At 58.0% G+C, this 461,373-nt stretch carries 404 protein-coding genes, 2 tRNA genes, 2 rRNA genes, 20 pseudogenes and 1 riboswitch (2 of these 429 only partly in view); of the genes and pseudogenes, 225 read left to right on the top strand and 203 right to left on the bottom strand.

Features of this window, described 5'->3' with window-relative positions; all coding sequences use genetic code 11:
- The 7 genes in view from PSPTO_RS07345 to sctU are tightly spaced (at most 7 nt apart) and all read left to right on the top strand, a layout consistent with a single transcriptional unit that may run on beyond the window.
- Positions 1–370, top strand: partial view of a flagellar hook-length control protein FliK gene (locus PSPTO_RS07345; protein ID WP_011103536.1) — the 3' portion only. It extends 200 nt beyond the left edge of the window; the window shows 370 of its 570 coding nt (coding positions 201–570); its start codon lies off the left edge, out of view; the stop codon is at positions 368–370.
- Positions 367–1,083: a type III secretion protein hrcQa gene (locus tag PSPTO_RS07340; RefSeq protein ID WP_011103535.1), complete on the top strand. Its 717-nt coding sequence runs from the start codon at positions 367–369 to the stop codon at positions 1,081–1,083. Before PSPTO_RS07345 ends, PSPTO_RS07340 begins: the two co-directional genes overlap by 4 nt.
- The gene (locus PSPTO_RS07335) at positions 1,073–1,486 is read left to right on the top strand and encodes a FliM/FliN family flagellar motor switch protein (protein WP_005763877.1); all 414 of its coding nucleotides are present in this window, start codon (positions 1,073–1,075) and stop codon (positions 1,484–1,486) included. The genes PSPTO_RS07340 and PSPTO_RS07335 overlap by 11 nt, the downstream gene beginning before the upstream one ends.
- The gene (sctR, locus tag PSPTO_RS07330; RefSeq protein ID WP_003375709.1) at positions 1,483–2,136 is read left to right on the top strand and encodes a type III secretion system export apparatus subunit SctR; all 654 of its coding nucleotides are present in this window, start codon (positions 1,483–1,485) and stop codon (positions 2,134–2,136) included. The genes PSPTO_RS07335 and sctR overlap by 4 nt, the downstream gene beginning before the upstream one ends.
- Positions 2,137–2,143: 7 nt before the next feature.
- A complete protein-coding gene (gene sctS, locus PSPTO_RS07325; RefSeq protein WP_003375712.1) occupies positions 2,144–2,410 on the top strand; it encodes a type III secretion system export apparatus subunit SctS in 267 nt (88 codons plus the stop codon).
- Positions 2,411–3,205: a type III secretion system export apparatus subunit SctT gene (gene sctT / locus PSPTO_RS07320; protein ID WP_005763879.1), complete on the top strand. Its 795-nt coding sequence runs from the start codon at positions 2,411–2,413 to the stop codon at positions 3,203–3,205. It abuts the gene before it with no gap.
- Positions 3,202–4,281, top strand: a complete 1,080-nt coding sequence (gene sctU / locus PSPTO_RS07315) for a type III secretion system export apparatus subunit SctU (RefSeq protein WP_003375716.1) — start codon at positions 3,202–3,204, stop codon at positions 4,279–4,281. Before sctT ends, sctU begins: the two co-directional genes overlap by 4 nt.
- A gap of 541 nt (positions 4,282–4,822) precedes the next feature.
- Here sctU and hrpV read toward each other — a convergent pair.
- From hrpV to PSPTO_RS07240, 14 genes are all read right to left on the bottom strand, one after another.
- Positions 4,823–5,182, bottom strand: coding sequence for an HrpRS complex negative regulator HrpV (gene hrpV, locus PSPTO_RS07305; RefSeq protein ID WP_007244826.1), 360 nt, complete (start codon positions 5,180–5,182; stop codon positions 4,823–4,825).
- A 2-nt stretch (positions 5,183–5,184) separates the two neighbouring features.
- Positions 5,185–5,388, bottom strand: coding sequence for an HrpT family type III secretion system protein (gene hrpT / locus PSPTO_RS07300; RefSeq protein ID WP_005763882.1), 204 nt, complete (start codon positions 5,386–5,388; stop codon positions 5,185–5,187).
- Positions 5,385–7,484 carry a type III secretion system outer membrane ring subunit SctC gene (gene sctC, locus PSPTO_RS07295; protein ID WP_007244827.1) on the bottom strand — a complete coding sequence of 700 codons (2,100 nt, stop codon included), beginning with the start codon at positions 7,482–7,484 and terminating at the stop codon, positions 5,385–5,387. The genes hrpT and sctC overlap by 4 nt, the downstream gene beginning before the upstream one ends.
- Before the next feature lies 1 nt (position 7,485).
- Positions 7,486–7,917 carry a type III secretion protein gene (locus PSPTO_RS07290; RefSeq protein ID WP_005763889.1) on the bottom strand — a complete coding sequence of 144 codons (432 nt, stop codon included), beginning with the start codon at positions 7,915–7,917 and terminating at the stop codon, positions 7,486–7,488.
- The gene (locus PSPTO_RS07285; protein WP_003375722.1) at positions 7,904–8,128 is read right to left on the bottom strand and encodes a type III secretion protein HrpF; all 225 of its coding nucleotides are present in this window, start codon (positions 8,126–8,128) and stop codon (positions 7,904–7,906) included. The genes PSPTO_RS07290 and PSPTO_RS07285 overlap by 14 nt, the downstream gene beginning before the upstream one ends.
- Before the next feature lie 94 nt (positions 8,129–8,222).
- Positions 8,223–8,804 carry a type III secretion system stator protein SctL gene (sctL, locus tag PSPTO_RS07280; protein WP_007244829.1) on the bottom strand — a complete coding sequence of 194 codons (582 nt, stop codon included), beginning with the start codon at positions 8,802–8,804 and terminating at the stop codon, positions 8,223–8,225.
- Between the two features lie 35 nt (positions 8,805–8,839).
- Positions 8,840–9,367 carry a hypothetical protein gene (locus PSPTO_RS07275; RefSeq protein WP_005763896.1) on the bottom strand — a complete coding sequence of 176 codons (528 nt, stop codon included), beginning with the start codon at positions 9,365–9,367 and terminating at the stop codon, positions 8,840–8,842.
- On the bottom strand, positions 9,367–10,173 hold the full coding sequence (sctJ, locus tag PSPTO_RS07270; protein WP_005763897.1) for a type III secretion system inner membrane ring lipoprotein SctJ: 807 nt from the start codon (positions 10,171–10,173) through the stop codon (positions 9,367–9,369). The genes PSPTO_RS07275 and sctJ overlap by 1 nt, the downstream gene beginning before the upstream one ends.
- Positions 10,174–10,181: 8 nt before the next feature.
- Complete coding sequence (gene sctI / locus PSPTO_RS07265) at positions 10,182–10,556, bottom strand: type III secretion system inner rod subunit SctI (RefSeq protein WP_005763898.1); 375 nt, start codon at positions 10,554–10,556, stop codon at positions 10,182–10,184.
- Between the two features lie 27 nt (positions 10,557–10,583).
- Complete coding sequence (hrpZ, locus tag PSPTO_RS07260) at positions 10,584–11,696, bottom strand: type III secretion system effector HrpZ (protein WP_005763902.1); 1,113 nt, start codon at positions 11,694–11,696, stop codon at positions 10,584–10,586.
- 55 nt (positions 11,697–11,751) lie between these two features.
- Positions 11,752–12,093 carry an Hrp pili protein HrpA gene (gene hrpA / locus PSPTO_RS07255; RefSeq protein ID WP_005763904.1) on the bottom strand — a complete coding sequence of 114 codons (342 nt, stop codon included), beginning with the start codon at positions 12,091–12,093 and terminating at the stop codon, positions 11,752–11,754.
- 93 nt (positions 12,094–12,186) lie between these two features.
- Positions 12,187–13,095: a transcriptional regulator HrpS gene (hrpS, locus tag PSPTO_RS07250; protein WP_005763906.1), complete on the bottom strand. Its 909-nt coding sequence runs from the start codon at positions 13,093–13,095 to the stop codon at positions 12,187–12,189.
- 45 nt (positions 13,096–13,140) lie between these two features.
- Positions 13,141–14,085 carry a transcriptional regulator HrpR gene (gene hrpR / locus PSPTO_RS07245; protein ID WP_011103533.1) on the bottom strand — a complete coding sequence of 315 codons (945 nt, stop codon included), beginning with the start codon at positions 14,083–14,085 and terminating at the stop codon, positions 13,141–13,143.
- A 1,077-nt stretch (positions 14,086–15,162) separates the two neighbouring features.
- The gene (locus PSPTO_RS07240; protein WP_005763910.1) at positions 15,163–16,650 is read right to left on the bottom strand and encodes a transglycosylase SLT domain-containing protein; all 1,488 of its coding nucleotides are present in this window, start codon (positions 16,648–16,650) and stop codon (positions 15,163–15,165) included.
- Between the two features lie 220 nt (positions 16,651–16,870).
- On the opposite strand from PSPTO_RS07240, the gene avrE1 reads away from it, so the two are divergent.
- A complete protein-coding gene (avrE1, locus tag PSPTO_RS07235; RefSeq protein WP_011103532.1) occupies positions 16,871–22,258 on the top strand; it encodes a type III secretion system effector AvrE1 in 5,388 nt (1,795 codons plus the stop codon).
- Between the two features lie 48 nt (positions 22,259–22,306).
- Here avrE1 and PSPTO_RS07230 read toward each other — a convergent pair whose 3' ends face one another.
- The 3 genes from PSPTO_RS07230 to PSPTO_RS07220 all read right to left on the bottom strand — a co-directional run bounded on the left by PSPTO_RS07230 (position 22,307) and on the right by PSPTO_RS07220 (position 25,404).
- On the bottom strand, positions 22,307–22,696 hold the full coding sequence (locus tag PSPTO_RS07230) for a type III secretion system chaperone (protein WP_005763915.1): 390 nt from the start codon (positions 22,694–22,696) through the stop codon (positions 22,307–22,309).
- A gap of 78 nt (positions 22,697–22,774) precedes the next feature.
- Positions 22,775–24,913 carry a type III secretion system effector HopM1 gene (gene hopM1 / locus PSPTO_RS07225; RefSeq protein WP_005763919.1) on the bottom strand — a complete coding sequence of 713 codons (2,139 nt, stop codon included), beginning with the start codon at positions 24,911–24,913 and terminating at the stop codon, positions 22,775–22,777.
- Complete coding sequence (locus tag PSPTO_RS07220; RefSeq protein ID WP_011103530.1) at positions 24,910–25,404, bottom strand: CesT family type III secretion system chaperone; 495 nt, start codon at positions 25,402–25,404, stop codon at positions 24,910–24,912. The genes hopM1 and PSPTO_RS07220 overlap by 4 nt, the downstream gene beginning before the upstream one ends.
- 305 nt (positions 25,405–25,709) lie before the next feature.
- Between PSPTO_RS07220 and PSPTO_RS07215 the strand changes: the two genes are divergently transcribed.
- Positions 25,710–26,984, top strand: a complete 1,275-nt coding sequence (locus PSPTO_RS07215) for a pectate lyase (protein WP_005763926.1) — start codon at positions 25,710–25,712, stop codon at positions 26,982–26,984.
- 83 nt (positions 26,985–27,067) lie between these two features.
- On the opposite strand, the gene PSPTO_RS07210 is transcribed toward PSPTO_RS07215, so the two are convergent.
- Positions 27,068–28,438, bottom strand: a complete 1,371-nt coding sequence (locus PSPTO_RS07210) for a hypothetical protein (RefSeq protein WP_024667710.1) — start codon at positions 28,436–28,438, stop codon at positions 27,068–27,070.
- A 461-nt stretch (positions 28,439–28,899) separates the two neighbouring features.
- Between PSPTO_RS07210 and PSPTO_RS07205 the strand changes: the two genes are divergently transcribed.
- Complete coding sequence (locus PSPTO_RS07205) at positions 28,900–29,844, top strand: bestrophin family protein (RefSeq protein WP_005763930.1); 945 nt, start codon at positions 28,900–28,902, stop codon at positions 29,842–29,844.
- A gap of 36 nt (positions 29,845–29,880) precedes the next feature.
- On the opposite strand, the gene hopN1 is transcribed toward PSPTO_RS07205, so the two are convergent.
- Positions 29,881–30,933 carry a type III secretion system effector cysteine protease HopN1 gene (gene hopN1, locus PSPTO_RS07200; RefSeq protein ID WP_005763932.1) on the bottom strand — a complete coding sequence of 351 codons (1,053 nt, stop codon included), beginning with the start codon at positions 30,931–30,933 and terminating at the stop codon, positions 29,881–29,883.
- Between the two features lie 13 nt (positions 30,934–30,946).
- On the bottom strand, positions 30,947–31,426 hold the full coding sequence (locus PSPTO_RS07195) for a CesT family type III secretion system chaperone (protein WP_005736349.1): 480 nt from the start codon (positions 31,424–31,426) through the stop codon (positions 30,947–30,949).
- A gap of 216 nt (positions 31,427–31,642) precedes the next feature.
- On the opposite strand from PSPTO_RS07195, the gene PSPTO_RS07190 reads away from it, so the two are divergent.
- A complete protein-coding gene (locus PSPTO_RS07190) occupies positions 31,643–31,930 on the top strand; it encodes a YceK/YidQ family lipoprotein (protein ID WP_005763934.1) in 288 nt (95 codons plus the stop codon).
- A 62-nt stretch (positions 31,931–31,992) separates the two neighbouring features.
- On the opposite strand, the gene PSPTO_RS07185 is transcribed toward PSPTO_RS07190, so the two are convergent.
- Positions 31,993–32,439: a GNAT family N-acetyltransferase gene (locus PSPTO_RS07185; protein WP_011103528.1), complete on the bottom strand. Its 447-nt coding sequence runs from the start codon at positions 32,437–32,439 to the stop codon at positions 31,993–31,995.
- A 162-nt stretch (positions 32,440–32,601) separates the two neighbouring features.
- On the opposite strand from PSPTO_RS07185, the gene PSPTO_RS30640 reads away from it, so the two are divergent.
- A complete protein-coding gene (locus PSPTO_RS30640) occupies positions 32,602–32,763 on the top strand; it encodes a DUF2986 domain-containing protein (protein WP_005763938.1) in 162 nt (53 codons plus the stop codon).
- An 83-nt stretch (positions 32,764–32,846) separates the two neighbouring features.
- On the opposite strand, the gene PSPTO_RS07175 is transcribed toward PSPTO_RS30640, so the two are convergent.
- Complete coding sequence (locus PSPTO_RS07175) at positions 32,847–33,473, bottom strand: glutathione S-transferase family protein (RefSeq protein WP_005763940.1); 627 nt, start codon at positions 33,471–33,473, stop codon at positions 32,847–32,849.
- An 89-nt stretch (positions 33,474–33,562) separates the two neighbouring features.
- Entirely contained in the window at positions 33,563–33,979 is a 417-nt protein-coding gene (locus PSPTO_RS07170) for an ester cyclase (RefSeq protein WP_005763941.1), read from the bottom strand.
- 161 nt (positions 33,980–34,140) lie between these two features.
- Between PSPTO_RS07170 and PSPTO_RS07165 the strand changes: the two genes are divergently transcribed.
- The 16 genes from PSPTO_RS07165 (at position 34,141) to PSPTO_RS07090 (ending at position 55,964) form a co-directional block, all read left to right on the top strand.
- Positions 34,141–35,562, top strand: a complete 1,422-nt coding sequence (locus PSPTO_RS07165; protein WP_007244847.1) for a sugar porter family MFS transporter — start codon at positions 34,141–34,143, stop codon at positions 35,560–35,562.
- 41 nt (positions 35,563–35,603) lie between these two features.
- Positions 35,604–35,999, top strand: a complete 396-nt coding sequence (locus PSPTO_RS07160) for a glyoxalase superfamily protein (RefSeq protein ID WP_011103527.1) — start codon at positions 35,604–35,606, stop codon at positions 35,997–35,999.
- Between the two features lie 224 nt (positions 36,000–36,223).
- On the top strand, positions 36,224–38,029 hold the full coding sequence (gene atzF, locus PSPTO_RS07155) for an allophanate hydrolase (RefSeq protein WP_011103526.1): 1,806 nt from the start codon (positions 36,224–36,226) through the stop codon (positions 38,027–38,029).
- 14 nt (positions 38,030–38,043) lie between these two features.
- On the top strand, positions 38,044–39,153 hold the full coding sequence (locus tag PSPTO_RS07150) for a BMP family ABC transporter substrate-binding protein (RefSeq protein WP_011103525.1): 1,110 nt from the start codon (positions 38,044–38,046) through the stop codon (positions 39,151–39,153).
- A gap of 9 nt (positions 39,154–39,162) precedes the next feature.
- A complete protein-coding gene (locus tag PSPTO_RS07145; protein WP_005763950.1) occupies positions 39,163–40,275 on the top strand; it encodes an ABC transporter permease in 1,113 nt (370 codons plus the stop codon).
- Complete coding sequence (locus tag PSPTO_RS07140) at positions 40,268–41,188, top strand: ABC transporter permease (protein ID WP_005763952.1); 921 nt, start codon at positions 40,268–40,270, stop codon at positions 41,186–41,188. Before PSPTO_RS07145 ends, PSPTO_RS07140 begins: the two co-directional genes overlap by 8 nt.
- Positions 41,189–41,212: 24 nt before the next feature.
- On the top strand, positions 41,213–42,229 hold the full coding sequence (locus tag PSPTO_RS07135) for a formamidase (RefSeq protein ID WP_011103524.1): 1,017 nt from the start codon (positions 41,213–41,215) through the stop codon (positions 42,227–42,229).
- Between the two features lie 5 nt (positions 42,230–42,234).
- Positions 42,235–42,921, top strand: a complete 687-nt coding sequence (locus PSPTO_RS07130; protein WP_005615650.1) for a biuret amidohydrolase — start codon at positions 42,235–42,237, stop codon at positions 42,919–42,921.
- Between the two features lie 2 nt (positions 42,922–42,923).
- Positions 42,924–44,459, top strand: a complete 1,536-nt coding sequence (locus PSPTO_RS07125) for an ABC transporter ATP-binding protein (protein WP_005763959.1) — start codon at positions 42,924–42,926, stop codon at positions 44,457–44,459.
- Positions 44,456–45,133: a cysteine hydrolase family protein gene (locus PSPTO_RS07120; RefSeq protein WP_005763961.1), complete on the top strand. Its 678-nt coding sequence runs from the start codon at positions 44,456–44,458 to the stop codon at positions 45,131–45,133. Before PSPTO_RS07125 ends, PSPTO_RS07120 begins: the two co-directional genes overlap by 4 nt.
- Positions 45,133–45,528, top strand: a complete 396-nt coding sequence (gene hpxZ, locus PSPTO_RS07115) for an oxalurate catabolism protein HpxZ (RefSeq protein ID WP_011103523.1) — start codon at positions 45,133–45,135, stop codon at positions 45,526–45,528. The genes PSPTO_RS07120 and hpxZ overlap by 1 nt, the downstream gene beginning before the upstream one ends.
- Positions 45,525–46,211 carry a GntR family transcriptional regulator gene (locus tag PSPTO_RS07110; RefSeq protein ID WP_005763967.1) on the top strand — a complete coding sequence of 229 codons (687 nt, stop codon included), beginning with the start codon at positions 45,525–45,527 and terminating at the stop codon, positions 46,209–46,211. Before hpxZ ends, PSPTO_RS07110 begins: the two co-directional genes overlap by 4 nt.
- A gap of 261 nt (positions 46,212–46,472) precedes the next feature.
- Entirely contained in the window at positions 46,473–46,769 is a 297-nt protein-coding gene (locus tag PSPTO_RS07105; RefSeq protein WP_005763969.1) for a hypothetical protein, read from the top strand.
- 25 nt (positions 46,770–46,794) lie between these two features.
- On the top strand, positions 46,795–47,997 hold the full coding sequence (locus PSPTO_RS07100) for a M48 family metalloprotease (RefSeq protein ID WP_005763971.1): 1,203 nt from the start codon (positions 46,795–46,797) through the stop codon (positions 47,995–47,997).
- Positions 47,994–53,453: a WGR domain-containing protein gene (locus PSPTO_RS07095; RefSeq protein ID WP_046463281.1), complete on the top strand. Its 5,460-nt coding sequence runs from the start codon at positions 47,994–47,996 to the stop codon at positions 53,451–53,453. The genes PSPTO_RS07100 and PSPTO_RS07095 overlap by 4 nt, the downstream gene beginning before the upstream one ends.
- 318 nt (positions 53,454–53,771) lie before the next feature.
- Positions 53,772–55,964 (top strand): putative bifunctional diguanylate cyclase/phosphodiesterase, encoded by a 2,193-nt coding sequence (locus tag PSPTO_RS07090; RefSeq protein WP_044391024.1) that lies wholly within the window; start codon positions 53,772–53,774, stop codon positions 55,962–55,964.
- A 27-nt stretch (positions 55,965–55,991) separates the two neighbouring features.
- On the opposite strand, the gene PSPTO_RS07085 is transcribed toward PSPTO_RS07090, so the two are convergent.
- Positions 55,992–57,362: a gluconate:H+ symporter gene (locus tag PSPTO_RS07085; protein ID WP_044391022.1), complete on the bottom strand. Its 1,371-nt coding sequence runs from the start codon at positions 57,360–57,362 to the stop codon at positions 55,992–55,994.
- Between the two features lie 363 nt (positions 57,363–57,725).
- Here PSPTO_RS07085 and PSPTO_RS07080 point away from each other — a divergent pair, with 363 nt between their 5' ends.
- A complete protein-coding gene (locus PSPTO_RS07080) occupies positions 57,726–59,003 on the top strand; it encodes a sensor domain-containing diguanylate cyclase (RefSeq protein ID WP_011103519.1) in 1,278 nt (425 codons plus the stop codon).
- A 21-nt stretch (positions 59,004–59,024) separates the two neighbouring features.
- Here the strand turns inward: PSPTO_RS07080 and PSPTO_RS07075 are convergent, their stop codons facing one another.
- From PSPTO_RS07075 to PSPTO_RS07065, 3 genes are all read right to left on the bottom strand, one after another.
- The gene (locus PSPTO_RS07075) at positions 59,025–60,002 is read right to left on the bottom strand and encodes an SMP-30/gluconolactonase/LRE family protein (RefSeq protein ID WP_046463280.1); all 978 of its coding nucleotides are present in this window, start codon (positions 60,000–60,002) and stop codon (positions 59,025–59,027) included.
- A 56-nt stretch (positions 60,003–60,058) separates the two neighbouring features.
- Positions 60,059–60,631: a hypothetical protein gene (locus PSPTO_RS07070; protein WP_005763983.1), complete on the bottom strand. Its 573-nt coding sequence runs from the start codon at positions 60,629–60,631 to the stop codon at positions 60,059–60,061.
- 105 nt (positions 60,632–60,736) lie between these two features.
- A complete protein-coding gene (locus PSPTO_RS07065; RefSeq protein ID WP_011103517.1) occupies positions 60,737–62,476 on the bottom strand; it encodes a dipeptidase in 1,740 nt (579 codons plus the stop codon).
- 297 nt (positions 62,477–62,773) lie between these two features.
- Between PSPTO_RS07065 and PSPTO_RS07060 the strand changes: the two genes are divergently transcribed.
- The 4 genes from PSPTO_RS07060 to PSPTO_RS07045 all read left to right on the top strand — a co-directional run bounded on the left by PSPTO_RS07060 (position 62,774) and on the right by PSPTO_RS07045 (position 67,210).
- Positions 62,774–63,754 (top strand): YiiG family protein, encoded by a 981-nt coding sequence (locus tag PSPTO_RS07060; RefSeq protein ID WP_046463279.1) that lies wholly within the window; start codon positions 62,774–62,776, stop codon positions 63,752–63,754.
- A 67-nt stretch (positions 63,755–63,821) separates the two neighbouring features.
- Positions 63,822–64,790: a DUF6508 domain-containing protein gene (locus PSPTO_RS07055; RefSeq protein ID WP_011103515.1), complete on the top strand. Its 969-nt coding sequence runs from the start codon at positions 63,822–63,824 to the stop codon at positions 64,788–64,790.
- Positions 64,791–65,105: 315 nt separating this feature from the next.
- Positions 65,106–65,825, top strand: a complete 720-nt coding sequence (locus PSPTO_RS07050) for a carbonic anhydrase (RefSeq protein ID WP_010204183.1) — start codon at positions 65,106–65,108, stop codon at positions 65,823–65,825.
- A gap of 197 nt (positions 65,826–66,022) precedes the next feature.
- Positions 66,023–67,210, top strand: a complete 1,188-nt coding sequence (locus tag PSPTO_RS07045; RefSeq protein WP_005763992.1) for an MFS transporter — start codon at positions 66,023–66,025, stop codon at positions 67,208–67,210.
- A 67-nt stretch (positions 67,211–67,277) separates the two neighbouring features.
- Here PSPTO_RS07045 and sodC read toward each other — a convergent pair whose 3' ends face one another.
- From sodC to PSPTO_RS07030, 3 genes are all read right to left on the bottom strand, one after another.
- Positions 67,278–67,796: a superoxide dismutase family protein gene (gene sodC, locus PSPTO_RS07040; protein ID WP_011103513.1), complete on the bottom strand. Its 519-nt coding sequence runs from the start codon at positions 67,794–67,796 to the stop codon at positions 67,278–67,280.
- Between the two features lie 241 nt (positions 67,797–68,037).
- A complete protein-coding gene (locus tag PSPTO_RS07035) occupies positions 68,038–69,048 on the bottom strand; it encodes a zinc-dependent alcohol dehydrogenase family protein (protein WP_011103512.1) in 1,011 nt (336 codons plus the stop codon).
- Positions 69,049–69,104: 56 nt separating this feature from the next.
- Positions 69,105–69,413: an ArsR/SmtB family transcription factor gene (locus PSPTO_RS07030; RefSeq protein ID WP_010204178.1), complete on the bottom strand. Its 309-nt coding sequence runs from the start codon at positions 69,411–69,413 to the stop codon at positions 69,105–69,107.
- Between the two features lie 161 nt (positions 69,414–69,574).
- Here PSPTO_RS07030 and PSPTO_RS07025 point away from each other — a divergent pair, with 161 nt between their 5' ends.
- From PSPTO_RS07025 to PSPTO_RS07015, 3 genes are all read left to right on the top strand, one after another.
- Positions 69,575–70,366 (top strand): transporter substrate-binding domain-containing protein, encoded by a 792-nt coding sequence (locus PSPTO_RS07025; RefSeq protein WP_011103511.1) that lies wholly within the window; start codon positions 69,575–69,577, stop codon positions 70,364–70,366.
- Positions 70,367–70,485: 119 nt separating this feature from the next.
- Positions 70,486–72,138 carry a methyl-accepting chemotaxis protein gene (locus PSPTO_RS07020; RefSeq protein ID WP_011103510.1) on the top strand — a complete coding sequence of 551 codons (1,653 nt, stop codon included), beginning with the start codon at positions 70,486–70,488 and terminating at the stop codon, positions 72,136–72,138.
- A gap of 149 nt (positions 72,139–72,287) precedes the next feature.
- Positions 72,288–73,283, top strand: a complete 996-nt coding sequence (locus tag PSPTO_RS07015; protein WP_011103509.1) for a hypothetical protein — start codon at positions 72,288–72,290, stop codon at positions 73,281–73,283.
- A 63-nt stretch (positions 73,284–73,346) separates the two neighbouring features.
- Here PSPTO_RS07015 and PSPTO_RS07010 read toward each other — a convergent pair whose 3' ends face one another.
- The 9 genes from PSPTO_RS07010 to PSPTO_RS06970 all read right to left on the bottom strand — a co-directional run bounded on the left by PSPTO_RS07010 (position 73,347) and on the right by PSPTO_RS06970 (position 82,131).
- Positions 73,347–74,366, bottom strand: a complete 1,020-nt coding sequence (locus PSPTO_RS07010; protein WP_011103508.1) for a branched-chain amino acid aminotransferase — start codon at positions 74,364–74,366, stop codon at positions 73,347–73,349.
- A 139-nt stretch (positions 74,367–74,505) separates the two neighbouring features.
- Positions 74,506–75,147, bottom strand: a complete 642-nt coding sequence (locus tag PSPTO_RS07005; RefSeq protein WP_032640254.1) for a CatB-related O-acetyltransferase — start codon at positions 75,145–75,147, stop codon at positions 74,506–74,508.
- Positions 75,148–75,190: 43 nt separating this feature from the next.
- Positions 75,191–76,075: a glycosyltransferase family 2 protein gene (locus PSPTO_RS07000; RefSeq protein ID WP_005764019.1), complete on the bottom strand. Its 885-nt coding sequence runs from the start codon at positions 76,073–76,075 to the stop codon at positions 75,191–75,193.
- Between the two features lie 257 nt (positions 76,076–76,332).
- Positions 76,333–77,220, bottom strand: coding sequence for a heme o synthase (cyoE, locus tag PSPTO_RS06995; RefSeq protein ID WP_003375846.1), 888 nt, complete (start codon positions 77,218–77,220; stop codon positions 76,333–76,335).
- Positions 77,221–77,230: 10 nt separating this feature from the next.
- The gene (gene cyoD, locus PSPTO_RS06990) at positions 77,231–77,563 is read right to left on the bottom strand and encodes a cytochrome o ubiquinol oxidase subunit IV (protein ID WP_003375849.1); all 333 of its coding nucleotides are present in this window, start codon (positions 77,561–77,563) and stop codon (positions 77,231–77,233) included.
- Complete coding sequence (locus PSPTO_RS06985; protein ID WP_005615570.1) at positions 77,563–78,195, bottom strand: cytochrome o ubiquinol oxidase subunit III; 633 nt, start codon at positions 78,193–78,195, stop codon at positions 77,563–77,565. Before PSPTO_RS06985 ends, cyoD begins: the two co-directional genes overlap by 1 nt.
- 3 nt (positions 78,196–78,198) lie before the next feature.
- Positions 78,199–80,211, bottom strand: a complete 2,013-nt coding sequence (gene cyoB, locus PSPTO_RS06980) for a cytochrome o ubiquinol oxidase subunit I (RefSeq protein WP_007244877.1) — start codon at positions 80,209–80,211, stop codon at positions 78,199–78,201.
- Positions 80,212–80,214: 3 nt separating this feature from the next.
- Complete coding sequence (gene cyoA, locus PSPTO_RS06975; protein ID WP_005764024.1) at positions 80,215–81,156, bottom strand: ubiquinol oxidase subunit II; 942 nt, start codon at positions 81,154–81,156, stop codon at positions 80,215–80,217.
- 465 nt (positions 81,157–81,621) lie between these two features.
- The gene (locus PSPTO_RS06970) at positions 81,622–82,131 is read right to left on the bottom strand and encodes a disulfide bond formation protein B (RefSeq protein ID WP_005764026.1); all 510 of its coding nucleotides are present in this window, start codon (positions 82,129–82,131) and stop codon (positions 81,622–81,624) included.
- Positions 82,132–82,773: 642 nt separating this feature from the next.
- Between PSPTO_RS06970 and PSPTO_RS06965 the strand changes: the two genes are divergently transcribed.
- The 3 genes from PSPTO_RS06965 to PSPTO_RS06955 all read left to right on the top strand — a co-directional run bounded on the left by PSPTO_RS06965 (position 82,774) and on the right by PSPTO_RS06955 (position 85,073).
- The gene (locus tag PSPTO_RS06965) at positions 82,774–83,670 is read left to right on the top strand and encodes a chemotaxis protein (protein ID WP_003375857.1); all 897 of its coding nucleotides are present in this window, start codon (positions 82,774–82,776) and stop codon (positions 83,668–83,670) included.
- A 62-nt stretch (positions 83,671–83,732) separates the two neighbouring features.
- Positions 83,733–84,206 carry a GNAT family N-acetyltransferase gene (locus tag PSPTO_RS06960; protein ID WP_007244879.1) on the top strand — a complete coding sequence of 158 codons (474 nt, stop codon included), beginning with the start codon at positions 83,733–83,735 and terminating at the stop codon, positions 84,204–84,206.
- 114 nt (positions 84,207–84,320) lie between these two features.
- Complete coding sequence (locus tag PSPTO_RS06955) at positions 84,321–85,073, top strand: YkgJ family cysteine cluster protein (protein WP_005764030.1); 753 nt, start codon at positions 84,321–84,323, stop codon at positions 85,071–85,073.
- A 17-nt stretch (positions 85,074–85,090) separates the two neighbouring features.
- Here the strand turns inward: PSPTO_RS06955 and PSPTO_RS06950 are convergent, their stop codons facing one another.
- From PSPTO_RS06950 to PSPTO_RS06935, 4 genes and pseudogenes are all read right to left on the bottom strand, one after another.
- Positions 85,091–85,315, bottom strand: coding sequence for a hypothetical protein (locus PSPTO_RS06950; RefSeq protein ID WP_003375863.1), 225 nt, complete (start codon positions 85,313–85,315; stop codon positions 85,091–85,093).
- A gap of 110 nt (positions 85,316–85,425) precedes the next feature.
- Complete coding sequence (locus PSPTO_RS06945; protein ID WP_007244881.1) at positions 85,426–86,424, bottom strand: fimbrial protein; 999 nt, start codon at positions 86,422–86,424, stop codon at positions 85,426–85,428.
- A 1-nt stretch (position 86,425) separates the two neighbouring features.
- Positions 86,426–87,208, bottom strand: coding sequence for a fimbrial biogenesis chaperone (locus tag PSPTO_RS06940; RefSeq protein ID WP_010208763.1), 783 nt, complete (start codon positions 87,206–87,208; stop codon positions 86,426–86,428).
- Positions 87,205–88,986, bottom strand: a pseudogene (locus tag PSPTO_RS06935) (fimbria/pilus outer membrane usher protein); the annotation flags it as partial. The pseudogene PSPTO_RS06935 and the gene PSPTO_RS06940, both read right to left, overlap by 4 nt.
- Before the next feature lie 64 nt (positions 88,987–89,050).
- Between PSPTO_RS06935 and PSPTO_RS06930 the strand changes: the two are divergent.
- Positions 89,051–90,028 (top strand): IS5-like element ISPssy family transposase, encoded by a 978-nt coding sequence (locus PSPTO_RS06930; RefSeq protein WP_007247571.1) that lies wholly within the window; start codon positions 89,051–89,053, stop codon positions 90,026–90,028.
- Positions 90,029–90,172: 144 nt separating this feature from the next.
- Here PSPTO_RS06930 and PSPTO_RS06925 read toward each other — a convergent pair.
- The 5 genes and pseudogenes from PSPTO_RS06925 to PSPTO_RS06905 all read right to left on the bottom strand — a co-directional run.
- A pseudogene (locus PSPTO_RS06925) lies at positions 90,173–90,871 on the bottom strand (FimD/PapC N-terminal domain-containing protein); the annotation flags it as partial.
- A gap of 227 nt (positions 90,872–91,098) precedes the next feature.
- The gene (locus PSPTO_RS06920) at positions 91,099–91,851 is read right to left on the bottom strand and encodes a fimbrial biogenesis chaperone (RefSeq protein WP_011103504.1); all 753 of its coding nucleotides are present in this window, start codon (positions 91,849–91,851) and stop codon (positions 91,099–91,101) included.
- A gap of 63 nt (positions 91,852–91,914) precedes the next feature.
- The gene (locus PSPTO_RS06915; RefSeq protein ID WP_007244885.1) at positions 91,915–92,499 is read right to left on the bottom strand and encodes a fimbrial protein; all 585 of its coding nucleotides are present in this window, start codon (positions 92,497–92,499) and stop codon (positions 91,915–91,917) included.
- A gap of 312 nt (positions 92,500–92,811) precedes the next feature.
- Positions 92,812–93,189 carry a hypothetical protein gene (locus tag PSPTO_RS06910; protein WP_005764038.1) on the bottom strand — a complete coding sequence of 126 codons (378 nt, stop codon included), beginning with the start codon at positions 93,187–93,189 and terminating at the stop codon, positions 92,812–92,814.
- Positions 93,190–93,428: 239 nt separating this feature from the next.
- Positions 93,429–94,406: an IS5-like element ISPssy family transposase gene (locus PSPTO_RS06905; RefSeq protein WP_007247571.1), complete on the bottom strand. Its 978-nt coding sequence runs from the start codon at positions 94,404–94,406 to the stop codon at positions 93,429–93,431.
- 268 nt (positions 94,407–94,674) lie between these two features.
- Here PSPTO_RS06905 and PSPTO_RS06900 point away from each other — a divergent pair, with 268 nt between their 5' ends.
- The 5 genes from PSPTO_RS06900 (at position 94,675) to PSPTO_RS06880 (ending at position 102,696) form a co-directional block, all read left to right on the top strand.
- On the top strand, positions 94,675–95,841 hold the full coding sequence (locus PSPTO_RS06900) for an efflux RND transporter periplasmic adaptor subunit (protein WP_011103503.1): 1,167 nt from the start codon (positions 94,675–94,677) through the stop codon (positions 95,839–95,841).
- A complete protein-coding gene (locus tag PSPTO_RS06895; protein ID WP_011103502.1) occupies positions 95,838–98,942 on the top strand; it encodes a multidrug efflux RND transporter permease subunit in 3,105 nt (1,034 codons plus the stop codon). Before PSPTO_RS06900 ends, PSPTO_RS06895 begins: the two co-directional genes overlap by 4 nt.
- Before the next feature lie 10 nt (positions 98,943–98,952).
- The gene (locus PSPTO_RS06890; RefSeq protein ID WP_005764042.1) at positions 98,953–99,630 is read left to right on the top strand and encodes a heavy metal response regulator transcription factor; all 678 of its coding nucleotides are present in this window, start codon (positions 98,953–98,955) and stop codon (positions 99,628–99,630) included.
- Positions 99,620–100,984: a heavy metal sensor histidine kinase gene (locus tag PSPTO_RS06885; protein ID WP_005764043.1), complete on the top strand. Its 1,365-nt coding sequence runs from the start codon at positions 99,620–99,622 to the stop codon at positions 100,982–100,984. Before PSPTO_RS06890 ends, PSPTO_RS06885 begins: the two co-directional genes overlap by 11 nt.
- A gap of 203 nt (positions 100,985–101,187) precedes the next feature.
- Positions 101,188–102,696: a sensor domain-containing diguanylate cyclase gene (locus PSPTO_RS06880; RefSeq protein ID WP_011103501.1), complete on the top strand. Its 1,509-nt coding sequence runs from the start codon at positions 101,188–101,190 to the stop codon at positions 102,694–102,696.
- Between the two features lie 94 nt (positions 102,697–102,790).
- Here PSPTO_RS06880 and PSPTO_RS06875 read toward each other — a convergent pair whose 3' ends face one another.
- Positions 102,791–103,261, bottom strand: coding sequence for a PA2169 family four-helix-bundle protein (locus tag PSPTO_RS06875; protein WP_005615514.1), 471 nt, complete (start codon positions 103,259–103,261; stop codon positions 102,791–102,793).
- Positions 103,262–103,480: 219 nt separating this feature from the next.
- On the opposite strand from PSPTO_RS06875, the gene PSPTO_RS06870 reads away from it, so the two are divergent.
- Positions 103,481–103,720, top strand: a complete 240-nt coding sequence (locus PSPTO_RS06870) for a DUF3820 family protein (protein WP_005764045.1) — start codon at positions 103,481–103,483, stop codon at positions 103,718–103,720.
- A gap of 130 nt (positions 103,721–103,850) precedes the next feature.
- On the opposite strand, the gene PSPTO_RS06865 is transcribed toward PSPTO_RS06870, so the two are convergent.
- The 3 genes from PSPTO_RS06865 to zwf are packed head-to-tail and all read right to left on the bottom strand — an operon-like array spanning position 103,851 to position 106,723.
- Complete coding sequence (locus PSPTO_RS06865) at positions 103,851–104,525, bottom strand: bifunctional 4-hydroxy-2-oxoglutarate aldolase/2-dehydro-3-deoxy-phosphogluconate aldolase (protein WP_005764046.1); 675 nt, start codon at positions 104,523–104,525, stop codon at positions 103,851–103,853.
- Between the two features lie 28 nt (positions 104,526–104,553).
- Positions 104,554–105,267, bottom strand: a complete 714-nt coding sequence (gene pgl / locus PSPTO_RS06860) for a 6-phosphogluconolactonase (RefSeq protein ID WP_005764047.1) — start codon at positions 105,265–105,267, stop codon at positions 104,554–104,556.
- Complete coding sequence (gene zwf / locus PSPTO_RS06855) at positions 105,254–106,723, bottom strand: glucose-6-phosphate dehydrogenase (protein ID WP_003375894.1); 1,470 nt, start codon at positions 106,721–106,723, stop codon at positions 105,254–105,256. The genes pgl and zwf overlap by 14 nt, the downstream gene beginning before the upstream one ends.
- Before the next feature lie 218 nt (positions 106,724–106,941).
- Between zwf and PSPTO_RS06850 the strand changes: the two genes are divergently transcribed.
- Positions 106,942–107,808, top strand: a complete 867-nt coding sequence (locus PSPTO_RS06850) for a MurR/RpiR family transcriptional regulator (protein ID WP_003375897.1) — start codon at positions 106,942–106,944, stop codon at positions 107,806–107,808.
- Between the two features lie 86 nt (positions 107,809–107,894).
- Here the strand turns inward: PSPTO_RS06850 and PSPTO_RS06845 are convergent, their stop codons facing one another.
- From PSPTO_RS06845 to edd, 10 genes are all read right to left on the bottom strand, one after another.
- Positions 107,895–108,770 (bottom strand): D-hexose-6-phosphate mutarotase, encoded by an 876-nt coding sequence (locus tag PSPTO_RS06845; RefSeq protein ID WP_005764048.1) that lies wholly within the window; start codon positions 108,768–108,770, stop codon positions 107,895–107,897.
- 113 nt (positions 108,771–108,883) lie between these two features.
- A complete protein-coding gene (locus PSPTO_RS06840) occupies positions 108,884–110,245 on the bottom strand; it encodes a carbohydrate porin (protein ID WP_005736419.1) in 1,362 nt (453 codons plus the stop codon).
- A 133-nt stretch (positions 110,246–110,378) separates the two neighbouring features.
- Positions 110,379–111,539, bottom strand: coding sequence for an ABC transporter ATP-binding protein (locus PSPTO_RS06835; RefSeq protein ID WP_005764049.1), 1,161 nt, complete (start codon positions 111,537–111,539; stop codon positions 110,379–110,381).
- Positions 111,540–111,541: 2 nt separating this feature from the next.
- Positions 111,542–112,387 (bottom strand): carbohydrate ABC transporter permease, encoded by an 846-nt coding sequence (locus tag PSPTO_RS06830; RefSeq protein ID WP_005615493.1) that lies wholly within the window; start codon positions 112,385–112,387, stop codon positions 111,542–111,544.
- A complete protein-coding gene (locus tag PSPTO_RS06825) occupies positions 112,380–113,288 on the bottom strand; it encodes a carbohydrate ABC transporter permease (RefSeq protein ID WP_003375907.1) in 909 nt (302 codons plus the stop codon). The genes PSPTO_RS06830 and PSPTO_RS06825 overlap by 8 nt, the downstream gene beginning before the upstream one ends.
- A 104-nt stretch (positions 113,289–113,392) precedes the next feature.
- Positions 113,393–114,679: an ABC transporter substrate-binding protein gene (locus tag PSPTO_RS06820; protein WP_005736422.1), complete on the bottom strand. Its 1,287-nt coding sequence runs from the start codon at positions 114,677–114,679 to the stop codon at positions 113,393–113,395.
- 171 nt (positions 114,680–114,850) lie between these two features.
- Entirely contained in the window at positions 114,851–116,257 is a 1,407-nt protein-coding gene (locus PSPTO_RS06815) for an ATP-binding protein (RefSeq protein WP_011103499.1), read from the bottom strand.
- A gap of 61 nt (positions 116,258–116,318) precedes the next feature.
- Positions 116,319–117,056: a response regulator gene (locus PSPTO_RS06810; protein ID WP_005764051.1), complete on the bottom strand. Its 738-nt coding sequence runs from the start codon at positions 117,054–117,056 to the stop codon at positions 116,319–116,321.
- A gap of 50 nt (positions 117,057–117,106) precedes the next feature.
- Complete coding sequence (locus PSPTO_RS06805) at positions 117,107–118,072, bottom strand: glucokinase (protein ID WP_005764052.1); 966 nt, start codon at positions 118,070–118,072, stop codon at positions 117,107–117,109.
- Positions 118,069–119,895: a phosphogluconate dehydratase gene (edd, locus tag PSPTO_RS06800; RefSeq protein ID WP_005764053.1), complete on the bottom strand. Its 1,827-nt coding sequence runs from the start codon at positions 119,893–119,895 to the stop codon at positions 118,069–118,071. Before edd ends, PSPTO_RS06805 begins: the two co-directional genes overlap by 4 nt.
- Before the next feature lie 219 nt (positions 119,896–120,114).
- On the opposite strand from edd, the gene gap reads away from it, so the two are divergent.
- The 15 genes from gap to PSPTO_RS06725 all read left to right on the top strand — a co-directional run bounded on the left by gap (position 120,115) and on the right by PSPTO_RS06725 (position 138,762).
- Positions 120,115–121,116 (top strand): type I glyceraldehyde-3-phosphate dehydrogenase, encoded by a 1,002-nt coding sequence (gene gap, locus PSPTO_RS06795; RefSeq protein WP_003375919.1) that lies wholly within the window; start codon positions 120,115–120,117, stop codon positions 121,114–121,116.
- 123 nt (positions 121,117–121,239) lie between these two features.
- Positions 121,240–121,758 (top strand): RNA polymerase sigma factor, encoded by a 519-nt coding sequence (locus PSPTO_RS06790; protein WP_005764054.1) that lies wholly within the window; start codon positions 121,240–121,242, stop codon positions 121,756–121,758.
- A gap of 67 nt (positions 121,759–121,825) precedes the next feature.
- Positions 121,826–122,791, top strand: coding sequence for a FecR family protein (locus PSPTO_RS06785; RefSeq protein ID WP_010201831.1), 966 nt, complete (start codon positions 121,826–121,828; stop codon positions 122,789–122,791).
- A 120-nt stretch (positions 122,792–122,911) separates the two neighbouring features.
- On the top strand, positions 122,912–125,485 hold the full coding sequence (locus PSPTO_RS06780; RefSeq protein ID WP_005764059.1) for a TonB-dependent receptor: 2,574 nt from the start codon (positions 122,912–122,914) through the stop codon (positions 125,483–125,485).
- 130 nt (positions 125,486–125,615) lie between these two features.
- Positions 125,616–126,230, top strand: a complete 615-nt coding sequence (locus PSPTO_RS06775; protein WP_044390979.1) for a biliverdin-producing heme oxygenase — start codon at positions 125,616–125,618, stop codon at positions 126,228–126,230.
- Positions 126,227–126,685, top strand: coding sequence for a YbaN family protein (locus PSPTO_RS06770; protein ID WP_003375928.1), 459 nt, complete (start codon positions 126,227–126,229; stop codon positions 126,683–126,685). The genes PSPTO_RS06775 and PSPTO_RS06770 overlap by 4 nt, the downstream gene beginning before the upstream one ends.
- A 104-nt stretch (positions 126,686–126,789) precedes the next feature.
- Positions 126,790–127,146, top strand: a complete 357-nt coding sequence (locus tag PSPTO_RS06765; protein WP_005764067.1) for a DUF5064 family protein — start codon at positions 126,790–126,792, stop codon at positions 127,144–127,146.
- Positions 127,147–127,470: 324 nt separating this feature from the next.
- Positions 127,471–128,979, top strand: coding sequence for a sigma-54-dependent transcriptional regulator (locus PSPTO_RS06760; protein ID WP_007244904.1), 1,509 nt, complete (start codon positions 127,471–127,473; stop codon positions 128,977–128,979).
- A gap of 180 nt (positions 128,980–129,159) precedes the next feature.
- The gene (locus tag PSPTO_RS06755; protein WP_005764071.1) at positions 129,160–130,890 is read left to right on the top strand and encodes a PAS domain-containing sensor histidine kinase; all 1,731 of its coding nucleotides are present in this window, start codon (positions 129,160–129,162) and stop codon (positions 130,888–130,890) included.
- Positions 130,875–131,264, top strand: a complete 390-nt coding sequence (locus tag PSPTO_RS06750; RefSeq protein WP_005615457.1) for a response regulator — start codon at positions 130,875–130,877, stop codon at positions 131,262–131,264. The genes PSPTO_RS06755 and PSPTO_RS06750 overlap by 16 nt, the downstream gene beginning before the upstream one ends.
- Before the next feature lie 9 nt (positions 131,265–131,273).
- Positions 131,274–133,391: a putative bifunctional diguanylate cyclase/phosphodiesterase gene (locus PSPTO_RS06745; RefSeq protein WP_005764073.1), complete on the top strand. Its 2,118-nt coding sequence runs from the start codon at positions 131,274–131,276 to the stop codon at positions 133,389–133,391.
- 304 nt (positions 133,392–133,695) lie between these two features.
- A complete protein-coding gene (gene gcvH, locus PSPTO_RS06740; protein ID WP_011103496.1) occupies positions 133,696–134,079 on the top strand; it encodes a glycine cleavage system protein GcvH in 384 nt (127 codons plus the stop codon).
- Between the two features lie 10 nt (positions 134,080–134,089).
- A complete protein-coding gene (gene gcvP, locus PSPTO_RS06735) occupies positions 134,090–136,954 on the top strand; it encodes an aminomethyl-transferring glycine dehydrogenase (protein WP_005764078.1) in 2,865 nt (954 codons plus the stop codon).
- A 67-nt stretch (positions 136,955–137,021) separates the two neighbouring features.
- On the top strand, positions 137,022–138,146 hold the full coding sequence (gene gcvT / locus PSPTO_RS06730) for a glycine cleavage system aminomethyltransferase GcvT (RefSeq protein WP_046463296.1): 1,125 nt from the start codon (positions 137,022–137,024) through the stop codon (positions 138,144–138,146).
- Positions 138,147–138,549: 403 nt separating this feature from the next.
- Positions 138,550–138,762: a cold-shock protein gene (locus PSPTO_RS06725; protein WP_005764082.1), complete on the top strand. Its 213-nt coding sequence runs from the start codon at positions 138,550–138,552 to the stop codon at positions 138,760–138,762.
- A gap of 126 nt (positions 138,763–138,888) precedes the next feature.
- Here the strand turns inward: PSPTO_RS06725 and lptG are convergent, their stop codons facing one another.
- A complete protein-coding gene (gene lptG, locus PSPTO_RS06720) occupies positions 138,889–139,950 on the bottom strand; it encodes an LPS export ABC transporter permease LptG (protein ID WP_005764084.1) in 1,062 nt (353 codons plus the stop codon).
- Positions 139,937–141,064: an LPS export ABC transporter permease LptF gene (gene lptF, locus PSPTO_RS06715; RefSeq protein ID WP_003375972.1), complete on the bottom strand. Its 1,128-nt coding sequence runs from the start codon at positions 141,062–141,064 to the stop codon at positions 139,937–139,939. Before lptF ends, lptG begins: the two co-directional genes overlap by 14 nt.
- A gap of 318 nt (positions 141,065–141,382) precedes the next feature.
- Here lptF and PSPTO_RS06710 point away from each other — a divergent pair, with 318 nt between their 5' ends.
- The 3 genes from PSPTO_RS06710 to PSPTO_RS06700 are packed head-to-tail and all read left to right on the top strand — an operon-like array spanning position 141,383 to position 143,793.
- Positions 141,383–142,873 carry a leucyl aminopeptidase gene (locus tag PSPTO_RS06710; protein ID WP_011103494.1) on the top strand — a complete coding sequence of 497 codons (1,491 nt, stop codon included), beginning with the start codon at positions 141,383–141,385 and terminating at the stop codon, positions 142,871–142,873.
- Positions 142,874–142,931: 58 nt separating this feature from the next.
- Complete coding sequence (locus tag PSPTO_RS06705) at positions 142,932–143,360, top strand: DNA polymerase III subunit chi (protein ID WP_005764092.1); 429 nt, start codon at positions 142,932–142,934, stop codon at positions 143,358–143,360.
- Positions 143,361–143,367: 7 nt separating this feature from the next.
- Complete coding sequence (locus PSPTO_RS06700) at positions 143,368–143,793, top strand: hypothetical protein (protein WP_005764094.1); 426 nt, start codon at positions 143,368–143,370, stop codon at positions 143,791–143,793.
- A gap of 95 nt (positions 143,794–143,888) precedes the next feature.
- Here PSPTO_RS06700 and PSPTO_RS06695 read toward each other — a convergent pair.
- Positions 143,889–143,984: pseudogene (locus tag PSPTO_RS06695) on the bottom strand (RHS repeat-associated core domain-containing protein); the annotation flags it as partial.
- 168 nt (positions 143,985–144,152) lie between these two features.
- Between PSPTO_RS06695 and PSPTO_RS06690 the strand changes: the two are divergent.
- Positions 144,153–146,999, top strand: a complete 2,847-nt coding sequence (locus PSPTO_RS06690; protein ID WP_011103493.1) for a valine--tRNA ligase — start codon at positions 144,153–144,155, stop codon at positions 146,997–146,999.
- A 102-nt stretch (positions 147,000–147,101) separates the two neighbouring features.
- Positions 147,102–148,088, top strand: coding sequence for a 23S rRNA (adenine(1618)-N(6))-methyltransferase RlmF (rlmF, locus tag PSPTO_RS06685; RefSeq protein ID WP_032621684.1), 987 nt, complete (start codon positions 147,102–147,104; stop codon positions 148,086–148,088).
- A 397-nt stretch (positions 148,089–148,485) separates the two neighbouring features.
- Here rlmF and PSPTO_RS06675 read toward each other — a convergent pair whose 3' ends face one another.
- A complete protein-coding gene (locus PSPTO_RS06675) occupies positions 148,486–148,767 on the bottom strand; it encodes an HU family DNA-binding protein (RefSeq protein WP_002552279.1) in 282 nt (93 codons plus the stop codon).
- A gap of 392 nt (positions 148,768–149,159) precedes the next feature.
- Between PSPTO_RS06675 and yejK the strand changes: the two genes are divergently transcribed.
- Positions 149,160–150,161 carry a nucleoid-associated protein YejK gene (gene yejK, locus PSPTO_RS06670; protein ID WP_005764101.1) on the top strand — a complete coding sequence of 334 codons (1,002 nt, stop codon included), beginning with the start codon at positions 149,160–149,162 and terminating at the stop codon, positions 150,159–150,161.
- Between the two features lie 6 nt (positions 150,162–150,167).
- A complete protein-coding gene (locus tag PSPTO_RS06665; protein ID WP_005764104.1) occupies positions 150,168–150,518 on the top strand; it encodes a glutaredoxin family protein in 351 nt (116 codons plus the stop codon).
- Positions 150,519–150,700: 182 nt separating this feature from the next.
- Here PSPTO_RS06665 and PSPTO_RS06660 read toward each other — a convergent pair whose 3' ends face one another.
- From PSPTO_RS06660 to PSPTO_RS06625, 8 genes are all read right to left on the bottom strand, one after another.
- On the bottom strand, positions 150,701–151,633 hold the full coding sequence (locus tag PSPTO_RS06660; RefSeq protein ID WP_005764106.1) for a glutathione S-transferase family protein: 933 nt from the start codon (positions 151,631–151,633) through the stop codon (positions 150,701–150,703).
- A gap of 64 nt (positions 151,634–151,697) precedes the next feature.
- Positions 151,698–152,015 (bottom strand): GIY-YIG nuclease family protein, encoded by a 318-nt coding sequence (locus PSPTO_RS06655; protein WP_005764108.1) that lies wholly within the window; start codon positions 152,013–152,015, stop codon positions 151,698–151,700.
- Complete coding sequence (locus PSPTO_RS06650; protein WP_005764110.1) at positions 152,008–152,499, bottom strand: nuclear transport factor 2 family protein; 492 nt, start codon at positions 152,497–152,499, stop codon at positions 152,008–152,010. The genes PSPTO_RS06655 and PSPTO_RS06650 overlap by 8 nt, the downstream gene beginning before the upstream one ends.
- 73 nt (positions 152,500–152,572) lie before the next feature.
- Entirely contained in the window at positions 152,573–153,802 is a 1,230-nt protein-coding gene (locus tag PSPTO_RS06645; RefSeq protein WP_005764112.1) for a CynX/NimT family MFS transporter, read from the bottom strand.
- A gap of 155 nt (positions 153,803–153,957) precedes the next feature.
- Positions 153,958–154,722, bottom strand: coding sequence for an amino acid ABC transporter ATP-binding protein (locus tag PSPTO_RS06640; RefSeq protein WP_011103489.1), 765 nt, complete (start codon positions 154,720–154,722; stop codon positions 153,958–153,960).
- 10 nt (positions 154,723–154,732) lie between these two features.
- Positions 154,733–155,830: an amino acid ABC transporter permease gene (locus PSPTO_RS06635; protein WP_005764114.1), complete on the bottom strand. Its 1,098-nt coding sequence runs from the start codon at positions 155,828–155,830 to the stop codon at positions 154,733–154,735.
- Positions 155,831–155,840: 10 nt separating this feature from the next.
- Positions 155,841–157,022, bottom strand: a complete 1,182-nt coding sequence (locus PSPTO_RS06630; RefSeq protein WP_011103488.1) for an amino acid ABC transporter permease — start codon at positions 157,020–157,022, stop codon at positions 155,841–155,843.
- A 70-nt stretch (positions 157,023–157,092) separates the two neighbouring features.
- Positions 157,093–158,121, bottom strand: a complete 1,029-nt coding sequence (locus PSPTO_RS06625; RefSeq protein ID WP_005764116.1) for an amino acid ABC transporter substrate-binding protein — start codon at positions 158,119–158,121, stop codon at positions 157,093–157,095.
- A 484-nt stretch (positions 158,122–158,605) separates the two neighbouring features.
- Here PSPTO_RS06625 and PSPTO_RS06620 point away from each other — a divergent pair, with 484 nt between their 5' ends.
- Positions 158,606–159,265 carry an alpha/beta hydrolase gene (locus tag PSPTO_RS06620; RefSeq protein WP_007244032.1) on the top strand — a complete coding sequence of 220 codons (660 nt, stop codon included), beginning with the start codon at positions 158,606–158,608 and terminating at the stop codon, positions 159,263–159,265.
- 115 nt (positions 159,266–159,380) lie between these two features.
- The gene (gene rhlB, locus PSPTO_RS06615) at positions 159,381–160,841 is read left to right on the top strand and encodes an ATP-dependent RNA helicase RhlB (protein WP_046463295.1); all 1,461 of its coding nucleotides are present in this window, start codon (positions 159,381–159,383) and stop codon (positions 160,839–160,841) included.
- 80 nt (positions 160,842–160,921) lie between these two features.
- Here rhlB and PSPTO_RS06610 read toward each other — a convergent pair whose 3' ends face one another.
- The 8 genes from PSPTO_RS06610 to PSPTO_RS06575 form a co-directional block, all read right to left on the bottom strand.
- Positions 160,922–161,584 carry a DUF799 domain-containing protein gene (locus tag PSPTO_RS06610; RefSeq protein WP_011103486.1) on the bottom strand — a complete coding sequence of 221 codons (663 nt, stop codon included), beginning with the start codon at positions 161,582–161,584 and terminating at the stop codon, positions 160,922–160,924.
- Positions 161,581–161,952: a DUF4810 domain-containing protein gene (locus PSPTO_RS06605; protein ID WP_005764124.1), complete on the bottom strand. Its 372-nt coding sequence runs from the start codon at positions 161,950–161,952 to the stop codon at positions 161,581–161,583. Before PSPTO_RS06605 ends, PSPTO_RS06610 begins: the two co-directional genes overlap by 4 nt.
- 27 nt (positions 161,953–161,979) lie before the next feature.
- Positions 161,980–162,630 (bottom strand): CsgG/HfaB family protein, encoded by a 651-nt coding sequence (locus tag PSPTO_RS06600; RefSeq protein ID WP_161797762.1) that lies wholly within the window; start codon positions 162,628–162,630, stop codon positions 161,980–161,982.
- A gap of 255 nt (positions 162,631–162,885) precedes the next feature.
- Positions 162,886–163,332 carry a molybdopterin synthase catalytic subunit MoaE gene (moaE, locus tag PSPTO_RS06595; protein ID WP_005736458.1) on the bottom strand — a complete coding sequence of 149 codons (447 nt, stop codon included), beginning with the start codon at positions 163,330–163,332 and terminating at the stop codon, positions 162,886–162,888.
- Positions 163,333–163,334: 2 nt separating this feature from the next.
- A complete protein-coding gene (gene moaD / locus PSPTO_RS06590; RefSeq protein ID WP_005764130.1) occupies positions 163,335–163,580 on the bottom strand; it encodes a molybdopterin converting factor subunit 1 in 246 nt (81 codons plus the stop codon).
- A complete protein-coding gene (moaC, locus tag PSPTO_RS06585; protein ID WP_005764132.1) occupies positions 163,577–164,062 on the bottom strand; it encodes a cyclic pyranopterin monophosphate synthase MoaC in 486 nt (161 codons plus the stop codon). The genes moaD and moaC overlap by 4 nt, the downstream gene beginning before the upstream one ends.
- Positions 164,063–164,203: 141 nt before the next feature.
- Positions 164,204–165,598, bottom strand: coding sequence for a PhoH family protein (locus PSPTO_RS06580; protein WP_003376021.1), 1,395 nt, complete (start codon positions 165,596–165,598; stop codon positions 164,204–164,206).
- 294 nt (positions 165,599–165,892) lie between these two features.
- On the bottom strand, positions 165,893–167,071 hold the full coding sequence (locus PSPTO_RS06575; RefSeq protein ID WP_046463297.1) for a polysaccharide deacetylase family protein: 1,179 nt from the start codon (positions 167,069–167,071) through the stop codon (positions 165,893–165,895).
- Between the two features lie 190 nt (positions 167,072–167,261).
- Between PSPTO_RS06575 and yaaA the strand changes: the two genes are divergently transcribed.
- From yaaA to PSPTO_RS06510, 13 genes are all read left to right on the top strand, one after another.
- Positions 167,262–168,041 (top strand): peroxide stress protein YaaA, encoded by a 780-nt coding sequence (gene yaaA, locus PSPTO_RS06570; RefSeq protein WP_005764136.1) that lies wholly within the window; start codon positions 167,262–167,264, stop codon positions 168,039–168,041.
- 810 nt (positions 168,042–168,851) lie between these two features.
- On the top strand, positions 168,852–170,168 hold the full coding sequence (locus tag PSPTO_RS06565) for a nucleotide sugar dehydrogenase (RefSeq protein ID WP_005764140.1): 1,317 nt from the start codon (positions 168,852–168,854) through the stop codon (positions 170,166–170,168).
- Positions 170,169–170,267: 99 nt separating this feature from the next.
- Positions 170,268–171,752 carry a mannuronan synthase gene (alg8, locus tag PSPTO_RS06560; protein ID WP_172679527.1) on the top strand — a complete coding sequence of 495 codons (1,485 nt, stop codon included), beginning with the start codon at positions 170,268–170,270 and terminating at the stop codon, positions 171,750–171,752.
- A gap of 40 nt (positions 171,753–171,792) precedes the next feature.
- Positions 171,793–172,965, top strand: a complete 1,173-nt coding sequence (locus PSPTO_RS06555; protein ID WP_005764144.1) for an alginate biosynthesis protein Alg44 — start codon at positions 171,793–171,795, stop codon at positions 172,963–172,965.
- A gap of 2 nt (positions 172,966–172,967) precedes the next feature.
- Entirely contained in the window at positions 172,968–174,380 is a 1,413-nt protein-coding gene (gene algK / locus PSPTO_RS06550; protein ID WP_003376036.1) for an alginate biosynthesis TPR repeat lipoprotein AlgK, read from the top strand.
- Complete coding sequence (locus PSPTO_RS06545; RefSeq protein WP_005615404.1) at positions 174,377–175,858, top strand: alginate export family protein; 1,482 nt, start codon at positions 174,377–174,379, stop codon at positions 175,856–175,858. Before algK ends, PSPTO_RS06545 begins: the two co-directional genes overlap by 4 nt.
- A 26-nt stretch (positions 175,859–175,884) precedes the next feature.
- Positions 175,885–177,495, top strand: coding sequence for a mannuronan 5-epimerase AlgG (gene algG / locus PSPTO_RS06540; protein WP_011103483.1), 1,611 nt, complete (start codon positions 175,885–175,887; stop codon positions 177,493–177,495).
- 14 nt (positions 177,496–177,509) lie between these two features.
- The gene (locus PSPTO_RS06535; RefSeq protein ID WP_011103482.1) at positions 177,510–178,949 is read left to right on the top strand and encodes an alginate O-acetyltransferase AlgX-related protein; all 1,440 of its coding nucleotides are present in this window, start codon (positions 177,510–177,512) and stop codon (positions 178,947–178,949) included.
- 8 nt (positions 178,950–178,957) lie between these two features.
- Positions 178,958–180,094, top strand: a complete 1,137-nt coding sequence (locus PSPTO_RS06530) for a mannuronate-specific alginate lyase (RefSeq protein WP_011103481.1) — start codon at positions 178,958–178,960, stop codon at positions 180,092–180,094.
- Between the two features lie 186 nt (positions 180,095–180,280).
- Complete coding sequence (locus tag PSPTO_RS06525; protein ID WP_005764153.1) at positions 180,281–181,837, top strand: MBOAT family O-acyltransferase; 1,557 nt, start codon at positions 180,281–180,283, stop codon at positions 181,835–181,837.
- 10 nt (positions 181,838–181,847) lie between these two features.
- Positions 181,848–183,023 carry an alginate O-acetyltransferase gene (locus tag PSPTO_RS06520; protein ID WP_011103480.1) on the top strand — a complete coding sequence of 392 codons (1,176 nt, stop codon included), beginning with the start codon at positions 181,848–181,850 and terminating at the stop codon, positions 183,021–183,023.
- A gap of 12 nt (positions 183,024–183,035) precedes the next feature.
- Positions 183,036–183,704: an alginate O-acetyltransferase AlgF gene (locus PSPTO_RS06515; RefSeq protein WP_003376052.1), complete on the top strand. Its 669-nt coding sequence runs from the start codon at positions 183,036–183,038 to the stop codon at positions 183,702–183,704.
- Between the two features lie 136 nt (positions 183,705–183,840).
- Positions 183,841–185,292, top strand: a complete 1,452-nt coding sequence (locus PSPTO_RS06510; protein WP_007244046.1) for a mannose-1-phosphate guanylyltransferase/mannose-6-phosphate isomerase — start codon at positions 183,841–183,843, stop codon at positions 185,290–185,292.
- 105 nt (positions 185,293–185,397) lie between these two features.
- Here the strand turns inward: PSPTO_RS06510 and PSPTO_RS06505 are convergent, their stop codons facing one another.
- Positions 185,398–188,166, bottom strand: coding sequence for an RHS repeat domain-containing protein (locus PSPTO_RS06505; RefSeq protein ID WP_011103479.1), 2,769 nt, complete (start codon positions 188,164–188,166; stop codon positions 185,398–185,400).
- 124 nt (positions 188,167–188,290) lie between these two features.
- Between PSPTO_RS06505 and PSPTO_RS06500 the strand changes: the two genes are divergently transcribed.
- Positions 188,291–188,401 carry a hypothetical protein gene (locus PSPTO_RS06500; RefSeq protein WP_011103478.1) on the top strand — a complete coding sequence of 37 codons (111 nt, stop codon included), beginning with the start codon at positions 188,291–188,293 and terminating at the stop codon, positions 188,399–188,401.
- Positions 188,402–188,801: 400 nt separating this feature from the next.
- On the opposite strand, the gene PSPTO_RS06495 is transcribed toward PSPTO_RS06500, so the two are convergent.
- From PSPTO_RS06495 to PSPTO_RS06475, 5 genes and pseudogenes are all read right to left on the bottom strand, one after another.
- Positions 188,802–189,779 carry an IS5-like element ISPssy family transposase gene (locus PSPTO_RS06495; RefSeq protein ID WP_007247571.1) on the bottom strand — a complete coding sequence of 326 codons (978 nt, stop codon included), beginning with the start codon at positions 189,777–189,779 and terminating at the stop codon, positions 188,802–188,804.
- Between the two features lie 648 nt (positions 189,780–190,427).
- Positions 190,428–190,802: pseudogene (locus PSPTO_RS30190) on the bottom strand (RHS repeat-associated core domain-containing protein); the annotation flags it as partial.
- 45 nt (positions 190,803–190,847) lie between these two features.
- A complete protein-coding gene (locus tag PSPTO_RS06485; RefSeq protein ID WP_003409202.1) occupies positions 190,848–192,401 on the bottom strand; it encodes an IS66-like element ISPsy5 family transposase in 1,554 nt (517 codons plus the stop codon).
- Positions 192,402–192,418: 17 nt separating this feature from the next.
- The gene (gene tnpB, locus PSPTO_RS06480; protein ID WP_003409203.1) at positions 192,419–192,778 is read right to left on the bottom strand and encodes an IS66 family insertion sequence element accessory protein TnpB; all 360 of its coding nucleotides are present in this window, start codon (positions 192,776–192,778) and stop codon (positions 192,419–192,421) included.
- 88 nt (positions 192,779–192,866) lie between these two features.
- A pseudogene (locus PSPTO_RS06475) lies at positions 192,867–194,486 on the bottom strand (RHS repeat domain-containing protein); the annotation flags it as partial.
- A gap of 204 nt (positions 194,487–194,690) precedes the next feature.
- On the opposite strand from PSPTO_RS06475, the gene PSPTO_RS06470 reads away from it, so the two are divergent.
- Positions 194,691–195,155, top strand: coding sequence for a hypothetical protein (locus tag PSPTO_RS06470; RefSeq protein ID WP_005764169.1), 465 nt, complete (start codon positions 194,691–194,693; stop codon positions 195,153–195,155).
- 16 nt (positions 195,156–195,171) lie between these two features.
- A complete protein-coding gene (locus PSPTO_RS06465) occupies positions 195,172–195,990 on the top strand; it encodes an SDR family oxidoreductase (RefSeq protein WP_011103477.1) in 819 nt (272 codons plus the stop codon).
- A gap of 71 nt (positions 195,991–196,061) precedes the next feature.
- Here PSPTO_RS06465 and PSPTO_RS06460 read toward each other — a convergent pair.
- Positions 196,062–196,220, bottom strand: a pseudogene (locus PSPTO_RS06460) (hypothetical protein); the annotation flags it as partial.
- Positions 196,221–196,399: 179 nt separating this feature from the next.
- Between PSPTO_RS06460 and PSPTO_RS30185 the strand changes: the two are divergent.
- Positions 196,400–196,495, top strand: a pseudogene (locus tag PSPTO_RS30185) (protein-disulfide isomerase); the annotation flags it as partial.
- A 151-nt stretch (positions 196,496–196,646) separates the two neighbouring features.
- On the opposite strand, the gene PSPTO_RS06455 reads toward PSPTO_RS30185, so the two are convergent.
- From PSPTO_RS06455 to PSPTO_RS06445, 3 genes are all read right to left on the bottom strand, one after another.
- On the bottom strand, positions 196,647–196,964 hold the full coding sequence (locus PSPTO_RS06455; RefSeq protein WP_230692401.1) for an SDR family oxidoreductase: 318 nt from the start codon (positions 196,962–196,964) through the stop codon (positions 196,647–196,649).
- Between the two features lie 16 nt (positions 196,965–196,980).
- Positions 196,981–197,472, bottom strand: a complete 492-nt coding sequence (locus PSPTO_RS06450) for a hypothetical protein (RefSeq protein ID WP_046463401.1) — start codon at positions 197,470–197,472, stop codon at positions 196,981–196,983.
- 150 nt (positions 197,473–197,622) lie between these two features.
- Positions 197,623–198,252 carry a LysE family translocator gene (locus PSPTO_RS06445; protein ID WP_011103475.1) on the bottom strand — a complete coding sequence of 210 codons (630 nt, stop codon included), beginning with the start codon at positions 198,250–198,252 and terminating at the stop codon, positions 197,623–197,625.
- A 439-nt stretch (positions 198,253–198,691) separates the two neighbouring features.
- Between PSPTO_RS06445 and PSPTO_RS06440 the strand changes: the two are divergent.
- Positions 198,692–199,165: pseudogene (locus tag PSPTO_RS06440) on the top strand (TIGR03756 family integrating conjugative element protein); the annotation flags it as partial.
- Positions 199,166–199,229: 64 nt separating this feature from the next.
- Here PSPTO_RS06440 and PSPTO_RS06435 read toward each other — a convergent pair.
- From PSPTO_RS06435 to PSPTO_RS06420, 4 genes and pseudogenes are all read right to left on the bottom strand, one after another.
- Entirely contained in the window at positions 199,230–200,090 is an 861-nt protein-coding gene (locus tag PSPTO_RS06435; protein ID WP_011103474.1) for an efflux RND transporter periplasmic adaptor subunit, read from the bottom strand.
- 25 nt (positions 200,091–200,115) lie between these two features.
- On the bottom strand, positions 200,116–200,316 hold the full coding sequence (locus tag PSPTO_RS06430; protein WP_003365425.1) for a DUF1656 domain-containing protein: 201 nt from the start codon (positions 200,314–200,316) through the stop codon (positions 200,116–200,118).
- Positions 200,306–202,487, bottom strand: a pseudogene (locus PSPTO_RS06425) (FUSC family protein). The gene PSPTO_RS06430 and the pseudogene PSPTO_RS06425 overlap by 11 nt, the downstream one beginning before the upstream one ends.
- A complete protein-coding gene (locus PSPTO_RS06420) occupies positions 202,484–203,980 on the bottom strand; it encodes an efflux transporter outer membrane subunit (protein ID WP_005764177.1) in 1,497 nt (498 codons plus the stop codon). The pseudogene PSPTO_RS06425 and the gene PSPTO_RS06420 overlap by 4 nt, the downstream one beginning before the upstream one ends.
- 184 nt (positions 203,981–204,164) lie before the next feature.
- Between PSPTO_RS06420 and PSPTO_RS06415 the strand changes: the two genes are divergently transcribed.
- Together PSPTO_RS06415 and PSPTO_RS06410 are read left to right on the top strand one after the other, a co-directional pair.
- Positions 204,165–205,112: a LysR family transcriptional regulator gene (locus PSPTO_RS06415; protein ID WP_005615366.1), complete on the top strand. Its 948-nt coding sequence runs from the start codon at positions 204,165–204,167 to the stop codon at positions 205,110–205,112.
- Between the two features lie 87 nt (positions 205,113–205,199).
- On the top strand, positions 205,200–206,174 hold the full coding sequence (locus PSPTO_RS06410) for a 2-hydroxyacid dehydrogenase (protein WP_011103472.1): 975 nt from the start codon (positions 205,200–205,202) through the stop codon (positions 206,172–206,174).
- Between the two features lie 51 nt (positions 206,175–206,225).
- On the opposite strand, the gene PSPTO_RS06405 is transcribed toward PSPTO_RS06410, so the two are convergent.
- Positions 206,226–207,128, bottom strand: coding sequence for a DMT family transporter (locus PSPTO_RS06405; protein ID WP_007244060.1), 903 nt, complete (start codon positions 207,126–207,128; stop codon positions 206,226–206,228).
- A 136-nt stretch (positions 207,129–207,264) separates the two neighbouring features.
- Between PSPTO_RS06405 and PSPTO_RS06400 the strand changes: the two genes are divergently transcribed.
- On the top strand, positions 207,265–208,140 hold the full coding sequence (locus PSPTO_RS06400) for a helix-turn-helix domain-containing protein (protein ID WP_005764184.1): 876 nt from the start codon (positions 207,265–207,267) through the stop codon (positions 208,138–208,140).
- On the opposite strand, the gene PSPTO_RS06395 is transcribed toward PSPTO_RS06400, so the two are convergent.
- The 3 genes from PSPTO_RS06395 to PSPTO_RS06385 are packed head-to-tail and all read right to left on the bottom strand — an operon-like array spanning position 208,129 to position 210,367.
- Complete coding sequence (locus PSPTO_RS06395) at positions 208,129–208,461, bottom strand: DUF3325 domain-containing protein (RefSeq protein ID WP_011103471.1); 333 nt, start codon at positions 208,459–208,461, stop codon at positions 208,129–208,131. The genes PSPTO_RS06400 and PSPTO_RS06395 overlap by 12 nt on opposite strands.
- Positions 208,461–210,002 carry a PepSY-associated TM helix domain-containing protein gene (locus tag PSPTO_RS06390; protein ID WP_046463402.1) on the bottom strand — a complete coding sequence of 514 codons (1,542 nt, stop codon included), beginning with the start codon at positions 210,000–210,002 and terminating at the stop codon, positions 208,461–208,463. Before PSPTO_RS06390 ends, PSPTO_RS06395 begins: the two co-directional genes overlap by 1 nt.
- 20 nt (positions 210,003–210,022) lie before the next feature.
- Positions 210,023–210,367 (bottom strand): DUF3649 domain-containing protein, encoded by a 345-nt coding sequence (locus tag PSPTO_RS06385; RefSeq protein WP_007244063.1) that lies wholly within the window; start codon positions 210,365–210,367, stop codon positions 210,023–210,025.
- A 201-nt stretch (positions 210,368–210,568) separates the two neighbouring features.
- Between PSPTO_RS06385 and PSPTO_RS06380 the strand changes: the two genes are divergently transcribed.
- The 3 genes from PSPTO_RS06380 (at position 210,569) to fecA (ending at position 214,922) form a co-directional block, all read left to right on the top strand.
- The gene (locus PSPTO_RS06380; RefSeq protein ID WP_010205787.1) at positions 210,569–211,072 is read left to right on the top strand and encodes a sigma-70 family RNA polymerase sigma factor; all 504 of its coding nucleotides are present in this window, start codon (positions 210,569–210,571) and stop codon (positions 211,070–211,072) included.
- Positions 211,069–212,046, top strand: coding sequence for a FecR domain-containing protein (locus tag PSPTO_RS06375; RefSeq protein WP_005764194.1), 978 nt, complete (start codon positions 211,069–211,071; stop codon positions 212,044–212,046). The genes PSPTO_RS06380 and PSPTO_RS06375 overlap by 4 nt, the downstream gene beginning before the upstream one ends.
- A gap of 527 nt (positions 212,047–212,573) precedes the next feature.
- The gene (fecA, locus tag PSPTO_RS06370) at positions 212,574–214,922 is read left to right on the top strand and encodes a TonB-dependent Fe(3+) dicitrate receptor FecA (RefSeq protein ID WP_011103468.1); all 2,349 of its coding nucleotides are present in this window, start codon (positions 212,574–212,576) and stop codon (positions 214,920–214,922) included.
- Positions 214,923–215,072: 150 nt separating this feature from the next.
- Here the strand turns inward: fecA and PSPTO_RS06365 are convergent, their stop codons facing one another.
- On the bottom strand, positions 215,073–217,574 hold the full coding sequence (locus PSPTO_RS06365) for a TonB-dependent siderophore receptor (RefSeq protein WP_011103467.1): 2,502 nt from the start codon (positions 217,572–217,574) through the stop codon (positions 215,073–215,075).
- 248 nt (positions 217,575–217,822) lie between these two features.
- On the opposite strand from PSPTO_RS06365, the gene PSPTO_RS06360 reads away from it, so the two are divergent.
- Positions 217,823–218,251 (top strand): HPF/RaiA family ribosome-associated protein, encoded by a 429-nt coding sequence (locus tag PSPTO_RS06360; RefSeq protein ID WP_005764200.1) that lies wholly within the window; start codon positions 217,823–217,825, stop codon positions 218,249–218,251.
- A gap of 91 nt (positions 218,252–218,342) precedes the next feature.
- On the opposite strand, the gene PSPTO_RS06355 is transcribed toward PSPTO_RS06360, so the two are convergent.
- Positions 218,343–219,305, bottom strand: coding sequence for a FecR family protein (locus tag PSPTO_RS06355; protein WP_011103466.1), 963 nt, complete (start codon positions 219,303–219,305; stop codon positions 218,343–218,345).
- Positions 219,302–219,844 carry a sigma-70 family RNA polymerase sigma factor gene (locus PSPTO_RS06350; RefSeq protein ID WP_011103465.1) on the bottom strand — a complete coding sequence of 181 codons (543 nt, stop codon included), beginning with the start codon at positions 219,842–219,844 and terminating at the stop codon, positions 219,302–219,304. The genes PSPTO_RS06355 and PSPTO_RS06350 overlap by 4 nt, the downstream gene beginning before the upstream one ends.
- Positions 219,845–220,008: 164 nt before the next feature.
- On the opposite strand from PSPTO_RS06350, the gene PSPTO_RS06345 reads away from it, so the two are divergent.
- Together PSPTO_RS06345 and PSPTO_RS06340 are read left to right on the top strand one after the other, a co-directional pair.
- A complete protein-coding gene (locus PSPTO_RS06345) occupies positions 220,009–220,341 on the top strand; it encodes a DUF3509 domain-containing protein (protein ID WP_005764206.1) in 333 nt (110 codons plus the stop codon).
- A gap of 244 nt (positions 220,342–220,585) precedes the next feature.
- The gene (locus PSPTO_RS06340; RefSeq protein ID WP_007244070.1) at positions 220,586–220,918 is read left to right on the top strand and encodes a YXWGXW repeat-containing protein; all 333 of its coding nucleotides are present in this window, start codon (positions 220,586–220,588) and stop codon (positions 220,916–220,918) included.
- Positions 220,919–220,986: 68 nt separating this feature from the next.
- Here the strand turns inward: PSPTO_RS06340 and PSPTO_RS06335 are convergent, their stop codons facing one another.
- Positions 220,987–221,475, bottom strand: a complete 489-nt coding sequence (locus PSPTO_RS06335) for a phosphate-starvation-inducible protein PsiE (protein WP_011103464.1) — start codon at positions 221,473–221,475, stop codon at positions 220,987–220,989.
- 427 nt (positions 221,476–221,902) lie between these two features.
- Here PSPTO_RS06335 and PSPTO_RS06330 point away from each other — a divergent pair, with 427 nt between their 5' ends.
- From PSPTO_RS06330 to PSPTO_RS06290, 9 genes are all read left to right on the top strand, one after another.
- A complete protein-coding gene (locus PSPTO_RS06330; RefSeq protein WP_005764221.1) occupies positions 221,903–222,169 on the top strand; it encodes a YebG family protein in 267 nt (88 codons plus the stop codon).
- Positions 222,170–222,872: 703 nt separating this feature from the next.
- The gene (wecB, locus tag PSPTO_RS06325; RefSeq protein WP_007244073.1) at positions 222,873–224,123 is read left to right on the top strand and encodes a non-hydrolyzing UDP-N-acetylglucosamine 2-epimerase; all 1,251 of its coding nucleotides are present in this window, start codon (positions 222,873–222,875) and stop codon (positions 224,121–224,123) included.
- Between the two features lie 167 nt (positions 224,124–224,290).
- Positions 224,291–226,504: a cellulose biosynthesis cyclic di-GMP-binding regulatory protein BcsB gene (locus tag PSPTO_RS06320; protein WP_046463403.1), complete on the top strand. Its 2,214-nt coding sequence runs from the start codon at positions 224,291–224,293 to the stop codon at positions 226,502–226,504.
- A 12-nt stretch (positions 226,505–226,516) separates the two neighbouring features.
- On the top strand, positions 226,517–228,637 hold the full coding sequence (locus tag PSPTO_RS06315; RefSeq protein ID WP_005764227.1) for a glycosyl transferase family protein: 2,121 nt from the start codon (positions 226,517–226,519) through the stop codon (positions 228,635–228,637).
- On the top strand, positions 228,634–230,598 hold the full coding sequence (locus PSPTO_RS06310) for a bacteriophage N4 adsorption protein A (protein WP_005764229.1): 1,965 nt from the start codon (positions 228,634–228,636) through the stop codon (positions 230,596–230,598). The genes PSPTO_RS06315 and PSPTO_RS06310 overlap by 4 nt, the downstream gene beginning before the upstream one ends.
- Before the next feature lie 31 nt (positions 230,599–230,629).
- The gene (locus tag PSPTO_RS06305; protein WP_005764231.1) at positions 230,630–231,502 is read left to right on the top strand and encodes a hypothetical protein; all 873 of its coding nucleotides are present in this window, start codon (positions 230,630–230,632) and stop codon (positions 231,500–231,502) included.
- Between the two features lie 82 nt (positions 231,503–231,584).
- Positions 231,585–232,388, top strand: coding sequence for a SirB1 family protein (locus tag PSPTO_RS06300; protein ID WP_005768735.1), 804 nt, complete (start codon positions 231,585–231,587; stop codon positions 232,386–232,388).
- Between the two features lie 400 nt (positions 232,389–232,788).
- Positions 232,789–233,148: an IS66 family insertion sequence element accessory protein TnpB gene (tnpB, locus tag PSPTO_RS06295; protein WP_003409203.1), complete on the top strand. Its 360-nt coding sequence runs from the start codon at positions 232,789–232,791 to the stop codon at positions 233,146–233,148.
- Positions 233,149–233,165: 17 nt separating this feature from the next.
- Positions 233,166–234,719: an IS66-like element ISPsy5 family transposase gene (locus PSPTO_RS06290; RefSeq protein WP_003409202.1), complete on the top strand. Its 1,554-nt coding sequence runs from the start codon at positions 233,166–233,168 to the stop codon at positions 234,717–234,719.
- 43 nt (positions 234,720–234,762) lie between these two features.
- On the opposite strand, the pseudogene PSPTO_RS06285 reads toward PSPTO_RS06290, so the two are convergent.
- From PSPTO_RS06285 to PSPTO_RS06270, 4 genes and pseudogenes are all read right to left on the bottom strand, one after another.
- A pseudogene (locus tag PSPTO_RS06285) lies at positions 234,763–235,212 on the bottom strand (hypothetical protein); the annotation flags it as partial.
- A 257-nt stretch (positions 235,213–235,469) separates the two neighbouring features.
- Positions 235,470–236,447, bottom strand: coding sequence for an IS5-like element ISPssy family transposase (locus PSPTO_RS06280; protein ID WP_007247571.1), 978 nt, complete (start codon positions 236,445–236,447; stop codon positions 235,470–235,472).
- A gap of 154 nt (positions 236,448–236,601) precedes the next feature.
- Positions 236,602–237,522, bottom strand: a complete 921-nt coding sequence (locus tag PSPTO_RS06275) for an SDR family oxidoreductase (RefSeq protein ID WP_011103459.1) — start codon at positions 237,520–237,522, stop codon at positions 236,602–236,604.
- Positions 237,523–237,634: 112 nt separating this feature from the next.
- Positions 237,635–238,087 (bottom strand): flavodoxin, encoded by a 453-nt coding sequence (locus PSPTO_RS06270; protein ID WP_005768738.1) that lies wholly within the window; start codon positions 238,085–238,087, stop codon positions 237,635–237,637.
- 187 nt (positions 238,088–238,274) lie between these two features.
- Here PSPTO_RS06270 and PSPTO_RS06265 point away from each other — a divergent pair, with 187 nt between their 5' ends.
- The 7 genes from PSPTO_RS06265 to PSPTO_RS06235 all read left to right on the top strand — a co-directional run bounded on the left by PSPTO_RS06265 (position 238,275) and on the right by PSPTO_RS06235 (position 242,179).
- Complete coding sequence (locus tag PSPTO_RS06265) at positions 238,275–238,880, top strand: hypothetical protein (protein ID WP_011103458.1); 606 nt, start codon at positions 238,275–238,277, stop codon at positions 238,878–238,880.
- A gap of 151 nt (positions 238,881–239,031) precedes the next feature.
- Positions 239,032–239,604 carry an antibiotic biosynthesis monooxygenase gene (locus tag PSPTO_RS06260; RefSeq protein ID WP_005768741.1) on the top strand — a complete coding sequence of 191 codons (573 nt, stop codon included), beginning with the start codon at positions 239,032–239,034 and terminating at the stop codon, positions 239,602–239,604.
- A gap of 234 nt (positions 239,605–239,838) precedes the next feature.
- Positions 239,839–240,549: a dihydromonapterin reductase gene (gene folM, locus PSPTO_RS06255; protein ID WP_005768743.1), complete on the top strand. Its 711-nt coding sequence runs from the start codon at positions 239,839–239,841 to the stop codon at positions 240,547–240,549.
- A gap of 21 nt (positions 240,550–240,570) precedes the next feature.
- Positions 240,571–241,134 (top strand): GTP cyclohydrolase I FolE, encoded by a 564-nt coding sequence (folE, locus tag PSPTO_RS06250; RefSeq protein ID WP_005768747.1) that lies wholly within the window; start codon positions 240,571–240,573, stop codon positions 241,132–241,134.
- Entirely contained in the window at positions 241,134–241,505 is a 372-nt protein-coding gene (folX, locus tag PSPTO_RS06245; protein ID WP_003379302.1) for a dihydroneopterin triphosphate 2'-epimerase, read from the top strand. Before folE ends, folX begins: the two co-directional genes overlap by 1 nt.
- A gap of 43 nt (positions 241,506–241,548) precedes the next feature.
- Positions 241,549–241,845 (top strand): DUF1244 domain-containing protein, encoded by a 297-nt coding sequence (locus PSPTO_RS06240; protein WP_005768750.1) that lies wholly within the window; start codon positions 241,549–241,551, stop codon positions 241,843–241,845.
- The gene (locus tag PSPTO_RS06235) at positions 241,838–242,179 is read left to right on the top strand and encodes a HopJ type III effector protein (RefSeq protein ID WP_005768752.1); all 342 of its coding nucleotides are present in this window, start codon (positions 241,838–241,840) and stop codon (positions 242,177–242,179) included. Before PSPTO_RS06240 ends, PSPTO_RS06235 begins: the two co-directional genes overlap by 8 nt.
- Positions 242,180–242,409: 230 nt before the next feature.
- Here the strand turns inward: PSPTO_RS06235 and trxB are convergent, their stop codons facing one another.
- Positions 242,410–243,372: a thioredoxin-disulfide reductase gene (gene trxB, locus PSPTO_RS06230; RefSeq protein WP_005736511.1), complete on the bottom strand. Its 963-nt coding sequence runs from the start codon at positions 243,370–243,372 to the stop codon at positions 242,410–242,412.
- Positions 243,373–243,729: 357 nt separating this feature from the next.
- On the opposite strand from trxB, the gene cysZ reads away from it, so the two are divergent.
- Together cysZ and PSPTO_RS06220 are read left to right on the top strand one after the other, a co-directional pair.
- Positions 243,730–244,491 (top strand): sulfate transporter CysZ, encoded by a 762-nt coding sequence (gene cysZ / locus PSPTO_RS06225; protein ID WP_007244082.1) that lies wholly within the window; start codon positions 243,730–243,732, stop codon positions 244,489–244,491.
- 185 nt (positions 244,492–244,676) lie between these two features.
- Complete coding sequence (locus tag PSPTO_RS06220) at positions 244,677–245,021, top strand: hypothetical protein (RefSeq protein WP_011103457.1); 345 nt, start codon at positions 244,677–244,679, stop codon at positions 245,019–245,021.
- A gap of 97 nt (positions 245,022–245,118) precedes the next feature.
- On the opposite strand, the gene PSPTO_RS06215 is transcribed toward PSPTO_RS06220, so the two are convergent.
- The gene (locus PSPTO_RS06215) at positions 245,119–245,715 is read right to left on the bottom strand and encodes a hypothetical protein (protein ID WP_005768758.1); all 597 of its coding nucleotides are present in this window, start codon (positions 245,713–245,715) and stop codon (positions 245,119–245,121) included.
- 320 nt (positions 245,716–246,035) lie between these two features.
- Between PSPTO_RS06215 and PSPTO_RS30635 the strand changes: the two genes are divergently transcribed.
- Both PSPTO_RS30635 and PSPTO_RS06205 read left to right on the top strand, forming a co-directional pair.
- Complete coding sequence (locus tag PSPTO_RS30635) at positions 246,036–246,335, top strand: hypothetical protein (RefSeq protein WP_005768760.1); 300 nt, start codon at positions 246,036–246,038, stop codon at positions 246,333–246,335.
- Between the two features lie 79 nt (positions 246,336–246,414).
- On the top strand, positions 246,415–247,626 hold the full coding sequence (locus PSPTO_RS06205; RefSeq protein ID WP_005768762.1) for a glycosyltransferase family 4 protein: 1,212 nt from the start codon (positions 246,415–246,417) through the stop codon (positions 247,624–247,626).
- Here PSPTO_RS06205 and PSPTO_RS06200 read toward each other — a convergent pair.
- From PSPTO_RS06200 to PSPTO_RS06190, 3 genes are all read right to left on the bottom strand, one after another.
- Complete coding sequence (locus PSPTO_RS06200; RefSeq protein ID WP_011103456.1) at positions 247,595–248,698, bottom strand: NADH:flavin oxidoreductase; 1,104 nt, start codon at positions 248,696–248,698, stop codon at positions 247,595–247,597. The two genes, PSPTO_RS06205 and PSPTO_RS06200, sit on opposite strands and share 32 nt — an antisense overlap.
- 182 nt (positions 248,699–248,880) lie before the next feature.
- Positions 248,881–249,369 (bottom strand): glutathione peroxidase, encoded by a 489-nt coding sequence (locus PSPTO_RS06195; protein ID WP_007244088.1) that lies wholly within the window; start codon positions 249,367–249,369, stop codon positions 248,881–248,883.
- 129 nt (positions 249,370–249,498) lie between these two features.
- On the bottom strand, positions 249,499–249,984 hold the full coding sequence (locus tag PSPTO_RS06190) for an FKBP-type peptidyl-prolyl cis-trans isomerase (protein ID WP_005736521.1): 486 nt from the start codon (positions 249,982–249,984) through the stop codon (positions 249,499–249,501).
- 14 nt (positions 249,985–249,998) lie between these two features.
- Here PSPTO_RS06190 and PSPTO_RS06185 point away from each other — a divergent pair, with 14 nt between their 5' ends.
- The 3 genes from PSPTO_RS06185 to PSPTO_RS06175 all read left to right on the top strand — a co-directional run bounded on the left by PSPTO_RS06185 (position 249,999) and on the right by PSPTO_RS06175 (position 253,460).
- A complete protein-coding gene (locus PSPTO_RS06185) occupies positions 249,999–250,304 on the top strand; it encodes a DUF3565 domain-containing protein (protein WP_007244089.1) in 306 nt (101 codons plus the stop codon).
- Between the two features lie 77 nt (positions 250,305–250,381).
- Positions 250,382–252,472, top strand: coding sequence for a phosphate acetyltransferase (pta, locus tag PSPTO_RS06180; RefSeq protein WP_007244090.1), 2,091 nt, complete (start codon positions 250,382–250,384; stop codon positions 252,470–252,472).
- 64 nt (positions 252,473–252,536) lie between these two features.
- Positions 252,537–253,460 carry an acyltransferase gene (locus tag PSPTO_RS06175; RefSeq protein WP_011103454.1) on the top strand — a complete coding sequence of 308 codons (924 nt, stop codon included), beginning with the start codon at positions 252,537–252,539 and terminating at the stop codon, positions 253,458–253,460.
- 212 nt (positions 253,461–253,672) lie between these two features.
- Here the strand turns inward: PSPTO_RS06175 and PSPTO_RS06170 are convergent, their stop codons facing one another.
- The 12 genes and pseudogenes from PSPTO_RS06170 to rutR all read right to left on the bottom strand — a co-directional run bounded on the left by PSPTO_RS06170 (position 253,673) and on the right by rutR (position 264,778).
- Positions 253,673–253,897, bottom strand: a complete 225-nt coding sequence (locus PSPTO_RS06170; RefSeq protein WP_080946555.1) for a hypothetical protein — start codon at positions 253,895–253,897, stop codon at positions 253,673–253,675.
- Positions 253,898–253,980: 83 nt separating this feature from the next.
- Positions 253,981–254,598: a GAD-like domain-containing protein gene (locus tag PSPTO_RS06165; protein WP_046463433.1), complete on the bottom strand. Its 618-nt coding sequence runs from the start codon at positions 254,596–254,598 to the stop codon at positions 253,981–253,983.
- 10 nt (positions 254,599–254,608) lie between these two features.
- Positions 254,609–254,848: pseudogene (locus tag PSPTO_RS06160) on the bottom strand (polymorphic toxin type 15 domain-containing protein); the annotation flags it as partial.
- Positions 254,849–255,210: 362 nt separating this feature from the next.
- Positions 255,211–255,495 (bottom strand): hypothetical protein, encoded by a 285-nt coding sequence (locus tag PSPTO_RS06155; protein ID WP_019331305.1) that lies wholly within the window; start codon positions 255,493–255,495, stop codon positions 255,211–255,213.
- Positions 255,496–255,927: 432 nt separating this feature from the next.
- Positions 255,928–256,905 (bottom strand): IS5-like element ISPssy family transposase, encoded by a 978-nt coding sequence (locus PSPTO_RS06150; protein ID WP_007247571.1) that lies wholly within the window; start codon positions 256,903–256,905, stop codon positions 255,928–255,930.
- Positions 256,906–256,945: 40 nt separating this feature from the next.
- Positions 256,946–258,046: a DUF6861 domain-containing protein gene (locus tag PSPTO_RS06145; protein WP_011103452.1), complete on the bottom strand. Its 1,101-nt coding sequence runs from the start codon at positions 258,044–258,046 to the stop codon at positions 256,946–256,948.
- Positions 258,047–258,374: 328 nt separating this feature from the next.
- Positions 258,375–259,064, bottom strand: coding sequence for an OmpA family protein (locus tag PSPTO_RS06140; RefSeq protein WP_003379278.1), 690 nt, complete (start codon positions 259,062–259,064; stop codon positions 258,375–258,377).
- A 113-nt stretch (positions 259,065–259,177) separates the two neighbouring features.
- A pseudogene (locus PSPTO_RS06135) lies at positions 259,178–260,104 on the bottom strand (ABC transporter permease).
- Positions 260,104–261,224: pseudogene (locus PSPTO_RS06130) on the bottom strand (ABC transporter permease). Before PSPTO_RS06130 ends, PSPTO_RS06135 begins: the two co-directional pseudogenes overlap by 1 nt.
- Positions 261,217–262,728: an ABC transporter ATP-binding protein gene (locus PSPTO_RS06125; RefSeq protein WP_011103450.1), complete on the bottom strand. Its 1,512-nt coding sequence runs from the start codon at positions 262,726–262,728 to the stop codon at positions 261,217–261,219. Before PSPTO_RS06125 ends, PSPTO_RS06130 begins: the two are co-directional and overlap by 8 nt.
- Positions 262,725–263,816 carry a BMP family ABC transporter substrate-binding protein gene (locus PSPTO_RS06120; RefSeq protein WP_011103449.1) on the bottom strand — a complete coding sequence of 364 codons (1,092 nt, stop codon included), beginning with the start codon at positions 263,814–263,816 and terminating at the stop codon, positions 262,725–262,727. Before PSPTO_RS06120 ends, PSPTO_RS06125 begins: the two co-directional genes overlap by 4 nt.
- A 233-nt stretch (positions 263,817–264,049) precedes the next feature.
- Entirely contained in the window at positions 264,050–264,778 is a 729-nt protein-coding gene (gene rutR, locus PSPTO_RS06115) for a pyrimidine utilization regulatory protein R (protein ID WP_007244096.1), read from the bottom strand.
- Between the two features lie 259 nt (positions 264,779–265,037).
- On the opposite strand from rutR, the gene rutA reads away from it, so the two are divergent.
- From rutA to PSPTO_RS06085, 6 genes are all read left to right on the top strand, one after another.
- The gene (rutA, locus tag PSPTO_RS06110; RefSeq protein ID WP_003379266.1) at positions 265,038–266,120 is read left to right on the top strand and encodes a pyrimidine utilization protein A; all 1,083 of its coding nucleotides are present in this window, start codon (positions 265,038–265,040) and stop codon (positions 266,118–266,120) included.
- Positions 266,120–266,860, top strand: a complete 741-nt coding sequence (rutB, locus tag PSPTO_RS06105) for a pyrimidine utilization protein B (RefSeq protein ID WP_011103446.1) — start codon at positions 266,120–266,122, stop codon at positions 266,858–266,860. Before rutA ends, rutB begins: the two co-directional genes overlap by 1 nt.
- A 10-nt stretch (positions 266,861–266,870) precedes the next feature.
- Positions 266,871–267,254 (top strand): pyrimidine utilization protein C, encoded by a 384-nt coding sequence (gene rutC, locus PSPTO_RS06100; protein WP_002552194.1) that lies wholly within the window; start codon positions 266,871–266,873, stop codon positions 267,252–267,254.
- A gap of 57 nt (positions 267,255–267,311) precedes the next feature.
- Positions 267,312–268,091 (top strand): pyrimidine utilization protein D, encoded by a 780-nt coding sequence (gene rutD, locus PSPTO_RS06095; RefSeq protein ID WP_011103445.1) that lies wholly within the window; start codon positions 267,312–267,314, stop codon positions 268,089–268,091.
- A 12-nt stretch (positions 268,092–268,103) separates the two neighbouring features.
- Positions 268,104–268,646 (top strand): NADH-dependent FMN reductase RutF, encoded by a 543-nt coding sequence (rutF, locus tag PSPTO_RS06090; RefSeq protein ID WP_011103444.1) that lies wholly within the window; start codon positions 268,104–268,106, stop codon positions 268,644–268,646.
- 299 nt (positions 268,647–268,945) lie between these two features.
- Complete coding sequence (locus PSPTO_RS06085; protein ID WP_007244100.1) at positions 268,946–270,133, top strand: HD-GYP domain-containing protein; 1,188 nt, start codon at positions 268,946–268,948, stop codon at positions 270,131–270,133.
- Positions 270,134–270,150: 17 nt separating this feature from the next.
- Here PSPTO_RS06085 and PSPTO_RS06080 read toward each other — a convergent pair whose 3' ends face one another.
- The 5 genes from PSPTO_RS06080 to PSPTO_RS06060 form a co-directional block, all read right to left on the bottom strand.
- A complete protein-coding gene (locus PSPTO_RS06080) occupies positions 270,151–272,883 on the bottom strand; it encodes a LuxR C-terminal-related transcriptional regulator (protein ID WP_011103443.1) in 2,733 nt (910 codons plus the stop codon).
- 251 nt (positions 272,884–273,134) lie between these two features.
- Entirely contained in the window at positions 273,135–274,499 is a 1,365-nt protein-coding gene (locus tag PSPTO_RS06075) for a DUF1329 domain-containing protein (RefSeq protein WP_046463642.1), read from the bottom strand.
- 28 nt (positions 274,500–274,527) lie between these two features.
- Positions 274,528–276,465: a DUF1302 domain-containing protein gene (locus tag PSPTO_RS06070; RefSeq protein WP_011103441.1), complete on the bottom strand. Its 1,938-nt coding sequence runs from the start codon at positions 276,463–276,465 to the stop codon at positions 274,528–274,530.
- Positions 276,466–276,774: 309 nt separating this feature from the next.
- The gene (locus PSPTO_RS06065) at positions 276,775–278,457 is read right to left on the bottom strand and encodes a fatty acid--CoA ligase (protein ID WP_005768794.1); all 1,683 of its coding nucleotides are present in this window, start codon (positions 278,455–278,457) and stop codon (positions 276,775–276,777) included.
- Positions 278,458–278,647: 190 nt separating this feature from the next.
- Positions 278,648–279,280 (bottom strand): LysE family translocator, encoded by a 633-nt coding sequence (locus PSPTO_RS06060; protein ID WP_005768796.1) that lies wholly within the window; start codon positions 279,278–279,280, stop codon positions 278,648–278,650.
- 236 nt (positions 279,281–279,516) lie between these two features.
- Between PSPTO_RS06060 and PSPTO_RS06055 the strand changes: the two genes are divergently transcribed.
- On the top strand, positions 279,517–280,515 hold the full coding sequence (locus PSPTO_RS06055; protein WP_005768797.1) for a class I SAM-dependent methyltransferase: 999 nt from the start codon (positions 279,517–279,519) through the stop codon (positions 280,513–280,515).
- 39 nt (positions 280,516–280,554) lie between these two features.
- Positions 280,555–280,748: riboswitch (yybP-ykoY riboswitch) on the top strand.
- Between the two features lie 13 nt (positions 280,749–280,761).
- A complete protein-coding gene (locus PSPTO_RS06050) occupies positions 280,762–281,346 on the top strand; it encodes a TMEM165/GDT1 family protein (RefSeq protein WP_005768799.1) in 585 nt (194 codons plus the stop codon).
- Positions 281,347–281,402: 56 nt separating this feature from the next.
- On the opposite strand, the gene PSPTO_RS06045 is transcribed toward PSPTO_RS06050, so the two are convergent.
- The 4 genes from PSPTO_RS06045 to PSPTO_RS06030 form a co-directional block, all read right to left on the bottom strand.
- The gene (locus PSPTO_RS06045) at positions 281,403–282,221 is read right to left on the bottom strand and encodes a M48 family metallopeptidase (RefSeq protein ID WP_007244107.1); all 819 of its coding nucleotides are present in this window, start codon (positions 282,219–282,221) and stop codon (positions 281,403–281,405) included.
- Positions 282,222–282,404: 183 nt separating this feature from the next.
- Complete coding sequence (locus PSPTO_RS06040; RefSeq protein ID WP_005736538.1) at positions 282,405–283,034, bottom strand: SOS response-associated peptidase; 630 nt, start codon at positions 283,032–283,034, stop codon at positions 282,405–282,407.
- Between the two features lie 28 nt (positions 283,035–283,062).
- Positions 283,063–283,323 (bottom strand): DUF2007 domain-containing protein, encoded by a 261-nt coding sequence (locus PSPTO_RS06035; RefSeq protein ID WP_011103440.1) that lies wholly within the window; start codon positions 283,321–283,323, stop codon positions 283,063–283,065.
- The gene (locus PSPTO_RS06030) at positions 283,323–283,505 is read right to left on the bottom strand and encodes a CPXCG motif-containing cysteine-rich protein (RefSeq protein WP_003318204.1); all 183 of its coding nucleotides are present in this window, start codon (positions 283,503–283,505) and stop codon (positions 283,323–283,325) included. The genes PSPTO_RS06035 and PSPTO_RS06030 overlap by 1 nt, the downstream gene beginning before the upstream one ends.
- 106 nt (positions 283,506–283,611) lie before the next feature.
- On the opposite strand from PSPTO_RS06030, the gene PSPTO_RS06025 reads away from it, so the two are divergent.
- Both PSPTO_RS06025 and PSPTO_RS06020 read left to right on the top strand, forming a co-directional pair.
- Positions 283,612–284,775, top strand: a complete 1,164-nt coding sequence (locus PSPTO_RS06025; RefSeq protein WP_005768804.1) for a 1-acyl-sn-glycerol-3-phosphate acyltransferase — start codon at positions 283,612–283,614, stop codon at positions 284,773–284,775.
- 257 nt (positions 284,776–285,032) lie between these two features.
- A complete protein-coding gene (locus PSPTO_RS06020) occupies positions 285,033–285,239 on the top strand; it encodes a hypothetical protein (RefSeq protein ID WP_003379241.1) in 207 nt (68 codons plus the stop codon).
- 80 nt (positions 285,240–285,319) lie between these two features.
- Here the strand turns inward: PSPTO_RS06020 and PSPTO_RS06015 are convergent, their stop codons facing one another.
- Positions 285,320–285,901 carry a YajG family lipoprotein gene (locus PSPTO_RS06015; RefSeq protein WP_005768806.1) on the bottom strand — a complete coding sequence of 194 codons (582 nt, stop codon included), beginning with the start codon at positions 285,899–285,901 and terminating at the stop codon, positions 285,320–285,322.
- 228 nt (positions 285,902–286,129) lie between these two features.
- On the opposite strand from PSPTO_RS06015, the gene PSPTO_RS06010 reads away from it, so the two are divergent.
- Positions 286,130–286,363: a hypothetical protein gene (locus PSPTO_RS06010; RefSeq protein ID WP_005736543.1), complete on the top strand. Its 234-nt coding sequence runs from the start codon at positions 286,130–286,132 to the stop codon at positions 286,361–286,363.
- A gap of 719 nt (positions 286,364–287,082) precedes the next feature.
- Positions 287,083–288,591: a malate dehydrogenase (quinone) gene (gene mqo / locus PSPTO_RS06005; protein WP_005768808.1), complete on the top strand. Its 1,509-nt coding sequence runs from the start codon at positions 287,083–287,085 to the stop codon at positions 288,589–288,591.
- 82 nt (positions 288,592–288,673) lie between these two features.
- Here the strand turns inward: mqo and PSPTO_RS06000 are convergent, their stop codons facing one another.
- Positions 288,674–289,570 (bottom strand): homocysteine S-methyltransferase family protein, encoded by an 897-nt coding sequence (locus PSPTO_RS06000; RefSeq protein WP_005768811.1) that lies wholly within the window; start codon positions 289,568–289,570, stop codon positions 288,674–288,676.
- 110 nt (positions 289,571–289,680) lie between these two features.
- On the opposite strand from PSPTO_RS06000, the gene PSPTO_RS05995 reads away from it, so the two are divergent.
- Together PSPTO_RS05995 and PSPTO_RS05990 are read left to right on the top strand one after the other, a co-directional pair.
- Complete coding sequence (locus PSPTO_RS05995; RefSeq protein WP_007244110.1) at positions 289,681–290,502, top strand: ABC transporter substrate-binding protein; 822 nt, start codon at positions 289,681–289,683, stop codon at positions 290,500–290,502.
- Positions 290,499–291,332, top strand: coding sequence for an amino acid ABC transporter permease (locus PSPTO_RS05990; RefSeq protein ID WP_005768815.1), 834 nt, complete (start codon positions 290,499–290,501; stop codon positions 291,330–291,332). The genes PSPTO_RS05995 and PSPTO_RS05990 overlap by 4 nt, the downstream gene beginning before the upstream one ends.
- Before the next feature lie 183 nt (positions 291,333–291,515).
- Here the strand turns inward: PSPTO_RS05990 and PSPTO_RS05985 are convergent, their stop codons facing one another.
- The 3 genes from PSPTO_RS05985 to PSPTO_RS05975 form a co-directional block, all read right to left on the bottom strand.
- The gene (locus tag PSPTO_RS05985; protein WP_005768817.1) at positions 291,516–291,803 is read right to left on the bottom strand and encodes a PA4642 family protein; all 288 of its coding nucleotides are present in this window, start codon (positions 291,801–291,803) and stop codon (positions 291,516–291,518) included.
- Positions 291,804–291,869: 66 nt separating this feature from the next.
- On the bottom strand, positions 291,870–292,364 hold the full coding sequence (locus tag PSPTO_RS05980; protein ID WP_005768818.1) for a hypothetical protein: 495 nt from the start codon (positions 292,362–292,364) through the stop codon (positions 291,870–291,872).
- A gap of 65 nt (positions 292,365–292,429) precedes the next feature.
- Positions 292,430–292,987: a hypoxanthine-guanine phosphoribosyltransferase gene (locus PSPTO_RS05975; RefSeq protein ID WP_005768820.1), complete on the bottom strand. Its 558-nt coding sequence runs from the start codon at positions 292,985–292,987 to the stop codon at positions 292,430–292,432.
- A gap of 207 nt (positions 292,988–293,194) precedes the next feature.
- Here PSPTO_RS05975 and upp point away from each other — a divergent pair, with 207 nt between their 5' ends.
- On the top strand, positions 293,195–293,833 hold the full coding sequence (gene upp / locus PSPTO_RS05970) for a uracil phosphoribosyltransferase (protein ID WP_005736551.1): 639 nt from the start codon (positions 293,195–293,197) through the stop codon (positions 293,831–293,833).
- A gap of 4 nt (positions 293,834–293,837) precedes the next feature.
- Complete coding sequence (locus PSPTO_RS05965) at positions 293,838–295,115, top strand: uracil-xanthine permease family protein (RefSeq protein ID WP_005768822.1); 1,278 nt, start codon at positions 293,838–293,840, stop codon at positions 295,113–295,115.
- A 109-nt stretch (positions 295,116–295,224) separates the two neighbouring features.
- Here the strand turns inward: PSPTO_RS05965 and hemH are convergent, their stop codons facing one another.
- Both hemH and PSPTO_RS05955 read right to left on the bottom strand, forming a co-directional pair.
- Positions 295,225–296,247 (bottom strand): ferrochelatase, encoded by a 1,023-nt coding sequence (gene hemH / locus PSPTO_RS05960; RefSeq protein ID WP_005768824.1) that lies wholly within the window; start codon positions 296,245–296,247, stop codon positions 295,225–295,227.
- 23 nt (positions 296,248–296,270) lie between these two features.
- Entirely contained in the window at positions 296,271–297,173 is a 903-nt protein-coding gene (locus PSPTO_RS05955; protein WP_011103436.1) for a TIGR01777 family oxidoreductase, read from the bottom strand.
- A gap of 287 nt (positions 297,174–297,460) precedes the next feature.
- On the opposite strand from PSPTO_RS05955, the gene PSPTO_RS05950 reads away from it, so the two are divergent.
- The 12 genes from PSPTO_RS05950 (at position 297,461) to PSPTO_RS05895 (ending at position 307,604) form a co-directional block, all read left to right on the top strand.
- Positions 297,461–298,447: an NAD(P)/FAD-dependent oxidoreductase gene (locus PSPTO_RS05950; RefSeq protein WP_005768828.1), complete on the top strand. Its 987-nt coding sequence runs from the start codon at positions 297,461–297,463 to the stop codon at positions 298,445–298,447.
- Positions 298,444–298,659, top strand: coding sequence for a TIGR02450 family Trp-rich protein (locus PSPTO_RS05945; protein ID WP_005768830.1), 216 nt, complete (start codon positions 298,444–298,446; stop codon positions 298,657–298,659). Before PSPTO_RS05950 ends, PSPTO_RS05945 begins: the two co-directional genes overlap by 4 nt.
- Positions 298,660–298,954: 295 nt before the next feature.
- Positions 298,955–299,911, top strand: a complete 957-nt coding sequence (locus PSPTO_RS05940) for a YbgA family protein (protein WP_005768832.1) — start codon at positions 298,955–298,957, stop codon at positions 299,909–299,911.
- Positions 299,912–299,916: 5 nt separating this feature from the next.
- Positions 299,917–300,825 (top strand): MerR family transcriptional regulator, encoded by a 909-nt coding sequence (locus PSPTO_RS05935; protein ID WP_005768834.1) that lies wholly within the window; start codon positions 299,917–299,919, stop codon positions 300,823–300,825.
- Between the two features lie 9 nt (positions 300,826–300,834).
- Positions 300,835–302,283: a deoxyribodipyrimidine photo-lyase gene (gene phrB, locus PSPTO_RS05930; protein WP_005768836.1), complete on the top strand. Its 1,449-nt coding sequence runs from the start codon at positions 300,835–300,837 to the stop codon at positions 302,281–302,283.
- Positions 302,276–302,698: a nuclear transport factor 2 family protein gene (locus tag PSPTO_RS05925; protein WP_005736559.1), complete on the top strand. Its 423-nt coding sequence runs from the start codon at positions 302,276–302,278 to the stop codon at positions 302,696–302,698. Before phrB ends, PSPTO_RS05925 begins: the two co-directional genes overlap by 8 nt.
- Complete coding sequence (locus PSPTO_RS05920; protein ID WP_005768839.1) at positions 302,695–303,483, top strand: SDR family NAD(P)-dependent oxidoreductase; 789 nt, start codon at positions 302,695–302,697, stop codon at positions 303,481–303,483. Before PSPTO_RS05925 ends, PSPTO_RS05920 begins: the two co-directional genes overlap by 4 nt.
- Positions 303,480–304,727 carry an NAD(P)/FAD-dependent oxidoreductase gene (locus PSPTO_RS05915; RefSeq protein ID WP_005768840.1) on the top strand — a complete coding sequence of 416 codons (1,248 nt, stop codon included), beginning with the start codon at positions 303,480–303,482 and terminating at the stop codon, positions 304,725–304,727. Before PSPTO_RS05920 ends, PSPTO_RS05915 begins: the two co-directional genes overlap by 4 nt.
- Positions 304,724–305,524, top strand: a complete 801-nt coding sequence (locus PSPTO_RS05910; protein WP_005768843.1) for a DUF1365 domain-containing protein — start codon at positions 304,724–304,726, stop codon at positions 305,522–305,524. Before PSPTO_RS05915 ends, PSPTO_RS05910 begins: the two co-directional genes overlap by 4 nt.
- Positions 305,511–306,779 (top strand): SAM-dependent methyltransferase, encoded by a 1,269-nt coding sequence (locus PSPTO_RS05905; protein ID WP_011103434.1) that lies wholly within the window; start codon positions 305,511–305,513, stop codon positions 306,777–306,779. Before PSPTO_RS05910 ends, PSPTO_RS05905 begins: the two co-directional genes overlap by 14 nt.
- On the top strand, positions 306,772–307,275 hold the full coding sequence (locus tag PSPTO_RS05900) for a DUF2878 domain-containing protein (RefSeq protein ID WP_011103433.1): 504 nt from the start codon (positions 306,772–306,774) through the stop codon (positions 307,273–307,275). Before PSPTO_RS05905 ends, PSPTO_RS05900 begins: the two co-directional genes overlap by 8 nt.
- Positions 307,276–307,289: 14 nt before the next feature.
- Positions 307,290–307,604, top strand: a complete 315-nt coding sequence (locus PSPTO_RS05895; RefSeq protein ID WP_032621386.1) for a YkgJ family cysteine cluster protein — start codon at positions 307,290–307,292, stop codon at positions 307,602–307,604.
- Between the two features lie 321 nt (positions 307,605–307,925).
- On the opposite strand, the gene PSPTO_RS05890 is transcribed toward PSPTO_RS05895, so the two are convergent.
- The 6 genes from PSPTO_RS05890 to hemA form a co-directional block, all read right to left on the bottom strand.
- Positions 307,926–308,387 carry an acyloxyacyl hydrolase gene (locus tag PSPTO_RS05890; protein WP_226992697.1) on the bottom strand — a complete coding sequence of 154 codons (462 nt, stop codon included), beginning with the start codon at positions 308,385–308,387 and terminating at the stop codon, positions 307,926–307,928.
- A gap of 176 nt (positions 308,388–308,563) precedes the next feature.
- On the bottom strand, positions 308,564–309,391 hold the full coding sequence (murI, locus tag PSPTO_RS05885) for a glutamate racemase (RefSeq protein ID WP_005768855.1): 828 nt from the start codon (positions 309,389–309,391) through the stop codon (positions 308,564–308,566).
- Entirely contained in the window at positions 309,384–310,154 is a 771-nt protein-coding gene (locus PSPTO_RS05880) for a molybdopterin-synthase adenylyltransferase MoeB (RefSeq protein WP_161797790.1), read from the bottom strand. Before PSPTO_RS05880 ends, murI begins: the two co-directional genes overlap by 8 nt.
- On the bottom strand, positions 310,148–310,981 hold the full coding sequence (prmC, locus tag PSPTO_RS05875) for a peptide chain release factor N(5)-glutamine methyltransferase (RefSeq protein ID WP_011103431.1): 834 nt from the start codon (positions 310,979–310,981) through the stop codon (positions 310,148–310,150). Before prmC ends, PSPTO_RS05880 begins: the two co-directional genes overlap by 7 nt.
- Positions 310,982–312,064, bottom strand: coding sequence for a peptide chain release factor 1 (prfA, locus tag PSPTO_RS05870; protein WP_011103430.1), 1,083 nt, complete (start codon positions 312,062–312,064; stop codon positions 310,982–310,984).
- Entirely contained in the window at positions 312,061–313,338 is a 1,278-nt protein-coding gene (gene hemA / locus PSPTO_RS05865; protein ID WP_005615192.1) for a glutamyl-tRNA reductase, read from the bottom strand. Before hemA ends, prfA begins: the two co-directional genes overlap by 4 nt.
- A 226-nt stretch (positions 313,339–313,564) precedes the next feature.
- Between hemA and PSPTO_RS05860 the strand changes: the two genes are divergently transcribed.
- The 12 genes from PSPTO_RS05860 (at position 313,565) to PSPTO_RS05805 (ending at position 325,125) form a co-directional block, all read left to right on the top strand.
- A complete protein-coding gene (locus PSPTO_RS05860; protein ID WP_011103429.1) occupies positions 313,565–315,292 on the top strand; it encodes a tetratricopeptide repeat protein in 1,728 nt (575 codons plus the stop codon).
- Between the two features lie 4 nt (positions 315,293–315,296).
- On the top strand, positions 315,297–315,914 hold the full coding sequence (gene lolB, locus PSPTO_RS05855) for a lipoprotein insertase outer membrane protein LolB (protein ID WP_005768866.1): 618 nt from the start codon (positions 315,297–315,299) through the stop codon (positions 315,912–315,914).
- A 2-nt stretch (positions 315,915–315,916) separates the two neighbouring features.
- On the top strand, positions 315,917–316,765 hold the full coding sequence (gene ispE / locus PSPTO_RS05850; protein WP_005768868.1) for a 4-(cytidine 5'-diphospho)-2-C-methyl-D-erythritol kinase: 849 nt from the start codon (positions 315,917–315,919) through the stop codon (positions 316,763–316,765).
- Between the two features lie 38 nt (positions 316,766–316,803).
- A tRNA-Gln gene (locus tag PSPTO_RS05845) sits at positions 316,804–316,878 on the top strand.
- A gap of 45 nt (positions 316,879–316,923) precedes the next feature.
- The gene (locus PSPTO_RS05840; protein ID WP_002552145.1) at positions 316,924–317,865 is read left to right on the top strand and encodes a ribose-phosphate pyrophosphokinase; all 942 of its coding nucleotides are present in this window, start codon (positions 316,924–316,926) and stop codon (positions 317,863–317,865) included.
- 137 nt (positions 317,866–318,002) lie between these two features.
- On the top strand, positions 318,003–318,614 hold the full coding sequence (locus tag PSPTO_RS05835) for a 50S ribosomal protein L25/general stress protein Ctc (RefSeq protein WP_005768871.1): 612 nt from the start codon (positions 318,003–318,005) through the stop codon (positions 318,612–318,614).
- Positions 318,615–318,778: 164 nt separating this feature from the next.
- Entirely contained in the window at positions 318,779–319,363 is a 585-nt protein-coding gene (gene pth, locus PSPTO_RS05830) for an aminoacyl-tRNA hydrolase (protein WP_011103428.1), read from the top strand.
- Positions 319,364–319,384: 21 nt separating this feature from the next.
- Entirely contained in the window at positions 319,385–320,485 is a 1,101-nt protein-coding gene (gene ychF / locus PSPTO_RS05825) for a redox-regulated ATPase YchF (RefSeq protein WP_005768873.1), read from the top strand.
- 215 nt (positions 320,486–320,700) lie between these two features.
- A complete protein-coding gene (locus tag PSPTO_RS05820; protein WP_005615166.1) occupies positions 320,701–321,888 on the top strand; it encodes a tyrosine-type recombinase/integrase in 1,188 nt (395 codons plus the stop codon).
- Positions 321,875–322,723, top strand: coding sequence for a hypothetical protein (locus tag PSPTO_RS05815; RefSeq protein ID WP_024421394.1), 849 nt, complete (start codon positions 321,875–321,877; stop codon positions 322,721–322,723). The genes PSPTO_RS05820 and PSPTO_RS05815 overlap by 14 nt, the downstream gene beginning before the upstream one ends.
- 471 nt (positions 322,724–323,194) lie before the next feature.
- Positions 323,195–323,554, top strand: a complete 360-nt coding sequence (gene tnpB, locus PSPTO_RS05810; RefSeq protein WP_003409203.1) for an IS66 family insertion sequence element accessory protein TnpB — start codon at positions 323,195–323,197, stop codon at positions 323,552–323,554.
- 17 nt (positions 323,555–323,571) lie between these two features.
- A complete protein-coding gene (locus PSPTO_RS05805) occupies positions 323,572–325,125 on the top strand; it encodes an IS66-like element ISPsy5 family transposase (protein WP_003409202.1) in 1,554 nt (517 codons plus the stop codon).
- 300 nt (positions 325,126–325,425) lie between these two features.
- Here the strand turns inward: PSPTO_RS05805 and PSPTO_RS05800 are convergent, their stop codons facing one another.
- From PSPTO_RS05800 to istA, 6 genes are all read right to left on the bottom strand, one after another.
- A complete protein-coding gene (locus tag PSPTO_RS05800) occupies positions 325,426–326,034 on the bottom strand; it encodes a hypothetical protein (protein WP_057443204.1) in 609 nt (202 codons plus the stop codon).
- 1 nt (position 326,035) lies between these two features.
- Positions 326,036–326,164, bottom strand: coding sequence for a hypothetical protein (locus PSPTO_RS30480; protein ID WP_264370964.1), 129 nt, complete (start codon positions 326,162–326,164; stop codon positions 326,036–326,038).
- A 55-nt stretch (positions 326,165–326,219) separates the two neighbouring features.
- A complete protein-coding gene (locus tag PSPTO_RS05795) occupies positions 326,220–326,702 on the bottom strand; it encodes a Yae1 family protein (protein ID WP_057443205.1) in 483 nt (160 codons plus the stop codon).
- A gap of 14 nt (positions 326,703–326,716) precedes the next feature.
- On the bottom strand, positions 326,717–329,173 hold the full coding sequence (locus PSPTO_RS05790; protein ID WP_235023105.1) for a DotA/TraY family protein: 2,457 nt from the start codon (positions 329,171–329,173) through the stop codon (positions 326,717–326,719).
- Between the two features lie 315 nt (positions 329,174–329,488).
- Entirely contained in the window at positions 329,489–330,298 is an 810-nt protein-coding gene (gene istB, locus PSPTO_RS05785; protein WP_005741073.1) for an IS21-like element ISPsy4 family helper ATPase IstB, read from the bottom strand.
- A complete protein-coding gene (istA, locus tag PSPTO_RS05780; protein ID WP_002551322.1) occupies positions 330,295–331,317 on the bottom strand; it encodes an IS21-like element ISPsy4 family transposase in 1,023 nt (340 codons plus the stop codon). Before istA ends, istB begins: the two co-directional genes overlap by 4 nt.
- Before the next feature lie 152 nt (positions 331,318–331,469).
- On the opposite strand from istA, the gene PSPTO_RS05775 reads away from it, so the two are divergent.
- Positions 331,470–332,054, top strand: coding sequence for a hypothetical protein (locus PSPTO_RS05775; RefSeq protein WP_057443120.1), 585 nt, complete (start codon positions 331,470–331,472; stop codon positions 332,052–332,054).
- A 5-nt stretch (positions 332,055–332,059) separates the two neighbouring features.
- On the opposite strand, the gene PSPTO_RS05770 is transcribed toward PSPTO_RS05775, so the two are convergent.
- The 3 genes from PSPTO_RS05770 to mobA are packed head-to-tail and all read right to left on the bottom strand — an operon-like array spanning position 332,060 to position 335,182.
- Entirely contained in the window at positions 332,060–332,437 is a 378-nt protein-coding gene (locus PSPTO_RS05770) for a hypothetical protein (protein WP_011103426.1), read from the bottom strand.
- A 10-nt stretch (positions 332,438–332,447) separates the two neighbouring features.
- On the bottom strand, positions 332,448–334,865 hold the full coding sequence (gene traI / locus PSPTO_RS05765; protein WP_011103425.1) for a TraI/MobA(P) family conjugative relaxase: 2,418 nt from the start codon (positions 334,863–334,865) through the stop codon (positions 332,448–332,450).
- Positions 334,866–334,867: 2 nt separating this feature from the next.
- Positions 334,868–335,182 (bottom strand): plasmid mobilization protein MobA, encoded by a 315-nt coding sequence (gene mobA / locus PSPTO_RS05760; protein ID WP_011103424.1) that lies wholly within the window; start codon positions 335,180–335,182, stop codon positions 334,868–334,870.
- 728 nt (positions 335,183–335,910) lie between these two features.
- Here mobA and kwaA point away from each other — a divergent pair.
- Complete coding sequence (gene kwaA / locus PSPTO_RS30180; protein WP_057443119.1) at positions 335,911–336,516, top strand: anti-phage protein KwaA; 606 nt, start codon at positions 335,911–335,913, stop codon at positions 336,514–336,516.
- Positions 336,516–337,493, top strand: a complete 978-nt coding sequence (locus PSPTO_RS05750) for a DUF4868 domain-containing protein (protein WP_011103422.1) — start codon at positions 336,516–336,518, stop codon at positions 337,491–337,493. Before kwaA ends, PSPTO_RS05750 begins: the two co-directional genes overlap by 1 nt.
- Positions 337,494–337,678: 185 nt before the next feature.
- On the opposite strand, the gene PSPTO_RS05745 is transcribed toward PSPTO_RS05750, so the two are convergent.
- Genes PSPTO_RS05745 through PSPTO_RS05730 form a run of 4 tightly spaced genes read right to left on the bottom strand, consistent with a single transcriptional unit; the run spans position 337,679 to position 344,835 of the window.
- A complete protein-coding gene (locus PSPTO_RS05745) occupies positions 337,679–340,801 on the bottom strand; it encodes a type I restriction endonuclease subunit R (protein WP_011103421.1) in 3,123 nt (1,040 codons plus the stop codon).
- Entirely contained in the window at positions 340,798–341,850 is a 1,053-nt protein-coding gene (locus PSPTO_RS05740; protein ID WP_011103420.1) for a PDDEXK nuclease domain-containing protein, read from the bottom strand. Before PSPTO_RS05740 ends, PSPTO_RS05745 begins: the two co-directional genes overlap by 4 nt.
- Complete coding sequence (locus PSPTO_RS05735) at positions 341,847–343,115, bottom strand: restriction endonuclease subunit S (protein WP_011103419.1); 1,269 nt, start codon at positions 343,113–343,115, stop codon at positions 341,847–341,849. The genes PSPTO_RS05740 and PSPTO_RS05735 overlap by 4 nt, the downstream gene beginning before the upstream one ends.
- Complete coding sequence (locus tag PSPTO_RS05730) at positions 343,105–344,835, bottom strand: type I restriction-modification system subunit M (RefSeq protein ID WP_011103418.1); 1,731 nt, start codon at positions 344,833–344,835, stop codon at positions 343,105–343,107. The genes PSPTO_RS05735 and PSPTO_RS05730 overlap by 11 nt, the downstream gene beginning before the upstream one ends.
- A 196-nt stretch (positions 344,836–345,031) precedes the next feature.
- Here PSPTO_RS05730 and PSPTO_RS05725 point away from each other — a divergent pair, with 196 nt between their 5' ends.
- From PSPTO_RS05725 to PSPTO_RS05715, 3 genes are all read left to right on the top strand, one after another.
- Positions 345,032–345,409, top strand: a complete 378-nt coding sequence (locus PSPTO_RS05725) for a DUF2513 domain-containing protein (protein ID WP_011103417.1) — start codon at positions 345,032–345,034, stop codon at positions 345,407–345,409.
- A complete protein-coding gene (locus PSPTO_RS05720) occupies positions 345,406–346,374 on the top strand; it encodes a tyrosine-type recombinase/integrase (RefSeq protein WP_057443118.1) in 969 nt (322 codons plus the stop codon). The genes PSPTO_RS05725 and PSPTO_RS05720 overlap by 4 nt, the downstream gene beginning before the upstream one ends.
- Before the next feature lie 443 nt (positions 346,375–346,817).
- On the top strand, positions 346,818–347,072 hold the full coding sequence (locus PSPTO_RS05715; protein ID WP_226992683.1) for a tyrosine-type recombinase/integrase: 255 nt from the start codon (positions 346,818–346,820) through the stop codon (positions 347,070–347,072).
- A gap of 55 nt (positions 347,073–347,127) precedes the next feature.
- On the opposite strand, the gene PSPTO_RS05710 is transcribed toward PSPTO_RS05715, so the two are convergent.
- The gene (locus PSPTO_RS05710) at positions 347,128–347,370 is read right to left on the bottom strand and encodes a hypothetical protein (protein WP_057443116.1); all 243 of its coding nucleotides are present in this window, start codon (positions 347,368–347,370) and stop codon (positions 347,128–347,130) included.
- A gap of 6 nt (positions 347,371–347,376) precedes the next feature.
- On the opposite strand from PSPTO_RS05710, the pseudogene PSPTO_RS05705 reads away from it, so the two are divergent.
- Positions 347,377–347,778: pseudogene (locus PSPTO_RS05705) on the top strand (LexA family protein); the annotation flags it as partial.
- A gap of 217 nt (positions 347,779–347,995) precedes the next feature.
- Entirely contained in the window at positions 347,996–348,286 is a 291-nt protein-coding gene (locus PSPTO_RS05700) for a hypothetical protein (RefSeq protein ID WP_057443115.1), read from the top strand.
- 755 nt (positions 348,287–349,041) lie between these two features.
- Here the strand turns inward: PSPTO_RS05700 and PSPTO_RS05695 are convergent.
- Positions 349,042–349,260: a helix-turn-helix transcriptional regulator gene (locus PSPTO_RS05695; RefSeq protein WP_011103414.1), complete on the bottom strand. Its 219-nt coding sequence runs from the start codon at positions 349,258–349,260 to the stop codon at positions 349,042–349,044.
- A gap of 570 nt (positions 349,261–349,830) precedes the next feature.
- Between PSPTO_RS05695 and rfbB the strand changes: the two genes are divergently transcribed.
- From rfbB to PSPTO_RS05625, 14 genes are all read left to right on the top strand, one after another.
- Positions 349,831–350,904, top strand: a complete 1,074-nt coding sequence (gene rfbB / locus PSPTO_RS05690; RefSeq protein WP_005771402.1) for a dTDP-glucose 4,6-dehydratase — start codon at positions 349,831–349,833, stop codon at positions 350,902–350,904.
- Positions 350,904–351,809: a dTDP-4-dehydrorhamnose reductase gene (rfbD, locus tag PSPTO_RS05685; RefSeq protein ID WP_005771401.1), complete on the top strand. Its 906-nt coding sequence runs from the start codon at positions 350,904–350,906 to the stop codon at positions 351,807–351,809. Before rfbB ends, rfbD begins: the two co-directional genes overlap by 1 nt.
- Positions 351,806–352,696: a glucose-1-phosphate thymidylyltransferase RfbA gene (rfbA, locus tag PSPTO_RS05680; RefSeq protein WP_011103413.1), complete on the top strand. Its 891-nt coding sequence runs from the start codon at positions 351,806–351,808 to the stop codon at positions 352,694–352,696. The genes rfbD and rfbA overlap by 4 nt, the downstream gene beginning before the upstream one ends.
- A gap of 41 nt (positions 352,697–352,737) precedes the next feature.
- A complete protein-coding gene (locus tag PSPTO_RS05675; RefSeq protein ID WP_007244127.1) occupies positions 352,738–353,667 on the top strand; it encodes a glycosyltransferase family 2 protein in 930 nt (309 codons plus the stop codon).
- Between the two features lie 670 nt (positions 353,668–354,337).
- Positions 354,338–354,883: a dTDP-4-dehydrorhamnose 3,5-epimerase gene (rfbC, locus tag PSPTO_RS05670; protein WP_005771397.1), complete on the top strand. Its 546-nt coding sequence runs from the start codon at positions 354,338–354,340 to the stop codon at positions 354,881–354,883.
- Positions 354,883–355,710: an ABC transporter permease gene (locus tag PSPTO_RS05665; RefSeq protein WP_007244130.1), complete on the top strand. Its 828-nt coding sequence runs from the start codon at positions 354,883–354,885 to the stop codon at positions 355,708–355,710. Before rfbC ends, PSPTO_RS05665 begins: the two co-directional genes overlap by 1 nt.
- Positions 355,700–357,064, top strand: a complete 1,365-nt coding sequence (locus PSPTO_RS05660; protein ID WP_011103412.1) for an ABC transporter ATP-binding protein — start codon at positions 355,700–355,702, stop codon at positions 357,062–357,064. Before PSPTO_RS05665 ends, PSPTO_RS05660 begins: the two co-directional genes overlap by 11 nt.
- Entirely contained in the window at positions 357,057–361,742 is a 4,686-nt protein-coding gene (locus tag PSPTO_RS05655; RefSeq protein WP_011103411.1) for a glycosyltransferase, read from the top strand. Before PSPTO_RS05660 ends, PSPTO_RS05655 begins: the two co-directional genes overlap by 8 nt.
- Positions 361,743–361,805: 63 nt before the next feature.
- Entirely contained in the window at positions 361,806–363,683 is a 1,878-nt protein-coding gene (locus tag PSPTO_RS05650; protein ID WP_057443114.1) for a glycosyltransferase family 39 protein, read from the top strand.
- Between the two features lie 14 nt (positions 363,684–363,697).
- Positions 363,698–364,801: a DegT/DnrJ/EryC1/StrS family aminotransferase gene (locus PSPTO_RS05645; protein ID WP_005771392.1), complete on the top strand. Its 1,104-nt coding sequence runs from the start codon at positions 363,698–363,700 to the stop codon at positions 364,799–364,801.
- Positions 364,798–365,748 (top strand): glycosyltransferase family 2 protein, encoded by a 951-nt coding sequence (locus tag PSPTO_RS05640; RefSeq protein WP_005771391.1) that lies wholly within the window; start codon positions 364,798–364,800, stop codon positions 365,746–365,748. Before PSPTO_RS05645 ends, PSPTO_RS05640 begins: the two co-directional genes overlap by 4 nt.
- A complete protein-coding gene (locus PSPTO_RS30540; protein ID WP_005771390.1) occupies positions 365,735–366,685 on the top strand; it encodes a WxcM-like domain-containing protein in 951 nt (316 codons plus the stop codon). Before PSPTO_RS05640 ends, PSPTO_RS30540 begins: the two co-directional genes overlap by 14 nt.
- A gap of 7 nt (positions 366,686–366,692) precedes the next feature.
- Positions 366,693–367,094: a GtrA family protein gene (locus PSPTO_RS05630; protein WP_005771389.1), complete on the top strand. Its 402-nt coding sequence runs from the start codon at positions 366,693–366,695 to the stop codon at positions 367,092–367,094.
- A 143-nt stretch (positions 367,095–367,237) separates the two neighbouring features.
- Positions 367,238–368,797, top strand: coding sequence for a hypothetical protein (locus PSPTO_RS05625; RefSeq protein ID WP_011103407.1), 1,560 nt, complete (start codon positions 367,238–367,240; stop codon positions 368,795–368,797).
- An 83-nt stretch (positions 368,798–368,880) separates the two neighbouring features.
- Here PSPTO_RS05625 and PSPTO_RS05620 read toward each other — a convergent pair whose 3' ends face one another.
- Positions 368,881–369,894 carry a glycosyltransferase family 2 protein gene (locus tag PSPTO_RS05620; protein WP_011103406.1) on the bottom strand — a complete coding sequence of 338 codons (1,014 nt, stop codon included), beginning with the start codon at positions 369,892–369,894 and terminating at the stop codon, positions 368,881–368,883.
- Between the two features lie 176 nt (positions 369,895–370,070).
- Complete coding sequence (locus tag PSPTO_RS05615) at positions 370,071–372,128, bottom strand: methyl-accepting chemotaxis protein (protein WP_011103405.1); 2,058 nt, start codon at positions 372,126–372,128, stop codon at positions 370,071–370,073.
- A gap of 343 nt (positions 372,129–372,471) precedes the next feature.
- Between PSPTO_RS05615 and PSPTO_RS05610 the strand changes: the two genes are divergently transcribed.
- The 6 genes and pseudogenes from PSPTO_RS05610 to PSPTO_RS05585 all read left to right on the top strand — a co-directional run bounded on the left by PSPTO_RS05610 (position 372,472) and on the right by PSPTO_RS05585 (position 377,546).
- Positions 372,472–373,593 (top strand): J domain-containing protein, encoded by a 1,122-nt coding sequence (locus PSPTO_RS05610; protein WP_011103404.1) that lies wholly within the window; start codon positions 372,472–372,474, stop codon positions 373,591–373,593.
- 116 nt (positions 373,594–373,709) lie between these two features.
- A tRNA-Met gene (locus PSPTO_RS05605) sits at positions 373,710–373,786 on the top strand.
- Between the two features lie 232 nt (positions 373,787–374,018).
- A pseudogene (locus PSPTO_RS05600) lies at positions 374,019–374,780 on the top strand (tyrosine-type recombinase/integrase); the annotation flags it as partial.
- 245 nt (positions 374,781–375,025) lie between these two features.
- Complete coding sequence (locus tag PSPTO_RS05595; protein ID WP_046463737.1) at positions 375,026–375,220, top strand: hypothetical protein; 195 nt, start codon at positions 375,026–375,028, stop codon at positions 375,218–375,220.
- A 1-nt stretch (position 375,221) separates the two neighbouring features.
- Positions 375,222–376,049 (top strand): annotated as a pseudogene (locus PSPTO_RS05590) (IS5-like element ISPssy family transposase); the annotation flags it as partial.
- A gap of 1,233 nt (positions 376,050–377,282) precedes the next feature.
- On the top strand, positions 377,283–377,546 hold the full coding sequence (locus PSPTO_RS05585; protein ID WP_011103403.1) for a hypothetical protein: 264 nt from the start codon (positions 377,283–377,285) through the stop codon (positions 377,544–377,546).
- Positions 377,547–377,674: 128 nt separating this feature from the next.
- Here PSPTO_RS05585 and PSPTO_RS05580 read toward each other — a convergent pair whose 3' ends face one another.
- Complete coding sequence (locus tag PSPTO_RS05580; protein ID WP_011103402.1) at positions 377,675–379,555, bottom strand: methyl-accepting chemotaxis protein; 1,881 nt, start codon at positions 379,553–379,555, stop codon at positions 377,675–377,677.
- A gap of 357 nt (positions 379,556–379,912) precedes the next feature.
- Here PSPTO_RS05580 and PSPTO_RS05575 point away from each other — a divergent pair, with 357 nt between their 5' ends.
- The 3 genes from PSPTO_RS05575 (at position 379,913) to PSPTO_RS05565 (ending at position 382,636) form a co-directional block, all read left to right on the top strand.
- Positions 379,913–381,835, top strand: a complete 1,923-nt coding sequence (locus PSPTO_RS05575; RefSeq protein WP_046463739.1) for a HAMP domain-containing methyl-accepting chemotaxis protein — start codon at positions 379,913–379,915, stop codon at positions 381,833–381,835.
- 151 nt (positions 381,836–381,986) lie between these two features.
- Positions 381,987–382,226 carry a ribbon-helix-helix domain-containing protein gene (locus tag PSPTO_RS05570; RefSeq protein ID WP_005770970.1) on the top strand — a complete coding sequence of 80 codons (240 nt, stop codon included), beginning with the start codon at positions 381,987–381,989 and terminating at the stop codon, positions 382,224–382,226.
- Complete coding sequence (locus PSPTO_RS05565) at positions 382,226–382,636, top strand: putative toxin-antitoxin system toxin component, PIN family (RefSeq protein ID WP_005770968.1); 411 nt, start codon at positions 382,226–382,228, stop codon at positions 382,634–382,636. The genes PSPTO_RS05570 and PSPTO_RS05565 overlap by 1 nt, the downstream gene beginning before the upstream one ends.
- Before the next feature lie 51 nt (positions 382,637–382,687).
- Here the strand turns inward: PSPTO_RS05565 and PSPTO_RS05560 are convergent, their stop codons facing one another.
- Positions 382,688–383,452: an SDR family NAD(P)-dependent oxidoreductase gene (locus PSPTO_RS05560; protein ID WP_005770966.1), complete on the bottom strand. Its 765-nt coding sequence runs from the start codon at positions 383,450–383,452 to the stop codon at positions 382,688–382,690.
- A gap of 464 nt (positions 383,453–383,916) precedes the next feature.
- Between PSPTO_RS05560 and PSPTO_RS05555 the strand changes: the two genes are divergently transcribed.
- The 11 genes and pseudogenes from PSPTO_RS05555 to PSPTO_RS30165 all read left to right on the top strand — a co-directional run.
- The gene (locus tag PSPTO_RS05555; protein ID WP_007244158.1) at positions 383,917–385,185 is read left to right on the top strand and encodes an OprD family porin; all 1,269 of its coding nucleotides are present in this window, start codon (positions 383,917–383,919) and stop codon (positions 385,183–385,185) included.
- Positions 385,186–385,363: 178 nt separating this feature from the next.
- On the top strand, positions 385,364–386,191 hold the full coding sequence (locus tag PSPTO_RS05550; RefSeq protein WP_011103399.1) for an NAD-dependent epimerase/dehydratase family protein: 828 nt from the start codon (positions 385,364–385,366) through the stop codon (positions 386,189–386,191).
- Between the two features lie 56 nt (positions 386,192–386,247).
- The gene (locus PSPTO_RS05545; protein WP_011103398.1) at positions 386,248–387,132 is read left to right on the top strand and encodes a glucurono-1,5-lactonase; all 885 of its coding nucleotides are present in this window, start codon (positions 386,248–386,250) and stop codon (positions 387,130–387,132) included.
- A 56-nt stretch (positions 387,133–387,188) separates the two neighbouring features.
- Complete coding sequence (locus PSPTO_RS05540) at positions 387,189–388,214, top strand: TRAP transporter substrate-binding protein (RefSeq protein ID WP_005770956.1); 1,026 nt, start codon at positions 387,189–387,191, stop codon at positions 388,212–388,214.
- A 63-nt stretch (positions 388,215–388,277) separates the two neighbouring features.
- Entirely contained in the window at positions 388,278–388,805 is a 528-nt protein-coding gene (locus PSPTO_RS05535; RefSeq protein WP_005770954.1) for a TRAP transporter small permease, read from the top strand.
- Positions 388,806–390,086, top strand: coding sequence for a TRAP transporter large permease (locus PSPTO_RS05530; protein WP_011103397.1), 1,281 nt, complete (start codon positions 388,806–388,808; stop codon positions 390,084–390,086).
- Positions 390,087–390,169: 83 nt separating this feature from the next.
- Positions 390,170–391,141, top strand: coding sequence for an EamA family transporter (locus tag PSPTO_RS05525; protein ID WP_011103396.1), 972 nt, complete (start codon positions 390,170–390,172; stop codon positions 391,139–391,141).
- Complete coding sequence (locus tag PSPTO_RS05520; protein WP_011103395.1) at positions 391,116–391,997, top strand: aldose 1-epimerase; 882 nt, start codon at positions 391,116–391,118, stop codon at positions 391,995–391,997. The genes PSPTO_RS05525 and PSPTO_RS05520 overlap by 26 nt, the downstream gene beginning before the upstream one ends.
- A gap of 114 nt (positions 391,998–392,111) precedes the next feature.
- The gene (gene vapB, locus PSPTO_RS05515) at positions 392,112–392,342 is read left to right on the top strand and encodes a type II toxin-antitoxin system VapB family antitoxin (protein WP_003380366.1); all 231 of its coding nucleotides are present in this window, start codon (positions 392,112–392,114) and stop codon (positions 392,340–392,342) included.
- The gene (gene vapC, locus PSPTO_RS05510) at positions 392,342–392,746 is read left to right on the top strand and encodes a type II toxin-antitoxin system tRNA(fMet)-specific endonuclease VapC (protein ID WP_005770950.1); all 405 of its coding nucleotides are present in this window, start codon (positions 392,342–392,344) and stop codon (positions 392,744–392,746) included. The genes vapB and vapC overlap by 1 nt, the downstream gene beginning before the upstream one ends.
- Positions 392,747–392,777: 31 nt before the next feature.
- Positions 392,778–392,897 (top strand): annotated as a pseudogene (locus tag PSPTO_RS30165) (aldose 1-epimerase); the annotation flags it as partial.
- Between the two features lie 32 nt (positions 392,898–392,929).
- Here PSPTO_RS30165 and PSPTO_RS30160 read toward each other — a convergent pair.
- Positions 392,930–393,769, bottom strand: coding sequence for a hypothetical protein (locus tag PSPTO_RS30160; RefSeq protein ID WP_161797795.1), 840 nt, complete (start codon positions 393,767–393,769; stop codon positions 392,930–392,932).
- Positions 393,770–393,829: 60 nt separating this feature from the next.
- Here PSPTO_RS30160 and PSPTO_RS05500 point away from each other — a divergent pair, with 60 nt between their 5' ends.
- Entirely contained in the window at positions 393,830–394,342 is a 513-nt protein-coding gene (locus PSPTO_RS05500; protein ID WP_005615033.1) for a sigma-70 family RNA polymerase sigma factor, read from the top strand.
- A complete protein-coding gene (locus tag PSPTO_RS05495) occupies positions 394,342–395,004 on the top strand; it encodes a ChrR family anti-sigma-E factor (protein ID WP_005770944.1) in 663 nt (220 codons plus the stop codon). Before PSPTO_RS05500 ends, PSPTO_RS05495 begins: the two co-directional genes overlap by 1 nt.
- Positions 395,005–395,026: 22 nt before the next feature.
- On the opposite strand, the gene PSPTO_RS05490 is transcribed toward PSPTO_RS05495, so the two are convergent.
- The 3 genes from PSPTO_RS05490 to PSPTO_RS05480 form a co-directional block, all read right to left on the bottom strand.
- Complete coding sequence (locus PSPTO_RS05490) at positions 395,027–396,283, bottom strand: 3-phosphoshikimate 1-carboxyvinyltransferase (protein WP_011103393.1); 1,257 nt, start codon at positions 396,281–396,283, stop codon at positions 395,027–395,029.
- 95 nt (positions 396,284–396,378) lie between these two features.
- Entirely contained in the window at positions 396,379–396,861 is a 483-nt protein-coding gene (locus PSPTO_RS05485; RefSeq protein ID WP_002556144.1) for a PAS domain-containing protein, read from the bottom strand.
- A gap of 3 nt (positions 396,862–396,864) precedes the next feature.
- Positions 396,865–397,869, bottom strand: coding sequence for a response regulator (locus tag PSPTO_RS05480; RefSeq protein WP_005770940.1), 1,005 nt, complete (start codon positions 397,867–397,869; stop codon positions 396,865–396,867).
- 290 nt (positions 397,870–398,159) lie between these two features.
- On the opposite strand from PSPTO_RS05480, the gene PSPTO_RS05475 reads away from it, so the two are divergent.
- From PSPTO_RS05475 to PSPTO_RS05460, 4 genes and pseudogenes are all read left to right on the top strand, one after another.
- Positions 398,160–398,609: a DUF2384 domain-containing protein gene (locus PSPTO_RS05475; protein WP_003380356.1), complete on the top strand. Its 450-nt coding sequence runs from the start codon at positions 398,160–398,162 to the stop codon at positions 398,607–398,609.
- A complete protein-coding gene (locus PSPTO_RS05470; protein ID WP_005770938.1) occupies positions 398,606–399,067 on the top strand; it encodes an RES family NAD+ phosphorylase in 462 nt (153 codons plus the stop codon). The genes PSPTO_RS05475 and PSPTO_RS05470 overlap by 4 nt, the downstream gene beginning before the upstream one ends.
- A gap of 232 nt (positions 399,068–399,299) precedes the next feature.
- A pseudogene (locus PSPTO_RS05465) lies at positions 399,300–401,347 on the top strand (S-type pyocin domain-containing protein).
- Position 401,348: 1 nt separating this feature from the next.
- Positions 401,349–401,621: a hypothetical protein gene (locus PSPTO_RS05460; RefSeq protein ID WP_005736632.1), complete on the top strand. Its 273-nt coding sequence runs from the start codon at positions 401,349–401,351 to the stop codon at positions 401,619–401,621.
- Between the two features lie 98 nt (positions 401,622–401,719).
- Here PSPTO_RS05460 and PSPTO_RS05455 read toward each other — a convergent pair whose 3' ends face one another.
- The 12 genes from PSPTO_RS05455 to PSPTO_RS05400 all read right to left on the bottom strand — a co-directional run bounded on the left by PSPTO_RS05455 (position 401,720) and on the right by PSPTO_RS05400 (position 419,883).
- Positions 401,720–402,871: an alginate O-acetyltransferase AlgX-related protein gene (locus PSPTO_RS05455; protein WP_005770934.1), complete on the bottom strand. Its 1,152-nt coding sequence runs from the start codon at positions 402,869–402,871 to the stop codon at positions 401,720–401,722.
- Positions 402,872–402,882: 11 nt separating this feature from the next.
- Entirely contained in the window at positions 402,883–404,298 is a 1,416-nt protein-coding gene (locus PSPTO_RS05450; protein WP_005770932.1) for an MBOAT family O-acyltransferase, read from the bottom strand.
- 18 nt (positions 404,299–404,316) lie between these two features.
- A complete protein-coding gene (locus tag PSPTO_RS05445; RefSeq protein ID WP_005770931.1) occupies positions 404,317–404,991 on the bottom strand; it encodes an alginate O-acetyltransferase AlgF in 675 nt (224 codons plus the stop codon).
- A complete protein-coding gene (locus PSPTO_RS05440) occupies positions 404,988–405,653 on the bottom strand; it encodes an SGNH/GDSL hydrolase family protein (RefSeq protein ID WP_002556137.1) in 666 nt (221 codons plus the stop codon). The genes PSPTO_RS05445 and PSPTO_RS05440 overlap by 4 nt, the downstream gene beginning before the upstream one ends.
- Before the next feature lie 15 nt (positions 405,654–405,668).
- The gene (locus PSPTO_RS05435) at positions 405,669–409,565 is read right to left on the bottom strand and encodes a cellulose biosynthesis protein BcsC (RefSeq protein WP_046463740.1); all 3,897 of its coding nucleotides are present in this window, start codon (positions 409,563–409,565) and stop codon (positions 405,669–405,671) included.
- Positions 409,541–410,752, bottom strand: a complete 1,212-nt coding sequence (bcsZ, locus tag PSPTO_RS05430; protein ID WP_005770923.1) for a cellulose synthase complex periplasmic endoglucanase BcsZ — start codon at positions 410,750–410,752, stop codon at positions 409,541–409,543. The genes PSPTO_RS05435 and bcsZ overlap by 25 nt, the downstream gene beginning before the upstream one ends.
- A gap of 3 nt (positions 410,753–410,755) precedes the next feature.
- On the bottom strand, positions 410,756–413,011 hold the full coding sequence (bcsB, locus tag PSPTO_RS05425; protein WP_005770921.1) for a cellulose biosynthesis cyclic di-GMP-binding regulatory protein BcsB: 2,256 nt from the start codon (positions 413,009–413,011) through the stop codon (positions 410,756–410,758).
- Positions 413,012–413,025: 14 nt separating this feature from the next.
- A complete protein-coding gene (bcsA, locus tag PSPTO_RS05420) occupies positions 413,026–415,245 on the bottom strand; it encodes a UDP-forming cellulose synthase catalytic subunit (protein ID WP_005770918.1) in 2,220 nt (739 codons plus the stop codon).
- On the bottom strand, positions 415,242–416,387 hold the full coding sequence (bcsQ, locus tag PSPTO_RS05415; RefSeq protein ID WP_011103389.1) for a cellulose biosynthesis protein BcsQ: 1,146 nt from the start codon (positions 416,385–416,387) through the stop codon (positions 415,242–415,244). Before bcsQ ends, bcsA begins: the two co-directional genes overlap by 4 nt.
- Positions 416,388–416,669: 282 nt before the next feature.
- Positions 416,670–417,872, bottom strand: a complete 1,203-nt coding sequence (locus tag PSPTO_RS05410) for a murein transglycosylase A (protein ID WP_005770915.1) — start codon at positions 417,870–417,872, stop codon at positions 416,670–416,672.
- A 67-nt stretch (positions 417,873–417,939) separates the two neighbouring features.
- The gene (locus tag PSPTO_RS05405) at positions 417,940–419,208 is read right to left on the bottom strand and encodes a phospholipase D-like domain-containing protein (protein ID WP_011103387.1); all 1,269 of its coding nucleotides are present in this window, start codon (positions 419,206–419,208) and stop codon (positions 417,940–417,942) included.
- A gap of 63 nt (positions 419,209–419,271) precedes the next feature.
- Positions 419,272–419,883, bottom strand: a complete 612-nt coding sequence (locus PSPTO_RS05400; protein ID WP_032710981.1) for a MotA/TolQ/ExbB proton channel family protein — start codon at positions 419,881–419,883, stop codon at positions 419,272–419,274.
- A gap of 146 nt (positions 419,884–420,029) precedes the next feature.
- Here PSPTO_RS05400 and PSPTO_RS05395 point away from each other — a divergent pair, with 146 nt between their 5' ends.
- Positions 420,030–420,860, top strand: a complete 831-nt coding sequence (locus PSPTO_RS05395; protein WP_005770909.1) for a type III effector — start codon at positions 420,030–420,032, stop codon at positions 420,858–420,860.
- A gap of 25 nt (positions 420,861–420,885) precedes the next feature.
- Here the strand turns inward: PSPTO_RS05395 and PSPTO_RS05390 are convergent, their stop codons facing one another.
- The 10 genes and pseudogenes from PSPTO_RS05390 to PSPTO_RS05345 all read right to left on the bottom strand — a co-directional run bounded on the left by PSPTO_RS05390 (position 420,886) and on the right by PSPTO_RS05345 (position 430,360).
- Positions 420,886–421,581 (bottom strand): integrase, encoded by a 696-nt coding sequence (locus PSPTO_RS05390; RefSeq protein ID WP_226992682.1) that lies wholly within the window; start codon positions 421,579–421,581, stop codon positions 420,886–420,888.
- 84 nt (positions 421,582–421,665) lie between these two features.
- Positions 421,666–423,219, bottom strand: a complete 1,554-nt coding sequence (locus PSPTO_RS05385) for an IS66-like element ISPsy5 family transposase (protein WP_003409202.1) — start codon at positions 423,217–423,219, stop codon at positions 421,666–421,668.
- 17 nt (positions 423,220–423,236) lie between these two features.
- The gene (tnpB, locus tag PSPTO_RS05380) at positions 423,237–423,596 is read right to left on the bottom strand and encodes an IS66 family insertion sequence element accessory protein TnpB (RefSeq protein WP_003409203.1); all 360 of its coding nucleotides are present in this window, start codon (positions 423,594–423,596) and stop codon (positions 423,237–423,239) included.
- Between the two features lie 42 nt (positions 423,597–423,638).
- A complete protein-coding gene (locus PSPTO_RS05375) occupies positions 423,639–423,824 on the bottom strand; it encodes a hypothetical protein (protein WP_159229438.1) in 186 nt (61 codons plus the stop codon).
- Between the two features lie 17 nt (positions 423,825–423,841).
- Positions 423,842–424,201 carry an IS66 family insertion sequence element accessory protein TnpB gene (tnpB, locus tag PSPTO_RS05370; protein WP_003409203.1) on the bottom strand — a complete coding sequence of 120 codons (360 nt, stop codon included), beginning with the start codon at positions 424,199–424,201 and terminating at the stop codon, positions 423,842–423,844.
- Between the two features lie 85 nt (positions 424,202–424,286).
- Positions 424,287–425,699 (bottom strand): annotated as a pseudogene (locus PSPTO_RS05365) (integrase); the annotation flags it as partial.
- 23 nt (positions 425,700–425,722) lie between these two features.
- A complete protein-coding gene (locus tag PSPTO_RS05360) occupies positions 425,723–426,733 on the bottom strand; it encodes a tyrosine-type recombinase/integrase (protein ID WP_011103385.1) in 1,011 nt (336 codons plus the stop codon).
- A gap of 131 nt (positions 426,734–426,864) precedes the next feature.
- Positions 426,865–429,147 (bottom strand): TonB-dependent receptor, encoded by a 2,283-nt coding sequence (locus PSPTO_RS05355; RefSeq protein ID WP_005771478.1) that lies wholly within the window; start codon positions 429,145–429,147, stop codon positions 426,865–426,867.
- Between the two features lie 20 nt (positions 429,148–429,167).
- Positions 429,168–429,953, bottom strand: coding sequence for an energy transducer TonB family protein (locus tag PSPTO_RS05350; protein ID WP_005771480.1), 786 nt, complete (start codon positions 429,951–429,953; stop codon positions 429,168–429,170).
- Positions 429,953–430,360: an ExbD/TolR family protein gene (locus PSPTO_RS05345; protein ID WP_003380333.1), complete on the bottom strand. Its 408-nt coding sequence runs from the start codon at positions 430,358–430,360 to the stop codon at positions 429,953–429,955. The genes PSPTO_RS05350 and PSPTO_RS05345 overlap by 1 nt, the downstream gene beginning before the upstream one ends.
- A gap of 199 nt (positions 430,361–430,559) precedes the next feature.
- On the opposite strand from PSPTO_RS05345, the gene PSPTO_RS05340 reads away from it, so the two are divergent.
- From PSPTO_RS05340 to ycaC, 3 genes are all read left to right on the top strand, one after another.
- Positions 430,560–431,123, top strand: coding sequence for a GNAT family N-acetyltransferase (locus PSPTO_RS05340; protein ID WP_005771481.1), 564 nt, complete (start codon positions 430,560–430,562; stop codon positions 431,121–431,123).
- Positions 431,120–432,691, top strand: a complete 1,572-nt coding sequence (locus tag PSPTO_RS05335; RefSeq protein WP_005771483.1) for an alkaline phosphatase D family protein — start codon at positions 431,120–431,122, stop codon at positions 432,689–432,691. The genes PSPTO_RS05340 and PSPTO_RS05335 overlap by 4 nt, the downstream gene beginning before the upstream one ends.
- A 154-nt stretch (positions 432,692–432,845) precedes the next feature.
- Entirely contained in the window at positions 432,846–433,472 is a 627-nt protein-coding gene (gene ycaC, locus PSPTO_RS05330) for an isochorismate family cysteine hydrolase YcaC (RefSeq protein WP_005771485.1), read from the top strand.
- A gap of 583 nt (positions 433,473–434,055) precedes the next feature.
- Here ycaC and PSPTO_RS05320 read toward each other — a convergent pair.
- Positions 434,056–435,369: a methyl-accepting chemotaxis protein gene (locus tag PSPTO_RS05320; RefSeq protein ID WP_044393047.1), complete on the bottom strand. Its 1,314-nt coding sequence runs from the start codon at positions 435,367–435,369 to the stop codon at positions 434,056–434,058.
- Positions 435,370–435,600: 231 nt separating this feature from the next.
- Here PSPTO_RS05320 and PSPTO_RS05315 point away from each other — a divergent pair, with 231 nt between their 5' ends.
- Positions 435,601–436,560 carry a GDP-mannose 4,6-dehydratase gene (locus tag PSPTO_RS05315; protein WP_005771489.1) on the top strand — a complete coding sequence of 320 codons (960 nt, stop codon included), beginning with the start codon at positions 435,601–435,603 and terminating at the stop codon, positions 436,558–436,560.
- Positions 436,561–436,637: 77 nt separating this feature from the next.
- On the opposite strand, the gene gmd is transcribed toward PSPTO_RS05315, so the two are convergent.
- Positions 436,638–437,684, bottom strand: coding sequence for a GDP-mannose 4,6-dehydratase (gene gmd / locus PSPTO_RS05310; protein WP_005771491.1), 1,047 nt, complete (start codon positions 437,682–437,684; stop codon positions 436,638–436,640).
- A gap of 343 nt (positions 437,685–438,027) precedes the next feature.
- Between gmd and PSPTO_RS05305 the strand changes: the two genes are divergently transcribed.
- Together PSPTO_RS05305 and PSPTO_RS05300 are read left to right on the top strand one after the other, a co-directional pair.
- Positions 438,028–439,224, top strand: coding sequence for a GGDEF domain-containing protein (locus PSPTO_RS05305; RefSeq protein WP_010204046.1), 1,197 nt, complete (start codon positions 438,028–438,030; stop codon positions 439,222–439,224).
- Positions 439,225–439,299: 75 nt separating this feature from the next.
- The gene (locus PSPTO_RS05300; RefSeq protein WP_005771495.1) at positions 439,300–439,737 is read left to right on the top strand and encodes a GNAT family N-acetyltransferase; all 438 of its coding nucleotides are present in this window, start codon (positions 439,300–439,302) and stop codon (positions 439,735–439,737) included.
- 8 nt (positions 439,738–439,745) lie between these two features.
- On the opposite strand, the pseudogene PSPTO_RS05295 reads toward PSPTO_RS05300, so the two are convergent.
- Positions 439,746–441,385, bottom strand: a pseudogene (locus tag PSPTO_RS05295) (methyl-accepting chemotaxis protein).
- Between the two features lie 278 nt (positions 441,386–441,663).
- Here PSPTO_RS05295 and PSPTO_RS05290 point away from each other — a divergent pair.
- On the top strand, positions 441,664–443,679 hold the full coding sequence (locus tag PSPTO_RS05290; RefSeq protein ID WP_011103382.1) for an alkaline phosphatase D family protein: 2,016 nt from the start codon (positions 441,664–441,666) through the stop codon (positions 443,677–443,679).
- Between the two features lie 86 nt (positions 443,680–443,765).
- A complete protein-coding gene (pcsA, locus tag PSPTO_RS05285; RefSeq protein WP_003380309.1) occupies positions 443,766–444,485 on the top strand; it encodes a phosphatidylcholine synthase in 720 nt (239 codons plus the stop codon).
- 62 nt (positions 444,486–444,547) lie between these two features.
- On the opposite strand, the gene PSPTO_RS05280 is transcribed toward pcsA, so the two are convergent.
- Positions 444,548–445,771, bottom strand: coding sequence for a sugar transporter (locus tag PSPTO_RS05280; protein WP_005771500.1), 1,224 nt, complete (start codon positions 445,769–445,771; stop codon positions 444,548–444,550).
- Between the two features lie 345 nt (positions 445,772–446,116).
- The gene (locus tag PSPTO_RS05275) at positions 446,117–446,461 is read right to left on the bottom strand and encodes a zinc ribbon domain-containing protein YjdM (protein ID WP_032606961.1); all 345 of its coding nucleotides are present in this window, start codon (positions 446,459–446,461) and stop codon (positions 446,117–446,119) included.
- Positions 446,462–446,709: 248 nt separating this feature from the next.
- On the opposite strand from PSPTO_RS05275, the gene PSPTO_RS05270 reads away from it, so the two are divergent.
- The 3 genes from PSPTO_RS05270 to PSPTO_RS05260 all read left to right on the top strand — a co-directional run bounded on the left by PSPTO_RS05270 (position 446,710) and on the right by PSPTO_RS05260 (position 451,229).
- Positions 446,710–448,713, top strand: a complete 2,004-nt coding sequence (locus tag PSPTO_RS05270) for an acyltransferase family protein (RefSeq protein WP_011103381.1) — start codon at positions 446,710–446,712, stop codon at positions 448,711–448,713.
- Positions 448,714–448,788: 75 nt separating this feature from the next.
- Positions 448,789–449,448, top strand: coding sequence for an HD domain-containing protein (locus PSPTO_RS05265; protein ID WP_011103380.1), 660 nt, complete (start codon positions 448,789–448,791; stop codon positions 449,446–449,448).
- A gap of 155 nt (positions 449,449–449,603) precedes the next feature.
- Positions 449,604–451,229, top strand: coding sequence for a methyl-accepting chemotaxis protein (locus tag PSPTO_RS05260; RefSeq protein ID WP_005771505.1), 1,626 nt, complete (start codon positions 449,604–449,606; stop codon positions 451,227–451,229).
- Positions 451,230–451,241: 12 nt separating this feature from the next.
- Here the strand turns inward: PSPTO_RS05260 and can are convergent, their stop codons facing one another.
- Positions 451,242–451,880 (bottom strand): carbonate dehydratase, encoded by a 639-nt coding sequence (can, locus tag PSPTO_RS05255; RefSeq protein WP_003380298.1) that lies wholly within the window; start codon positions 451,878–451,880, stop codon positions 451,242–451,244.
- A 248-nt stretch (positions 451,881–452,128) separates the two neighbouring features.
- On the opposite strand from can, the gene PSPTO_RS05250 reads away from it, so the two are divergent.
- The gene (locus PSPTO_RS05250) at positions 452,129–452,536 is read left to right on the top strand and encodes a hypothetical protein (RefSeq protein WP_005771507.1); all 408 of its coding nucleotides are present in this window, start codon (positions 452,129–452,131) and stop codon (positions 452,534–452,536) included.
- A 9-nt stretch (positions 452,537–452,545) separates the two neighbouring features.
- Here the strand turns inward: PSPTO_RS05250 and rimI are convergent, their stop codons facing one another.
- Positions 452,546–453,001: a ribosomal protein S18-alanine N-acetyltransferase gene (gene rimI, locus PSPTO_RS05245; RefSeq protein ID WP_003380294.1), complete on the bottom strand. Its 456-nt coding sequence runs from the start codon at positions 452,999–453,001 to the stop codon at positions 452,546–452,548.
- Complete coding sequence (locus PSPTO_RS05240) at positions 452,994–453,797, bottom strand: hypothetical protein (protein WP_005771509.1); 804 nt, start codon at positions 453,795–453,797, stop codon at positions 452,994–452,996. The genes rimI and PSPTO_RS05240 overlap by 8 nt, the downstream gene beginning before the upstream one ends.
- A gap of 145 nt (positions 453,798–453,942) precedes the next feature.
- On the opposite strand from PSPTO_RS05240, the gene mksB reads away from it, so the two are divergent.
- From mksB to mksF, 3 genes are read left to right on the top strand one after another with little or no spacing between them, the layout of a single operon-like run.
- Positions 453,943–455,220, top strand: coding sequence for an Mks condensin complex protein MksB (mksB, locus tag PSPTO_RS05235; RefSeq protein ID WP_011103378.1), 1,278 nt, complete (start codon positions 453,943–453,945; stop codon positions 455,218–455,220).
- Entirely contained in the window at positions 455,210–455,917 is a 708-nt protein-coding gene (mksE, locus tag PSPTO_RS05230) for an Mks condensin complex protein MksE (RefSeq protein WP_003380289.1), read from the top strand. Before mksB ends, mksE begins: the two co-directional genes overlap by 11 nt.
- Positions 455,914–458,733, top strand: a complete 2,820-nt coding sequence (gene mksF, locus PSPTO_RS05225; RefSeq protein ID WP_011103377.1) for an Mks condensin complex protein MksF — start codon at positions 455,914–455,916, stop codon at positions 458,731–458,733. The genes mksE and mksF overlap by 4 nt, the downstream gene beginning before the upstream one ends.
- Positions 458,734–458,791: 58 nt before the next feature.
- Here the strand turns inward: mksF and PSPTO_RS05220 are convergent, their stop codons facing one another.
- From PSPTO_RS05220 to PSPTO_RS05210, 3 genes are all read right to left on the bottom strand, one after another.
- Entirely contained in the window at positions 458,792–458,953 is a 162-nt protein-coding gene (locus PSPTO_RS05220) for a plasmid pRiA4b ORF-3 family protein (RefSeq protein ID WP_226992681.1), read from the bottom strand.
- A gap of 100 nt (positions 458,954–459,053) precedes the next feature.
- Positions 459,054–459,169 (bottom strand): 5S ribosomal RNA (gene rrf, locus PSPTO_RS05215).
- A 158-nt stretch (positions 459,170–459,327) separates the two neighbouring features.
- Positions 459,328–461,373 (bottom strand): 23S ribosomal RNA (locus PSPTO_RS05210) (it continues 848 nt past the right edge of the window).

The raw sequence follows: 461,373 nt of genomic DNA, 5'->3' as shown, positions 1-461,373 counted from the left end.
CGGCATGTTCTTTTCGCAACTGCTGGTGCCGCCCGTAAGTGCCGAACCTGGTCAGCAAGGCTTTGGCGGGGGCGGTATAGCCTTTCCGGTACGCGCAGAACAAGTGCCGACCCAACTGATCGACGAGCTGGCGCAGCGCCTGCCGGATCAGCCTGACGGCCCCCTCAGTTTCACCCTGCTGATGCCCAGCCTGGGCAGCGTTCGGGTCAATGCCAACAAAACCGAAAACCGCTGGAGCGTGCAGTTGGGCTTTGCCCGCCGCGATGTACTCAAGCGTCTGAGTGCCCATACGGGCGCATGCCGCGACTCGCTGTCACAAGCGCTTGGGCAGGACGTTGAGCTGGACATGCATGAAGACCTTTCAGCATGAGCGCCTTGTGCCTGCGCAAGGTCGACCCGCTGCTGGCTAAGGTCTCGCGTGAGCTGGGCGCCGGTCAATGCCTGAGCTTCAGCGCCAAGGGCCAACAGGCAGAGCTGACCTTGCTGCCGCTGATCGCCTCTGACGAGACACCTGCCAAGGGCGTCTGGTTGAACACCGCCGTCGGGGCGCTGTGCCTGAGCGATGCCGAAGCACTGCTGAGCCTGCTGGGCGATATCCCCCTGACGCTGGGCGGCGAACAGCAAGCCTGGTACTGGCAGTTTTTCAATCAACGCCTGAGCCCGACCATTGCCGATCTGCTGGCCCCGGTTGAGCCGCTGCCCCAGGCGTGTGCAGAGCTTACTGTCGGCTGCCGGATTCAGGTCCGGCTGGCCGATCAACAGGTCCATGCCCACCTGCACGCAACGCCCGAGACGCTGCTCACGCTGCTGCGTTCCGCCGCCTGGCAAGCCCGGTTGAAACCTCTCGACGAGCGCTGGTCGATTAGCACGCCGCTGATCCTTGGCGAGCTATCGCTGACGCTTGAACAACTCGCTTCGCTGCGTCCTGGCGATGTGTTGCTGCCCGCCAACTGCAAGTTCGACAGCGCCGGACAGGGCTTTCTGACCCTGGCGGGACGGCAATGGGCAGCCCAGACCGACAGTCAGGACCAGCATCTTTTATTGCGGCTCAGCCACGAGGAGCACAGCCACCATGAGTACTGAAGATCTGTATCAGGATGATGTCGAAAGTCTCGAAGACTATGACGATGAAACGGCTGAGCAGGAGCACGAGCACGAGCACGAACAACAGTGGGCCGAGCCGGACGACGAGTCCGAATATGCAGAGGCCGAACCGGATGACGACGAGCAAGAGGAGCAAGAAGAGCAACAAGCACCCTCTGGCCTCGACTCTCTGGCTCTGGACCTGACGCTGCGTTGCGGTGAATTGCGCTTGACGCTCGCCGAGTTGCGGCGGCTGGACGCCGGGACCATCCTCGAAGTGGGCGGCGTTGCGCCAGGTTATGCCACCTTGTGCCACGGCGAGCGCGTGGTGGCTGAAGGCGAACTGGTTGATGTCGATGGCCGGCTTGGCTTGCAGATTACCCGGCTGGCGGCCCAGCCATGATCATGGAAGGAGCGAACCCGCTCCTGCTGGCCCTGTTTCTCGGGGCCATGTCGCTGATCCCTTTTTTGCTGATCGTCTGCACCGCGTTTCTCAAGATTGCCATGACCCTGTTGATCACCCGCAATGCCATCGGCGTGCAGCAGGTGCCACCAAACATGGCGCTGTACGGCATCGCTCTGGCGGCGACCATGTTCGTCATGGCCCCGGTGGCCCATGAAATGCAGCAGCGTGTGCATGACCACCCACTGGAGCTGGGCAATACCGAAAAACTGCAAGCCAGCGCCAGAACCGTCATCGAACCGCTGCAACGGTTCATGACCCGTAATACCGACCCGGATGTCGTCGCTCACCTGCTCGACAACACCCAGCGCATGTGGCCCAAGGAAATGGCAGACCAGGCGAGCAAGAACGACTTGCTGCTGGCGATCCCGGCGTTCGTCCTGTCGGAGCTGCAAGCCGGCTTCGAGATCGGTTTTCTGATCTACATCCCGTTCATCGTTATCGACCTGATTGTCTCCAACCTGCTGCTGGCGCTGGGCATGCAGATGGTCTCGCCCATGACGCTGTCGCTGCCACTCAAGTTGCTGCTGTTTGTCATGGTGTCGGGCTGGTCGCGTCTGCTCGACAGCCTCTTCTATTCGTATATGTGAGGCGGTCATGGAAGCGTTGGCGTTGTTCAAGCAAGGCATGTTTCTGGTGGTGATCCTGACCGCTCCGCCACTGGGCGTTGCGGTGCTGGTGGGGGTGATCACCTCGCTGTTGCAGGCACTCATGCAGATTCAGGATCAGACCCTGCCGTTCGGTATCAAACTGGCGGCAGTGGGCATGACGCTGGCCATGACCGGTCGCTGGATCGGAGTCGAACTGATCCAGTTCATCAACATGGCTTTCGATCTTATCGCCCGCTCTGGAGTCGTCCACTAGATGCCTCTGGACGCGCAGAATTTCTTCGATCTCATCCTCGGCATGGGCCTGGCAATGGCGCGTCTGGTGCCGTGCATGCTGCTGGTGCCGGCCTTTTGTTTCAAATACCTGAAAGGCCCACTGCGCTATGCGGTAGTGGCGGTGGTAGCGATGATCCCTGCGCCCGGCATCAGCCGCGCACTGACCTCACTCAATGACGACTGGTTTGCCATCGGCGGCCTGCTGCTCAAGGAAGTCGTGCTGGGCACGCTGCTGGGGATGCTGCTGTATGCGCCCTTCTGGATGTTCGCCTCGGTGGGCGCTCTGCTCGACAGCCAGCGCGGTGCACTCAGCGGCGGCCAGATAAACCCGTCGCTGGGGCCTGACGCTACGCCGCTGGGCGAGCTGTTTCAGGAAACCCTGGTCATGCTGGTGCTCATTTCAGGCGGTTTGTCTCTGATTACCCAGGTCATCTGGGACAGTTACATGGTCTGGCCGCCCACTTCGTGGTTGCCAGGCATGACCGCGGAAGGCCTGGACGTGTTTCTCGGTCAGTTGAACCAGACCCTGCAACACATGATGCTGTATGCCGCGCCCTTCATCGCGTTGCTGCTGTTGATCGAGGCCGCGCTGGCGATCATCGGGCTGTACGCGCAACAGCTGAACGTCTCGATTCTGGCCATGCCGGCCAAAAGCATGGCCGGTATCGCCTTTCTGCTGGTCTACCTGCCGACGCTGCTGGAATTGGGCACCGGCGAATTGTCGAAGCTGGCTGATCTCAAGTCGATACTGGGCTTTGTGGTGCAGGTGCCGTGAGCGAAAAAACAGAAAAAGCCACGCCCAAACAGATCCGCGACGCGCGGGAAAAGGGCCAGGTCGGACAAAGCCAGGACCTCGGCAAGCTGCTGGTTCTTCTGGCTGTCAGTGAGGTCACGCTGGGCCTGGCCAATGAAAGCGTGAATCGCCTGCAGGCTTTGCTGGCGCTGACCTTCAAGGGTATTGAACGGCCTTTCATGTCGGCAGTCGAGCTGATCGCCAGCGAAGGGTTGTCCGTGGTACTGAGCTTTACCTTGTGCAGCGTGGGTCTGGCGATGCTCATGCGCTTGATCAGCAGTTGGGTGCAGATCGGCTTTCTCTTCGCGCCCAAGGCGTTGAAGCTCGATATCAAAAAGATCGACCCCTTTTCCCACGCCAAACAGATGTTTTCCGGGCAGAACATCCTCAATCTGTTGCTGAGCATCCTCAAGGCCGTGGCGATCGGAGCGACCTTGTATACCCAGGTCAAGCCGGCATTGGGCACTCTGATCCTGTTGGCCAACAGCGATCTGGCCACTTATCTGCATGCGCTGATCGAGCTGTTTCAGCATGTGCTCAGGGTGATTCTGGGGTTGCTGCTGGTCATCGCCCTGATCGACTTTGCCATGCAGAAGTATTTCCATGCCAAGAAGCTGCGCATGAGCCACGAGGACATCAAGAAGGAATACAAACAGTCCGAGGGCGACCCGCATGTCAAGGGCCATCGCCGCCAACTGGCCCATGAAATTCTCAATCAGGAGCCAAGCGCTGCGCCGAAACCGGTGGAAGAAGCCGACATGCTGCTGGTCAACCCGACTCACTATGCGGTGGCGCTTTACTACCGGCCTGGCGAGACGCCATTGCCGATGATTCACTGCAAGGGCGAGGACGAAGATGCCCTGGCGCTGATCGCACAGGCAAAGAAAGCGGGCATTCCGGTCGTGCAAAGCATCTGGCTGGCGCGCACGCTGTACAAGGTCAACGTCGGAAAATACATCCCCCGCCCTACCCTGCTGGCCGTCGGCCACATCTACAAAGTGGTCCGCCAGCTGGAAGAGATCACTGACGAAGTGATTCGTATCGACGACGACATGTGAACAACCTCCACTCTTGTTCGCTCCCGCGTCCGACCTTGAATACGCGGTGCTGTGCAGATCTGTGACGCGGAGCGTCACGCAAGGCATTTCACTGGGGCTTGAGGAACGATAATCCCAACTATCGTGCGACGCTCTATGTCCGGTCTTGAGTATCGCGATGCTGCGCAGATCTGTGACGCAGAGCGTCACGCAAGGCATTCCACTGGAGCTTGAGGAACGATAATCCAAACTATCGTGCGACGCTCTGCGTCCGGTCTTGAGTATCGCGATGCTGCGCAGATCTGTGACGCAGAGCGTCACGCAAGGCATTCCACTGGAGCGTGAGGAACGATAATCCTGACGACAACTATCGTGCGACGCTCCGCGTCGGCATGCCGTTCTGGACGCTCTGCGTCCTGTCTTGAGAGGTGCGCCAAGCGCAAAGCACGGTAAGTATCAGGGAGGGGTGTATAGGAGGGTTGCAAGGCGGGAGGTGTTCATATCAAGGCAGTGTTCATGAACCCGTCTTGCCTGGGCTCATGAACACGTTCGGCTTACGCGGTCAGTGCATTTCCTCGCTCAAATGGTCCAGCCCTGCCAGCATCAACTCATGCCGGCGGATGTCGTCCAGGCTGGCGTAGGAACCCGGTTTTTCGTTGACCGCGTGCCACACCACAAAGTCGCGTCGTACGTCCAGAAACAGGAAGTAGTGATTGAAACGCTCTGACTCCATAAAACGTCGTTGCAGTGCATCACGCAGTTGATCGGGACGCAACGCGCGGCCTTCTATGTGCAAGGCGATCCCCCAATCATGGTGTTCGCGCCGACTGACAAACGCGACGCCATTGGCCACTGGCCATACTGCTGGGCTCTGGGCGGCAACCTGAGCGTAAAATGCCGACTTTTCCGTTACCTCAATCATTTCTAATCCTTTAACTGCACGACAGTGTAATCCCGCTCATGGTCCCGGTCGTCCAGACCTTCGCGCATGTCGGGCGGCCACCAAATGACCAGCTCGCGGTTGTTGGAGTCCGGGCGTTTGCAAGCGTTCCCCGCACAGCCGTGGGTGGCACACCCTGTCAGCGTAGCAAACAGCAAGAGCAAGAGCGTTAGGCTACGAATCATCATGGTTTCGCTCCCCGGAGCAGTGACGGCCTGCTTTCTTTGGCCATTTTAGATATCTGCGGCTGGCGCACAGCGATGTACACCTCACTTTCTTCACCCGGCTGCAGCCATGCATGAGGCCAGGCCGCAACGCCGATGACCCAGCGACCGCCGCATCGGCTTTCGTCGATACGTACCGGCTTGTCCGTGTTGTTACGCGCAACCACCACAGCAACACCCCAGTCTTTTTTGACGAACCACTGCGAGCGCTGCCCATCAAGCGTCAGACCTTCGCCCGGATCACACAGACTATCGGTTTCAAAGGGCAGGGTCTGGCCAGCGCGCAGGCCTTCCGGGGCGGCGCCGTCGATCATTTGGGTAAAGACTTTCTGGATGTCGCCCCGCGTTGGCAGCTCGCCTCCGTCACGTCGTTCCTTGATTTTCTTCATCTGGTCATCGACGTCATGGGGGTTGCCGTTCTGTACATAGCGTGCTGGATTGACCTGATCGCCGATCAGTCGAGGGGTCAGAATGAACAGCCGCTCGCGCTGACTCAGTTCGCGACTGCGGGACTGGAACAGCAGCTTGCCGATATAGGGAATGTCGCCCAACAGCGGGATCTTGTGAATCCTGTCATTGGCTTCCAGACCGTGGAAGCCGCCGATGACCAGCGAGCCGTGCTCGGCAATCACCGCCTGGGTGCTGACATTGCCTCGGCGCACACTGGGTTGGGTGTCATTGATCGTCGACACATCGATCTGGCCATCCTCGATGTCCACGATCATTTGCACCTGAGGCTTGCCATCGTTGTCCAGCGAACGCGGAATCACTTGAAGGCTGGTGCCCGCCGTGATGGGCAGAATGTCAGCGGCCCGCTCGGAAGTGGCCGTCAGGTATTCGGTGCGACTGAGGTCGATCACTGCAGGCTGATTCTCCAGGGTCAGGATCGACGGGTTGCCGATGACTGACGCAGAACCATTGCCTTCAAGCGCATGCAATTCGGCAGAAAACTTGCTGGCGTTCTGCAAGAACAACGTTGAACTGGTGCCTGCATCAAACAGGTTGGCACCACCTCCGACGCTGCCGGCATTGAAATTCCAGCGACTGGACAGTTCAGCCAGTTCATTGCGGTCGATGTCGAGAATGACCGCATCGATTTCGATCAGGTTGCGCGGAACGTCCAGCTCCTTGACCAGTTTCTGGTACATGGCCTTGCGCTCTGGCAGGTCGTAAATCAATACGGAGTTGTTACGCACATCAGCGCTTACGCGGATATTTGCCTTGCCTGAGGCATGACCCTTGGCAGTTTTTTTGCTGTTGAAGTTCAATACGCGGTCAATGCCCTGTTGCAGTGCTCCCGTATCGATACCATTGGAGCCCAGGTTGTAAGGCAGGCCGGCGGCCGCGACACCTGTGCTGTTGGCAACACTGCTGCCCTGCCCCGGCAACAGGTTCACGCTGTCAATGCTTTCGCCACGCGAACGGCTTTCCAGCAGCTCTTGAAGAATACTGGCGACACCGGCCACCACTAACTGCTGGTCACGGTAGCGAATAGTCCGATCAGCCGCGTTGGCGTATTTGAGTGGCAGCACGACAACATCTTGCTTGTCGGCCTTCTCGTCGGGCTTTTCGACTTTCTTGCTGTAGTCGCGCACAAACTCCACGTATTTGGCCGGACCACGAACCAGAACCACGCCTTCGTCAGGCAGCGAGCCCCAGCCAAAACGCTTGTCCAGCAGACCGACATCGGTCAGCGCCGTTTGCAGGTCGTCCACCGCATCCGGCGAGACTTCGATGCGCGCCGAGGTGTGCTCGCTGGAAGGGCTGACATACAGCGTGTCGTTATAGACGAACCACTGGAAGTGGTATTCCTGACTCAGCCGCTCAAGAAACTCTTCAGGGTTCTGAGCACGAATACGGCCATCGAGCTTGCCCTGGACAGGCGACATGTCGAGCGACATGCCGAACTCCCTGGCAAAGTCAGCCAGGGCAGTAGACAACTCGGTCTGCCGGGCATCATAGGCGTAGGCGGTGTGTTTCCAGGCTTCTGGGGTGACCGCCCACGTGGCAGGGATCACCCCGATCAACAATAAAGGCAACCACATTAAGGCCTTGCGCATTTCACACTCCCGGTTGCCGGTGATTGAGGATCGAACGCCCGGACAAAGTGGGCGTCGTGTTACGAATAGTGGTTTGCATCAGGCTGAGCATGGCCGCGCGCTGATTGGCCAGGCTTTCCAGACGATCGAGCAGGTCACCGAGGCTGCAGGGGTTTGCCATCCAGCTGACCAGCACTACGCAGCGGGTCTGCGGATCGATGGCCAGCGCGCCGTCGCAGGCACACGCCAGGCTTGCGCCGCCCTCGCCAAGCAAGGCTTCGAGCCGTTGCGGGTCACCGGCGTCGTACGGGTCGAGCAGTTCGATACTGCAACGCACCCCGTCGCCGACGACCGCCAGCCGAGCATTGGCGTCATCGATCCAGCAGTCCAGCGGCATCGCTGGACGCTGGGCAGACCACTGGCCAACGATCTCGGTGAATTCACTGAATTCCATCGATGACTGCTTTATTGATACCGTGCTTGGCACGCAGGCATTCATTGACGGCAATACCGGCGACATCGACCTGCTGCTGGGCATCGTTGAATGCCTGCAGGTCTTCGACGGTGCCACTCTCGGAGGCTTCCATCGCTGCCTGGTCCATGTTGGTGTGAGCACGGCTCACCGAATTGTCGAGATGGCGTTGCAAGCTGTTGAAACTGATCATGTCCTGGTGCTCCAGCAGAAGGGTTCAAACCTTGAGTGGAGCAAACCCGCCGAGCGGTTCCATCATGCGATCAAGTGAGTGCAGAGAGTGTGTATCAGGCAGCAGGCTCGACACCCAGCAGCCCCTTGCGCAGGTCTGCCCAAGCGATATCGAACGCGCCATTGGCATCGCTCAGACGCAAGCTGTCCGAGGCGATCGTTGCATCGCGCTTGAGTTGCCAGTGCTCGGAAAAACGGCTGTCTGCCAGCCACTCAGCCACGGCGTCGGCTATTTGGGGGTGAACACTGAGCGTCGCGACCGCTTCATTGAGCTGGCTGGCGGCCAGGTTTCTGGCCAGCGCCCGCGCACGTTCGGCCAGCGTGGTGTCGTCTAACAAGTGCCGCAGGGATTCACTCAACAGTTCTTCTACGGCGGTCATTGCCTGCTCCTGCAACGCCTCGCGCTGCACCTGAAGCTCGCCGAGAAACGCGTTGGCGTTTTCCCAGAACTGCGCCAGCGCCTGCTGCTGAAGGTGCTCGGCTTTCTCTTGCTCAAGGGCCAGTATCTGCGTGGCCTGCTGCCGCGCGTCTGCCAGGATGTCGCGCGCCAGCAGGCTGTCGGCGATGTCTTCGCGGCGCAAGATCGGTTCGCGCAGCAGCGTAGCGGCCGTCAGAGCAATACTGCGTTTGGCGAGCATGGGCGTATTCCTGATGCAGAGAAGCTGGTTCGGATTCAGGCAGCCGTGACGCGCCACATGATGGCCTGCCATAACGCCTGAAGTTTGTTTTCGGGTGCCTTGCCGGGGGTGTCGGGCACTTCATTGGGCGGCCACTCCAGACACAGTCGCGACCAGTATTGCGGCCCAAGCCAGGCGCCCAGCAGAAGACGCGCGTCCTCGTGTTCAAACTCCAGCCAGACACCGGGGCGCAGCGCTTTGGTCAACCCCCAGCACCATTGACCGTCAGGGCCGTCGCTTTCGTTACGGGAGAAGCAGATGCACTGCGCCAGGCTTAGCGCCTGCTCACGCTGCGAGGGCGTCAGCGCCAACCAGCGCAGCACCGGTTCCGCGGGCGCTGGCGGCTGAGCCGGGTCAATGCCCAGACTCTGCAGAAACACGCCATGACGGCTGGCCATGAGCGCATCGCAGTCACTGACCGATAACCCACGAGCGTTGGCGAATCGGTCATGCCACTCCGAATGTGCCCACTGCCAGGGGTTGCACCACCAGTGAATCCAGTGATCCTCGGCAGAAAGGCTCATCATGCACGTGCCGGCAGCGTTGAACGACCGCGACTGCCAAACCCGATCCGTCGCAACAGACTGGCGCGCCAGTCACTGCGCACCAGCAGTGCACCGATCAGCAACACCAACGCAAGACCGACAGGTGCCACCCAGAGCATCAGGTTCCAGAACGGCAAGTTCGTGCTGTCCAGCTTGAAGGGCCCGAAGCTCACCCATTGCGTGGTCTCTTGGAACTCTGCAGCAGGCACAAACACGATGGAAAACTTTTTCGAATCGACAGATTGCGTGGACATACCGGGAATACTGCTGGCGACCATCTGTTGAATACGTCCGCGCACACTGTCGGGATCAAGTGCAGCAGAGTGCTTGATGAACACCGCAGCAGAAGCCGGTTGAACAGGTTCGCCCGGCGCGATGCGCTCGGGCAGCACCACATGCACCCTGGCCACAATGACTCCGTCGATCTGCGACAGCGTGGCTTCAAGTTCCTGGGACAAGGCGTAGATGTAACGGGCACGCTCTTCAAGCGGCGTCGAAATCACCCCTTCCTTCTTGAAAATCTCCCCCAGCGTGGTGCGCGAGCGCCGAGGCAGACCCGCAGCGTCGAGCACGCGCACGGCGCGGTTCATTTCGCTGGTGGCGACAGTCACGACAACGCCGGTTTTCTCCAGACGTTTACGCGCATCGATATGCTGATCGGCGAGGCGCGCTACGACCTCATTGGAATCCTGCTCGGACAAGCCAGTGAACAAATCAGTCTCATCACTGCAGCCGCCGAGCAGCAGCATGCACAACAGCAGCAGCCCTGCGCTCAGAAAATTCACGGAAACCTCTACTGCAGGTTGGTCAACTTGTCGAGCGCCTGAGCGCTCTTGCTCACGACCTTGGTCGTCAACGCCATTTGCAACGAGCACTGCGACAACGCCCGACTCATCTGCACGATGTCTCCAGGATCTTCGGTGTTCGACACTTTCTTCATCTGGCGTAATGCTTGCTGTGAAAGCTTCTCGGTACTGCCCAGCCGCTCGGACAGCGCACTGGCTATCCGGTCGGACAGGTGCGACGCTGCTGGCCCGCTGTCAGGGCGCATCGCCGCATTGAATAGGTCGACATCCGCCTGAACGGGTTCGGAGCCGAGCCCCTGATGAGCATTCTGCCCAAGCTCCGGCGATACACTTTTCAAATTGCTGAGTTGGGAAATGGTCACACTGGTTCTCCGTCAGGCGGCTGTCAGTCAGGCCACAGCCTGGTTAGTCTGGTTATTGGTGCCTTGCAACAGCGCATTGATCAGCTGAGCTGCCACTTGCGCAGCGCTCGATTGCAGGTCGGCGCCGGTGTTGCCAGCATCCTGAAGCGTCGCTTCCAGCCCGCGTTGCAGCAAGCCGCTCAGCAGTTGACCCAGGTCCTGATTGGACACGTTGCCCGTCGGGTTAGCCGCTGGCGTGCCACCTGTCGGCTGCGTGGAATTGTCGACCGGTGTACCCAGACCGCCACCCGACGAAACCGACTGCAAACCACGGTCGATGAGTTGACCGATCAGTTGACCTACGTCGACGCTGGCATTGCCATTGGCCGCGGGACCTGTGTTGGCATCGATTGCAGGATTACCCAGGGAGCTGTCACTCACGGGCGAACCCAGACCGCCGCCACTGGTAACGCCACTGGCATCACCTTGTTGCTGGCCGAGCTGTTGACCAATGACGTCGAGAGCCGAACGAAACTGAGCGGTTTCCTGTGCATCCAGGCCATTGTCTTCCTTCAGCTCGTTCATCCACGAGCCGCCGTCCCGAGTAGGGAACTGGGCCTTGTTGTCGTCCATGAACTGGGCGACTTTTTCCAGGGTCGGCATGTCATCACTGGAAAAGGTTGTTCCGCCTTCACCACTCGGTGTCAGCAGATCGTCCAGCACGGCTTTGCCGAGGCCGTTCAGGACCTGGCTCATCAGATCGGATTGCCCGGCACCCGCGTCGCTGCTCAGACCGCCACCGACACCCGAACCAGAACCCGCCCCGCCAATGCCACCGCCACCGCCACCCGCGCCGATGCCGGCAGAGGCACCGAAATTGTCGCCGAGCTTTTCGTGGATCAGCTTGTCGAGCGATGCAGTGATGTCATCGATGCTGTTAGCCGACTTGCCATCCGCAGCCATGGCCTTGGCGAGCATTTTGCCGAGCGGTGAGGTTTCATCGAGCTGCCCACTTTGGGTCAGCGCCTGAACCAGCTGATCGATCACAGCCTTGAGCTCTTTGCTGGAAGTGCTGGTGTTGGCGCTCACATCGCTGTTGAGCGACACGGGGAACAATGATGCAGAGGTTTGCAACGAACTGATGCTGTTAAGTGCTTGCATAAAACGCCCATCCCAAGGTAGCGGCCCCCTCTGATGAGGGGGCAATCAGAAATAATTAGTAACTGATACCTTTAGCGTTCGTCGCTGTGGCACTGATCTTCTTGTTGGTAGAGTCTTCTTTGCCGGCCTGGATGGCGTTGAGCACGTCCATGGTCTGCTTCTTCATTGTTTCCTGGGCCTGCATCGCGATCAGCTTCGCGCCGTTGGCGTCGGACTCTTTACTGGCCTTGGCTTGTGCATCAACCGACAGGCTGTCGCCGGTGCCCAAAAGAATGTTTTTCTGAAGAGTGGCGTTGGAAGCAACCGTGTTGACACCCTGCAATGCGCCGCCGACACCGCCAACGGCGCTGTTACCAAGGTTGGTGAGTTTGGAGGTTAATCCTGCAAATGCGACCATGATTTGATGCCCCTTAAGATTTACCAGCGTGATTGCTTGGTACTCACTAGGTGGCAGCAGCCTGCGAATCGGTTCCAGCGTCTTTGCAAAAAATCAGATCTGCAATTCTTTGATGCGTCGATAGAGCGTACGGCGTGGCACGTCCAGTTCCAGGCTTACCGAATCCACACAATTGTCGTGGCGCTTGAGCGACTCCTGAATCAGGGCTTTTTCGATCACTCGCAATTGCGATTTGAGCCCACAGGCCAAGTGCTCTTCGCCCTGCGGCTCGGCGCCCAGCAAGGGGAAACCCAGCACATGGCGTTTGGCTGCAGCCTTGAGCTCACGGATATTGCCGGGCCAGTCGTGGCCCAGCAGCACTTTGTGCAGCAGTGGGCAAACATCGGGAACGGGAACACCGAGCTCCCTCGCGGCGGCGGCCGTAAAACGTGTGAACAGGGGAACTATGCGATCAGACTGGTTACGTAGCGGAGGAAGCTTGAGTGTCAGGACGTTCAGGCGAAAATACAGATCGCGACGAAACTGCCCCCGCTCGACGGCGTCGTCCAGCGAGCATTGGGCGGAGGCGATCACGCAGATATCCAGCTTGATCGTCGACGTCGAACCCAGCCGTTCAAGCGCTCGGGTTTCCAGCACCCTCAGCAATTTGGCTTGCAGGCTCAGCGGCATGCTATCGATCTCATCCAGGTACAGCGTGCCGCCCTGCGCCGCTTCGACATAACCGACTCTGGAGCGATCAGCGCCGGTGTAGGCACCGCTGACCACGCCGAATAACTCGCTCTCGGCGAGGGACTCCGGAATGGCCGCGCAATTCATCGCCACCAGGCGCCCTTTGCGGCCTGACATCTCATGAATCCGTCGGGCAATCGTGTCTTTGCCCGTGCCGGTCTCACCCGATAGCAGCACGTCGATACCCAGTTGCGAAATACTTTCGGCAACTATCCCCAGATTCGGAACCCGCTCCTCGTCCAGATCATCCTCAAACCTTTCATCAAGACTCATCCCATGACCCCCAGGACATCAACGTTGCATAACCACACCTGCGTTTCAGACCCCGGCCGTCGCAGCGATCGGCGCTGCAACTCCCAGTTCCTTCATGCGGTGATACAGGGTGCGTCTTGGCAACTCCAACTCCTGAAGCACCGCGTCGAAATTGTGCCTGTGCCGCTTCAAGGCATCCTGGATGAGCATTTTCTCGATGATGCGCATTTGCGTGCGCAGCCCCGTGGCAGGGTCAAGCGCTTCCACAGGGTCGGCGCCCAGCAAGGGGAAGCCGAGTACGAAGCGCTTGGCTGCAGACTTCAATTCGCGGATGTTGCCCGGCCAGTCGTGGCTGAGCAGCAGCTGCACACGCCCGCTGTCCAGCGCAGGAGCGGGACGTCCGAACTCGGCAGCGATACCCTGGGTGAACTGGTCGAACAATGGCAGGATCTGTTCACGACGTTTGCGCAAGGCTGGCAAGTGAAGCGTCAGCACGTTGAGCCGAAAAAACAGGTCGCGACGGAAAAGTCCTTGTTCCACCAGTTCATCCAGTGGCCGCTGGGCCGAGGCAATGATCCGCAGATCCACCGGGATGAATTCGGTCGAGCCCAGACGCTCGATACCTCGACTCTCCAACACACGCAGCAGTTTGGCCTGCAGGCTCAACGGCATGCTGTCGATTTCATCCAGGTACAAGGTGCCACCACTGGAGGCCTCTATGTAGCCCTCGCGAGCCCGGCATACGCCGGTGAATGCACCGTTGACCACACCGAATAACTGGCTCTCTGCCAGCGACTCGGGAATGGCGGCGCAGTTCATGCCCACAAAGGGTCCCGACCTGCTGGACAACTCGTGAATGCGGTTGGCCAGTGTGTCCTTGCCGGTGCCGGTTTCCCCGCACAACAGCAAGTCCATATCCAGAAACGCGCTATTCATTGCAATTTGATGACCCGCTGATAATGCAGTTACGCCCCAACACTCTCGGACGTCCTTATCGATGCCTGTACTCATCGTTCACTCTCATGGTGGGTGGCAAGCGGAGTATTAATACCACGTCTTACAAGGCAGAAATATATTAATTTAGTTCCCCGGGAAATGAGAAAAAGATCACAAAGTTGAGAATTACTATCATATTAATATCACCATACCAAGACGACCCTACCGATAGACTCAGGCTCTTGAGATGATTGCTTTAATCTATCGTTACTCCAATGCGAACAAGCGCTTACAGCGTCCATGCGCTGGCTCGCCCCGCAGCCATAGGGCCTCTCCACACCTCAAAGCAGCTGTGATCCGGGACAAGAGCAGGCACCTTTGAGCAGCAAGCGCCCCAAAATCGCGCAATGAAACGCAACTAACTTCTCGTCACTACTCGAGAGAAACATATAAGACTTTTCAAAAACAACTAAAGGGGTCACAAGTAAGGAAGCAGAAGAAAACCGAACACACAAAACAAGAAAACCAAACGGTTTTTAGCGGCGAGCTTAAAGAAGCGAACAACAATAACACGAGAAAACAAAAAACAGCCTGACACTAACTATTTGCACTTTAGAACAGTCGATACAACCAGCTTAGTTCCGCCCCACGAGCAGTCGGATTTCCGAACAACACAGAGGCTTGGATACTGGCAAAGCGGTCATAGCCCCGGTTTTTCGGCACCACTAGTACTGGCATTTAGTCATCATCGCATTCGGCAATCCGAACAAAAGCCCACCTGCTTAGACTATTTCCAGGCACAGCCATCTAAGGAATCGCGGAAAGGATTCAGCGTAGCTTAATACCGGAACCGCAGGTTTAGGTTCTGTGAACCAGGCGGTTAATACGATCGATGATCGCGTGCCATCACCTAGAATGTTTCTAAATGTGTGTAATCTTTCACTTACATTCGGCTAAAAAAGTTCATCAAAATAATCATATGTAGCGCTCTACATCATATGGCTAAGCGCCATCTTTAGGGTCCAAAAAACGGGTAACGCTCAATAAAAGAAGTTGTATTGAGGCAGATCAATATTGTCCGACAACGAGAAAAAGCACCAAAAAAGTGCGCTTTTCAGGGGTTTTCAATAGAACAATCGAGTAAAACCGGGGTTATTGGCGTGGATCACTGGCAAAAACCACGACGCGCGGCCCCGTAGGCAGCTCGCGCGGACCGCTGCGATACTCGTCGTCATCACGCTTGCGAGGCGACGAACGGTCATCCCTGATGCGGGGCAACTGTATCCGGTTTGTAAGCGGATCAGGTTCCACAACAGGTGCGGATTGGGCGATCTCTACCGCCGGCGCTGATTCAGCTGCAGGAGCTGGCTGTAACGCCTCAGGCGCAGTGGGCTGCTGAGCCACCGGCAACGGCTGAGCCGTTTTGGGCGAAGGCAGGTTCTCGGCTAACTGGGCCGACTGCACGGGCTTGGGCAGCGGCGGACGCTCTGCAACGCGCACTGGACGCTCAGCCACAGGCGCGGGCGCGGGCAGACGCTCAGCCGCCCGTTTCACAATGGCTGAAGGGGTGACCAGCGGGATGCTGGCAGTCACCGGGGACTCACCGGTAATGCGCGCGATGCTGGTCGTGAGCACGCGATTCTGGGTTTTAGGTATCAGCAGACGTCCCGGTCCATCGAAGGTCTTTTTGCGCAGGAATGCCGAGTTCAGCCGCAACAACTGGCCCTCATCCACACCCGCCGTGGCCGCGAGCTGGGTCAGGTCTACGGCATGGTTAAGCTCGACTACGTCAAAATACGGCGTGTTGGCGACCGGGGTCAGTTTCACACCGTAGGCATTGGGGTTGCGCACAACCATTGAGAGCGCCAACAGTCTGGGCACGTAATCCTGGGTTTCCTTGGGTAAATTCAGATTCCAGTAGTCCACAGGCAGACCACGCCGTCGGTTGGCCTCAATCGCCCGACCGACGGTGCCCTCCCCCGCGTTATAGGCGGCCAGCGCCAGCAGCCAGTCATTATTGAACTGATCATGCAAGCGGGTCAGGTAATCCATCGCCGCCTTGCTGGAGGCCACCACGTCACGGCGAGCGTCGTAGGTCGCGCTTTGATGCAGATTGAAGCTGCGCCCCGTGGATGGAATGAATTGCCACAAACCTGCCGCAGCGGCCGGAGAGTTGGCCATGGGGTTATAAGAGCTTTCGATCATCGGCAGCAGTGCCAGCTCCAGCGGCATGTTGCGCTCGTCCAGGCGCTCGACAATAAAATGCAGATAAGGGCTGGCCCGGACACTGGCTCCCGTGATAAATCCGCGATTGCTCAGCAACCAGTCGCGCTGGCGAGCGATACGCTCATTCATGCCTTGGCCATCGACCAGCCTGCAGCGCTGGGCAACCCGCTGCCACACGTCCTCGCCGTTATAAACAGGCAGATCGGAGATTTTGTCTGCAGCCCGCGAACCTTCCTTATCATCTCCCCCCCAATAGACCAGCCCCGACACCAGCCGCGGCGGACGGTCCTGACGCGGCGGCGAATAGTCCACAGACTGGCAGCCCACACACAAGGCGCCCATAGCGAGGACTGCGATTTGAACAGCGCGAGCCAGCAAGCGTGGGCTCGATACGGGGAAGGCGACGGCGGGCATGGGCGGGAATGTCCTGAGCGTGTCCACCCTACGTGGCACGCTCGCCGTTACGGTTCCCTTTTGAAACCGAGATCGGCGCACACAACGCATTGCTGAATCCTTTCAGCCGTAAGTTTTTCCGATGGAACCCGCTGGCATTGCATGCCACTCATCCTGTGAAGGAATTTTCACGTTTGGTATCAGGCGGCTATCAGCGATAAAATGGACAGAGAGATTCACCGTGCAGTCACCATCGATCCACCGGAACACCGGAAGCATCATTCAGCCAACCGTCACCCCTGACGCACGTGCTGCAACTGACCTGCAGGAAAGAGCCGAACAACCCAGGCAACGCTCTTCGCACTCGTTGAGCAGTGTCGGCAAGCGGGCGCTGAAAAGCGTCGGTAAATTGTTCCAGAAATCCAAAGCGCCGCAGCAGAAAGCTGCCACGCCGCCCACCGCGAAAAACGTCAAGACGCCCCCGCCTGCTTCAAATGTGGCTACGCCCAGAAACAAAGCCCGCGAATCCGGTTTTTCCAACAGCAGCCCGCAAAATACCCATAGCGCACCCAAGTCGATTCTGCGTAACCACCCCAACCAGGCGAGCAGCTCGGGCGCGCAGACGCATGAAATACACCCGGAGGCAGCCCCCCGTAAAAACCTGCGCGTAAGGTTTGATCTGCCGCAAGACCGCCTTGAGCGCAGCCCGTCGTACCTCGATTCAGACAACCCGATGACCGATGAAGAAGCGGTCGCAAATGCCACTCGCCAATTCCGGTCACCTGACAGTCACCTGCAGGGCTCTGACGGTACGCGCATTTCAATGCTGGCCACAGATCCTGATCAGCCCAGCAGCTCCGGCAGCAAAATCGGTGATTCGGACGGACCGATTCCGCCGCGCGAGCCCATGCTGTGGCGCAGCAACGGAGGCCGTTTCGAGCTGAAAGACGAAAAACTGGTTCGCAACTCAGAGCCACAAGGCAGCATTCAGCTGGATGCCAAGGGAAAGCCTGACTTCTCCACGTTCAATACGCCCGGCCTGGCTCCATTGCTCGATTCCATTCTTGCCACACCCAAGCAAACCTACCTGGCCCACCAAAGCAAAGACGGCGTGCACGGGCACCAGTTGCTACAGGCCAACGGGCACCTTCTGCACCTGGCGCAAGACGACAGCTCGCTGGCCGTGATCCGTAGCAGCAACGAAGCACTCCTTATAGAAGGAAAGAAACCACCGGCCGTGAAAATGGAGCGTGAAGACGGCAACATTCACATCGACACCGCCAGCGGCCGCAAAACCCAAGAGCTCCCAGGCAAGGCACACATCGCTCACATTACCAATGTGCTTCTCAGTCACGACGGCGAGCGTATGCGTGTGCATGAGGACCGTCTCTATCAGTTCGACCCGATAAGCACTCGCTGGAAAATACCGGAAGGCCTGGAGGATACCGCTTTCAACAGCCTGTCCACTGGCGGCAACGGCTCGGTTTATGCAAAAAGTGACGATGCCGTGGTCGACTTGTCGAGCCCGTTCATGCCGCACGTGGAAGTCGAAGACCTGCAGTCATTTTCAGTCGCGCCGGACAACAGAGCAGCGTTGCTCAGCGGCAAAACGACCCAGGCGATCCTACTGACTGACATGAGCCCGGTGATTGGCGGGCTGACGCCGAAAAAAACCAAAGGCCTTGAGCTCGACGGCGGCAAGGCGCAGGCGGCGGCGGTCGGTTTGAGTGGCGACAAGCTGTTTATCGCTGACACTCAGGGCAGACTTTACAGTGCGGACCGTAGCGCATTCGAGGGCGATGACCCGAAATTGAAGCTGATGCCCGAGCAGGCAAACTTTCAGCTGGAAGGCGTGCCCCTCGGAGGCCACAACCGCGTCACCGGATTCATCAACGGGGACGACGGCGGTGTTCACGCGCTGATCAAAAACCGTCAGGGCGAGACTCACTCCCACGCTTTAGACGAGCAAAGCTCAAAACTGCAAAGCGGCTGGAACCTGACCAATGCGCTGGTACTGAACAACAATCGCGGCCTGACCATGCCCCCGCCACCCACCGCCGCTGACCGGCTCAACCTCGATCGTGCGGGCCTGGTTGGCCTGAGTGAAGGACGCATTCAACGCTGGGACGCAACGCCAGAATGCTGGAAAGACGCAGGCATAAAAGATATCGATCGCCTGCAACGCGGCGCCGACAGCAATGCTTATGTACTCAAGGGCGGCAAGCTGCACGCACTCAAGATTGCGGCCGAACACCCCAACATGGCTTTTGACCGCAACACAGCACTGGCCCAGACCGCACGCTCGACAAAAGTCGAAATGGGCAAAGAGATCGAAGGCCTCGACGACCGAGTGATCAAAGCCTTTGCAATGGTCAGCAACAAACGCTTCGTCGCCCTCGATGACCAGAACAAGCTGACCGCCCACAGTAAGGATCACAAACCCGTCACACTCGACATTCCCGGGCTGGAAGGCGATATCAAGAGCCTGTCGCTGGACGAAAAACACAACCTGCACGCCCTCACCAGTACCGGCGGGCTTTACTGCCTGCCCAAGGAAGCCTGGCAATCGACAAAGCTGGGGGACCAGTTGCGAGCCCGCTGGACGCCGGTTGCGCTGCCCGGAGGGCAGCCGGTAAAGGCACTTTTCACCAACGACGACAACGTGCTCAGCGCCCAGATCGAAGACGCCGAGGGCAAGGGTCTTATGCAGCTCAAGGCAGGCCAATGGCAAAGGTTCGAACAGCGCCCGGTAGAAGAAAACGGTTTGAATGATGTGCACTCGCGCATCACAGGTTCAAACAAGACCTGGCGAATTCCAAAAACCGGGCTGACGCTCAGAATGGACGTCAATACATTCGGGCGCAGCGGTGTGGAGAAATCCAAAAAAGCCAGCACCAGCGAGTTCATCCGCGCCAACATCTACAAAAACACCGCAGAAACGCCCCGCTGGATGAAGAACGTAGGTGACCATATTCAGCATCGCTACCAGGGTCGCCTGGGTCTGAAAGAGGTTTATGAAACCGAGTCGATGCTGTTCAAGCAACTGGAGCTGATCCATGAGTCCGGGGGAAGGCCTCCGGCACGGGGTCAAGACCTGAAAGCGCGCATCACCGCACTGGAAGCAAAACTGGGGCCTCAAGGCGCTACGCTGGTCAAGGAACTGGAAACCCTGCGCGACGAGCTGGAAAATCACAGCTACACCGCGCTGATGTCGATCGGTCAGAGCTATGGCAAGGCGAAAAACCTTAAACAGCAGGACGGCATTCTCAACCAGCATGGCGAGCTGGCCAAGCCGTCGGTGCGCATGCAGTTTGGCAAGAAGCTTGCTGATCTGGGCACAAAGCTCAACTTCAAAAGCTCTGGACATGACTTGGTCAAGGAGCTGCAGGATGCCTTGACTCAAGTGGCTCCGTCTGCTGAAAACCCCACCAAAAAGTTGCTCGGCACGCTGAAGCATCAAGGGCTGAAACTCAGCCACCAGAAAGCCGACATACCTTTGGGACAGCGCCGCGATGCCAGCGAGGATCATGGCCTGAGCAAAGCGCGCCTGGCGCTGGATCTGGTCACACTGAAAAGCCTTGGCGCGCTGCTCGACCAGGTCGAACAGCTACCGCCGCAAAGCGACATAGAGCCGTTACAAAAAAAGCTGGCGACGCTGCGTGATGTGACTTACGGCGAAAACCCGGTCAAGGTGGTCACAGACATGGGCTTTACCGATAACAAAGCGCTGGAAAGCGGTTACGAATCGGTCAAGACATTCCTCAAGTCGTTCAAAAAAGCGGACCATGCCGTCAGCGTCAATATGCGCGCAGCCACAGGCAGCAAGGACCAGGCCGAGCTGGCCGGAAAATTCAAAAGCATGCTCAAGCAACTGGAGCATGGCGACGACGAAGTCGGGCTGCAGCGCAGCTACGGAGTGAACCTCACCACCCCGTTCATCATTCTTGCCGACAAGGCTACAGGGCTCTGGCCAACGGCAGGTGCCACCGGTAACCGTAACTACATACTCAATGCCGAGCGTTGCGAGGGCGGCGTTACGCTGTACCTCATTAGCGAAGGTGCGGGAAACGTGAGCGGCGGTTTCGGTGCCGGCAAAGACTACTGGCCGGGCTTTTTTGACGCAAATAATCCTGCACGCAGTGTTGATGTCGGCAACAACCGCACACTGACCCCCAACTTTCGCCTGGGCGTGGACGTGACCGCCACCGTCGCCGCCAGCCAGCGCGCCGGGGTGGTCTTCAATGTTCCGGATGAAGACATCGACGCATTCGTCGACGACCTGTTTGAAGGTCAGTTGAATCCATTGCAGGTGCTGAAAAAAGCAGTGGACCATGAGAGCTACGAGGCTCGGCGATTCAACTTCGACCTCACGGCAGGTGGAACTGCCGATATACGCGCCGGAATAAACCTGACCGAAGACCGAGACCCGAATGCCGACCCCAACAGCGATTCGTTTTCTGCGGTAGTGCGCGGCGGATTCGCTGCGAACATCACCGTTAACCTGATGACCTACACCGATTATTCGTTGACCCAGAAAAACGACAAGACCGAACTGAAGGAAGGCGGTAAAAACCGCCCGCGCTTTTTGAATAACGTGACGGCCGGCGGGCAGCTTCGCGCTCAGATCGGCGGCAGCCACACGGCCCCCACAGGCACACCCGCCTCCGCCCCAGGCCCCACTCCCGCATCACAAACAGCCGCCAACAACTTGGGCGGAGCGCTCAATTTCAGTGTGGAAAACAGGACGGTCAAACGGATCAAGTTTCGTTACAACGTCGCCAAGCCGATAACGACTGAAGGTCTGAGCAAATTGTCGAAGGGCCTTGGGGAAGCGTTCCTGGACAACACGACCAAAGCAAAACTGGCGGAGCTGGCCGACCCTCTGAATGCACGCTACACAGGCAAGAAACCGGATGAGGTTATTCAGGCGCAACTCGACGGGCTTGAAGAACTGTTTGCCGACATACCACCGCCCAAAGACAACGACAAGCAGTACAAGGCATTGCGCGACTTGAAACGCGCGGCGGTCGAGCATCGGGCATCAGCCAACAAGCACAGCGTGATGGACAACGCACGCTTTGAAACCAGCAAAACCAACCTCTCCGGCCTGTCCAGTGAAAGCATACTTACCAAAATAATGAGTTCCGTGCGCGACGCGAGCGCCCCGGGCAATGCGACAAGAGTTGCCGAATTCATGCGCCAGGACCCGAAACTTCGCGCCATGCTCAAGGAGATGGAGGGCAGTATCGGGACGCTGGCACGCGTACGGCTGGAACCGAAGGACTCACTGGTCGACAAGATCGATGAAGGCAGCCTCAACGGCACCATGACTCAAAGCGACCTCTCCAGCATGCTGGAGGATCGCAACGAGATGCGCATCAAGCGTCTGGTGGTATTCCACACCGCGACCCAGGCTGAAAACTTCACCTCACCAACACCGTTGGTCAGCTATAACAGTGGAGCGAATGTGAGCGTCACTAAAACACTGGGGCGCATCAACTTCGTTTATGGCGCAGACCAGGACAAGCCGATTGGTTACACCTTCGACGGCGAATTGTCACGACCATCGGCATCGCTCAAGGAAGCGGCTGGCGACTTGAAGAAAGAGGGGTTCGAACTGAAGAGCTAATAACGAAAACAGTAAAAAAAGCGCCGCATTGAAGTGGCGCTTTTTTATTCAAGCCTGTAAAAAAGCACGCGCTTCACGTGCCTGGGAAATGAACCCGCGCGTCACGTCACAAAACGCTGGCTCATCGAGTGAGGCCAGTTCACGCTGCGCGCATAGACGGACATCTCCCTGATCGACCGCAAACCAGCAGCCATGCAAGCGCGCTACGTCGAAGTTCAGACTCAACAGACGCAGCAAATCGGGGGCTCGTTCCGGGCAGCGGCCAATGCGGCAATGAAAGATGACCATCTCACTGTGCTCGGGCAATTCAATGATCGCCGCTTCGTTGTTCTGACCGTCATAAAGAGCGCATACGCCGTTCTGCAAGGTCAGTGACGTGCCGAGCTGGGCGCCCAGAGAATTGATGAAGCGGGCGAAATCGGGTTGCGAAGTTTTCATCGTCATAGTCCTTTAAGGTTAAAACAGCATGAAGCATGCCGGACAGCAGGCGCCTGCAGCCTGTGTCCGGCGCCGGGATTAACGCGGGTCAAGCAAGCCCTCTTCAAGTGCCCTCAATGCGTCATCGTCTTTTGTCGGCTGCTTAAGCGCCTCGCGTGCTGACGCGACTGCGTTCAACACACCTTCATCCACGACCCGAACCGTATCCACGGCCATCTGGGTAGGCAACTGCAATGCGCCTCGTCCCATGTGATAGGCGTTTTCCGCGACTCGTGGGATACCGCTCAACGTGCTCTTCTGGAACGTATGTGGCAGAGACTCCCTGTTCGGATGACGGATGTTATTCAAAGCCGTCTCGGTACGGTCCAGCATAGGTGTTGCACCGCCCATGCCTGCCGCTTTCAACGCCTTGGCTTCTGCGGTAACCGACTGGTTGGTGTACAACGTGGACAGATAGGACACCGAACCCGTCGCTGCCAGGGCCATGTTGCGCAAAATAGCCCCCGCACTGAGCGTGCCACTTGCGCCTTCAGCCTGAGCGGTCACAGGCGGCAGTGCCGAGGTCAGTGCAGAACTCTGAATACCCGAAAGAGCCTTGCTGTAGAACGTGGTGCGTACCGACGGCTCGCGCAGGTCCATACCTTTGAGCAGGTCCTTTTTCAGATCGCTCTCGGCGCGGTCCGGGGTAAATACCGGAATTTTGCGCCCTTGCGGGTCGACATAATTCGACTTCAATTGCAGCAGCGTTTGCGAACTGGCAGACACCGCCCCGCCAAAACCGGATGCCAGAGCTCTTGCACTCAGCGTCTGCCCATTGATCTGGTGAACATCGTTGAGCATCTGGCGCACAGCCTGAGAACCACCGAAGGCACTGTAAGCCATCAGCTCACCTACCGGATGGGTGGACGAACCCTGAACCTTCTTCTGGTTCAGCAGCGCGCGTTCACTTTTCACGAACGCCTTGTCCTGAGCGACTTCCTCGGGCGTTTTTTTGACCAGCTCACCGTGTTCGCTTTTCAGCTCGAAGGGGTCAGGAATAACCGTATTGGTATCCACAGCCTTCATTGGCACCATGTTCAGGCGTTCGTTGAGGCCAGTCTTCTGCAAGGCGGCCTGAAACATCGGCTTGACCACGCTGTTGACCGTCTCGTGAGCAATGCCCGCCACCATCCCGATTATCGAAGCCTTGAGCATGTTGGCGTCGCTGCTGGTCTCGGGAATCGTGTCTCGCAGCTTGTCGCTGGTGGACAAACGCACATAACCCAAGTGTGTCATTGAAGACAAGAACTGCGGAACCGCAGCCGCGACAATCGGCCCTGCACCTTTCCAGCCACCCACCGTGTTACGGGCAGTGACGAGATCGCTGACGACGTTGTCCAGTTGCGTATGTGCGGCGACCGAAGCAAGGCGCTTGGCCTCCGGCGACTTGACGAAATCGGCGTGCAAACCTACCAGGGTGGTTTTGGCGTCGACCAGCGCCTGCCTGTCAGCGTGCAGAGACTCCTTGTTGCCCTGTTCGGCATCTTGCAGAGTGAGATCCAGCGCACTGATGTGCTCATCCAGCGACGCGATGCTGTTGCTCAGGCCTTCGCCGATTGCCTTGCTTGCACGACCGGCGTATTCGCCAAGGGCAGTCTGACTGACGGCAAGCGTCGCCTTGTCCGCTTTTGCATGCTGGCCTACCGTTGCGGGCGAAGCGTCATGCATCAGTTGAAAGTGCTCCAGTTGATCAGCGACCGACTGAGCAAAACCCTTGATCAGTTGCCCGACCTCGGCTTTATCCGGTATCTGACCCGGCTGGGCGAATTTTTCCAGCCGCTGCTGCAAGTCCGAGCCCTGAAACTGCTTCAGTTGATAGCGCTCAGGAGACAATTTCTCGGCCATGACTTCAAAAGGCAAAGGCTCGGCCTGCAGCAGACTACCGATCAACAACGCAGCACGCGAACTGATCATCGGCGCGCCGCTGACCGGAGCCGTCCCATGCTCAGCCTTGAAGGCCTGCAAAAGCTGTGTGTGTCGAGCCGCGACATTCAGCCGCGCCGCGCCGGCAGACGAGCTTTCTGTCGCGTGTGACCCTGACTGATCGGGAGTCAGCGGCGGATTCATGCCTGCAGTGACTGCATTTGGGTGAGCTGTCTGGGCGGGAACAGTATCGTGCTGCTGGTTTACCCGGCTGAGTTCGACGCCACCGGCCCCGCCGATCCGCGAACTGATCATTGGAATCTCCCAGGAGCCGAAAGGCTCTCGCGTTTGGCTGCTGGGGCAACAGGTTGGTCCGTCGAGGAGCCTGCAGTTGTGGCCTGCCCCATGAATCCATGCTCGCGCCACTCTTTGGCCAGGTCGGAAAACGACTTCATCAACAACAGCACGCCTTCGGCAGAGGCTCGTTCAAGGGCCACAGAGCCCATCAGCAGCACACGACCGGTCTGCGCATTAAAGGAAAATGCCGGGCTGTGGGCGCCCGCGAACATGTGAAAGTTGATGTCCATCAACGCCAGCAACGCGCTCTCACGGCCGCGCGCGGGCAACGCGCCCATGTCACCGTAGATCAGAACGGCACGGCCTTCGTCGCGGTCCTGAAACTGCAGGGTGAAGTCCACTTCGCTGATTTTGAAATTGGCAGATTCATAGAAACGTTCAGGTGTGGAAATCAGGCTGAGTGCGCAGATTTCGTTGATAAGGGTGTGGTACTGGTCATTGTTGGTCATTTCAAGGCCTCTGAGTGCGGTGCGGAGCAATACCAGTCTTCCTGCTGGCGTGTGCACACTGAGTCGCAGGCATAGGCATTTCAGTTCCTTGCGTTGGTTGGGCATATAAAAAAAGGAACTTTTAAAAACAGTGCAATGAGATGCCGGCAAAACGGGAACCGGTCGCTGCGCTTTGCCACTCACTTCGAGCAAGCTCAACCCCAAACATCCACATCCCTATCGAACGGACAGCGATACGGCCACTTGCTCTGGTAAACCCTGGAGCTGGCGTCGGTCCAATTGCCCACTTAGCGAGGTAACGCAGCATGAGCATCGGCATCACACCCCGGCCGCAACAGACCACCACGCCACTCGATTTTTCGGCGCTAAGCGGCAAGAGTCCTCAACCAAACACGTTCGGCGAGCAGAACACTCAGCAAGCGATCGACCCGAGTGCACTGTTGTTCGGCAGCGACACACAGAAAGACGTCAACTTCGGCACGCCCGACAGCACCGTCCAGAATCCGCAGGACGCCAGCAAGCCCAACGACAGCCAGTCCAACATCGCTAAATTGATCAGTGCATTGATCATGTCGTTGCTGCAGATGCTCACCAACTCCAATAAAAAGCAGGACACCAATCAGGAACAGCCTGATAGCCAGGCTCCTTTCCAGAACAACGGCGGGCTCGGTACACCGTCGGCCGATAGCGGGGGCGGCGGTACACCGGATGCGACAGGTGGCGGCGGCGGTGATACGCCAAGCGCAACAGGCGGTGGCGGCGGTGATACTCCGACCGCAACAGGCGGTGGCGGCAGCGGTGGCGGCGGCACACCCACTGCAACAGGTGGCGGCAGCGGTGGCACACCCACTGCAACAGGCGGTGGCGAGGGTGGCGTAACACCGCAAATCACTCCGCAGTTGGCCAACCCTAACCGTACCTCAGGTACTGGCTCGGTGTCGGACACCGCAGGTTCTACCGAGCAAGCCGGCAAGATCAATGTGGTGAAAGACACCATCAAGGTCGGCGCTGGCGAAGTCTTTGACGGCCACGGCGCAACCTTCACTGCCGACAAATCTATGGGTAACGGAGACCAGGGCGAAAATCAGAAGCCCATGTTCGAGCTGGCTGAAGGCGCTACGTTGAAGAATGTGAACCTGGGTGAGAACGAGGTCGATGGCATCCACGTGAAAGCCAAAAACGCTCAGGAAGTCACCATTGACAACGTGCATGCCCAGAACGTCGGTGAAGACCTGATTACGGTCAAAGGCGAGGGAGGCGCAGCGGTCACTAATCTGAACATCAAGAACAGCAGTGCCAAAGGTGCAGACGACAAGGTTGTCCAGCTCAACGCCAACACTCACTTGAAAATCGACAACTTCAAGGCCGACGATTTCGGCACGATGGTTCGCACCAACGGTGGCAAGCAGTTTGATGACATGAGCATCGAGCTGAACGGCATCGAAGCTAACCACGGCAAGTTCGCCCTGGTGAAAAGCGACAGTGACGATCTGAAGCTGGCAACGGGCAACATCGCCATGACCGACGTCAAACACGCCTACGATAAAACCCAGGCATCGACCCAACACACCGAGCTTTGAATCCAGACAAGTAGCTTGAAAAAAGGGGGTGGACTCGTCGAGTCCACCCCCTTTTTACTGTTTAGCTACAGCTCACAGATTGCTTACGACCGCATAGGCCGAAACGGTATTTCACTTGGAGAAGCCGCCGTGCCCCCCTCTTCTATATCAGCTTCACGAGCCGGGCGTTGACGCAGGTTATTGACCGTATTGCGCAAGCTGGCGCCGGTATGGGTGATCGCCTCCCCGCCCATGTCTTTGACGGTCTTCGCCAGTTTGACGGTCTGGTCGGCTACGTAGCCTGTGGTACTGGATGCAGTCGATTTCACCGTGTCCTGTATGAACGACTCGGCTTTTTTCACCGCGGGATCGGTTGTCAGCGCGGCCGTGGTCCAGCCTGCGAAAACGGCTGCCGAACCTGCCAGGTTGGTCAACTGACTGACCGCGGCCTTGGTCGCCGGGTCGGTGATATTTTTCGTCGCCATCTCCTGCAACTTGCCTACCCCTGCAAAGCCACCCGCCAGGGCCAGACCGTTTTGGGTCAGGCTGGACGCTGACACCAGGCTTCTTACCGCACCCATTGCGTCGGTCGCCATATCCAGTGGCAGACCGGCCATCCGCTTGCCAGCGTTGAGCGCCGCACCCGAGTAGCTGGCCGATTTGATTGCTTTATAAGCCTCGAGCCAGTCGTTTTCTTCGCTCAGTTGAGCCTTGGGCTCTTTATCCTTCAAACCGAGCACTAATGCACCGCCACGCTGGTGATCACGCGACTGCACACTGAGCAGGCGGTTGCCAAAGCCTGCGTTGGCAGCCAGACCACCCGCCATCGATACACCAAGGTCCACAGCACCCTGCACGGCGGGTCTGGACGCCAGTGCCGGAGCCAATACGGTACGTACGGCGTTGCGCGCCGAGTACGTCTGAACCGCAACCCCCGTGTCCAGAACCTGTCGAGCAAGGCTTGGCGAGTGGCGCTTCACCGAAGCGGCCATCGCATCGTGGAGCCTGTCCGGCGAGGCGCTCAGGTAATGCAGATCACCCGTCGCGCGGTCCATCATCTTGGTGCCCACCTGGTCCATGGCGCCCGACAGCGCTCCGGAAATGAGCGGGGTCAGCGGTTTGAGCGGAGCCGGCAGCCAATCGCCCTTGTTGATCGCAGGCTGCATGTACTGAAGCAACGAGGCCATGGCAAAGGGCGTCGCCCGCAACGCGCCTGATGTAGTCGTCGCCAATCGGTCGAGCTTTTCCGCCTTGGCGAAGGTGTCGGCGATGGTTGCCGGGGTTTCCCCTTCGAAGTGCAGGCGGCTGGCGCGCGTCTCGATCAGCGCAGTGATCTGCGCATTGTGTACGTCAACTGCAGCTTGGCCATCAGCCGAATCGGCCGGCGGCAGTTTATGCGCAGCGAACACATGATCTGTCAGGTAATCGGCAATCGCATTTATCTCGCGTTGCTGATCGGAGCTGACAGATCGCACAGAGCTGGAGGCAAGAGACGCGTCGGACGCTGTCCGAAAGCTATCCGTCGCAGTCACAGGCGGTTGTTGGACGCGTCGGTTGATGTGCATGGAAATTCCCTCTCGTTCTACGGAAGTTTGAACAGCGCAGTGCTGAAGCGGGCGTGTCCGGAGCGACTACTTGCGTGAAAGCAATACAGTGAACTGTCGATCAAACAGCGCCAGAAACAGCGAAACGTCCGGTCGTCCGCCGGTTTAAAAGGATCGACGAAGGCTGTGTGGTCCCGGATCGGTTGACGGTTCCACTGAATAATCTGCGTACGCCCACTACCAAGGACTGCGCCGAAAAATCACCGTCGTTTGTGTTGCAGATTACGCAAATTGAAATTAAGCGAGCTTTAAGGATGGCAGCGTAAGTTCACAACATGGCTTGGCGCTTAGCGAGTAAGCGCCTTCTTCCAAACCAGCAAAGGAGTGCCGCAATGTCTGGTCCTTTCGAGAAAAAATGGCGGTGTTTCACCCGAACCGTGACCTACGTTGGCTGGTCGCTGTTCTGGCTTCTGCTCTGGGACGTGGCCGTCACCGTGGACGTCATGCTGATAGAAGGCAAAGGCATCGACTTCCCCCTGATGCCCCTCACGTTGCTTTGCTCGGCACTGATCGTGCTGATCAGCTTTCGCAACTCGAGTGCCTATAACCGTTGGTGGGAAGCGCGCACCTTGTGGGGCGCAATGGTCAACACTTCACGCAGTTTTGGCCGGCAGGTACTGACGCTGATCGATGGCGAACGGGATGACCTCAACAACCCTGTCAAAGCCATACTCTTTCAACGTCATGTGGCTTACTTGCGTGCCCTGCGCGCGCACCTCAAAGGCGACGTCAAAACAGCAAAACTCGACGGGTTACTGTCGCCCGACGAGATTCAGCGCGCCAGCCAGAGCAACAACTTCCCCAATGACATCCTCAATGGCTCTGCTGCGGTTATCTCGCAAGCCTTTGCCGCCGGCCAGTTCGACAGCATCCGTCTGACCCGCCTGGAATCGACCATGGTCGATCTGTCCAACTGTCAGGGCGGCATGGAGCGCATCGCCAACACGCCACTGCCCTACCCCTACGTTTATTTCCCACGGCTGTTCAGCACGCTGTTCTGCATCCTGATGCCGCTGAGCATGGTCACCACCCTGGGCTGGTTCACCCCGGCGATCTCCACGGTGGTAGGCTGCATGCTGCTGGCAATGGACCGCATCGGTACAGACCTGCAAGCCCCGTTCGGCAACAGTCAGCACCGGATCCGCATGGAAGACCTGTGCAACACCATCGAAAAGAACCTGCAATCGATGTTCTCTTCGCCAGAGAGGCAGCCGCTGCTGGCTGACCTGAAAGCCCCGTACCGTGGCGCGTGGCCAACGCATCAATTGGCGGTCTGAGCAGGCAGAAAAACAGGTTAGGGGAAGGCGCGAGGCTTATCGCAAGTGAAAGTCTGCTCTGGGCACCATTTCGCTCAGTTGCAGACGTTGCTCCGTGCCACGCCAGTGCGTACCTACGTCGCGCTTGAACACATCAGCAAGAAAATGGCTCATGTTGCTGAAGCTGTCTGCCTGAACCACGCCAAAAAGAGGATCAAAAAAATGCAGACATCCCTGACTGTCCTGATGCAGAGCCATCGCATGGCTATCACTCAAAAACAGAAGCATCTGGTCTTTACCGGGCTGCAACACTGCTTTGAGATCGCGATCAAGGTTTTCCAGAGCAACCGCATAGTGCGCGTGCTGTGCTCTGCCCAGCCCTTTTCCAAGTGTCATGCCCAACTTGGGAAGTGTGTCCAGAAGCATAGGTGCTGCGTTCTGCAACTTGTTTGAATAGGCCTGCTGCTCGATATGCTGGAAGCCCATTACCCTGGGTAGCAATGCATCGCCCTGATAGTCCTCCAGTTTGTGAAAGAAGGCCTCATCCGACTGCCCTTTTGCACGGCTCTGACACCAATTTACTGATAGCCCCAGACAAGCGTGCCCGTCGCCACCCGCGCGGCCATAATCAGCAGCAAACGCTCTATCATCGATAGTTTTTTCAAATAGAAATTTGCTCTGGTGAAACGGGTGGACAAGCTGACAGCCGTGCTCTTGGGCAATCTTTCTTTTGGCTTCGATGTTCGCAGTCGCGCCTATGCTGTTGTCCGCCATAGCCTTGATTCTGGTCTTGATGTATTGCGTGGCGCCGTCACGTAATGAGGCGATAGAGACCATCAGATCCGGTAGCAGGGTACGCAACGAATGAAGCTGGGGTTGTACCTGCTCGGGACTGGGAAGATCAGCGGCATCGACCGACGAAAAGGAAGAGCGCGCATCGAAAAAGACCTCTTCATGCCCCTCCAATGGGACAAAGGCGCCCGCCTTTTCGGGATGAAAACGGGCGAACGCATCCGACGAACCGGGGGCGAGTCCGGACAATGACGAGGGCTTATCGTGTTGCGTCTTAGCGGCAACCCCTGATTGGGCGCCAGATTGCTGGATATACATAAACCGCCCTCTGTCAGGTCATGAACGTTCGTGGGGTCAGATGGACAGCCGGTAAGAACCGAGGCTCTTTCTGGGCGGTTTTTCCGGCTTGCTCCTGGCGTCGATAATCTTCCAGATAGCGCTGCAACGAGACGGCCAATGTGCTAATTCGCGTCATGAGGTGATCAAGTCCGGTCTCATCCAGATCCGCCATTGAGTGCACACTGCGCAACAACAGTTCCCTTGAATCAGGGTTATAGCCAAGCGCAGCGCCACCTGTGCGAGCAGGCTCCAGATTCAGCGCCATTGCCAGAATCAAAATGACGTTGTCCTGCGGCATCGTCAGCCTTTCGATCTGTGTGAAGATGAACAACGAAGTGTCCTGTTCTGGCAACCAGAGCAGACACTCGCTTCCATTCGCGGTCCTTACGTTGTGGCGTTGACCCTCCTGCGCATCGATGCCTCGATTGCGCAGCCACTGATAAAGCCGATCTTTTGCCTCGACAGGCCGCATGGAAATTCCCCGCTCGTTTAACGATGATTTTCCTCTGTGGTTCAAGACGTGATGCGGTTCCCTTTAGGGTTTGCACTAATATCAATGCGATTCTTGTAAAAATCGACTCGTGAGTGCCGCCGATGGCAAAGGTAACGGGATGGGCAGCGAGTTTTTGGTAACGTTGCCGTTGTTGCAGGGTTGAATTTGTTGGGTGACGTTAAAACGAAGGAATGTATGCTTAAAAAATGCCTGCTACTGGTTATATCAATGTCACTTGGCGGCTGCTGGAGCCTGATGATTCATCTGGACGGCGAGCGTTGCATCTATCCCGGCACTCGCCAAGGTTGGGCGTGGGGAACCCATAACGGAGGGCAGAGTTGGCCCATACTTATAGACGTGCCGTTTTCCCTCGCGTTGGACACACTGCTGCTGCCCTACGACCTCACCGCTTTTCTGCCCGAAAATCTTGGCGGTGATGACCGCAAATGTCAGTTCAGTGGAGGATTGAACGTGCTCGGTTGATCCATATTTTTACTGCGACAGAAGAGTGCGGCCCCGACGCTTTTGGAGAGCACACCAGGGATTCAAACCCGCCTTAAAAGCTTTATATGCGTGGCATGCACCTCGTCAACTGCCTGAAAGCCGCAACGTAAGTAAAATTTTGCTCCGCTCGGAGTATCAGTGAACAGGCGCACGGCGAAAAATTCCTGCGCCGCATGCTCCACAAGTCGATTCACCAGAGTCTTTCCAAGGCCTTGACCTCTTGATGCGCTTGCGACGTATAACCGTCGTAGCCTGCCCATATCACCCCGGGCATGCGGATCACGCGAAAGGCCTCCGATACCTGCCAGAGCGCCGTCCAGAAGTACGACCATGAGGCATTCACCCTTGGCCTCGAATCGATTCTTTCCGGACCTCCACTCCTCGATCAAGCGGGTAAGAAACCTGAAGCCCTCTGCTACTGCCTCTTGCTCCAGGATCAGAACCTGACAAGGCAATTCAGTAATGATCTGGACTTCTACCTGTTTCATCTAATGACCTCATCCACAGTGGTCCTGCGCTGGCGAAAACACGAGCAGGTCTGGACAGAATGCATATGCAACAGCAAAGGCTGCAACCAGTGCACACCACCAGAACCGGGTTCGACAGTTAAGCTGATATCATTCAAGCACCTGCAAGCCGAGTAGAAGCACATGAACCGTCGCAAGAAAATACAGCAACTGTTAAAGGCTCATGCCAAGAAAGCCAGCGCTAAACTGGCACCGGCAAACAAATCCAGCTACGTGAGCAAGGCTGATCGGTTGAAGCTGGCGGCAGAGTCCGGTAACGACCCGATCAGTTCCGTCGAGGACTGAACAGCGACGTTTACGCGCCACCGGTATGGTCAGGCTGTTCATTCCGATGGAGCGTATTGCAAGGAGCCTGTTCAACAGCTCACTTACTTCGCAAACGAGTACTCACCGCCCTGCTCCAGCGCCTGGCGATACGCAGGTCTTTCCTGGCATCGTTGTACCCAGGCTGCAAGGTTAGGATGCGGCTGCAGCATTCCCTGCATTTTGGCGAATTCGCCAATGAAGCTCATCTGAATATCCGCGCCACTCAATTCGTCGCCCAGCAGATAAGGCGTCAGCCCCAGAGCTTCATTCAGATAGCCCAGATAGTTGGCCAGTTCAGAGTGAATGCGCGGATGCAAAGGCGCGCCCGCGTCACCCAGGCGACCGACGTACAGGTTGAGCATCAGCGGCAGAATGGCCGAACCTTCGGCGAAGTGCAGCCATTGTACGTACTCATCGTAGGTGGCGCTGGCAGGATCCGGTTGCAGGCGGCCGTCGCCATGACGGCGGATCAGGTAATCGACGATGGCGCCAGACTCGATAACCACATGGGGACCGTCTTCGATCACCGGGGATTTGCCCAGCGGATGAATGGCCTTCAGCTCAGGCGGCGCGAGGTTGGTTTTCGGGTCGCGCTGGTAGCGTTTTATCTCGTACGGCAGGCCAAGTTCTTCGAGTAACCACAGAATGCGCTGCGAACGTGAGTTGTTCAGGTGGTGGACAATAATCATGTGGGTCTCCGCTGGGTGAGAGTGGGATGTCTAGAAAAAGACTGCTGGGCCGCCGTAGAGTGCCGTGAATCGAATGTCCTCTGGCGACCTCAGACGCGTCTGTCGGCGCAGAGCGCTGCCGACTCACCGCGAAGCTGACGCTCCACTGCCGCTTTATCGATTACCGACCAAACGCCGATTATCTTGCCATCGCTGAATGTGTAGAACACATTTTCGGAAAAGGTGATGCGCCGTCCCTGTGTGTCCTGCCCCAGAAATCGACCCTGTGGCGAGCAGTTGAAGACCAGCCGGGCAGCGACCTGTGGTGCTTCAACGACCAGCAAATCGATCTTGAAACGCAAGTCGGGGATAATCCTGACGTCGTTTTCCAGCATTGTTTTGTAGCCGGAAAGGCTGATCAGCTCACCGTTGTAATGCACATTGTCATCGACGAAGTTGCCCAACTGGTGCCAACTACGGTCATTCAGACAGGCGATGTAAGCCCGATAGTGATCGGTCAGGTTCATGGCGCGCCCTCCTTCAGGTGCTCAAAGCAGTCACTGTCAATCATCCAGATAACCCGCACAGTTTTAACAGAGTCATAGGGAACTCGTGCGGCCGACATCGCCCTAAGCCTCACATCTATGTACTGGCGCGACGCTGGTTTCAAGCGAAGGACTTCAGATTCATGTCTTCAAGTAGCACTACAGCAGCGGCTGACACGCAAGGTCGGCAAAACGCCTCGCCTAACCGACTGATTTTCATCTCCGTACTTGTGGCAACCATGGGCGCGCTCGCGTTTGGTTATGACACCGGTATTATCGCCGGCGCATTGCCCTTCATGACGCTGCCGGCCGATCAGGGCGGGCTGGGTTTGAATGCCTACAGCGAAGGGATGATCACGGCTTCGCTGATCGTCGGTGCAGCCTTCGGCTCACTGGCCAGTGGCTATATTTCCGACCGTTTCGGACGACGCCTGACCCTGCGCCTCCTGTCGGTGCTGTTCATCGCGGGTGCGCTGGGTACGGCCATTGCGCCGTCCATTCCGTTCATGGTCGCCGCGCGCTTCCTGCTGGGTATCGCGGTGGGTGGCGGCTCGGCGACGGTGCCGGTGTTCATTGCCGAAATCGCCGGCCCCTCGCGTCGTGCGCGGCTGGTCAGCCGCAACGAACTGATGATCGTCAGCGGCCAGTTGCTCGCCTATGTGCTCAGCGCGGTCATGGCCGCGCTGCTGCACACGCCGGGCATCTGGCGCTATATGCTGGCGATCGCGATGGTGCCGGGGGTGTTGCTGCTGATCGGCACCTTCTTCGTACCTCCTTCGCCGCGCTGGCTGGCGTCCAAAGGCCGTTTTGACGAAGCTCAGGATGTGCTGGAGCAACTGCGCAGCAACAAGGACGATGCGCAGCGTGAAGTGGACGAAATGAAAGCTCAGGACGAGCAGGCGCGCAATCGTCCCAAGGCAAAGGAATTGCTGCGTCAGCGCTGGGTCATCAAGCTGCTGCTGATCGGCATCGGTCTGGGCTTTACCGCACAGCTCACCGGCGTGAACGCCTTCATGTATTACACACCGATCATCCTCAAGAATACCGGGATGGGCACCAACGCTGCGCTGACGGCCACCATCGGCAACGGCGTGGTGTCGGTCATCGCGACCCTGCTGGGCATCTGGGCAATCGGTCGTTATGGTCGTCGCCACTTGCTCATGACCGGTCTGGTGATGGTCATCCTGATGCAGGCCGCGCTTGGCTGCGTACTGCAATTCATGCCGCAGAACCTGACCCAGAGCTACACGGCCCTCGCCTGCATTCTGGTGTTCCTGCTGTTCATGCAAATGTGCATTTCGCCGGTGTACTGGCTGTTGATGTCGGAACTGTTCCCCATGCAGGTGCGGGGTTTGCTGACCGGCACGGCGGTGTCGATGCAGTGGCTGTTCAACGCCTCGGTGGCGTTTACCTTCCCGATTGCAGTGGATACCATCGGCAACCCGACGTTCTTCATCTTTGCGGCCATCAACGTCGGCTCGCTGATCTTCGTGTTCCTGTGCCTTCCCGAGACCAAGGGCAAGTCGCTTGAACAGATCGAGAAACACCTGAAGAAAGAGCTGTAACCAGCGCCTTAGCGGCTCGTATCTCAACTAAAGGAATAGCGATGTACACCACCGAGCAAGCCACTGCCACCGTCGAAAGTGCCTCCTTCGACAGTGCCATTCCGATACTGCGGATGTTCGACGAGCGCAAGGCGCGCGAGTTCTACCTCGACTTTCTCGGTTTCAGTGTCGAGTTCGAACATCGGTTCGAAGCCGATCTGCCGCTGTATCTGGGCATCAGCCGCAACGGACTGCACCTGCACCTTTCCGAACACCACGGCGATGCATGCCCCGGGGCGGCCGTTTTCATACCGACCCGCAACATCGAGCAACTACGCGATGAGCTGATTGGCAAGCAGTATGGCTATGCGCGCCCGGACATCGTGCAGCAGGGTTGGGGGAAAGTATTGGAAGTCTGCGACCCGTTCGGCAACCGGATCAGGTTTTGCGAGAGCTGAGATAACACCTGGCGCGATCAGCATCCTGATCGCGCCACAACACCCGCCAAACGTGTGACCCATCGTTGGGCATCGGGATGTTTTCGGGCACAACCCTGATGCATGAAAATACCGCTCACGCTTGACCGAACGCGTCACACCTCTCTCGATTCAACCATTTGCCAACCTTGGCCCATTAAGTGCAGAGGTGCTTGTTCATCTTGTATACATGAATGAACACCACCATGATCGCACTCGACATTAATGAACTTCAGTCGGCGTTACGCTCGGGTACAACCACCCTGGCGACGCTTGTGCACTCCCTGACGATGCACATTGATGCAGATGATCGACCCGAAGTCTGGATTTATCGGGTGCCCGCTACGGACCTGCTTGAAAGAGCAGCCGCACTGGAAGGTATCGCCGCAGCGCTGGGCGATTCGGTGTATGAGCAACTGCCGCTGTTCGGTGTGCCGTTTGCGGTCAAGGACAATTTCGACGTAGCGGGAATGCTCACCACGGCTGCATGCCCGGCCTTCGCTTATACCGCCAGAGAAAACGCTCATGTGGTGCAACGGCTGCTCGACAGTGGCGCGTTGTTGATCGGCAAAACCAATCTCGATCAGTTCGCCACCGGCCTGGTGGGCGTCCGCTCGCCTTACGGCGCGGTGCGCAACGCTCACGATCCGGCCTATGTGAGCGGCGGTTCCAGTTCAGGGTCCGCTGTGGCGGTAGCGCGCGGCTACGTGAGTTTTGCACTGGGCACCGACACGGCAGGCTCGGGTCGAGTGCCCGCAGGCTTCAATGGCATCGTCGGGCTCAAGCCCAGCCTTGGCCTGTTCAGCAGTCGCGGCGTTGTGCCCGCTTGCCGCACGCTGGACTGCCCGTCGATCTTTGCCACCGACGTGATGCAAGCCTGGCAGGTGGCGCAGGTCATCGCCGCCTACGATCCGCTGGATTCGGGCAGTGTGGCCGTGCAGGCCTTGCCGGTGCAGCGCCGGGCCAGGCGCGTGGCGGTTGCACGCCAGTGCGAGTTCTTCGGAGACACTCAGGCGCAGGCGGCGTATTCAAAGGCGCTGGCGGCCCTGCATGACGATCCACTGGTGACCCTCAAAGAGATCGAATTTGACGTGTTCGCCGAAGCGGCGGCGCTTCTCTATCAAGGCCCGTGGGTGGCCGAACGGCGGGCAGCCGTCGGCAGTTTTTTTACTGAAAACGCTGCCGATGTTCACCCGGTGGTGCGCGGCATCCTGCAGAGCGCTGCGTCCTTCGATGCCGTCGATGCGTTCAACGCCCGTTATCGCCTGGCCGACCTGACCCGGGCAGCCGAACACCTATTGGCTGATGTGGATGTGCTGGTGGTGCCGACTGCGCCGTGCATGCCGACCATCGATGCGGTGCTGGAAAACCCCATCGAGCTCAATTCACGGCTCGGCTACTACACCAACTTCGTCAACCTGATGAATATGTGCGCCATCGCCATCCCGGCAATCGCTCGTGCTGACGGTTTGCCGGCGGGCATCACGCTGATAGGACCGGCGGGTGCCGATCAGCGGCTCGCAGAGTTCGCCGCTGCCTGGCAACCGCTGCTCGGCAAGGCCGACCAGCGCGAGGCCGTCGCGATGGCGCCCCTGCCCTTTAATGCCCCGACCGTGCAAGTGGCGGTGGTGGGCGCGCACTTGTACGGCCAGCCGCTCAACTGGCAGTTGCTGGAAAGCAGCGCGCGCCTGCTGCAGCGCACCACCACCAGCGCAGATTATCGACTCTATGCGCTGGCCAATACGTCTCCGCCAAAACCGGGTCTGGTGCGTGTGACGGCACAAGGCGCAAGCATCGAGGTCGAGGTCTGGGAGATGCCGTTGAGCCTGTTCGGCGGCTTTGTCGCCGAGATTCCTGCACCGCTGGGCATCGGCTCGCTGCAATTGGCCGACGGTCAGTGGGTCAAGGGCTTCATCTGTGAACCCGCAGGCCTTGAAGGCGCGCTGGACATCACTGATTTCAAAGGCTGGCGCGCCTACCGCGCCGCGCAAACATCTTCCATCGCTCATTGATCAGGGGTAGCACCATGTCGAACGTTGATCGTCGCAGTTTCATCAAGTTGGCGGGCATTATCGGTCTGAGCGCGGCGCTGCCTTTTGGCCGCGCCTACTCAGCCGATGCGCCGCTGGTGGTGGGTTTCATCTACGTCGGCGCTCGCGACGACTTTGGTTACAACCAGGCCCACGCCCAGGCAGCCGCCATCATCAAGACGCTGCCCAACGTCAAGGTAATCGAAGAGGAGAACGTCCCGGAAACCGTGGCCGTGCAGAAAACCATGGAAGCCATGATCCGTCAGGACGGCGCAACGCTGATTTTCCCGACCTCGTTCGGCTATTTCGAACCGCACGTGGTGAAGGTCGCCAAGAAGTACCCGGACGTGCGTTTCGCGCATTGCGGTGGCCTCTGGCAGAAAGGTAAGGACCCGATGAACGCGGGCAGCTTTTTCGGTTACATCGACGAAGCGCAGTACCTGAACGGCGTGATCGCCGGGCACATGAGCAAGAGCAAAAAACTTGGCTTTGTCGCCGCCAAGCCGGTGCCGCAAGTGCTGCGCAACCTCAACGCCTTCGCCATGGGCGCGCGCTCGGTAAACCCGAGCATCGTCACCACGGTGATTTTCACCGGCGACTGGTCGTTGCCGGTCAAGGAAGCGGAAGCCGCCAACGGTCTGATCGATCAGGGCTGTGATGTGCTGACCTGCCATGTCGATGGCCCCAAAGTGATTGTCGAGACTGCCGAAAAGCGCGGTGTCATGACCTGTGGCTACCACGCCAGCCAGGCTGCGCTGGCGCCCAAAGGCTACCTGACCGGGGCCGAATGGAACTGGGAAACACCGTATCGCGCCCATGTGGCTGCGGCCCAGAGTGGCGCGCCGATGATCAACTTCCTGCGTGGCGGCCTCAAGGAAGGCTTCGTCAAGACTTCCGCCTACGGCCCTGCCGTCACCGCTGCCGCAAAACAGCAAGCCGACGCCATCAAGGCGCAGATGCTGGCGGGTCAGTTCGTGATTTTCAAAGGCCCGCTCAAGGACAACAAAGGCGCGGTAGTGATTGCCGATGGCGTGGCTCAAACCCAGACCGACATTGCGCTGGAGAGCATGAATTACCTGGTCGAAGGTGTGCTTGGGCAGATCTGAGGAGCGTTCATGAGTTCATCCACACGTCTGCGCCGTCTTGCCAGCGCGCTGTTGCCGGGGTTGCCTACGCTGCTGGCGGTGTTTTCCTCGTGCGCACTGTTCGGGCTGTTTCTGGCGGTTCAGGGCAAGCCGGCCTGGCAGGCGCTGCAATTGGTCGGCGAAGGCGCGTTTGGCTCCTGGTTCGCGCTGGAGAACACCTTGCAGCGCGCAGCGCCGTTGATGCTGACCGCGCTCTGCGTCGCCCTGCCTGCACGGGCCGGGCTGATTATTATCGGCGGCGAAGGCGCGCTGGTGCTCGGCGCACTGGCAGCGGCGGTCACACCCTTGTGGCTGGGGCACTTGCCGCCCGCTTTGATGCTGGTCTGCATGGCGCTGGCGGCAATGACCGTGGGCGCGCTGTGGATCGGCTTGAGTGGCTTGATGCGCCAGCGCCGTGGGGTCAACGAGACGATCAGCAGCCTGCTGCTTTCCTACATTGCTCTGGCGCTGTTCAGGCAACTGGTGGAAGGGCCATTGCGCGATCCGGCAAGCCTGAATAAACCTTCTACCCCGCCGCTGGACGATGCCTACCTGATCGGCACCATCAGTGACGGTTTTGAAGTGCATTGGGGGCTGGTAGCGGGCGTAGTCGCCTGTTTGCTGGCGTATGTGCTGGTGCGCCACAGTGTCAAGGGCTTTGCCCTAGCAGTGGTCGGCGGCAACGTGCGCACCGCGTTGATGATCGGCTTGCCGGTGGACCGCCTGATTCTGCTCAGTTGCCTGTTGGGTGGCGCAGCGGCGGGTCTGGCCGGCATGTTCGAAGTCACGGCGGTACAAGGCAGCGCGAATGCTGCGCTGATCGCAGGCTACGGCACCAGCGGCATTCTGGTCGCCTTCGCCGCCCGCCATCATCCGCTGGCGATTATCGTCTGCGCCATCTTGCTGGGCGGGCTGGAAGCCAGCGGCGGACTGCTGCAACGGCGGCTTGGCCTGCCGGATGCGACCACACTGATTCTGGAAGGCTTGCTGTTCACCAACCTGCTGCTCTGGGAAGCCCTGGGCGGGCGTATCGCGGCCTGGAAAATCAGGCTGGCGACGACGCACACGCAGGTCGATGAGAAAGGAGCTTTGCACCATGGCTGATATTGACCTGGGTACCTTTCTGTTCGCCTTGCTGGCCGGCGCAATCCGCGTTGGCACGCCGTTTCTGTTCGTCAGCCTGGGCGAGTGCCTGACCGAGAAAAGCGGGCGCATCAACCTGGGGCTGGAAGGCATTCTGGTGGCCGGGGCCATGTCCGGCTATTCCGTGGCGTGCCTGAGCGGCTCGGCCTGGCTGGGCGTCAGCGCGGCTGCCGGGGTCGGCATTGTGCTCGGCCTGTTGCACGGCCTGGCTTGTTCGCTGCCGCGAGTCAACGACATCGCCTTCGGCATCGCGCTGATCCTGCTCGGCACCGGGCTGGCGTTCTTTCTCGGTAAAGCGTTTATCCAGCCACAAGCGCCCATGCTGCCTTCGCTGGCTCTGGGTGCCTGGAGCGATGAGGAACGTGTGCGTTCGGCACTGAACATCAATGTGCTGTTCTTCGTCGGCGCAGCGCTGGCGTTTGTCCTGCACTGGGGGCTGCGCACTACGCGTTGGGGGCTGATGCTGCGGCTGGTCGGTGACCATGCCGAAACCGCCCAGGCGCTGGGCTATCGCCCGCTCAAGGTGCGCATTCTGGCCACTGCTATCGGCGGCGGGCTGGCCGGGATTGGCGGGGCCTATCTGTCACTCTACTACCCCGGCAGCTGGAACGAAGGGCTGTCCAGCGGTCAGGGCCTGATGGCCGTTGCACTGGTGATTTTCGCCCGCTGGCGGCCGCTGGCCTGTCTCTGGGCCTCGCTGCTGTTCGGTGCCGCTGGTGCCATCGGCCCGGCGCTTCAGGCAGTGGGCATCAGCACTGGTTACTACCTTTTCGCGGCGGCACCTTATGCATTGACGCTGGTGGTGATGTACGCCACCTGTCGCCGTGGGCGCACGCTGAACGGCGCGCCGGGCGAACTCAGCCTGACGCGATGAACTGATCTTTCGAGGAGGCATGACATGGCCAGTGGTCTTGGTGGTTTGAACAAGTCGCCCAACGGCGTGGTGATCGGCCTGGCGCAACTGGCGCTGCCCGATCCCCACACCCGCGAGGCGTTGTGGGCACAAACGCAGAAAGTGGTCGGCATGGTGGCCAAGGCGCGGCGCAGCAATCCGGGCATGGACCTGATCGTGTTTCCCGAATACTCCCTGCATGGCCTGTCGATGAGCACCGCACCGGAGATCATGTGCAGTCTGGACGGACCGGAAGTCGTGGCGCTGCGCGAGGCGTGCAAGGAGCACCGTATCTGGGGCTGCTTCTCGATCATGGAAGCCAACCCGCAGGGCAACCCGTTCAACAGCAGCCTGATCGTCGATGACCTTGGCGAGATTCGCCTGTACTACCGCAAGCTGCACCCGTGGGTGCCTGTCGAGCCCTGGGAGCCGGGCGATCTCGGCATTCCGGTCTGCGATGGCCCGCGCGGCAGCACGCTGGCGCTGATCATCTGCCACGACGGCATGTTCCCGGAAATGGCCCGTGAGTGCGCCTACAAAGGTGCCGACATCATGCTGCGCACCGCCGGTTACACCGCGCCGATCCGCCATTCGTGGAAGATAACCAATCAGAGCAATGCCTTTACCAACCTCATGCAAACCGCGAGCGTGTGCATGTGCGGCTCCGATGGCACGTTCGATTCCATGGGCGAAGCCATGTTCGTCGATTTCGACGGCACGATCATGGCCGAAGGTGGCGGCCGGGCCGACGAAATCGTCTGCTGCGAACTGCGACCTGATCTGGTCCGCGAGGCGCGTGTGCATTGGGGTGTCGAGAACAACATCTATCAGTTCGGCCATCGCGGTTATGTGGCCGTCAAGGGCGGTGCCCGCGATTGCCCTTACACCTACATGCGCGACCTGACCGCTGGCCAATACCGCCTGCCCTGGGAGAACGACGTGGTGCACACCGACGGCCGTTCATGCGGTTTTGCCACACCCGAGCGCGAATTCAAGCCCACGCCCAGCAGTTGGAAGGAGTAAAAGCCATGAGCGAACGTCACGTTGATTCGGCGCCCTACCCGTGGCCCTGGAACGGCCAGTTGCATGCACATAACACGGCATTGATCGTGATCGACATGCAGACCGACTTTTGCGGCGTCGGCGGCTATGTGGACAGCATGGGCTACGACCTGGCGCTGACCCGCGCGCCCATCGAACCGATCAGGGCGCTACTGGCCGTGATGCGCCCGCTCGGCTTCACCATCATTCATACCCGCGAAGGCCACCGCCCGGACCTCAGCGACCTGCCGGCCAACAAACGCTGGCGCTCGCAGCGCATAGGCGCGGGGATCGGCGATCCCGGCCCGTGCGGCAAGATTCTGGTACGCGGCGAACCGGGCTGGGAAATCATCGATGAACTGGCCCCACTGCCCGGCGAAATCATCATCGACAAACCCGGCAAAGGCTCGTTCTGCGCCACTGATCTGGAGCTGATCCTGCGCACGCGCGGCATCGACAACCTGATCCTGACCGGCATCACCACCGACGTCTGCGTGCACACCACGATGCGCGAAGCCAATGACCGCGGCTTTGAATGCCTGCTGCTTGAAGACTGCTGCGGCGCGACCGATCCAGCCAACCATGCCGCCGCACTGAGCATGGTCAAGATGCAGGGCGGCGTGTTCGGCGCAGTCGGCCACTCTTCGCTGCTTCGCACTGTGCTGGAGGCTTGAACATGCGCGCCGCGAGCCTGGAAACGATCGGTGCCAGCAAACATTTCGGAACGTTTCGGGCGCTGGACGAGGTGTCGTTCAAGGTCCGCGCCGGCACCGTGCACGCCCTGCTCGGCGAAAACGGTGCGGGCAAAAGCACGCTGGTCAAAGGCATCATCGGCTACAGCCCGCTGCAATCGGGCAGCATTCTGGTCGACAACCGCGAGCATGCAATTGGCACCCCGCGCGATTCGCATCAGTTGCAGATCGGCATGGTTTATCAGCACTTCACCGTCGCGCCGGGCCTGAGTGTTGCGGAAAACCTGGTGCTGTCGCGGGGTGATCTGCCGTGGCGTATCAATTGGGCCGCCGAGCACGAGCGCCTTGAAGCGTTCATGGCGAACATGCCCTTGCGACTGGACATTCATCGACCGGTCAGCAGCCTGGCCGCTGGCGAAAAACAGAAACTGGAAATCCTCAAACAGCTGTATCTGCAGCGTCGGCTGGTCATTCTCGACGAGCCCACCTCGGTGCTCACGCCCCAGGAAGCCGATGAAGTGCTCGGCCTGATGCAGGCAATGGCGCACCGTGGCGACCTCACCGTGCTGATGATCACCCACAAGTTTCGCGAGGTCAGCACCTACGCCGACGACGTTACCGTGTTGCGCAAGGGTCGCTGGGTGGGCACGGCAGCCGTGGCCGACACCAGCACTCGGCAGATGGCCGCCTGGATGATGGGCCAAGCACAGGTGCGCAGCGTCAGCACTGATCGCCCCGTGTCGGCCCCCAGCGCGCCGCACTTGCAGGTAGAAAACCTGGACGTGCCGGGCGACAAAGGCACCCTGGCGGTGAAGAACCTTTCGCTGGCGGTGCATCCGGGGGAGATTGTCGGGGTTGCGGGTATCTCCGGCAACGGTCAACGCGAACTCACCGAAGCCCTGCTCGGCCAGCGACCGTTCAGCGCAGGAAAAATCGCGGTCGACGGCCAGCCTTACCACGCCCGGCGCGAACAGATGCAGCGCTTGCGGGTGTTCAGTCTGCCGGAAGAACCCTTGCGCAATGCCTGTATTGGCGGTTTCAGCGTCGCTGACAATCTGGCCCTGCGCAACTTCGACCAGCCGCCTTTGTGCCGTCAGGGCTGGCGTCTTGATCGTCGTGCCATTGGCGCGCAGGCAAAAACACTGATCGAACAGTTTCAGGTTTCACCCAAGGACCCGGACCGGCCGATCGGCACCTTGTCCGGGGGCAACGTGCAGCGTGCCGTACTGGCCCGTGAACTGACCCGTGACGTCGCCGTGCTGATCGTTGCCAACCCGGTTTTCGGACTGGACTTCGCCAGCGTGGCGCTCATCCACCAGCGCCTGATCGATGCCCGCAACAATGGTACGGCGGTGCTGCTGCTCAGCGAAGACCTCGACGAATTGCTGAGCCTGGCCGACCGCATCGTGGTCATTCATGACGGCGAGCTGGTTTTTGAAACCCGCGCAGCGGCCGCCGACCGTACCGAACTGGGCAGGCACATGGCCGGTGCAGAACAACGTTCGCAGGCGTTGGCATGATCAGCATCAGTGCGCGCCCCGACACTTTTACCTTCGAGCCATCGCGTACCGCTGTGGTGATCATCGACATGCAGCGCGACTTTCTCGAACCCGGCGGCTTTGGTGCTGCGCTGGGCAACGACGTCGCCCCGCTGCAAGCCATCGTGCCCACCGTGCAGCAACTGCTGGCGCTGGCTCGCGAACAGGGTCTTGTAGTCATTCATACCCGAGAGTCTCACCTCCCGGACCTGTCCGACTGCCCGCAAGCCAAACTCGACCACGGTTTACCGGGCCTGCGCATCGGCGACCCCGGCCCGATGGGGCGCATTCTGGTTCGCGGTGAACCCGGCAACCAGATCATCGACGCCCTGACGCCGCTTGCCAGCGAGTGGGTCATCGACAAACCGGGCAAAGGCATGTTTTTCGCCACCGATCTGCAGCAACGGCTCACTGTTGCGGGAATCACTCATCTGATCTTCGCCGGCGTCACCACCGAAGTGTGCGTGCAGACCAGCATGCGCGAAGCCTGCGACCTGGGTTATCGCTGCCTGCTGATCGAAGACGCGACCGAAAGCTACTTTGCGGCCTTCAAACAGGCCACTCTGGACATGATCACCGCGCAAGGTGCGATTGTCGGGCGAGTTGCCTCGCTCGCCAATCTGCAGCACGCCCTGCACACAAGGAGTACGCAGTAATGGACATCAACCTTCCCCACGTGGTCGCCGAAGTGAGCCACGCCTTCACCGACTACGAACGCGCCCTGCTGGCCAATGAATTGACCACACTGGATGCGTATTTCTGGAACGCCGAACACACCGTTCGCTACGGCGTCGCGGAAAACCTGCACGGTGCCGATACCATTGCGCGCTATCGACGCCAATGCCAACCGGTCGGCCCCGGCCGTACGCTGTTGCGCACGGTGATCAGCACCTTCGGTGAGGACTTCGCCACGGTGAGCACCGAGTTTCACGATGGCGTCACTCAACGCCTGGGACGGCAAATGCAAACCTGGGTTCGCCTGGAGGGCGGCTGGAAAGTCGTTGCTGCACATGTCAGCATTGACCTCAGCAGTCTGGAGCCACGCCCTTGAATTCCCCGTACACCACCAATGCGCTGGCAGAAGACGTCTATCGTCGGCTCAAGCAAGAGATTTTCGACTTTTACCTGCTGCCCTACGACCGGTTTACTGAAACTCAGTTGGCAGATCGCTATCAAGTTTCGCGGACCCCGGTGCGCGATGCGCTGTATCGCCTGCAACGCGAAGGTTATCTGGACGTCGAGTTCCGTCGTGGCTGGTCAGTCCGGCCGCTGGATTTCGAGCAGATCGACCAACTGTACGACCTGCGCATCGTGCTCGAATGCGCGGCGATCGAACGCATCTGCGCATCCACCGACGCACACCCGGAACTCGATGTTCTCCGAGACCACTGGCTGGTTGCGCCAGATCGCAGGCAAACCGACATGCAGGTCGTCGCAGACCTCGACGAACAGTTCCACACGCAACTGGTCGCGGCCTCGGGCAATCTGGAAATGGCCCGTGTTCATCAGGAAGTCACTGAACGTATTCGCATTGTGCGCAGGCTGGACTTCTTCAAAAGCGCCCGCATTGAACACACCTACCTTGAGCACGCCGCTATTCTCAACGCACTTGAGGCGCGTAAACGGGACGACGCGCTAGTGCTGCTGCGCTCGCATGTGGAGATCAGCAAACTGGAAGTGCGCAAACTGACGATATCCATGCTCACTGATGCACGGCGGCGGTATGAGGCGTGAGGCGTTACGCATGAAAAGAACGTCGCCGCACCAGCAAACGCCTTATTCACGCCGCCTCTCATTATTGCCGTGCCATGACCGTTATGGCGCGCGAGCCGCTATGCTCTGTCCACATACGCCTGAACGTAGCACACGATGCGAGTGTCTTCTCACCTGGCACATGGCATAACGGTGGGCCGTTGAGTATTTTCACGCCTTTACGGCTACGCCTGCCTGACGCGACAATCCGCTACAAATACCCTCTGGGCATGGAAGTCTTCAATGACGAGAGCCGTACTGTTGGTACTGTTGATCCTCGCGGTGGCATGGCTGGCACAAAGTGGTGATGGCGACGACATGCACTGCCCTGATAAAGATGCGAATTTTTTTGCTGATTCCATCAACGCTTATTTTGACAAGCACCCACCCAAAGCCGGTAAAGCCGTGACCATTCCTGGCGGCGCCCGCTACGACACGCGTACCCACTGGTGGATAGTTCCGGTCGACGTTGGTCAGGACAAACTACAGGCGCTTTTGAGTTGTGACGGCCACCTCGAACTGTCCGGGCGCAACGGGTGAGGCAGCCTTCTGAAGGATACGAAACATGAACAGCATTGCGCTGGATATTACCTGCCTGACGCCACTGCCTTACCATCAGCAGGTCGTCGACTACCTGAAAACCAGCGAGCCTGCGGTGTGGAGCTGGGCCTCGTCGCTCGGGGTCAGGCAGGAGCATGCTCAGGATGTGCGCGCGCAACTGCTGCGCGACACCTACCGGCTGAGCCCGGAGACTCACCCCGATGCTTATCAGGCCTGCGAAACCGCGCTGCGGCGTTTGCACATTCAGGCACCGGCCACGCTGTATCAGGCTGGCGATGGCACTATGAACGCGAGTCTGCATTATCTGGCGGGTGAAGTGCATGTGGTGTTCTACGGGCCGATTCTCGAACGCCTTGACGCGCAGGAACTGCTCGCGTTGCTGGGTCATGAACTGGCCCACTACCGGCTCTGGTCGGAGCACGACGGCGACTACCTGACCGCCGAACGCATACTCAATCACTCGCTGGCCGACCTTCATGCGCCGGCGAGCCTTGTGCAGACCGCGCGGTTATACAGCCTGCACACTGAAATCTACGCAGACCGCGGCGCAGCGCTGGTGGTCAGCGGGCCGGAGCCGGCCATCACCTCGCTGGTCAAGGTGCACACCGGAATTGTCACCGTCAACGCCGCCAGCTACCTGCAACAGGCGCGAGAACTGGATGGCGACGATGCGCCACTGTCTCAAGGGGTTTCGCACCCGGAGACCTTTTTGCGCTCTCAGGCGCTGGACAGCTGGTGGCAACAGCTTGCAGAAACCGATGCGTGGCTGCAGCGCCGCCTGCGTGGTCCGTTGTCGCTCAACCGTCTGGACATCACCGGTCAGGTCGAACTCACCGCCCTCACCCGCCGTTTTATCGCCACGTTCATCAGCGCCCCTGCGCTGCACTCCGAAGCCGTTCTCAATCAGGTGCGCAGCTTCTTTCCAGACTGGAGCGACCACGAACCTGTTCTGGACCTGAGCACGCTGACAGCTGAACGCATTGACGCGAGCGTCCACGAATACCTGCACTTCATCATGCTTGATCTGTGCCTGATCGACCCGGACCTGCGCGACGATGCGTTGCTGCATGCAGCGCGCACAGCGCAAAAAACCGGCAGCGAGAGGGATTTTCTGGCGGTTCTCAAGCGTGACATCAAACTTCCCAAGCGAGAGCTCGACCTCATGACACGTACGCTCAAGGCGCAGGTTGAGACATGGACCCAATGAATCAGTCAACCCATCAAATAGTCACGTTCGAACACTTGCTGCACACCCACGACGGCGCGGCCGTGCCGATAGACGACGTGCTGTTTTTGATGCTGCCACTGCTGCGGGAAGTCGCGCGGTTGCACGAGTCGGGCCGCGTAGCTCAACTGAGTTACGCCGACGTCATCCAGGGGCCGGAGCGCAGCCTGCAACTGCGTGATCCGCAAGGCGCACTGCCACGTCTGGCGCTGGAAGCGATCAGGCAGGTTCAGCCCAACCCCGAGTCGGCGCTGAATATCGTCGGCAAAGTGCGCCTGACCCGCGATTCGGAAGACGGTGTAGCCGTGACCGATCTGCAAGTGCAGGAAGACCTGCACCAGCCCATCGACCATCCGGTGTTCCTCCTCGGCCTGCAGAGCTGGGAACATCGTCTGGGCCATCACGATGAAATCACCGACATCTTCCAGCTCGGGCAATTGCTGGCGTGCCTGGCCTGCGGGCTGGACTTTGCCGACCTCGATGACCTCAAGACCTTCGCCCGGCACCGGCGAAACCTGTTCCAGCTCAACAGCCGGCTCAACCCGGTGCTGGCCAATCTCATCGTCGAGATGACCGAACTCAACAGGCACGAGCGTGCCACCGATGTCAGCTCGCTGGCGCGCCGCCTGGAAACCTGGCGTGAGCAGCCTGCCAGCCTGGACGTCGAGCGGGTTCTGGCAGAGGCCCAAGGCCCGGCTTCGCGGCGTACCGTGGTGCTGGAGCACTTGCGCAACCGCCTGTTCGACCTGTCGAGGCGCAACCGCCTGCTGCACTTTCGTCCGACCCAGGCCAACATCAACCTGACCGTGGCCAGCGTGCCGCTGGTCATGCGCATTGAAAGCATTCGCCCGGAATCGCTGTGCACCTGGCAAGCCACGTTCGGGGGGTTCTCCGAGCAGGTCCTGAGCGGGAAGCCGGTGGGCCTGCAACAATGGCTGCGCTTTGAAGATCAGGCCTGGCTGCAGACCTCTCTGGAGCGGATCATTCAGGAAACCCGCCGCGATCGCGCCGAGTTTGGTTTCAGCAACCTGCGCCTGGTCGTGGCGTTCATGCGCTGGCACAACCTCAAGGACACGCCGGACGAGCGTATCGTGACGCCGCTGCTGTGGCTGCCGGTAGCGTTGAGCCGTAAGAAAGGCGTGCGCGACCAGTTTGTCTTGCAGTGCGATGAAACCGAGGCCGAATTCAATCCGGTCCTGCGCCACCTCCTTCGCCAGTTGTACGACATCCAACTGCCGGAAACCGTAGACCTGCAAAGCACGTCGCTGGAACAGATTCATGCCGACATTGCCCGGCAGATAAAGCTCTCCGAACCGGGCGTCGAACTGCGCCTGCAAAGCAAACCGAAAATCGAGCTGATCCATCAGAAAGCCGTCCAGCACCTGCACCATTTCCAGCGCCGCCGCGCTGGTCAACGCTCGGCAATGGCCTCGGTAAAACCGGACTTCAGCTACGACCGCGATGACTATCGCCCGCTGGGCCTGCAATTGTTCCGGCAAAAAGTCCTGCCCAGCGAATTGCCCTTGCGCAATGCGGTGGACACGCCACCCGCCGTGCGCACGCAGCATCCGCAGATGGTTGCCGGCAGCACCGAGAACAGCACGTTCTCCATGCCGGCGGATGAAGGGCACCGCTACGCCTGGGACATCGACCTGACGCAAGTGACGCTGGCCAATTTCAACTACCGGAAAATGTCGCTGGTGCGCGACTACGCGCAACTGATCGAGGAACCTGCCCAGAATGAGGCCTTCGACCGGATGTTCTCGATCGAGCCGCGAGACATCGAAGTGCAGGCGCCGGACCCGATTGCCCTGCCGGAGCAGTGGAATGTCGTGGCCGGTGATGCCACACAGAATGCCGCCGTCAGCCTGGCCCGCACCGGACGCAACTTCATCATTCAAGGCCCGCCCGGCACCGGCAAGTCGCAGACCATCACCAACCTGATTGCCGACTACGCCGGTCGCGGTTTGCGCGTGCTGTTCGTCTGTGAAAAACGCGCGGCGCTGGACGTGGTGTTTCATCGCCTGCAACAGAGCGGGCTGGGCGAGCTGTGCTGCCTGATTCATGACTCACAAACGGACAAAAAAGCCTTTGTCGGCAACCTGCGGGAATGCTATGAGCGCTGGATTGCTGCCGACGCCCAGTCGCAGACCCTGCAGGCGCAACGCACTGCCACGCTGGCGGCCATGAGCGAGCAACTGGGACTGATCGAACGATTCGAACACAGCATGGCCAGCGTGCCTCAGACGCTCGCCTGCTCGGTTCGCGAACTGGTGCGTCATCTGATCGAGCTGCCTGCCGCTGCCGCCGCGCTGCCGCCCGAAGCGCTGGAGCGCCTGCCTGAATGGCACCACTGGCAGCAGCAACGCGAGCTGACCCAGCGTGTGTACCTGACGATGCGCGAACGCTTCGGCCTGGACAGCTTCGCCCGCCATCCTTTCAGTCATCTGGCCTCACGCCTGGTGACCCACGAACACGCCTACGGCCAGCTCAAGAGCGCTGTGGACGAAGCCAGCGGGCTCATGCAGCGTATCGAGCCGGTGCTGGAGTCGTCTGCCAGTCTGTTGGCCAACGACACCCGGCTGACCGATGCGCAGGTTTTCAGTGAGGCCGCCGAGCAACTGACCAATGCCAACCTGACCTCTCACCTCGACCTGCTGGAGCCGAGCTCACCCGCTTCCCGGACGCTGCAGACCGAGCAAGCCACCTTACAGGCGCTGACAGTGCAGCAACACAGCGCCAGCGAGGCCACTCGCCACTGGCGCGACAAACCTGGCGTTCAGGACACCCTAGCCGCGCAGGCATTGGTGCAGGGGCTGGAAGGCTCGTTCATGCGCTGGCTGCAACCGTCCTGGTGGCGGCTGCGCGGCGAATTGAAGCGACGTTACGATTTCAGTCAGCATGCAGTGGCGCCCAGCTATCGCAGCATTCTCGACAACCTGGCTCGTGAACATCAGGCCAACGCACAGTTGCACGCTGAACAGCAGCGGCTGCAAGAGCGTTACAGCATCCAGAACATCGACGCTTTTGTGCAGGGTCAACAGGCCCTGCTGCAGCAACTGGCCACCTCGCCACTGATGCGTCAGTGGGTCGAGCGTTTGCGCAGTGATCCCGAGGCTGTGTCCGGGCTTGCTCAGGAGGCCAGCCTGCGTCAGCCGTTGGCGCGGCTGGCCGAAATAGTGGCCGGGTCGTTCGTGTTCGAGCCGTCACTGACGCTGGCTGAAGTGGCCGAATACCTGCGCGACCTGCACGAGGAACTCAGCGAGCTGCCCGATACCCTGCCGCTTCTGAACGAACTGCATCAGGCTGACCCGGCCTGCCTGCGTGCCCTCCAGACACAGGCACTGGCGCAGCGCCCGCTGGACGCATTGATAGCCCAGGAAAATCTGACCCGGTTTTATCGCGCCAACCCGCAAGTGGCGCGCTTTGACGGCAAGACGCTGAGCCTGGCCACACACAAGGTCAGCCAGGCCGAAAGCAGCCTGCTCAAGCACAACGCCCATGTGCTCAGCGCAACCTTGCACCAACGCTTTCTGGAACATGTCAGGCAATCGGCACTGTCGGTCGCCCAACTGGACCCACAGGCAAGAGAGTTCAAGAAGACCTACGCCAAAGGACGTCGGGAACTGGAGCACGAATTGGGTAAGACCATGCGTTACCGCTCCATTCGCGAACTCGCCAGCGGTGACAGCGGCCGGGTGATCAACGACCTGAAACCCGTCTGGCTGATGAGCCCGTTGTCAGTGTCCGACACCCTGCCACTGACACCGGACCTGTTCGATGTGGTGATTTTCGACGAAGCCAGTCAAATCCCCAGCGAAGAAGCGGTGCCGGCGCTGAGCCGTGCGCAGCAGGTGATTGTGGTCGGTGACGAAATGCAGCTGCCGCCGACCAATTTCTTCTCCAGCGCCGGCGACCAACAAGACAACGAACTGATCGCCATGGAAGACGGCGAGCAGATTGCCATCAATCTTGATGCCGACAGCCTGTTGAGTCAGGCGGCACGCAATCTTCCGGCCACATTGCTGGCGTGGCACTACCGCAGCCGCCACGAGGCGCTGATCAGCTTTTCCAATGCGGCGTTTTATGAGGGACGGCTGATCACCATTCCGGACCGTCGTATCGAACACCCGGTGCCAGTCAGCACGCCGCTGGACTCCAGCGAGGATCAGGCCGTCATTCAGGGCGCCGATACGTTGCTCGACAGCCCGATCAGCTTCCTGAAAATCGAGGACGGCGTGTACATCAGCCGGGGCAACGTTGCCGAGGCGCGCTACATCGCCGGCCTGGTACGCGAACTGTTGCGCCGCGAAACCGGTTTGAGCCTGGGTATCGTGGCGTTTTCCGAGGCCCAGCAAGGCGAAATCGAGCAGGCGCTGGAGAACCTGGCCGCCAGCGACGCAGACTTCGCCACCCGCCTGGAACGTGAATACGTGCGTGAGGATGCCGGGCAGTTCAATGGCCTGTTCGTTAAAAACCTGGAGAACGTTCAGGGTGACGAGCGCGACGTGATCATCCTGAGCATCTGCTACGCGCCAGGGCCGAACGGCAAGATGCTGATGAATTTCGGCCCGATCAACCAGCGCGGCGGGGAAAAGCGTCTGAACGTGATCTTCAGCCGCGCGCGTAAACGCATGGCGATTATCTCCAGCATCGAGGCCGATGCCATCACCAACACCCACAACGATGGCGCCGCAGCCCTGCGCGCGTTCCTGCAGTTCGCCCGCGCCAGTGCCGCAGGCGACGCGCCACGCTCGCAAGGGATACTCGCCAACCTCAACCCCGGTGCCAAACAGTCCTTCGCCATTACCTTGCCCAAGGACAGCCTGCGCACCGCTCTGGCCGCAGCCTTGCGCAAACGCGGTCACGAAGTGCAGGAATATGTCGGGCGCTCGCAATTTCGCTGTGACCTGGCCATTGCCGAGGCGGACGGCGAGCATTTCAGCCTGGGCATCCTGCTGGACGGCGACGCGTCAGCCACTGCCAACGTTCGTGAGCGCTACATCTTCCGGCCTACCGTACTGCGCAGTTTCGGCTGGAAGATCATCGATGTGCTCAGCCACGACTGGCTCAATGACAGCGAAGAGGTGCTGAACCGCATTGAAGCCCTTCTGCAACGAGGTGAAGACACTCCTGAACTGCCGCCGGCCAATGACGAAAACGTCGAAGTCGAGCAACAGGACTCTTCGCCGCTGATTGAGGACTCAGTGGTTGCAGGCAGCACTCAACTGCGTGAATTCACGTTCGGCGAAGGCAACTCGAACAAGTTCTGGCGCATCGGCGCGGCCGAATCGGACGTGATAGTCAACTTCGGCCGTATCGGCACACAAGGCCAGACCATGACCAAAACAATGGACAGTCCGGAGCAGGCCGCGCGGGAAGTTGAGAAGCTGATTGCCGAAAAACTGCGCAAGGGTTATCAGGAACAGGGCGCCTGAAATTCAGTATCTGCCACACCGCCCATTCCCGTGATGCACTCGATAGCACCAGCCTTTTATAAGGCTGGTGATCTCTATCAGAACAGATCTCGTCTTTTGCAACCTTTCAATTACCGCCGGGTCGGAACATTGAGAAATTGATGGCATTTAGTTATCACCCAGCAGTTTGCCAGGTGCATTCAAGGCATCGGTGAGTGCGAATTACGGGAAAAGTCAGTGATGAATCATCTGGGCGATGAGCGTGGTCAGATTACACCTTCAGTTTTTGCATCTTCAAATCATGCTTTTTCAAATCACGCGTCATCAAATCATGACGGCATGACAGAGGTATTGAAGGCCGCCGTTCAATGCGCGTCGTGCTCATCAGGCACGCTGATGGTGCCCGGTGTATCTGGCTGGGAGCAAAGTGCAAGTTTCGGTGCATTTAGCCATTGTGCCGACGAGGCGTGGCTGAGAACAATTTCGTCTTACGGCGATGTTGTATGCGTGGGTCTGGACAGCCCTGATGAACATCCACAAGGCAGTGCCGACACAGGCACCTTGATCTACGTCGCCATACGCGGCTCCATGCACCAATTGCTGGGCGCACTTGTGCTCAGCAGTACCCACCTTGAAGCCGGATTGAGCGTTGCGCAAAGGTACGCGCTGCAAACCCATGCCGCTCACTTACGCACCTTTCTGCGGCCCGGCGACGAGCCCGAAACGGTCGGCTCGGCCGTGGGTTCCATTGAAAGGCTGCGCCTGCTTGAATCGGTGGTCATCAATGCCAATGACGCCATTCTTATTACCGAAGCCGAGCCGATTGACCTGCCCGGGCCGCGTATCGTGTATTGCAACCCGGCCTTTCTGGCGATAACCGGTTTTACCGAAGAAGAAGTCATCGGCCGCACACCACGCATACTCCAGTGCGAGGACACCAGTCGCGAAACACTGGATGTTATTCGCGAAGCGCTGACTCACTGGAGACCGGTCGAAGTTGAACTCATCAACACCCGCAAGGACGGCAGTCAGTTCTGGGTCGAGTTGAGCATTGTTCCGGTGGCCAACGAGAAAGGCTGGTTCACCCATTGGGTTTCGGTGCAGCGCGATATAACCGAACGCAAAGAGTCTCAGCAGTTGACTCAGCGGGCGCGTCTGGAATGGGAAGAGAAGCTGGCGCTACAGAGCAGGCTGCAAGAGCGCGAGCGTATCTCCGAGGAGCTGGCTTATATCGCCTTCCACGATGAACTGACGGCCCTGTTCAACCGCGCCTATCTCATGAATGAACTGGCCGACGCCTTCAGCAACCCTGATCACCACTACGAACGTGCAACGGTGCTCTTTCTGGACCTGGACGGGTTCAAGGTCGTCAACGACAGCATGGGCCATCTGGCCGGCGATCAACTGCTCAAGCGTGTCGCAAACCGATTGCAGAACTGTGTCCGTGCAAACGATGTACTGGCGCGAATTGGTGGCGATGAGTTTGCCATATTGCTGGTAGGCAAGGATCAGCCCGAGACCGCGGTAAAGATGGCCGAGCGCATTGTCAGTCAATTGCACGCGGCCATCGAGATTGAAGGTCAGGACATTTTCATATCGTGCAGCATCGGCATTGTCACGGCAGGCGAAGGTCATTCAAAGCCCGAGGACTTGCTGCGTGATGCAGACGTGGCCATGTACTCCGCCAAGAAACAAGGCCGGGGACGCTGGAGCCTTTTCAATGCTTCGATGCGCGAGGCGGCGATTGATACGCTGGTCATCCAGAACGCATTGCGCCAAGCGCTGGAAAACAAGGATTTTCTGGTGTTCTACCAGCCCATTTACAGCGGCGACAGTGAGCACCTGGTGGGCGTCGAGGCCCTGGTTAGATGGGATCACCCGTCCATGGGCATTATTTCACCCGATGCGTTCATCCCCATTGCCGAAGACCTGGGGCTTATTCATGAGCTGGGCGCGTGGGTCATGCACAAGGCCTGCGGCGATGTTCAGGCATGGAGGAAAGCGTTCCCTCATCTGGACCTGAGACTCAATGTGAACGTGTCCGGAAAAGAGCTGAGCCGCCCCGGTTTCGTTGATCAGGTCACTCGAATAATCGCAACAACCGGTCTGCCTGCTGCACAACTGCAGATCGAGGTCACCGAGTCGGTTTTCCTCTACCAGCCGGACGCCATCGCGGAAGTTCTAAGGCAGATCCGCCACTTGGGCGTGCGCGTGGCACTGGACGACTTCGGCACAGGCTACAGCTCGCTGGGCTACATCGACCGCTACCCGATCGATGCCGTAAAGATAGACCGGTCTTTTGTGTCCCGAATGATGACCTACGACCGCAGCCAGGCGATTGTCAGCAGCATCCTGTCTCTAGGCCGTGCACTTGATCTGGAAATAACCGCTGAAGGCGTAGAGACCGCAGAGCAATACAACCGCCTGCGTAAAATGGGCTGCCCGTACTTCCAGGGGTATTTTCTGAACAGGCCCATGAGGTCAGAAGCGCTGGAGGACGTTATGAGGTCTGCTGCAGTCTGCGCTGTGTGAGGCAAGCTGCTGACACGTGGCGCGGCCTCAAACCAGCCAATGCCACAACAGCAACGTGCCTATAAGTCCGACCACCGACACAATCGTCTGCAGCACCGACCAGACCCAGAGGGTCTGTTTCAGTTGCAGGCCGAAGTATTCGCGGACCATCCAGAAACCTGCGTCGTTTACATGGCAGAAGAACACCGAACCTGCGCCGATGACCAGCGCGATCAGTGATGCCTGAACCGGTGCGAGCCCTGCCATCATGGGTGCGAGGATGCCGGCGGTGGTGGTGGTCGCAACGGTGGCGGAACCGGTTGCCTGACGCAGCGCCACGGCGATCAGCCAGGCCAGCAGCAGGTACGGCATCTGTGCGCCTTCTGCCACCTTGCTGATGGTCTGGCTGACGCCGGCGTCCAGCAACGTTTGCTTGAGGCCGCCACCGGCACCGATGGTCAACAACAGCACGGCAATCGGTGCGAGGCTTTTGCGCAACGTACCGCCGACGTGGTCGCGGGAAAGCCCATTGGCCCAGCCCAGGCAGACTGTTGCAGCCAGCACCGCGATACCCAAAGCCACCAGCGGTTCGCCGAGAAATTTCAGGGTCAGCGCGACAGTGCTTTCAGGCTCCATCGTGACTTTGGCCAGCGTGCTGCCGAGCATGAGAATCACGGGCAGCAGAATGATCAGCAGCGAGATACCGAAGCCTGGCTGGCGACGGGTATCAGGCTTGGCACTGAACAACTCGCTCAGCTCGGCAGGCTCCTGGATGTGCATGCGCCCGGACAACCAGTTGCCATACACAGGGCCGGCGAGAATCACGGCCGGCACGGCAATGCACAGCCCCAACAGCATGGTCAGGCCCAGATCAGCGTGCAAGGCACTGACGGCGATCAGCGGCCCGGGGTGTGGCGGCATCAAGGCATGCAGCGTGGTCATGCCCGCCAGTGCCGGAATCGCGATTTTCAGCAGTGGCTGGCCGGACTGACGAGCCATGACGAAAATGATCGGCACCATCAGCACCAGACCCACTTCAAAGAACAGCGGCAGGCCGATGACCATGGCCACCAGCGCCATTATCCACGGCAGCACCCGGCCTTTGCCCAGTTTGAGCAGGGTTGAAGCAATGCGATCCGCGGCCCCCGACTCGGCCATCAGGGCACCGAGCATCGCCCCCAGCGCGATAATGATGCCTGCCTCGCCCAGAATGGCGCCAGCGCCTTTGCTGAAAGCTTTTGCAACGGATTCGGCAGGCAAACCCGCACCGATACCGGCAATGAAGGTGCCTACAAGAATCGACAGAAAAGGCGGGAGTCTGGTTGCGCTGATCAATACGATGATCGTGGCGATGGCAATCAGGCAGCAGATGATCAGACGGGTATCGTGAAACACCCAGGCAGCAGACGACAAGTCCAACGCGGGCCTCCTATCGTTGAGTCTTTGGTTTGGGCGCTTTTTACGAGCGTGATCCCGGAGAAAATAGAAACAATTAGTTTCAATTCTCCAGAAGATACCGGAATACGTGACTGCACCGCAGCTAAATATTGGGGGGGTGCACGCGGACTATAAGCTGGCAATAAGCCATTCAAAAAAAACCGACCAAGCCCTGAATATCACTGGCTCCAGCGCGATGCACCCCTCCAATGATGTGGGTATAGTGACGTTGCAACAGGTACGTGACACACAGTCAAACCAGCATCAATTATCCGCTCGGCATTGCGTCACACCGTATCTGATAAGCGCCGCGATCAATTACCGGATCACTCGACAGGAAATCAGATGACCTCATCCAGCCAGCGCCTGGCCTTGCTTGAAGCAGTTGTCGAGCAGTCATTCAACGCCGTGTTGATCACCGATGCCAATCTGGCAAACGGCGGCCCGCTCATCGTTTATGTCAACCCGGCGTTCTGCACCATGACGGGCTATACGGCCGAGGAACTGATCGGTCTTTCGCCGCGCATTTTGCAGGGTGCGGACACCGACCCGCAGGTTATCGAGCGTCTGCGGCAATGCCTGAGCGAACGTCTTTTTTTCGAAGGGTCGACGGTCAATTACCGTGCCGACGGCAGCCCGTATGTCGTCGAGTGGAAAATCACACCGGTGCGCGACGATGCGGGCCAGGTCTGCAACTTTGTGTCAGTGCAGCAAAACATCAGCCCGCGCATCCGCGCCGAGCGTGAACAACACTTGCTGGCGCAGGCGCTGAACGCCGCGTTCGACCCGATCATCATTACTGATCGCAACTCCACCATCGTATTCGCCAACGAGGCGTTTCAGCTCATAACCGGCTACAGCGCGCCCGAGATCATTGGGCAAAACCCGCGAATGCTACGCTCCGGCAAACACGACGCGCTGTTTTATGCGCAGTTCAATGAGTCGCTCGCGAGCGGCGAGCCCTTTCGCACCACCTTTATCAACAAGCGCAAGGACGGCTCGCTTTTCTACGCCGAACACAGTATTTCCCCGCTGCGTAACGTGGAGGGTGCAATGACGCATTACGTCAGCATCAGTCAGGATGTAACAACTCGCCTGGGGCGCGAGCAGAAGTTGCTGGAGATTGCCCACAGCGACACGCTGACCGGGCTGGATAACCGAAGAGCAGCGGAACACACACTTGAGCGCCTGATCAATACGGCGCGGATGGCGGGCAAACCGTTCAGCTTCATCATCTGCGATATCGACCATTTCAAGTCAGTGAATGATCGGTACGGTCATCCTGCCGGCGACAGCGTATTGAAAAGCGTTGCAGCCATTCTCAAACACCGGATTCGTGCGTTTGACGTTGCCGCCCGCTGGGGCGGTGAAGAGTTTCTGATACTGGTGCCCGACAGCTCACTGAAACAGGCCGCTGAGCTCGCAGAACGGGTTCGCAAAGGCGTGGAAAGCCTTGAAATACCTGAAGCAGGCCCGGTAACCATTTCTCTGGGGGTTGCAGAACTCAGCCCCGGAGAAACGGCTGCGAGCCTCATTCAGCGCGCGGACAAGGTGCTGTATCAAGCCAAACGCCTGGGTCGCAACCGCGTCGAGATTGCTCAGGCTGATGACCCTGCTTATTGATGCAGCTTTCGGCTGTCGCTATTACGGGCCAGTGCCCTCAACAAGAACAGGCATCCTCAGAACCTTATTGGCAGCGGTGATATAAACCCAGTGCTGCGAGCCTGCGGAACAGAACGCAAGATTGCCGGTGTCCTTGGCCGTTACCAGCAACTTGCCGAGTAACTCGCCGCTGGCCGAAAACACCTGCACGCCCTCTTTGCTGCTGCTCCAGACATTACCTTGAGCATCGACCTTGAGCCCGTCGGGAATACCGGGGGTTATCTCGGCGAACACCCGTCCATTGCTCAACTCCCCGTCGTTGACCTGATACACCATAATCCTGTGGGCCAGCTTCGGGTTCTTGAAGTCATGCGCCTGTTGCGAATCTGCGACGTACAACAAACGTTGATCCGCGGAAAACGCCAGGCCGTTGGGCGAGTGCAGTCCTGGGGTATTCTGTCTCACCAGTTGATCGTGCTCTGGATCATAGCGGTACACGTACTCGCCGCCCTGCTCCGGCTTGCCGCCATAACTCTCTGCCTTGTTCAGCACGCCAAAGGTCGGATCACTGAACCAGATGCCCCCTTGATCATCGACTGTAACGTCGTTCGGGCTGTTCAAGCGTTTACCCTGGTACTTGTCGACCACTGTGCGCCATTGACCGTCCGGCTCTTGACGCACAATGGCGCGCTCGCCATGGGAAGCGGCAATTACACGCCCCTTGGCATCCCGAGCGTGCCCGTTTTGATAATGGGCAGGGTCCAGCCAGGTACTGACGCCTTTGCCCTCTTTCCAGCGCATGACCTTATTGGCCTTTACATCACTCCAGATCAAACCACCCTCGGGCAGACATAGCGGCCCTTCTGCCCACTTCGCATCGGCAGTGACAACCTGTGCCTGCGCATCGGGCTGAACCAGTGTGGTGAAGTGGGGGTTGTTGGCAACTACCTTTACAGGCGATGCCGTGTCCGAAGCCATGACTGCACCGCTGGCAAGAAGCGCACTGCCTAATAAAAGCATTGATATGTTCCTGCCCGGATGACGTAAAACCCGATTCATACGCTTCGTCCTGTCGATCAATAGGCGCAAGGGCCAGAGGTACGTTTGGCAGCCGCTTGAGGCTTGAGTTTCACAATCAGCTGAACGTTGGGCTGATCACCCACGGTACGGCTCAAATGCCCTATGCGCTTATCGTCGGGCCGTGCCTTGGCGCTGGCGTCGGCATTGAACTGCATCTCTCCGGGGCCTTGAACAAGCACCGTGCCATCGGTTGTTTCCACCGACCATTGCCCCTGAAGCGTGATAACCCACTGAGGGCCGGGGGCGTGATGCCAACTGCCGACATAACCCGGCGGCAGCACCGCATAAGCGATACTTTCGATTTCATCGGGTGAAACGCCGATCCACTGAGGCTCGGCAGGGGGTGCGTAACTTTTAAACTCCAGCCCCTCGATGCGACAGTGATCCACATGAGTGGCGCCCTGCTCATCGGCCCAGACCGTTGCGTACTTGACCGGGGGTTGAAGCTTGCCGTTACTGGTGGTGCTTTCTGAAGAGTTGCCGGGAACGGACAAAACGGCAGCGAAAGCGTTACTGCCAGTCGCCCATACAGCGGCGCAGGCAAGTGCGAGTGCCAAGCGGGTTTTCATGAGTACATCCTTATTCACAATGATGGCGGGGAAAAAACCGCGTGACCCGGCTTTTTCGCATCCGGATAAAACGGACCTGCCATGACAGCAGGCCCGAGCGCTGTATCAGAGTTTCGGCAGCTGCCCGATACGGCCCATCATCTCGGTCACGATCTGCAGGTCGAGCAGAAACTGCTCGGTGGTCTTGAACTCGTTATCAGTGTGGCCGGTGTATTTGACTTCAGGTCTTGCCAGACCGAACTGCACGCCGTTGGGCAACTCATGAACCGATGTAGCGCCCGCCGAAGTGCCGAACGCGTGTTTCATGTCGAGGTTTTCAGTGGCCACAGCGAGCAATGCCTTGACCCACTCGCCTTCCGGGTTGCGATACATCGGCTCGGCAATGGAATAGTCGAATACCGGGTTGATAGCGGTCTTCGTGCTCCATGCCGTGAGTTTTTCGGCGATTTCAGATTTGAGCAGTTCTGGAGACTTGCCCTTCGGCACGCGCAAATTGACCGCCAGTTTGAACGCCTTGTCATCCAGCGCAACGTAAGTCAGGGAAGTCGTCAGCGGCCCCATGAACTCATCGGAGAAACCAACACCCAACTTGCCGCCCAGATAGTCCAGGCCCCAGTTGTCGGCCGCATAGCGAGCGGCATCCGTGATGTGGTTGTGCTTGAGCGCAACGTTGCCGTCGAGGCTGTTGATGAAATCCAGCATCCTCGCTACCGGGTTGACCCCAGACTCGGGCGCAGATGAGTGCGCGGAAACACCGGTCACCGTCAACTTGACGTCCTTGCCTTCCACGTTGGCGGCAATCTCGAAGTTGCCGCCATTGCGTTTCACATAATCTGCACCGGCCTGTTGCAGGCTGGCTGCCAGTTGCGCAGGCTTGTCGGTCACCAGCGTAACGACTGATTTCGACGGAATCTGATTGGTGGCCATGCCACCCGTCATCGAAACGATCTCGGCGCCCTCACCCTGCGCAGCGCGCTTGGCAAAACTGGCCATGACGGTGCCGTAGCCTTTCTCCGCAATCACAACCGGATACCCGCCATCCAGCGCCAGGTTGTAATTGGGTGTCGGATTGCGCTCGAAGTAATAGGGAATGGCATCGCCGGCAGTCTCTTCAGTGGTGTCTATCAGCAGCTTGAAGTTTCTCGCCAGCGGCAGCTTTTCTTCTTTGATGACTTTCATGGCATACAGCGACACCACGATGCCGTTCTTGTCGTCTTCGGTGCCACGGCCATACATGCGGTCACCGATCAAAGTGACTTTGAACGGGTCCAGCCGAGTGCCGTCAGGTAATACCCAATTCTCTGGGGTCACGGGGACAACGTCGGCATGCACATGAATACCTACGACTTCATCGCCGCTGCCGTCGAGCGAGACTTCATAGACGCGGTTATCGATGTTGCGAAACTTAAGGTCGAAGCGTTCGGCAAGGCTTTTGATCTTCTCGGCGATCTTGATGAACTCAGGGTTCTCATGCTGGGCAACGCCGTCCACACGCACCGTTGGAATGGCGACCAGCTCACGCAGCGTCTCGGTGGCCGCGCTGCCGTACTTGATCCGCGCGTATAGGCCGAGCAGACGATGAATTTCGTTTTGCTGCGCTTCTGAAAGCTTTTTATTGTCGAGAAAGGCCGCGATCGCAGGGCCGATATTTGCGCTCCTGGCGATATCGTTCTTGTTCACGCTCGCCAGAAACTGCCTGAAGTCTGTTAACGATGTACCGCTGAACGTCTTGACGATGACGGCGCTCTGTTGCGCATCAAGGTTGGCATAGGCAGACGTAGTCACGGCTGAAAGGCTGGTCAGTAGCAGCGTGGCTGCGGCGAGTTTTTTGAGTGCGAAATTCATTTTTGAAGGCATTCCTTGGCAGGCAGGGGTTTGAAAAAAACCTGATCGTTTGATCAGTAAGCCTTCCAACTTACACCACGAGACAAGACGGCGGGAATCCCTGCTTTGAAAACCGTCGCGAGCGTGGTGCAGCAAACTATCCCGATGGCGAACATTGATATCCGCCCTCACGCGTAAACGCCCTTGGGCTTTTTTGTGGTTCAGCAGGCGCTCGTTAATGTGACATCATCCCTGTCTACCTGTGGACCTGCGCAGACCACGGAACGACATTACCCTCACTCATGGAAGGAAAATAAAGTGCACTCAAGAAGTACTCTGGCTGCCCTGCTGATTACGCTAAGCCTGCTTATCGGTGGATGTGACAAGAGCGACGCGCCGCAAAGCGTTACGCAACCTGGCAGCCCGCCGCAACAGGAGATGAGTGCCGAGCAGGCCGAGGTCGAAAAGTACAATGTCTATGTAAAAGCGGCCAATTACGGCGCTGACTTTGGCGAGTTGCTGGAGAAGCGTCTGAATGAATATCCCAAGAAGCTCGCAGCGGGTAAAAAGCTGACGGATTACTACATTTTCAGTACCTACGACATCAGCACATGGCAAAAGAACCTGAAGGAGGCACTGGCCATCGAGTCTCCAATGCCCGAACTGGATGAGCCGGCAAAAGGCATGCTTGAAACCCTCGCCAAGCTGGCTCCTGTCCAGGCCGAACTTGAAAACTACGCACAGTCCAAAGGCTTCCTCGCCGATGATGGAAAGAAGGCCCGGGAAACGGAGCCTGCTCTGCAAGCAGCGATGAAAGACGTCGCCATATACCAAGCGGCGTTTTTTGACGGGATCAACAAGCGTGACGACATCAACACCAAAAACGCGTTTGAAAGCGCAGAAAAAGACTCACAAGCTTATTATCGAGCAGGCATTGTCGTGTACGCGAAAGAGTCCGCGCGGTTGGCCAGCGAGTTCTTTCAGAACGCCGGAAGCGAAGAAACTGCCAAGCCGTTCGAAGCCAGTCTGAGCAAAACGGCACAGATGATCGAAGGCTGGGACAAAAAAACCCGCGAACAAACGCGCTCGCCGGGCTGCACCGTGGTACTGAGCGACCTGAACGGTTTCGTAGGCAAAGGACGCCAGGCGATCAGCGATGCACGAAGCGGCCAGTACAAACGTGAAAATAATAGCGAACTGGGATGGCGATCATTCAACCCTGTCGAAAAAGGCGCTAAAGATGTACAGCGCGCTTTCGGCAGCTTGATCAACAGCATGAACCGGGACGAATGCATCTGACGATGATCTTCGCCACTTGCAGGATGCTTGAAGCGCATCCCGCGAGACATCTTATAAGGGTGCGCAAATGATCGAGCTGCTACGCCATCTAAAAGCCCGCTTCGGCCAGAAGCGCACTGCGCCGCCGCCCGCCAGCGCCCCGATTGCCGAGCCGGCCAGTGAAGGTGAACTCGTGTCTCGCGTGCAGCAGAACCTGGCCTGGCTGCCGGTGTATCAAGAGCCTGAACCACTGAATTCACCGCCCCCCACCTGCCCGCCCCTGGGCAGGGAAAACGAATCACTGCTTATCCGCTACCGGGCTTACATCGCGCAGGTAGAACAGGCTGACCGATCCACGCTGGACGAGGCATGCTGTCAAACCGGTCGGCAGCTGGCTCAAGAATTGCTCGACACGGCAATCACCATGGCCAGCCTGAAAGCCGATAGCTCGCCCGATATGTACTGGCTGATACAATCCGCAGCCATTGCGTCAATGTTTGCCGATGGGGTGCAATCGGAAGCCTTTGAGCGTTACAGAGAACATCTGCAGCACTACCGAAAGGGGCGGCGGACCGCGGGACAGGTGTCGGCGTTTGATATCTACGTGGAGTGGCATACGCCAAAGCCGGTCAGGGCATTTCTGCCACACCCGTCGAGCGAAACACGGTCACCCAGCGAACCTTCACCCACGCCCGAGGATATCGACGAGCTGCTGTCATACCTGCCACGGTTGTACCCGGACGGTGTGGCTATCAAAACGTACGTCGTCAAAGAGAACACCTACTGGCCGGAATACTTCCAGGTCGTGAACGATTTCTATCGCGCCTCGGGCAAGGGTTGCTGGACTGACTTTGATTACATAAATCATGGCGCAGGGGACATGCTCGAAAATGATGCCTACATCGCGCAGGCAAACCTTGCAGACATACAAACCCTGCTCACCTATTGCAACAGGGGCGAACGCTTTTGCGACGGGCATAATGGCTGGATGATCGAGAAAGGCTACATGCTGAAGATCCTGCGCAGGCTGAACGTGCTAAGCGGCGCAGATTTGTGACGCAGGAGCGTCACGCAACGCATTCCAACGCTGGAGCGTGCGGCACGATAATTTCAACTACCGTGCAACGCTCCACGTCGGCATCCAGTCCTGGACACTCGGCGATGCATCACGAGGGGGCGCTCAGGCACGCTTGATCTGCCATGCCGCCTACATCAATCGGCCAGCAAAAGCGGTGTCAGGGAAACGTGTCGAAATAAATACAATTGGAAATGAAATTCCACTGGCTGTATTAAGTGAACAGATCCTTCGCCCAGCGTGGCTGGGAGCGGGATCCAAACCACACTTCGACAGTTAACAAACCTGAGGCTTTTTATGAATTCGTCCCTGTCCCGCCGCAAGATCCTTCAAGGTGCCTGCTGCCTTCCCGTTGCCGCAGCGCTGATGGAGTTACCCTCGATTGCCAATGCTGCGACGCCGACCTCTCCCCGGACCACAATGACTGCTGACCAGGCACTCAAAGCACTGCGCGACGGCAACGACGCATTCATGACCGACAAGACCATCAACGTCGAGCGTAACCGTGATCGCCGCCTGGAAATCGCCAAAGGCCAGACTCCGTTCTGCATTCTGATCTCCTGCTCCGACTCGCGCGTACCGCCAGAGCTGCTCTTCGGTCGTGGTCTGGGTGAACTGTTCATCGTGCGTAACGCAGGCAACACTGTGGACACGGCAGCGCTGGGCTCGATCGAATACGGTGTCAGCCAACTGGGCGTGCCACTGGTGGTGGTGATGGGCCATGAGAAATGCGGTGCCGTAGCTGCAGCAGTGTCGGTGGTGGAAGACAACACGGTTTATCCAGGTGCCATTGGCCAGATGATCGAACCTATCCTGCCGGCGGTGTTGAACGCCAAATCAAAAAAAGGTGGCAACCTGCTCGAGGACTCGGTCAAGGCGAACATCCAGCGTACCGTAGCCCGTTTGCGCACGGCTTCGGAGCCTGCCCTGATGAACCCGATCAAAACTGGTCAGGTCAAGGTGGTCGGTGCCTATTACAGCCTCGAAAATGGCAAAGTCGATTTCTTCGACGTCTGATGTATTGAAGTCTTGATGCATGAAAGCCAGCGCACGGACTGCGCTGATTCTTTCCATGAACGCTGTTTCCCGCCTCGTTGCCGCCCTCCCCGCCATGCTGTAAAAGTTTCCTGAACGCCTGTCAAAGGTCATCTGATCAATACGACTCAGGATGCAGTCGGCACTTGGCATCGCCACACGTCGAATGAAGGAAACGCGTGAAAAAGGATTATCTGGCGTTCTTCACATCATTGTTCCTGTCACGATTGGCCGATCAGGTTCTGCTGTTCATCGTGCCACTGGTCGTCTTTAAAACCACCAACAGCGCGTCCTGGGCGGGGCTGGCGTTTTTCGTCGAGTCGCTGCCGCGCTACCTGGCATTTCCTGTATGTGGAGCACTGTGCGACAGGTTTTCTCCCGTCAGAATGCTGCACATCAGCCAGGTCTATCGAGCGCTGATCTGCGTAGTGGCGGTGCTGTTGTACGGGGCGTTCGGCGGGATTTTCTGGCTGGTGGTGCTCTCGGCTGCGTGCGGTGTCCTGACCACCCAGGGGATCATGGCCCGCGAAGTGCTGATGCCGCACATTTTTCAGCGCTACAGCTATACAAAGACCCTTGCCTACTCGCAGATTGCCGATCAGACAGGTCTGGTTCTAGGACCGCTCGCCGCAGTGCTGTTACTGGATATCTGGACCTGGCCGTGGGTTGTGCTGTGCAGTGCCGGGCTGTTTCTACTGGCCGATCTGGCCATGCTGGTATGGCAACGCAGCAGCGCTGTCACGCTTGATGCCTGTGACCCGTCAGTAGGCATCGGGTGGCAGCCGCTGAAAATTGCACTGGGGCATATCGCCCGGTTAACCGAGCTGAAAAAAGTCATCACCCTGGCAGTCGGGGTCAACCTCATCGTTGGCGTGACGCTGGCCACGTCGGCGGCGATGGTTATTGGCGAGCATGCTGCGGGCAATGGCAACTACGCCAGCCTGCAGATGGCCGGTGCGTTGACGACCATCGTGATTCTGCTGTTTCTCGCCCGTGTGGTCGTGCCGATGCGGGTGCTTGGCAGTGTTTCGTACGTGATGATCGCAACGGGTGCACTTGTCAGCGCGTTGAGCCCCGGCCTGGACGGGTATGTGTGCGGCTTTCTGCTGATTGTCGGATTCGACAAAATGTTCAACGTTTACCTGCGCAGCACTCGACAGCGCGTGATACCCAGGCAGGACTTCGGCAAGACGGTAGGCGTTATCACCTTGCTCAACAATCTGTCGCAGCCGCTGGCTGGGTTGCTGGTTGCGCTGCTGGCCGCTCCGTTGGGTATTCGTCAGGTAATCCTCATCCTCGCTGCGCAGACCGCTTTGCTGGGCCTCGCCGCGCTGTGGCTATTCGGGGGATGGCGAACCCGACGCTGATCGAAGATCCTCAATGAGGGTGCCTACACCTGATCGGCCGCAGGCACCCCGGATGAGATCAATACTCTCAGATCACACCGCAAGCAGCACGGTCACCGCCGCCGCCCAAAGGTTTAGGCATGTCGGCGTGGTTATCGCCGCCGGCATGAACCATCAATGCATGGCCTTTGATTTCGGACAGTTTTTTCAGGCGCGGTGCCAATACCGGATAGTCGGCAGTGCCGTCAGCCGTGACGTACAACGCGGGCAGGTCGCCCAAGTGACCTCGCGCATAAGGCCCCAGGTGTTTGCCGGTCTTGGCCGGGTCAAAGTGACCACCGGCCGCCAGTGCCGCAACCTTCACGCCGTCCTTGGTGCCTGCCTCGCAACTACCGTTTTCATGCACGTGGAAACCGTGAATGCCCGCAGGCAGACCGTTCAGCTTTGGGGTGAACAGCAAGCCGTACTCTGTTTCGCTCACCGTAACGCTGCCGATCAGTTTGGGCGCGCCGTCAGCGCTGACCAGATTGATCGGAACGTCCAGCGATGCTGCCTGAACGCTGAGGGAAAAGGCGCCAAGAAGGCCAAGCAAAAGATGAGGTTTCATAGGTTTTAATGCGTCCCTGATCTGTTGATCGAAGTGAACGTTGCTCTGAGCGGCGTGAATCGGTACGCCACGCAACGTCATTGATGTCACAGAAGGTGAGACCACAGGCGCGCACTTTGATGCAAAAAGATGAGCGAGAAGCGCTCGGGGAAGTGATGCAAAACTTCACACTGGCCTGCCAACACAGGTTGGCAAGCCAGTGAGTTCAGTGAGCGCCGGGCTGCCAGCGCTACGACTGGCTTCAGATATCCAGGCAGATCTTGCCGAAATGCTGGTTGGTTTCCTGATACTTGAACGCTTCGACAATGTCGGCCATCGGGAACGAACGGTCCATGACCGGGCGCATGCCGTTGGCGTCAATCGCGCGAATCATGTCCTGCTGCTGCGTGCGGCTGCCCACCAGCACACCCTGCATGCGCAGTTGCTTGACCAGCGCCGGAACGAACTCCAGCTGACCGGCCACGCCGCTGAGAATGCCAATGACCGAAATATGGCCGGCAACCCGTGCTGCGTTCATGGAATGCTGCAGCGTCGATGGGCCGCCTACGTCAATGATGTGGTCCACACCGCGCCCGCCGGTGAGCTTGCGGGCCGTTTCGCCCCAGTTGCTGTCCTTGCGGTAGTTGATCAGATGGTCGGCGCCCATCGCCTGCAGACGCTCCAGCTTTTCATCGCTCGAAGAGGTGGCGATAACCGTAGCGCCGACCATCTTGGCGAATTGCAGGGCGAAGATCGACACGCCGCCAGTGCCTTGCACCAGCACGGTATCACCGGCTTTCAACGAGTCATCGACCATCAGCGCACGCCATGCAGTCAGGCCGGCAGTGGTCAGTGTGGACGCCTCGGCATGGCTGTAACCCAATGGCGCGCGGGTGAACGAGGTTGCGCGAGCGGTAACCTGTTCACGGGCATAGCCATCAACGCCGTCGCCAGGCACTGTGACAAAGCCTTCAACCAGTGGCTCACCGCTGATCCATTCAGGGAAGAAGGTGCTGACGACCGAGTCGCCCACCTTGAACTCGCTGACGCCCTCGTCGACCGCTGTCACCACACCGGCACCGTCGGCCATGGGAATGCGCTTCTCAGTCGGTGCCCACATGCCGGTGACAACGGCGAAATCGTGGTAGTTGAGCGAGTTGGCGTGCAGGCGCACGGTAATTTCACCGCTTTTGGGTGCCAGCACTTCGCTTTCGCCAACGCTGACCTGATCGTAGCCGCCGCCAGCCTGCACGTAGATGGTTGTGTTGCTCATGGTCAATCTCCTATCAATTCAACATTACGCAAAATGACGAAATGTATAAATAAAACTTACAACTCTTTCTTGAGCCGATCCGCGAACCGGTCGATGGCTTGCTCGTCACGGCGGAAGTACGTCCACTTGCCAATCCTCGTCGCCTGCACCAGCCCGGCACGCTGCAGGATGGCCAGATGCGCGGACGCCGTGGAAGCCGACAGATTGGCCTTGGCCTGAATATGTGACACACACACCCCTATCGCCGGATCACCGTGGTCCTGGGGAGGAAAATGGGTTAGTGGGTCTTTCAGCCACTCCATGATCAACATGCGAGTGTCATTGCCGACCGCTTTGATTTGCTCAAGAATCATGGGGTGCAACATTACGCCTTTTTACGAAATGTTCAACCCCCATGCAGAAATACACATGGCACAGAACGTGATTGCCGCTTCACATCGGCATGCCGGATAAAGCACTCTGTCGGCACTTATAAAATCCGCTACGCAGTCGCGAGCGCACTTCGTATCAAAGCCAGGACCGTCTCATGATCAATCTGAAATACAGCGTATTTAGCGCCCTGCTTCTGGGCATGGCAGCGATGGCTCAGGCCCAGGAATCAGCGTCGCATCTGGACAAGGTATTGCAGACAGGTCAGTTGGCGGTCTGCACCACAGGCGACTACAAACCCTACTCCCTGCTGCGCGAAGACGGTGAACACGAAGGAATTGATATCACTATGGCCCGCTCGCTGGCCAAGAGCCTGGGCGCGACTGTGCAATGGGTGCCTACCACCTGGAAAACCCTGCTGCCGGATATGGTTGCCGGTAAATGCGACATTGGCATGGGCGGCATTTCGGTCAGTCTGGAACGCCAGAAGAAAGCCTTTTTCAGCAGTACGCTGGATGTCGATGGCAAGATCCCGCTGGTCCGCTGTGAAGATCAGGCCTTGTATCAGACTGTCGAGCAGATCAATCAACCGTCAGTGCGCCTGATAGAACCGGCCGGTGGCACCAACGAGGCGTTCGCACGCGCCCATCTGCCCAATGCGTCTCTGGCGTTTCACGATAACAAGACCATCTTTCAGGAGTTGCTGGACAAGAAAGCCGACGTAATGATCACCGATGCTTCCGAAGCACTTTATCAGCAGAAACGCATGCCCGGCCTGTGCGCAGTCAACCCGACCCATTACATGCAATACGGCGAGAAAGCTTACCTGCTGCCACGCGATGACGTGACCTGGAAAAGCTACGTGGACCAATGGCTGCATCTGAGCAAGGCCACCGGTGAATATCAAAAGGCGTTGGGAGAGTGGCTGGCAGTGCCGACACAACTGTAAAAAGCATATCATTTTGCCATTATTTAAAGCTTGGGTCGGGGACGCCGATAGTGTTTGAACCTGTGATGCATTTCGCACGGCTTCTGATTCTGTAAGCGCAAACCTATAGGGAAACCCTCATGTCCCAGACCCAAGCGGCCCATGCTGGCCTCACCGTAAAACAGCGATTGATGGCCTCGACCTTCGCCATCATCGTCGCGTTTGTAGCGCTATCGGTTTTCATGATCCATACACTCAAGACATCGACCGAGAACGTCGACGCGCTCTATAACCGGGATTTCCTGGCAACCGAGGCGGTGAACAATATCGACGGCGCGCTGACCCGCGTGGACATCAACATTCTGCGCATGATCGCCATCGGCAATCCGGAGCAGACCGCCGGCTGGAAGAATGAGAACGAAGCCGCTTTCGCCAAACTCGATGAACTGACCGTGCAGCTCGGCAAGAACACCGCTGAAACGCTGGATGTTACGCTCACTCAGCAGTTGCAGCGCGATTACGCAAAGCTGCGTGACGGCATGCGCCATCAGACAAGCGTTATCCAGACGGGTGATATCGCCGCCGCCGCCACTATCAACCGTACCGAGGTCAAACCGTTTGCCGAGCAGGTGTTCAAGACCCTGCAGACCCTGCGCGAGCAAGGCAAGCAACATGCTGGCGAGCGTTTTGAGGCGCAGGAAGGCAGCGCCAACCAGGCCAGCAAACTGGCCATCGGCGCCACGCTGGTGATTGCGATACTGGGTGTTATGGTAACGCTGCTGACCATACGCAGCATTCTGGCGGCCATTGGTGGCGAACCCTCAAAAGTGGCCACTATCACGCGCACCATCGCCAAGGGCGACTTGAGTAGCACCATCAAGGTCAATGCCGATGACAACACCAGCGTCGCTGCTGCCGTGGTTGCCATGCAGACCCAACTGCGCGACACCCTGCAGCAGATTTCAAATTCGGCAACCCAACTGGCCGCCGCTGCCGAAGAGATGACGGCCATCACCGAAGACGGCGTTCAAGGCATCCAGCGACAGAACAACGAGATTGACCAGGCCGCAACGGCTGTCAATGAAATGACCAGCGCAGTGGAAGAAGTCGCTCGTAACGCCGAACACACCGCACGCTCGTCAAGCAATGCGACCAGCGCGGCGCAGGCCGGTCTGGGGCTGGTCAAGAAAACCGCCAGCGCGATCAACACCATGAGCACCGACGTACAAAAAACGGCCACCTTGATTGGCGAGCTGGCAGGTCAGTCGCGCGACATCGGCAAGGTGCTGGATGTGATTCGTGGTCTGGCCGAGCAGACCAACCTGCTGGCCCTCAACGCCGCGATCGAAGCCGCTCGCGCAGGTGAAGCCGGACGCGGGTTTGCCGTGGTGGCGGACGAAGTTCGTGCTCTGGCTCACAGAACCCAGCAATCAACCAGCGAAATCGAACGTCTGGTGACCAACATCCAGAGCGGCACTGAGCGGGCTGTGGGCTCGATGCGTGGCAATACCGAACTGGCCAGCGAAACGCTCGTTATCGCCGAGGGCGCCAATGACTCTCTGACCGCCATCAGCGCGGCGGTGAGCGAGATCAACGACCTCAATCTGGTCATTGCCAGCGCCGCGCAACAGCAGGCGCACGTGGCACGGGAAGTGGATCGCAACCTGGTCAACATCCGTGACTTGTCTGCGCAATCCTCATCGGGCGCGCAGCAAACCAGCAGTGCAAGCCGTGAGCTGTCGACATTGGCGCTGAATCTGAACAATATCGTCGGGCGCTTCCGCCTGTCCTGATCCGACACGCACTCTGCACGCTGCCACAGCGCGCAGAGTCCGCCCCTTCCGTCCTTTTCTGGCCAATCTGCACGTCTGCCTACATATTTTGTTGCAAGCCCCTCGCGCCTGAAATAGCGTGGTGTCCTGGACGAACAAGGACGGCCCGCATGAAGCCCAGCAAGCCCATCACCCGCGCATTCTGCGTCGAATTACAACAAGAGTTGTCGATTGCCGCTGCCCGCCGCGAGTACTTTTCCCAGGAACCGCCACGCAAGCGCTTCGAGTTTCTCTGCTCCAACGAAGCTTGCAGAGCGCTGGGCGCTAAAGTGACAGGGGTTCGCTACGACGTGAAGCCACAGGACAACCCGACCTTTGTCGCTGCGCATTTTCGCGCCAACCCGCATCACGATCATCATCCGGACTGTGAGTGGGTGGATGAGAGCGCAGATGAAAAGCCGGACATCCCGGTTGAAGAAACCGATGTTCAGACGCGCCTGCGCCAGGCCAAGCGTAAGCTGGATGATTACATCGACATATTCGACCCAACGCTCAAAGCACCGAGCAAAGAGAAATCCGGGGAAGAAAAAGCCGGTGCAGGCAACCCACAGCCCCCCGTCAGCCAGCCATTGACCGAGCCCGCGACACCCAGGGCCGCTCGCTACAGCGAAACCCGCACCAACAACCTGGAGCGCCTGGTAGACAGCTATCGACAGGCCAAGGCCGAGTTGTCACTGGACGATTTCAAGCTGTTGAAACTGAGAATTCCCGGCCAGGGCGAAGTCGCGTTGCGCTCGTATTTTCGCCATATCAAATTCGCCAAATCGGGCGACAACGGCCGCGTACTGTTTGGCGGCGGGCTGATAGAACAACGCTACGGGCAGGGCTTCAAATTCAAATTCTTCGACCGCCTCGACGGCAAACTGGTGACCCTCTACGTATCACCTGCGCAAATGCAGGCCTACCGCTCCAGCCGCTACATCAGCGAACTGCTCAGCCATGCGGATGAGGTAAAGTTCTTCACGGTGTACGCACTGGGCACCGTCACCCAAAGCCCGTCAGGCAAGAGCTACAGCGTCGAGGTCGATGACCTGCGGCACCTGGCAATTGTGCTGGGGCCAGCGAAAGAGCTGGTTGAAGAAGGGAAGGCTGCGGGGGGTGAGTGATGCTCATGCCCTGATAAAACGCATGCCAATGCAGAACATTGGCATGCGAACAGCGGGTTTTTATCAGACCTTGACGATCCAGCCGGCGGGCGGCTCGATGTCACCGGATTGCACACCGGTCAGTTCCTTGTACAGACGCTGGGTAACCGGGCCGACGTCGGTCTGGCTGTAGAACACGTGCAGGTTGTCCTGGTAGGAAATGCCGCCGATCGGGGTGATCACTGCAGCGGTGCCGCACGCGCCGGCTTCCTTGAATGTGTCGAGCTGGTCGATGAACACATCGCCCTCCTCGACCGTCAGGCCCAAACGGTTTTTTGCCAGTTCGATCAGCGACAGGCGGGTAATGCCTGGCAACACTGATGGCGATTTAGGCGTCAGGAACACATCGTCGCTGGTGATGGCGAAGAAGTTGGCCGAACCCACTTCCTCGATTTTGGAATGAGTCTGCGGGTCGAGGTAGATACAGTCCGCGAAGCTGTGTTTCTTGGCTTCCGAACCCGGCATCAGGCTGGCGGCATAGTTGCCACCGACCTTGGCAGCACCGGTGCCGTTGGGCGCAGCACGGTCGTAACCGGAGATCACGAAGTTGTTCGGCTTCAGGCCGCCCTTGAAATAAGCACCAACCGGAATGCAGAAGATCGAGAAGATAAACTCTGGCGCAGTCCGCACGCCGATGTTGTCACCCACTCCGATCACGAACGGGCGCAGGTACAGCGCGCCGCCGGAGCCATACGGCGGGATGAAACGCTCGTTGGCCTTGACGACCTGCTTGCAGGCCTCGATGAACACGTCGGTGGGTACATGGGGCATCAGCAGACGGGAACAGCTGCGCTGCATACGCTGTGCGTTCTGGTCGGGACGGAACAGGTTGATCGAGCCGTCCTTGCAGCGATAGGCCTTCAGGCCTTCAAAGCACTGTTGACCGTAATGCAGCGCGGTCGAACCTTCGCTGATGTGCAGCGTGTTGTCTTCAGTCAGCGAGCCCTGATCCCAGGCACCGTCGCGCCAATGAGACAGATAGCGTTTGTCAGTCTTGATATAGTCAAAACCCAGAGTGTCCCAGTTGATGCTTTCTTGACTCATAACGCCCTCTATCATTTTAGCGACTGCCTGGACGAGTCAGGCCAATGCCTTATTCTGCCAGATCATTCAGGCTCTGAGGCTTGAAATAAATGCAAACTGACAGGGCGTTTCTGAAGCAACGCAATACACAGGCGTCACGTCAGTTGGCCGGCTGCTTCACCGATGCCTGACGCTGGCGAATATAGGCAAGGAAGGCGTCCATGTCGGAACTGCACAAGGTTCTCGCGACGGACTTGACCTCTTCCATGGGCCAATCCCACCAGGCGGCCCGCAGCAAGAGGTCGCGAACATCCTCTTCAAAACGCCAGCGGATGAACTTGCAGGGGTTGCCGCCCACGACTGAATAAGGGGCCACATCACGCACAACCATTGCACCGGCACCGACAATGGCGCCATGACCAATTGTGACGCCCGACACAATCACAGCGTTGGCGCAGATCCAGCAGTCGCTGCCAATGACGACATCGCCTTTGCTGGGGGCGTAATCCTGGATATCGGAAACTTGCTCAACCATCGCAGGAAACGGATAGGTCGTGATCCAGTCGGTGCGATGCTCCCCGCCTAGCAGAATCTTCACGCCTTCGGCGATAGAAGTGTACGAACCGACTCGCAGTATCGAGTTGTCACCAAAGTCGACTATATCCGGTATGCCGTAGGTCCCTACACCTACAACAGCACGCGGGTATTTCAATCTGATCTTTTCGGCATGCCGTTCCAGCTTGTCCATTTTGCGCAACTGCCTGCGCACTTTCCTTGTTTTCAAAAGCTCGATAAATTTCATGACGACCTTGAATCAAATTGATTTCCGAACGGCACTGCCTTGCTCACCTATAGCTGAGGAGCAAGCGCTTGCAGCGCCGCAGGGTCGTTAGATTGGCGTATCTCAACGGGATGGAGCGCAGCAGGCTCCATGCATAGCGTTTATCGGCGACCGTCGCGTATTTTAGCGCCTTGTTGACGAGCAACGTACGCCCCCGCTGATATTCGCGATGATTGCGGTAGGGCTCGATGCTTTTCAGGTCGGCGTCCAGCAAGACCTTGTACTTGCGTGAAAGGTTGTTCGGGTGACGGCGATAGCGCGTCACGACCTCTGGAATGACATGAATCTGGTAACCCAGATAGGCAATTCTCAACGTCGCCTGGAAATCCTGAACCTTGATTGTCGGGTCGTAGCCATTCGCGTCGCGCATGGCCTTCATCCGGTACAGCGCCACCGGCGCTCCGACCACCACCGCGCCACGCAACACGTCGTCGAATGTCAGCCGCTCTATGTAATCACGCGACTGGCATTTGATCCTCTTGCCGTCACAGTCCATGTAGCTGATCAGCGCACCGACGCAGCCGACTTCGGGGTGCTTGTCCAGATACTCCGCACGGATACGCACTGAAGACGCAAGCATGATGTCATCGAGATCCGGCGTGGAGAGATAAACGCCTTTGGCATACTGAAGACCATGATTGAGAGCAGCGCTGACCCCTTGGTTGGCCTGACGATAAAGCTGGAACGGGTAACGCTCCTGCAAGGACTCAAGCATCGCGATGCTGTTGTCGGTCGAGCCATCGTCAACGATGATGACCTCGAAATGCTCGTAGTCCTGAGCAAAGATGCTCTGAATCGCAGCGTCGAGGAAACGCTCGGCGTTGTAGCAAGGGGCCACGATCGAAACCAAGGGTTTGGGCGTGAGGCTCTGATTTTCTGAAGGCATCATGGGTGACAGCCATAATCATGATCGGCCCTGGAGGGCTCGGAGACCGGGATATCCATAACAGGTCGTTCGAAAAACCGGCACATCATGCAATAAACAGCCCGGATTTTCTACGGCAGGTCACAAACGCCCTGTAACGAGGCATATCTGGCCGCTAAAAACCCGCCGCTATCGACGATTTAGTCATTGAGTGTAGATTTGCATCCGAAAAAAAACCCCGTCCTTCGCAGAACGGGGTTTTCGATGTGTATCAGGAGAAGTCAGAAGGCGTACGTCACCAACAACTCTTTTGTCACCTGAAAGTCCACCGACATCATTACGCTCAGGGCAGTGATGGTGAAGATGGAGAACACGAACAGCTTGCGAGCCCAGACCGTATCGTCAACGGCCTTATAGCCCTTCCAGGCCATGTACAACCAGTACATGCCCATGCCTGCTGCAACAGCCAGGTAGTTGAGGCCCGCATAACCACCTACGGTCAACATCAGGGTCGCCACGAGGAACGCCAGGATGTAGAGCAGGATGTGGCGCTTGGTGACCAGAATGCCGCGCTGAACCGGTAGAACTGGAATCTTCGCCGCACGATAGTCATTGAAACGGAAGATGGCGATTGCATACGAATGCGGCATCTGCCACAGGCTGAACATCACCAGTAGCGTCAGGGCCGCAAAGTCGAAGCTGTTGCTCACTGCGCAGTAGCCGATAACCGGAGGCATTGCCCCCGACAGGCTGCCAACGAGCGTGCCATGAACGGATCTGCGCTTGAGGTACAGGCTGTAGAAGCCGACGTAGATCACAAACCCGATCACTGCAAACAGTGCAGCCAGTGGATTGGCCTCGGTGTACAGCAGGGCGACACCTGCAATACCCAACAGGGTGGCGTAGAGCAGGGCCAGTTTCAGTGAAACCAGACCCTGCACCAGGACCCGGTTACGGGTCCTTTCCATTCGCTGATCGATATCGCGATCGATGCAGTTGTTGAACACGCAACCGGACGCAACGACCAGGGAAGTACCGATTACCGCAGCGAGGAACACGCCGAAGTCGATATTTCCCTTGGAAGCCAGAAAAAAGCCACCTGCCACCGAAAGCACGTTACCGAAAATGATCCCCGGCTTGGTGATTTGGATAAAGTGCTTCAGTGACATCTGGGATTCCTCAATGCGCCATCATTTCGCGGTGGACACTGAAAATGATCCACAGCGACAGGCCGACCAGCAGGACAATAACCATCGTGGTAAAGGCGAAGGCCATCACGTTGTTGCGCTGCACACTCGTGAAATCCAGGTGCAGGAAGTAATGCAGATGCACGAGGATCTGGATGATCGCGAAGACCAGGACGATCGCAATCGTCATGTCTTTGGGCAACATGGGCGACATCACCAGGGCAAACGGAATGGCGGTCAGAATGACCGACAGTACGAAACCGATGATGTACGACTTCACGGAGCCATGACTATTGTCTTCAGCGGAGTGATGCGAATTTGACATTACAAAGCTCCCATCAGATAGACAACGGTGAACACGCCGATCCAGACAACGTCCAGGAAGTGCCAGAACAGACTCAGGCAGCTCAGGCGCGTCTTGTTGGTGTTGGTCAGGCCCTTCTTCTGGACCTGGAACATCATGATCGCCATCCAGATCAGACCGCTGGTCACGTGGACGCCGTGGAGACCGACCAGCGCAAAGAACGCTGAGAGGAAACCACTGCGGCTCGGACCGTAGCCTTCGTGGATCAGGTGATGGAATTCATAGATTTCCATACCGATAAACGCAGCACCACACAGGAAGGTCAGTGCCAGCCAGCCCAGCACCTGACTCTTCTTGCCCTTGTACAGCGCCAGCATGGCGAAGCCGTACGTGATACTACTGACCAGCAGGAACGCGGTTTCCACGGCCACGAATGGCAGCAGGAAGATGTCCTGGCCCGACGGGCCACCCGCGACGCTGTTGACCATCACGGCGTAGACCGCGAAGAACGAGGCGAACAACACGCAGTCGGTCATCAGGTACAGCCAGAAGCCGTAGACCGTCATGCCACCGCTGTCGTGGTGATCGTCGTGCCCGTGATCATGGTCGTGACCGTGATCGTGGGCTCCGGAGTTAATTGCAGTATTTGACATTGTTTAAACCTGTTCCAGCGAGGACTTGACAGGAGTGTATGCACCGTTGGCCGCCAGGACCTTGTGATGCTCACCTTCAATACGCGCTACATCTTCAGCAGGCACCATGTAGCCCTGGTCGTCACGTACAGCGTGAGCAACGAAGACCGCAATGGTTGCGACCAGGCTCACGCCCACCAGCCACCAGATGTGCCAGATGAATGCGAAGCCGAAGACCGTCAGCAACATGCCCATGTACAGGCCGGTGGCCGTGTTGTTAGGCATGTGGATCGCCGAGTAGCGAGCCGGTACGTTGTACGCGGTGCCAGCACGCTTGGCATCGGTGAACGGGTCGATGTCGTCAGCTTTTGGCAGTTCGGCAAAGTTGTAGAACGGCGGAGGCGAAGAAGTGGACCATTCCAGGGTATGGCCATTCCACGGGTCACCGGTCAGATCGCGATTGCTGTCGCGGTCACGGATACTGACGAACAACTGGATCAGCTGCGAAGCGATACCCATTGCGATCAGCACCGCACCGAACAGCGCGACGTCCAGGTAGATGTTCCACTCTGGCATGTCGGTAGCGTTCAGACGACGGGTCATACCCAGGAAGCCCAGCGCGTACAGCGGCATGAATGCGACGAAGAAGCCGACGATCCAGAACCAGAACGCTGCCTTGCCCCACTTCTCGTTCAGGGTGAAACCGAACGCTTTAGGGAACCAGAACGCGAAGCCGGCGATGTAACCGAAGACCGCACCGCCGATGATGACGTTGTGGAAGTGAGCGATTACGAACAGGCTGTTGTGCAGGACGAAGTCAGCACCTGGAATCGCCAACAGAACGCCGGTCATGCCGCCGATCGAGAAGGTGACCATGAAGCCCAGGGTCCAGAGCACCGGCGCTGTGAAGCGCAGACGACCCTGATACATGGTGAACAGCCAGTTGAACAGCTTCACACCCGTCGGGATGGCAATCAGCATCGTCGCCAGGCCGAAGAAGGCGTTGACGTTGGCACCGGCACCCATCGTGAAGAAGTGGTGCAACCAGACCATGAAGCCAAGGATACAAATCGCACCGGAGGCGAAGATCATCGACTTGTGGCCGAACAGACGCTTGCCGGAGAACGTGGAGATGACTTCCGAGAACACGCCGAATGCCGGCAGGATCAGGATATACACCTCAGGGTGGCCCCACGCCCAGAACAGGTTCACGTACATCATGGGGTTACCACCCATTTCGTTCGTGAAGATGTGGAAGTCCATATAGCGGTCGAGGGTCAGCAGCGCCAGGGTAGCGGTCAGGATCGGGAACGAAGCCACGATCAGGATGTTTGCCCAGGTGCAGGTCCAGGTGAAGATCGGCATGTCCATCAGTTTCATGCCTGGGGTACGCATCTTCAGTACGGTCACGAGGAAGTTGACCCCGGTCAATGTCGTACCTAGCCCGGATAACTGCAGTGCCCAGATGTAGTAGTCGACCCCGACGCCAGGACTGTATTGCAGCCCGGAGAGAGGCGGATACGCGACCCAGCCGGTCTTGGCGAATTCACCGACGCCCAGCGACAGGTTGATCAGCAGCATGCCTGCAACCAGTAGCCAGAAGCTCAGGGAGTTCAGGAACGGGAACGCCACGTCGCGGGCACCGATCTGCAGAGGCAGAACGATGTTCATCAGGCCCGTGAAGAACGGCATCGCCATGAAGATGATCATGATCACACCGTGCGCGGTGAAGATCTGGTCATAGTGCTCAGGCGGAAGGAACCCTTCGGCACCGTTCTGGGCCATCGCCAGTTGGGTACGCATCATGATTGCGTCGGCAAAGCCGCGCAGCAGCATGACCATGGCAACGATGATGTACATCACGCCGATTTTCTTGTGGTCGACAGACGTCAGCCATTCAGACCACAAGTACGTCCACTTGCGGAAATAGGTGATCAACCCGACAACCGCAATGCCGCCGAGCGCAATCATGGCGAGTGTCACCATGACTATCGGCTCGTGGAACGGCACCGCTTCCAGACTTAATTTGCCAAACATCGTTTACTCCTCTGCCCCAGCAGCTGAATTTTTGCCTTTTTCCGCAGCGTCACCGGCCACTTCCTTTTCTTCACCAGCGACGATCTTCTTGCCTGGATTCATACCTTCATACTTGTCGATGACGATCTGGAACAGGTTCGGAGTGACCGAGGAAAAGAGTTCGACAGGGTTACGTTCGCTCGGCTTGATCAGCTCGGCGTACTCGGCGGTGCCAAGCTTTTTAGGTGAATTCTTGACTTCGCTGACCCAGGCATCGAAATCTTCCTGGCTGGTAGCGATGGCCTTGAACTTCATACCGGTAAAGCCCGCGCCACTGTAGTTGGCCGAAATACCGTTGAACTCGTGATTCTCGTTGGCAATAAGATGCAGCTTTGTGTGCATGCCAGCCATTGCGTAGATCTGACCACCCAGACCCGGGATGAAGAAGGAGTTCATCACGCTGTCGGAGGTCACCTGGAAATTGATCGGAGTCTTGGCCGGGAACACGATCTTGTTGACCGTGGCGATGCCGTAGTCCGGGTAGACGAATACCCACTTCCAGTCGACCGAGATCGCCTGAATGGTGATCGGCTTGACGTTCGAATCAAGCGGACGGTAAGGGTCCAGCGAGTGAGTCGAGACGTAAGTGATGTACCCCAGGAAGACCAGCAGCAGCATGGGTACGCCCCAGACTGCGATTTCGATCTTGGTGGAGTGCGACCAGTCCGGCGTGTACTTGGCGGCCTTGTTGGACGCGCGATACTTCCAGGCGAAGATCAGGGTCATCAGGATGACCGGGATCACCACGATAAGCATCAGCAGCGTAGCGATTATGATCAGGTTCCGCTGCTCGATACCCACCTGCCCTTTTGGATCGAGCAGAGGTACGCCTTCGCATCCACTGAGCAAAAGCATACAGAAAAGGGCCAAGAAGCCAAAAAACCTGGGGTACCTTTTTTTACTCATTTCACGACCTCTAAAAAGCAGCTTGCGCGGTGCAGTTGGGTTTCGACCGCCAACACTTCGCCCTGCCAGTGCCGGCTAATTTTTTTAGATTGAACAAGGACCTGCCCCTACACGCAACGGCGTATCGACAAGTCCGGGTTTAGCTATGGATTCTTGTTTTTTGAGTTGCTGGAACTGCTCATGGTTCAGAGCAGACGCTTTCGACGCGGCCATCATACGCCCTCCGAGGCAAGCATTGCGCTGCCTGTTCAGAGTGCACAGGGGACGCTCCAAGCCTCAAAATGCTGATCGTTCAGCCAGGCTGGACGACAAGTGACGGGGATTGTAGATACGTAAATTTTTAATGACTATGCCTAATTTTGTAACAGTTAATCTCCAAATACGTAACAATAGACCTTCAAACGGGTGATTGTGACGAAAAAAAGCCCCGTAATCACGGGGCTATATGATCGAAAGCCCCTGTTTTTAGTAAGGTTTGCGGCGGTTGCGAATGATGCACGCCGGTACCAGAATTGCCGTCAGGACAAACGCTGTCAGTGCCCATTGCGCGAGCGACAGCCCAAGCACCGGCGGATACGGCGTGGTGCAGAACCCGCTGACCTGAAACCCTGTAGGAAACAGTGTAGCCAATGGCAGGCCGTCGACAATGGGTTGCAGGATGTCGATTCCACAGCTATCTGACGGATGGGCAAGAATCCAGGCATGCCGGCCAGCGGCGGCGATACCGCACAGGGCACTGAGGGTTACCAGCGCTTCGAACACCGTGACGCCACGGCGTCCGTTCATGGCTGCGCCGATGAAGGCGAAGATTGCGATGAACAGTAATGCGTAGCGCTGCAGGATGCACAGCGGGCAAGGCGCTTCGCCCAGCGCGATCTGCATGTACAGCGCGCCGCCGATCAGGGACAGGCAGATGATACCCAGCAAAACCAGAAAGCGCTTTTCGCGTTTTAGGTAAAACGTGTCGTTGCTCATTCACATACCTTACTGAATTGATGAGGTGGTTCGCCAAAGGCGTTACTGCGTGCTGGCGAGGCTTGAAAGGCAATGTACTGCCCGGCCGCACAGAATCGTGCGCGATGATCATCTGTCTGGACAGGCAACTCAAGCGTTCGCCAGCCATACGGACGCATTTGCCAGCCGGATGGTCTGCTGCGCAGGACGCACACGATCAGCAGCGCTTCAGCCAGCGGCCAAAATCAAAAACCTTCTATATATAGAGGTGCGTCACTTTGTCGCACCAGCTCTTCTATATATAGCTGCGGTATTTTGCCGCAGGCTGCGTTCTGATCAAAGCGCAGCTGCGTGCGAACACGCGACACAACGTGTGGGAAGCTGGCGAGCGACAATACGTCGCCCCCTGAGCGGTTTGACGCACCCGGAGCCAGACTGCCACTATTGCGCCTGTGCCAGCTCGCTGGTCCGGGCCACAGGCTTGAAGCAACACGGCGCCCTGAAACGATTTCGATGACACCCTCTGGTGAGCCCCGCTTTTTCAGCGTAGCGGCCGACGGTCGGTTAAAAATCCTCAAGCCAGCCCGCCGCAGGTCGATAACCTGTCATAGAAAGTTGTTTGCCGCCTCCAGGCGACGAAACACCTACAGCCAGAAGGTCAATATGTCCAATAACGTCCGAGCAGATTCACTTTCGCTGCTCCTTTTCACGTTGCGCAGCGGCAAGCTGATGGCGATCAACCTGCTCAAGGTCAGCGAGATCATTCCCTGCCCCGCCCTTACCCATCTTCCAGAATCACACCCGCACGTCAAAGGCATCGCGACGTTGCGCGGTTCATCGCTTGCAGTGATCGACCTCAGCCGGGCAATCGGCGAGCGTCCGCTGGCCGATCCCGATGGCGGCTGCCTGATCGTTACCGACGTGAGCCGCTCCAAACAGGGCCTGCATGTTCAGGCGGTCAGCAAGATCGTGCATTGCCTGACCACGGATATTCGTCCGCCGCCTTATGGCTCCAGCAGCAAATCGTTCATCACCGGCGTCACTCAGGTTGACGGCGTGCTGGTGCAGGTGCTGGATATCGAAAAAGTGATTCACGGTATTGCTCCGGCGCAAATCGTCGTGCAATCGACAGAGCTGGCCAAAGAAGACGCCGAGGTGCTGAGCAAGGCGCGGATTCTGGTCGTCGATGATAGCCAGGTTGCTTTGCAACAATCGATCATCACTCTGCGCAATCTGGGCATCGAATGCCACACGGCGCGCAGTGCCCGAGAAGCGATTGACGTGCTGCTTGACCTGCAGGGTACTGCGAGGCAGATCAACGTGGTGGTTTCCGACATCGAGATGTCGGAGATGGACGGCTACGCGCTGACCCGCACACTGCGTGACACACCTGATTTCAGCGACCTTTACATCCTGCTGCACACCTCGCTCGACAGCGCGATGAACAGTGAAAAGTCCCAGATTGCCGGGGCCAACGCTGTGCTGACCAAGTTTTCGTCCCCCGAGTTGACCAAATGCCTGATCGAGGCCGCGCGCACGGTAGTCGCTCAAGGGCTCTGACCCTTGAGCACACCCACCAGCGCCCTGACCCGGGCGATGCATCTGCCGAACATTACTGGTTGATGCGTCGCAGCCTGGCCGAGCCATTGCCCGCTGTGCAATGGCCTGCCGGGGTCAGTCAGCACCCTCTTACCCTCGACCGCGCGGCCGAAGCTCACGATCTGCTGATACAGGGCTATTGCGACGGTGCCGGCAGCGTGCCGGACTATCCGGCCTGGCTGAGCGCATTCGAGCGCGACCCAGAATTCGACTTGTCATTGTGTTTCCTGGCCTTGCGTGACGACGCTGTCGTAGGCGTGATCACTTGCTGGACCAGCGCGTTCATCAAGGATCTGGTCGTGCACCCCGATGCGCGCGCTGGCGGAATTGGCTTCGCGCTGCTCAATCATCTGTTCAGCCAGTTGCGTGGCCCCGTGACCCGACCACGCGAAGCAGCGGTCGACCTGCACGTCATGGAAAACAACCTCACGGCGCGGCGGCTGTACGAGAAATCAGTGATGTCCTACGTCAAGCGCTTCAACGCCCCGGTACGCTGACCCCGTCTGCTGCCCGGACCTGGCTGGCGCACAACTTGCTTTCTGACCTGCATCAGGCCGTAAACGACCAATTTCTGTCGCTCGGCGCGCACTTCTGGACGGGTCATCGAACCAATGGACACCAAGTTTTCCTGTGTGGGTTGCGGCGGTTGCTGCACGGATCACCACGTGCCGCTTACCCTTCTCGAAGCCAGGCAGTGGGCAGCAGACGGCGGCAACGTGATTGTCTTGACCGAGGCATTTCTGAGCAATGGCTATGGGGTTGCGCAAAACCAGCTGACCCATGCCACACGACGCTCGACTGAAGTGAACAGCGGCAGCACAACGGCCTTTGTGGCGATCACTTTCGCGGCTTATAACGTCGGGCGTTGCCGGAATCTTGACGAAGAAAACCTCTGCCGCATTTACGAACGACGCCCGCTCGTGTGCCGGATCTATCCGATGGAGATCAACCCGCACATTCCGTTGCGCCCTGAAACCAAAGGCTGCCCGCCGGAATCCTGGGAACAGGGTCCCGACCTGATCGTTGGCGACACGCTGGTTGATACACAATTGATGAGCCTGATCGAGCAGTCTCGCCAGGCTGATCGCGACGAGATAGCGGCCAAACAGTTGATCTGTCAGCAACTGGGCATTCGCACTACAGCCCTCAAGGGCAACGGTTTCGTCGCGTATCTGCCGGACATGAATGCCTTTGCTGCCGCCATCGAAAACGTCGCGAACCTTGCTGGTGCAGCGCCCGAGAATTCAGACTGGGAGTTTCATGTGGCCGGGCAACACGTTGTCGACACCCTGCAACAGGAGGGTGCCGACGTCACCGACCGAGAGCCGGTGTCTTATCTGTTCATTCCGTTGCAGGCGGCCTGAACGGATCGGTCACCCGATCAGCGCTTGCCCATCGACCGACGCGTACCGGCAGGGGCGACACCTGGCGTCTTGTGATGGCCATGTTTGTTGCCTTTCTGGTGCCAGGCCTGATCCTTTTTGGCCTGAGCAAACTCCGATGGCTTGAACGGAAAGCTGAAAGGCGCAATGACCGCCTTCTTTTCAGTGTCTGCGACGGAGTCGGTTGCGGCGTCTTGAACAGGGGGTTGTTCAGGAGTGGTCATGGTGTCACCAGAAAGTCGAATTGGCCGGGCCAGTGCCCGCGGTCGCGGTCGCGCAGCATACATCAATCGCCGCGCGACTGCCCGAGCCTCCTGTCGAGTGTGTGCGCAGATCATTTATAAAACAGATCCACCGTGATCTCCGCATCGAATGGCCCGGGCCTTGGCTTGTCGGTGTTCCAGTGCAATTCGGCATTGAAGTCCGCACTGGCAGCATTGGTTTCGCCCAACAGCTCCGCCAGATGGAAAGGCTCGTTGTAACGCAATGGCTCACCATTGACCGCGCTGGTGATGAGTATGCCCAACGAATCGTTGGCCACGGGAACGAGCAACTCGCCCTGCAGCGTACCGGTTATCGGCCTGAAACGCGCATCGATGCTGAACGGTGAATCGCACGACCGGCTGGTCTGCAGGGAAAAAGTCTGCGTGGCGATCAATTTGCCGACCACCACCTGGTGGATCGCCACGTCGCCGAATTCCACGGTTTCCGGGCTTACCGTCAGGTCGGCATCGCAGGCCACAAAACGCAGTCCTCTGAGGTTGTTGATCACATAACTGAGGCTACGCCCTGGCACCCGATTCGTGTCTGTTGCGCCGCCCAGCTGAAAAAACCGGTAGTCGAGCAGATCGCTGGCAACGCCCGATGGTGGCGTGGCGCCGAACTTCTGAATGAACACGGAAAACGCCAGAGTGAAGCGCACCTTCGGGCAGTTACCGATGTTGTCCGCGCCTTCATGGCAGATCGGCAGAAAGTTGCCGGTACTGATGCGCCCGCTGCCTTGCAGGTAATCGGCGCCGCGCAGGGTCAGACCGGCACGAATACCCTGGCCAATCACCCGATTGTCCGGGTTCAGGTAGATGAAAATCTCTTCTTCGACCGACTGCAAGCCATCCTTGGAGCACTCGACCTGTACATTCAATGGCTCGGAACGCCAGACGACCTCGCCACTGGGAATCGATTCGGGGATCGCCACAGTGCTGTTCAAATCATCGTGGATCTCGCTTTCGCCAGAACCCTGAGTGGTACAGACCAATGCGAAAACGCAATTCGGGCTCAGCATCAGCAGCACAACAATGGACCGTAGCCAATGTTTGGCAGACAAAAGTTTCATATCAGCATTCTTCCTGAAAGGCGTTGTTCTCCAGCAGGCGCGCCGTCAAGGTCGCCTGCCCGTTAAACCGTGCGCAGTAGCGTCGCTGACCGCCATAGTCGGTCAGGGCCCGGTAAGAAAAACGAGGGTGCAAAGAGGGCATTACGTTCTTGGGTAAAACCCGTTCAACCTGTTCGCCCGGCGCCAGTAACAGTGACTCTGCGACCTGAACACCATCGATGTGCAGTGCTTGCAGCGAAGCGTGATAAGGCGTGGGGTTGTGGACTGTCAGCACCACGCTGGCCGACTGGTTTGAAGTCAACGCCCACAACAATGCACTGGCAGTGTCGGCCGGATCTCCGGCAAGTCCGGGAGGGCGATAGAACACATTGATGCGCTGACGCACAGCAATATTCAGTTGTCGAACGCCGTTCTGGCGGCGGGGCACCTCGAGCACGTACAGATGCAACAACGATTCACGCTCCTGCGGCAAGCCTGCGCCCTGGTACAGCACACGCAGCACCTGCCGGTCGCCAGCCGACAGGCGCGTCAGAGGTGGAGTGACAACAAAGGGCAGCGACCTGCGTTCAGCCGGCAACCTGTCGCCGTCATCACGTGCATCGCTCAGCCAGGTCTGCACGAGTGCCTCGGCCTTGCCGCGATTGCGCACCCCGATACTCACCTCGTGATACCGGCCATCGAAGATCAGCCGCGTTCCACTGAGCGCTATCGCCCCTTGCGCCGCGACGCTGCTTGCCAGAAGCACCACCACCAGCAGCCTGCGCACCTGAACAATCATGTTCATTGGCAGACCACCGTGATTCGCTCGTAGGCACGGGCAGGGTCTCTGGGCGGCAGTACGAATGCAGCCTGACACCGTTGGTCGGACCAGCGCACGCTCAGGCTGCCGCTGTCCCGGTCGCTGAGCACCAGCGCCTGACTGCCAGGATCGACCACCGCCAGCGCCCTGCCCTGCTCATCCTCGACACTGGCACCCAGCGGCACGTTGCTGCCATCGGCGCGCACCAGTTCAAACTGGACGCGCCGCCCCACAGCCGCCTTGAAGCGCACCACCGGCATCGCGCCCCTGCGCGGCACGACCTGGGTAATGGCGTTATCCAGGTCGACATCAGCGCCCAACTGTCGGGTGTCCAGGCTGACCCAGTTGGTCCGATAGGCTTGCGCATACGGCAAAACCGCATAGCCATTGGCTGCGGTTGCAACGTTGGTGTAGGACTTCAAGCGGGCACCGCTGACGTCCGGCACCTGAACCAGGGCGAAGGTTTCACCCAACGTTTGCCCCAGGTTCACGCCACCGGCATGCGCCACCAGCGAACCTGCTGCGGACAGGGTCAACGCGTCGTAGTCCTGACCCTGACTATAACCGGCCTCGAAACGACCGAAACCGGTGGTGGTGTTGATTTTTCCTGCGCCGAAACTGCCGGAGTTGCTGTCGTTGCCGGCCTGAACCGAATAGAACGTATCGCGATCTCCCAGCACCTGACCGTTGAGCCCGGCCTGAGCGTTGTAATCGCCGGAACTGTCGCGCACCGCATTGAACGACAGGCGCGACGAGCCGGGGCTTGATCCGAGCGGCACGGTCACGCTCAAGGCAATGCGATGGTCGGTGCTGGCGTCACCGTCACGCCCGAAATCCTCGTTGCGCTCGATGGACAGGCTGTAATTGACGGTATGCCAGGCGGCGTTATAGGACAGGTAAAGTTGCCGCGTCTTGCCCGGCAGGTTCCAGTAACGCTGCTCGGAAGCGGTCAGGCTCAATGACGCGGCCTGCGCGGGCAGTATCTGAGTGACGCTGAGCTCCAGTCGATCGCGAGCCAGGCCGGTGCTCGTCACTCGCCTCTGTGGGTCGGTGTCGCTGACATGCTGGCTGAGGGTGCGATATTCCTCGGTCGAATAGCGATAACCGGCCACTGCCAGCGTGGTGTCGGTCACGTCCAGCGTATTGGCATAACGCATCCGCAGGCTTTGCCCGCTACGCGATTGTTGGTCCGGTTGGCTGACGGAATGGGTGACGTCCAGCGACACAGCGCCCAGCCCGGTATTGACCCCTGCGCCCATGTTCGCCGCTTGATAATCTTCGGCCAGCTGTACGCCGCCGAACCCGGTGATCCGCTCGGAAAGGCCGTAGATCAAGGCTGCGCTGGTAAAGCCCGGAGAGGCCTGAAGCGCATCGTTGCTGTCTACCTGGCCAATCGCCAGGCTGTAGCGCAGGGATCCTGACGGGACCATGATCGGCAACGAGGCGTAAGCCTGAGTGAAGGAACGTACGCGTCCATCGGCTTCGATGACCGACACCGACAAGTCGCCATTGGAGCCACTGGGGTAGATATCGGTGATTTCAAAAGGCCCGGGGGACACACTGCCGCTGTAAAGCAGAAAGCCGTTCTGACGAACTTCCACCGTCGCGTTGGTTTCAGCGATGCCACGGATGACCGGGGCGTAAGCGCGCTCGCTGTCAGACAGCATGCCGTCGTCAGAAGCCAGCGCCGCCCCCTGAAAACGCACGCTGTCAAAGACCTGCGAGTCGGTAAATGTCTCGCCCACGGTGAACTGGCTTTTAAGGAAACTCTGAAAAAGGTTTCCTGATTTGGCAAAATACCCCAACACCTTTCACCGAGCTTCCCTGATGAAACAGATGACCTTCGCCGATGCCGAGTACGCGGGTAAACGTAAGCATACCCGCCGCGAGCGCTTTCTCATCGAGATGGATCAGGTTGTGCCCTGGAAAGGCTTGATTGCCCTTATCGAACCACATTATCCAAAGGGCGAAGGTGGCCGTCCGGCTTATCCGCTGATGGCGATGCTGCGTATTCACCTGATGCAGAACTGGTTTGGTTACAGCGATCCGGCGATGGAGGAAGCACTTTACGAGACAACGATCCTGCGCCAGTTCGCAGGGTTGAGTCTGGATCGAATCGCCGATGAAACCACGATTCTCAACTTCCGGCGTCTGTTGGAAAAGCATGAGTTGGCAGGCGGGATTTTGCAGGTCATCAATGGCTATCTGGGTGATCGAGGTTTGATGCTGCGCCAAGGTACGGTGGTCGATGCGACGATCATTCATGCGCCGAGCTCGACCAAGAACAAGGACGGCAAACGCGATCCCGAAATGCATCAGACGAAGAAAGGAAACCAGTATTTCTTCGGCATGAAAGCGCATATCGGCGTCGATGCCGAGTCGGGTTTAGTCCATAGCCTGGTGGGTACTGCGGCGAATGTGGCGGACGTGACTCAGGTTGATCAATTGCTACATGGTGAGGAAACCTATGTCAGCGGTGATGCGGGCTACACCGGCGTGGACAAGCGTGCGGAGCATCAGGATCGTCAGATGATCTGGTCAATTGCGGCCCGCCCAAGCCGTTATAAAAAGCATGGCGAGAAAAGTTTGATCGCACGGGTCTATCGCAAAATCGAGTTCACGAAAGCCCAGTTACGGGCGAAGGTTGAACATCCGTTTCGCGTGATCAAGCGCCAGTTTGGTTATACGAAAGTCCGGTTTCGCGGGCTGGCTAAAAACACCGCGCAACAGGCTACTCTGTTTGCCTTGTCGAACCTTTGGATGGTGCGAAAACGGCTGCTGGCGATGGGAGAGGTGCGCCTGTAATGCGGAAAAACGCCTTGGAAAGGTGCTGTTTGAAGGAAAATCGATGAGTTAAGAGCGGAAAACGTCTAATTATCTGATCGGGCGAGCTTTTTTTGAACCTCAGGCCATGAGAGCGTCAAAAATCGATGCCTACTTCAGACCTTCCCTAAGGGCCGTGATGTCGCGCTGCGCGAAAGTACGATTACTGCGATAACGCAAAGGCCGATCACTGCTTCGCACCACTGAAGACTCATTGCGCAGTCGCCATGCACCGAGGTTCAGGCCATTACGCAGCCCGAGATAATACTGATCGGTTTCCAGCCCTTTGTTGCGTCTTCTGCTGCCATTGAAGTTGTAATTGATAAAGCCCGCCGTTTCGCCCTGCTCCCAGAGTTCCGGCGAAACATAACCGCGGGTGCCGCGTGACATGAAAGCCTGCGGAACACTGATAGTGAGTCGCAACGCCGCCGGCTGATAATCGACGCGCGCAAACTCGACACGACCAGGCAGATCAACACAGGCCTGATCAGGCTGTGCCGTATCCGCCGGCAAGCGACTCAGGTCCAGACCAAAGCCCTGGAGCATCTCTTGCGACAGGCAGGGTTCTATAAGACCTGACGCCTGATTTTTTGAAAACGTGATATCCCGCCTGCCACTCAGCGTGCGATTGACGTAGATATCCACCCGATAAGTACCGGGCAATACGCTGTTGCTGCGTAGAAACTCCTGAAGGTCAGGCGGCTGATCACTGCCTTGAATGAAAGCCGTATTGAATTTGACCGAACCGTCGCCTTGCGCGGTGCCGGGCGATGCGGCAAATGCGCTGACCGAAAACATCAGGCTCAGCCCCAGGCCGATGCCCAACGGGTCACATCGGCACAGGCCGAGGACATAACGTCGGGGGTAAGGGAGCACGAACCTTGCAATGGCTCCCTCATTATCTTTTTTGCGCCATTCCATAGCGGTCTTCACTCTACTTCGGCTGTCGCGCGCGCCGCGCAATCCTTTTACACAGACGCAGGTCTGCCGGGCCGACCTGTCGCCGGAGCCCAACGGTTTGAATAGTGAACGCTGACATTTGATACTGCTGACTATCGAGGCATGACCTTGCTGGCATAGCCCGACTCGTGATTGGCAAGTGTTGCGCGATAAGGCACTTGTCCGCCGTAATCATTGATACTGACAAAACTCACCACCAGCGGTGCCCCCCCCTTTTTGCGCAATAACGGGATGTGCAGACTCTGCTGCGGCGCCAACATCTGACTCTCGATACTGGCCAGTTCGACGTCATCCTGACGCACGGAAATCTTCAGCATGGAAACATGATAAGGACCTGGATTTTCGACTTGCAGACTGTCGTTATTCCCCGTTTTCCAGTTCAACTGCTCGGGTGCTTGCAGTGGATCACCCGGCATTCCGTCAGGCCGGAAAAAGACTTTTATGCGCTGACGTATTGCGATCTGCAACGTGTTCTGCGCAGCAGTCTGGGGTATTTCCTGAACATTGAGCCACAGTACCGACTCGCGATCGGTGGACATGTCGGTACCGGAATGAATAATGCGCAGCAGTTGCTTGCCGCCGCCGGCCATGCGCGTCAGTGACGGCGTTACGATAAATGGCAGGCGCTGGGTGGCTGGGTCATTGCCAGTGGCAAGTGCCGGCGCTTCTAGCCAGGACTGCAGGAGAATCTCTCCCCCGCCACTGTTGTGAACGCCCAGACTGACCTCCTTGTCATTACCCTGGTAAATAACCCGTGTGGTGTTCAACACAATGCCCGCCTGAACAGAGGCGCACCACGACACCATCGCAACACCTACCGCAGCGCGAAAAAAATCAGAATACATACGGGTGTTCGCCTTGAATTCGATAGAGGACAAGGCGGGCCAGGCCCGCCCTGCCCGACACGGTTACTCGTAATCCATCACGAACGGCAGGAAGCCGTCGGCATTCCCCGGATTGGTCGGTGTGCCATTAAGCACATAGACCGCACCAAAGTTGATCTCGGCAGTAGCGCCGCTGACACCATCCTTGATCAGCGTGGTATCGATGGTTTCAGTACCACTCAGATCCATGAGTACGCTCGATGCATTGAGCAGGCCGATACCTACGCCATCCGCCGCCCCGGTGGTGCGCAGAAGTTTGGCGTCGTTATTGTCCAGACCGCTGCCGTTACGGGCAGTCAGGCGCATCTTCACCATGTTGTACTGATCGGCACCCGCGCTGCAGTTGACCAGCAACTGAATAGGCATTGCCGTTTCAAACCGGTTTTCGCTGGAAACGCCGATATCGGAGAAGGACACGTTCCCCAGGTCGACATTGATTTCACCCGGATTGGTGCCCGCGCTGACGCCCGCCCCAGGACCTACATCGCAGGATATATTGGTCAGTGTTCCGTTAAAGATGATTTTGCCGTTGTTCGCAGCACTGGCAGTACCTGCCATACCAAAGCCCATTACGCCCAGAACTGCCAATGTAAGAGAAAGCTTTTTCATGCTGACTACCTTCCTTGTGTTATTTCGTGTGTGCCCACTATCGGACGGCCAGCACTATAGACTCCGGTCTTTTTAACCGCTGTCAGGCCGATAACTTTTAACCCTCGGAGAACACAACACAACGCGCAGGATGGGTCTGTAGGAATTGACACAACTGACAGGCAGATACCCTCAGGCAACCCATAACAAGGCGTAACTAGGCCAGCACACCATTACGCTGTCGGTATTATTTGCGAGGCGGGCGTATCAGACAACAAACTGTCCCACCCTGGTGTGTGACAGTCCGAAAGAGAAAGGCATACAGATGCGCAGTTACTGGTAGCTCAGCGTAATAACTACAGCGTCGGGCCGAGCATCGCCGCCTGTCTGAGCGGTGACCGGTATGGCCTGATAGTGCGCAACGAACGGCACGGCCTGATCGCCGCAAGCGTTATGCTCGGTGTTGACTCGCATGTTGACGCCCGGCGCAACTTCCAGCACTCGCGAATGCGCATCAGAGGTAGTGACGTCACTGCGTGAAACACTGCAACTGCTGTTGACAATACTGCCATGCAGGCTCAATACGCCGTCTTTCGCCCATGAAAAAGCCGGAGCAGCCAGCAACGGAATCGCCACGATTGCAGCCATGACACCTTGATGAAGGGACAGGGTTTTCAAGACACTTTTCCAAACCGGTTTTTGACTGTTCATGGCGTTCTCCATTCATAGGCTCATACAGTGAGTAAAGTTGACGGGAGAATTAACTGCCAGACGCTTGCCAAGGAAAATGTAGGAGCCTTCCTAGGGAAGGTCTGAAGTAGGCATCGATTTTTGACGCTCTCATGGCCTGAGGTTCAAAAAAAGCTCGCCCGATCAGATAATTAGACGTTTTCCGCTCTTAACTCATCGATTTTCCTTCAAACAGCACCTTTCCAAGGCGTTTTTCCGCATTACAGGCGCACCTCTCCCATCGCCAGCAGCCGTTTTCGCACCATCCAAAGGTTCGACAAGGCAAACAGAGTAGCCTGTTGCGCGGTGTTTTTAGCCAGCCCGCGAAACCGGACTTTCGTATAACCAAACTGGCGCTTGATCACGCGAAACGGATGTTCAACCTTCGCCCGTAACTGGGCTTTCGTGAACTCGATTTTGCGATAGACCCGTGCGATCAAACTTTTCTCGCCATGCTTTTTATAACGGCTTGGGCGGGCCGCAATTGACCAGATCATCTGACGATCCTGATGCTCCGCACGCTTGTCCACGCCGGTGTAGCCCGCATCACCGCTGACATAGGTTTCCTCACCATGTAGCAATTGATCAACCTGAGTCACGTCCGCCACATTCGCCGCAGTACCCACCAGGCTATGGACTAAACCCGACTCGGCATCGACGCCGATATGCGCTTTCATGCCGAAGAAATACTGGTTTCCTTTCTTCGTCTGATGCATTTCGGGATCGCGTTTGCCGTCCTTGTTCTTGGTCGAGCTCGGCGCATGAATGATCGTCGCATCGACCACCGTACCTTGGCGCAGCATCAAACCTCGATCACCCAGATAGCCATTGATGACCTGCAAAATCCCGCCTGCCAACTCATGCTTTTCCAACAGACGCCGGAAGTTGAGAATCGTGGTTTCATCGGCGATTCGATCCAGACTCAACCCTGCGAACTGGCGCAGGATCGTTGTCTCGTAAAGTGCTTCCTCCATCGCCGGATCGCTGTAACCAAACCAGTTCTGCATCAGGTGAATACGCAGCATCGCCATCAGCGGATAAGCCGGACGGCCACCTTCGCCCTTTGGATAATGTGGTTCGATAAGGGCAATCAAGCCTTTCCAGGGCACAACCTGATCCATCTCGATGAGAAAGCGCTCGCGGCGGGTATGCTTACGTTTACCCGCGTACTCGGCATCGGCGAAGGTCATCTGTTTCATCAGGGAAGCTCGGTGAAAGGTGTTGGGGTATTTTGCCAAATCAGGAAACCTTTTTCAGAGTTTCCCTAGGAATTTATAAACATCTGGACAAATATCCCTTCAACATAGATATCGCCCGATACTGACTTTTCTTGACTGGACGCCATGCCCGGTGGAGGCTTTCTGACAAACCTGACAGCTGAAAGTCATTCTGCTGACCGGGTTTGCAGGCTATAAGGAAGCAGACAAAAAATATGACTCCCGTACCGACATTTGGCGTTTTCTTCATATGCGCAGATCGACCCTGACCGTTACCGCCGTAGCCCTGCTGATCACCTGTGCGGCAATCGCCGGCTGGAAGCTGACACGCCCTGCCACCCTTGCGAAAAATGTCAGCACAGCGGTGCCGGTCAAGGTCATCACCGTGAGCATGGAGGACGTGCCTCGTTTCGTGACGGGTATCGGCTCGGTGCTGTCCCTGCAAAGCGTGGTGATCCGCCCCCAGGTGGACGGCGTGCTGACCCGCGTACTGGTCAGGGAGGGTCAACAGGTCAAGGCCGGCGAATTGCTGGCCACGCTCGACGATCGCTCCATCCGCGCCTCGCTGGAACAGACCCGCGCCCAGCTGGCGCAGAGCAAGGCGCAGCTGGACGTCGCGCAACTGGACCTCAAACGCTATCGTCAGCTCACCGAAGACAACGGCATTTCGCGTCAGACTTTCGATCAGCAACAAGCGCTGGTCAGGCAACTGGCGGCCACTGCGCAAGGCAACGAGGCCAGCATCAATGCTGCGCAGGTGCAGCTTTCCTACACGCAGATTCGTTCGCCGGTGACGGGCCGGGTCGGCATTCGCAATGTCGATGAAGGCAACTTCATGCGTGTCAGCGATGCAGAGGGATTATTTTCGGTCACGCAGATCGACCCGATTGCCGTCGAGTTTTCCCTGCCACAGCAAATGCTGCCGACACTGCAAGGGCTTATTGCCGCGCACAGCGCTGCTGCCGTCAAAGCCTATCAGGGCGATGGGGCAACCAATGGCCTGCTGCTGGGTGAAGGCACGCTGTCGCTGATCGACAATCAGGTGTCGGCAACCACCGGCACAATCCGCGCCAAGGCCCGGTTCAAAAACCCCGGCGAACAGCTTTGGCCGGGGCAACTGGTCACCGTGAAGATTCAGACCGGTATCGAACTCAACTCGCTCAAGGTGCCACCCCAGGTGGTACAGCGCGGCATTGACCAGCACTTTGTCTATCGGGTCACGGCCAATAACAAAGTGGAAGTGGTACCGGTCAAGGTTTTGTATCAGGACAGCGAGCAGACATTGATCAGCGGGCCGCAGGCTGGCGACGTGCTGGTCAGTGATGGCCAGTCGCGATTGAGGCCGGGTTCGACGGTGGAAGTGGTCACCACACCCGCCACGGAAGTTGCGAGCGTGCCCGTGGAGCTGCCACGATGAATGGCCGCGGTTCGGTCTCGGCATGGTGCATCGACCACCCGGTCGCCACGCTGCTGTTGACCTTCGCGATAGTGCTGCTGGGGGTCATTGCCTTTCCGCGCCTGCCAATCGCGCCGTTGCCGGAAGCGGAATTCCCGACCATTCAGGTGACCGCGCAACTTCCCGGTGCCAGCCCGGAAACCATGGCGTCCTCGGTTGCGACGCCGCTGGAGGTGCAGTTCAGCGCGATACCCGGCATGACCCAGATGACGTCGAGCAGCGCGCTGGGGTCTACCAACCTGACCCTGCAATTTACCCTCAACAAGAGCATCGACACCGCCGCCCAGGAAGTCCAGGCAGCGATCAACACGGCGGCAGGACGCCTGCCCGCCGACATGCCCAGCCTGCCGACCTGGCGCAAGGTCAACCCGGCGGACAGCCCGGTGCTGATTCTGAGCGTCAGCTCCAGCCTGATGCCCGGCACCGAACTCAGTGACGTCACCGAAACCATTCTGGCGCGCCAGCTCAGCCAGATCGAGGGCGTAGGCCAAGTGTTCATCACCGGCCAGCAACGCCCGGCAATCCGCGTGCAGGCCGCCCCGGAAAAACTCGCGGCGCTGGGCCTGACCCTGGCAGACATCCGCCTCGCTGTGCAGCAGACCAGCCTTAACCTGGCCAAAGGTGCCTTGTACGGCAAGGACAGTATTTCGACCCTCTCTTCCAACGACCAGTTATTCAAACCGCAGGACTACGCGCAACTGATCGTTTCCTACAAGAACGGCGCTCCCGTCCAGCTCAAGGACGTCGCACGAGTGGTCGCAGGCTCGGAAAACGCCTACGTCAAGGCGTGGTCCGGCGACCAGCAGGGTGTCAACATCGCCATCTTCCGTCAGCCCGGCGCCAACATTGTCGAGACCGTGGACCGCATTCAGCGCGAACTACCACGCTTGCAGGAAATGCTCCCGGCCACTGTCGATGTGTCGGTGCTCAACGACCGTACCCGGACCATTCGTGCCTCGCTGCACGAAGTGGAAATGACCCTGCTGATCGCGGTGTTGCTGGTGGTCGCGGTCATGGCGCTGTTTCTGCGCCAGCTCTCGGCCACACTGATCGTCAGCGCGGTGCTCGGGGTGTCGCTGATTGCCAGCTTCGCGATGATGTACCTGTTCGGCTTCAGCCTGAACAACCTGACGCTGGTGGCTATCGTGGTTGCGGTCGGGTTCGTGGTGGACGACGCAATCGTGGTGGTCGAGAACATCCACCGCCATCTCGAAGCCGGACAAGGCATGCGTGAGGCGGCCATAAAAGGCTCGGGGGAGATCGGCTTTACCGTCGTGTCGATCAGCTTCTCGCTGTTGGCCGCGTTCATTCCGCTGCTGTTCATGGGCGGCGTGGTCGGGCGGCTGTTCAAGGAGTTTGCGCTGACGGCGACAGCGACCATCCTGATCTCGGTCGTCGTCTCCCTGACCCTGGCCCCGACCCTGGCGGCCCTGTTCATGCGTGCCCCCACTCACAACCCGAACCAAAAGCCAGGGTTTGGCGAACGATTACTGGCCTCCTACGAGCGAGGCTTGCGCAAGGCGCTGGCCCATCAGCGGCTGATGCTCGGCGTGTTCGGCTTGACCCTGGTGCTGGCAGTTGTCGGTTACGTGCTCATACCCAAAGGCTTCTTTCCGGTTCAGGACACCGCTTTTGCACTCGGGACCACCGAAGCCGCTGCCGATATTTCCTACCCGGACATGGTCGAAAAACACCTGCAACTGGCGAAAATCGTCGGCGCGGACCCTGCGGTGCTGGCGTTCTCTCATTCGGTGGGGGTGTCGGGCAGTAACCAGACCATCGCCAACGGCCGTTTCTGGATCTCGCTCAAGCCGCAGTCCGAACGTGATGTGTCAGTCAGCGAGTTCATCGACCGCCTGCGCCCCAAACTGGCCAGGGTGCCGGGCATTGTTCTGTACCTGCGCGCCGGGCAGGACATCAACCTGAGCTCCGGTCCGAGCCGCAGTCAGTATCAGTACGTGCTCAAAAGCAATGACGGCGCGCTGCTCAACACCTGGACGCAACGCCTGACCGAAAAGCTGCGCAGCAACCCGGCGTTCCGCGACATGTCCAACGACTTGCAACTGGGCGGCAGCGTGACGCACATCGATATCGATCGCAGCGCCGCAGCGCGCTTCGGCCTCACCACGGCCGATGTCGATCAGGCGCTGTACGACGCTTTTGGCCAACGGCAGATCAGCGAATATCAGACCGAGGTCAACCAGTACAAGGTCATCCTCGAACTGGATGCCCAGCAGCGCGGCAAGGCCGAAAGCCTGGCGTACTTCTATCTGCGCTCACCGCTGACCAACGAAATGGTGCCACTGTCGGCGCTGGCCAAGGTCGGCGCGCCACGCATGGGACCGCTTTCGATCAGCCACGACGGCATGTTCCCGGCGGCCAACCTGTCATTCAACCTCGCTCCCGGGGTCGCCTTGGGCGACGCGGTGCGCATGCTTGATCAGGCCAAGATCGAGATCGGCATGCCGGCCGCGATCATCGGCAGCTTTCAGGGTGCGGCGCAGGCGTTTCAGAGTTCGCTGGCCAACCAGCCGTGGCTGATTCTCGCGGCGCTGGTGGCGGTGTACATCATTCTGGGTGTGCTTTACGAAAGCTTCGTGCACCCGCTGACCATTATTTCCACCCTGCCTTCAGCGGGTATCGGCGCGCTGTTGCTGCTGTGGATGATGGGCCAGGACTTCTCGATCATGGCCCTGATCGGTGTGGTGCTGCTGATCGGCATCGTCAAGAAGAACGGCATTCTGCTGGTGGACTTCGCCTTGCAGGCGCAGCGCGAACAGGGCCTCACTCCGCAGGAAGCGATTTATGAGGCCTGCATCACGCGCTTTAGACCGATTATCATGACCACCCTCGCCGCGCTGCTGGGCGCGCTGCCGCTGATGCTCGGTTTCGGCGTCGGTGCCGAGTTGCGCCAGCCGCTGGGGATCGCCGTGGTCGGCGGCCTGCTGGTCAGCCAGATGCTGACGCTGTTCACCACGCCGGTCATCTACCTGCAACTGGAGCGGTTGTTTCATCGCCGCCACCCGGCACCCGGCGCACCGGCGCTGACCCTTCACAAGTGAGAATCGCCCGATGCGCGTGCTGATCATCGAAGACGAAGAGAAAACCGCAGACTACCTGCGCCGTGGCCTGACCGAACAGGGCTATACGGTGGACGTGGCCCGCGACGGCATCGAAGGCCTGCATCTGGCCTTGGAGAATGACCACGCAATCGTCATTCTCGACGTGATGCTGCCGGGGCTCGACGGTTTTGGCGTGTTGCGTGCACTGCGCGCGCGCAAGCAAACGCCGGTGATCATGCTGACCGCTCGCGAACAGGTCGATGACCGCATTCGCGGCCTGCGCGAAGGTGCCGACGATTACCTCGGCAAACCGTTTTCGTTTCTGGAACTGGTCGCCCGCCTGCAGGCCCTGACCCGTCGCAGCGGGGGCCACGAACCGCTGCAGATCACCATCGCCGACCTGTGGATCGACCTGATCAGCCGCAAGGCAACCCGCGCCGGAGCACGACTGGACCTGACCGCCAAGGAGTTTTCGCTGCTCAGTGTGCTGGCCCGGCGTCAGGGCGACATCCTGTCCAAAACGTCAATCGCCGAGATGGTCTGGGACATCAACTTCGACAGCGACACCAACGTGGTCGAAGTGGCGATCAAGCGCCTGCGCGCCAAGCTCGACGGTCCTCACGAGCACAAACTGCTGCACACCATTCGCGGCATGGGCTACGTGCTGGAGAACCGCAGTGCGGGTTGATTCGATTGCCCTGCGCCTGAGCGGCCTGTTTGCGCTGGTCGCGCTGGTGGTTTTCCTGCTGATCGGCTGGGCCTTGTACCTGCAGGTCGACAAGAGCCTCGACCTGCTGCCGCGCGCCGAAGTGGATGCGCGCTACAGCGTACTGGAATCGGCCATCGGGCGTTTCGGCAATCCCGAGCACTGGAGCAAGATCAAGGCAAAACTGGAGTTGCTCAGCGAAGAAGACAAGCGCCTGCGTTTCTGGGTCGTCAGCGACAACCCGCTGTACGAATTCGGCAACCCGGACCCGAACATTCGCCGATTCGCGCAAGGCGCGCCGGGCATGCATGACCTGAAGCTGGCCGATCACCCGTTCGCCTTCAAGGTGCTGGTCAGCGAATTCCCGGCCAAGGAACAGCGTCCGGCGCTGCGTTTTCTCACCGCCATCGACACCGAAACCTTCTGGCACACCCAGCACTCGCTGCTGGTCGCACTGATCAGCCTGGCCACACTGGGCGTGCTGCTGGCGTCGGCGCTGGGTTACTGGGTGGCGCGCATCGGCCTGCGCCCGTTGGCCAGCCTCTCGCAGGAGGTCCAGAAGCTGGCCCCGCCACGCCTGTCCGGGCGCCTGCAACTGTCACCGCTGCCACCGGAGCTCGAGCAGTTCGTCGCCTCGTTCAACTCCACGCTGGAACGCGTCGAACAGGCCTACTCGCGGCTGGAGTCGTTCAACGCCGATGTGGCCCACGAACTGCGCTCGCCACTGACTAACCTGATCGGTCAAACCCAAGTGGCGCTGACCCGCGGCCGTTCCGCCGAGCATTATTTCGAGGTCTTGCAATCCAACCTTGAAGAGCTCGAACGCCTGCGTTCGATCATCAACGACATGTTGTTTCTGGCCAGCGCCGATCAGGGCACCAAGGTCAAGGCGCTGACCTGTGCGTCACTGGCCGAAGAAGTGGCGACGACGCTGGATTACCTGGACTTCATTCTGGAAGACGCACAAGTGCAGGTTCGGGTCCAGGGCGATGCCAGCGCACCAATTGAAAAACCTCACCTGCGCCGCGCCCTGATCAACCTTCTGCATAACGCCGTGCAACACACCGAGGCCGGGCAGGTCATCGAGGTCTGCATCGAGTCGCGCGAGGCGCATGTGAGTATCGGCGTGACCAATCCGGGCGCGCAAATTGCCCAGGAACATCTGCCCAGACTGTTCGAGCGCTTTTATCGGGTCGATGCCTCACGCAGTAACAGCGGTGCCAATCATGGCCTGGGGCTGGCCATTGTCAAAGCAATTGCATTGATGCACGGCGGCAGCGTATTTGTTAACAGTGCACACGGGGCCAATACGTTTGGTATCCAGCTTCCTCGCTGAGAACCGAAAAAAACTGGCGAACTCTTTTTAGCACCGCAACAGATGTGCATCCGTTCTCATCTTTTTTAATGCACTTGGTTTATTCACATTCCATTCATATGAGGATATAAGGAGCGTGATATACACCCGCCTTAAGTTTATAAAATATTGATAACGGACTTAACCTTTTATCAAGAACCATTCGTCTGCAGGTAGAACAACCAATGATGTTGTTTGCATCCTCTCGGCAAGCCCGGCTCAAATGGACCCGTCCGGAGCTTATGCTGATCGTTGGCAGCTCGGTCTCGATGCTTGCCATTCTGGCGATTGTGGCGTCTTTACTGGCAAGGGAACGCGACGACGCAGCGCAGACAGCAGCGCGTGCAGCGGCCAATATCGTGCAATTGATCGATGCCGACGTTTTGCATAACGCAGAACTTTACGATTCGTCATTGCTGGGCATGATGAGCGCATGGGAGCGCCCGGACCTCAAGGACCTGTCGCCTGAACTGCGACAACTTGTCCTGTTTGATCGCTCCACGGCTGCGGCGTATAAAGGCGATCTGGTACTGCTGGATAACAGGGGCGAAATATTGGCTGACTCACTGTCGGTCATTCCCCGAAACGACAATTTTTCCGATCGTCACTATTTCAGAACTCATGCGCTGGACCCTTCGCTGGATTTGCATGTCAGCCCACCTTACAAGACGCGTTGGGGCTACAAGGACTGGTGCATCAGTTTCAGTCGACGCATTTCAGGGCCTGACGGCGAGTTCAAAGGTATTGTGAGTGCGGCCATGCGCCTGGTGTATTTCAAACACCTGTTCATGAGCCAGCGCCTGGGCGATGGCAGCAGCATCAACCTGATCAACACCGATGGCACGCTGATCGTGCGTTATCCAGAGCTGGAAGGTCAGGATCTGACCGGCAAGGACTACAGCCACACGGCCAACTTCCAGCGCATTCTCAAGGAAGGTGATGGCAGTTTCGCCGCCCTCTCCACGCAATTGAACTCACGTCGGCTGTACACGTTTTCGCGCGTCGGCAATCTGCCGTTGCTGGTGGTGATCGGGCAGTCCGAGGACGAGGTCTATGCGGTCTGGCATCGCAATGCCTGGCTGATCGGCACCGCCACCAGCCTGTTATGCCTGGGAATTGTCTGGCTGACCTGGCTGCTGTGCGGTGAGTTGCGTCGGCGCCATCGTGCCGAAGACGAACTGGCCAGCCTGGCCGCAACCGACGGATTGACCGGGCTCGACAACCGGCGTCAGCTTGACGAAGCGATGGAAACCGAGTGGGCGCGCGCGCAACGTTCCGGTAAATGGCTTTCGCTGCTGATGATTGATGTCGACCACTTCAAGGCCTTCAACGAGCGCCATGGCCACCAGGGCGGTGACGAGGCCTTGCGGCGAATTGCGCAAGCTGTTGCGGGCTCCATTCGCCGACCGGGTGACCAGCTTGCCCGTTATGGTGGCGAAGAGTTTGTGGCGGTACTACCGGAAACCGACATGAACGGCGCGCTGGTGATCGCCGAGAAAATTCGCGCAGCGGTCGAATCCCTGCCGCGTTATGCCGATGACGAACAGCCGATCACCGTGAGCATCGGTGTGGCCTCGCAAATCGTAGAGCAGGGCGACAAACTGGCAGCGTTTTTCGGCATCGCCGACAAGGCGCTCTATCAGGCCAAGCACAACGGTCGCAATCGGGTCGAGCAGCACGTGGCTGTGACGTAAGAGTCGCAGGCTTCTGGCCAGACATGATCACCTGACAATCGACATAAAAAAACGCCAGACTGGCTGGCGTTTTTGTTACCGCGGGGTCATCGAATCACGATGCGGCGCGGGCTGCGTTACGCAGTGCTTTGACTTCGTCGTGATTTTTCAGAACACCTTGGTACTGCTTTTCGATGACCGCGATAACGGCTGGGGAAACACCCTTCTCACGCGACTTCTCAAGCGCCTTGCTATAGGCTTTCTTGGCAACGTCTTCGCCACGTTCCGCTTCTTCCAGTACAGCCAGATCATCGTTGCTGGTGAACGCGGTTTTCAGCTTGACCCATGCCTGGTGCAGGTCAGCGGATACGCTGGACGAATCTTCTGGCTTGCCGCCCAGTTGCTGTACATGCTGCTGCAGCTCAGTGACTGCTGCGCCAACTTCCGCAGAACGGCGTGTGAAAAACGTTTTCACCGATGGGGTCTTCGCATTCTCTGCGCTGGTCTGGAACCCTTCTTTGCCGTCGATGCTGGTTTCGATCAGGTCATTCAGGATAGAGATCGTTTCTTTGTTGATATCAGTCATTTGATAATTTCCTAATGGCAGGTTGATACGAAAGTGTTGGATTAATAGATAATTGCAGGCACCGTGCCAGTTTTAGATGCGAATATAATCCTTTAAAATCAAAAACTTACGAAATTTTCACATTTGACTGGTCGTGACTTCTGCATGAACTGTCATTTGGCCTGCATGCAGAATGCACGTATCGTGCAGGTCGTTATCTATTGATGGGAGGGCTCGCAGGTGAACCCGGAGAAACTCAGGTTACTGGTGACGCAGGAAATGCCGTTCGGCAAATACAAAGGGCGGCTGATCGCCGATTTGCCGGGGCATTATCTGAACTGGTTCGCCCGGGAAGGCTTTCCCAAAGGAGAATTGGGCGGCCTGCTGGCGCTGATGCAGGAAATCGATCACAACGGCCTCAGCACGCTGCTGGACCCGCTGCGCACGCGTCCGCGTCAGTCGTTCAAGGACAGGGGATAAGCAAAGGGGATACGGTCCGGGATGAAAAAAACGGTGCTCCGGACCAGGGAGCACCGCAAAAGCCGTACAACCAACAACAACTTCCTTGCCAGAGTCAGCCCGCTGAGCGCTGACTCTGAAATACTATCCATCAGTCAAACAGCGCCAGCGCCTGTGCCGTGGCTTCCTGAATGCGGCCCCAGTCGCCATTCTTGACCCAGGCGTTATCAATCATCCATGTCCCGCCGACGCACATGACGTTGGGCAAGGCCATGTAGTTCTTGAGGTTCTGCTCGTTGACGCCGCCCGTCGGGCAGAAACGCACCTCGTTGAAAGGCCCGCCCAAGGCCTTGATCGCTGCCACACCGCCGCTGATTTCTGCCGGGAACAGCTTGAAGCGGCGATAACCCAAGGCATAGCCGATCATGATTTCCGACGCGCTGCTGACGCCTGGCAACAGGGGCAACGGGCTGTCGAGCGCCGCCTGCAACAGTTCCTGCGTGCTGCCGGGGGTCACAATGAATTGCGAGCCCGCCGCCTCGGCGTCGGCCAGCATCTTGCGGTCCAGAATGGTCCCGGCGCCAGTGCACAGCTCTGGGCGCTGCTCGCGCAAAATGCGGATCGCACTCAGTCCGAACGCCGAGCGCAGGGTGATTTCCAGAGCCGTCATGCCACCAGCGGCCAGCGCGTCGGCCAGTGGCAATACGTCCTGATCACGGGCAATGGTGATGACCGGCAGAATCTTTGCCTTGGCGCAGAGTTCGTCGATCCGGGCAATCTTGTTCGCCATGCTGGTGAGCGGCTGATTATTTTCGTTCTGTGTCATGGCGACGGTTCCTTTGTGTTTATGGGGCTTATGGGCACCAGTAAATCTCGAGAGACGGGTTGAGAAAGGCACGCACCGGCATTTCGGCGAGGTTATCGCCCGCCAGCGCTGCGCGCAGGGTGTCCAGTTTGGCTTGACCTGAGACCGACAGGATCGGCGAACGCGCCGACGCCAGCAAACGGCGGGTCAGGGTCAGACGCTGATGCGGCACGCTGGGTGCGAGCATCGGCAGGCAGCGACGCTCGCCATCAAGGTCCAGCGCCTCGCTGAGGTTCGGGCTGTCGGGGAACAGCGACGCGGTGTGCCCGTCGTCGCCCATGCCCAGAATCAGCACATCGATAGGCGGCAGCTCGGCCAGCGCCTGATCGGCCGCCAGTGCTGCGTCCTCTACATTGCCCGCCACGCTGTACAGCCCCACAAACTTCGCCTTGGCCGCAGGGCCTTGCAACAGATGGCGTTGCAGCAAGCCGGCGTTGCTGTCGGCATGCTCGGTGGGCACGAAACGCTCGTCAGCCAGGCTGATGACCACGTTCGACCATTCCAGCGGCTGCGCCGCCAGGCTCTGAAAGAACGCCACCGGGCTACGTCCGCCGGACACCACCAGCGTGGCCAGACCGTTTTCGCTGATCGCCTGCTTCAAGCGCGCGGCCACGTTGCCGGCCAGCGCATCGGCCAGTTGCTGTGGGGTGTCGAAGTCACGTGCTACCAGCCCTGCCGGCAGCTCTAGATCACATATCGCCATACCAGGATCTCCCGTCGCGAGTAATCAGGGCAATGGAGCTCATTGGCCCCCAGGTTCCGGCCGGGTAAGGCTTGGGCGCATCGCCCGCCTTCTTCCAGCCGGCAATCAGCTGATCGCACCATTGCCAGGCGTACTCGATTTCATCTTTGCGGACAAACAGGTTCTGATTGCCACGCATGACTTCCAGCAACAACCGCTCATAAGCGTCGGGGACACGAGCGCTGCGGTAGGTGTCGGAAAAATTCAGTTGCAAGGGGCCGCTGCGCAGCTGCATGCCTTTGTCCAGCCCCTGATCCTTGGTCATCACCTGCAGGGAAATACCTTCGTCAGGCTGCAGACGAATGATCAGGCGGTTGCTGATCTGCAAACGCTGCTCAGGGGCAAAGATGTAGTGCGGCGGCTCTTTGAAGTGGATCACGATCTGCGACATTTTCTGCGGCATGCGCTTGCCGGTACGCAGATAAAACGGCGTACCCGACCAGCGCCAGTTGCGGATATCGGCACGCAACGCAACAAAGGTTTCGGTGTCGCTCTGGGTGTTTGAGTTCTCTTCTTCCAGATAACCCGGCACTGCCTTGCCTTCGCTGTAGCCAGCGGTGTACTGACCGCGCACCACCTGGGTGGCCAGACGCTCGGGGGTGAACGGGGCCAGTGCCTTGAGCACTTTTACCTTCTCGTCACGAATACTGTCGGCCGACAGGTCGCTGGGCGGGTCCATGGCGATCAGGCAGAGCAACTGCAGCAGGTGGTTCTGAATCATGTCGCGCAGCTGGCCGGCCTGATCGAAGTAGCCCCAGCGGCCCTCAATGCCGACTTTCTCGGCAACCGTGATTTCCACGTGGGAAATATGGTTCTGGTTCCACTGGGTCTCGAACAGGCTGTTGGCGAACCGCAGGGCAATGAGGTTCTGGACCGTGTCCTTGCCCAGGTAATGGTCGATTCGGTAGACGCGGTTTTCCGGGAAGAACTGCGCAACGGCGTCGTTGACCCGTCGCGACGAGGCCAGGTCATGGCCGATGGGCTTTTCCAGGACGGCGCGTGTGCGCTCGGCCAGGTTCACCGACGCGAGGTTCTCGCAGATCGCGCCGTACACCGAGGCCGGCGTGGCGAAGTAGGCTATCAGCGTCTCGGCATTGCCAACGCGCTCGGCCAGCGCAACATAGTCCTCGGCCTTGAGAAAATCGACATGCAGGTAGCTGAGGCGCGCCAGGAAGCGCGCTGCGTTGTCGGCCTCAAGCTCCGCCTCGGGAATGAAGCGGCGCATGGATTTTTCGATGTAGGCCAGATGCGACTGTTCGTCGCCTGGTTCACGCGCCAGGGCAAGAATTTTTGTGTCTTCATGCAGCAGTCCAGCGCGATCAAGCTGATAAAGAGCCGGGAACAGCTTGCGTACCGCCAGGTCCCCCAGGGCACCAAACAGGGCAAATGTGCACGGTTCAACCGTAATCAAGGGCATAATGTTGGTTCTTTTATCAAGTTAGGCTACAAATACCTTTTTTAAAGGCGTTACTCAAGGCCATATGTAGTAATAACCACAACATTCTGCCTGAAAGCATATTCCAGTGGTGATCAACACAGGCCCTCAGTACGATAGGCCACCTTTGCTACAGGCTAAAGGGCTAATAAAAGCTCAGGCCAAAACCGTTGGTGAATCAGCCCCGACAAGGACTTTGTATGGACCGCGTAAGAAACCTCCTGGAGCAAATCCAGGGCCGACTCGATGAGCTGAACAAGGCCGAGCGCAAAGTGGCCGAGGTGATTCTGCTTAACCCGCAGATGGCCACGCGTCTGAGCATTGCAGCGCTTGCCCAGGCGGCCAAAGTCAGCGAGCCGACGGTCAACCGCTTCTGCCGTTCGTTCAGCGTCAGCGGCTATCCTGAGCTCAAGCTGCAACTGGCCCAGAGCCTGGCCAGTGGCGCGGCCTATGTCAGCCGTGCGGTGGAAGCCGACGACAATCCCGAGGCATACACCCAGAAGATTTTCGGCAGCGCGATTGCCTCGCTGGACAGCGCCTGTCAGCAACTGGACCCGGCGCTGGTCAGCAAGTCTGTGGACATGCTGATTCAGGCGCGGCAGATCCACTTTTTCGGGCTGGGTGCCTCTGCGCCGGTGGCGCTCGATGCGCAGCATAAATTCTTCCGCTTCAACCTGGCGGTCACGGCGCACGCTGACGTGTTGATGCAGCGAATGATTGCGTCGGTGGCTCACACTGGCGAGTTGTTCGTGATCATCTCCTACACCGGCCGTACCCGCGAGCTGGTGGAGGTGGCACGTATCGCACGGGCCAATGGCGCCTCGGTGCTGGGCCTGACGGCCGCGGGTTCGCCACTGGCGCAGGCCAGCACCGTGAGCTTGAATATTCCGCTGCCGGAGGACACCGATATTTACATGCCGATGACCTCGCGGATCATTCAGTTGACGGTTCTCGACGTGCTGGCCACCGGCATGACCTTGCGCCGCGGCGTTGATTTCCAGCCACACCTGCGCAAGATCAAGGAAAGCCTGAACGACAGCCGCTATCCGATCGAGGATCAGGGCTGACTGGGTGTGATCTGGAGAATGCGTTGACTATCGTGCCGACGCTCCGCGTCGGCATGCAGTTCGTGACGCTATGCGTCACACGCAACTCACCCCGCCAGGCTTGCCTGCAATTTGAGCTGCACCTGTTCGCCCGGGTTCAGGCTGAAGGCATCGCCGGAGCCTGAGGCGGCTTCGACGCGTACGAAGCCTGTGGTTTCACTTCCGCACACACCCAGCAGCGGTCTGCTACCAGGGTGCCAGACCACAGTGTTGGTGCTGTCGCCGGTATCGATGTTCAATTTGCGTTGCCAGGTCGGGTCCTGGAGCTGCAAGGCGCCCGCATGTTCAAAAACTCGCTGACAGCCGCCCACCACGCGCAGTTCGCCTTGTTGCTGACAGGCCTGCCGACTGAGTTCGTCATAGCCCTGGGCGCCATCAAGCCCTTCCAGGGCGACCTCGGCAACATCGCTGATCCGCCAATACGCATGCAGCGCATGGCTGAAATGACAAGGCTCGCTGTCTTCGTGAGAGGTGCTCAGGCGCAGTTCCATGCCCTGCCCCAACTCGGCGTGCAGATCGACCTGCCAGTCCCACAGCTGCAAGCGCCAGTGCAGGCTGACGCCCTCTTCACTCTCACGGCTGTCGATCAGTTTCCAGTCCAGCAAACGCCCCCAGCCATGCGCCGGCCAGCCGCTTTCCCCCGGATGGCGCCCGTACCAGGGCCAACACACCGGCACGCCACCGCGAATAGCGCCCACTTGCGGCCATTGCGCGGCGCACCAGAGCCAGGGTTTCTGGCCGTGCGGCTGAAAGTGCAGCAACTGCGCGCCCTGGCGACTGAACACCGCCTGGCATTGCGGATGGTCGATGACCAGAACGTCGCGCAGCTGATAGCGCTCCCACTCGAAAGTCGGTCTGGCACGAAGGGATCGGAAGAAGCGTTGCAATGGATGCTCAGGCAGCTGCGCGTCGTGAGAGGTCATCGCCAATCGCGTCCCTGAAAAATAAAGAGGTAAACCGATAAAAAAAACGGGCAGCCAGCAGGCTGCCCGCAAAGCACACACGACCCTTGATCGCGTTACGCGTCAATCAATACTCAGAACTTCGATTGAATCTTGATGCCCGCCACAATCGCATCATCAACCTGATCTACGCCGCCAGGATGCTTGATGAACTGCAGGTTGGGACGCACGGTCAGCCAGTTGGTGACGTGGAAGCCGTAGTAGATTTCCGAGTTGTACTCAGTGCTCTGCACCGGCAGGTAACCAGGGTTGTCAAAGTCGTTGATGCCGCTGATCTGGTTGGCCAGACGTACACGATCCTGCACATCGTCGTTGACGTGGATACGCGCAATACCGACACCGATGTCATCCTTCGGACGCGAATTGAACGGGCCTTTGTAGGTCAGACCGATCTGCTGGTAGTTATCAACGAAGTTGGTTTCCTTGTCATGCACAGTGGCGTTGGCAAAGATGCTCAGACCGCGCGACGCATCGCCGTTGTGAGAGGTCAACTGTTGCTGAGCCACAACCCACCAGCCGTGCTTGCTGTCATGCGACTTGAACGCAGCACCGGTAGCCGCTTGCGGCTGGCCGTTTACGTCTTCATAGACGTCATCGGCATTCGGCGTGCTTTTGTAGTAACCGACACGGTATTCACCGGGCAGAGAATTGACGGTCGGTGTCCAGACCAGTTCGACCGGCAGGATCATGCCTTTGGTGCCGCTGCCGCTGAGTTTGAAGCCGTTACCGGTTTCCAGGTTGGACGGGTTCTGCTCGTAGACACCCACTTGTGCATACACTTCAGGCGTGATGTTGTACTTCACGCGCAAGGCCCACTGGCTGATTGGCCAGTTGTACCAGGTGTTCACGTAGTTACCGACCTGCGAGCCGCAGAACGACAGGTTCTGGAAATCGCACGGGAAGCTGTTGAAGTCTTCGCCCGGTCCGAAACGACCGGCCTTGACGTCCAGCGCGCCATCAAAATACTTCTGCTTGACCCACATTTGCGTCAGACGCCAGGTCTGACCGCGACCCCAGACTTCCTGCGAGGAACTGAGCGTGCCGGCACGAGGATCGCCGATCCGATCATTGGAGATATTGCGACCGCTACGTTCGGTGATTGCCAGCTTGAACTCCGCGTCCTGCCAACCTAGAACTTTCTGCAAATCGACTTTCATACCCAGCGCGAACTGATCGCTGTAGCGGCCGGTGGTGTCGTCGTTGGAGCCGCCTTTCAGGTTGCTGGCCATCTCGGAAACGTATTCCAGCGAGAAGTCATAACCCTTGTCGAGCAGTTCGGTACGCTTGCCGTTCCAGTCGCCCGTCATCCACGGCGAATCGGCAGCAAATGCTTCGGCAGCATGAACGTTGCCTGCCAGCCCCATCGCACCCAGCACCGACAGCGTGCTTACCAACTGAAACCGGGAAAGCGATTTACCTTTGTTGATCTTCTTCATCCCATCAATCCTCGTTTTATTGTTATTAGCTTTGGTAGACGTCTTGCTTCGTTCACTGCCTGTGTCCATTAGCGGGCCGTTTGAGTGTGGCAGTCAACGGCCGGCCAGCGGTGCTCGGTATTGAATCAATCTATCACTTGCGGTTCAACTGGGAGACGTTGTTTACCCGCTCGGCTGATGGTGACTGCCCTAAAACCCCCAGACGCTCGCCGCTCTTGGCGTCGAAAATCAGCACCTTGGACGGGTCAAATTGCAGCGTCAGGCTCTCGCCCACTTGCGGTGCGACATCCGGGGCAAGACGACAGCACACCTTGCTCTGGTTCAGCGTGACAAACACCAGTGTATCCGGCCCGGTGGGCTCAGTGACTTGCACTTCGGCACGAATAGCAGGCAGACCCGCCTGGTCGCCGGCAGCCAGCATAATCTGTTCCGGGCGAATACCCAGAATGATTTCGCGATCTTCAAGCCCTGCATCGGCAACGCCCACTGGCAGTTCGCAACGCGCCTGACCGCTGTCGAGCAGCGCAAACAGCTGGCCATCCTTGCGTTGCAGGCGCAACGGAATGAAGTTCATGGGCGGCGAGCCAATGAAGCTGGCCACAAACAGATTGGCCGGGTCGTTGTAAATCTGCTTGGGCGTACCAAACTGCTGAACGATACCGTCTTTCATGACCGCCACTTTGTCGCCCAGCGTCATCGCCTCGATCTGATCGTGGGTCACGTAGACCGTGGTGGTTTTCAGGCGTTGATGCATCAGCTTCATTTCAGTACGCATCTCGACCCGCAGCTTGGCGTCGAGGTTGGACAGCGGTTCGTCGAACAGGTAAATCTTCGGCCGACGCGCCAGGGCACGGCCCATCGCCACACGCTGCTGCTGACCACCGGACATCTGCCCGGGCTTGCGATTGAGCAGGTGTTCGATTTGCAGCAGCTTGGCAACGCGAGCGACTTCTTCGTCGATGGCGGCTTGCGGCATCTTGCGGATCTTGAGCCCGAACGAGATGTTTTCGCGCACGGTCATGGTCGGGTACAGCGCGTAGGACTGAAACACCATCGCGATGTCACGGTCTTTCGGGCTGGTACCGCTGACATCCTCTCCATCGATGAGGATCGCCCCGCCGCTGATGCTTTCCAGCCCGGCGATGCAGTTCATCAGGGTGGATTTGCCGCAACCGGACGGGCCGACCAGGATCAGAAACTCACCATCCTTGATCGACAGTTCGATGTTCTTGAGCGTGTCCGGCAAGTTGCTGCCGTAGGTCTTGTTGACGTTGCGTAATTCGAGAGTCGCCATGATTACCCCTTGACCGCGCCGGCTGTGAGCCCACGCAGGAAATACTTGCCAGCCAGTACATATACCAGCAGTGTCGGCAGCCCGGCGATCATCGCCGCCGCCATGTCAACGTTGTATTCCTTGGCGCCTGTGCTGGTGTTGACCAGATTGTTCAGCGCCACGGTGATCGGCTGAGAGTCGCCGCTTGAGAACACAACGCCGAACAGGAAATCGTTCCAGATCTGGGTGAATTGCCAGATCAGGCAGACCATCACGATGGGCGTGGACATCGGCAGAATGATGCGGCCGAAAATCGTGAAAAACCCGGCACCGTCCAGACGCGCCGCCTTGACCAGTGCATCGGGAATGCTGACGTAGTAATTACGGAAGAATAGCGTGGTGAACGCCAGCCCGTAGACCACATGGACGAACACCAGCCCGACGGTCGTGTTGGCCAGCCCCATCTTGCCCAGCGTGAAGGACGCCGGCAGCAGTACTGTCTGGAACGGCAGGAAACAACCGAACAGCAGAAGACCGAAGAACAGTTGCGAGCCCTTGAAACGCCACATCGACAGCACATAGCCATTGAGCGCGCCGATCGCGGTGGAGATGATCACGGCCGGAACGGTGATCTTGATCGAGTTCCAGAAATAGCCGTCGACCAGGTCCCACGCCTTGATCCAGCCAACCGCAGTGACCACGCCCGGCCAGCTCAACAGGTTGCCGGTGCCGATGTCTTCGGGGGTCTTGAAGCTGGTGAACAACATCACCACCAGCGGTACCAGATAAATCAGGCAGGCCAGTATCAGCACGGCGTAAATCAGGATACGGCTGAAGCTGATGCCTGGTTTGCCAATATGACTAGTCATGGCGTTTGGCCCTCAGCTCGGAGTAAAGGTAAGGCACCAGAATCGCCAGGATTGCGCCGAGCATCAGAATGGCGCTCGCCGAACCCATGCCCATCTGGCCGCGACTGAACGTGAAGGAGTACATGAACATTGCAGGCAAGTCCGACGAGTAACCCGGGCCACCGGCCGTCATTGCCGCTACAAGGTCAAAACTCTTGATGGCGATATGCGCCAGAATCATCACCGCGCTGAAAAACACCGGGCGCAGACTCGGCAGCACAACGCGCCAATAGATCATCGGCAGGCTCGCGCCATCCATTTGCGCGGCGCGGATGATCGACTGATCAACGCCCCGCAGGCCAGCCAGAAACAGTGCCATGACAAAGCCCGAAGACTGCCACACGGCAGCGATGACCAGGCAGTACACAACGCGATCCGGATCAACCAGCCAGTCGAGACGAAAACCTTCCCAGCCCCAGTCGCGCAGCATCTTGTCCAGGCCGAGGCCCGGGTTTAGCAGCCACTTCCAGGCCGTACCGGTGACGATCATCGAGAGCGCCATCGGGTACAGATAAATAGTGCGAATCACGCCTTCGCGACGGATACGCTGATCCAGCAGGATAGCCAGCAGCACGCCGATCAGCAGGCTGATGGCGATGAACATGCCGCCAAACACAGCAAGGTTCTTGCTCGCCACCCACCAACGGTCGTTGTCCATCAGGCGCGCATATTGCGCCAGGCCGACCCATTTATAGGACGGCAAGAACGTCGAGTTGGTGAACGACAGCGCGAATGTCCAGAGGATGTAGCCATAGAAGCCCACCAGCACGATGAACATACTGGGTGCCAGCACCAGTTTAGGTAGCCAGCGTTGCAGCGCATCCATTGGCGAGGCTTTGCTGTTCGCAGCGACAGAGCTCATCGGGAGTATCCCATCCGGTGTATCGAATCCAGGCCGCAGCCGTGGGTGAAATCAATGAAGGATTTCAACACCACGGACGGCGGTTACAGGCAATTAATAACGAATTACTGGGCTGACTTGACCGCGGTAGCAAGCTTCTTGGCTGTCTCTGCCGGGTCGGCTTTCGGGTCATTGATGTAGTTGGTGACCACATCAAAGAAAGCGCCCTGCACGGCCAGCGTGGTTGCCATGTTGTGCGCCATGCTCGGCTGCAGGCCGCCGGTTTTCGAGTCGGCCAGGAAGTCCTTGGCAGCGGTTTGCGCGCAAGAGTCGAAACCGTACTTGTTCATGTCGGCAAGCATGTCCTGGCGAACCGGGATCGAACCCTTGTTGATGCTGAAGACTTTCTGGAAGTCCTCACCCATCGCAACTTTGGCCAGGTCCTGCTGAGCAGCAGTGGTGCCTTTGTCTTTCTGCTTGAACACCGCCAGCGAGTCGATGTTATAGGTGAAGGACTTGTCGGTGCCCGGGAAGGCTACGCACTGGTAATCCTTGCCCGCGACTTTCTTGGCGGCGGTCCATTCGCTCTTGGCCCAGTCACCCATGATCTGCATGCCGGCCTTGCCGTTGATGACCTTGGCCGCTTCCAGGTTCCAGTCCTGGCCCTTGCCGTCAGCATCCATATAGGTAGCGACTTTCTTCAGTTCGGTCAGCGACTTGACCATGCCTTCACCGGTCAGCGCGCCCTTGTCGAGGTCAACCAGCGCCTTCTTGTAGCCATCGGCACCCATGACTGAAAGCACAACGGCTTCAAACACGGTGCTGTCCTGCCAAGGCTGACCGCCGTGCGCCAGTGGAATGAAACCGGCTTTTTTCAGCTTGTCGCCCGCTGCATAGAATTCTTCAAGGGTGGTCGGTGCCTTGTCGATACCGGCTTTCTTGAAGACTTCCGGGTTGATCCACAGCCAGTTGACGCGGTGGATGTTCACCGGCACGGCCACGTAATCGCCATCGTACTTCACGGTATCGGAGACTTTCTTGTCCAGCAGGGAGTCCCACTTTTCGGCCTTGGCGACGTCTTTCAGCGCGTCAGTGTCGAGCAGGCCTGTGGATGCCCATTCCTGGATATCAGGCCCTTTGATCTGGGCAACGCCTGGCGGGTTACCAGCAACTGCACGGCTCTTGAGCACGGTCATGGCTGTGGAGCCACCGCCGCCAGCGATTGCGCCGTCTTTCCAGACGAAGCCGTCTTTTTCAACCTGCGCTTTCAAAACATCGACTGCAGCTTTTTCGCCACCCGACGTCCACCAGTGCACGACTTCGACAGTGCCTTTGGTTTCAGCAGCAGTAGCGCTCAGAGGGAACAACGAAGCGAGAGAGATGACAACGGCGAGACGTGACATGGAATTCATCTAATTAACCTTTCTTGTTGTTATGCATGAGCAAGTCTGATGCTTGCGCTTCGTGCGAGTCTAACCAAGCCAGACGACACGACAGTAACGAAGGGATGCGCGAATGTCACCAGATGGTTACATTCGCATAGAGCCCCGACGCAACGGGCCAAAAGCCACTAACGTGCAGAATCACTCCACGGTCCTCGGCAGGTATAACGTCACCCGCAACCCGCCGTCACGCAGGTTCTGCAGACTGACTTCGCCGCCGTGGCTGTGGGCAATGTTACGGGCGATGCCCAGCCCCAATCCATAACCCTGCTGCTGATTACCCGCCAGCCGAAAATGCGGCTCGAAGACGTGCTCGAGGCGTTGTTCCGGTACGCCGGGGCCTTCGTCATCCACGTGCAGCACGAAAGCCTGGGCATCATCTTCGACTTTAAGATGCGCCCGATGGCCGTATTTGAGGGCATTGTCGATCAGGTTACCGATGCAGCGCATCAGCGCCAGCGGCTTGCCGGGATAGGCCGCCTGCGCCTCGCCCTGCTGCGTCACACGCCCATCTCCATCGGCAGTCAGCCAAGGCTCGACCAGGCATTCAAGTAGCGCATTGAGATGCACCGGCTCGATGTTTTCATGAATATCGGTGTCTTTGACGCATTGCAGCGCGCCTTTCACCAGCAACTCCAGCTCGTCCAGATCGCGGCTGAATTTGCGCTGCTGTTGCTCATCTTCGAGAAATTCGACCCGCAGCCGCAGGCGGGTAATGGGTGTGCGCAGATCATGGGAAATGGCACTGAACAGCTGCCCGCGTTCGGTCAGGTAGCGACTGATACGGGTGCGCATGGCGTTGAACGCCCGGCTGACCTCGACGACTTCACTGCCGCCGCCCTCGACCACAGGCTCCACATCCGCACCCAGCGACATGTCCCGCGCTGCCCGCGCCAGACGCTTGAGCGGGCGGCTCTGCCAGTGCACCAGCAAGCCGATGAACAACAACAGAAACGCGCTGGTCAGGACAATGAACGACACCTGTTGCAGGGGCAGTTCCTGTTCTTCCAGCGATGTATAGGGTTCGGGCAGCAAAGAAGCGATGTAAAACCATTCGCCGGGGGCCATTTCGATCTGCGTGACCAGCACCGGCGGGTTCACCGGCTCAAGCGTCAGCGCGTAATGCGCCCAGGAACGCGGCAGCTCGTCGAGCTTCAGGCCGCTGTTGAAAATTCGCAGCTCTTCGGGGCGGGCAAACCACACGGTGATGTCCGGGCCGCTGCCCAGGCGCTGGCGCAACACTTCGCCGACCACGTCCAGCACTGCCTGTTTGCGCGGCGTGGGCTGCATGATCTGCATGTCCAGCGGGTGATCATTGAGCGAGACGACAAAACGCGTGCCGCCCATGCTGCGCAGTTGATCCAGCACCATTGGCCGGTAGGCCAGCGGCAGTGAACGAAAATAACTGACGCTGGCGGCCATCGAGTAAGCCAGGCTGCGCGCACTGGTGACCAGCCCTTCCATTTGCGTGGCGCGCAACTGCGACAGCCAGATCACGCTGGACAGCGCCTGGGCCATCAGCACCGCCAGCAACGTCAACAGCAGCATGCGCCCGAGCAGCGAGCGCGGTAGCGGCAGGCCGGTTCTTCTCGGGCCTGCGGCAGGCGGATTAATAACCGTTGCTCGCGTGCGAATTAACACTCGCCGCCAGCAGGTAACCACTGCCACGAATGGTGCGGATCAGGCGCGGCGACTTGCCGGTGTCGCGCAAACGCTGGCGCAGGCGGCTGACCGCCATGTCGACAATACGCTCCAGCGGCATCAGCTCCCGGCCACGGGTGGCGTTGCCGATGGTGTCGCGGTCGAGAATCTGTTGGGGGTTGTCGAGAAACAGCTTGAGCAGTGCAAAGTCGGCACCGGAAAGAATCACCTCTTCGCCGTCATTGTGAAACAGCCGGTGACTGACCATATCCAGCCGCCATTCATCGAACAGAAGCACATCGCCACCCGGACGATCCTGACCAAACTGGGCGCGCCTCAACAACGCCTTGATACGCGCTTGCAGCTCACGCGGGCTGAACGGTTTGCCCAGATAATCGTCGGCCCCCAACTCCAGGCCGATGACCCGGTCGGCCTCGTCCGAACTGGCGGTCAGCATGATGATCGGCACGTGCGGCTGGCGCGGATGCTGGCGCACCCATTTGCACAGGCTGAAACCGTCTTCATCCGGCAGCATCACGTCAAGGATCAGCAAATCACTGGGTTCTTCGTTGAAGGCGCGGCGAAATTGCGCGCCATCGCCCACCGTGCGCACCTGAAAACCGGCACGACTCAGGTAGGTGTCCAGCAACTCGCGAATCTCCTGATCGTCATCCACCAGCAGGATCGATTTACTGACTGAACTCAAGATAAGGCGTCCTTGTTTGACCGTGAAACCTTGTTGTTATGAGGTGTTGCTCAAATTTGCGAACCGAACGCCTGTTGCAGCGCAACGCCTGAACCCATAAGCCCTGGGTACTCGGCGGTGACCAGCCAGACCGGCAGGTTCTTGAAGTAGCCGCTCATCACGCCCTTCTCGCCCATGGCGCGCTTGAAGCCGCTGTTCATGAAGAATTCTGTGAAACGTGGCACCACGCCACCCACGATGTAGACCCCGCCCAGACTGCCCAGGGTCAGAACGTTGTTGCCGACCACTCTGCCGAGGAACACGCAGAACTGTTCAAGCACCGCCGCCGCGACCGGATCGCCTGCCAGCGCAGCCGACGTGATCGCAGCAGGCGACTTGAGCTCTGCGTCCATGCCGTCCAGCGCGCAACTGACCTGATACAGCAACAACAGGCCCGCACCACTGAGCACCACTTCGGCGCTGACATGTTCGTGCTCGGCCATCAGCCGCGTCCACAGCAGGGCCTCGCGCGCCGTGCCGATTGGCAGGTCGGCATGCCCGCCCTCGCCCGGCAAGGCCATCCAGCGGCTGTCTTCCAGTTTGATCAGCGTGCCGATGCCCAGCCCAGTGCCCGGCCCGACCACCACGCGCGGGCGATCCGGCTTGCCGACGCCATGACAGACCGTCAGGTATTCATCGTCCTTGAGCCGGGTCATGCCCAGCGCCATGGCGGTGAAGTCGTTGATCAGCAGCAGGTGATCGACTTTCAGGTCGGCGCAGAACGCCTCACGGCTCAGTTGCCAGTGGCTGTTGGTGAACTGAAACAGATCGCCATCGACCGGCCCGGCGACCGCCAGGCACACATAGCCAATGTCACCGCGCTGCAATTCAAGGTCCTGCAGATAGACTTCGATGGCCTTTTCGGGGCCTGCGTAGTCAATGGTCGGGAACACCCGGACAGAATGCAGCGTGTCGTCTTCCCAAATGGCAAAACGTGCATTGGTACCGCCTATATCACCGACCAGGGCCAACTTCACTTGAGCGTCTCCAGACTAGAGGTAAAGGCGCTGGCGCCTTGCTCTGCGGAGCTGAAGGCCATGCGCATGAATCCAAAAAGCTCGCGACCGCAGCCGACACTGTTGTCGATCTGGTTGATGGCCGGTTCTCGGGCGGCCAATTCTGACGCTTCGACCAGCACTTGTAACGTGCCTTTTACGCCATCCACGCGGATCACATCGCCGTCGCGTACCAGTGCCAACGGGCCACCATCGAACGCTTCCGGGCAGACGTGAATCGCCGCCGGAATCTTGCCTGAGGCGCCCGACATCCGTCCATCGGTGACCAGCGCCACTTTGAAACCACGATCCTGCAGCACGCCCAGAAACGGGGTCATCTTGTGCAGTTCGGGCATGCCGTTGCAGCGCGGGCCCTGAAAACGCATGACGGCGACGAAATCACATTCCAGCTCGCCGGCCTTGAACGCATCGGCCAGCTCCTTCTGATCCTGAAACACTCGGGCTGGCGCTTCGACAATCTGATGCTCCAGCGCAACGGCCGATACTTTCATGACACCGCGACCCAGGTTGCCTTCCATGACCCGCAAACCGCCTTCAGGGGAGAACGGACGCGCCACCGGGCGCAGGATGTTTTCATCCAGGCTGTCCAGCGGGCCTTCACGCCAGACCAGTTTGCCATCCTCCAGGAATGGCTCTTTGGTGTAGCGGCTCAGGCCATAACCGGCCACGGTGTTAACGTTTTCGTGCAGCAGACCGGCTGCCAGCAGCTCGCGAATCAGGAACGACATGCCGCCTGCGGCCTGGAAATGGTTGATGTCGGCCTTGCCGTTGGGGTAGACGTGACTGAGGGTCGGCACCACTTCGGAGAGGTCGGCCATGTCCTGCCAGGTCAGCTGAATACCCGCAGCCTGAGCAATCGCCGGCATGTGCAGCGTGTGGTTGGTCGAGCCGCCGGTGGCGTGCAGCGCAACGATGGAATTGACCAGCGAGCGCTCGTCGACGATTTCACCAATCGGCATGAAACTGCCGCTTTGCATGGTCAGACGCGTGACCTGACGAGCCGCTTCAGCTGTCAGCGCATCACGCAGTGGTGTGTAGGGATTGACGAACGAGGCACCGGGAAGGTGCATGCCCATGACTTCCATCACCAACTGATTGGTGTTGGCGGTGCCGTAGAACGTGCAGGTTCCCGGGCCGTGATAGGACTTCATTTCCGAGTCCAGCAGCTCTTCACGGCTGGCCTTGCCTTCAGCGTAACGCTGCCGTACGTCGGCTTTTTCCTTGTTGGAGATACCTGACACCATCGGCCCGCCCGGCACGAAGATGGTCGGCAGATGACCGAAACGCAACGCCCCCATCATCAGGCCGGGGACGATCTTGTCGCAGATACCCAGCATCATGGCGGCGTCGAACATATTGTGTGACAAGGCAATTGCCGTGGACATGGCAATCACTTCGCGGCTGGCAATGGCCAGTTCCATGCCCGGCTCACCCTGAGTCACGCCATCGCACATGGCAGGCACGCCGCCGGCAAACTGACCGACCGAACCAATGTCACGTAACGCCTGTTTGATCTGTGCAGGAAAGTGCTCGTAGGGCTGATGCGCCGAGAGCATTTCATTGTAGGAAGAGACGATTGCCACGTTGGCGGCGTTCATCAAACGCAGGCTTTGCTTGTCCTCCGGTCCGCAGGCGGCGACGCCGTGAGCAAAGTTGGCACATTGAAGCTTGCCGCGCATCGGGCCATCGCTCGCTGCGCCTCGAATCAATTGAAGGTAGCGCTGACGGGTATCGCGACTGCGAGCAATGAGCCGCTCGGTTACTTCAAGGACGCGGGGATGCATGTGATGAACTCCAGGCTAACGTCTAAGGTCACCCGTAAAGACGGTTCCGGTTTTCGAGCAGTGACGGTCAGGGAGCAGAACCCTGATCTCGATCAACCGGGAGGGCCTTTCAGGCTTGTAGTTGTAGATAAAACAAAATATTGCCACTAAAAAGGCTTGTTTTCTATTTCTATGAGAATAATCTTGTAATTCCAACAACAAATTCAGAAGGACGGCTGTATGACTCTCCGTATCGCAATCAACGGTTTTGGCCGAATCGGCCGCAACGTCCTACGTGCACTGTATACCCAAGGCTACCGGCAGGACCTGCAGGTCGTCGCCATCAACGATCTTGGCGACAGCGAAATGAACGCGCACCTGCTGCGTTTCGACACTGTACACGGCCCGTTCAGCGGCACCGTGGAGTGTGACAAGGAAAGCCTGACCGTCAATGGTGACCGTATTTCGGTCAGCGCCATTCGCAACCCGGCCGAACTGCCGTGGAAAGCGCAGGACATCGACGTGGTATTCGAATGCACCGGCCTGTTCACCAGCCGCGACAAGGCTGCCGCGCACCTGACCGCCGGCGCCCGCAAGGTGATTATCTCAGCACCGGCCAGCGGTGCCGATGCCACCATCGTCTATGGCGTCAACCACGACACGCTGCGCCAGTCGCACCAGATCATCTCCAGCGCATCGTGCACCACCAACTGCCTGGCCCCGGTCGCCCAAGTGCTGCACCGTGAACTGGGTATCGAAAGCGGCCTGATGACCACCATTCATGCCTACACCAACGACCAGAACCTGATCGACGTCTATCACACCGACCCGTACCGCGCGCGCTCGGCCACCCAGTCGATGATCCCGAGCAAGACCGGCGCTGCCGAAGCGGTGGGCCTGGTTCTGCCGGAACTGGCGGGCAAGCTCACGGGGATGGCTGTTCGCGTGCCGGTGATCAACGTTTCGCTGGTCGACCTGACCGTCACCCTGAAGCGTGAAACCACGGCCGAAGAAGTCAACGCGCTGATGAAAGAAGCCAGCCAGCACTCCAAGGTCCTGGGTTACAACACCCTGCCGCTGGTTTCACACGACTTCAATCACAACCCGCTGTCGTCGATTTTCGACGCCAATCACACCAAAGTGAGCGGCAAGTTGCTGAAAGTGCTCTCGTGGTACGACAACGAATGGGCGTTCTCCAACCGTATGCTCGACAACTGCCTGGCGCTGCATAACGCCGAGTAAATTCAGCGTCGCAGTGGAACGCCCCATACACCGCGCACAGAAATTTTTTTACAGATGCAGGCTTGACCCGACCAAAAGATGAGAAGCATTATCATTTGCTTGAATCTCCGGTCGGGCCTCTCTGTGTCGCAGTCGCATTTCAACGATGTCTTTCTGGCCCAGCGCGCCGTGCTGTTACGCACATTGCAACGCATGGTCGGCAACCCCAGCACCGCAGAAGACCTGCTGCACGAAACCTGGCTGCGAGTCAGCCGTGCGCTGACCGAGCACCCGGTCGACCATCTCGAACCCTTCGTTTTTCAGACCGCGCTCAACCTTGCGCTGGACCATCTGCGTGCGCGACGTATTCATGCCCGCACCCTCGTCGAAGACGTCTCGCCGGGCCAACTGGAACGCGTTGTCGCGCAACTCGGCAAACCTGAAGATGCCGCCCACGCCAAGCGTCTGCTCGAAAGCCTGAGCGCCAGCCTGAGCACATTGAGCCCGCGTCAACAAAAAATTTTCACCCTCAGCCGCCTCAACGGCTGCAGCTATCTGGAAATCGCCGAGCAGTTGCAAGTTTCGGCCAGTACGGTGCAAAAGGAATTGAAACTGATCATGGCGATCTGCATCGGCGTGGTGTCAAGGCTTGACCCGCCCTGAACCCTGCCGCAGGCTGGCAAGCCGCCAGACTCTTATCGATACAGTTTCAGGATTGCCGAGGACCACCGTGAGCCCTAAAAACGAACGCCCGCGCGCGATTGCCCGAGAGGTATTGAGCGACCGCGCGATGGATCAGGCCCTGAGCTGGCTGATCGAACTCGAGGGCGCCGACGATGTGCAACTGGCCCGTTTTCAGGAATGGCTGAATGCCGATCCCGAACACGCTCGCGCGTACCACAAGGCCTGCGCGGCGTGGAACTCGCAGCCCGTCCGGCAGGCTGCCGCCGTCATCGCACAGCCATTGACACCCACTTCGCGGCGGCACATCCGCACTTACTGGAAACCGCTGGCTACCGCTGCCGTGCTGTTGCTGGGGATTTTCAGCTTCAGCAACCTGCCGTTGCGCCTGCAAGCCGATCATCTGACGGTGGTGGGTGAACGCCAACGCCTGCAACTGGCGGATGGCTCGAAGGTGCTGCTCAACACCAATTCGGCTTTTTCCAGCAAGATCGACGAACAACAGCGCTCGGCCCGTCTACTGCAAGGCGAGGCCTTTTTCGATGTCGCGCCCAGAACGGGTCTGCCACTGGAAATCGAAGCCGGCCCGGTGCGCATGAGTGCCAACAGCACCGAGTTTTCCGTGCGTTATCTGGATGGCGTCGCCCAGGTTCAGGTGCAGCGCGGGGCCGTTGATGTACGCGCCACCCGCGGCGGCTCCAGCGTCAGCCTGGGTGCTGGCGACAGTGTTCGCGTCGGGCCGGGCGGCTTCGGCCACCGTGAAAGGCTTGATCCGGCACGCGATCTGGCCTGGGTTCAGGGTCGACTGGTGTTCGACAATTGCCCGCTGAGCGAGGTGCTGGCCGAACTGCGTCGCTATTATCCCGGCTGGATAATCAGCACCAACGCGCAACTGGACCGTGTTGCAGTGACCGGGAACTACCGCCTGGACAACCCGCTGGACGTGGTGCGCTCACTGGCGCAGATCACGTCGGCAAGCCTGCACGAGATGCCGGCGCTGCTGATTCTCAACTGAGAAAAGTTTTTTTACTCGATAGCTGTTTCCCGTTCGTCTAGTTATAGCCAATACAACTGATTCTCATCTCGAAACAGTTTGCAAACACTATTACGAGCAACACCCCAGGGAGCGCTACCGATGTCATCCACGTTCACGCCTGCCGTGCAAAACCGCGCACGACTCAGACTTTCGCTGCTGACCGTCGCGGTACTGGGCGCCAGCCTGCAGGCGATTCCTGCCCACGCCGCCGCCGAAACCAACCGGTCCGTGCGCCCTGCAGGCACTTACAGCTTCTCGATCGGTCCGCAATCGCTGGTGTCGGCGCTCAATGAATTCAGCCGCATCACCGGCTGGCAGGTGGGCGTGTCATCGGATTTCGCGCAAAACGTCACCTCCCCGGGTGCCCGCGGCAACCTGAGCCCTGCCCAGGCGCTGGACGCCCTGCTGGCCGGCAGCTCGCTGAGCTATCGCAACCTGGGCAACAACAACGCGGTGCTCGAAAAACGCGCCGCGGGCGTGATGGCTCTCGATCAGATCACCGTCAGCGCCACGCGTCAGGCTCAGGAAGTGGTGACAGTGCCGAGTACCGTCAGCGTGCATTCGCGTGAACAGCTGGATCGCAACAACGTCAATACCATCCGTGACCTGGTGCGCTACGAGCCGGGTGTTTCGGTCGGCGGTGCTGGCCAGCGCGCAGGCACGACCGGCTATAACATTCGCGGCATCGACGGTAACCGCATCATGACTCAGGTCGACGGCGTTGAAGTTCCCGACAGTTTCTTCACCGGGCCTTATGCGCAAACCCACCGCAACTATGTCGACCCGGAGATCGTCAAGCGCGTCGAAATCCTCCGCGGCCCTGCCTCGGCGCTGTACGGCAGCAGCGCCATTGGCGGCGTGGTCAGTTATTACACACTGGACCCGGATGACATCATCAAGCCCGGCAAGGATGTCGGCGCGCGCCTCAAGACCGGTTACAGCTCGGCAGACGAAAGCTGGCTGAACTCGGCCACCGTCGCAGGTCGTCAGGGCGAGTTCGACGGCTTGCTGCACGTGAGCCAGCGCAATGGTCACGAAACCGAATCCTATGGTGAAACAGGTGGCACAGGCCTGAGCCGTACCGAAGCCAACCCCGAGGATGCGCGCAGCACCAACGTGCTGGCCAAGCTGGGTTGGAACTACGCCGACGGCTCGCGGCTGGCGCTGGCTTACGAAAAGTACAAGGACGACCGCAACACCAATCTGAAAAGCGCAGTGGGCGGGCCGTTCACCAATGGCAGCGGGCTGGGCATGTATCAGTCGCGCGAAAGTAACGACACCATCAGCCGCGAGCGTTTTGGTATAGAAAACAGCTTTGCCCTCGACAGCCTGCTGGCGGACAACCTCAAATGGAGCCTCAATTACCAGACCGCCAAGACCGACCAGAGCACTCAGGAACGTTACTTCCCGTTTTCCCGCGACGTGTATCGCCAGCGTGAAACGCAGTACCAGGAAAAACAGTGGATCTTCGATGCGCAGCTGGATAAAGCATTCTCCATTGCCAGCACCGACCATGTGCTGACCTACGGCACCACCCTCAAGCAACAGAAAGTCACCGGGCTGCGCAGCGGCAGCGGGACCTGCGCACGGGTGTTCGGCACCTGCCGCGTGGTCGGCGCAGACAGCCCGAGCGACCGACTGGCCGCGACCAGTGACTTCCCCGACCCGACCATCACCAGCTATGCACTGTTCGCGCAGGATCAGATCAGCTGGAAAGACTGGACCTTTATGCCCGGCGTACGCTACGACCACACCCGGCTCGACCCGAAGTTCACGCCAGAATTTCTCAGGTCGGTCAGCCTCACCGACCCAAGTCAGGCCAACGACGAAACGCGGACATGGCACCGCCTGTCGCCCAAGTTCGGCGTGACCTACGCGTTCAGCGACGCCTACACCTGGTACGGCCAGTACGCCGAAGGTTTCCGCACCCCATCAGCCAAGGCCCTTTATGGCCGCTTCGAAAACCCGACCGCCGGATACGTGGTAGAGCCCAATCCGAATCTGGAGCCGGAAACCAGCAAGAGTTATGAAACCGGACTACGCGGCCGCTTTGAATCCGGCTCGTTCGACATCGCGGTGTTCCATAACAAGTACCGCGACTTCATCAACGAGGACGCCATCACCCCCGGCTACAGCGAGCTCACGTTCCAGTCCAGCAACATCAAGCACGCCACCATGAAAGGCGCTGAAGTCAAAGGGCGCATCAATCTCGACAGCCTCGGTGCGCCGAACGGCCTGTACAGCCAGGCATCCGTTGCCTATGTGCATGGCCGCAACAACGATACCGGCGAGCCGATCAACAGCGTCAACCCGCTGACCGGCGTCATCGGCCTGGGGTATGAGCAGCGAGACTATGGCAGTCAGCTGAGCTGGACGCTGGTCAAACGCAAGACCCGCGTGGATGACAGCAGTTTCCACAGCCCGGACGGCACTTCCAGCCAGTTCAAGACCCCGGGCTTCGGCATTCTCGACCTGACCGGCTATTACAAGGTCAGCGACGACGTGACCGTCAATGCCGGCCTCTACAACCTGACCGACAAGAAGTACTGGCGCTGGGACGATGTGCGCGGCTACGACGGCGTGGGCGAAGCCGGTGTGACCGCACCGGCCAACCTGGATCGCCTGACCCAGCCGGGGCGCAATTTCAGCGTCAATGTGGTGTGGGATATCTGACACGGCGCGTGACCCAAAGCCCGCCGTCGAACCTGTGCGGCAGGCTTTTTTACGCGTTTGGGCGTGGCTATTCGTCTATTCAGTAAGCCCTTTTTTCAACATGCCTCCTATTTCAGCAAGGAAGACTTCGATGACGCTTGATCAGAACCGACCGACCCTGCGTTCGCAACGACTGAATCAGATCACCCACGCGCCGCATGAACAACTCGACAAGGCAGTCAAAGCCTATGCGCCGTTCGAGACGCTGGCCGGTTATGCACGTTTTGTGGTCGCCCAATACCTGTTTCAGAGTGAACTGCAAGGCCTGTACAACGAGCCTGCGTTGCAGGCAATCATCAGCGATCTGCCCGCACGCTGCCGTGCCGAACAGGCCAAAGCCGACCTTGCCGACCTGAACATGGACACCCCTTTACCGGTGGCTGGCGCAGTCAGAAGCCCCGGCACTGCGGAGGCGCTGGGCTGGCTGTTCGTCTCCGAAGGCTCCAAGCTGGGTGCCGCTTTTCTGATCAAGCGCGCCGAAGCACTGCAACTGAGCGACCGTTTTGGCGCACGGCATCTGGGCGAGCCCGCCGGGGGCCGGGCGGCGGGATGGAAAGCCTTTGTGAATACGCTGAATGAACTGCCTTTGACCGCCGCACAGGAAGCGCAACTGGATCTAGGCGCCATCGCAGCATTCGAGCGTTTCAACGTGCTGCTGCAGCACGCCTATGCCGATGCACCGGTCACGGAAATGGTACAGGCATGAAAAAGCGCCCGGTGCTGTTAAGCTGGCCGGGCTTTCCGAACCTGCCTGTAGAGACCATGACGTACAAACCACCCGGCTCAAGACTCTCACGCCTTCTATACGGCATCCTTGCCTATGTCGCTCTTGGCATAGGCATTATTGCGATCTTCATTCCCGGTTTGCCGACCACCGAATTCATCCTGCTGGCGGCCTGGGCTGCGACGCGCAGTTCGCCAAGACTGAACGCCTGGCTGGAAAACCACCGCGTGTTCGGCCCGATCCTGTACAACTGGCGTAACGGCCGGCTGGTTGCACGCAAGGCCAAGATCAGCGCCACCATCAGCATGCTGGTGTGTGCCGTGGTGATGCTCAGCCTGATCGGCCATGCATGGTGGCTTTACTTGGCGCTCACAGGCATGGCGATGGGCAACCTGTGGATATGGTCAAGACCGGAGCCGGCCAAAAAAGCAGATTGAAGAGCAAGGCGTACGCGGCAACAAGACCCTTGCGCATCAGGCTGAACCGCGCAGGCACAGCCAGTGTCTGATCGATCACACTCATCGTTTGATGGAGCACCTCCATGTACGAGCCAGGCCATCTGCACATCACCCACGTGGCGCTGCAACCCTCGGAAGTCAGCTATGACATCCACTTGCGCTACGAAGTGAACGAAGACCCGAAAGAAGGCACCAGCATGCATTTCACCATGCAGGGCCAGATCAACGACAAACCGTTTGAAGAGCAATTCCAGTTGACGCGCGACCTGGCGTTCAACTTTGCCCACGACGCGAGCCGCATTGCCATCAGGCACGGCCTACCCAACTCGGCCTCGTTGCCCATCGCCCAGCACAAGGACTACGACCGGATATTCGCGGACATTCGTGACAAGCTCCACGCCAAACCAGGCGACCCGGTGAAGCCTGAGCATCTGGAATAGGGCTGGGGCTTCAAGCTTCAAGCTTCAAGCTTCAAGCTTCAAGCTTCAAGCTTCAAGCCGAGATGGTCGTGCACACGCTCTGGGTCGCAAGAGGACGCAGAGCGTCCAAAACGGCATAACGACGCGGAGCGTCGCACGATGTTGGCGTTCCTCACGTTCCACAGCGTGGGAATGCAGTTCTGGACGCTCCGTGTCCGGTCTTGAATGTGCGTCGCGACGTATGGGTAAGCGTGTCATCGCACACACGATCACTGCCGAATTTCACCAAACCCTTCACCACAAGGCATACTTGCCGGCCTCTGTGTCGCGAACCATTAATGCCCCATGCGTATCCACGTCAGCTTCATCGACCGCGTTGGTATCACCCAGGAAGTGCTGGCCATTCTGGGTGGGCGCAATCTGAATCTGGATGCCGTGGAGATGGTGCCGCCCAATGTCTACATTGATGCGCCGACCCTAAGCCATCAGATGCTCGAAGAACTCAAGGATGCCCTGTTTCGGGTGCGTGGCGTAGAAGCCATTACGGTGGTCGATATCCTCCCCGGCCAGCGTCGCCATCTGCAACTGGATGCGCTGCTGGCGGCAATGACCGACCCGGTACTGGCACTGGACAGCGCAGGGCATGTGCTGCTGGCCAATCCTGCGCTCATAGCCCTGATCGGCCGTGAACCTGCAGGCGAACCCATCGCTGAACTGTTCGCCGACCCCGGCCTGCAGGCCGCGCTGCTGGAAAACGGCTTTCGTCTGCCGCTGCGCGAAATCACCCTCAACGGTGAGGCGCTATTGCTCGATGCCACACCGATCACCGAAGCGGGCGCTCTGATTACCCTGTACCTGCCCAGCCGCATCGGCGAACGGCTGTCGGCGCTGCACCACGATCACGCCGAGGGTTTCGATGCACTGCTGGGCGATTCAGCCGCCATCCGCACGCTCAAGGCGCGCGCGCAACGGGTGGCGGTGCTGGACGCACCGCTGTTGATTCAGGGCGAGACCGGCACCGGTAAAGAGCTGGTCGCGCGCGCCTGTCATGCCAGTAGCGCGCGCCACGGCGAACCGTTTTTGGCCTTGAACTGCGCCGCGCTGCCGGAAAACCTGGCCGAAAGCGAACTGTTTGGTTACGCCCCCGGTGCCTTTACCGGTGCGCAGCGCGGTGGCAAGCCGGGGCTGATGGAGCTGGCCAACCAGGGCACGGTGTTTCTAGATGAGATCGGCGAAATGTCACCCTACCTACAGGCCAAACTGTTACGTTTTCTCAACGATGGCAGCTTCCGCCGCGTTGGCGGGGACCGCGAAGTCAGGGTCAATGTGCGCATTCTCAGCGCCACTCACCGTGACCTGGAAAAAATGGTCAGCGAAGGCACCTTCCGCGAAGACCTTTTCTATCGCCTCAACGTCCTCAACCTGGATGTACCGCCGCTGCGCGAGCGTGGTCAGGACATCCTGCTGCTGGCCCGTTACTTCATGGAGCAGGCCTGCGCACAGATTCAGCGGCCGGTCTGCAGGCTGGCCCACGGCACCTACCCTGCCCTGCTGGGCAACCGCTGGCCGGGCAATGTACGGCAGTTGCAGAACGTCATCTTCCGCGCCGCCGCGATCTGTGAAAACACTCAAGTGGATATAGGCGATCTGGACATTGCAGGCACTGCCGTCGCACGTCAGAACGACAGCGCGATCGACAGCCTCGAAAATGCCGTCGAAACATTTGAAAAGGATTTACTGGAAAAACTCTACGCAGACTATCCGTCCACACGCCAGTTAGCTGCACGCCTGCACACCTCGCACACCGCCATTGCGCACCGCTTGCGAAAGTATGGAATACCCGGCAAGCGCTAGTGGATTGAAACCGGCGGTCAAAATATATTTTAAAAGGTTAATTTAATAACCAATTAGCCGATAACGTTCTGGTATGGTCCATAAACCTCTTATCACTCATTTGAATGGGTGTCCGTAAGTGTGCGTTACGGCCGTTACGGCCGTTACGGCAGACAGCGTCACGTAATACCGGGAAGTCCAATGCCAAACCCGCCAGTCGACCATCCCACCACCGAGACGCAATCACGCGCCGAGAAAATCGTCGAGTCTCGTCGGCAGAAAACGTTGCTCAAGACCGGTGCCCTCCAGGACGCCATTTTCAACAGCGCCTATTTTTCCAGCATCGCTACGGATGAACACGGCGTTATCCAGATTTTCAACGTCGGTGCCGAACGCATGCTCGGGTATCACTCGGAAGACGTGGTCGACAAGATCACCCCGGCAGATATTTCCGACCCGGCCGAGCTGATCATCCGTGCAGCGGCGTTGAGCCATGAGCTGAATACGCCCATCACGCCAGGCTTTGAAGCCTTGGTGTTCAAGGCCTCGCGCGGCATCGAAGATATCTACGAACTGACCTACATCCGCAAGGATGGCAGCCGCCTGTCGGCGATGGTGTCGGTGACTTCGCTGCGTGACAGTGCCGAAACCATCATCGGTTACCTGCTGATTGGCACTGACAACACTGCACGCAAGCAAGAGGAAGAAACCCAGGCGTTGCTGGACCAGCGGCTGCGGGATCAGCAGTTCTATACCCGCTCGCTGATCGAGTCGAACATCGATGCGCTGATGATGACCGACCCGCAAGGCATCATCTCCGACGTCAACAAACAGATGATGGCACTGACCGGGCGAACCCGCGACGAACTGATCGGTGCGCCCTGCAAGAACTTCTTCACTGACCCTGCGAGTGCCGACGCCGCGATCAAGCGGGTGCTCAGTGAGCACAAGGTCAGCGACTACGAGCTTACCGTGCGCGCCTACGATGGCACCGAAACCGTGGTTTCCTACAACGCGGCAACTTTTCATGATCGCGACCGCAAGCTCAAGGGCGTTTTCGCCGCGGCCAGGGATGTGACCGAGCGCAAACGTTTCGAGCGCACGCTGGAAGAGAAGAACATCGAGCTGGAACACGCCAGCCACATGAAGTCCGAGTTTCTCGCCACCATGTCCCACGAGCTGCGCACCCCGCTCAATGCCGTCATCGGCTTTTCGGAGGCGCTCAAAGACGGCATGGTCGGTGACATGACCGACGCCCAGCGCCGGTACATCGGTGACATTTTCAACAGCGGCCAGCACCTGCTGTCGTTGATCAATGACATCCTCGACCTGTCCAAGGTCGAAGCCGGAATGATGCTGCTGGAGCTTGAGGCCGTCGATCTGGACGAGTTGCTGAGCAACAGCCTGCTGATCGTCCGCGAGCAGGCCGCACTGCAACGCATCCAGTTGAAGCTGGAAACCGAGGCCGACTTCGGCGTGCTTGAACTGGATAGGCGCAAGACCAAGCAGATTGTCTACAACCTGCTGGCCAATGCGGTGAAGTTCAGCGAACCCGGCGGCTGGGTAACCCTGGCAGTGCGTCAGGTGTCGCGTGCACAGGTGGGCATTCTGGACGGCGACTGGCCAGTACACAGCTTCTCGCTGCCCCCCAGTGACTATGAGCATTTTCTGCAAGTGAGTGTCAGCGACACCGGAATCGGCATCGCGCAAAGCGATATGAACAAGCTGTTCAAGGCGTTCAGCCAGATCGACAGCAGCCTGGCGCGTAAATTCGAGGGCACCGGGCTGGGGCTGGCGATGGTCAAGCAGCTGACTGAACTGCACGGCGGCTGCGTGGCGGTCGCCAGCGTCAAGGACCTGGGCGCACGCTTTGTGGTCTGGCTGCCCATTCGCACCCCGGCAACCGAGGAGGCGCAATGGCCCAAATCCTGATTATCGAAGACAACGCCGCCAACATGCGCCTGGCCGAATTGCTGCTCAACAGCGCAGGTTACGGCGTGCTCTGCGCATCAGATGCGGAAACAGGCCTGAAAATGGCCCGCGAGCGCCAGCCCGACCTGATTCTGATGGACATCCAGTTGCCGAAAATGGATGGCCTGAGCGCGACGTCGCTGCTCAAGAACGATGCACAAACCGCCGCAATACCGGTCGTCGCGCTCACCGCTATGGCCATGAAAGAAGACGAAGAAAAAATCCGGCGCGCAGGCTGTAACGCCTACATCATCAAGCCCCTGCGCTATCAGGAGCTGTACCGGGTCATCGACACCCTGTTGGAAAACAGTCCGCCTCAACGGCCAATCAACTGAGCATTCGTCATGACCCAGCCTGCCGCAACCATCCTGATTGTCGATGATGATGTCCATGTCCGGGACCTGCTTGAAGTCCTATTGCAAAATCAGGGTTACGAGACGCTGACTGCGGAGTCTGGCGAACAGGCGCTGGCCATGGTCGATGCGCGGGCACCGGACCTTATTCTGCTGGACATCATGATGCCGGGCATGGACGGCTACGAAGTCGCCAGCGTGCTCAAGGCCGGAAAAGGCACTGCCAACATTCCGATCATCATGCTCTCGGCGCTTGATGAGCAGGGTGCGCGCTTGTCCGGGCTGGAGGCCGGTGCCGAGGAGTACCTCAGCAAACCGGTGGAAAGCGCCGAACTGTGGTTGCGCGTGCGCAACCTGCTGCGCCTCAAGGCATTTGGCGATTACCTGAAAAGCCACAGCATGATCCTCGAAGACCAATTGCAGCAACGCACCATCGACCTGGAGCGCTTTCGCACGGTGATGGATGCTTCCGAAGACGCGATCTTCCTGATCAACCGCAACACCATGAGTCTGATCGAATTCAACCGCAGGGCCTGCCAGTTGCTGGGCTACACCGCTGAAGAACTGGCGCACAAGACCCCCGCCGAGCTGGGCGAGACATCGATGGAAAATCTGGAAGTGGTATATGACCAGATCATTGCCGGCAAAGGCCCCAGCGAACCCCTCGAAACCCAGATTCGCGACAAGAGCGGGCGGGACGTCGAAGTCGAAATTCATCGCCAGGCGTATCGGACCGGCGAGGACTGGGTCATTGTCGGCATCGTGCGTGACATCACCCAGCGCAAGGAAAGCGATCAGCGCCTGCTGACCATGGCCCATTACGACACACTGACCGGCCTGCCCAACCGTGACCTGTTTTTCACCAGCCTGCAGATGGGCCTGACTCAGGCAGCGGTCAGCCGCTGGAAACTGGCGACATTGACGGTCAACCTCGACGGTTTCAAGAACATCAACGAAACCTGGGGCCATGTGCTCGGCGACCAGGTGCTGCTGGAAGTCAGCCATCGCCTGTCGGAATGCATCAATGCCAGCGACACCCTCGGCCGCGTGGACGGTGATCAGTTTGCATTGATTCTGATGATCCGCGTAGGCCAGCCCGATACCCGCCAGACACTGGAGCGCATTCGCAAAGCCTTGCGGGTGCCTTTTATGGTCGAAGGTCAAAGCATCGTCATGACCGCCAGTATCGGCATCGCTCTTTACCCTGAAGACGGCGAAGACGCACGCGAGCTGGTCAGGCATGCGTACACCGCGATGAACAGTGCGAAAAAGATCGGCCCGGACACGTATCGGTTTTATACCGCACAAATGAACGCAGACGTTTCGGCGCGCCTGGACCTCGAAGCCGCCTTGCGCGACGCGGTGGAAAAACAAGCGTTCGAGATCGTCTACCAGCCCAAGCTGAGCCTCGTCACCGGCCGGATATGCGGGCTGGAAGCCTTGCTGCGCTGGCCGCGCCCAGGCCAGCAAGGCGTATCGCCTGCGGTGTTCGTTCCGGTGCTGGAAAGCCTGGGTCTGATCGGCGAAGTCGGCAACTGGGTCGTCGATCGCGTCTGCGCCCAGATTGCGCACTGGCAACGCACGGGGCTGGGGCTGTTTCAGGTGGCGGTCAACGTCTCTGGCCAGCAGATTTCCAACAGCAGCCTGGTCGCCGACATCCGCCAGGCGCTGACCAATCATCGGGTCGCCCCCCAGTGGCTGGAGGTCGAACTGACCGAAAGCTCATTGATGGAAAACACTTCTCACACCATCGCGACCCTGGAAACCCTGAAGGCCAACGGGGTCAGTATTTCCATCGACGATTTCGGCACTGGCTATTCAAGTCTGGCGTACCTGCGCCGATTCCCTATCGACAAGCTTAAAATCGACATCGCCTTCATTCGCGAAGTGACCAGCAACCCACAAGACGCGGCGATTGCCCGAGCAATCATCGAACTGGCACACAGCCTGGGCCTGAAAGTCATAGCCGAAGGCGTGGAAACGCCTGAGCAACTGGCGTTTTTGCGGGACAATCAATGCGATCAGATTCAGGGTTACCTGATCAGCAAGCCGCTGCCGCTGGCAGAGCTTGAAACATTTTTAAGCACGCCAGAGCGACAGTTCGGGTAAAGGTCTCAACAGGCTGGTCGGTGATTTTGCCGACCAGACACCTCACGCGCGAAACGAAATCGTTCCACCGTAACGATTACATTACAGCCTGCGTCATCCCGCTCGTTTCAAGGCCTTGATCAAGCAAGCATTTTCCAGCGCCCATCGACCGTAGCGATTTCGCTACAGCTCAAATCACTAAAACTCTCGCTTTCAAACCTAAGTCCATGATTTAAAACAATAAATAAAAGATGGCCGTAAAATTGCTAAGTCAAACCCATCGTGTTTTGCGCCCTGCGCGCACCCCATCATCCGAGGAGTTTGTATGAGCGAGTTGCGATTCACCGCTGACCACGAGTGGCTACGTGCCGAAGCAGACGGCAGTGTCACGGTCGGCATCACGCCTTACGCCCAGGAATCGCTGGGTGACGTGGTCTTTGTGCAACTCCCGGAATTACAGGCCTACGCTCAACACGCCGAAGTGTCAGTGGTTGAATCGGTCAAAGCCGCCAGCAGCATCAACATGCCACTGGACGGCGAAGTGGTCGAGGTCAACGCTGTGCTCGATGCCACCCCGGAACGGGTCAACGAAGACGCCCTCGGCGCCGGCTGGTTCTTTCGTTTCATTCCGCAAGACGCCTATGCCATTCACGGCCTGCTGGATCAGGACGCCTACGACCGTCTGATCAAAGCCAACGCCCAAGCCTGAGGAGCGAACCATGACTGACCGCATTGAACTGACCACCGCCAACGAATTCATTGCCCGCCACATTGGCCCGCGTGCCGCTGACGAGCTGGCCATGCTGCACACCCTGGGTTTTGACTCCATTGAAGCACTCAGCGACAGCGTGATCCCGGAAAGCATCAAGGGCACCAGCGTGCTGAACCTGCCTGCCGGGCAGAGCGAAGCCGATGCACTGGCCTCCATCAAGGCCATCGCCAGCAAGAACCAGCTGTTCAAGACCTACATCGGTCAGGGTTACTACAACACCCACACACCCGCCCCGATTCTGCGCAACCTGCTGGAAAACCCGGCCTGGTATACCGCCTACACGCCCTACCAGCCTGAGATTTCCCAAGGCCGTCTGGAGTCGCTGCTCAATTTCCAGACCCTGATCAGCGACCTGACCGGCCTGCCGATTGCCAACGCCTCGCTGCTCGACGAAGCCACTGCCGCTGCCGAAGCGATGACGTTCTGCAAGCGCCTGAGCAAGAACAAAGGCAGCCAGCAGTTCTTCGCCTCCAGCCACTGCCACCCGCAGACACTCGATGTGCTGCGCACTCGCGCCGAGCCGCTGGGCATCACCGTTGTGGTGGCCGATGAAACCGAACTGGGCGATGTCAGCGACTACTTTGGTGCGCTGCTGCAGTACCCGGCCAGTAATGGCGACGTATTCGACTACCGCGAACTGGCCGAGCGCTTTCACGGGGCAAACGCACTGGTGGCGGTCGCCGCCGACCTGCTGGCCCTGACCCTGCTGACCCCGCCGGGTGAATTCGGTGCCGACGTGGCCATCGGCAGCGCGCAACGCTTTGGCGTACCGCTGGGCTTTGGTGGCCCGCACGCGGCCTATTTCTCGACGCGCGATGCGTTCAAGCGTGACATGCCGGGCCGTCTGGTTGGCGTGTCGGTGGATCGCCACGGCAAACAGGCTCTGCGCCTCGCCATGCAGACCCGCGAACAACACATTCGTCGCGAAAAGGCCACCAGCAACATCTGCACCGCGCAAGTGCTGCTGGCCAACATCGCCAGCATGTACGCCGTGTATCACGGCCCGCGCGGCCTGACACAGATCGCCAATCGTGTGCACCACCTGACCGCGATCCTGGCCGAAGGCTTGAGCCAGTTGGGCCTCAACGCCGAGCAGGCCTATTTCTTCGACAGCCTGACTTTGCACACTGGCGGCCGGACCGCCGCGCTGCACGCTGCCGCCCGCGCCCGCCACATCAACCTGCGCGAAATCGACGACCAGCGTCTGGGCCTGTCGCTTGACGAAACCACCTCGCAGTCAGCGGTCGAAGTGCTCTGGGACATTTTCGCCAGCACGGGCCAGACTCTGCCGGACTTCACCGCATTGGCCGCCAGCGTCAAGTCGCGCCTGCCAGCAGCCTTGCTGCGCCAGTCGGCGATCCTCAGCCACCCGGTGTTCAACCGCTATCACTCGGAAACCGAGCTGATGCGCTACCTGCGCAAACTGGCCGACAAGGACCTGGCGCTGGACCGCACCATGATCCCGCTCGGCTCGTGCACCATGAAACTCAATGCGGCCAGCGAAATGATCCCGGTAACCTGGGCCGAGTTCGGCAACCTGCACCCGTTCGCCCCCGCCGAGCAAAGCGCCGGTTACCAGCAACTGACCGACGAGTTGGAGGCCATGCTCTGCGCCGCCACCGGCTATGACGCCATTTCGCTGCAACCCAACGCCGGTTCGCAGGGTGAATACGCCGGCCTGCTGGCCATTCGCGCCTACCACCAGAGCCGTGGCGATGAACACCGCGACATCTGCCTGATCCCTTCGTCGGCCCACGGCACCAACCCGGCGACCGCTAACATGGCCGGCATGCGCGTGGTGGTGACAGCCTGCGATGCGCGCGGCAACGTCGACATCGAAGACTTGCGGGCCAAGGCACTTCAACACCGCGAGCAGCTTGCGGCGATCATGATCACCTACCCGTCGACCCACGGCGTGTTCGAAGAGGGCATTCGCGAAATCTGCGGCATCGTTCATGACAACGGCGGCCAGGTCTACATCGACGGTGCCAACATGAACGCGATGGTTGGCCTTTGCGCTCCGGGCAAGTTCGGCGGCGACGTGTCGCACCTCAACCTGCACAAGACCTTCTGCATTCCTCACGGCGGCGGCGGGCCGGGCGTGGGTCCGATCGGCGTTAAATCGCACCTCGCACCGTTCATGCCGGGCCACGCACGCATGCAACGCAAGGAAGGCGCGGTCTGCGCAGCGCCGTTCGGCAGCGCCAGCATCCTGCCGATCACCTGGATGTACATCCGCATGATGGGCGGCGAAGGTCTGAAACGCGCCTCGCAATTGGCGATCCTCAACGCCAACTACATTTCGCGTCGCCTGGAAGAGCACTACCCGGTGCTGTACACCGGCACCAACGGGCTGGTAGCCCACGAATGCATCCTTGACCTGCGCCCGATCAAAGACAGCAGCGGCATCAGCGTCGATGACGTGGCCAAACGCCTGATCGACTTCGGCTTCCATGCCCCGACCATGTCGTTCCCGGTCGCTGGAACGTTGATGATCGAGCCGACCGAAAGCGAATCCCGCGAAGAACTGGACCGTTTCTGCGACGCCATGATCAAGATCCGCGAAGAAATCCGCGCAGTCGAAGACGGCACCCTGGACAAAGACGACAACCCGTTGAAAAACGCCCCGCATACCGCGGCGGAAATCGTCGGCCAGTGGAGCCATCCTTACAGCCGCGAGCAGGCGGTGTACCCGGTCGATTCGCTGATCGAGAACAAGTACTGGCCTCCGGTCGGACGCGTCGACAACGTATTCGGTGACCGCAATCTGGTCTGTGCCTGCCCTTCCATCGAGAGCTATCAGGAAGCCTGATCGCCCGTTGCTTGCCTGCGCCCTTCGTAAAGGCGCAGACGCATGGCTCGCCAACAAGGAATTGAACATGTCCACAGAAACCCTGCTGAAGACCCCCCTGCACGCCCTTCACCGCGAACTCGGCGCGAAGATGGTGCCCTTTGCCGGTTACGACATGCCGGTGCAATACCCGGCTGGCGTAATGAAAGAACACCTGCACACCCGCGCTCAGGCCGGACTGTTCGATGTTTCGCACATGGGCCAGATTCGCCTCAGCGGTGCCGATGCCGCCAAGACACTGGAAACCCTGGTGCCCGTGGACATCATCGATTTGCCGGTCGGCATGCAGCGCTATGCGATGTTCACCAACGAAACCGGCGGCATTCTCGATGACCTGATGGTTGCCAATCTCGGCAACAATGAGCTGATGCTGGTGGTCAACGCCGCCTGCAAGGATCAGGACCTGGCCCACCTGCGCAAGCACCTGGCGGGGCGTTGCGAGATCGAACCGCTGTTTGAACAACGCGCGCTGCTCGCGCTGCAAGGCCCGGCGGCGGTGACCGTATTGGCCCGCCTCGCGCCAGAAGTGGCGCACATGACCTTCATGCAGTTCACTCGCGTCACGCTGCTGGGTGCTCAGTGCTACGTCAGCCGCTCGGGCTATACCGGCGAAGACGGTTACGAGATCTCGGTACCGGCCGAACAGGCAGAAGCCCTGGCGCGCCGCTTGCTGGAAGAACCCGAAGTGGCCCCGATCGGCCTCGGCGCAAGGGACTCGCTGCGCCTGGAAGCCGGGCTCTGCCTGTACGGTCATGACATGGACACGCAAACCTCGCCGATTCAGGCCAGCCTGCTGTGGGCCATTTCGAAGGTGCGTCGCGCCGATGGTGCGCGTGCCGGTGGTTTTCCGGGAGCCGAGTCTGTTTTCGCCCAGCAAGGTAACGGCGTGGACAAAAAGCGTGCAGGCCTGCTGCCTCAGGAGCGTACGCCGGTGCGTGAAGGCACCCAGATCGTCAATGACCAGGACGTTGTCATCGGTACGGTGTGCAGCGGCGGTTTCGGCCCAAGCCTGGGCGGCCCGCTGGCGATGGGTTATCTGCACAGCGATTACACCGCGCTCGATACACCTGTCTGGGCAATGGTGCGCGGCAAGAAAGTGCCCATGCTCGTTACCAAAATGCCTTTTGTTGCGCAACGTTACTTCCGTGGCTAATGAGCGGCTAAATAGCGGCGTCAAAAAAACAGCAATAACCCGTGCAGGTGCAGGCACTGTTCCCCAATGATGTTTCGAGAGGGGAACACCCTGTTCTATATGCAAAGAATGCACCTCTAAAGTGCAAAATATTATGAACGCTTGAACACCGCGCCCCACGCAGGAACACGCCCATATACCGCTAAAGCCCCGTAAACAGGGGCGATGCAAGGGGCTTGTATTTATCACGAGAGTTGGCGTAGAGTTTCTGAACTGTGTTTGCATAGGTCGCTGAATCGGGACCTGGGCAGTAGCTCTAGGTTTGCTACAACCCGCTCTACGTTTCTTACTTCCTGCAACCAGCCCAGTACTCTTTCATGAGAAAGAGGCTGTCATTAATTCAAGCGTCAAAGGAAATAAGAAAATGGCTGAACGTCAGAGCGGCACCGTCAAGTGGTTCAACGACGAAAAAGGTTTTGGTTTTATCACTCCGGAGAGCGGTCCAGACCTGTTCGTGCACTTTCGCGCCATTCAAGGCAACGGCTTCAAGAGCCTGAAAGAAGGCCAGAAAGTGACCTTCATTGCTGTGCAGGGTCAGAAGGGTCTGCAGGCTGACGAAGTACACGCCGAAGGCTAAGCCGCTACGCAGCGCGACTACGCAAAAGCCCCTGGTATCGCTACCAGGGGCTTTTTTACGGGTGAAAGACAGGCGCCCATGAAAAAGCCGACTCAGGGTCGGCTTTTTCGGTGAATCTACGTGCCGTTATCCGGCGCGGCGTAACAGATACAACCCCGCAAACGCACAGGCTGCTGCAGGTATCAGCACCGCCAGCAACGGCGGGAAGCCAAACAGCAAGCTCGACGGGCCCAGCAGGTCCTGGATGATGCGGAAGGTGAAGCCGACCACAACCCCGGTAAACACGCGCTGCCCCAAAGTCACCGAGCGCAACGGACCGAAGATGAACGAGATGGCCATCAGTACCAGCGCCACTGTGACGGCCGGTTGCAATACCTTGGTCCAGAACGCTAGCCAGTAGCGGCCGTTGCTCAGCCCCTGATCAGCCAGGTAATGCGCGTAGCTCCACAAGCCGCTGATCGACAGCGACTCGGGCGGCATGATCACCGTGCTCAGCAGTTGCGGGCTCAGTGATACGTCCCAACGCTCGTCCGGCGCATTGACGACTTCCGTGCGGCCTTCCTTGAAATGCGTGGTGCTGACGTCCTTCAATTCCCAGTAATCGGTCTTGAAGTGAGCCTCTTTGGCGAAGCTTGAGGTCAGCATGTGGCGCTGGTCGTCGAAACGATAGCGTGTCACACCCAGCATCAACCCGTTGGGCTGCACAGTGTTGATGTGAATGAACTCGTCGCCCTGACGGTGCCACAGGCCGTGCCGGGCACTTTGTGCATCACCCGACCCCTGGGCCAGCGAGCGAGCCGCCTGCGCCTGGTTCTCGGCGTAAGGCGCAACGTATTCGCCGACCAGCACACCGGCCACCATCAACAGCAGCATGGGCTTCATGACCGACCAGACGATGCGCCCGATGGACACACCGGCGGCGCGCATGATGGTCAGTTCGCTGCTGCTGGCCAGCGTGCCCAGCCCGATCAGGCAGCCGATCAATGCGGCCATCGGCAGCGTGTCGTAAACGCGCCGCGGCGCGGTCATCATCACGTAACTGAGGGCATCCACAAGCGTGTAGGTGTCATTGATATCGGCCATCTCGTCGATGAAGGCGAACAGCGAAACCAGCCCCAGAATGATCCCCAATACCGCAAGAATCGCCAGAAATACGCTTTTACCGATGTAACGATCAAGCTTGACCACGAGTCACCTCCGTGACGCTGCGACGACTCGCCATCTTCAGACGCAGAGGCTCCCAGTAAAACAGCACCAGACCGATGCCCAGATAAATGCCATGAACCCACCACATGCCGAGGCTGAGGGGCAGCTTGCCTTTCTCCAGCGAACTGCGCACCGAAATCAGAATGGCCAGGTAAGACATGTACAGAAGGATCGCCGGCAGCAGCTTCAGGTAACGGCCCTGACGCGGATTGACCCGTGACAACGGGATGGCCATCAAGGTGACGATGAACACCGACAGCGGCAGCGAAATGCGCCACTGCAATTCAGCAACGGAACGCGGTGCAGGGTTGCCGAACAGCTCGCTGGTCGGAATGGCTTCGCGGTCAGTGATTTCTTCGCTGATTTCCGGCTTGGGCAACGCCGCCCCATACGTGTCGTACTTGACCACGCGGTAGTCAGCGGCACCCGGATTGCCATCGTAGCGGTAGCCGTTTTCGAGGATCAGGAAGCGACTGCCATTGGGCTGGACCTCCTGGTGCCCCTTCTCGGCCACCAGCACGGTAATGCCGTTGTCCTTGCTCTTGTCGTTGGACATGCGCTTTTCAGAGATGAACACGCCCGCCAGCTGCGAGCGATCTTCCGACAGCTCTTTGGTGTAGGTGATACGCGTACCGTCACGCAATGCCTGGAAACGTCCCGGCACCAGCGTGTCGAACTCGGTCATGGCGTCCTGCTGGTTAATCAGTTGCGAAAACTGCGCAGCGCCCTGGGGAGCCAGGCTGAAACTCAGCCAGGCGACCAGCAACCCGACCAACGCTGCCGGGCCCATGGTGATAGCAAGCAGACGCTGCTGGCTCATGCCGGTCGCGGCCAGCACGGTCATTTCACTCTCCAGATACAGGCGCCCGTACGCCATGAGGATGCCGAGGAACAGGCCCAGCGGCAGGATCACCTGCAAAAAACCCGGCAGGCGAAAGCCCATGATCAGGAACAGCACGCCAGGATCAAGCGCGCCGGACGCAGCCTGCGCCAGGTACTTGATGAAGCGCCCGCTCATGATGAACACCAGCAGCACGGCGCTGACCGCACTCAGGGTAAGCAGCACTTCTCGGGACAGATAACGGAAGACAATCAAACCAGACACTCCAGAGTTGTCAGGCTCAGGCAGCCAAACAGGGAAAATTGTGAGCTACGGCAACCAGAGATTCACGCCGGCAAAAGGCGTGGGCATCAAAAAATATGCGGCATTATCCTGTGATTGTGCGTTTCTGTCACTGCGCACCGGGGATAGTTCTCACATAGAGGCGAAGCAGGCCGCTCTGCGGGGTTGTCAGCAGTCGTGCAGCGGGGTCAAACTGCAAGGCTTACCGCGTGCATCATCCCTGAATACATCCAGGCCATGCCGCATTCATTATTCATATTGCGACTCTCATCGTCTATTCGGGGACCCCACATGGAATTGGTTGTTAAAAGCGTAAGCCCAGAAACCTTGAAAACCGCAACACTGGTCGTCACCATTAATGAAAGCCGTGTGCTGATCGGCGCAGCCCAGTTGGTCGACATCAAGAGCGGCGGGGCCATCTCGGCGGTCCTCGAGCGCGGTGATCTGGCGGGCAAGTCCGGCCAGACACTTCTGCTGACCAACCTGCAAAACATCAAGGCCGAGCGCGTGTTGCTGGTCGGCATCGGCAAGGACGGCGAGCTGTCTGACCGCCAACTGAAGAAAATCGCCGGCAGCGTGCTGTCCAGCCTCAAAGGCCTGGGCGGCAGCGATGCGGTGATTGCGCTTGATGACCTGTCCGTGAAAAATCGCGACACGTACGGCAAGGCTCGCCTGTTTGTAGAAGCTCTGGCAGATGGCGAATACGTCTTCGACCGCTTCAAGACCCAGAAAGCCGAAGTTCGCCCCCTGAAGAAAATCACCCTGCTGACTGACAAGGTCAGCGTGGCCGATGTCGAGCGCGCTGCCAACCACGCGCAGGCCATCGCCACCGGCATGGCATTGACCCGTGACCTGGGCAACCTGCCGCCGAACATCTGCCACCCGACCTACCTGGGCGAAGAAGCCAAGGCGCTGGGCAAGGCACACAAAAACCTGAAAGTAGAGATTCACGACGAGAAGAAACTCGCCGAACTGGGCATGGGTTCTTTCCTCGCTGTGGCACAGGGCAGCGCCCAGCCGCCGCGTCTGATCGTCATGAACTATCAGGGCGGCAAGAAAGGCGACAAGCCATTTGTGCTGGTCGGCAAAGGCATCACCTTCGATACGGGCGGCATCAGCATCAAGCCGGCTGCCGGCATGGACGAAATGAAATTCGACATGTGTGGTGCTGCCAGCGTGTTCGGCACCCTGCGCGCCGTACTCGAACTGAAACTGCCGATCAATGTGGTGTGCATTCTGGCCTGCGCCGAGAACATGCCGAGCGGCACCGCGACGCGCCCGGGCGACATCGTCACTACCATGAGCGGCCAGACGGTCGAAATCCTCAACACCGACGCCGAAGGCCGTCTGGTGCTGTGCGATGCCCTGACCTACGCCGAACGTTTCAAGCCACAGGCCGTGATCGATATCGCGACCCTGACCGGCGCCTGCGTCGTTGCCTTGGGCGGCCATACCTCCGGACTGCTGGGCAACAACGACGCGCTGATCAATCAGTTGCTCGATGCGGGCAAACTGGCTGATGACCGCGCCTGGCAGTTGCCTTTGTTCGATGAGTACCAGGAGCAACTCGACAGCCCGTTCGCCGACATCGCCAATATCGGCGGCCCGAAAGGCGGCACTATCACCGCAGCCTGCTTCCTGTCGCGCTTCACCAAGGCTTATGAATGGGCCCACCTGGACATCGCCGGCACTGCATGGCTGAGCGGCGGCAAGGACAAAGGCGCCACCGGGCGTCCGGTTCCGCTGCTGACCCAGTACCTGCTCGACCGCGCCGGCGTATAAAAAAGAAACCCTGGCGTGTCGGCTTCACGGTCGATACGCCATTGGTTCTGGAACCTGTATGACCCAAGTCGACTTCTACATCCTGCCCAGCGCTGACCCTGCGGCCCGCCTGGACTTTGCCTGCAAACTCACGGAAAAGGCCTGGCGCCTGGGCCACAAGGTTTACCTGCACTGCAGCGATGCAGCGCAGCGTGAAGACCTGGACGCACGGCTCTGGCGCTTCCGGGGCGAAGTGTTTCTGCCCCACGGCGACGCCGAGAGCGATCACGATGCACCCGTGGTGCTGGGCCTGGGCGATGACTCGGGCACGCATCAGGACCTGCTGGTCAACCTCGACCTGAGCATTCCGGCCTTCTTCAAGCGCTTCGCCCGTGTCGCGGAAGTGGTTGTCGAAGACCCGGCCATACGCCTTGCCGCACGCGAGAGTTTCCGTTCCTACCGCGAACAGGGCTATCCTCCGCAAGATCACCGACTGCAGCGTCTTTGAGGACACGATGGACACTTCAAAAAAAGCTGAATCCGCGCATTTGCTGGACGATCTGGAATCGATCCGCCAACTGCTCGGCGATGACTCCGCACAACCTCCGTTACTGACCGACACCGTCCACCGCGAGGGCCAGATCCCCCTGCTGTTCGATGTGGTTGGTAGCCGGCCTGACTCGGTACACCCGGAAAACTTGGACGAAGACGATATCCCGACGTTGACGGCTGATGCGCCGGTGGAGCAGTTGCAACAGGTTCAGCAGGCTCAAGCGCTGCCCAACCCCGATGCGTTGCTGCACCTGGACACCGAACTGCGTGCCGCCGCGCAACTGATCATGCAAGACGTGATTGATGACTTTGCACCGCATATCGAGACTGAAATCAAGCGACGGCTGGAGGCCAGGCTGGAGCGGCTGTTGGCGCAGCAGCAGAAGTGAGGGGGTGGTCAGGAACCCGGAACACGCGCGCGTAGAGATTCTGTCAGGGAGAGTTCAATGCGGTGCGGATCTCGGCTATGCGCCGCATCATTTTCCGCCTCCTGCGCCTCGGGATCGACGACGGCAATACGATCCAGCGCGTCATAGCGATATCGACACAGTACGCGTCTGGCTTCAGGCCTGTCGTTCATGGCGGCGTCCGCCCTGCAAGTAAAGTCTGAATACCGATCATGCCCCCTTGACCACCCGCCGCCTACTGACAGAACTACCAGCTTGTGGCCCCGCGCTTATGGCTTGTCGCTTGCCCACAGGTCTATACTTACCGGTTTCCGAATCAAGGCCACAGGTTCCCGCCGCGCATGGACAAGACTTACCAGCCTCACGCCATCGAAACTTCCTGGTACCAGACCTGGGAGTCCGAGAACTATTTCGCTCCGCAGGGCGCGGGTGACTCGTACACCATCATGATCCCGCCGCCGAATGTCACGGGCAGCCTGCACATGGGTCACGGTTTCAACAACGCGATCATGGACGCGCTGATCCGTTTCCGGCGCATGCAGGGTCGCAACACGCTGTGGCAACCGGGCACCGACCACGCCGGTATCGCCACGCAGATGCTGGTCGAGCGTCGCCTCGAAGCGCAAGGCGTAAGCCGTCACGAGCTGGGTCGCGAGAAGTTTCTCGACAAGATCTGGGAATGGAAAGCCGAGTCCGGCGGCAATATCAGCCGTCAGATCCGCCGCCTGGGTTCGTCCGTCGACTGGAGCCGTGAGCGCTTCACCATGGACGACGGCTTGTCCGATGCCGTGAAAGAAGCCTTCGTGCGCCTGCATGAAGACGGTCTGATCTACCGTGGCAAGCGCCTGGTCAACTGGGACACCAAGCTGCACACCGCGATCTCCGACCTCGAAGTGGAAAATCACGACGAAAAAGGCCATCTGTGGAACCTGCGCTACCCGCTGGCGGACGGCGCAAAAACCGCCGAGGGCCTGGATTACCTGATCGTTGCCACTACCCGCCCGGAAACCATGCTCGGTGACGCTGCTGTTGCCGTGAACCCGCAGGACGAGCGCTACAAGGCGCTGATTGGCAAGTTCGTCGAGCTGCCGCTGGTTGGCCGCCGCATCCCGATCATTGCCGATGATTACTGCGACCCTGAATTCGGCACCGGCTGCGTGAAAATCACCCCGGCCCACGATTTCAACGACTATGAAGTCGGCAAGCGCCACAACCTGCCGCTGCTGAACATTTTCGACAAGAATGCCAATGTGTTGCCTGCCGCCCAGGTGTTCAACCTCGACGGCAAGCTGAACGAAAGCGTTGACGGCACCCTGCCCGCGGCCTACGCCGGGCTGGACCGTTTTGAAGCGCGCAAGCAGATCGTCGCTGCATTCGATGCCGCCGGCCTGCTGGTCAGCATAGATGATCACGCCCTGAAGGTGCCGAAAGGCGACCGCTCCGGCACCATCATCGAGCCATGGCTGACCGACCAATGGTACGTGTCCACCAAGCCGCTGGCCGAGCCTGCAATCGCTGCGGTCGAAGACGGTCGCATCGCCTTCGTGCCCAAGCAATACGAAAACATGTACTTCTCGTGGATGCGTGACATCCAGGACTGGTGCATCAGCCGCCAGCTCTGGTGGGGCCACCGCATCCCGGCCTGGTACGACGAGTCCGGCAAAGTCTATGTAGGTCGTGACGAAGCCGAAGTTCGCGCCAAGAACAACCTGGGCCCGGAAATCGCGCTGCAGCAGGACAACGACGTACTCGACACCTGGTTCAGTTCGGGACTGTGGACCTTCTCCACGCTCGGATGGCCGGAAAAGACCAAGGCACTGGAGACTTTCCACTCCACGGACGTGCTGGTCACCGGCTTCGACATCATTTTCTTCTGGGTCGCCCGGATGATCATGCTCACCCTGCATTTGGTGAAGAACGAAGACGGCACGCCGCAAGTCCCGTTCAAGACGGTGTATGTGCACGGCCTGGTGCGTGATGGCCAGGGCCAGAAGATGTCCAAGTCCAAGGGCAACGTTCTGGACCCGCTGGACATCGTTGACGGTATCGACCTCGAAACGCTGGTAGAGAAACGCACCAGTGGCCTGATGCAACCGCAACTGGCGAAGAAGATCGAGAAGCAGACCCGTCAGGAATTCGCCGATGGCATCGCCAGCTATGGCACCGACGCCCTGCGCTTCACCTTCTGTTCGCTGGCGTCTACCGGTCGCGACATCAAGTTCGACATGGGCCGCGTCGAGGGCTATCGCAACTTCTGCAACAAGATCTGGAACGCCGCACGTTACGTGCTGGACAAGGGCGAAGACTGCGGCCAGAACGGCGAAGCCGTCGAACTGTCGCTGGCGGATCGCTGGATCATCTCGCAATTGCAACGCACCGAAGCCGAAGTGACCCGCCAACTGGACCAGTTCCGTTTCGACCTCGCCGCGCAGGCGTTGTACGAGTTCATCTGGAACCAGTATTGCGACTGGTATCTGGAGCTGTCCAAGCCTGTGCTGTGGGACGAAACCGCATCGATCGAACGTCAGCGCGGCACACGTCGCACGCTGGTTCGCGTGCTGGAAGTCGCGCTGCGTCTGGCGCATCCATTCATGCCGTTCATCACAGAAGAAATCTGGCAGCGCCTTGCGCCGCTGGCCGGTGTGGAAGGCAAGACCATCATGCTGCAACCCTGGCCCGTGGCCAACGAAGCACGCATCGATCAGGCTGCCGAAGACGACATCGAATGGCTCAAGGGCCTGATGCTTGCCGTGCGTAACATCCGTGGCGAAATGAACATCGGTCCGGGCAAGCCGCTGCAACTGTTCCTCAAGAACGTCAGTGCCGACGACCAGCGTCGCCTGAGCGAAAACGACTACCTGCTCAGGAAGCTGGCCAAGCTTGAGTCCATGACGGTGTTGACCGACGGTGCCGAAGCGCCGCTGTCTGCCACCGCGCTTGTGGGCGACATGGAAGTGCTGGTGCCGATGGCCGGGTTGATCGACAAAGGGGCGGAACTCGCGCGCCTGGACAAGGAAATCCAGCGCCTGCAAGGCGAAGTGCAACGTGTGGGCGGCAAGCTGTCCAACGCAGCATTCGTTGACAAAGCGCCGCCTGACGTCATCGCCAAGGAACGCGCCAAGCTGACCGAGGCCGAACAGGCACTGGGCAAACTGGCCGAGCAACACGCGCGCATCGCCAGCCTGTAAGGTGGTCAGAGAAGCCAGCCCATACGTGGGCTGGCTTTTTGTTATCTGGCCTTTGTTATCCCCATGTCCTGTATTGACCTACTCGCAGCCGAAATCGAATCCATGACCGATACCCCGAAACCTCCGCGCAAGAAGCCTCAGCGACCGGCCAAGCCCGCTGCGCCGCGTGAGAAAGCCACCTTGCACCCGCGCAATCGTCATCAGGGGCATTACGATTTTCCGAAGCTGATCAAATCCAGTCCTGAACTGGCCGCGTTCGTGATCCTCAACCCCTACGGCAAGGAAAGCATCGACTTCGCCAACCCACAGGCAGTGCGGGTGTTCAATCGCGCGCTGCTCAAGGCGTTCTATGGCATCGCGCACTGGGACATTCCGGCGGATTATCTGTGTCCGCCCATTCCGGGGCGCGCGGACTACCTGCACTTTCTCGCCGACGTGCTCGCTGAAGACCACGAAGGCGTGATCCCGCGCGGGGCATCGGTCAAGGCGCTGGACATCGGAACGGGTGCCAACTGCATTTACCCGCTGCTGGGGCATAGCGACTATGGCTGGCAGTTTGTCGGTTCGGACATCGACAGCACCGCAGTCGCCGCCGCGACGGCCATCGTCAAGGCCAACGGTTTGCACAAAGCCATCAGCGTGCGCCTGCAGGGCAATCGCAAGCAAATCCTGCTTGGGCTATGCGACAGCAACGAACGCTTCGACGTGAGCCTCTGCAACCCGCCCTTCCATGCTTCACTGGACGAAGCACAACGCGGTAGCCAGCGAAAATGGCGCGCACTGGGCAAGGCCGACCCCAAGCGCAAGCTGCCGGTGCTCAACTTCGGCGGGCAGTCACAGGAACTGTGGTGCGAGGGCGGCGAAATCGGCTTCGTGACGCAACTGATCCAGGAAAGCGCCAGGTTACCCGGCCTGGTGGTGTGGTTCAGCACCCTGGTGTCCAAAGCAAGCAACCTGCCGCCAATCCAGAGCGCCCTGAAAAAAGCCGGCGCGCTTGAAGTGAAGGTCGTGGAGATGGGCCAGGGCCAGAAACAAAGCCGCTTCGTGGCCTGGACCTTCCTCGACAAGGCACAGCGTACACCAGGCTGACTCGACTCTGGCTATCGTGCGACGCTCTGCGTCCTCTCTTGAGTGTGCAGTGCGGCACAGATTTGTGACGCAGAGCGTCACGCAATGCATTCCCACGCTGGAGCGTAGGGAACGATAATCTCAACTATCGTGCGCCCCCACGCCGGCAGGCCGTAATCTCAACTATCGTGCGACGCTCTGCGTCGCATGCCGTTCTGGACGCTCTGCGTCCTCTCTTGAGTATGCAGTGCGGCACAGATTCGTGACGCAGAGCTTCACGCAGTGCATTCCCACTGGAGCGTAGGGAACGATAATCTCAACTGCCATGCGACGCTCTGGCGAGAGTTGCCTGATCAGACGCCCACAAAAAAGCCGCGCCCGGTGAACCGGTGCACGGCTTTTTACAGCAAGCGGGTGCTTACTTGTTGATCGAGTCGGTCAGCACTTTGGCTGGTACGAACTTGATAACTTTCTTGGCAGCGATTTCGATGGCAGCGCCAGTCGAAGGGTTGCGGCCGGTGCGAGCTGGACGCTCTGCAACTTTCAGCTTGCCGATACCCGGCAAAGTGATTTCAACGCCGTTTTCCAATTGGTCGGCAACAATTTGGCCCAATTGCTCAAGAGCATTACGCGCGGTGGTTTTTGGCGCGTCGATAGCTTCAGCGATATCGGCGATCAATTGGTCTTTAGTAAGAGCCATGGTGGTGTTCCTTCCCTATCAAATTCATTTGGATTGCAGAGCGCAACGTCGGCCCGTGGCCAGGCAATGAACCTGGCCACCCGCTAGCAGCCACGATTAATCGCGAAAGTGTAGATACTGAAACCGGGCAATGGTTCGACCCACGTGTGCGCTAACTGCATGCTTGACGCGCTAAGTGCGCAAGACCGCGCAAAACTAGCACAGAGCCGGGCAAATATCCGCCCCTACCTATCCTTTTGGTCAGGTTTTAATGGTAATTGCGCAAAAAACATCCAGTAAACACCCGCTGCCAGCGAAAACCAGCTAGCTCGGGCCAACAGGCACATGCGTGCGTTACACTTGGCGCCTTGCAACGAGCTGCACGCTCTTCACCTTTTTCAGCCGAGAAGCCCATGCCGATCCGTCATTGCATCGTCCACCTGATCGAAAAAAAACCCGACGGTACGCCCGCTGTTCTCCATGCACGCGACTCCGAACTCGCTGAGTCCCAGGCCATCGAAAACATGCTGGCCGACCTCAACGAGAGCTATAACGCCAAACAAGGCAAGGCATGGGGCCTGTTCCATCCCGAGTCCGGCGCGCACCCTTTCAGCGGCTGGCTGAAAGAGTATCTGGACGGCGGCAAAGACTTCACGGCGTTCTCCAGAGTGTCAGTCGAGCACCTGCAGAAGCTGATGGAAGAATCCAACCTGTCCGTCGGCGGCCATGTGTTGTTCGCCCATTACCAGCAAGGCATGACCGACTACCTGGCCATCGCCCTGTTGCACCACAGCGACGGTGTGGCGGTGAATGCCGAACTGGACGTGACCCCTTCTCGCCATCTGGATCTGGGCCAGTTGCACCTTGCCGCTCGCATCAATATTTCCGAGTGGCAGAACAACAAACAGTCCAAACAGTACATTTCCTTCATCAAGGGCAAGAACGGCAAGAAGGTCTCCGAGTATTTCCGCGACTTCATCGGCTGCCAGGAAGGCGTGGACGGCCCCGGCGAAACCCGCACGTTGCTCAAAGCCTTCAGTGACTTTGTCGAAAGTGAAGACCTGCCGGAAGAGTCGGCACGCGAGAAGACCAAGACCCTGATCGACTACGCCAGCAGCCAGAGCAAGATGGGCGAACCAATGGGCCTTGAAGCGCTGTCCGAGCTGATCGACGAAAATCAGCCAAGGGCGTTTTACGACCACATCCGCAACAAGGACTACGGCCTGTCCCCGGAAATCCCGGCGGATAAACGCACCCTCAACCAGTTCCGCCGCTTCACAGGCCGCGCCGAGGGCCTGTCGATCAGCTTCGAAGCTCACTTGCTGGGCGACAAGATCGAGTACGACGAAACCGCAGGCACCCTGATTATCAAGGGGCTGCCGACCCAACTGACCGATCAGTTGAAACGACGGTAATCCGCCATGCTGATACGCACCCTCAAGAAGTTTGCGCTGATCATGCTGGTGGTGGTCATTTACCAGAACTGGGGCAGGATCGAAAACTTCATCAACCCACCGCCAGCGAGCGTTGCCCAGCGCTACAGCCAGGCAAAAGTGGTGATGTACGCCACCGACTGGTGCGGCTACTGCAAACAGACGCGACGTTTTCTGGACAGCAAAGGGATCGCGTATCAGGAGTTCGACATCGAGAAGTCAGACGAAGGCCGCAAGGCCTATGAAGCGCTGGGTGGACGTGGCATCCCGCTGATCAATGTCAACGGCACCCTGATCCGGGGCTTCGCACCGGATGAGATATTGGCGGCGTTGAAGTGAAGCCTCACCCGCTGTCGATTGCAGCGGGCTCGCGAGAAAGCTCCCAATTGTTATGTCGCGTCTCAGAGCACTTCGCGCCTGTGAGCAGGCTTGCTCACAAAGAGGCCCGTATGACCGCCGAATATTGACGCCCCTGTCAGTCCGTCTTCGCGAGCAAGCTCGCTCCCACTTGCCCTTCGACTTCAGCGTTTCTCGACCCGAAAACCCAGTCGCGGGAAGTGCACGTGTACCACACCGGCGCGATTGTCTTCGCGGCGCAGGATCAGTTCTTCGCGTCCGGTAAACATCAGCTCGCCTTCAACCGCTTCAACGCCGTAGTCGACCGCGGCGATGGCGACTTTATCGCCCGCCTTGAAGCCGTTCGGGTCAATGAAGGTTTCATCGGGCAAAGGCGCGGGCGTGGCGTTGCTGGCGATTTCGATGGCAGCGGCGGAACTCAGGTCGCTCAAGCTGCCGTGGCCAAATCCCAGTACGCGATCCAGCCAGACGCTGACACTTGGGTAATCATCGACAAACGGCGCCGTCACTGGCGTCTGTTTGAGGAACCACAGCGTGTGGGCGACCGAGAAATCGGCAATTGAAGGCGCACCGAACAGGAAGTCACCGCCGTGCGACAGTTGCGACTCAAGACGTGACATGAACGTTGGCCATTGGTGTTTGACCTGCTCGACGGGCGGGCGCGAAGCGGTGCCACCGTTGAACAGCATGGAGCGGTCAGCAATGAATGCCTTGGCGGCGTCAGGCGGTACTTTGGCAAAGCGCACGGCCATCGATTCAGGCTGAAACACCAGGCTCACTGCATGCAGAAACAGCACCGAGTCGGCCCAGGCGGCCAGGCCGGCCACGGCAAACTCCTGGCCTTGCGGGTAGAAGGCCGGCGAGGCTTTTTCCTGCTCCAGACGCCGGGCCATCAGCGCCGTGTCACAGTAGATATCTGCGCCGATCTGCAACACCGGCGTTTTGCGATAGCCACCGGTCAGCGCGGTCAGGTCAGGCTTGGGCATGATCGAAGGAATGGTCACCGAACGCCAGTTAACGCCCTTGAAGCCCAGCATCAAACGGGCTTTTTCGGCAAACAGCGACGTGGGGTAGTGGTGAAGAATCAACTCGGACATGTTCAGCCTCTGCGCACATGGGAAGCCGACAGATTAACCCGCAGCACCCTGCCCGCCCACAGGCTCAAACTGATGAGGCGACATCACCCTCATGGATCGGTACGTTCAGGTAGCTGGCCGCCAGTGCCTCTTTGGCGCTTTTTCTGAGTTTCTTGATCAGCCGCTCGTGACGCAACGCATCGCCCTTGCTGGGCCATTGCTCGACGTAGACCAGTGCCAGCGCCGGGCTGGAGCAGAAAAAACGTGCGCCCTTGCCGCTCTGGTGCGCGGCAAAGCGCCGTTGCGGGTTGTCGCTGATGCCGCAGTACAACGCGCCATTGGCCGCGCGCACCAGGTACACAAACCAGGGCTTGCCGAGCGAAGTTTCCAGAGCCTCAGGCACGGCGGCTCTCGGTGAAGGCTTTCAGGCCCTTGAGCGCCTGGACGCGAACCGCGTTACGCACCAGCGGTGTCCAGCCGAGCAACAGGCCTTTTGCACCCAGCGCCTGACGCGACCAACGCCACATGTCGAAATGGTCGTGGTGTTCGCAGATCTTGCCATCGCGAAACACGAAACGGGCCTGGATATCGTTGACCACCGTGCGCCCGGTCTGACTGAACAGGTAGGTCGCCACCCAGTGCGCGCTGCCCGTGCGGTCATCGGCACGCACCTGATCGAAGACCACCGAAAAGTGCTTCGCCCGAGAAGTCAGCATGCGCCACATGTCGCCCACCTGAGGGCCACGCAACTCACCGAACGCCGGATCGCTGAACAGCACATCGTCGCTGTAGCAGGCGCTCATCGCCTCGGCATCCAGCTGAGCGAATGCCCCATAAAAGCGGGTGATGAGGGCGCTGTTGGCCTGGCTTTGTTCTTCGTAGCTCATGCATGCAAATCCCTTGGCGAATGATCCGTGCACGATAAGCGGCGCAGCGGAAAATGGCGAGTGCTTGATGGCCTCACACCTTCTCGCTGCTCACCTGAACATACAGCGCACGCCCCGCGCCCATGCCCGCGATCATGGCGCCCACGCCCAGCACGGCGAAGATCCAGCCAATCGCGTCCCAACTGCCCGTCACGTCGTGCACGACGCCCACGGCGAACGGCCCCATTGACGCGATGGTGTAACCGAAGCCTTGCGCCATGCTGGACAGGTTGGAGGCCACGTGAGAATCGCGTGAGCGCAGAACGATCAGCGCCAGTGCCAGGCTGAACGTACCGCCCTGCCCCAGCCCGAGCAGAATCGCCCAGCCCCACAGCCCTTCGATGGGCGCGTACAGACAACCGAACAGGCCGGTCAGGGTCAGAGACATGACCAGCATGATCGCCAGTCGCTGGTCCTTGCCGCGGGTTGCCAGCCAGGGCGCACTCAAGGCGCTGATGACCTGCACGATGATCGAACCGGACAACAACAGCCCCGCTTCGGTCGGGGTCATGCCGCGCCCTATGAGAATGGACGGCAACCAGCCAAAGACGATGTACGACAGTGAAGATTGCAGCCCCATGTACAGCGTGACCTGCCACGCCAGTCGATCACGCAACAGGCCGTGCACACGATAGACATCGCGATGCGTGCTGTGCACCTCGCGGGCCTGCGGGAACCAGAACAACGCAGCGATCAAGGCCGGAACCAGCCAGAAACCCAGACCTATTGCCCAACTGCCACCAAAATACTGACTCAGCGGCACGGTCGAGCCAGCGGCTATTGCCGCCCCCAGGCACAGCGCCATGGTATATACGCCCGTCATGGCACCCGCCTGACGCGGAAAATCGCGCTTGACGATACCGGGCAACAGCACCCCGATGATGCCGATACTCGCGCCCGCCAGCAGGCTGCCGCTGAACAGGCCGACTTCACCGAAAAGACTGCGCAGGGCCATGCCGGCAGCCAGGCTCAGCAAAATCACCAGCACCACCCGCTCACTGCCGAAACGGCGCGCAAGAATCGGTGCCAGCGGCGCGAACAGGCCCAGGCAAAGCACAGGCAGCGTGGTCAGCAAACCAGCCTCGGCAGCCGACATGCCCAGGCTATCGGACACTTCGTTGAGCAGTGGCGCGATGCTGGACAACGCAGGGCGCAGGTTGAGGGCAACGAGCACCAGCCCCAGCAGCAAAAGCCACGGGCGCTTCAGAGCAGGGTGAGTTGGATCGGCAGTCGGTTGGGGGCTGGGTTGAGCCTTGGCAGTCATCGGTTTCTCGGTAATCAGGTATGTCGACCCGTTTCAGGGGGGCAGTATCCTGTTGGAGAATCATCTTGAATACAAGGTTCAGCTGAAATTGCATACAGAAAAGGCCGCAAAAAAACCGGGCGCAAGGCCCGGTTTTCTGTGCAGCCGCTACCGACTCAGTGAATGATCTGACTGAGAAACAGCTTGGTGCGGTCGCTTTGCGGGTTGTCGAAGAAGTCGTTCGGTGCAGCCTGTTCGACGATTTCGCCCTTGTCCATGAAGATCACGCGGTTCGCCACGGTGCGGGCAAAGCCCATCTCGTGAGTCACGCAGAGCATGGTCATGCCCTCTTCCGCCAGGCCGACCATGGTGTCGAGTACTTCCTTGACCATTTCCGGGTCAAGCGCCGAGGTCGGCTCGTCGAACAGCATGATTTTCGGCTTCATGCACAAGGCACGGGCAATCGCCACACGCTGCTGCTGACCACCGGAAAGCTGACCCGGAAACTTGTGGGCCTGCTCTGGAATACGCACACGCTCAATGTAGTGCATGGCGATTTCTTCGGCTTTCTTCTTCGGCATCTTGCGTACCCACATCGGTGCCAGCGTGCAGTTCTGCAGGATGGTCAGGTGCGGGAACAGGTTGAAGTGCTGAAACACCATGCCGACTTCACGGCGGATGGTTTCGATCTGCTTCAGGTCGGAAGTCAGTTCGGTGCCATCAACGATGATACGGCCCTGCTGGTGCTCTTCCAGACGGTTGAGGCAGCGAATGGTGGTCGACTTGCCCGAGCCAGACGGGCCGCACAGCACGATACGTTCGCCCTGGCGCACATTCAGGTTGATGTCCTTGAGCACATGGAACTGGCCGTACCACTTGTGGACGCCCTCCATGCGGATCATGCCTTCAGCGCCCAGGGGCTTATTGATAACTTCACTCATCACAAAACTCCTAACGCTTGTGGCCTGTGTCCAGCTTATGTTCCAAATGCATGGAATAGCGGGACATACCGAAACAGAAGATCCAGAACACCAGGGCCGCGAAGACGTAGCCTTCGGTGGCCATACCCAGCCATGCCGGGTCGGCGGTGGCTTGTTTGACGCTGTTAAGCAGGTCGAACAGGCCGATAATGATCACCAGGCTGGTGTCTTTGAACAAAGCAATGAAGGTGTTGACGATGCCGGGAATGACCATCTTCAACGCCTGCGGCAGAATCACCAGACCCATGGCGCGCCAGTAACCCAGGCCCATCGCCGAGGCCGCTTCGTATTGCCCCTTGGGAATGGCCTGCATCCCGCCGCGCACCACTTCGGCGATGTACGCCGACTGGAACAGAATCACGCCGATCAGCGCCCGCAGCAGCTTGTCGAAGTTCATCCCTTCCGGCATGAACAGCGGCAGCATCACAGACGACATAAACAGTACGGTGATCAACGGCACGCCACGCCAGAACTCGATGAACGTCACGCACACCACACGCACGGCCGGCATGTTGGAGCGACGGCCGAGCGCCAGCAAAATACCCAGCGGCAAGGCACCGACGATACCCACGGTGGCAATCACCAGGGTCAGCATCAGACCGCCCCACTGGCTGGTCGGTACATTGGTCAGACCAAACGCGCCGCCGTGCAGCAGGTAGAACGCAACGACCGGGTAGATCAGCAAAAAGCAGATGCCGTACACAGCCTTGCGCGGAAACTTCGAAATGAACAGCGGCGCAGCACCGACAATCGCCAGGATTGCGGTCAGATCGACCCTCCAGCGCAGTTCATTAGGAAAGTAGCCGTACATGAACTGACCGAAGCGCTGCTCGATGAACACCCAACAGGCGCCCGCCTTGGTGCAGTCTTCCTTGGTCGTACCGATCCAGTTGGCGTCCAGCAGGGCCCAACTGAGAATCGGCGGAACGATCAGGTAGATCAGATACAGCGAGAACAGGGTCAGCAGGGTGTTGATCCAGCTGGAGAACAGGTTCTGCCGCATCCACGCGACCGGACCGAACACTTTGCCCGGTGGTGGCATATCAGGTTTGAAAGTATGGGTTGTCATGCGCGTTTCCTCACCGCTCGATCAGCGCAATGCGCTTGTTGTACCAGTTCATCAGCATGGAAATGCTGATACTGATCGCCAGGTACACACTCATGGTGATGGCAATGACTTCAATGGCCTGCCCGGTCTGGTTGAGCACCGTACCGGCAAACAGGGAAACCATTTCCGGATAACCGATGGCTGCTGCCAGCGACGAGTTTTTCGCCAGGTTCAGGAACTGACTGGTCAACGGCGGGATGATCACTCGCAGCGCCTGCGGAATGATGACCTTGCGCAGTGTCGGCCCAGGGCGCAGCCCCAGCGAACGGGCGGCCTCGGTCTGACCATGGCTGACCGACTTGATGCCGGAGCGCACGATTTCAGCAATGAAGGCTGCGGTGTAGATCGTCAGTGCCAGGGTCAGGGAGATCAACTCGGGAATCAGCACCCAGCCGCCGGTGAAGTTGAAGCCCTTGAGCTGCGGCAGCTCCCAGTGCACCGGGCTGCCGAAGATCAGCATGCTCAGGCCGGGAATCGACAGCAACAACGCCAGGCCGACCCAGAACTTGTGAAACGGCTGGCCGGTCGCCTCGAAACGCTTGTTGGCCCAACGCACCATCATCACAACCGCGATCACCGCGACCACGATGCTGATCAGAAACGCCCATGCGCCTTCGGCAGGCAGTGCTCCGGGCATGTTGAGCCCACGACTGCTGACGTAGAACATGTCCAGATAACCATGTGCCTGACGCGGACCGGGCAACGTGAGGAATACGGCGGTGTACCAGAACAGGATTTGCAGCAGTGGCGGAATGTTGCGGAAGACTTCGACATACACGGTTGCCAGCTTGCTGATCATCCAGTTCGGAGACAGGCGAGCGACACCAATGACAAAGCCCAGCAAGGTCGCCAGGACAATACCGATAACCGATACCAGCAAGGTGTTCAGCAAACCGATGACGAACACGCGAGCATAAGTGTCCGATTCGCTGTAGTCGATCAGGTGTTGAGCAATGCCGAAGCCGGCACTGTTTTCAAGAAAACCGAAACCCGAGGTAATACCACGGTGTTGCAGGTTGGTCTGGGTGTTGTCGAAAATGAACCAGCCAAACGCGATCACCGCCACGACAGTGATGATCTGAAATAACCACGCGCGCACTTTCGGATCGCTCAGAGAGAGCTTTTGCTTGGGTGCGACGATTTGCTTTTCCATGAAATGCCCCAGGAAAAATCCAACAGAACAACGCCCGACAGGCTGGGAAGCCTGTCGGGCGCCGGGTCAATCAACGAATAGGTGGTGCGTACTGGATGCCGCCGGCATTCCACAGAGCGTTCTGGCCACGCTTGATTTTCAGCGGGGTGCCTTCGCCCAGGTTGCGTTCGAACACTTCGCCGTAGTTACCGACTTGCTTGACGATCTGCACGACCCAGTCCTTCGGCAGGTTCAGGTCCTTGCCGTAAGTACCGTCTGCGCCGAGCATACGGGCTACGTCGGGGTTTTTGGTCGCCTTGGCTTCAGCTTCGACGTTCTTGGAAGTGATTTTGGCTTCCTCGGCGTTGAGCATGGCGAACAGGGTCCACTTGACGATCGCGAACCACTCCGGATCGTTTTTGCGCACGACAGGGCCCAGAGGCTCTTTGGAGATCACTTCCGGCAGAACGACGTAGTCGTCCGGTTTGGCCAGCTTGCTGCGCTGTGCGTAGAGCTGCGACTGGTCGGAAGTCAACACGTCGCAACGGCCGCCTTCCAGCGACTTGGCGCTTTCATCGGAGGTGTCGAAAGTGATCGGCGTGTATTTCAGGTTGTTGGAGCGGAAGTAGTCGGAGACGTTCAGCTCGGTGGTGGTACCGGCCTGGATACAGATAGTTGCACCGTCCAGTTCCTTGGCACTGTTGACGCCCAGTTTTTTGTTTACCAGAAAGCCGATGCCGTCGTAGTAAGTCACGCCGGCAAACATCAGGCCCATGGCCGAATCGCGGGAGCTGGTCCAGGTGGTGTTACGCGAAAGGATGTCGATCTCGCCCGATTGCAGTGCAGTGAAACGCTCTTTGGCGTTCAACTGGCTGAACTTGACCTTGGTGGCGTCGCCAAATACTGCGGCGGCGACTGCGCGGCAGACGTCAGCATCGATACCGGTGATCTTGCCGGTGGAGTCTGGAACGGAAAACCCTGGCAGGCCATCGCTGACGCCGCACTGAACAAACCCTTTCTTGACGATAGCGTCAAGGGTGGCGCCTGCGTTGGCAGCCCCGGTCACACCAAATGCAGCCAAGGCGGTGACGATAGCCAGGGTGGATTTCAACATCTTCATTCAAAACCTCCAGTTTGCTCTTTGTTGTGTAGGCGTTTCAGTCGCGTCGCACCTTTGTGAGGCGCTAATGACCCGTGCTGGCTTATTTTTGGGTCATGCGACGCTGGGCATAAAGGGTGAATGGCCTGCGGGATCATCCCGTCATCGCCATCATCATTCAGAATCGGCCCCGTGGACTGAAAACCCATGATTTTCCCGAACCTGTTCGGTACAGCTTGAATCGTGCCGCGAATCCTGACGCATGGACTCCCGAGCTGCTTTTCGATCGCTATAAATAGTAGCCTTATAGTGTTACCGAACGATGTGAGCGCCTCGACTCCAGTCCTGCTGTAGCAAAGCCCGTACCAGCATGCTGGCTATGTCGAATTAGCGACAGGTCAAGTCAAAAACTTGTAACCTTGCGACATCTTCTTTCATTTTTAATCTACCCCGCGCACCCTATTAATGCGCTCTTAACGAGCCGGTGCACGCAAATGGAGCAGTCATGAGCGAACCTTTGATCATCCAACCTTCCGGCACAGTCGATGCCTGCGTCATCTGGCTGCATGGGCTGGGTGCCGACCGTTATGACTTTTTGCCGGTTGCCGAAGCGCTGCAGGCGTCGCTGACCACTGCCCGCTTCGTCCTGCCTCAGGCACCGACACGCGCCGTGACCGTCAACGGCGGCTATGAAATGCCGAGCTGGTATGACATCAAAGCCATGAGTTCCGAGGCCCGCGCCATTGATCATGACCAGATGGAAGCCTCGGCGCTGCAGGTGATCAGCCTGATCGAGCAACAGCGCGACAGCGGTATCGATCCGGCGCGGATCTTTCTGGCAGGCTTTTCCCAGGGTGGCGCGGTGGTTCTGCACGTCGGCTATCGACGCTGGCAGGGCCCACTGGGCGGCCTGCTCGCGCTGTCCACTTATGCACCGACATTCAACAAGGATATGACCCTGTCTGCCAGCCAGCAGCGTATTCCGGCGTATTGCCTGCACGGCCAGCACGACGAAGTGGTCCATTATCCGATGGGCCGGGCCGTTTACGACCATCTCAAGGCTCAGGGTGTAACCGTTGACTGGCAAGAGTACCCAATGGGGCATCAAGTGTTACCGCAGGAAATCCACGACATCGGCGTCTGGCTGGCTGAAAAGCTCCGCTGAAGGGGTCTGTAACCCCTGTCACAGAGCGCTTTTGTAGCTCGCCACGGATGGCACTACGCCGAGCACGGTTCTTGCTTTACACTGCTCGGCGTACATTCCTTAATCAATTGATGAGATGACCGTGCTCAAAGCACTTAAAAAGATGTTCGGTAAAAGCGAGGCTGAGCAGCACGCGCCTGGCCCGACAGCCTTCCTCCCCGCCTCTCCCGCGCCGGCCATCGGCGACCAACCGGATCATGCTGCCCAGCCCCAGGTGCTGGATATTGCCAGCGAGCCCGCCATAGCCCCGGCACCCCGCGCCGACAATCCAAAAGCCGAGCGCCCGCGCCGTGAGCGCGCAGCCAAACCGCCCGCGCCACTATGGAACCTCGAAGATTTCGCCGTGGAGCCACAGGAAGGCAAGACCCGCTTCCATGACTTCAACCTGGCCCCCGAACTGATGCACGCGATTCAGGACCTTGGTTTTCCCTATTGCACGCCGATCCAGGCGGGTGTGCTGGGTTTCACCCTCAAGGGCAAGGACGCCATCGGCCGCGCCCAGACAGGCACCGGCAAGACCGCTGCGTTCCTGATCTCGATCATCGAGCAACTGACCCAGACACCGCCGCCGGCAGAGCGCTACATGGGCGAACCCCGCGCACTGATCATCGCGCCGACCCGCGAACTGGTGGTGCAGATCGCCAAGGACGCCGCCGACCTGACCAAATACACCAACCTCAACGTCATGACGTTTGTCGGTGGCATGGACTTCGACAAACAGCTCAAGCAGCTTGAAGCGCGGCACTGTGACATTCTGGTCGCCACGCCGGGTCGCCTGCTGGACTTCAACCAGCGCGGCGAAGTGCACCTGGACATGGTAGAGGTGATGGTGCTCGATGAAGCCGACCGCATGCTCGACATGGGCTTCATCCCGCAGGTCCGGCAGATCATTCGCCAGACCCCGCACAAGGGCGAACGCCAGACCCTGCTGTTCTCCGCGACCTTCACCGAAGACGTGATGAACCTTGCCAAGCAGTGGACGACCGATCCTTCCATCGTCGAGATCGAATCCTTGAATGTCGCCAGCGACAACGTCGAACAGCATATCTATGCCGTTGCCGGTGCCGACAAATACAAGTTGCTCTACAACCTGGTCACCGACAACGGCTGGGAACGGGTCATGGTCTTTGCCAACCGCAAGGATGAAGTGCGCCGCATCGAAGAGCGTCTGGTACGCGATGGCGTCAACGCCGCGCAACTGTCAGGCGATGTGCCGCAGCACAAGCGCATCAAGACCCTTGAAGGTTTCCGCGAAGGCAAGATCCGCGTACTGGTCGCCACCGATGTGGCCGGTCGCGGGATTCACATCGACGGCATCAGCCACGTGATCAACTTCACCCTGCCGGAAGTTCCGGACGACTACGTGCACCGCATCGGCCGTACCGGTCGCGCAGGGGCCGATGGCGTCTCGATCAGCTTCGCCGGGGAAGACGACTCCTACCAGTTGCCCGCCATCGAAGAGAAGCTGGGCCGCAAGATCAGCTGTGAAACACCGCCGACTCATCTGCTCAGAGCAGTCGTGCGACAAACCAACTGATCGATCCAGCCAACAAAAAAGCGCAGCCTTTTACGGGGCTGCGCTTTTTTTGTGCCTGTCAGACATCGACAGTGTGAGGGTCAGTCACTGCCGTACTTCGGCGAACGCGGGCCGTACAGCAAACCCGCCGGCCGACCCGCTGTAAGCAGTCGGTTGCTGGCTATCCCGGCAATGGGGTCACCGGCATCGGTAGCGCTGTTGATGATCTGCTTGACCGCTGCGGTGATCAGCATGCCCACCAGACCGCCGCCGCTATTGTTGCCTCCCTCTTCACTGGAAGCGGAAGCGGCGCCTGTCCACAACGCAGTTCCGGTGCGCAGATCAACCAGTTTTGCCGTGACCGTCACGACGGTCTGGCTGCTGATGACCACGTAACTGGTGCCGTATTGCTTGACCGTGATGTACAGCGCGGCATCGGCGCCGAAGATCTCGCGCAGCTTGGCAGGCGATGTGGCCTGAATATCGTTGGCGTTGGTCAGACCGTTGTTGCGAAACGTCTCGTCAACCAGCGCCACCGGCAACACGTAGTAACCTGACTCGGCCAGCGGATAGGTCACCTGCGCGAAGGTGCTGTACGTCGCTTTGACGTCAGGCGATTCGTTGACCGGCGGCAGCACCAGAATCGAACGCGGCTTGCTTTCCTTGAAGGCCGAGTAGTCCACCGTCGGCGGCGGAGTAACGCAACCCGACAACAGGGCGACGGCAAACAGGCTGACAGCCACTTTCAGATAAGCGAGGTTCATTTGGCGACTCCTGCGTGGGCGTTCTTGAGCAGGAAGTCCATGTAGGTGGCCGACTCGGGAAACAGTGCTTTTTCCGTGCGCAACTCCTGAACCATCTGGTCATCCTTGCCCAGGCCGCCGTAGAGCATGCCCAACTGAGCGTGGTAGCCCGGTGGCGGCGTTGCGTTGGCAGAGCGGATTTTCTGCAGGTCTTCTTCAAGTTTGGCGACCTGGACTTCTTTGGGTTCGCCTTTGAAATACTCATACACTTCGGGCTGATAACTGCCCCACTGGTACAGGGTTTTCGGCTGCGGAGCGCAACCCGTGACGCAGACGCCTGCCACCAGCAACATTGCGGCACTGCGCAACGAACTATTATTCATGTTCATGAACACCACAAATTCCCTTTTAAAACATCAGTTGGCAGTTGGTTTCCAGGCACCGCTATCGAGCGCACGCACCATGTTGTTGACGGCTTCGCGCATGGCCAGGTCCAGAACCTTGCCGTTGAGTGTCGAGTCATAACTGGCGGTGCCACCAAAGCCGATGACTTCCCGGTTGGAAAGCTCGTACTCGCCCGCACCCTGAGTGGAGTACACCACTTCCGAGGTGCTGATATTGACGATGTTCAGCGCGACTTTTGCGTAGGCAATCTGCGATTTGCCACGGCCCAGCAGACCGAACAGTTGCTGATCGCCGACTTCCTTGCGACCAAACTCGGTCACATCGCCAGTCACCACGTAATCAGCGCCTTTCAGGCGCTGGGCGGTGGATTTGATGGAGGCTTCCTGCTTGATTTCCTCCATGTTGTCGCGGTCCAGCACACTGAACCGGTTGGTCTGCTGCATGTGGGTGATCAGGATGGTCTTGGCCTGACCACCAAGCCGATCCACACCATCGGAAAAGATCCCGCGCATGTAACTGGAGCGGTTATCGAACTTGCCGACCGCCACCGGATAACGCTTGCCGGCATAAGCCACACCAGCACTTTCAACCTTTGCCACAGGCAGCGCCCGCGAGCTTTCCGTTGCACAACCAGCCATCAGCACTAACGCCGCTGTTGTCATCCCTGAAACCAAAAACTGCTGAAGTTTCTTCACATTCTGCTCCGAACGTTGACGAAAACCTGCCCGCAACGTGGCGGCCGCAAGGGCAATCACGCTCGGACAGTTATTGAATAAGTTGGCCGAAGCCGATGAGACGCCGTTTCCGGGCCGGCATGATAGCCCGAAGCCATCCCTTTGTACCAAGAAGATACAAATAGACGATACAAACAGCGAGAGACCACGCGTTCAGGAAAAACGCATGGACGCAGCTACCGGCTACCAGCGCCGGGCGGCTGCCTGATCGCTATCGCGACCCTCGACCCACTGCGGCCCCTGAGAAGTATTTTCCTTCTTCCAGAACGGCGCACGGGTCTTGAGGTAGTCCATGACGAAATCGCAGGCCTCGAACGCCGCCTGCCGATGAGCGCTGGCAACGCCCACAAACACGATAGGCTCACCCGGCTCGAGCGCGCCCACCCGATGCAACACGTCGAGCCTGAGCAACGGCCAGCGCTGCTCGGCTTCTTCAACAATCTTCGCCAAGGCCTTTTCGGTCATGCCCGGGTAATGCTCCAGAAACATGCCCGATACCTCGCGCCCTTCGTTGAAGTCACGCACGTAACCGACAAAACTCACCACCGCACCGATGCCCAGGTTGGCAGCGTGCAGCGCGTTGACTTCAGTGCCGGGATCGAATGCTGCTGCTTGCACACGAATCGTCATGCTCAGCCTCCGGTCACAGGCGGAAAGAACGCGACTTCGTCGCCATCAAGCAGGGGTTCGTCAAGCTTACAGAGCTCCTGATTGCGCGCACACATCAGGTTCTGTTCGGCCAGAACCTGCCACGCTTCGCCACGTTGCAACAGATGCTGACGCAACACCTCCAGCGTGACGAACTCGCCTTCGACAGACTCGCTGTCTATGCCCAACGTTTCGCGATAACGGGCAAAGTACTGGACCTCAATCTTCATGGGGCAACCTGCGCATCATCTGCAATGAAATGACCGCTCTTGCCGCCAAGCTTCTCCAGCAGGCGAACCGACTCGATAACCATGCCGCGATCCACTGCCTTACACATGTCGTAAATAGTCAGCGCCGCAATACTGGCCGCCGTCAGGGCTTCCATCTCAACGCCGGTTTGCCCGGACAGTTTGCAGCTTGCCGTGATGCGCACTGCGTTGTCGCCCTCGGCAGCCAGGTGAACCTTGATGCTGGTCAGCATCAGCGGATGGCACAGCGGAATCAGATCGCTGGTTTTCTTGGCGGCCTGAATACCGGCAATGCGCGCGACAGCAAACACATCTCCTTTGGGATGGCCACCGCTGACAATCATTTGCAGCGTGGCGGGCAACATCCGCACCAACGCTTCAGCCACAGCCTCACGGGACGTCACGGCTTTATCAGTGACGTCGACCATATTGGCGCGACCCTGGGAATCGAGATGAGTGAGCACAACGTTACTCCTTGGCAGATGCAAGAAGTGTAGAGGGTGGGGCAGATACAAGCTATAAGCCATGAGCTGCAAGCGAGGGCCTTCATACACCGAAGTTCCCCGCTTGTAGCTTGCAGCTAACCGCTTGAAGCTGCTTTTCAGCTAAAGATGACTCTCTGCGTATTCGGCCAGAATGGAGCGTGGCACGCCTTGCAGGGTGAGGTGCACGCCGTTCGGGAAGTCTTTGAAGCGCTCCGTCAGGTAGGTCAGACCAGAACTGGTGGCTGACAGATAAGGGGTGTCGATCTGCGCCAGGTTGCCCAGGCAGACCACTTTGGAACCGGCACCGGCACGGGTGATGATGGTTTTCATCTGGTGCGGGGTCAGGTTCTGGCATTCATCGATCAGAATCAGGCTTTGCTGGAAGCTGCGACCTCGAATGTAGTTAAGGGATTTGAACTGCAATGGCACTTTGCTGAGGATGTAATCGACACTGCCGTGAGTGTTTTCATCATCCATGTGCAGGGCTTCGAGGTTATCGGTGATCGCGCCAAGCCACGGCTCCATCTTTTCCGCCTCGGTGCCGGGCAGAAAGCCGATTTCCTGATCCAGCCCCTGAACGCTGCGGGTCGCGATGATGCGACGGTAGCGTTTGGTGACCATGGTCTGCTCGATGGCAGCGGCCAGCGCCAGGATGGTTTTACCCGAGCCCGCAGGCCCCGACAGGTTGACCAGATGAATATCCGGGTCGAGCAAGGCGAACAATGCCAGGCCCTGATAGATATCCCGCGGCTTCAAGCCCCAGGCTTCCTGATGCAGCAAGGGCTCCTGATGCATGTCGAGGATCAGCAACTCGTCGTTCTTGACGCCCTTGATCCAGCCCACAAAACCTTGTTCGTCGACAATGAACTCGTTGATATGGACGGCCGGAAGCATTTCATTGAGTTGAACGCGGTGCCAGGTACGGCCACGCTCCTGGCGGGTATCGACCTTGTTGACGCGGTCCCAGAACGAGCCGGTCATGTCATGGTAGCCACGCGACAGCAGTGAAACGTCGTCCACCAGCTGGTCGGTACTGTAATCCTCGGCGTCGATGCCACAGGCACGCGCCTTAAGGCGCATGTTGATGTCTTTGGTCACCAGTACGACGCTCAAGTCCTTGTTGCGCGCGTGCAGGTCGATCAATTGGTTGATGATGATGTTGTCGTTCAAGTGCTCGGGCAGCAGGCTGTTGGGTTCCTCGCGCTTGCTCATCAGAATGGACAGGAAACCTTTGAACACACCAGTCCCGCGATCAATAGGCACGCCCTTTTCGACTTCTTCGGGGCTGGCTTCTCCCAGAGTCTTGTCGATCAGACGGATGGCCTGACGGCATTCGGCGGCCACCGAATGTTTACCGGCCTTGAGTTTGTCCAGTTCCTCCAGAACCGTCATGGGAATGGCGACATGGTGTTCTTCGAAATTCAACAACGCGTTTGGATCGTGAATCAGTACGTTGGTATCGAGCACGTAAAGGATTGGCTGGTTGGTGGAAGGGGTGCGTCCGTGATCATCCATACTCGCTCACCTTTGTAGATGCCAGGCGACGCAGAACCACGACAGTGCTGCGCCACGAAAAGGCCGCCGGATTCTTCCCTTCAGGCAGGGGAGATATGTCGCTCAAGGTGGGTCTTGGAAGACGCCACCTGTGTTGCAGGTTTCGGCGGTCTGTATTCGTAATACAGCAAAAGGGATGACAGAAAAAAGTGCTTTGATGGTTTTTTGAGGTTTATTTCACAGGGTGACGAATAGGACTTGGCGGACGTAGCCGGCACGTTTAAAGTCGGAAGTCCGCCCACGCCGAATCTGCCTTCATTCCCCCTCCGGCGTAGCCTCCTCATTGCTCTCGAAGCCTTGTTCCACGGGCGCTTCAGAGATATTTCGGCAATCTTCCCAGATCAACTCGCTTTGCGCAGTGTTGGCCAGCAGCAGTGGCAGCGCAGACTGCGCCTTGTTGGCCACGTCGTGAAACGCCACCGTGCCTTTGCGCCAGAGCAGCATGAGGGTCAGCACCCGGTCCTGGATTTGCTCTGCCGTGAGCCGTCCGTTGTCGTCCTCGGCATCGATGTTCCACAGCGACACGCGCAAATGCTGGGCGCGGAAGAAATCACCGCTGTCAGCACGTCGATGACCGTAAGGGGGACGAAACAGCGGCACGAAATTATCCGCCAGTACATGCTGAACCAGCGCCGCGCTGCGTTGCACCGAATCCTGCCAGTCCAGCCACTGGCTGTGCGAACGATACTCCCAGCCCTGAATGCCGACACACTGCTGGCGGTACAACGCCTGCAGGTTTGCCACCGAGGTGCTGTCCAGACGCTCCTGAAGGCTTTTGCCCAGCACAAAGAACGTGGCGGTCATCTTTTGCTGACGCATGAAATCGGCCAGCCAGTCAGTGCCGCCGTCGGCCGGGCTGGGCCCGCTTTCGAAGTTGAGCATGAAGGTGCGATCGGGCATCTCGTCGCCGCTCATCTCATCGGAGTTGTAACGCTCGATCTCGCTGCTGGTCTGCGGGAACAGTGCCGCCATGAACAGCAGTTCGTTCAAGTAGCGCTGATGAAACACCGCGCTGGGCCTGGCCCAACCGGCGTAGAAGGAGTCGTTCGACACCTGGTACTCATCGGCACGCTGGCGCAACTGCTCCATGTCCTCGACCAGCACGCAGAAATTGGCGTCCTCCTCGCAGCTTTTTTGGGCGTTCTGGTAGTTTTCCAGCAAGCGCAGCCACAGGCGATGACGGACCACGTTCAATGACGGCACATTGACGAAACGCAGGCCGAGGCGCTGCTTGAGCCCCTCCTCGCCCAGTTTCTCACTGAGCGACAGTTCATGGGCGAAGGCAAGGATCTCCGCACGCGACGCCACGTCGAACAAGGCCGGCGTTTCAAGGCGCTCAGGCCATACGCTGCGGTCGATGGTGGCGATGACCGGCGCTGCCGCCTGGGCCTGAAGCCAGAACAGACCTGCACACACTGCTAAAACAATACGCAAACCCGATGCCCTCTCGATCAACCATGAACGTCATGACCAGCGCGCCACTATAGCTGATATGCGCCGGCCTTCTTATGTCGGCCCGCATACAAAGCCTGACATCAAAGCGCTGAGGCCTCTATCGCCACCATAGCTGGAGTCGAGGGCCATCAGCCCCTAGAATCCCCGGACGATCAAAGGAGACGACTTCATGCTGATGGTGATTTCCCCAGCGAAAACCCTCGATTTCGAGACGCCGCCCACCACCGCGCGCTTCACCCGGCCCCAGTACCTGGATCACTCCCAGGAACTGATCACCCAGTTGCGGGAGCTGACCCCGGCGCAGATCAGCGAGCTGATGCACCTTTCCGATAAACTGGCCGGGCTCAATGCCGCGCGCTTCGGCAGTTGGGACCCGGCGTTCACGCTCGACAATGCCAAGCAGGCATTACTGGCGTTCAAGGGCGATGTCTACACCGGCCTGCAAGCAGAAACCCTCAGCGACGCACAACTCGACTACGCCCAGGACCATTTGCGCATGCTGTCCGGCCTCTACGGGCTGTTGCGCCCGCTGGACCTGATGCAACCTTATCGCCTGGAAATGGGCACCCGACTGGCCAACGCCCGCGGCAAGGACCTTTATGCGTTCTGGGGCACCCGAATCAGCGAATGGCTGAACGAGGCGCTAGCCGATCAGGGCGATGACCTGCTGCTCAACCTTGCCTCTACCGAGTACTTCTCGGCCGTCAAACGTTCGGCGCTCAAGGCGCGAATCATCGACACCGAGTTCAAGGACTTGAAAAACGGGCACTACAAGATCATCAGCTTCTATGCGAAAAAGGCACGCGGCATGATGAGCCGCTTCGTCATCGAAGAGCGCATCAACAGTCCCGAAGCGTTAAAGCAGTTCGATGTACAGGGCTACCGTTACAACAGCGAGCAGTCAACGCCTGACAAGTTAGTGTTTCTGCGTAACTCAGCTGAAGATTGACGCTGTAATCGTCGTGTAACGCACCGCTGTTACACGACGCCCCCTCCGATCCGCCCCCAAATGACAACTTAGTGACGTCAGATAAACGTCAACTTGCCGACGACTCGTTCACGTCGATTTTTTTCATGAAAAAAAATCCATCTTTTTAAGTAGTGGCCTTTTGGCTATTTGCTGTAGTAGCACTTTCATATCCACCCGGCTTTTATCCCCGCACACTAAGGCTTTTAAGAAACAGGCCATTATTTTGCAACTGCCATTGTCACAAACTGGATACACCGATTTTCTCAAATCAGGACGAGCGGCCCGGAACTAAATGCGAATTTGTACGCTCCTACATCCCGTAACAATTCTGGGCGAATGTGTAAGCGATCACTTACACGCAGAACAGGAAACGGGAAGTTACCAACCGCTAAGCCGGGTCCACGGGATTCGGAGGTCTGGTACAGGATTAAACTCACATCACTAGTTGATGTTGTAGACAGACGAAGCACCGGCCAGGTGCGACGTGCAGGACTCGAGCAAAGGCAGCAATGGCTCTGGCCAGAGGCTTTCCGACCGAGGTCCGCCGTCAATCGTCAGACAGGAGTAGTTTACTGCATCCAAGGAGAGCAGGGCCCTGCCCACCGGACAGGTCACTTGCCGCTTGCACTTAGTGTCATTTGAGTTCGCCTCGCTTGTTTGGGCACTCACTCATTCAATATGCCTGCGTTAGTTCTACGGTTCTGTTAGCCGTGACAACTGACGCGTGACATCTGCTGGCCAAAATTAATATCCAGCCACTTTATGGCGTGAAAATCTAGGAGAATGATGATGCGTATCAGCATATTTGGTTTGGGTTATGTCGGTGCAGTCTGTGCCGGTTGCCTCTCTGCCCGCGGCCACGACGTAGTGGGTGTGGACATCTCCAGCACCAAGATCGACCTGATCAACAATGGCAAGTCGCCTATCGTTGAACCGGGCCTGGAAGAGCTGCTGCAAAAAGGTCTGGCCACCGGCAAACTGCGCGGCACTACCGACTTCGCCGAAGCCATTCGCGCCACTGACCTGTCGATGATCTGCGTGGGTACGCCAAGCAAGAAGAACGGCGACCTGGAACTGGACTACATCGAATCAGTGTGCCGTGAAATCGGTTATGTCCTGCGTGACAAGAACACTCGCCACACTATCGTGGTTCGCAGCACCGTACTGCCTGGCACCGTCGCCAACGTGGTTATCCCGATCCTGGAAGACTGCTCCGGCAAGAAAGCCGGCGTTGACTTCGGCGTTGCCGTAAACCCAGAGTTCCTGCGTGAAAGTACCGCAATCAAAGACTACGACCTGCCGCCAATGACCGTGATCGGCGAGTTCGACAAGGCCTCGGGTGACGTTCTGCAATCGCTGTACGAAGAACTTGACGCACCGATCATCCGCAAGGACATCGCCGTTGCCGAAATGATCAAGTACACCTGCAACGTGTGGCACGCCACCAAAGTGACCTTCGCCAACGAAATCGGCAACATTGCCAAAGCAGTCGGCGTTGATGGCCGTGAAGTGATGGACGTGGTCTGCCAGGACAAGGCATTGAACCTGTCCCAGTACTACATGCGCCCAGGCTTCGCCTTCGGCGGTTCGTGCCTGCCTAAAGACGTCCGCGCCCTGACCTACCGCGCCGGTAGCCTGGATGTCGACGCACCGCTGCTCAACTCGCTGATGCGCAGCAACACCTCGCAAGTGCAGAACGCTTTCGACATGGTTGCCAGCTACGACACCCGCAAGGTTGCACTGCTGGGTCTGAGCTTCAAGGCCGGCACCGACGATCTGCGTGAAAGCCCGCTGGTAGAGCTGGCTGAAATGCTGATCGGCAAGGGCTTCGACCTGAGCATTTTCGACAGCAACGTCGAATACGCCCGTGTTCACGGTGCCAACAAGGACTACATCGAATCGAAGATTCCGCACGTTTCCTCGCTGCTCAATTCCGACTTCGATCAGGTCATCAACGACTCCGACGTGATCATCCTTGGCAACCGCGACGAGCGTTTCCGCTCCCTCGCCAACAAGACGCCTGAAGGCAAGCGCGTTATCGACCTGGTGGGCTTCATGACCAATGCCACCACCGAAGACGGTCGTGCCGAAGGTATCTGCTGGTAAATCAGCCGCAAGCCACAAGCGCCAGGCTCCAGGCCACCAAGCTCAAACAATGAGCTTGCAGCCTGGGGCTTGAGGCTCGCAACTGACTTAGGGATACAGATTATGCAAAGGCTCAAGCACGGCCTTTTACAGGCCGCCGGTTGGCTGTTTTATCTCAGTTTGTTAATGGGCCTTGCAGCGGCATTGCCCACCAGTATCTTCGACTCGCAGTCGAAGAACTTTATCTTCCTGATTGGCGCTGTCGGTATCTGGCGCTACTCGATGGGGATCACGCACTTCGTGCGCGGGATGATCTTCCTCTACATCGTCTACCCGCATTTGCGCCGCAAGGTTCGCAAGCTGGGCAGCGCTGCAGACCCATCCCATGTGTTTCTGATGGTTACCAGTTTTCGCATTGATGCACTGACCACCGCACAGGTGTACAGCTCGGTCATCCGCGAGGCCATCGAATGCGGTCTTCCAACCACCGTGGTCTGTTCGCTGGTGGAAATGTCCGACGAGCTGCTGGTCAAGAGCATGTGGGCCAAGGCGAACCCGCCAGATCGCGTCAAACTGGACTTCGTGCGTATTCCGGGTACCGGTAAACGTGATGGTCTGGCTTATGGCTTTCGTGCCATCTCGCGGCACATGCCCGATGACCGTGCCGTGGTGGCCGTGATCGACGGTGACACCGTGCTCAACGAAGGTGTGGTTGCCAAGACCGTGCCGTGGTTCCAGCTGTTCGACAACGTCGGCGGCCTGACCACCAACGAGTTCTGCGAAGTGCGTGGCGGCTACATCATGAGCGAGTGGCACAAGCTGCGTTTCGCTCAGCGTCACATCAACATGTGCTCGATGGCCTTGTCCAAGCGCGTGCTGACCATGACCGGCCGGATGTCGGTGTTTCGCGCAAAAGTCGTGACCGACCCCGAGTTTATTGCCGACGTGGAAAGCGACTCGCTCAACCACTGGCGGCTGGGCACTTTCCGGTTCCTGACCGGTGATGACAAGTCCAGCTGGTTCAGCCTGATGCGTCTGGGTTACGACACGTTCTACGTCCCGGATGCGGCGATCAACACCGTGGAGCACCCGCCGGAAAAGAGCTTCCTGAAGGCCAGCCGCAAGCTGATGTATCGCTGGTACGGCAACAACCTGCGTCAGAACTCGCGTGCATTGGGGCTGGGCGTTCGTCGCCTGGGGATTTTCACCAGCATCGTGCTGTTCGACCAGCGAGTGTCGATGTGGACCTCGATTCTCGGCCTGACCGTCGCCATCATCGCCAGCTTCAAGTACGGCGGCGCGTTCCTGCTGATGTACCTGCTGTGGATCGGCATGACCCGCCTGATCCTCACCCTGCTGCTGTCCTTGTCAGGGCACAGGATCGGGCCTGCCTACCCGATGATTCTCTATTACAACCAGATCGTCGGCGCCCTGATGAAGATCTACGTCTTCTTCCGCCTGGACCGCCAGTCCTGGACGCGCCAGGACACCAAACTCAGCCGCGACATGGCCAGCTTTCAAGGCTGGTTCAACACGTGGTCGTCCCGAACCATGACTTTCTCGGCTGGCACCATCTTCGTCGCCGTGCTGTTGACGATGGTTTGACCAGACCAACGGATTAATCGCTTAAGTAGGAAAACTAGCCATGAATACAGCCGTGAATGCGAACGTCGTACATGAATCCGAAGCCCAGCGCCAACACGCCCGGATCAAGATCCCTGCCAAGCTGCGCCTGCTGAACGACAAGCCGAACGCGCCGCTGGTGCGTATCGAAGACCTGTCGGCCGGCGGCTTGAGCTTTGTGGCTCCAGCGGGGCTTGCCTACACCACCGGTGAGGTCATCAAGGGCCGCCTGCAATTTCTGATCGACAACCTTGGCCTGGCCATGGATGTAGAAATGCAGGTGCGCTCGGTGGATACCGCCAGCGGCCGTGTTGGCTGCCAGTTCCAGAACCTGGAAGCTCAGGACATTGCCACCCTGCGCCACTTGATCACCTCGCACCTGTCTGGCGAAATCGTCAGCCTGGGTGAAGTGCTCGCCACCTTGCAGCGCGACAATTTCACCAAGGCACGCAAGGTCAAAGGCAGCGACAGCGGCATGAGCGCACTGGGTCGTTTGCGCGCGGTCACGTTCAGCCTCGGCATCTTTATTGTCGGCCTGGCAGCGTTCGGCTTCATCTTCAAGACGGTCTACGGCCTGTACTTTGTCAGCCATGCGTCGGCGGGTCTGGTCTCGATCCCGAGCATGGACGTGACCATGCCGCGTGAAGGCACCTTGCAAAGCCTGGTCGCCCAGAACGGCGAAGCCACCAAAGGCGCGCCACTTGCGACCTTCAACACCAGCATGCTGGAAATGCTCAAGGGCAGCCTGACCGGTGAAGACCTGCAGCCGGCAAAGATCGAAGAGCTGTATGGCAAGCAAATGAGCGGCACCATGACCAGCCCGTGCGATTGCGTCGTAGCTCGCCAACTGGTTGCCGACGGTCAGTTCGCGTCCAAAGGTCAGGTGATCTTCCAACTGGTGCCACGCAATGCGCCGGCCACGGTTGAAGCGCGCTTTACCTATCGTCAGTTCAACGACGTCAAGCCAGGCACCCGTGTCAGCTTCCAGATCGCCGGCGAAGACAAACTGCGCACCGGTCAGATCGTCAGCAGCACCAACCTGAGCGACACCGACCTGTCCACCGACATTCGCGTGCAGATCAAGCCAGACGAAAGCCTGAGCAGCTCGCTTGCCGGTCGCCCTGTCGAAGTGGTCAGTGATCGCGGTCCGTCCGTGAACTGGTTGCTCGACAAAGCAATGGCTGCGGGTCTGTAACCATGAACAGCCCACTACGACGCCTATCGACCCCCACGCTATTGAGCCTCGCTGTCGCGCTCGGCCTCAGCGGCTGTGCCGGCCTGCCTGATCAACGCCTTGCCAATGAAGCCCTGAAAAACGGCGACACTGCATTGGCGGAGCAGAACTATCGGCAGCTGGCGGACCTGGGCTACAGCGACGCGCAAGTCGGCCTGGCCGATATTCAGGTGAATACCCGCGACCCGGCGCTGCTCAAGCAGGCCGAGGCCACTTACCGCGCCGCCGCACAGACTTCGCCACGGGCACAGTCGCGCCTCGGTCGCCTGCTGGCGGTCAAGCCCGATGCCACTGAGGCCGAGCATCGCGAAGCCGAAGAGCTGCTGAAAAAAGCCTTCGCCAACGGTGAGTCGGGCACGCTGATACCGCTGGCCATGCTGTATCTGCAATACCCGCATACCTTTCCCGAAGTGAATGCGCAGCAGAAAATCAGCCAGTGGCGCGCTGCCGGCTATCCAGAAGCCGGTCTGGCGCAAGTGCTGCTGTACCGCACTCAGGGCACCTACGCCGAGCATCTGGATGAAGTCGAAAGCATCTGCAAACAGGCGTTGTCGGCCACCGATATCTGCTACGTCGAACTCGCCACGGTCTACCAGACTCGCGGCCAGACCGAGCAACAGGCGGCACTGATCGCGCAACTGAGAAGCGCACACGCTGCCGGTCGCGTCAACGCTCAGCGAGTCGACAGCGTCGCCCGCGTACTGGGCGATTCCACTATCGGAACGCCTGACGAAAAGACTGCTCAGCAATTGCTCGAAGAGGTTGCGCCGGGTTACCCGATTTCCTGGGTCACGCTGGCCAAACTGCTGTACGACTTCCCCGAACTGGGTGACGTCAACAAGATGATGGAATACCTGAACAATGGTCGCGCGGCCGATCAACCACGCGCAGAACTGCTGCTGGGCCGTCTCTATTACGAGGGCAAGTGGGTTCCGGCAGACGCGGTCAAGGCCGAAGAACACCTGAAAAAAGCCACCGCAACGGAAATCTCTGCCCATTACTACCTGGGGCAGATCTACCGTCGTGGCTACCTGGGCCAGGTTTACCCGCAAAAAGCCGTGGACGAGCTGCTGACCGCCGCACGTGGTGGCCAGAACAGCGCCGATTTCGCGCTTGCGCAACTGTTCTCGCAGGGCAAGGGCACGCTGCCCGACCCGGTCAACGCCTGGGTCTTCGCCCAGTTGTCGCTGGCCAGTGAAACCCCGCAAGCCACTGAGCTTGCCCAGGCAATGAGTACCCAACTGCCGCCTGAAAAGCTCGCCACTGCCAAAGACCTGTTGGCACGCGAGCAAAAAGTCCGGGGCGCTTCCGCCACTCAGAACGCGATGGCGATGCAGGCCCTGCAAGAAGAAAAAGACGGTGAGGAAGCACTATGAAGTTGAATCCTTTGATGGCCGCCGGCATGGGCCTTGGCTTCACCCTGTTCTGGGCCTGCCCGACGCTGGCAGCGCTGACCGAACAACAGAATTTCGGTATCGAAATCAAAGCCACGGCGCAGGCCGAGGATGATCGCGATCTGGGCACCCGTTCGGGCGGCGACGTCAACGGTGTGGGCCTGGACCTGCGCCCTTGGGTCTACGGTGAGCGCGGCGACTGGAGCGGCTACGCCATGGGCCAGGTGGTCACCGCCACCGACACCATTCAGACCGACCCGCTGGAGCAGAGCAACAGCGACGGCAGCGGCACGCAAACCTCGCGTGGCACGGCCAGCGAGCGCGAAGTCGAAAAATCCTACGCGGCACTGCGCGAATTCTGGATCGGTTACAGCGGCTTCACGCCTTATCCGGGCGAGATCCTCAAAGTCGGTCGCCAGCGCCTGCGCAATGACGACGGCCAATGGCACGACACCAACATCGAAGCCATAAACTGGAACTTCGACACCACCCTGCTGCGTGCCGAACTGGGTGCTGCCCAGCGTTTCAGCGAGTACCGCACCGACCTGACCGAACTGGCGCCCGACGATGAAGATCGCAAGCATCTGTTCGGTTCGGCCAGCTACCAGTGGACACCTGGCCACTGGGCCGGTGTGCGCGCTCACTACAGCCATGACGACGGCAAACTCAAGTCGCAGGGCGAGCAGCTGGACGATCTGGACAAGACCTCCAACGGCAACCTGACGTGGCTGGGTCTGCAGGCTGACAGCGATGCTTACAATTATCGCAACACCACCCCGCTCAACTACTGGGGCAGCCTGACCTGGCTGAACGGCACACGCGACGAAATCGGCGTGACCTCGGCTGCCAATGACCAGTTTTTTGCCGGCGAGAAAAACAGCCGTGACATGAATGGCTGGGCCACCGACCTGGGCCTGCGCCTGCGTCTCGACCCGCAATGGCAAGTCGGCGCCGCCTACTCGCGCGCCAGCAAGGACTACATCCAGAACGGTCTGGAGAGCAACCGCTCGAACTGGACCGGCACCCGTTCGCGCATCCATCGCTTCGGCGAGGCGTTCCAGGGCGAAATGGCCAACGTGGAAACCGGCTCGCTGTTCGCTTCCTGGCAGATGAACGAGGAATACGACGCGTCGCTGATCTACCACAAGTTCCGTCGTGTCGATGGCAACACCGGTATCGGTGGTTCGGGCATCAACGCAGTGCGTGAAAACGGCGACAGCAATACCTTCAGTTCGCTGCCGCTGGAAGACGGGCGCAAGGACCTGGGTCAGGAAATGGACCTGGTCGTGACCAAGTACTTCAAGCAAGGCCTGCTGCCCGCCTCGCTCAGCCAGTCTTTCGACGAACCTTCGGCACTGGTGCGCTTGCGCGCAGGTGTCTTCAAGCCCGGCGACGCGTATCACAACGGCGTGGATGAATACATGCACCGCGCTGTTGTCGACGTCATCTGGCGCTTCTGATGCGAACCGCCAAAGGAGTGCCAGAGATGAACAGCCATGCAAGCAACGGGCGTAGCCGCAACTGGCCGCACGCTCTGCTCGAAAGTGCCCTGCTGACCAGCGCTCTGCTGATGGCCAGCAGCGTCGCGCTGGCCAACGCGCCTGCCGTACCCGAAGCACCGAAGGCACTGGTTAAAGAGTTGCACCAGGCCAAGACCTACACCATCACCAGCCCGCCGACCGGGCCGCTGGAAATGGCCAAGCCGGTGCTCCCCGACCTGAGCGGTTACACCACCGAGGCGGCGCTGAAAAAGATTGCGCGTAACAAGCCCGGCAAGATCACCGTCGCGCGGATGATGGAAGAAACCGGCCTGAAGGAATTCATCGGCGGTGACAACAAGATGGCTGAATGGGTGGTCCGTCAGAAGGGCATTCCGCAGGCAATCATGATTTCCGACGGCTACGTGAACCTGCAGGATCTGGTGAAAAAGGTTCCCAAGCAGTTTCTGAGTGAAGTGTCGCCCGGTGTCTACGTGGCGCGCCTGCCGATCCTGGTCAAGGAGACCGGGATCTTCGAGATCGACAGCAAGACCAAGGAATTGCGTCTGTCTCAGGAAAAGGGCTCGTTCATCGTCAGCGAAGGCAAGATGCTGATCACCAACACCTCGGTCAACGCCTGGAGTGAAACCCGCAACGGTCTGGCGGCCTACCGCACCCCCGACGAGTTTCGCCCGTTCGTACTGACCTGGGGCGGTTCGCAAACGTGGATCGCCAAGACCAAAATGGCGAGCATGGGTTACAACCAGAGCAAGTCCTACGGCGTCAGTATTTCCCAGTACACGCCCAACACCGCGAAGGTTCTCAAGCGTGGCGAGCCGACCGGCTGGATCATCGACTCCGAATTCGCGGACATGTGGTACGGCTTTTACTGCTACGAAACACGTGACTTCGTGGTCAAGGGCAATACCTACCGCGACAACATCGTGTACGGCATCGACCCGCATGACCGCTCCCACGGCCTGATCATCGCCGAAAACGACGTTTACGGAACCAAGAAAAAGCACGGGATCATTATTTCCCGGGAAGTGGACAACAGCTTCATCTTCCGCAACAAAAGCCACAACAACAAATTGTCCGGCGTGGTTCTGGACCGTAACAGCGTCGGCAACATCGTCGCCTACAACGAGATCTATCAGAACCACACCGACGGCATCACTCTTTACGAAAGCGGCAACAACCTGCTGTGGGGCAACCGTGTGATTGCCAACCGCCGTCACGGTATCCGCGTGCGCAACAGTGTGAACATCAAACTGTACGAGAACGTGGCCATGGCCAACGGACTGATGGGCGTCTACGGCCACATCAAGGACTTGAACGATACCGACCGCGACATCGAGCTCGACCCGTTCGACGCTCAGGTGTCGCTGATCATGGTCGGTGGCGAACTGTCCAGCAATGGCTCCGGTCCGCTGTCCATCGACTCGCCATTGAGCGTCGAGCTGTATCGCGTCTCGATGCTGATGCCCACCAAAGAGGTCGGTATCAGCCTCAACGGTATCCTCGGTGAGCGTCAGGACGAAATTCTCGACCTGCTGGTTCGCCAGAAAAAAGCCGTATTGATCGACCCCGTCGAAAGCCAGACCGAGCTGCGGGAATGAGGAAGGGTATTGTTATGCACGCACATCTGATCAAGCTGTTGAGCCTGTCCAGCCTCACCGCCGCCTTGATGGCCGCCGCCGGTGTCGCTAGGGCAGACGACGCACAAGCGCCGACGTTCAAGGCCGAGCCTTGCTGCAGCCTGTGCCCGGCCGCACACGACGCAAAAAACTACACCACCCGCTACCAGCAGAACTTCACCACGCTGGTACAGGCTCAGGGCGACTGGCTGTTCCGGACGCAGGAAGACCTGCGCACCGAGTTCGACACCACGCCGGGCGGCTACCGCCGCATGAAAGAACTGCACGATGCGTTCAAGAGCAAGGGCGTCGAGCTGGTCGTGGTTTATCAGCCGACCCGTGGCCTGGTTGATCGTAACAAGCTGTTCCCGGCCGAACGCGACAAGTTCGACTACGACAAGGCGCTGAAAAACTATCAGGCCATGCTCGGTCGCTTCAGCAAGATGGGTTACTGGGTGCCGGACCTGTCGCCGTTGACCAACGAACAGCAGGCACACGACTTCTACTTCCGCGGCGACCAGCACTGGACGCCATACGGCGCACAACGCACCGCGAAAATCGTTGCCGAGACCGTTAAAAAAGTACCGGGCTACAGCAGCATTCCGAAACGTGAATTTGAAAGCCATATTTCAGGACGCATGGGCAAGACAGGCACTTTGCACAATATGGCCGGGCAGTTGTGCGGCACCAGCTACGCGGTGCAGTACATGGACCAGTTCACTACCGAGCCCAAGGGCGAGGCTGGCGACGGCGACCTGTTCGGTGACGCCGGCAACCCGGAAATCACCCTGGTCGGCACCAGCCACAGCGGCAAGAACTACAACTTTGCGGGCTTTTTGCAGGAATACATGGGCGCCGACGTGTTGAACGTGGCGTTCCCGGGTGGTGGTCTGGAAGGTTCGATGCTGCAGTACCTGGGCAGCGAAGACTTCCAGAAACGTCCGCCGAAGATTCTCATCTGGGAATTCTCGCCGCTGTATCGCCTGGACCAGGAGACCATCTATCGCCAGATGATGGCGCTGCTCGACAACGGCTGCGAAGGCAAGCCTGCGGTCATGAGCGCCAGCACTACCTTGAAGCCGGGCAACAACGAAGTGCTGGTCAACGGCAAGAACGGCATCAAGGATATTCGCAATGGCAGCAACCAGATCGATATCCGCTTTGACGACACGTCGGTGAAAACCCTCCAGGCCAGACTCTGGTACATGAACGGTCGCCACGAGGACCTGAAAATCGAGAAGCCGGAAACTTCCGATACCGACGGACGCTTCGCCTTTGAATTGCGCGAAGACGAGGATTGGGCCGACCAGCAACTGCTGGCACTCGAAATCCAGGGACCGGAAGCAGGCACGGCACCGCAGAAAGTGGCTGCCAAAGTATGCAAACGCAACGTGTTCCCGAGCGCTGCGAAACACACCGCTCAAGCTGGACTATGAGGTGACTTATGCAGACTCCGAAACTGATACGCCCTACCCTGCTGTCGATGGCAATAGTGTCATCGATGGCCTGGGCTACGGGTGCGTCCGCCGCACTGGTTCCACCCAAGGGCTATGATGCCCCGATCGAAAAGATGAAGACCGGCGATCACAATTTCACCTGTGAAGCCATTCCCAAGCCTTACACCGACAAGCTGGTTTTCCGCAGCAAGTACGAAGGTTCGGACAAGGCGCGCGCGACACTCAATGCAGTGTCCGAAGAAGCTTTTCGTGACGCGACCAAGGACATCACCACCCTTGAGCGTGGCGTCAGCAAAGTCGTCATGCAGTACATGCGTGACGGTCGCCCGGAACAGCTCGATTGCGCGCTGAACATGATGACCACGTGGGCAAAAGCCGATGCGCTGGAATCCCGCGAGTTCAACCACACCGGCAAGTCCATGCGCAAATGGGCACTGGGCAGCATGTCCTCTGCTTACCTGCGCTTGAAGTTCTCCGATTCGCACCCGTTGGCCAATCGCCAGCAGGACGCGCAGATCATCGAGGCCTGGTTCAGCAAGCTGGCCGATCAGGTGGTCAGCGACTGGAGCAATCTGCCGCTGGAAAAAATCAATAACCACTCGTACTGGGCTGCGTGGTCGGTGATGTCCACCGCTGTCGTGACCAACCGCAAGGACCTGTTCGATTGGGCGGTGAAGGAATTCAAGGTCGCCGCCAATCAGGTGGACAAGGACGGCTACCTGCCTAACGAGATGAAGCGCCGTCAACGTGCGCTGTCGTATCACAACTACGCCCTGCCGCCGCTCGCGATGATCGCAAGCTTCGCTCAGGCCAACGGTGTTGATCTGCGTCCGGAAAACAATGGTGCGTTGAAGCGTCTGGGTGACCGTGTGCTGGCCGGCGTCAAAGACCCTGCATCGTTTGCGGAACACAACGGTGAAAAACAGGACATGACGGACCTCAAGAAAGATCCGAAATTTGCCTGGCTCGAACCGTACTGCTCGCTCTACACCTGCAGCCCGGACGTGCTGGAAGATAAACACGAAAAGCAGCCGTTCAAAACCTTCCGCCTGGGCGGTGACCTGACCAAGGTCTACGACCCGACCCATGAAAAAGGCGACAAGGGCGACAACGACGGCTCCTGATTCACCGTCGTTATCTGTAGGAGCGGACTTGTCCGCGAAGACATCTGCCCAGGCGATGCATCCATAAAGACGGATCTCGCCTGGCCAGCTTCGCCGACAAGCTGTGAAGCGATTTACCCCCCTGTTTCAACGGGGGGTTTGGGGGGGCTTTGAGCCCTTGACTGTTGGACAAACGGAGAGATCAGGATGGTTTTCTCATCCAACGTGTTCCTGTTCATGTTCCTGCCGATCTTCCTCGGCTTGTACTACCTGAGCGGGCAACGCTATCGCAATCTGCTGCTGCTGATTGCCAGCTATATCTTCTACGCCTGGTGGCGTGTGGACTTCCTGGCGCTGTTCATCGGCGTGACCGTCTGGAACTACTGGATCGGCCTCAAAGTGGGCGCAGCAGGTGTGCGGACCAAACCGGCACAGCGCTGGCTGCTGCTCGGCGTGATCGTAGACCTGTGCATTCTGGGCTACTTCAAATACGCCAACTTCGGCGTGGACAGCATCAATGCGGCCATGACCTCGATGGGCCTGGAACCGTTCATCCTGACCCACGTGCTGCTGCCGATCGGGATCTCGTTCTATGTCTTCGAGTCCATCAGCTACATCATCGACGTGTACCGCGGCGATACCCCGGCCACTCGCAACCTGATCGACTTCGCGGCATTCGTTGCGATCTTCCCGCACCTGATTGCCGGGCCCGTGCTGCGTTTCCGTGATCTGGCCGATCAGTTCAACAACCGGACCCACACGCTGGACAAGTTCTCCGAGGGCGCCACGCGATTCATGCAGGGCTTCATCAAGAAAGTGTTCATCGCCGACACCTTGGCCATTGTCGCCGACCACTGCTTCGCCCTCCAGAACCCGACCACGGGTGATGCCTGGCTCGGTGCGCTGGCCTACACCGCGCAGCTTTATTTCGACTTCTCCGGTTACAGCGACATGGCGATTGGCCTGGGCCTGATGATGGGTTTCCGCTTCATGGAAAACTTCAAACAGCCTTACATCAGCCAGTCGATCACCGAGTTCTGGCGTCGCTGGCACATCAGCCTGTCCACCTGGCTGCGTGACTACCTGTACATCACCCTGGGCGGCAACCGTGGCGGCAAGGTCGCGACCTATCGCAACCTGTTCCTGACCATGCTGCTGGGCGGTCTGTGGCACGGTGCCAACGTCACCTACATCATCTGGGGTGCCTGGCACGGCATGTGGCTGGCCATCGAGAAAGCGGTCGGCATCAACACCAAGCCTTACAGCTTCAATGTGATCCGCTGGGCTCTGACCTTCCTGCTGGTCGTGATCGGCTGGGTGATCTTCCGCTCTGAAAACCTGCACGTGGCCGGCCGTATGTACGGTGCCATGTTCAGCTTCGGCGACTGGCAGTTGTCCGAACTCAACCGCGCCAGCCTGACCGGCCTGCAAGTGGCAACGCTGGTAGTGGCTTACGCGACCCTGGCGTTCTTCGGCCTGCGTGACTTTTACCAGAACCGTGAAAAAGACAGCGGCAAGAGCGCCAGGGCCGACGGTCCTGCGACCGAGCAACCGGGCACCATCAAGGCCGTACCCGGCGACGCACCTGGCAGCCTGCACCTGCCCGGCTACACCGTGGGCAGCGAAGCTCAGGTGCAACCGGCCTACTGGGTCGCCGACTGGCCACGTTACGCCATGCGCGCACTGATCCTGCTGCTGTTCGTGGCATCGATTCTCAAACTCTCGGCGCAAAGCTTCTCGCCGTTCCTTTACTTCCAGTTTTGAGGAGCCTGACATGACCCGTTCATTACGAATCCTCTACATCGCCATCTTCTTGGGCATTCTGCTGATCCTCGGAGCCTGGTCGCTGCGCAGTTTCAGCAACTTCTCGACCTCGGCCGAGACCACCGTGCTCAACGGTAAATGGACCAAGGCTGCGGAAACCCATTACGACGATGAGTTTCCGATCAAACGCCTGGGCACCAACCTGTGGGCGGCGCTGGACTTCAAACTGTTCAACGAAGGTCGGCCGGGCGTGGTGCTCGGCAAGGACCAGTGGTTGTACACCGATGAAGAGTTCGATGCGGTTGCCAATGGCGAGCAGAACGAAGCCGACAACCTGGCGCTGATTCAGGGCGTGCGCGACGCCCTGGAAAAACAGGGCAGCAAACTGGTTCTGGCCATCGTTCCGGCAAAAACCCGTCTGTACCCGGAGCACATCGGTGACAACAAGCCGGCCAGCCTGCACGCCGACCTGTATCAGCAGTTCCACGCTCAGGTTGCCAAAGCCGGCATCTTTGCACCGGACCTGCTGGCACCGCTGCAAGCCGCCAAGCAACAGGGCCAGGTTTTCCTGCGCACCGACACGCACTGGACGCCGATGGGCGCCGAAGTGGCCGCGCAGCAACTGGGCGCCGCCATTGCCCAGAAAGCCCCGCTGGAAGGCGAACCTGAACAGTTCGTCACCCAGGCTATCGAAACCGCTCCTTACAAAGGTGACCTGACCACGTTCCTGCCACTCGACCCGCTGTTCAGCAATCTGCTGCCCAAGCCTGACGAGCTGCAGAAACGCAGCACTGACCCGGTAGCAGGCGAAGCGGCAGGCGGCGATGCCCTGTTCGCCGACAGCGACGTGGCGGTCGGCCTGGTGGGCACCAGCTACAGCGCCAACCCCAACTGGAACTTCGTCGGTGCCCTGAAACAGGCGCTACGCAGTGACGTCGTCAACTACGCCGAAGACGGCCACGGCCCGATCCTGCCGATGCTCAAGTACCTGCAGACCGACGCCTTCAAGAACACCCCGCCGCAAGTGGTCATCTGGGAATTCCCGGAGCGCTACCTGCCGGCACACAACGACCTTGGCGAGTTCGATCCCAAGTGGATCGCCGAGCTGAAGAAATCGCGTGACACCCAAGAAAACGTGGCACTCAACGCCAAACCATCCGAGTCGCCCAACCGGGCGCAAAACTGAGAGGACTGACTCATGACTTCCAACAACACTGCACACCGTTCGGCCACCAAACGCCTGTTCAAAACCTGCGCACTGGCTGCAGGCCTGGGCCTGATGTCGCTGCCAGCGTTCGCCGGTGACTCCGCCCTGTACGGCCCGACTGCACCGAAAGGCTCGACCTTCGTGCGCGTTTACAACGCCAGCAGCGCAGAAATCAGCGCCAGCGTTGGCAACACCAACCTCAACGAAGTCGCACCACTGGGCAGCACTGCGTTCAGCTTCATGCCGCAAGGCGACTACACCGCCAAGCTGGGCAGCCAGAGCGTGCCGGTGAAACTGGCCAGCGATCACTATTACACCCTGGTCAACAACGCCAGCGGCAAACCGCAACTGGTTGAAGAGCCACCCTTCAAGAACAAGCAAAAATCCCTGGTTCGCGTTCAGAACCTCAGCGACAAGTCACTGACCCTGAAAACTGCAGACGGCAAGACCGAAGTGGTCAACACCGTAGCGGCCAAAGGCACCGGCGAGCGTGAAATCAACCCGGTAAAAGTCAGCCTGGCGCTGTACGACGGCGACAAGAAAGTCACCGATGTGAAACCTGTGGCGCTGGAGCGTGGCGAAGCCGCCGTGCTCTACATAACCGGCAGCGGCAGCAGCCTCTCGCCAGTGTGGGTCAAGCCACCGGTCGCAACCCGCTAAACGGATTATGCCGGTCGGTTCGCGGCAGTTGCCGTGAACCGATCGACGCGGAACAAGAAAAAGACAGAAACGACAGAAACGACAGAAACGACAGACATCTCGTACAGCCCAAATTGAATGCTATTGGAGAAACAAAATGATTCCAGTGATCTTGTCAGGCGGTAGCGGTTCGCGACTCTGGCCGCTTTCGCGTAAACAATTCCCTAAACAGTTCCTGGCACTGACCGGCGAGCACACCCTGTTTCAGCAAACGCTGCAACGTCTGGTGTTCGAGGGCATGCAGGAGCCTATCGTGGTCTGCAACAAGGACCACCGTTTCATCGTCAACGAGCAACTGGCTGCGCTAAACCTGGAAACCCAGGCCATCCTGATGGAGCCGTTCGGCCGCAACACCGCGCCGGCCGTCGCGCTGACCGCTATGAAACTGGTCAATGAAGGCAATGACGGCCTGATGCTGGTGCTGCCTGCCGACCACGTCATCGAAGACCAGAAAGCTCTGCAACGCGCACTGGCGCTGGCAACCGTCACTGCCGAACGTGGCGAAATGGTGCTGTTCGGCGTGCCGGCCAACAAGCCTGAAACCGGCTATGGCTACATCAAATCGACCGCCGATGCCCTGCTGCCGGAAGGCGTCAGCCGCGTGTCGCAGTTCGTCGAAAAGCCTGACGAAAAACGCGCCAAAGAGTTCGTCGAAGCCGGTGGTTACTACTGGAACAGCGGCATGTTCCTGTTCCGCGCCAGCCGCTTCCTGGAAGAACTGAAAAAGCACGACCCGGACATCTATGACACCTGCCTGCTGACCCTTGAGCGCAGCGTGCAGGACGGCGACGCGCTTGAAATCGACGCCTCTACCTTCGCCTGCTGCCCGGACAACTCCATCGACTACGCGGTCATGGAAAAAACCCAGCGCGCCTGCGTTGTGCCGCTGTCGGCTGGCTGGAGCGATGTCGGCTGCTGGTCGTCGCTGTGGGAAGTCAACGCCAAGGACGCCCACGGCAACGTCACCAAGGGCGACGTGGTCATTCAGGACAGCCGCAACTGCATGATCCACGGCAATGGCAAACTGGTGTCGGTGATCGGTCTGGACAACATCGTGGTCGTCGAAACCAAAGACGCGATGATGATTGCCCACAAGGACAAGGTTCAGGGCGTCAAGCAGATGGTCGCCACTCTGAATGAACAGGGCCGCACCGAGACTCAGAACCACCTTGAAGTGTACCGTCCGTGGGGCTCTTACGACTCGGTGGACATGGGCGGCCGCTTCCAGGTCAAGCGCATCTCGGTCAAGCCGGGCGCGTGCCTGTCGCTGCAAATGCACCACCACCGCGCCGAACACTGGATCGTGGTATCCGGCACAGCGCAGGTGACCTGCGACGAGAACGTGTTCCTGCTCACCGAAAACCAGTCCACCTACATCCCGATCGCCTCGGTCCATCGCCTGCGCAACCCAGGCAAGATCCCGTTGGAAATCATCGAAGTGCAATCGGGCAGCTACCTGGGCGAGGACGATATCGAGCGTTTCGAAGATATCTACGGTCGCTCGAATGCGCTGGAAGCAGGTGTTAAGACGCAGACGATTGCTCGCTGACAGACGCTTTTAGCTGCAAGTGAGACAGCCCCCGGTAATTCTTTGCGTAGTGTCATGCGCACATTATTGCCGGGGGCTTTTGCTGTGAGAGTTGCTTATATTCGTTCATGTGCTTTTACGCTGATGGTTTGAGGCATGGCGGCCAGCCCCTCTCGCCTCAAAGCGATCAATTGACAGTTTATGCAATGCCAGGCTTCTCTTTGGGCTGATCTGAGCGACGGCGAAGCCTCCCCAAAAGTCAGCCACCTGAGACAACCATGTTTCAAATTTTTTGAACCCATGACGCCACGGCTTATAGCTCGCTCTTAAGTCCACATTCTTCTGAACGGCGTCTTTGACACTACCGATTAAAAGACCTCCTGCAAAATCGGGGGAAAACGTGGCCTTAAGGTTAAAGCCCAAGTAGTAGAAATCGTCATTCGTATCAAGCTCCAAATGAGACACTTCATGAATGAGAGTCTGCACACTGGACACCACATTTAATGTTCTCGAATAGTCAGTAAAAAACAAACGCCTATGGGGATCGCTCTTTACAACAAATGCTGCCATATTCGGAGTTTCCGGATGCCCTTCAACAGAGACTAGCTGGTCGCGCAAATCTCCCCCGTCCTGATAACGAGCAACAGACTTGATGAGCTTTTCATAGCCGTTTATAACTTTTTTTACGAGCCGACTGGATGAGTCCTTTTGATCGTTTTTTTTCATACCGAGAAAGGCATAAAGATCATCAGTATCACCCGCCTTCAGCTTCTCTACTTCACGCGTCATAACGGCCACGCTTTCCTCTAGCGCGAGATCCAATGTGTACACCAGTTTATGCTCGTCGGCCCGCCGCATATCTGAGACCCCTCGGTATTTGATCGTGTGCGTCTTATCATAATGTCGATCAATACGATCATTCATTCCTCGATAAACCAGTCCACCATCGTCACTACCTCCGCAAGGATCATTACGGACAAACAGATACACGTTCAACCCATCCACCGCCCCCGCCGGGTCCGGATTGATCCAACGCTGTAACCACGGTGCGTAATACCGCAACCCGTAGTAATAAAGCCCCGTCGCATCCCGCTCCTTGCCCGAGTAACGCACGGTCTTGTAATTCGCTTCGATGGCATTGCGCCCCGCCCACCATGACGTGCCGCCGAACGGGTAATAACTTTCCTGGCTGATACGCTGCGCCTGTCCATCCAGTTCCAGCGTGCCGGATCCCAGGTGGTCGTTCAATGTGTAGCGAGTCTGATCATTTTCAAGCGCGTCGGGCTTGCCAGACGCCCAATGCAGCACGCGCACGTTATTGCGCCCGGCCTGGGCCACAACAACGTGCAGGGTTTCGCCAGTGGCCGTATCGGTACGGATTTCAAGACCGGGCAGGTAACGTACATCGGCCGTATGGGTAATGGTTTTGGCCTGCGTGGTGCGCACCTTGCGCAGGCGCTGGCCGCTGGCGTCGTAGCTGTAGCGTTCGCTGTCGTCCATGCCATTTTCACGAATAACGGGGCGCACGTGCTGCAACTGGTTGCGTCGATCCCAGCTCAGGTGTTGCCCGGCTTGCAGTGCGAGCAGATTACCGCTCGCGTCAAAGGCAGCAGCAATTTCTGCTTCGTCAGGTGTGTGGCCATTGATCACCGGCAGACTGCGGTTGCTGCAACGTGCGGTGACCAGCGCGCGCGAATGGGACTGCGTGCCTGTATGGGTAAGCTGTTGCAGGTTACCGCCGGCATCGTAGCGATACGTCTGCGTGTAATCAGCCAGCGTCGAAGGATCGGCAGGACTCTGGAAACCAGGCAGCACCGGGCCATGATTAACGACTGCCCATTCCCTGCCCGAGGCTTCGATCAGTTGATAAAGCGTGTCGTATTGATAGGTCGAAATCGAGTCGATGCGCTGGCCTTTGGAGATGGCTGGCAGAGCACGATCATCGACACGGATCACATTACCGACCGGGTCATAGTCGTAGCGCAAATCCTGCAACAACTGCCCATTACTACGCGTGGCATTCAACGCCAGCAAACGGCCGTCTTCAGTGTCATACCGCGCAGTGCTCATTACTCCGTTGCCCGCCGTTTCCGACACCACCCGCTCCTGTGCATCGTATTGAATGGCACTGACCAGAACCTGTTCGGCTTGACCATTCATTTGCAAACGACTGCTTTTCAACAGCCCAGCGACGGTGTAATCCAGAAACTGAACATTGCCCTGCGCATCAGTCTGCCGGAGAGTTTCGTTCACGGAGTTGTAGCGCCAGCGAGTAGTCGCCCCTTCGCCAGGCTCCAGCAAGGCATCGCGCCCGGTGAGTGACTCGGGCCAGTCAGGCTCGTCGAGGTTTTGCAGGAAGCGCCGCGTTTGACTGATCACACTTCCGGAAAGACCGAACTCATCGTCAAGCCGCGTACCTGCCGGATCGTCATGACGAATCAACTGACCACACTGGTTGTGATCAGTCGAATCAGGACCGCCATAGAGAAGACGCTCAACGCAGTGCTCATCTTCAAAAACCTCGGTGGGCCTGAGCAACGCGTCGTACCCGAAGCGTCGCACAACGCACCGAGCGTCCCAGACCACCAGCGCCTGCCCGGCCTCCCCCGCTAACGACACTCGCCAGCCAGCATCGACGCTGTCACTGGCCAGCACCTGACCGCTGAGCGAATGAATGACGCTGAGATTGGCGGGCGCCCGATCAGCCCACAGGCGCGGATCCCAGCTCATCGACGGACGACCCGCGACATCAAAGGCCGTATGACTTTGCCTGGCCTGCGGTTCTTCAGCAGGCTTCAGACGGCAGAAAACGACTGAATCGGTCAACAGCCGACGCGGGTCTACCACCTGTAGATGCGGGGTGTAACGGTGCAGTACAGCGCTCGTAGTATTCATGGTTCAGTCGTCCTTGATCCGCCTTGCCAGGTAGTGCACTAAATACTTTTTCAGCTCAAAACCCTCCCGATTTATTAGTGCATCGTCTCAAACCCCGGGCAAGATCCCGATGGAAATCACCTAAATGCAATCGGGCAGCTACCTGGGCGAGGACGATATCAAGCGTTTCGAAGATATCTACGGTCGCTCGAATGCGCTGGAAGCGGGTGTGAAGACGCAGACGATTGCTCGCTGATAGGGTTTTAGCTGCAAGCTGGACAGCCCTCATCAACCCTTTGCGTACTTTTATCCGCGGGGGAGTTGTTGAGGGCTTTTTCGTCTTTGTTGCGGTTAACTGGCATCAAAAAAAACGTTTATATAGCGCACGTTCGGCTGGCTTTTTGGAGGCCGATCGTTTAACGAACATCACCGCAGCGGCAAATGAATCAGCATTATTGTAGGCCAACTCAGGGGGTGTAACTCTCGTATCGGCGCGATAGTGTTTGCCTAGGGAAGGTCTGAAGTAGGCATCGATTTTTGACGCTCTCATGGCCTGAGGTTCAAAAAAAGCTCGCCCGATCAGATAATTAGACGTTTTCCGCTCTTAACTCATCGATTTTCCTTCAAACAGCACCTTTCCAAGGCGTTTTTCCGCATTACAGGCGCACCTCTCCCATCGCCAGCAGCCGTTTTCGCACCATCCAAAGGTTCGACAAGGCAAACAGAGTAGCCTGTTGCGCGGTGTTTTTAGCCAGCCCGCGAAACCGGACTTTCGTATAACCAAACTGGCGCTTGATCACGCGAAACGGATGTTCAACCTTCGCCCGTAACTGGGCTTTCGTGAACTCGATTTTGCGATAGACCCGTGCGATCAAACTTTTCTCGCCATGCTTTTTATAACGGCTTGGGCGGGCCGCAATTGACCAGATCATCTGACGATCCTGATGCTCCGCACGCTTGTCCACGCCGGTGTAGCCCGCATCACCGCTGACATAGGTTTCCTCACCATGTAGCAATTGATCAACCTGAGTCACGTCCGCCACATTCGCCGCAGTACCCACCAGGCTATGGACTAAACCCGACTCGGCATCGACGCCGATATGCGCTTTCATGCCGAAGAAATACTGGTTTCCTTTCTTCGTCTGATGCATTTCGGGATCGCGTTTGCCGTCCTTGTTCTTGGTCGAGCTCGGCGCATGAATGATCGTCGCATCGACCACCGTACCTTGGCGCAGCATCAAACCTCGATCACCCAGATAGCCATTGATGACCTGCAAAATCCCGCCTGCCAACTCATGCTTTTCCAACAGACGCCGGAAGTTGAGAATCGTGGTTTCATCGGCGATTCGATCCAGACTCAACCCTGCGAACTGGCGCAGGATCGTTGTCTCGTAAAGTGCTTCCTCCATCGCCGGATCGCTGTAACCAAACCAGTTCTGCATCAGGTGAATACGCAGCATCGCCATCAGCGGATAAGCCGGACGGCCACCTTCGCCCTTTGGATAATGTGGTTCGATAAGGGCAATCAAGCCTTTCCAGGGCACAACCTGATCCATCTCGATGAGAAAGCGCTCGCGGCGGGTATGCTTACGTTTACCCGCGTACTCGGCATCGGCGAAGGTCATCTGTTTCATCAGGGAAGCTCGGTGAAAGGTGTTGGGGTATTTTGCCAAATCAGGAAACCTTTTTCAGAGTTTCCCTAGCGTCGCGGCACCTGTATCAACTTTCCCCTCAGCCAACTCAAACAATGGCGTAGGGTCCTGACCCTCCTTGGCCTTGCCGTATACGTAATCCATAGTATCCAATGCAGCGTGAGAAAATTCGTGAATCAATACCTGAGCACTATAACTTTTTCCGGCAGCTCGTCTGGCTTCCCCCCAGACTCTTCTATGAACCATTAAAAATTTTTCCCCGCGCTCATCACGATAGTCCTTCCGGACCTCTGCCATCTCGCGTTTCAATTCGCCAGGAGAGGCACTGTTGAGAGCAGCGCGCGTAGTTGCACTTAGATAACGAGCAAAACCTGAGTAGCGCTTCATATCAAGGGAGGCCGTAACGGTCTTTCCGGGCTCGTCTGACTCAGTAATTTCAACGTTACGGATAGCGGTTTCTCGAGCGACTCGCAAAACCTTATCAATGTCATTTTTCCAACGATATTTGAGCTCGGCATCGTGACGCCTGAAAAACCGGTTCATTACTTCTGGCACATTTTTATCGGACTCGACATCAAGCAAAGCTCGTGTTTTTTCCAGCGCCCTTATCGCTTTTAAACGAGCATCATCTACCTCCTTCTCAAATCCAAATAACGGAGCTAGTCCCTCGACATCAGTCATGGATACCGGATTATTTCTGACCATACGGTAAAGACTCAACCCGTCCACCGCCCCCGCCGGATCCGGATTGATCCAGCGCTGTAACCACGGCGAGTAATACCGCAACCCGTAATAATAAAGCCCTGTCGCATCCCGCTCCTTGCCCGAGTAACGCACGGTTTTGTAATTCGCTTCGATCGCATTGCGACCTGCCCACCATGATGTTCCGCCAAACGGGTAGTAACTTTCCTGGCTGATCAGTTGCCCCTGCAAGTCCAGCTCAAGGGTTCCAGACCCCAGATGGTCGTTCAAGGTGTAGCGGATCTGGTCATTTTCAAGCGTATCGTAAGCGATCCACCAACCACACCTACCATCAGATGCGGCTTCCGTTTATCTTGGCATTTCCGGTGAGCAGTTCCACGGCAGCAACGCCTCATAGTCGGCCACCGACTGCGCAAGTGGCAACCTCTCCAGTACGTGGCGCAGCCACGTATAGGGCTCCTGGCCGTTGACCTTGGCGGTCTCGACCAAGCTATAGATCTGTGCACTGGCGGTGGCGCCTTTAGGCGTGTCGCTGAACAGCCAGGCTTTGCGCCCAATAACAAACGGCTTTATTGCGCGCTCTGCCGGGTTGTTGTCGATCGGTAAAAAGCCGGCTTCCACGTAACGCTTCAGCCGACTCCAGTTATTCGCCAGATAACCAACTGCCTTGCCCAGCACGCTTTGCGGCGTCACGTGGGACTGAGTTTTATCCAGCCAGCTTTTCAACTGAGCCAAGATTGGCAGGCTTTTCTCCTGCCGACCGGTAAAGCGCTGTTCGTCGCTGCCGTCTTTCAATTCGCGCTCGATACCGTACAGCTTATTGATCATCGTCAGCGCGATATCGGCACGCCCGGTCTTGCCCTTAGGTTGCACTTTTTGTGCTTCGACAAATTTGCGCCGCGCATGGGCCATACACGCCAAGCGCTCCACGCCCGGTTGTAACGCCAGCGCGTTATAGCCCGCGTAATCATCAGTCATCACATAGCCGCGATAACTTTCCAGCAGCCGTAACGGTACGTCCTGCGCGCGGCTGGAAGTGTAGTCGAACAATACGACTTTATGATCTGGAGGCCCGCTGGCCTGTACCCACATCCAGGATTGGCTGGTCGGGTCTCGATCTGGTTCTTTCAGTACCTGAACGCGGGTTTCGTCACAGTGGATGACCGGGCTTTCCAGCAATCGATCACGCATCAGATTTAACAGCGGCTGCAAATGTTCGCCGCACTGGATAATCCAGCGGGCCAACGTTTGACGCGGGATTTCTATGCCATGTCGGCTTAGCACCGTTTCAAAACGATGCAGCGGCAAGCCGTCGACATACTTGGTGGTCAGCAGCATGGCCAACACGCTGGGGCTGGCCATGCTCTTTTCAATCAACTGCGCAGGCTTGCCGGCTGTGACCGGTGCCGACTCACAGCCACGACAGCCGTAGACTTTGCGGATGTGTTTGATCACCCGAATCTGCATCGGCACGATATCCAGTTGCTCGCTGGTTTCCTCGCTGACGACATGCTTGCGGCAACCGCAGGCACAGGTCAGTTCGTGTTCGGGCAGCTCGTGGATGACTTCAATGCGCGGCAGATCAGCCGACAGTGGCTTGCGCTTGCCACGGCGTGGCGCAGGAGCAACTACTTCCTCATCAGCATCGCCGACCGGGAGCATAGGCTCGCTTTCAGGTTCATTGAACAAGGCAAGTTGAGGGGTATTAGGCTCGACGGTTTGTTCGGACTTTCGACCAAAAATACGGTCACGCAGCAGCTTGATCTGCTCTTTGAGATCAACGATGTGAGTGGCGTAGGCGTCTTTAACTTCCTGTTCGCGCGAGCGTGCTTCGTAGCTCTCAAGCAGCATCTGTTTGAGCAATACGGGATCGTCAGGAAGGTTGTCGGGCAATGGTCGCATGCCCTGGATTATACCCGTCAGGCAACAAACCTTGGAGTCAAAATCTTATGAGGACGGTTGCGCCACAGATCAAATCCATCCAGCAGCCAATTCAATTCCTGAACCGTCAGCACAATGGCTTCGTCGACATCATCTGGCGAGATTTTGAAACGCTCGGACTCGAGACGCTTGAGCCAAAGGCAGAAGCCGTTACGCTCCCAATACAAAATCTTCACTCGATTCCGGGATTTGTTGAGAAAGACAAAGAGCACCGGATCAAAGACCGCCACTTTAATATCCAACTCGACCAAAGCAGCTAAGCCATCGATGGATTTTCTGAAATCCACGGGTTTGGGATAGAGGTAGACTTTCTCGACTTTGGCGTCGGGTCGCATCATGGTGCTGGCTCCTGAAAGAAAACGGGAGCACAGCATCAGGCGTCAGCCAGTGGCTTGAAATGTGGGGTTCGTGGATCGGATACAGCGTATCGGGTTTGCCGGTCTGCCAGTGCAGCACGCGCACGTTATTGCGCCCGCCCTGAGCCACTACAACGTGCAGGGTTTCACCAGTGGCGCTATCGGTGCGCACTTCCAGCCCTGGCAAGTAGCGCACGTCGGCGATGTGGGTAACGGCTTTGGCCTGCGTGGTGCGTACCTTGCGCAGGCGCTGGCCGCTGGCGTCGTATATATAGCGTTCGCTGTCGTCCGCAGCGTTATCGCGAACCACTGGCCGCACCTGCTGCAACTGGTTGCGTCGGTCCCAGCTCAGATCTTGCCCGGCTTGCAGGGCGAGCAAATTTCCATTGGCGTCGAAGGCAGCAGCGATTTCTGCTTCATCGGGTATATGGTCATTGATCACCGGCAGACTGCGATTGCTGTAACGCGCAGTCACCAGCGTTCGCGAATGGGACTGCGCGCCTGTGTGGGTAAGCTGTTGCAGGTTGCCACCCGCGTCGTAGCGATAAGTCTGCGTGTAGTTAGCCAATCGCGTTGGATCCGCAGGACTTTGAAAACCAGGAAACACCGGACCGTAATTGACGACTGCCGATTCCCTGCCTGTGGCTTCGATTAATTGGTAAAGCGTGTCGTAGTGATAGGTTGAAACAGAGTCGATGCGCTGATTGCCCTTAAAGACAGTTGGCTGAGCGCGGTCCTCGACACGGATTACATTACCGACCGGGTCATAGCCGTAACGCAAATCCTGCAACACCTGCCCATTACTACGCGTGGCATTCAATTCCTTCAGGCGACCGTCTTCAGTGTCATACCACGCCGTGCTGATCACACTATTGCCAGCCGTTTCCGACACCACCCGCCCCTGCGCGTCATACTGAATGGCACTGACCAGAACCTGTTCGGCCTGACCGTTGAGCTGTAAACGACTGTCTTTCAATTGCCCTGCAACGGTGTAACCCAGAAACCGAACATTGCCCTGCCCATCGGTCTGCTGAGTGCTCTCGTTCAACGGGCTGTATTGCCAGCACGTGGTTGCGCCGTCGCCGGGCTCCAGCAAGGCATCACGCCCGGTCAGCGACTCGGGCCAGTCAGGCTCATTGGCAGAGTGCAGAAAGCGCCGCGTTTGCCTGATCACACTTCCGGAAAGACCGAACGCTTCATCAAGCAGCGTGCCTGCCGGATCATCATGACGAATCAGCTGACCGCACTGGTTATACGCGGTCGAATCAGGGCCGCCATAAAGCAGACGCTCGACGCAGTGTACATCTTCAAAAACCTCCGTCGACCTGAGCAACGCGTCGTACCCAGTACGTCGCGCAACGCCCCGAGCATCCCAGGCCACCAGCACCTGCCCGGCCTCACCCGCCAACGACACTCGCCAGCCAGCATCGACGCTGTCACTGGCCAGCACCTGACCGCTGAGCGAATGAATGACGCTGAGATTAGCGGGCGCCCGATCAGCCAACAGGCGCGGGTCCCAACGGCTGACCAGTCGACCGGCAACGTCGAATGACGCCTGGCTGATGCGCATTTCCGGCTCGTGGTCGATGCTCGAACGACACAGCAGAATCGACGCCACAGACAACCCGCGCGGGTCCACTGACTGTAGCGCAGGCGTGTGCTGATGCAGAATGAATGAGCTTTCGACCATGACAGGGACCTGTAGCTAGCCCAGAGAACCCGGAATATTCCTTGCTGCCCACAATCTAGATGAATGAACCGATGGCGCCTACTGGCACTTATGACAGGTGTCGCCCCCGCCAGGTCCTCTACCGGCCTGGTATCTGCCCATTGGTCAACCCGTCTGCAATGTCTGTAGGATGTGCAGCACTGCCCCCGGCTGGAGACCCGCCGCATGTTGATCGGCATTTTGTTAATCCTGACCTGGCTGATCCTGTTGCTGCGCTATCCGGCCAAGGCCTTGCCAGTGTCGCTCGCAGCGGCGGCGGGGCTGGGCATCGTGGCGGCCATCGTGATCTGGCAGGAAAGTCAGGAAACGCGCCAGCTGGAACGTCTGGACATCCAGCTTGGTTACGACCCGCAAGGCTGCCCGGCAGACCGGCCGCTGCGCGTTTCGATAACCAACGACAATCAGGCTGCCCTGCTGGAGCTGCACTGGCGGATCGCGGCCTACGCGCCGGGCGACACCGTGAATCTGGTGGACAACACCTACACTTCTGCACGCTATCGCGGCCCCGGCCAGCTTCAGTCAAAGGCAGCGTGGCAGGATTGTGTGCCGTTGCCTGCGTTACGTAATGGCTACCGCCCGCAAACCCTGGCATTTCGCGCAGAACATCTACAAGGCAGTTTCTCGGACTGACGACAAGGATCCCCACATGCCCATTGCTTTGATTACAGGCTGTTCAAGCGGAATCGGCCGTGCTCTGGCCGACGCGTTCAAGGCCACTGGCTATGAAGTCTGGGCCACTGCACGCAAGGCCGACGATGTCGCGGCACTGAGTGCAGCGGGTTTCATCGCCGTGCAACTGGACGTCAACGACAAACTGGCGTTGGAGCAACTGGCCGCCGGTCTGGAACACAGCGGCCTGGATGTCCTGATCAACAACGCAGGTTACGGCGCGATGGGCCCGCTGCTGGACGGTGGCGTGGATGCGTTGCAGCGGCAGTTCGAAACCAATGTGTTTTCCGTCGTCGGGGTGACTCGGGCGCTGTTTCCGGCACTGCGGCGTAACAAGGGGCTGGTGGTGAACATCGGCAGCGTATCCGGTGTGCTGGTCACGCCGTTCGCGGGGGCTTATTGCGCATCCAAGGCGGCGGTGCATGCGCTCAGTGATGCGCTGCGTCTCGAGCTGGCGCCGTTCGGCGTACAGGTGATGGAGGTTCAGCCCGGCGCGATTGCGTCGAGCTTCGCGAAGAATGCCAGCCACGAAGCCGAGCAACTGATCAGCGAACAATCGCCCTGGTGGCCGATTCGCGAAAGCATTCGTGCACGCGCCAGGGCTTCTCTGGACAACCCTACACCCGCCACGGAATTCGCTCGCGACCTGCTCAAGGCCGTGCAACACACCCATCCGCCACGCCTGCTGCGACTGGGCAACGGCTCAAGCCTGCTGCCACTGATGGCGTGGTTGCTGCCCAAAGGGCTGCTGGATATGGGCCTGAGAAAACGCTTTGGACTGAACGCTGATCTGTAGCCGAGTCTTTTAACTATAGTGCCCATGTTCCGCGTTGGCATGCCGTTCTGGACGCTCTGCGTCCTCAAGCATCAGCCGCCTACCGGCCTGACAATCACCGTGCAGGTCATACCCGCCGCCAGCAGCACATCCTGCGGTACCTGATCCAGATGAATACGCACCGGCACGCGCTGGGCCAGATGCACCCAGTTGAAGGTCGGGTTCACGTCGGCGATCAGTTCTCGGCTTTTGAAAAGCCGGATCGAAAAGACACAGCCACAGGTCACCGCTCAGAACGCCATGGGCAAACCATCAGTTACCTCGCAGTAACTGGAGCAAGCTGGAGCGATACGTGAAGGAAGGCTACTTACCGCTCGCCTAACTGAGCGCACCACCCATCTTGAATCTGGTGGGGGTTATGGAGCGCTTACGATCAATCAAGCTGCAAGGTGCTCCTGACGGAGACGTACTGCTTTCAGCAATCGACTGGCTTGCCTCAGACCCACCCAGCGGCATTAAAGATTAGCTAGTGTACTGTTTGTGAAATAGGTTACCTATGACCTTCAATCTAAGCTATCGATAAAACTTGACTTTTCCGTTAGTCAGTAACTGGTTTTTTCGAAAACAGTACACTAGTTACCTTGCGCGTGCGAAGTTTGCGCAAGGCCACGTAACGTCTAAAATGAAACTGCGATAGCTTTCCGAAAAGTGTACCGAAACTGTAGCCCCCCATTTTGGATCAACAGCGTCTCGATATTTACTATATCGCTGCAGACATATTGTGGAACCCCCCCATCTACAAAAATGCGATCCCCTGTTACACCTATTGAATTATCGGAGATCAAAAAAATTGCTACATTTAAAATCTCATTGACAGAAGGAGTAACCGTTGGTTGTAATTTTTTCGCGTACGTGTCGCTAAGTCCGCTGTAAGCCGTATGCCCAATAGCGGATGAAGAGGGGAAAGGGGGAGCACTTAAAACGTTAACTCTTATATTTTCCTTGCTTAAATCAAAGGCCAGGTAACTGACACTCTAATGGCTCGCGCGGCAGTTGTGAGTGTGTTAGCAAGGGGTACGGTGCGCGCAAAATCGCATAGTCCTGATTCCCATTCACGAACACAAATCCATGCTTTGCGATTTCAACCGTCAGCCCCACCGGTACCGCGACTAAAAAACAGCGGGTTTCTTGGACAGCTTCAATCAAAAGACCAACTGGGGTCGCTGGCTTCATCAATATAGGAAACAGCCCCGCCTGTAACGCGCCGAATAGCAAGCTAGCAGGCTCAACGCCTAATCTCATCAGGATTACTATTGGAGAATTAACATCTGAGATAGCGGCTCGAAGCTTTTTGGCCCAGACCAGAGAGCGATCTATGAATAAACTTACATTCACCACACTTGGCCAGTTAGGTGCCCGAGGATCCTGCAACTTCATACTACGATGTTCAGCCACTTGTCTGCTGAGCAAGTCTATACAGTTCGACGCTCCTAAAAAACTCATAACTCTAATCCTTGAAGACTCCAGCTATTACCCCAGGAATAACAATAGCCGGGGCAATAGCACCCTCTTGGTGTCATCTCAACACCAACTGAGATAAGCTTAGACTTACAGTGATTCCAGTACTGGCTGCTATAGGCAGTTGTTCAAGATTTACAACCCCGCATGCCTAGCAACGAGCAAAGATAAACCGGCCCCACCAAGAAGCGAACCGCAAACTCGATTAAATATTTTTTTTGCCTTAACTCCCGCAAGCCACCGCTGAAGATGCAGCCCCAAATATGCATAAATTGCAATAGCGATCCATTCGAGAGCTAAGAATGTAGCTCCAAGAGTAATAAATTGCGTGAATACATCCTCGTCAGGTACGACAAATTGAGGCAGGAACGCAGTAAATATCAATATCGCTTTAGGGTTTCCAATTGCCACAAGAAATTCTCGACGCATTAGCGTTGATATTTTCCCTTCTAACTCACCACCCTTTTGATCCATCGCACTCCCATCGCTGACCCATAACTTGTACGCCAAGTAGATAAGGTAGGCAGCACCTAGCAATTTTACGGTAATAAAAATCGTTTTGGATGCAAAGATCACGGCCGCTAGCCCGGCGGAAGCTAGAGCTATCATTATGGCGAATGCGACAAGCCTCCCAAGCCCCGCAAAGCAAGAAGCCGCGAAACCATGATGCGCTGCATTATTTATTGAGAGGAGATTGTTTGGACCCGGAGCTAGATTCAAAGCAAAGCACGCAGGCAAGAAGAATATAAGTGTCGACAAATCCATTCGCGAACCCACTTAGGTAATGTATTGCAATTTAAGGCTGATGTTTTTTTACAATTTCATTTGGCTGGTGTCAACCCAAAAAACTCTAATTTTTACGGTTGCCTGACACTACCTCCTATGTTATCCACATCGGAGAGCCGGTCATATTGCACTTCCCCCCTCTACTGGCCTCAATGCCTCATGAGATCGGGTATTTACCCTTCAATCCTGCCAATGAGTTAATCTCAATGCGCCATCACTCGTAGGTCATCCTATAACTCGCCCATATCTAATTTTCCGTAATCGATTTTTAGTGCGCCAAGGGCATCAGGTAATCGGTTTAAACACTAGCAATCGGCACTGCCAAAGCGATAGCAACTGGCTATCGAAGTTACTGGAGCGACACTCGGCGTCATTCGGCACTAGACCAACATGAGCAGATCGCGTTTTCAACTTCGCAGGCGCTGCCACTCCATACATGCCATACCTCCTTAGCACACTGGATACGGTTGCGTGGCGCTACGGCGTTTCTGAATCAGTCTATCCGGGGACGCTTATACCCGGACGGCGCGAGATCGGCGGTCTCACTTCCGGTGATATGTGGGGGAGCGTCTATCCGCATAGTGGCTTCATTCACCAGGCAGACGACTACAAGGCCGCATCTGTGATGGCTCAACGTGCAGGAGATGTAATCACGCGCCGCGGGCAGGTCCATGTCTACCAGCCACGGCTTGCGCTGCCACAGCCAGGCTACTTGCCCGCTAGAGATCTGATCGAGAGCGATGCCAGAACTGGCAAATGGCAAAAGCTCTCACCCAGCCTCAGTCAGAGCTGTGCGGTGTTTCCCAACTCGCGCCCCCGTGCTCAAGCAACGGACGGCGCTTACGCCTGGGCGCTGTGGCGGCTCTACTCCTGCTGTAAGCGGGAGGGGTAAACCTTTCTTGGCAGTACGGACGCGCTGGCACGCCATTCTGGACGCTCTGCGTCCTCCGCGTTGATCAGCCGTCTACCGGTCTGACGATCACCGTGCAGGTCATCCCCGCCGCCAGCAACACATCCTGCGGTACCTGATCCAGATGAATACGCACCGGCACGCGCTGGGCCAGACGCACCCAGTTGAAGGTCGGGTTCACGTCGGCGATCAATTCGCGGCTTTGCGGGTTGTCACGGTCGTAGATGCCGCGTGCGATGCTTTCGACATGCCCCTTGAGCACCTCGCCGCTCATCAGTTGCAGGTCCGCAGGATCACCCACTTTCAGGTGCGGCAACTTGGTTTCCTCGAAGAAGCCGTAGACCCAGAACGAGTTCATGTCGACCACGGCCATCTTCGCCTCACCGATGCGCGCATAGTCGCCGCGATGAACATTGAGGTTGGTGACGTAACCGTCCACCGCCGCCAGTACCCGCGTGCGTGCCAGGTTAAGCTCGGCTGCCTCCAGTTGCGCCTGGGCCAACTGGTAATCGGCAAGGGCCGAGGTGGCTACGTTACTCGCGTCGTCACGATTTTCCGCCGAGATGACCAGTTCATCCATGTCGGCACGCCGCCTGGCATTCAGTTTGCGCATCTCCCAGGTCGCCTTGCGTGAAGCCAGCAATGCCTGTGCCTGCTTCACGGCGATCCGGTAATGCTCCGGGTCGATCTGCATCAGCAGATCGCCACGTTTTACCCACTGGTTGTCATGCACCGGGACGTCGACCACGCTGCCGGACACATCGGCGGCCACGTTGATGATATCGGCGCGTACACGGCCATCGCGGGTCCATGGGCTATCCATGTAGTCGACCCACAGCGTGCGACCGATCCAGAGCGCGATTGCCAGCACCAGCAACGTGGCAAACAGACTGAAGAACTTTTTCATCCAGAGATTTTTCCCGACTCAGGCGTCAACGATAAAGGGGCAGCGCCAACGCGCCGAAGATGCAGATAAACAGGCTCAGACGCAGCAAGGCCGGGTGCCAGAAATGCCGATACAGGTCAAAACCGGCCAGCAGTCGATCCAGTGCCCATGCAAGAACAACGGCCAGCAGAAAGATCAGCGTGAGGGTCGGCATGTACAGACCGTGAAACGCTATTTCACGCGGCATGAACCACTCCCGAGGCGTTCTGCTCGACGGCATAGGCGGCCAGCGGCGATTGCCAGTAGCGACGAGCGGATAAAGTGCAGGTAGCTTTTTACTCGGCGCAGCACCGACGTATCGAAATGCGAAGCGAAGGGTTCATCGGCCTCCTGCACCCGCTTGATGGCCTGATCGACTGCCGCCAGGCAGCGCTGCAGATTGACCGCATCAGGCTGGATGAACAGCCGCACCAAGGCGCGCCCCATGACTCGCAACGCGATGCGCCAGGGCTGGTATCCGGCGTAGGCAGGGTGAATCGGCAGAAGCGCCTGTTCATGGCGCAGCTCGATAATGGCGTGGCCGATTTCCAGCACCACGAACATCCAGCGCAACAACTCGCGCTGAATCAGCGGTTTGCCAATCGCCAGGCCGTACGCCTGGTGCATCAGGTCGCGGGCCTGGCTTTCGAAGCTTGAGCCCAGACGCTTGAGTGGTGCGCTGATCGCAAACACCACCTGATTGCGCAAGGCCTGTTCCAGGCGTTGCCACATCCAGCGGCTGTTGGGCGGCAGGATGATTGCCCCGGCAGCGGCGCAGATCAGCATGCCCACGACCATCGCGATGTAATCGTTGATGAAGGTGTAAGGGTTGTAAACCGTGAGGTTGTCCGGCACCGAGCCCAGGCTGAAAAAGATCAGCAGCCCCAAGCCGTAACCCGTCCAATGCGGACGTGACCCCAGGTACGCGCCGAGCACAAACACCGGGGCCAACAGCAGGCACAGCAACGGAAAACCGTCGATGTGCGGGAACAGAAAAAACGTTTCGATAAAACCCGACAGCGCACCGAGCAATGTACCGCCGGCCATCTGCAGCGACATGCGCCTGGGATTGTGGGTGGTCGACGACAGCGCAACGGTGGCCGCCGAGGCCAGGACCATGCTCGCGCCGCTGGGCCACGCCGTCAGCACCCAATACACACTCATCAGGCCGACCACGCAGGTCGCCCGGGCGCCGGCTGCCAGCGCGGTCATCCAGTGGGTACGCGGTACGAACGAGCCCTTCCACTGTTCACGCTCATGCGTGTGGTCGGCCAGCGATGCATGGGTTCGTGCGTAGTCGAGCAACTCACTGAGCAGGCGGTACAGCAGCTCGAACGAGGTGTGAAAGTCCAATCGTTCGGCGTCGCTGGGCAGGGTGCGCTCAAGCTCGGTGCGCAGGCCTCTGACGCGCTCGGGAAAGTACGCCCTGCATGACTCCAGACGCGTGACCAGCAGCGCCGCGTCATCGTTGGTCAAGGCGCGGTCGGCGAATCCGTCGAGCAGTTGCGCAAGGTTTTCAAGGCCGGGATCGATATGCTTCAACACCTGATCGGCCTGCTCGAGGCGCAGACGCGCGAGCAATTGGTGCAGCGCATTGAAGCGCGTGGTGACCGCCATAAATTCGCTGTTCAAGCGGTTGAGTCGACCGTTACGGCGACGCATGTGCGGGTCTTCGAACACCGTGACGCTGCGTAGCCCTTCAAGGCCGATAGCCTCGGCCACAAAACGTACGTTGCCGGTTTCAAATTCAGTGCGTGAAATGTCGCCGCGCAGGCCGTTGACCACGAAGCGCGCGAACCCGCCAAAGCGCAGATACAGCGCGTTGCGCATCGCAGCGCTGGAACTCTGCGGCAGCACCGCTGCACTGATGGCCGTGGAACACAGGATGCCCAGGCTAATTTCCACTACCCGCCACACCGCCGACATGAACGAACCTTCCGGATGCGCCAGCGCAGGCAGCCCGACCATGGCTGCGGTATACCCGGCCAGCACAAAGCCATACGCGCGAAAGTTGCGATAGCGCGCCGCGCCGGCCGAACACAGGCCGACCCAGAGCGCGAGACTGCCGAGAAACGGCAGCGGACTCTGCGCAAACAGGGCCATCAACAGCACCATCATCGCCGACCCGGCCAGCGTCCCCAGCAGGCGATAAAAACTCTTGGCGAACACCTGCCCGCTCTGTGGCTGCATGACGATGAATACGGTGATCATAGCCGTGTGCGGCTGCGGCAGTTCCAGACGCAGCGCCAGCCAGTAGGTGAGGAATGCGGCGAGCAGCACCTTGAAGATGTAAACCCAGGTCACCCCGTCACTGCGCGCCCAGCTATACAATTCGCGACGCCACGGCAGGTCGGTGATGCGCTGTAGCGAGGCGATCATTGCCCGCCCTCAGACTCGGCGACGGTGTGTGCGCAATGACCATTGCCTTTGCGATTCCCGTCAGCGTAACCGCCCAGCGCCACCATCAGCCCGGCGTAGGCTTCCAGTCGCGCGGCCTCGACCTGTTGCTGAACCTGCTGCTGGCGAAACAACTGCGTGCGCGCATTGAGCACGTTCAGGTAATCGGTCAGGCCGCGCTGCCAGGCGATCAAAGCAATGTCGTAGGTCTTTTGCGCCGACGCCACCGACTCGGCGGCGAGTGCCTGCTGCTTGTCCATAGAGGTGCGCCGAATCAACTGGTCGGAAACACTTTTCAGCGCCATCACCAGCGTCTGGTTGTAATGCGCCACGGCCTGATCATAAGCAGCGGACACCCGCCCCAGCTCCGCCCGCAAGCGTCCAGCGTCGAAAATCGGCAGGCTGATGGCCGGCCCGACCTTGTAACCCAGCTTGCTGCCGTTCAGAAACTCGAGTAAGCCACCGCCCGTGGCCATGTAGCTCAGGCTGCCGACCAGATTGACGTTGGGATAAAAGTCCGCATGCGCAACGTCGATACCGCGTGCCTGCGCCGCCACCTGCCAGCGCGCAGCCACCACGTCAGGTCGCTGACCAAGCAGTTCGGCGGGCAATGCCGAGGGCAATGTCAGCGCGGTGTGCAACGACAGCGCAGGCCGCTGCAACGCTGCGCCCTGCCCCGGTCCCTTGCCTGCCAGCGCGGCCAGTTGGTTGCGACTCAACGCGATGGCCTCTTGCAGCGCGTTGATCTGCCGATGTGCCTCAGGCAGCGGGGTTTCGGCCTGACTGACGTCGAAGTGCGTACCGATCCCGCCCTTGAGGCGACGCAGCGCCAGGTCGAGTATCTGTTGCTGCTGGGCCAGTGCCGCCTCGGCGATATCCAGTCGGGCGTAGTCGAGGGACAGCCGGATGTAGGCGCGGACCACGTTTTCCTGCAATTCGAGCTGCGCCTGACGCTGCTCGGCAGCACTCATGTGCGCCAGATCAACGGCCTGCTCGCTGGCGTTGCGTTCACGTCCCCACAGGTCCAGTGCGTAGCTCAAGCCCAGCGACGCATTGTTGTCCCAGGTGTGAGTATCGGCCAGCGCGCCGGGGCCATAAAACTGATCCTCGGGCCAGTCGTGACGCATCAGGCTGGCGTTGCCTTGCACTTGCACAGACTCGGCGGACTCGGCCACCTGCGCCATCGCCTTTGCCTGGCGCACACGAGCAGCGGCAAGTGCCAGACTCGGGCTGCCCAGCGTCGCCATGTCGACCCATCGATCCAGTTGCGCGTCGCCGTAGGCACGCCACCATTGCGCTGCGGGCCAATGGGCGTCGAGGGAAGCGCTCTGAATCGCCTGATCGGTGGCCAAGCTGTCAGCGTGCAGAACAATGCCCTGCGGTGTGATTCCATGTGTTCCGATACAGCCGCTGAGGACCAGCGTAAAAGCCAGAAGACCTACGGGCCAGAGCCCTCTGATAATGCGACGCGGCACAGCTGCGAGTTCCCGAGCGAAGGTAATGCACCTTGAATGGCGGCGATTCTAGGCGGCACTCGACACGGCGATAAGCGGGGATATATGTGAATCTTTGTTACTGAAACGGCGATAATGCTTTGGTCTGGCTGACATGCAATCGTTACTTCATGTCACAATTTGCCATCTATTCAGAGATGTACTCATGGACACCCTGCAAAACATGCGCGCTTTCAGCAGCGTGGCACAGGCGGGCAGCTTCACCGCCGCCGCTGCCGTGCTGGACACCACGACCGCCAACGTCTCGCGCGCTGTGTCCAACCTTGAAGCGCACCTGCAGACCCGGCTGCTCAACCGCACCACACGACGCATTGCTCTCACCGAAGCGGGCAAGCGTTACCTGTTGCGCTGCGAGCAGATTCTGGCCTCGGTCGAGGAAGCCGAGGCCGAAGCGAGCGACGCCCATGCAAGGCCCGCCGGGCAGCTCAAGGTGCATTCGATGCCGGGTGTCGGTCAGCACTATGTGATCGATGCCATTGCCCGCTATCGGCGCAACCACCCGGACGTCGCCTTCGACCTGACCATGACCCACCGGGTGCCAGACTTGCTGGAAGAAGGCTTCGACGTGTCGATCGTGCTGGCCAGCGAACTGGCCGATTCGGGCTTTGTGTCGCAACGCCTGGGCATTACCTACAGCATCGTGTGTGCATCCCCCGAGTACGTCAAAACCTTCGGCATGGCGCACAAGCCCGCAGACCTTTTGAACCATGCGTGCCTGCGCCTGGTGAGCCCGGTGTTCCCGCTGGACAAATGGCTGTTCGACGGCCCGGAAGGCCAGGAGATGGTCACCATCAACAGCTCGCCGTTGCTGGTCAACTCGGCGGACGCCATGAAGACCGCGATTTCCAGCGGCATGGGCATCGGTATCCTGCCGATCTACTCGGCCATCGAAGGCTTGCGCAACGGCACGCTGGTGCGCGTACTGTCCGACTATCGCTCGCAAGAGCTGAACCTGTACGCCATCTACCCGTCGCGCCAGTACCTGGACGCCAAGATCAGGACCTGGGTCGAATACCTGCGCGGCTCGCTGCCGGAAATCCTCGCGGCCGATGAAGCCGACTTGCACGTACAGGCACTCAAAGCGTCCTGCTGACATCGTACAGCTGCAAAAAGCGGCTGCCAAAGGGCGGGCAGGAATGTTAGCGTGCTACTCATTCAATCGCTCAAGAGTGACTGCCCGATGAAAAAAACCGTACTCGCCTTCAGCCGTGTTTCCCCCGAAATGGCCGAGCGCCTGGCGCAGGATTTCAACGTTATCGTGCCCAATCCCAAACAGGGCGATATCAACGCCCAGTTTGACGAAGCCCTGCCGCACTCCCACGGGTTGATCGGCGCAGGCCGCAAGCTGGGTCGCGAACAGCTGCACAGCGCTACCCAACTGGAAGTGGTTTCCAGTATTTCGGTGGGCTACGACAACTACGATGTCGACTACCTGAGCGAGCGCGGCATTCTGCTGACCAACACGCCGGATGTACTGACCGAAAGCACCGCCGACCTGGGCTTCTCGCTGATCATGAGCAGCGCCCGCCGAGTTGCCGAACTGGACGCCTACACCAAGGCCGGACAGTGGACGCGCAGCATCGAACAGCCCCATTTCGGCACCGATGTGCATGGCAAGACGCTAGGTATCGTCGGCATGGGCAATATCGGCGCAGCCATTGCCCGCCGTGGTCGTCTGGGCTTCAACATGCCGATTCTGTACAGCGGCAACAGCCGCAAGACTGAACTGGAACAGGAGTTGGGCGCACAGTTTCGCAGCCTGGACCAACTGCTGGCCGAGGCAGATTTCGTCTGCCTGGTGGTGCCGTTGAGCGAAAAGACCAAACACCTGATCGGCCGTCGCGAGCTGAGCCTGATGAAGCCTGGCGCCATTCTGGTCAACATCGCCCGCGGGCTGATTGTCGATGAACCGGCACTGATCGAAGCCCTGCAGAACGGCACTATTCGCGGCGCTGGTCTGGACGTCTACGAAAAAGAACCGCTGAGCGAATCGCCACTGTTCCAGCTCAAGAATGCCGTCACCCTGCCCCACGTCGGCTCGGCCACCACGGAAACCCGCCAGGCGATGGCCGACCGCGCCTACAACAACCTGCGCAGTGCACTGCTGGGCGAGCGTCCGCAGGATCTGGTCAATCCGCAGGTGTGGAAGGGCTGAGTGTCATACCGCTGTTGATCGTTCCTTGCATGAGGAACGATCGACACTGGCTCAAGCCAGCTTGCCGTTCACCACAACGGCAACCGGCCTGGCTTTTCTGAACACCAGCACATTCCCCGCCATCACCAGCACCAGCCCAAGCAAGGCGGCAAAGGTCCACTGGTAGCCCTCAACCCATGTCGAGATGTTCAGCGCCACAATCGGGAACAGCACGGTGCAGTAAGCCGCGCGCTCCGGGCCCATGCGCCCGACCAGGGTCAGGTAGGCGGTAAAGGCGATCACCGAGCCGGGTATCACCAGGTAAAACAGCGAACCGACGTAGCGCGTGTTCCACTCAAACGTGAACGGTGTGCCGCTGAGCAGGCAGTAAATGCCAAGAATGCTTGCGCCGTAGAACATCCCCCAGGCATTGGTGGTCAGCGGGCGCAGGCCGGCTTTTTGTTGCAGGCTCGACAGCATGTTGCCCGCCGAGAAGCACAGTGTGCCGAGCAGGGCCAGGCCCAGGCCGATCAGGGTCTCGCGGCTGGCGCTGTGCCCGGACAGCTCGGGCCAGAACAGACACGCCAGCCCCAGCAAGCCCATCGCGCCACCGGCCATGACGTTGCCGGCGATTTTCTGGCGAAAGAACACCCGCGCATTCAGCGCATTCCATAACGTCGAGGTCGAGAACACCACGGCGATCAGGCCGCTTGGTATCCATTGGCTGGCGGTGTAGAAACACATGAAGTTGACGCAGAACAGGCACACGCCCTGCGCCAGACAGATCAACTGGCCGCGACGATTGACCGGTTGCAGGCGTTTGCTCAGCAACAAAAAACCGAACAGCACCAGGGCCGCCAATGCGAAGCGATACACGATGGAGACTGGAATAGCGACATCGCCGAGTTGAAGTTTCAGGGCGATCCAGGTCGTGCCCCAGATCAGCACAGTCAGCAGATAAAGCGAAATGTTCATGGTGCAGGCTCCTCAATGAGCCATCAGTCTGCTGCGTCCGGCGCGCGCGCCGTTTGCATAATCTTGCGCTTTTGATTGAACAGCTAATGGCAACGGCATGGGCTGCGGGTAGGATACGAAGCCTAGAGGGATCACTATGTCAGCCATCGACTCCATTCAGGTCTTTCAGGCCTTGAGCAGCTCACCCCATGCCCGCCTTGAGCAAAGCGCGCCGCTGGGCGACGGCTTGATGGCCGCGCAGTGGAACAATCGGCACGACTCGCAGGAATATCACGCGCCGACTCATCACACGTTGTCGTGTTACATCGCCGACGGCACCGGTACGTTCCGGCGCGGCCAGCCTGATCAGAAAGGCTCACCGGGCAAACTCTGCGTGCTGCCCGCAGGCCACGAGTCGGCCTGGGTGGTGAATGGCGAGATCCGTCTGGCACATTTGTATTTCAGCCAGGAACACTTCGCGCTGGGCTGCGTGACCCTGCTGGATCGCGAGCCTCGCGAAATGCAATTGCGCGAGCACACCTTCCTCGACGACGAGGTTCAGGCCAGGCGATTCCAGCAGTTGATTCACATGAACTGGGCAGAGCCCGGCGAGCGCTTGCTGACCAGCAGCCTGGCGCACGAGATGGTCAGCCATGCGATGCTCAGTCAGGTAGGGTTGCGCGAGGGTTTACGCCTGAAAGGCGGACTGGCTCCGCACTTGCGGCGTCATCTGGTGGACTTCATCGAAATGCACCTGGCCGACCCGCTGAGCCTTGGCCAACTGGCGGGGCTGTGTGCGCTGTCGGAATACCACTTCGCACGCATGTTCCGCGAAAGTTTCGGCCTGCCGCCGCATCAATACCTGTTGGCACGACGCATCGACCAGGCCCGCCGGTTGCTGCGCCAGACAACCACACCGCTGGGCGAGATCGCCCTGGCCTGCGGCTTTGCCAGCGCGAGCCATTTCAGCAACCGGTTTCGCCAGGCCGTGGGCGCCACACCGGGCGAATATCGTCTGGCGCTAGGCCAATAATTGGCTCATGGCGGCAAACGGGCTGAGCAGCGCGCCGCATCCCGCCAGTGCAAGCACCCAACGCGGCCGAAAAGGCAGCAGCGCAACCAGCAACACCACGCTGCTCATCAAGACGGCAAACCAGTGCACAACCCCAATCATCCAGCCATCGGCATCGACCGCCGCCCACGACGACAGCACCAATGCGCTCCAGCCGATCAATTTGAGCACCCGGCGGCGACGCCCGGTCAGCGAGCCTTTGAGCAGTTCGCTGTAATGGCGCGCCATCGACAGGCACAGGCAGGTGAACCCCACATAACACAGCAAGGCCGCCAACAGCATCAGTGAGTCTCCTGAGGGGTGGCCTGCACGGCAACGCGGGCTGTTTCAGCAACAGGTACAGCCTTGAACTTCAGCGCCGCCCAACCAAGAAATACGCCAGTGATCAGCGCCGTCAGGTCAAAGGCGGCGTGCACCCAACGGCCTGCCAACAGCGAATCGAGCAGATAGCGGCCGCTGGTCAGCAGATCGAGCAGCGGCAGCCCGGCAAACAGCAGCGCGCCCAGCGTCAGTTGTTCTCGCCATGCATTACGCCCTTTGCGCATAAGTGCATGCACGACTGACAAGGCCCAGAGTGTGAAAAACACGCTGATTTCCCAGTCGGCGCGCCCGGAGAAGCCCGAGGGCAGCAAACGGTTGGACCAGAAGAAGCCCGCCACGGCGATCATCAGCCCGGACATGCTGGCGATGTTCAGCACTTGCACCAAACGCAACTCCAGCGGCAGCACACCGGTTTTTGCGTGCTTGAGCTGACGCTTGCCCAGCCACATCACCAGCCCGGTGCCGATCATTGCGGTTCCGGCAACGCCAAAGATGAAATACAGCCAGCGCAACAGCGGCTCGGCAAAATGGCCCACATGCAGGCCGTACATCCCGCTCGCTATTAATAAAGCAGTCGGACGCTGCGGCACCTCATTCTGCAGCTCGCCGCTGACACCGTTGAAGGTCAGCGCACCGCCACGGTCCGGCACGATGCTGCCTTTGTCGTCACGCGTGAGCAGCACGATCGCTGTGCTGTCCCCCGGGTTATTGACGATCACCCGGCCCACCTGACCGCTGTCCCAGTTCGCGTTCGCCGCGCTGACCAACGGCGCGAGTACTACCAGCGGCGCAGGTTCACCCGCTGGCTTGACCGTTTCAGGGGACGGAAAGGCTTCGCGATAGAACGCCTGAACGGTGTCGTACTGGCTCAGAATGCTCGCAGGCATAACCATCGACATGAAAATTACCAGGCTGCTGTAGGTGATCATCAGGTGAAACGGCAGCACAAGAATGCCCAGCGCGTTATGCCCGTCCAGCCACGAACGCTGGCCCTTGCGCGGGCGGAAGGTAAAAAATTCCTTGAAGACTTTCTTGTGAATGATGATCCCGCTGATGAGTGCGACAAACATCACCATCGCGGCAATGGTCGCCAGCCAGCGGCCCCAGGGATGTGGCATCTGCAGCTGGTAATGAAATCGATAAAAGAAGTCGCCGCCACGGGTTTCGCGCGCCTGCACTTCGCTGCCGGTTTGCGGATCAAGCAGTTTGCGCACGAAGTTGTTGCGTTGCCCGGCCTTGCCCTCCGGCAACCAGCCAACCGTCAGGCCCGGCGTGCGTTCGTCAGGCAGGCTGATGAACCAGCGCGTCGCCCCGGCGGCATGGTTTTGCAGGTAATCCTGAGCCCGTTGCACGCTGGCACCGGCATCAAGGGCGCGCAGCGGGATCTCCGGCTGCATCCACTGGGTGATCTCATCCTTGAAGTAGGAAAGCGTGCCCGTCAGAAAGATCGCGAACAGCAGCCAGCCAAACAGCAGCCCGACCCACGTGTGCAGCCAGGCCATTGCCTGACGGAAACCGTCCTTCACAGCAGCCACCGAACGCCAGCGTATGCGGCCCCGAGCAATGCACACGGCGTGAGCACACCAACCCAGGCCTGTAGCGCCGTGCGGCAGGCAAAACACCAGAGCACCGCGACCAGATAAAAGAGGAACGACAGCATCATGCCCGTCACCACCGCTTCGGCGCGCGGAACCGGCAACCACTGCGCGATGCAAATACTGACCACCGACGCCAGCAGGTAGCCGCCAAGGATCGCCGCCAGCGAACGCGAGGTGACGGCCAGCCGATAAGCGACCGTAAGCCTTTTGCCTGTAGTTTTCGGCGCGCGCTTTTCTGGCACAGCCCTGCCTGCGGTGGTGACGTCCATCAGAAAATATTCACTGGGTGATTAAAACCAAAGGGGCAGGATCACAACGCAATGGCAAACGTTGTGATAAATCCCTGCAGGACCAGCCGCTCGTCCCTGTCAGGACGAATAAAGCGCAATATTAATGATAAATATTCTCATACGCAAAAGAGTCTGCCAGAATCCACGCCATCAATGAGTCCCCGTGGATTGTTCTCCGTGATGCACATCGCCCACTCCGCTCCCAATCACACTGTCGAAGGCCTGTATCGGGCGCATAACGTCTGGCTGACGACCTGGTTGCGGCGCAGGCTCGGCTGCCCCCACAGCGCAGCGGACCTGGCGCAGGACACCTTCGTCAAAGTGCTGGGCGCACGCGATACCGCGCAGATCATCGAGCCTCGCGCCTTTCTGACGACCATCGCCAAACGCGTGTTGTGCAACCACTACCGGCGTCAGGACCTGGAGCGTGCCTACTATCAGGCACTGGCAGAGCTGCCCGAGTGTGCAGCGCCTTCGGAAGAAGAGCGGGCGATCATTCTTGAAACGCTGGTGGAGCTGGATCAGTTGCTGGACGGCCTGCCAGCGCTGGTCAAACGTGCGTTTCTGATGTCGCAGGTCGATGGCCTGAGCCACGGCCAGATCGCCGCCGAGCTGGATATTTCCATCGCGACGGTCAAACGCCACCTGAACAAGGCCGCGCTGCGCTGCTACTTCGCCTTATGAACCTGAGCAACGATTCCCTGAACAAATCCGACATTTCGCCTGCCGTGGCGCAGCAAGCGGTCGGCTGGCTGCTGGAAATGCAGGAGGGCGCGCTGGACGCCCGCCGCCAGCACGCGTGGCAGTCATGGCTTAATGGCAATTCCGAGCATCAGCGGGCCTGGGCGCATATGCAGCGGGTCAATCAGCGCCTCAGCGGCCTGTCCTCGCCGCTGGCCCATGCGGCGCTCGGCGCACCGAAATCCGCCGGGCGTCGGCATGCCTTGAAACTGCTGTTGCTGCTGGGTGCAGGCTCGATGGCGGGCTGGAGCCTGCGCGAGCAGATTGCCCTGCAACCGTTGCTGGCTGACTACAACAGCGGCGTGGGCGAACAACGCAAAGTTGCGTTGAGCGATGGCAGTCGGGTGCAGTTGAATACCGCCAGTGCCGTGGATGTGCGCTTCGATGCGCAGCAGCGTTTGATCAAGCTGCTACAGGGCGAACTGCTCATGAGCGCCTCGGCAGACGCTCGCCCGCTGAACCTGTTGAGCGCCCAGGGGACTGTCAGGGCGTCGACAGGCAGCAGCCGCTTCAACCTGCGCCAACTGGACGGGCGCACGCAACTGGCCGTGTTTGCCGGCGCCATCGAAGTCGCACCGGCGAACAAAAGCGGACCCGGCTTGATGCTGCGCGCCAGCCAGCAGGTCACGTTCGGCCGTGATGCCTGGGACAGCGTGCGCACGGTGGATGCAAACAGCGGCGCGTGGGCCGACGGCATGCTGGTGGCGTCGCGCATGAAGCTGTCCGACTTTCTGGCAGAGCTGGGGCGTTATCGACGCGGCCGTCTGAACTGCGACGCGAACGTGGCCGACCTGCTGATTTCCGGCAGCTACCCGCTGGCCGACAGCGAGCGCATCCTCGACATGCTCCAGCTCGCCCTCCCCGTGCGCGTGCAGCGCTTCACCCGGTACTGGGTGAACGTGCAGGCACGGGTTTGACTGTCCCCATGCTCAAGCACGTAGCGTTATCCACGTCCTGAAAAGCCCGGAATACGGTACTGAAACTACCCTGATGATCGTTCCCACGCTCTGCGTGGTAATGCATTTCGTGACGCTCTGCGTCACACAGCTGTTTTGCGATGTCAGTGATGTTCGATTAAGGCTCAAGGCACCTTTTCGCCCCTCGGCGAGTGACTTTGAAGGATCAAAGTAACCAAAATCCTGGCTCCGTTTCCGGCCCGACTTCGTCGGGTTCCTTCGCCCTGTCACTTACGTCGCACTCTGCGTCGTCAGTGCCATCGTGATAAAAAAGCGCTTTCGTTTATGTGCAGTGATTGCGGGCCAGGCATGACATTGCGCCGCAGCAAGAATTTGACGCGGAGCGTCACAAAGAGCATTCCCATTCAGGGCCTGCAGAAAAATGGGCGGCCCTCGGAAAATAATTTCAAAAAACGTGAGCCGTTTTCTGCCGCTCGCGTGACAGACAGGGAAAGCATCTCTCAACCTTCCGGTCAAAGGACTCCTGCATGTCAGCCCGCCCTACCCAACTCTCACCGCTGGTGCGCACGTTGCGCCATGTCATTTTCGGCGCCAGCCTTTCGGTCGGCAGCCTGTCGATGGCTTATGCTGCCGATGTGGCACCCAAGGTGTATCACATCGCGCCGAGCGAGCTTGAAGCGGCGTTGAGCCAGTTCGGTCGAGAATCAGGCGTGCTGATTTCCTACGGTTCGCAGATCACCAGCGGTCTGAAAAGCCGTGGGCTGGAAGGGCAATACACGCCCGAGCAGGGCCTCAATGCCTTGCTCGAAGGTACGGGCTTGCAGGCGATGGCCGACGGTAATAACGGTTTCACCCTGCAATCGGCCAGTGCCGCTGGCGCACCGATCGAGCTGGGCGCATCCACGGTGATCGGTGACTGGCTGGGTGAAGCGCAGCAGACCAATGTCTTCGAGCACCCCGGCGCACGTGACGTGGTTCGTCGCGAAGAATTCGAGCGGGTCGGCGCAACCTCGGCGCGTGAAGTGCTCAATCGTATCCCCGGCGTCAACGCTCCGGACAACAACGGAACGGGCAGCCATGACATGGCGCTGAACTTCGGCATTCGTGGCCTCAACCCGCGTCTGGCGTCACGCTCCACGGTATTGATGGACGGCATCCCTGTGCCGTTTGCGCCTTATGGCCAGCCGCAGCTGTCTTTCGCGCCGATCAGCATGGGCAACATGGACGCAGTGGACGTGGTACGTGGCGGCGGCGCCGTGCGTTATGGCCCGCAGAACGTGGGCGGTATCGTCAACTTCGTGACCCGCGCCATCCCTGACGCGCCAACCCTCAAAGGCGGCATACAGACCGAAACCAGCCCATCGTCCAGCCACGATGGCTTCAAGACCACCGGCAACCTGCTGGCAGGCGGCACAGCGGACAACGGCCTGGGCGGCGCGATTCTGTATTCCGGCGTGCGCGGCGGTGACTGGCGCGAGCACAGCGACACCCAGATCGACGACTTGATTCTGAAGGGCAAATACCAGATCGACGAGGCCAACAGCCTTAATGCAACGGCGCAGTATTACGAGGGCGAAGCACAGATGCCCGGCGGCCTGAGCGTCAAGGATTACGATGCCGATCCGTATCAGTCGACGCGCCTGAAGGACAAGTTCTGGGGCCGCCGCACCCTGTTCAACTTCGGCTATCGCTATGAAGAGGATGCGCGCGTATTCACCGCCAACACGTTCTTTACCAAGACCCTGCGCAGCGGTTATCTCGACCAGGGCAGCTTCGTTTCCCTGTCGCCGCGCGAATACTGGGTGCGCGGCCTGGAAACACGCTTTTCACAAGGCTTTGCCCTGGGCGAAACCTGGCATGAAGTGGGCGTCGGCTACCGCTACGTCAACGAGGCCGGTCACGAACTGCGCTATCGCGAGCCAGTGACCGGCAACCTGCCGACCACCGCCAGCCGCAACGACCGCGACACGCGCGGTGCTACCGAAGCCCATGCGTTCTACATCGATGACCGTATCGACATCGGCAAGTGGACCATCACGCCCGGCGTTCGCTACGAGATGATCGACACCGCGCAGAACAACAACCTGACCAACGCCAGATACCAGGGCGACTACAGCACTGCGCTGCCTGCGTTGAACGTGCTCTATCACCTGACCGACACCTGGAACCTGTACGCCAACACCGAAGGTTCGTTCGGCAGCGTGCAATACAGCCAGATGCCCAATCGCGTCACCGGGGATGAAGTCAAACCGGAAAAAGCACGCACCTGGGAGCTGGGCACGCGCTACGACAACGGCAACCTGCGGGCTGAAATCGGCGCGTTCCTGATCAACTTCGATAACCAGTACGACAGCAACCAGACCAACGACACGGTCATCGCACGCGGCGAGACGCGTCATCAAGGGATCGAGACCAGCGTCAACTACGCGCTGGAAGGTCTGAACCCGATACTGGCCGGTTACGATGTTTACGCAACGTATGCGTTTGTTGACGCGACCATCCGCGAAGACGGGCCGAACAAGGGCAATCGTGTGCCGTTCTCGTCAAAACATAAAGGCACGATGGGCGTCAGCTACACCGAAGGGCCGTGGAAGCTGAATTTTGACAGTTCATTCCAGAGCGACCAGTTCGCCGACAACGCCAACACAGCAGCGGAAAGCGCCGACGGCAGCACCGGCAAAATCCCTGGCTACATGCTGTTCAGCACCCGCGCCAACTACGATTTCGGCCCGCAACTGTCGGACCTCAACGTAGCGGTCGGGATGAAGAACATCTTCAACCGCCAGTACTACACCCGCTCGTTCGACGACAATAACCGCGGCAAATACGTCGGCGAGCCGCGCACGGTGTATGTGCAGACGTCGGTTGCGTTCTAGTTTTGCGGGAGCGTGAGGAACGAGAGGTGTCCGCAGACCCGCTTATCGTGTCGACACTCTACGTCGGCATGCAGTTCGTGACGCTCTGCGCCACCGATCTATGGCCGTGCGCTACGTCAGGCACAACCGATTCACGCTTTTCAGCCTGTCTCACCACCGATACGTAGCACTCGCCTGCACAGTGCGTTGCGAGCCGTACCAGCACCATGAGTAGGTGTAGCACGACGCAACGTACTCCTTGTTGGCGAGATTGGTGACATTCAGCGCCAGGCGCAGGTTGTCCATCGCGTTGCTGATGTTCGGAATGTCGTAATGCACGGCGGCATCGAACAGCGTGTAACCCGGCACCTTCAGGGTGTTGGCTTCATCCCCCCAACTCGCGCCCACATAACGTGCGCCGCCACCCACACCAGCACCTTTCAACTGCCCGTCATGAACCGTGTAATCCACCCACGCCGAGGCGGTGTGGCGTGGAATGGCCGGTGCCGTGGTGCCTTTGGTGGTCAGATCAGGACCTGGCGCATCGCCGATGATGCCGGACGTGACATTGACCACGTTGCTGGACTTGGTCACCCGGTTGTCGAGATAGGCGTACGCCGCAGTGATGTCCAGGTTGTCGTTCAAACTGGCCTTGCCTTCCAGCTCGAAACCACGCGATTGCACTTCACCGGTCTGCACCTGACAGACCGCGCCGTTGCACAGGTTGCCATTGGGGTCCTGGCTCAGCACATTGGAACGACGCAGGTCGAAAATCGCCGCCGTGATAAAGCTGTTGCTGCCGGGCGGCTGGTACTTGATACCCAGCTCGTATTGCGTGCCCTCGGTCGGATCGAACAGCGCACCGCCCAGCCCCGTACCGCTTTGTGGCTCGAAGGATTCCGAATAACTGATGTAAGGCGCCAGGCCGTTATCAAACAGGTAAACCAATCCCAGACGCCCGGTGAACGCTTCGCTGTCGGCCGAAGACCGGGTCTTGGTGCTTGAAGTCAGGTTGGTAGAACTGTTGCTGCTCTCGGCCCAGTCGTAACGGCCGCCCATCAACAGCACCCACTTGTCCCACTTCAACTGCTCTTGCAGGTACAGGCCCTTCTGCTGATCACGCTGTGTGCTCGACTCGGTAAAGGCTGGAACCTCGACAGGCGAGCCATAGACCGGGTCGAAAATGTCCAGCGTTGGCCCTATGCCGTAACCCGCTTTGGTATCAGTGCTGGTGTTCTGATAATCCGCACCCAGCAATAGCGTGTGCTGCAACGGGCCGGTGTCGAAATTGGCCTGCATCTGGTTATCGATGGTGTAGGAATCCAGATTCACATCGGTGGCGATGGTGGCGCGTTCGGAGGTGCGATAGTCAGGCTGCAACGTGCCCCAGCCGTTGTAGATGCTTCGGTAAACCCCTTCGCTGCGCAGATAGCGGGCGTTCTGGCGCAAGGTCCAGACGTCGTTCAGATGGTGCTCGAACAGATAACCGACGGCGTGATATTCACGGTCGCTCTTCTCGAAATTCTTCTCGCCATCATAGAAATCGAAATCGATGTGCCGCCCGGTCGGGCTTTTTACCACCGAACCATAGGCCGGCATCGATCCGTAGGAAGCCCCCTTGGGATCGCTCTGCAGATTGGCCAGCAGGGTCAGCGAAGTGTCCTCGTCGGGCCGCCAGGTGAACGCCGAGGCCAGTGACTGGCGACGGGTTTCGGTGTGTTCGATCTGGCCATCGGCATCGTCGTATAGCCCGGACAGGCGATAGGAATAAACACCCTGATCATCAATCGGCCCGCCAAAATCGAACGTGGTGCGCTTCTTGTTGAAGGTGCCATACGTCAGACCGATCTCATGGAACGGCGTCTCGGTGGGCAATTTGCTGACCATGTTCACCACACCACTGGGGCTGGCCTGACCGTACAGCACCGACGCAGGACCACGCAGCACTTCCACACGCTCCAGATCGAACACGTCTTTCTGTGGCGCGGCATCACGGTTGTCCGGCATGCGCAGCCCGTCCAGATACAGCGCAGGCGAAAAACCGCGGATGCTCAGCATGTCCAGACGCGAAGCCGTCGAGCCACGTGTCTCGGGCACCACGGCGGCGCTATAGCGCAACATCTGGCTGAGGTTCTCCGCGCCCTGAGCTTTCATCTGGTCTTTGGTCACCACCGAGATCGACTGCGGGGTTTCGATCAGCGCAGTGTCGGTCTTGGTCGCCGAGAGGCCACGCGTCGCCACATAACCGGTTACAGGCCCCGTAGCGGTCTCCAGCCGGGACGCGCCGCTGATGGTGGTCGCCTGCAATTCCAGCGACCCCTCCACCGCCTCGGGCGCGGTCTCGATGCGATAGCGGTTGGCCGACAATGCCGTGGCGCGCAAACCGCTGCCGCTCAGCAAGCGGGCAATCGCCTCGTCGGTGCCGTACTGCCCCTGCAAACCGGGGCTGCGTTTACCCCGGGTAAGCGCCGGGTCGAACGCCAGCGCAAGGCCCGCCTGCTCCGAAAACGTATTGAGCACCTGGCTCAAATCCCCGGCCGGTATCGAGAAACTGCGCACCGTACTGACGTCTGCATTCGGCGACGAAGGCTGGGCGGCGTGCGACGGCATCGCTGCACAGGCCATCAGTACGGCAAGTGCCAAGGGGTGCAGCGAACGGGCGGGACGGGGCATGACAGATCCTTGGTATAGATTGGGGTTCCTTAGCCATGACGCACACGATCGCAAAACAGACAGCGAATGAGATGGATTTTCATTCAATAAATCACGAATAATTTTTTTACTGCGAAATATTTCTTCCATATTGGGGTTGAATTGTTGGGCCATTGCCGCCAACACTGTGAATGAGCGCAAACGAAATCGATTCCGCAAGGAATCACGCAGTCCAGCCTCGCACGAGCAAGCCCTAATAAGGATTAACTATGCAAATCCAGGTCAATAGCGATAATCACATCGAAAGCAGTATCCGACTGGAGGAGTGGGTTCGTACCACCGTTGAAAGCACGCTCGAACACTACGATGAAGACCTGACTCGCGTGGAAGTCCATATCCGCGATGAAAACGGCGACAAGCCCGGCCCGCATGACATCAAATGCCAGATGGAAGCCCGGCCAAAAGGACACCAACCCATTTCTGTTTCCCACAAGGCCGATACGGTCGATCAGGCGGTGGACGGCGCAGCCGTGAAGCTTGATCACGCTCTGGAGCATCTGTTTGGCAAACTGCGTGGCAAACGCAGTGCTGCGCCGGTTATTGCCGAGCAGGACGACGACCCGATCAGCCCGGATGCGCTGCTCGAAGAAGAATTTCTGGAAAAAGAGCAGGAGAAAGAGGCCGCTCGTTTGGGCTGATAATCTGACACATCTCGCAAAACAGACACGTTTTGCAAACAAAGGGCGAACCGGCAACGGTTCGCCCTTTTTATCTTTTATCAGCGCTGTGTCATCGAGCGTCAGGCTTGACGATGACCAGCAGGTCGGTAAACCGCTCGACCTTGATCGGCAGGTTGTCAGCCAGTGTGGCCAATGCCGCATCGGTGTCATCCAGCCGGAACACGCCCGACACGCGCAGGCCTGCAAGCGCTTGCGTATCGTAGCGCAACAGGCCGTGGCGATAGGTCGCCAGGGTTTGCAGCACTTCACTCAACGGCTGGTCATCGACCTTGAGCACGCCGCGCGTCCAGTCTGCCGGGTCATCACTGCCCAATGCGTGCGGCGTCTGCACGCGTCCATCCTTGAGCAGCGCCTGCTGACCGGTAGCCACATTTATCACATCTGCCGTGTTGGCCTGGGCGGCAATGGCCGATTCCAGCACGCTGACCGTGGTGCCCTCCTCGCCGCGACGAACCACAAAACGTGTGCCCAGCGCGGTGATGGTGCCCTGGTCTGTGCGCACCACAAATGGTCGCTGCACATCTTTGGCCACCTCGACCCACAATTCGCCTTGTAACAATTCGATCACGCGTTGCCGTCCATCGAATTTAACATCCAGCGCAGAGCCACTGTTGAGCTGCACCTGGCTGCCATCGGCAAGGGAAAATTCGCTTCGCTCGCCCACGTCGGTGTGCCGGTCTGCCATCCACACCGGCAGGCGCTCGACACTCATCCAGCCGCACACCAGCACCCCCACCAAGGCCAGCGCCTGAACAGTACGCGAGGTCGGTTTCGACCCCGCAGGTGCGAACGTCTGACGAAGGGCGATGCGCGCCGGAGTGTCGGACAATTCGTCAAAACTGCCCCACAGAGACTGCATCCGCGACAGCGCAAGCTGATGCCCCGGATCAGCCTTTCGCCAGCGTTCGAATGCATGTCTGTCGGCCGCGCTGACCGGCTCATCCTGAAGCAAGGCCAGCCAGGAAGCGGCCTCGGTGATCATTCGTTCGGAGGGTTCACGCTGGTCGCTCATGCAAAATGGCCCGAACCATGCAGTGCCTTGTAGCAATGCACCATGACGCTGGCCATGTACTGTTTGACCATGCTGGAGGACACCCCCAAATGAGTGGCGATTTCGCTGTACGTCAGACCATCGAGACGGTGGAGCAAGAAGGCCTGCCGCGGTTTTTCGGGCAGACCTTCAAGCAACCGGGCGATTCGCTCGAGTATCTGCAGCGCGGCGTGAATGGCTTCAGGGCTGGGAATGCTCGCCTCGTCGGCATGCAGCGCCAACGCATCCAGATAAGCGCGTTCGACCTTGCGGCGGCGGGCACCGTCAATCAGCAGACGGGTGGCCGTGGTCGACAGAAAAGCGCGCGGTTCCTTGAGGTTGAGCGGCTCGGTCAGGGTAAGAATTCGAACGAAAGCATCATGAGCAAGATCGGCTGCACGCTGCGAGCAGCCCAGTTTTTTCCGCAGCCAGTTCTGCAACCACGAGTGGTGGTCGACGTAGAGCTCGGTCATTTGTTGGCGACGACTGGCGTCATCATCAACGGCGGAAAAGTCGCGCATACGTCAAAGCTTCTCAAACACGAAAAATTATCATTAACGCGAAAGATGACATCAAAATCTGTCAGCAGCAAGCACAGGAGTAAAGCAACCGCTGATCAGTCATCGAGAACCAAAAGGACAAATACCCGGTCAACTTATGCAGAACCATTGAGCAGGTGAATGATATGGACAATCCTTTTCAGATGATCACGGACACATTTCACCCCGACTATCGGGTGAATCTGAGCATTCAGGGGCTGGAAGGCAGCATCATGCTGACCTTGTCCAACGAACGCGGGGTCGTTGCCAAACGCCTGATCAGCGCCGCGCAACGTAACGATCCGCTACGCCTGCGCAAGCTCATCGAAAGCGTGCAATTCGGTATCGCCATCGAGCGTGGCGAGAGCGCCATCAAGATTCTCGCGGCGATGACCGACGGCATCACGCTGCAGAAAGCGCCGAGGCCTGCGAATGGTCCTTGGGCCTCAGGCCAGACGAATACAACCGCCGCCATCTGACGACATTTATTTCGGGGGTGGATCCGCCACTCCCCGCTTCATAGCCTGTCAATTTTCAATCCTGCCCATCCACAAAGCCCTGGCGTCGTTGATGAAGTCAGGATTTTGAACGCTTCAGCCCCTCCCCCAGGTTCAGCAAAAGTACAGATACAACCTGCTACAACATTCCTTGCGCAGAAACATTCGAGCGACTGGGCATTGCGTTCAGCGCCACTGCACCGCCGGATAATTCCGAGGAGGCAACATGTTCTTACGTTACGGGGTATTGATCGCATCACTTGCGATAGCGTCAGGTTGTGTCGAGGAGCGAGTCGTGCATGAGCGATCGCACGCACATCATGAATACGTCGAAGAAGTCATCGCGCCGCAAGCGCCGCCCGAGCGGGTGATCGAAGTCGAACCGGCTGCGCGTCCCGGCTATGTGTGGGCGCGTGGTTACTGGCACTGGAATGGTGAGCGCTACGTGCCGGTTCACGGCCACTGGGAGGCGGAACGGCCTGGCTATCGCTATGTGCATCCGCACTGGGAAAGCGCGGGGGATGGCTGGCACTGGCACGCCGGGGTCTGGGCCAACTGATGCCTTTATAGCAATGCCTGTCTAGCAACTTCATGGCGGCATCCCTCCCGGATGCCGCCATTGCCGCATCAGACCTCGCCTTTCTCCTCGGTCACCGCGCCTTTGACCGCGCTGGATGAATCGGGAATCTTCGCCGACGGGTATTTGTACGACGCGTAGCGCACCACCAGAATCGCGAACGCCAGCAACAGAATGCCGCCACACAGGTAGACAATGCCGATGTCCGGCGGGTTGTGGTGGGACACGTCGGAAATCAGCAGGCGAGTCAGGGCCGTGATCGCGACGTAGATCAAAAAGCGCACGGGCATGTGGTTGGTCTTGAAATAAATCCCCGTCATCGCCCCCAGTTCCAGGTAAATAAACAGCAACAGAATGTCATCGACGGTTACGTTGCCCTTCTCGACCATGCCCATGAATGCGACCACTGACGCCCAGGCGGTGATTGCGCCGATGGCGAACAGCGCAAGAAAGTGGAAGCTCTCGACGCAGAGGTTGCCCAGTGATTCGGCCTGCGCATGCACGCGATGCCTTATCTTTACTGCCCATTTGTTTCCCATGACGCTTTACCTCTGAACCTTGGTTTATGCCAACCGGATGATGCCGGGTACTCGTGACGCTCGTTGTGGCCTGCTTTTTAAAGCAGGAACAGGGCCATAGGCTATGGTTGAGAGCGCGACGGGTTGTCGCAAGGCACATTTATCGGGCAAAAAGATGCTCAAACGCCATCAGTCAGGCAGGGGTTGATTGGCACATGGCTTTTACTGTATAAAAACACAGTAATCGAGAATCACCGCAACGCAGATGCGTGCATGAGTTAATTGGCCTTCAATGTTGCGCACCCGATGCGGTGCACCGCTCGCGATACCTGACCGGCATGCTGGTCATGCACGATCACAGCTTTTGCATCAACCCGCTGGTCAGAGCGTGAAGCACTGAGCGTCCGGGTCTAGCCCCTTAAACACTGGATAAGACGACGAGGCCAACATGGCTGTTGAAACCCTTTACCGCAGTACCCGCGATCTGGAGACTACTTTCGTGGACCGTAAACTCGCCGATGCGCACGACCAAATGCTCGAGCTGGCCGAGCTTCTCACCGACGTCCTGATCAAGAACGTACCGGGGCTCTCGGAGAAGCATGCTGAGGATGCGAGCATCTATATGGCGAAGAATCGGGCCGTGTTTGCAGCGGCGTTCAAAAACAACGCAACAGCGTTGAGCGAGCTCTCGGAGCCTGCCGAGTCTGAAGGCTGATTGCGGCCTGCCCTGCGATCCTCCTCACCCGAGGAGGTCGCTGATTGCTCATCTGTTGATTCAAGCAACTGCGTTTGACCTGATTGCCTTTGATTTGATAGTGCCTGCGCCTGACAACTTGATCATATGTAACCCGGCTCACAACAACCCCCTGCTCGCCCTTCCTGCAAACTCACTGCATAATTAAAGTTCCACACCGTCATAATCTCAGCGCCAGTTTTGTGAACCCCTTCTCTATTATTGTCATTTAACAGGCGTCAGGAATCTGCTGTAGTGACCCGGACCTAGGCCGCTGTTTTTTTGTTGGAACTTTTTGCCATCACGCCCAGTTACAGCACATGTACAGCCTATGAAAACTGTCGCAACCGCGCTACTATCAGGGCCTCAACACCCCGTATTCATTGGCCAAAACCTGACTTTCAAAAGTTTTAACCATTTACAGACCGTGTTAAAAAATGAAAGTTCCGACAAGCTGTTACTTTGAAAAATAGTTAATAAAAAATTTGGCTTTATTAAGTTCTTCTGCTAATAATCCTGACAATTCCGGGTAACAAGGCACCTCGCTACATCACATTGAAGTGAACATCGAGTCATCCACTCCGATTATTCCCGCCCGAGAAACTCATCAACTCACAAGCTAACCAAGCTGGTTGCAGCCTGGTTTTGCTGCTGTGCGGCGCGCTCAAAGCGCGGGAGGAAATAAATGGCTGGTCAACACCCCAGAATGAAGGTCCTTTCAATTTTCGGCACTCGTCCAGAAGCCATCAAGATGGCACCTCTGGTCAGAGCACTGGCCGCAGAGCCGGGTATCGATTCGAGAATCTGCATCACCGGGCAACACCAGAGCATGCTGCAACAGGTGCTGGACATGTTCGAGCTCAAGGCTGATTACAGCCTCGACGTGATGCGCCCCGAGCAGACCCTGAACTCCCTGACGGCAGCGCTTTACGCCGCCATCGACCCGATTCTGGATGACATGAAGCCGGACAAGGTTCTGGTTCACGGTGACACCACGTCGGCGATGGTTGCGGCCATGTCGGCGTTTCACAGGCGCATACCCATCGGCCACGTCGAAGCGGGCCTGCGTACTGGCGACATCCGTCAGCCCTGGCCTGAAGAGATGAACCGTCGTTGCATCGACCTGATCTCCGATCACCTGTTTGCACCCACTGCCGAGTCCCGCCGCAACGTGCTGGGCGAACGCCTGCAAGGTGTGTCGTTTGTGACCGGCAACACCGTGATCGACGCGCTGCAACTGACCGCTCAGCGAATCGACAGCAACCGCCAGTTGCGCCACGCACTTGATCGCCAGTTCTCGTTTCTGGTGCCTGAGCGCAAGGTTCTGGTGGTCACAGGGCATCGTCGCGAGAATTTCGGCGATGGCTTCCTGAATATCTGCAAGGCGCTGGCCGAGCTGGCCAAACGCGACGATATGCAAATTGTCTATCCGGTACACCTGAACCCCAATGTGCTGGGGCCGGTGACCGAGCACCTGGGCGAATTGCCCAACGTGCACCTGATCAAGCCGCTGGACTACCTGTCGTTCGTGCGCCTGATGCAACGTGCCCACGTCATCCTCACCGACTCCGGGGGCGTGCAGGAAGAAGCGCCATCGCTGGGCAAGCCGGTGCTGGTCATGCGTGACGTTACCGAGCGTCCGGAAGCCGTCGCAGCGGGCACCGTACGCCTGGTGGGCACTGAGACGGACGCAATCATCAACGGCGTGAACGCTCTGTTTGATGACGAAATTCTCTGGCAGAACGCCTCCCGTTCGGCCAACCCTTATGGCGACGGCAAAGCCAGTGCACGCATTGTCGATGCACTGATGGGCCGCCCGGTGGATGAGTTTGTCGCCGAACTGCCGCGCCACCGACCTGATTCGATGGACGCGCAACGCGACACCCGAATCAAGCCTCAGCCGCACCATTCCCGGATGCGCTCGATGGCCGGTTAACGAAAAAACGCGCAGGTAGCGCACACCAACACCTGAACAATTCCGCAGGATGCAGTCCGCAAGCGACAAGGGCACTCGGTTCCAACCGAGTGCCCGTAAAACGTTGTAACGCACCGGCACTCTGCATCAAGACCCAATGGCCTTGAGCCCTCACCGAGATCTGCCTGATGAAATCTTCCGTTGCCGTAAACATGGGCGCGTTGAATGTCCTTGCCTGCGGGATGAGCCTGTTGGCTCTGATGCCTGCCTTTGCCCTCGCTGCCGAGAGCCCGTTGACCCAGGCGATCAACCGGATCACGGCTGACAGCCGTCAGGAACGCGTGATCGAGTTGAGGGAGCTGGGCATTGATCGCCCGATCATCCTCAATGCTACAGATGCGCGCCGCGAGCTCTACCTGCCGGTGCCGGCCAATGTGCCGCTGACTGATGCGACGCTGAACTTTGACGCCAGCTATCTGAATGGCGAAGCCGGCCGCAATACGCTGCTGCTGTCGCTGGACGGTTATCCGGTGCGTGCACTGGGCCTCAACGAAGAACAGGGCAACGCCAGCGCGACCCTGGGCGTCGACAAGGCCGCGCGCGAAAGCGGCTCGGTGCGTCTGGGGATCGCCTGGTCCTCGGTGATCTCCAAGGTGCTCTGCGAAGACCAGCGCGCCATCGGCAATGTATTGCGCATCGACCCGCACACGCGCCTGACGTACAGCTATGACGCCAGCCAGTTGCAGGATGTCGGTGCGGCATGGAATGCGCTGCCCGGCAAACCTGGCTTACTGGTTGCGCCGGGCACCTTGTCCAGCGCCAGCTACGATGCGGCCTGGCGTATGGGCGTGGCGCTGGAGCGGATCGGTAAACAGGCACGCATTCTGCCGTTTCCAGCCGTGCAGGACAGCGTGGACCTGAGCAACCTGAACATTCCGGCAGAGCTCAAGCAGATCCCGGCGTTCGCCAGCCTCGACGGCAAGGGGCAGTACACCCTGCGCGACCCGGCAGAGATCGGCGCATTGCTGATGCTCGGCCAGACACCTGCGTTGCAGGCAGACCTTGCGCTCAGCGACGCGCCATTGCTCAAGGCCATCGATGATTCCCTGAACGCTCTTCAGGCGCAGGTACAAGGCCTTGATGCCTCGGCCGGCGCTGCGCTGACCCAGTGGCGTGCACGGCATATCAAGCAACCGCTCGCCAACAGCACCGAAGACGTGAGCCTGGCCCTGCTGGGCAATCGCGCGCTGTTGATGATCAAGCCAGAGTCGGCCAGCAAAGCCATCGGCCTGTTCAGTTCGGCGTGGAACACACTGGCGCGCAATCGCCAGTTGACCATTGGCGAAGAGACCGCCATGCCGCTCAGTGAAGACGGCCGTGTAGCGCTGACGCGTCTGGGCGGCAAGCCTGGCACCGTGGATGTGCTGGCGAAAACCGACTGGAGCGCTTCGTTCCCGCTGGGCAGCGTGGCCTATGACGGTCGTGTGCCGGTGACCGCGATGATCGACGTGGCCGCTGCACCGGGCGCGTCGGGAACGCCGCCGGTGGCAACGCTGTTCCTCAACGATTACCTGATCGGTGCGATGCAACTGACCGCCGATGGCAAGAAAGAGCGCATCGAAGCACGGATCCCACAATACGCACTGGCAGCGCAGAACGTCCTGCGTGTGTCTTTCCAGCGTCAGCCGGTGAGCAACCAGTGCCTTGAAACGCCGCAGGCTTTCCCGATCTCGGTACTGCCAACCAGTCACGTGGTGCTGGACAAGGTGACCCCGGACGAGAATTTCTCGGGCATGGCGGCGCGATTCGCCACCGACACTCAGGTGATGGTGCCTAAAGGCTACCTTGAGCGCCCGGCCAGTAGCCTGCCGCAGGTCATCCGCATCGCCAGCGCCTCCGGCGTCTCGCCGTTGCGCGCCCAACTGAGCGTCAGCGATGACGCCAGCGTTGCCGTGACCCCGGCCAAGGCGTTTCTGGCCTTCGAGCTGCCCGTCAAGGACGCTGCCGAGTCGGTCAGGGTCAGCAACGACGGCCATCTGCTGATCAACCATAAAAAACAGACGCTGCTCGACCTCAAGTCTCTCAACCACCTGGCTTCGCTGCAAGTGATCGAAGCGGGCGGTCAGCACGGCATGGTCTATCGCACCCTCGGCGGTCAGGCCCCGGTGTTCGAGCGTCCAGTGCTGCTGGAGCGCGGCAATGCCACGGTATTGGCCGACAGCGGCTCACTCACCACCTTTGACGCCAAGGATCCGACCGGCAGCCATATGATTGAGGACGAGGAAAGCACCGGCATCGACGCCTGGCGCAAACCTTCGCTGCTGTGGCTGATTCCGGCCGGCATCGTACTGTTTCTCATCCTGTTGCTGGCTGGCCGTAACGCCCGTCGCAATCGCTCGTAACAGGACGCCGCAATGACGTCGCTCTATTGGCCTTACTGGCTGGCCCATTACTATAGCATGCTGGAAGTCGCGACGATCATTGTCGGGCTGATCATTCTGGTATCGAGCATCGATGACCTGTTCATCGACCTCTGGTACTGGGCCAGACGGCTGTACCGCAAGTTCACCGCCGAGCGCCGCTACCGGCCGCTTACCGCCGAGCAGTTGATTGCCCGCGACGAGCAGCCGCTGGCGATCATGGTTCCGGCGTGGCTGGAATACGACGTCATCGCGCCGATGATCGAAAACATGGTGTCAACGCTCGACTACCAGAACTACGTGGTTTTTGTCGGCACTTACATCAACGACCAGCGCACCATCGATGAAGTGGAGCGCATGCGCCGCCGCTACAAGCAGTTGCACCGCGTGGAGGTGCCGCACAATGGCCCGACCTGCAAGGCCGACTGTCTGAACTGGGTGATCCAGGCGATTTTCCTGTACGAGCAGACCCATGCCGTGCAGTTCGCCGGAACCATCCTGCACGACAGCGAAGACGTGCTGCACCCGCTTGAGCTGCGTCTGTTCAACTACCTGTTGCCGCGCAAGGACATGATCCAGTTGCCAGTCGTGTCGCTGGAGCGCAACTGGTACGAATGGGTGGCCGGGACCTACATGGATGAGTTCGCCGAATGGCATGGCAAGGACCTGGTGGTTCGCGAAAGCATGACCGACACCGTGCCCTCGGCCGGCGTCGGCACGTGTTTCTCGCGGCGTGCCTTGATGGTGCTGGCCGATGAAAACCAGAACCAGCCGTTCAACACCGAAAGCCTGACCGAAGACTATGATGTGGGTGCGCGGTTGGCGAAGTACGGCATGCAGGCGATCTTTGTGCGTTTTCCGGTGCAGTTCCGGGTGCTGCGCAAATCGTGGTTCCGCAAGCCATACGAGTCGACGCTGGAGATGCCACTGTGTGTCCGGGAATTTTTCCCGGACACCTTCCGCACCGCTTTTCGCCAGAAGGCCCGCTGGACACTGGGCATCGGCCTGCAAGGCTGGGAGCAAATGGGCTGGACCGGTTCGCTGGCGAACCGTTACCTGCTGTTTCGCGACCGTAAAGGCGTGGTGACCTCGTTTGTCAGCATCATTGCTTACCTGATTCTCGTGCAGTTGCTGGCGTTGATCGTCCTGCGTTCCAGCGGGCTGTGGAACACCAGCTTCCCGACACCGTTTGAAACCAACGGCCTCATTCAGTACCTGCTGGTGGCCAACGGCGTCGCATTGCTGTGGCGGATTTTGCACCGCTGCTACTTCACTACGGTTCTGTATGGCTGGCAGCATGGCTTGCTGTCCATACCGCGCATGGTGGTCGGCAACTTCGTCAACTTCATGGCTGCGGCGCGCGCCTGGCGGATGTTTCTGGTCGGCAAGGTGCTCAATCGCAAACTGGTCTGGGACAAGACCATGCACGACTTCCCGTCCACCGACCTGGTTGCCGCCGCGCCGCGACGTCTGGGCAGCGTGCTGATCTCGTGGCAGGCCATCAACGACGAGAAACTTCAGACCGCACTGGCCGAGCAACAGACTCGCCAAGTGCCGCTGGGCCGGATTCTACTCAGCCACGGCTGGCTCGACGATGAAACCCTGGCGGAGGCCATTGCGTTCCAGAACGATCTGCCACGGGTGTTCGACATTGCTGGCAAACGTAGCACGAGCAATCCGCTGGCGGATGAGTTCTGCCTGCGCTGGCGTGTCGTGCCGCTGCAAATGAATGCAATGGGTCGCCAGGAAATAGCGGTCGCCAGCCCGCTCCCGGAAGAAGGCCTGCAACAGATTACCGAACAGTTGGGCGCCGAGCCGGTGCAGCTGATTGCGCGTGAAAGCGACATCGTCACGCAGTTGCGCCAGCTTCAGGTGGTCGAAGGTCAGCCGTTGCCGTCCGCTACGCCGCTGTTGGGCGACCTGCTGATCGAGCAAGGGCTGCTGGACCGCGAAGTGTTCCGTAAAGCCATGCTTGGTTATCGCCCGCATGTGCACGGCCGGATCGGCGACTACCTGGTCGACATCGGCGTGCTGCCCAGAGAAACCATCGAACAGGCTGTGGCACGTCAGCACAACCACTACCACGCTGACGATCAAACGGAGCAGCCACTATGAAGCGCCCCTTCATCCTGTCGCTGCTGGTGAGCGGCCTGAGCCTTGTTGCGCCGCTCAGTCAGGCAGAAACACTGCCGTTGCCGTTGACCGGTCCTGCGTATGCCATCGCCAACGAGGCCTACATGGCCTACAACCGCAAGGACTACGACCTCGCCATCGCCAAGGCGCGCGAAGCGTTGCGCCAGCGGGGCGATGCCGAGCAGTTGCACGATCTGATTGCCCTAGCCGAGCGCGACAAATACCGTCGCGACCACCCCCAGCGGTTCCCCAAGGCCCGCGTAAAGCCGGGCTATGTGGAAGGCAATCAGGCGCTGCGCGCTTATGCCAGGCGTGATTACGATGGCTCGGCAAACCATGCGCGCAAAGCCATTGCACAGGCGCCAAAAAATCTCGATTACCGCATGATGCTGATTGAGGCGCTGCAGCGTCAGCAGCGTCTGGACCAAGCGCAGGTAGCGATCAACGATGCCGAGCAGGCAGTCGGTCCACAGCCAGTGCTGACTCGTCGTCGGCAAGCGATTCAGGAGCAGGTGGCGGTCAACAAGGCTGCCGCTGGCTACAAGGCACTGGCGCGCGGTGACAATGAAACCGCGGTCAGCGAAGCGCGTGACGCAGTGCGTAGCTTCCCGAAACAAATGGCGTATCGGAAACTGCTGGTCAGCGCTTTGATCGCCCAAGGGCAATATGCCGAAGCGCGCTCTGCCGCCACCGAGGCGCTGGCGCTCAACGGCAACGATGCCACCCTGCTCGCACAGCGCGGGCAACTGCGCCAACGCCTCGGCGATCAGGACGGCGCGCGTCAGGACTTCGCTCAGGCACTCGCTGTGGGTAATCTGCCGCTGCGCGAGCAGGCTTCGCTGTACGCCGCGATGGGCCAGCCGAAAGAGGCGTTGCAACGTCTGCAAAAGGCCCGCGATGCCGGTCAACTGCAGCCGGGCGATGAAGTGCAGATTGCCTACTTCCTCAGCCAGGCGGGCGATGATCGCGGAGCACTTGCCGAATTCAAACGGGTTGACCGCAGCAGCGGGCTCAAACCCCGTGAAGTTCAGGATGCGGCTTACAGCGCCATGCGCTCATCGGACGACGCGCAGGCCATCACCTACTTCAAGCGCGTGCTCGAATACCAGCAGGCCGGCGATTTGCAGATGCCCGATCAACAGGTGTTCGATACCCGGCGCGCCGTCTCCGACCTGTCTCGCGAATGGGGCCTGACCAACACCACGACCTATCGCGGCGCCAGCACCAGCAGTGGTCTTAACGGCGCGCCGAGCAGCACGACCGACAGCGTACAGAACAGCACCGAAGTGTTCTGGCGGCCATTAGGCTACCGCAATGCGCGTTTCGTCGAGCTTTATGGCCGGGTGACCGACACGCTGTGGAGCAAGGATGGCGACTCCGACACCGGCGCGGACGCACTTCAGGGCGCGCTGGGTATCCGCGTCAAACCGTTCAGCGCGGTCAACGTCATCGGTGCGTTTGAGCGCACCTTTCCCTTGGGCAACTCCAACGCCGACGGCGACTGGCTGGTGCGTCTGGGCTACGGCTCAAGCATCGGCACTGATCTGCGGGTCGATGTGCCCAGCTGGTGGACCTCGCAGCTGTACGCTGAAGGCGGGCGTTATCTGCAGGACAAGCGCAACTACTTCAACACTGAATGGCAGGTCGGGCGCAGCTTTCGCCTAGACAGCATCAGCCCGCGATTGGTGGTATTCCCTCACGTGGTCGCCGCAGTGGACTACGATTCGAAGATGCGCAGCGAGGTCGATAGCCTCGGCCGCAGCAGCACATCGTCCGGCAACGCTGGCGGCATCGGCGTGGGTACGGGTGTGCGCTACTGGTTCCGCGAGGACACGTACAAGGCGCCTCAGTCGTATGTCGACTTCTCGCTGCAATACCGCGAGAAAGTCTTTGGCGATGACCGCGCAGAAGGCGTATTCGCACGCATGACATTCTCGTGGTGATCACCGCGAGTCATCTACCAGGGAGTAATGTTTGAAGGCTTTGGCCGCACTGCTACGCCAGACAACACTGGTCAAGACTTCGCTGGCAGCCATGCTGGTGGCTGCGCTGACCTTCGCCTCCAGCGAGCTGTATCAATTGATACAGCCCAAGGGGCCGGGAGTGGTCGGCATTGTCTGGCAGCCCGATAACGCCACGGTCGGTATCAGCGGTGACTGGGACAAGCTCGGCGCGCGGCAATTGCTCGTGCAGTGGACGGCTGTCGATGACCAGTCGTTCATACCCGGCACCGACCTGCCGAATGTGCCGGTGCTGCCCGACTGGTCGCGTATCGGCCAGCAGCCCTGGGCGCAAGAGGTGATCCTCGGGCTGGCCGGCTACTTCAGCGAGAATCGCTCACGGGACAACATCGAACAATTGGCGGTGCTCTCGGCGCAGATGGCCAAGGTCAAAACCCCGCTCAATGTCACCGGCTGGTATTTCCCGGCCGAGGTCGATCCCAGCTGGAGCCGTGCCAAGGAGTTGCCCGCACTGCTGGCAAACCTGCCAAGACCCTTGTGGATAAGCGTCTACGACGGCGCCAACATCGGCCCCGCCGCCACCGCCGACTGGCTGAAAACCTGGCTGCCGGACGACATCGGCGTGTTCTTTCAGGACGGTGTCGGCGTTTACGCACGCACCGCGCCAGTGGCCCGAACCTACGCCGATGCCTTGCGCAAACGGCTGGGCAAAGACCGCGTAAGGATCATCGTCGAAGCGTTTCGCCCGCAGTTCGGTGGTGGCTTCCGCTCGGCAACCGCTGCCGAATTGAAACCGCAGATTGCTGCTTTTGACGGGTATCCGCTGTACCTGTTCGACGGTCCGCACTACGTGACGCCCGAACTGATAGAGGCGTTAAACAAGTAGAAACAAGCGGGGCTGGACGAAACTCCCGGGCGGGGCTACAAAGAGTCTTCGTACTGAATGCCTGAGCCGCACGGGGTGGCCAATGACTCCACGTCAGCATTGCCTGACCTGCCTGCAACAGACGCCGCCCTCGGTGTTTGAAGCGGCCTTGTGGGTATCGGCAGAACACGACGCGCACTTTGCGCGCCATGAGGTGATGAGCGAGATGGACCAGTTGCAGCGTCAGGTCGGCGCAGCCCTGCCGGTCCTGCCCGCTGCCGAACTCGCACAACCGCTGTTGCGACAACTCAGCGCCCTGGGCTTTCAACAGGATGACTGGAACCCTCCGAAACCTGACTCCGCACTGCTGCACAAAATCGTGCAGCAACGACGCGGGCAGCCATTGGGCCTGGCATTGATTGCAATGGAGATCGCACGACGGCTGGACATCGCACTGGAGGGCGTCAACTTTCCCGGCCACTTTCTGCTCCGCGTGCCGGGTGCCGACCATGTGCTCGACCCTTGCGGCGGGCGCAGGCTGTACCCCAAAGACTGCCGCGAGCTGCTGATCCGCCAGTTCGGCCCGACCCTGCAACTGCACGTCGAACACATGAAGCGCGCCACACCGACCCATATGCTGCAGCGCTTGTCGCGCAATCTGCGCCACCTGCATCAGCTCAACGATGACTACATTGCTGCGCTCAAAGACGCCAATCGAATCATCGAGCTGGGCCAGGCGACCAGCAGCGATCACCTGGCCCGCGCCAGCCTGTATCAATTCCTGGAATGCCCGCAGGCCGAACGTTTCGACCTGGAGCACGCGTTGCTGCTCAGCGAAGACCCGATTCAGCGCATCAGGCTCACCGAGCGCCTGAGTCAAATGCCATCGAACCGCAGCGTCCACTGACGGCGTGGCCATTTTTTCGGTTCATTGTTGCTTGGCATTGTTACCTGCAGGGTAATGCTGCATATCCCGCACAGGGATGTTTCAGGGTCGTGACGACAGGTAACCTGCGCGCGTTGAATCGACGTGGATTTGCAAGCTCCCTTGATCCTGCGTTTTGTTTGGCCGCTGCGTGTGTATGAACACAGCGGCCTTTTTTATCCCCTGAGCACTCTCACGCCTTGGCATTAGGCGTTCGTTTGATCAGCCCCTTGTTTTCCATATCCTTGATCTTGCGCATATCGTAACTGTCGCCCGACTCGGCAAATGTCTGAAGATTCGTATCCGATCCACGAACCCCACATTTCAAGCCACTGGCTGACGCCTGATGCTGTGCTCCCGTTTTCTTTCAGGAGCCAGCACCATGATGCGACCCGACGCCAAAGTCGAGAAAGTCTACCTCTATCCCAAACCCGTGGATTTCAGAAAATCCATCGATGGCTTAGCTGCTTTGGTCGAGTTGGATATTAAAGTGGCGGTCTTTGATCCGGTGCTCTTTGTCTTTCTCAACAAATCCCGGAATCGAGTGAAGATTTTGTATTGGGAGCGTAACGGCTTCTGCCTTTGGCTCAAGCGTCTCGAGTCCGAGCGTTTCAAAATCTCGCCAGATGATGTCGACGAAGCCATTGTGCTGACGGTTCAGGAATTGAATTGGCTGCTGGATGGATTTGATCTGTGGCGCAACCGTCCTCATAAGATTTTGACTCCAAGGTTTGTTGCCTGACGGGTATAATCCAGGGCATGCGACCATTGCCCGACAACCTTCCTGACGATCCCGTATTGCTCAAACAGATGCTGCTTGAGAGCTACGAAGCACGCTCGCGCGAACAGGAAGTTAAAGACGCCTACGCCACTCACATCGTTGATCTCAAAGAGCAGATCAAGCTGCTGCGTGACCGTATTTTTGGTCGAAAGTCCGAACAAACCGTCGAGCCTAATACCCCTCAACTTGCCTTGTTCAATGAACCTGAAAGCGAGCCTATGCTCCCGGTCGGCGATGCTGATGAGGAAGTAGTTGCTCCTGCGCCACGCCGTGGCAAGCGCAAGCCACTGTCGGCTGATCTGCCGCGCATTGAAGTCATCCACGAGCTGCCCGAACACGAACTGACCTGTGCCTGCGGTTGCCGCAAGCATGTCGTCAGCGAGGAAACCAGCGAGCAACTGGATATCGTGCCGATGCAGATTCGGGTGATCAAACACATCCGCAAAGTCTACGGCTGTCGTGGCTGTGAGTCGGCACCGGTCACAGCCGGCAAGCCTGCGCAGTTGATTGAAAAGAGCATGGCCAGCCCCAGCGTGTTGGCCATGCTGCTGACCACCAAGTATGTCGACGGCTTGCCGCTGCATCGTTTTGAAACGGTGCTAAGCCGACATGGCATAGAAATCCCGCGTCAAACGTTGGCCCGCTGGATTATCCAGTGCGGCGAACATTTGCAGCCGCTGTTAAATCTGATGCGTGATCGATTGCTGGAAAGCCCGGTCATCCACTGTGACGAAACCCGCGTTCAGGTACTGAAAGAACCAGATCGAGACCCGACCAGCCAATCCTGGATGTGGGTACAGGCCAGCGGGCCTCCAGATCATAAAGTCGTATTGTTCGACTACACTTCCAGCCGCGCGCAGGACGTACCGTTACGGCTGCTGGAAAGTTATCGCGGCTATGTGATGACTGATGATTACGCGGGCTATAACGCGCTGGCGTTACAACCGGGCGTGGAGCGCTTGGCGTGTATGGCCCATGCGCGGCGCAAATTTGTCGAAGCACAAAAAGTGCAACCTAAGGGCAAGACCGGGCGTGCCGATATCGCGCTGACGATGATCAATAAGCTGTACGGTATCGAGCGCGAATTGAAAGACGGCAGCGACGAACAGCGCTTTACCGGTCGGCAGGAGAAAAGCCTGCCAATCTTGGCTCAGTTGAAAAGCTGGCTGGATAAAACTCAGTCCCACGTGACGCCGCAAAGCGTGCTGGGCAAGGCAGTTGGTTATCTGGCGAATAACTGGAGTCGGCTGAAGCGTTACGTGGAAGCCGGCTTTTTACCGATCGACAACAACCCGGCAGAGCGCGCAATAAAGCCGTTTGTTATTGGGCGCAAAGCCTGGCTGTTCAGCGACACGCCTAAAGGCGCCACCGCCAGTGCACAGATCTATAGCTTGGTCGAGACCGCCAAGGTCAACGGCCAGGAGCCCTATACGTGGCTGCGCCACGTACTGGAGAGGTTGCCACTTGCGCAGTCGGTGGCCGACTATGAGGCGTTGCTGCCGTGGAACTGCTCACCGGAAATGCCAAGATAAACGGAAGCCGCATCTGATGGTAGGTGTGGTTGGTGGATCGCTTACGAAGATTCTGCATGATATGGATCGTTCTGATGTAATCAGGCAACAACACTTTGGCGTAAGGGTCTCCGCTCATGGCCTTTTCCTTCATTTCAATGATCCGGTTGGCAAAGAACTCCAGTGCATTGATTTCCTTGCTCGGATCGACAAGTTTGCCTTTCTTGTCGAACTCATCACCCGCTCGGCTCATGAGCTCGGCAGTAAGATTGTCGATCATGCCAAACTTGAACAGGATCATTCCGGCTCTATTGAGGTCCTTGGGAGTAATCTGTTCGGGGTTGAACCCCTTGAACAGCGGCTTCATCCTGCGCTTCTCCATCGCCAGCGAATTGAGCGCAACCGCATTCTCACCGACCTCCTGCAACACCTGACCCACCTGCTCTGCAGCCTTCTTGAACTTGAGCCTTTCAGGCGGTGCAGCGATGGTTACCGGTGGCAGGTCACCCCACATTGTTCTTCCCACGTGATACTCCTTATATGAATGTGTTCAAACTTCATATCGGAGCCGGAAGAGCTGAGTTGATGGCTGGGGGAAAATCCGTACTTGGACTACATAGCCCTAGGGAAGGTCTGAAGTAGGCATCGATTTTTGACGCTCTCATGGCCTGAGGTTCAAAAAAAGCTCGCCCGATCAGATAATTAGACGTTTTCCGCTCTTAACTCATCGATTTTCCTTCAAACAGCACCTTTCCAAGGCGTTTTTCCGCATTACAGGCGCACCTCTCCCATCGCCAGCAGCCGTTTTCGCACCATCCAAAGGTTCGACAAGGCAAACAGAGTAGCCTGTTGCGCGGTGTTTTTAGCCAGCCCGCGAAACCGGACTTTCGTATAACCAAACTGGCGCTTGATCACGCGAAACGGATGTTCAACCTTCGCCCGTAACTGGGCTTTCGTGAACTCGATTTTGCGATAGACCCGTGCGATCAAACTTTTCTCGCCATGCTTTTTATAACGGCTTGGGCGGGCCGCAATTGACCAGATCATCTGACGATCCTGATGCTCCGCACGCTTGTCCACGCCGGTGTAGCCCGCATCACCGCTGACATAGGTTTCCTCACCATGTAGCAATTGATCAACCTGAGTCACGTCCGCCACATTCGCCGCAGTACCCACCAGGCTATGGACTAAACCCGACTCGGCATCGACGCCGATATGCGCTTTCATGCCGAAGAAATACTGGTTTCCTTTCTTCGTCTGATGCATTTCGGGATCGCGTTTGCCGTCCTTGTTCTTGGTCGAGCTCGGCGCATGAATGATCGTCGCATCGACCACCGTACCTTGGCGCAGCATCAAACCTCGATCACCCAGATAGCCATTGATGACCTGCAAAATCCCGCCTGCCAACTCATGCTTTTCCAACAGACGCCGGAAGTTGAGAATCGTGGTTTCATCGGCGATTCGATCCAGACTCAACCCTGCGAACTGGCGCAGGATCGTTGTCTCGTAAAGTGCTTCCTCCATCGCCGGATCGCTGTAACCAAACCAGTTCTGCATCAGGTGAATACGCAGCATCGCCATCAGCGGATAAGCCGGACGGCCACCTTCGCCCTTTGGATAATGTGGTTCGATAAGGGCAATCAAGCCTTTCCAGGGCACAACCTGATCCATCTCGATGAGAAAGCGCTCGCGGCGGGTATGCTTACGTTTACCCGCGTACTCGGCATCGGCGAAGGTCATCTGTTTCATCAGGGAAGCTCGGTGAAAGGTGTTGGGGTATTTTGCCAAATCAGGAAACCTTTTTCAGAGTTTCCCTAGGACCGATCTTACATCGATTGGTAAAGTCTCTTATAAATGCTTTTTTATTTGACCTAATCCGCTTTAAATACACGTACACAGATTGTTAATGTACTTCTCTGAGATACCCCTGCAGATTGGCCATCATTTCCTTCAGCGCCTCGGTACTGTCAGCAGGGTGCGCCGCGCCGTCGAAATCACCAATCGTCTGCCACTGCGCAGCGACGTCTTCCGGGCTGAAGCCCGCCTGTGGATCGAAGCACGCACCCAGGCTGCGCTCCCAGCGGACTTTGCCGATCCATCCGCCGCCTACTTCAAACAGCGCACCGCTGTCCTGGCACTGTTCACTGCCCAGGTACACCACCAGCGGGCTGACCAGTTCAGGTTTGAGCAGCTCGAACACGCTGGCAGGGATCAGGCCCTCGGTCATTCGTGTGCCGCCGGTGGGCGCGATGGCGTTGACCAAAATTCCGTTCTTGCGGCCTTCCAGTGCAAGGGTGCGAGTCAGTCCGTAAAGCCCGAGCTTGGCCGCTGCGTAATTGGACTGGCCGAAGTTGCCATAGATGGCGGAGGTCGATGAGGTGAAGATCACCCGTCCGTAATTCTGCTCACGCAGGTGCGGCCAGGCGGCATGGGTCACCTTGTAGGCGCCCTCTATATGAACGCGATAGACGAGGTCCCAGTCGGCATCCTGCATTTTGGCGAAGGTCTTGTCGCGCAGGATGCCAGCGTTGTTGACCACCACATCGATGCGACCGAAGGCGTCAAGCGCGTGTTGCACGATTCGCCCGCCATCGGTCACCGAGTCATGGTTGGCCACAGCGGTGCCGCCCGCCTCGCGAATCTCGGCGACAACCTGATCGGCAGCAGAGGCACTGGCCCCTTCGCCCTGCGCCGAACCACCCAGATCGTTAACCACCACCCGCGCGCCATGTTTCGCGAAGAGCAGCGCGTGGGCTCGTCCAAGCCCGCCGCCTGCGCCCGTCACAATCACGACTTTATCTTCAAAACGTACTGACTCGTTCATCGCAGGCTCCGTGAATACAGGGAAACGTTGCGATAAGTGTCGTCCATGCCCTCGTCCGTCACAATCAACACGCGCTGTGCTGAATCATGTCCGATAAAAGTGCAGGATGATTTCAGCCCAGTCGGATCATGAATGTCGCCAGCCAAGGCTCGGCATCGGTTTCAGGGGTGACGCTTTCACTGCCGTCCAGACGCAGCATGTCCTGCACTTCGACAATCCCCAGTTCGGCAAACAGCTCGCGCATCTGCTCGCCACCTGCACAAAAGGTGTCGCCGTAGCTGGCATCACCCAGCGCGATTACGCCCCCCGGCAAACCGCGCAGGGCTGCGGGCAGCAGGTCACGCAATTGTGAGTAGAGTGGCATGAGGTTATCGGGCAGCTCGCCCATGCCGGTGGTCGACGTGACCGCCAGCAGTGCCTGTGGCTCGAACGCCAACAGGTCTGGCAGCGCAAGCCTGGGGTTGACGAGGGTGTCGTGGCCTGAAGCTTGCAACAGCGTGGCTGCGTGTCTGGCAACTTCTTCGGCCGATCCGTAGACCGATCCACACACGATGGCGACTTTCATGGTTATTCCTGTGGCAGCCTGAAAAAGTGAAACATTATGCCCCAAAACAGCGTCTGATTTTTCCCCTGCCTTTGAGTGACGCGCAGGAAAGTTGAAACACTGAAATGCAAAAATATGATGAATGGTCAGAACAGTCCGTAGAATTAATGGTCTTTGTTCTCAATAACCGGTTAGCCCGAGTCCCGTCATGCAACCTGATTCACTCCTCACACAGGCAGAGCTGGATTTTATCCAGGGCATGCAGCGTAATCCCAAGCTGAATGTGCGCGACAGCACGCGTAGCTTGCTGGTCAATGGCGGCATTCAGATCCAGGATTTGCTGACGCGTCTGGCTGCGCATGAGCAGGTCACGATTCATGCCCAGTTTGAAAATCAGCAGATGAATTTCCCGCTGCACCTGGTCGAGGACGAATTCCATGCCCTGCATCTGGAATTGGGCGCGCCGAGCATCTTTGAAGAAGGCCCGCGCATCCGTCCATGGCGATTGGTGCTTGAAGACCCGATCCCGCTCGAAACCGAGAAAGGCGCACTGACTGCGCTTTGGGTTCACGAGCTGTCGTTCAAAGGCGTGCTGCTTGAGTACCGCAAGGAAGGCAAGCTGCCGAGAAACTTTTCAGCCTGGTTCAATCCTGCAGGCCAGGCCCCGATTCCGATGCGCGGCAAGCTGGAACGAATGACCGAGCACAATTTTGGCGCTTATCATTTCAGCAAACACGGCAAGGACGATGCCGAGCGCCTGCGGCAATACATCCTGCAAGAGCATCGGCGCAAGCATCCTGCTCTGCACAAGTAATGCTTCAACGGCTGCAAATTTCTACCGGTCTGGCACTGTTTCAGGAATAATCCTTGCTTGCTTCTCAGTGAAGCTGTCGCGACCCATCACCCCGGATCGCGGCATGTGACCTCCCTACCCGGGAATCTCACGCCTCTACCGGAGATACACAATGTCTACCTCACCCGTCACCCTGATGGTTGCCCGCCGCGTGGCGCAGGGTCGCTACCATGAAATGATGGCCTGGCTGCACGAAGGCGAACTGTTGGCCACGGACTTTACGGGTTATCTGGGCTCAGGCGTGCTGGCTCCCCCACCCGGGGACGATGAATTCCAGATTATTTTCCGCTTTGCCGACGAGTACACCATGCACGCCTGGGAGCATTCTGCCTCCCGACGCTCCTGGCTGGTGCGCGGCAGCGGTCTATTCGCGCAACCCTCCGAGCATCGTGTCAGTGGCATAGACGGCTGGTTCGGCGCAATCGATCAGCGCCCGCCGCGCTGGAAGCAGGCTGTGGCCATCTGGCTGGCGTTCTTTCCGGTGTCACTGATTTTCAACTTTCTGCTCGGCCCGCTGCTCAACCCTCTGGATCTGCTGCCGCGGATCATGATCAGCACAGCGGTGCTGACCCCGTTGATGGTCTACCTGTTCATTCCGCTGTCCACGCGCCTGCTGGCCACCTGGCTGCAGAGCACGCCTGCAACGCCTCCTGCACGACCGACACAGTCGACATCCCCGCGATAGTTTCAGCAAGACCTGTACACCCCTGACGACTCGGTACAGGTCTTCGTCCCGTTGAGACCCGCTCACCTCTTTAACGTATCGGCCCTAAGCGCCAGCTCACGCGGCATGGCGCGATTTTCATGTGGCCCAGGGTTGTACAAAAAAATTCTCTGGTATAACTTTGCACGTAAACCGGAAGAAACAATCGACCGTAGAATCCTCGTCCATTACGGACACCTGATACGTGAGCTGTCGATGGCATTATCTTCTGCACCGATCCTGATTACCGGCGCCAGCCAGCGCGTGGGCCTGCATTGCGCGCTGCGCCTGCTTGAACACGGGCATCAGGTCATCATCAGTTACCGAACCGAACACGCCAGTGTGGCCCAACTGCGCCAGGCCGGTGCGCATACCCTGCACGGCGATTTTTCGAGCGAAGCCTCGATCATGGCGTTCATCGAGCAGTTGAAATCCCACACCTCAAGCCTGCGTGCCATTGTGCACAACGCGTCCGAGTGGCTGGCTGAAACGCCAGGCGACGAAGCCGAAAACTTCACGCGCATGTTCAGCGTGCACATGCTCGCCCCGTACCTCATCAACCTGCATTGCGAGGCACTGTTACACGCCAGCGACGTCGCCGACATCGTGCACATCAGCGATGACGTGACCCGCAAGGGCAGCAGCAAGCACATTGCCTATTGCGCAACCAAGGCCGGGCTGGAAAGCCTCACCCTGTCGTTCGCCGCAAGGTTCGCCCCGCTTGTCAAAGTCAACGGCATAGCACCGGCGCTGTTGATGTTTCAACCCAAGGACGATGCGGCCTACCGCGCCAACGCCCTGGCCAAGTCGGCTATGGGCATAGAGCCTGGTGCAGAAGTGATCTACCAGAGCCTGCGCTACCTTCTGGACAGCACCTATGTCACCGGCACAACACTGACCGTAAACGGCGGACGGCACGTCAAGTAAGCCGCCCCGAGGACCCTTCTGATGAGTTCATCCCTGCCACAGCACTATCGAGACATTCTGCTCGAACTGGGTGAAAACCCAGAGCGTGAAGGTCTTCTGGACACCCCGAAACGCGCCTCCAAAGCGATGCAGTATTTATGTCACGGCTACACCCAGACCGTCGAAGAAATTGTCAACGGCGCGCTGTTCGCCTCTGACAACGATGAAATGGTCATCGTCCAGAACATCGAGCTTTATTCGCTTTGCGAGCATCACCTGCTGCCGTTCATCGGTAAGGCGCACGTAGCCTATATCCCGACCGGCAAGGTGCTGGGCCTTTCGAAAATCGCCCGCATCGTGGACATGTTCGCCCGTCGCCTGCAGATTCAGGAAAATCTGACCAAACAGATTGCCGACTCGATTCAGCAGGTGACTGGCGCAGCCGGCGTGGCAGTGGTCATCGAGGCACAGCACATGTGCATGATGATGCGCGGTGTCGAAAAGCAGAATTCGACCATGAACACTTCGGTCATGCTGGGCGCGTTTCGTGAGTCGAGCACTACCCGCATGGAGTTTCTGCAATTGATCGGACGGAGCAGAACGTAATGGCAAGACTCGAACCTGGCACCGCGCGCATTCGCGTCAAGGACTTGCGGTTGCGCACCTTCATCGGTATCAACGAGGACGAGATCGTCAACAAACAGGATGTGCTGATCAACCTGACGATTCTCTACCCGGCGCAGGAGGCTGTTCGCGATAACGATATCGGGCACGCGCTCAACTACCGCACCATCACCAAGGCAATCATTCAGCACGTTGAAGGCAATCGTTTTGCATTGCTGGAGCGACTGACCCAGGAAGTGCTGGACCTGGTGATGAGCCACGAGGCGGTGACCTACGCCGAAGTGGAAGTCGACAAGCCGCATGCGCTGCGTTTCGCAGAATCGGTGTCGATCACACTCGCCGGTCAACGCTGAAACTCTTATCATGGCGCGACTTATTGCCTGAATAGAGCCCGTCATGACCGAGCAAGAACGCCTCGAACTCGAAGCCGCCGCCTTTCGCCGACTGGTCGCGCATCTGGACAGCCGCAAGGATGTCCAGAACATCGACCTGATGAACCTGTCCGGGTTCTGCCGCAACTGCCTGTCCAAATGGTACAAGGCCGCCGCTGATGAAAAGCACATCGACATCACCCTGGATGATGCCCGCGAAGTGGTTTACGGCATGCCGTATAGCGAGTGGAAAGCCAACTACCAGAAAGAAGCCAGCGCCGAGCAACAGGCGGCGTTCGTCAAGGAAAGCAAACATGACTGATATCAATTCCCTGCGCACCAGACTGCGCAGCGGCGAACATGCGTTCGCCGACACCCTGGCTTTTATCGCAGACGGTTACGATTATCAGCCTCAGCCGTTCAGAAACGGCGACGTCGACAATGCTGCCGGGCAGAACGAAGGGTCTTGCAAGACACTTGGCCTGGCGCTGCTGGAAGGTTTGAGCGATGAAGAGGCGCTCTTGGCATTTGGCGAGCACTACCGCTCGGTGCAAGCCACGCCCGAAGGCAGCGACCACGGCAATATCCGTGCGCTGATCAAGCATGGGCTGGCAGGTGTGACATTCGAAGGCGAGCCACTCAAGCGCAAGGTTTGAAGGCACTGGAAATCAGGGCTTCTGCCCGGAGGGCGTGGGAGCTTTCGGAGGTTACGACGGCTGCGATGGGCCGCGGAGCGGTCCTGAAACAGGCTACCTCGGCTATGTCTGGCACACCGAGGCGGCTGGTTTTTCTGTCGGTTCCCGGCAGCTTGCGGACAAGTCCGCTCCCACATTTCTGAAGATCGCGGACGGGCGAAGCGTTGCCCGGTCCGCGCTCATAATGCCAATCAGAACGTGGCGTTTGCCAGACCGTCCAGGTAGCGCTCGACGTCCAGTGCAGCCATGCAGCCTGCGCCTGCCGAGGTGATTGCCTGGCGGTAAACGTGGTCAGCCACATCACCGGCCGCGAATACACCTTCAACGCTGGTGGCAGTTGCATTGCCTTCACGGCCGCCGTGTACGACCATGTAGCCGTCCTTCAACGCCAACTGACCTTCAAACAGCGAAGTGTTCGGCGTGTGGCCGATCGCAATGAACACACCGTCGACTTTCAGCTCGTCGCTGCTGCCGTCGTTGTTCTTCAGACGCGCACCGGTCACGCCCATGTTGTCGCCCAGCACTTCGTCCAGTGTGGCATTTAGCTTGAGAACGATTTTGCCTTCAGCGACACGTGCGTGCAGCTTGTCGATCAGGATCTTCTCGGCGCGGAAGGTTTCGCGACGGTGAACCAAGGTCACTTTGCTGGCGATGTTGGCCAGGTACAACGCCTCTTCCACAGCAGTATTGCCGCCACCCACAACCGCAACTTCGCGATTGCGATAGAAGAAACCGTCGCAGGTCGCACAGGCCGAAACACCTTTGCCCATGAACGCTTCTTCCGAAGGCAGGCCCAGATAACGAGCGCTGGCGCCAGTGGCGATGATCAGTGCGTCGCAGGTGTAGGTCGCGCTGTCGCCCTGCAGGCTGAACGGCTTGCCAGCCAGATCGACGGAATTGATGTGGTCGAAAACGATTTCAGTCTCGAAACGCTCGGCGTGCTCGCGCATGCGCTCCATCAGTGCCGGGCCGGTCAGACCGTGCGGGTCGCCGGGCCAGTTGTCGACTTCGGTGGTCGTGGTCAATTGACCGCCAGCCTGCATGCCGGTGATCAACAGTGGCTTGAGGTTGGCGCGGGCGGCATAGACCGCAGCGCTGTAGCCGGCAGGGCCGGAGCCGAGAATAATCACTCGGGAATGACGTACGTCTGACATGACACGCTCCTATCGACCGACTGTTCAAGCCGCAATCGAAACAGCTGGATAAAAAAGGACCGCCGAAACACTTGGGGAAGTGCCATTCTACTCGGCGGATCCTGAAAGTTCTGACTCCTGAGACAGGTCCTGAAATTGGTGCCAAGCCTATCGGGGTAGCAGAGGTTAAGGAAATATCGTTTCACAATCCACCCCATAGGTCACTTCTATAAGATGACCGAGCCACAGCGCTGTACTCGCATCAATACTCAGCCTTGGCGAGCGCAGCAAACGGTCCTGAACGCTGACATCCATCAGCCCTTTCACGGCTATCACAAAGCCGGTAAGGTCACGCCTTTCAAGCATTCGGAGGCTGCCATGCCCGCTCCTGCCCTGACCGGCCCGCAATACCTGAGGGAAGGCCTGAAACTGATCCTCAGCCCTGGCCTGCGCCTGTTTGTTCTGCTGCCGCTGAGCATCAACATCGTGTTGTTCTGCGGCCTGATCTACCTGGCGGTGCACCAGTTCGAGCTGTGGGTCGACACATTCATGCCCACCCTGCCTCACTGGCTGAGCTTTCTCAGCTATATCCTCTGGCCACTGTTTGTCGCACTGGTGCTGCTGATGGTGTTTTTCACCTTCACCGTGGTTGCCAATATCATCGCTGCGCCGTTCAACGGGTTCCTCTCCGAAAAAGTCGAAGCCGTGATTCGCGGCGTGGATGAATCGCCGGATTTCAGCTGGGCCGAACTGGTCGCAATGGTCCCGCGTACGCTGGCCCGCGAAGCGCGCAAGCTGGGCTATATGCTGCCACGCATGCTTGGGCTGTTCATCCTGTCCTTTATTCCGGTGGCCAACATCATCGCAGCGCCCCTGTGGCTGCTGTTCGGGGTATGGATGATGGCGATCCAGTACATCGACTACCCTGCCGACAACCATAAACTGGGCTGGAACGAGATGCTCGGCTGGCTGAAAAGCAAACGCTGGCAGAGCCTGAGCTTCGGCGGCATCGTCTATGTTGCCTTGTTGATCCCGGTGGTCAACCTGCTGATGATGCCTGCCGCCGTAGCCGCCGCAACGCTGTTCTGGGTGCGTGAGCGCGGGGCGGATGCCTTGCCGATCGCGCACGCCAGAGACTGACCCTTTCATGCCGGGCCGCGCAGTACGGCCCGGTAGACCTGAAAAACGAAAAAAATCACTCACTATATATATCTACCGCACCCGCCCCTCTCGGCCGAGGTTAAATGGGGCCTCAACCAACCCGTTCATGTGAAGCCCGCTTCCATGGAACATGCGACACATGAACTTAACAAGGAAGTTAAATCATGAATACTCCAGTAAACCCAGCTGTATTTTCCGCCGAAAACGCTACAACTAAAGAAAAAATCCGTGCTTTCCTGGTCAGTGAATTGGCCGAATGGTCGATCGACCCGGATAACGTTTACATCAACGGCGTAAACGATCCTGAAGAACGCATGGTCATCGGCTCCAACTCCCTGACTGCCGAAGCAATCAACCGTGTTTTTGAGAAAGACGCTCCGTCTTACTCCACACGCACCGCAGGTCTGTTCACCGTGGCTTATTCGTATGCCGATGAACATCGCCTGGCTGCACCGGATCTGGCCAAGGTAGGCGAAGTGATCGGCCAACTGGTCAATGACCTGGGCTGATCGTTCTGATTGACAGGCCGAGTGACGACAACGCCTGAAAGAGCACCGGACAGCTAATGGATTAGCTGTCCGGTACTTCTTCTGGTATCAAAACTGTCTAGCCTAAAGCAGAAGCGGAAAGATAGGTCGGTATACTGACCAACCACATGGCACATCCGATAACAATCCACAAGCCATTGGCAAGCGTCAACCTTGAGTTGGTGCTCCCGTCCGCGTCATGCGCGGCGGCATTTATCTTCGACTGTACCAGCATCATATTAAGCGTCTGCGCAGTGGCCAGCAGAACAACCCATACCAGCCAGCCACCGACCAGTTCGAATCGCAAATTCCCTGACACACCCTGCGCCAGCAGGATTCCCGCAATGGTCAATGCCAGCAGCACCGAGGCGCTAACCGCCCAGTACGCCATGTGACCAAGACCCTGCCGCCGCAGACTTTTATCCACCGTAAGAAACAGTGGAAAAGCGTAAATAACGGCAAAGATCACGCGCGCAACAGGCCACACATTGCTGCCCGAAAACTTCTTGTTCAGCGACCAGTTTCGATAAAACCAGTAAGTCGCGAAAAAACCCGACGTCAAAAAATATAGAATGAAAAACTTCTGTAACGACACGACATAAAACTCCGGGCCGCCACTGCCTGACTCATCCTTATCCAGGCTGGCTTTCGGGGGCGCATATATTAAATCTGACATTTCACGTCCTTCTGAAAAGGGGCCGATACTATCAGACCAACAGAAACCCTGCAAAAAAGACAAACATAAATACGCTTCCTACAAAAGAAAACTACAAGCCTTACAATCAAAGCCAAAAAGCTTCTAACTGGCTGGCGGCAAACCGTTGCCGCTAAAAACCAAACGTTGCCAGCGTTTCAAAAAGTGTAATGTAGTCCGTTTCTGTAGGCTAACTAAATCAGCATCCCGCCCGCTTGACTCAAGTGTGTAGGACCCAACCAATTATCCATATTGGCATTGCGCTTGCTCTATTGTCTCTAAACAACAGGAGCTGTAGAGCAATGGAAAACACCGTAAATACCGCAACAGCCAGAGCAATCAACACCACCCGACCTGCCGGTCTCGAGACCCTCCCGCAATCGCGATCAGACAGGTTTGCTCAGATATTGAGCCAAAGGGTCGGAGACCTTACGGCGAGCGAATCTGCAACGCTGGTCAAACAGGCCCTGCCACGCTCGACCTTTTTTATGAACAACATGAGCCTTGAACAACGCACCTCTGTCATCGACGATAAGGACTTTCTCCCGAGACCAGCGGCGATGGAGCGAATCGCCGACCCGCAAAATCGCCGGTTGAAATAAACCTTCGCGGTTGCGGTGAAGCCATTGAAGTTCACACAACCGCCACATAATCGAAATATTACCCGCCGAAACTGCTCTCATGAGCCAGATTCTTAATGTCACCCTGATCACTGAAACCTTTACTCCCGAGATCAACGGCGTTGCCAATACCTTGGGGCGGCTTTGTGACGGGTTGCGGTTGCGCGGGCATCGGGTCGAGCTGGTTCGGCCGCGCCAGAGCGACGAGATCAACTCCGGGGCTGCCGATGACCTGATGCTGTGCCGTGGCTGGCCAATACCGGGTTATCCGGGGCTGCAGTGGGGTCAGTCTTCGATGCACAAGCTTTTGCGACGCTGGCAGCGGCGCAGGCCTGACGTGTTGTATATCGCCACCGAAGGCCCGCTGGGGCTGTCGGCGCTGCGGGCAGCGCGGCGCTTGGGGATTGCGGTGATCAGCGGCTTTCATACCAATTTTCCGCAATACACGCAGCAATACGGCATGGGGTTCATCACCCGCCTGCTGACCCACTACCTGCGCTGGTTTCACAACCGTTCGCGCGTCACGCTGGTGCCGAGCGTCAGCCAGAAGGTCGAGCTGGAGCGGCGTGGCTTTGAAAGGATCGAGCTGCTGTCTCGCGGCGTCGACAGCCAACTGTTCAACCCCTCCCGGTGTTCGCAGGCATTACGCGAAAGCTGGGGCCTGCAAACAGGGGATATCGGGGTCATCCATGTCGGCCGCCTTGCGCCGGAAAAAAACCTCGGGCTGCTCAAGACTGGTTTCGAGGCGCTCAAGAGCAGTTATCCGCAACGCACCATCAAGCTGATCGTCGTCGGCGATGGGCCTCAGCGCAGCGAGCTTGAACAGCAGATTCCGGATGCGATCTTCTGCGGCACGCTGCGCGGTGAAGTGCTGGCGACGCACTACGCCTCGGCCGATATGTTTCTGTTCCCGAGCCTGACCGAAACCTTTGGCAATGTGGTGCTGGAAGCATTGGCGTCAGGGCTGGGCGTCGTTGCTTATGACGAAGCCGCTGCCGGCCAGCATATTCGCCATGGCCACAACGGCGCGCTGGCGATGCCGGGCGACGAAACGGCTTTTGTGGATGCGGCACGCTGGCTGCTTGAAGACAGTGAAAACCTGCGACGAGTGCGCTTGAACGCCAGGCAGCACGCCAGCCGCCAAGGCTGGACGGCTATCATCGATCAGTTCGAGCGACAGTTGCGTGACGCCTGCCCGAGCGAAAGCAGCAAGACGCTCAGGCAGACAAGCGACAAGACCATCAGACCAGTGTCGTCAATGCCTCTCGACTGAACGGCAGGATGTCCTGCTCACGACCTTCGCGCACTTTCACCGCCCAGTCCGGGTCAACCAGCAGCGCACGCCCTACCGCCACCAGATCAAATTCGTCTTTGCCCAGCCGCTCCAGCAGGTTTTCGAGGCTGGCAGGTTGTGCGACTTTTTCGGTATTGACCATGAACTGCAGAAACTCGCCATCCAGCCCTACGCTGCCGACTGTGATCGTCGGTTTGCCGGTCAGCTTGCGCGTCCAGCCCGCCAGGTTCAGCTCGGAGCCTTCGAACTCAGGCTCCCAGAAACGCCGGGTAGAACAGTGAAAGATGTCCACGCCTGCATCGGACAGCGGTTGCACAAATTCGCCCAACGCCTCAGGCGTCTGCACCAGCCGTGCGCTGTAATCCTGCTGTTTCCATTGTGAGAAACGGAAGATGATCGGGTAGTCCGGCCCAACAGCAGCGCGTACGGCCTTGATCAGTTCGATAGCAAATCGTGAACGATTGGCCAGGCTGCCACCGTACTCGTCACTGCGCTGATTGCTGCCCTCCCAGAAGAACTGATCGACCAGATAACCGTGAGCCCCGTGAATTTCGACGCCGTCCATGCCAATCGCCTTTGCGTCGGCTGCGGCCTGGGCAAAGGCTGCGACGACCTCGTCGATATCCTGTTTGCTCATACCGTGCACCAGCACCTGGCCGTCCTTGACCTTCTCCATAGGGCCATACGCCGGGATGCTGCCGTCGGGCTCGGTGCCCAGACGACGGACAGCACCCACATGCCAGAGCTGCGGGGCGATCTTGCCGCCCTCGGCGTGCACTGCATCAACTACTTTCTTCCAGCCGGCCAGCGGCGCATCGCCGAAAAACTGCGGAACGTTGGGGTAGCCGTTGGACGCCGGGTGATTGACCGTCGTGCCTTCGGTAATGATCAGCCCTACACCGGCCGCCGCTCGGCGACGGTAATACTCGATGACTTTCGAGTTGGGCACATGACCCGGCGAGAACGAACGGGTCATGGGTGCCATGACCACGCGCGACGACAGTTCCAGACCGCCCAGACGAAAAGGTGTGAACAAGGCTGCAGCCGACATGCGGGACTCCAAGGGAAAAAGGGTCGATGGCTGTACGGCGACATGCGCCAGATCAGGCGCGCAGAATATCGCCGGGCGTCAGTCAGAGCCCAGCACTATTCATCCTGCTTATTTGAGTCAAGAAGCGTTGGGTTCAGCGCAAGATAGCCGGGCAGGCGATACAGGCTGCCCAGGCCATGCGATCAGTTGTGCGCCAGAGCCTTTTCGATGGCCTGGATCACTGCAGGATCGTCCGGTGCAGTACGCGGTGAGAACCGTGCGCTGACCCCACCGTTCTTGCCCACCAGAAACTTTTCGAAATTCCAGGTGATGTCCCCTGGAAACTCCGCGCCCTCGCCCGCCAGCAAGCGATAAAGCGAATGACGGTTCGGCCCGTTGACGTCGAGTTTTTCGCCCAACGGGAAAGTCACGCCGTAATTGAGCTGGCAGAATTCGGCGATTTCCTGCTCGGTGCCGGGTTCCTGGCCAGCAAACTGGTTGCAGGGCAGGCCCAATATCACCAGCCCCTTGTCCCGGTATTGCTGATACAGGTTTTCAAGTGCTGCGTACTGCGGTGTGAGCCCGCATTTGGAGGCGACGTTGACGACCAGAACCACCTTGTTCTTGAAATCCGCCAGCGGCAGTTCCTGACCACCCAGCGCTTTCAATCTGATGTCGTGAAAAGCACTCATGAGAACCCCTTTTGAAACAAATAACCCTGGCCACAACCTGAAAAGGCACCATGACCGAACGCGCAACGAAAGTCGTCATCGCAGAACAGCCAGGGCGCCTTTTCAGTGACCTGAGCCTAGCAGCACAAATCAGTGTTGATGACCGCCTTCACCGTGAACATGGCCGTGAGCCATTTCTTCTTCACTGGCGTCGCGAATAGCCACAACTTTCACGTCGAAGTTCAGGCGCTGACCTGCGAGCGGGTGGTTGCCGTCAACAGTCACGTCATCGCCATCCAGATCGCGGATGGTCACGATCTGCATGCCGCCGTCCGGACCCGAAGCGTGGAACTGCATGCCGACTTCAAGCTTGTCGACACCTTCGAACATGCTGGCGCTCAGGGTGCTGACCAACTCGGCCGAGTATTCACCGTAGGCGTCTTCCGGCTCGACGGCAACTTTGAGCTCGTCGCCGATTTCCTTGCCTTCCAGAGCTTTTTCCAGGCCCGGAATGATGTTGCCTGCACCTTGCAGGTAAACCAGCGGCGCACCACCGGCAGAGCTGTCGATGACCTCACCAGCGTCGTTGGTCAGGGTATAGTCAATGGAGACAGCCTTATTGGCGGCGATCGGCATGGGGACAAGACCTTTTGCTTAAGATTGAAGAACGAGCAAGTTTAACCAAGCAATCGCCCGAAAGCGAACGCAACTCTGACAGACGGCCCGGATTGGAAAGTTCAACGGTTATTGGCTTAAGCCAGGATGAAGAAGGACACTGGTTTGTGCTGCTGTCCTGTGGCCACACTCAGCACCTGCGCCATCAGCCGCCATGGCAGTCGCGCGCCTGGGTTCTGGACCCTGTACAGCGTCAACGGATGACAGGTCAGGTGTTTTGTTGCGGCTGGTGTGCGAACGCCGCAGATAACGATAGTCTTGGCACCGAGAACTCGCGTTAGACGATTTCCTGACTTTTTTGGCCGGCCGCTGTTCCATATCTGCTGCGCCCCTTGCACTGCCCAATCGAGAACCCCGTATGCAGACGTTTTTCATTGCCCCCACGGATTTTGGTGTGGGGTTGACCTCCATTAGCCTGGGCCTGGTGCGCACGCTTGAGCGTGCGGGCTTGAAGGTAGGTTTCTTCAAACCGATAGCGCAACCGCACCCCGGCGATCTCGGCCCTGAACGCTCGACCGAGCTGATGGCCCGTACTCACGGCCTGAAACCGCCCAAACCGCTGGGTCTGGCGCACGTCGAACGCATGCTGGGCGATGGCCAGCTGGACGAACTGCTCGAAGAAATCATCAATCTTTATCAGCAGGCAGCCGTCGGCAAGGATGTGCTGGTGGTCGAAGGCATGGTCCCGACCCGCAGCGCGAGCTATGCCGCACGGGTCAACCTGCACCTGGCCAAGAGCCTGGACGCCGAAGTGATACTGGTTTCCGCGCCGGAAAACGAAGTGCTGACCGAACTGTCGGGAAGGGTCGAGTTACAGGCGCAGCTGTTTGGCGGCCCCAAGGACCCAAAAGTATTGGGCGTCATCCTCAATAAAGTGCGCACCGAAGAGAGCATGGAAGTCTTTGCTGCGCGCCTTAAAGAACATTCGCCGCTGCTGCGCAACGGCGATTTCCGGCTGTTGGGCTGCATTCCCTATCGCGCCGAACTCAATGCGCCGCGTACCCGTGATGTGGCCGAGTTGCTGGGCGCTCAGGTGCTGAATGCGGGCGACTACGATCAACGGCGCATGTCAAGAATCATCATCTGTGCGCGCACGGTGCTCAATACCGTGCCGCTGCTCAAGCCCGGCGTATTGGTCGTAACCCCGGGCGACCGCGACGACATCATCCTCGCCGTGAGCCTGGCAGCGATCAATGGAGTACCGCTGGCAGGCCTGCTGTTGACCAGCGATACCGTGCCCGACCCGCGCATCATGGAACTGTGCCGGGGCGCGCTTCAGGCCGGCCTGCCGGTGCTGTCGGTGAGCACTGGCTCCTATGACACGGCCAACCGCCTCAATCAGTTGAACAAGGAAATCCCCATCGATGACCGCGAGCGCGCGGAAATCATCACCGATTTCGTCGCCAGTCATCTGGACGCCAGCTGGCTGCACCAGCGCTGCGGCACCCCACGAGAGCTGCGCCTGTCACCTGCGGTGTTCCGCTATCAGTTGATTCAGCGCGCCCAGGCGGCCAATAAACGCATCGTGCTACCCGAAGGCAACGAACCGCTGACCATTCAGGCCGCGGCGATCTGTCAGGCGCGCGGTATCGCTCGCTGTGTGTTACTGGCCAGGCCCGAAGAGGTGCAGGCGGTTGCGCAGGCACATGGCATCGAGCTGCCACCGGGGCTGGAGATTCTCGACCCGGACCTGATTCGCGAGCGCTATGTCGCGCCGATGGTCGAACTGCGCAAGAGCAAAAGCCTGAACGCGCCGATGGCCGAGCAACAGCTTGAAGACCCCGTAGTGATCGGCACGGTGATGCTGGCACTCGATGAGGTAGACGGGCTGGTGTCCGGCGTGGTTCATTCCACGGCCAACACCATCCGCCCGGCCCTGCAACTGATCAAGACCGCGCCGGGCTGCACGCTGGTGTCGTCGGTGTTTTTCATGCTGTTTCCCGAGCAGGTGCTGATGTATAGCGACTGCATCATGAATCCTCACCCAAGCGCCAGCGAACTGTCCGAGATCGCCCTGCAAAGCGCCGATTCGGCCACTGCGTTCGGCATCTCGCCCCGCGTGGCGATGATTAGTTATTCCAGCGGCAATTCGGCCAGCGGTGAAGAAGTCGAGAAAGTTCGCGAGGCAACGCAACTGGCACGCGAAACCCGCCGCGATCTATTGATCGACGGACCGCTGCAGTATGATGCCGCCGCCAACGAACACGTCGCCCGGCAACTGGCCCCGGACAGTCAGGTGGCAGGACGCGCCAATGTGTTCGTGTTTCCAGACCTCAACACTGGCAACACCACGTACAAGGCGGTGCAACGCAGCGCCGACTGTGTAAGCTTGGGCCCGATGCTGCAAGGCCTGCGCAAACCGGTGAACGACCTGCCACGTGGCGCGCAGGTCGATGACATCGTCTACACCATCGCACTGACGGCGATACAGGCCGACACACTTTCCTGATACAACCTGACGACGCCACAGGCCCGCCTGAGGCGTCCGACCACTTTGCGGAGCCTTGTCGTTCATGGATTTCCTGCCTGCCCCATTGCGCGGCGTCATTGCCTCGCTGCTGTTGGCGCTTAACACCATCGTCTGTTGCACGGTGCTGTTCGCGGTCACCCTCCTCAAGATCTGCCTGCCCTTTTCCGCCGCCCAACGTTTCACCGACTGGCTGATGAGCCATATCCATGAAACCTGGATCGGCACCAACAACGCCTGGATCAGGCTGCTGTGCCACACCCGTTGGCAGTTGAGCGGGCTGGAGGGGCTCGATTACAAACATTCGTACCTGGTCACCAGTAACCATCAGAGCTGGGTCGACATCATGGTGCTGCAATACGTGCTCAACCGGCGCATTCGTCCGCTGAAATTCTTCCTCAAGCAGGAGCTGATCTGGGTCCCGGTGATTGGTCTGGCGTGGTGGGCCTTGGGCTTTCCGTTCATGAAGCGCTACTCCAAGGCCTACCTGGCGAAACACCCGGAAAAGAAAGGCAAGGACCTGGAAACCACCCGCCGCACCTGCGCAAAATTTCGCCACAACCCAGTGGGAATTTTCAATTTCGCAGAGGGCACACGCTTCACCGCCGGCAAGCATGCGCAACAGCAGTCGCCCTTTCGCCACCTGCTCAAACCCAAGGCGGGCGGCATCGCCTTCGTGCTGGACGCGATGGGCGAACAGCTGGAGTCGATCATCAACGTGACCATCCACTATCCGGGCGGGCAACCTGGTTACTGGGACCTGCTGTGCGGCAACGTGACGGACGTGGTCGCCCACTTTGAAGAGATCAGAATCCCACCGCAATTCCTCGGCAAGAACTACGACCAGGACGGCGAATACCGCCTGGAATTCCAGCAGTGGATCAATGCGTTATGGGAAGAGAAAGACAGCCTGCTGGACAGACTGCATGAGCAGTATCCGGCGCAGCGGGGCAAGCGTGACGCACGATAATCTCTACTATCGTGCCTCACGCTCCGCCTCGACATGCCGTTCCGGACGCGGAGCGTCCGTTCTTGAGTCACCGGCGCAGATGTAAGACGCAGAGCGTCACTAAGGGCCAGGAGAATAGGGCTTTTGCCCGAGGGACGTGAGAGATGCAGGAGGTTACGCCGGCTGCGAAGCGGCCCCGAAACCAAAAGCCTCGGGGCATCTGATAAACCAGGTTAATTAACTTTCTTCAAACTCGTTATAGCCTGTTCAAGGAGACCTTTGAACTCATCAAGTTCAAAACTCCAGGAAAATCCTTCAGCAGGAGTAAATATTTCAATTTCAACAGCTTTTCCAGGCTCATTTGATATTTCTGCTACCTGATTGTTTTCCGACCATATCTCAAAAACTAAATTTTCTCGATCTGACGGACTTGCTATAACTGACGATAGTTTTTTCATTACTTTGTCGGTTCCAAAAGACCAATGAATTTTCCGATAGCGTTGTTAACGTTCAGCTTTCACTGTCGCGCAGCAGCGCGCTTTCATAAATCTTGAAAGTCATAGGATTCAAGATCAGAGAGCTGTGACAACAGGACTAGGTGCTCAACAGCTTTCACTTTTTCTAGATGATCGAGCGTGTCCGCTCCGCCTAACATCAAAGCTGGCACAAAACCGTACATTTCATCGTGATGCAGAGTACCGAGCTTTTTTCTTGCCGGCCTGAAAAGATCCCCATAATCGTTAGAGCCAACTTTTCTAGACAAAATAAAAGACTGCAACCCTTTATCCATTTGACTCCCTAGGCATAAAGATTTATGCGTAGTATAGCGAGACAGAATACTGGTTATTTTAAGAGAAGCTCCTATTTCCTCACCCCACAGATATAAATCTCCGAACGCGCTTCTCGCAATCAGATGATACGCATCAAACGTTTCAAACTTTGTCCCCTCTAGCCATGAAGCTACTACTGCATCATATTCTTGAGGATTCACAGTCCAGAAAATACCATCGCCGTAGCCGCACCACCCATGCTCAGCCCAATACGTCAAAAGCTGATTGGGAAGTTTACCCCTGTAACGATCAATACTTGATTCAGGGACCTCTTGACGCCCAACTTGACCGCCAAAGGTTTCCAAGAAAATTGAAAATATTTCGTCCATCACTTTGCCCTCAGCACTTGTGAAGCTTAACATTTAGATAAGTGTCATCCCGCAAAGGCGTCAGCACTGTTTCTACAGCCTTTTTCAAACTTTCAATCTTTGGCCTCCACTGAGGCCCTATACTAGAATTAACTTGTCGATCACCAAAGTCTGCAACTATATCTTTACCACCAGCATGCAAATCAGGATTGTGCAACCCGGCGAGACTGGACATAGTCTCCTTGGCTTTTTTTACCCTTTCTATTTTCGCATCCCTAGGGAAGGTCTGAAGTAGGCATCGATTTTTGACGCCCTCGTGGCTCGAGGTTCAAAAAAAGCTCGCCCGATCAGGTAATCAGACGTTTTACGCTCTTAACTCATCGATTTCCCTACAAACAGCACCTTCCCAAGGCGTTTTTCCGCATTACAGGCGCACCTCTCCCATCGCCAGCAGCCGTTTTCTCACTATCCAGAGGTTCGACAAGGTAAACGGAGTGAAAGGTGTTGGGGTATTTTGCCAAATCAGGAAACCTTTTTCAGAGTTTCCTTAGACGCGCCTGTAGGAACTATTAAAACTGCCGGATAACTCATCTTCATGCGACTACTCAAGCTCCTACGAGCGCCTCGTAAATTTTAATTGGTCTTTTTATCCAATGGCTGCCAAAGAATCCTTTTAATATAATCCTTAGCTTCCTGCTCAGTTTCAAAATCCAAGACCTCGTACTCATCATTTACTAACATGTCTCGCCAAGAAACATTTTGATCACGAAGGCACTCGACCAACTCATACCTCATCTCATCTGTTTTGCCACTAGAATTAAGACTATTAACATATATACCTATAGCAACGTCTTCTGCCAGATTAAAATCCGAACAAAAAACTGTCTTTAGCATGTGCCGAACATTCTCATACTTCATAAATGCCTTACCTTTTTAGGGAGCAGGTGCTGGAAAGATAGTAATTGTCTCCCAATTTTTCTTGCTGGGATTATACTGATACAAGCCTTCTATACTTCGCAAATTTTCAAGCTTTTCTGGAGCGCCATTTGTCTCAAGGTTTTTAAGGATGTTGCCAGTAGGCAATACCCTCTTGAAACCCCTTCCAAGATCAACGCCGATATCGCCTGCCTCTTGAGCCGTAACCCTTATGACATCTTGGCCTGGTTGGCGCGCTATAGCCCTTTCCAAAGCTCCACCATTCCTAAGGAAGGTCTGAAGTAGGCATCGATTTTTGACGCTCTCATGGCCTGAGGTTCAAAAAAAGCTCGCCCGATCAGATAATTAGACGTTTTCCGCTCTTAACTCATCGATTTTCCTTCAAACAGCACCTTTCCAAGGCGTTTTTCCGCATTACAGGCGCACCTCTCCCATCGCCAGCAGCCGTTTTCGCACCATCCAAAGGTTCGACAAGGCAAACAGAGTAGCCTGTTGCGCGGTGTTTTTAGCCAGCCCGCGAAACCGGACTTTCGTATAACCAAACTGGCGCTTGATCACGCGAAACGGATGTTCAACCTTCGCCCGTAACTGGGCTTTCGTGAACTCGATTTTGCGATAGACCCGTGCGATCAAACTTTTCTCGCCATGCTTTTTATAACGGCTTGGGCGGGCCGCAATTGACCAGATCATCTGACGATCCTGATGCTCCGCACGCTTGTCCACGCCGGTGTAGCCCGCATCACCGCTGACATAGGTTTCCTCACCATGTAGCAATTGATCAACCTGAGTCACGTCCGCCACATTCGCCGCAGTACCCACCAGGCTATGGACTAAACCCGACTCGGCATCGACGCCGATATGCGCTTTCATGCCGAAGAAATACTGGTTTCCTTTCTTCGTCTGATGCATTTCGGGATCGCGTTTGCCGTCCTTGTTCTTGGTCGAGCTCGGCGCATGAATGATCGTCGCATCGACCACCGTACCTTGGCGCAGCATCAAACCTCGATCACCCAGATAGCCATTGATGACCTGCAAAATCCCGCCTGCCAACTCATGCTTTTCCAACAGACGCCGGAAGTTGAGAATCGTGGTTTCATCGGCGATTCGATCCAGACTCAACCCTGCGAACTGGCGCAGGATCGTTGTCTCGTAAAGTGCTTCCTCCATCGCCGGATCGCTGTAACCAAACCAGTTCTGCATCAGGTGAATACGCAGCATCGCCATCAGCGGATAAGCCGGACGGCCACCTTCGCCCTTTGGATAATGTGGTTCGATAAGGGCAATCAAGCCTTTCCAGGGCACAACCTGATCCATCTCGATGAGAAAGCGCTCGCGGCGGGTATGCTTACGTTTACCCGCGTACTCGGCATCGGCGAAGGTCATCTGTTTCATCAGGGAAGCTCGGTGAAAGGTGTTGGGGTATTTTGCCAAATCAGGAAACCTTTTTCAGAGTTTCCCTAATGGTTTGGTCAGCAAAAATCAATAATTCATCGCTGTGGAAAGCCGATGATAAAGGTGGGACTGACGGGCCGACGTCTCCGTTCGGCTTAATGGCTGATTTTGCCCGGAGCATTAGGTCTCCATCAGAGACTTTACCACCGTGAACACTTAGGGAGTGTGCGTTGGGGTGACCCGTTACAAGATCTAATTGTTTTGGATCTATCTTGCTTGAAACAGTTTTTTGATCCATTGCATCTGGTTTAGCTGCGTCTGCGGTCTTTGAGCGATTTGTTGACAAAGTCTCTTGAGCTTCCAGCGCCCCCCTCCGCGGCTCAGGCCTCTGCAAATCAGGTCGCTTCTTCAGCTCATCTTCATGCTCAAGCATCCACTGGCCCAATCGCTCGCCTTTAGCGCTGGCTCGCATTTCATTCGCCAGAGCACGAGCATTACCGCGACCGCGTGTGATGTACTGAACCATCGCGCCCAATAGCAGAATCACCACTTCAACGTGCCCTTGGGCGATTTCCTGAACAGCACTGTTCTGTGCAGCCAGGTCGTCTCCCATGAACGGGTTCCGCCCTTGTTCGCGGGGGCCTTGCCATGCTGTGGTGATACCACGAGTGTAGTATTCAATGATGCGCGGAAAGCCGTCGATGACGGATTCGGCGATGGCCTCCAGACCCAGTATCCCTAATATGAAGGCACTGGCCTGGGCACCCAACGCAGCCCCCATCAAACCACCAGGAACAGCGCCCACCCCGAAAAAAAGTACGCCCGCACCTGCACCGGCCGCCCCTCCGACAAAAGCACTGCCTACGACGATCATGGCCATCTGAGTAACGACATCGATCAAGTCTTTGATGATGCTGGAGATATCGAGATCGACGAACCGCTGTCCCAGTATGCGGCAAGCTTCCCATTCGGCACGGTCAAACGCGGACCGGACGCAATTGAAACGGCGCATGATCAATGCGGGCGACGGGACGGGTTCATTTCGGGGTGTGCGAAAATGGCCACCTCTGTAGGGCGCTATATCGCGGTCAAGCTGTCGCCGTATGCTATCCCATGAAGGCAGCATGTGAAAAAAGAACATTCGGTGTCTCCCTGAAAATTCTTGATACAGCACTGCATGAGTAACTTAACAGAAACCTTCTGAAAATCGGGGGGACACGCACGATGTGCGCAAAATCAGGAAAGTTCTTACATATGCTCTCATTGCTCAAATCTACCAATTGCAAACTCGCAAAAGTTGGCCCATACGCACCACTTTTCGAGTGCTGTACTGGCCCTTTCGCGAACAAGCTGAGCGTCGCCCGGCTCCCACGACTTTCGGCCAGAATCAAAAGCAGACTTGCGTAGCGATAAACGCTGGAGCGTGAGGCACGATAATCTCGACTATCGTGCCGACACGGCGGTATTGATCAGTACTGCTGGCCCGGAATCGGCTTGAGGTTGACCTCTACGCGACGATTCTGGGCGCGGCCGTTGGCGTCGGCGTTGCTGGCGATAGGCTGGTCAGGGCCTGCGCCACGGACTGACAGGTGAGATTGGTCGACACCCTGGGAAGTCAGGTAGGTCGCTACGCTTTGAGCACGCTGTTGCGACAGATCCATGTTGTGCTGACGGCTGCCGGTGCTGTCGGTGTAGCCAATGATTTCAATGTTGTTCTGGTTGAACTGCTTGAGCGAGTTCGCCAGGTTGTTCAGCGGCGAATAGAAGCTGCTGGCAATGGCTGAGGAATCGGTCGCGAAGGTGATATTGCCCGGCATGATCAACTTGATCTGATCACCCTGACGCTGCACTTCGACGCCGGTGTTGGCCATGCTCGCGCGCAGCGCGGCTTCCTGTTTGTCAGCGTAGTAGCCATAACCTGCCGACGCAGCGCCCGCAACGGCTGCGCCGATCAGTGCGCCTTTGCCACGGTTGTTATGGTCGATAGCCGCACCGGCTACCGCACCGGCCAGAGCGCCGAGCCCGCCGTATTTGGCCGTTTTGCTCATGCCACCGGAGCTTTGCGCCTGGCCTTGATTGTCATACGGATTGGAGGTCGCACAGCCGGAAAGCAAGGCGACGGCAGTGGCAACAATGATCAAACGACGCGAGGTAAACATTCAGGAGCTCCTGGTTTTGACGAACGCTGGTAAGCCGATTAGAGCATGCCGACTGTCAAAAATTCCTTAACCCCGGCTGAACCGCCCGCTGTGCAGGCTCGCGGGCCTGTTGGTCAGCGTCGCTCCTCGCGAATGAAAGGCTCGCCCAAAGCGCCCGGCTGGCTCATGGATTGACGCTTGCCGCTCGCCACCCAGACCATGACCAGCAACGTGACCGCGTACGGCGTCATCAGCACGAAATACTGAGGCAGACGCACACCCATCGCCGCCAGTTGCGGAATCAGCGCTTCGATACCGCCGAACAGCAAGGCACCGGCCAGCGCACGCCACGGCGATCAGCGCGCGAAGATTACCAGCGACACCGCAATCCAGCCGCGCCCGCCAGTCATGTCCGCGATCCACATCTTGGTGCTCAGCACGGCAATAAATCCCCCAGCCAGCCCCATCAGCGCCGACCCCGCCACAATCGCCGCCAGGCGATAGCCCAACACCGAGATACCCGCCGCATCGGCGGCCTGAGGGTTTTCGCCGACCGCACGCAAGCGCAACCCGGTGCGGGTGCGATCAAGCAGCCAGACCACCGCAATGAAGATCACCACGGTCAGGTACACCAACGGGTTCTGGACGAACAACTTGCCCACCACCGGCAACTCGGACAACGGCCACAGCTCGACCGCCTGCAAGCCATTGACCGGGCGATTGGTCCAGCCGAGCAACGTGCCCAGCAACCCGGTCAGCCCCTGACAAAAGAACACCAGCGCCAGCCCGGCGATCACCTGATTGATGCGCAGCACCAACACCATCAGCGCGAACAGCAATGAAACAACGCCCGCCGCCGCCATCGACGCCAACAGCGAAAGCCCCGGCGACCCCACGCTCAACTGCATGCCGATACCCGCCAGCGCGCCGACCAGCATCAGCCCCTCGACCCCGAGTGCCAGCACACCGCTGCGTTCGATAAGGATCAGGCCCAGCGCGGCCAGCGCAAATGGCACGGCGAAATCCGGCGCGCTGCCCAGCCAGTGGGAAATAAGCTCCATCAACGTTCTCCTGCCTGAATGCGCCGCAGGCGATGGCGGATGAAAAAGTCGGATGACGCAACGCAGATCACCAGGATCGCCTGGATCAATTGCACCATCGAAAACGGAATCTGATAAAACACCTGCAAGTTGCGCCCGGCCACGAACAACATGGCGATCAGCAGCGCAACAATCGTCGCGGCGACCGGGTTGTTGCGGGCCAGAAAGGCGATCAGAATCCCGGAAAAGCCGTAGCCCTGATAGAACGATTGAGTCAGCCGGCCTTCCTGCCCCGAGGTCACAACAAAACCCGCCAACCCCGCCAGGCCGCCGGACAGCAACACAGTGCCGATGATCATCTTGCGCACCGGCACGCCGACGGCCCCGGCGACCCTGGGGTTGGCATCGACAAAGCGCAGGTACAAGCCGGCGCGGGAGATGCCGACGAACCACAGGGTCAGAGCGGTGACCAGCAATGCCAGCACAATTGCGGCGTTGTACCCGGCAAACAGATCGGCAAACGCTCGAAGCTCTGGAATGCAGGCGAGTACGGGAAGTTGTCTCGCGGGTCTTTCCAGTTGCCATACACCAGATGCAGCAGGAAGTTGGCGGCAATGTAGTTGAGCATCAGGGTCGAGATGATCTCGTTGACCTGCCATTTGAGCTTCAACAGCACCGGCCCCAGGCTCCACAGCAACCCGCAGACTACCGCTGCCGCCATCATCAGCGGCAGACGCAAAAACTCCGGTCCTACTTGAAACAGTGAAATCGCCGTGGCGCCAATCGCGCCCCAGATCATCTGGCCTTCCAGCCCCAGGTTCCAGAAACGCGCACGAAATGCCATGCAACCGGCCAGGCCGACCATGATCATCGGCGAGGCCTGAAACAGCACGGCCTTGAAGTTTTGCGCATCGAATACCGTCTGAACCACGAATTCATTGAGCAGTTAGTTCGCAGGCACACCCGCCAGAATCAGAATTGCGGTACAGATCGCCAGGCCGACGACCAACGCCAGAGCAATAATCAGGGCCTGCAAGGGCCAACCGGTCTGCTGCCGGAGTTCCAGCGTGTAACGCCTTGCCAGCAAAGGTTGCCGTGCTGTTATCGGAGCCGTCAGAGGGGGTTGCGCGAGTTCAGTCATGGCTCACCATCGCTTTGCCGATGGCCTGACGGTCGGCGGGATGATCGAACTCGGCGACGATGCGCCCGCCGTTCATCACACCGATACGGTCAGCCAGGGCCAGTACTTCATCAAGGTCTTCGCTGATCAACAGCACTGCAGCACCTGCGTCTCGTGCGGCCCGCAGTCGGTCGTGCACAGCTTGCGTGGCGCGTACGTCCAGGCCACGGCTCGGGCTGTGCACCAGCACCAGTTGCGGGTCGCGGCTGAATTCCCGGGCAATCACCAGTTTCTGTGCGTTGCCGCCCGACAACAGTGCAGCTTTCTGATCGAGAGAACGCACGCCCTGCACATCGAACGACTCGACCGCACGCTGCGCGTCCTGCTTCAAACGTTTGTAACCCAGCCGCCAGAACGAACCGTAATGGCCGCTGTGAATGTTGCCGATGCCGAAGTTCTCCGCCACCGACAGCGAACCGGCCAGCGCTGCGCCGTAGCGATCCGCTGGAATAGAAGCAATGCGCAATTGCCGACGCTGTTCGGCCGAGGCGTTGCGCAGGTCGCCGAAGGGCGCCAGATGAATGTCACCCTCGGTCGCCTGCGGCAGCCCCATTAATGCGTTGGCCAGTTCCGCCTGACCATTGCCGCCCACACCGGCGATGCCGTAGATCTGCCCGGCGCGCAGGGTCATGTTCACGCCGTTCAGCGCGCTGCCGCCGACGCTGCGCAAATCCTTCACCTGCAAGCGCACCTCGCCAGGCACCGCCGGATGATGGGCCGCGACCGGCACCGACTCGCCCACCGTCAACTGCACCAGTTGCTCGACGCTGACACGCTGCGGATCAAGCGTCTGGATCGTGCGCCCGCCGCGCATGACCGTGACCCGGTCGGCATAGCGTTTGACGTCGGCCATCTTGTGCGTCACCAGAATCACCGCCGCGCCCTGCCGGGCAAAGGCTTGCACGGTCAACAACAAGCGCTCGGCCTCCTGGTCGGTCAGCACAGCGGTGGGCTCATCGAGAATCAGGATACGGGCACCGGCCAGCAGCACTTTGAGAATCTCGACGCGCTGTTGCTCGGCGACCGACAGGCTGTCGACAACCCGGCTCGGGTCAATCGCAAAGCCCAGTTCTTCAGCCTTGCGGACGATGTCCCGCTCCAGCATGCGCAGACGCTTGCGATAACTGCCTTCGCCGGGTTGCTCAGGCAGCGCCAACAGGATGTTCTGCGCCACCGTAAAAGGCTTCACCAGCTTGAAATGCTGGTGAACCATGCCGATCCGGTAGCGGCTGGCGTCCTTGGGGCCCTGAAGCTGAACCGGGTTGTCGTCGAGCATCAGCGTGCCGGTCTCTGGCGCATACAGCCCCGCAGCGATGTTCATCAGCGAGGACTTGCCTGCACCATTCTCGCCCAGCAGCGCGTGCACTTCGCCCCAACACGCGGTGAAGTCGGCATCGATCAGCGCCTTGAAACCATCGAACGACTTGCTGATGCCGGTCAGTTGCAGCGCATTGACCTGACTCATTGCTGAGTCTTCACGCCTTCGACAAACCAGTCCATTTTCCACAGATCCGGGTCGGACAACTGCTGCCCGGCTGCAACCCGCTCTTTGCCGTCACGGTCCGCCAACGGGCCGCTGTAGACGATTTTCTTGCCCGCCAGCAGTTCGGCGCGCTCGTCTTCGATCTTCTTGCGGTTTTCAGCGGAAATGATCGGGTCGCCGGTCAAGGTGATATCAGTACCGCCCTGCTGCATCGACAACAGCGCACCGTTGGCGGCCGGGGTCCAGTTGCCCGCGATGATTTTCTTCAGCTCGGGGCCGAGAAAACGGTCCCAGACCCAGACCGACGAACAGACGGTGGCTTTGGGGGCAAATTCGCTCAGGTCGCGATGGTGGCCGGTGCCATGAATACCGCGCTCCTGGGCGACGATCTGTGGCGTCGGGCTGTCGACGTGCTGGCCGACCACATCCACACCGTTGTCGATCAACGCCATGGTCGCGGCGCGCTCTTTGACCGGGTCGTTCCAGGCCCCGGTGTAGATCACCGTGACCGTGGCTTTCGGGTTGGTCTGCCGCGCGCCCAGCTCGTAGGCATTGATGGTCCAGTTGACCTGGCCAAACGGGTTGGCGGCGACGAAGCCCAGCTTGCCGGTTTTCGACGCAGCGCCTGCGGCCATGCCGCACAGGTACTGGCTCTCGTAGGTACGGCCATAAAACGATTCGAGGTTGGCGGCGTTGGTGGTGCCCGAGCCGTTCAGAAAGGCCACGTCCGGGTATTTTTTCGCCAGCGCAAGGAAGGTGTCGGAATAACCGAATGCGGTGCCGACAATCACATTGGCACCCCGCGCGATCAGACGATCAACAACGGGCGTAATGGCTGCAGCGTTTTCGGGCACGCTTTCCACGAACTGGATTTTTGTGTCCAGATCCTTTTCAAGCTTGAGCCGCGCCTCATCGAATGCCTGAGTCCAGCCGCCGTCATTGCGCGGGCTGATGTACACCATGGCGATTTTCGCAGGCCCCTTGAGGGTCAAACCCTCGGCCTGAGCGAAGCCGGCGGCCCCGAACGCGACAGCCGCACACAATGTCCCGGGCAACAGTTTCTTGTACATAGACGTTTTCCTGAGGGTAATGGCCGATGAGGGCAGCACGTGGCCAATCACGAGGCCGACTCTCAGGCTTTAGCAGCATCCATGCCACTACCGGAAAAACGCTATGCAACAACGAGCTGACGCGATCGCCCAGCCAAAAACAGATCAAATGGTCTGAATCAGAGCACTTGGTTTGTGCATGCCGCCCATTTGCTGCGCGTCCGGGGTGCGCGTGTCGGGGCACGCGCAATTTTTCAGGCCGTACGCGGCAGGATGCCATCCAGGACCATGCTGCGCAGGCTGGCCAGCACTTCCTCGAAAAACACCGGATCATCCAGCGTTTTTCCGGTCACGGCCTCGACCTGGGTGCGAAAGTCAGCGTAATGCTGAGTGGTCGCCCACAGGGTGAAAATCAGGTGATGCGGGTTGATCGGGGCCAACTGGCCGCTGTCGATCCAGTGCTGGATCACCGCCACCTTGGCCTGCACCGTATCGCGCAACGGGTGCTGCAGTTCGCCCTGAATCAGCGGCGCGCCCTGCATCACTTCCATGCAGAACAGCCGTGACTCGGCCGGATGATCGCGGGACATCTCGAGCTTGGCCTTGATATAGGCACCGATGGCCTGCACCGGCTCTTTGTCGGCGGTGAAATGCACCAGCGGGCTGAGCCAGACTTCAAGCAACTGACGCAGCACGTTCAGGTAAAGGTCATCCTTGCTGCTGAAGTAATACAGCAGGTTGGTCTTGGACACATCCGCCAGGCTCGCGACCTGATCCAGGCTGCTGCCGTGCACGCCGTAGCGGGAAAAGATCTCCAGCGCGGCATCGAGAATCAGCGTGCGCTTGCCTTCCATCAGGCGCATACGCCGCTTCAGAGACGTGGCGCTGGGCTCGCGGGTGGTCTTGACCACGGTTTCGGGCTTGACCTTGCGTCCGCGCTTGCTCGCGGGCTCCGTCACGGGAGGTTTCTTGTTCACGCACATCCATCCAGTGATGCCGAAATGAGCGGGCATCTTAACGGGCGCAGCTGTTTTGTCGATATGGATTCCCTGCCCGATCAACCCTGCCCCATCTGCGTGCGCCCTGCACAAACCAAGTGCTCTGATTCAGACCAAATGGTCTGCTAAAAACGATTTTTATTTGTAACTGATTGAATAAAAACAATAAAAATTATTGGCCCGCTTAATGCAAACGATCGATCAAGTGCTCTGGCACGCATCGATCAACGCAGAGAGGCCTCATATGGACATCGGTATCTTCATCCCCATCGGCAACAACGGCTGGCTGATTTCCAGCAACGCACCGCAGTACATGCCGACGTTCGAGCTGAACAAACAGATCGTGCAGACAGCCGAAAGCTACGGTTTCGACTTTGCGTTATCGATGATCAAACTGCGCGGCTTTGGCGGCAAGACCGAGTTCTGGGAGCACAACCTGGAGTCTTTCACGCTGATGGCGGGGCTGGCGGCAGTGACCAGCAAAATCCAGCTGTTCGCCACCGTGGCCACTTTGACCATTCCGCCTGCCATCGCAGCGCGCATGGCCTCGACCATCGATTCGATCTCCAACGGGCGCTTCGGGATCAACCTGGTCACCGGCTGGCAAAAGCCTGAGTACGAGCAGATGGGCCTGTGGCCCGGCGACGAGTTTTTCCATACCCGTTACCAATACCTCGCCGAATACGCCCAGGTCCTGCGCGACCTGTGGGCCAACGGCAGCAGCGACTTCAAGGGCGAGCATTTCAGCATGCAGGACTGCCGCGTGAGCCCGCGCCCGCAGGCCGACATGAAGCTGATCTGCGCCGGTCAGAGCGAAGCCGGCATGGCATTCTCGGCGCAATACGCCGACTACAACTTCTGCTTCGGCAAAGGCGTGAATACCCCCACCGCTTTCGCGCCGACCGCACAGAAACTGATCGAAGCCAACGAAAAAACCGGGCGTAACGTGACTTCCTGCGTGCTGTTCATGATCATCGCCGACGACACCGATGAGGCCGCACGGGCTCGCTGGGACCACATAAAAGCAGGCGCCGACGAAGAAGCCATCGCCTGGTTGAGCGAAAAAGGCGCGGCGGACAAGAGCGCAGGATCGAACCTACGGCAGATGGCCGACCCGACTTCGGCGGTCAATATCAATATGGGCACGCTGGTGGGCTCCTGGGCCAACGTGGCGAAGATGCTCGACGAAGTCGCCAGTGTGCCGGGTACTCAAGGCGTGATGCTGACCTTCGATGATTTTGTGAAAGGCGTCGAAGATTTCGGGCAGAAAATCCAGCCATTGATGACCAGCCGCACGCACATCACCCAGCTCAAGGAGGTGGTTTGATGACCGCTCCGCTAAGCGTCGCAGGCGTCGACCTGCCGCAGGATGATCAGCCTGCCCGTGTGCTGCCGGCCCGGCCCGAAGCGCTGCGTATGAAGCTCGGCGAAACGGCGCTGGTGGTGGTTGACATGCAGAATGCCTACGCATCGCTCGGCGGTTATCTGGACCTGGCCGGGTTCGATGTCAGCAGCACCGGGCCGGTCATCGCCAACATCAAGCGGGCCTGCGCAGCTGCACGAGCCGCTGGCATGCCGGTGATCTTTTTTCAGAACGGCTGGGACCCGGCCTACGTCGAGGCCGGTGGCCCCGGTTCGCCGAACTGGCACAAGTCCAACGCCTTGAAAACCATGCGCAAACGCCCGGAACTCGAAGGGCAATTGCTGGCCAAGGGCGGCTGGGACTATCAACTGGTCGACGAGCTGAAGCCCGAGCCAGGCGACATCGTGGTACCGAAAATCCGTTACAGCGGCTTTTTCAATTCCAGTTTCGACAGCATGTTGCGCAGTCGCGGTATTCGCAACCTGGTGTTCACCGGCATCGCGACCAATGTCTGCGTCGAATCGACCCTGCGTGACGGCTTCCACCTGGAGTATTTCGGTGTGGTGCTGGCAGATGCCACCCATCAGGCAGGTCCGGAATTCGCCCAGCAGGCCGCCCTGTTCAACATCGAAACGTTCTTCGGCTGGGTATCCAGCGTCGATGACTTCTGCACCACTTTCAGCCCTTTCGGGCAACCTTTGTGAGGACCTTTGCATGACCAAGAAAGCGATTATTCCTGCCGGCACCACCAAGCCCATTGCCCCGTTTGTGCCGGGTTCGATGGCCGACGGCGTGCTGTATGTCTCTGGCACCTTGCCGTTCGACAAGGACAACAATGTGGTGCACGTCGGCGACGCGACCGCACAGACTCGGCACGTACTGGAAACCATCAAAAGCGTGGTCGAAACCGCGGGCGGCACGATGGATGACGTCACCTTCAACATGATCATGATTCGTGACTGGGCCGACTACGCCAAGGTCAACGAGGTGTACGCCGAGTACTTCGCAGGGGAGAAACCGGCCCGTTACTGCATCCAGTGCGGGCTGGTGAAACCCGAAGCCCTGATCGAAATCGCCAGCATCGCCCACATCGGCTGAGCACTGACCTCAAAAACGATCGCAAAACCCGCCTGAACCCTGACCCGGAGAACGTGCATGTTCCATGAAATCCATCGTTGTCAGCTTGCCGATGCGCCGCTGTTGGTGCTCAGCTCCGGGTTGGGCGGGTCCAGCCGTTACTGGGCCGATGACCTGGCGGCGCTGACCCGCGACCATGACGTGCTGGTTTACGATCACGCCGGGACCGGGCGCAGCCCTGCCGCCCTGCCGTCGGATTACTCGATCCGGCACATGGCTGTCGAATTGCTGGCCCTGCTCGACTCGCTCGGCATCCAGCGTTGCCACTTCATGGGGCATGCGCTGGGCGGGCTGATCGGGCTGGAACTGGCGCTGTTACGCCCTCAATTGCTGCAAAGCCAGGTGCTGATCAACGTCTGGAGCAGTCCGAACCCGCACAGCGCGCGCTGTTTTTCGGTACGCAAGCAACTGCTGTTGAACAGCGGGCCGCAGGCTTATGTTCAGGCGCAGGCGTTGTTTCTGTACCCGGCTGACTGGATCGCTGCCAACAGTGCGCGGCTGGCCGACGATGAAGCCCACGCGCTGGCGCATTTTCCTGACACCGAAAACCTCCTGCGGCGCATCCATGCACTGGAAACATTCAACATCGAAGCACAGCTTGCGCGCATTCAGACCCCGACCCTGCTGATTGCCAACCGCGATGACATGCTCGTGCCGTGGCAACAATCCCGGCACCTGGCAAAAGTGCTGCCGAATGCCAGACTGGTCTTGCTGGAATACGGCGGCCACGCCTCCAGCATCAGCGACCCCCTGCCGTTCCAGCGAGCCTTGCTCGATTTTCTCAGCGCACAAACCTGAAAGGACTCACCCATGCAAGCCACAACTGAAGCCCATACCACGTTATCCGCCGACGTCATCCCGGTCAGCCAGTTGGCCTTCCGCGACGCGATGTCCAGCCTTGCAGCGGCGGTCAACGTCATCACCACCGACGGCCAGAGCGGCCGCGCCGGTTTTACCGCAACCGCGGTGTGCAGCGTGACCGACCAGCCGCCAACCCTGCTGGTCTGCATCAACCGCAGCGCGTCGGTGTATGAAACCTTCATCGGCAACGGCACGCTGTGTGTCAATACGCTGTGCAACAGCCAGCAGGCGCTGTCCAACCTGTTTGGCGGCAAGACCTCACAAGAGGAGCGCTTTGCCGCTGGCCACTGGGAAAGCGGCGTGACCGGCGCGCCGCTGCTGGAAGGCGCCAAACTGGCCCTGGACTGCAAAGTGACCCAGTCAGTCAGCGTCGGCACCCACGACATCCTTTTTTGCCAAGTGGTGGATATCAGGCATCAGGATGCGTCAGACGCGCTGCTGTATTTTGGCCGCCAATACCATCACCTGCCGGGCGCAGCTGCCGCTGTCTGAACATACCCGGCGTCTTTTTAACTTGGCGCTGACGGCGTCAGAAAACCCGCAGGCCTTGCCTTTCAGGCAGCAAGGGAGCACCTGCCTGACGGCTTGTTGACGGGCAATAAATAGACATGATTTTTTTGCTGGCCGCCCCGCATACTGGCATTTCGAGATCAGGATGATCCTTGCCGTCAATGAGGTGAAATCATGTCGATCAGCAGTCCCCGCGCTGCTCTGGTATCAGTCAGCAATCGGTCGCCCACGTGTCGCTCTTGCTCATTGCCCACTGTGCCAACGCACATGGGTAACTGAGCATGCTGAAAAAAATTCCGGTCGCCGACCTTGCCCTCGGCATGCACATCCACAAAATCTGTCGTCGCTGGACCGATGATCCGTTCTGGATCAGTCTGGTCGAAGTCATGCTTGAAGATGCCGATGTACTCAAGCGCATCCAGCAATCAGGCACCCGGGAAGTCTGGATTGAAACCGGTAAAAGTCGTGTGCTGGCACTACCACCTGCAGCCGCTACGACCCAAGGCCAGAACGACACGGCACCGGCCAGTCTGGACAAAGAGGTGTTGCGTGCCCGGCTTATCTGCGGCAGAGCCAGGAACGCCGTCATGGCCATGTTTACCGAGGCCCGTATGGGTCAGGCCATGGATGTCGACAACGTGCAGTTGCTGGTGGAAGAAATCTCCAATTCGATTCTGCGCCATCCCCATGCGCTGATCAGCCTTTCAAGGCTCAAGACCTCCGACGAGTACACCTACATGCACTCGGTGGCGGTCTGCGCGTTGATGGTCGCGCTGGCCAGACGCATGGGCATGCCTGACGAACAGGTGCGCGAAGCGGGCGTCGCCGGGCTGATGCACGATGTGGGAAAAATGATGATCGCCCCGGATGTGCTCAACAAACCCGGCCGCCTGACCCATGAAGAATTCGAGACCATGAAGGCTCACCCGGAACTGGGCCTGAAGATCCTCAAGGAAAACCAACCCGTGGCGGCAATGGTTATGGACGTCTGCCTGCATCACCACGAGAAGATCGACGGCTCTGGCTACCCTCATGGCCTGCAGGGCGAGCAGATCAGCATCTTTGCCCGCATGGGCGCGGTCTGTGACGTGTATGACGCCATTACCTCCGACCGGCCTTACAAAAAAGGCTGGGGGGTGGCGCATTCGATTCGCGAGATGGCGTCGTGGAAAGGTCATTTTGACGAGCGGGTGTTTCAGAGTTTCGTCAAAACCGTCGGTATTTATCCGATCGGCACGCTGGTGCGTCTGGAAAGCGGTCGCCTGGGCGTGGTGGTCGAGCAGAGCGAGGAATCTTTGCTCAAACCCCGGGTGAAGGTGTTCATGTCGGCGCGTACCGGCAAGACTTTCGCCGCACAGATCATCGACCTGGGCTGTTCTGCAGACCCGGACGCGATTGTGAAAATCGAGCTGCCCGGTGATTGGGGCCTGGCAGAGGTCGATACGCTGTGGGCCGGCACGCCTGCCTGATAGCGCCTGCCTTTTTATCAGCCCAGCAAGCCAAGAATCTTCGCCCTCGCCACCGCCTGAGTACGCCGCTCGACGCCCAGTTTGCTGTTGATGTGGCTGGCGTGAGTCTTGACGGTGTGTAGGGAAATGAACAACTGCTCGCTGATTTCCTGATTGGAACACCCCTGCGCAATCAATCGCAGCACACCCAGCTCACGCACACTCAGGCAGTCGCTGCCATGCGCAGGCTCAGGCGCCGCCGGTTTGAAGCAGGCCGGGAATTTTTCCCGCAGGGCATTGCACAGTTTGCAGGACGGTGCCAGTTGCAGTTGCTCGTGCAACCATTGGGAATGTTCGGCCAGCAAAACCCTGAAGGGCAACAGCGCGCCACCCGCCGAGGCTTGAACGCTGCGTATCAGCAGCGTCCGGGCTTCATCCTGTCGCCCCTGATTGAGCAACAGCGCTATTTGCTGGGTCATGGCGATCAGCCTCAGCAGTTGCGCGCCCACCTCCTGCGCCCGTTGCTCAAGTGCCTGCAAACGCTGCTCGCTGGCAACCTCATCACCCTGTATCCGCTCCAGCACGGCACGTTGCAATTCGATATGTTGCGACAACTGCGGATGACACTCCGGCGCTGCGGCACCGAGCCCGCCATTGTAGGTCTGGGTCAGGCGCAGCAGCCAGGCTTCAGCCAGATCGATGCGCCCCTGTATCAGCCACAGCTCGCATTTGACCAGGGTGATCATCGCCAGGTAGTAGATGGGCGGCACGTCCCAGATGTGCATCAGGCGTTCGGCTTCGGCAAGTTCGGCGAAGGCTTCGGCAAAGCGTCCGGCAAAGCCTTCCATCGTTGCGATCACGCAGTGGCCGATCAGCACACTGATGTCACGGCAGGCGCGTGCCTCGGCCAGACCGGCCAGCAACAAGGCCCGCCCTTCGTCCACTTGCAGACGCAGGGCCAGCAGGTACCCTTCGTACAACGTCAGACGCGCGCGAACAGCGTACAAGCGCACGGTGGACAAACCCTTGAGGCGCTGTTGCCCCTGGCGCACTTCCTCAAGGGCACGGATGATTTCGCCTCGCGCCTGCAGGACTCTCGCGCGGTCGTAATGCGCCAGGGCCTCGAACAGCGGGTTTGCAACCCGTTGCGCCAGTTCCAGTGCATCGCGATTGAGCACGCGCGCTTGCCACAGGTCGCCCTCGGCCACCGCAAGGTTGGCCAGCGTCGACAGGCAGACCAGCCGCTGGCCGTAGCGCCTTTGCGGCAAGGTCAGCAGGGCTTCACGGCAATAGCGTTCGGTCTTCTCGCTGTCACCGCGCCCACGCGCGATGATACCGCTGAGCGCCAGCCACTGCGCAAGCATGGACTTCTGCGCGGTCGCCGAGGGCGCCGGCAGGAAACGGCTCAACTGATTGGCCAGCTCTTCGGCGGCGTCCAGCTGGCAGGCCAGCCCCAGTGCCCATGCGTACAGTACGATCAGGCGTGGCGTACTGGTCAGCAGGTCGTCCGGCAGGTCCATTTTCCAACGCAGCAGCATGCCGACATTCTGTTCGGCCAGCAGTTGCTCTTCGGAAAGGTTCTGCACCAGATTGGCCGCCACATCCAGATGCCCGGCGCGCAACGCCTGTTCGACCGCCTCGTCCAGTTGGCCCTGAGCGCTGAACCAGCGGCAGGCGTTGAGGTGCAGACGGGTGGTTTGCGCATCGGCCGTCTGGCGGGCGCGCAACAGATCGGAAAACAGGTGGTGATAACGAAACCAGCGGCCCTGCTCGTCCAGCGGCACCAGAAACACCTGATGCGCCTGCAGATAACGGAGCATCTCGACACTGTCATGACTGTCTCGCGCGGCGTTGCACAACTCGGCGCAAAAACGCTCCAGGCACGCGGTGTCATAGAGAAATGCCTGAACATCGGCAGGCAGGCAGTCGATCACTTCTTCAAGCAGGTACTCGCGAATCAGCACTTCACTGCCGCGCAGCGCTTGCGACAGGGCACTTTCATCGCCGGCTTCAGAGGCCGCCAGCAACCAGAAGCGCAACCCGGCCACCCAGCCTTCGCTGCGCAGAATCAGGCTTTGTAGCGCTTCACTGTCGAGCGAACGGCTGTGCCGGTCCAGCACCGCCATGGATTCAGCCTGGGTGAGGCGCAGGTCCTGCTCGTTGATTTCAAGCAACTGACGGGTCAGACGCAAACGCGCCAGGTGCCAGTCAGGCCGTTGCCGGCTGGTGACCATGACCACCAGCCCGGCCGGCAGATGATTGAGGAAAAACTGCAAACAGCGATCGAGCACCGGCCCTTGCGCCAGATGATAGTCGTCGAGCACCAGCAACAGCGGCTTGCTCAACATCAGGTGCATGGCCAGTTCATCAAGCAGGCTGTCGAGCCATTCTTCGAACGCGAACGGCTGATGACGCTGACGCATCTTCAGCAGGCCCATCGCCTGCGCGCCCAGTTGCGGAAAGAACTGCTGCAGGCTGCCCAGCAAACGTTCAAGGAAGCGCCCCGGCTCACTGTCCCGCGCACTCAGCCCCAGCCATACGTTCTGCCATTGGTCCGGCAAGCCCTGGCAGAACTCGACCGCCAGCGAACTCTTCCCAAACCCGGCCGGCGCGCACACCAGCAGCAGACGCCCGCCCAGCCCCTCATTGAGGCGCTGACACAGGCGGGAACGGGGAACGTAACCTTCAGGCAGGGGCGGACGGAAAAATCGTCCTTCCAACGCAGGAATCGCGCTGTCTGCGAACCCTTGCATTCGGGACAGATCAGTCATGGCCGGCTCGTGTGGGAATCCGTGTGGGAATCATTGGTACGGCGTCGCGGTGTTCGGAGACTAGCGGTTAAATCGCTGCTTTTGAAGGTCATCACGAAAAAGACTGTAACAAAATTCCTACAGCTTATGAGGCAATTGCCTACACACAAAAAAGCCCCGATAACGGGGCTTTCACGCACACGAGCCATTTATGAGGCTGGGGGGTTGTATCAACAGGCGATACAACCCCAGATTCAACTCGACTCAGCCGCTCAACGCACCCCTTCCTGACGCAGTGCGTTGGGTGTGAAGTCGCTGGCGCCGGCCGTGAAACCGAACTCGTACGCTCTTTTTTCCTCGTTTTTCATGCCCAGTGCCACGTAGCGACCCGATTGCAGGTCATACAGGGTTTCGATCGCATACCACGGCACTTGCTGGTCGTAGTAGTTTTCCGAGTGAGCCTCGGCGACACGCCACAGCTGACCACGCCCGTCGTAGTGGTCGATAACGGCTGCCTGCCAGGTGTCTTCGTCAAAGAAGAAGTCGCGCTTGGCGTAGATGTGGCGCTGGCCTTCCTTGAGTGTGGCAGTGACATGCCAGACGCGGCGCAGCTCATAGCGGGTCAAGTCCTGATTGATGTGACCGGCCTTGATGATGTCGGCGTACTTGAGCGTCGGGTCGTCCAGCTTGTGGCTGTTGGAGGCGATGTACATTTCCTGCTTGCCGATCAGTTTCCAGTCATAGCGATCCGGCGCGCCGTTGTACATGTCGAGGTTATCGGAGGTGCGCAGACCATCCGAAGCGGTACCAGGGCCGTCATACGACACCTGAGGTGCGCGTCGTACCCGGCGCTGACCGGCGTTGTACAGCCATGCCGAGCGCGGTTCGGCGACCTGATCCAGGGTTTCGTGCACCAGCAACACACCGCCCGCCAAGCGTGCCGGAGCCGTCACTTCCTGCTTGAAGTAGAACAGGATGTTACCCGGGTTTTTCCGGTCGAAATCCCGCAATTTGTCGCGAAACACAAACTGGTCGGAGAAGTACACCAGGCTGTAGGAGCCGTTGGCCTGCGGCGTGGCCTGAGTGACCAGACGTTTCACGCTGCCGCCGCGATAACGGGTGATGTGGTTCCAGATGACTTCCACACCGCTGGCCGGAATCGGGAATGGAATGGCCGTGTCGAAGTTTTCCAGACCGCTGCCGCCACTGACCAGTTTGGAGGTCGTGGCATTTTTCTTGATGGCGGCAAACACGCTATCCGGCACGGTGGCGCCGCGATGGGTCGGGTAGACCGGAATCCGGTAGCTGTCCGGGTAACGCTTGAACATCGCGTATTGGCCCGGTGCCAGCTTGTCCTTGTACTGCTCCACGTTGGCGGCCGTGATGATGAACAACGGCTTTTCGCTGGCGTACGGGTTGGCAAGGAAGCCCTTGCTGTCCACCGCGCCGGCGTTTTTCGGCATCGGGCTCCAGGCCGAAATGGTATTGGCGGCATTGCCGGCCTTTTCCGCGCCCATCGGCGTCAGGGTGGTCCCAAGCTTTGCCGCGTCGGAAGCGGAGACTGCCGCCATGACACCGGTTGCCAGCAACGACAGGCCCAACACACCGGCCTGCAACAGACTTTTTGTTATTTTCATGTTCATCGTCATCCTGAAAACCATGTTCTTAGAAGTTCATGCCGAAGCTGAGCGCCACGAAGTCCCGGTCATCGACCGTGGTGTATTTCCCGTCAAAAAAGTTGGTGTAGGAAAGGTTCGCGGTGTAGGTGTTCTGGTACTCGGCATCCAGGCCCAGGCTGACCGCTTTGCGGCCTTCTTCGAAGTTACCGCCGGGGCCGGGTGAATAACCCTTCACGTCATGCGACCAGGCCACGCTTGGACGCAGGTTGACCCCGGCGAACACGCTGTTGTAATCCCAGATGGCGCGTGCGCGATAACCCCAGGAGTTGGCCGTCGTAAAGCCATCGTCTTCGCAATAGCGGGTCAGGTTGTTTTGCTCGGCACCGGTCAATGTGCCGGCGTTCAGCGTTGCGCATTGACCGCCTGGCAATGGACCCGGACCGTACACCGGGTCGCGGCCGTAACGGATTTTCGAGGTGCTTTCCAGACCACCGACGTGGGTCCAGCCCACTTCACCCACCACGGTCAGACGCTCGGCGCCCATGACCTGATCGAAGAACTGGGTGAACGTGGTCTGCATCTGGGTGATTTCTTTGCGGCGATAACCGGGCTGATCAGTGTTCGGCCGCCCGCTCAGCAGCGATACGTTGGGGTTGAGCGGCGAAATACCTGAATACAGGATGTCGGTGGTGTTGACCTGAACCGGCGCATTCGGACGGTAGCTGATCTCGCCGCTCCAGGCGGTGCCGGTAGGCAATGTGGTCGAGAAGCTCAAACCGTACAGGCGAATGTCTTCGGGGTATTCGACGTAATAACTGGAGTTGCCAGCCACCACGACGGGCAGCAAGGTCGGCGCCAACGCTGCAGCGGTGCCGGCCGGCAAGCCGTTACGAACCAGCGAGCCAACCAGCCCTTGTGGGCTGAACGAAGCCGCCGAACCACCGCGACCGCTGAAAACCGGTGCGCGGCTGTGGTAATTCATCATGTAGGCACCGAACTCGGTGTCCAGCGGCTCGAAGTTGTAGCGCATGGCAAACCCGAACTGGCCGCTGTCACGCGCATCACGATCAGGACCACGGCGCACCACAGCGCCCTCGTCCGGGTTGCCGAACACCACGCCCTGCTGCGACAGCGAGTTGAACACCGCCCCGCGCGCGCCCGCTGGCAAACCGGCCGCTGTCAGCGAACTGTTCAGGCCGCTGCGACTGCGCAGTACTGCAAGGTTATTGTTGCAACCGTCGGCGATCACGTCTGGCTGCGAGAAGAAGGTGCCGCAGTTGTCGACCACCGTCTGGTCCCATTCCAGCTGGTAGAAGCCTTCGGCAGACAGGTTGTCGGTCAGGCTTTGCGACAGGTAGAACATGTTGACCGGAATCAGGCCTTCCTTGATTTCCGAGCCTGGACGCCGAAAGGCCGAGACATCGACCGGGTTCACGCTGTTGATGCCGCCCTGAATAAAGGTACTTTCCCCCCAACTGATGACCTGCTTGCCGAAGCGCACAGCGCCCGGTTGATCTGCGATCGAATAGTTGTGATAGACGAAGGCATCAAGCAACTGGAACCCGGAGGATTTGGCGCCCTCTTTACGGCCCGAATCGCTGATGTCCTTGAACTCGCGGTTTTCATCCTTGAGTTCGAAGTCGTACCAGTATTTGCCACGTACAAACACACCGGTATCGCCGTACTTGAGCTCCAGATCATGAATGCCCTTGAAAATCTTCGAAAACGTCTCCCCACGCTTGAAGTTCAAGTGGCCGTCATCAGAGGTCTGCGACAACCCACGCCCGCCATTGTTGGCCCCGATCAGGTTTTTGTTGGCTTTCTCGGTCGACCAGCTCGCGCCCACCGACAACGAGGAGTCGAAACTGCCTTCGATTTCACCGACGTTGAAGGTCACGCCAAAAGCCGGGCCGGCCAGTGAAGACGCGAGGCTGACGGCCAGGGGCAGCTTGGCCCGACGCCAGAATGGGGTTGTGGTTGTCATCGATGCTACTCCGTGTGTTTTATTGTTATGGCAGTGGGAAAATCCAAAAACGACTCGGTCATCGAATCCACACACAGCCAGGTCCGCTCTTGCTCATTCCCTGTGCCGACTATAGCCAGCAGGCTGCTACGCTAGATCCCTCTAAAGTGTGATTTGCAGAACCAACGCCTCTGGCCCGCCCGTTTCCGGGAAGGAAAGCGAAAGCGCCCGGCGAGGAGAATGGCTTAAATTGGAAATTTGGCAAGTCGCAGAACAGGACCTGCGGCGCAGACACTTGCCGCGCCCGGCGGGCACGGCAAGCAGAGGGGGTCAAAGCGTGGAAAGGAACGTGCTGTTGCTGTTTTGCCATTCCACGATGTCCAGACGCATGCGCTTCTTGTCGAGTTTGCCGACGCTGGTCTTGGGAATTTCGGTAACAAGCGCGATCTGGCTGGGAATCGCCCACTTATTGATGTGACCTTGCTCGACGAATGGCTTGAGATGCTCCTTCAATTCCTTTGCATCGAACGGATGACCTTCGCGGATCACCAGCAAGGCAAACGGCCGCTCGCCCCATTGCGGATCAGCAATGCCGACCACCGCCACTTCGCGAACGGCCGGGTGCCTGCTGCACAGGTCTTCGAGTTCCAGCGAAGAAATCCACTCGCCGCCGGTCTTGATCACGTCCTTGATGCGGTCACGAATATCGATGAACCCCATGTCATCCAGCGTCGCGACATCGCCGGTGCGCAGCCAGCCGCCCGCCCACAGTTCGGCACCTTTTTCCGGCTCACGGTAGTAGCTTTCAGTCAGCCAGGGTGCGCGCAAGACCAGTTCGCCCTGGGTTTCGCCATCGGCCGGCAAAAAGTTGCCCTGCTGATCGATGATCGCGGCGTCTACCAGCATTCCTGGCACGCCGGCCTTGATCCGGTAGGTGATCTGCTCGTCTTCGCTGCCGGCTTTCAGCTCTTCGTTGATGTGCGCAACCGAAATCAACGGTCCGGTTTCCGACATGCCATAGGCGGCGGTGAGCTGGATGCCCTTGGCTTTTGCCGCCTGATACAGGCTGCGGTTCAGTGCGCTGCCGCCAATGACGATTTTCCAGCCGCCAAAATCGACATCCTGAGCCGACTTTGCGTTGAGCAGCATTTGCAGGATGGTCGGTACGCAATGCGAGAACGTGACCTTCTCCCGGCGCCACAACTCCACCAGCAGTTCGGGCTCGTAGCGACCGGGATAGACCTGCTTGAGCCCCAGCATGGTCGCGGCATACGGAATGCCCCAGGCGTGCACATGGAACATCGGCGTGATGGGCATGTAGACGTCATTAGTGCCGAGCAGACGCGTGCTGTCGATGCAGCCCATGATGGCCGACAGGCCAAGGGTGTGCAGCACCAGCTGGCGGTGGGTGAAATAGACCCCTTTGGGGTTGCCGGTGGTGCCGGTGGTGTAAAACATGGTGGCGACCGAGTTTTCGTCGAAATCCTCGAATTCGTATTCGGGGCTAGCTGCCGCCAACAGCGTCTCATACTCGCCGACAAGGTTGGGCAAGTCAGCGGTCTTGTCGGGCAGGTCCGTCAGCAACAGGGTCTTTTCGACGGTGGTCAGGTGTCCGGCCATGGCCTGATAAAGGCCCGTGAAATCGCTGTTGACCAGCACCAGGCGGTCATCGGCATGATTGATGGTGTAAGCGATCTGCTCGGGGGAAAGCCGGACGTTCACGGTGTGAATCACCGCGCCAATCATCGGGATGGCAAACATGCATTCCAGATAACGGTGACTGTCCCAGTCCATGACCGCCACCGTGTCACCGGCCTTTACACCGGCAGCCGTCAGCACATTGGCCAGACGGCAGATGCGCTCTTTAAGGGTCGGGTAGCTGTAGCGGACGGAGTCACGGTAAATAATCTCACGCGTCTTTTCATAGCGACTGCCGGATAACAGCAGGCTTTTGATCAGCAGAGGGTACTGGTAAGCGCCATCGGCAGGCGGAAGAACGCGAGTCTGTAACATATGGGTCCCTTTTCAAAGTCCACAGGCGAGGCTGGAAATATGGACTCTAGGGCCCTCGGCTGCCAGTGAAATCGGTCAAAGGAATGATTTGGGAAGGTGTACCGGCAGCCAGGTCAGCTATTTGCCAGCTATTTTTGAAAGGGGGATTCGACGCTGCACATGCTGAGTCGACAGCCCCCATACTCGCCAATCAGCGCACTTCGGTGAGCGCGAGCTTGATCCCCAACGCTACCAGCACGCCGCCCATGGCCCTATCGAACCAGTGCCCCATGCGTGCAAAACCGGCGCGCACCCGCGCCTGACTGAACAACCGCGCCACCAGACAGAACCACGCCGCCGTCGCAACCGCAAGGTAGACGCCATAGCCTCCCTGCACCAGCAAGGGTGTGTGCGGGTTGATCACGACCGTGAACAACGACAGGAAAAACAGCGTTGCCTTGGGGTTCAGGCCATTGGTGACAAAGCCGCTGATGTAGGCACCCCGTGCGCTGCGCTCACCGGCAACGGCCTTGATGGCGGTATCGTCCGTCGCCGCGGCCGGTTTGGCGCGCAGGGCCTTGATGCCGATGTACAGCAGGTAGGCGGCGGCCGCCCATTTCAAGGCATTGAACAGCACGATGGACTGGGAAACGATAATCCCGATGCCCAACAGCGAATAGCCCACATGCACAAAGATCGCCGAGCCAACCCCCAGCGCCGCCCAGGTGCCGGCCTTGCGGCCATGAGTCACGCTTTCACGCACCACCACCGCAAAATCAGGCCCGGGACTGGCGACGGCCAGCAGGTGAATCAGTGCGACGGTAAGAAATTCTGCCCAGTACATGCGAGGCCTCCTGGAGGGTTGACGTCAGACGCGCAAGATTACGCCGTCTGATGCCTTCGCGACAGGTGCCAGCATTTTGCGACGCAGAGCGTCGAGAACTGCATCCCCTCGCCAGAGCGTGCAGAACGATAATCGTAACTATCGTGCGACGCTCTGCGTCGGCATGCCGTTCCAGACGCTCCGCGTCCTCCTGACTCATATCCTGTTAGACTCCGCGCTTTTTCAGGAGCCATTCCATGGACCCGCGCAGTGAAGTGTTACTCCGCCAACCCGAGCTGTTTCAGGGCTCGCTGTTGCTGGTCGGGCTGCCTGCCGATGACCTGCTCGGAAAACTGCCGAACGCGCGTGGTTGGTGCTGGCATGCCGGTGATCAGGCCGCATTGGATGCGCGGTTTGAAGGGCGCGTGGATTTCGGCGTTGAAGCGCCAGAGGCCACCTTTGAGGCCGCCGTGCTGTTCCTGCCCAAAGCCCGCGACCTGACTGATTACCTGCTCAATGCGCTGGCGTCCCGCCTTGCCGGGCGCGAGTTGTTTCTGGTCGGCGAAAAACGTGGCGGGATCGAAGCCGCCGCCAAACAACTGAGCCCGTTCGGCCGCGCGCGCAAGCTCGACAGCGCCCGCCATTGCCAGCTCTGGCAGGTCACTGTCGAAAATGCCCCGCAAGCCGTCACCCTGGAAAGCCTCGCCCGGCCTTATCAAATCGAACTGCAGGACGGCCCGCTCACCGTCATCAGCCTGCCCGGCGTGTTCAGTCACGGGCGTCTGGATCGCGGCTCGGCGCTTCTGCTGGAAAACATCGACAAGCTGCCCAGTGGCAACCTGCTCGACTTCGGTTGTGGTGCCGGTGTGCTCGGCGCAGCGGTCAAACGTCGCTACCCGCACAACGACGTGGTGATGCTGGATGTGGATGCCTTTGCTACCGCAAGCTCGCGCCTGACCCTGGCCGCCAATGGCCTGGAAGCACAGGTTGTGACCGGTGACGGAATCGACGCCGCACCGATGGGCCTGAACACCATTCTGAGCAACCCGCCGTTCCATGTCGGGGTTCACACCGACTACATGGCAACAGAGAACTTGCTGAAAAAAGCACGCCAACATCTGAAATCAGGCGGCGAACTGCGCCTGGTGGCGAATAACTTTCTGCGTTACCAGCCACTGATCGAAGAGCATGTGGGCTACTGCCACGTCAAGGCTCAGGGCAACGGTTTCAAAATCTACAGCGCCAAACGCTCTTGAAATAAGCGCTTGCCGAAACGTTTTTACGGAGGCAGAATCCGCTCCGTCCTAGGGGAGTAGTCTCCCACGAGCGCCATGCTCGTCCGGCACGTATCAACATACTTGGTCCTCAGACCATGGTACGTGCGACCCGGAATCCGCTCAGACGGATCAGTGGTTTGACAAGACCTATGACACGAACACCTTACCCGGGGCGGGGAGGTCGTACGTGTCATAGCCGTGTCGACCCGCCCCTTAGGAAACCTGATGCTGGAATCATTCTTAGTCCCTACCGCAGTGGTTGCGCTCGCCGAAATCGGTGACAAGACGCAATTGCTCGCGCTCATCCTCGCCGCACGCTTTCGCAAGCCATGGCCGATCATCGCGGGCATCGTCGCCGCCACCCTGGCCAACCATGCGGCAGCCGGCGCGGTAGGCGCCTGGTTCAGCACCTTCCTCTCTGACGCAGTGCTGCACTGGATTCTCGCCGCCAGTTTCACGGCCACCGCGCTGTGGACCCTGGTGCCAGACAAGATGGACGACGACGAGGCCAGCACCGCGCGTAAATTCGGCCCGTTCATGACCACCCTGATCACCTTCTTCATCGCTGAAATCGGCGACAAGACGCAAATCGCCACCGTTATGCTGGCGGCGCAGTATTCTCATCTGTGGCTGGTCATTATCGGTACGACGCTGGGCATGCTGCTGGCCAACGTGCCGGTGGTGCTGGCAGGTAATTTTGCCGCGGATAAATTGCCATTGACGCTGATCCGCCGTCTGGCAGCCTGCGCGTTTTTCGTACTGGCATTGGTGGCGGTCTACAAGGCGATGCAGGTCAGCGGCTGGGTGTGACGATGCCTGTCATAGCGCTGCGGTGAATGCCGCAGCGCTATGGCAATGAACGTCGATCAGGATTTGGAGGCTTGCTGATACAGCGGCATGACTTTTGGAATGGCAGCCTGCAAGGAGGAGATGCGATTTTCCGAAGCAGGGTGAGTGCTCATGAATTCGGGCTGCGAACCACCGGAATTCCGGGTCATTTTCTGCCACAGGGTAATGGCTGCATTAGGGTTGTAACCGGCGCGGGCGGCCAGTTCCAGACCGAGCAAATCCGCTTCGTTTTCATTGCTGCGGCTGTTGGGCAGCGTCAGGCTGTAATTCACGACGGTATCGGCCAGCGCTAGGCTGTCCTGCCCAAGACCCAACAAGGCGCCAGCACCCTGCTTGGCCATGGACACACCGTAGGCCTTGGACATCGCTTCACGACCATGCTCGCGCAGGGCATGGGCGATCTCGTGGCCCATGACCGCAGCGAGTTCATCGTCGGTCAGTTTGAGGGTGTCGATCAGACCGCTGTAAACGAAAATCTTGCCGCCAGGGCCGCAATTGGCGTTCAGTTCGTCACTCTTGATCAGATTGACTTCCCACTGCCATTGGGCCGAGTCAGGCCGCAGTTTCGGGGCTTGGGCAATCAGTCGATCAGCGATCGCACGAACACGTTTGGCGTTCGCACTGGTGGTGTCCAGGACGCCTTTGCTGGTCGCTTCAGTGACCGTCTGCTGATAGGACTGGGCGTACATTTTGTTGACTTCATCGGTGGAGAGCATGCTGAACATATACTGCTTGCGCTCGACACCGACAGAATCGCCACTCGTGGTATTGATTGCCTGACACCCGCCGAGCAGCAAAGCGGCGCTCAAAGCACAGAAGGCAAATGACTGACGCATGGTGAATCTCCTTGATTGTGAAGCGATCATTCTCGGGGCAGATCTCTGCGCCAGATACCCGATAACCGGCAGCCTGGGCGTTGATAGAGCTAGATGGTGCCCGCAAACGTGTGCAGTTTGTATCAGATGTGCCGCAAGGCGGATATCGGATTTGTCTGATTCGCTACTTTTAACGCTGCACGCCTAACTCAATGGGGTCAGGCACTCGGGCGCATTGAGTTTCGGGTCGTTGACCAGATTGGCCAGCGGCCGCTCCCTCAGGGCTGTCTGCGGCGCTGCCAGCAAGGCTTGCAGGGTCGAAAGCGGTGTGTCGGCCGCCAGCCAGTCTTTCTGGCCCTGAGCATCCAGAATCAGCGGGCGACGTTGCGTCGCTGCCGCCTGCGTGACCACCGCCACGCTCAGGTACGTATGCCCCTGCACCGGGTACGCTTCCCATATGGCTGCAAAAAACAGGGCGGCGCCCTCCCCCGGCGTCAACCAGAACGGGCGTTTGCGCAGGTTGCCACGCCACTCGTAAAAGCCATTGGCCGGAAGCAGGCAGCGACGGTGCGCAAACGCGTCGCGAAACATCGGTTGCTCAGCAACCGTTTCGGCTCGCGCATGGGCGGGTGTTTTCGAAAGATCAGTGAGCCAGGCCGGCGTCAGCCCCCAGCGCGCGCGCACCAGTTCAATACCGTCCTTGTTTTCGGCGGCACGCATGATCAATACCCAGTCGGCTGGCGAAATATTCCATTGTGCCTGCTGATCGGCAGGAAAACCGGGCAAGGCGGCAAAGGCAGGGGTCCAGCGAAACAGGGCGTAGCGTCCACACATGGGGGTTAATCAGACTCTTTGATCGTGCTCAGCACACGAGTACATCGGGAAAGTCATCCGGCTCATCACCGAACAAGGGCAAGGCGCTATTGTACGCAGTGATCAGCTCACGTGCCCGTGCGACCTGCGCATCTTCGACCTTGAGCGCCAGAAGCCCTAAACCCGGCAGCTCACCCATCGCACCGAGCAGGTCACGACCGGCCAGGTGAGCCTTGATGCCCTCGCTGGCAAGCGTCGCCTGCAGCAACTCGGCTTCCATGAGGTTTTCGGGCTCGTAGACTTTCTGCATCACTCGTTCTCGCTGCGAACGTCCAGATTCCAGTCTTCGCCGTCGGTCTGCAGATCGAAAACGATCGGGCGACAGCAGACCGGGCAGTCCTCGATGTACTGTTGATCGCCACCGGACAAGTCCAGCACAGCCTCCACAGGTTCGCCACAATAAGGGCAGTCGTAGCTCTGTAATTCCTGCATCACGGCCTCCGGGATCAGTTGTGCGTATAATTGCCCTATTCTTCAGACGGCAGTTTTAACAAAACTGTCTTCTTTTTACCCTATCCGTTTCAAACAAGAGAGCATGATGGGCGAATTCGATGCCATCCGACCTTACAACGATGCAGAAGTCCCGGCCGTCCTGGCACGCCTGCTGAGCGACAAAGCCTTTCTCGCCATCCTGACCAAATTCCGTTTTCCTCGCCTGGCAGGCACGCTCGGATGGATCCTGCAACCCACCCTGGCACGCAAGCTGCGCCGTGAGTTTGCCGGCATCGACTCGGTCGCCACGTTGCAGGACAAGGTCGAATATTACGTCGATCACACCATCGAGCGCGCGACCGACGGGGTGACGTACACCGGCGTCGAGCAGCTCAGGTCCGGTTGTGCCTATCTGTTTCTGGCCAACCACCGCGACATCGTGATGGACCCGGCGTTCGTCAACTATGCCGTGTACCACGCAGGCTTGCCCACTCCGCGTATCGCCATTGGCGACAACCTGCTGCAAAAGCCGTTTGTCAGCGACCTGATGCGCCTGAACAAGAGCTTCATCGTGCACCGTTCGATCATCGGACGTCGCGAAAAAATGGCGGCTTACCAGTTGCTGTCGGCGTACATCAATCACTCGATTACCAAGGATTGCCAATCCATCTGGATCGCCCAGGCCGAAGGCCGCGCCAAGGACGGTGATGATCGCACCGAGTCGGCAATCCTCAAGATGTTCCACATGAGCCGCAAGGACGAGCCGTTTGGCGACGTGATTCGCTCTCTGAACCTGATTCCGGTCTCGATCAGCTATGAGTACGACCCGTGCGACAGCGCCAAGGCCCGCGAGCTGTATATCCGCGCCACGACGGGCTCTTACATCAAGACGCCTGGCGAAGATGATGTGAGCATCGCCTTGGGGATCACCGGCTACAAAGGCCGCGTGCACGTGAATTTTGCGCCGCCGATCACCGAACAGTTCGATGACACCAAGCAACTGGCCATTGAAATGGACCGGCAGATCCTCGGTGGCTATCGCTTGTTCCCGGTGCACTACCTGGCTTACGCGCAATGGAGCGACGCTGACCCCAGCCTTGAAGTACCGCCAGCGTCTGAAGTGTTTGCGGCCGACGAACTCGAGCGCGCCAGAGATGAATGGGAAGGTCGCCTGGCGGGCGTGCCGGCCGAGCACCGCCCTTACCTGATTCAGCAATACGCGACACCGGTGCGCAACCAGTACCGCGTCAAGGCGGGGTTGGCACTCTAAGAACTGCGCCAGAATGCCTGTCGTACCCATGCTCCGCGTGGGTACGCCGTTCTGGGCGCTCAACATGCATTGACTCAAACACCGCCTTCGCGAGCAAGCGAAGCGTCGTTTGGCTCGCTCCCACAAGATGCGCGAGAAGCATGCAGCCGCGGAAACATCCTGCATGACAATTCGCTGCCGTTGTCACTCAAGCGTAACGTGGCACCCGCATTGTGTGGCTCCTCGAGAAACGGACTTCACTCTTTTTGGAGCTTGTCATGCTGCACGCAAAAAATCAGGATCGCCTTTATCTCATCGCCCAGAGCGATGAGCAGCAGGAGTTGATCGACGGCTTGGCCTTCAACGTGCAGGACCGCCACTGGCTGGTCTATTGCGCCCTCGGCGGGCATGTTCACCATGACCTGCCGGATCTGGATCAGGACACCGGTTTCAGTTTTCTGGATTTTTATCAGCAGGCGGCTTGAGGCCTACCTCAGCCACATACCAGAAAACAAAAAGCCCGGCCCCTTCAACAAGGGCCGGGCTTTTTGTTTAGCGCTGAAGCTTACTGCGCCAGGGTCGAACCGATGGTCGGATCCTGGAACACGCGAGTCAGTGCGTCGCTCAGCACGTCACTCACCAGCTTGGTGTTGGTTTCCTGATTCGGCGCCATGCCGAAGCGTTGATCCAGCGACGCTGCATAGCGACCGCTGTAGCTGCGACCGTTATTACGCACGTCAGCACGGAACGTCGAGCTGATGGTGGCTTCAGTCACGTACAGGCCTTCTTTTGGCGACTGATATTTCAAGTCCGCCAGGGTCACGGTCAGTTGCGGAGCATTGCCACCCTGAGTAGGCGTGAAGCCCAGCAGGCGCACGGCGGACTCTGCCTGAGCCTGAAGCTTGGGAACGATGTCGGCACCGGTGACGCTGATAGCGCTGGTTTCCGGGTACATGCCACCGCGAGTGCCCAGCGTCGGACCAGGACGGCCATCGACTACGCGCACGACCACCGGCTGACCACGGCCTACTGCCGCAAGCTGTGCGTTGAGCTTGGGCGTGGGGCTGAGTTGTTGCGGACTGTGGGCACAGCCCACCAGGGTCAAACTGCTTACAGCAAGCAAACCGAACAAAATGCGACGCAGCATGCTCATTTCTCCATGGGCCAGACACTGAATGTGCCGCAGTATAGCGGCCTGTAACAGCCGCTCACCAGAGGCCGCCGACCGTTAAGCGTCGGACATTGGCCGCGCAGCGGGGTTCAGGCAGCCGCTCCTGCAATGATTCAGGCGGCGCAATGTAATCAGGGCGTCACATCCTCGCGGCAGACTCGTCCTCATCGCACAGACGTTCATTCACGTCACAGGAGCTGCGCCATGAATCTGTTCCGGTCCTTGTTCACTGCACGCCATCAGCACCGCCACTATGCCCGCATCGACCAGGCCGGCATCTGCCGCGCGTTCAAGCATTGCGCGCAACGCCCCTCCGGCGTCGAGTGGGTCGAAGTGACCGAGCAACGACTGGGCTGGCTGAATCAGCCACTGCCCGCCAGCGCACGCGCGACGCAGCGTAGCGCACGCTCAACGCGCGGCCAGTTGCTCACCGCCTGACCCGATAGCGAATAAAAGTCATTTAAAGCGATCAATTCCTGTCATTTCATCGCTATAATCTTCCCCCGATTATAAGGACGTCTCCTGATCGGGCCTCGCAGCATCGCTAATCGCCGTATTAGCTCCTTCGTACTGCCCACAGAGAGCCGCCCACACAGGTCATTTGCGCACGAGTGTGCTCGATGAAAGGTGAAGAATGCTCGAATCGTATCGAACCTTTCTCGCCTGCCAGCGCCTCACTCTTTATGCTCCTGACTTGCCAGCGCTGTCATCGCAGCCATTTTGAGGTTTGGTTCACGTTCCCAAAAGGACGTGAAAAACGGGTTTCACTACTTCACAAGAGTGTGGCGAGCAAATGAATAGGTACGCGTTTGTAAATGCACCATCAGCGTCTGAACCGGCCCCTTTGAACAGGGCTGACCGCGACTGCGCCTCCACAACCGGAGCCTGACGCCATCGACAGGTGCAGTCCGTTGCCGGGCTCCCTGACGATGGTCGAATGGCCTCGCGGGCTTGAAAATGCGTTCATGCTTAGCTAATGAACCCTCCCCAAGCCTGACCGGGACCTGCGCTTTAGATGCGAAAAATTGCGAAGAATCGGTCAGGCGATCCTGGCCAGGAAAACGAGGGCAACCTTTTGATCGGTCCCCGCCCACCTGGCATCCAGCCTCAGGATCGTATGCCGTCAATTTGGTGCTGCAGATTTTGGAGACGCGTTAATGGCGCATAACGAAGCAGTTGATGTAGTACTGGTCGGAGCGGGCATCATGAGTGCCACGCTGGCGGTATTGCTCAAGGAGCTCGACCCCGGCCTCAAGCTGGAAGTCGTTGAGCTTATGGATTCCGGTGCTGCGGAGAGTTCCAATCCGTGGAACAACGCCGGCACCGGTCATGCCGGTCTGTGCGAGCTCAATTACACGCCGCCTGCGGCTGATGGCTCCATCGACATCAAGAAAGCCGTGCACATCAATACCCAGTTCGAGGTCTCGAAGCAGTTCTGGGCCTTTCTGGCGCGCAAAGGCACTTTCGGTTCGGCAAAGTCGTTCATCAATCCGGTCCCGCACCTGAGTTTCGTGCAGGGCGAAAACGGCATCTCGTTCCTCAAGACCCGTTTTGAAGCCATGAGCAAGCACCATGCGTTTTCTTCGATGGAATACACCGAAGACAAGGCAACGCTGGCCGAGTGGATGCCGCTGATGATGTCCGGCCGCGCTGCAGACGAGAAAATCGCCGCAACGCGCATGTTGAACGGCACTGACGTCAACTTTGGCGCGCTGACCAATCAACTGCTCAACCACCTGTCCAGCGCGCCAGATACGCAGATCAAGTACCGCAGCCGTGTCACCGGCCTGACCCGCAAGGGCGCAGGCTGGACCGTGATGGTCAAGGACGTGAACGGCGGCGGCACGCGTGAGATCGACGCCAAATTCGTGTTCCTCGGCGCAGGCGGTGCGGCATTGCCGCTGCTGCAGATGTCGGGCATCGAAGAGAGCAAGGGCTTTGGCGGTTTTCCGGTCAGTGGCCAGTGGCTGCGTTGCGATAACCCGGAAGTGGTCAAGCATCACCAGGCCAAGGTTTACAGCCAGGCCGCCGTGGGTTCGCCGCCGATGTCGGTGCCGCACCTGGACACTCGCGTGGTCGATGGCAATAAGTCCCTGTTGTTCGGGCCATATGCCGGTTTCACCACCAAGTTCCTCAAGCATGGCTCGTTCCTCGACCTGCCCCTCTCGGTACGTGTCGCCAACATCAAACCGATGCTGGCCGTCGCTCGTGACAACATGGACCTGACCAAGTACCTGGTCAGCGAAGTGATGCAATCGATGGAGCAACGCCTGGAATCGCTGCGTCGCTTCTATCCAGAGGCAAAAGCCGAGGACTGGCGCCTGGAAGTGGCGGGGCAACGGGTGCAAATCATCAAGAAAGATGCGAAAAAAGGCGGCGTGCTGCAATTTGGCACCGAGCTGGTTTCTGCGCAGGATGGCTCGCTTGCCGCACTGCTCGGCGCATCGCCAGGCGCTTCGGTTACGGTGTCGATCATGCTGGAGCTGATTGAACGCTGCTTCCCGGAAAAAACCCGCACCGAGTGGGCGAGCAAGCTCAACGAGATTTTCCCGGCGCGGGAAAAGATTCTGGAGACCGATGCGCAGTTGTACGAACGCGTCAGCACCCAGAACGACGAAGCGTTGGAGCTGGTCGAGAAAAAAAGTCAGGAGCAGAGCTTCGCCTGACTTGCCCATTGCCGCGTGAAAGCGATGTAAACAAAAAGCCCCGTGAGCTCTTCCGAGCCACGGGGCTTTTTGGTTGCTGCCGTCAGAGCTTTTGCGACAGCACCGCAATGTGCTCCGGGCCAATCCCGCAGCAACCGCCGATGTGCGTGGCACCGCGCTTGACCCAGTCCGCGGCCCACTGCTGATAACCCTGCGGGTCAAGGTCTTCGCGCAGTTCATCCAGACCATCGTTGGCCTTGGCGTCCTTGGGCTGCGGCGGGAACGCATTGGCGTATGCACCAATGGCGATGTCAACGTTCAGGGCGTTGAACACCTCACGCGCCGCATCAATCGCAGCGCCGATCACTTCTGGCTGGCTGCAATTGAACAGTAGCGTTGCCACGCCCATTTCGGCGGCAGCCTTTGCCGCATCGGCCACCGGTTCGCCGGAGCGCAGGCGCGGGACGTCGTCGGTGTCTTCATCCTGGAGGGTAAACGATAGCCAGAACGGCTTGCCGTCAGCGGGCAGACCGGCGCGGATCGTTTGCGCCTCAAGAATGCAGCTCTGCGTCTCGGCCAGCCACAGATCGACATACGGCGACAGACCGGCCACCAGCGGCTTCAAGACATCAGCGGCCAGTTCCGGCTGGTACAGGTCAGGGCGATAGGAACCGAACAACGGCGGGATGGAACCTGCGACCAGAGCACGCCCACCCGAGGCGTCGGCTGAACCGCGCGCCAATTGCCCGGCCAGTGCAGCCAGCGCCTGGCCTTCACGGGCGAAACGCTCTTCGCCGATATGAAAGGGCACCACGGCATAGCTGTTGCTGGTAATGACCTGAGCGCCACTTTCGATATAAGCGGCATGTACCGCACTGACGGCGTCAGGTGCTTCACTCAAAGCCAGCGCCGACCATTCGGGCTGGCGAAAGGGCGCGCCGCGACGCTGTAGCTCGCGGCCCATGCCGCCATCGAGAATTACAGTTGAGCGCTGGGTCATATATGATCTACTTATATGTATATGAAAAAAACTCATTATGAGTCGGCCTTATATAACGTATTTAATACGTTCCTTTAATCAAACTACAAACCTTTTTTCAGGGGATATCTGTGAATTATCGCGCGCTGCTGGGCATTGGCCTGGTCACTCTGGCTGCCTCCACTCAAGCCCTGGCCGGTGCCACGCTGGATCGCGTGCAGAAAAACAAAGAGCTGGTCAACGTCCTGATGGAAAGTTACCCGCCCTTCTCTTTCCTGAATGACAAGAACGAACTGGACGGTTTCGACGTGGATGTCGCCAAGGCCGTGGCGCAGAAGCTGGGCGTCAAGTTGCGCCTCGAAACACCATCATGGGACGTCATCGCCGCAGGTCACTGGAGCGGCCGTTACGACATCTGCGTCTGCTCGATGACCCCAAGCAAGGCTCGTGCTGAAGTCTTCAACTTCCCGGTCGAGTATTACGCGTCGCCTGCGGTGATCGTGGTCAATGCCAGCGATGACCGTATCCATTCAGCCAAGGACCTGAGCGGCAAGAAAGTCGGCCTGACCAGCGCGTCGAGTTACGAGAGCTACCTGAACAAGAACCTGGTCATCGACGGCGCGGAAGACAAGCCGCTGCAGTACCCGTTCGACGACGTGCAGATTGCCCCGTACGACAACGACAATGTGGCGTTTCAAGACTTAGGGCTTGGCGCTGGCAAGCGGCTGGACGCGATACTGACCAATCTGGTGACGGCAAAACCGCGCCTGGATCAGGACAAGCGCTTCAAACTGGCGGGCGAAACGCTGTACGAAGAACCCAACTCCGTGGCCATCGAAAAGAACGACCCGGAATGGGACGCCAAGGTTCGCGAGGTGTTCGCCGAGCTCAAGAAAGACGGCACCCTGAGCACGCTGTCGCAAAAGTGGATTGGCGCTGACATCAGCAAATGACTTCTTTCGAGCCCCAACGCCCACCCGAGCAGGCTGATCAAGGCCTGCTCCAGCGTGTCTTCGGTTTTCGCACGCGGCTGTACCTGACCTGGCTGGTCATGTTTGTGCTATTCGCCGGGTTCTTCCTGAGTTTCGATCTGAAGCTTGCGATCATTCTCGACAAACTGCCCAATCTGATCGGCCTGCATCTGGCACCCAACGGTTTCCTGCAAGGCGCGGCGCTGACGCTGTTTGTGTCGGTGTGCTCGATTGTGGTTTCAGTGCTGCTGGGTTTTGTCACCGCGCTGGCGAGGCTGTCCAGCAGCGCCGTAGCGTTTGGTATCGCCAGTTTTTATGCGTCGTTTTTTCGCGGAACGCCGCTGCTGATCCAGATTCTGCTGATTTATCTCGGCTTGCCGCAACTGGGCATCGTGCCCGGCGCAATCGCGGCGGGGGTTATTGCGCTGTCGCTCAACTACGGCGCCTACCTGAGCGAGATCTTTCGGGCAGGCATCATCGGCGTTGCGGCCGGCCAGCGTGAGGCAGCCTTGGCTCTGGCGCTGCGCCCGACGCAGATCTTCTGGCGCGTCACCCTGCCCCAGGCAATGCGCACGATTATCCCGCCGACCACCAACCAGTTCATCTCCATGCTCAAGGATTCGTCACTGATCTCGGTGATGGGCGTCTGGGAAGTGATGTTCCTGGCACAGTCCTACGGCCGCTCCAGCTATCGATACATCGAAATGCTGACCACCGCAGCGGTGCTGTACTGGATCATGTCGATCGGTCTGGAGTTGTTGCAGTCGCGGCTGGAAAAACACTACGGCAAGGCGTATCAGGCGCGCAAATGACTGCAACTATTGTCCCTACGCTCCGTGATACACACAAGTTCGCTCTTGATTCCGGCCAAAGGCCGTGGGAGCGGACTTGTCCGCGAAGGGGGTCGTATAATCGCCGAAAATGCATCGACTAAAACACCGTCTTCGCGAACAAGTTCGCTCCCACCTGAAAAGCGTTTCAGCCAAATTCAGGTTTCAACCGCGGGCTTTTTCGATCAGTTCGATGTATTCATCTGCATTGCGCTGGTCCTTGATCAGGGCGATGAAGTCGTTGCCCTGCTCGTCCTTGCCATCGAAGTCATGGCCTGCTTCCTTGAAGAACACCAGAAAGCGCTCGAAATCATTGATGCGCAGGCCACGGTAGGCCTTGATCAGTTTGTGCAGCGACGGCGAGGTGGCATCGTACGGCTCGAAGTCGAGGAACAACTTGATCTGCTCATCGCCAATCTCGTCCCCAATCAACTGCTTCTTATCTTTACGCATTACAGGCTCCAACTTGTCGCAGACACTTTCACGGGCGGGCAGTTTACCCTCCAGCGAGCGCAGGGCTCAACGCGCATGTGCAGAGGTGGTGTGCAGATCAGCCCAGATGTGGCCGTTGGCGTAGCTGAGGAACTGGCAATAGACTTTTTCATTGCGCAGCAAATCCACCAGCACCCGGTATTGAGACAACGGGTAATACAGCATCAGGGTCCGGGACGCCTCGTCGTAGGTCGGCTTTTTCAGGCTTTTGCTTTCGCCGCCATCAAAGTGCACAAGCACCTGAGCAATCGACGCGCCCTTGTTCAGCGACTTGCCTTTGAGGCGCAACGACAGGGGGGAAGTGACCGGAATCGGCTGCTGGCTGGATTGCCTCTGATTACCGGCAACGATGGTGTACTCGGTCACCTGCATCAACTGTTGCTGTTCCGGCACCCCCTCACGCAGGTTCAGGTCGTCAGGCGGCAGGTATTGGTCGTGCATGGGGCCTACCGATACCGGTGCAGCGACGGTCAGGCCAGACAGCAGCACCAACGCCAGAGCGCCGGGGATCAGTAACTTCATTGAGGGTTTCCAGATAATTGCGAATTGACGACCGCCCCTTTTGCAGAAGCGGCGGTCATAATGCCTCACATCCCCTTGACCGCATAGATGCCCGCAGCATTACGCCAGTAGCCTTTGTAGTCCATGCCGAAACCGAAGATGTAACGGTCGATGCACGGCAGACCGACGTAATCGGCTTTCAGGTCCGGTCGGGCCTTGCGGTCGTGGTCTTTGTCGATCAGCACAGCGGTGTGCACAGCGCGCGCGCCGGCGTGTTTGCAGAAGTCGATGATCGCGCCCAGGGTGTGACCCTCATCGAGGATGTCGTCGATGATCAGCACGTCACGGTCGATGAACGAGACTTCAGGCTTGGCTTTCCAGAACAGATCGCCGCCCGTGGTTTCGTTGCGGTAGCGCGTCGCGTGCAGGTAAGACGCTTCCAGCGGGAAGTTCAGGTGAGTCAGCAGCTTGCCCGAGAAAATCAGGCCGCCGTTCATCACGCAGAACACAACCGGGTTGCGGTCGGCCAGTTCGGCATTGATCTGCGCGCCGACGCGGGCAATGGCAGCATCCACTTCAGCCTCGGTGTACAGGCAGTCAGCTTCGCGCATGATTTGACGGATGTGCTCGATATCAGCGGACATGACGCTCTCCAGGTAGGGCAGTTGAAGAAAAGCGGGCAAAGGTACGCATCCGCTCAAGCCAGAGCAAGCGATTCTGGACTAACGTTGCGAGTGTCTTCTAAAAGCCGCGAACGTCCTGACCTTGAGACAATACTGCACGCGCGGTAAGACAGTAACAGTTGAATAGATTAATCTAGACCGATTTTTTGCCCGCTGGAGCCTTTGCCAATGCCCATTCGTGAGATCCGTCATCCGCTGATCCGCCACAAACTCGGCCTGATGCGCCGCGCCGACATCAGCACCAAGAATTTCCGTGAGCTGGCTCAGGAAGTCGGTGCCCTGCTGACGTACGAAGCGACCGCCGACCTCACTCTGGAAAGCTACGATATTCAGGGCTGGGCTGGAACCGTCTCGGTGGAGAAAATCGCCGGCAAGAAAATCACTGTTGTCCCGATCCTGCGCGCCGGTATCGGCATGCTCGACGGCGTGCTCAGCCTGATTCCGGGTGCCAAGGTCAGTGCCGTGGGCGTCGCCCGCAACGAAGAAACCCTGCAGGCGCACACGTATCTGGAAAAACTGGTGCCGGAAATCGACGAGCGCCTGGCCATGATCATCGACCCGATGCTGGCCACTGGCAGCTCGATGGTCGCGACCATCGACCTGCTGAAAAAGGCCGGCTGCAAGGAAATCCGCGCCATGGTCCTGGTCGCTGCACCGGAAGGTATTGCGGCAGTGGAACGGGCGCACCCGGATGTGATGATCTACACCGCGTCCATCGACGAGCGTCTGAACGAACACGGCTACATCATTCCGGGCCTGGGCGATGCCGGTGACAAGATTTTCGGCACCAAGCAAAAGGACGCGTAACCCGATGACGCAGCAGGAGTTCAACGATCCACTGTGGCGCACGATCCTTTCCGGTGCGCAAATGCTCTTTGTGGCCTTTGGCGCGCTGGTATTGATGCCGCTGATCACCGGGCTCGACCCTAACGTGGCGCTGTTCACGGCAGGCCTTGGCACGTTGTTGTTCCAGATTGTCACGGGCCGCCAAGTGCCGGTTTTCCTGGCATCAAGCTTTGCTTTCATTACCCCGATCATCCTCGCCAAGGGCCAGTTCGGCCTGGCCGCGACGATGGGCGGTGTCATGGCGGCGGGCTTCGTTTATACCTTTCTTGGCCTGGCGGTGAAGATCAAGGGCACCGGGTTCATCGACCGTCTGCTGCCTCCAGTGGTGATCGGGCCGGTGATCATCTCGATCGGTCTGGCGATGGCGCCGATTGCGGCCAACATGGCGATGGGCAAGACCGGGGATGGCGCTGTGCTGATCCCCTATCAGACCGCCATGCTGATTTCGATGCCTGCGCTGCTGACCACCTTGATCGTGGCGGTGTTCGGCAAGGGGATTTTTCGTCTGGTGCCGATCATTTCGGGCGTACTGGTAGGTTTCGCGCTGTCGTTCTACTTCGGCGTGGTCGATACCAAGAAGATTGCCGACGCAGCCTGGCTGGCCATACCGCATTTCACCGCACCGGAATTCAACTGGCAGGCGATTCTGTTCATCGTTCCGGTCGCACTGGCCCCGGCCATCGAACACATAGGCGGCGTGATTGCCGTCGGCAGTGTGACCGGGCGCGATTACCTGAAAAAGCCAGGCCTGCATCGCACGCTGTTCGGCGATGGCATCGCCACCACGGCCGCGGGCCTGTTTGGCGGCCCACCCAACACCACTTACGCCGAAGTTACGGGCGCGGTGATGCTGACCAAGAACTACAACCCGCAAATCATGATCTGGGCGTCGTTCTTCGCCATCACCTTGGCGTTCATCGGCAAATTCGGTGCGTTGCTGCAAAGCATTCCGGTGCCGGTCATGGGCGGAATTCTGTGCCTTCTGTTCGGCTCGATTGCTGCGGTGGGGATGAACACACTGATTCGCCACAAGATCGACCTGGCCGAAGCACGCAACCTGGTGATTGTTTCCGTAACGCTGGTATTCGGCATCGGTGGCGTGCTGATCGGCACCGGCAACGGCCCGAACGATTTCGGCCTGAAAGGCATCGCCCTGTGCGCCATCACCGCGATCATCCTCAACCTGATCCTGCCGGGGCACGACAGCTGGAAGCACAACAGGCCGGATGATCAGTTGCTGTAACGCCTTGAGCGTGAGGAACGATAAGCGTCTGGAGGAACACTAGCGTGCCCATGCTCCGCGCGGGCACGCCGTTCTGGACGCTCTGCGTCCGGTTCTGATGTGCAGCGCGTTACAGCATCAGCGGTGCGCGCTCGCACAGTCGGTTCAGTTCTTTTGCCCAGTTCGGGTCGTCGTTCAGGCACGGCACCAGTATCAGTTCCTCACCGCCCGCTTCCTTGAACTGCTCGGCACCGCGGTCGCCGATCTCTTCCAGTGTCTCGATGCAATCAGCCACGAACGCCGGGCACATGACCAGCAGTTTCTTCACGCCTTGCGCCGCCAGCTCGTCGAGACGCGCTTCGGTGTAAGGTTCGATCCACTTGGCGCGTCCGAGGCGCGACTGGAATGACACCGACCACTTGCCATCGGGAATGCCCATGCGCTTGGCGAAAGCTGCCGCAGACTGCAGGCACTGAGCGCGATAGCACGTTGCAACCACTTGGGCAGGTGCGGTCATGCAACAATCGTCCTTGAGGCAATGCTTGCCCGTCGGGTCGCGTTTGTGCAAATGCCGCTCTGGCAAGCCATGAAAACTCAATAACAAATGATCGTAGGGCTGCTCAAGGTGCGGGCGTACGCTTTCTACCAGAGCACTCACATATTCAGGCTGATCGTAGAACGGCTGCAAAACCGAGAACTGCATCTTCAAGGATTTGGCGCGCACCACGCGCTTGGCCTCTTCGATCACCGTCGTCACGGTACTGTCGGCGAATTGCGGGTAGAGCGGCGCAAGCGTCACCTTCTTGAAACCCTGTTCCGACAAACGCGTCAGCACGGTTTCAATGGAAGGCTCGCCATAACGCATCGCCAGTTCGACCGGCCCGTGCGACCACTCTTTCTTCATGGCCTGTTGCAGGCGCTTGCTCAATACCACCAGCGGTGAGCCCTCGTCCCACCAGATAGACGCATAGGCATGCGCAGACTGCTCGGGCCGTTTGATCAGAATCAGCGACACCAGCAGCCTGCGCAAAGGCCACGGGATGTCGATCACATAAGGATCCATCAGGAACTGGTTCAGGTAACTGCGCACGTCCGCCACTTGCGTAGAGGCAGGCGAACCCAGATTGACCAGCAACAAAGCGTGATCGGTCATGCAACATCCTATTTCGAAAGCGTTCAGTGGCGACCCAGCAAATCCTGCAGGGCGGTGTCGAGTTCGGCGTACTTAAACGTGAAGCCAGCTTCCTGCAAACGTTCCGGCCGGGCGCGCTGGCCACCGAGCAGCAATACCGACAGCTCGCCCAGCAACACTTTCAGGGCCAGCGCCGGCATCGGCATGAAGGCAGGCCGATGCAGAATACCTGCCAGTGTCTTGGCAAACTGGCGATTGCGCACCGGTGATGGCGCACACACATTATAAGGACCCTTTGCTTCATTAAGATTCAGCAAAAAATCAATGGCCGCGATTTGATCCTGAATGTGAACCCACGGCATCCACTGCCGGCCATCACCAATAGGCCCGCCCATGCCGAATTTGAAGGGCGGCAACAAACGCTGCAGAAACCCCGCGCGATCCGACAACACCAGACCGGTGCGTATCAGCACCACACGCACGCCCAGCGACTCGGCACGCAGCGCGGTTTCTTCCCAGGCGTTGCACAACTGGCTGGCAAAATCTTCTTTGGCAGGGGGCGAGGCTTCATCGATTTCGCGTTCGCCACTGTCGCCGTACCAGCCCACCGCAGAACCGGAAATCATCAGCGCAGGCTTTTGCGTGCGGGTGCCCAGCCATGTGAGCAACTGCTCGGTCAGACCGACACGGCTTTCCCACAACAACAAACGGCGCTTGCGGGTCCAGGGGCGATCGGCAATCGGTGCACCGGCCAGGTTGACGATGGCATCCACCGGCTGCTCACCCAGTTCATCCAGCCTGGCAATGCCACGCACGGACGGGCCGCACAGCTCGGCAACGTCAGCAGGTTTTCGGCTCCACACAGTCAGCTCATGCCCCTGAGCAGACCAGAAACGGCAGAGCGCTCGTCCTATCAAACCTGTACCACCGGTCAGCAATATGTGCATGGCAGATAACCTCGCGTGGCGTGCATGACAATTGAGTAGTCTTATTTTTACCAGTGACGCTGGCAGTGACGTTTATCCGGAAAACGAAACTGTCACCAGAACCATAGGCCAGACCTGAATGAACTGCAGTTTTGACCGCTTGTTCAGGCGACTGACCGGTTCGACCCTGCAAGTTGCAATGTGACTCAACCCACAGTGTCTTGAATCACTGCAACTTATACCAAACAAGAAGATTGTACAGGTTTTAACTACGGCGTAGTCTGTACAGACAAGGTAACGAGGCCCCTATGACTGTCCCTATCGCAATCATCGGTACCGGTATCGCCGGACTTTCAGCAGCTCAGGCGCTCACAGCGGCCGGGCATCAGGTGCACCTTTTCGACAAGAGCCGCGGCAGCGGCGGTCGGATGTCCAGCAAGCGCAGCGACGCAGGTGCGCTGGACATGGGTGCGCAGTATTTCACCGCTCGTGACCGACGCTTCGCCACTGCGGTCAAGCAGTGGCAAGCCCAGGGGCACGTTGCCGAGTGGACACCCCTGCTTTACAACTTCCACGCTGGCAGGCTCAGCCCGTCGCCGGATGAACAGGTGCGCTGGGTCGGCAAGCCCGGCATGAGCGCGATTACCCGTGCCATGCGCGGCGACATGCCGGTGTCATTCTCGTGCCGCATCACCGAGGTGTTTCGCGGCGAAGAGCACTGGAACCTGCTGGACGCCGAGGGCCAAAATCACGGCCCGTTCAGCCATGTCATCATCGCCACCCCTGCCCCGCAGGCCAGCACACTGCTGGCTGCCGCACCCAAGCTGGCCAGCGTGGTGGCGGGCGTCAAGATGGACCCGACCTGGGCGGTTGCACTGGCCTTCGAGACCCCGTTGCAAACCCCCATGCAGGGTTGCTTCGTGCAGGACAGTCCGCTCGACTGGCTGGCCCGCAACCGCAGCAAGCCGGAACGCGACGACACGCTCGATACCTGGATTCTGCACGCCACCAGTCAATGGAGCAGGCAAAACCTTGATGCATCCCGTGAACAGGTCATCGAGCACTTGCACGGTGCTTTTGCAGAGCTGATCGACTGCACCATGCCCGCCCCGGTGTTCAGCCTGGCGCATCGCTGGTTGTACGCGCGGCCTGCCGGCGCTCATGAATGGGGCGCGCTGTCGGATGCCGATCTGGGTATTTACGTGTGCGGCGACTGGTGCCTGTCGGGGCGTGTGGAAGGCGCATGGCTGAGCGGCCAGGAAGCGGCACGTCGGCTGCTGGAACACCTTCAATGAACCAGATCAACCCGCGTAAACTGCTGCTGTCAAAATGGACGGCAGCCACTCCGCAAAACCGCGAAAAGCATTTTCTGGTGACCGAGCTGTTCAAGGATGAAGAGGGCGTGGTGCTGGAGGTAGAGCTGCAGGCCGTGCTGACTCAACGCAGTGAGCGCATGCCCTGGCAGGTGTTGCAGCAGGCGGATGCGTGGCGGATGGGCTGGAAGTAGCGGGTTTGCGCGGATTCAGATGATTATCGTGCCGATGCTCTGTCACTTACGTCGCACTCTGCGTCGTCAGTGCCATCGCGATCAAAAAGCCCTCTGATTATCAACTATCGTGCGACGCTCCGCGTCGCATGCAGTTCTGAATGCATGTTAAAGCAGTATTGGCACTAGCCAGTTGGGCGCTGCCTTCAAAAGCCTCTACAAAGAATTTGACTTGTACACCTATCCCCCTATGATGAGGATAAGTTGTACAGCACAGTTAATCTGTACAAGTCTTCTGTAGAGGTGACGGATGCCAATGCCTGCAATCGAAAAACCCAAACTCGGGATCAGTGCGTGTCTGATGGGTGCCGAGGTTCGCTTCAATGGCGGGCATAAGGAGTCTCATCTGTGCACGCAGGCGCTGAGCAAGTATTTCGATTTTGTTCAGGCGTGCCCCGAAGTCGCGATCGGCTTGGGTATCCCGCGTGAGCCAATCAGGCTGGTGGGCGACGCCGAACACCCCAAGGCGCTGGGCACGGTCAATCGTGAGCTGGATGTTACTCAGGCGCTGGCGGATTACGGCATTCAGATGGCGGACGAGCTGGGTGATATCTGCGGTTATATTTTCATGCAGAAGTCCCCGTCGTGCGGTCTGGAGCGGGTCAAGGTCTACCGTGAAAACGGCGCGCCGGTTGACGGCGGTGGGCGCGGCATCTACGCGCAGGCCTTTTGCGAGCGTCACCCTAACCTGCCGGTCGAAGAAGACGGGCGTCTGAACGATGCCGTGCTGCGCGAAAACTTCGTGACCCGTGTGTTTGCCTACGCGGCCTGGCAGCAATTGTTGAAAGACGGCATCACCCGTCGAGCGTTGACCGAATTTCACTCGCGCTACAAATACCAACTGATGGCCAACGACCCGGTGCAGTACAAAGCGCTGGGCAAGATGCTGGGCAGCATGGGCCGCAGCGACCCCAATGAAATCGCCCCGCTGTATTTCAGCGAACTGATGGCCGCCCTGAAAAAGTGCGCGACCCGGCGCACCCACACCAACGTTCTGCAACATCTGTGCGGCTATCTGAAACAAACCATCAGTGCCGAGGACAAGCAGGAAATTCAGGAAGTGATCGGCCAGTATCATCAGGGCATCGTGCCGCTGATCGTACCGCTGACCCTGCTCAAGCATCATTTTCGCCAACACCCGGATCCTTATGTAGCGCTGCAGGTGTACATGCAGCCTCATCCGGAAAACCTCAGCCTGCGAAATGCGATTTGATCCCCATGAATGAAGCACAAACAGATACCGAGCTGCCGGGCGACTGGCTGCCGATCCGGGAAGTCGCGCGGCAGACCGGCGTCAATGCCGTCACCCTGCGCGCGTGGGAACGCCGTTACGGGCTGATCGTCCCGCACCGCACGGCCAAAGGCCATCGGCTGTACTCGGACGAGCACGTGCAGCGGGTCATGAAGATCCTCACGTGGCTCAATCGGGGCGTGTCTGTCAGCCAGGTCAAAAGCCTGATCGATGACAACCTTCAGGACGCCCTGCCGCCGACCAGCGACTGGGACGCGCTGCGCCAGACGCTGCTGATTGCCATCGGCGAACTGGCCGAGCGCCGGGTCGACGACGTGTTCAATCAGGCGATGGCGCTGTACCCGCCACGCACCTTGTGCGAACAACTGCTGCTGCCGCTGCTCGCTGAACTGGAGCAACGCTGGCAGGGCAAGTTCGGCGCGCAACTGGAGCGCACGTTCTTCTACTCGTGGTTACGCAGCAAGTTCGGCGCGCGCATTTACCACAACAACCGCCAGCTCAGTGGCAGCCCGTTGCTGCTGGTCAATCAGTCCGATCTGCCGCTTGAACCGCACCTGTGGCTGGCCGCCTGGCTGGTGAGCAGCGCCGACTGCCCGGTGGAAGTGTTCGACTGGCCGCTGCCGGTTGGCGAGCTGGCGCTGGCGGCTGAATACCTCAAGCCACGTGGCATATTGCTCTACTCCAGCAAAGCGTTGAACGTCGGCCAGCTACCCCGCTTGCTGGCCAATATTACCTGCCCTGTAGTGCTCGGCGGACCAACGGTGAAGATCCATAACGCCGAGCTGCTCGTACAGGCAAACGAGATAGCGGGTTTGACCCTCGTCCATGATGCGCTCAGCGCTCAGACCGAGCTGGGCAAGCTCGGACTTATCTAAGGATTTCTCATGCAACTGATCTGGCTGCGTAGTGACCTGCGCGTTCACGATAATACCGCCCTGACGGCAGCCATGCAGCGCGGCCCGACGCTGGCGGTGTACCTGCTCAGCCCGACGCAGTGGCGCAACCACGACGACGCCGATTGCAAAGTGGACTTCTGGCTGCGCAATCTGGTGGAGCTGGAAAAAGCCCTTGGCAAACTGAACGTGCCGCTGCTGATTCGCGAAGCCGATACCTGGGATCAGGCACCCGAGGTGCTGGCGACGCTGTGCAAACAGTTCAAGGTCGAGGGGCTGCACCTTAATGAAGAATACGGCATCAACGAAACCCGTCGTGATCAGGCCGTGCAGCAGTCAATGCAGGCGGACGGTGTTCACTTCACCAGCCACCTTGATCAATTGCTGTTCAAGCCGGGCAGTATCCTGACCAAGACCGGCAACTATTTCCAAGTGTTCACCCAGTTCAAGAAGGTCTGTTACACCCGCCTGCACCAAGCCATGCCGCGGACGGTGCACACGCCCGAAGCGCAGCAACCGCTGTCGATAAAAAGTGACGCGATCCCGGATCAGGTGAAGGGCTTTTCCACACCGTCGAAAACCCTGCGTGACCTGTGGCCCGCAGGTGAGGTCGAGGCAAGCCGCCGGATCGAAGCGTTCGCCGGCGAACAGATCAGTTACTACAAAGACGAACGCGACTTCCCGGCCAGGCCCGGCACCAGCCAGTTGTCGGCCTATCTGGCGGCAGGCGTTATTTCGCCCCGTCAGTGCCTGCATGCCGCGCTGGCCAGCAATCAGGGCGAATTTGAAACCGGTGATGTCGGAACCGTGACCTGGATCAATGAGCTACTGTGGAGAGAGTTCTATAAGCACACGCTGGTAGGCTACCCGCGCGTTTCGCGTCACCGTGCATTTCGGCCGGAGACCGAAGCGCTGAAATGGCGCGACGCCCCCGAAGAACTGCTGGCGTGGCAAGAAGCCCGCACCGGGCTGCCGATCATTGACGCGGCCATGCGTCAGTTGCTGGAAACCGGATGGATGCACAATCGGCTAAGGATGGTCGTGGCGATGTTTCTCACTAAAAACCTGTTGATCGACTGGCGGGAAGGCGAGCGCTTTTTTATGCGCCACCTGATCGACGGCGACCTGGCGGCCAATAACGGCGGCTGGCAGTGGAGTTCGTCCACAGGCACCGATTCGGCCCCCTACTTCCGTATCTTCAACCCACTGTCGCAATCGGAACGATTCGACCCCGAAGGCGTGTTCATCAAACGCTGGCTGCCGGAGCTGGCTGACCTGAACAAAAAACAGATACACGATCCCGCTTCTGTCGGCGGCCTGTTCGGCGTCGCCGATTACCCGAAGCCGATCGTCGACCTGAGCAAAAGCCGCGCCCGCGCGCTGGCTGCCTTCAAGGCACTCCCGACTCGCCAACCCGCTGCGGGAGCTGACAATGGCTGAGTTCCTGCATCGCTTTGCGCAAGGCTTTGCGGCGCTGAACAAGGACAACCTTGATCAGGTCGCCGAGCTGTACAGCGAAGACGTGTCATTCAGTGACCCGATGCACGATATCCACGGCCTTGCCGCCATGCAGCGCTACTTCGCCGAGCTGTACGCCAACGTGCGCGATCTGCATTTCGACTTTCATGCCTTTGACGAGGTCCGGCCAGGTGAAGGCTATCTGGTCTGGACCATGAGCTACTCGCACCCGCGCCTGGCCGGTGGCCGGACGATTCGTGTAGAGGGCTGTTCGCACCTGAAATGGCGCGACAAGGTTTACCGCCATCGGGACTACTTCGATGCCGGTGCGTTGCTCTACGAACACTTGCCCATCATGGGTCGAGCCATCCACTGGCTGAAGAAGAGGTTAGGATGAACACTCCCGTTGCACGACGCATATGGTTGACCGGGGCAAGCAGCGGCATAGGCCTGGCGCTGGCCAAGGAATTGCTCGCTGCCGGACATCGGTTGGCCTTGACCGCCAGAACCCTGGAGCCCCTGCAGAACCTGGCCGCCAGTCATCCGCAGCAGGTCTTGCTGGTCACCGGCGACATCACCGACGGCCTGCAAGTGACCGCCATGGCCGACCGCATCGCCCAGGAATGGGGGGCGCTGGATACCGCGATCCTCAATGCGGGCACCTGTGAATACATCGACACCCGCCACTTCGAGGCGGCGATGGTCGAGCGCGTCGTGCGCACCAACCTGCTCGCCAGCAGTTACTGCATTCAGGAAGCCCTGCCGCTGTTGCGCAAGGGCAATCAGCCGCATCTGGTCGGCGTGGCCAGCGCCGTCACCTTCCTGGCACTGCCCCGCGCAGAAGCCTACGGCGCCTCGAAGGCTGGCCTGCGTTACCTGTTTGAAGCCCTGCGCATTGATCTGGCCAGCGAAAATATTGACGTGACCATTGTCAGCCCAGGGTTTGTCGATACACCCCTGACGCAGAAAAACGATTTCCCTATGCCGATGCGCTGGCCCGTTGAAAAAGCTGCCCGCTACATTGCCGATAACCTCAAGCGTGTGCGACGACCGCTTGAAATTGCCTTCCCGACGGCTTTCATCCTCAGTATGAAACTGCTGGCCCTGCTTCCGGTGCGCGTCAGATTCGCCATCGGCAAGCGCATGGCCCGTAGCGAAACGGGCCATAAGGACACTCAATGAAAATTGCAGTCATTGGCAGCGGTATCGCCGGGTTGACCAGCGCCTATCTGCTCAATCGCGGGCATGAGGTGACAGTCTTCGAGTCCTCCGACTGGATCGGCGGGCATACCCACACGGTTGATGTGCAGGTCGAAGGCCGCGCCTATGCCATCGATACCGGCTTCATTGTGTTCAACGACTGGACCTACCCGAACTTCATCAAATTGCTGGGCCAGCTGGACGTGGGTTTCAAGCCTGCCGAAATGAGCTTTTCGGTGCACGACCCACGCACCGGCGTCGAATATAACGGCAACAACCTCAACAGCCTGTTTGCCCAGCGCAGCAACCTGTTGTCGCCCAGGTTCTGGGGCATGCTGCGCGATATCATGCGCTTCAATCGTCAATCGGTAGACGACCTGGAAAACCAGCGTATCGCGGCCGACACCACGCTGGGCGAATACCTGAAAAACGGTGGTTATGGGCAGCGCTTCATTGACCACTACATCGTGCCGATGGGTGCGGCCATCTGGTCCATGTCGCTGGCGGACATGCTCGGGTTTCCACTGCAATTTTTCGTGCGCTTCTTCAAGAACCACGGCCTGCTTTCCGTCACCCACCGCCCGCAATGGTGCGTGATAGAAGGTGGCTCCAGAAGCTATATCGAACCCCTGACGGCATCGTTTCGAGAGCGCATTCGCCTGTCCTGCCCGGTCACTCGTGTGGAACGCGACAGCGAAGGGGTGACGGTGCACAGTGCCCAAGGCAGCGAGCGTTTCGACCAAGTGGTGTTCGCCTGTCATAGCGATCAGGCGCTGGCCATGCTGGCAGAGCCGTCCAGTGCCGAGCAGTCGGTGCTTGGTGCCCTGCGCTATGCCGAAAACGACGTGGTATTGCACACCGATACACGCCTGCTGCCTGACCGCCGCCTGGCCTGGGCCAGCTGGAACTACCGGCTTGGCGGCGGCGAGCAGCAACTGGCCGCCGTCACCTACGACATGAACATTCTGCAAGGGATCGAGAGCAATACCACGTTCTGCGTCAGCCTGAACCAAACCGATGCCATCGACCCGACGAGGATTCTCGGTCGCTACCGCTATGCGCACCCGCAATACAGCCTTGAGGCGATCGCGGCACAGGCGCGCTGGCAGGACATCAACGGGGTCGATAACACCTGGTATTGCGGCGCTTACTGGGCCAACGGCTTTCACGAAGACGGTGTGGTCAGCGGCTTGCGCGTTGCCCAGGCCTTCGGTGAAGCGCTGTGAACAGCGCCCTTTACAGCGGCTGGATCAGCCATCGGCGCTTTTCACCGCGCGCCCATGCGTTCACCTATCGAATCGGGCTGCTCTATCTGGACCTGGATGAGCAGGACGCCGTGATGGGCCTTTCGCCGCTGGCGGGCAGCAGGCGTTTCGCACCCTTTTCATTCCGTGAGCGCGACTACCTGCCGCAACTGACCGGGCGCGGCGTGCCGCTGATAGAGGCGGCACGCGAACTGGTCGGTAAAGCGCTGGGGCACATGCCACTGGGTCGCGTCTGCCTGCTGACCCAGGCGCGCAGCTGGGGCTTGTCGTTCAACCCGGTGAGTTTTTTCTACTGTCACGAGGCCGACGGCACATTGGCGGCGATCCTCTGCGAAGTCACCAATACCCCGTGGGGCGAGCGTTACAGTTATGTACTGCCAGCCACCGGCGAAGGCCACCAGCATTTTTCCGTGGCCAAGGCCTTTCACGTTTCTCCGTTCCTGCCGCGTGACCTTGAATACCGCATGAGTTTCAGCCAGCCCGCCGAGCGTATCGGCGTGCACATGGCTGACTGGCAAGGCGAGCTGAAGATGTTTGACGCCACGCTCAACCTCACCCGCCAGCAGCTCAGCCGCAAGACGCTGCACCGCTACCTGATTGCTTATCCATGGATGACTGCAAAAACCTGTCTGGCGATTTACTGGCAGGCCATGCGCCTGCTGGTCAAACGCATCCCCATTTTTTCCCATCAGGCCGCCGACGGCGATTACCGTGCTGCCGCCGCGCAACCGAAGGATTCACGCCATGAAAAGCAGTAGCAGTAGTTTTTCTGCCAATCTGGGTACCAATGGTTTGACTGCAAATATCCTGCGCAAAGGGGTGTTGCGTCAGCTCGCCAGCCTGCGCAATGGCCAGTTGGTGGTCATCGAAGGCGACGAACGTCATGTGTTCGGCAAGGCCAGCGCGCAGATCCACGCCGAAGTGCAGATTCTCGACTCGGCCGCCTGGGGCATGATTGCCAGCACCGGCTCAATCGGCGCTGGTGAGGCGTTTATCCACGGCTACTGGACCACGCCGGACCTGACGGCAGTGGTGCGTGTATTCGTCAGCAACCTGGAAGTACTGGACGCGATGGAAGGCGGCATGGCGCGCCTGACCCGGCCGCTGATTCACAGCCTGCACTGGCTCAATCGCAATACGCGCAAAGGCTCGCAGAAAAACATCGCGGCCCATTACGACCTTGGCAACACGCTGTTCGAGCAGTTTCTCGACCCGACCATGATGTACTCGGCCGCACAGTTCCTCAGCAATGACGACACCCTGGAGCAGGCTCAGTTAAACAAACTGGAGCGCATTTGCCAGAAGCTGGCCCTGAAACCCACTGATCACCTGCTGGAAATCGGCACAGGCTGGGGCAGCATGGCCATTTATGCCGCGCAGCAGTATGGCTGCCGCGTGACCACCACTACCCTGTCCAGAGAACAGTTCGCCTACACCGAGCAACGGCTGATCAAACTGGGCCTGCAGGACCGCGTCACGCTGCTGCTGACCGATTATCGCGACCTGACCGGTGAATACGACAAGCTGGTGTCCATCGAAATGATCGAAGCGGTCGGCCACCGGTTTTTGCCGACCTACTTCAAGCAATGCGCCAGCCTGCTCAAAAGCAACGGCATGATGCTGCTGCAGGCGATCACCATTCGCGAGCAGCGTTATGCACAGGCCAAACGCAATGTGGACTTCATCCAGCGTTACATTTTCCCGGGGGGCGCCCTGCCCTCGGTGGCGAAGATGCTCGACATCGTCGGCAGCGACACCGACATGAACCTGCTGCACATGGAAGACTTCGGCCTGCATTACGCGCGCACGCTACGTTTGTGGCACGACAACTTCAAGCATGCTCACGGCACACTCACCGAACTGGGTTACGACGACTACTTCCTGCGCCTCTGGGAGTTCTACCTGTGTTACTGCGAAGGTGGCTTTCTGGAGCGAACGATTGGCACCGCGCAATTGCTGCTGGCCAAACCAGATGCACTGCGTGAGCCACTGCTTGGGCGCTTCAATGCTTAAATCACTCGCCAATGCGCTGTTGTTCCAGATCGGCTGGTTTGCCTGCGTGCTGGGTGGCAACAGCTATTGGCTGTTGATCGCCGTGGGTGTGCTGGTAGTGCACTTTGCGTGGGTCAGTTCATGGGCAGCTGAAGGCAAGCTGATTGTGAGCGTCACGCTGGTGGGTGTGGTGATCGACAGCCTGTTGATGGTGCTCGGTGTTTTCGACTTCGAGACCGGCGGCTATCTGCTTCCGTTGTGGCTGGCGTTATTGTGGGCGGTCATGGGCACCACGCTCAATCACTGCCTGGCATGGACCGCCAAGCCCATCTGGCGCGCTGCCGTACTGGGCGCTATTGGCGGGCCGATGTCGTACTATGCCGGCTCGCAACTGGCGCAGGTTCATCTTCCTCTTGGATTTTGGCCAAGCATGGTGCTGCTGGGGCTGGTCTGGGCGGGTGTATTCCCGCTGCTGCAATGGCTGGCCGCCCGCGCACCAGGCCCGTCAGCCAGATAACCGGGAGACACCCTCTGAACGCCACACTTATTCCGCTCGCAGAAATTCACAGCGAAACGGAAGTCACCTGCTCGACCTGCGCAGCCTGCTGTTGCCAACTGGAAGTGATGCTTATCACCGACACGGGCGTGCCTGAGCGCTACATCGATACCGACGAATGGGGTGGCGAGGTTATGTTGCGCCTGGATGACGGCTGGTGTGCAGCGCTGGATCGCAACACCATGATGTGCACCATCTACGAAAAACGGCCATTGATCTGTCGCGAGTTTGAAGCGGGTGCGGAAGATTGCCTGACAGAACGCAAAGGGATTGCGACGGCTTATCTTTGATCTGTGATGACCATCATTATCGTTCCCACGCTCCGCGTGGTAATGCATTTCGTGACGCTCTGCGTCACACAGCGGTTTTGCGATGCCAGTGAAGTTTGTTTCTGACTCAGGTCACCTTTGCGCCCTTACGGCGCCCTGTCACTGATCCGGGGGCCCCCGGATCAGTGACAGGACTCAGCCGTCACTTACGTCGCACTCTGCGTCGTCAGTACCATCGCGATAAAAGAGCGCTTTCTTTTATGTGCAATAACTGCGTGCAACGCATGACGTGGTGCTGCAGCACAGATGTGACGCGGAGCGTTGGCACAAGTGCCAGTCAAATCAGAACGGCATCTTGTAATGCAGCGCGTAGCTTTCTACACCGTCGTTCGGCTGTTTGATGCCGGCGTTGGAGTAGTGAGTCGCACGGATGCCGACTTCATGTCCGCCCGCAAAGCGCAGACCGAAACCAACTCGGTCTTCGAAGTTGAAGGCCGAACCGAACTTGCGATCTTCAACCTGGGTGTTGGAGAACACCGAGACGCCGATACCGGCTTCTACGTAAGGTTTGACGTTGCCGTTGCCGAACTCGTAGACCAGCACAGGGGAGAACGACAGGCTGTGGTTATCCTTGTAGTCCTTGCCATCCCAGTAGGTGTAGGCACCGTCCCAGTAACCGGTCAGACGGCCGATGTCGCTTTGCAGCCAGCTTTTATCCCAGTCGAACTGCACGCCAAGACGATAAGTCATGGTGGATTCGCCGGTCTGTCCAACCGAAAATTCAACGCCGTCGGCCTGCGCCAGGGAAGCCTAACCTGCCATGAGGGCCGAAAGCACGGCCAGACAAAAGAGTCTCTTCATGAGAAACGTCCTAAAATGTATGAGTTTGTAAGAAAGTGTTGGAATTCATTAACTGCAATTATAGAAGCCAGCGACGCAAGGTAAGTTCAGCCCCTAAACGCCTTTTTTTCACATTTTTTTTACAAACGGAAGCTTCTCACATTGCCAGACATTTGCGACAGAAAAGGTAGGATTTTTCCGAAATTGTCCGGTATGTCACTAGACCAATACAAAGTGTCTCGTGCGGGGCCGCTGGCAAGCAGGCCGGAACGGGACAAAAGACGCTGCAATTGACGCGCGACCGCAGCCCCGGTGTCGATCAGGGTGACCGACGCGGGGAGCATTTCGCGCAGCAATGGCTTGAGAAAGGGGTAATGCGTGCAGCCCAGAATGATGGTGTCGCAGCGCGCCGCCAGCAGAGGCTCGACGTAACGCTGTAACAGTTGACGAATCTGAGGGCTGACCAGATCGCCGGTCTCGATCAGCTCGACCAGCCCCGGGCACGGTTGTGTCACGACGCTTACGTCACTGGCAAACCGGTCGAGCAAGGCCGCGAACCTGGCGCTTTGTAATGTTCCGGTGGTTGCCAGTACACCGACGACGCCACTGCGAGTGGCCTCGGCGGCAGGTTTTACTGCGGGTTCCATGCCCACGATGGGCCAGTCGGGATAGCGTTGCCGTATGTGCGCCACGCCTGCAGCAGTTGCGGTGTTACATGCTACAACCAGCGCCTTGGCGCCCTGCCCGTGAAAAAAATCGGCAATGATCAGGCAACGCTCGATGATGAATTCAGGAGTTTTCTCGCCGTAGGGAATATGGCCACAGTCGGCCAGATACAGCAGGGACTCGTTGGGCAGCGTCTGGCGGATTTCATTGAGGACAGAAAGGCCGCCAACGCCGGAATCGAAAACCCCGACCGGTGCATCGCAGCCTGGGTTCACAGGCTGGCTCACAGGAATGTCAGGCATGTTCGCCCTGCCCGTTTATGGGCCCACACACGCTACAGGCAGGGTCACGCTTGACCTTCAGCTCACGAAAACGCGTGCTCAAGGCATCGATCAACAGCAGGCGCCCGACCATTGGCTCGCCAAAACCGGCCAGCAGTTTCAACGCCTCCAGCGCCTGCAAGCTGCCAACCAGCCCCACCAGCGGCCCGATAACACCCGCTTCGCTGCAGGTCAGTTCCGTTTCGCTGCCGTGACCGTACAGGCAGTGGTAACAAGGGCTCTCGGCACGGCGCGGGTCGAACACCGACAACTGCCCTTCCAGGCGAATGGCGGCGCCGCTGACCAGCGGCTTGCCTGCGGCGACACACGCGGCATTGACCGCTTCACGGGTGGCAAAGTTATCCGAACAGTCGAGCACCAGATCGACGGCCTGCACCGCTGCACTCAATGAATCGGCATCAAGCGCCGCACGATGGGCAATCAGCTTTATTTGCGGGTTGATCGCCGCGAGCCGGGCCATGGCTGAATCGACCTTGGCCTGCCCGATGCTCTGCGTGTCATGAATGATCTGGCGTTGCAGGTTGCTCAGATCGACGTGGTCGAAGTCGGCCAGATGCAGTTCTCCGACCCCCGCAGCCGCCAGATACAAGGCTACCGGCGAACCGAGGCCGCCCATACCTACGACCAGCGCACGGCTTTGTTTGAGTCGCAACTGACCTTCGATATCAACGTGTTGCAGCAGAATCTGCCGGCTGTAGCGCAGCAGTTCCTGGTCACTCAGCACGGCTTGCATCCGAACGTGATGCGCTCGTGTTCGCCCAGATCACGGCGGGTCTGGATGCGCTCGAAACCATGACGAGTCAACAGTTCGCGCACCGCCGGGCCTTGATCGTAGCCGTGCTCCAGCAGCAGCCAGCCATCGGCGTTGAGGTGCGCCTGCGCGTCGGCAATGATCGTGCGCAAATCGTCCAGCCCGTCGGCACCGGCCGTCAACGCACTGCTCGGCTCGAAACGCACGTCACCGGCCGACAGATGCGGATCAGCGTCGGCGATGTACGGCGGGTTACTGATGATCAGATCAAACTGCCGCCCTTCCAGCGCACTGAACCAGTGGCTGTTGAGCACCTGGGCGTAATCCAGTTGCAGACGCTGCCGGTTGCGTTCGGCCAGCGCGACCGCTTCGGGCACGCGGTCCACCGCTGTCACTTTCCATTGCTGCCGGTCGTTGGCCAGCGCCAGGGCGATCGCTCCGGTGCCGGTGCCCAGGTCCAGAACCTGAGCCGGGGCAAAGGCCGGCACCAGTTCCAGTGCCGCCTCGACCAGCATTTCGGTCTCTGGGCGCGGGATCAAGGTGTGCGGCGCAACTTCCAGATCGAGCTTCCAGAAACCTTGCTGACCGAGAATGTAAGCCACCGGCTCGCCCGTGCGTCGCCGCTGCAAGTAACCCGCAAAGGCCACGGCGGCTTCGGTGCTGACAATGCGCTCGGGCCAGGTGTGCAGAAAACTGCGCGGTTTACCCAGGGCAGCCGCGAGCAACAGCTCGATGTCGAGCCGCGCGGTCGGTGAATCGGGAAGCTCGGCGCTTCTTAACAAGCTTGCGATGATGGTCATTTACTCACCCAGTGCCGCAAGTTGATCAGCCTGATATTCAGCGAGTAGCGGCTCTATCACTGCATCGACTCCGCCGGCCAGAACTTCATCCAGCGAATACAGAGTCAGGTTCACGCGGTGATCCGTCACTCGCCCTTGAGGGAAATTGTAAGTACGTATGCGCTCCGAACGATCACCCGAACCTACGAGCAGCTTGCGCTCGCTGGCGATGGCACTGGCCGCAGCGCTGGTCTGCTGATCATTCAGTTTGGCAGACAGCCAGGACATCGCCCGGGCTCTGTTCTTGTGTTGCGAACGCTCTTCCTGACACTCGACGACAATACCCGATGGCAAGTGGGTAATGCGGATGGCCGAGTCGGTTTTGTTGACGTGCTGACCACCGGCACCCGAAGAACGATAGGTGTCGACGCGCAGGTCGGCCGGGTTGATCTCGATCGCCTGTTGCTCATCAGGCTCGGGCAGCACCGCAACCGTGCAGGCCGAGGTGTGAATGCGGCCCTGGGATTCGGTCTTGGGCACACGCTGTACACGGTGCGCGCCGGACTCGAATTTCAGCTTGCCATAGACGCTGTCGCCTTCGACCCGCGCAATGACTTCCTTGTAACCGCCATGCTCGCCTTCGTTCTCGGACAGAATCTCCACCCGCCAGCCACGTCGCTCGGCGTAGCGCGAGTACATGCGGAACAGGTCGCCGGAGAAGATCGCGGCTTCATCACCGCCGGTGCCGGCGCGGATTTCCAGAAACACGTTGCGACCGTCGTTCGGGTCCTTGGGCAGCAGCATGCGTTGCAGTTGCGCCTCAAGCTCGACCAGTTGCTGCTTGGTTTCGCGGACTTCCTCGACTGCCATTTCGCGCATGTCGGGGTCACTGTCTTTCAACAAAGCCTGCGCACCCTCAAGATCGCCTTGCACCCTGGCCAGTTGCTTGTAGAGCGCAACGACCGGCTCCACTTCGGCGTACTCCCGGGAATAGGCGCGAAAGCGTGTCTGATCGCTGATGACTTCGGCATCGCCAAGCAGTGCGGTCAGTTCCTCGAAACGGTCGCTGAGAACATCCAGCTTATTGAGCAGTGAAGCTTTCATTGCGGGGTTTTATCCGTCGAGCCCTCACCGAGGGCAAATAGTTCCTGGGCCATGGCCAGCGCATCGACGCGACCTTCGGCAGACAGCTTCTTGAGCTGCACGCTGGGCGCATGCAGCAATTTGTTGGTCAGGCCACGCGCCAGCTGGATCAGTACGTCTTCGGCATTACTGCCGTTGGCCAGCATGCGCTGCGCCTTGCTCAATTCTTCGTCACGCAGCCGTTCGCTTTGCTGACGATAGGCGCGCAGTACATCCACCGCCGCCAACTCGCGCAGCCGCGACATGAAGTCTTCGGCACCGACGCTGACCAGTTGTTCAGCAGCCAGCGCAGCGCCCTGGCGACTCTTGAGGTTCTCTGCCACCACTTCATGCAGATCATCGACGCTGTACAGATAAACGTCGTCCAGCTCGCCGACTTCAGGCTCGATATCGCGCGGTACAGCGATATCGACCATGAAAATCGGTTTGTGTTTGCGCAGCTTCAGCGCGCTTTCCACCGCGCCCTTGCCCAGAATCGGCAACTGGCTGGCGGTGGAGCTGATCACGATGTCGCTGTTGACCAGCTCGGCCGGGATATCCGACAACAACACGGCGTGGGCACCGAACTCGGCGGCGAGGATACTCGCGCGCTCCAGCGTACGGTTGGCAACCACGATACGCTTGACGCCCAGATCGTGCAGGTGGCGGGCGACCAGAGTAATGGTCTCGCCGGCACCGATCAACAGGGCCTGGCTGCGTTGCAGGTCGCTGAAAATCTGTTTTGCCAGGCTGACGGCGGCAAAGGCTACGGAGACCGGGTTTTCGCCGATGGCGGTGTCGGTGCGCACCTGCTTGGCGGCGCTGAACGTGGCCTGAAACAGACGCCCCAGCAAAGGCCCGACCGTTCCGGCTTCGCGGGCTACGGCGTACGCGGACTTCATCTGACCAAGAATCTGCGGCTCGCCCAGCACCAGCGAGTCGAGCCCCGAGGCCACACGCATCATGTGTCGCACGGCCGCATCGTCCTCGTGAACATAGGCGCTGGCGCGCAACTCTTCGAGGCTAAGGTGATGATAATTGGCAAGCCAGGCCAGAATGCTGTCCGCGCCGAGGTGCTCGTGTTCGATGTACAACTCGCTGCGATTGCACGTCGATAGAATCGCGGCCTCACGACTTTCGGTCAGATGGCAAAGCTGCTGCAGCGCATCAACCAGCTGCTCCGGGGTAAATGCCACGCGCTCGCGAACGTCGACCGAGGCGGTCTTATGGTTGATACCGAGTGCAAGGAAGGCCATTCAGGGTCGCAGGTGGTGACGTGAAGCCGGTAATTGTCCTACTTCGATAAGCTCAGAACAACCACCGCATATTATTGTCCCACTACAATCGCTCGTTGCTGGCTGCGTTTTCAGGCCCGCAACACTGCAAACACACGCATTGCATCAGTTTTTCCGACGGCTGTGGGTTTTGCCGACAGCCTTGTGTCATGATGCTCCCACCGCAGGTAAGCCGCCCTTCTTATATATGAATAGATCCTCCGCGTTGTTCCTTGCTCTTGCCTTTCTAGGCGGCTGTCAGTCCATGACCCCCGTCTCGTCGCAGCCCGTGCCCGCTCAGAAAGACGCGCCGCCGGCGCCTGAAGCGAAGCCACAGGTCTATGGCTCGTTCAGCCAGGACACTCTGGTCAGCCTGTTGAGCGCGGAGCTGGCAGGCCAGCGCAACCGCTTTGACATCGCCCTGGATAACTACGTGACCCAGGCGGTCAAGACTCAGGACCCGGGCGTTTCCGAGCGCGCTTATCAGATCGCCGAGTACATGGGCGCTGACCAGTCCGCGCTCGAAACCGCGCTGATCTGGGCAAGAAACGCGCCGAGCGACCTGGAAGCAAAACGCGCCGCAGCCATTCAACTGGCGCGGGCCGGCCGCTACGACGACTCTCTGGTGTACATGGAAAGAGTCCTGCAGGGTCAGGGCGACACCCACTTCGACTTTCTCGCCCTGTCTGCAGCCGAGACCGACCCGGACACGCGTAACGGTCTGCTCAAAAGCTTCGACCGACTGCTGGGCAAGTACCCGAAAAACGGCCAGCTGATTTTCGGCAAGGCGCTACTGCTTCAGCAGAATGGCGACTCCGAGCAGTCGCTCAAACTGCTCGAAGACAACCCGCCGAAAGAAGGCGAAATCGCGCCTATCCTGCTTCACGCCCGGCTGCTGCAAAGCATGAACCGCGGCAAGGAAGCCGTCCCGCTGCTGGAAAAAAGCATCAAAAAATACCCGGACGACAAGCGCCTGCGCCTGACCTATGCGCGCATGCTGGTCGAACAGAACCGCATGGAAGACGCCAAAGTGCAGTTTGCCGCACTTGTGCAGCAGTACCCTGATGACGACGAACTGCGTTTCTCGCTGGCACTGGTCTGTCTTGAAGCCAAGGCCTGGGAGGAAGCGGCGGGTTATCTGGAAGAATTGATCGCCCGTGGCGCGCACGTGGATTCAGCGCATTTGAACCTGGGCCGCATCCACGAAGAACGCGAAGACCCGCAAAGCGCGCTCAATGAATACGCTCAGGTCGGACCGGGCCCGGACTTTCTGGCAGCTCAATTGCGCCAGGCGGACATTCTGGTCAGCAATGGCAATGGTGCCGAAGCGGCCAAGCGCCTTTCCGAAGCCCGCGCCGAAGAGCCGGATTACGCCATTCAGCTCTACCTGATCGAAGCCGAGACCCTGACCAGCAATGATCAGCTGGACCGCGGCTGGCAGGTATTGAATCAGGCGCTCAAGCAATACCCGGATGACGCCAATCTGCTCTATACCCGCGCCATGCTGGCTGAAAAACGCAATGATCTGGCCCAGATGGAGAAAGACCTGCGGACCATCATCAAGCGCGAACCGGAAAACGCCATGGCGCTGAATGCGCTGGGCTACACCCTTTCTGATCGCACCACGCGCTACACCGAGGCCCGTGAACTGATCGAAAAAGCGCATCAGATCAGCCCCGATGACCCGGCCGTTCTCGACAGCCTTGGCTGGGTGAACTACCGCCTGGGCAATCTGGACGCCGCCGAACGCTACCTGCGTCAGGCGCTTGAGCGCTTCCCGGATCACGAAGTGGCCGCGCATCTGGGCGAAGTGCTGTGGGCCAAAGGCGATCAGCGCGAAGCTCGACAAGTCTGGGCCAAGGCCCTCGAACAACAACCCGACAGCACCGTCCTGCGTAGCACTCTGCGACGCCTGACCGGTTCAGAGAACCTTTGACGTTATGTTTTTGCGCCACGTAATCGTATTCAGCTTCATCGCCCTGCTCGCCGGCTGCGCCGGCCTCACCTCCCGCGAAGCGGTTCAGGGCAAGGGCGACCCCGCGCAATGGCGCGAACACAAACAGCAACTGAGCAGCCTTGATGGCTGGCAGATCAACGGCAAGGTCGGCATCCGCGCACCGAAGGATTCCGGCAGCGGCACGTTGTTCTGGCTGCAGCGTCAGGATTACTACGACATTCGCTTGTCCGGCCCGCTGGGCCGTGGTGCTGCGCGACTGACCGGCAGGCCTGGCGCTGTGGCGCTTGAGGTTGCCAATCAGGGCCGCTACGAAGCCCCGACCCCGGAAACGCTTCTGCAGGATCAGTTAGGCTGGAAACTGCCGGTCTCTCACCTGGTGTGGTGGGTGCGCGGCTTGCCGGCGCCTGACAGCAAAAGCAACGTGACACTCGATGGCGACAGCCGTCTGGCCAGCCTTGAGCAGGATGGCTGGCAGGTCGAATACCTCAGTTACGTCGAACAGAACGGCTATTGGCTGCCGGAACGCGTCAAGCTGCACGGTCAGGACCTTGATGTCACGCTGGTCATCAAGGACTGGCAGCCTCGCAAACTGGGGCAATGACAATGGTTGAAGCACAACTGGTGCTGCCCGCCCCGGCAAAACTTAACCTGATGCTGCACATTCTGGGTCGCCGTCCTGACGGCTACCATGAACTGCAAACCCTGTTTCAATTTCTCGATTACGGCGACGAGCTCGGCTTTGCGCTTCGCCAAGACGGTGTTATTCGCCTGCAGACCGACGTCCCCGGCGTTGCGCATGACAGCAACCTGATCGTCAAAGCCGCCCGCGCCCTGCAAAAACAGTCCGGCTGCACCCTGGGCATGGACATCTGGCTGGAAAAACGCCTGCCCATGGGTGGCGGTATCGGCGGTGGCAGCTCGGATGCGGCAACCACATTGCTGGGCCTCAATCATTTGTGGCAGTTGGGCTGGGATGAAGATCGCCTCGCACAACTGGGCCTCACACTGGGTGCCGATGTACCGGTTTTTGTCCGTGGACACGCCGCTTTTGCTGAGGGTGTCGGGGAAATTCTGACCCCCGTAGACCCGGAAGAACCATGGTATTTGGTGCTCGTGCCGCAAGTCGCTGTAAGTACAGCAGAAATTTTTTCAGATCCGTTGTTGACACGCGACACTGCGCCCATTAAAGTGCGCCCCGTTCCCAAGGGAAACAGTCGAAATGACTGTAAGGCGGCTGTAGAGAGGCGTTACCCAGAAGTACGTAACGCTTTGAATTTGTTAGGTAAATTTACCGAAGCAAAATTAACCGGAACTGGAAGTTGTGTGTTTGGGGCCTTCCCAAACAAAGCTGAAGCTGATAAAGTCTCGGCCCTTCTTACAGAGACCCTTACGGGGTTCGTAGCGAAAGGAAGTAACATTTCGATGTTGCATCGCAAGCTGCAAATTCTGTAGCAGGAATTGAGTGCGAAACACTCGATTGATTCAATTACAGGGGCGTCGCCAAGCGGTAAGGCAGCAGGTTTTGATCCTGCCATGCGTTGGTTCGAATCCAGCCGCCCCTGCCATTTTCTATACTCATCCAGGTTACCCTCAGCCTCTAGGTACTGCGCGTGTCCAAGATGATGGTCTTTACGGGGAATGCCAACCCCGATCTCGCTCGGCGTGTAGTACGTCAGCTGCATATCCCACTGGGTGATGTCTCTGTCGGAAAATTTTCCGACGGTGAAATCAGCACTGAGATCAATGAAAACGTTCGCGGTAAAGACGTCTTCATCATTCAGCCGACTTGCGCCCCGACGAACGATAACCTGATGGAACTCGTCGTGATGGCTGATGCCTTCCGCCGCTCCTCAGCGTCCCGAATCACTGCTGTGATTCCTTACTTTGGTTATGCCCGCCAGGATCGCCGTCCGCGCTCCGCACGTGTTGCTATCAGCGCGAAAGTCGTTGCCGATATGCTCACCGTGGTGGGAATCGACCGTGTTCTCACGGTTGATCTTCATGCTGACCAAATACAGGGTTTCTTCGATATTCCGGTAGATAACATCTACGGCTCCCCTGTTCTGGTGGATGACATCGAAGACCAGCGCTTTGAAAACCTGATGATCGTTTCCCCGGATATCGGCGGTGTCGTGCGTGCACGTGCTGTTGCCAAATCCCTGGGCGTCGATCTCGGTATCATCGACAAACGCCGTGAGAAAGCCAATCACTCTGAAGTGATGCATATCATCGGTGATGTCGAAGGGCGTACCTGCATTCTGGTTGATGACATGGTCGATACCGCCGGCACTCTGTGCCATGCGGCCAAGGCCCTGAAAGAGCATGGCGCTGCCAAGGTCTTTGCCTACTGCACACACCCTGTGCTGTCGGGTCGGGCGATCGAAAACATTGAAAATTCCGTGCTGGACGAACTGGTGGTCACCAACACCATCCCGTTGTCCGCCGCCGCACAAGCCTGCAGCCGTATCCGCCAACTGGATATTGCGCCGGTAGTCGCTGAGGCGGTTCGCCGTATCAGCAACGAAGAATCGATCAGCGCGATGTTCCGTTAAGGGCTTCCCTTAGCAGATATCAAGCCGACGAAAAGCGCCCCGCCCTGACATCCGGTCAGGGCGGGGCTTTTTTGCCCATACCGCCCGAGCGCTGGTCGCAAACGCAACGGTGGATGTGGTTAATTTGGAGATACAACATGAACGATTTTACCCTGAATGCCGAACTGCGTTCCGACCTGGGGAAAGGTGCGAGCCGCCGCCTGCGTCGTCTCGCTAGCCTGGTTCCAGCTGTAGTCTACGGTGGCGACAAAGCCCCCGAGTCCATCAGCATGCTGGCCAAAGAAGTTGCCAAACTGCTCGAGAACGAGGCTTCTTACAGCCACATCATCGAGCTGAACGTTGGTGGCACCAAGCAAAACGTCATCATCAAGGCACTGCAACGTCACCCGGCCAAAGGCCACGTGCTGCACGCTGACTTCGTACGCGTTGTAGCCGGTCAGAAACTGACCGCTATCGTGCCTGTACACTTCATCGGCGAAGAAGCTCCGATCAAGAAAGGCGGCGAAGTTTCGCACGTAACTTCCGAGCTGGAAGTTTCCTGCCTGCCGAAAGATCTGCCTGAGTTCATCGAAGTAGACGTGTCTGCTCTGGAAATCGGCTCGATCGTTCACCTGTCCGACGTCAAAGCACCGAAAGGCGTTGAGTTCGTAGCACTGGCGCACGGCAACGACCTGGCCATCGCCAACGTCCACGCACCGCGCGTCGTCAAAGATGAAGACGAAGAAGCTGCAGAAGGCGCTGCCGAGTAATTCATTACTTGGTAACGCGGGAGTTGCTCAGGAAACATCGCGAGCGATAGCAGGCATAGCGGGCGAGATCGCGGAGTTTACATCATGGTAAATGAGCAGTTTTTGTCCACATTGCCGCTGTCGTCAGCGGTTTAACCCACAACTCCAAAGGAAGAGCCCCTGTCGTGACCGCCATACAACTGATCGTGGGCCTGGGAAATCCAGGCGCTGAATACGAACAGACCCGGCATAACGCAGGGGCTTTTTTCGTTGAGCGTATTGCTGCGGCGCAACGAGTCAATCTCGTTCCCGAGCGCAAATTCTTTGGCCTGACCGGACGCTTTACGCATCAGGGTCAGGATGTTCGTCTGCTGATCCCCACCACCTACATGAACCGCAGCGGCCAGGCTGTCGCGGCGCTTGCGGGCTTCTACCGTATCCCGATCGAGTCGATTCTGGTGGCGCACGACGAACTGGACCTGCCTCCGGGCGTTGCCAAACTCAAAGTGGGCGGCGGTCATGGCGGTCACAACGGCCTGCGCGACATCATCGCGCAGCTCGGCAACCAGAACACATTTCATCGCTTGCGGCTTGGCATTGGCCACCCGGGCGATGCCAGCAAGGTATCCGGCTTTGTCCTGGGTCGAGCGCCACGCGCCGAACAGGAAAAACTGGACGCCAGTATCGACTTTGCCCTCGGCGTGCTGCCGGATATCTTCGCCGGTGAATGGAACCGGGCGATGAAAAACCTGCACAGCCAGAAGGCCTGACATCACTCGAGGGGAAACACCATGGGATTCAATTGCGGCATCGTCGGCCTGCCTAACGTCGGCAAGTCCACCCTGTTCAACGCCCTGACCAAATCCGGTATTGCAGCCGAAAACTTCCCCTTCTGCACCATCGAGCCGAACACCGGCATCGTGCCAATGCCTGACCCGCGTCTGGCGGCCCTGGCGGCCATCGTCAACCCGAAACGCATCCTGCCAACCACCATGGAGTTCGTCGACATCGCCGGCCTCGTGGCAGGTGCCTCGAAAGGCGAAGGTCTGGGCAACAAGTTTCTCGCCAACATCCGCGAGACCGATGCCATAGCCCACGTAGTGCGCTGCTTCGAAGACGAGAACGTGATTCACGTTTCCAACAGCGTCGACCCAAAACGCGACATCGAGATCATCGACCTGGAACTGATCTTCGCCGACCTCGACAGCTGCGAAAAACAACTGCAAAAGGTCACGCGCAACGCCAAGGGCGGCGACAAGGACGCAGTGGTCCAGAAAGGTCTGCTCGAGCAACTGATTGCACACTTCAGCGAAGGCAAGCCGGCCCGCAGCCTGATGAAAAGCATGAGCAATGACGACAAAGCCGTCATTCGTGGTTTCCACCTGCTGACCACCAAGCCGGTCATGTACATTGCCAACGTCGCCGAAGACGGCTTCGAGAACAACCCGCTGCTGGACGTAGTCCGCGCCATCGCCGAAGAAGAAGGCGCAATGCTGGTGCCGGTCTGCAACAAGATCGAAGCAGAAATCGCCGAGCTCGATGACGGCGAAGAGAAAGACATGTTCCTTGAAGCCCTGGGCCTCGAAGAACCCGGTCTGAACCGCGTGATCCGCGCCGGCTACGAAATGCTCCACCTGCAGACCTACTTCACCGCTGGCGTCGAAGAAGTCCGCGCCTGGACCGTCCGCGTCGGCGCCACCGCACCACAGGCCGCAGGCGTCATCCACACCGACTTTGAAAAAGGCTTTATTCGCGCCGAAGTCGTGGCCTATGACGACTTTATCCAGTTCAAGGGTGAAGCCGGCGCCAAGGAAGCGGGTAAGTGGCGCCTGGAAGGCAAGGAATACATCGTCAAGGACGGTGATGTGATGCATTTCAGGTTTAACGTGTAAATTGTAGGTAACATTGCAGGTGATTGCATAAGCTAGCTTAAAAGCTTAAAAATCGCTCAGAAAGCCCCACTCTATGGGGCTTTCGCGTTTCTATGTGTTGCATGCGATTGCACGACCATGCAGAAAAAAAGCGACTACGCTGGTGTATATGTTTTTTGGACAAGCCGTTTTTAGGTGTATACGATGAATGCATCCTGTGAAAACCGAGTCATCCGATGCTCACCGACGCTCACTGCCGGGCTGCAAAAGCCAAAGACAAGCTGTATCGCATTAACGACGCTAGAGGCCTGTACCTTGAGGTAAAACCTAACGGGGTGCGGGCATGGCGATACCGCTTTAAGCTTTGTGGAAAAGCCTCCTGGTTCGCCCTGGGCGATTATCCCGACCTGTCGCTGGCAAATGCCCGAGAGAAGTGCGATGAGGCCCGCAAGCTGGTCAGACAGGGCATCAACCCAGTACAGAACAGACAGCTCACGAAAATCAAACGGGAGATGGATGCTTCCAACACATTTGAGACAATCGCCCAAGAGTGGCTTGCTCTTAAGAGCTGGGAGCCGGTGACGAAATCTCGGAGACTGGGGATGCTAAAAAGGGTTGTTTTCCCTTCGATAGGGAAGCTTCCAGTTCGCACCATCACATCAGCACATGTACTCGACATCCTGAATAAAACCGTGAAGCGCGGGGCCCCAACCGTAGCTGCCGAAGCAAAACGCACAATGTCAGGAGTTTTTGAGCTAGCAGTCGCTACTCTCAGAGCGGACACCGACCCCGTATGGCCTGTGAGGAAGGCTTTGCCACCAAACAAAACCCAACACAAAGCGGCGCTTACGTCAGGCCAAGTAGGCAATCTACTTAATGCCTTCGACTCCCACGGGGGGCATTTCCAGACACAGATGGCATTCAGGTTAATGTGGTTGACGCTGACAAGAGCCAACGAAAGCGTTCAGGCGAGGTGGGATGAATTCGACCTAGCCAATGGGCTTTGGAAAATCCCTAAAGAGCGCATGAAGGCACGTCGGGAGCATTTGCTCCCCCTCCCCCGCCAGGCAGTCTCAATACTAACGACAATGCAGCCGATCACCGGCCAAAGCACGTATGTTTTTCCTAACCGAGATGATCGCCACAAGCCGATGTCTGATGCTGCTTTCCGCCAAGCACTGAAAAAACTGGGTTGGGCAACGATATATAGTCCCCATGGAACTCGTACAACAGGAAGCACGAGGCTTAACGAAATGGGTTACAGATCTGATGCAATTGAGGCGCAGCTGGCTCATGCGGAGCCTAATTCGGTTCGTAGGGCCTACAATCACGCTATATATATGGTTGAGCGAGCAGAAATGATGCAGCATTGGGCGGACAAGCTTGATCTGTGGAAAAAGGAGGCTTCAGATGCTGCGATCTGACAACGATGCCGACAAGGAAAGATTTCGCAGTCTACTGATCGAAAGCATCATAATGCACCCATCTTTAAATCATCTATCGCCGGATAAAAAGAAATCCTTAATAGGATTTCTAACAGAGCAAAAAGATGGGCTTATTGTTCTCGACAAAAGTGACACTCAAATCCGGCTAAGAGCATTGACTAAAGCAGCTTCTGACGCTAAACGACTTGCACACTCCTTAACGCTATTAAACAAACATGACATTGACGTATTCAACCTCACAAACTCTGATAAATCAGACCTAAGCGAACGGACTACAAACCTAAAAAAAATGGCACAAGAGCTGGAAACAATAGCTCAACACAGAGTAGAAGACACGAGCAACTATGCAAGAAAAGCTAGAATGTTACGTGCATTATATGCATGGCCTTTGATAACCAAGCTACAAGAATACGAAATCTCAACAACTATTAGAAATGATTTCGCTTCAACATCTGCCTACGTCCAACCAAACGAAAGTGTGCAATATCTACCAGACGTCCAAGGCAACGCGACTGCGGCCATGAGGTGCATAATGCTCGCCCTCCACTCCTCAAATAGTAAAAACTTGGACTGGAGCTTAACCGTATCACTCATAAAACTCGGAAAACCACTAGTAGAACAAACAGTCATACAAACGAAGGCACTCTTAAAAGTTAAAGAGATAATGACCCCATACGTTAACCAGCTGCACTACGCCATGTCCCTTACCGTTGATGCTCTTGAGACTCATACAGACGATAAACAGTATTCAAATATATCTGACAGGCAAAACCAACCACAACCAACCCGAAAACCAAGGGCTGTCGATAATTGAAAGCACGGGCATATTAATCAGCCAATAGGGTAATCCGGTTTTTTATTGCCCTACCAAAAGCGCCTCCATCCTACGCGCTCGGAGTTTCCCGACCCGATCAAATTTGGGTGAATACCCACGAGGCAAGCGTAGTTATCATACTTTGATCGTTATTTTCAGAAGAAAAAGTAGACGTACTCTTTAAGCATTGGACTACGACACTAATTAAGTTACAGCCTAGCACGGTATGAGCTGGCTTATACGCCGGCTCCAATATTCCCTCGGGCGCTATCTCGAATCAGCCGGACAACGCGTGGAGGCCGGGTCAAGGGCCGCCGCACCGGCTCATCGGGCCTGCCCGATGAACGGAGCGCCGGGGCGAAGCCTTCACCCTTGATGCGGTTGGAACGTATCCGATCCACGAACCCCACATTTCAAGCCACTGGCTGACGCCTGATGCTGTGCTCCCGTTTTCTTTCAGGAGCCAGCACCATGATGCGACCCGACGCCAAAGTCGAGAAAGTCTACCTCTATCCCAAACCCGTGGATTTCAGAAAATCCATCGATGGCTTAGCTGCTTTGGTCGAGTTGGATATTAAAGTGGCGGTCTTTGATCCGGTGCTCTTTGTCTTTCTCAACAAATCCCGGAATCGAGTGAAGATTTTGTATTGGGAGCGTAACGGCTTCTGCCTTTGGCTCAAGCGTCTCGAGTCCGAGCGTTTCAAAATCTCGCCAGATGATGTCGACGAAGCCATTGTGCTGACGGTTCAGGAATTGAATTGGCTGCTGGATGGATTTGATCTGTGGCGCAACCGTCCTCATAAGATTTTGACTCCAAGGTTTGTTGCCTGACGGGTATAATCCAGGGCATGCGACCATTGCCCGACAACCTTCCTGACGATCCCGTATTGCTCAAACAGATGCTGCTTGAGAGCTACGAAGCACGCTCGCGCGAACAGGAAGTTAAAGACGCCTACGCCACTCACATCGTTGATCTCAAAGAGCAGATCAAGCTGCTGCGTGACCGTATTTTTGGTCGAAAGTCCGAACAAACCGTCGAGCCTAATACCCCTCAACTTGCCTTGTTCAATGAACCTGAAAGCGAGCCTATGCTCCCGGTCGGCGATGCTGATGAGGAAGTAGTTGCTCCTGCGCCACGCCGTGGCAAGCGCAAGCCACTGTCGGCTGATCTGCCGCGCATTGAAGTCATCCACGAGCTGCCCGAACACGAACTGACCTGTGCCTGCGGTTGCCGCAAGCATGTCGTCAGCGAGGAAACCAGCGAGCAACTGGATATCGTGCCGATGCAGATTCGGGTGATCAAACACATCCGCAAAGTCTACGGCTGTCGTGGCTGTGAGTCGGCACCGGTCACAGCCGGCAAGCCTGCGCAGTTGATTGAAAAGAGCATGGCCAGCCCCAGCGTGTTGGCCATGCTGCTGACCACCAAGTATGTCGACGGCTTGCCGCTGCATCGTTTTGAAACGGTGCTAAGCCGACATGGCATAGAAATCCCGCGTCAAACGTTGGCCCGCTGGATTATCCAGTGCGGCGAACATTTGCAGCCGCTGTTAAATCTGATGCGTGATCGATTGCTGGAAAGCCCGGTCATCCACTGTGACGAAACCCGCGTTCAGGTACTGAAAGAACCAGATCGAGACCCGACCAGCCAATCCTGGATGTGGGTACAGGCCAGCGGGCCTCCAGATCATAAAGTCGTATTGTTCGACTACACTTCCAGCCGCGCGCAGGACGTACCGTTACGGCTGCTGGAAAGTTATCGCGGCTATGTGATGACTGATGATTACGCGGGCTATAACGCGCTGGCGTTACAACCGGGCGTGGAGCGCTTGGCGTGTATGGCCCATGCGCGGCGCAAATTTGTCGAAGCACAAAAAGTGCAACCTAAGGGCAAGACCGGGCGTGCCGATATCGCGCTGACGATGATCAATAAGCTGTACGGTATCGAGCGCGAATTGAAAGACGGCAGCGACGAACAGCGCTTTACCGGTCGGCAGGAGAAAAGCCTGCCAATCTTGGCTCAGTTGAAAAGCTGGCTGGATAAAACTCAGTCCCACGTGACGCCGCAAAGCGTGCTGGGCAAGGCAGTTGGTTATCTGGCGAATAACTGGAGTCGGCTGAAGCGTTACGTGGAAGCCGGCTTTTTACCGATCGACAACAACCCGGCAGAGCGCGCAATAAAGCCGTTTGTTATTGGGCGCAAAGCCTGGCTGTTCAGCGACACGCCTAAAGGCGCCACCGCCAGTGCACAGATCTATAGCTTGGTCGAGACCGCCAAGGTCAACGGCCAGGAGCCCTATACGTGGCTGCGCCACGTACTGGAGAGGTTGCCACTTGCGCAGTCGGTGGCCGACTATGAGGCGTTGCTGCCGTGGAACTGCTCACCGGAAATGCCAAGATAAACGGAAGCCGCATCTGATGGTAGGTGTGGTTGGTGGATCGCTTACGTTGGAACGACCCCAGCCTCTGCAAGGGTAGCTGATGGGTGCTCTTCCCATCAGCTACCCGCCGCGTCGCAAGGCAGACTTGGGGCGTCCAGAGGGGCAAGGCCCCTTTGGCCCGAGCGGAGCGGATCACATTGTCTCGACGGGATTTCCGAGACGCGGCCTCACGAGCCAAAAACTGATCGGCAGCGTATTCCAGTGCGGCCCAATATGCTGGATCTAAAATCAGCAGCTCGCCTTGGACAAACTTATGCGCAATCATGCCTCCACCCCTGGAAGCCAAAGTCCACGCTTCACAAACTGCTTGAATGCGCCTTCGACGTACAACGTTCCGGTGAGTACCTGCCAAGCTCGATAGCTCCACTTGATAGCAAGGATCGAGAAAGGCACTGCCATCGACAAGATGCTGATGCAGGTCATCGCCATGCTGCCTGTTGCGAGGCTGTACAAGGCGATCAAAGGACAAAGCGCAGCTAATACCCAAAACATCCGAGATTGTCGTGTGTGTGATTTAATCAAGCCCATCTGCTCTTCTTCACTCATGCCATTGAGGCGGGCACGACCCTTTTTACTAATAAGGGGAATCAGCACCTCATTGATTGAGTTTTGATCGCGCTTGGTAAAAACGCCGAACCCACAGCCACCCGAACAAGTCCATGGGTAAATCGCATTTTCGTCTGGTTCTGCGTCTTTGTGAACGAACATCACCCCCTTGTCGCACACAGGACAATGCGGGTTCCTGATCGTGCTCACCAAGTCTTTTAAATGTTGGTGGTTCGTTGAAATACTGCGCCATCCAAAGATCGAAAGAGGCATGGAAAAGAACATGAATTTTGCAGCCTTCTTTGCAGTTTTCACAATCTTCATTTCAAAGCACCTTACGCGCACGATGGCGACGTTTCACAGAGATATTGGACAGAACTTTTTCAGCTACAGCGATAAGCACCGCCATGATGTCCTGAGAGGGGAGTTCTTCTACCTTGCATCCTTGTTTCATGGTTCCGACTTCCGGGGTCAGTGGTACAAATTACCGGCCCGCAGGGGCCGGATAATTACAGCGACGGATCGCTGTCACCCTTATTATTTGGGGTTGCTGGTTTCGCGGCTTCTACCGTCTGATCCCACCATTTTTTCATGAGCGCTACCGTGTGGGGCGTGAGTTCTTGCAGCACAGGCTCATCAGCAGGCAGCACTCGGATATGTTTACCGCTTAACCAATTTTTAGACAGATCGTAGTAATGCAAAACAAGCTTAGTGATCGTATCTTGTGGAGCATTTTTTAATACTTCCATTGTGCTCATGGAAATAATCGAAAGGCTAGATATTGCATAGTTTGCTTCTTGTATTGTCACCAAAAGATTAGCGTTCTCTTTTTGCAATGCGGCATAGCCAGCCTTCCATTTATTGTTTACCTCAATCCATTGGCTATTTGCGTCTTCAAACCCTGCGTCATAACCTTCATTACGCCCCTTTTGATAACCCTGCCTGCGGCCAATAATTACCCCAGTGGTTTCTGCGTTAAAGTCATAAGACATAGTTATAGTCCCCTTTAAGTAATAATCGGCTTTTCATTGTTAACGTTGCCATCTCGGCCACTAGTCTTCGGTGAAGTTTCAGAAGCAAACGATCCGCCACCAAATCCGATAGGCCCATCATCAGCAGCCCCGGACGGGGCGACCCCCTGCGGGCCTGAACTAAGCAACTTAGATGCACCGCTCTGGCCACTACGGCCACCGCCATCACCATCACCATCACCAACTTTATGTTGAAGGCCAGACGTCCCCCCACCGCGAATTGGCTTTTTCCCGCCACCGCTAGAGCCATTGCCCAAGCTGCTTGGCCCAAATTTTTCTGTGTTGCTTCGCATCTCACTAGTGGCCTGTGTCGATCCCATAGAGTCGATGCCGATGCCGATCCATTTCAAGACCACATCTGGCAAAGTCTGCGACAACCCAAAGATCATGTAGATGACAGGCAGCAATAGCAGGCCATACATGATTAACCAGTTGCGCCATTGGAAGAACTCAACAAACCAGCCCAAAGATTCCGCACTGGTCACATTGGCCGCGTGCATTGCCCAAAACGCTTTACTGATATACAGCAGGATTGGATTTGCTATTGCCATCGCTGCAAACAAACCGAAAACGATCAGTACAGGTCTAGCAAACAGCGATAACAGCATTAAATAACCTTGTGTCTGCGAACCGACAAAAGATCGCTCTGGCGTCATGTGCATCAGCGCCCAAAGTGGCGCAGCCACAACTGCTTGCAGAACACCAAGAACCCACCCGACCACGGCAATAATGAAAATGGTGTAGGGCAGAGATGGCAGAAAAACACCAAAGTAAAATGCTAGTATTCCTACCCAGCTAGCAACTTCAACAAGTGGCTTTAAGAAATTATAGATAACCCATTCAAGCAATGTGTCAGCCAACGGAGTTGCATCAATACTAGTTCCGAAAAATGATACTGACCCAACCCCAGCAGCTACCGCTTTAGCGCCTGATAGCGCAGTATGCACAATGCGATTTGTTGTGATAGCGGATGCCTGCATAAGTGCCAGAACATCACCAGTCGTCTTGATCCGGGCAATTGCATCAACATCACCGTCTGTACCAATTAGCGTGGCCGTAACTCGCTCCATACCCCAGCCGATAAAGTTGCTCATAATGCTGTCGCCACGACTACCCAAGGTATCGATGTTCAAATCATCCAGCGATGCCGGCGCTAAAGCCGCTTTAATGTCTGCTGCATTGGGCGTGACGGGCTGCTTATAGTTTGAGCCATCAAGCGACTTGCTAATGATTGCCTGATATACAGTCTGATAGCTGTTTAACGCCAACTGGCCCCCCGGGCCTCTAGGCAGCATGTTCAGGTTCGGCTGCGTTGCAACCGCAACAGGCTCTGCAAACATAGCTCCCATCTCTTGCCGAATTCCAGAGAGGCGCTGATAAAAACCCCCAGCCATCGCCCAACCGTCTTTAGTCACATCCTCGACGTACTTCGCCATTATTTTTTGTAGCGTCTTATCATTCGTCATTTGCGACGTTAGATTTTGAGTAAGCGTATTTTGTGCTTGATTGATAATGGAGTTAAAGCGATCACTCTTAACAGCATCCCATCCGGTCTTAGTTATATCCGTGGGCCAAGTGTTAACCCATGCATCAATATCGGCCATCACCTTGTTCATGGCGGCGATCTTGGCGTTAAGCGTGGCATGGCGTACTGCCTGCATCGCGGCCTTATTGCTGGTAATCGTAGCAGGATCGAAAATTGAACTCGTAGAGGTTGAGGTCGTCACCAGTTCCGCAGGGACGCTAAAGCTATAGACCTTAATCGACCCACAAATTGGGGTGCCACCGCCAAGGTTGGTGGCCGCATTTCTATCTTTGATGAGGTAGATCGCAGCCTGTCGTCCTATGCCGTCCTGTACCTTGGAGTCAGGCTTGGAAAGCGCCTGTACAGCGGTAGGCTGGTCAAGCGACCTATAAATTGCATTGAGGGATCGGGCGCACCAGCTCGACGCCAAATAGGCTTGGCCGAACTGGCGAATGTCGTACAACGGATAGTTGGGGTTCGGCTTCGCGCCACTACCAAATCCAAGCTGGCTACTCACGCTGCTGAGCGAGCCGTTAACAATCCCGTTCTCCACACCGGCTTTGAATACGCCGTTGGCAAAACCAATCCCCCAAAGTCCAATTGTCAGTACGATGATCTGGATAATCGAATAACCGCTTGAAGCGGGCAGTAAGACTCCACCACCGAACACGATGCGCAGCGGAGTCCAAAGCGAACTCCATGCCTTGCCCATCGCTTCGCCCTCATTAGCCGTGTTGGCGACCCCGACAATGGCGATATACGAAACGAATAAAGACGCCAGTATCAGCAGACCAGAGTTGTACTGCACGAACATCGAGGCCAGCACGTTAGAGCTGGCAGTAACAGTTTCAGGGTCATTGCCTTGTGCCAAAGCGTCAATGACCGGCCCAAAGACTGCTTTAAGCACTCCAACACTTGCGTCTGAGCAACTGCTCGCGCCGTCCGTTGTGTCACACGGTGAAAAGGGCATTCCTGCCATCTGGAAAATCTCGCGGGGGAATTCACGAGAGAGTCTATAGGCCCACTGCATCCTTTAAAAGACAGGCAAAAATGGGACATGGACTATAGTCCATCTATTATGGACAACGCCCTATCAACTCATTGTTTTTAAAATAGAAAATATATTTTTTAGTATTGAAAATATCTCTAATAGGCGATAAATAATAATATTTATTGTCAACGCCAACTAAAAAGTGACCCCCTTCCGTGCTAAATCGCCAACTTAGTTTTGACCCCCCTCGGGTTCATATTTTCGAGCCGGTTCGGCCCGAGAAGATTTGGTTCCTGCTTTGCGCTTGTCCTTGAGTCGATAGCTTTCACCTGTCATCTGCACGATATGGGCATGATGTAACAGCCTGTCCAGCATGGCCGCTGTCAGTGTTTGATCATCCGCAAAGGTTCCGGCCCACTGGGTAAACGGCAAGTTACTCGTGAGGATCAGGCTGCCTTGCTCGTAGCGCTTGGCGACAACATTGAAGAACAGGTTGGCTTCATCACGACCAAACGGCAGGTAGCCGATTTCATCGATGACCAACAACCCAGGGGCCATCACCACACGACTGAAGTATTCCTTGAGCCGTTCCTGGCGGTGCGCAGCGGTCAGTTGCAGCATCAAGTCAGCCGCCGTGACGAAGCGGGTTTTGATACCGGCCATCACTGCCCGGTAGGCCAGGGCGATAGCCAGGTGGCTCTTGCCTACACCACTAGGCCCCAGGAACACGATGTTCTCGGCACGTCCAACAAAACTCAGTGCTGCCAGCTCCTGGAGCTGTGCCCGGGGGACGCCGGTGGCAAACGCGAAGTCGTATTGCTCCAGCGTTTTCACAGCGGGCAGCGCGGCAGTTTTCAGCAGGGCCTGTCGAGAGCGTTCACTTCGGGCATCGGTCTCGGCAGCCAGCAGCTTTTCGAGGAAGTCGGCAAAGCTGTCTTCGCCGCTTGCTGCTTGTTGGGCCAGGTGCGGCCAGTCCACCCCGACGCGCTCAAGCTTTAGCCCCTTGCATAGTTCTGTCAGGCGAGCATGTTGAAGGTTCATGCTCTCACCTCCAGCAGTTGCTCATAAACCGACAGCGGATGCTGCAAGCTCTCGTACGGCAGGACCCGTCCCAGGCGTAGGCCTTGGGCGGGTTGTGGGCGCAGGCTCTGTGTTGGCAGTGGTAATAGTACCTGCTGCTCTTGGGCCAGACGTACCGCCGGTTGAACACCCGTCGTGCCGTGAATCCGCTGATGAGCGACTTCGTCGAGCCATTGGCCGATATGTGCGTTGGCCGTCACCACATCCAGCGTCAGACCCGCACTCTTGAGCGTAGCGGCCAACGGGGTAATGAAACTGCCCTTCAGATACCCGTTGAAGCGCTCAACCTTGCCCTTGGTCTGGGCACGGTAAGGGCGGCAGACCTTGGGAATAAAACCAAACTCATCGGCCAGCGCAGCCAATCGGGGATGCCAACGGTGCTGGCCCTCCCCAAAAGCATCTCGCTCGGTGATGATGGTTCCGGCGTTATCAAACAATGCCTGCTCGGGCACGCCGCCAAAGTAAGCGAACGCCTCCCGAAGCCCTGTCAGCCAGGCTTCGCTGTCCTCTCGCTCGGAGAAACGGACAAAGCTTGCTCGACTAAAACCAAGTGTCGCCACGAACGCCTTAAGCGGCTGACGGCCTCGTCGAATGGTGGTGAAGTCCACCTGTATCTGCTTGCCGGGCAGTGTCTCGAAACGTACCACCGGCTCTTCTGCCTTACGTTTGAAGGGGCGAATATAAGCCTTCAGACGACTGACGCCGCCGCTGTACCCCAATGCCGTGATCTCACGCAGCAGGACGGTCGCCGGAATCCAGTGTGGGCGCGCCGCCTCAATACGCTCGTGCAGGTAGTCCTTGAAGGGGTCGATTTTGCACGGACGTGCGGGTCTCACCTTGTCACTGGGTAGCGACCGGGCCTTTCGCAGGTACTTGCGCACGGTGTTACGCGAAATACCCAGCTCACGGGCGATGAATTTGATGCCATGGCCCTGACGGGCCAACACTTTAATTTCCACAGACTGCTCCTGGGTCAACATATTGGCAGCTCAAAGCCGCCAGTTTTACCCAGGGGGGTCAATTCTAGGTTGGCGTTAGGGGGTCATTTTTACAGTGGCGGTGACAATTTATTTAGCAAGGTCTGTCACGTAGACTCCAGCATCCCGAAATTTGCCAGCAGATACGGTGAAAAGTGAGATTCAAGCTCAAGTATCAAGACAATAAAACATTAGGTATCCAGTACATTGGCAACCCCGTAGCTTGCGTACGCCTTCTCGATGAAACGACCGAGAGCGGCAACCAAAAGCAAAGCTATGTCTGCACGATCAGCCGATGGGATACCAAGCTGCCAGAACACGCAGTCCAGTTGCTTACAAAGGTTGAAGTCGAGGAGTGGAAGGCATGGAAGGCAGCCCATGATGCTGCGTTCAGACGTAAGCAGCTCGAAGCATCACTGGATGCCTTACCTCTTACGTTGAGGTATGCAACTACCGCCTTGACTGAGGAAGCGTGTACCGTCGATGAGGCACAGAAAACCGCTATTTGGTTGGCTCTGGACGCATTCAATCGTGCCATGGTGAAAGCTGGAATAGATCGTCCTACAAGGGGGCGCGGTCGGCCATCTTCGACAAAATTGGCTTCCCCAGAAATAGGAATGCCCATAATGCCGAACCTAGAACAACTTGGCTCCCCGCTTGAGTGTGCCTATCGGGGGATAGTGGAACGCTACAAAGCGTTACAGGCACGCTGCGTCGCCGAAAAATCAGATACTGATTAGATGCCTTAAAATTTTTTACCTAAGACAGCAAGCCGCTCTTTCATCAATTGGCCGTCACGCCGCATTTCTGCACGCAGGTCGTCCAGCTCCTCTGGGGTGAGCGAATAATACAGCGACCTCGTGGATGGTTCTTCAGTTGTGCGCTGCCCATCGACCCCGTCCGGGTCGAACTGCTCTCTATCGAATGTCATACCGCATACCTCTACATATTCAAAATTCGCATGGCACTCACGCCCCCAAGGATCATGCACCCACAAGTCACCAAAACCGTCCCGAATGACGTAATACGCGCCGGGGTCGTTACGCACCATGAGCGGCAAAACATCGTCGAACTCTTGCGTTTCCGGGTTGAACCGCCACACGTACTTCATTCTATCGAGCATGATCCCACCCTCACATATCCAAATCCGGCGAGTCCCGGTTCAATGAGTTCTGACGCTCACGCTCTTGCTCTTCCTGACGCTGCTGCAACCGCTGAGCTTCGGTCTGCCGTGCTGCTCGCTGATCGTCCTGATTCGGTGCTGCTGGCTCACTATCAACGTGCGTATTCATCAACGTTTGCATCGCATAATCGCACTTTTTTGTCCAAGCACTTACTGATGAATCATGCGTTTTTAACGCCTGACTCCACGCATCATCTCTAAACTTAATAGCGTCGGGATGATGGCTGTTTAAGTGATCGCACCGAGCCTCGGATGGGCGCTCTACGTTCTTGCCAAAATCATTGTCCCACTGCATGGCCTTGCCCTTCGCCATGTGTCGGCCAATGAAGCCGCCCGCCTTCTCCGGGTCTGGCCGCTTACCCCACAACTCCCGGTGTGTACGATTCAATCTAGACCGATACTGAGCCACATCAGCCTCGACAGCATCCATCTCAACATAATCACGGACTGGCCGAACCGGTGCCGGTGCTGATAGCGCCTGCTGCGCCTCATCTCGCGTCATAGCAGCCTGCCGGGGCGCTTTCTTGGCCTCGTGTTGCGCACGGATAACATCGACCTGCTGTTGATCCTCTATGAAGCGCTGACGCTTCTGGTCAATGTCGGCCTTGATGGCATCTTTGCGTTGCTGTTCAAGCTCAGGATCAGCAAACCGCACATCCAGCCGTCGCTCAACCGCGGTCGCAAGCACCCTTTCCCTGAATTCCTGCCCGCCGTGCACCGCTACAGCGCCGAATTTCTCCTTCGCCAGCAGCAACCCCATCTCGATGCTATCCGCATCGTTGCGGCTGTCCTGGTTGAAAGTGATGCGCTGTCCTTCATCCCGGAACGCTAACCGATCATTGACCGAATAGTTAACAGCACCAGTCGACCGATCAACAGTCCACGTAACACGCTCAGAAAGCCTTACAGGCCGTGCTGGGTCAAGATCGCTATCCGAAGTAGCCGCAAAATATGGCCGCTGTACGTCTGCAATATCTGGCTCTTCCTGCCGTTTGCTTTTGCGTTTATCTGCGTAGGCAAATCCCCGAAGCTGCGCTATGGCCGCCGGGTCGCCAGCCTCTGCACGATCTGTCACCCAGTCCCGATAAGAGGGGCATTTCTCTTTTCTGAAACTGGTATTTTCGGCCTTAATTAAAGCCTTTAATTCGTCTCGTTTGGCCGCAACCGTAAACGCTGCCACAGATGTAAGTGCTTTACGCTGATTGCCATATACCCCGCTTCTTCGGATCGCTTCCCTCGTTGCCTTATACTGATCTGTGAGCGACTTAAGACGTAGCTTGTGGCTATTGGCTAGTTCAGCTTTAGCCGGGGCTTTCGTGACCTTCCACTCATCAACAAACCCGTCATACTTACCACGCAGCTCTGCGCGTTCTTTGGCTCGCTTCTCACGGTTTTCTGTTCGCTTAGCTGGATCACGCAACGGACGATGCTTGCTGTAGGTCTGCTTCTCTGCCGCGCCCCGATCAAAGTACCGGGTTTGAAATTGTTCATACGGGCCAAGCTGCTTTATAAGTTTGCCGCCGCCAAGCTCCATAGCGGACGCCTTGATACAGATTCTTGGGTCTGCAGCGCTATGCACTCGGAACGCATTCATCTTGTCACTTGTAGGCCGAAGCTCCAAACCATGCTTAGCCAAAACACGATGTAGGGACTGCCAAGAAGAATCAAGCTTTTGTAACACTGCTTTAGCGTCATTTTTCGGCTCAGCCTGCGCATATGAGTAAAGCGACTCATTACCCATATGCTGCTCCATATCTTTGACCTTAGTAGGACGGCGTGTGCGCTTCTCTGCCTGCTCCTTACGGTACTCTTTTGCCGAACTCTTAGCCCAATCTACAACCTTGTTTCCGTCCCTTTCATGAACAGAAAACGGTCCGTTATCATGCTTCCATCCTTGGCTAAGCTCAATCTCCCTCATTGTTCTGTCGAGCTTGTAAAAGTCCCGGTCTGGGTAAACAGCCTTGTAGGTTTCAGGATTCACACGATTGACCATTAAATGTACATGATGATTATCGGTATCACGATGTACAGCGGCAACGAACTGGTGGTCCTGCATGCCTATCGCCACCATTGCCACTTGGCATGCCTCGAACGCTTGCCTATCTGTAGGCTTCTCGTCCTTCTGCCAAGAGATAACCGCGTGGTAGACCGGATCTTTAACCCGACCATTCATGTCCGCAACAGCCAGCATTTCACGCCAAGCAGTGTCACGGTCTAAACAGTTCGTCTCGACTGACAGCCTGTGACGCAACCGTCCCGTAATCTCGCCGGTTTCCGAGTCGATAACGTCGCGCTCCTCAATGTACTTTTGCAGACTTTTAAAGCTGCTCTTTCCATCGTTGCGCTTGTCGGGCACCTTCGCCAGCATTTTTAACCCTCGATCCTCTGAATCGCGCGTTTTATATTGACCAAAATTTCGCCATACTCTTTGGAGACAAGTCCACCGTTTGTATGCCCTCCGCCCTCAGTAAACAGATGCTTTTGTAGCCCTCCAAGACGACGTAGTTCGTTTATTATCTGGCTGTCTATAGTCGAACGTGTTTTGCGTTTCAATGCTGCGCAACGCAGGAATTCCGAAATGCTTACTCCGCTATCAATGGCCTTTTCTTTGATCTGGTCTGCCTCTTCCGGCAAACAGCGTAACTTGAGGTTTACTATGCGCTTACGGTTCTCACTTGATGACATAAACACCCCCTAGACAACACACGATCATGCTATTAACTGGCCGAATTGCGGCGGGGTCTCGGGGCGAAGCCCTGAGCAGGGGAAAAGGTTAGGACCGCAGAACGAGCGGAGCGAGTGGAGCGGGCCGGTGGCCTAACGACGCGAAGCGGCGGTGGGACAAACCCTACCCTGTCCTCTGCTCAACAAGGTAAACAGTACTGATAGCTGTATCAAGAGGGCAGCATAATTATTTTATATGAGTATAAGATATCAATTACCACAGTGTTGCCACAATGATTACACTGTACTACCACAATATGACCACATTGATTACACTGTACTACCACAATATAGCCACAATAACTACACAGTGTGACCGCAATACCGGCACTCAAATATTGTCAGTTTCTAGGTATTCACCTGTGCTCACTTGGATCGCCCCGAGTTCTCGGAGGCTAATTCTAGAGTCTCTCGCTTTCCATTTTCCTAGCTTGTGAATAAGTTCAGCTTTGTAACGCCCGTTGATGGTCACTGCTATTGCTAGGTTCTGAGTGTTGCAACCGATTTTTCTAAATACGGACTCGATGGCAGCGCTAGGAATAACATGTTGCTTAAGATAACATATGTTGCTTTTAAGATATTCAAACTTGCATGATAATTAAAATGAGCTAGACTGTTAGGATCAGCAACTAAGTATCGGGCATTTTGTATCGTATTTTTGTTGCCTTCTACAATCAGGACTGTCAGAAATGAGTAATACTTTTTTGAAGGCAATGCTATATATATTGTCTTTATGGCTGCTATTTTTTTCATTGGCAATTATGTCATACGACAAGATATTCCTGCTTAAAATCATTAGTATTGATTTTTCTGTTGCTTGGCAGCATCTCAAAGCTTTTGATCTGTCCTTTATGAAGTCGGCGAATTATATATTCCTTTTGAGCATTTTTTTTATGACTATTGGCGTCCTCAGTCTTGGACTTCTTTATGTGGGTTTTCTGGCGGGCTGGTCAGCGACTTACATAATAGAAGAGGTTTCTGATGAGAACCATGAGCACCTTGCTTTTTTGACAACATATATCATGCCTCTTGTCTTCACCGACGTGGACAAAAAAAGAACAGCTATTAATTTGGCTGTGATGATATTTGCCATTGGGGTCATATATGTTAAGACGAACAGGTTCTACTCAAACCCTTCTCTCGCGGTTATAGGATTTAGGATATACAAGGCAAAAATTAAAAACGAACCACAGAAAACATTTGTTCTCGTGTCTCACGGTCGATTGACAAACGGTTCAAAAATACAATACATCAAGCTTGATGATGACACATTGTTAGTCAGGGAGATTATTTAATGTTTAGCGGCCTTAATACATTTGTTGGTTCAAGCAGCACCACCGCAGAACTCTTTTTTGTATCCGAGACGTCAGCCGCACCTGGCGCTACAGTCGCGCTTACATTTAACCGAGTTAATTTGGACTCAAATGCCCAAACAGACTTGGCCTCAAACTTTAAGGCCAGTTTTCGGAGCGAAGTTATTGATATTTCAACAGGTCTATCTGTTCTGACAAAAATATCATCTCTGTTCAATAGCTCAAATAACGTATACGAGTACGATATCTTACCAAAAGCGCCGATTTTTGAGACCATAGAGCTCATATCGCTCTTGACAGTTAGCAGTACTGTTAATTCGTTTGATTTTGCAACACAGCCTTTAGAAAAAGTTAAAGGGATGGTTATCAAGCTCACGGATGGTAATACCAACTTATATCTTTATCAGCATAAGTTTCCCATAGCTCTACATAGAAAAAGCAAGTTATCGTTTATGAGCACTCAGAGAAATATACTAAAACGCGTTGGCCATGATGTAATTGATATTAACAAGAATATTGATTTCTTCATGTATAATGGGGTGCATTATATAGTAAATGTCAAAAGACTAGAGGCGTCTTATGGGCTAGATGCCGTCATTAACAACATGGTCAACCAAGTAATCCCCTTAATAGTTTCTTTGAATGTTATAGATATGAGCGCTCACGCCAACCCTTTAGAAATATTTGATGACCTTAAAAAGAATAAGTCAAGCATGAGAAAAATTGCGAAAATATTAAATGGCCGAATTTTGTCTGTCGGACTGACAATCCCTCAAATAATCAATGTCTGTAATGATTTCCCTGTTTTTAGTAGAGGTATAACTTTTAGTAATAATTTTGTTGATCTTAGCTCGCAAAAAAAGAAACTCATTTTTATACGAATGCTCAACGACGAAGCAGTGCGCTCGGCATTGACCAACGATGTATCTCTTGCTGACGATAGAGAGTCAGCCGCTTAATAGCCAGTACAAATATAGTGTGGCCGACTTTGGTGCAGTCGTTCTATATCCAGACCAAAGTCGTCGCTTTACTGCTGAATTATGCGACAACCTTGCATGCGCTGGATTTATTGGCTCTGACCTGTCGCATAAATCGGTCGCCGGTAGTAGTCAGCGTACAAAGACATTTCAGCCTGTGCGCGTTGCTACAACCATGCCTCACAAAGAGTTTCCGCCTGATTGAGGATGAGCTGAGCCGCTTCCTCCGCGTGATCCGGCGGGTACTTGTATTTGCGCAAGATGCGTCGCACCAGGATGCGCAGTTTGGCCCTCACACTTTCGCGGCTGTTCCAGTCCACACTGACGTTGGCCCGCAGACTGGCCGTCAGCTCGTGGGCAATTTTGGCCAGGATCTCGTGGCCCAGTTCGCGTACCGATGCTTCGTTGTTGGCCAAGGCATCGTAAAACGCCAGTTCGTCATCGTTGAGCCCCAACGCATCGCCACGCTGACTGGCGGCTGCGAACTTCTTGGCCATTCCGATCAGTTCTTCGATGACCTGGGCGGTTTCAATCGAGCGGTTTTGATAGCGTTTGATCACATTGACCAGTAGCTCGGAGAACTTCTTCTCCTGGGCCAGATTGGTGCTGTAATGGCTCTTGATCTCATCTTCGAGCAAACGCTCCAGCAGCTCCACTGCCAGATTCTTCTCGGGAAGATTCCGCACCTCGGCGAGAAACGTATCGTCGAGTAGGCCGATATTTGGTTTATCCAGGCCCACGGCCTGAAAAATGTCCACCACGTCGCCAGAGACCACGGCATTGCCGATGATCTGGCGGATGACTAGCTCGCGTTCTTCGTCGGTCTTTTTCTGCTGGCTGACTTCACGCTTGATCAAGATCACCTTGATTGCCTGGAAGAACGCCACTTCCTCGCGGACGGCCTTGGCTTCATCCAAGGTGCAGCACAAGGTAAAGGCTTTGCTCATGGCCAGTGCGGTGTCGGCAAAGCGCTTCTTGCCATCTTCCAGACTCAACACATGGTTAGCGGCCCCGGCCAACAGCTTGTGGCCCCCGGTGAGGAAATCGCTGCAATCGAAGCCGTGCAGCAGACTGCGCAGGACGTCGAGCTTCTCCTCCAGCACCGAATAGGCTTCGTGGGCATCCACGGTCGGTCGGCCTTTGCCCTTGCTGCCGGTGTACTCCTTGAGCGCAGCTTTCAGCTCATTGGCGATTCCGATGTAATCCACCACCAGGCCGCCCTGCTTGTCCTTGAATACGCGGTTGACCCGGGCGATGGCTTGCATCAGGTTATGGCCCTTCATGGGCTTGTCGACGTACAGCGTGTGAACGCAGGGAGCATCAAAGCCGGTCAGCCACATGTCACGGACGATTACTAGCTTGAGTGGATCAAGCGGATCCTTAAAGCGTTTTTCCAGGCGCCTCTTGATCTGCCCTGAGTAGATGTGTGGACGCAGCGAAGCCTTGTCCGAGGCGCTACCCGTCATGATGACCTTGATTGCGCCTTTTTCTGGATCTTCGTCATGCCACTCCGGGCGCAGGGCGGTGATCTCGTTGTACAGGTGCACGCAGATCTCCCGGCTCATGGCAACGATCATGGCCTTGCCAGGCATCTGGCCCATGCTTACCAGGCCCTGATTACGCTCCTCCGAATGTTTGACCAGATCAGCTGCAACGTTGCGGATACGTGGTTCGGCTCCGACGACTTTTTCTAGCGCGGCCCAACGGCTTTTTAACCGTGACTGCTGGTCGTCCTCTTCATCTTCGGCCAGTTCATCGAACTGATCATCAATCGCGGGTAGCTCGCTATCTTTCAAGGACAGCTTGGCCAGTCGCGATTCGTAATAGATGGCGACCGTTGCGCCATCTTCGGTGGCCTGCTGCATGTCGTAAATGTGAATGTATTCACCGAAGACCGAACGGGTGTCGCGGTCTTCACTGGAGACGGGTGTGCCGGTGAAAGCCACAAAGGTCGCGTTCGGTAGTGCATCGCGCAGGTGCTGGGCATACCCGACCTGGTAACGGGTCTGGCTCGCGGTGTCAGCCGTCGCTTCTGAGACTTTCAACTCAGCACCAAAGCCGTATTGGGTGCGATGTGCTTCGTCAGCAATGACCACGATATTGGAGCGGTCGGACAAGATCGGAAAGATGTCCTCATCCGCACCCGGCATGAATTTCTGGATTGTGGCAAAGACAATGCCGCCACTCGGCCGATTGGTCAGTTTGCTGCGCAAGTCACCGCGCGATTCCACCTGAAAGGGCTGTTCACGCAACAGATCATGGGACAGCGAGAACACCCCGAACAACTGGCCGTCCAGGTCGTTGCGATCGGTGATCACCACGATGGTCGGGTTCTCCATTGCCGCGTCCTGCATCACCCGGGCGGCGAAGCAGGTCATGGTGATGCTCTTGCCCGAACCCTGGGTATGCCAGACCACGCCGCCTTTATGGGTACCACCGGGACGCGAGGCACTGACCACTTGGCCAATGGCGGCGCGTACGGCGTGGAACTGGTGATAGCCGGCAATCTTCTTCACCAGTCGGCCGTCGTCCTCAAACAGCACGAAGTAGCGCAGGTAATCGAGCAGCATCGGCGGTGCCAGAGCACCGCGCACCAAGGTCTCCAGTTCATTGAACTGACCCAGTGGGTCGAGATCTTTGCCGTCGATGGTGCGCCAGTTCATGAAGCGTTCAACATCAGCCGACAACGAGCCCATGCGCGCTTCACTGCCGTCAGAAATCACCAGGATTTCGTTGTACTGGAACAGATCCGGGATCTGCTCCTTGTAGGTCTGGATCTGATCGAAGGCCTTGCCCAGGTCGGCTTTTACATCGGCCGGGTTTTTCAGCTCCAGCAGCACCAATGGCAGGCCGTTGACGAACAGGATGATGTCTGGACGCCGGGTATGTTTTGGCCCTTGGATGCTGAACTGATTGATGGCCAGCCAGTCATTGGCCTTCACCTCGACCCAGTCGATCAAGCGCACGAAGTCGCCACGGGTCTCACCGTCCTTTTGATACTGCACCGGTACGCCACTGACCAACAGACGATGAAACAGGCGGTTGGCCGACAGCTGTACCGGCAGACCCAGTTCCTGCACCTGCTTGAGGGCATCCTCACGTGCTGCAAGCGGTACCTTGGGGTTAAGCCTGACTATAGCGCTGCGCAAGCGCTCGACCAGGAGCACCTGACGGTAGTTGTCACGTTCCGGGCTCTCGCCGTCATAGGCGATAGTCGGCCCGTAGACATGGCTGTAGCCCGTTTCTGCCAGCCAGCCGAGGGTTTCCTGTTCCAATTGGTCTTCGGTCATTCCAGTTCACTTCCTGTGTCCAGTTCCCCAGCCAGCTCCGCCTCGATTTCGGCAATGCTTGGCAGGCTGCGGCCCAAGGTTTCGGGCAAATCGCGTAAGAGTTGGTATTCGGCGACGCCGATAGGTTTGTCGATACCGGATAGCGCGTACTCGGCCACCAGGCGGTTCTGCTGCTTGCACAGCAGCAGCCCGATAGTAGGCTTGTCGTCTTCAGTTTTGACCTGCGCATCCACCGCTGCCAGGTAGAAATTCAGCTGGCCAGCATGTTCGGGTTTAAAGGCCGTGGCCTTGAGCTCTACCACCACGTAGCACTTGAGTCGGGTGTGATAGAACAGCAGGTCGATGAAGAACTCATCACCCCCAACTTCCAAACGAAACTGGCGGCCGACGAAAGCAAAACCAGCACCCAATTCCAGCAAGAAACGCGTGATATGACGGATCAGTCCGGCTTCGATCTCGCGCTCCTGGGCATCATGGCCCAGACCCAGAAAATCGAACAGGTAGGGATCTTTCAGGGTTTCCTGTGCCAAAGCCGATTCAGCGGCTGGCAGGCGGGTTACAAAGTTGGTGACCGCTGAGCCTTGCCGTTGCTGCAGGCGACTCTTGATATTCAGCTCCAACGTGCTGCGTGACCAGCCATGCAGCACGGTTTGCTGCGCATACCATTCACGCTCGGCAGGACTGTCCAGCTTGGTCAGCAGGGTCACCACATGGAACCAGGGCAATTGGGCAGCAGCCTGCTGCCCAAATTGACCCTCCGGGCAGTGCTCGGCGAAAAACGCCATGTACTTGAGGTTGCGGCCGGAAAAGCCGCGGATCTCGGGAAAGGACTCGGTGAGGTCGCGGGCCAGACGCTCGATAACCTTGGCACCCCAGCCCTGCGCTTCCTGGCGTTGTCGAATTTCGCCGCCGAGGCGGTGATAAAGCTGCACCAACTCGGCATTGACCGCTAAGGCGGCGCGTTGTCGGGCCTGAGTGATATCGCCTTTAAGCTGAGTCAGCCAGTCGGCGTAGCCCTCGGGCAGTGCGGGATTCCTCGATGGGCTCATGCACACACCGCTTCGATCTGCGCCTCAGCTTCCGGCAGGCGCAGCTGGCCGGAGATCAAGCGCGGCAGTAGAGTGTCGCGAAGCTGAGTGAGGGTTCGCATTTGATCGATGTTGTTCTGGCAGCGCTCAGAAAGGGTTTCAGTCACAGCAGAGAAACACTGTACCAGTTCTTGCGACGGACACGCGAACTTGTAGGAACCGACACCATCCTTGGCCAAGTGCAAAACCGTCGTGCCCGACGTATGTGCGAAAGTATGGCTCTGGAACAGCTCGGTGCGAAATAAGCCGTACAAATACTGACGGCTAACCCTTGGGTTGTTTGTCCTTACAATTCCGACATCTAGAGAAGCAACAAGCGTTTGATAATCCTCAACCCCGACAACAATTGCGGGTTTACCGATCAGCTCCGCAGCTTGTGTAACGTCGGTATAGGCAATTATTAGATCTCCTGGAACAACCACCTGTGTTTGCTTATAGCTTCCAGTGTATGGCTTGAAGCCATCGAGGCGGAAACCGCCACCACGAGAAAAAGACTTAAGGGTGACGAGGGCTGTGTGATGCGACTCTGCAAGTTCCGTACTTTTGTAAGACTTACCTTTAACGACTTCTGCCACATTAGCAATACTTTCTATGATCCACCCCGTTGGTACCAACCCCAACTCGGACTCTTCAAAATTGTCGGGAAACAGCGCCGCCGTGGCCGCATCCATCCCCTCCGGCTCAAGCCCTGCGACCTTGGCCCGCACCGGATCGAAATCGACAAACCAGGATTTGAACAGCGCCTGGGCTATGGATTCCAGGGTGGTGTTGGTTTCGACTAGCAGGGCGATGCGGTCGTCAAGGGCAGCGAGCAACTTGGAAATAGCCATTTGCTCATTTGGCTGAGGTACACGAATAGATACCGGGTACAGGTTATTCCTATTCAAAGACGGTTGAGCGCTACCAGAGTTAAACCCCGAAAAGTCGAATACCCTCATGAAGTAAAAAACAAACTTTGGATGGTTCCCCTTAAAGTCGGTGACATATAGCGCAGTATTCAACGGCCAGTAATCCTGATCCGTATATGCCGCCACACCAAAGGATGCGCCACTTCGGCCAATTGTCACGCCGGGGCCTTTGGCTTTGACGGTATCGTGATAACCAGTAATACCAAATGAGCCAAGAATGGGCACTGATCCCAATTTTCGATTTTGATCCGGCAGATCATGACCACGTTGGATAGCAACGAAATCTCCAAACGTAATTTCGCGCCACTCAGAACTCATAACCCAGCCCCCCCAGCTTGTGGCGGATCAACTGATCGAGCTCAGTGCCCTTGGCCAGCTGTTCACCCAAGAGCGCAGTAAGGTCCTGCATTTTGTCGGCAAAGGCTTCGTCGTCATCCTCGACGGCCTCGGCCCCGACATAACGCCCTGGGGTCAGCACATGACCATGCTCGGCGATTTCCGCCAGAGGCACACTGCGGCAGAAACCGGCAACGTCAGCGTATTCGGCGATCTCGCCGTCGACCTCCAGTGGCACCCCGCGCCAGTTAGCAACGGTCTGCGCGATGCTTTCGATGTCGCTATCCAGCAGTTCGATCTGCACCCGACTAATGTTGGTGCCGAGCTTGCGCGCGTCGATAAACAGCACTTCGCCAGGACGTTTGTTTTTTTGCTTGGCCAAAAACCACAGGCAGGCCGGGATTTGCGTGTTGAAAAACAGTTGGCCGGGCAGGGCGACCATCACTTCGACCACGTCGGCCTCGACCATGGCGCGGCGGATGTCACCTTCGCTGTTCTGGCTGGAGCTCATCGAGCCGTTCGCCAGGACGATGCCAGCGCGACCGCTGGATTTGAGGTGAAACAGCATGTGCTGCAGCCAGGCGTAGTTGGCATTGCCTTGTGGCGGCGTGCCATAGACCCAACGTGAATCGCCGTCGAGGCTGCCGTGCCACCAGTCGCTGATGTTGAACGGTGGATTGGCCAAGACGAAGTCGGCCCGCAGATCGCTGTGCTGATTGCGGATAAAGCTGTCGGCCGGTTCCTTGCCCAGGTTGAAATCCATGCCACGAATGGCCAGGTTCATCGCCGCCAAGCGCCAGGTGGTCGGGTTGGATTCCTGACCGTAGATGGAAACATCTCCCAGCTTGCCGCCGTGGGCTTCGATGAATTTTTCTGACTGGACAAACATGCCGCCGGAGCCGCAGCAGGGGTCGTAGACCTTGCCATGGTGCGGGTTGAGCACAGCCACCAGGGTCTTGACGATGCTCGCCGGGGTGTAGAACTGTCCGCCACGCTTGCCTTCGGCACTGGCGAACTGGCCGAGGAAGTATTCATAGACTTGGCCCAGCAGGTCACGAGCTTTGTTTGCGTCGCTGCTAAACCCAATGATGGAAATCATATCGACCAGTTCGCCAAGCTTGCCATCCGGCAACTGGGCGCGGGCATAACGCTTGTCGAGAATGTTCTTTAGCTGGGGGTTTTCCGCTTCGATATCGGCCAGGGCGTCATCAATACGCTTGCCGATGTCAACCTGTTTAGCGGCTGCACGTAGCGACTCCCATCGCGCCGGCTCCGGTACCCAGAACACATTCACTTCTTTGTAATAGTCACGCTCTTCGAGCTCTGAGGCCAGATACGTCGGATCGTCACCGCCCAAGTAATAATCGTCGCCAGCATCGGAAAATTTGCGTTCCAGTTCCGCGCGGCGGCCAGCAAAGCTGTCGGAGATGTACTTGAGGAAGATCAGACCAAGCACGATGTGCTTGTACTCTGCGGGATCCATGTTGGCCCGCATCTTATCGGCGGTGGCCCACAGGGTCTTTTCCAGGTCTTGCAGGGTACTGCTGGTGGCAGTCACAGCCGCTTTGCGCCCGGGCTTTTTCTTCAGTGGCTCGAATTCTGGCTCGGCACCGCTTTCGTTTGGAGAAAAACGCGCCCGGGCTTCATTGAGTGCCTGCTCGGCGAGGCTGTTGATGGCCTGTTCGCCCTTCTGATCCGTCATGCACTGCTCCTACTTCTCACGCCGATTAATGGCGCGGTCAAAAAATGAACATCCAGCCAAAATGCCGGGTGTATATGGGCAGCATGATAACGGCTCAGCGGTCTTTCGTCAGAATTCCTCGGCACTAGGTGGCGGTGGGCCATCTTAATTGTATATGTGATAATGTCCTTTATCACATATAGGAAAGGACACCCTAATGAAGCTCGACAAAGACCTGGTGCGCCAGATTCTTCTCACCATCGAATCCAATGACCAGCCTCCACTTGGTTGGATGACTCTGAAAATTGATGGCCATTCTCCCGAGTTCGTGTCGTATCAGGTCATGCAGCTGCACGATGCAGGGTTCATCGTTGGGGAGAAGCTTGGTGGGCTAAATCATTTCGAATGGCAACCCAAGCGGCTGACATATAAAGGGCACGAATTTCTCGACACCGTCCGAGATGGTGAGATCTGGCGGCGTACCAAAGCCGGCGCTGAAAAGGCGGGTGTTGCCGGCCTCGGCGTGTTGCTAGAGCTTGGAAAGGCCTACGGCAAGGAAGTGCTCAAGGAAAAACTGGGGATCGAGCTGCCGTGAGCGGGCTTGTCCTGACAGGTTCGGTTAGCGCGGATGTCCCCGTATTGGTCAGTCAGGCCGGTGAGCGTGCGGGCATGCGCTTTCTGGAGTTCTTCACGGCCAATATTCGCAACCCAAATACCCGCAGGGCTTATGCCAGGGCCACCCAGGAGTTCTTGACCTGGTGTCAGGTTGTAGGTGTCCCCAGCCTGACTGAAGTGTCCCCGCTGCACGTCGCCACGTGGATCGAGCTGCAGATGCAGACATTGGCCGCCCCCTCGGTGAAACAGCGTCTGGCCGCAATCAGGCACCTGTTCGATTGGCTGGTGGTAGGTCAGGTCGTGCCCCATAACCCCGCCGCCTCGGTGCGTGGGCCCAGTCATACCAGCCGCACCGGCAAGACGCCGGTACTGGAGCCCTTGGAAGCGCGGCAGCTGCTGGACAGCATCGATATCTGCACCCCGGCAGGCCTGCGCGACCGGGCGCTGATAGCATTGATGGTGTTTTCCTTTGCCAGGATCGGCGCAGCCTTGGCGATGAAGGTCGAGGATGTCTATATCCAGAACCAGCGGCTGTGGGTGCGATTAAAGGAAAAGGGCGGCAAGCAGCATGTAATGCCCTGTCAACACTCGCTAGAAGCGTACCTGCATGCATACCTAGTTGAGACCGGTATTGACAATGATCCAAAAGGGCCGCTGTTCCGTACGATTGGGCGGGGTACCGAGCAGCTGAGCGTTAACGCCCTGCCGCAGGCCAATGCCCATGCGATGGTGCGCCGACGTGCCTTGGCGGCAGGGATCAAAACGTCAATCGGCAACCATACATTCCGGGCCACCGGAATCACGGCCTACCTGAAGAATGGCGGCACCCTAGAAAATGCAGCGGCGATGGCCAATCACGCGTCGACGCGTACTACGCAGCTATATGACCGGCGACGTGACGAGATCAGCCTTGACGAGGTCGAGCGGATACGACTGGATCGCTAGTTACGCCTGAACGAGGCATATGCATCCAGAAGGCCGTCAAAAAGATAGGAAAGTCATGACGCGCAGGGACCTTAATACCTGGTGCGCTCGCGCCGTGAGGCGCTGCGCACTTGGGCGCCTTGCCGAAGGCATCGGCATCAAGACCTTTACGGCTGAGCTGTAGGAAATTTCCGATTCGGAAACTTTTCGGCTTTTTCTCGCGTGCGAGAAAAGTGCGCTGAAACACAAACAATGCCGGTCTGTCCGGGGTTTTCAGCCACCGCTGATGTCACCGTTCGTTAGCCCGTGACTGCTATCGTCCAAATCTGATCGCTATCACTTAACGGTGAGCTACCCTTAGCTCATGCACTTCGGCATGCGACCTTTGGAGCCTTATTGAGACCTAGCAGAGGCGCGTGGCCGCTGGAATGTCCCCAAAATGTTAGTAGTAGCCCCCAAGTGTCATGCAGCGTGGACATAATGATCTGCGCGACCGGGCGTTGATTGCGTTAATGGTCTTTTCCTTCGCCCGGATCGGCGCAGCGCTAACCATGAGGGTTGAGGACGTGTACACGCAAAACCGACGCTTGTGGGTACGGCTGCGCGAGGAAGGCGGTAAACAGCACGCAATGCCATGTCATCATCACTTGGAAGAATATCTGCACGCGTATCTAAAGCAGAGTTGGATTGAAACGATCCTAAAGGGCCTGTCCTGTTAAGAAAGCAGGGGCTGGATGTGATCCGCATAAATGGGTGTAGCAACTATGCCGGACTCTAGCTGATGCGGAGCAAAATTCTCGTGGTGGTTTCGATAGTCAGCCGCTGGTAATACTCGCTGTTTTTCAACGACGTGTTGGCGGTCTCAATCAGGCGAGCGCGGGCGTCTGCCGTAGCCTGTGCCGCCCTCGCCTCCGCTTCAGCGAGCTTGTCGGCCGCATCGGCGGTCTTTTTGAACCCGGCGGTTACGTCGTCGGCGGCTTTTCCGGCCTTGCTGCCGGCTTCCGTGAGTTTGTCCAAGTCGGTATGTACCGCTACCCTGTAGTGAGCTGGGTCGCGGCCGGCGATTGGTCGGAAGCGGTTGAGCCTTATCCGCCAGGTGCTGCTGATGAGTACGACGTGTCTGACTACAAGGCCAAGGGCCCGGCGTTTTGGCTGGTGGTTAAAGGGGACTCGATGACGGCACCTACTGCCCCTTCGATTCCAGAGGGCTCACAGATACTCGTAGACACCCGGGCAGAAGTACTCCCAGGCAAGCTGGTGATCGCGAAGCTGGCCGGCAGCAACGAGGCGACTTTCAAGAAGCTGGTAGAATATGGCGGCGTCAGATACCTGAAGCCCCTGAACTCGGCCTACCCCACGGTGCAGTGCACCGAAGACTGCAGGATCATTGGGATTGTGGTCAGGTCGCTGACGAAGTTTGCGTGACCGGCCGGGTGGCGTCGTAAGGGTGGAGCCTACAATAAGGCAAAGCCGGCACTGCGCCGATGCTTTGTAAATAATTGAATTTCATCAACTAGATGGATCTAAATTCATGCGTCTCAGGTTCTTATTACTGGTCCTGCCATGCAGCGCCTTGTTCGCTAATTCGTCAAATGCAGCGGTAGATCAAAACACGCTATGCTCCGCATACTACGGAGTTCTCATGGTAGCTGGGGATCAGCCTGACATCAGCAGGGAGATATCTTCAGAGGCCTACCTTACATTCTTCAAGCTCGCAGGTGGCGACTCCGAGGCTGAGGGTCAGGTCTCGGTACTGATGACGCAGATAGTCAAAGACATTCCCAAAGGGAAAATGACTCCACAAAATATTGCGCCTTTAAGAGCTCGCTATGACTCGCCGTGTAAGGCGATTTTAGAAAACGAGCTATCCAAAGAGCTATCCAAGATGAAAAAGCCCCATGAAAGACAGGACATCGTTCCCCCCTTAAGATAAGGGATGGTCAAACGGGTATGTTTATCAGTAACAGCAACGATATTGGCTCTCACAACAAAGGTGGGACCTGTAAGTAACTGAACGAGCCCCATGAAAGACAGGACACCGTTCCCCCCTTAAGATAAGGGATAGGAGCCCGGCCGAGCGCCGGGCTTTTTCGTTCTACCCCTTGCACTCCCTCTGCTGCCGATCAGAGGCAAGCCTTCTCAGCCTCATTTCCCCTTTCACCTCAAGTACTGTTTCGCACCCTTGAGCACGGCACTGGGCAGCTAAGTCAAGCCGCGCTGCCCCAAGCCAATGCGCATGCCATGGTTCGGCGCCGTGCCGCTGCTACAAAACGTTGATAGGAAATCACACGTTTAGAGCCACCGGTATGCGTGCTGGTTGCGGGCAGGTCCTCGTCCGCGTGACTTGAATCAGATGGGGAGAGCCTCACAGCTTTGTGAAAGGTCATCCCTCCCCCCCAAAGCACCCAGGGTTGTACTGAACAATCTGTCTAATCCGATTGAGTGCATATGACCTGCTCCCACCGTCAAGACCATGAAACATCGGACTTAGCTTTCTTGAATTTCCCATCGGGCACATTGCCTCTGTGCGTCAAAGCACACCTACTTGCGAACAGCAGGGATGGGAGCTAGGATGCTAACTAGTCGATAGCTACATCGTAATGTTGTGCCTCAACCGCCAAGCTGAGGAACGCGACACACCCCTGCTGTAGTCACCAGAAGCCCGCTCGCCAAAGCGGGCTTCTGCATTCAGGGGTTCTGCTGAGCAGCGGATTCGATTGTCGAGTGTCGCTTGACTGTTTTTGACTCGAGCCAATGATCAAGATCGTGCTCGAACCAGCCTACTATCCCGCCGCTCAGTTGCACCGAAGCCGGGAAGGATGGGTCGTTACGCTCAAGACGCCAAAGTGTTGAAGGGTTGATGCCCCCGAGTTTTTTGCAAACGGCTTTCCGGCGAATGATCTGCATGGCTACCTCTGCCCTCTATCAATTTGCATGCAGTGTCATCAGCGGGCGTTCCAAGGTCACGGATTCCGGCTTTATTATTTTCGCGCTCAAAAATCCGTGACTTACAGCCTCGGTCAAAGCCGCTTTGGGGAGGTGGGACGGCTGGGGCTGCTAAGCGGTAGCAAGCACCAAAGTGTATATGGAGGTGACTATATTTTTTTGATCCGCACGTGAAACCCATGGATTTCGGGCCCTACAGACCAGATCTACGGTTTAACGTGTAAACCACAGGCAGCATCCAGCGGGATCGCGGCGAGCGCAGATCTCTCTATCACGAAAGCCCCATTATCCGGGGCTTTCGCGTTTTTATGGATTGGCAGCTTCACACTTGCCGCACGATTGCAGGCACCCTCGAATTATTTGATGGGGCTGTCTATTTTTCTATGTAAAATGTCGTTTTTAAGCGCCGCTCATCCACGTCATTTAAACATTCATGTTTAACCCAAGCAGATGTCTCAAAGACGGCGACTGATCAGCGATTGTTTCCACGGACCGGGCAGAGCCTTGTCACAACCCAAGGTAGATACTCCTTTGAAGATCTTAGTAACAGGCGGTGCTGGTTTCATCGGTTCGGCAGTCATTCGGCACATCATTGCCAATACAACTGACTCGGTCGTCAACGTCGACAAGCTGACCTATGCAGGCAACCTTGAATCACTTCAGTCAGCAGATCAAAGCGAGCGTTATGCTTTCGAGCACGTCGACATCTGCAACCGTGAAGACCTGGATCGGGTTTTCAAAGAGCATCAGCCGGACGCCGTTATGCACCTGGCAGCCGAATCCCACGTGGATCGCTCCATCACCGGCCCGTCGGAATTCATCCAGACCAACATCATCGGCACCTATGTGCTGCTTGAAGCTGCACGTAGCTACTGGAACACGCTGGACGAAGTGCGCAAAGCCAACTTTCGCTTCCATCACATTTCGACCGATGAAGTGTATGGCGATCTGGAAGGCCCGGAAGACCTCTTTACCGAAACAACCCCTTACCAGCCAAGCTCGCCCTACTCGGCCAGCAAGGCCAGCTCCGACCATCTGGTACGCGCGTGGAGCCGCACATACGGCCTGCCTACCCTGGTAACCAATTGCTCCAACAACTACGGCCCGTGCCATTTCCCGGAGAAACTGATCCCGCTGATCATCCTCAATGCGCTGGAAGGCAAACCACTGCCTATCTACGGTAAAGGCGATCAGGTTCGTGACTGGCTTTATGTCGAAGACCACGCCCGTGCACTGTACAAAGTCGTGACCGAAGGCGAGATCGGCGAGACTTACAACATCGGCGGTCACAACGAGAAGCAGAACCTCGAAGTGGTCAACACTGTTTGCGCCCTGCTCGACCAACTGCGCCCTGATTCGGCCCATCGCCCGCATGCCAACCTGATCACATACGTTCAGGACCGCCCAGGCCACGACCTGCGCTACGCGATCGATGCCAGCAAAATCCAGCGCGAGCTGGGCTGGGTGCCTGAGGAAAGTTTCGAGTCCGGCATTCGCAAGACAGTGCAGTGGTACCTCGATAATCCTGAATGGGTTGCTCACGTGAAGAGCGGAAGCTACCAGCAGTGGATTGACAAGAACTACACAGCACGCGCCGATAAATAATGAAAATTCTTCTGCTGGGAAAAAACGGCCAGGTCGGCTGGGAGCTGCAACGCTCGCTCGCGGTATTGGGCGAAGTCGTAGCGCTCGATCGTCATACCGCCTCGACGGTCTACGGCGACCTTTCTGGCGACCTGTCCAGTCTGGACGGGTTGCGCAATACGATTCGCTGCGTTAAACCTCAGGTTATCGTCAACGCCGCGGCCTATACCGCCGTCGACAAAGCAGAGACCGAGCAAGAGCTTGCACACACGGTCAACGCTCTGGCCAGCCAGGTTCTGGCAGAAGAAGCGCGTCAGCTCGATGCCCTGCTCGTTCATTACTCGACCGACTACGTGTTCGACGGCACCGGAACCAGCGCATGGAAAGAAAGCGATGCGGTGTCGCCGGTCAACTACTACGGTGCAACCAAGCTTGAGGGTGAACAGCTCATTGTGGCGTCAGGCTGCAAACATCTGATTTTCCGCACCAGCTGGGTGTATGCGGCACGCGGTAACAACTTTGCCAAGACCATGCTGCGCCTTGCAAAAGATCGTCCTGCGCTGAATGTGATCGCCGATCAGATTGGCGCGCCTACAGGTGCAGAGCTGCTGGCCGATATAGCGACAGCGGCGCTGCAGCAGACGCTTGCAAGGCCAGAGCTGTGCGGTATCTACCACCTCGCACCTGCCGGCGAAGTGTCATGGCATGCTTATGCGCAATACGTCATTGATTTCGCCCGCGCCCACGGGGAACCCTTGGCGGTGGAAACGATCAATCCAATCGGCACGATTGAATACCCGACACCCGCGCAACGCCCTCTGAATTCGCGTCTGAACACAGAAAAGCTGCGCCACAATTTTTCTCTGCACCTGCCTGACTGGCAAAGTGGTGTAGCCCGAATGCTCATGGAAGCTCTGAATAAATGACCACCATTAATCGTAAAGGCATCATCCTGGCCGGCGGATCGGGCACTCGCCTGCACCCGCTTACCCTTGGCGTATCCAAGCAGATGCTGCCTATCTACGACAAGCCGATGATTTTCTACCCTCTGTCGGTGCTGATGCTGGCGGGCATGCGTGAAGTCCTGATCATCTCTACGCCAGAAGACTTGCCAAGCTTTCGCAAGCTGCTGGGCGACGGCAGTCAGTACGGCATTGAACTCACTTATGCCGAACAACCTACGCCCGATGGCCTGGCACAAGCGTTCATCATTGGCGAAGAGTTCATCGGCGAAGACCCTTGCTGCCTGATTCTGGGCGACAACATCTTTTACGGTCAGCACTTCTCCGACAACCTGCGCTCCGCCAGTCAGCAGACTGAAGGCGCCACGGTTTTTGGCTACCACGTCTCCGATCCGGAGCGCTTTGGTGTTGTCGAGTTCGACGAAACCGGCCGTGCCTTGAGCATCGAAGAAAAGCCTGCCGCACCGAAATCGAGCTACGCGGTAACCGGGCTGTACTTCTACGACAATCAGGTGGTCGAAATCGCGAAGAGCATCAAACCCTCTGAGCGTGGCGAACTGGAAATCACCGACGTGAACCGTGCGTACCTCGAGCAGAAGAGTCTGACCGTAGAAATTCTCGGTCGCGGCTTTGCATGGCTCGACACAGGTACTCATGAGTCGCTGCTGGAAGCGAGCCATTTTGTGCACACCATTGAGCAGCGTCAGGGCTGGAAAGTAGCTTGCCTGGAAGAGATCGCCTACACCAACGGCTGGATCACTGCCTCGCAACTGGGTGAACAAGCTCAGAAACTGAAGAAAACCGGCTACGGGCAGTATCTGCAGAAGCTGCTCGATCTGGGCTCGTTCTAAGACTGTAAACCTCTATCCCATACCGCAAGGCTGCAAACAGTATGTCTTCTGTTTTCCCAAAGGTGGCCGTGCTACTGGCAGCCTACAACGGTATGGCATGGATAGAGGCGCAACTTGACTCCATCCTGAAGCAGGCAAACGTCTGCGTCAGTGTATTCATCAGTGTCGATACCTCCTCGGACGGCACTGAAGCGTGGTGTGCTGACTATGCGCAGCACCACGTGAACATCACCCTGCTACCGCCCGCCGGCCAATTTGGCGGAGCGTCACGCAACTTCTTTCGCTTGATTCAAGATGTCGACTTCTCTTCGTTTGATTACGTAGCGTTCTCCGATCAGGACGATATCTGGTATCAGGACAAGCTTGAACGCGCCTTATCGACGCTGATGTCGGGCAACCATGATGCCTACTCAAGCAATGTCGTCGCCTTCTGGCCCGATGGGCAACGAATCTTGCTGGACAAGGCCCAACCGCAGGTCCAGTGGGACCACCTGTTTGAAGCTGCAGGCCCAGGCTGCACCTACGTAATGAACCGCCCGCTCGCCGATGCATTCAAGTCATCGCTCATAGCACAGTGGGACGTGGCTCAAAACGTCAGCCTGCACGACTGGTATTGCTATGCGTTTGCGCGCAGCCACGGCTTCCGCTGGTTTATCGACCCAGCCCCCGGCATGGATTATCGCCAACACGCCAATAACCAGGTCGGTGCAAATACCGGACTCGCCTCACTCATTACTCGCCTGAAAAAGATTGCCGATGGCTGGTGGGCCGGGCAAGTGCTGCTGATTGGCCGTTTGACAGGCGGCAGCGAAACGCTATTTGCAGGAAAGATAACCGGTACGCGATGGATGTTTCTTCGGCTCGCGTTCATGGCAGGGCGTTGCAGAAGAAGGCCCCGGGACAAGATTTTCTTCATCATCGCTTGCCTAGCAGCCATGCTGAACACACCTGAGCAGCGAAATAATCGCTAGCTGTATATGCAGCCCATTAAAAGTCACCTTCTCGCCTGCCGCTAACAAAAAGCCACAAGCCCCTGAAAACAGAGACTTTCATCTCCGCGCTGTCAAGCTGGGGAGTCAGCCTGCTCATGTATCGCCGGATATCGGGCAACACGCTGCGTTCGCTCAATTTCACCTGTGACCGAATGTTCTACTGCATCGGCATATGTTAATGTGCAGACCTTTGTTTTCGGGATCAGAAGCTCAAGGAAGCAGGCAACCGGCATGCGCGGAACCAGCGTCCAAAAGCGGGGTCACTTATACCGCCCAGCCAAGGACGACAGCACCTGAGGCGCCCCGTGGCAACGAGCTCAAATACCGGATGCGCCTTTATTTTGTAAATTTGTCCAGCAATGAAAACCTCGTGTTACTCATCGTCGGAACCTACGTCGGAAAAACTATAAATACACGATGCATGCCCCGCGCCCCGCAGTAACAACAGACCCACCTTCTTATCCAGCGCAGAGACTTTCCGCCCAGGTGGCTGGTCTATGGCGCGACCGACGCCAATGAGCTGCGGTACCGTAAAACGCCTTTCACCGGCGCTATCAAATTCCATGGCGCAAGCGTCCTCCAAAAGACGCCTACCCCAGCCAGGCCCCCATGAGTGGGTCCTGGTGAGCATTTCGGAGATACGTTACATATGAATGCAACACGCCTCGCCATTCCAGACGTCATCGTATTCGAGCCCAAAACCTTCGGAGACGATCGTGGCTTTTTCTTTGAAAGCTTCAACCAGAAGGCGTTCGAGGAGGTCGTTGGCCGGTCGGTGAAATTTGTTCAGGACAACCACTCTCGCTCGGTGAAAGGGGTGCTGCGCGGCTTGCATTACCAAATTCAACAACCACAGGGCAAGCTTGTCCGGGTGACTGTGGGCGAGGTGTTCGACGTCGCAGTCGACTTGCGTAAAAGCTCACCGACCTTCGGCAAGTGGGTGGGTCTGCATCTCACCGCCGAAAACAAGAAACAGCTCTGGATACCGGAAGGCTTTGCTCACGGGTTCATCGTTTTGTCCGAAAGCGCAGAGTTTCTCTACAAGACGACAGACTACTGGGCGCCGGAACACGAGCGCAGCCTTGCCTGGAATGACGCCACCGTAGGCATTGAATGGCCGTTCAGCGAAACGCCGTCCCTGTCCGCCAAAGACCAAAAGGCCGTCGCATTCGAAGACGCAGAGGTGTTCGCTTAATGAACCCTCACAGAACCCCCTCGGCGGGGCCTATTCGCCTGGTTGCCAGCCTTTGGACCAACCGGTCATTGATCTCGCAAATGACCAAACGGGAAGTCATCGGCCGTTATCGTGGCTCGGTGATGGGCCTGGCCTGGTCATTCTTCAACCCGGTCCTGATGCTGGCGGTTTATACCTTCGTCTTTTCCGAGATTTTCAGCGCACGCTGGGTCGGCGTGGACACCGGCAAAGGCGGGTTCGCGATTCTGCTGTTCGTCGGAATGATCGTGCATGGCCTGTTTGCAGAGTGCGCCAACAGGGCGCCATCGCTGGTGATGAGCAACAGCAACTACGTCAAGAAAGTGGTTTTTCCGCTGGAGATCCTCCCGGTCATCACCTTGGGCTCGGCGCTGTTCCACAGCTGCATCAGCCTGGTCGTGCTGGTAATTGCACAATTGCTGATCACACACACACTGTTCTGGACTGCGCTGCTGTTCCCGCTGATTCTGGTGCCGCTCATTTTAGGCACACTCGGTATCAGCTGGTTTCTCGCATCGCTGGGTGTGTACTTGCGCGATGTCGGCCACGTGATCACCGTGCTGACAACCGTTCTGCTGTTCCTCTCGCCGGTTCTTTACCCCGTGGCCGCACTTCCAGAAGTGTACCGCCCGTGGCTGCAGATGAATCCGCTGACCTACATTATCGAAGAGAGCCGCAGCGTACTGCTGTTCGGCAACCTCCCCCACTGGGACAGTCTGGGTATCGCCATTGCCATTGGCGCGGTGATTGCGGCCATGGGGTTCTGGTTCTTCCAAAAGACACGTAAAGGATTCGCTGATGTCATCTGATCAACCGGTTATCAGCGTACAAAACGTCTCGAAGTGTTTTTACACCTACGACAAGCCCCACGACCGCCTGAAACAGGCACTGGTGCCAAAACTCCAGCGCTGGTCGGGTCAGCCGACCACTACCTATGGCAAAGAATTCTGGGCGCTGCGCGACATCAGCTTTGATGTCGGCAAGGGCGAAACAGTCGGTATCGTCGGTCGCAACGGCTCCGGTAAATCTACGTTGCTGCAAATCATTTGCGGCACGTTGAGCCCCACTATCGGTGAGATTCAGACCCGCGGCCGGGTAGCGGCATTGCTCGAGCTGGGCTCAGGCTTCAACCCCGAGTTCACCGGGCGTGAAAACGTTTACCTGAACGCAGCAGTACTGGGCCTGACGCGTGACGAAGTGGACGAACGCTTTGACGCGATCGCAGGTTTTGCCGACATCGGCGAGTTCCTTGATCAACCCGTCAAGTCTTACTCGAGCGGTATGGCCGTGCGCCTGGCGTTTGCCGTTCAGGCGCAAGTTGATCCTGAAATTCTCGTTGTGGATGAAGCGCTGTCAGTAGGCGACGCGCGATTCCAGGCCAAGTGTTTCGAGCGCCTGCGACAGCTGAAAGAAAACGGTACCAGTATCCTGCTGGTCACCCATTCCAGCGAGCAGGTCGTCACCCACTGCAATCGCGCCATTCTGCTGGAAAAGAGCAGAATCGAAATGATTGGCGAATCGCGCCCGGTCATCAACCGTTACACCGACCTGCTGTTCGGACGCGACAAGAGCCCTATCACCGATAAGAGCCTGGACCTTGCCGAAGCCGAACGCGTAGAGGCAGCTCCTGTCGAAACCGACAAGATTGCGCTGCGCTTCGACGAAGACGTATACGCCAGCAGGCCTGGCTATAACCCCCATGAATACCGCTGGGGAGACGGGGCCGCAACGCTACTGGACTTCCATATGAGTGCTTCGGGACGTGAGTTTCCCAACAGTGTCGAGTCTGGAGAGGAAATCGTTCTTGACCTGGCGTTGCAGTTCAACAGCACGGTGGTCAACCCGATCATCGGTTTTACGATCAAGACCAAAGAGGGCGTCACCGTTTACGGTACTAACTCGTACATGCAGGATTGCGAAGGCACAGGCCTGATAGGCAACGCTGGCAATCAGGCAAAAGCACGTGTGAAATTCAGAAATGCACTGGCAACCGGTGATTACTTCATTTCCATCGGCATTGCCTCCCGGCAAAGTGAAGAAATCGTGCCCCACGACAGACGTTATGACTCAATACACTTTGTCGTAGAACCTACTCCGAAGCTTCTGGGTTTGATAGACCTGGGCGCCTCCATGGAAATTGAACCGGTAATTGTCGATGTTTGAACTTGATAGATACGGCTACAACCTTGATACGGGCACAGGGGTTTGGGTGCGCTCCGACTATCAGGGCATTGCCTACAGCGATGGCGACAACTCTGAAAACGAACTGGCAAAGATTGTCCGTGAAGCCAACGACGTCTCTGTGCTGTCAAGCGAGCTAACGCACCACTGTACGGACTGGCCCAAACTCTATCACCTGAGTTCAACCCGCGGAAACATCTTCCGCCCGTTCGAGCATCTTCTGGAAGGCAAATCAGTCCTCGAAATCGGTGCTGGGTGCGGCGCGATCAGCCGATACCTGGGCGAGGCCGGAGCTAACGTATTGTCGCTGGAAGGTAGCCCTCGCCGCGCCGCTATCGCAGCGAGCAGAACCCGTGACCTGGACAACGTCACGGTGCTGGCCGAGCGATTCGACGACCTGAAAGTTGATCAGCAATTCGATGTCGTTACGCTCATCGGCGTACTCGAATACGCCAGCATGTTCAGCAATGACGAAGATCCGGCATTTGGAATGCTGATGCGTGTTCGAAAGCTGCTCAAACCTGACGGCCACCTGTTCATTGCCATCGAAAACCAGCTTGGCCTCAAGTATTTTGCAGGCGCTCCAGAAGATCACGTCGGCGTCGCGATGTATGGTATCGAAGGTCGGTATGCAGACCGCCAGCCAAAAACATTCGGCCGTAAAGGGCTGGAAGTATTGATAGCTCGTGCAGGTTTTGCATCATCAAGCTTTCTGTCGCCCTATCCTGACTACAAGATTCCCAACTCGCTAATCACTGAGAACGGTTTCAGATCCAATAATTTCGACGCGGCCGCATTGGCGTGCCAGAACACTCGAAAAGATCCACAGCTGCCGTCAAATACTACATTTAACCTTGAAAAAGCCTGGCCGGTTGTCATCGAAAATCACCTGGGCATGGACCTTGCCAACTCTTTTCTGGTTGTTGCTTCGTGCCAGCAGTATGAGGCAGTTCCTGCCGACGTTCTGGCCTATCACTACAGCACAGGTCGCAATTCCGAGTACTGCAAGGCGTCGGTTTTCGTAGAGACGCCAGAAGGGATAGAAGTTCAGTATCAGCGCCTTGCTGGCACAGAATCAGAGGAAAATCCGGGAGATCCATTCAGGTTCATACTTCCTGCTGCTCACGGCTACGCAAAAGGCGACCTGCTCAGCTTGCAGTTCCTCGATGCCTCAACCACGCAAAACTGGACGGTTGAGACCTTTACCCCATTCTTGACGACCTATCTGGATAGCCTCAGCTACCTTTTGGCTACCGAAGGACATGCTTGCACGCTTGATAATGTCGATGTCTGCCTGCCAGGTCATTACATCGACGCGGTTGCACAGAACATCATCATCGACACCGAAGGTAAACCGCACCTCATAGATATCGAATGGGAGATGAAGGAAGGCGTCGAGCTTGGGCACCTGCTGATGCGCGGTCTCTTGCTGCTGATCGCCTCCACTATTCCTTTTTACCCAAGCACCACCATGATCAGCCGACGCGACTTCATTATCCAGTTGATCGGCAGTACAGGCCTTGAGGTCACTGAGGAAGAGCTGAATCGCTATGCAGTGCTGGAAGCCATGTTTCAAGAAAGGGTAACCGGTCGTGACGCTGCAAGCTTTCTGAACTGGTCACCGGAAGCAACCCTTCAGAAAATGGGGTCCCTGAAAGACAAGACGCCTAAACTGGCAACACTTTACATCGGCGATTCAGAAGGGAATTTCAAAGAAGAGCGGACGATAAGTCAGTTTGTGCACGACGGGCGCCAGACGCTTGTGTTCACGGTCCCTGCGACGTACCAATGTGCAGCGTTGCGATTTGACCCCACGAACATTCGTCAGTCATTTTCGATTGACGCCATCACCATTTTTGAAGCGAATGTGAGGGTGTGGTCCTGGCGCGACAGCGCAGAGGCACCTTTAAAAGCCGCTGGCACCACTGCGTTTGTTAATGATGTCAATGACAGCACTATGTTCATGGCGCTGAATGATGATCCCCACATCGTACTTCCGGTTGATCTCAATTCGCTATTAGCGAGGAAGTCGTTCAAAATACAGGTCACGTTTACTTTATTCACGGAAGGCCAAGTCGCTGAACGACTCCTTCAACAGGAAGAGGAGCTCAAGCTAGCGCTTGAGTCTATATCGGATTTGAATCTTAAAGATCGCTCAGCTTTAGAGGCTGTTGAAGTGGCTAATCTCGCCGTAGAGGAAAGTCATCGCCTGGCGTTGGAAGAGCTTGAAGCTGAAAATCTGGCCGTGCAGGACAAACACCGACAGGCCCTTGAAAAGCTGGAAGCCGAACACTTGGCCTCTCAGGAAAACCACCGATCTGTTCTAGAACAGTTTGAGGCGGTACACCTCGCTTCTCAGGAAAGCTATCGACTCGCCCTGGAAGAACGTGAAGCAGCAAACCTGGCGGCTCAAGAAAGCCATCGACTTGCTCTGCAAGAGCGTGAAGCCGCAAATCTGGCCATTCAAGAAAGTCACCGAACTGCTACGGAGAGTCTCAAGGCTGAAAACCTTCGGGTACAGGCCGATCACCTTCGGGTATTAGCAGATATTGATGCCGCCACACTAGATGCGCAAGAAAAGCATCGTGCCAAACTGGCAGAGCTTGAGATTGCCATCCTGGCAGCACAGGAAAGTCACCGCTTGGCATTGGTCGACAAAGATACGCATGTTCACAATCTGAACCTGCACATTATTGCAATGGAGTCATCGCACAGCTGGAAAGTAACGGCACCACTGAGAAAAATAACCCGATCATTTTTCCGAGCCAAGCGTGTCGCCTCTTCGCTGCCATTGATCATTCGACGCGGGGGTGGTCTTTCCAGCACTGCCAAAAAAGCTTATCAGGTCTGGCGGCTCAGGGGACTGGCTGGCGTTATTGCACAGGCCCGCTGGGTAAGAGGCGAAGCACAACATGCTTTCGTTGGAAGCGAGCTTCGCGAAGTTCCGGATCGCCACGATTACTCTCGCTGGGTACAGTACTACGACACTCTGGGCGAAGCAGAGATCAGTCGTATCAATGAGCACATGAATCGCTGGATTGAATACCCGCTCATTTCCATCATCATGCCGGTCTATAATCCGCCACTGGATCTTTTGCGTGAAGCCGTGGACAGCGTACGTGCGCAGCTCTACACCAACTGGGAACTGTGTCTCGCTGACGATGCATCGACAAATCCTGCCGTCATCGAGTACCTGAAATCTCTCAAGGCGCAGGACAAGCGCATCAAAGTTGTCTTCCGCGGCAGCAATGGTCATATATCCCAGGCCAGCAACTCTGCGCTGGCGGTAGCCAAAGGCGTGTTCGTTGCCCTGATGGACAACGACGATCTCCTACCCGCTCACGCGCTTTACTGGGTTGCTCGTACAATCCGTGAAAACCCGGATGTGGGCTTGATCTACTCCGATGAGGACAAGATCGATACCGACGGGAACCGTAGTTCACCTTATTTCAAGTCAGACTGGAACGAGTTTCTGTTTCGCTCACAAAATATGGTCTGTCACCTTGGCGCCTATCGCCGTGACCTGGTCAATGAGGTTGGGCAATTCCGGGTAGGATTCGAGGGTGCTCAGGATTACGACCTGGCTTTGCGATGCGTAGAAAAGCTCAGAAGTGATCAGATCGTCCACATTCCACGTGTGCTTTACCACTGGCGCATACACGCTGGCAGCACCGCCATGGCAGGTGATGAGAAACCTTATGCTGCGTTGGCGGGAGTCAAAGCACTTGATGAACACCTGCAGCGTAAAGGCAACGTTGGTACGACAGAGCTGTTACCTACAGGTCAGTATCGTGTGCACTACAACCTGCCGGCAACACTGCCACTGGTTACGCTTGTCATCCCGACCCGGAATGCTCACGCATTAGTAAAACAGTGCATTGACAGCATCCAGAACCTGACCACCTACAAGAACTATGAAATTATTCTGATAGACAACGGTTCGGATGATCCTGAATCACTGGAGTATTTCGCGAAGATAGATCAGGAAGAAAATATTCGCGTGCTGCGCGACGATGGTCCGTTTAACTACTCTGCGCTCAACAATGGCGCGGTACGTATCGCTAATGGCGAGCTGATCGGCCTCATCAATAACGACATTGAAGTTATCACGCCGGAATGGCTTGGTGAGATGGTCTCGATTGCATTGCAGCCCAGAGTCGGGGCGGTAGGCGCAAGACTCTGGTATCCCGATAACAGGCTGCAACATGGCGGCGTAGTGGTAGGGATCGGTGGTGTTGCAGGCCACGCGCACAAGTACCTTCCAAAAGGCGCTCACGGCTATTTCTGCAGAGCCGAGTTGATTCAGGAGTTTTCGGCAGTAACCGCTGCATGCCTGATCATCAAAAAGTCGATTTTTGACGAAGTCGGAGGCCTGAACGAGGCGGACCTGAAGATTGCTTTCAACGACGTGGATTTCTGCCTGAGAGTTCAGGAGGCAGGCTATCTGAACGTGTGGACGCCGTTCTCCGAACTGTACCACCACGAATCAGCGACGCGCGGCCTCGAAGACACGCCTCAAAAGCAGGAGCGATTCGGGCAAGAGATCCGCTACATCAAAAATCGCTGGCCGAACATTCTGGTGGACTACGCCTACAGTCCTAACCTGACGCTGGATCACGAAGACTTCAGTCTGGCCTGGCCTCCGAGGATTAAAAATTGATCCTCGCACTTCATAAGCGTGCGCTTGGCATAGCGCGAGCATTTGTTGTCTCGAGGGCTGCTTGTGTTTGAATCCAACCACACGGACCACCTGTCAGGCTGGTCCATCACCCGTTACCAACGGGTGTTGGCCGCTACCTACTTTCTTCTGCTGGCCGTCTGGTCAGCAGGGATTGCATTTAACGGAGCCCCTGATGAGTCAACGCATTTCTTTTTCCTGGAATACCTGAAAACGTTCCACTCGCTGCCGGGCGCCACAGAGCCGGCTCAAGCGTTCACTGGAACCATCTCGGGATATACCTGGCATCGTGGCGAGTTCTGGTACCACGGCCTGCCCTTCCCCCATGTCATAGGCGCACTGGCTACGTCTTACGGCTTAGGCTGGATGTTACCTGGCGAACTGGGCTACCTGGCTGCAAGATGTTTTAACTGGATACTGGGCGCAGTGTTTATTTGCGCCTTGTTTCGTATTGCACATCGCGCGGGGATGCCAAAAAAAGCTGCAGCCCTTGCTGCGCTTGTAATAGCCCTTATTCCACAAGTCTCTTTTGTCTTTTCATATTTCAACAGTGACGCATTCGGGCTGATGAGTGTGGCGCTGCTGATCAGTGCGCTTCTAGGCTTTTTGAAAGCACCCAGCAAGCTGGCCGCGCTGTGCCTGGGCGGTGCAATCGGCCTGATGTTGCTGGCAAAACTGTACTTGCTGCCCGCTTTGGTCTTCGTCGTGGTCATGCTTGTCGCACATCACCTTTGGGGTGGCAAAAGCCTGAGACGCCACCTCCCGACGATGGTAATCGTTGCGGCTATCGTTTCCGTGCCCATGCTGCTTGTCACCTTCATGAAGTATGGTGAGATATCAGGGATATCCGGTCAGATTGACTTCGTTGCCTTGCACAAGAATAACCCTGCTGCGGGTTTCGGAACCTGTTACATCGGGTGCTCCGGGCATCTTTTCAATATGGAAAATGTCCTTCCGTGGCTCAGCCTGACGCTGACGAGCTATTTCTCAACTACCGGCTGGATGAGCATATTTCTACCGTCGACCTATTATATGGGCGCGGCGCTATTATTCATTTTGCTCGTGACAGCAGCCATGATCCAGACGGCGCGCGTATATTCACGTGATAACAGGCGGATATTTCTACTGAATTATTTGCTGCCACTGGTCATGATATTGGGCCTGTTCCCTTCGATTATCCTGCTCAGCCTGATTGCATCGCAGAATTCTTTGCCTCAACCGCAGGGTCGGTATCTGTTCGTCACGATTCCGTTTCTGACCTTGCTAATAGCATTTGCCACAATGAGCCACGCTCGCGCCAAAAACTCTGCGTCGTCTGCAAGAGATGTCAGGTCAAGCCGTTTTCACCTGAAATGGCTGGTCGTAGTGGTGGCATGGATGGCGTGGACGAACATGGTTGCCTGGAATGAAAACACGCTAAGTTCGAAAAATATTCAGAAATCCGCCATCGGCAAAACAGTCACAGACGCAGTTCTGGCAAGCGGTGCAGGTAGCAGCTCAAGTACTGGTGCCCTGAGTGCAGCGCAGTTGACGGAACGCTTGTCCATTACCAACGGCGAGTTTTTCATCAAGACTCCGTTCGGACAATCTGCCGCGGCGGGCACCATCGACGAAGTTAGAAAAACGTCTGACGGTTGGCTGCTGAGAGGTTGGAGCGTGCCACCAGCAACTGACGGATCGCCGGAATACGTCATCGCTGTAGAGGCGGGAAAGGTCGTCGGTGCAATCAGGATAGAGATCAAGCGGCCAGACGTCGCCAGCGCGCTGTCTGACAAGACTGTCCTTCGCAGCGGCTATGAAGGCATTATTCCCGCCGTCTCGCCTCCCGACAAATGCGCCCTGAAACTTTATACTGTCACCTCGACCTTCAAAATTTTTACAATGCCTGATGTCTGCGAATTCATCAGCCGTTTGTCTCACTGATCATGGAAATCCCAATGGAAAATATTCCGCTTTTCTCGGCCATCAAAGCTAACGCTGGACTTGATTTCGCAACGCCGCTGAAGGCCGTGCTGAACAGCCACTGGTACGTTTTAGGTAACGAAGTAAAGCTGTTTGAAGAAGAGTTTGCTGCCTATGTAGGCGTACAACATTGCATCAGCGTGGCGAACGGTTCCGACGCACTGGAACTTGCCCTTAAAGGTCTGGGCATTGTGGTGGGTGATCGTGTGGTCGCCGTGGCAAACGCAGGTTTCTACGGCAGCACTGCTATTCACGCGGTGGGCGCGACTCCTGTGTATGCGGATGTCGACCCAGCAACGTTGACCCTGTGCAAAAACTCTCTGGAAGCAGTGATTGCCAAGGAAAAGCCGGCAGCCATCATTGTTACGCACCTGTACGGCCAACTGGCTAACATCGAAGAGATCGTTAAGATCGCTTCCGCCGCTGGCATTCCGGTTCTTGAAGATTGCGCGCAATCCCACGGTGCTCGACGCAACGGCAAGCAAGCAGGCAGCTTTGGCACCATCGCTTGCTTTAGCTTCTACCCGACTAAAAACCTGGGTGCTCTCGGTGACGGCGGCGCAGTGGTTACCGGTGATGACGCTCTGGCAGCACGCATTCGGCAGCTTCGCCAGTACGGCTGGGACCAGAAGTACCGCATTGCCATCCCGGGCGGTCGTAACAGCCGGCTCGACGAGATGCAAGCCGCAATCCTGCGCATCAAGTTGCCGCATCTGGACACCTGGAACGAGCAGCGTCGCTCGATCGCCAAACGCTACAATGAAGTGTTTGCCGGGCTGGATATCCAACTGCCTTCCTCGGTGTCGGACGACTACGTTGCACACCTGTATGTGATTCGCGTTAAAGATCGGGCAGCTCTGGCTGCTGCGCTCAAAGAGAAGTCAGTCAGCACTGATATCCATTACCCGATTGCCGACCACAAACAGCCAGCCTATGCAGCCGCGCCGTCCGTGGCTCTGGACGTTACCGAGCGTACATGCGATACCGTCATCTCCCTGCCCTGCTTCCCTGGCTTGAGCGACGACGAAGTTGATCGTGTCATCGAGGCCGTGACCGCGCATTTTTCCAAGGAGATATGATTTTGCTGACGTTGGTCATTCCCGTTTATCGCAATGAGAGCAATCTTCCAGATTTGCTCGTTGCCGTAACGGCGCTGGACAAGCAACTCGGACACGAGCTTGAGGTCGTGTTCGTTGTGGACGGCAGTCCCGATCGCTGTTACGAAATACTCAGGGAACAACTGCCGTCGCAATCGTTCAAGTCCAAGCTGATTCTGCTGTCCAGAAACTTCGGCTCCTTCATGGCTATTCGCACGGGTCTGCAACATGGAACGGGCGAGCGTTTCGCGGTAATGGCAGCGGACCTTCAGGAACCACCAGAACTGGTTCTGGAAATGAACACGGTCCTGATGCGCGGCGATATCGATGTTGTGGTAGGTGTGCGTGAAGGCCGCCAGGACCCGTGGGCGACGCGGACTGCTTCAAAGATTTTCTGGGGCTTTTACCGCCGTTATGTCATCCCTGAAATACCGCCAGGCGGCGTAGACATGTTCGCCTGCAACAAAGCTTTTCGGGATACTCTGCTGACCCTTGAAGAGCGTCACAGCTCTCTCATCGCACAGATATTCTGGATGGGATACCGCCGCGAAGTAGTCACCTACACCCGGCAGGAGCGCGTTCACGGTACATCTGCGTGGACCCTGCGTAAAAAAATCAATTACCTGATGGACAGCGTGTTCTCCTTTACGGACATGCCCATACGGATATTGACCAGAGTCGGCGCGTTCGGCTCGGCGCTTGCTGCGCTGTTTGGTGTGTTTACACTGATTGCCAAACTGGAAGGCAGAATTGAAGTGCCTGGCTACGCGATGATCATGCTGGCCATCACCTTTCTCGGCTGCCTGAACTTGCTGGGATTGGGTATCGTCGGTTCCTATGCGTGGCGCACTTACGAAAACACAAAGAATAGACCCTTGGCCATCCCTATGCGGATCGAGGGATTTGGAGAAACTGATGAGCAGCGGTAAGGATTTTTTCGTTCACAGCCACGCCCTGTGCGAGTCAGAGAATATCGGTAAGGATTCGCGAGTATGGGCGTTCGCTCATATCTTGCCTGGCGCCCGTCTGGGTAGCGAATGCAACGTCTGCGACAACGTATTCATCGAGAACGACGTTATCATTGGCGATCGAGTGACACTGAAGTGCGGCGTACAGGTCTGGGATGGCATTACCATTGAGGACGATGTATTCATCGGCCCCAACGCCACCTTTACCAATGACCTGTTCCCGCGCAGCAAGGTCTATCCGCAAACCTTTGCTCGCACCATCATCCGAAAAGGCGCATCTCTGGGCGCCAACTGCACGATCCTGCCGGGTATTACAATCGGGATCAACGCAATGGTGGGTGCAGGGGCTGTGGTGACACGCTCAGTGCCGCCTAACGCGATAGTTGTCGGCAACCCGGCCAAGATCATTGGTTATGTGGACGCCAAGCCTGTCAACGCCAACAGTGAAACGCGAGCAGAACAGAAAGCGCCTGGCGTAACCGCTACCTCCGTCAAGAACGTTACGCTGCACACCATGAATGAAGTGGCTGACATTCGCGGCAGTTTGTCGGCGGGCGAATTCGAGCGCTCAGTGCCCTTCAAGACCGAACGTTACTTCCTTGTTTATGACGTTCCGACTGCCGAAACCCGAGGCGAGCATGCTCACCGCATCTGTCACCAGTTTCTGGTAGCGGTAAAGGGCTCGGTTCACGTTGTAGCAGACGACGGCGTTAATCGTGAAGAGTTTATTCTCGACAAACCGAATCAGGGCATACATTTGCCTCCAATGACTTGGGGTATTCAGTATCGCTACTCTCAGGATGCCGTGCTGCTGGTGTTCGCTTCGCACTACTATGATGCCGGGGACTACATTCGTAATTACGAAGAGTTTAAGTCCCTGATCGCGAACGCTGAATAACGGCTTAATGATGAATCAGGCTGTCTCAAAATTCTTGAAGCAGGACTTCGCCAGATTCCTGATGTCAGGCGGTTTCAATACCGCCTTGACTTACGGCATCTACCTGGTCTTATTGATGTTTCTGTCTTATAAAATAAGCTACACGATATCTTATGCGACCGGAATTCTATTGGCCTATGTTCTGAATCGGTTCTTTGTATTCAAGAGCCATCAGGGCTTGCGCTCGGTTGTGCTTTTGCCGTTGATCTACGCAATCCAGTATGGTCTGAGCCTTGTCATACTCTGGTGCTGGGTCGAGAAGCTGCAGTTAGACGAACGATTGGCTCCGCTGGCTGCGATATTCCTGACGCTACCGGTCACGTTTATTCTTTCGAAATTTGCTTTCTCGGCGAAACCTACAACACTGTGACCTGACGGTCGACTTGGTGCGGGATTGATCATCACACCTGCACCACCACTGTGCGCCCCCTCTATTGGATCATTGATGCACCTACTCTCAAACTCGTTGAGAAGCAACAGTAGGCTCCATCGTTGTGTCACGCGGAACCAACCATGAATCATGCTACAAATGAGCGAATGGTAAACAACCTCATACTCTTGGCGATAGCGGCTATCTTCGTAACCGGTAATTTTTTGTGGCAAGGCCACGATGGATTTAACCTGTGGGATGAAGGCTATCTGTGGTACGGCGCCCAACAGATAATCAAAGGTGAAATTCCAGTTCGAGATTTCATGGCCTACGACCCTGGCCGATACTATTGGTCCGCCGGTTTCTTTTATCTTGTGGGGGATACGGGAATCATCGCCCTGCGCGCGGCAGTGGCTGCGTTTCAACTAGTAGGCCTTTATGCAGGCCTGTGGACAATCTCCGTCGCACTGAGGCAGCACACCGCAAGATTCGCTTATCTGTGCCTCACAGCGGTCACACTTATGGCCTGGATGTATCCGCGCCACAAGATCATCGACATGTCCACTTCGATGATCATCGTTGCTGGCCTGACTTACCTTTTGCTGAATCCCTCTATTAAACGATACTTTCTTCTCGGCATCGTCGTCGGCCTTGCGGCAGTGTTTGGCCGAAATCATGGTGTTTACGGCGCGGTGGCCAGTTTACTCGCCATGGGCTGGCTGACGATTAAAGCGCCGGAGGTAAACTATCGTTTGAAGGGTATCGCGGTCTGGGCAGCAGGGGTGGTGGTTGGGTATCTTCCTGTATTGGGGATGTGTCTACTCATACCCGGGTATTTTTCTGCATTCATCGACACGATTATTTTCATGCTTGAACAGGGCAATACGAATCTACCGCTCCCCATACCTTGGCCGTGGACGGTTGGTTTTGGTACTGCCGGCTTTATCATCGAAACAAGGTGGTTTCTGATAGGCATCTGTTTTATGGGGCTTATAGCTTTCGGCGCAGGCTCACTTGGGTGGGTGTTCAAAGAGCGATTCCGGGGTAACGCAGTACGTCCCGAACTTGTGGCGGTCGCATGCGCAACACTTCCTTACGCTCACTACGCTTTTGCCCGAGCAGATGTAGGTCATCTCGCTCAAGGAATATACCCCATGCTGTTGGGTATTTTCGTGCTCTTGGCCACCTGCAAATCCCGGTTCTCAAAATGGGCATTGGCAACACTTACCAGCCTCATCAGCCTGTTCATTCTTTCAGCCTGGCAACCAGGAATACTGGCTCGGACTCAAGACGGTTGGGTGCCGGTCAATGTATCCGGCTCCACGCTTTCTATGGACCCCAGCACTGCCGAAGCGGTAAATCTGCTGAGGGACCTGACAGACCGCTACGCTCCAGCGGGCAGAACGGTACTTGTACTGCCTTTCTGGCCCGGAGCCTATCCATTATTGGACAGGCACGCGCCACTCTGGGAGATCTACGCACTGTCGCCTCGTACAGAAGACTTTCAGCGAGCAGAAATAGAGCGGATAAAGAAAGCTGACCCAGGTTTTGCGTTGGTCTTCAACATGGCGATGGACGGACGAGAAGAGCTAAGGTTCTCAAACTCGCATCAATGGGTTGACGAATACATTCGTTCCCATTTCGAGGCAGTCCCAACCTCTCCAAACCCTGCCTATCAGATATATAAAGCCCCTGATCGGTAAAGACAAACTCGTGCTCAGAAAAAGGCCGTACAGTGTACGGCCAGGATCCCAGGAAGTTTGAGCTCAGGTTCGTTGCCCCGTGCTCAGACCCGCCCCAGACAAACGGCCAACATAAGGCTTAAATTGCCTTGCAGTGTTTGCCTGTAAATACCGGCCTTTCGGAGAGTAGACAGTCTCTTAATACCTGTTTGCCGACGGCCGTTATCAAAATCCGTCAACACAGCCCGATTTTCCACAGTAAGCACACGCTCCATGCCCTTCAGAATCGCCACGTTCGCATCATTCCACTCGATGAATCGCCCCGAAAGCATTTTGCGAAACCGCACCAGTCTGTCGCGGGTGCTAGCGTTTGCACCAATCAGGTTGCCGCTGTGCTGACGGTAATCGAGACAGGGCTGGGCGTCATAGCACACCTCACCACCACACCCGGTCACCAACAGATAAGTCAACCAGTCATGGGCGATCAGCGGAGAGTGCTCAGGCAACCGGACCAATAATCCACGAGCCGTCTGATTGATCAACATGGTATTGGCGCCCGCCAGGCTTTGAACCAACGCGTTCTTGAAGGACGGCGGTTTGCTGAACAGTGGCGATACCCCAATCACCTTCAAGTCTGCATCGACCAGTCGGGTTCTGGAGCAATAGAGCGCAGGCTTGCTGCTGTCCAGGTGCTCCAGGCGATTGACGCTGCGCTCCAGCTTGTCGCTGAACCACACGTCATCCTGATCGCTGAAAGCAAAATAATCGGCTTCTATTTCAGGACGCTGAACCAGAGAAATGAAGTTTTCCGCGAAACCTTTGCAGGGGCCATTGAAAATGACCAGTCGCTGGTTACCCCAAAGAACCTGATAGTCAGACAAGATCCGTAGCGTGTCATCAGTAGACGCATCGTCGGAAACATAGAGAACCCAGTCGGAAAAGGTCTGGGCGGCAAACGATTCAAGCTGCTCACGAAGGTAAGCCGCCCCGTTGTAGGTGCACATCAAAATGGCAACGTGCGGGCGACCTGAGGGGAGATCGTCAGCCTCCGATGGCCCACAGCCTCGCAGCGGGCTGGCATCGCCCGCTCTGTGTTTTTCGGTAAGCTGTGTTCTCAAGAAACCTTTCACCTGCAAAAGCCGAGCATTTTACGCTTTGTCTCGACTTCCGTCAGTCATCAAATGATTGAAAACGCATCCATCGATCCAACTTCCTCACGTCAAGAGCGCAGAACTGAACAACCTGCGGGACTCAATAACGCCATTTTTTGAGTCCCGCTCGGCCATTAGCTCCATCAGCCCAACCTGAACCGCGCCGTATTGTCATTCAGCGCCCGGCTGCCCTGACTCAATGTGTCCGCTGCCTGATTGACCGCCCGCGCGCCTTCCAGCAAGCGCCCGGCAGCCTGATCGACCTGCTGGATATTGCTGCTGACTTCATCGGCGGTCGAGGCCTGCTCTTCGACGGCGGTGGAGATCTGCGCCAGCGTATCGGTCACGCCCTGCACCGCTGTGGCGATTTCGCCGAGACGGATACCCAGCCCGGTCACCGATTGCGCGTCGTTGACGGCCTGGCCGCAGGCGGCTTCCATCAGGGTGACCGCCTGGGTCACGGTGGAACGCAGGCTGTCTACGGTGCCGGCAATCTGTGCGGTGGAGGCCTGTGTTCGTTGTGACAGGCTGCGTACTTCGTCAGCAACCACCGCGAACCCACGGCCTTGCTCACCTGCCCGCGCCGCTTCGATGGCCGCATTGAGCGCCAGCAGGTTGGTTTGTTCGGCGATGCCGCGAATGGCGTCCACCACCGATTGAATCTGTTGCCCCTGCTCACTCACCCTACCGAGAGCCGCGGCCGTTTCGGTCAGGCGCTGGTTGAGCTGCTGGATACTGTCAGTGGTGCGCAGGCTGTCATGGCTGCTTTGCTCGGCGATTCGACGGGTATGCCGCGCGCTCTCCGATGCCTGCTCACAGCTTCTGGCCACGCCCTGAGATGTCGCCGCCAACTCGGTCGCCGCCGCTGCAATCTGACTGATCTGGTGCTGCTGGTCTTCGACCTCGGTCAGCGTCCCGCTTGATTGAGCATTGAGGGTCAACACGGCATCGCCGACCCGCACCGTCTCCTGATTGACGCCCAGCAGGCTGGTGCGCAGTTGCACAACTGCAACGTTCAGCGCCCTGCTGATGGCGGCAAGCTCGTCGCGCCCCTGCACCGCCACTTCGACACACAGGTTGCCGTCACGCAGCGACTCGGCAAGGGTGGTAATGCCACTGGCGCTGTTGCGAATGGACGATTGCAGGCACGCGAACAGATAGATCGCCATGGCCACCAGAATGCCGAAGATCACCGCCAGCGGGATGAACTCCATGTTGGAGGTTTCATGGTAGTAATCGAGGCGCCCGTTAAGCGCGTCAAGCGACTGCTTGCGCAGGTCCGACGTACTGCCGGTCAAGGTATCGATACTCTTTTCAAACTCTTCGGGCTTGAGCTTGATGCTCCCGCCGAAAACGCCGTCATCAATCACCTTCAGCTCGGTTTCCAGCACTTGTTTTGCGGCAGCGTATTTGTCCGCCCACGGTTGCAACTGTTCGGGAAGCTTGGAGAGCAGCAGGCTTGCCGCCTTGTTCATTTGCTCTTTGGAGTCGTCGATACGGCCACGCAGATCGCGCATTTGCAGACGGCTCTGCAGGCTGAACTGGCCCGACGCCACTGACGTCTGCCCGACACTGGACAAGCGACCGATACGCTCGATCAGGTCTGGCACTTGCTGGGTGGAAAGCTGCATGAGCATGTAGGTTTCAAGCCAGGGGTCGAGAATCAGCCCGCTGTCCATGGCGATCTGTTCGCGCAGTGCCTGGACCAGATTCAACACCGTCGTGAAGCGCTCGTAGCCATCCGGCCACCAGCCAACGGTACGCAGCGATGCGGTGTCCAGACCGGTGACTGCCGCCTGCAGCGTCTTGAAACGATTCATTGTGTCGGCAGGTGCGCTTTCACGGATCAACGCTGCATTGACGCCCTCGAGCGCTTTGGTGATGCGCGGGATGCCAGCATCGACATTGGCCATTGCCTCTTTGGCAGCAGGGGTTGGCTCGCGCAGGATATCGGAGGCTTTCCAGCGGGCCGCGTGATCGCGCTGAGCGGACAATTCAACGTTGAGTTCGTCGAGCGCCAGCAATTGGCGCACGCCTGACTGCTCTCCCGAGATGACATCGAGCTTGTTGCGATAGTCCTTGGTGATTACCCACACACTGCCCGCCAACGGCAACATGAACAGCAGGAACAAGACCTGAAACTTGCGAGCAAAACCAAAATGCCCCATCAGGCGCATGCCCGGTGACAAAAGACTGTTCATGTCCTGCAACTCCCCGTGAACACCGGCCGGATCTGAACAAACAGAGGCGATGCATTTTTTCAGAAAAAACACTGACAGCAAAATGCCATGTTCTTGTTTCAATGGCGATACGTGTTGCCTCACATTGGTACGAAAAACGCTGTGGCAGGATCGCTTTCGTAGCAAGTAGTGCGGCAATTGACGCTTCAACTACATTCAAGCAAGAACCGGACCGCCCCCACCAGTCGGAAAAGGCTTTCTTACAACAGCAAATTATTCACCCTGAGAGCACGCCGAAAAAAGTAAGCTTGGTAGAAACCCCCCTATAAGTCACCGCGATCTCGCCCTCACAGGAGGTCTCCTCATGACCACCCCGCCCGCGTCGCCGCGTATCGTTGCGCAACCCTCCAAGCCTCAATTGAGCGCCGGCCAGAAAAAATTCAACACGCTGATGGAAAAGCTTGAAACCAGACGCAAGCTTCTCCAGCAATGGTTATCGGCTTCGACGACCTGTGAGCAGCTGTGGGCCAAAGAGCTGGTCCCGATGTTCAAAGAGCAAGCCGAGAACGACATAAGCAAGCTGCGCCTGCTTGACCAGGCCTTTGATCAATTCCGCCTGAGCAAGAAAGACCGCGCCACGCTGTTGGAGATCATCTGCGCCATTACGATTTCGCTCATGGGCGCAGGGCACGACGAAGAGCTCAAGCAGTTGTATCTCAAATACACAGGTAACGATTTCGACGAAGAGCGGCGATTGGAAGACGAGCTGTTCAAGACGTCGCTGGAGGACGAGTTGGGCGTGGAACTGGGAGACGATGTCGACCTGCAATCCATTGACGACGTGACCCGGCACATTGAAGAGCAACTGAGAGAACGGGCCGAACAGGAACAACACTCACAGAAGCCGAAAAAACCCACCGCCAGCGAAATACGCCGCGAGCAGGAACAGGCAGAAGGCAGCCAGTCGTTACGCGAAATCTACCGCAAACTGGCCAGCGCACTGCACCCGGACCGCGAGCAGGACGCCGATGAGCGCGAGCGAAAAACGGCGCTCATGCAGCGAGTGAACGAAGCCTACGAAAATGACAACCTGCTGGCGCTACTGCAGATGCAAATGGAGATCGAGCAGATCGACCAGACCCACATCGACAGCATCTCCGACAAACGCCTCAAACACTTCAACCGCATCCTGAGCGAACAGCTCAGAGAGTTGGAAGACGAGATCCATGATCGCAAGATGACGATCAGGGAACAATTCCTGATGGACCCCTACGAGGACATCAAACCCAAGACCGTCAACGGCAAATGTGCGAAGCAGATCAAAATCATCCGTGGACACCTTGATCAAGCGCAAGATGAACTGCAGGCACTCACTGAACCAAGGAGCCTCAAGGCCTGGCTCAGGGATCAACGGGAGATGGCCGACATGCTGGAGATGGCGGAAGAGTTCGATGACCTGGAAATGCTCGACACCCTGTTCCGATAACCACTGGAAAACGCCGCCATTGCGGTGGCGTCTGCCTAAGCGATTGATCACAAGCAATTATTTTTCACAGCAACGCTTGACACATATCCGCTTAGCGCGAATAATGCGCGCCACTTGGCTACATAGCTCAGTTGGTTAGAGCATAGCATTCATAATGCTGGGGTCCGGGGTTCAAGTCCCTGTGTAGCCACCAAGTACCTGTTTATAGACGTCTATGGTTGTCTATAAACAACCCCAAGAAGCCCGCCTAGTGCGGGCTTTCTTGTATCTGGCTGTTCATCCTTATCTACCCTTATCCTTCCCAGCCGTGTATGCCCACGTGTATGCTTCAATATTAATTGAACTGAGGCATACATGGATGAAACGCGCAGACATTAAGCGCCGCCCTCTCGCAGACACCACCCTTGCAGGCCTAGAGCCTGAGGCTGAGAGGGCTTGAGAAGCAGGGAATTCTTGAGCAGATGAGCCGGGTAAGGGCTTATTGCAAAGACGTCTATGACTTGGCTCGCGTAACAGGCAGGGCCGTGAATAATCCATTGGAAGGGGTTCACAAATTCCTCTCTTCTGGCAAAGCTGAAAACTATGCACACGTTCCACCTGATGAGCTTCCCGCCTTGCTCAGGGCAATAAGCTCATATCCTCATGCAAAGGACGTTCAGCTTGGCCTACAGCTTCTGACGTTGCTTGCCGTGCGGCCTAGCGAGCTTCGAGAAGCGACGTGGTCCGAGTTCGACTTAGCCAAAAAAATATGGACAGTCCCCATTGAGCGAAAAGGTCGCAAAAAGGGACGTGAGCATCTGGTCCCGCTGAGTCGTCAGGCAATCGACGCGCTCAAGCAACTTTACGTAATCACCGGGTCATACACTCTTCTATTTCCTGGCCGAAGCGACCGTACCAAACCCCGAAGCGATACTGTCTTCCTGATGGCCTTAAGACGTCTTGGATACGAAGGCCGACAGACCGGACACGGCTTCCGACATATCGCAAGCACGATCCTCAATGAGCACGGATTTCCCGCAGATCATGTGGAGTCTCAACTGAGCCACAAGGCGCCTGGCGTACGAGGCGTTTACAACAAAGCTCAATACCTGGAGCAACGGGCTGTAATGATGCAGTGGTACGCAGATCATCTTGATGGACTCGCAACAGGTAACGTGGTGCAAGGACATTTCGGAAAAGCCGTATGAGTCGCCAATCCCATGTCCCAATCAAAACCGGTGTAACTCGTGTTACGGGTGTAACGAGTAAACCTAACATACTGAATTACTTAGTTTTATTTGAAGTTACACATAACGCAGTTCTAACGTACACGGCGTGTAACCTTGTCGGTTCGTGTAACGGTCACGCCCCCCTCAAGACTGATGGCAGCCGTATTTCGCTTATGGCGACGCGGGCGAAATCACACCGGATTCGGGGCGGAGGGGAAGCCTAAATGGCCGCAAAGCAGGGGAACGAGACATTACTGGAGATCGCTGGCTTCGACATAAACTCCCTAGTGTGGGACGTGGACGATGTCGAATTAGCCGTTGGCGAGCTGGCTCTACACGAACAATTCAAAGAGCACTTTTGGAAGGCCTTTGATCTGCTCAATATGGCTAGCTCATTCTTTCTTGAGGACGGCTCCTAGCCGTCCGGCTTATCCGCTGATGGCGATGCTGCGTATTCACCTGATGCAGAACTGGTTTGGTTACAGCGATCCGGCGATGGAGGAAGCACTTTACGAGACAACGATCCTGCGCCAGTTCGCAGGGTTGAGTCTGGATCGAATCGCCGATGAAACCACGATTCTCAACTTCCGGCGTCTGTTGGAAAAGCATGAGTTGGCAGGCGGGATTTTGCAGGTCATCAATGGCTATCTGGGTGATCGAGGTTTGATGCTGCGCCAAGGTACGGTGGTCGATGCGACGATCATTCATGCGCCGAGCTCGACCAAGAACAAGGACGGCAAACGCGATCCCGAAATGCATCAGACGAAGAAAGGAAACCAGTATTTCTTCGGCATGAAAGCGCATATCGGCGTCGATGCCGAGTCGGGTTTAGTCCATAGCCTGGTGGGTACTGCGGCGAATGTGGCGGACGTGACTCAGGTTGATCAATTGCTACATGGTGAGGAAACCTATGTCAGCGGTGATGCGGGCTACACCGGCGTGGACAAGCGTGCGGAGCATCAGGATCGTCAGATGATCTGGTCAATTGCGGCCCGCCCAAGCCGTTATAAAAAGCATGGCGAGAAAAGTTTGATCGCACGGGTCTATCGCAAAATCGAGTTCACGAAAGCCCAGTTACGGGCGAAGGTTGAACATCCGTTTCGCGTGATCAAGCGCCAGTTTGGTTATACGAAAGTCCGGTTTCGCGGGCTGGCTAAAAACACCGCGCAACAGGCTACTCTGTTTGCCTTGTCGAACCTTTGGATGGTGCGAAAACGGCTGCTGGCGATGGGAGAGGTGCGCCTGTAATGCGGAAAAACGCCTTGGAAAGGTGCTGTTTGAAGGAAAATCGATGAGTTAAGAGCGGAAAACGTCTAATTATCTGATCGGGCGAGCTTTTTTTGAACCTCAGGCCATGAGAGCGTCAAAAATCGATGCCTACTTCAGACCTTCCCTAGGAGGCAGCGGCAGCGTTACACAGTTCCGTATTGTTACATCACATACACAGAAACTCTCGGCGAAGTGTTACAACTATTTTATCCTTATTTTTCATTTACTTAAGCATTAGCGTTACACCTGAAACACCAGTTACACCGCATTTGAAAGGCCTGTCCCCGCCCCCCCTTTGAAGTGAGCACCATCAGCGAATGGAATCCGGCATAAGCCGGGGGACCCTGAGGACCTCCGCTGCATACGGGGCAGGGAACCCGCGCATCTTGAGTAGCCGACGTTTTCCCAGCTTAGTGAACTGGTGAACCCGGTGAACTCACCCAATCGGGTGGTGAACCCAGATGTTCATTCCCTCAGCTACTGATGTGCTGCTGTCAACCCGCCAACTGTCAACCAACGTCAACCGAGCAGCAGCTACCAAACCCACGCGGGTTTCCTGCCCCGTGCTAGCTCAATACTCCCAGGGACCCCGCCAGTTTTCGGAATTAGCCCGAACAATTCTGCCTGCTGCATGCCACTCGGGTACCAACCACGGAACTGTCGGCTGGGCTATCCCACGTGTCATGGAGCGGTAGCCGCCGCCAAACAAAAATGGTCGGATAACAGGATTAACGGTTGCTACTACTGCGCCAATCCATGTCATACCAGCTAGTAACCCCAATGAATTGCTGCGCTGCATGCAGAGTGAATGGGACAGGCAAACCAACCGTGTATGCCCACATGTATGCCTAACTAAAAATGCAAAATAAAAAACTATATAAAACAAAGTCTTAAGATTCAGGTTCAAATGACTGTGTACCACCAACTACCAGTTTAAAAGCTTCTCTGAAGCTTTAAACCAAACAAGAAGCCCGCCTCGTGCGGGCTTTCTTGTTTCTGGCGGCTGCTCACAGCCTCCAGTAGCCACTGGCGCAGCACCCTATTGCTAGTTGCTACCGCTCTGAACCTGAGCCCAGCGCTCCTGAATGCAGAAAGCCTCACCCAATGCCGTACTTTTTGCCCAGCCCACTCCCAAACCCAGCTCTCAGTCATGAGCTATGCTCAACAAGGATGGCTTACGAAGGGCCAGCATTTCTTATGAAGGAGCAACGCATGCGCAAACTCGTACTCTCCATGACTGCCGCACTCTTCCTGGCAGGTGCCGCAGCACCAGCAGCTTTCGCAGAGAGCGAGCTGGAAAAGGGCGTCAGACACGACAACCGCGAGCTGGATAAAGGCGTTGATCATGACGCCAAAGAAGTGGACAAAGGCGTAAAGCACGACGCGGGTGAGAACGACAAAGGTGCCAAGCATGACGATAAGGAACGTCACAAGGCTGACAAGCACATCGATAAAGAGGTCAAAAAGGATCTCTAACAGAAGGCCTGCCACCGTGCAGGCCTTTTTTATTCTGCGCAGTTCTGAAAGTTGAAACGATGACAGGACACCCTGTTCAGGAACCGGACCACACTCATGTGATCCGGCCTCTGTTACTGGATATACGGTCAGATCTTGAAACTGTCGACCAATTGTTTCAAACGTCCGGCTTGCTGTGAAAGCGCAGCGCAATCATTGAGGGTTTCATTAAGGTTGGCGACGCCTTGCTGATTCAGTGTGTTGATCTGGTTGATATCAATGTTGAGTGTTTCAACAACAGCGGTCTGCTCTTCTGTGGCGGCTGCGACAGACTGGTTCATGCCATCGATTTCGCCAATACGACGCGTTACATCGCGCAGTCGACTTCCCGCCTGATTGGCAACTTCGACACTTTCCTGACTAGACAACTGACTTTCGTTCATGTTGAGCACAGCGTGCTGTGAGCCGGTCTGCAAACCACCGATCATCTTGTGAATTTCGTCTGCGGATGTCTGAGTGCGATGAGCCAGGTTACGCACTTCATCGGCGACTACCGCAAAACCACGGCCCGCTTCACCCGCACGCGCAGCTTCGATGGCGGCGTTGAGGGCCAGCAGGTTGGTTTGTTGCGAAATGCCTTTGATGACATCGAGGATATGGCCGATGTTGTCGGTGCTGGCATTGAGCTGCTCGATCTGCGTGCAGGAATCGCTGATCTTGGCGGACAACTCGCTCATGGCGTTGATGGTCTTTTCGACCACCACCTGACCGTCTTCAGCCTGAGTTCGGGCTTCACTGGCCTGAATCGAGGCGTCCGATGCGTTACGGGCAATTTCCTGGGTCGCAGCACCCAGCTCGTTGATGGCAGCGGCCACACTGTTGGTGCGGGCGCTCTGCTCGTCAAAGCCGACGATTGACGAGTTGGAAGAGTTGACCACTCGTTGCGACAGGTCATGCACCTGCAGCGTGGCAGAGGAGACCTCGGCAATGGAGGCATGCACGCGCTCTACGAACTGGTTGAACGAGCCGCCCAGTTCGGCGAACTCGTCCTTGCCCTGAATACTCAGGCGTCGGGTCAAGTCACCCTCGCCCTGGGCGATGTCCTGCATTGCCCGGCCCATGTCGGTCAGTGGGCGCATCAGTGCGCGAATCAGCAGGCTCAACAACAACGCAATCACTGTCACGGCAATCAACACAGCAACCATCGCCGAGCTGCGGAACTGGCTCAACGGCGCGTAGGCCTTGTCCTTGTCGATCGACAAGCCGATGTACCAGTCAGCCGAGGGCAGCCCGGTAATCGGGGTGAACGACAACAGCCTTTGCTGACCATTGAGGTTGACCTCACGCAAGCGCGCGTCCAGGCTGAGGGTCTGGCCGGGGTAGATATCCTTGAGGTTTTTCATGACCTGGTCTTTGTCCGGGCTGACGATGATCTGCCCGTCGCCACTGACCAGAAAGGCGTAACCGATACCGCCGAATTCGACCGAATTGATAATCTTGACCAGCGTGTCCAGGCTCAGGTCACCGCCCGCCACACCGCTCACCTGACCTGCGGTCCTGACCGGGCTGGCGATGGTTACCACCAGGCCGCCGACAGAAGCCAGATACGGCGCACTGAGAATGGTTTTGCCGGCGTCGACCGTGGACTTGTACCAAGGCCGCTGGCGTGGGTCGTAACCCGCCGGCATATCGACATTAGGCCGCTGAGTGAACATGCCTTTGCTGTCACCAACGTAGGTGAACTGAAAGGTCGACACCAGTGAAGACTGCGATACCAGCCCGCTCAGGTCGGAATTCACGCCCTGAAACGCGACGTTCTGGGCGAGGTTTTCCAGCACCAGAATGCGTCCGCTCAGCCAGTTCTGCACACTGCTGGCGGTCAGTTGCCCTGCCTGCCCCACCGAGGACTCCAAGTTCTGGTTGATGGTGGTGCGTTGCAGGTAATCGTTGTACAGCGTGAACAGCGCGAACGCCAATACCACAACGCCGGACGCAGCCAGCAGGATTTTATGACGAAACTTTAAAGTCATTACGAGGCATCTCAACAGGGACAGAGGGGTTCGGCTGCCTGAGCAACTTGCTTACAAGAATGTCATTCCCTGTAAGCAATAAGCCCACAAAAAGAAGGTGTTCATTGCACGAACAGGGACAGCATTTTGACGTCTTTTTAATGACGACAATGCTCTGTTTCAATGTGCTCGGCGAGCATTTATAACCGTGACATGCCGTGATTGAAAGCCCGCCGGTCTCTTTTACTATTCGCGCATTTTTTATTTTAGCTTGGCGAACGCTGGCCGATGGTGTCTGTATGAAATGCCTTGGCGGTCGCACAGTCACAACTTCCGCCAACCGCTTCACCTTTAAAATGACCACGCTCGGAGAATTCGATGAATAGCTGGTTCGCAAACATCAGCGTCAATATGAAGCTGGCCCTCGGGTTTGGTCTTGTACTTGTTTTTACTGCCATTCTTGCCCTGACCGGCTGGACCAGCATGACCAGTCTGATCAATCGCAGCAACTGGATGAGCGACATTACGTCACTTAATTCACAACTGACCAAACTGCGGGTTGCCCGCCTGCAGTACATGGTGGCTGACGGCGACGAGAAAGTCGCAGAGGCCGTTCAGGTTTCGCTGGATGGCTTCAAGAATTATCAGCAGAAGCTGCTGGCCACGTTCAAGAGCCCTGAGAACGTGAAAATGCTCGAACAATTGTCTGCGGTGATCGCTGACTATCAGAAATCGCTGAATAATATGCGCAGCGGGTACAAGGCCAGCACTGCGGCGCGTGATGAACTGACCATGCATGCCGGCAAAAGTATCGATGTGTTTGAGCTGCTTCAGGATGAAGTAAAAAAAATGGACCCTGCCGATGCCAATCGGTTTGAGCAATACCGGATCGTCACTGATGCAAAGGAAAACCTGAGGCTCGCGCGTTATGAAGTGCGTGGCTACACCACCAATGCCACGCCCGAAACCGAGCAGGCAGCCGTGGCAAAACTGGATCTGGCCATCAAGGATCTGGACACGCTGAAAACAACGTTCAGCAGCACCCAGGCCGATCAGCTCAGGCAACTGGAAACCTCGCTGATGGCCTACCGCACCACGCTGCAGAACTTCAAGGCCGCGACTGCTAACATCGCTCTGGCTCGCCAGGAAATGACGGTACAGGGCCAGGACATCGTCAAAATCAGCGAAGCCATGTATCAGTTGCAACTGAATCGCCGCGATCAGGAAAGCGCGCAGGCCCGCACTACGCAGATCACTTGCACGCTGCTGGCCATCATTTTGGGCATGATCGCAGCCGTGATCATCACCCGGCAGATTACCCGTCCATTGCAGGAAACCCTGGCAGTGGTCGATCGCATTGCTTCCGGCGACCTGACCCAGACCCTGGCGGTCACTCGTCGTGACGAGCTGGGTGTGTTGCAGCAAGGTATTCAGCGCATGGGCAGCACGCTGCGTGAGCTGATCGGCGGGATTCGCGACAGTGTCGTACAGATCGCCAGTGCCGCCGAAGAGCTATCGGCCGTTACCGAACAGACCAGCGCCGGCGTCAACAGCCAGAAAGTCGAAACCGATCAGGTGGCCACGGCCATGCACGAGATGTCGGCCACGGTTGCAGAAGTGGCGCGTAACGCCGAGCAGGCCTCGCAGGCAGCGTCCAACGCCGACCGCGAAGCACGCGATGGCGACAAGGTGGTGGGCGAAGCGATTGCCCAGATCGAGCGTCTGGCCAACGAAGTGGGTCGCTCGGCAGACGCCATGGGCCTGCTGGAGCAGGAAAGCGACAAGATCGGCAAGGTCATGGATGTGATCAAGGCGGTGGCCGAACAAACCAACCTGCTGGCCCTCAACGCCGCCATCGAGGCCGCGCGTGCCGGGGAAGCCGGGCGTGGCTTTGCCGTGGTTGCCGACGAAGTTCGTGGCCTGGCGCAGCGTACGCAGCAATCCACCGTCGAGATCGAGACGCTGGTTGCCGCCCTGCAAAGCGGCACGCGCCAAGTGTCCAGCATCATGCTGAGCAGCCGCGAACTGACCGTCAGCAGCGTACAGCTGAGCCGTCAGGCCGGTACGTCGCTGGGCAGCATCACCCAGACAGTCTCCAACATTCAGGCCATGAACCAGCAAATCGCCGCCGCTGCCGAGGAGCAGAGCGCCGTAGCCGAGGAAATCAGCCGCAGCATCGTCAACGTGCGCGATGTGTCCGAGCAGACCGCCTCGGCCAGCGAGGAAACCGCTGCCTCCAGCGTCGAGCTGGCGCGCCTGGGCGGACAATTGCAGACGATGGTCAGCCACTTCCGGATCTGATCATCCGCAGCAACCCTCAAGCCCGGTTTTCCGGGCTTGTTTGTTTCTATCCTCCACAAAAAGGCACTCAAGCTGCTGCAAAGCTTTTCGACTGTTCCACAAAAACAAAAGACAGGTGTATAAACACATAAACACCTATCGAGGAAAAGGTATGAATACAACTCGCTGGAACATAGCCGTTTCTGTAGACACTGACCAATCGCTGCGCATGTTTCTGGCCAGCCAAGGCGGTGGTCGCAAAGGCGACCTCTCTCGCTTCATCGAAGAAGCAGTGCGGGCACATATTCTGGAATTGAGCGCTGAGCAGGCAAAAGCTTCCAATGCGCATTTAAGTGAGGCACAGCTGACCAACACGATTGATGAAGCTCTCGACTGGGCACGCAAACCCTGATGCGGGTCGTATTGGATACCAACATCCTGTTCAGCGCCCTGATCTCGCCACATGGTGCACCCGACACCTTTTATCGTGCCTGGCGCACCGCCCGCTTCGAGATAGTGACCTCACAGATGCAGCTGGATGAAATTCGTCGGGCCAGCCGCTACCCCAAGTTGCAGGCTATCCTGCAGCCCTCCAAAGTTGGCACCATGATCAATAACCTGCAGCGAGCTCTAGTGCTAGAGCGCCTGACAATTGAAGAAGAGGCCGATGATCCAAATGATTCATTTTTGCTGGCTATGGCGCTTGCAGGCGATGCGGACTATTTAGTCACTGGCGATCGCCGCGCCGGCCTTTTGCAGCGCGGCCACATTGGGCGTACGCGAATCGTGACGTCTGCACTCTTCTGCGCTGAAGCACTTTAAAATGATCACAATCGACCACCTGGCGAGGTGGCAAAGGCGCAGCTAGCAACATCAAGCCTGCGGCGGCTGGCCGTTGGACGCTGACAATCCGCCATCCACCGGGAGGTTGACGCCAGTCACGAAGCGCGCGTCTTCACTGGCCAGAAAAGCGATGACATCGCCGACATCTTCAGCTTCGCCCGGACGCCCCAGCGGGATGCGTTCCATGAACTTTGCCATTAATGCTTCATCACCCAGCATGTCTTCAGTCAGTTCGCTGCGAGTCAGTGATGGGCAAACGGCATTGATTCGTACGCCATCTGCGCCATGGTCCAGGGCCAGCGCGCGGGTGAAATTGGTAATCGCGCCTTTGGCAGCATTGTAGAAGCTCATGCCCCAGTCGCCGCCCAGGCCGGACACCGACGATACGTTGATGATGTTGCCTTTGCTGGCGATCAACGCAGGCATGGCGGTACGGGTGCAATAAAAAACACCATCCAGATCCACTGACATCACTGCTTTCCAGTCTTCCACGCCCAGCTCCGTCACCTTGCCCGACTTGACGACACCTGCGTTGTTGACCAGTACATCCAAGCGACCGAAGCGTTCAGCCACTTCCTTGAACAGCGCCTCTACATCCGTCAGATCCGCCACATCGGTAGCCCTGATCAGATGCTCTGCACCTTTCAGTTGCGCGGCTACTTTGGCAAGCTTCTCCTGATTGCGACCGACCAGCACGACGCTCGCGCCTTCATGTGCGAAACGCTTGGCGGTCGCTTCGCCGATTCCAGAACCGGCTCCGGTGACAACAACGACTTTCTGGGTGAATCGATTCATGCGGCAGCTCCAAAAGAGAGAATGGGTTATGAGGTGGACTGCGCAGTCTTGCGTAGCGTTCAGTCCCATTCAGCCAGCGCTTTATGACCGGTTAAAAATCAGGTGAATCGGTAAACCTCGACTAACAGCGCGTTGACAAACAGAGGCCACGCTGTAAATATCGCCTTGGTTGTACGACAACCTATAACGCCAAAAATAAAAACAAGACTGGGCCAATCATGAAAACTCTCGTCTACACGTCCGCCCCACCGATTATTGAAGCCTTACCTGCTCTGGCTGCGTTGCAGTGCCTGACACCTTTTCAGATTCACAGTATTCGCTGATACACCGCGAACGGTACTCGGCCGTCTGTCGGTCGAGGCCATGCCTGGCAACAGGCATCACGTAATCCTCGAAGGTGTCGGTCGCCGCTGCGCGTGACCAGAAAAGGGGACGGTTTTGATAAACAAGGGAGCAAAACAATAATGACATCTCACACTTCCCGCTCGCGCATCCTGCTGGGTGTTGGCGGCATGACGCTGATTTTCCCGATGCTGAGCATGGCCGAAGGTTTCGTGGACGACACCAAAGCCACGCTGACCCTGCGTAATGCGTACTTCAATCGTAACTTCACCAACCCCGCGTTTCCCAACAGCGCAGCGCCGCAGAACAAAGCCGAAGAATGGACACAAAACTTCATCCTCGATGCCAAGTCGGGCTTTACCCAGGGCGTGGTCGGTTTCGGGGTTGATGTGCTGGGCCTGTATTCGCTCAAGCTTGATGGCGGCAAAGGCACGGGAGGCACTCAGTTGCTGCCGATCCACAGTGACGGCCGCCCGGCGGATGATTTCGGGCGTCTGGGTGTGGCGGGCAAGGCTCGGGTTTCCAAGACCGAACTGAAAGTGGGCGAATGGATGCCGGTGCTGCCAATCCTGCGTTCCGATGACGGCCGCTCGTTGCCGCAAACCTTTCAGGGCGGACAGGTGACGTCCAGGGAAATCGACGGGCTGACGTTGTATGGCGGCCAGTTCCGGGGCAACAGCCCGCGTAACGACGCCAGTATGGAAGACATGTCGATGAACGGACGAGGCGCGTTTACTTCTGATCGCTTCAACTTCGGCGGCGGTGAGTACGTCTTCAACGACAAGCGCACTCAGGTCGGTGTCTGGTACTCGGAACTGCAGGACATCTACCAGCAGCAGTACTTCAACCTGTTGCACAGCCAGCCCATCGGCGACTGGACCCTGGGGGCCAACCTGGGTTTCTTCACCGGCAAGGAAGACGGCAACAAGCTCGCGGGCGATCTGGACAACAAGACCACCTACGCGCTGCTTTCAGCCCGCTACGGCGGCAGCACATTTTATGTCGGCCTGCAGAAACTCACCGGCGATACGGCGTGGATGCGCGTCAACGGCACCAGCGGCGGCACGCTGGCCAACGACAGTTACAACTCCAGCTACGATAACGCCAAAGAGAAATCCTGGCAGTTGCGCCACGACTACAACTTCGCAGTGCTCGGTGTACCCGGCCTGACCATGATGAACCGCTATATCAGCGGCGATAATGTGCACACCGGCACCATCACTGACGGCAAGGAATGGGGGCGCGAGTCGGAACTGGCGTACACCGTACAAAGCGGCGCACTGAAGAACCTCAACGTCAAATGGCGCAACGCAAGTATCCGCCGCGACTTCAGTGTCAATGAATTCGACGAAAACCGGGTGTTCATCAGCTACCCGATTTCGCTGCTCTGACCGTGAGGCAAAGCCTGCCTTCCGAGACCGGCTTTGCCTTGTCGCAGGTGTCTGTGCTGCAGTTCGCACAGGGACTTTTTTATACCTTGGCCGCGTTGACAATTCACGTAGGCGGTGCCGATAATCCGGCAAGTCATACGACAACAGATGACAAAAAATAACAATCGGGACTTTTCTCATGGCATCGGCTCATACCACTCAAACTCCCTTCAATCGCCTCCTGCTGACCGGTGCTGCAGGCGGCCTGGGCAAGGTATTGCGCGAGACATTGCGCCCTTACTCACACATTCTGCGACTCTCTGATATCGCCGAGATGGCGCCCGCGGTCGGCGACCATGAAGAAGTGCAGGTCTGCGATCTGGCGGACAAAGACGCCGTACACCGTCTGGTCGAAGGCGTGGACGCCATTCTGCATTTTGGCGGCGTGTCGGTCGAACGGCCTTTCGAGGAAATCCTCGGCGCTAATATCTGCGGCGTGTTCCATATCTACGAGGCCGCCCGCCGGCATGGCGTGAAACGCGTGATCTTCGCCAGCTCCAACCATGTGATCGGTTTCTACAAGCAGAACGAAACCATCGACGCGCACTCCCCGCGCCGCCCGGACAGCTACTATGGTTTGTCCAAGTCCTACGGCGAAGACATGGCCAGCTTCTACTTTGATCGTTACGGCATCGAAACCGTCAGCATCCGCATCGGCTCATCGTTCCCTGAACCACAGAACCGCAGAATGATGAGCACCTGGCTGAGCTTCGATGACCTGACCCGGTTGCTCGAGCGCGCCCTGTACACGCCGGACGTCGGCCACACCGTGGTGTATGGCGTGTCGGACAACAAGACCGTGTGGTGGGACAACCGCTTTGCCAGCAAACTGGACTACGCCCCTAAAGACAGCTCGGAGGTCTTCCGCGCCAAGGTCGACGCCCAGCCAATGCCGGCGGACGACGACCCGGCAATGGTTTACCAGGGCGGTGCGTTTGTAGCGTCCGGACCGTTCGGCGATAAATAAGCGGCGCGCTCCTGGCGCAGAACTCTGGTTGCACAACTCTGGAGATACGAACCGTCATGGATGCCGAACTGATAGTCGATGCACAGAATGCAACGGGCGAAAGCCCGGTCTGGAGCGTGCGTGAACAAGCGTTGTACTGGGTGGATATTCCCAACGGCGAGCTGCATCGCTGGGATTCCAGTCAGGACCGCACGCGCAGTTGGAAAGCCCCGCAAATGCTGGCCTGTATCGCTGCCGACAGCCGTGGCGGCTGGATTGCCGGGATGGAGAACGGCCTCTATCACTTGCAGCCCTGCGACGACGGCAGCCTGATCAGTACCCTGCTGGCCAGCGTTGAGCATGCTCAAACGGGCATGCGCTTCAATGATGGCCGTTGTGATCGCCAAGGGCGCTTCTGGGCGGGCACCATGCTGATGGACATGGCAGCGGGCGCAGTGGTTGGTGCACTGTATCGCTACAGCGCCGGGCAAAAGACACTGGAGGCGCAACTCAAAGACCTGATCGTCCCCAACGGCCTGGCGTTCAGCCCGGACGGCAAAACCATGTACCTGTCCGATTCACACCCCGCTGTACAAAAGATCTGGGCTTTCGATTACGACACTGACAGCGGCACGCCACATGACCGCCGACTGTTCGTGGACATGAACAACTATCTGGGCCGCCCGGACGGCGCTGCAATCGACGCAGACGGCTGTTACTGGATCTGCGGCAACGACGCGGGTCTGGTCCATCGCTTTACCCCCAACGGCAAACTCGACCGCTCGCTGGTCGTGCCCGTGAAAAAACCTGCCATGTGTGCGTTTGGTGGCCCGAACCTGGACACCCTGTTCGTGACCTCCATTCGCCCAGGTGGCGATCTCAGCGACCAGCCGCTCGCCGGTGGTGTGTTCGCTTTGCGACCTGGCGTCAAAGGCCTGGAGGAACCCGTTTTTCAGGGCTGATTGCGCCTACCGAACAATCCTTAGCTCGACCAAAAATAACAACATTGGAGATATCCATGGATTTCAAACGCAAGCTTCTCATCGCGGCACTCCCGCTGGCCTTCTGCATGTCGGGCCTGGCCCAGGCAGACGTCAAAATCAAGTTCGCCGAGGTTCATCCCGCAGGCTACGCGCCGGTTGTGGCCGAACAGAACATGGGCAAGAAGCTCGAGGAGCAATCCAAGGGCGAGATCAGCTTCAAGATGTACGCCGGCGGCGTGCTTGGCTCCGAGAAGGAAGTGGTCGAGCAAGTGCAGAGCGGTGCCGTGCAGATGACCCGCGTCAGCCTCGGCATCGTCGGCCCGGTAGTGCCGGACGTCAACGTCTTCAACCTGCCGTTCGTGTTCCGCGATCAGGCACATATGCGCACGATTATCGACGGTGAGATCGGCCAGGAAATTCTCGACAAGATCACCAACTCGCAATTCAACATGGTCGCGCTGGCCTGGATGGATGGCGGCACCCGCAACCTGTACACCAAAAAACCGGTACGGCAGATTGCTGACCTCAAAGGCATGAAAATCCGCGTTCAAGGCAACCCGGTGTTCATCGAAACCATCAACGACATGGGCGGCAACGGCATCGCCATGGCTACCGGCGAGATCTTCAGCGCCCTGCAGACCGGCGTCATCGATGGCGCTGAAAACAACCCGCCCACCTACTTCCAGCACAACCACTACCAGAACGCCAAATTCTTCACGATGACCGAGCACTTGATCCTGCCTGAGCCGATCGTGATGTCGAAAGCCACCTGGGAAAAGCTCAAGCCCGAGCAACAGGCGCTGGTGAAAAAGCTCGCGCGTGAAGCGCAGATGGAAGAGCGCGTGTTGTGGGACAAGTCGTCAGCCGATGCCGAGGTCAAGCTCAAGGCCGCAGGCGTGGAATTCATCACGCTGACACCGGAGCAGAAGAAAGCGTTCTACGACGCTACCCAACCGGTACGTGACAAATTCGGCGCGCCCTACAAGGACTTGATCAGCCGCATCGAAGCGGTCCAGACCAATCCGGCGCTGGCTGCGGCCAGTTCCCAAGCGGCCCAATAAGCCTGTCCGATTAAGCTGCGGGGACGAGCGCAAGCTCGTTCGCCGCCGCAGTGGTGAGCCTCCATGAAAAATACGCTTTTGCGCATCAACGACACGCTCTATCGGGCCTGCATCGGTATCGCCGGTCTGTCGGTGCTGATCATGACCCTGATCATCCCCTGGGGCATCTTCGCCCGCTACATCCTGGGCAGCGGCTCCAGTTGGCCGGAACCTACCGCCATTCTGCTGATGGTGGTGTTTACCTTCTTCGGTGCCGCCGCCAGCTACCGCGCCGGGGCGCACATGGCCGTTTCGATGGCGGTAGACCGCATGCCGCAGCAGGTACGCCGCATCGCCTCTGTGCTGGTGCAGATCCTGATGGCGACAGTGGCCCTGTTCATGATCTTCAAGGGCTTCAAGCTGTGCGCCACCACCTGGAATCAGTTTGTCGGCGAACTGCCCTTTCTGCGCGTCGGGATCTCTTACCTGCCGATCCCCATCGGCGGCATCGTGACCCTGGTTTTCGTGCTGGAAAGACTGTTTCTGGGCGACCAGAGTCATCGCGCAGTGATGCGCTTCGACGTTATTGAAGAAAGCGAAGGTGCCGCATAAATGGACGCTTTTATACTGTTGGGCAGCTTCATCGCACTGATACTTCTCGGCATGCCGGTTGCCTACGCGCTGGGCCTGTCAGCCCTGATCGGTGCCTGGTGGATCGACATTCCGGCCGACGCCTTGATGATCCAGATCGCAGGCGGGGTGAACAAGTTCTCGCTGCTGGCGATCCCGTTCTTCGTGCTGGCCGGGGCAATCATGGCCGAAGGCGGGATGTCACGACGGCTGGTCGCGTTCGCCGCAGTACTGGTGGGCTTTGTGCGCGGCGGCCTGTCGCTGGTCAACATCGTGGCATCGACCTTCTTCGGCGCTATCTCGGGTTCTTCCGTGGCCGATACCGCATCGGTAGGCTCGGTGCTGATACCGGAAATGGAACGCAACGGCTACCCTCGGGACTTCTCGACCGCCGTGACCGTCAGCGGCTCGGTTCAGGCTCTGCTTACGCCTCCCAGCCACAACTCGGTGCTTTATTCACTGGCCGCTGGCGGCACGGTATCGATTGCCTCGCTGTTCATGGCCGGGATCATGCCAGGGCTGTTGCTCAGCGCGGTGATGATTGGCCTGTGCATGATTTTCGCGCGCCGACGCAATTACCCCAAGGGTGAAGTGATTCCGCTGCGCAAAGCGCTGAAAATTGCCGGTGAAGCGCTCTGGGGCATGATGGCCATGGTCATCATTCTCGGTGGCATTCTGTCGGGGATCTTCACCGCCACCGAGTCGGCTGCCATTGCCGTGCTCTGGGCGTTCTTCGTCACCATGTTCATTTACCGCGACTACAAATGGCGCGATCTGCCCAAGCTGATGCACCGGGCTGCGCGGACCATCTCCATCGTGATGATCCTGATCGGTTTTGCCGCCAGCTTCGGTTACATCCTGACGCTGATGGAAATCCCGATGAAGATCACCACGGCGTTCCTGACCCTGTCAGACAACCGCTACGTGATCCTGATGTGCATCAACGTCATGTTGCTGCTGTTGGGCACTGTCATGGACATGGCCCCGCTGATCCTGATCCTCACGCCGATTCTGTTGCCGGTCATCGTCGGCGTCGGCGTGGACCCGGTGCACTTCGGCATGATCATGCTGGTCAATCTGGGGATCGGGCTGATCACACCGCCGGTGGGCGCAGTGCTGTTCGTCGGCGCGGCGGTGGGCAAAGTCACCATCGAAGCCACCGTGAAAGCCTTGCTGCCGTTCTACGTCGCGCTGTTTCTGGTGCTGATGCTGGTCACCTACGTTCCTGCCATCTCGCTGTGGCTGCCGAGCGTCGTGCTCTAAGGTCTGTCGCTGCAACGCCACCGGGCTCTGCAAAGAGCGCCGGTGCGCACTCTCTGTTATCCAGCCAAGGAGGCTGGTTGCGTATGTCCGCCCCTGCCCTGTTCCCCCGTCACATTGCCGTGCTGATCCTCGCGCTGCTGGCCTGCTCGTTTGCCGGCAATCACATTGCCGCACGTATTGCCTTCGATCATGACACCGGTCTGCTGCTGGCCATCCTTTGTCGCTCTGGCATGACCTTGCTGGTACTCACCAGCCTGGTGCTGTGGCAACGTGAAACACTCAGTCTGCCGGCCAGCACTTGGCGCTGGCAGTTGTTGCTCGGGCTGCTGATCGCGACCCAAAGCTTTTGCATCTATTCGGCAGTGGCGCGCATTCCGGTCGCGTTGGCGTTACTGGTGGTCAATGTCTCGCCGATCCTGCTGGCGTTGCTGACCTGGGCGCTGGGCGGTGCCAGGCCGACACGCCGTGCGGCAGGCCTGATGGCGCTGATTCTGTTTGGCCTGACACTGGCGCTGGACGTACCGCAGCGGTTGTCGAACCCGGGCAGCAGCGAGCCGCAGTGGCTGGAGGGCATCGCCTACGCGGGCACCGCCGCGGTGGTATTCGCGTTCGCACTGTGGATAACCGATAACAAACTGGCGGGCATGCGCGGCAGCGTTCGCAGCATGCTGACCATGGCCGTGGTGTTTGTGGTAGCAGCCGTTGCAGGCAGCAGTGGCGTATTGCCCGGCGGCGTGGATCTCCCCTCCAGCCGAATCGGCTGGACCGCACTGGCGAGTCTGGTGCTGCTCTACGGGCTGGGTTTCTCGCTGCTGTTCATCTGTATGGCGCGTCTGGACATCAGCCGCAATGCTCCGGTGATGAACATCGAGCCGGTGGCGAGCCTGCTGTTCGGCTGGCTGATTCTCGATCAGTTGCTCAGCAGCGGCCAGATCCTCGGCGGGCTGATCGTGGTCAGCGGCATTGTGCTGCTGACCTGGCGCCGCGCCACCCCGCAAGCCCCCCAACCACCCGACAAGGCCCTGCATCATGCCCGTGAACGTTCTGACCCTTGAAGACGGCATTACCCGCCTGAGCGTCGCTCCCGACATCGGCGGCAGTATTGTCAACTGGACCGTACTGGCCAGCGGACAACCTCTGCTGCGCCACAGTGACGAGGCAGCCCTGGCTGCCGGCACTGCGAGGCGGCTGGCCTGCTACCCGCTGGCGCCCTGGTCGAACCGGATCGGCAGCGGCGGCTTCGACACGCCCGATGGCTGGCTCGCACTGACCCCCAACAGCGCCAACGACCCGTTGCCGATTCATGGCAGTGCCTGGCAGCAGTCATGGACGGTCATTGAGCACACCGCAGAGCAGGTCTGTCTGCAACTCGACAGCCAGAAGCCATTCGCCTACCGCGCGCACCTGCGCTACACCCTGCACGATGGCAAACTGAGTATCGAACTGACCACCACTCATCTGGACAGCCACGCCATGTGGCACGGCCTGGGCTTGCACCCTTACCTGCCACGCACGCCCCATACACGCCTGCAGGCCAGGGCCGCGCAGGTCTGGCTGTGCGATGAGGCAGGTTTGCCAAGCGAGTTGCAGGATCTGCCCGCCGAATGGAACTTCCACCACAGCAACACACTGCCCGAAGCTCGGCTGGACAACGGCTTCACCGGCTGGGATGGCCACAGCCTGATCAGCCAGCCAGACCTGGGCTATGAGCTGCACTGCCACGCCACTGGCAGCGAGTACTTTCTGGTGTTCTGCCCACCGGGGCTGGATTTCTTCTGTTTCGAGCCGGTCAGCCACCCGGTCAATGCCCATCATTTGCCGGGGCATCCGGGGTTGAAGCTGTTGCGGCAAGGGGAGTCGATGGGGTTGGGGGTCAGTCTGCAGTACAAAGTCGTGTCGCGGACATTATGAATACGTCCCTGGCAGCTCATTTCAGGTTACAAGGCAAGCCGGGATATCCCATTGACATATCCCTAAAAAAACCTACTCTTGCCTATCAGACAGACCCGCCAGGAGGAATGCCCCATGGAACAATCCACAGTCTTCAAAAGCAATCGAAGTCAGGCTGTTCGACTTCCAAAAGCGGTGGCATTGCCCGACGACGTGAAACGGGTAGACGTGGTAGCAGTGGGCAGGACACGCATCATTTCCCCTGCTGGTGAAATGTGGAACAGTTGGTTCGATGGTGAAAGTGTCAGTGATGACTTCATGGCAGAGCGCGAGCAGCCAGTTGAACAACTGCGCGAATCACTCTGATGCTCAAATACATGCTCGACACCAATATCTGCATCTTCACTATCAAGAACAAGCCGGTGTCGGTACGTGAGGCCTTCAACCTTCATCACGGGCAGCTGTGTATCAGCGCGATCACGTTGATGGAGCTTGTCTACGGCGCAGAAAAGTCTTCCAGTCCCGAAAGAAATCTTGCTGTTGTAGAAGGTTTTGCAGCGCGTCTTGAATTGCTTCCCTACGATAGCGACGCCGCGGCTCACACCGGCATGATCAGAGCCGAGCTGGCCAGAGCGGGTACACCGATTGGCCCGTACGATCAAATGATTGCAGGACATGCCCGCTCTCTTGGCCTCGTGGTCATCACCAACAACCAGCGTGAATTCCAGCGCGTCGAGGGGCTGAGGGTAGAAGACTGGGTAAGCCAATGACCTCAACGCTATAACTGCAACGCCTCTTGGTTTTGAGCCGGTCAGCCACCCGGTCAATGCCCATCATTTGCCGGGGCATCCGGGGTTGAAGCTGTTGCGGCAAGGGGAGTCGATGAGGTTGGAATTCAGCCTGCAGTACAAGAAACCGTAACAGGCCTTATCCACGCGCTGACTGACTACTTCTCACGGGGTAATCACCAGTGTTGAAAGACCGCTGACGCTAGTAACGCCAGTGGCGGTGTCGCAGCTGTCGTTCAACGTTGACTGAAGATTGCCCAGTAAAAATGTACTGGTGGCATTGGCGCCTTTATAACGGCCGTCCACAATTGTCCCAACACCGACAATGGTCGTGTTTAAAGTACCAATGTTATTGATCGTCGCGTTGAACGTGTAAGTGCTGGTGACGCCATCGCTCCAGCTAATGACCCATGTCCTGCTGGAGGTTGGCAGCAGTAACGACTGGCAGGAAAAAGTCGACTGGAAGCTTTCGCTGGACGAAGCGCTGGTAACCAGAGGGAATGAGAGCGAAACACACGGGCTCCAGTTGCTCGTCGTCGATACAACAATCGTCTGACTGGTGTTGGTCAATCCTGGCGACCAGTTTGTAGTATGGGTTCCTGTACAGGTAACCAGATTTAAAGCCTCGGCTTGAGCTCGCTGAGGCGCAAAAAACCCCATACAAACGATGACCAGCAGTACACCGGCCAGCCTGGCCAGCGTAGATGAAGCACGTGCAACGCGAGTGTCCATAATGGTCTCCCTGACCTTGATAACATCCAGATCAAACATTAAACAGCCAGCGCTCACTGAGCTACTGTCAGAAATGACAGCGACGGCCTGCATGACCGGCCCGTGGTCATTGTCATGGCCGCACCTGTAAAATGCCTCCACACCGCTCGTCACATCCTGTGATCCACTCTTCATCCCGCTACGTAACACCTCTGCATCGCGAACCAAAACCAGACAATAGTGATCAGAAGGTGGATTATGCGCATTACTGCCAGTCTCAGGACCTTCTGTCACTTGTCCACCCCTCACAGCGACTCGACAACAAGCCGACTTTGGATTGATGAAGTCACCGCCGTGGCCCGCCAGAGGGACCGCGATAGCTTCATGCGCATCTACGATCACTTCGCCCCGCGTTTATTGCGTTACCTGACGGGGTTGAATGTGCCCGAGGGGCAGGCGGAAGAATTGGTGCAGGAGGTGCTGCTCAAGCTGTGGCACAAGGCGGAATCCTTCGACCCGAGCAAGGCCAGCCTGGGCACCTGGCTGTTTCGTATCGCGCGCAATCTGTACATCGACAGCGTGCGCAAGGACCGCGGCTGGGTGCAGGTGCAAAATTCACTGGAACAACTTGAGCGTCTGGAGGCCCCTGTAGACAGAACGCTCGATTACAGCCAGCGCCAGGAGCAACAACTTAATAGTGCCATTCAGAACCTTCCCACTGATCAGGCCAAAGTGTTGCGAATGTCTTACTTCGAAGCGCTCAGCCATCGGGAAATTTCTGAACGTCTTGATATGCCACTGGGCACGGTGAAGTCGTGCCTGCGCCTGGCCTTTCAAAAATTGCGCTCGCGGATCGAGGAGTCATGATGGGCCCACTACATCATCCGGATGACGCAACCCTGATCAGCTACGCCGCAGGGGCGTTGTCGCAGGTCATCGCGGTAGTCACCGCTGCTCACCTGGAGCGCTGCGCCGAATGCCGGGCACGGCTGCGGCAGGCCGAACAGATCGGCGGCGTTTTGATGCAGCAGTCCATCAGCCGTGTGGTGCCGCTCAAAAGCCGGATGGCCATGCTGGCGCGCCTGGACGAGCAGGAAACCAGCGTCGATTCGGTCATGCACGCCATGCCAGCGGCCAATCATGACCCTGACTTGCTTCCCCACTGCATGCACGCGCATTTCGGCCGGCACCTGAGCACATTGAAGTGGAAAACCCTGATCCCCGGTGTTCAGCGCGTCAGCGCTCAGGGGATCGAACAGGGCAACCTCATGCTGCTGAAAATCGCACCCGGCGTCAGCATGCCGGTCCACAGCCATGAAAGCGGCGAAATGACCATGGTGCTCAAGGGCGCTTATCACGACGTGCAGGGTGAATTCGGACTCAACGATGTGGCCGATCTGGACAGCCACATCCAGCACCAGCCCATCGCCTACCCTGATCGGGAATGCATCTGTGTATTGGCGGCAGAGTCAAAGCTGCGCTTCCACGGCTGGATGGCGCGGATGATGCAGCCGTTTTTCGGGATTTGAAAAGCGGCTGCTACAGCAGCTATCAGCGCTGAACACTCACCCCCAGCGAAGCCAGCGCATCCCAGTAACCCGGATAGGTCTTGGCGACGCAATCGGGATCCTGAATATGGATGCCTTTGATCTTCAAACCAGCCAGGGCAAAGCACATGGCGATGCGATGGTCGGAATGGGTGTCGATCAGTGCGTTGACTGTGGTCCCTGCCAGCGCCGGGTTGGCGTGCACGATCAGGTCGTCGCCCTCTTCAACCGCAAGGCCCGGTGCGATGGCGCACAGGCCGTCACACAGCGCTGAAATACGATCACATTCCTTGACCCGCAGGTTGGCGATGCCGACGAAGCGTACCGGCTGACGATTGAAGGCCGCGAGCACTGCGAGGGTCGGAATGGCGTCCTGCATTTGCGAACCGTCGATCACCGCCGGCATGTTCGGGAAGCTGTCGATGATCTGGCTGGCCAGCGCGTCAGGCTGAGTGAATGCATCACTGGCCACGCCCAGGTCGATGTTGCCTTCGGTCAGGGCTTGTGCGGCCCAGAGGTAGGTGGCTGCCGATGCATCCGGCTCGATGTGGAAATCCGTAGCGTGGTAGCCGGTGGCCGAGACTTTCCAGGCAGCGTCGCCGATGGCCTGAACTTCAGCGCCGAAGGCCTGCATCGCCGCCAGGGTCAGGTCGACATAGCCGCGTGCGCCGATCTCGCTACCGGTCAGAGCAACTTCAAGCGAGCCTTTGCCACACGCTCCGGCCATCAGCAGCGCCGATACGTACTGGCTGGACAGGTTGCCGTCGATTTCAATACGCCCGGCTTGCAGACCGCCCTTGCCCTTGATCGCCACGGGCGGGCAACCGCTGGGCGCGCTGATTTCCACGCCCATGCGCTGCAAGGCATCGACCAGCGGGCCGATCGGGCGTTTACGCATGTACTCGTCGCCATCCACCACGAAGTCGCCTTCAAAGTTGGCCAGCGCAGCGGTCAGAAAGCGCGTCGCGGTCCCGGCGTTGCCGAGAAACAGCGCTTGCTGCGGCGCTTGCCAGTGGCCGCTGCTGGTGACCACAAAGGTGCTGTCATCCGGCTCGTCGACCTGCACGCCCATCAGTCGCAGTGCTTCGGACATCACACGGGTATCGTCACTCTTCAGCGCGCCGGTCAGGCGGCTGGTGCCTTTGGCAAGCCCCGCCAGCAGCAGTGCGCGGTTGGTGATCGACTTGGAGCCCGGCGGGCTGACGCGCCCGACCAGCGGGCGCTCGACAGGCATAACAGTGAGAGTGGCTTGAGGTCGCATGATGTCCCTGAGCGTCAGCGGAAAATCGCGATCCTAGCACGAGCGGGATCAAGCCCGCAGGGCGGTTTTGCTGACCCTGCGAGCCTGATGGCCGATTACTTTTGCTCGGCACCGGACAATTGCTGCAGCTTGTCATTGGCTGCCTGCAATTGGTTGCGGTTGGCAGCCACGTCGGTGACGTCGTAGATCACCAGGCACACATGGCTGATCGCGCCGGTCGTCGAGCGCAGCGGGAACAGCGTAGTGTTCTGGTACATGAACTCTTCGTGACCGGTAATCGGCTGGTAATTCTTGAAGCGCACCAGGTATGGCCGCTGCTCCCAAATCGTAAATGCCGGTGTGCCGAGGGTAACGACGTTATCGATTTTCTTGCTCAGCCATTGCCGGTTCACCTCTGGAAACAGCTCGAAAAAGGTCTTGTCGATGGCCACATAGGGCACCACGCCGGAGCGGTTTTCCATGAAGGTGTTCCAGACCGTCACCCGGTAGTTCAGGTCCAGCACCACAATGCCCACGTCAATGTTCTGCGTGACGGCCAGCAACCAATGAAGCTCGTTGATTTCGATAGCGTTGCTCATGGGTCAGCTCATCATGTAGGCGAGTTTTTTGCTGAGCAGGTCGACCGAATCTTCGGTAAACAGCATCAGCAGATCGAAGTGAATGTTGTGGCCTTCCACGCTGTAACTGATTTCGACCGCCAGGGTCTTTTTCCAGCGCTGCTGATTGATACGAATCAACTCGTCGATGCCGCCCTGCGCACCCAGCAACTGAGGGTGGCCTTGTGAGAACGCGATGTCGATCTGCTCGGCAATTCCGCTCAGGCAGGCACCGATGAGGATGGTGGAAAGGTCCAGCAGCATCTCCATGTTCGAGCTGTCGGAATTATCGTCGCCCATCAACTTCGATACGCCGGAGATTTCCGAGTCGTGGAAGATCAGCAGCGCTTCGCCGGCAATACCGCCACCGATGTAGCCCTGACACACCGCCGTCAGGTGCTGATCCGCGTGGGCATCGGCCAGCGCCATGTGCAATTCGCCGACTTCCAGCATGTTGACGTTGGGCACCGGCAACTGCACGAACACACCCAGCACCTTGGCCAGCAGCGCCGCGGCGCGGCCCATCGCAACGTTGATGGTTTCGCGGAAGGCATCCTGAAAGCTGATCACCCCGCCCGCGCTGTTCAGGGCCGGCAGCGCAACGGGAATAGCCGGCGGTTTGCCCAGCAGGCCGAGGCGTTCCAGTGTGCTTTTCAGTTCGTCCGGGTCGGCAGGCTTTTTCAGAAACGCCAGCGCGCCGAGTTCCATGACCCGACGCACGGCTTCGTCCTGCACGTCGCCTGACACCACGATGACTTTGGCGTCCAGATTTTCGGCACGAATCGCTGCCAGCGTCTGGTAGCCGTCCATCACCGGCATGGTCAGGTCGAGCAGGACGACCTGGCCCTGCCCCTTACGAATGGCTTCCAGACCTTCCTCGCCCTGGGTGGCCAGCGTGACCGCCACATCCCAATCGGCAGGCAGCGCACGCAGCAGCTGCTTGCGCGCCATGTTTGAGTCATCGCATATCAACAGTGCAAGCGTGGACATCGTGTAGTTCTCACTGCAAAAAAATCAGGCTGGCGACGGGGACAGCACGTACACGTTCGACGGCACTATCGAGATTGGGCACTATCGAGATCAATCTGACATTGAGCCTATAACGCTCGCTCAGCAACATTCAAACTAAACCTATAGCCTTAAGTCGGCGATGTTTGGCGTTTCTGTAATTTAAGTCACTTTTTGTTGCTGCAAATCACTACCGCGACCCGCCAAACGGGCTTACCATCAAGTGATAGATTTAATAGCAATCACTCGATAGCTCAGTCACGAGGTGTGTCATGTCTCTGCCCATCAGCGATTACCATCCCGCCCTGCCCCGGCAGGACGATTTCTGGCAGCACCTCGGTATTCCGGCGCGTGGCACCCGTTTGTACACAGCGCTGCACAGCGGCTTGCCCTATGAAGTGTTCGAGCGCCTGGCGCACTACACCGACCTGAACCGCTCGACGCTGGCTGAACATCTGGGTATCGCCCCGGCGACCTTGCAGCGGCGCCTCAAGGTGCGCCGCTTCAATGCCGAGGAAAGTGACCGTTTGTTTCGTCTGGCAGCCGTCTACAAGGCGGCACTGGACCTGTTTGAAGACGACACCGAAGCCACGCGTCTGTGGCTGGCCAATCCGGTCTATGGGCTGGGCAATCGCAGACCGCTGGAAATGCTCGCCACCTCAGCCGAAGCCCAGGCCGTGCTGGACCTGATCGGCCGGCTGGAACACGGAGTCGTGGCGTGATTGCAGTGTATCGCCTGGTCAAACGCAAATGGCTGGCTCAGGCGTTCGACGGCGAAGGCGCAAAGCTCTATGGCGGGCGCTGGAACAGCAAGGGCAATGCCTGCGTGTATTGCGCGGGCAGCGAGTCACTGGCGTTGCTGGAAATACTGGTTCACCTGAACAACAGCGGCGTGGCCCGGCATTACGCCATGCTGGAACTGCAGATAGCCGAAGCACATATCCTCAACGCCCGCCCCGACACCCTGCCCCCCGACTGGCGCGAAGAACCCGCGCCACAAGCCACCGCCTCATTCGGCGACGCCTGGCTGGCCTCCGGTCAAAGCCTGGCGCTGGCCGTGCCCAGCGTGATCATCCCGCGCGAGTCCAACTACCTGCTCAACGTCCGGCACCCGGAATTTCAGGCTGTTGTGGCAACAGTCAAGGAGCTGGAATTTGTGGTTGATTCGCGTTTGAAATGAGGCCACCGGCCCCCGAAGTAACGTCTGAAAATGGCAATAGATTACAAAGCAGACCTCCCCAAGTCCTATGTAGCTGCTTTGCCTAATGTCTAGGCGGCATGCATTTCAACTAAACACTTGCACCTGAAAAAAACCGATACAAAAATATCTATTTACCGCACTTCGCGACCGACAATACCACCTAATACCAAGGAGACATTATCAAGGTGATTTAAACTTTAAGGATACGCACATGCCGCAAAACGTTGTCACTCTGCCACCCACCATCGTCACGCCTGATCAACCGTTGCCCAGGCCACTAGGACCATTACCGGGGGCCGGAGTAGTTGCCAGGCCGCTACGGTGGGACGGCACCATTCCTGCAAACCATGAAATCGATGCATTCTTTAGTAAAAGGGGAATAAGAAACGAGCATTACAGGATGTCTGTGATTATGACAGCATTTTCGACACAGCAAAGTATCGATCAGTCTTACATAGAATCTTTGCCCTTTCTTCCCGCTGACGTTGACGCGGAAATTTCCGCTGCCGTAGGGCACTATAATCTTCCTGAATTAGAAACGGCCAAGTTTGAAAAAAACGTTGTGGACAGCCTGATATCACAAAGTGCTGCTGAGTTGGCAAAAAGCAACGAACGTGCTCATGCTTTCTTTGGCAGGCATGTATTAGCGGTAGAAATTAAAAAAGTTCTGTAGATTTTTTAAATATATTTCAAACGAGGAGAGACCTGGGATCCCCCCTTGAAGTTTACAAAAGCTGGGAAGCTTCAGTTGCAGCGGCCTACAGAGCAAAAATTCTTGAAGAGAAAATCAGGATTCTCACAGAACGATCTGTATCGCTGAGCCAGCTCATTGCTGCAGCGCAAGCCAAGGAGGACGCACGTCTGGCGGCAGAAGCCGAGTTGACCAGGCTTGCTGTTGAAGCTGCAGAACAAGCACGCCTTGCAGCAGAGGTCGAAGCTCAACGGATTGCTGCCGAAACCGCTGAACATGCCCGAGTAGTAGCGGAGGCTGAAGCCAAGCGAGTAGCGGATGAGCAGGCACTCTTTGCTGCGGAAGCAGAAGCTCACCGAATAACTGCCGAAGCTGCTGAACAAGCTCGTATGGAGGCAGAGGCGCAAGCACAGCGTGACGCTGACGAGCACGCGCGCGTGACGGCAGAAGCTCAAGCGCTAGAAGCGGGCAAGACGCTCAGGCTCCCGGAAGCTGGTACACCTCAGTTAGGTGCAGTTGCAGGAGTCATTTCCGTTACAGCAGGATCCGGCCTCTTTCTGGACGCTACCATTCAAGCCGCTATCGAAATATTAGCGGCTCTCGTAGGCACAGCTGTGAGCTCTACCACAGCCGTAGGCATCGGCACGTTGCTGTACTCCCCTTCGCTTGGCAATGGAGAGTTACCGGGAAGAATGCTGGACCTTCCGGCCAGGGTTCTGATGCCTGATCTGCCCGACGCCTTGAATGACGTGGCGGCAACGGGTGGAACGGTCGATATGCCCTATAGAATTTACGGTGATCAGTCGAAGTATTCAGTCGTGGCAACACAGCCCGAAGGCGGATTTTCTCCCAAGGTGCCTGTGAGGGCTCTGATACTGGACCCAGTGGCCAACGCCTACACCTTTACCACTTCGGACACCCCGCCCATCACCTTAACGTTTCCAATCGCAGCACCTGAAAACAGCTCAACGACTACAGTGGCACAACCGATAGAAACTCCGGCGTACACTGGCATTACGCTGGAGCCTATCGAGGTGAAGGCAGAACCTTTACCCGCAACCAGCCCGCTGGATATTCGGGATGCCATTTACGTTTATCCGGTAAATTCGGGTTTACCACCGGTTTACGTGGTGTTCAGCAGCCCGTATGAAGGGGCAACCACCAAAGGGGAGCATAGCGGTCGAATGTACGATCCTGATAATGCGGGAGGCCCAACCCAGAACCTCGACTGGACAACCGCCTCAGTCACCCAGAACGGCATTGATCTGGTTAAATTGCATACAGGCCGATTTGAGCCGTCAGACGCAAACGCCGTCATGATTGATCGTCTGGAAAAAATTCTTCGTAGCGAGTTATCCATGACGGATACCGATAAAAGATTTTATACTCACGAGCTCAGGGAGCTGGAACGTTATAGGGCACTGGGCGTTGCTGATGGAGTGGAGGGGGAGGTATGGAACAATGCTCATACTGCGACCTTGGAAGACTATAAGCTAAAAGACTCTTCAGAATCATTTTATACACCTGAAGCAATAACAGCAGAAAACAAACAGGTTTATGGAGAATAAAATGAGCACAATTAATGACATTGTAATTTCGGAAACCCCCAGGGACGTTGTACAATTTATAACCAGAGACGGAAAAGCCATTTCGTACCCCTCTCTGGACAGGCTTTATAGCAACAACAACTGGGCTAACATATCAAACAATCTTGAGCTCCTAAGGCTTATTGAGACCATGACATCAGAAGGTGTCATTGAGCATAAAAATGGAGGGTTAAGGAAAGGGCCCAACTGGAAGGAACCCGCATTCATCGCTGAGAAAAAATATACTTTTGAATAAAAGCCACCCTGTCTAAAAAGCGCCCGGCTTCGGCCGGGTGTTCTTCCATCTAAAATTCGATATTCGTAACAGCAACTCTAACAGGGCATGCCCGACGTTTATTTTACAGGCACATCTAATTTGTCGACCACCTCATAAACCGTCTGCAGATCCCGCTCCGGGATTTCCCAGATCAGCAGCTTCGGCGGGGTCTGGCGAAAGGCCGGGTTGTCGAAATAGACGTTGGCAGCGCCCGAGAACTCGCCGCCGTCCTTGGCGAAGTTGCCGATCGGTGCGCCGAGTTCGCGCTGTAGAAACCCGACAAAACCCGAATTGCGCGAGAACGATGTGCCGATCAAGGCGACGTTGGGCAGGTTGCTGTCGCCGAACAGGTCGTCGAGGTTGTCGCCGCCTGCCGCCGCGTCGCTGGCAAGCTCGGTGATTTGCGTGGCGGCTACGCTCTGTGCGGCAGGCTGCAACGACAGCGGTAGCCAGTCGAGACCCGCTAAACGCACCAGATCGCCGGGGCGCTCGGCAATCGGGGCGATGCTGGTTTGAAACTGCCGTTGCGGAGTGGCCTGAAAGCCGGCTTTGCGCAGGTGCAGTGCCAGCGCTCTGGCGGCCGCGTTGGCACCGCATTCGCTCCAGTGCGTGTCGGTGCGCAGGTATGCCGTTTCACCCAGCGGTTGCAGGGTAGCGGTCAGGTCCAGCGTATCGACACCGGCGGCTTTCAGGCTGTTGGTCCATTGCGCAACTCGGGCCTGCTGCACGTCGGGGCGATACAGCCCGCACAGCTGGGCTGCAGCAATGCGGCTTTTGTCTGGCACCACGGCGACCAGCAGGTCGATGCCGCGCTTTTTCAGGCTGCGTTGCACATCGATGACCGCCTGCGCCTTGTGTTGCGCATTGGCCTGCGCGTCGCGATTGAGCCTGAATTCATCGGTCAGGAACAGCCAGCCCGGACACCCCTGACGGACCCGCGGGCCGGTGTCGTGAAACAGCAACCAGCTTGCGCCACGCTCGATATCCGCTGCGCGCTGCGCCAGAAAAGTCCCTGACAGTTGCCTGGCCAGTTTGTGAGTCACCTCGCCATGCAGCGCTGCCTCGAGGGTCAGGGGTTTGGGCAGCAACTCGACCTTGCCGCTGGCTAGCAGCATGCACGAGGCCAGCAAGCCGACGCCGATGAAAACCGCCAGCGTGATGCCCGCCGCGCCACAGGTGCGCACGGCCAGTTCGCTGGGTGGAGGCGGTACAGCAGACGGAGCAGTCATGGCCACCGACCTCAGAACTGGAAGTAAAGAAAAGGGACCGTCTCGCGGCTGGCAATCAGCGCGAACGACAGCAGAAAGCCGGCTATCGGCCACAGTGCGGCGCCCGCTATGAACAGGGGGCGGCTGGCGAAGCGCTGCTCAACGCGAACCTGCAACAACGGCGCGAGCACACAGGCCACGCCCAGCAGCGCCGCCATGCCATGCGCCGGGCGCAGGGTCACGGCCAGTGCATCGCCCAGCCCCAGGCCATGCAGGCCGAACTGTCCGGCATACAGGGTCAGCGCAGTGGCAAAATCCGGGGCACGGAACAGCGTCCAGGCCAGGCACACAAACAGCAGGGTCAACACGTGCGCCAGTGGTTTGGGAATCGCGGGCAGGCTGGAGCGCGACCAGGCGCGATCCACGCACAGCGCCACCCCATGCGCAGCGCCCCACAACAGATAGTTCCAGCTGTCGCCGCCATGCCACAGACCGGCGATGGCCATGGTCAGAAACAGGTTACGGTAGGTGTTCCAGACGCCATGCCGGTTGCCGCCCAAGGCAATATACAGGTAGTCGCGCAACCAACTGGACAGCGACAGGTGCCAGCGCCGCCAGAAGTCCTGAATGCTGCTGGCCAGGTACGGCCGGTTGAAGTTTTCGGGAAAGTGAAAGCCCAGCATCAGCCCAAGACCGATGGCCATGGCGCTGTAACCGGCAAAGTCGAAGAACAGTTGCAGCGAGTACGCCAGGCAGCCGATCCAGGCATCGGCCAGCGACGGCTCCGGCAAGTGAAACGCCACATCGACCAACGGTGACAGGGTGTCGGCCACCAGCACTTTCATGCTCATGCCAATCATGAAACGGCGTGCGCCCAGGGCGAAATTCTGGCGGTTGAAATGGCGCTGCACCAGCTCGCGACGCACCCAGTCATAGCGAATGATCGGCCCGGCAATCGAGTGGCCGAACATCGAGATGTAGGTCGCGTAATTGATGAAACTGCGCTCGACCGGCACGGTGTGCCTATGCACATCCACCAGATAGGAAATCGCCTGCAGCACAATGAACGACAGCCCGGCCGGTAACGCCACGCGCTGCCATTGCAGCGGCATCGCTCCGTAGTACGTGATCAACTGATTCCAGCTACCGGCGACGATGTTGGCGTATTTGTACCAGCACAGCACGGCGGTGTTGAACACGATCAGTGCCACCAGCAGACGCACCCGCCCTGTTGAGCCTTGCCGCGCCCGATCAACCAGCAAACCGCCGACCCAGGCCACGATCGTCAACACGATGTGCAGGCTCAGAAACAGCGGGCTCAGCCAGCCGTAGAACAGCCAACTGCCGATCAACAGAACGACGTTGCGCCACGCCGCCGGGCTTGCGGCATAGGCCAGCAAAAAAGCCGGCAGGAACACCATCAGAAACTCAAGCGAGGCGAATACCATAACGACGACAGAACCCGATCAGTTGGACAGTGTGTCCGTGGCCGACAACAGGCGCGGGCCTGTGGCGGACGGCACCAGCAAGATGCTATAGCGTTCACCGGCCTTGAGGTCACCCAGATTCAGCGGCGCGCCGACAGTGGCGTTGGCGCAGACCAACTGCACCGAAAGGCTCACTGGATTAATCGAACGGCGCTGCAACGTACCGGTCGGGATCGCCTTGAACACATCAGCCGTGCGACCGGCCGGACGCAGGCTTGCCTGCGCACAACCGGCATCCAGACTGAAAAACGCCAGCGAAGCCTTTAAACCGTTGAAATCATCAGGCTGCTCACGCACCGTCACCGGCACAAGGCTGCCATCGGGCTGGGTGGTCAGTACGACGGTGGCGAACTCGCCCGGCTCGACGCTGACGTCCATCGGCAGCTTTTTCTCGCCGCTGATCAACGTGCCTTTTATCGAGCTGCTGGCCTGCACCGGAAAAAACAGCGACACCGGTTTTGCCGCGTCCAGTTGCAACGGTGCCTGACCTTCCTGGGCAACCACTTGCAGCGGCGCGGCAGTGGCATTGATAAAGCGAATGAACGCCGAATCCTGGGCCGGGCCTGTCGGGTACAGGGCGATGTCGGCCGCCTGCGCTTGAACACCGATCAACAGGGCCGCGACGCTACCGGCCATCAGGCGCAGGGCGATCATTGCTTCGCTCCGGCTGCGCTGACGCTGGTGACCGGGAGTTTGCCCAAGGCATCGCCAATCGCGGTGCCCCAGGACTTATAACCGGCGACGGTAAAATGCTGGCCGTCGGTGGTGATCCATTGTCCCGGTTTGGAGAAGCTCAGCGAGTCGATGTACGTGCAGGGCGCCACGTTGCTGGCCAGAAACTGCGACATCAACTGAGTGCGCGCATCGTTCTTCTGGTACATGCCACCCACCTTGCCCCACGCAGGGCCCACCCAGGCGCACTTGGTGCCCGTGGCCGCAATCGCCTTGGTCAGGCCGGTGACGCTCTGCCATGCCCAGGCCTTGGGAAACGAAGGCTTGTCATAGGAAGCCATGGTGTCGCCGATCACGATCACCACCAGATCAGGCTTGTCGGCCGCGATCAGCTCGCCGATAGGCGTAGTCGTGGCGTCACGTCCCTTGATGACGATCTTGCCGTTGCCTTTTTGCTCGGCCCCGCAATCGACCTTTTTAGTGATCAGCCAGTCACCGGCACTCGCGCCACAGGCACCGATCGAATGCACGATAGCGCCCTGTCTGGTCAGGTTGTCATGCAGCGGTTCCATCAGATGATCGGCCAGACTCATGTGGCTTTCTCCCAGGACCAGAAGGGTCATACCGGCAAGAACGGAAGGCATCGAATTCTCCAGAAATCAGTTGGAATAAGGTGAACGGTAAGGGCTGACCGGCAGTGCCATCGGGCCGGTTATGTCCTCGAACATGTAACGCAGGTAAAGCGCGCCGCTGAACTGGCGATAGTCCCGGGCATTGTCCAGGCCCAGACTGGCCCCCATGAACAGGCTGGAATCGAGCTTGTACTCGCCTGCCGCGCTCAGGTTGTAGCCAATTCCGGTTTTGCTTTGCCCTGTGTAGCGCTGGGCGGAAGCGGCCTGTAGCGTGCTGTCGTCGGGGAAGAATTCGGCGCCGTCCTGCTTGAAGTGCTGGACCCCGACCGAGCTCTTGACCTGATAGCTGAAACGCTCGGTGCGCTGTGCCCACATCACCGGCACGCCGATGGCATAGAAGCTCTGCGGGCTGAAATAGCCACCGTGGCCGTACGTGAAGTAGCTCTGGTCATTGTCATAGCTCATGCCCATCAGGCTCAGGCCTGCGGTCAGTTTGCTGTCCTCGGCATTGCGCAGGTACCAGTAAACGCCGCCACCCACTTCGCCTCGGGTGTTGGATTTCACGTTGTTGCCAACCAGTTTGTGCCACGAGCCGTAGCCATAACCGCCGATGGTCTGGTCGTCATAGCTGAGCTGACCGCGCCCGCCGTTGGCCGTGACGCCGCCCCAGGACAGGCCGCTGCGCTCGTCTGTGGAACCGGCAAACGAAGTCACGCTGTCCGTCACCGGACGCCGTGACACGTTGAGGCCGTAGCGCAGGTCCGGGTTGTTACCCAACGGCCGGTCGACACTCGCGCCGCCGGCAACCGTGGTGTATTTGAAACCCATCGGCGTGGTGCCGATATCGGCCTTGAGGCCTTCTTCGGGGCGCTCGAACGCCACCGCCAGACCGACACCCTTGTCGCTCTGCGAACCGGCAGCACCGCTGGTGCCACCGCCAAAACGGGCACCTGCATCTGACTTCAAGCTGCCAGCATTCAGCGACACCGGCGTGACGCGCACGGCCACCCGGTTATCACCGGCAGGCAAATTGACCTCTAGCGGGGTCTCGACCACGGTCAGTTTGCTCAGACCCGACTCGCTGTTATTGCTGCGCACGGCCAGGCCCTGACTGACGAAGCCACTGCGCTGCTCAAGAATGCGATTGAGCGCCTGCTGTGCGCTGCTGGCCTGATCGCGGTCGGTGGCTGCCATGAACGGATTGCCGCGCACACTTTGCGTACGTGCGGCAGACAGCGGTTGTGGTGCGGCGATCTGGCCGGGATAAGCGGTGTCACGCGGGGCAGATATTTCAGGCGCACTGTTTGTTTCAAGCGCTCTCCCACCGCTGAGCGACACCTGAGCCGGAGCCGGAATAGCCGAAGCCGCCGCCAGGCTACGTGAGCCGCCCGTCGCAAACGGGTTGGACGACGTGGTGCTGGTCGACACAGCCTGCACAGCCATCGCGCGCTGTTTTTCACTCTGTTCGATGGCCACGGCCTTGCGCAGCAACTCGGTGGCCGCGCCGGTCTGCCCCATGCTTTGGTAGATACGTGCGGCCTCCGTCAGGGTCTGCGGGTCGTTACGCTCCAGTTTGCGGAACTGGCTCAGGGCTTTTTCGGCAAAGCCATAATCATGCGCTTTGACCGCCGCATCGGCTGCGCCCAGCAACACTTGCGGGTCATTGGGCTGGCGCTGCAACAAAGGCTTGTACAGCTCGAACGCTCGGGCGCTGTCGCCATTGGCGGTGTACATGCGGGCGAAGGCCGACACCGCCTGAATGTCGTCCGGGCGCTGCGCCAAAGCAGGTGCCAGCGTGTCGTACGCGCCCGCCAGATCACCGCCTTCACGCAGCAGATCGGCCTGACGAATGCGGTAGCGGTACAAAAGGTCATCAAAACGTTTGCGGGTCTGCACGCTCATCGGCTGACCCTGCACGTTGCGCAGGATCGCATTGACCTGCACGTCATCGCCCGCTGCGAGCAGCAGACCGGCGTATTGCAGCATCAGGTCGGCCGACGGCAAAGGGGCCTGAGCGATGGCCGCACGGGCCATTTCCCGACCGCGCGCGGGCTCGCCCGCATCGATGTAAGCGCTGGCCAGCGTGAGTTGACGCTCCGGGCTGCCGCTGGCGACCGGTTGCAAGCGATCGAGCAGCGCCAACGCTTCCTGGCGCTGACCGCGCCGGGCGATGCCGATGGCCAGATTGATCTGCACGGTCATGGTGACTTCGTCAGCAAGCGCTTTCATGTCCGGCGTGCGCTGATCAACCGGGATGCGCGTAAACGTGGTCTGCGCGTCCTGCCACTGGCCCATTTCCACTGACAGCAGCGCGCTGGTGTAGAGCGCATCGATATTGTTGGGCTGAGCCTTGAGCAGCTCGTCGATCAGCGCGCGGGCCTTGGGCGCTTCGTCGGTCTTGAGGTACAGGCGCGCCAGATCAAAACGCGTCCAGACATTGTCCGGGTCGTTCTTCACCGCGTCTTTCAAGGCCACCTGGGCAGCGCGAACATCGCCACGCTGCTCGGCCAGCCGCGCCACCTGGGTGGAGCGCAGCGCCTTGAAGCGACCGCTGTCGCCCAGTTTGGCCTGTTCGCCTGGCGACAATGTGTCGAGCAGGCGCAACGCTTCATCAGCCTGACCACGCTGGGCCAGCACGTTGATCAGCCCGCGGATTGCCTGCGGATTACCGCGCTGGGTCGCCAGTACCTGACGATAGCCCGCTTGCGCGGCGTCCAGTTGCCCGGCCTGCACCTGCACGTCGGCCAGGGTCAAACGCACGTCGATATTGTCAGGGTTTTGCCGCTGCGCCTGAGCCAGCAACGCTTGAGCCTTGCCGGTCTGCCCTTTGGCCTGCAGGTCACGGGCCTCTTGCAGCGAGGTCCAGAGCTGTACGTTTTCCAGCGCGTTTTTCCAGCGCGCACCGCCCTGCTGGCGCGTGGCGCGGGTCAGCAATTGTTCGGCTTCAGGCAACCGGTTCTGCTGCTGACGCACCACGCCCAGGCCGCCAAGCACGTTGGCATCGTCCGCCTTGATTTTCAGGCGGGCGGCAAAGGCTTCTTCGGCCGCCACATGATCATTTTTTTCCAGCGCCTTCAAGCCGCGCGCCACCAGCGGGTCTTGCTGCCAGCCTGAGGCAGCGCCGCTGGCATGCTGCTGGCGACCCTTGTTCAACTGGTCGCGGATTTCCTGATCGTCGGGATGAACCTTGAGAAACGCGTCGAACAGTGGCACTTGCGCAGCCGCAGGCGGGCCGATCCAGACCAGCGCCATGCGCCAGCTCTGATCGGCATCGCCGGCGATGTCCGGATGAGTGCTCAGGCGCGCCAGAGCGGCGATGCCTTCGGCGCGGCTGTCTTCGCGGCGGGCCAGGTGCTTGGCAAAGAACAGCGCCAGAATCGAGTCGTCAGGGTTCTGCCGCATCAGGCGTTCAAAACCCTTGCGCGCCTCGGGCCAGTCCGCATTGTTGAAGCCCAGGTTGGTGTAGTACTCGCGGCCGACAGTGCCTTGAGGCAAACGGCCGTTGAACAACTGGCGAAACACCCCGGTCGCCTTGTCACGCTCACCGGCGTCGGCCAGGCGTCGGGCATCATCCAGCAGCGCCTGATTTTGCGGCTGGCCGAGGGCAATGTCCTGCTCCAGCTGCACCGCCTGCCAGGGCGCTGGCGACAGCGCTTGCAGGCGCGTCAGGTAGGTCTGCGCCTGTTGCGGTTTGTTCTGTTTGACGCCGATCAGGCCCATGCCATACAGCGCTTGCACCTGATTGGCGTCGATCAACAGGACTTTCTGCCAGATTTCGGCGGCGCGCACTGCGTTCGAGCGCGCCTGCCAGTACTGGCCCTGCTCGATCAGTTGCGCCTCCACTGTGGCGCCCTGGGCATGAGAAACGCTGGCTGCAATCGCGGCAACCAACCCGATGACTAACGTGTGGCGGCGCGCGGGCATGACGTCTCCCATGACAACTTGAGGGTCCCGTCTTCACGGAACTGATAGCGTTTTTCGACCCAGCCCAAGGCAAACAGGCTGAGCATGAGGTTGTAATAGGCAGGTTCGGTACGGTCTGTCGGGTCGCGGGCCAGCGCCGTGCTGACACCGGCTTCGACCCTGCGCTGCTGCTGTTCCGCCAGCCACGTCTGGCCCTTGGCCTGGAAGTACGGCAGCAACGCCGCCGAATAACCAAACGGCGCCTGGCCCTGGCTCGCGCCACTCATCACCTGGACTTTTTCCGGGGGCGTACCGCTGGAGGCCGTGCTGACCGCCATGCCGTCGAGACGCGCCAGCAAGCGTGCGGCCAACGGGTCGGACGCAGGCGTCATGCCCGCCCAGAGGTAGACGCGAATCGCGTCATAGCTGCCCAGCTCGCCGGAGACCGGATCGACCACGAACAGCCCGGTTTTCGGTGATGTGCCGCGATAACCCACCCAGTCGGCGATAAAGCCTTTCGGGCTGGATGCGTCGATCAGTTTTGCCGTGTTGTCGGCGATTTCCTTCCATGGCCCGGCCGGCTCTTCCCTGGCCAGACGCCGTAACAGCGGCACCGGCAGGTAACTGGAGTTCAAACGCCATAAGTGGTCGGGCTGCACGAAACCTTCCGGGCCGGGCAGGAGCATCTTGCCCAGCCCCGGCAGGTTGACCACCAGCCGCGCTTCAACGGTCTTGAGCAGTGCCAGCGCATCGTTTCGATACGCCGGGTGCTGCCAGATGCGGGCGGCTTCCAGCAGCGCATAGATGATCCACAGGTCGGCGTCGGACGCAGAGTTGGCGTCCTGCAGTTTCCAGCTGCCATCTTCGCCCTGCCCCCACAACCAGCCGGGCAGGCGTGTCCTGGGGTCGGCGCCGGTCATATTTTCGGCAGTCCACGTCCACAGCGTGTCGAAGCGCGCGCGATCATTGGCCACCAAGGCGAAGAGCATGCCGTAGGACTGGCCTTCGGAGGTGCTGTGGTTGGCTTTCAGGCTGGATTCGAGCATGCGCCCGTCGGCCTGCACGTAGCGCGTGGCGTAGTCCTGCCAGAACGGCCAGGCCGGGCCGTCGCAGGTGCTGGCCGCAAGAGCCGGGGTCAGCGTCGCCGACGCCAGCACACCGGTCATCCAGCCAACAGCGCGGCGCAAATTGATTACCAGGGTCGGCATGACTTATTCATGCTCCAGTCGGCGTTTGGCAAGCGAACGCAGGGTCAGGTAAGCCACCCCGGTGACCAGCACCACACCCACGACGACCACCAGCAACAGCCACAGCACGTTGCGCGACATCAGCCACTGCACGTATTTGATCGGCCCAAGATCACCGACGTAGTAATTCTGTTCGGCAACCAGTGCTTCGACGGAATCGCCACGCACCACCACCAGACTGCCCTGCACCTTGTCGCTGTTGCTCAGCGCACGGGCCACGTCGCTCATGCCGCCGGGTTGGCCACTGGAGATCAGCACCACGCTGCGGCCTTTGTGCAGCGGCGATTCGAAGCCGGTCAGAAAGGTGCTGCGCGCATCGCTGGAGAACGCCATCGCCACCCGCGCCCGACGCAGGTTTTCATCCGGGTCCGGGCTCATCCAGTCACGCAGGCGGAACGCCAGATCGGAAAGCTCGAAACCCTGCTGCTGACCGTTGCCGGAGGTCGGCAGGCGGTTGGCCCACAGGTTGAGCAACGGCTGATCGGGCCCCGAAGACATGACCAGAATGTCCTTGTCGGCGGCGCTGGCGATCTGTGCGGCCTGCATCACTGTGACGCCGGTCGCCGGGTAACCGGTGGACTCACCAAAACGGCCCAGCACGTTCAGGTACGCGCTGACGTCTTCGGTACTCGGCTGGTCAGCCAGCACTACCGCCGTTTGCGACAGGTCAGCCAGACGCGTGAACGGGAAACCCGAGTCCTTGAACACGCCCAGGTTGGGCATCGCCATAAAGTGGTCGTAACCGCTGAAATCCAGAGTCGATTCCGGGTCGATGCTGCCGCGCATGTTGTCGATGATGATGTCGCCACATTCGCCCTGTTTGAGGTAATCGAACATGTAACGCAGTTGCAGACGCGATTGCAGCGCCACCGAATTGAGCGGCAGGTACACGTGCGCTTCACGGCTGACTGTGTCGTTGCCACCGGTCAGCCGGGCCAGGATCGAATTGCTCAGGTTATCGATCGAAGGCAGTGGCTCGGCCTTGATCAGGGTGTCGTTGAGGCTGACCATGATCGACGAATTGTTGGAGCGCTCCTGCGGCGTGTAGCGGTATTTGAGGTTCAGCGGCACACCGTCTTCGCGCCAGCTGAACAGGTCTGGCGGCAGGTTCAGCGGCACAGTGATGTCACCCGGATCGTAACCGGACACATTCAGTTTGTTGGCAGGCATCAGCTCGCCAAGCTTGATCGGCCGATCACTCGGCAGCCAGTTCGGCGCGTCATACGGCTTACGCGGCGCAAGCATGTCGACCCGTTCGATCAGCGCGCTGCTGCCGACCAGGCTCTGCCCGCCGACCACCAGCGCGTTGACCGCTTTTTTCAGCTCGGCGGAATTACGTCCCGTGATCACCAGCAACTTGCCGTTCGGGTCGTTGGGGTGCGTCACCATCGTCAGGGTCGGGCCTTTTGGCGCAGGCATGGTCAAAGCGCCCAGTTGCAGCGGGCCGTCGCCCTTGAGCAACACCAGCGCGTTGCCCTTGGCTGGCAGCTCGTTGAAGTGCGCCGGGAAGCTGGCCATCCGCGAGCGGGTCTTGGCCGCACCGATCCACGACGCAAGCGCACCGGCGGCTTCCAGCGTGGCGTTGTCGGGTGCCGCGCCCATCACCACCGGCAGGTTTACGTCACGGTCATCGCGACGGTCGAAGAACGGCAGCGGCAAAATGGCCAGATCGTTGGGCAGCGCGAACGGCGTCACACGGATGTCCAGACGCGTGTCGTTGTTGATCCGCGCCCACAGGCTGGAATGCTTGGGGTCTTCGCAGCTCATTGTGTAGTGGCCGATAAACTGCAGGTTCAGGCGGTTGAACTCGGTGATCATCTGCGGCGGAATTTCGATTACCTGAACCTGCGGCTTGCCAGCGCCCTCTTTGGGCAACGGCAGGGTCGCTGCGACTTCGTCGTTGATCATGACGTTGATCTGCGACAGATCGGCCAGCAACGCCGGTGAGTAGCTGTAACTCAAGGTCAGGCTCGCGCCAGTGACCACCTGATCGGCACGCACGTTGAAGTTGACGCTGTCAGTGGCGTCAACGCCGCGCAGGCTCATGGGGTAATTACGCCCCAACTGTTTCAGCGTCACGCTGTAACCCTGGTTTGCAGCGGCTGTTTCGGCCGCAGTTGCGACACCCCCCGTAGAGAGCACGGACAACGCACAGGCCAACAAAGCCCATGAGCGGCGAACGGCGAACCGTTCGGCACCGATAAAATACCGTTTAGTCATGACTACTCAATCCATCAGTTTGCGGGAGGTGGGGAGGTTTTTTTACGTGTGGGTAACAGGCGGCCGAAATCCTTGCGGGTGGCCTTGAGCAGCTCGACAACGCCACGAACGCCGACATGGCTGACTTCGCGCAGCGCGGCCAGCGGTGTATCCGGTTTGCCATGCCCCCAGGTCGATGCCCAGGTGTCGGCCCGCCCAAACGTCAGGCGTACCAGTTCACTCTGCTGGCGCAGTGAAAGATCATCGAAACGGGTGCCCAGATAGCCATCACGGCAGAACATCACCGTGGCGGGAAAATGGCTGGTCTGCGCGCCGCGATACAGTGACACCGTGATGCTGTCGCCACTGTCGATACCGGCATCGACAGGCAGGACAAGCCCCAGGCCGGTCTGCGAAAAGTCCTGCGTCACAGCGTTGAACACCACGCCATCGGCGCGGGTGACGCGAATCGGCAGTCTGGCCTGCACCCGCGGTTCAGTGCGCACCTGGCGGATCTCGCTGGCCACCGCAATCGCGGCGCTGGTGATGATGATGTTGTAGATCGTCCAGGCCATGTTGATGATGATGGTCAGGGTGATCGCATCGTTGTTCCAGCCCAGTTGATACAGGCTGTAGATACCGAGCGCGAAAACCACGGCATTGAGCGTCAGCAGCACGATATAGGGCCGCGCCAGCGTCCAGTCAAAGAACTTCTCCTCGACCACGCCGCCTTTGTCGGTGACGTTGAAGCCCCCGAATTTCGGGTTGATCAGGGCCATCAATACCGGGCCCATGATGTACCAGGCCAGCACGGCCTCGTAGACCTCGTTCCAGAACGAATGGCGGAAACGCCCCTGAATCCTGGAGTTGGTCAGGCTGGCGTGCGCCAGGTGCGGCAATACGTAAGCGGTGATCATCAGCGCCGAGGCGTGCATGACCTCGGCACCGAACAGCAGGTAGGCCAGTGGCGCAGTGAGAAATACCAGACGCGGCAAGCCATAGAAGAAGTGCAGCATGGAGTTGGCGTAGCACAGCCGCTGGCCGATCGACAGGCCCTTGCCCAGCAACGGATTGTCGGTGCGAAAGATCTGCGCCATGCCACGCGCCCAGCGAATGCGCTGGGCCACGTGGCGCGACAGGCTTTCAGTCGCCAGCCCCGCCGCTTGCGGAATCGCCAGGTACGCCGTGTTGTAACCGGCGCGGTTAAGCTTCAGCGCGGTGTGCGCATCTTCGGTCACGGTTTCGGTGGCCACGCCGCCGATTTCCAGCAGCGACGAACGCCGCAGCACCGCACACGAGCCACAGAAGAAGGTTGCGTTCCACAGGTCGTTGCCGTCCTGCAACAGGCCGTAAAACAGTTCGCCTTCGTTGGGCACACTGCGGAAGGTGTCGAGGTTCTTTTCGAACGGGTCTGGCGAGAAGAAAAAGTGCGGCGTCTGCAACATCGCAAGCTTTGAGTCCTTGAGGAACCAGCCCATGGCGACCTGCAGAAACGAGCGGGTCGGCACGTGATCGGCATCGAACATGGCAATGTATTCGCCATCGGTGGACTTGAGCGCTTCGTTCAGGTTACCGGCCTTGGCGTGATAATTGTTTTCACGGGTCAGGTAGCCAACACCGACCTGCTCGCAGAACTCGCGAAAGTCTTCCCGGCGGCCGTCATCGAGCACGTAAACACGCAGTTTGTCTCGCGGCCAATCGATGGACTGCGCAGCAAAAATGGTCAGTTTGACGATGCTCAGCGCTTCGTTGTACGAAGGGATAAAGACATCCACAGTCGGCCACTGGCTGGAATCGCTCGGCATGATCACAGGCTTGCGGTGCAGCGGCCAGGCCGTCTGCACGTAACCCAGCACGATGACGATCAGCGTGTAGAACTCGGCGACGATCAGCCCGTAGCCCAGCAGGCTGTCCAGCCAGTTATCAAAATCCAGAGTCGAGGTCAGCCGCCAGTACATGTACCGCAACGACGCCAGCAACGACAGCGTCACCAGCGCCAGCACCGAAATGCGCCCTGGTATCTTGCGAATCACCAGCATCGCGGCAAAACATGCCAAGGCAAAAAAGCACTGCGCGTAGAGATCCAGAGGCACCGTGACGACCAGTGCCATCAGCAGCAGGCCTACAACAATGGCCACGGTTTTCAGTGCGCGGCGCAGGGTTCTGGACTGCTGGCCGAACCTTTCCGACAAAGCATTCAGCCACAGCGATGAGCGCGTCCGGGATGGGGACGCGTCGAGCGACAGGTTAGTCATGACAATCGGGTCTCTTCTACGTCCTGAGTCAGCAGTTTGGTGATCAGCAAGTGACTCAGCACGCGCAGGTCCTGAGTGCCTGGGGAGGCGCTCGGAACCTGTACTGCGTTGTGTCCGTAAGCCAGCGCTTCTGCGAGCGCGTTATCCTTGTGCACGATGCCCAGCAAACGCCCGCCAAGACGCTTTGCCATGACATCGCGCATGTCGCGACTGAACGTGCGCGATGCATCGAACTGATTGATGACGTAATGACAGACCGGCGGCTGCGGACCGGCCAGCACGGGCTCAAGCCAGCCCTGCATCTGGTCCAGCGTCAGGTAGCACGCCGCATCGGCGGTGAGCACGACCAGCACTTGGCTGGCGGCATTGAGTGCCTGTTCCAGCATGAGTAAATCACCGCACGGCACGTCGAGAATCACCACGTCGCGCGCACTCAATTGCATGCGCGCAATCTGCCGGACCAGCCAGTGCGCGTCACTTTCCTGAAAACGCTCCAGAGAACGACGCTCATCAAGCTGCAGCGAGCCATAGGCCAACAACTGCGTGTCGGCGTCGGCAGACCCGTTCAACAACAGGGCACGCCAGTTCTCGCCGCTGAGGCTGGCACCCCCCAGGCCTGCCACATCCGGGCTGGCGTTGAGATGGTGCTGCAAGGCGTCCTGCGGGTCGAGGTCGATGGCCAGCGTCTGCCCGCCAGGCACTTTGACCAGGCTGGTCAGCGCCGCGCTCAAGGTGCTTTTACCCACCCCGCCTTTGGCTGACACCACCGCAATGACGTGTGCCGGGGTTCTGGAAAGTTGCTCTTTGCCCATCGACTGAGCCAATGCTTCGTTGTTACGCGCCTGCGCCTCGGCCTCCCGCGCCTGAACAGCCTCGGCGAGCAGTTTCGCCAATGTGTCAGCGGCTATGCGCCTGGTTTTATCGGGCGTTATCGAATCAGGTGCCGGCGCGTTGTTTTGCGCCGATTGCTCTGCGCATGGTTGCTCGATAGACGGCTGAGAGGTCGCGCGTTGCAGTGCAACAGACGGGGTGCTGGAAACGGAAGATTCCTGATAATCCAGGCTGTTGTCCGTCTCCAGATAACCGTCCGAGCTCGCGCCGAAACGTTGAAACAGATTGGCCACATCGTCAGCACGACTCATTCTGTACGACCTCAATTGGGGCCACCAGGCACAACCCCAGTGGAAAAGCATTAATACTAATGTGTAATGTCATTGTGACAGTGTCAATAAACCGATATATGGCGTCCACAATTTACCGATGAGCGGTAAATTACTCGTTTTTCGACATTTTATTGGCGCTACAAAATTGTAGATCTGGAGACAATCGGGGGCAAACGGGGCTGATTCGAGGGTTTTACGCACTTGCGGCTATATATCCTATGGATCGGATATATAGCCGCTCAAGGGGAGGATCGAATTAAATCAGTGGCTGGCGGGCGCAGGTTCTGCATCGACAGTCTGCGGCAATGCCATGCCCTTGGGCCACAGCAACCAGATATTGCCTTTCTGTTTCATGTCACCTGCCAGCTTCCCGGCCTCATCGCCAGTGCCCCAGAACAGATCAGCGCGGACTTCACCCGCAATCGCACCGCCAGTGTCCTGCGCAGCAACCGGGCGCACCACGCTGCTGCCATCCGGTCGCGTGGTAGACAACCAGAGCAGGCTGCCCAGCGGAATCACCTTGCGGTCGATGGCTACGCTGTAACCCGGCGTCAGTGGCACGTTGAGCGAGCCACGCGGGCCTTCGTTGCTGTCCGGGTTACGGCCGAAAAACACGTAGCTGGGGTTACTGGCCAGCAACTCGCTGATACGCTCCGGATGCGCCTTGGCCCAGGCAGCGATGCTGCCCATCGTCACGTCTTCCTTCTTCAACTCGCCCTGCTCCACCAGCCAACGGCCGATGGCGCGATAAGGACGACCGTTCTGATCGGCGTAGCCCAGACGCAACTGTGAGCCGTCTTCCAGACTGACCCGCCCGGAGCCCTGAATCTGCAGGAACTGCACGTCCATCGGGTCGGTCAGCCAGGCGATCACCGGCGCATTCAAACCTTGCGCGTTGATGGTCGCGGCATCGTCGTAAGGCTTGAGCACCCGCCCCTCAAGCCGGCCGCGCAGACGCTTGCCTTTAAGCTCAGGGTAAATGCTGTCCAGATTGACCACGATCAGGTCATCGGGAATGCCATATACCGGCACATTGGCCGTCTCTGTCCGGGTCAGGCTGCCAGGGTAAACAGGCTCGTAATAGCCGGTAATCAGGCCATCCGCACTGCCACCGTCGGCACGCAAGCTGTAAACCTGCAACTGGCCCTGCAAAAACGTACGAATCTGCGTCGCATCCGGCGCCGCCGCAACGCTCGCCGCCGCCGCACACGTCGGCCCCCAGACCGCATCGGCCTTCAAACGAACACACGCGCTGCGCCATGCGGCGAAACCGGCTTGCAAATCGGCATCGGAAACCGCTGGCAGCGCTTCCCAAGAGGCCTGAGTGTACGTGGTGTGCGGCGCAGCCGGTGGCGTTACCGGTTTATCGGACTTGTCACACGCCGCCAGCAAAACGGCCAATGGCAAAGCCAGCGCCAGGCCCCGCGACCACGGTTTGAGGGAGAACATCATCAGCAGCACCAATCCGTTTACAGCCTGCAGCAGGCTGGTGGGTAAAGGGCGTCATTGTGGCGGAATGATGCGTGGGGGCCTAGTGGGGAGCTGCATTCAAACTTCCCGGATGCGGTTGCGGGTAGTCGCGATTGATGTCGATGGGCTTGGCATACGGCCCCTCCCAGAGCTGTGCATGCAACTGGCCGATGCGCCTGGCCATCGTGCTGTCGTGCATCACCACTTCCAGGTTGCGCGAGTTGTCGAGGTAGCCGCCGAGCCAGTTGCTGGTGCCGACCCAGGCGACCTGGTCATCAATCGCCATGGTTTTGCTGTGGATCACCCGTGCGTAGGGGATGAAACCCTGAGCGGCCATTGGCAACGTCACGATGCGTATTTGTATGTTGGGCACCAGAGCCAGACTTTTCAGATAGGCGACCTCGGGCATGCCGGTGTTCCAGTCTGAAACCATGAGTTTGACCGACACGCCACGGGCGGCGGCGCTGCGCAGGGCGTTGTCGATGACCGCGTAATACGGCCGGGTTTTATCAGGCCCATAGGACAGCGGTGCGTAGTCCAGCAACTGGACACGAACCTCGCTTTTGGCTTGCGCCAGCAAACGCGGCAGTTCGGTCTCGGAGTCGCGCACGCCCGACGGGTTATAGCGCTGTGGGCTGGCGACCAGATAATTGCCACCGGGCGATGCGCCGCTGGCAGGCGGCGCACCAGAAACAGCAACCGGCACAGGTTTGCCGTCGGCAATGGCCGCCTGGGCAAGCCAGTCCTGATCGAACACAGCCTGCGTCTGTCGCACGACCGTGGGCTCGTCAATACGCAAACCGGTTTCGTGAATATGTTCCAGTGAACGCCAATCGAAGTTCTGACTGCCGATAAATGCCTGCTTGCCATCCACCACGAAAAACTTGGCGTGGATGATGCCACTGCCGGTCAGCCTGGCGTAAGGCAGCACCCGCAAGGTGAGGTTGGGGATCGCCCGCAAGCGTTCAAGGGTCTCTGGATCGGAAAGCTTCAAGCCTTTCTCTTCCAGCAGAAAACGGATGTTTACCCCGCGCTGCCCCGCTGCGGTCAGGCTTTCAAGCACCTTGCCCATCACCGAGCCTGGCTGATCTGCCACATAAAACTGTTCGATATCGATACGCTCGCGAGCCCCATCGAACAGCTCGCGCCAGACATCGCCAGGCGCTCGCAGGTCCGGGGTTTGCAGGTCGGTCCCGACGGGCACGGTGTGCACCAGGTCGAAACCGGGAATGGCGAAATCTGCATAGGCAACCGGACTGCTGAGCAGCAATGCGGCAATCAGGCTGCGGTAGCGTATGGACGTCGAGCGAAACCAGATAGAGAAGTGCATGGCAGTCTCATGGCCAGAACAGGCGAAAGCGGCACACGTCAGAGACCTGCGCCGATGTGTTGATCATGCCGTCCGGAAACCGGGCTGGGGAATGGCGACCGGATGCGGCATTTCACCCTGCACCCGCGCGCCGCTGGCGGCACGGATCAGGAGGATCTTGAGTTGATCGTTGATGCGCTCGAGGCTGTCCTGAAAGTAGTTGTGAAAGACCACGCAGAACAACGCAATCGCAATACCCAGACCTGTCGCGAACAACGCCGTACCGATACCGGCAGAAATCTGCCCGGGGTCGGACACCCCGGCGCTGGCCAAGGCTTTGAAGGTATCGATGATGCCCAGAATCGTCCCCAGCAACCCCAGCAAGGGCGCTGCGGTGGTGATGGTTTCGATCAGCCAGAGGCTGCGGGACAGCGGCGCGCGGGTGCTCAGGTACTGGGTTTCAATGACGTCATCCAGGTCCCGGCGTGAACCGTGAGCGTTTTTCTGCGCCAGTACCGGCAACACCATTTCCAGCGGCAGGCTGGTGCGGCGGGTCAGCGTCTCCGGCAGGTCTTTTTCACTGTGCACTGACGCGCTGAGTGCCGTTTGCAGCGCCCGCGACTGGCGACGCACGTAGGCAAAGTAGATGCCGCGTTCAATCGCGACGAAGATCGCAATCGCGATGGCGGCGTTTATGTGGAATGGAAAATCAACCCCTTACGTCCTAACAAAAATTCTCTACGTGAGAGGCCTTCAAGTAGATCTCCCGCCAATTTGGGAACCACATCATGGGTAAAAGCCACGAAGAGCTAAGTTGTTAGAAGCAACGTCTGGAGGCATACATGCACGCAAATCCTTTAAGCTCTTTCAACAGAGCTCAACATGGCAATCTGACTAATGTAGAGGCCAGCCAAGTTAAATCGGCAGGAACCTCTTCCACCACTAATATAGACAGTAAAAACATTGAAGAACATGTTGCAGACAGACTCAGTGATTTAGGCAGACCTGATGGTGGATGGTTTTTCGAGAAGTCACTTGGCACCTTGAAAAATTTAAATCTTGAGCAGTTAGCCGGAATCCATGATGTACTAAAATTAACAGATGGCGTAAAGAACATTGTCTCTTTTGGAGCTCGGGAAGGAGGCTTCGAGTTGGCAATGCAGTTTCGTCATGATTTATACAGATCTCAACATCCGGATGAAAACTCGCCGCACGATGCCGCAACTCATTATCTTGATGCAATCAGCCTGCAATCAAACAAATTTACAAAACTTGAAAAACTACAACATGTAGATGTATTTAAAATGCAAAACCCGTTTTGGGATGTCGGGTACAAAAACGGAATTGCGCACGCAAAAAAAATGGCATTCTTCATAACGCCAGAGTGGCTGGGTTCTGATTTCTGTAAACAGGAATTCCAGTGGCTTAGCGAAACAAAAAACAAAGACATAAAATCTGCATTTGTGATCTTTAAAGATGTAGACTTAAAAAGCAAAAATATGACAAGTATCTTCAATTTTGCAGACTTCCATAAATCACGCGTCATGATGGCAAGCACACCTCCCGAATCGGGATTGAATAATGTAAAAATCGAAAATAGCGTTGACCTGAATTTCAAGAGGTTATTAACTGACCGTGAGTCATGGGAACTAAATAATTTCCTAGGCGACTAAAAAACTCAAATCAGAGTGCCCACGATTATCGGTGTTTTTTAGCCTCGATTTGACTGGGCGTTCTGCCATCCAGCGTCGGCACATCATCGAGCTTGCGTATAAGCCCATCCAATTTTTCCAGGTCACCTTCAACAATAGCCCGCTCATCGGCCGTCAGGGGCACGGCCTCCAGATAATGTCCGATGGACGCTTTACTTTCCAGAGCCTGCGCTCTGGCACTGGCTTTGGGAATATTAAAATCGCAGCCAGCACACGCCATTCGATGAGGGCAACTGCTCCAGAACGGATTTGAACAGTACGAATCGCCCAGATCATAAAAGGTATAAGGGTCAGATGAACGTCGTGCGATTACGTCGTGGTCGATAAGCACTGACACCATGTGAGACATTTGATCAGCTTTGACAAATGATGCAGCCAGCTTGGTGGGGCGGATGCGGATGTAATGGAGCGTAGAACTGGGGGAACTGTGCCCAGACCACTGCATCAGCTCCATTAGCGACATGCCCTGCGGAACACTCGCCAATGCAGTAACGACCGAGGCGCGCCCCCGATGGCTGGTAATACGACCGCGACTGTCGTCTAGCGGGACACCGGCCTTTGCACATAGCATCGGGATAATCGTACGGTTGATGACTCCCACGCCCATGCGCTTGCCCCGAAACTGAAACAGGTAACTGACCTTCTCCCCGGTTCGTTCATCCAGAAGTGGTGCCTGGTTCACCGGTCTTTCTTTAAGCCAGGCGTCGATTCGCTCTTTAACGTAAGCGATCCACCAACCACACCTACCATCAGATGCGGCTTCCGTTTATCTTGGCATTTCCGGTGAGCAGTTCCACGGCAGCAACGCCTCATAGTCGGCCACCGACTGCGCAAGTGGCAACCTCTCCAGTACGTGGCGCAGCCACGTATAGGGCTCCTGGCCGTTGACCTTGGCGGTCTCGACCAAGCTATAGATCTGTGCACTGGCGGTGGCGCCTTTAGGCGTGTCGCTGAACAGCCAGGCTTTGCGCCCAATAACAAACGGCTTTATTGCGCGCTCTGCCGGGTTGTTGTCGATCGGTAAAAAGCCGGCTTCCACGTAACGCTTCAGCCGACTCCAGTTATTCGCCAGATAACCAACTGCCTTGCCCAGCACGCTTTGCGGCGTCACGTGGGACTGAGTTTTATCCAGCCAGCTTTTCAACTGAGCCAAGATTGGCAGGCTTTTCTCCTGCCGACCGGTAAAGCGCTGTTCGTCGCTGCCGTCTTTCAATTCGCGCTCGATACCGTACAGCTTATTGATCATCGTCAGCGCGATATCGGCACGCCCGGTCTTGCCCTTAGGTTGCACTTTTTGTGCTTCGACAAATTTGCGCCGCGCATGGGCCATACACGCCAAGCGCTCCACGCCCGGTTGTAACGCCAGCGCGTTATAGCCCGCGTAATCATCAGTCATCACATAGCCGCGATAACTTTCCAGCAGCCGTAACGGTACGTCCTGCGCGCGGCTGGAAGTGTAGTCGAACAATACGACTTTATGATCTGGAGGCCCGCTGGCCTGTACCCACATCCAGGATTGGCTGGTCGGGTCTCGATCTGGTTCTTTCAGTACCTGAACGCGGGTTTCGTCACAGTGGATGACCGGGCTTTCCAGCAATCGATCACGCATCAGATTTAACAGCGGCTGCAAATGTTCGCCGCACTGGATAATCCAGCGGGCCAACGTTTGACGCGGGATTTCTATGCCATGTCGGCTTAGCACCGTTTCAAAACGATGCAGCGGCAAGCCGTCGACATACTTGGTGGTCAGCAGCATGGCCAACACGCTGGGGCTGGCCATGCTCTTTTCAATCAACTGCGCAGGCTTGCCGGCTGTGACCGGTGCCGACTCACAGCCACGACAGCCGTAGACTTTGCGGATGTGTTTGATCACCCGAATCTGCATCGGCACGATATCCAGTTGCTCGCTGGTTTCCTCGCTGACGACATGCTTGCGGCAACCGCAGGCACAGGTCAGTTCGTGTTCGGGCAGCTCGTGGATGACTTCAATGCGCGGCAGATCAGCCGACAGTGGCTTGCGCTTGCCACGGCGTGGCGCAGGAGCAACTACTTCCTCATCAGCATCGCCGACCGGGAGCATAGGCTCGCTTTCAGGTTCATTGAACAAGGCAAGTTGAGGGGTATTAGGCTCGACGGTTTGTTCGGACTTTCGACCAAAAATACGGTCACGCAGCAGCTTGATCTGCTCTTTGAGATCAACGATGTGAGTGGCGTAGGCGTCTTTAACTTCCTGTTCGCGCGAGCGTGCTTCGTAGCTCTCAAGCAGCATCTGTTTGAGCAATACGGGATCGTCAGGAAGGTTGTCGGGCAATGGTCGCATGCCCTGGATTATACCCGTCAGGCAACAAACCTTGGAGTCAAAATCTTATGAGGACGGTTGCGCCACAGATCAAATCCATCCAGCAGCCAATTCAATTCCTGAACCGTCAGCACAATGGCTTCGTCGACATCATCTGGCGAGATTTTGAAACGCTCGGACTCGAGACGCTTGAGCCAAAGGCAGAAGCCGTTACGCTCCCAATACAAAATCTTCACTCGATTCCGGGATTTGTTGAGAAAGACAAAGAGCACCGGATCAAAGACCGCCACTTTAATATCCAACTCGACCAAAGCAGCTAAGCCATCGATGGATTTTCTGAAATCCACGGGTTTGGGATAGAGGTAGACTTTCTCGACTTTGGCGTCGGGTCGCATCATGGTGCTGGCTCCTGAAAGAAAACGGGAGCACAGCATCAGGCGTCAGCCAGTGGCTTGAAATGTGGGGTTCGTGGATCGGATACGCTTGATCTGCTCTTTGAGATCAACGATGTGAGTGGCGTAGGCGTCTTTAACTTCCTGTTCGCGCGAGCGTGCTTCGTAGCTCTCAAGCAGCATCTGTTTGAGCAATACGGGATCGTCAGGAAGGTTGTCGGGCAATGGTCGCATGCCCTGGATTATACCCGTCAGGCAACAAACCTTGGAGTCAAAATCTTATGAGGACGGTTGCGCCACAGATCAAATCCATCCAGCAGCCAATTCAATTCCTGAACCGTCAGCACAATGGCTTCGTCGACATCATCTGGCGAGATTTTGAAACGCTCGGACTCGAGACGCTTGAGCCAAAGGCAGAAGCCGTTACGCTCCCAATACAAAATCTTCACTCGATTCCGGGATTTGTTGAGAAAGACAAAGAGCACCGGATCAAAGACCGCCACTTTAATATCCAACTCGACCAAAGCAGCTAAGCCATCGATGGATTTTCTGAAATCCACGGGTTTGGGATAGAGGTAGACTTTCTCGACTTTGGCGTCGGGTCGCATCATGGTGCTGGCTCCTGAAAGAAAACGGGAGCACAGCATCAGGCGTCAGCCAGTGGCTTGAAATGTGGGGTTCGTGGATCGGATACTCTTTAACCACCACCGCCACGGGTTTGACAAAAGCCTTGAATGTCTTGCTGGCTGGAATATCGAGGTAGCACAAGGTCTCTGGTGGAATTGTGGTTCCGTCTTCGTGTACCACCTCATGAAGCTGGGCATGCGCACACCCCATGGACAGCCGCATAATTTCATTACTGCGTAGCCCGGTGTGTGTCCACACCACAGCCGCCGCCTGAACCATCGCCAAGGGGTAGTGAATTTCCGAGAGCAAATCCTTACGCTCCAGGTTTAGGCTCGCCCAGACCAGCTTGAGCCAACTGGAGTCGTCGATAACGCGTGGATTGATACCCGAGTTGAACGCCACAGTACGGGGTGTGGCCAGGTGATGACGGGGGCTGAACTTTAGACGTCCCCAGCCCCACAGTTCAAAGTCGATGAAAAAACGGCGTAAGGCATGCAGAAACGCTCGCTTTGAGTTCGGTGCAATCGCTTGACCAAGTCCTTTCAACTTCGTACCGAGCGCTGACTCCAAAGCCCACTCACCAACGGTCATCCGGTCAATCGCCGCGATGACGGCCGCGCAGGTTGATGTGTTCCAATCGACGGGGGAGCTCACCCACGGCTGCTCGCGCGTCAACCAGATGCCGGTTCTCAACATGAAGCTGTAGTTACTTTCCCGTGTCCGGGGACGTAAGGTTGAGGTGTCTCGCCAGCGACGACACCAACTGACCCAGACAGGGTCAATACCCTCGATACTCTTTTCACGCCAGTCAGCATAGCCACGCTTGCGTAACGGTTTATCCAGAATACCCAGCGCAGCTAGACCATGGGAGACTTTGCCAACCAGCCTGGCAATGCCCACGCTTCGATGGCCTTGGCCTTTAATCAAAAGCACTTCCGTGAAAGTTTCAAGCCGAGGGTCGCCGTTTTCCAACATCAATGCCGCCAGCACGCCACTCAGGAATTTTTCAAGATGACGCGCTGTGTAGCCCAGTGATTTCAAAACCGTGCTTAAACGAGTGAGCTCATCCTTGAATATCTTGTGCCCGAAAATGAATGATGCATAAATCGCAGATTGGCGAAATTTGGTAATGCGCTTTGGCGTACGAAAACCTCCCATGTGGTATGCGACTGCTGCCAGATAAGGGCGCGACCCAGCTTGGGTATCGAGGAGAGCCAGCCACTGCATTTCTGACCAAGACCAATAGGGGATATCAGTCCTACTAACGTACCAGAGAATGACGGACACAGAGGAGACCGCCAATCGATCCGAAACGCCAGCGTGTGCCACGAGATCAATTAGAGGAATAACGAGTCTGGGTACACTCGATTGTAGATAGGCCCAGTCAGAACGATACCGACGATTCGAGAGTATAGTCCGCTCCAGATCCGACAATTCCTCTTGACGCTCATAATGATCCACATCAAATGGCACGTAGCTCATGGTCAATAATGCTCCCTTGACGATTACTCCGACTTGAAGAGTTCAGCGAACAGTCGGGCGTCCAGACTACCCACCGAATGCGCCAATCTTGCAGTCAGGTCCGCGCCCGACAGGTGCACATAAATCAAGGTGGTCTTCGGATCCCGGTGACCTGCATAGGCCGTCAACTCATGCAGTTTCCACCCCGCACGAGCCAAATGCGTGAGTCGCAGATGACGAAAAGTGTGTGTGCTAAGGCATGACAGATTTGAGTCTCTGGCCCATCTTTCTACCGTTTTACTCCACGTCCACCGCGTGAGTGCCGAACCTCGATTGCGATCAGACTCGGATCGAAACAGGGCTCCTTTCGACCAACCGGCCAGACGAAGGGCATGAAGATGCGTCCCAAGTATCGGCGCAATGTCAGGGCTGTAGCACACGACACGGCTGCGTCGGCCTTTGGTCGTTTCTGCGCGCACTGAAATGAGTCGATGGGCGAGATCCAGGTCTTCGATTCTCAGGCCCACCAGTTCGGCACGACGGAGCGCACCGCAGTACGCCAACGAGAGCATAAGTCGATCACGAATAGACGACCTGGCCGCAATGCTGAGAAAGTAACGCCACTGCTCATCCGTGGGGATGTCGGGCAGCTTTATCAGGCGAGGCACCAGCCCTCTCACAAACCCTGAATGTCCAGGGATCTGACACAGGCGGCCGTGCTGGCCGCGAGGTACCGGATTCTGTGCGCAACGCCCCTGAAACACCAGGTGGTCGTACCACAGGCGGATCGCGGTGAGGCGCTGGTGCAAGGTCGAATTCGCCACCGCGTTTTCTTGCCCGGGCAGTAGCCGACGGATGTAGAGCGTGACTTGCTCAAATGTGATGGATTCAGCCTCCAGACCGGAGGCTTCGCAGTGGAGCAAGTAATGCGCCAATCCCCTGCCGTAGGCATCCAAGGTAGCCGGTGCTCTTCCCAGGTTACCGAGCAGCGCCAGCCATTGCTGAACGCTGGGGTAGCGGTGAAGCACGTGCTCATAAGAGGCAATAGAGGCCATGGGCAATCCCCCAGAACGTCGACAGAATCAGCGTAGCCCAAAAGCATTCCACTTAACTTACTACATCACATAGAAGGTGATGTCGTGGAGCTGATTCATGTCCATGGCGCAGACCTCTGGTCAATGAAGGGTTAGAAATTGGCTTCCAGGGAAACCGTGACGGTACGCTCGACGCCGACGATGTAGGCCGGGTCGCCATCGCGGAAACCGCTGTAACTGGCGGCGTTGGTCTTGGTGGTGTAAACGCCGTCCAGGTAGTCCTTGTCGAACAGGTTGTCGACGTTCAGGCGCAAAGTGGCGTCCTTGACGATTTTCTTGTCCACAGGCAAATAGATACCCGCGCCCAGATTGAAAATGGTGCGCCCCGGAATGCTTTCGTCGTTGGTCAGGTCGCCGTAGAGCTTGCTGGTGACCTTGCCGCCAAACGTGCCGTAATAACTGCCGTCGTCGTAACCGATATTGGCCGCCAGCATGTTCTTGGGTACGTTGGCGAACTGCTTGCCGCTGGTCGGCAATTCGATGGCAGCGCCGTTGTTGAAGACGGTCAGGTCATCTTTCTGTTTGGCGCGGGTGTAGGTGAACGAGGTGTAGTAGTTGAAATGGTGGGGCAACAGGCCGCTCCACTCCAGTTCCAGGCCGCTGTTGTCCACTGCACCGGCGTTGATGTCGGCAAAGTCACCGTTGATATCGCGGGATGAGACCTGGCGATCCTTGAACTGCATATAGAACAGGGTGGCCGCCAGCGTCGTGTCCTGGTCGGTAAAGCGCCAGCCCAGCTCGTGGTTCCAGCTGGTTTCCGGTTTGCTGTTGATAAAACCGGCACCCTGGTCATACAGTGCGTAGTTCTGTGGCACGCGCATGTTGCGCGACAGGCTGTAGAACAGTTGATCACGTTCATCCAGCTGGTATTTCAGACCTACATTGGGCAGCAACTTGTTATACGTCTGGTCACGCTCTTCCGGGCGCTCGGTCAGGCTGCCGTGGTTGGTGCCTTCGCGCTTCACATTCATGTAAGCCAGGCCGCCAATCAACGTCCAGTCCGGGGCGAAATACCAGGTGTCCTGAGCCCAGACTTTCTGTGCGGGCGTTACGGTATAGCGGTCCCGACCCTGGATCTCATTGCCGTTGGCATCGACCATGTAATCGGAATCTGGCCAGATGCTTTGCGGCTTGCCGTTGCTCTTCAGACGGATGAACGGCTGGGTCTGCAACTGGCGCGCACGCTCATACCAGTAGCCGACTTGCACGCTGTGCTCGTCGTTGACATCCCAGTTCAGTTTGGTGGTGATGCCCGGACGCCAGGTCTGGGTACGCGAAGGCCGGTAATAAACGCCAGTGGTCGATGAACCGTCCGCGTTGTAGGCCGCTGCAGTCGGCAGGTTGCTCAGGTCGAATACGCCGTTCTGATTCGAGCCGCGGTTGAGCGCGTAAGAAGAGCTGTTGACACCGCTGCCGTTACCCCAGAAGTAATACGGGATGACCGACAGGGCCAAGTTGTCGGCCAGTTTGAATTGGCTATTGAGCACCCCGGTAAAGGTCTGGAACGGATTCTGTGCCAGCTCATAATAACTGGACAGCTTGCCGTTGCTACCCAGCGCAGGCGTCGAAGGATAAGGGTCAAACTTGCGCCCGCCCTGCTGGAACTGGCTCTTGGTGAGCTGGCTGTAACTGTTGTTGTCCTGTTCGTGATACTTGAGAATCAGGTTGGCCGTATTGCCCGAACCCATGTCGAAAAAGCTGTTCCATTCCACCTTGTCAGCGCGCACCGCCCCATCACCGCGCCATTTCTGGCCTTCGGTGTGAGACATCGACAGCCAGTTGCTCAGCCCGTTGATCTCGCCGGTATTAAGGCGTGCAAAGGTCTTGTAAGTGCCGTTGCTGCCCGCCACCTGCTTGACGAACGCGCCGGTTTCCTTGGTGGGCCGAATGGTCACAATGCCGATGTTGCCGCCGCTGGAACCGATATGCGGGCCATCGCTTTCGGCAGAGCCTTGGGTGACGAATATCTGATCGATGTTTTCCGGGTCACCCAACAAGTTGGAATACAGCGCGTAGTTGCCGGAGTCATTGATCGGCATGCCGTCTACCGACATGCCGACCTGATCGGAGTTGAGCCCGCGCATGGTAAAACGGAAGCCCGAAAGACCGGTGGCGTCTTCACTGGAGATATTCAGGCCCGGGGTGTACTTGAGCTTGTCGATCGCGTTACCGGTGGCAGCCTGTTTGTCGAGCGCCTCCTTGGTCACGGTGGAACGCGCCTTGATGCTTTCCTCCTGAACCATGTAACCGCCACCGGCAGTCGCTTTGCCCTGCACGCCAATGGTGCCGACATCACTCACACTCTGGTCAGCCATGACCATGCCGTGGCTCATGCCAGCGGCGACCAACGCAAGGTGAATCCTGGAAAGCTTCATCACTTTGTTCCTTGTCAGTGCTATTGCACGCTGTAGTTGAAGGTGGCGGTAAAGCGCTGCTCGTTGCGCCCGCCGAAGGCTTGTTCGGGAAACGGTTTGACTTGCTTGATGCGTCGCAGGCTGTTGGTCGCGGCCCGATTGAGCAGCATGCTGGAGGCCTGAGTCTGAATGCCGGAATCCAGCACGCGACCCTGCCGATCGACCAACAACCACACCACCACTTCGCCACTCGGGCGCTCCAGTGATGCCTGACGTCCGGTGGGATACTGTTTGTAACCGTCCAGATCGTTGCGTAGCCCTTTGAGGTAGCCGCCCTCGATACCTTGAGTGTCCACTTTCGGCGGCGCGGGCGGCGCAGGCGGTGACGGCGGTGACGGCGGTGAAACCGGGGCGCTGGCTATCGGCTTGCTGGCGGCCTGAACCGGTTCGACGGGTTTGGCCACTGCCGGCTTGGGCAACGGTTTGGGGCGCGGTTCTGGTTTGGGCGCAGGCTTGGGTTCTGGCTTGGGTTCTGGCTTGGAAACAGGCTTTGGAGGCGGTGGCGGCGGCGCAGGCTCGGCCTCTTCGCTGTCGATGACGGGCGGCGCAGGCGGCGGCTCTTCGGGCTGTACCGGAGGCGGCTCGGGCTGTGCCAAAGGCTGTGGCGCAGGCGATTCGGGCTCGACCAGTGCCAATTCCACGGCAGACTCATCGTAGACCGGCTCCATTTTCAGAGGCCGGGTTTGCACGCCGATCACAATTGCAATGAGCGCCACCAGCGCAGGCAAGCCGCCCAGCCACTGACGCATCCGAAACAGGGCATACATCAGGATTTACGCGTTGCGATGGAAACGGACGTGAAACCACCCAGACGCAACGTGTCCATGATCTCGACCAGCCGTGCAACTTCAACGCCCTTGTCGCTGTTAACGATGATGGTCGTTTTGGTGTCAGGTTTTTCCAGCGCCTTCAAGGCAGGCACCAGCGCATCAACGGTGGTTGCCTTGCCATCAAGCTGCAATTCGCCGTTGAGCCCGAGGGTCAGGATCGATTTGTTCTGCGGCTTCAGTTGCTGGGAACTGCTGGCACTGGGTAACTGGGTCTTCATGCCCAGCGCCGGAATCACGTTCAGGCTGACCAGCACGAAAAACACCAACAGGAACATCATCACGTCGATCATAGGGATCAGTTCGATGTGCGCCTTACGCTTCTTGGGTTCGTCCCACGTTCTCATGCCAGCGTCTCCCTCTTCTTAGAGGCCGAGAATCTAGCAACCGAACATGACCGATCGGTTAGTTTTACAAGAACGATACATGACTGTTACATGGCCTTTATTCGCATATTGCGTGGCACTTAAATGTTTCTTGCACCTGTCACGCAAACGCCATCGCAACGCGGCAGCGTTTGAGCATTTATCTCGACGGAAAACACCGATGTGCCTCGAGCTGCCCCGTATCCGAACCTCACGCCTTCTGCTTGCCGCCTTGCAGCCGGAACAGGCATTAACCTTGTCGCGGCTGGCTGACGAGCCCACGATTGCGGCCATGACCTCTGCGCTCCCCAGCCCCTACACGCTTGAGCATGCGCAGGCATTCATCGCCCAGGCCCACGAGCAATTCGCTACGGGTCAGACACTGGGCCTTGGGATTCACGTCACAGAAACCGGGGAGTTAGCCGGGGTCGTCTCGTTCCGCTTTTCGACATTGCATCAGCGCGCAAACCTGGGCTACTGGATGGGTGTTGACTACCGAAACAACGGCTACACCCGTGAGGCGGTGCGGGGATTGATGACGTATGGCTTCACGCACATGAACTTCAACCGCATCGCAGGTCAGTGCTTCAGCGACAACCTGGCCAGCGCCAGGGTGCTGGAGAGGTGCGGGTTGTTGTACGAGGGCTGCATGAAAGGGGTATTTCTGAAAAACGGCGTCTTTAAGGACATGTCGCTGTTCGGGCTGTTGCGCGCGCAGTACGAAGCGTCGGAGGCCCGGTCATGACCGATTTCAATCCGGACCGCCGCCGCATCATTACCGGCGTGGCCGGGGCCACACTGCTGTCGATCCTCAGCCCGTTTGCACGCAGTGCTGGTGTCGATTATCCGTTCACACTGGGCGTGTCGTCAGGCGATCCGTTGCCGGACGGCTTCGTGATCTGGACACGTCTTGCCCCCCAGGTGATCACCCCGGCAGGCGACGGTGGCTTGAGCAAAGCCGTCGAGGTGCGCTGGAAAATCGCCAGCGACGCCGCCATGACGCGCATCGTGCGCTCGGGCCAAGCCACCGCCCAGTCACGCTTTGCGCATTCGGTGCACGTTGAAGTGAGCGGCTTGCAACCGGGGCGGCCCTATTGGTATCAGTTCGAAAGCCTGGGCGCACAAAGCCCGGTGGGTCAGGCCTGCACGGCCCCACCCGCGACGGCCATGGCTGCGGCGAGGTTCGGCTTTGTATCGTGCTCGCATTGGGAAGCCGGGTATTTCAGCGCCTATCGGCACCTGGCTGCGGAGCGACCGGATCTGGTGTTCTTTCTCGGTGACTATATCTATGAAGCAAACGTTTCTCCCGCGAATACACAGTTCCCACGCCGCCACGCCACATCAGACCCGATAGATCTGGCTGGCTATCGCAACCGATACGCGCAATACAAGACCGACCCGGACCTGCAAGCCCTGCATGCCTGCGCGCCAAGCGTTGTCACCTGGGACGATCACGAAGTGCAGAATGACTATGCCGCGCAGTGGTCTCAAGACCCCAGCGTTCCGGTAGAGAGCTTTCTGCGTCGCAGAGCCGCCGCTTATCAGGCGTTTTACGAGCACATGCCGTTGCGCGCCAGCAGTTTGCCCAAAGGTCCCAACATGCGTATTTACCGGAACCTGGACTATGGCCGCCTGGCACGCTTTCATGTGCTGGACGGTCGGCAGTATCGTTCCGAACAGGCGTGCATCCAGGCCAACGGTAGCCGTCGAGGCTACGTAGCGCCCAGCGATTGCACGGATCTGAGTGACCCGAAACGCACCATGCTGGGCTGGGAACAGGAAGCCTGGCTGGACCGCAGCTTCGCTGAGTCACCTGGACAATGGAATGTCATTGCCCAGGACTTGCTGGTCGCTCCGCTGGAACAGCGCAATCTCAAAACGCAGGCGCTGGGCCACTGGACCGATGGCTGGGACGGCTACGCGGCGACCCGCGAGCGCATGCTGGCATCCCTGCAACGCCACCAGACCCGCAACCCGGTGTTCTGGGGGGGCGACATCCATTCGTTCTGGACCACCGACCTGCACGCCGATGCGGGCAATCCGGATTCAGCCGTCGTCGCCACTGAATTCGTCGGCACCTCGGTGACATCCGGCGGACCGCCATTCGAGGCCTTCAACAGCATTCTCGGTCTAAACCCCCACGTGAAGTTTTTTGACAGCCGCCAGCGTGGCTATGTGGCGGTGGACCTCAGCGAGCAACAGATGCTGACCCGCTTTCAGGTGGTGTCGGATGTGCTCGACCCCGCTGCCAGCGTGTCAACGCTCAAGCGTTTTGCGGTGGAGGCTGGCAAAGCCGGGGCCGTTCCTGTGTAGGTGATTCTTTGGATAGGTAGGACTTGGGACAGTATTGTCCACTGTGGGGGGACAGTAAAACCCGCCTCAGGCGCTTTTTCCCTTTCCGGTGAACTACTAATCTGAGCCCAGGTTGCACGCCAGACCTCACCTACCCAACCGAAAGGACTTGACCATGACCAACACCCCCTACAGCCGCCTGAACAAAGATGACGCGATCGTTCTGCTGATCGACCACCAGACAGGCCTGATCTCGCTGGTGCAGGACTTCTCGCCGAACGAGTTCAAGAACAACGTTTTGGCGCTGGCTGACCTGGCCAGGTTTTTCAAACTGCCGACCATCCTCACCACCAGTTTCGAACAAGGCCCCAACGGCCCGCTGGTTCCGGAACTCAAGGCCATGTTTCCCGATGCGCCGTACATTGCGCGTCCAGGCCAGATCAATGCCTGGGATAACGAAGACTTTGTAAAGGCGATCAAGGCGACCGGCCGCGAGCAACTGATCATTGCCGGGGTAGTGACCGATGTGTGCGTGACCTTTCCGACCCTGTCGGCACTGGCTGAAGGGTTTGAAGTGTTCGTGGTCACCGATGCATCCGGCACCTTCAACACCACGGTTCAACAAGCCGCCTGGTCGCGCATGACGCAGGCGGGTGCACAACTGATGAACTGGTTCTCGGTGGCCTGTGAGCTGCAGGGTGACTGGCGCAACGACATCGAAGGTTTGGGTAACCTGCTGTCCGAGCGCATCCCGAACTACCGCAACCTGATGAACAGCTATTCGGCACTGACTGCTCGGTAGAGGCTGTTGCTAAATGGGATTCGAGGTGGATGCGCCATGTCGAATCCACGGCACGACAGCTGAGATTATCGTTCCTCACGCTCCAGCGTAGGAATGCAGTTCTTGACGCTCTGCGTCCGCTTTTGATTGCGCGACACCGCGCAGAGGTGTGACGCGGAGCGTTGGAACGATAATGATCGTGAGCAGATGACACACGTGAGGAACAATAGGTGTCCGGAAGAACACTATCGTGCCCATGCTCCGCGTGGGCATGCAGTTCTGGACGCTCCGCGTCCGCTTTTGATTGCGCGACACCGCGCAGAGGTGTGACGCGGAGCGTTGGAGCGATAATGATCATGGGCAGGTAACATCACAAGCGATCCGGCAACGTGGTGGCTTTGGTCAGCCTGGGCTCATCCAGCAGTCTGGCTTTGTAAGCCATGAGTTCATCCTCTCAGACAAACGCGCGCCATTTTGAACGAAATGACTGTAGGAAAATTCGCGACACTGAACGAAAAAAGGCTTTTCCGCTTAATCGCGAAAAAGCCTTTTTCGTCTATTCAATACGCAATATCTAAAACAAAACCTCGGAAAGCAGAGAACACTACTTCAGTTGATTGGCAAACCGCCCGACCGCACCGACCACCTGTTTGGCGCCTTCCTGAATCTCGACGATCACCGCGCCGGCTTCGTTGGCCAGTGCCAGACCCTGTTCCGCCTGGGTGCGGCTGTTGGCCATGCCGCGTACGGCTTCATCGGCCAGTGCCCTGTTCTGCTGCACAACGTTGACGATTTCTTCGGTTGCCGCGCTGGTGCGGCCGGCCAGTTGCCGAACTTCGTCAGCCACCACAGCAAAGCCTCTGCCCTGCTCACCGGCACGAGCGGCTTCGATGGCGGCGTTGAGGGCCAGCAGGTTGGTCTGCTGGGCAATGCCACCGATGGTCTGCACGATGGAGCTGATCAACAACGATTGCTTGCCCAGCGCTTCAATGCCTGAGGACGCCGACTGCATCTCTTCGGAGATCTTGCGCATGGTCTGCACGGTGTTTTGCACCACGTCCGCGCCACGCTGGGCACTGACGTCGGTCTGCTGGGAGATTTCGAATGCCACGCTGGCCGCCTGACTGACTTCGTCTTCGCGAGCCACCTGATCGGTTACCAGCGTGGCGAACTTGACGATCTTGTAGAGCTTGCCCTGAGCGTCGTGGACCGGGTTATAGGTGGCCTCCAGCCAGACTTCGCGCCCGCTGCTGTCGATTCGCTTGAAGCGCCCGGCAACGAACTCGCCCCGGTTGAGCATCGCCCAGAACTCGCGGTACGGTGCCAGTGAGGTTTCTGCCGGATCACAGAACAGGCTGTGGTGCTTGCCCTTGATCTGCGCCAGGTTGTAACCCATGCCCCGCAGAAACTGGTCATTGGCCGTCAGTACGTGGCCGCTGAGGTCGAACTCGATCACGGCGGTAGAGCGCAGCAAGGCCTGGATGAAGGCAGAGTTCTCGGCAGCGGTCTCGACGGTCTGGGTGATGTCCGACCCGTAGCACTGCAGCGTCACCAGCTTGCCCTGTTCATCCAGAACCGGCTGCCACATGGCGCGAACCCACACCAGGCTGCCGTCGGCATGCAGAAAACGGTAGTTGTCGATCACCGACTCGCCCTTCTGCACCGCCAGTTTGAGGTTGCGGTAGCAATCGAGCTGTTTGACGTAGGTCGGCACCATCTGATCAAGCTCCCTCCCCAGCAACTGCTCGGCTGTGTAGCCAAGCGCTCTGAGGAAGTTGTCATTGGCGTGGGCAATACGATTGCTGGCGTCCAGACTCAACGACACCATTCGCGCGTCCATTCCTTTCTGCATCTGCCGGTACATGGATAACTCGGCCTGCTGTGCCTGTAATTCCTTTTTCAAGCGAGTATTGAACATGGCTGCACCGTTTGTGAGGTTGTACGATGATATCGGCACAAGCGTAGACCGGATTAAGGCATTTCGTCTGACCATGAAAAATTCCATGAGGATTTTTTCTTGACGAGTGTGGCTTGAAAACTGAAAACCCCGGCCTGATCCAGCGTGATTTACAAACAGCGCATACGGCCTGCCTGATCAGCCACGTCTGTTAAGCTCCATTACCTGACACAGTCAATGAGAGGCCCGACGATGCGACGCATTCTGATCACTGGTGCAAACGGTTTTGTGGGTCAGATCCTGTGCAGCATGCTGCGCCAGGCGGGTCATCATGTCATCGCGCTGGTCGGTGCCGAGTCAGCTCTGTCATCGCATGCTGACGAATCAGTGCGTTGTGACATCCGCGATGCCAGTGGCCTGGAGCAAGCGCTGTGTCGGGCGGCTCCCACTCATGTCGTGCATCTGGCCGCGATAACTCATGTGCCCACCAGCTTCAACAACCCTGTCCTGACCTGGCAAACCAACGTCATGGGCAGCGTAAACCTGCTTCAAGCACTGCAGCGAAGCGCCCCGGAGGCATTTGTGCTGTTTGTGAGCTCGTCGGAGGTGTACGGCGAGACCTTCAAGCAAGGTACTGCGCTGGGCGAAGACAGTGCCTGCAAACCCATGAATCCCTATGCAGCCAGCAAGCTTGCCGCCGAGGCAGCGTTCAATGAGTATTTCCGCCAGGGCCGGAAAGGTATCGTCGTTCGCCCTTTCAATCATATCGGCGCCAGGCAATCACCTGACTTCGCGACGGCTTCATTTGCCCGGCAGATCGCCTTGATTGAAGCCGGGAAACAGGCCCCTCAGTTGAAGGTTGGCAATCTACAGGCGGCGCGGGACTTTCTCGACGTGCACGATGTGTGCGATGCCTACGTCGCGCTGTTGCAGCTCGCCGACGAGCAGGAGCGTTACCCAGGGTGCCTGAACATCTGCCGCGGTGAGCCGACAAGCCTGCAGACGCTACTCACGCAGTTGATGGCACTGAGTTCAAGCGTCATCGAGGTGACAATCGATCCGGACCGGATGCGTCCTTCAGACATACCCAGCGCTTTCGGCAATAACTCCGCCATGCGCTGTGCCACCGGCTGGAAGCCCAAGACGAAGCTGGACGATACACTCGAAGCGTTGTTGAACTACTGGCGTCACGAGGTGATTTCGGCGGTTTGATCAGTCAGGGCTTTCAATGAGGGCGTCATAATCGATGACGCCCTGACGACCCCCTCAGGTTGAAGGCCGACCGCCAATCAGAACGAGGTGCCGTTCTTGTTGCGCCTCAGGTCAGCCTCAACCATCAATCGACAAAGCTCCTCAAGGCCGGTTTTGGCCTCCCACCCGAGCACGTTTCTGGCTTTTTCAGGATTGCCGATCAGCAACTCGACTTCAGAGGGGCGATAGAACTTCGGATTGATCTGCACAAGGGACTTGCCTGTACTCACGTCAATGCCCCGCTCATTTTCCGCGCTGCCCACCCACTCAAGGTTAATGTCGACAGCCTTGAAAGCCATGGATACAAAGTCACGAACCGTTTCGGATCGGTTGGTTGCCAGAACGAAGGAGTCGGGCTCTTCGGCTTGCAGCATGCGCCACATACCTTCGACATACTCTTTGGCAAACCCCCAGTCACGCCGTGCGTCCAGATTACCCAACTCCAGAACGTGCGGCAGGCCCAGTGAGATTCGAGCAGCTGCGTCGGTGATCTTCCGGGTTACAAACTCTTTACCGCGCAGAGGCGACTCGTGATTGAACAGAATGCCGCTGGCGCCAAAAATACCGTAGGACTCCCGATAATTGATGGTCATCCAGTGCGCATACAACTTGGCGACACCGTATGGGCTACGCGGATAGAACGAAGTCGTTTCAACCTGAGGAACCTCCTGCACCTTGCCGAACATTTCAGAGGTGGATGCCTGATAAAAGCGTATTTTCGGGTTTACGATCCGTATCGCTTCAAGCAGGTTGACGGCGCCCAGCCCTGTGATTTCAGCAGTTGTTATGGGCTGATCGAAGGAAACACCGACAAAGCTCAATGCGGCCAGGTTGTAAATCTGAGTGGGTTCGGCTTTCTGCACCAAGCGAATGCTGGCGCTCAAATCCGTCAGATCATGCTCAACCAGATGCAAATTCGGGTGTCTGGCGACGCCGAGTTCTTCAAGACGCCAGAAGTTGACCGAGCTGGTACGACGGAACGTCCCGTAAACCTTGTAGCCCTTTTCCAGCAGCAACTGAGTAAGGTACGCGCCATCCTGGCCCGTGATACCAGTGATAATTACCGATTCTTGCGGTGCACTCATAATAGGATTCCGTTCTGGGGCTGGCTCGGCTAACGTTAATTGTGCCGCGATACAATCACGAATTGCAGCACGCTCGCTTCGAAGGCACCCACAGAGCTTGAGTCGAAGCACCTGATCACTATAGATCCGGAACTTGAAGTGCAAGCGGTCAATTTCAAATAACCTGCGCTTGAGACTGGACGGCGGCGATCAGAAATCCAAGCTCGGCCGCGCACCTGAATCCTTTCAGCCAATCACCCACAGACCGCCGGTCGCTATTTGAAATTAGCATGCTGCAGTTTGATGGCACTAAGACATCATGCGTACTGTCCCAAGTCTCTCGATGTCAAAGTCCCGGTGCAACATGCTCGCTTCAACACTTGATCGTCCCAGCCCTGAAGATTCGCAAACCCTTGCCGAGGTCGAGCGAACCATTACTTCAGGGGTCGGAGCGCTGTGCTTCAGCCGTGGCCTTGAGCGACGTTATCAAACGGAAACCCGACTGCAACGGCGTGAGTTTCTGACTGCGATGGGTATCGGCGGCAGCCTGATCTATAACCTGTTTCTGATCACCGACTGGTTGATTCTGCGCGATGTTTTTGTCTACGTGGCGATAGGCCGTCTGTGCCTGATCACGCCGATGTTCATCATCATGCTGATCCTGGCTCGGCGCCTTGCTTCTCGTCGGGCGATGGAGACCACTGCTGCGGTCGCCACGGTGCTGTGCTCGCTCATGCCAATGGTGGTGATGACTTACAGCGAGAGCCCGTATCAGATCTTTTATCAGTTGGGCATGCTGCTGATCATGGTCTATTGCACCATGATCCAGCAGTTGCCGCTGCGCCATGCCGCCGCCGCGTTGTCCTGCATGCTGATCATTCAACTGGTGACAACCTACATTGCAGACTTCGCGGATTTCGTCATCTGGCAGGCCAATGCCCTGCTGTTCGTCTCGACGGTCATGCTGCTGTTGATGGCTTCCTATTTTCTGGAGCGGGCAAGCCGTCTGAGTTATCTGTTTGCACTGCGCGGACGCTTGCTGCAAGTGCAGTTGCTGGAGTTTGCACGCACCGATGCACTGACGCGTCTGTTCAATCGACGTTATCAGGATGAAGTGCTGACGTCGGTCTGGGAACGTGCCCGTAAAAAGCAGGCAAACGTGGCGATCATTTTGCTGGACATCGACCACTTCAAATCCTACAACGACAACTACGGCCATCCACAGGGCGATGTCTGCCTTAAGTTGCTCTGCAAGGCAATCCAGCAAAGCGCAAATGACGGCGGTGCAGTGGCCTTCCGGTTCGGTGGTGAAGAGGTACTGGTATTGATGAATGCCGATGCCGACCAGGCCACGAAGATGGCCGAGACCCTGAAAGCCACGGTGGCCGCCCTCAAGCTGCCGCACCCGGCGCTGGGCGAAGACGCGCATGTCACCATCAGTCTTGGCGTCGCATCGGGGATTGCCCCGCTGATCACTTACGATACGCTGATCAGCGCTGCCGATAACGCGCTGTACGCCGCCAAGCACGCCGGGCGCAACTGTGTGTTTTGCCAGCCATAATGCCTTCTGGCACCTTTACCCCGCCCTCCTCCGGCCTTAATCTCGACGCGCAATCATTTGGCTGGGAGCCACCGCATGAGCGTGCACATCGACATCAATACAAACCCCACGGAAGAAGATCGTCTGGCGATTCTGGAGCCGTTGAAGCGTTTCAATGCCGAGCAGGCGGGTGACGGGAAGTCAGAGAAGGTGGCGATGTTTATTCGCGATGATCAGACCCGGGAAGTTCTCGGTGGCCTGCACGCGCGCATTTTTTATCAGTGGTTGTTTATCGAGTTGCTGGTCGTGCCGCAACAAACCCGGGGCCAGGGCATGGGCTCACGCCTAATGCAGATGGCCGAGGATCTGGCCGTCGAGAAGGGCTGTGTCGGGATCTGGCTGGACACCTTCGACTTCCAGGCACCGGATTTCTACCGCCGTCACGGTTACACCGAGTTCGGCCAGATCGATGACTATCCGCCCGGCAGCAAGCGCTTCTTTTTCCAGAAGCGCCTGCCGGGCGAACAGTCCTGAGGACTGCGTCAGACCTTGAATCGGCCTACCAGGTCGTTGAAGGAAATTGCCAGGCGAGACAACTCCTGACTTGAAGCGCTGGTCTGGTGAGCGCCAGCCGCGGTCTGGGTGGAGAGGTCCTGGATGTTGACCAGATTGCGGTCCACCTCGCGAGCGACATGGGATTGTTCTTCGGATGCGGTCGCAATCAGCATGTTGCGATCGTTGATCTCGGCAAGCTCTTGGCGATGCGCTCCAGCGACTGGCCGGTGGCCTGGGCCAGCGACTGGGTGTTGCTCGCCAGCGTGCGGCTGTTGCCCATAGCGCGCACGGCCTGATCAGCACTGGCCTGGACGCTGCCGATCATGGTTTCGATTTCGCCAGTGGACGCCTGAGTGCGGGCCGCCAAGGCGCGTACTTCGTCTGCTACCACGGCAAAACCACGCCCTTGCTCGCCCGCACGGGCAGCCTCGATGGCCGCGTTGAGCGCCAACAGGTTGGTCTGCTCGGCAATACCGCGAATCACATCCAGCACCTTGCCGATCTCGCGAACACGTCCGGCGAGCTCTTCAACCATCGTGGTCGAACTGCTGATCTCGTCGCTGACCGTGTTGATCGCATTAACCGCATCACGGGCCTGATCACGGCCAGTAGCCGCTTCAGTGCTGGTCTGCTTCGACGCGTCGGAGGTGGACATGGCGTTGCGCGCCACTTCTTCAACCGCTGCGGTCATCTCGTTGACGGCGGTAGCGGCCTGCTGGATTTCATCATTCTGGCGCGTCAGGCCACGACTGCTTTCTTCGGTCACGGCGTTAAGTTCTTCTGCAGCCGAGGCCAATTGGTCGGCGGCACTGGATATCTGCCCGATGGTGCTCTTGAGGCTGGTCTGCATGTCGCCAAGGGCTGTGAGCATCAAGCCCGCTTCATCGTGGTGAGTGCTGACAATCGGCTGAGTAAGATCGCCACCGGCAATACGCTGCGCACTGAACAGTGCGCAGGCGATGGGCGAACTGATCACGCGGCTGATAAACAGTGCCAGAACAAAGGCGGCCACGAAGGCCACGCCGATACCGATGTACAGATTGAGGTTGGCTGTCGACTCTGTCTTCCCGGCAGCGATAGCGCCTTCGCCGATCTGACGATTGTTGGAGCCCACCATGATGCTCAGTTCGTCCATGACCTTGAGTTAGGCCGTGCGGACCTCGCCATCGACCAGCGCCCTTGCCGTACCAATATCACCGGAAGTTATGATGCCCAGCGCCCGATCGACCAGCGCCTGATACACAGGCCAGTCCTTGTCCATCTGATCGCCCGCAGCGCGCTCGTCATCTTCGAGTGGGGTAGCACGATAGGTCGAGTACGCCTTTTCTGCTTCGGCGCGGTTTTTTTGCAGGCTGGCGATGACATCATCCTTTGCACCTTGCGACGCATTGGCAGCCACGACCGTGATGAGGCGGTACAGGTCACGATTCTGTTCGACCACATTGGTCATCGTCTCGTTGGTTTTGGACACTGATACCAGGTTGTTGGAGAACACGAGTTTGAGATTGCTCGCCAGTTCGGCAATACCTCGACTGGCAACCATCCCCACACCGAGGGTAATCAGCGCACATAATGCGAATGAGATGAACAGCTTGGTAGACAGCTTGGCGTTGTAAAACCAGTTCATAATCGGAATTCTCGCGTTAGCATTGGCGGAGACTGCGCGGTCTTGCAGGGGATACCGGCAATTTTCGAACGTTGTGTAAAAGTGTCTATCGGCAACGCTACGCATCACTGAAGCCGCATAGCCATGCGTTTCATCCGGTTAAGTGATCGCGGCTCATATTTCCTCGCTGCAATGCCTTGAAACAGGCTGAGCCTGGCGAGCCAGCTGTGTAACAAGAACTTTCCACGCCTGCTGCGTTACTATTCCGTGCCTACGGTCCATCAGAGCCTTGAATCAGGATGTCCTCTTCGTCCGCCGAACACTGCGCGTCACTGCCGTCCATCCTTGCAGGCCCACTGTTACGCCGTCAGGAAGCTGGCCGTCTGGTGCTGTGGCTGGTGGGTTCGCGCCCACTGAACCTGACGTTGAGTCTGCGTCATGGCGCTGCTGATGCTGCATCAAGCGGCTTTATCGATTACCCGCTTACCGGCCAGCAATGTCAGGTTGTTGCTGTGGGACGCCATGCGTTCATTCACCTGATCGACCTGCAACTGGAGGCCGACCTGCCCCTGGACGCATGGGTCGATTACGACCTGCGGGTCGAGGGCGAACCGGGCGGTATCACAGAATGGGCGCCGCACTTGCTGTACGAAGGTGCCGTTTATCCGAACTTTGTCGTGCGCAGCAGCATCGACCATCTGCTGCATGGCTCTTGCCGCAAGCCACACCATTGCGCCGCAGAGGGCCTGCTTTGTGTGGACCGCTTGCTGGCCGACACCCAAGACCCGCTGCAACGCCCTGCCCTGTTGATGATGAGCGGCGACCAGATCTACGCCGATGATGTGGCAGGCCCGATGCTGCGCGCCATTCATGCGCTGATCGAACGGTTGGGGCTGTTCGATGAGCACCTCGACGGTGCGGTGGTCGATGACAGCGCCAGCCTTTATCAGCATCCGGCCAGTTATTACCAGCGTGCCGACCTGCTGCCTGCGCTGAAAAGCAACGACACGCTACGCGAGCGTTTCTTCGGTGGCGCAAGCAAGCCGGTGTTCACCAGCAGCACCGCCGACAATCACCTGGTGACCCTGGCAGAAGTCATGGCGATGTACCTGCTGGTCTGGTCGCCTACGCCCTGGACGTTAATCGAGCCGGACATGCCGCAACTCGACGCCGAGGAGCTGGAGCGTTACGCCAACGAACAGCAACTGATCGATGGTTTCGTTGCCGGGCTGGGCGGCGTGGCGCGGGCGATGGCGCATGTGCCGTGCATGATGATCTTCGATGACCATGACATCACCGATGACTGGAACCTCTCGGCGAACTGGGAAGAAACGGCCTACGGCCACCCGTTTTCGAAGCGCATCATCGGCAACGCCTTGCTTGCCTACTTGCTCTGTCAGGGCTGGGGCAACAACCCTGACGCGCTCAATGAGCTCGTCGGGCGGGCGCAGGACCTCAGTGGCCAGGCTGTGCGCAACAATCACTGGCTGGACAGCACTTCCCAGAACACCCTGATCGATCAGTTGCTGAAATTTCAGCAGTGGCACTACGTGCTGCCGACCCACCCGGCGCTGGTGGTACTGGACACCCGGACCCGGCGCTGGCGCAGCGAGTCGAATTTCAACCATCCGTCAGGATTGCTGGACTGGGAAGCGCTCTGCGAGCTGCAACAGGAACTGATCGATCATAAATCAGCGATTATCGTGTCGCCTGCCCCGGTGTTTGGCGTCAAGCTGATCGAGGCGATTCAGCGGGTTTTCAGCTGGTGTGGCTATCCGTTGCTGGTGGACGCAGAAAACTGGATGGCCCACCGCGGCGCAGCCAATGTCATTCTGAACATCTTTCGCCACTCCAGAACACCGGGCAATTACGTGATTCTGTCAGGCGATGTGCACTACTCGTTCGTCTACGAAATTCTGATTCGCCACCGCAGCGGCAGCCCGCATATCTGGCAGATCACCAGCAGCGGTATCAAAAATGAATTCCCCCGACGCTTGCTGGATACTTTTGATCGGCTGAATCGCTGGTTATACTCACCCCGCTCACCATTGAACTGGTTCACCAAGCGACGCCTGATGAAGGTCATCCCGCGCACGCCCGAGCACAGCAAGGCCGGTGAACGCTTATGGAATTCGGCAGGTATCGGTCAGGTATTTTTCAATGACCAAGGCCAGCCGACACGGATCAACCAGCTCAATGCCAATGGTGACTCGCCCACTCGTTTCGTCGAACCGGAGGAATACAGAGACGAACGGTCCGGTAACGATCGCGGTTTTCTGGAAAACAACCGGGAAACAAGGGATAGTCACCGCTAAACTTATCGGCGATTGCCGGGTCGATAGTTGCTACCAGTCAGGGTTGCGGCACGCCCTGGCAGCATTATTTCCTGGAGAGCGCCCCCGTGATTACCAATCAACGCATAGCCAGACTCAACGCCTGGGGCGCGCATGGCTTCACCGCCACCGGCGTCGTCCTTGCGTTTCTGGCAACTATTGCCCTGTTCAACAATGAACCCAAAGCCTGCCTGCTGTGGCTCGGTGCCGCTCTGATTGTCGACGGAGTGGACGGCTCGCTGGCTCGCAAGGTCAACACGACCTCGGTACTGCCGCACTTTGACGGCTCGGTACTGGACCTGGTCATCGACTACCTGACCTACGTGTTCATCCCGGCCCTGTTCATCTACCGCTACATTCCGGTGCCGGACTACACGTTGCTGTTGAGCGTGTCGGTCATTCTGGTTTCGTCGCTGTTTTGCTTCTGCAATGTCGATATGAAGAGCAAGGACAACTACTTTCAGGGCTTCCCCGCCGCCTGGAACGTCGTTGCGCTGTGCCTTTATATTCTGTCACCCGCACCGTGGCTGACGTTCATTACCATCATCGCCCTGGCGTTGCTGACCATGACCCGCATGAAGTTTCTGCACCCGTTCCGCGTGCGTCGTTTCATGCCGCTCAACATCGCAGTCACCACTGTATGGCTGCTGGCCAGCGCGCTGCTGATCATCAACCATCCGCACAATGGCCCGCTCGTCATGGGCTTGTGGCTGGCGATGTCGGCGTATTTTCTGGGGATTTGTATCTGGAGAACGTCGCTGGAATGGCTGGGCCGGCTCAAGGCCTGAACCAAAAGCCTTGACCTGCTTGCTCGCTGACTGCCTTGCGCAGTCAGCGAGTGTTGTACGGATCAGTGTTTAGCGTCAGCCTGCATCTCTGCATGGGGCTGCGTCTTGCCGAATAGAAACGTCGTATAGCAAATCAGCCCCAACCCGCCAAGGGCCAACAGGCCGCCTACAATGCCGACATTCGCCACGCCCAGGTGGCTGCTGACGACGCTGCCCAGCAAGGCACCGCCGCCAATGCCGATGTTGAATATCCCGGAAAACAGCGCCATCGCCACGTCGGTCGCATCCGGTGCCAGCGACAGCACGCGCGCCTGCAGCAACAGCCCGAAGCACATGATCGCCATCCCCCAGACCACGGTCAGCGTGCCGAGCATTGTTGCGTCGCCAGACAGTGGCAACAGCATCAGCAAGCAGACCGCCAGGGTGCCAATGGCAGTGATCAACAGACCGTTTGGAAACCGGTCGCTGAACAGGCTGAACACAATCGAGCCCATGATTCCGGCACCGCCGAAGACCAGCAGCAAGATGGTGGTCATTTCACCGCTGAGGCGCGACACGGTTTGCGTGAACGGCTCGATGTAGCTGTAGGCGGTGAAGTGCGCAGTCACCACGATGGCAGTCAACAGGTAGATGGCCATCAGGCGCGGGCGTTTGAACAGGATAGGCAGGCTGCGCAGCGAGCCGGAGTTCTGGCTCGGCAGCAACGGCAGCGCGCGCGCCAGCAGAAAGACCACCAGCGCAGCGACCCCGGCGATACCGAGGAATGTGGTGCGCCAACCCAGGGCTTCACCCAGCACACGTCCCAGCGGAATACCCAGAACCATCGCCAGCGAAGTGCCGGTCGCCAGCAAACCAAGGGCTTGAACCTGCTTGCCCGGCGGTGCGATGCGCACGGCAAGGGAGGCCGTGACCGACCAGAACACCGCATGCGCAAACGCAATGCCGACACGGCTCACCAGCAGAATCGCGAAGCTGGACGCCATCGCAGAGATGACGTGGCTGACCACAAACAGGCCGAACACAAACATCAACAGTTTGCGGCGCTCAATGTTGCGCGTCGCCAGCATCATGGGCAGCGACATCAGCGAGACGACCCAGGCGTAGATCGTCAGCATCAAACCGACTTGTGCCGGCGTCATGTCGAAGCTCTGGCCGATGTTGCTCAGCAAGCCGATCGGCACAAACTCGGTGGTGTTGAAAATAAAGGCCGCCAGGGCCAGCGCGAAAACGCCCAGCCAGCTGCCGGTGTGCTCACCGGTTTGTTCATTGGGAGGTGAAGTGATCAAGAATCTACAGCTCTCTAAAAATGTTCCGACCTGATGGCCGACCGCCACGCCTTGAAAGCACGCATGGCACCTGTACCGAAAACCACGGCTCGCCCCACCGAAAAACCAACGCGAAAACGCTCCGCTCGACAGTCATGATCGAGCGCAGTGTGCAAAGTGGATTATTGTGAATATGGGGGATACAGCCAGAATGTGAATTCTACGGACCGCTCAAGTGGATCACAACCCGTCCATACGTCTGAGACTTTACAAGTGACCGCCGGTAGGCCGTTGCCTTAAAACGCGAACGCCGCGCCGGTCGAGTGACCGGCGCGGCGTGCGAGCTGAAGAGATCGCCCGTCTGAATCAGACTTTGCGGACGAACTCGGACTTCAGTTTCATGGCGCCGATGCCATCAATCTTGCAATCGATATCGTGGTCGCCATCGACCAGACGGATATTCTTGACCTTGGTGCCGACCTTGACCACCAGCGATGAGCCTTTGACTTTCAGGTCCTTGATCACAGTGATGGTATCGCCGTCCTGTAGCACGTTGCCCGTGGAGTCCTTGATGACCTTCACGTCGTCGGAAGCATCGGCGCTGCCGGCGTCAGCGGACCATTCGTGGGCGCATTCCGGGCAGATCAGCAGGCTGCCGTCTTCGTAAGTGTATTCGGAATTGCATTTCGGGCAGGAGGGTAAGCTCACAATGGTTCTCACATCAAGGGGGGTAAAAACCATGAATTATAAAGGGCTTTTCCTGTTTCAGGTTAAAGACCGGTTTTTTACCCCTTCCTGCCGGCCTCGACGATTGGACAGATGCCAATACCTGAGCTAGAAAATAAAGGCATTCTGCTGATCTCTTCCCCCTTCGAATAACCACGCCCTGCGCCTCGCGTTGGCGGTAGCCGTTGCAGTCCCCGCCTTTATTTGACTCTTGCATCCAGAGACCACACCTCATGGGCATTCCTCATAACCCTGCGCTCGGCTATCGCCCCGAGATCGACGGCCTGCGCGCGTTGGCGGTGATTCCCGTCATTCTGTTTCACGCCGGCCTGCCGCTGTTCAGCGGTGGATTCGTCGGGGTCGATATCTTTTTTGTGATTTCGGGCTATCTGATCACCTCAATCATTCTCGCGGAAAAGATCAACGGGAAGTTCTCGCTGATCAATTTCTATGAGCGACGTGCAAGGCGCATCCTGCCAGCGCTGTTCGTGGTCATGCTGGTGTGCGTGCCGGTCGCCTGGTTGACGCTTGACCCACCGGACCTCAAGTACTTCGCCAAGAGCCTGGTGGCCGTGCCGATGTTTTCGTCAAACGTGCTGTTCTGGCTCGAAAGCGGCTATTTCGATGCGACGGCTGAACTCAAACCACTGCTGCACACCTGGACGCTTGCGGTGGAGGAACAGTACTACCTGTTCTTTCCGCTGCTGCTGATGCTCGGCTGGCGCATGGGCCGCACTAGACTGGTGATATTGCTGACCCTCATCGCGCTGGGCAGCCTGACGCTTTCGCAACTGGGTGCACGTAACGACGCCAGTAGCAGTTTTTACCTGCTGCACGCACGCGCATGGGAATTACTGACCGGCTCGTTTATCGCGCTCTACTGTGTCTGGCGAACGCGCCACGCGCCCAGCGTCAGCCTTCTCGATCAGGCGGCTGCGGCGCTGGGCGTGTTATTGATTGGCTACGCCGTCGTGCAGTTCGACGGCAGCACGCCGTTCCCTGGCCTAAATGCGCTGGTGCCGGTGCTCGGTGCAGCGCTGATCATCGTCTTTGCGCAAGGCAAGACTTGGGTTGGTCGAGCGCTGAGTTCACCGGCGCTGGTGCTCATCGGCATGATCAGCTACAGCGCGTACCTGTGGCACCAGCCGCTTTTCGCCTTTGCTCGTCAGCGCAGCCTGAATGAGCCCGGCCTGCCGTTGATGCTGAGCCTGACCCTACTGTCGCTGATAGTGGCCTGGCTGAGTTGGCGCTATGTCGAGCAGCCTTTTCGCAAACAGGGCGCATTCAATCGCCAACAGGTGTTCACCTCGGCAGGCGTCGCGTCGGCGCTGTTTATCGCGCTGGGGCTGACCGGTTACCTCAACAACGGCTTCAGCCAACGCTTCAACGTCGATCCGGCCATTTATGAGGAATTTGCCGACCCGCAGATTCGTGACAAATGCACTCAGACCACCGTCGACTTTTGCCTGTTCGGCGCAGCCAACCCAGACGCCACACCGGCTCTGGCGGTATTTGGCGACAGCCATTCGGAAGCCCTGTTATCAACCTTCGATAGCGTTGCCCGCCAGCAGGGCAAAACCATTGTTCATATCGGCCTGGGTGGCTGTCTGCCGTTGTTGGGCGTGGACGTCGCCAGCGGCAATTACGGCCCCGGCGTCTGCGAGGCGCTGGCCAGCCGCGAGTTTGAGTACGTGAAAAAGCACCGCATTGCAAAAGTGGTGCTGGTCGCGCGCTGGACGCTTTATACCGACGGCGATTACGGTAAAAAACCGATGAGCAAGTATTTCCTGATTTCCGCCGACAGTCAGGAAAGAAGCCGTGCAGCCTCACGCGCCGTGTTCAAGCAGGCGCTCGAAGCCACCGTTCGGGCGTACCGCGACATCGGCAGCGAAGTGGTCATCATTGCGCAGGTGCCGCAGCAGTTGATCAACCCGGAAAACCTTTATTACCGGCTGGCTCGCGACACATCGGACAGCCAGACGCAGAAGTTGCAGCGGATCAGCGAATTGTCAGTGCCGGTCGCAACGCATGAACATTTGCAGCGCTTCACGCGCGAAGTGTTCGGGCAGGCCAGCGAGTCGAAGCAGATCGGGCTGATCACGCCGGATGCAGCGTTCTGCAAGGACAGCCAGTGCCTGATAGGCGACATGAACTCGTACTACAAGGACTTCAACCACCTCAACGCCAAAGGCGCCGGGCTGCTTGCCGGTCAGATCAGCCAAATTGTTGCGCAGTGACAGGAGGCGACAGACGGTGTGTTTCAAAGCGTTTTCTGCAATGCTTGCGCCAGCGCACTGTTCAAGGACAACCGCATGGCTGCCGCAAGCTTCGCCCCGTTTCAGGATCTCGCCAACCTGCTGATCCCTTACACGCATGCCGAGAAGATCGACGGCTCGCACGACGTCTCACATTTGCTGCGGGTGTGGAAGAACGTCTGCGCCATACGTGACCGTGAAGGCGGCGATGCACGTGTGCTGATGGCCGCCACGCTGCTGCACGATTGCGTATCGGTCGAAAAAGACTCGCCGTTTCGCGCCGGTGCCTCGCGACTGGCGGCGGCAAGGGCCCGCGAACTGCTGGGCGACATGGGCTGGGATGAGGAAAGCATCGCCTCGGTTGCCCACGCTGTCGAGGCGCACAGTTTTTCGGCGGCGATAACCCCGGTGTCGCTGGAAGCAAAAATACTGCAAGACGCCGACCGGCTGGATTCACTGGGCATGATTGGTGTGGCGCGAACCTTTTATGTCTCCGGCCGGATGGGCAAATACCTGTACGAGCCCAATGATCCGCATGCCAGCCAGCGCCCGTATGACGACAAGCGCTTTGCCGTCGATCACTTTCATACCAAGCTGCTGCACCTTGCCGACGGCTTTCAGACCCGCACAGGCACGCAGATGGCGAAGGTCAGGCACGACCGGTTGAAACGCTTTCTGGATGAATTGATGGAAGAAATCGACGCGTCCCGGCCCTGAGCGGTTGCTGGTTTTCACCTTAAACGCAGGATGTCATAAAGACATCACATAACTGCCCTATAAACGGCTCTTCGAGAAGGTCCGTGTGTTTATAGGGGTTGTGTGCCGTGAAGAAGTTTCTGCCTCGTTTTCTACGTCGGCGAACGACAACAACCGTGTTGCGCCGCTTCAAGATCACCCCGCGCCTGGTGATCTGCTTTGGAATCACCTCTCTGCTGACGGTCGCACTGGGCGCATTTTGCCTGCTGCAGATGCAGGAAATCCGCAATCAGAGCGAAACGGTCGAAAGCGGTGCGCTGCCGAGTATTGCTATGGCCGACGCCATCGCCATCGGCCTGGTCAAACTGCGCAGCGAAACCACCCGCCTGATCGCCAACGCTGATGATCCGGGATCGGTCATCAACAGCAAGATAAACGTCGAACAGCTCAGAAACGAGGTCGAGAAAGGTTTCTCGGAATACCTCGCACGTGTGCAATCAGGCACCGAACATGATTCGATCATCGCGCTACAGGACGCTTATAAAGCCTTTATGCCGGGCTTGCAGGAACAGATCGCGCTGATTGAACAGAACAAACTGGATGAGGCCAGAATGCTGGCCAACACCATGCTCACGCTGCAGGGCGACCTGATGGACATGCAGGTGCAGTTGCTGCGAGAGCTGAACAAGCAGAGTGCCGCCAGCGCTGTAGACGCGGCCGGAGCCAGTTACGCACAAGCGCGAATTATCGCCCTGAGCGCCATCGCCGTCGTATTGACGCTAACCCTGCTGCTGGCGTGGCGCCTGAGCGTCAGCATCATTCATCCAGTGCGCCAGGCGTTGCACATCGCCAGCACCATCGCCGATGGCGACCTGACTGAACACCAGATTGCCGACGGCAAGGACGAAACCGCGCAATTATTGATCACCCTCGGGCGCATGCGGACCAACCTGCACGGTACGATCGAGCAAATTTATGCGGCGGCCACCCAGTTGTCGCAGTCGGTGCAGGAGATGGGCACCATCGCCGAGGTCAGCGCGCTCAATCTGCAATTACAGAACACCGAAATCGAACAGGCTGCGGTCGCCGTCAACCAGATGAGCCAGGCGGCCGTCGAGGTGGCGGGCAATGCCAGCAATACTGTGACTGAATCCGAGGCCTCGACCCAGGCCGCGGCGCAGGGTCAGAACAAGCTCTCGGCAACCATCAGTTCGATCAAGGAGCTGACCGAAAACGTGCTGGACTCTTCGCATCAAGCCGAAGGGCTGGCCGAACGCACGCAAAGCATCAGCAGCATCCTCGATGTGATTCGTGCGATTGCCAACCAGACCAATCTGCTCGCCCTGAATGCCGCGATCGAAGCCGCACGTGCAGGCGAAGCCGGGCGCGGGTTTGCCGTGGTGGCCGATGAAGTACGCTCGCTGGCGCAACGTACCAGTGCGTCTACCGCAGAAATCGAAGGGTTGATCAGCGGCGTGCAACAAAGTACCCAGCAAACTGCCAGTTCACTGCGCCACACGGCAACCCAGGCAAACCTGACACTCGAACAGGCTGCATCGACCGGCGCAGCGTTGACAGTGATCATCAATGCGACTGCCACGATCAATGATCGCAACCTGTTGATCGCCAGCGCCGCCGAGCAGCAGGCGCAAGTTGCGGGCGAAGTGGACCGTAACCTGAGCAGCATTCGCGATCTTTCCAGTCAGACGGCTTCAGGCGCACAGCAAACCACCGTCGCGAGCAACGCACTGTCGATGCTGGCGACGGACCTGAACCTGATGGTCCAGCGGTTTGTGCTTTGATGCGCGGATCGATCAGTCCTGCGGACGCAAACGGTACTGCGGCGGCAGTTGCTCGAAACCGCTGATGGTCACATCGAGGCTTTTCCAGCGACCATCCTTGATGCCGTAGATGCAACCATGCACGGACAGGCTCTGCCCGCGATGCCAGGCGTTCTGCACAATGCTGGTGTGGCCAACGTTGGCCACTTGCTGAATCACGTTCAGCTCGCACAGACGGTCGACACGCTCTTCTTCGGTCGGCAGCTTGGCCAGCACATCGCGGTTTTCGTAGTACAGATCACGAATCGTGCGCAGCCAGCCGTCGATCAGGCCGAACTGACGGTCCTGCATGGAAGCGCGTACGCCGCCGCAGCCGTAGTGGCCGGTCACCAGGATGTGTTTGACCTTCAACACGTCCACGGCGTACTGGATCACTGACAGGCAGTTCAGATCCGTGTGCAGCACGACGTTGGCCACGTTGCGGTGCACGAACAGGTCACCAGGCAACATGCCGACGATCTCGTTGGCCGGCACGCGCGCGTCCGAGCAGCCGATCCACAGAAACTCAGGAGTTTGCTGGCGGGCCAGTTTGGCGAAGAATTCAGGATCTTCCTGATTGATCGCGTCGGCCCAGCGTGCATTGTTATCAATCAGGTCTTGTAGCTCGTTCATGCTTTGACGCCTCGATAGTGATGCCCAGCCCTGGACTGGTAGTCCGATCCTTCACGTCACGCCTTGATGCCAAACTTGGACTGGTGTCCGGCCCTTCAAGTCACGTCGTTGTGCCACTACGTGCAACGTACGCCTGGCAGACGACTGTCCGTAGACGACTGCCCGCAAACAACTGCCCTTAAACAAAAAGGAATCTTCAAAGTCATGGCCGGTCAACTTTTTACGACCACCTGAAATGAGGATTTGTCATGAACGATTCACGCCGTCCATTCGGTGCCACCGAGCCAGAACCCATCGATGACAACGAAGACCGCATGGGCTCTATGGAAACACTCGATTTCGATGAGGAAGATCCTGCCCGCATCGGCGATCTTATCCCTGAAGACCAACTGCAACATGAAATTCCGGATCAGCGTGTGCGTGAGGCGGGCCTGACCGGCGCGTCGACGGACGACCACCATTCGACCGATGACGACCTGTCTCCGGAAATCCTGATTCGCGAAGACGGTGCCCGCTCCGCCTCCGAACAAGGCGAGGACGACCCTGCCGACCTGGACCTGACCGTAGTCGATGAAGATGATATTGGCGCAGGCAACGGGCTCGACGAGGAGGAACTGGCGGTTGTTGATCCGCTGGACGGCAATACTCAGCGCTGACCGCCAGCGTCAGTCGAACAGCGTGCAGGCCATGACCACTGCGTCTTCACGGCCGCCGTCGGGTGCCGGATAGTAATCACGACGCCGGCCTATCTCGTTGAAACCGTAGTTTTCATACAGACGATAGGCTGGCCGGTTACTGTCGCGCAGTTCCAGAAAGCATTCACGGGCGTTGAGCTGATAAGCGCGCTTCATCAGGTGGTCGAGTAGCAGCAAGCCAAGACCCCGCCCCTGGTTTTCAGGTTTGACCGTGATATTGAGCAGATGCGCTTCATCAATGATGACCTGAATAACGCCATGCCCCACCTGCTGCGCGCCCTCGAACATCAGCCAGATTTCGTAGGATTTGAGCCCGTCGAGAAAGATCCCGCGCGTCCACGGATGAGTGAACGCTGCGTATTCGATTTTAAGCACCGCGTCCATATCGGCTTCGGTCATGCGGCGGAAGGTTACGGCATCACTCATCGATCGATTTCCAGCGCGTCATCAGCCGACGCATGGCTTTCCAGACATCCGCCTTGCGCTCAGGCTCGTCCATCAATAATTCAAGACCTGGCAGCGCCCAGGCAGCGCCCAGACCTTCGACCTGAAGTTCGCGGTTGTAGGATTGGGCATCCACTTCGCCAGCAAACTTCATCGACGGCAGGCCGATCAGCCACAGGCAGGCGCAGGGCTCGTCCTCAAGCCGCGCGCCAACAAAACCCTGCACGAAATCCCGCGCCGCTTCTGGCCCCTGGTCCATCTGGCCACGCACCAGCAACGGCCAGCGCACCGGCTCACCGATAATCTGCGGGCTGTCAGGCAGGCCGGCAGCGCGCAGCATGTCCTTGAGCAAGAGGTAAGAAGGGTCGCGACTCTGAAACGGCTGGCCGGTGGTCAGCTCTACCAACAGCATGCAGCGCCCGGCGCGCAGCAGTTGCAGAGCGAAGCGTGGCGGCGGCACGACCGGGGCCTTGGGGGGCGCAGGCGCGGCTTCTTCTACAGGTGCAACGGTACGCGTGCTGGCCAGCGACGGGCGCGGCACTTCGATTTTCGGTCGCTCGGGCTGGCGTGCAATCGGCACAACGTTCGCCGCTTGCGCAGGTGCATCGTGTGCGGACGGCGCTGAGGCAGGCGCAATGCTCTGCACCTCGACCGGCGGTGGCAACGGCGCAAGCAGCTCCGGACGCGACGGTGCGGCGAAAGGCAGTTCTGTGCGCGGCAGCCAGTTGACCACCTGCATGGCGGTCAAATAAGCGCGGCGACGGGACTCGTTGAGCAAGGGTCAGCCACCTGTGGATAAGTTGAGCGCGCAATTCTAGCGTTGTTCGCCTTTTCGCGCTGCAGCATATCGCCGTGAGGTGAAATATCAGGCGACTGATGCAGTACAATTGCCGCTTTTCACTTGCCAACAAGCCGGCCTAACGATGATCGAACCCAAGCGCGTCCTGCGCGCCCTTGCCGAGCACTGGGCGTTACTTGAGCCTTTATGTGAACATTTCGACCAGGGTACTTTGAGCCTGAGCGAGCTGCGCCTGCAACTGGCGGCCCAGCAACAGGACAGTACCCCGCAGGACATCACCAACCTGCTGGACGTGTGGATCCGCCTGGACATTCTGGTCCCCGTCGCGAAAAGCCCGAACCGCTTTGAACTCAACGCGCAGATCCACGACTTTCTGTCCTACCTGCGCCGCGAACACCGGCTGGGCCTGTGCCTGGAGATCGAAGCTTATCTGCGTCACCTTGAGCGACTGGCCGGTTACATTCAGGATGCCTTCGATGTTCGCGATGCCAACGACCTGGCCAGACAGCTGCGGCTGCTGGACATGCGGGTGCGCGACGTCCTCAAGAAGCTGACCAACGACGAACAGGCGCTGGTCGCGGTGGCTGATCGAGCCAAGACCAGCGACCGGCAGATCCCGTTGCGTCAGCGCTATGCAGAAGTGCTGGCCACGTGGGATGAATACGTCGAGCCGATGATTCAACTGGTCAACGCCGATGGCGCCTTCGAACAGGGCGTGCGCAAGGTCGAAGTCGTTCTGTTGCGCCTACTGAGCGAGCAGCAGCGGCTTGGCCACTTGGTCGACGACGACATGCTGCTGCGCACCCATGCGCGCATCCTCGAAATGCAGACCAGTGCCCAGCTGACTTTGCGTCATGCGCGCGAGCTGCTGTTGCCGTTGCGCGAAGAGGCTCGCCGTCATAATGCCGTGACCCGAGGCGCGGCGCTGGCTTTGTCGGCTATCCGGCGCAAAGGCCTGGACGCAGTGCCGCAAGCGGCCATGCCGATGTTCACCCGTCCGCAAAGTACCTTTCTGGGCAGCGCGAGCCAGGTCGAGGCTTATGTCTATGCCCTGGCGCGCTTTGAACCCAAACCGGCGAAATTCCCCAAGGCCAGCGGCACCCGCAAGGGCGACGCGCCCCGTGCACCGCGCACGGTCAAAGAGATGCTCGAGCGCTGCGAAGACGCCCTGCCAATGCCCGACCTGATGGTCTGGTTGCTGGAACAGGAGCCCACCGGCGAAACCGACGAGCTGTTGTACTGGTTTTCGCGGTTGTCGCGTGACAAGCGTTTCGCCCGCGAACGCCTCGAGCGCCGCGAATATTTTACCCGGGAGCACCGCGTCAGCCTGCGCTCCTTTGCCCTGCTCGCTGCGCAAGACGAGCAGCCAGAGAATTCCGAGAGCCCTGTTCATGCATCTTGACCTATCCGAAATGTCACAGCTCGCGCCGATCTTTCGCGAGCTGTTCAAGGGCTATCACATCAGCCGCCGCGACCCGGAGCTGTACGCCCAGTTGTCCAATTGCCAGGATCAATACCGCACGCTGTTCAAGGCACTGGGCTACGAGCTGGTCTGCGACACTCGCGGCTTCTATTACTTCGTGCCGGAACTGGCTGCAGCCCAGGTCAACAAGACCGCTCAGCGCCTGGCGCTGTTCACCTTCATCCTCGTCGAGCACCTGGCTGATCAGGGCCGCGACCCGATGGCCGTGCTGGACGGCGGCAGCCTGGGCCGCGACGAGCTGCCTTCGATGCTGGAAAAATACCGCGACCTGTTTCTCCAGGCCGAGGTGCAGACCCAGGAAGAGCTGGAAGAGAAGATCATGCGCCGCATGACGCAACTGGGCTTTGCCAGCGAAGAAGTCGGCATCTACCGTTTCCTGCCGCCCATGCACCGTTTTCTCGACGTCTGCCTGTCGGTGCAACAGGACCGCGACCTGGCAGCCAGCCTGCACAGCGCGCTGCCACTGCCGACGCCGGTGCTCATTGATGACGACAGCGACGAGAAGCTGCTGGAAACCGATGACCCGCTGGACCTGGCTGAGTTCGGTGAAGAAACCGAAGAAGACGCACTGGCCCGGGCAATCGCCGATGAGCAAAGACAGGAGATGGACACATGAGCCAGGAACGTTATGGCATCCGCCGTTTTGCTCTGCTGAATACCGCAGGTTACAGCCTCGGCCTGTTCCCGCTGGAAAACCCGCTGTCGGTGTATGGCGCGAACAACCTGGGCAAAAGCGCCTCGATCAACGCCCTGCAGTTCCCGATTCTGGCGCGCATGTCGGACATGAGCTTCGGTAAGTACAGCCTGGAGCAATCGCGACGCTTCTACTTTGCCTCCGACACCAGCTACATCCTGGTGGAAGTTTCCCTGCCCCACGGCCCGCATGTGATTGGCGTTGTGGGTCGCGGTCCGGGTGGCGGTTTCGGCCATCAGTTCTTCGCTTATGCCGGTGAGCTGGATCTGGGTCATTACCAGAAGAACGACACGTGCCTGCGTCAGAAAGAGCTGTTCAGCAATCTGGAAAGTCAGGGCCTCAAAGCCTACGAACTCAAGCCCGATGAGCTGCGCCGCTTGCTGGTCGGCGGTCATACCTCCATTCCGCTGGACCTGACACTGATCCCGCTGCGCTCCACCAGCGAACAGAGCCTGAAGACCTTTCGCGCACTGTTCATCAACCTGCTGCACATGCGCGAAATCACAGCGGCCAAACTCAAACAGCTGTTTCTGGATGCTTTCGAGCACAGCCTGCGCTCGGGCAGCGTCGACTACATCGCGGCCTGCGAAGAAGCTTTCCGCGACGTGCGACGCATGGAGCAGGATTACAACTCGCTGGTGCTGGCTGGCCCGCTGGTCGAGGCGCTGGCTGCCGGTGTCAAGCAACGCGACCTGTTGCGTGGCAAGCTGCATCGTCTGTCACCGGTGCTCGATTCGCTGCTGGGCACCTGGTCGGATTACTCGGGTGCGCGCAAGGAAGAACTGGTCATCCAGGCCGAGCACTATCGCGCGCAGCAGGATGAAATGCAGAACGACCAGCGCAGCAGCACGCAGGAGCTGATGCGCCTGGAGCGTGAGATCAGCGGTATTCAGCGCTGGGTGGGCGAGCTGTCAGTGCTCAAGAATCGTTTCGCACTCGTCGATAATGCCAAGGTGCTGGAGCAACAGCTGCTGGCGGCCAAAGACGCACACGATGAACTGGCCGGTGCACTGGCCCAGTCCCGGCAGTTCAGCGCCGAAGACCTGGACGAGCGCCTGCGAGACCTGGAAAAACGCCTCAAGTCGGTGAAGCAGCAGCTCGATCACGCCGACAACAACAGCTATGCCCGACTGCGCGAAGAGTTCTCTCAGCCGGATGTAGAGCGCTTGATGCGCCTGTTCAACAGCGCCCTGTTCAGCCTGCCACTGGGTGAACAAGGCATCGCGCTGGACGATGGCGATGCGTGGGTCAAATCGCTGGAAACCATTCTGGATGGCTTCAAGGGCGACCAGTTTGCAGTGCCGGGCCTGACAATCAATCTGTCGAGCATTGAGCCACCCGCTCTGCAAGCGCTGGCTGATCGCGCGGCACTGCGCGATCAGAAAGAACGCCTGGAAAAAGAACTCAAGCAGCTTAAAACCCAGCAGGCTGTGGCTGCCGACCGCTCGGCGAGCAAGGTGCAGACCGAAGCGCTGTATCAACAGGTGCTAGATGCCCAGAAAGCGCTGGAAGACTTCCGTCGCTGCCAGACCCTGAGCGCCGAAGAGTCCGCCAAGCTGGAAGAGCTGGCGCAGATGGAGGCGGCTCAGGACGAACTGAAACGCTCCAGCGACGCCTTCACCGAGCGCGTCCAGCAGTTGTCGGCCAAGCTGCAACTGATCGCGCGTCAGATCGGCGATATGGAATCCAAGCAACGCACACTGGATGACGCACTGCGTCGCCGACAGCTGTTGCCAGCGGACCTGCCGTTCGGTACGCCATTCATGGACCCGATTGACGATTCGATGGATAACCTGCTGCCGTTGCTCAACGATTATCAGGACAGCTGGCAAGGCCTGCTGCGTAGCGACGGGCAGATCGAGGCGCTTTATGCTCAGGTTCGCCTCAAGGGCGTAGCGAAGTTCGACAGCGAGGATGACATGGAGCGTCGTCTGCAACTGCTGATCAACGCCTATGCCCACCGCACCGAGGAAGCGCTGACACTGGGCAAGGCTCGCCGCGCTGCGGTGACCGACATCGCCCGTACGCTGCGCAACATCCGCAGCGACTACGACAGCCTTGAGCATCAACTGGCGCTGTTCAACCGGGAGATCAACAAGCGTCAGGTGTCTAACCTGGCAAGCTTCCGCATCGTGCTCGCCCCGAACAAGGAAGCGCTCAAGCACATCGACCAGATTATCCACAGCGCCGGGCAGTACGAAGAAGGCGAAACACTGTCGGTCTTCGACCTGAGCCAGAGCGTCGAGCAGGATAACAAGAACGAAGAAGCCAAGGAGTACCTGGCACGACTGGTGGCTGCCAACCATAACCAGTTGGGCTTGAAGGACCTTTTTGAGCTGGCGTTCGAGATCACCAAGGTCAATGGCCAGCCGGTTATCCACACCGACATCGACGGCGCGGCCTCCAACGGCACGACCATGACCATCAAGGCGCTGACCAATATGTATCTGTTACTGCACTTGATGGATCGTGATCAGGCTGGGCGGATTCGCCTGCCTTACTACCTGGACGAGGCAGCCGACATCGACGAGAAGAATCAGGCTGCACTGCTGGAAACAAGCCTGCAGCTGGGCTTCGTTCCGATTCTGGCGAGCGTGAAGCCTCAGGTATCGGCCCATGTGGCTATCGACCTGGAAGGCGGCAGCGGACCTAATGGCATCTACATCGACGAGGCGGACTGGAAGTACATTCAGCGTCGCGATGAAGTGAAGCCAGCGGTTCCAGAAGTAGCGTCATAAAGACTGTCAGTTGTAACCGGAAGGCCGCATGAGAATGCGGCCTTTTTTTGTATGTGATTCAGACCTTCATTCCGTACAACCGATCATTGACGCGGGTATGGTCGAAGAGAGCCGAATCAACATCATCGCCATACCAGTCGAGCATGTTGTGGTGCTCGGGGTCATTGAGCTTTGTGATTGATGCGAGAAACTCCGCGTAGCCCCAACTGCCACCGACCATGCACCTGACCGTCCTGTCATGCTGGAAGCGATGTAAAATATCAAACTCCACAAAAACAAAAACCCTCAACGCGTAAGCGATGAGGGTTTTTGGAATTTAATCTTGACGATGACCTACTCTCACATGGGGAAACCCCACACTACCATCGGCGATACATCGTTTCACTGCTGAGTTCGGGATGGGATCAGGTGGTTCCAATGTTCTATGGTCGTCAAGAAATTCGGGTACCGAGTCGTGCCGTACGGCGCGCTTCAGCAAATCGGGTATGTGATAGCAAGCTGTTGCAGGTGTCGTTCGTGACGCAAACCTTCGGTTCGTGTCATCTCCACAGTCACCGCAATCTGGTCATTCGACTCAAATTGCTTGGGTGTTATATGGTCAAGCCTCACGGGCAATTAGTATTGGTTAGCTCAACGCCTCACAGCGCTTACACACCCAACCTATCAACGTCGTAGTCTTCGACGGCCCTTCAGGGAACTCAAGGTTCCAGTGAGATCTCATCTTGAGGCAAGTTTCCCGCTTAGATGCTTTCAGCGGTTATCTTTTCCGAACATAGCTACCCGGCAATGCCACTGGCGTGACAACCGGAACACCAGAGGTTCGTCCACTCCGGTCCTCTCGTACTAGGAGCAGCCCCTCTCAAATCTCAAACGTCCACGGCAGATAGGGACCGAACTGTCTCACGACGTTCTAAACCCAGCTCGCGTACCACTTTAAATGGCGAACAGCCATACCCTTGGGACCGGCTTCAGCCCCAGGATGTGATGAGCCGACATCGAGGTGCCAAACACCGCCGTCGATATGAACTCTTGGGCGGTATCAGCCTGTTATCCCCGGAGTACCTTTTATCCGTTGAGCGATGGCCCTTCCATACAGAACCACCGGATCACTAAGACCTACTTTCGTACCTGCTCGACGTGTCTGTCTCGCAGTCAAGCGCGCTTTTGCCTTTATACTCTACGACCGATTTCCGACCGGTCTGAGCGCACCTTCGTACTCCTCCGTTACTCTTTAGGAGGAGACCGCCCCAGTCAAACTACCCACCATACACTGTCCTCGATCCGGATAACGGACCTGAGTTAGAACCTCAAAGTTGCCAGGGTGGTATTTCAAGGTTGGCTCCACGCAGACTGGCGTCCACGCTTCAAAGCCTCCCACCTATCCTACACAAGCAAATTCAAAGTCCAGTGCAAAGCTATAGTAAAGGTTCACGGGGTCTTTCCGTCTAGCCGCGGATACACTGCATCTTCACAGCGATTTCAATTTCACTGAGTCTCGGGTGGAGACAGCGCCGCCATCGTTACGCCATTCGTGCAGGTCGGAACTTACCCGACAAGGAATTTCGCTACCTTAGGACCGTTATAGTTACGGCCGCCGTTTACCGGGGCTTCGATCAAGAGCTTCGCTTGCGCTAACCCCATCAATTAACCTTCCGGCACCGGGCAGGCGTCACACCCTATACGTCCACTTTCGTGTTTGCAGAGTGCTGTGTTTTTAATAAACAGTCGCAGCGGCCTGGTATCTTCGACCGGCGTGGGCTTACGCAGTAAATGCTTCACCCTCACCGGCGCACCTTCTCCCGAAGTTACGGTGCCATTTTGCCTAGTTCCTTCACCCGAGTTCTCTCAAGCGCCTTGGTATTCTCTACCCAACCACCTGTGTCGGTTTGGGGTACGGTTCCTGGTTACCTGAAGCTTAGAAGCTTTTCTTGGAAGCATGGCATCAACCACTTCATGTTCTAAAAGAACACTCGTCATCAGCTCTCGGCCTTAAGATCCCGGATTTACCTAAGATCTCAGCCTACCACCTTAAACCTGGACTACCAACGCCAGGCTGGCCTAGCCTTCTCCGTCCCTCCATCGCAATAACCAGAAGTACAGGAATATTAACCTGTTTTCCATCGACTACGCTTTTCAGCCTCGCCTTAGGGACCGACTAACCCTGCGTCGATTAACGTTGCGCAGGAAACCTTGGTCTTTCGGCGTGGGTGTTTTTCACACCCATTGTCGTTACTCATGTCAGCATTCGCACTTCTGATACCTCCAGCAAGCTTCTCAACTCACCTTCACAGGCTTACAGAACGCTCCTCTACCGCATCATCAAAAGATGATACCCGTAGCTTCGGTGCATGGTTTGAGCCCCGTTACATCTTCCGCGCAGGCCGACTCGACTAGTGAGCTATTACGCTTTCTTTAAAGGGTGGCTGCTTCTAAGCCAACCTCCTAGCTGTCTAAGCCTTCCCACATCGTTTCCCACTTAACCATGACTTTGGGACCTTAGCTGACGGTCTGGGTTGTTTCCCTTTTCACGACGGACGTTAGCACCCGCCGTGTGTCTCCCATGCTCGGCACTTGTAGGTATTCGGAGTTTGCATCGGTTTGGTAAGTCGGGATGACCCCCTAGCCGAAACAGTGCTCTAC

Origin of the sequence: Pseudomonas syringae pv. tomato str. DC3000 (genome assembly GCF_000007805.1) — a bacterium.
In the GTDB taxonomy this organism is placed as follows: Bacteria; Pseudomonadota; Gammaproteobacteria; order Pseudomonadales; family Pseudomonadaceae; genus Aquipseudomonas; species Aquipseudomonas avellanae.
The sequence above is the reverse complement of the archived record's forward strand: the minus strand, read 5'-3'. Positions and strand labels throughout refer to the sequence as shown.

Excerpts from the sequence above, each read along its gene's own strand:
- PSPTO_RS07340 (WP_011103535.1), top strand. The coding sequence starts at position 367 with ATGAGCGCCTTGTGCCTGCGCAAGGTCGACCCGCTGCTGGCTAAGGTC.
- PSPTO_RS07335 (WP_005763877.1), top strand. The coding sequence starts at position 1,073 with ATGAGTACTGAAGATCTGTATCAGGATGATGTCGAAAGTCTCGAAGAC.
- sctR (WP_003375709.1), top strand. The coding sequence starts at position 1,483 with ATGATCATGGAAGGAGCGAACCCGCTCCTGCTGGCCCTGTTTCTCGGG.
- sctS (WP_003375712.1), top strand. The coding sequence starts at position 2,144 with ATGGAAGCGTTGGCGTTGTTCAAGCAAGGCATGTTTCTGGTGGTGATC.
- sctT (WP_005763879.1), top strand. The coding sequence starts at position 2,411 with ATGCCTCTGGACGCGCAGAATTTCTTCGATCTCATCCTCGGCATGGGC.
- hrpV (WP_007244826.1), bottom strand. The coding sequence starts at position 5,182 with ATGATTGAGGTAACGGAAAAGTCGGCATTTTACGCTCAGGTTGCCGCC.
- hrpT (WP_005763882.1), bottom strand. The coding sequence starts at position 5,388 with ATGATGATTCGTAGCCTAACGCTCTTGCTCTTGCTGTTTGCTACGCTG.
- sctC (WP_007244827.1), bottom strand. The coding sequence starts at position 7,484 with ATGCGCAAGGCCTTAATGTGGTTGCCTTTATTGTTGATCGGGGTGATC.
- PSPTO_RS07290 (WP_005763889.1), bottom strand. The coding sequence starts at position 7,917 with ATGGAATTCAGTGAATTCACCGAGATCGTTGGCCAGTGGTCTGCCCAG.
- PSPTO_RS07285 (WP_003375722.1), bottom strand. The coding sequence starts at position 8,128 with ATGATCAGTTTCAACAGCTTGCAACGCCATCTCGACAATTCGGTGAGC.
- sctL (WP_007244829.1), bottom strand. The coding sequence starts at position 8,804 with ATGCTCGCCAAACGCAGTATTGCTCTGACGGCCGCTACGCTGCTGCGC.
- PSPTO_RS07275 (WP_005763896.1), bottom strand. The coding sequence starts at position 9,367 with ATGAGCCTTTCTGCCGAGGATCACTGGATTCACTGGTGGTGCAACCCC.
- hrpZ (WP_005763902.1), bottom strand. The coding sequence starts at position 11,696 with ATGCAAGCACTTAACAGCATCAGTTCGTTGCAAACCTCTGCATCATTG.
- hrpA (WP_005763904.1), bottom strand. The coding sequence starts at position 12,093 with ATGGTCGCATTTGCAGGATTAACCTCCAAACTCACCAACCTTGGTAAC.
- hrpS (WP_005763906.1), bottom strand. The coding sequence starts at position 13,095 with ATGAGTCTTGATGAAAGGTTTGAGGATGATCTGGACGAGGAGCGGGTT.
- hrpR (WP_011103533.1), bottom strand. The coding sequence starts at position 14,085 with ATGAGTACAGGCATCGATAAGGACGTCCGAGAGTGTTGGGGCGTAACT.
- PSPTO_RS07240 (WP_005763910.1), bottom strand. The coding sequence starts at position 16,650 with ATGCCCGCCGTCGCCTTCCCCGTATCGAGCCCACGCTTGCTGGCTCGC.
- PSPTO_RS07230 (WP_005763915.1), bottom strand. The coding sequence starts at position 22,696 with ATGAAAACTTCGCAACCCGATTTCGCCCGCTTCATCAATTCTCTGGGC.
- hopM1 (WP_005763919.1), bottom strand. The coding sequence starts at position 24,913 with ATGATCAGTTCGCGGATCGGCGGGGCCGGTGGCGTCGAACTCAGCCGG.
- PSPTO_RS07220 (WP_011103530.1), bottom strand. The coding sequence starts at position 25,404 with ATGACCAACAATGACCAGTACCACACCCTTATCAACGAAATCTGCGCA.
- PSPTO_RS07215 (WP_005763926.1), top strand. The coding sequence starts at position 25,710 with ATGAGCATCGGCATCACACCCCGGCCGCAACAGACCACCACGCCACTC.
- PSPTO_RS07205 (WP_005763930.1), top strand. The coding sequence starts at position 28,900 with ATGTCTGGTCCTTTCGAGAAAAAATGGCGGTGTTTCACCCGAACCGTG.
- hopN1 (WP_005763932.1), bottom strand. The coding sequence starts at position 30,933 with ATGTATATCCAGCAATCTGGCGCCCAATCAGGGGTTGCCGCTAAGACG.
- PSPTO_RS07195 (WP_005736349.1), bottom strand. The coding sequence starts at position 31,426 with ATGCGGCCTGTCGAGGCAAAAGATCGGCTTTATCAGTGGCTGCGCAAT.
- PSPTO_RS07190 (WP_005763934.1), top strand. The coding sequence starts at position 31,643 with ATGCTTAAAAAATGCCTGCTACTGGTTATATCAATGTCACTTGGCGGC.
- PSPTO_RS07185 (WP_011103528.1), bottom strand. The coding sequence starts at position 32,439 with ATGAAACAGGTAGAAGTCCAGATCATTACTGAATTGCCTTGTCAGGTT.
- PSPTO_RS30640 (WP_005763938.1), top strand. The coding sequence starts at position 32,602 with ATGAACCGTCGCAAGAAAATACAGCAACTGTTAAAGGCTCATGCCAAG.
- PSPTO_RS07175 (WP_005763940.1), bottom strand. The coding sequence starts at position 33,473 with ATGATTATTGTCCACCACCTGAACAACTCACGTTCGCAGCGCATTCTG.
- PSPTO_RS07170 (WP_005763941.1), bottom strand. The coding sequence starts at position 33,979 with ATGAACCTGACCGATCACTATCGGGCTTACATCGCCTGTCTGAATGAC.
- PSPTO_RS07165 (WP_007244847.1), top strand. The coding sequence starts at position 34,141 with ATGTCTTCAAGTAGCACTACAGCAGCGGCTGACACGCAAGGTCGGCAA.
- PSPTO_RS07160 (WP_011103527.1), top strand. The coding sequence starts at position 35,604 with ATGTACACCACCGAGCAAGCCACTGCCACCGTCGAAAGTGCCTCCTTC.
- atzF (WP_011103526.1), top strand. The coding sequence starts at position 36,224 with ATGATCGCACTCGACATTAATGAACTTCAGTCGGCGTTACGCTCGGGT.
- PSPTO_RS07150 (WP_011103525.1), top strand. The coding sequence starts at position 38,044 with ATGTCGAACGTTGATCGTCGCAGTTTCATCAAGTTGGCGGGCATTATC.
- PSPTO_RS07145 (WP_005763950.1), top strand. The coding sequence starts at position 39,163 with ATGAGTTCATCCACACGTCTGCGCCGTCTTGCCAGCGCGCTGTTGCCG.
- PSPTO_RS07140 (WP_005763952.1), top strand. The coding sequence starts at position 40,268 with ATGGCTGATATTGACCTGGGTACCTTTCTGTTCGCCTTGCTGGCCGGC.
- PSPTO_RS07135 (WP_011103524.1), top strand. The coding sequence starts at position 41,213 with ATGGCCAGTGGTCTTGGTGGTTTGAACAAGTCGCCCAACGGCGTGGTG.
- PSPTO_RS07130 (WP_005615650.1), top strand. The coding sequence starts at position 42,235 with ATGAGCGAACGTCACGTTGATTCGGCGCCCTACCCGTGGCCCTGGAAC.
- PSPTO_RS07125 (WP_005763959.1), top strand. The coding sequence starts at position 42,924 with ATGCGCGCCGCGAGCCTGGAAACGATCGGTGCCAGCAAACATTTCGGA.
- PSPTO_RS07120 (WP_005763961.1), top strand. The coding sequence starts at position 44,456 with ATGATCAGCATCAGTGCGCGCCCCGACACTTTTACCTTCGAGCCATCG.
- hpxZ (WP_011103523.1), top strand. The coding sequence starts at position 45,133 with ATGGACATCAACCTTCCCCACGTGGTCGCCGAAGTGAGCCACGCCTTC.
- PSPTO_RS07105 (WP_005763969.1), top strand. The coding sequence starts at position 46,473 with ATGACGAGAGCCGTACTGTTGGTACTGTTGATCCTCGCGGTGGCATGG.
- PSPTO_RS07100 (WP_005763971.1), top strand. The coding sequence starts at position 46,795 with ATGAACAGCATTGCGCTGGATATTACCTGCCTGACGCCACTGCCTTAC.
- PSPTO_RS07095 (WP_046463281.1), top strand. The coding sequence starts at position 47,994 with ATGAATCAGTCAACCCATCAAATAGTCACGTTCGAACACTTGCTGCAC.
- PSPTO_RS07090 (WP_044391024.1), top strand. The coding sequence starts at position 53,772 with ATGACAGAGGTATTGAAGGCCGCCGTTCAATGCGCGTCGTGCTCATCA.
- PSPTO_RS07080 (WP_011103519.1), top strand. The coding sequence starts at position 57,726 with ATGACCTCATCCAGCCAGCGCCTGGCCTTGCTTGAAGCAGTTGTCGAG.
- PSPTO_RS07075 (WP_046463280.1), bottom strand. The coding sequence starts at position 60,002 with ATGCTTTTATTAGGCAGTGCGCTTCTTGCCAGCGGTGCAGTCATGGCT.
- PSPTO_RS07070 (WP_005763983.1), bottom strand. The coding sequence starts at position 60,631 with ATGAAAACCCGCTTGGCACTCGCACTTGCCTGCGCCGCTGTATGGGCG.
- PSPTO_RS07065 (WP_011103517.1), bottom strand. The coding sequence starts at position 62,476 with ATGAATTTCGCACTCAAAAAACTCGCCGCAGCCACGCTGCTACTGACC.
- PSPTO_RS07055 (WP_011103515.1), top strand. The coding sequence starts at position 63,822 with ATGATCGAGCTGCTACGCCATCTAAAAGCCCGCTTCGGCCAGAAGCGC.
- PSPTO_RS07050 (WP_010204183.1), top strand. The coding sequence starts at position 65,106 with ATGAATTCGTCCCTGTCCCGCCGCAAGATCCTTCAAGGTGCCTGCTGC.
- sodC (WP_011103513.1), bottom strand. The coding sequence starts at position 67,796 with ATGAAACCTCATCTTTTGCTTGGCCTTCTTGGCGCCTTTTCCCTCAGC.
- PSPTO_RS07035 (WP_011103512.1), bottom strand. The coding sequence starts at position 69,048 with ATGAGCAACACAACCATCTACGTGCAGGCTGGCGGCGGCTACGATCAG.
- PSPTO_RS07030 (WP_010204178.1), bottom strand. The coding sequence starts at position 69,413 with ATGTTGCACCCCATGATTCTTGAGCAAATCAAAGCGGTCGGCAATGAC.
- PSPTO_RS07025 (WP_011103511.1), top strand. The coding sequence starts at position 69,575 with ATGATCAATCTGAAATACAGCGTATTTAGCGCCCTGCTTCTGGGCATG.
- PSPTO_RS07020 (WP_011103510.1), top strand. The coding sequence starts at position 70,486 with ATGTCCCAGACCCAAGCGGCCCATGCTGGCCTCACCGTAAAACAGCGA.
- PSPTO_RS07015 (WP_011103509.1), top strand. The coding sequence starts at position 72,288 with ATGAAGCCCAGCAAGCCCATCACCCGCGCATTCTGCGTCGAATTACAA.
- PSPTO_RS07010 (WP_011103508.1), bottom strand. The coding sequence starts at position 74,366 with ATGAGTCAAGAAAGCATCAACTGGGACACTCTGGGTTTTGACTATATC.
- PSPTO_RS07005 (WP_032640254.1), bottom strand. The coding sequence starts at position 75,147 with ATGAAATTTATCGAGCTTTTGAAAACAAGGAAAGTGCGCAGGCAGTTG.
- PSPTO_RS07000 (WP_005764019.1), bottom strand. The coding sequence starts at position 76,075 with ATGATGCCTTCAGAAAATCAGAGCCTCACGCCCAAACCCTTGGTTTCG.
- cyoE (WP_003375846.1), bottom strand. The coding sequence starts at position 77,220 with ATGTCACTGAAGCACTTTATCCAAATCACCAAGCCGGGGATCATTTTC.
- cyoD (WP_003375849.1), bottom strand. The coding sequence starts at position 77,563 with ATGTCAAATTCGCATCACTCCGCTGAAGACAATAGTCATGGCTCCGTG.
- PSPTO_RS06985 (WP_005615570.1), bottom strand. The coding sequence starts at position 78,195 with ATGTCAAATACTGCAATTAACTCCGGAGCCCACGATCACGGTCACGAC.
- cyoB (WP_007244877.1), bottom strand. The coding sequence starts at position 80,211 with ATGTTTGGCAAATTAAGTCTGGAAGCGGTGCCGTTCCACGAGCCGATA.
- cyoA (WP_005764024.1), bottom strand. The coding sequence starts at position 81,156 with ATGAGTAAAAAAAGGTACCCCAGGTTTTTTGGCTTCTTGGCCCTTTTC.
- PSPTO_RS06970 (WP_005764026.1), bottom strand. The coding sequence starts at position 82,131 with ATGAGCAACGACACGTTTTACCTAAAACGCGAAAAGCGCTTTCTGGTT.
- PSPTO_RS06965 (WP_003375857.1), top strand. The coding sequence starts at position 82,774 with ATGTCCAATAACGTCCGAGCAGATTCACTTTCGCTGCTCCTTTTCACG.
- PSPTO_RS06960 (WP_007244879.1), top strand. The coding sequence starts at position 83,733 with ATGCGTCGCAGCCTGGCCGAGCCATTGCCCGCTGTGCAATGGCCTGCC.
- PSPTO_RS06955 (WP_005764030.1), top strand. The coding sequence starts at position 84,321 with ATGGACACCAAGTTTTCCTGTGTGGGTTGCGGCGGTTGCTGCACGGAT.
- PSPTO_RS06950 (WP_003375863.1), bottom strand. The coding sequence starts at position 85,315 with ATGACCACTCCTGAACAACCCCCTGTTCAAGACGCCGCAACCGACTCC.
- PSPTO_RS06945 (WP_007244881.1), bottom strand. The coding sequence starts at position 86,424 with ATGAAACTTTTGTCTGCCAAACATTGGCTACGGTCCATTGTTGTGCTG.
- PSPTO_RS06940 (WP_010208763.1), bottom strand. The coding sequence starts at position 87,208 with ATGAACATGATTGTTCAGGTGCGCAGGCTGCTGGTGGTGGTGCTTCTG.
- PSPTO_RS06930 (WP_007247571.1), top strand. The coding sequence starts at position 89,051 with ATGAAACAGATGACCTTCGCCGATGCCGAGTACGCGGGTAAACGTAAG.
- PSPTO_RS06920 (WP_011103504.1), bottom strand. The coding sequence starts at position 91,851 with ATGTATTCTGATTTTTTTCGCGCTGCGGTAGGTGTTGCGATGGTGTCG.
- PSPTO_RS06915 (WP_007244885.1), bottom strand. The coding sequence starts at position 92,499 with ATGAAAAAGCTTTCTCTTACATTGGCAGTTCTGGGCGTAATGGGCTTT.
- PSPTO_RS06910 (WP_005764038.1), bottom strand. The coding sequence starts at position 93,189 with ATGAACAGTCAAAAACCGGTTTGGAAAAGTGTCTTGAAAACCCTGTCC.
- PSPTO_RS06905 (WP_007247571.1), bottom strand. The coding sequence starts at position 94,406 with ATGAAACAGATGACCTTCGCCGATGCCGAGTACGCGGGTAAACGTAAG.
- PSPTO_RS06900 (WP_011103503.1), top strand. The coding sequence starts at position 94,675 with ATGCGCAGATCGACCCTGACCGTTACCGCCGTAGCCCTGCTGATCACC.
- PSPTO_RS06895 (WP_011103502.1), top strand. The coding sequence starts at position 95,838 with ATGAATGGCCGCGGTTCGGTCTCGGCATGGTGCATCGACCACCCGGTC.
- PSPTO_RS06890 (WP_005764042.1), top strand. The coding sequence starts at position 98,953 with ATGCGCGTGCTGATCATCGAAGACGAAGAGAAAACCGCAGACTACCTG.
- PSPTO_RS06880 (WP_011103501.1), top strand. The coding sequence starts at position 101,188 with ATGATGTTGTTTGCATCCTCTCGGCAAGCCCGGCTCAAATGGACCCGT.
- PSPTO_RS06875 (WP_005615514.1), bottom strand. The coding sequence starts at position 103,261 with ATGACTGATATCAACAAAGAAACGATCTCTATCCTGAATGACCTGATC.
- PSPTO_RS06865 (WP_005764046.1), bottom strand. The coding sequence starts at position 104,525 with ATGACACAGAACGAAAATAATCAGCCGCTCACCAGCATGGCGAACAAG.
- pgl (WP_005764047.1), bottom strand. The coding sequence starts at position 105,267 with ATGGCGATATGTGATCTAGAGCTGCCGGCAGGGCTGGTAGCACGTGAC.
- zwf (WP_003375894.1), bottom strand. The coding sequence starts at position 106,723 with ATGCCCTTGATTACGGTTGAACCGTGCACATTTGCCCTGTTTGGTGCC.
- PSPTO_RS06850 (WP_003375897.1), top strand. The coding sequence starts at position 106,942 with ATGGACCGCGTAAGAAACCTCCTGGAGCAAATCCAGGGCCGACTCGAT.
- PSPTO_RS06845 (WP_005764048.1), bottom strand. The coding sequence starts at position 108,770 with ATGACCTCTCACGACGCGCAGCTGCCTGAGCATCCATTGCAACGCTTC.
- PSPTO_RS06840 (WP_005736419.1), bottom strand. The coding sequence starts at position 110,245 with ATGAAGAAGATCAACAAAGGTAAATCGCTTTCCCGGTTTCAGTTGGTA.
- PSPTO_RS06835 (WP_005764049.1), bottom strand. The coding sequence starts at position 111,539 with ATGGCGACTCTCGAATTACGCAACGTCAACAAGACCTACGGCAGCAAC.
- PSPTO_RS06830 (WP_005615493.1), bottom strand. The coding sequence starts at position 112,387 with ATGACTAGTCATATTGGCAAACCAGGCATCAGCTTCAGCCGTATCCTG.
- PSPTO_RS06825 (WP_003375907.1), bottom strand. The coding sequence starts at position 113,288 with ATGAGCTCTGTCGCTGCGAACAGCAAAGCCTCGCCAATGGATGCGCTG.
- PSPTO_RS06820 (WP_005736422.1), bottom strand. The coding sequence starts at position 114,679 with ATGAATTCCATGTCACGTCTCGCCGTTGTCATCTCTCTCGCTTCGTTG.
- PSPTO_RS06815 (WP_011103499.1), bottom strand. The coding sequence starts at position 116,257 with ATGCTGCTGTTGACGTTGCTGGCGGTGCTGATGGCCCAGGCGCTGTCC.
- edd (WP_005764053.1), bottom strand. The coding sequence starts at position 119,895 with ATGCATCCCCGCGTCCTTGAAGTAACCGAGCGGCTCATTGCTCGCAGT.
- gap (WP_003375919.1), top strand. The coding sequence starts at position 120,115 with ATGACTCTCCGTATCGCAATCAACGGTTTTGGCCGAATCGGCCGCAAC.
- PSPTO_RS06780 (WP_005764059.1), top strand. The coding sequence starts at position 122,912 with ATGTCATCCACGTTCACGCCTGCCGTGCAAAACCGCGCACGACTCAGA.
- PSPTO_RS06775 (WP_044390979.1), top strand. The coding sequence starts at position 125,616 with ATGACGCTTGATCAGAACCGACCGACCCTGCGTTCGCAACGACTGAAT.
- PSPTO_RS06770 (WP_003375928.1), top strand. The coding sequence starts at position 126,227 with ATGAAAAAGCGCCCGGTGCTGTTAAGCTGGCCGGGCTTTCCGAACCTG.
- PSPTO_RS06765 (WP_005764067.1), top strand. The coding sequence starts at position 126,790 with ATGTACGAGCCAGGCCATCTGCACATCACCCACGTGGCGCTGCAACCC.
- PSPTO_RS06760 (WP_007244904.1), top strand. The coding sequence starts at position 127,471 with ATGCGTATCCACGTCAGCTTCATCGACCGCGTTGGTATCACCCAGGAA.
- PSPTO_RS06755 (WP_005764071.1), top strand. The coding sequence starts at position 129,160 with ATGCCAAACCCGCCAGTCGACCATCCCACCACCGAGACGCAATCACGC.
- PSPTO_RS06750 (WP_005615457.1), top strand. The coding sequence starts at position 130,875 with ATGGCCCAAATCCTGATTATCGAAGACAACGCCGCCAACATGCGCCTG.
- PSPTO_RS06745 (WP_005764073.1), top strand. The coding sequence starts at position 131,274 with ATGACCCAGCCTGCCGCAACCATCCTGATTGTCGATGATGATGTCCAT.
- gcvH (WP_011103496.1), top strand. The coding sequence starts at position 133,696 with ATGAGCGAGTTGCGATTCACCGCTGACCACGAGTGGCTACGTGCCGAA.
- gcvP (WP_005764078.1), top strand. The coding sequence starts at position 134,090 with ATGACTGACCGCATTGAACTGACCACCGCCAACGAATTCATTGCCCGC.
- gcvT (WP_046463296.1), top strand. The coding sequence starts at position 137,022 with ATGTCCACAGAAACCCTGCTGAAGACCCCCCTGCACGCCCTTCACCGC.
- PSPTO_RS06725 (WP_005764082.1), top strand. The coding sequence starts at position 138,550 with ATGGCTGAACGTCAGAGCGGCACCGTCAAGTGGTTCAACGACGAAAAA.
- PSPTO_RS06710 (WP_011103494.1), top strand. The coding sequence starts at position 141,383 with ATGGAATTGGTTGTTAAAAGCGTAAGCCCAGAAACCTTGAAAACCGCA.
- PSPTO_RS06705 (WP_005764092.1), top strand. The coding sequence starts at position 142,932 with ATGACCCAAGTCGACTTCTACATCCTGCCCAGCGCTGACCCTGCGGCC.
- PSPTO_RS06700 (WP_005764094.1), top strand. The coding sequence starts at position 143,368 with ATGGACACTTCAAAAAAAGCTGAATCCGCGCATTTGCTGGACGATCTG.
- PSPTO_RS06690 (WP_011103493.1), top strand. The coding sequence starts at position 144,153 with ATGGACAAGACTTACCAGCCTCACGCCATCGAAACTTCCTGGTACCAG.
- rlmF (WP_032621684.1), top strand. The coding sequence starts at position 147,102 with ATGACCGATACCCCGAAACCTCCGCGCAAGAAGCCTCAGCGACCGGCC.
- PSPTO_RS06675 (WP_002552279.1), bottom strand. The coding sequence starts at position 148,767 with ATGGCTCTTACTAAAGACCAATTGATCGCCGATATCGCTGAAGCTATC.
- yejK (WP_005764101.1), top strand. The coding sequence starts at position 149,160 with ATGCCGATCCGTCATTGCATCGTCCACCTGATCGAAAAAAAACCCGAC.
- PSPTO_RS06665 (WP_005764104.1), top strand. The coding sequence starts at position 150,168 with ATGCTGATACGCACCCTCAAGAAGTTTGCGCTGATCATGCTGGTGGTG.
- PSPTO_RS06660 (WP_005764106.1), bottom strand. The coding sequence starts at position 151,633 with ATGTCCGAGTTGATTCTTCACCACTACCCCACGTCGCTGTTTGCCGAA.
- PSPTO_RS06650 (WP_005764110.1), bottom strand. The coding sequence starts at position 152,499 with ATGAGCTACGAAGAACAAAGCCAGGCCAACAGCGCCCTCATCACCCGC.
- PSPTO_RS06645 (WP_005764112.1), bottom strand. The coding sequence starts at position 153,802 with ATGACTGCCAAGGCTCAACCCAGCCCCCAACCGACTGCCGATCCAACT.
- PSPTO_RS06640 (WP_011103489.1), bottom strand. The coding sequence starts at position 154,722 with ATGAGTGAAGTTATCAATAAGCCCCTGGGCGCTGAAGGCATGATCCGC.
- PSPTO_RS06635 (WP_005764114.1), bottom strand. The coding sequence starts at position 155,830 with ATGACAACCCATACTTTCAAACCTGATATGCCACCACCGGGCAAAGTG.
- PSPTO_RS06630 (WP_011103488.1), bottom strand. The coding sequence starts at position 157,022 with ATGGAAAAGCAAATCGTCGCACCCAAGCAAAAGCTCTCTCTGAGCGAT.
- PSPTO_RS06625 (WP_005764116.1), bottom strand. The coding sequence starts at position 158,121 with ATGAAGATGTTGAAATCCACCCTGGCTATCGTCACCGCCTTGGCTGCA.
- PSPTO_RS06620 (WP_007244032.1), top strand. The coding sequence starts at position 158,606 with ATGAGCGAACCTTTGATCATCCAACCTTCCGGCACAGTCGATGCCTGC.
- rhlB (WP_046463295.1), top strand. The coding sequence starts at position 159,381 with ATGACCGTGCTCAAAGCACTTAAAAAGATGTTCGGTAAAAGCGAGGCT.
- PSPTO_RS06610 (WP_011103486.1), bottom strand. The coding sequence starts at position 161,584 with ATGAACCTCGCTTATCTGAAAGTGGCTGTCAGCCTGTTTGCCGTCGCC.
- PSPTO_RS06605 (WP_005764124.1), bottom strand. The coding sequence starts at position 161,952 with ATGAACATGAATAATAGTTCGTTGCGCAGTGCCGCAATGTTGCTGGTG.
- PSPTO_RS06600 (WP_161797762.1), bottom strand. The coding sequence starts at position 162,630 with ATGACAACAGCGGCGTTAGTGCTGATGGCTGGTTGTGCAACGGAAAGC.
- moaE (WP_005736458.1), bottom strand. The coding sequence starts at position 163,332 with ATGACGATTCGTGTGCAAGCAGCAGCATTCGATCCCGGCACTGAAGTC.
- moaD (WP_005764130.1), bottom strand. The coding sequence starts at position 163,580 with ATGAAGATTGAGGTCCAGTACTTTGCCCGTTATCGCGAAACGTTGGGC.
- PSPTO_RS06580 (WP_003376021.1), bottom strand. The coding sequence starts at position 165,598 with ATGGATGATCACGGACGCACCCCTTCCACCAACCAGCCAATCCTTTAC.
- yaaA (WP_005764136.1), top strand. The coding sequence starts at position 167,262 with ATGCTGATGGTGATTTCCCCAGCGAAAACCCTCGATTTCGAGACGCCG.
- PSPTO_RS06565 (WP_005764140.1), top strand. The coding sequence starts at position 168,852 with ATGCGTATCAGCATATTTGGTTTGGGTTATGTCGGTGCAGTCTGTGCC.
- PSPTO_RS06555 (WP_005764144.1), top strand. The coding sequence starts at position 171,793 with ATGAATACAGCCGTGAATGCGAACGTCGTACATGAATCCGAAGCCCAG.
- algK (WP_003376036.1), top strand. The coding sequence starts at position 172,968 with ATGAACAGCCCACTACGACGCCTATCGACCCCCACGCTATTGAGCCTC.
- PSPTO_RS06545 (WP_005615404.1), top strand. The coding sequence starts at position 174,377 with ATGAAGTTGAATCCTTTGATGGCCGCCGGCATGGGCCTTGGCTTCACC.
- algG (WP_011103483.1), top strand. The coding sequence starts at position 175,885 with ATGAACAGCCATGCAAGCAACGGGCGTAGCCGCAACTGGCCGCACGCT.
- PSPTO_RS06535 (WP_011103482.1), top strand. The coding sequence starts at position 177,510 with ATGCACGCACATCTGATCAAGCTGTTGAGCCTGTCCAGCCTCACCGCC.
- PSPTO_RS06530 (WP_011103481.1), top strand. The coding sequence starts at position 178,958 with ATGCAGACTCCGAAACTGATACGCCCTACCCTGCTGTCGATGGCAATA.
- PSPTO_RS06525 (WP_005764153.1), top strand. The coding sequence starts at position 180,281 with ATGGTTTTCTCATCCAACGTGTTCCTGTTCATGTTCCTGCCGATCTTC.
- PSPTO_RS06520 (WP_011103480.1), top strand. The coding sequence starts at position 181,848 with ATGACCCGTTCATTACGAATCCTCTACATCGCCATCTTCTTGGGCATT.
- PSPTO_RS06515 (WP_003376052.1), top strand. The coding sequence starts at position 183,036 with ATGACTTCCAACAACACTGCACACCGTTCGGCCACCAAACGCCTGTTC.
- PSPTO_RS06510 (WP_007244046.1), top strand. The coding sequence starts at position 183,841 with ATGATTCCAGTGATCTTGTCAGGCGGTAGCGGTTCGCGACTCTGGCCG.
- PSPTO_RS06505 (WP_011103479.1), bottom strand. The coding sequence starts at position 188,166 with ATGAATACTACGAGCGCTGTACTGCACCGTTACACCCCGCATCTACAG.
- PSPTO_RS06500 (WP_011103478.1), top strand. The coding sequence starts at position 188,291 with ATGCAATCGGGCAGCTACCTGGGCGAGGACGATATCAAGCGTTTCGAA.
- PSPTO_RS06495 (WP_007247571.1), bottom strand. The coding sequence starts at position 189,779 with ATGAAACAGATGACCTTCGCCGATGCCGAGTACGCGGGTAAACGTAAG.
- PSPTO_RS06485 (WP_003409202.1), bottom strand. The coding sequence starts at position 192,401 with ATGCGACCATTGCCCGACAACCTTCCTGACGATCCCGTATTGCTCAAA.
- tnpB (WP_003409203.1), bottom strand. The coding sequence starts at position 192,778 with ATGATGCGACCCGACGCCAAAGTCGAGAAAGTCTACCTCTATCCCAAA.
- PSPTO_RS06470 (WP_005764169.1), top strand. The coding sequence starts at position 194,691 with ATGTTGATCGGCATTTTGTTAATCCTGACCTGGCTGATCCTGTTGCTG.
- PSPTO_RS06465 (WP_011103477.1), top strand. The coding sequence starts at position 195,172 with ATGCCCATTGCTTTGATTACAGGCTGTTCAAGCGGAATCGGCCGTGCT.
- PSPTO_RS06450 (WP_046463401.1), bottom strand. The coding sequence starts at position 197,472 with ATGAGTTTTTTAGGAGCGTCGAACTGTATAGACTTGCTCAGCAGACAA.
- PSPTO_RS06445 (WP_011103475.1), bottom strand. The coding sequence starts at position 198,252 with ATGGATTTGTCGACACTTATATTCTTCTTGCCTGCGTGCTTTGCTTTG.
- PSPTO_RS06435 (WP_011103474.1), bottom strand. The coding sequence starts at position 200,090 with ATGAAAAAGTTCTTCAGTCTGTTTGCCACGTTGCTGGTGCTGGCAATC.
- PSPTO_RS06430 (WP_003365425.1), bottom strand. The coding sequence starts at position 200,316 with ATGCCGCGTGAAATAGCGTTTCACGGTCTGTACATGCCGACCCTCACG.
- PSPTO_RS06415 (WP_005615366.1), top strand. The coding sequence starts at position 204,165 with ATGGACACCCTGCAAAACATGCGCGCTTTCAGCAGCGTGGCACAGGCG.
- PSPTO_RS06410 (WP_011103472.1), top strand. The coding sequence starts at position 205,200 with ATGAAAAAAACCGTACTCGCCTTCAGCCGTGTTTCCCCCGAAATGGCC.
- PSPTO_RS06405 (WP_007244060.1), bottom strand. The coding sequence starts at position 207,128 with ATGAACATTTCGCTTTATCTGCTGACTGTGCTGATCTGGGGCACGACC.
- PSPTO_RS06400 (WP_005764184.1), top strand. The coding sequence starts at position 207,265 with ATGTCAGCCATCGACTCCATTCAGGTCTTTCAGGCCTTGAGCAGCTCA.
- PSPTO_RS06395 (WP_011103471.1), bottom strand. The coding sequence starts at position 208,461 with ATGCTGTTGGCGGCCTTGCTGTGTTATGTGGGGTTCACCTGCCTGTGC.
- PSPTO_RS06390 (WP_046463402.1), bottom strand. The coding sequence starts at position 210,002 with ATGGCCTGGCTGCACACGTGGGTCGGGCTGCTGTTTGGCTGGCTGCTG.
- PSPTO_RS06385 (WP_007244063.1), bottom strand. The coding sequence starts at position 210,367 with ATGGACGTCACCACCGCAGGCAGGGCTGTGCCAGAAAAGCGCGCGCCG.
- PSPTO_RS06380 (WP_010205787.1), top strand. The coding sequence starts at position 210,569 with ATGCACATCGCCCACTCCGCTCCCAATCACACTGTCGAAGGCCTGTAT.
- PSPTO_RS06375 (WP_005764194.1), top strand. The coding sequence starts at position 211,069 with ATGAACCTGAGCAACGATTCCCTGAACAAATCCGACATTTCGCCTGCC.
- fecA (WP_011103468.1), top strand. The coding sequence starts at position 212,574 with ATGTCAGCCCGCCCTACCCAACTCTCACCGCTGGTGCGCACGTTGCGC.
- PSPTO_RS06365 (WP_011103467.1), bottom strand. The coding sequence starts at position 217,574 with ATGCCCCGTCCCGCCCGTTCGCTGCACCCCTTGGCACTTGCCGTACTG.
- PSPTO_RS06360 (WP_005764200.1), top strand. The coding sequence starts at position 217,823 with ATGCAAATCCAGGTCAATAGCGATAATCACATCGAAAGCAGTATCCGA.
- PSPTO_RS06355 (WP_011103466.1), bottom strand. The coding sequence starts at position 219,305 with ATGAGCGACCAGCGTGAACCCTCCGAACGAATGATCACCGAGGCCGCT.
- PSPTO_RS06350 (WP_011103465.1), bottom strand. The coding sequence starts at position 219,844 with ATGCGCGACTTTTCCGCCGTTGATGATGACGCCAGTCGTCGCCAACAA.
- PSPTO_RS06345 (WP_005764206.1), top strand. The coding sequence starts at position 220,009 with ATGGACAATCCTTTTCAGATGATCACGGACACATTTCACCCCGACTAT.
- PSPTO_RS06340 (WP_007244070.1), top strand. The coding sequence starts at position 220,586 with ATGTTCTTACGTTACGGGGTATTGATCGCATCACTTGCGATAGCGTCA.
- PSPTO_RS06335 (WP_011103464.1), bottom strand. The coding sequence starts at position 221,475 with ATGGGAAACAAATGGGCAGTAAAGATAAGGCATCGCGTGCATGCGCAG.
- PSPTO_RS06330 (WP_005764221.1), top strand. The coding sequence starts at position 221,903 with ATGGCTGTTGAAACCCTTTACCGCAGTACCCGCGATCTGGAGACTACT.
- wecB (WP_007244073.1), top strand. The coding sequence starts at position 222,873 with ATGGCTGGTCAACACCCCAGAATGAAGGTCCTTTCAATTTTCGGCACT.
- PSPTO_RS06320 (WP_046463403.1), top strand. The coding sequence starts at position 224,291 with ATGAAATCTTCCGTTGCCGTAAACATGGGCGCGTTGAATGTCCTTGCC.
- PSPTO_RS06315 (WP_005764227.1), top strand. The coding sequence starts at position 226,517 with ATGACGTCGCTCTATTGGCCTTACTGGCTGGCCCATTACTATAGCATG.
- PSPTO_RS06310 (WP_005764229.1), top strand. The coding sequence starts at position 228,634 with ATGAAGCGCCCCTTCATCCTGTCGCTGCTGGTGAGCGGCCTGAGCCTT.
- PSPTO_RS06300 (WP_005768735.1), top strand. The coding sequence starts at position 231,585 with ATGACTCCACGTCAGCATTGCCTGACCTGCCTGCAACAGACGCCGCCC.
- tnpB (WP_003409203.1), top strand. The coding sequence starts at position 232,789 with ATGATGCGACCCGACGCCAAAGTCGAGAAAGTCTACCTCTATCCCAAA.
- PSPTO_RS06290 (WP_003409202.1), top strand. The coding sequence starts at position 233,166 with ATGCGACCATTGCCCGACAACCTTCCTGACGATCCCGTATTGCTCAAA.
- PSPTO_RS06280 (WP_007247571.1), bottom strand. The coding sequence starts at position 236,447 with ATGAAACAGATGACCTTCGCCGATGCCGAGTACGCGGGTAAACGTAAG.
- PSPTO_RS06275 (WP_011103459.1), bottom strand. The coding sequence starts at position 237,522 with ATGAACGAGTCAGTACGTTTTGAAGATAAAGTCGTGATTGTGACGGGC.
- PSPTO_RS06270 (WP_005768738.1), bottom strand. The coding sequence starts at position 238,087 with ATGAAAGTCGCCATCGTGTGTGGATCGGTCTACGGATCGGCCGAAGAA.
- PSPTO_RS06265 (WP_011103458.1), top strand. The coding sequence starts at position 238,275 with ATGCAACCTGATTCACTCCTCACACAGGCAGAGCTGGATTTTATCCAG.
- PSPTO_RS06260 (WP_005768741.1), top strand. The coding sequence starts at position 239,032 with ATGTCTACCTCACCCGTCACCCTGATGGTTGCCCGCCGCGTGGCGCAG.
- folM (WP_005768743.1), top strand. The coding sequence starts at position 239,839 with ATGGCATTATCTTCTGCACCGATCCTGATTACCGGCGCCAGCCAGCGC.
- folE (WP_005768747.1), top strand. The coding sequence starts at position 240,571 with ATGAGTTCATCCCTGCCACAGCACTATCGAGACATTCTGCTCGAACTG.
- folX (WP_003379302.1), top strand. The coding sequence starts at position 241,134 with ATGGCAAGACTCGAACCTGGCACCGCGCGCATTCGCGTCAAGGACTTG.
- PSPTO_RS06240 (WP_005768750.1), top strand. The coding sequence starts at position 241,549 with ATGACCGAGCAAGAACGCCTCGAACTCGAAGCCGCCGCCTTTCGCCGA.
- PSPTO_RS06235 (WP_005768752.1), top strand. The coding sequence starts at position 241,838 with ATGACTGATATCAATTCCCTGCGCACCAGACTGCGCAGCGGCGAACAT.
- trxB (WP_005736511.1), bottom strand. The coding sequence starts at position 243,372 with ATGTCAGACGTACGTCATTCCCGAGTGATTATTCTCGGCTCCGGCCCT.
- cysZ (WP_007244082.1), top strand. The coding sequence starts at position 243,730 with ATGCCCGCTCCTGCCCTGACCGGCCCGCAATACCTGAGGGAAGGCCTG.
- PSPTO_RS06220 (WP_011103457.1), top strand. The coding sequence starts at position 244,677 with ATGAATACTCCAGTAAACCCAGCTGTATTTTCCGCCGAAAACGCTACA.
- PSPTO_RS06215 (WP_005768758.1), bottom strand. The coding sequence starts at position 245,715 with ATGTCAGATTTAATATATGCGCCCCCGAAAGCCAGCCTGGATAAGGAT.
- PSPTO_RS30635 (WP_005768760.1), top strand. The coding sequence starts at position 246,036 with ATGGAAAACACCGTAAATACCGCAACAGCCAGAGCAATCAACACCACC.
- PSPTO_RS06205 (WP_005768762.1), top strand. The coding sequence starts at position 246,415 with ATGAGCCAGATTCTTAATGTCACCCTGATCACTGAAACCTTTACTCCC.
- PSPTO_RS06200 (WP_011103456.1), bottom strand. The coding sequence starts at position 248,698 with ATGTCGGCTGCAGCCTTGTTCACACCTTTTCGTCTGGGCGGTCTGGAA.
- PSPTO_RS06195 (WP_007244088.1), bottom strand. The coding sequence starts at position 249,369 with ATGAGTGCTTTTCACGACATCAGATTGAAAGCGCTGGGTGGTCAGGAA.
- PSPTO_RS06190 (WP_005736521.1), bottom strand. The coding sequence starts at position 249,984 with ATGCCGATCGCCGCCAATAAGGCTGTCTCCATTGACTATACCCTGACC.
- pta (WP_007244090.1), top strand. The coding sequence starts at position 250,382 with ATGCAGACGTTTTTCATTGCCCCCACGGATTTTGGTGTGGGGTTGACC.
- PSPTO_RS06175 (WP_011103454.1), top strand. The coding sequence starts at position 252,537 with ATGGATTTCCTGCCTGCCCCATTGCGCGGCGTCATTGCCTCGCTGCTG.
- PSPTO_RS06170 (WP_080946555.1), bottom strand. The coding sequence starts at position 253,897 with ATGAAAAAACTATCGTCAGTTATAGCAAGTCCGTCAGATCGAGAAAAT.
- PSPTO_RS06165 (WP_046463433.1), bottom strand. The coding sequence starts at position 254,598 with ATGGACGAAATATTTTCAATTTTCTTGGAAACCTTTGGCGGTCAAGTT.
- PSPTO_RS06155 (WP_019331305.1), bottom strand. The coding sequence starts at position 255,495 with ATGAAGTATGAGAATGTTCGGCACATGCTAAAGACAGTTTTTTGTTCG.
- PSPTO_RS06150 (WP_007247571.1), bottom strand. The coding sequence starts at position 256,905 with ATGAAACAGATGACCTTCGCCGATGCCGAGTACGCGGGTAAACGTAAG.
- PSPTO_RS06145 (WP_011103452.1), bottom strand. The coding sequence starts at position 258,046 with ATGTTCTTTTTTCACATGCTGCCTTCATGGGATAGCATACGGCGACAG.
- PSPTO_RS06140 (WP_003379278.1), bottom strand. The coding sequence starts at position 259,064 with ATGTTTACCTCGCGTCGTTTGATCATTGTTGCCACTGCCGTCGCCTTG.
- PSPTO_RS06125 (WP_011103450.1), bottom strand. The coding sequence starts at position 262,728 with ATGAGTCAGGTCAATGCGCTGCAACTGACCGGCATCAGCAAGTCGTTC.
- PSPTO_RS06120 (WP_011103449.1), bottom strand. The coding sequence starts at position 263,816 with ATGTACAAGAAACTGTTGCCCGGGACATTGTGTGCGGCTGTCGCGTTC.
- rutR (WP_007244096.1), bottom strand. The coding sequence starts at position 264,778 with ATGTGCGTGAACAAGAAACCTCCCGTGACGGAGCCCGCGAGCAAGCGC.
- rutA (WP_003379266.1), top strand. The coding sequence starts at position 265,038 with ATGGACATCGGTATCTTCATCCCCATCGGCAACAACGGCTGGCTGATT.
- rutB (WP_011103446.1), top strand. The coding sequence starts at position 266,120 with ATGACCGCTCCGCTAAGCGTCGCAGGCGTCGACCTGCCGCAGGATGAT.
- rutC (WP_002552194.1), top strand. The coding sequence starts at position 266,871 with ATGACCAAGAAAGCGATTATTCCTGCCGGCACCACCAAGCCCATTGCC.
- rutD (WP_011103445.1), top strand. The coding sequence starts at position 267,312 with ATGTTCCATGAAATCCATCGTTGTCAGCTTGCCGATGCGCCGCTGTTG.
- rutF (WP_011103444.1), top strand. The coding sequence starts at position 268,104 with ATGCAAGCCACAACTGAAGCCCATACCACGTTATCCGCCGACGTCATC.
- PSPTO_RS06085 (WP_007244100.1), top strand. The coding sequence starts at position 268,946 with ATGCTGAAAAAAATTCCGGTCGCCGACCTTGCCCTCGGCATGCACATC.
- PSPTO_RS06080 (WP_011103443.1), bottom strand. The coding sequence starts at position 272,883 with ATGACTGATCTGTCCCGAATGCAAGGGTTCGCAGACAGCGCGATTCCT.
- PSPTO_RS06075 (WP_046463642.1), bottom strand. The coding sequence starts at position 274,499 with ATGAAAATAACAAAAAGTCTGTTGCAGGCCGGTGTGTTGGGCCTGTCG.
- PSPTO_RS06070 (WP_011103441.1), bottom strand. The coding sequence starts at position 276,465 with ATGACAACCACAACCCCATTCTGGCGTCGGGCCAAGCTGCCCCTGGCC.
- PSPTO_RS06065 (WP_005768794.1), bottom strand. The coding sequence starts at position 278,457 with ATGTTACAGACTCGCGTTCTTCCGCCTGCCGATGGCGCTTACCAGTAC.
- PSPTO_RS06060 (WP_005768796.1), bottom strand. The coding sequence starts at position 279,280 with ATGTACTGGGCAGAATTTCTTACCGTCGCACTGATTCACCTGCTGGCC.
- PSPTO_RS06055 (WP_005768797.1), top strand. The coding sequence starts at position 279,517 with ATGGACCCGCGCAGTGAAGTGTTACTCCGCCAACCCGAGCTGTTTCAG.
- PSPTO_RS06050 (WP_005768799.1), top strand. The coding sequence starts at position 280,762 with ATGCTGGAATCATTCTTAGTCCCTACCGCAGTGGTTGCGCTCGCCGAA.
- PSPTO_RS06045 (WP_007244107.1), bottom strand. The coding sequence starts at position 282,221 with ATGCGTCAGTCATTTGCCTTCTGTGCTTTGAGCGCCGCTTTGCTGCTC.
- PSPTO_RS06040 (WP_005736538.1), bottom strand. The coding sequence starts at position 283,034 with ATGTGTGGACGCTACGCCCTGTTTCGCTGGACCCCTGCCTTTGCCGCC.
- PSPTO_RS06035 (WP_011103440.1), bottom strand. The coding sequence starts at position 283,323 with ATGCAGAAAGTCTACGAGCCCGAAAACCTCATGGAAGCCGAGTTGCTG.
- PSPTO_RS06030 (WP_003318204.1), bottom strand. The coding sequence starts at position 283,505 with ATGCAGGAATTACAGAGCTACGACTGCCCTTATTGTGGCGAACCTGTG.
- PSPTO_RS06025 (WP_005768804.1), top strand. The coding sequence starts at position 283,612 with ATGGGCGAATTCGATGCCATCCGACCTTACAACGATGCAGAAGTCCCG.
- PSPTO_RS06020 (WP_003379241.1), top strand. The coding sequence starts at position 285,033 with ATGCTGCACGCAAAAAATCAGGATCGCCTTTATCTCATCGCCCAGAGC.
- PSPTO_RS06015 (WP_005768806.1), bottom strand. The coding sequence starts at position 285,901 with ATGCTGCGTCGCATTTTGTTCGGTTTGCTTGCTGTAAGCAGTTTGACC.
- PSPTO_RS06010 (WP_005736543.1), top strand. The coding sequence starts at position 286,130 with ATGAATCTGTTCCGGTCCTTGTTCACTGCACGCCATCAGCACCGCCAC.
- mqo (WP_005768808.1), top strand. The coding sequence starts at position 287,083 with ATGGCGCATAACGAAGCAGTTGATGTAGTACTGGTCGGAGCGGGCATC.
- PSPTO_RS06000 (WP_005768811.1), bottom strand. The coding sequence starts at position 289,570 with ATGACCCAGCGCTCAACTGTAATTCTCGATGGCGGCATGGGCCGCGAG.
- PSPTO_RS05990 (WP_005768815.1), top strand. The coding sequence starts at position 290,499 with ATGACTTCTTTCGAGCCCCAACGCCCACCCGAGCAGGCTGATCAAGGC.
- PSPTO_RS05985 (WP_005768817.1), bottom strand. The coding sequence starts at position 291,803 with ATGCGTAAAGATAAGAAGCAGTTGATTGGGGACGAGATTGGCGATGAG.
- PSPTO_RS05980 (WP_005768818.1), bottom strand. The coding sequence starts at position 292,364 with ATGAAGTTACTGATCCCCGGCGCTCTGGCGTTGGTGCTGCTGTCTGGC.
- PSPTO_RS05975 (WP_005768820.1), bottom strand. The coding sequence starts at position 292,987 with ATGTCCGCTGATATCGAGCACATCCGTCAAATCATGCGCGAAGCTGAC.
- upp (WP_005736551.1), top strand. The coding sequence starts at position 293,195 with ATGCCCATTCGTGAGATCCGTCATCCGCTGATCCGCCACAAACTCGGC.
- PSPTO_RS05965 (WP_005768822.1), top strand. The coding sequence starts at position 293,838 with ATGACGCAGCAGGAGTTCAACGATCCACTGTGGCGCACGATCCTTTCC.
- hemH (WP_005768824.1), bottom strand. The coding sequence starts at position 296,247 with ATGACCGATCACGCTTTGTTGCTGGTCAATCTGGGTTCGCCTGCCTCT.
- PSPTO_RS05955 (WP_011103436.1), bottom strand. The coding sequence starts at position 297,173 with ATGCACATATTGCTGACCGGTGGTACAGGTTTGATAGGACGAGCGCTC.
- PSPTO_RS05950 (WP_005768828.1), top strand. The coding sequence starts at position 297,461 with ATGACTGTCCCTATCGCAATCATCGGTACCGGTATCGCCGGACTTTCA.
- PSPTO_RS05945 (WP_005768830.1), top strand. The coding sequence starts at position 298,444 with ATGAACCAGATCAACCCGCGTAAACTGCTGCTGTCAAAATGGACGGCA.
- PSPTO_RS05940 (WP_005768832.1), top strand. The coding sequence starts at position 298,955 with ATGCCTGCAATCGAAAAACCCAAACTCGGGATCAGTGCGTGTCTGATG.
- PSPTO_RS05935 (WP_005768834.1), top strand. The coding sequence starts at position 299,917 with ATGAATGAAGCACAAACAGATACCGAGCTGCCGGGCGACTGGCTGCCG.
- phrB (WP_005768836.1), top strand. The coding sequence starts at position 300,835 with ATGCAACTGATCTGGCTGCGTAGTGACCTGCGCGTTCACGATAATACC.
- PSPTO_RS05925 (WP_005736559.1), top strand. The coding sequence starts at position 302,276 with ATGGCTGAGTTCCTGCATCGCTTTGCGCAAGGCTTTGCGGCGCTGAAC.
- PSPTO_RS05920 (WP_005768839.1), top strand. The coding sequence starts at position 302,695 with ATGAACACTCCCGTTGCACGACGCATATGGTTGACCGGGGCAAGCAGC.
- PSPTO_RS05915 (WP_005768840.1), top strand. The coding sequence starts at position 303,480 with ATGAAAATTGCAGTCATTGGCAGCGGTATCGCCGGGTTGACCAGCGCC.
- PSPTO_RS05905 (WP_011103434.1), top strand. The coding sequence starts at position 305,511 with ATGAAAAGCAGTAGCAGTAGTTTTTCTGCCAATCTGGGTACCAATGGT.
- PSPTO_RS05900 (WP_011103433.1), top strand. The coding sequence starts at position 306,772 with ATGCTTAAATCACTCGCCAATGCGCTGTTGTTCCAGATCGGCTGGTTT.
- murI (WP_005768855.1), bottom strand. The coding sequence starts at position 309,391 with ATGCCTGACATTCCTGTGAGCCAGCCTGTGAACCCAGGCTGCGATGCA.
- prmC (WP_011103431.1), bottom strand. The coding sequence starts at position 310,981 with ATGACCATCATCGCAAGCTTGTTAAGAAGCGCCGAGCTTCCCGATTCA.
- prfA (WP_011103430.1), bottom strand. The coding sequence starts at position 312,064 with ATGAAAGCTTCACTGCTCAATAAGCTGGATGTTCTCAGCGACCGTTTC.
- hemA (WP_005615192.1), bottom strand. The coding sequence starts at position 313,338 with ATGGCCTTCCTTGCACTCGGTATCAACCATAAGACCGCCTCGGTCGAC.
- PSPTO_RS05860 (WP_011103429.1), top strand. The coding sequence starts at position 313,565 with ATGAATAGATCCTCCGCGTTGTTCCTTGCTCTTGCCTTTCTAGGCGGC.
- lolB (WP_005768866.1), top strand. The coding sequence starts at position 315,297 with ATGTTTTTGCGCCACGTAATCGTATTCAGCTTCATCGCCCTGCTCGCC.
- ispE (WP_005768868.1), top strand. The coding sequence starts at position 315,917 with ATGGTTGAAGCACAACTGGTGCTGCCCGCCCCGGCAAAACTTAACCTG.
- PSPTO_RS05835 (WP_005768871.1), top strand. The coding sequence starts at position 318,003 with ATGAACGATTTTACCCTGAATGCCGAACTGCGTTCCGACCTGGGGAAA.
- ychF (WP_005768873.1), top strand. The coding sequence starts at position 319,385 with ATGGGATTCAATTGCGGCATCGTCGGCCTGCCTAACGTCGGCAAGTCC.
- PSPTO_RS05820 (WP_005615166.1), top strand. The coding sequence starts at position 320,701 with ATGCTCACCGACGCTCACTGCCGGGCTGCAAAAGCCAAAGACAAGCTG.
- PSPTO_RS05815 (WP_024421394.1), top strand. The coding sequence starts at position 321,875 with ATGCTGCGATCTGACAACGATGCCGACAAGGAAAGATTTCGCAGTCTA.
- tnpB (WP_003409203.1), top strand. The coding sequence starts at position 323,195 with ATGATGCGACCCGACGCCAAAGTCGAGAAAGTCTACCTCTATCCCAAA.
- PSPTO_RS05805 (WP_003409202.1), top strand. The coding sequence starts at position 323,572 with ATGCGACCATTGCCCGACAACCTTCCTGACGATCCCGTATTGCTCAAA.
- PSPTO_RS05800 (WP_057443204.1), bottom strand. The coding sequence starts at position 326,034 with ATGAAGATTGTGAAAACTGCAAAGAAGGCTGCAAAATTCATGTTCTTT.
- PSPTO_RS30480 (WP_264370964.1), bottom strand. The coding sequence starts at position 326,164 with ATGAAACAAGGATGCAAGGTAGAAGAACTCCCCTCTCAGGACATCATG.
- PSPTO_RS05795 (WP_057443205.1), bottom strand. The coding sequence starts at position 326,702 with ATGTCTTATGACTTTAACGCAGAAACCACTGGGGTAATTATTGGCCGC.
- istB (WP_005741073.1), bottom strand. The coding sequence starts at position 330,298 with ATGAACCTTCAACATGCTCGCCTGACAGAACTATGCAAGGGGCTAAAG.
- istA (WP_002551322.1), bottom strand. The coding sequence starts at position 331,317 with ATGTTGACCCAGGAGCAGTCTGTGGAAATTAAAGTGTTGGCCCGTCAG.
- PSPTO_RS05770 (WP_011103426.1), bottom strand. The coding sequence starts at position 332,437 with ATGCTCGATAGAATGAAGTACGTGTGGCGGTTCAACCCGGAAACGCAA.
- traI (WP_011103425.1), bottom strand. The coding sequence starts at position 334,865 with ATGCTGGCGAAGGTGCCCGACAAGCGCAACGATGGAAAGAGCAGCTTT.
- mobA (WP_011103424.1), bottom strand. The coding sequence starts at position 335,182 with ATGTCATCAAGTGAGAACCGTAAGCGCATAGTAAACCTCAAGTTACGC.
- kwaA (WP_057443119.1), top strand. The coding sequence starts at position 335,911 with ATGAGTAATACTTTTTTGAAGGCAATGCTATATATATTGTCTTTATGG.
- PSPTO_RS05750 (WP_011103422.1), top strand. The coding sequence starts at position 336,516 with ATGTTTAGCGGCCTTAATACATTTGTTGGTTCAAGCAGCACCACCGCA.
- PSPTO_RS05745 (WP_011103421.1), bottom strand. The coding sequence starts at position 340,801 with ATGACCGAAGACCAATTGGAACAGGAAACCCTCGGCTGGCTGGCAGAA.
- PSPTO_RS05740 (WP_011103420.1), bottom strand. The coding sequence starts at position 341,850 with ATGAGCCCATCGAGGAATCCCGCACTGCCCGAGGGCTACGCCGACTGG.
- PSPTO_RS05735 (WP_011103419.1), bottom strand. The coding sequence starts at position 343,115 with ATGAGTTCTGAGTGGCGCGAAATTACGTTTGGAGATTTCGTTGCTATC.
- PSPTO_RS05730 (WP_011103418.1), bottom strand. The coding sequence starts at position 344,835 with ATGACGGATCAGAAGGGCGAACAGGCCATCAACAGCCTCGCCGAGCAG.
- PSPTO_RS05725 (WP_011103417.1), top strand. The coding sequence starts at position 345,032 with ATGAAGCTCGACAAAGACCTGGTGCGCCAGATTCTTCTCACCATCGAA.
- PSPTO_RS05715 (WP_226992683.1), top strand. The coding sequence starts at position 346,818 with ATGCAGCGTGGACATAATGATCTGCGCGACCGGGCGTTGATTGCGTTA.
- PSPTO_RS05700 (WP_057443115.1), top strand. The coding sequence starts at position 347,996 with ATGGTAGCTGGGGATCAGCCTGACATCAGCAGGGAGATATCTTCAGAG.
- PSPTO_RS05695 (WP_011103414.1), bottom strand. The coding sequence starts at position 349,260 with ATGCAGATCATTCGCCGGAAAGCCGTTTGCAAAAAACTCGGGGGCATC.
- rfbD (WP_005771401.1), top strand. The coding sequence starts at position 350,904 with ATGAAAATTCTTCTGCTGGGAAAAAACGGCCAGGTCGGCTGGGAGCTG.
- rfbA (WP_011103413.1), top strand. The coding sequence starts at position 351,806 with ATGACCACCATTAATCGTAAAGGCATCATCCTGGCCGGCGGATCGGGC.
- PSPTO_RS05675 (WP_007244127.1), top strand. The coding sequence starts at position 352,738 with ATGTCTTCTGTTTTCCCAAAGGTGGCCGTGCTACTGGCAGCCTACAAC.
- rfbC (WP_005771397.1), top strand. The coding sequence starts at position 354,338 with ATGAATGCAACACGCCTCGCCATTCCAGACGTCATCGTATTCGAGCCC.
- PSPTO_RS05665 (WP_007244130.1), top strand. The coding sequence starts at position 354,883 with ATGAACCCTCACAGAACCCCCTCGGCGGGGCCTATTCGCCTGGTTGCC.
- PSPTO_RS05660 (WP_011103412.1), top strand. The coding sequence starts at position 355,700 with ATGTCATCTGATCAACCGGTTATCAGCGTACAAAACGTCTCGAAGTGT.
- PSPTO_RS05655 (WP_011103411.1), top strand. The coding sequence starts at position 357,057 with ATGTTTGAACTTGATAGATACGGCTACAACCTTGATACGGGCACAGGG.
- PSPTO_RS05645 (WP_005771392.1), top strand. The coding sequence starts at position 363,698 with ATGGAAAATATTCCGCTTTTCTCGGCCATCAAAGCTAACGCTGGACTT.
- PSPTO_RS05640 (WP_005771391.1), top strand. The coding sequence starts at position 364,798 with ATGATTTTGCTGACGTTGGTCATTCCCGTTTATCGCAATGAGAGCAAT.
- PSPTO_RS30540 (WP_005771390.1), top strand. The coding sequence starts at position 365,735 with ATGAGCAGCGGTAAGGATTTTTTCGTTCACAGCCACGCCCTGTGCGAG.
- PSPTO_RS05630 (WP_005771389.1), top strand. The coding sequence starts at position 366,693 with ATGATGAATCAGGCTGTCTCAAAATTCTTGAAGCAGGACTTCGCCAGA.
- PSPTO_RS05625 (WP_011103407.1), top strand. The coding sequence starts at position 367,238 with ATGAATCATGCTACAAATGAGCGAATGGTAAACAACCTCATACTCTTG.
- PSPTO_RS05615 (WP_011103405.1), bottom strand. The coding sequence starts at position 372,128 with ATGAACAGTCTTTTGTCACCGGGCATGCGCCTGATGGGGCATTTTGGT.
- PSPTO_RS05610 (WP_011103404.1), top strand. The coding sequence starts at position 372,472 with ATGACCACCCCGCCCGCGTCGCCGCGTATCGTTGCGCAACCCTCCAAG.
- PSPTO_RS05595 (WP_046463737.1), top strand. The coding sequence starts at position 375,026 with ATGGCCGCAAAGCAGGGGAACGAGACATTACTGGAGATCGCTGGCTTC.
- PSPTO_RS05585 (WP_011103403.1), top strand. The coding sequence starts at position 377,283 with ATGCGCAAACTCGTACTCTCCATGACTGCCGCACTCTTCCTGGCAGGT.
- PSPTO_RS05580 (WP_011103402.1), bottom strand. The coding sequence starts at position 379,555 with ATGACTTTAAAGTTTCGTCATAAAATCCTGCTGGCTGCGTCCGGCGTT.
- PSPTO_RS05575 (WP_046463739.1), top strand. The coding sequence starts at position 379,913 with ATGAATAGCTGGTTCGCAAACATCAGCGTCAATATGAAGCTGGCCCTC.
- PSPTO_RS05570 (WP_005770970.1), top strand. The coding sequence starts at position 381,987 with ATGAATACAACTCGCTGGAACATAGCCGTTTCTGTAGACACTGACCAA.
- PSPTO_RS05565 (WP_005770968.1), top strand. The coding sequence starts at position 382,226 with ATGCGGGTCGTATTGGATACCAACATCCTGTTCAGCGCCCTGATCTCG.
- PSPTO_RS05560 (WP_005770966.1), bottom strand. The coding sequence starts at position 383,452 with ATGAATCGATTCACCCAGAAAGTCGTTGTTGTCACCGGAGCCGGTTCT.
- PSPTO_RS05555 (WP_007244158.1), top strand. The coding sequence starts at position 383,917 with ATGACATCTCACACTTCCCGCTCGCGCATCCTGCTGGGTGTTGGCGGC.
- PSPTO_RS05550 (WP_011103399.1), top strand. The coding sequence starts at position 385,364 with ATGGCATCGGCTCATACCACTCAAACTCCCTTCAATCGCCTCCTGCTG.
- PSPTO_RS05545 (WP_011103398.1), top strand. The coding sequence starts at position 386,248 with ATGGATGCCGAACTGATAGTCGATGCACAGAATGCAACGGGCGAAAGC.
- PSPTO_RS05540 (WP_005770956.1), top strand. The coding sequence starts at position 387,189 with ATGGATTTCAAACGCAAGCTTCTCATCGCGGCACTCCCGCTGGCCTTC.
- PSPTO_RS05535 (WP_005770954.1), top strand. The coding sequence starts at position 388,278 with ATGAAAAATACGCTTTTGCGCATCAACGACACGCTCTATCGGGCCTGC.
- PSPTO_RS05530 (WP_011103397.1), top strand. The coding sequence starts at position 388,806 with ATGGACGCTTTTATACTGTTGGGCAGCTTCATCGCACTGATACTTCTC.
- PSPTO_RS05525 (WP_011103396.1), top strand. The coding sequence starts at position 390,170 with ATGTCCGCCCCTGCCCTGTTCCCCCGTCACATTGCCGTGCTGATCCTC.
- PSPTO_RS05520 (WP_011103395.1), top strand. The coding sequence starts at position 391,116 with ATGCCCGTGAACGTTCTGACCCTTGAAGACGGCATTACCCGCCTGAGC.
- vapB (WP_003380366.1), top strand. The coding sequence starts at position 392,112 with ATGGAACAATCCACAGTCTTCAAAAGCAATCGAAGTCAGGCTGTTCGA.
- vapC (WP_005770950.1), top strand. The coding sequence starts at position 392,342 with ATGCTCAAATACATGCTCGACACCAATATCTGCATCTTCACTATCAAG.
- PSPTO_RS05495 (WP_005770944.1), top strand. The coding sequence starts at position 394,342 with ATGGGCCCACTACATCATCCGGATGACGCAACCCTGATCAGCTACGCC.
- PSPTO_RS05490 (WP_011103393.1), bottom strand. The coding sequence starts at position 396,283 with ATGCGACCTCAAGCCACTCTCACTGTTATGCCTGTCGAGCGCCCGCTG.
- PSPTO_RS05485 (WP_002556144.1), bottom strand. The coding sequence starts at position 396,861 with ATGAGCAACGCTATCGAAATCAACGAGCTTCATTGGTTGCTGGCCGTC.
- PSPTO_RS05480 (WP_005770940.1), bottom strand. The coding sequence starts at position 397,869 with ATGTCCACGCTTGCACTGTTGATATGCGATGACTCAAACATGGCGCGC.
- PSPTO_RS05475 (WP_003380356.1), top strand. The coding sequence starts at position 398,160 with ATGTCTCTGCCCATCAGCGATTACCATCCCGCCCTGCCCCGGCAGGAC.
- PSPTO_RS05460 (WP_005736632.1), top strand. The coding sequence starts at position 401,349 with ATGAGCACAATTAATGACATTGTAATTTCGGAAACCCCCAGGGACGTT.
- PSPTO_RS05455 (WP_005770934.1), bottom strand. The coding sequence starts at position 402,871 with ATGACTGCTCCGTCTGCTGTACCGCCTCCACCCAGCGAACTGGCCGTG.
- PSPTO_RS05450 (WP_005770932.1), bottom strand. The coding sequence starts at position 404,298 with ATGGTATTCGCCTCGCTTGAGTTTCTGATGGTGTTCCTGCCGGCTTTT.
- PSPTO_RS05445 (WP_005770931.1), bottom strand. The coding sequence starts at position 404,991 with ATGATCGCCCTGCGCCTGATGGCCGGTAGCGTCGCGGCCCTGTTGATC.
- PSPTO_RS05440 (WP_002556137.1), bottom strand. The coding sequence starts at position 405,653 with ATGCCTTCCGTTCTTGCCGGTATGACCCTTCTGGTCCTGGGAGAAAGC.
- PSPTO_RS05435 (WP_046463740.1), bottom strand. The coding sequence starts at position 409,565 with ATGCCCGCGCGCCGCCACACGTTAGTCATCGGGTTGGTTGCCGCGATT.
- bcsZ (WP_005770923.1), bottom strand. The coding sequence starts at position 410,752 with ATGCCGACCCTGGTAATCAATTTGCGCCGCGCTGTTGGCTGGATGACC.
- bcsB (WP_005770921.1), bottom strand. The coding sequence starts at position 413,011 with ATGACTAAACGGTATTTTATCGGTGCCGAACGGTTCGCCGTTCGCCGC.
- bcsA (WP_005770918.1), bottom strand. The coding sequence starts at position 415,245 with ATGACTAACCTGTCGCTCGACGCGTCCCCATCCCGGACGCGCTCATCG.
- bcsQ (WP_011103389.1), bottom strand. The coding sequence starts at position 416,387 with ATGAGTCGTGCTGACGATGTGGCCAATCTGTTTCAACGTTTCGGCGCG.
- PSPTO_RS05405 (WP_011103387.1), bottom strand. The coding sequence starts at position 419,208 with ATGCACTTCTCTATCTGGTTTCGCTCGACGTCCATACGCTACCGCAGC.
- PSPTO_RS05395 (WP_005770909.1), top strand. The coding sequence starts at position 420,030 with ATGCACGCAAATCCTTTAAGCTCTTTCAACAGAGCTCAACATGGCAAT.
- PSPTO_RS05385 (WP_003409202.1), bottom strand. The coding sequence starts at position 423,219 with ATGCGACCATTGCCCGACAACCTTCCTGACGATCCCGTATTGCTCAAA.
- tnpB (WP_003409203.1), bottom strand. The coding sequence starts at position 423,596 with ATGATGCGACCCGACGCCAAAGTCGAGAAAGTCTACCTCTATCCCAAA.
- PSPTO_RS05375 (WP_159229438.1), bottom strand. The coding sequence starts at position 423,824 with ATGCGACCATTGCCCGACAACCTTCCTGACGATCCCGTATTGCTCAAA.
- tnpB (WP_003409203.1), bottom strand. The coding sequence starts at position 424,201 with ATGATGCGACCCGACGCCAAAGTCGAGAAAGTCTACCTCTATCCCAAA.
- PSPTO_RS05360 (WP_011103385.1), bottom strand. The coding sequence starts at position 426,733 with ATGGCCTCTATTGCCTCTTATGAGCACGTGCTTCACCGCTACCCCAGC.
- PSPTO_RS05355 (WP_005771478.1), bottom strand. The coding sequence starts at position 429,147 with ATGAAGCTTTCCAGGATTCACCTTGCGTTGGTCGCCGCTGGCATGAGC.
- PSPTO_RS05350 (WP_005771480.1), bottom strand. The coding sequence starts at position 429,953 with ATGTATGCCCTGTTTCGGATGCGTCAGTGGCTGGGCGGCTTGCCTGCG.
- PSPTO_RS05345 (WP_003380333.1), bottom strand. The coding sequence starts at position 430,360 with ATGAGAACGTGGGACGAACCCAAGAAGCGTAAGGCGCACATCGAACTG.
- PSPTO_RS05340 (WP_005771481.1), top strand. The coding sequence starts at position 430,560 with ATGTGCCTCGAGCTGCCCCGTATCCGAACCTCACGCCTTCTGCTTGCC.
- PSPTO_RS05335 (WP_005771483.1), top strand. The coding sequence starts at position 431,120 with ATGACCGATTTCAATCCGGACCGCCGCCGCATCATTACCGGCGTGGCC.
- ycaC (WP_005771485.1), top strand. The coding sequence starts at position 432,846 with ATGACCAACACCCCCTACAGCCGCCTGAACAAAGATGACGCGATCGTT.
- PSPTO_RS05320 (WP_044393047.1), bottom strand. The coding sequence starts at position 435,369 with ATGTTCAATACTCGCTTGAAAAAGGAATTACAGGCACAGCAGGCCGAG.
- PSPTO_RS05315 (WP_005771489.1), top strand. The coding sequence starts at position 435,601 with ATGCGACGCATTCTGATCACTGGTGCAAACGGTTTTGTGGGTCAGATC.
- gmd (WP_005771491.1), bottom strand. The coding sequence starts at position 437,684 with ATGAGTGCACCGCAAGAATCGGTAATTATCACTGGTATCACGGGCCAG.
- PSPTO_RS05305 (WP_010204046.1), top strand. The coding sequence starts at position 438,028 with ATGCTCGCTTCAACACTTGATCGTCCCAGCCCTGAAGATTCGCAAACC.
- PSPTO_RS05300 (WP_005771495.1), top strand. The coding sequence starts at position 439,300 with ATGAGCGTGCACATCGACATCAATACAAACCCCACGGAAGAAGATCGT.
- PSPTO_RS05290 (WP_011103382.1), top strand. The coding sequence starts at position 441,664 with ATGTCCTCTTCGTCCGCCGAACACTGCGCGTCACTGCCGTCCATCCTT.
- PSPTO_RS05270 (WP_011103381.1), top strand. The coding sequence starts at position 446,710 with ATGGGCATTCCTCATAACCCTGCGCTCGGCTATCGCCCCGAGATCGAC.
- PSPTO_RS05265 (WP_011103380.1), top strand. The coding sequence starts at position 448,789 with ATGGCTGCCGCAAGCTTCGCCCCGTTTCAGGATCTCGCCAACCTGCTG.
- can (WP_003380298.1), bottom strand. The coding sequence starts at position 451,880 with ATGAACGAGCTACAAGACCTGATTGATAACAATGCACGCTGGGCCGAC.
- PSPTO_RS05250 (WP_005771507.1), top strand. The coding sequence starts at position 452,129 with ATGAACGATTCACGCCGTCCATTCGGTGCCACCGAGCCAGAACCCATC.
- rimI (WP_003380294.1), bottom strand. The coding sequence starts at position 453,001 with ATGAGTGATGCCGTAACCTTCCGCCGCATGACCGAAGCCGATATGGAC.
- mksB (WP_011103378.1), top strand. The coding sequence starts at position 453,943 with ATGATCGAACCCAAGCGCGTCCTGCGCGCCCTTGCCGAGCACTGGGCG.
- mksE (WP_003380289.1), top strand. The coding sequence starts at position 455,210 with ATGCATCTTGACCTATCCGAAATGTCACAGCTCGCGCCGATCTTTCGC.
- mksF (WP_011103377.1), top strand. The coding sequence starts at position 455,914 with ATGAGCCAGGAACGTTATGGCATCCGCCGTTTTGCTCTGCTGAATACC.
- PSPTO_RS05220 (WP_226992681.1), bottom strand. The coding sequence starts at position 458,953 with ATGGTCGGTGGCAGTTGGGGCTACGCGGAGTTTCTCGCATCAATCACA.